The organism is Pantoea sp. X-Soil-OKNW-556, from assembly GCF_059730695.1.
In genome coordinates, this window is the sequence record NZ_AP035990.1 from 920,463 (window position 1) to 1,381,835 (window position 461,373).

Here is a 461,373-nt window from a genome sequence, read left to right on the forward strand (position 1 = left end):
TTAGGGATGCCTGCTATTGGCATTACTGATTTCACCAACCTGTGCGGGCTGGTGAAATTCTATGGCACCGCGCACGGTGCTGGGGTGAAGCCGATTATTGGCGCCGATTTTAACGTTGCCAGCGAGCTGATGGGCGATGAGCTGACACAGCTCACCGTGCTGGCGGCGAACAACACCGGTTATCAGAACCTGACATTACTGATTTCACGCGCTTACCAACGGGGTTACGGTATTGCCGGGCCGGTCATTGATCGTGACTGGCTGGCTGAGTATCAGGAAGGCTTGATTCTGCTTTCCGGTGGCCGTCGTGGCGATGTGGGGCGCAGCTTATTGCGCGGCAACAATGCGCTGGTGGCGCAGTGCCTGGCGTTTTATCAGCAGCACTTCCCCGATCGTTACTATCTTGAATTGACGCGCACGGGCCGCCCGGATGAGGAGAGCTACCTGCACGCGGCGGTTGAGCTGGCGATTGCCGAAGGCGTGCCGGTGGTGGCAACCAATGAAGTGTGCTTCCTCAACGAAGATGATTTTGACGCGCATGAAATTCGCGTGGCAATTCATGATGGTTACACGCTGGACGATCCTAAACGTCCGCGTAACTACAGCCCTCAGCAATATATGCGCAGCGAAGCGGAGATGTGCGAGTTGTTCTCGGACATCCCGGAAGCGCTGGAAAATAGCGTAGAAATTGCTAAGCGTTGTAATGTCACCGTGCGCCTGGGTGAGTACTTCCTGCCGCAGTTCCCGACCGGTGATATGACCACCGAAGATTTTCTCGTGGTGAAATCAAGGGAAGGTTTGGAAGAACGTCTGGAATTCCTGTTCCCCGATCCGGCAGTGCGTGCCGAGAAACGCCCGGAATATGATGAACGTCTGGAGATTGAACTTAACGTTATTAACCAGATGGGCTTCCCCGGCTACTTCCTGATCGTGATGGAGTTTATCCAGTGGTCGAAGGATAACGGCGTACCGGTAGGACCGGGACGTGGTTCCGGTGCCGGTTCGCTGGTCGCTTATGCGCTGAAGATTACCGATCTTGATCCGCTGGAGTTTGACCTGCTGTTCGAACGTTTCCTGAACCCGGAACGTGTGTCGATGCCTGACTTCGACGTCGACTTCTGTATGGAAAAACGTGACCAGGTGATCGACCACGTTGCTGAGATGTATGGCCGCGATGCGGTATCGCAGATCATTACCTTTGGTACGATGGCAGCAAAAGCGGTGATCCGCGACGTAGGCCGTGTGCTGGGACATCCTTACGGCTTTGTTGATCGTATATCCAAGCTGGTGCCGCCCGATCCGGGCATGACGCTGGAAAAAGCCTTTGCTGCCGAACCGCAGTTGCCGGAAATCTACGAGGCAGATGAAGAGGTTAAAGCGCTGATCGACATGGCGCGTAAGCTGGAAGGTGTCACGCGTAACGCCGGTAAACACGCCGGTGGCGTGGTGATCGCGCCGACCAAAATTACCGATTTTGCACCGTTATACTGCGATGAAAACGGCAACCACCCGGTCACGCAATTCGATAAAAATGACGTGGAATATGCTGGTCTGGTGAAGTTCGACTTCCTCGGCTTGCGCACGCTCACCATTATCGACTGGGCGCTGAAGATGATTAACCCGCGCCGTGAGAAGCAGGGCCTGGAACCGATTGATATCGCAGCCATTCCGCTCGACGATAAAAAGAGTTTCGACATGCTGCAACGCGCGGAAACCACCGCCGTGTTCCAGCTTGAATCGCGCGGCATGAAGGATCTGATCAAACGTCTGAAGCCTGACTGCTTCGAAGATATGATCGCATTGGTGGCGTTGTTCCGTCCGGGCCCGTTGCAGTCCGGCATGGTAGATAACTTTATCGACCGTAAGCATGGCCGCGAGGCGATCTCTTACCCGGATATCGAGTGGCAGCATGAGTCGCTGCAACCGGTGCTGGAACCAACCTACGGCATCATCCTTTACCAGGAACAGGTGATGCAGATCGCTCAGGTGCTGTCGGGTTATACTCTGGGCGGCGCGGATATGCTGCGTCGTGCGATGGGTAAAAAGAAACCGGAAGAGATGGCGAAGCAGCGCTCCGTGTTCCAGGATGGGGCGGAGAAGATGGGCGTCAACGGCGAGCTGGCGATGAAGATCTTCGACCTGGTGGAGAAATTCGCCGGTTATGGCTTCAACAAATCGCACTCCGCTGCCTATGCGCTGGTTTCTTATCAAACGTTATGGTTGAAAGCCCACTATCCGGCAGAATTTATGGCGGCGGTAATGACCGCGGATATGGATAACACCGAGAAAGTGGTGGGGCTGGTGGATGAGTGCTGGCGTATGGGCCTCAAGGTGTTGCCGCCAGATATCAACTCCGGGCTTTATCCGTTCCATGTGAACGATGAGGGTGAGATCGTTTACGGTATCGGTGCGATCAAAGGCGTGGGTGAAGGCCCGATTGAAGCGATCCTCGAGGCGCGTAACCGGGATGGTTACTTCAAAGAACTGTTTGATCTCTGCGCCCGTACCGACACCAAAAAGATCAACCGTCGCGTGATGGAAAAACTGATCATGTCCGGTGCGTTCGATCGTCTCGGCCCGCATCGTGCTGCGCTGATGAGCTCCCTCAGCGATGCGCTGAAAGCCGCCGATCAACATGCGAAAGCCGAGGCCATCGGGCAGGCGGATATGTTTGGCGTGCTGGCAGAAGAACCGGAGCAGGTAGAGAAATCGTACGCCAGCGTGACACCGTGGCCGGAACAGATTCAGCTGGATGGCGAACGTGAAACGCTGGGCCTGTATCTCACCGGCCATCCGATCAATCAGTATCTGAAAGAAATTGAACGTTACGTTGGCGGGATGCGTCTCAAAGACATGCATCCAACCGATCGTGGTAAAGTGACCGTCGCGGCGGGGCTGGTGATTGCTGCCCGTACGATGGTCACCAAGCGTGGCAACCGAATTGGTATCTGTACTCTGGATGACCGCTCTGGGCGTCTGGAGGTGATGTTATTTACCGATGCATTGGATAAATACCAGCAATTGCTGGAGAAGGACCGAATCCTGATCGTTAGCGGACAGGTCAGCTTTGATGACTTCAGTGGCGGCCTTAAAATGACCGCCCGCGAAGTGATGGACATTGACGAAGCGCGGGAAAAATACGCGCGTGGTCTTGCTATCTCGCTGACGGACAGGCAAATTGATGACCAGCTTTTAAACCGTCTCCGCCAGTCTCTGGAGCCTCATCGCTCCGGGACTATTCCGGTGCATCTCTATTATCAGAGAGCAGATGCGCGGGCGAAGCTGCGCTTTGGTGCAGCGTGGCGTATTTCGCCCAGCGATCGTTTACTCAACGATTTGCGGTCGTTAGTTGGGTCGGAGCAGGTGGAACTGGAGTTTGACTAAAACAGGAACATTATGAGTCTTAATTACCTGGATTTTGAACAGCCAATCGCAGAACTGGAAGCGAAAATCGACTCGCTGAAATCGATTGGCCGTCAGGATGAGAAACACGATATTAATCTGGACGAAGAAGTGCAGCGTCTGCGCGAAAAAAGCGTAGAGCTGACACGTAAAATCTTCTCCGATTTGGGTGCATGGCAGGTCGCGCAACTGGCGCGTCACCCGCTGCGTCCTTATACGCTGGACTATGTCCGCAATGCCTTTGATGATTTTGACGAGCTGGCTGGCGATCGTGCCTATGCCGATGATAAAGCGATTGTCGGTGGTATCGCCCGTCTCGATGGCCGTCCGGTGATGATCATTGGTCATCAGAAAGGCCGTGAAACCAAAGAGAAAATTCGTCGCAACTTCGGTATGCCAGCACCAGAGGGCTACCGTAAAGCGCTGCGCCTGATGGAGATGGCTGAACGCTTTAAGATGCCGTTGATCACCTTCATCGACACCCCGGGTGCATATCCGGGCGTTGGTGCAGAGGAACGTGGTCAGTCGGAAGCGATTGCCCGTAACCTGCGCGAGATGTCTGGCCTGAAAATCCCGGTAATTTGTACCGTGATCGGCGAAGGCGGCTCAGGTGGTGCACTGGCGATTGGTGTGGGCGATAAGGTCAACATGTTGCAGTACAGCACCTATTCGGTGATCTCACCGGAAGGCTGTGCCTCCATTCTGTGGAAAAGCGCTGACAAAGCACCGCTGGCGGCAGAAGCAATGGGCATCACCGCTGATCGTCTGAAAGAGTTGAAACTGATCGACTCCATCATCCCGGAACCGCTGGGTGGTGCGCACCGTCAGCCGGTGGATATGGCCGAAGCACTGAAAAAGCAGCTGCTGGCTGATCTGGCCGATCTCGATGTTCTCAGCACCGAAGAGCTGCTGAACCGTCGTTATCAGCGTCTGATGAGCTACGGCTACGCCTGATAAGCTGATGATCAAAAAAAAGCGGACTTCGGTCCGCTTTTTTTATGCCTGCGCAACAGCAGAGCATTCTGACGGTAATCCGCCCCCGCTTTTCGCTATCCTTATTCAGTGCCACAACACCACAGGAGGTGAGCATTGAATATTCTTGCGATCATGGGACCGCACGGGGTTTTCTACAAAGATGAACCCATTCGTGAACTGGATGCTGCACTGAAGCTGCAAGGTTTCCAGACCGTCTATCCCACCAATGCCAGCGACCTGCTGAAGCTGATTGAACATAACCCGCGCATCTGTGGCGTGGTTTTTGACTGGGACGATTACAGTCTGGCGCTGTGCAGTGAAATCAATCAGCTCAATGAATATCTGCCGCTGTACGCGTTTATCAACACCCATTCACAAATGGATGTCAGCATTAACGAGATGCGCATGGCGTTGCATTTCTTCGAATACGCGCTCAGCATGGCTGACGATATCGCGTTGCATATCCGCCAGTACACCGACGAATACATCGACAAAATCACACCGCCACTGACCAAAGCGCTGTTCACCTATGTCAATGAGGGCAAGTACACCTTCTGTACTCCAGGGCATATGGGGGGAACTGCGTTTCAGAAAAGCCCGGTGGGAAGTTTGTTCTACGACTTTTTTGGCGCGAATACGTTAAAAGCGGATATCTCCATTTCAGTGACGGAACTGGGTTCCCTGCTTGATCACACCGGCCCGCATCTGGAAGCTGAGGAGTACGTCGCGCGGACTTTTGGTGCTGAGCAAAGCTATATGGTGACCAATGGCACCTCGACCTCGAATAAGATCGTGGGCATGTATGCGGCTCCAGCGGGTAGCACGGTCTTGATTGACCGCAACTGCCATAAATCCCTGACCCATCTGTTGATGATGAGCGACATTATCCCGCTCTGGCTGAAGCCAACGCGCAACGCGCTTGGCATTCTTGGCGGTATTCCCAAGCGGGAGTTCACCCGCGACAGCATCCAGCAGAAAGTGGAAAGCACGCCGCGCGCCAGTTGGCCGGTGCATGCGGTGATCACTAACTCAACCTACGATGGCTTACTGTACAACACGCAATACATCAAACAGACGCTGGATGTGCCGTCGATCCACTTCGATTCCGCGTGGGTGCCCTATACCAATTTCCATCCGATCTATGACGGAAAAAGTGGCATGAGTGGCGATCGGGTGCCGGGTAAAGTGTTCTACGAAACGCAATCAACGCATAAACTGCTGGCGGCATTTTCCCAGGCGTCGCTTATTCACATCAAAGGTGATTACGATGAGCAGACCTTTAACGAAGCCTACATGATGCATACCACCACCTCGCCAAATTACGCCATTGTCTCGTCGATTGAGACGGCGGCGGCGATGTTGCGCGGCAATCCGGGTAAGCGCCTGATCAATCGTTCGGTAGAACGGGCGTTGCATTTCCGGCGTGAGATCCAGCGTTTGCGTGAAGAGTCAGAGGGGTGGTTCTTTGATATCTGGCAGCCGGAAAAAGTGGATGAAGCGGAATGCTGGCCGATCCAGCCGGGTGAGGAAGACTGGCACGGTTTTACCCAGGCCGACCGCGATCATATGTACCTTGATCCGATTAAGGTAACCATCCTGACGCCAGGAATGAGCGAGCTGGGGGGGATGGCGGAAGAGGGGATTCCGGCGGCGCTGGTGGCAAAATTCCTCGACCAGCGTGGCGTGGTGGTGGAAAAAACCGGTCCGTATAACCTGCTGTTCCTGTTCAGTATTGGTATCGATAAGACCAAAGCGATGAGCGTGCTGCGTGGCCTGACCGAATTTAAGCGCGCTTATGATCTAAATCTGCGGGTAAAAAACATGTTGCCGGATCTCTACGCCGAAGATCCTGATTTCTATCGCAACATGCGTATTCAGACGCTGGCCCAGGGCATCCATCAGTTGATCCTGCAACACGATCTGCCGCGCCTGATGCTCAAAGCTTTTGACGTGTTGCCAGAGATGATGATGACTCCGCATCAGGCATTTCAACAGCAGGTAAAAGGCCTGGTGGAAACGGTCGATATCCGCGAGCTGGTGGGACGCATCTCCGCCAATATGATTTTGCCCTATCCGCCAGGTGTCCCTTTGGTGATGCCGGGAGAAATGATCACTGAGCAGAGTCGCGCGGTGCTCGATTTTCTGTTGATGCTCTGCACTATCGGGCGGCACTACCCCGGTTTCGAAACGGACATTCACGGCGCGACGTTGACCGAGGATGGGCGTTATCTGGTACGGGTGCTTAAAGGCGAGAACGACCATTAAGTTCGGACAAAAGCCTCTTTTCAGCAGGCCGCCTGCCACGTAAGGTAAGCGGCTAAGCCGATAACCGGAGCCACTATGCTACAGATTAAACAGATCCACCACATTGCCATTATCGCCACCGATTATGCGCGCAGTAAGGCATTCTATTGTGATGTGCTGGGCTTTGAATTGCTGGGGGAGTTTTATCGTGCAGAGCGTGATTCGTGGAAAGGGGATCTCGGGCTGAATGGTGTCTACACTATCGAACTGTTCTCCTTCCCGTCACCGCCAGCACGCGTCAGTCAGCCGGAAGCCTGTGGCTTACGTCATCTGGCATTTTGTGTTGAGGATGTGGAACAATCGGTCGCGGCGCTGGCTGAGAAGGGGGTGGTTTGCGAACCGATTCGTATTGATGCGTTGACCGATAAAACCTGTACCTTCTTCTCTGACCCCGATGGTTTGCCGCTGGAGCTATATCAGGCGTAAAATAGCGCCCATCGCGAGCCGCAATCGGGCGGTTCGCCCTTACGGATTGCGCCATGTCTTTGTCCCATCTTGCTGCACTGCTGACACCCGATGCCCGCTGCGTGCTGGCGTTCAGCGGTGGGCTGGATTCCACCGTGTTGTTGCATCAACTGGTTTGCTGGCAACGACAACATCCACAGTTTCAACTGCGCGCATTGCATGTCCATCATGGTTTAAGCCCCAATGCTGATAGTTGGGCAGCACATTGCCAGCACCTTTGCCAGCAGTGGCAAGTCCCCTGTGAGGTGTTGCGAGTGCAGGTGGATGGGCATGAGCAGGGGATAGAAGCGGCAGCGCGCGATGCACGTTATCAGGCGTTGTTTCAACACCTGCAACCCGGTGAGTACTTACTTACCGCCCAGCATCTTGATGATCAGTGTGAAACCCTGCTGCTGGCCCTAAAGCGTGGCAGTGGCCCGGCGGGCCTGGCCGCGATGCCATCACAACGTATCGTGGGGGAAAACACCCATCTGCGGCCATTGTTGACCTTCAGTCGTCAGCAACTTGAAAGTTGGGCGACAGAGCATCAGTTGCGTTGGATCGAAGACGAGAGCAACGCGGATTGCCGCTACGACAGAAATTTTCTGCGCCAGCAGGTACTCCCGTTATTGCATGCTCGCTGGCCGCATTTCAGCGCTGCGGCTGCACGCAGCGCCGCGTTATGTGGTGAACAGGAACAACTGCTGGACGCGTTGCTGGCGGAACAATTGGCACAACTCACGGATGAGCTGGGGCGACTTAACTTCACGCCGTTGTTGAGCATGCAGGAAGCGCGTCGTCATGCGCTGCTGCGGCGCTGGATTGCGCAGCAGGGCGGAACCATGCCCTCACGCGATGCATTGCTGCGCATCACCCGTGAAGTGATGCAGAGTCGGGAAGATGCCCAACCCTGCCTGCATTTTGGTGCTTTTGAACTGCGCCGTTATCGCCAGCACCTGTACTGGCTAGTGCCTCAACCTTCCCTCAGTCAGCACTCACTTACCTGGCATGACCTCTCGCAACCCTTGCGTTTGCCCGAACCGCTCGGGGAGTTACAGGCAAGCCATGATAGCCCGCGGCTACGTTACCCGACCGATGATGAGCAGGTGAGCGTGCGTTTTAAGGCCCAGGGCTATTTCCACCTGATCGAGCGGGCGGGGGGACGTGAAGTGAAAAAGCTGTGGCAGGAGCTGGGTGTTCCGCCCTGGCAGCGTGAACGGATCCCACTGATTTACTACAACCAGACGTTAATTTGCGCGCCGGGATTTTTTATCACCCGTGAAGGTGCGGCCAGCAATGAGCAAGGCTGGACGGCGGTCTGGTTACAACAACAATAAAACGGAGAGCAATGATGAAACACTGGATCGCGGCGGCACTTTTCGCCGTGGCACTGCCGGCGCTGGCCGACGGTGATATTAAGGCCGGGGCGCAAAAAGCGGCCAGTTGTCTGGCTTGTCATGGTGCGGAAGGAAAAAGCGCCGTGCCTTTGTATCCTAATCTGGCCGGGCAGCACGCACCTTATCTGCTGCACTCGTTACAAGCCTACAAAAAAGGGGAGCGCAGTGGGGGGCAGGCTGAGGTAATGAAAGCGTTTGTAGCCGGGTTAAGCGATCAGGATATGGAAGATCTGTCGGCGTATTACAGCTCGCTACAGCCATAGCGAGGGGGGCGGGAGAGGGATTTCCCGCCCGTAGGAAGGTTACTCGTCTTCGCTGACGATAACGGTGCCCAGCTCAGGGTGGCTGAAGCTGGCGATGTGATCGAGCCGCAGCTCGCGTGTTTCGCCGGAGAGGTCGACCGCAAGATACTCGACGTTTTTGCGTGAAATCATGTCCACGGCTTTCGCCTTGAGCTGATCACCGTTTTTTAATTCGAGCGCAAGCGTCCAGTGTTTTTGGCAGGCGAGTTCCAGGTTGTCGTAGTCATCGCAGTTGATGGGTTTGTAGGCTTCATTCGTCAACATAGTCGCTCACCAATAAGTTTGCAGCGGCATAGGCTGCCTGTTCCCTGACAGAAGAGTTTAGCGCAGAATTAGCGGCAATATCATTGAGTGCATTCAGCGCGCATCCAATGGCATCTGGCACATAACCCAGGTCGCCGCTGCCAATTTCGGCATACTTCTGGCGAACTAACTCACTATACTTTTGCACATTCACCTCCTCAGCAGAGTTTCAATACTCTGGTTGATAGGAGACTATATCACAGGCAATTCACTGAAATCAGCCAGTGAACAGCGCGAAGCATTCAGAGAAAAGCAGAAAAGTGGCAAAATTCGCTGCTGTTAAGCGTCTGCACAGCGCACAAAAGGTTAAGTTAATGGACAGGTCATTACGCAGTACAGGAACCCTTCCTGCGGCAGGTATCACATGATTGTATTGTCACGTTCGGTTTCACTGCCGGAAAATGAGGTCGAGTTGAGTGCCATCCGTGCGCAGGGCGCTGGTGGGCAGCATGTCAATAAAACCTCGACCGCCATCCACCTGCGTTTTGATATCAATGCGTCATCATTGCCGCCATTTTATAAAGAGCGTCTGCTGGCCGCGCGTCACCATTTGATCACCGAGGATGGCGTGGTGATTATCAAAGCGCAGGAATATCGTAGCCAGGAGATGAATCGCGAAGCTGCGTTACAGCGGTTGATTAATTTAATTCGGGAACTGACAACGGTGGAAAAAGTGAGGCGCGCCACTCGTCCCACCCGGGCATCGAAAGAACGACGACTGGACGGCAAAGCGCGGCGAAGTAATACCAAGGCGCTGCGGGGAAAAGTGCGTTAAAAAAAGCGCCTCTGGTCAGAGGCGCTCTGGGAGATTACTTGTTCAGGGCTTTTGCCAGGAATTCGACGATTTCGCTGTGCTTAATCATCTCTTTCTCGCTGGCGGAACGCGCTTTGTACTCGATCTCTTCATTATCGAGGTTGCGATCGCCGATCACGATGGTATGCGGTACACCAATCAGTTCCATATCGGCAAACATCACGCCCGGACGCTCTTTACGGTCATCCAGAATCACGTCAATGCCTTTGGCACGCAGCGCGTTGTACAGATCATCCGCGACTTCTTTCACACGGAAAGATTTGTGCATGTTCATTGGCAGAATCGCCACTTCGAACGGTGCCAGGGCTGCCGGCCAGATGATGCCACGCTCGTCATGGTTCTGCTCAATTGCCGCCGCCACCACGCGGGTGATACCGATACCGTAGCAGCCCATGGTCATGATTTGGTTACGACCATCTTCGCCTTGCACCGCCGCTTTCAGCGCATCGGAATATTTGGTGCCGAGCTGGAAGATGTGACCCACTTCGATACCACGTTTGATCAGCAGCGTGCCTTTACCGTCCGGGCTGGGATCGCCTTCCACCACGTTGCGAATATCTTCGACACGCGGTTCCGGCAAGTCACGGCCCCAGTTAATTCCAGCGAAGTGTTTGCCATCGATGTTGGCACCGGCGCAGAAGTCGCTGGTTTTCGCCACGGTACGGTCAGCAATCACCGGCATGGTCAGACCCACCGGACCGAGGGAACCCGGACCTGCGCCCAGAACCGCACGGATTTCGGCTTCGGTCGCCATTTCCAGCGGTGCGGCAACGATATCCAGCTTCTCCGCTTTCACTTCGTTGAGCTGATGATCACCACGCAGCAGCAGGGCAACCAGCGCATGGCCGCTCTCTTCGGTGCCTTTAACAAACAGCGTTTTGACCGTTTTCTCAATCGGCAGCTGATGCTGTTCAACCAACTCGGCGATGGTTTTCGCGTTTGGTGTGTCGAACTGCACCATCTGTTGTGTCGGCTGTGGACGTTCGCCAGCCGGGGCCAGAGCCTCAGCTTTCTCGATGTTAGCGGCGTAATCGGATTCGCTGGAGAAGATCACATCATCTTCACCGCTCTGCGCCAGCACCTGGAATTCATGTGAAGCGCTACCACCGATGGAACCGGTATCGGCCTGCACCGCACGGAAGTCCAGCCCCATACGGCTGAAGCTCTGGCTGTAGGCGCGATACATCGCGTCATAGGTTTCCTGCAACGATTCCTGCGAGGTGTGGAACGAGTAGGCATCTTTCATGATGAACTCGCGTGAACGCATCACCCCAAAGCGTGGGCGCACTTCGTCACGGAACTTGGTCTGGATCTGATACAGGTTGAGCGGCAATTGCTTGTAAGAGCTCAACTCGTTACGGATCAGGTCAGTGACCACTTCTTCATGCGTCGGACCCAACACGAACGGGCGATCGTGACGGTCTTTAATACGCAGCAGTTCGGGACCATATTGCTCCCAACGGCCACTCTCTTCCCACAGATCGGCAGGCTGAACCACCGGCATGGAGATTTCAATCGCGCCTGCGTTGTTCATCTCTTCACGCACGATGTTTTCGACTTTTCTCAGCACGCGAACACCGGTCGGCAGCCAGGTATAAAGTCCTGAAGCCAGTTTACGGATCATCCCGGCGCGCAGCATCAGCTGGTGGCTGATAACTTCCGCATCGGAGGGCGTCTCCTTCAGAGTGGAGAGCAAATATTGAGTAGTACGCATTGATTACGATTCCAGTTATACGGAAGGTCACTGACAAAAAATTTTGCTGGCGGCTAGTGTACCAGCGAGATCCGCCACTCAAAAGCGTGTTTTAGCGCGGATCGAGAGCGATCACCTCGGTGCCTGCCTCATCAATGCGCCAACGCACATTAAAATCGAGCAGCCAGGCAGCATATTCACGATCTTCTGCCTCACCTTTGCGATAAGCAGGGCGCGGATCCTGAGCCAGTACATCGCTGATAAAGCGTGCCAGATGGGGGTGGTTTTTTTGTTGCTGTTGAATTTGCGTCAACGCCAGTGCAGAGAAACGCACCGGCATTGCTGCCTCGGGAGCCTGCTGGGCAAATCCGGCGCGTGCATCCGGTAAGGCTTCGGCAAACGGCAGATAAGGTTTGATATCGACCACCGGGGTGCCATCCACCAGATCTAAACTGCCCAACTGCAAAATGACCTGCTGCTTTTCGCAACGGATGCCTTTGAGTTCAACCAGCGACATACCAATCGGATTGGGTCGGAAGGTTGAACGCGTCGCAAAGACGCCCATGCGCGCATTGCCACCCAGGCGTGGTGGACGTACGGTGGGGCGCCAGCCGCCAGCCATAGTTTGATGAAAAACAAACAGCACCCACAGATGGCTGAACGCTTCAAGACCGCGAACCGCTTCAGCCTGGTTGTAAGGTGGCAGCAGATGCAGCTCACCGGTGCCATCCTGCACCAGACCCGGCTGGCGCGGCACGGCGAATTTCTCTTTCCACGGCGAATGAATTACGCCGATTTGCGCAAAGGCAAACTCACTCATTGATTGGCAACTTTCAGTGCAGAACCCTGACAGACGGCCTGACGATAGCAACCCGGAGTGCTGGAGACGATTTCGCACTTATGCAGCAGCACGGCGTTCGCCTTCATTCCCGCCGCTCGCAGTTGCAGGCGTTTACGGGCGGTATTGATATTTGGCGGTGAATCCTGGGTGCTGCTCTGGCAATCATCGCCAGACACTTCGCCGAGGTCACGGAAAGGTTTGCTGACCAAATCGGTCGCGTCCGTGTAAATCTTCACCGGGGCCGGACGGGGCGCAGGGCGGCGTTCCGGTTCGCTGGATTGCTGCTGCGGGTGCGATGAAGCACTGCTTATCGGGTGATATTCACGCACACACCCGGTCAGCATCAATGCCAACAAGCAGAGCGGTAAAAAACGCATGGCAACATCCTCATGTTTTAAAAAGTGGCGTTATTGAAACAAGGACAACCGTAAATAACAAGTCAGCTGCCACAACCGGCAAAAGAAAGGGCGGCCGAAGCCGCCCTGAATGGCATGAGAAGAGGGGATTACCAGCCCTTCACCGCACCACCGTTGAAGATTTTGTTCGCGGCTTCCGCGACTTCGTCAGACTGATAAGCCTGAACAAATTTCTTCACGTTTTCAGCGTCTTTGTTGTCTTCACGGCTAACGATCAGGTTCACGTACGGTGAATCTTTATCTTCAACGAAGATACCGTCTTTAGCCGGGGTCAGGCCAATCTGGCTGGCGTAAGTGGTGTTGATTACTGCCAGCGCAATCTGCTGATCGTCCAGTGAACGCGGCAACTGCGGCGCTTCCAGCTCAACAATCTTCAGGTTTTTCGGGTTCTCGGTGATATCCAGCGCGGTCGGCAGCAGGCCAACACCGTCTTTCAGTTTAATCAGACCCACTTTCTGCAACAGCAGCAGCGAACGACCAAGGTTAGTCGGGTCATTCGGGATGGCGATCTGAGCGCCGTTCTGCAACTCATCCAGAGATTTGATCTTTTTGGAGTAGCCCGCGATGGGGTAAACAAAGGTGTTACCAACCGGTACCAGCTTATAGCCACGATCTTTGATCTGCTGATCCAGATACGGTTTGTGCTGGAAGGCGTTAACATCGATATCGCCTTTGCTCAGGGCTTCGTTCGGCAGAACGTAGTCGTTGAAGGTGACCAATTCAACATCCAGGCCATACTTCTCTTTCGCGACTTTCTGTGCCGTTTCAGCAACCTGCTGCTCGGCGCCAACAATCACACCCACTTTAATGTGGTTTGGATCTTTGGCTTTCTGATCGCATCCGGCCAGCGCAATCACGCCAATCAGCGCGCCCACAGCGGCAATCTTTTTAAATGTAAAAGACATATCCTTTCCTTAATAGAGAATATTGATATTGCTTGCTTACTTATGGGACACAGCACGCACGATGCGGTCGCCACAGAATTGGATTAAATAAACCAACACCACCAACAGGACCAGAACGGTATTCATCACGGTGGCGTTATAGCCGATGTAACCATACTGATAGCCGATCTGGCCGAGTCCGCCAGCACCCACAGCACCACCCATCGCGGAGTAGCCAACCAGCGTAATCAAAGTAATTGTAGCGGCATTCACCAGCCCCGGCAGGGCTTCAGGCAGCAACACCTTGCGTACGATTTGCAGCGGTGTGGCCCCCATCGCGCGTGACGCTTCGATCAACCCGGTGGGCAGTTCGAGCAAGGCGTTCTCAACCATACGGGCGATAAACGGCGCGGCCCCCACGGTCAGCGGCACAATCGCGGCTTGTAAACCGATCGACGTTCCCACGATCGCGCGGGTAAAGGGAATCATCCAGACCAGCAGGATAATGAACGGGATGGAACGGAAGATATTCACCAGCGCCGAGAGTACGCGATACAACGCACCGTTCGCCAGAATCTGGCCGGGACGGGTGACGTACAGCAAAACGCCAACGGGCAGGCCAAGCACAAAGCCAAAGAAGCCGGAGACAAAGGTCATCATCAGCGTTTCCCAAATGCCACGTCCCAGTAGCCACATCATCGCTTCAGACATAACCCAGTACCTCAACTTTCACATGATTCTCTTTCAACCAGGCAATGGCGGCTTGCGTATCATTTTCGCTGCCGTCCATCTCGGCCAGCATAATGCCGAACTTCACGCCACCGGCGTAATCCATCTGCGCGCTAATAATATTGTTATTAACGTTGAAGCGACGTGCCGCTTCTGACAGCAGAGGCGCATCCACCGACTTGCCCGTGAATTCCAGGCGTAATAAAGGTACGGTGTCATTTCCTGGCAGGGCCGACATGCGTTGCTGGTAATCGTCAGGAATATCGAGATGCAGGGTTGACTGGATAAACTGCTGCGCCAACGGTGTTTTCGGATGAGAAAATACTTCGCTAACGCTGTCTTGCTCAATCAGTTCGCCATTACTGATTACGGCGACCTGATCGCAGATGCGCTTCACTACATCCATTTCATGGGTGATCAGCAGGATGGTCAGACCAAGACGGCGATTGATATCTTTAAGCAACTCGAGGATGGAACGGGTTGTTGCCGGATCCAGAGCGCTGGTGGCTTCGTCGCACAGCAGCACTTTAGGGTTGCTGGCCAGAGCACGGGCAATCGCCACACGCTGTTTTTGACCACCGGACAGATTCGCCGGCCAGGCATCGTGTTTATCCGCCAGGCCCACCAGGTCCAGCAACTCGCTGACGCGCTGTTTGATCTGCTCGCGAGAAAGATTGCCCAGCTCAAGCGGTAGAGCGACGTTGCCGAAGACAGTGCGTGAGTTCATCAAATTAAAATGCTGGAAAATCATGCCAATCTGACGGCGTGCCTGTGTCAACTGACCTTCGGAAAGTGCGGTCAGATCCTGACCATCGACCAATACCCGGCCAGATGTAGGACGCTCCAGCAGATTGACGCAGCGAATAAGTGTACTTTTACCGGCACCGGATGCACCGATGACGCCATAAATCTGTCCGGCAGGCACATGCAGGCTGACGTTAGATAACGCCTGAATGGTGCGTGAACCTTGCTGGAACACTTTGCTAATATTTTCGAGTTTAATCATTAGGTTAATTATTATCGTGTTGCGTTGTCCGTGGTGTTTCGGGTTTCATCTGGCTACGCCGTGTGAAATCTGGATGGATGGTAAGGCATCCAGACGGCTAAATCAATGAAAGTCATTCAATCTGCCATTCTCTCAGTATGCGCAATCATGCGATACTGACCGGCAATTTTTGCAGCAGGAGTTTCTACGTGGCGAACAAAGTCCCGGCTATTTTTCTTGATCGTGATGGCACATTGAATGTCGATCACGGCTATGTCCATGAGATCGATAATTTTCAGTTTATTGATGGCACCATTGAGGCGTTACAGGCGCTGAAAAAAATGGGCTTTGCCCTGGTACTGGTCACCAATCAGTCGGGCATTGCGCGCGGCATGTTTACGGAAGACCAATTTATGCAGCTGACGGAGTGGATGGACTGGTCCCTGGCGGATCGCGATGTTGATCTCGATGGTATCTATTTCTGCCCGCATCTGCCGGATGCACCGGTTGAAGAGTATCGCCAGCAATGTGATTGCCGTAAACCGCAGCCTGGCATGCTGCTGTCGGCGCAGAAGCATCTCCATATAGATATGGCGGCTTCTTATATGGTTGGCGACAAACTGGAAGATATGCAGGCGGCGCAGGCGGCTGGTGTAGGCACGAAAGTGTTGGTGCGTACCGGTAAACCGGTGACGGCGGAAGGCGAAGCGGCGGCGGATTGGGTGATTGATAGCCTGGCTGACCTGCCGGAACGTATTAAAAAGGGCTAAAAACGGGCCTTTTGCACAAAATTCAGCCGAACAGTAAAAAAGTTGAAATTTACGCTTGCGCTTCGTCAGAGTCTCCCTATAATGCGCCTCCACTGACACGGCAAAGCGGCAACGCAGACGGTCAGCGAGGGACGAAGTGATTCATCCCGCCAGAGAAAAATCTCGAAAAAGAGATTGACTCTGAAGGAGGAAAGCGTAATATACGCCACCTCGCGACAGACGGTTAACCCGCTGTTCGCACTGCTCTTTAACAATTTATCAGACAATCTGTGTGGGCACTCGCAGGATTGATATCAAAAGTCTACGGACTTAAAAAATATCAAGTCTCAAGAGTGAACACGTAATTCATTACGAAGTTTAATTCTTTGAGCATCAAACTTTAAATTGAAGAGTTTGATCATGGCTCAGATTGAACGCTGGCGGCAGGCCTAACACATGCAAGTCGAACGGTAGCACAGAGGAGCTTGCTCCTTGGGTGACGAGTGGCGGACGGGTGAGTAATGTCTGGGGATCTGCCCGATGGAGGGGGATAACTACTGGAAACGGTAGCTAATACCGCATAACGTCGCAAGACCAAAGTGGGGGACCTTCGGGCCTCACACCATCGGATGAACCCAGATGGGATTAGCTAGTAGGTGGGGTAACGGCTCACCTAGGCGACGATCCCTAGCTGGTCTGAGAGGATGACCAGCCACACTGGAACTGAGACACGGTCCAGACTCCTACGGGAGGCAGCAGTGGGGAATATTGCACAATGGGCGCAAGCCTGATGCAGCCATGCCGCGTGTATGAAGAAGGCCTTCGGGTTGTAAAGTACTTTCAGCGGGGAGGAAGGGGTGATGTTTAATATGCATCATCATTGACGTTACCCGCAGAAGAAGCACCGGCTAACTCCGTGCCAGCAGCCGCGGTAATACGGAGGGTGCAAGCGTTAATCGGAATTACTGGGCGTAAAGCGCACGCAGGCGGTCTGTCAAGTCGGATGTGAAATCCCCGGGCTTAACCTGGGAACTGCATTCGAAACTGGCAGGCTAGAGTCTTGTAGAGGGGGGTAGAATTCCAGGTGTAGCGGTGAAATGCGTAGAGATCTGGAGGAATACCGGTGGCGAAGGCGGCCCCCTGGACAAAGACTGACGCTCAGGTGCGAAAGCGTGGGGAGCAAACAGGATTAGATACCCTGGTAGTCCACGCTGTAAACGATGTCGACTTGGAGGTTGTGCCCTTGAGGCGTGGCTTCCGGAGCTAACGCGTTAAGTCGACCGCCTGGGGAGTACGGCCGCAAGGTTAAAACTCAAATGAATTGACGGGGGCCCGCACAAGCGGTGGAGCATGTGGTTTAATTCGATGCAACGCGAAGAACCTTACCTGGCCTTGACATCCACGGAATTTGGCAGAGATGCCTTAGTGCCTTCGGGAACCGTGAGACAGGTGCTGCATGGCTGTCGTCAGCTCGTGTTGTGAAATGTTGGGTTAAGTCCCGCAACGAGCGCAACCCTTATCCTTTGTTGCCAGCGATTCGGTCGGGAACTCAAAGGAGACTGCCGGTGATAAACCGGAGGAAGGTGGGGATGACGTCAAGTCATCATGGCCCTTACGGCCAGGGCTACACACGTGCTACAATGGCGCATACAAAGAGAAGCGACCTCGCGAGAGCAAGCGGACCTCATAAAGTGCGTCGTAGTCCGGATTGGAGTCTGCAACTCGACTCCATGAAGTCGGAATCGCTAGTAATCGTAGATCAGAATGCTACGGTGAATACGTTCCCGGGCCTTGTACACACCGCCCGTCACACCATGGGAGTGGGTTGCAAAAGAAGTAGGTAGCTTAACCTTCGGGAGGGCGCTTACCACTTTGTGATTCATGACTGGGGTGAAGTCGTAACAAGGTAACCGTAGGGGAACCTGCGGTTGGATCACCTCCTTACCTGAAGATACCTTCCTTCGAAGTGCTCACACAGATTGTCTGATGAAAACGTAATGAGCAAGACGGCTGCGAAGTCGTGACACTTCATGTGTCCCCTTCGTCTAGCGGTTAGGACTCCGCCCTTTCACGGCGGCAACAGGGGTTCGAATCCCCTAGGGGACGCCACTTGCTTGGTGACAGGTGAAAGGTGTCGCTGCTCAGTATCTCAAAACTGGCTTACGAGTCATGTTTGAGATATTTGCTCTTTAACAATCCGGAACAAGCTGAAAATTTGAAACGACACGTTGTTTCATTTCTCCGTAATAAGAAATGAAAACGATGTGTTCGAGTCTCTCAAATGCTTGCAGTCTGCATGCGTGAAAACGCCTGTGGGTTGTGAGGTTAAGCGACTAAGCGTACACGGTGGATGCCCTGGCAGTCAGAGGCGATGAAGGACGTGCTAATCTGCGAAAAGCGTCGGTAAGGTGATATGAACCGCAACAGCCGACGATGTCCGAATGGGGAAACCCAGTGCATTTATGCACTATCGTTAACTGAATACATAGGTTAACGAGGCGAACCGGGGGAACTGAAACATCTAAGTACCCCGAGGAAAAGAAATCAACCGAGATTCCCCCAGTAGCGGCGAGCGAACGGGGAACAGCCCAGGACCTGAATCAGTTTGTGTGTTAATGGAAGCGTCTGGAAAGTCGCGCGATACAGGGTGACAGCCCCGTACATGAAAATGCACAGATTGTGAGTCCGATGAGTAGGGCGGGACACGTGGTATCCTGTCTGAATATGGGGGGACCATCCTCCAAGGCTAAATACTCCTGACTGACCGATAGTGAACCAGTACCGTGAGGGAAAGGCGAAAAGAACCCCGGCGAGGGGAGTGAAACAGAACCTGAAACCGTGTACGTACAAGCAGTGGGAGCACCTTCGGGTGTGACTGCGTACCTTTTGTATAATGGGTCAGCGACTTATATTCTGTAGCAAGGTTAACCGTATAGGGGAGCCGCAGGGAAACCGAGTCTTAATTGGGCGTTAAGTTGCAGGGTATAGACCCGAAACCCGGTGATCTAGCCATGGGCAGGTTGAAGGTTGGGTAACACTAACTGGAGGACCGAACCGACTAATGTTGAAAAATTAGCGGATGACTTGTGGCTGGGGGTGAAAGGCCAATCAAACCGGGAGATAGCTGGTTCTCCCCGAAAGCTATTTAGGTAGCGCCTCGTGAACTCATCTCCGGGGGTAGAGCACTGTTTCGGCTAGGGGGCCATCCCGGCTTACCAACCCGATGCAAACTGCGAATACCGGAGAATGTTATCACGGGAGACACACGGCGGGTGCTAACGTCCGTCGTGAAGAGGGAAACAACCCAGACCGCCAGCTAAGGTCCCAAAGTCATGGTTAAGTGGGAAACGATGTGGGAAGGCCCAGACAGCCAGGATGTTGGCTTAGAAGCAGCCATCATTTAAAGAAAGCGTAATAGCTCACTGGTCGAGTCGGCCTGCGCGGAAGATGTAACGGGGCTAAACCATGCACCGAAGCTGCGGCAGCGACGCTTAGGCGTTGTTGGGTAGGGGAGCGTTCTGTAAGCCGCTGAAGGTGGACTGTGAGGTCTGCTGGAGGTATCAGAAGTGCGAATGCTGACATAAGTAACGATAAAGCGGGTGAAAAGCCCGCTCGCCGGAAGACCAAGGGTTCCTGTCCAACGTTAATCGGGGCAGGGTGAGTCGACCCCTAAGGCGAGGCTGAAAAGCGTAGTCGATGGGAAACAGGTTAATATTCCTGTACTTGGTGTTACTGCGAAGGGGGGACGGAGAAGGCTAGGTTATCCGGGCGACGGTTGTCCCGGTTTAAGCGTGTAGGCTTGCATTCCAGGCAAATCCGGAATGCTTTAAGGCTGAGGCGTGATGACGAGCCACTACGGTGGTGAAGTAACTGATGCCCTGCTTCCAGGAAAAGCCTCTAAGCTCCAGGTAACACGAAATCGTACCCCAAACCGACACAGGTGGTCAGGTAGAGAATACCAAGGCGCTTGAGAGAACTCGGGTGAAGGAACTAGGCAAAATGGTGCCGTAACTTCGGGAGAAGGCACGCTGGCATTAGGTGAAGGGACTTGCTCCCGGAGCTGAAGCCAGTCGAAGATACCAGCTGGCTGCAACTGTTTATTAAAAACACAGCACTGTGCAAACACGAAAGTGGACGTATACGGTGTGACGCCTGCCCGGTGCCGGAAGGTTAATTGATGGGGTTATCCGTAAGGAGAAGCTCTTGATCGAAGCCCCGGTAAACGGCGGCCGTAACTATAACGGTCCTAAGGTAGCGAAATTCCTTGTCGGGTAAGTTCCGACCTGCACGAATGGCGTAATGATGGCCAGGCTGTCTCCACCCGAGACTCAGTGAAATTGAAATCGCTGTGAAGATGCAGTGTACCCGCGGCAAGACGGAAAGACCCCGTGAACCTTTACTATAGCTTGACACTGAACATTGAGCCTTGATGTGTAGGATAGGTGGGAGGCTTTGAAGTGTGGACGCCAGTCTGCATGGAGCCAACCTTGAAATACCACCCTTTAATGTTTGATGTTCTAACGTAGGCCCGTAATCCGGGCTGCGGACAGTGTCTGGTGGGTAGTTTGACTGGGGCGGTCTCCTCCCAAAGTGTAACGGAGGAGCACGAAGGTTGGCTAATCCTGGTCGGACATCAGGAGGTTAGTGCAATGGCATAAGCCAGCTTGACTGCGAGAGTGACGGCTCGAGCAGGTGCGAAAGCAGGTCATAGTGATCCGGTGGTTCTGAATGGAAGGGCCATCGCTCAACGGATAAAAGGTACTCCGGGGATAACAGGCTGATACCGCCCAAGAGTTCATATCGACGGCGGTGTTTGGCACCTCGATGTCGGCTCATCACATCCTGGGGCTGAAGTAGGTCCCAAGGGTACGGCTGTTCGCCGTTTAAAGTGGTACGCGAGCTGGGTTTAGAACGTCGTGAGACAGTTCGGTCCCTATCTGCCGTGGGCGCTGGAGAATTGAGGGGGGTTGCTCCTAGTACGAGAGGACCGGAGTGAACGCACCACTGGTGTTCGGGTTGTCATGCCAATGGCATTGCCCGGTAGCTAAGTGCGGAAAAGATAAGTGCTGAAAGCATCTAAGCACGAAACTTGCCCCGAGATGAGTTCTCCCTGACTCCTTGAGAGTCCTGAAGGGACGTTGAAGACGACGACGTTGATAGGCCGGATGTGTAAGTGCAGCGATGCATTGAGCTAACCGGTACTAATGACCCGTGAGGCTTAACCTTACAACGCCAGAGGCGTTTTGAGTTGAGAGACGCGAGAATTTTCAGCATTGTTCGAACGGATTGATTCGTATGGCCTGCGAGGGCGGTATGGATAAACAGAATTTGCCTGGCGGCTGTAGCGCGGTGGTCCCACCTGACCCCATGCCGAACTCAGAAGTGAAACGCCGTAGCGCCGATGGTAGTGTGGGGTCTCCCCATGCGAGAGTAGGGAACTGCCAGGCATCAATTTAAGGTATTTACCTGAAAAGGTAACACCGGTTATCAGCGAGACCCCGCTGGTAATGCAGTATTCGGTGGTGCGGTAGTTCAGTCGGTTAGAATACCGGCCTGTCACGCCGGGGGTCGCGGGTTCGAGTCCCGTCCGCACCGCCACTCTCTTGATTAGCCCTGACTGAAAAGTCAGGGCTTTTTCATTTCTGTATTTCTTTAGCGTATTATTGACTGAAACGCAAAATTCCTCTGCTTATAAGCGGATTTTTCAGCAATAAAGAAGCTGTCAAAATGCTCCCATCGAAAACATTTCATTCAACGATGAGGAAATCATGACAATCCCTGCTTTTGGTTTAGGTACTTTCCGTCTGCAAGACGATGTTGTTATTCATTCGGTTAAAACCGCACTTGAGCTTGGCTATCGAACAATCGATACCGCACAAATCTATGAAAATGAGGCTGCTGTAGGTCAGGCGATTGCCGAAAGTGGCGTTGCACGAGACGCGTTATTCGTGACCACCAAGATCTGGGTGGAAAATCTCTCTGTTGATAAATTGATCCCCAGCCTTAAAGAGAGCCTGGTGAAACTGCGCACCGACTATGTAGATCTTACCCTGATCCACTGGCCGTCGCCGGGAGCCAGCGTTTCGGTAAAAGAGAGCATGCAGGCACTGCTGGCCGCCAAAGAAGCGGGCCTGACTCGTCAAATCGGTATCTCCAACTTCCCGATTGCATTGATGAAAGAAGCAATTGAAGCGGTCGGTGTGGAAAATATTGCTACCAACCAGATTGAGCTTCATCCCTATTTGCAGAACGAGCAGGTGGTGAAGTTTGCCCGGGAGCAGGGGATTCACATCACCTCTTACATGACACTGGCCTATGGTGAAGCGCTGAAAGATGGAGTCATTCAGGCTATTGCACAGAAGCACCGGGCAACCCCAGCGCAGGTAGTGCTGGCATGGGCAATGCAGTTGGGTTATGCCGTCATTCCGTCATCGACCAAACGCGACAACCTAGCCGGAAATCTGCAAGCTCAGGATTTACAGCTGGATTCTGATGATATGGATAAGATCCACGCCCTGGATCGTCGGCATCGTCTGGTTAGTCCGGATGGTTTGGCTCCGGCCTGGGATTAAGCAAAAAAATCAGTCCTGGCTTCGCCAGGGCTGGTTCTGCACCCAATCGCTGAGAAAATCAATAAATGCCCGTACTCGCTGACTGACACCAAGATCACTGTAATAAACTGCGTTAAACGGCATTTCTACCGGCAAACGCTGATCCGCCAGCAACTCTACAAAGGTCCCATCGGCAATTTCTTGATCAACCATATAGTCAGAAAGGCAGGCAATACCATTGTCGTTCAGGCAAAGTTGTTTGATTGTTTCCCCGCTGTTCGAAGACATTCCCGGATTAATATCATAAAGTTCGCCATTTTCCTGCGCCACAGGCCAGCGATTCAACCGTAAAGGCTCAACGAAACCGAGACATTCATGGTGCGCTAAATCGGCCACAGAGCGTGGAGTACCATACTTCGCCAGGTACGCAGGGGTGGCGACCAGTTTGCGATAGCTGATAAATAATAAACGAGCGCGCAGGGTGGAGTCGGTCAGGGTTCCGGCGCGAATGGCCACATCGACTTTACGCTCGATAAGATTGATAAAGCTCTCCGAGGAAATCAACGAGAGAGTGACATCGGGATAGCGTGCGCGAAACGGTTTAACCATCGGCAACAACAAATGCAGGATCACCGGCGTTGCGGCATCAATGCGCAGCACGCCACGCGGAGCTTGCTGTCTGTCTATCAACTCGCTCTCCGCTGTTGACATCTCCTGCATCAATTTTTGTATGCGACGAAAGTAGTGTTCACCTTCATGCGTGAGGGCGAGCTGGCGAGTGGTACGTGTCAATAACGCCACACCCAACTTAGTCTCCAGCTTTTTCACCGTCCGGCTGACCGCCGAGTTGGCCATATGTAATTGTTCAGCAGCACGGCTAAAGCTCCCGCTTTCCACTACCGCAATAAACACTTTCAGCTCGTCTGATGATGCCTTCATTATCCCCCCACAAGCAAAAGTCTATTGTTACTTTGCACCTTTTTGTTATTAAACCATAAGCGGATACTGGCGCCCATCAAAACTAATTGGGAGTCAATCATGCCACTTGCACTCTGGGCGCTGACCATCAGCGCCTTTGCTATCGGAACCACTGAATTTGTCATCGTCGGGTTGATCCCGACCATCGCGCAACAACTTGCGATTACCCTGCCTTCAGCCGGGATGCTGGTATCTATCTACGCCCTTGGGGTAGCCATCGGTGCTCCGGTGCTAACGGCGTTGACCGGGAAATTACCGCGTAAACATTTGCTGATGGGGTTAATGGCGCTTTTCACCCTTGGCAATCTGGTAGCCTGGCAGGCACCGAACTATGAAACATTGGTGATTGCGCGACTGCTCACTGGTCTGGCACATGGTGTGTTCTTTTCGGTAGGGTCAACCATCGCGACCAGTTTGGTGAGTAAAGAGAAAGCGGCCAGCGCTATTGCGATTATGTTTGGCGGTTTGACAGTTGCCCTGGTAACGGGCGTGCCACTGGGAACGCTGATCGGGCAGCATTTTGGCTGGCGTGAGAGCTTCCTGGCGGTATCGATGTTGGGGGTTATTGCCCTGGTCGCCAGTATGCTGCTGGTTCCACGCCATATCGCTCAGCCGCCCGTTACTTCGTTACGACAGCAGGCCCGTGTGTTAACCAATCCACGTTTGTTGTTGATCTATGCCATCACTGCCCTCGGGTACGGTGGGGTGTTCACTGCTTTTACTTTTCTGGCACCGATGATGCAGTCACTGGCGGGTTTCTCACCTTCGGCTGTGAGCGTTATCTTACTGGGCTATGGCATCGCGGTGGCAATTGGCAATATCTGGGGTGGTAAGCTGGCGGATCGTCATGGCGCTGTGCCGGCTTTGACCCTCATTTTCGCCGCACTGACGGTACTGTTGGGCGTCTTTCAGGTGACGTCGAGTATGCACTATCTGGCATTAGTGACCGTAGTGGTGATGGGTATTTTTGCTTTCGCCAACGTGCCGGGGTTGCAGGTTTATGTAGTGCAGAAGGCAGAACATTACGCCCCTGGTGCGGTAGATGTCGCCTCGGGTTTAAATATTGCCGCTTTTAATATTGGCATTGCGCTGGGCTCTTCTGTGGGCGGTCATATCGTGCAGCAATATGGGTTAGCACAAACTCCCTGGGTCGGTGCAGTCATCGTCTTTATCGCTTTGTTACTGGTGCGTCTGAGCGGTGCGCTGGACAGGCCGCGCGCGGTGATGGCCGTCGAATAATTCGCTTTCCAGCCCACGCTCAGGTGGGCTGATGCACTCAAATGCCGTTAAGGCCATTCCGACAATCAAGAACACCAATTGAAACCCCGCGCTAAAATCCCTATAACAGTCAGGTGAAGTATGTTTGTAACTAGCCAGGCGGGAAAGTGCGGAAAAAAACCTATGCAATGCGTTATGTAGCAGGACAGCCTGCTGAGCGGATCTTTCCGCCAGGGGCGATGCTACATGTTGGGCAAGCGTTACCGCCCGGCGCACCACTCACAGCCGACCCGACATTACGGGTATTGGTGTGGAACATCTTTAAACAGCAACGTGCAGACTGGATGTCAGTGCTGCAAGGCTTTGGCAAAGATGCTCATCTGGTGTTGCTACAGGAAGCGCAAACCACCCCTGAATTGGTGAAGTTCGCCACCAGTAACTATCTGGCTGCTGACCAGGTACCTGCTTTTGTGCTGCCACAGCATCCCTCTGGGGTGATGACGCTGGCGTCGGCTCATCCGGTGTACTGCTGCCCATTGCGTGAGCGTGAGCCGTTATTACGGCTGGCAAAATCCGCGCTGGTGACCGCTTATCCGTTGCCCAATGGAGAAATGTTGATGGTGGTGAACATCCATGCCGTCAATTTCAGCCTTGGTATCGATGTCTACAGCAAACAGCTGGGGCCGATTGGGGAGCAAATCCAGTACCATCGAGGGCCGGTGATTATGGCCGGGGATTTTAATGCCTGGAGTCGTCAGAGGATGAAGGCGTTGTTTCGCTTCGCTCAGGACATGGCTTTACATGAAGTGACGTTTACCGATGACCATCGACGCAAAGCTTTTGGTCGACCGCTGGATTTTGTCTTCTACCGTGATATGAAGGTCAGTGAAGCCTCGGTATTGGTGACGCGTGCTTCTGACCATAACCCGTTGCTGGTTGAATTTAACTCCACCAGAACCACTCCGCGCTAAACTGCCACGTACAGCAGATTTTGCTCACCCGCATAAAAAGAAAAAGGCTGACATTTGTCAGCCTTTTCGCGCCATTAGGTGTCTGGCGTTGCGCTATTATGAACAAACAGCGTGAGGTTATCACCCGGCTGAATGCTCTTCGCATCACTTAATACACTGTTCCAGCGCATAACGTCCTGAATATTGACTCCATGACGTCGCGCGATACTGGCAAGAGAATCACCCTTACGAACACGATAGGTGATGCTGTTGCCGTTATCGGCCAGCTGCGAACCTTTATCGCCGATGGTCAGTTTCTGACCGATGCGAACTGAGGCACCGCGCAGGTTATTCTGCTGCTTCAGTGTATTAATGCTCACGCCGAGCTTGCTGGCAATGCCAGACAAGGTGTCGCCTTTGCGAACCGTGTAGCTGCTTCCCACATCACTGGCTTTTGCCAGTTGAGAAGGCTGCACGGCGGCAATATCACCAGATGCCAGTGAATTGCGCAGCTGAGCAACGTTGGACTTAGGCACCATAATGTAGTGCGGTCCATTCGGCGCTGTGCTGCCGTGTTTATAGCCAGCATTGAAGCTTTTCAGCTTACTTAACGACATGCCAGCCATATCTGCGGCTTGCGTCAGCTCAATTTGTTGACCCACTTCAACACGAGCCAGTGCTCGGCTCTCGTTCGGGGTCGGCAATTTGATGCCGTAGCGCTTGTTGTTCTTGAGAATATCGCTCAAGGCCAACATTTTAGGAACATAAACCGCGGTTTCGCGGGGCAGCGACAAACTCCAGAAATCGGTCGGCTTACCGCGCGCCTTATTCTGTTTTATCGCTTTCAACACACGTCCTTCACCACTGTTATAAGCGGCAACGGTCAGTAACCAGTCACCGTCAAACATGGTGTTGAGACGCTGCATCATATCCAGCGCAACCTTGGTAGACGCCACCACATCCCGGCGACCGTCATACCATTGGTTCTGTTTCAAACCATAGTTTTTGCCCGTTGTTGCAACAATCTGCCAAATGCCTGCGGCATTCGCAGAAGATGTTGCATGTGGGTCAAAAGCGCTCTCCACTATGGGTAGCAGTACCAGTTCCATCGGCATCTTACGTTTCTGTATCTGCTCGACTATCCAGTACATGTACGGCTCTGCCCGTAATGTTACATCGTGGAGATAGCTCTTATTTTTTAAGTACTTTGTTTTTTGTTCGCGGATCCGGGAGTTATCCGGAATCCCCATCTTCAACTCGTCACTAATGTGATTCCAGAGATCAGTGTCTTCTGCGAGGCTTGTTCCATCATCTTGCCAGCGCGGCGACAACAAGCGATCTCCGTACTTTCCATTTTCACCTTGACCAGCTGAAGACAGGCTCTGAGCATGCTGTTGCGGGATAGTGGCGTCATTCCTTGATGCCTGACAACCTCCCACCAGCAAGACAGAGGCGATTAATATCGCTTTTGCCTTCATGTGTGTGTCAATAGTTCGCTTAAAAGACGAGCAATCATACTTGACGGTCTGACACAACACAACCACAAATATCAAAAACGATCTTTCTTCTCGCGTAGATCTGCAAAAGTTTGCCATAGTGGCGCAGTTGTAAAATTACCGCCTAAAGCCTTTTGTAAATCAGCATCTTGCGTGCGAAGAAATAAATTTATTTCACGCTCTAAAGCCAAATTTGTTGGCAAAGTAATGCGATTTTCTGCTCGTAAGTCCTTAATTTGCTGGAACCTTGCTAAAATTTTCGGGTCATGGGGCAGAATAGCCGCAGCAAACTTCATATTGGATAAAGTGTACTCATGTGCACAGCAAATCAGAGTGTCGCCAGGTAGCTGGTTAAGCTTTTGAAATGACTCAAACATTTGTTGTGCGGTGCCTTCAAATAATCGGCCGCAGCCACCGGAAAACATCGTGTCACCACAGAAAAGATAAGGCGAGCTGTAATATGAGATATGTCCTAAAGTGTGGCCGGGGGTAGCGATGACACGGAAATTTATCCCCAACAGGGTAAATTCATCCCCATCGCCAACAATGCGGGTTGCACCTTTATCCGCAGTTTCTTGTGGACCGAAAACCTCCAGTTCAGGAAACTGCTGCAACAGTTCAGCGACACCACCGACATGATCGTGATGATGGTGTGTCAGTAAAATTGCCACCGGCTGCCAGCGATGAACACGGATTTTATCCAGCACGGGCTGTGCTTCGCCGGGATCGACAATCAGGCAGTGATTGTGTTCATCGGTCAGTGTCCAGATGTAGTTATCCTGCAACGCGGGAATACTGGTAAGATTCATAAACACCTCTCAGGCCGTAGAAAAAGGAAGATGGTAAAGCATGAAGCCGGCTAAAACACGCCAAATCCTGACTGCGCCACGCTCCTGGCGCGACATGCCCTGGGGCGATTATTTTCGCGACGCCTTAACCCAGCAACTGCAACCTTACCTTGGGAAGCTGTATGGCTTTCATATGCTTAAAATTGGCAATCTGAGCGCAGAAATCAATACCAGTCACTGCCCCATTTCGCATCAGGTGAATGTTGGGGAGCAGGGTGACGAGTTGCAGGTGATTGCCCGCGCGACCCAACTGCCGTTCGAATCCAAATCGATTGATGCCTGCCTGTTAGCTCACACCTTGTCCTGGAGCCAGGATCCGCATCGCGTGCTGCGTGAGGTTGATCGGGTGCTGATTGACGATGGCTGGATGATTATCAGCGGCTTTAATCCGTTTAGCCTGCTGGGTATCAGCAAAGGCATTCCGGGTCTGCATAGCCGAGCCCCGTGGAGCGGTCGGATGTTTAGCCAGATGCGTCTGCTGGACTGGTTGCATCTGCTGAACTATGAAGTGGTTTATCGTACTCGCTTCCAGGTGGTGCCGTGGCACCGGCAGGGCGGTAAAGTGATCAGCGCGCATCTGCCGGCATTGGGCTGTCTGAATGTGGTGGTGGCGCGTAAACGAACCTTCCCGTTAACGCCCACCAAAGTGAAAAAAAGCCTGAGTAAAACGCAACTGCGGCAGACGGTTAACGCGACGCGCCAGTTCCGCAACATGAAGGATCAGGATTCCGGCTGATAACCGACATCATCCTGGGTCGGCTGGCTGGCGGCGCTGCGCGCCAGCTCATCGCAGCGTTCGTTTTCCGGGTGACCGGCATGGCCCTTCACCCATTCCCACGAGATTTGATGCGAGCTCAGCGCCAGATCGAGCCGTTGCCACAGATCGACATTCTTCACCGGTTTTTTCTCAGCGGTTTTCCAGCCGCGTTTCTTCCAGTTATGAATCCAGCTGGTAATACCCTGGCGTACATATTGGCTGTCGGTGCTGATCACCACTTCACACGGCTGCGTCAGCGCTTCCAGCGCGACAATCGCCGCCATCAGTTCCATACGATTATTGGTGGTGAGGCGGTAACCGGCACTGAAGGTTTTCTCATGCTGGCGATAACGCAGAATGGCACCATAGCCACCGGGGCCGGGATTGCCGAGACAGGATCCATCGGTGAATATTTCTACCTGTTTACGCATCTCTGGTAGACTTCCTTACTGACAAAACACCAAGTCTGACATAAACGAGTCCTATGAGCACTGCAAATAACCGCCAGATCGTCCTCGATACCGAAACCACCGGCATGAACATGATCGGTGTGCACTATGAAGGACATCGCATCATTGAAATCGGTGCGGTTGAGGTGATCAACCGCCGCCTGACCGGTAATAACTTTCACATTTACCTCAAGCCAGATCGTCTGGTGGACCCGGAAGCCTTTGGCGTTCATGGTATTGCCGATGAATTTCTGGCGGATAAGCCGAGCTTTAGCGACATTGCCGCGGAGTTTCTTGAGTATATCCGCGGTGCGGAGTTGGTGATCCATAACGCATCGTTCGATATCGGCTTTATGGATTACGAGTTTGCCATGTTGCAGCGCGACATCGGCAAAACCGAGACGTTCTGCCAAATTACTGACAGCCTGGCGATGGCGCGCAAGATGTTCCCCGGCAAGCGTAACAGCCTTGATGCGCTCTGTAGCCGTCTGGAAATTGATAACAGCAAACGAACGCTGCACGGCGCATTACTCGATGCCGAAATTCTCGCCGAGGTGTTCCTGACCATGACGGGTGGCCAGACATCGTTGGCTTTTTCCCACGAGAGCGAGCAGAGCAGCCAGGTGGATGGCGAAAATATTCAGCGCATTGTTCGCCCGGCGTCGGGTCTGCGCGTCGTCAGCGCCAGCGATGAAGAGTGCCTGGCACATGAAAGCCGTTTAGATCTGGTGATGAAGAAGGGCGGTAGCTGCCTGTGGCGTGCCTGAAATGGCTGATTTTGCGTGGAAAAGCAACGTTAAGCTGAAAAAAACAGCAAACGAAACAAACCCACAGAAAAAGCGTTGACGGCAGATCGCCGTGCCATTAATATGCGCCTCGTTCCCGACGGGGAACACAGCGCGGTGCGGTAGTTCAGTCGGTTAGAATACCGGCCTGTCACGCCGGGGGTCGCGGGTTCGAGTCCCGTCCGCACCGCCAATCTATTTAAAGAAGCCGATTCAGTAATGAATCGGCTTTTTGCTTTTTCGGATTCGACAATCAAACGGCGCGATTATCGCGCCGTTCGGTTTAATCCTTCTGCACCGCCACCTTGCCACGATACGTGGCCGCCGGTACTTCACGTTCAGCACGCGCCAGCCAGCGATAGCAGCCCATGCCGAGCGCTACTCCGATAAACCAGCTAAAGTTGGCAACCTCATGCAGTGACGGAATAAAGCTGATAATCAGGCAAATTCCCACCGAAGGCAGCAGCGCGGCAATGGCTTTCGGGTTAAAGCCACCCTGATACCAGTAGCGGCCTTTCGGCGTATCATCAAACAGATCATCGACATACACTTTGCTGCGTTTGATCAGATAGAAATCGGCGATCAGAATGCCAAACAGCGGTCCGATAAAGGAACCCAGAACATCCAGCGTGTAGTGAATCAATTCAGGTGACTGGAACAGGTTCCACGGGGTCAGCAAGACAGAACCGACGGCAGCGATCATGCCACCGGTACGGAAGCTGATTTTCTGCGGTGAGCAGTTGGAAAAGTCGAAGGCGGGTGACACGAAGTTTGCCACGATATTGATACCAATAGTCGCGGTGATCATCGTTAACAGACCAAGCGCCACCGCCAAATCGTTACCCACCATACTGACGGTTTCGATAGGGTCGGTAATCATGCGTCCGAACAGTGAATTGGAGCCAGAGACAATCACCACCGTCACAATCGAGAACAGCAGGAAGTTGAACGGCAGGCCCCAGCGGTTGCCACGGCGAATCTCACCCATATTTTTACCGTAGCGAGAAAAGTCACCAAAGTTAAGCAGCGGGCCGGAGAAGTAGGACACCACCAGCGCCGTTGCGGTGATCATCTGCCAGGTCTGCTCGCCCGCACTCAACTGCTTGCTGGCCAGGGTAAAAGAGATACCGTCAAAACCGGTCTTGTATACAATCCATCCTGCCAGCGCCACCATGACCACGTACACCGCGGGACCCGCCACATCGATGAAACGTTTGATAGCGTTCATTCCGTGCCAGAACACCAGCGCCTGCAAGAACCACATCAGGCCGAAGCAGCACCAGCCCAGTTGCGATAAGCCCAGCCAGCTGCTGTGCGTCATGCTGGACAGTGACGGGAAGAACTTCAGCAGCACCAGCATCAACGCGTTAGCTGCAAGGTAAGTCTGAATTCCGTACCAGGCAAAGGCGATCAGGCCACGGATTATTGCAGGAATATTGGCACCGAACACACCAAACGCCTGACGCGAAATCACCGCATAAGGCACGCCCGCCATCTGGCTTGGCTTCGCCACCAGGTTGGCGCACAGCTGCACAATACAAATCCCCACCAGCAGACACAGCAGCACCTGCCAGCTTGCCAGCCCGAGTGTGAAGAAACTGGCCGCCACCACATAGCCGCCCATGCTGTGCACGTCCGACATCCAGAAAGAGAAAATGTTGTACCACGACCAGTTCTGGTCCCGCGTGGGTGCCAGATCCTCATTGCAAAGCCGTGGGCTATAGTGGGCGTTGGCTTCAGAGGCCACCGCAGAGGTCACTTCAGAATGATTTGGCATGAAACCTGCTCCTCTCTTTAATAATGAATAATAATCACAGCGTGAAACGGTATTGCAGGATCCAGGCCAGAATTGATTTCTTGTATACAAAAATTGTTTTTCGCGTATACGATGTGCTGTGCACAGACATTTACCGGAGTGGGAAATGAAGAGTGAAACAGGCCAGCGAACGGCCGCAGATCTGAATGATAGAGACGAACCCATCTACCAGGCGCTGTTAAGCGCGATTGTTGAACACCAGTTGCCCCCCGGCAGCAAATTGCCCGAAGAGGCGCTGTCTGAAGTGTTTGGCGTCAGCCGTACCGGTATCCGCAAGGTGCTGCAACGCCTCGCTGCGGTGCAAATGATTACCTTATCGCCCAGGCGTGGTGCACAGGTGGCGACACCTGGGGTGGAGGAAGCACGGGATATCTTCGCCACACGCAGTTTGCTGGAATGCGCCAACCTGTCGGCGGTACTGGCCCATGTGCAACCACCGCATCTGGCGGCGCTGGCGGATTTGATCGCCGCAGAACAGCATGCGCATGAACAACACGATGGTGCAGCGGCGATTCGGTTGTCGGCCGCGTTTCATATTCAGCTCCAGGCGATTTCAGGTAACCAGGTGCTGACCGAAATGGTGACGCACCTGACGCAACGCTCCTCGCTGGTCATTGCGGCGTACGGTGCCCCCTGGCAGCGCGGCTGCCGTTGTGATCATCACGATCGGCTGGTGGATCTGCTGCGGCAGAAAGATCTGGCCGGTCTGACGGCTGCGCTCCATCATCACTTCGAACATATCGTTGCCAGCCTGCACTTTGAGCGCAGCGGTGAAACCCTCCCCGATTTTGCCCGGCTGTTCGCCGGTAAAGGAGTCACCTGATGAGCCTGATTCAGGTTATTAACCCCAACACCAGCCTGGCGATGACGGAAACCATCGGCCAGGCTGCGCGAGCTGTGGCGGCACCGGGCACTGAAATTATCGCGGTGTGCCCGAGCCAGGGAGTGCCATCTATTGAGGGCCACTTTGATGAGGCAATCGCCGCCCTTGGGGTGCTGGAGCAGGTGAAGCGGGGTAAAGCGCAGGGTGTCAGTGGTCATGTGATCGCCTGTTTTGGCGATCCCGGTTTACTGGCTGCGCGCGAGTTGGCGACCGGCCCGGTGGTGGGTATCGCCGAAGCCGCGATGCATACCGCGACGCTGCTGGCGACGCGTTTTTCCATCGTGACCACGCTGCCACGGACCCTGGTCATTGCGCGCCATCTGTTGCAGCAATATGGTTTTACCCATCATTGTGCCGCCCTGCATGCCATCGATTTACCGGTGCTGGCACTGGAAGATGGTAGCGGTGTGGCGCAGGAAAAGGTGCGTCAGCGTTGTCTCCAGGCGAAACGGGAAGATGGTAGCGGGGCGATTGTGTTGGGATGTGGCGGCATGGCGACGCTGGCCCAGGATCTGACCCGCGAACTCGGTTTACCGGTGATCGACGGTGTCGGTGCGGCGGTCAAAATGGTGGAGTCGCTGGTGGCGCTGGGCTTTGGCACCAGCAAACATGGCGATCTCGATTACCCGCTAGAAAAACCGCTCACGGGTGCCTTCCAGCACCTAAACTAAGCACTGGTTGAGGTTTACACAGGAACTTACAGAATGAGTGATGTATCTGAAAAGAAAGAGTACAGCTTCAACAAAAACTATCCGCGTGACCTGATTGGTTACGCTGGTCAGCCACCGCATGCCCAGTGGCCGGGGAAAGCTCGCGTGGCGGTGCAATTTGTCCTCAATTACGAAGAGGGTGCCGAAAATAACGTGTTGCACGGCGACGCCGGTTCTGAGCAGTTTCTGTCCGACATCATCGGCGCTGCCAGCTATGCCGATCGTCACATGTCGATGGACTCGCTCTACGAGTACGGCTCCCGCGCGGGTTTCTGGCGCATTCACCACGAATTTCAAAAGCGCGGTTTGCCACTGACCATTTTTGGCGTGGCGATGGCGCTGGCACGCCATCCGGAAATCGTTGCTGCGATCAAAGCCGCCGACTATGACGTGGTCAGCCACGGCTGGCGCTGGATCCACTATCAGGGGATGGATGCGAAGACTGAGCGCCAGCATATGCAGCAGGCGGTCGATGTGCTGAAAGATCTGTTTGGCAAAGCACCGACGGGTTGGTACACCGGGCGCGACAGCCCGAACACACGCCGCCTGGTGGTGGAGCAGGGCGGTTTTAGCTACGACAGCGATTACTACGGCGATGACTTGCCGTTTTGGACGCAGGTGACCTGCCAGGATGGCACGGTAAAACCGCATCTGATCATTCCTTATACGCTGGAATGTAACGATATGCGCTTTGCCTCACCGCAGGGTTTCAACACCGCCGAGCAGTTCTACACCTACCTGCGCGATACCTTTGATGTGTTGTACGAAGAAGGGGAAACTGCACCGAAGATGATGTCGATCGGCATGCATTGCCGTCTGTTGGGCCGTCCTGGCAAATTCCGTGCTTTGCAGCGTTTCCTTGACCATATCCAACAACACGACCAGGTATGGGTGTGTACGCGCCAGCAGATTGCCGACCACTGGATGGAGACTCATCCCGCAGAATAAAAGCCCCCGTAGCGGCGCGATTTATCGCGCAGGGAATTTCGCGATAAATCGCGCCGCTACGGTTGTGGATGCATTTAAACCATCAAACTCACCTGCGCGGCAACAATACGCCAGCCGCACGGCAGTCGGACCCAGGTCTGCTGCTGACGGCCAATCTTCTCCGTCCCGGCACGGGTGAACTCGGTGCTGCACACCGCATAATCATCACCAAAGGTGGTGATCACCGTATGGCGCAAGTCGCGATCCAATCCGGCAGAGGGACGAGCCGCACGAAACGCCCGGATCTCCTCAATGCCATACAGATTTTCACCGGCGCCGAGACGCACGGTGCGGTTGTCGTGCCAGAACAGTTCATCCAGCACTGCTACGTCATTGCTGACCAGTGCCTGCTCGTAGCGGTAAAACGCGGCGGTGACTTCGGCGACAATCGCCGGACGATCGATATTCTCTGGGGTCATGGTTATGCGTCCATCAGGGTAGTTTGCGGCAGCGTCAGCCCTTGTTGTTGCAGCGCCCAGGCGGCGCGCAATGCCAGGTGTTCTTTAAACGGTGCTGCGATCAACTGCAAACCAATCGGCAAGCCGCTGGCGGTAGGTAGCGGCACGGTACAGACCGGCAGGCCGAGGAAGGAGATCGGCTGGGTCAGCATCCCCATGCTGGCACGGGTTGGCAGATCCTGCCCATTAATACGAATGGTTTCCTGACCGATGGTGGTCGCGCTGCATGGCGTCGCCGGGGCGATCAGCACGTCAAAATGTTCAAACAGCGGCAGTACCTGCTGCTGGAAATGGCGACGGAAGCGCTGTGCCTGCACATACCAGGCGGAGGGCAGCATCGCACCCGCTAACAGGCGTTCACGCGAGTTCGGTTCGAAACGTTCCGGCATCTCACGCAGTTTCGGCAGATAGTGATTCCCCCCTTCGGCAGCGGTCAGGATAAAGGCGGCAGAGCGTGCAATCTCGGCATTCGCCATTGTCACTTCATCGCTGGCCGTCAGCGCTTTGGCAGCAATAGCCAGCGCGGCTCGCGCGTCATCATCACACCAGGTAGAGAAGAAACCGCCCAGCACACCACAACGCAGCCCTTCAAGTCCTTGAGTCAGGGTTGGGCTGGCTGCCGTCACCGGTTGGGCAGCCTGAAACGCATCGCTGGCATCCGCACCCTGTAAGGTGTCGTACACCAGGCTGAGATCTTCTACCGAGCGGGCAAACGGACCGATATGGTCAAGGCTGGCAACAAACGGATGGCTGCCGCTACGCGACAAGCGACCAAAAGTCGGTTTCAGACCATAAATGCCGCACAGCGAGGCCGGTACGCGAATCGAACCGTTGGTATCGCTCCCGAGGGAGAAATGCACCAATCCGGCAGCGACCGCAGCGGCGGAACCGCCCGAGGAGCCGCCCGCCACCCGGCTGAGATCGCGCGGGTTGTGCGTGGGTCCGTAATGGGTGTTTTCGGTGGTGAAGCCGTATGCGTAAGCATCCATATTCAACATGCCGGAGAGCAGCGCGCCTGACTGGCGCAGTTTACTCACTGCCCAGGCATCGTCGCGTGCCGCCGGACGTTCGCTGAACAGGCTGGCACCGGCCAGGGTACTGTGCCCGGCGACATCAAACAGGTTCTTCACCGCATAGGGAATTCCCGCCAGCGGGGGGAGCGTTTCACCGCGCTGGCGCTGCGTATCCAGTTGATCCGCTTCTTTCAACATGCGCTGACCGGTGACTTCGGTCCAGGCATTCAGCGCCGGGTTATGTTGTTCAATCGCGGTCAATGTCTGCTCAGCAATGGCGCGTGCGCTAATCTCACCGTTGCTCAGTGCCTGTTGCAGCGCGCTTATCGAGAGGGTGGAAAGTTTCATAGCTTATACACTCCCGCCACTTCCATGCGATCGTCGAGTGGAAAGGCCATCAAGGGTTCGGCCATCGCGGCAATACGGTTGAATTGGGTTAAAAGCTCGGCGCGGCGCGCCTCATCCAGCTCCAGCGCCAGAATCTGTTCCATCTGGGCGATATAGGCGGCCCAGTCCGGTTGTGTCGTCATCTTTTCTCCTTAGAAACCTGCGGCGCTGCCGTTGCTGCGAGGGTCAAATGCGCCTTCAAACATGCCGTTGTTATGACGGATGATGGCACCTGCGTGACCCACCACCTCACTAAAATCGGGCAACAGCTCCACTTCATGACCCAGCTCGCGTAATTGCTGCACCGTTTCCGGCGCGAAACGCGCTTCCAGCTTGAGGGAGTCAGAGGATTGTCCCCAGGTGCGGCCCAGCAGCCAGCGTGGTGCGCTCACCGCCTGTTGCAACGGCAGCCCCTGAATCACATGACGGGTAAAGATCGCCGCCTGGGTCTGTGGCTGACCATCGCCACCCATTGAACCGTAAACCATAGTGCGGCCATCTTTCAGCCGTGCCGCCGCCGGGTTAAGGGTATGGAAGGGCTGTTTGCCTGGTGCCAGCGCCAACAGGTGGCCCGGCTGTAAACTGAAAGCCGCACCGCGGTTTTGCCAGGTGATGCCGGTACCCGGCAGCACCACGCCACTACCGAATTCGTGGTAAATGCTCTGGATAAAGGAGACTGCCAGCCCGCTGCTGTCCATCACCCCCATCCACACGGTATCACCGGGGCCTTTGCCGGTGCCCCAGGGGGCGGCGGTCGCATCATCAATCTGCGCGGCGAGGCCAGCCAGATGATCAGCATCCAGCAGGCTCTGCACATCAATGTCGATATGACGCGGATCGGTAATATGTTGGTCACGCAGGCCAAAGGCTTTCTTGGTGGCTTCAACGATGCGGTGCACGGTCTGCGCGTCATCCGCTTCCGCCATGTTGAGGCGATCGGTGATGCCGAGAATCGCCAGCGATACCAGCCCCTGGGTCGGCGGGGTCATGTTCCAGATGTCGCCTTCGCTGTGGGCCAGATGCAACGGCGTGCAGCGGCGTGCCTGTTGGCGTTGCAAATCTTCCAGCGTGATCGGCATACCCAGCGCGGACATCTCACGCGCCAGATGGTGCGCCAGCTCACCGCGATAAAAACTGTCTAACCCCTGTTCGCACAACAAACTCAGCGTGTTCGCCAGCGCCGGTTGGGTAAAGCGGCTGCCTGCGGCAGGTATTTCGCCATCGGGTAAAAAGTTGGCGGCAAAACCGGGCTGATCCTGTAATTCATCACGTTTCGCTGCTGTCGCTGCCGCCTGTGAAGCGGTGACGGGAATACCGTCGGCCGCGTAGCGGATGGCATCGCGCAGCAGACGTGCCAGCGGCAGTGCCGGGCTGCCCAACTCAGCAGAGAAGGCCAGCGCCTCCTGCCAGCCGCTGACGGTACCGGCCACGGTCAGGGCCGCTTTGGGGCCACGGTGTGGAATTTTTGTTGCGCCGTGGTAGAAATCAAAGTGCGCCAGTGAACCGGCAGCACCGCTGGCGTCAATGGCGATCGGATCACCACCGGGAGGCACGATCAGCCAGAAGCCATCGCCACCTAAACCATTCATATGCGGGTAAACCACGGCGACAGTGGCGGCAGCCGCCACCATAGCTTCGATGGCGTTGCCACCTTCGCGCAGCACGGCTAAGGCACTTTCACTGGCGAGATGATGCGGGGTTACGGCCATACCTAACGGGGCCATATTGCTCTGTATCATAGTGAACTCATTTTTGGGTACATGGCAAAGTTATAGCAAGAGCTGTTCCAGTTTTGGTCGGACACCATTGTGGATCGATTTATGCTAGCTTGTGATGAAACGAAAGTTACAGGACGAATGATGAAACAGCTAGATGAACGCCTCCGCAGTCACTATCCGCAACTGTCGCCGCAGGAGCAGCGCATTGCCGATTTTGTCTTTGACCATTTTGATGACCTGATCAGCTACAACAGCGCCGAGCTGGCGCGGCTGAGCGGGGTATCAAAAGCCACGGTGAGCCGGCTGTTTAAGCGCCTCGGTTACGAAAAATATAAAGACATGCGCGATGAATTGCGCACGCTGCGCCAGAGTGGCATGCCGTTGACCGACAACCGTGATGCTGTGCAGGGCAACACGCTGCTGTCGCGCCATTATAAGCAGGAGATGGCGAACCTGACGCAGTGGGTCAACGGCATCGACCCGCAGCAATTTGGTGAGGTGATTCAGGCGCTGGCACAGGCAAAACGCTTGTTTATCATTGGTATGCGTAACGCCTATCCGGTAGCGCTGCACCTGCGCCAACAGCTGATGCAGGCCCGTCCTCAGGTCCATGTGCTGCCGCAACCGGGTCAGACGCTGGGTGAGGAGCTGGTGGATATCACCCCTGATGATGTGGTGGTGGTGATGGCATTTCGTCGCCGTCCACGCATTATCCGTCCGTTGATGCAGCAGTTGCAGCAGAGCAACATTCCGGTACTGGCGCTGTGCGAACCCCAGGCGCAGGGCATCCTCACCCTGGCGCGTTGGCAGTTGTGTGCGCCGCTCGACAGCGTCTCCGCCTTCGATAGCTACGCTTCTGCCATGAGTCTGATTAACCTGCTGGCCAATGCGTTGCTGCATGAAATGTTGTCAGAGGGGCGTCAGCGAATTCACCAGATTGCCGACCTTTATCAGCATCTGGATGAGCTGGAACACCGTTAAAGGGCACCTTTTTGGTGCTTTGCACCTTTTTTGATCAGAATCACAGACGGGCAATGCGCCCGTTTTTTTTCGTCTGATAATGCAGAAACCCTGATTTTACGTGGAAGTGTTCTTTTTGTTTCGGTTGGCACATTAGTTGCAGAACGATTCATCAAGAATCTTTTGTTTCACATAAACTCACCGGGGTGCATAATGAAAAAAGTTTTAATGGCGGTAGCGGGCGCTGCTCTGATGATGGCGCAGGTTGGTAGCGCAATGGCCGATCAGTTGCAGGACATCCAGAAACGCGGCGTGATCCGCATTGCCGTGCCGCAGGACTTCCCGCCGTTCGGTTCTGTCGGCACCGATTTACAGCCGCAGGGCTACGACATCGACATGGCGAAGTACCTCGCCAAAGAGATGAAACTGAAGTTGCAGCTGGTGCCCGTTTCCAGTGCCAACCGTGTGCCTTACCTGCAAACCGACAAAGTCGATCTGGTGATCTCCAGCATGGGGAAAAACGCCGAGCGTGAAAAAGTGATCGACTTCAGCCGTGCTTACGCACCGTTCTTCCTTGGCGTATTTGGTCCGAAAGGCGAAGAAATCAAAGATGCGGCGGCGCTGAGCGGCAAATCCATCGGCGTAACCCGTGGTGCGGTAGAAGATATGGTTCTGACCGGTATCGCTCCGAAAGATGCCGAGGTGAAACGTTACGAAGATAACAACACCACGCTGTCTGCTTATCTTTCAGGTCAGGTGCAGTTTATCGCCACCGGTAACCTGGTCGTCGCAGCGATTGCCCGTCAGAACCCGGCCAAAGCCCCGGTGGCGCAGTTTATGCTGAAAGACTCCCCGTGCTTTATCGGTCTGAAGAAAGACGAGCCAGCGCTGAAAGATAAAGTGAATGCGCTTATCGAGCAGGGCATTAAAGATGGCACCCTGAACAAACTGTCCGAAGAGTGGCTGAAAGCGCCACTGCCGGCCAACCTCGGCGCATAAGAAGGACGGCCAATGATTGGGCAACTTAACTTTGCTGCGCTGTGGCCACACTGGCCGGAGTTACTGGCAGGGCTGTGGGTCACCATCCAACTGACGGTGCTGGCAACGGTGGGTGGCGTCGCGCTGGGTATTCTCGGTGCCGCGCTACGCAGCGGTAAACCCAGCGTGGCGGGGCGCATCTGGGGCATTTACGTCGAGCTGATTCGTAACACGCCCTTTGTGGTGCAGCTGTTTTTTATCGTCTTTGGTTTACCCAATCTTGGTCTGAAACTGACGGCGGGCGAAGCTGCGCTGCTGGCGATGCTGATTAACCTCGGTGCCTACAGCACCGAGATAATTCGTGCCGGTATCCAGGTGACACCAAAGGGGCAATGGGAAGCGGGCCGTGTACTCGGCCTGACCCGCAGCCAGACGTTTTTGCGTGTGGTGCTGCCGCCGTCGTTGCAACGTATTTATCCGGCGCTGGTCAGTCAGTGCATCATCGTGATGCTGGGTTCTTCGGTGGTATCGCAAGTCTCCTATGAGGAACTGACCTTCGCCGCCAACCTGATTCAGTCACGCACCTTTTTGAGTTTTGAAGTCTATCTGGTGACGACGTTGATCTACCTGGCGTTGTCGATTGCCATGCGTCAGCTACTGCTGGCCGTAGGGCGTAAATGGTTTGGAGCGCAGCCATCATGACCACGTTTACCGATTGGGATATCGTGCGCAACCTGCTGCTGGCGGCGCGCTGGACGATTTTGCTGTCGCTGGTGGCCTTCTTTGGTGGCACGCTGGTGACCCTGCCGCTGCTGTTTCTGCGCCTGCTGCGTAAGCCGTGGCTGATGCGGGTGATTCGTGGTTATACCGAACTGTTCCAGGGGACGCCGCTGCTGATGCAGTTGTTTCTGGCTTTCTTCGGTGTCGCACTGTTTGGCATCGACGTTGCCCCCTGGACCGCTGCCTCACTGGCGTTGACGCTCTACACCAGCGCCTTTCTGGTGGATATCTGGTACGGCAGCATCCGTGCCTTGCCGAAAGGGCAGTGGGAAGCCTCGCGCTGCCTGGGCCTGACCTTCGGCCAGACGCTGTATCGCGTGGTTGCCCCGCAGGCAATCCGCATTGCCATCGCCCCAACGGTCGGTTTTGCCGTGCAGGTGATCAAGGGCACCGCGCTGGCTTCAATCATTGGTTTTGTCGAACTGACTAAAGCCGGCACCATTCTGAACAACGTGACTTATCAGCCGTTTAAGGTATTTGGCCTGGTGGCGTTGGGTTACTTCCTGATGTGTTATCCGCTGTCGCGTTACAGCCAGTACCTGGAGAAAAAATTCAATGCCGCTCATCACCATTAATCAGGTACAGAAGTACTACGGCGACAACCACGTCCTTAAAGGTGTCGATCTCGATATCGAAATGGGCGAAGTGATCTCCATCATCGGACGGAGCGGATCGGGCAAAAGTACCCTGCTGCGCTGCATGAACGGGCTGGAAGGCTATCAGGAAGGCAGCATCAAACTGGGCGGGATGACCATTACCGACCGTGAATCGCAGGCGCGTGAAATCAGCCGCTCGGTCGGAATGGTGTTCCAGAGTTTTAACCTGTTCCCGCATATGACGGCGCTGGAAAACGTGATGCTGGCTCCGCGCCGCGTGCTGAAAAAAAGCGAAGCCGAATGCCGGGAGCTGGCGAAGCAGATGCTGGAAAAAGTTGGCCTCGGTGAACGCCTGGATTATTACCCGGCCAATCTCTCGGGTGGTCAGCAGCAGCGTGTGGCGATCGCCCGTGCGCTGGCAATGCAACCCAAAGTATTACTTTGTGACGAGATCACCTCCGCACTCGATCCCGAGCTGGTGGGTGAAGTGTTGAAAGTGCTGGAGAAGCTGGCTGCCGAAGGTATGACGCTGATTCTCGTGACACACGAAATGAACTTCGCCCGCGATGTGGGCGATCGAGTGGTCTTTATGCATCAGGGGCGCGTCTGGGAGCAGGGCGACAGCAAAACGTTGTTCGCCAATCCGCAAACGGCGGAGTTGAAACAGTTTATCTCGACGGTCCGTCTCTAAGACATCAACAAGGAATTCATCATGGACATCACGCAATTTCCGCAAATCAATCCGCCGCAGCGTCTGCTGATGGGTCCGGGACCGATCAACGCCGATCCGCGCGTGCTGCGCGCCATGTCGACGCAACTGATTGGTCAATACGATCCGGCGATGACGAATTACATGAATGAGGTGATGGCGCTGTATCGTGGCGTATTCCGCACCGAAAACCGCTGGACGATGTTGATCGACGGTACCTCACGCGCCGGGATCGAAGCGGTCCTGCTGTCAGCGATCCGTCCGGGTGACAAAGTGTTGGTGCCGGTGTTTGGTCGTTTTGGTCATTTGCTGTGTGAAATCGCGCGTCGCTGCCGTGCGGAAGTGCACACCATTGAAGTGCCGTGGGGCGAGGTGTTCACACCGGATCAGATCGAAGATGCCATCAAACGTATCAAGCCGCGTCTGCTGCTGACGGTGCAGGGCGACACCTCCACTACCATGCTGCAACCGCTGGCCGAGCTGGGGGCGATTTGTCAGAAATATGGCGTGCTGTTCTACACCGATGCCACCGCCTCATTGGGGGGGAACGCGCTGGAGACTGACGCCTGGGGGCTGGATGCGGTGTCTGCCGGGATGCAGAAATGCCTTGGCGGTCCATCCGGTACCTCGCCGATCACCCTCAGCCCGCAGATGGAAGCGGTGATCCGCAAGCGTAAATGCGTGGAAGAGGGCATCCGCACCGCCGAGCATCAGGACGGCGACGACGAGATGATCTACTCCAACTACTTCGACCTCGGCATGATCATGGATTACTGGGGACCGGAGCGTCTTAATCACCATACCGAAGCCACTACCGCGTTGTTTGGCGCACGCGAGTGCGCGCGCCTGATTATGCAGGAAGGTCTGGATAACGGAATCGCCCGTCATAAGTTGCACGGCGATGCGCTGCTGAAAGGCATTCAGGGGATGGGACTGGAAACCTTCGGCGACCTGCAACATAAAATGAATAACGTGCTTGGCGTGGTGATCCCGCAGGGCGTTAACGGCGATCAGGTGCGTAAGCTGGTGCTGGAAGATTTCGGTATCGAGATTGGCACCTCCTTTGGCCCCCTGCACGGCAAAGTGTGGCGTATCGGCACTATGGGCTATAACGCGCGCAAAGATTGCGTGATGCAAACCCTGACGGCGCTGGAAGCGGTGCTGAATCATCTCGGCTTCCGTTCCACCCAAGGTGCGGCGCTCCAGGCGGCCTGGGATCACTACGGGAGCCACGCATGAGTGAAAGCCTGATGACCGCCAGCGAGGCGCAGTTAGCCGCCGCCCGTGTCATGGCGCGTTGCGATGCGCTGGCTGAGATCAGCGAAACCGACGATGGCCTGATGCGTGTCTACCTCTCGCCAGAGCAGATGCGTGCCAATCAGCGTGTCGGCGAGTGGATGCAGGCGGCAGGAATGACGGTGTGGCAGGATGCGGTGGGTAACATTTGTGGCCGCTACGAATCCGCCACCCCAGGCGCACCGGCGTTGCTGCTCGGTTCACATCTCGACACCGTACGTAATGCCGGGCGCTATGACGGTATGCTCGGTGTGCTGACGGCCATTGAAACCGTGCAGTGGCTGCACGATCACCAACAGCGTCTGCCGCTGGCGGTGGAAATCGTTGGCTTTGGCGATGAAGAGGGCACGCGTTTTGGTATCACGCTGCTCGGCAGCCGGGGCATTACCGGAAGCTGGCCGGAAAGCTGGATTACCCATCCTGATGGCAACGGTATCACCGTGGCTCAGGCGATGCAGGATGTCGGTTTAGATGCGGCAAAAATTCTTGACGCCGCGCGTGATGTGAACGATATCGCCGCCTATCTGGAGCTGCATATCGAGCAAGGCCCATGTCTGGAGCAGGACGATCTGGCGCTCGGCGTAGTGACCGCCATCAACGGCGCACGCCGCCTGAACTGCCGCTTTACCGGCGAGGCGGGGCACGCGGGTACGGTGCCGATGACGCACCGTAAAGATGCGTTGGCCGCTGCCGCCGAGTGGATGGTGTTTATTGAGCAGACCACCCGCGAGCTGGACCCGCAGTTGGTGGCGACGGTTGGGACGCTGCACTGCGCGCCCGGCGCGGTGAATGTGATCCCCGGCGAAGTACAACTGTCGCTGGATGTGCGTGGCCCACAGGATGAACCGCTGGAACGTTTGCTGTCGATGCTGCTGACTCAGGCCGAGGCCATCGCCTTACGCCGTGGGCTGACGTTTGACGCCGATGAGTTTTATCGCATCAACGCCACTGCCTGTGATGCGCGTCTGCAACAGGCGCTGAGTCATGCGGTCGAAACGGTGCAGGGGCGCAGCCTGTCTCTGCCCAGCGGGGCAGGGCATGATGCGATTGCCATCGCGGAACGCTGGCCGGTCGGCATGTTGTTTGTGCGCAACCATCGCGGTATCAGCCATCATCCGGCAGAGTCGGTGCAGGCTGCGGATGTGGCGTTCGGCGTGCAGGCTTATGTGCAGGCGGTGTGCGACCTGGCCCGTGGATAAAAAAGGAGTGGTGGCATGAAGCTGGAAAACTTTAATCAGTTGTCGCCCGCGGAGGCGCAGGCGGCGATTGCCCATTGTGTCGCCATTCCTGCCTGGCAACAGGCGCTGGTGGCAGCGCGTCCATTCAGCAACCCACAACAGTTGCTGGCTGAGGCGGAGCGTCTGGCGCAGCAGTGGCAGGGTGCGGAGCTGGAGCAGGCGCTGAGTGCACATCCTCGCATCGGGGAAAAAGCCGCTGGCGAAGGCAAAGAAGCCACGTTTTCGCGCAGTGAGCAATCGGCGATGCTGGATGCCAACGGCGCGTTACAATTTGCCATGCTGGCGGGTAATCAGCGTTATGAACAGCGCTTTGGCCGGGTGTTTTTGATTCGTGCCAAAGGGCGTAGCGGTGAAGAGATGCTGGCAGAACTGCAACGTCGGCTTAACAATGATGTCGTGACCGAACAGCAAGAAGCGCTGACGCAACTGCGGGAAATTACCTTATTAAGGTTAAAGGAGAGCATCGCATGAGTACCATCACCACGCATATTCTGGACACCGCGCTGGGTAAACCGGCGATTGGGGTGGCGGTCGCGCTGGAGCAGGACAGCCCGGAGGGATGGTTGCTGCTGGCACAGGGCCACACCGATGCTGACGGGCGAATTAAAGACCTGACACCGGAGCCGTTAGCACCGGGGCATTATCGTCTGGTTGCCGAGATTGGTGATTATTTTGCAGCAACAGGGCGTGATGCGTTATACGTCAGTGCCCAGATCGATTTTGTGTTGGGTGAAACCGGCAGCCATTATCATCTGCCGTTTCTGATTTCGCCCTGGTCGTGGTCGACTTATCGCGGTAGTTGAGTGCGGTCTGTTACCCTCACCCCGGCCCTCTCCCATGAGGGAGAGGGAGATGTGCAATATGCCAGATTGACTCGATCAGTTCCCTCTCCCATGAGGGAGAGGGAGATGTGCAATATGCCAGATTGACTCGATCAGTTCCCTCTCCCATGAGGGAGAGGGAGACGTGCCATATGCCAGATTGACTCGATCAGTTCCCTCTCCCGCTGGCGGGAGAGGGTTAGGGTGAGGGTATTACAACGTAAACTGATCCGCATCGCGCCACGCCGGGAAGCGATCGCGATACGCCTGCAACTCCTCCAGCGACAATTCCGCATCAATACGCGCACGGGCAAACGGCTCGGCCGCCGCCAGAATCTCACCCAGTGGTGAAATAATCCGGCTGTCGCCGCTGTACTGATGTTGATTGCCATCGCTGCCGACGCGGTTGCAACCCGCCACATAAGCCTGGTTCTCAATCGCCCTTGCCATCAGCAGTGACTGCCAGTGCAGTGCACGCGGTGCTGGCCAGTTGGCGACGAATAACGCCAGATCATAATCATTACGGTTGCGGGTAAACACCGGGAAGCGCAGGTCATAACAAATCTGCGGCAGAATACGCCAGCCGCGCCAGGTGAATACCTCACGGGTTTCACCGGCAACATAATGCTGATGTTCATTTGCCATGCGGAACAGGTGACGCTTGTCATATTGATGCAGCGTGCCATCCGGCTCAACCAGCAGGAAACGGTTAACCGCGCCTTTTTCGGTATGAATCGCGGCACTGCCGCCAATCAACGCATTGCTGGCTTTGGCGTGCTGATGCAACCATGCGACGACCTCTTCCTGCGGTAGCGAGCTTTCTGCCGCTTCCATCGCAAAGCCGGTGGTAAACATCTCCGGCAGCAGAATCAGATCGCGTCCTTCAATTCCCTTCAGTACGCCGTCGAAATGACGCAGATTGGCCGCGCCATCCATCCAGCTCAGGGTTTCCTGCAATACGGTAATTTTTAAAGCTGACATAAACGCTCCGCTGCGGCGTCGAGCGTCGCTTCCTGTTTAGCAAAGCACAGGCGGATCAGCTTATGCGGGAACGGATCGGCGCAAAATACCGACAGCGGAATGGCCGCTACGCCAACTTCTTTGGTCAGCCACTGGCAGAAGCTGACGTCATCCAGATCGGAAATCGCGCTGTAATCCGCCAGCAGGAAGTAGGTGCCTTCACATGGCAGCACTTCAAAGCGGCTTTTCGCCAGCGCCTGCACCAGACGATCGCGACGGGCGCGGTAAAATTCCGGCAGCTCACGATAATGTTCTGGCTCGGCACGTAGCATATCGGCAATCGCCAGTTGCGCCGGGGTATTCACCGAAAAGGTGAGATACTGATGCACTTTGCGGATCTCGGCGCTGATGGCGGCCGGTGCTACGCAGTAACCCACTTTCCAGCCGGTCATATGGAAGGTTTTACCAAAAGATGACACGGCAATTGCCCGCTGACGCAGTTCGGCATGGGCCAGCACGCTGGCGTGTCCCTCTTCGGCGAAGCAGATGTGCTCGTAAACTTCATCGCTCAGGACATAGATTTCCTGCTCGGCGATCGCCTGCCACAGCGCAGCGTAATCGCTTTTGCGCCATACGGTGGCGGAAGGATTGTGCGGCGTATTCAGGATCACCAGACGGGTTTTAGCACTCAGCAGGCTGCGGAATTCAGCCCAGTCGACGCGGAAACCCGGTGGCTGCAAGGCGATGCGTTTCAGCACGCCACCAGCCAGTTGTACCGCCGGGGCATAGCTGTCGTAGCTGGGATCGAAACAGATCACTTCATCGCCCGGGCGCACCAACGCGGTGATGGCGGCATATAAGGCTTCGGTGGCACCGGCGGTGACGGTAATATCGCTGTTGACGTCTGGCTGGTGGCCATACAACTCAGCGGTTTTGGCGGCGATGGCTTCGCGCAGCGGCAGCGCACCGGTCATCGGGGCGTACTGGTTTGCTCCCTGGCTGACGTGATACGCCAGGCGCTCCTGTAAGTAACGTGGACCATCAAAATCAGGGAAGCCCTGAGACAGGTTGATAGCGTTATATTGCTGCGCCAGCGCGCTCATTTGGGTAAAAATGGTGGTGCCGAGCGCCGGTAATTTGCTCTCGGGAATCAGGTTGTGCTGCGTCATTGATCTTTGCCTTCAGCGCGAATGTCGTTGCGGAGTTAACCCTCTGTTGCTGCCACTATAAACAGGATGTTAATATTTGGCAATCGAGACGCTTAGACGTCCAAACTAACCTGCGGGATATCAACATCGCTATGACCGATTTTCTTCCACTGGAACAGTTGGTGGCGGCCTGCCACTGGATTGGCGCAAAAGGCTGGGCACCGGCCACTGGCGGCAACATGTCGGTGCGTCAGGATGACGAATACTGCCTGCTGAGCGCATCAGGCAAGGATAAAGGGCGTCTGACGCGCGATGACTTTATTCAGGTAGAGATCGCCACTAACGCGGTACCCTCCGGGCGTAAGCCGTCGGCGGAAACCGGCCTGCATACCTTAATCTATCGCCTGTTTCCGCAAGCAGGCGCGGTGTTGCATACCCATACGGTGAACTCGACGGTACTGTCGCGCGTGGAAAAGGGCAGCGCGTTGCTGCTGAGTGGTTATGAGATGCAGAAAACCCTCGCCGGTCAGGAGACTCACCTTAACACTGTCGCGATTCCCCTGTTCGATAACGACCAGGATATTGATGCGCTGGCGGAACGTATCGCGGCTTTTTCCCGTGAGACGCCGCTGCGTTACGGCTTTTTGCTCCGCGGCCACGGTCTGACCTGCTGGGGCAAAGACGTCAATGAAGCCCGCCGTCATCTGGAAGGGCTGGAATTTTTGTTTGAATGTGAACTACAACGTCGGCTGCTGGAGGCCAGATGATTCGCGCAATTGTTACCGATATTGAAGGCACCACCAGCGATATTCGCTTTGTTCACAACGTGCTGTTCCCCTATGCCCGTCAGCATCTGACGGCGTTTGTTCGTGAACATCAGGACGACGCGCCAGTGGCGGCGGCGCTTGCGGCGGTACGTGAGGAGTCCGGCGCAGCGCAAGCTTCGCTGGACGAGGTGATTGCTACCCTGCTGAGCTACATCGATCAGGATCGCAAATCACCCGGCCTGAAAGCGTTGCAGGGCATGATCTGGCGAGATGGCTATGTCAGCGGCCAGTTTACCGGCCATCTCTACCCGGATGTGTTACCCGCATTTGAACGCTGGCAACAGCAGGGCAAGGCGCTGTACGTATATTCCTCCGGTTCGGTGGCGGCGCAGAAATTATTATTTGGCTACAGCGATGAAGGTGATTTAACGTCGTTGTTTAGCGGCTATTTTGACACTGGCGTCGGTGCCAAGCGCGAAACCCAGTCCTATCGCAATATTGCGCAGCAGATTGGTTATGCGCCGTCGGAACTGTTGTTCCTGTCCGATATTCATCAGGAACTGGATGCCGCTGCCGAAGCGGGCTGGCATACCCTGCAATTAATTCGCGGCGAGGCGGATAGCGAAAGCCGTCATCGTCAGGTAAATGATTTTTCCCAGATTAACCCGGAGTCGATTTAGGATGAGTGCACTGACCATTTTTACCGATACCGAAGCCAGCCAGCCGGTGTGGCACAGTACCGATGCAGAAGCGATTCGCGAGCGTCTCAACGCCAAAGGCGTGCGTTTTGAACGCTGGGAAGCAGATCGCGATCTGGGTGCCAACCCGGATTCTGACACGGTGATCAAAGCTTATCAGCATGCGATCGATCGTCTGGTGGCCGAAAAAGGTTATCAGAGCTGGGATGTGTTGAGCATGCGTGCCGACAACCCGCAGAAAGAAGCGCTGCGCAGCAAGTTTCTCAATGAACATACCCACAGCGAAGATGAAGTTCGCTTCTTTGTTGAAGGTTCAGGTCTGTTCTGCCTGCATCTGGATGGTCAGGTGTACCAGATCCTGTGTGAAAAACAGGATCTGATTTCAGTGCCGGCTGGCACGCCGCATTGGTTTGATATGGGTTCTGAGCCGCACTTTACCGCCATCCGTATTTTCGACAACCAGGAAGGCTGGATTGCGAACTTCACTGGCGACAGCATTGCGGATGCTTATCCGCGTCTGGCTTGATTTGGCGCGAGTTATGACCCTCACCCTAACCCTCTCCCGCCAGCGGGAGAGGGGACTGATCGAGTCAATCTGGCATATGGCACATCTCCCTCTCCCTCATGGGAGAGGGCCGGGGTGAGGGTAACAGACCGCATCTCCCCTCACCGCACCTCACCTAACCTGAAAAATCCCCTCTTTAACCTGCTCAGGCGTCACCACGCCGGTATCCAGCACCCAACCACTGATTAACGCCGCGGGCGTGACATCAAACGCCGGGTTGTAAACGGCAGCGTTCTCTGGTGCCCACTGCACGCTGCCAAAACTGCCTGCTACGCCGGTGACTTCGCTGGCGGCGCGTTGTTCAATCGGAATGGCGTCGCCATTCGGGCACAGGCGGTCCAGCGTGGTATGCGGTGCCGCTACATAGAACGGTACGCCGTGGTACTGCGCCAGCACCGCCAGGCTGTAGGTGCCTATTTTATTCGCCACATCGCCATTGGCCGCAATGCGATCCGCACCAACCCAAATGGCATCAACCACGCCGCGCGCCATCAGGCTGGCAGCCATTGAATCGGTGATCAGATGGTAAGGAATCCCCAACTCACCCAATTCCCATGCGGTCAGGCGGCCCCCCTGCAATAACGGACGGGTTTCATCCACCCAAACATTTTTCACCTTACCCTGCTGGTGCGCATGAGCAATCACCCCCAGCGCGGTGCCCACGCCTGCGGTCGCCAGGCCTCCGGTGTTGCAGTGGGTCAGCAACTGGCTGCCTGGCTTCACTAACGCGCTACCTGCCCGGGCAATGTTGTCGCACAGCTGTTTATCTTCCTCTACCAGGCGCAGTGCCTCGTGGGTCAGCGCGCTGACAAAATCCGGCTGTGCCAGCGCCACTTTCATACGATCGAGGTTGTTCATCAGATTCACCGCCGTCGGACGCGCCGCACGCAGTACCTCCAGCGCTTCAGCCAGTGCCGCCTGCGCCATGCCCTGTTCCGCCAGTAACGCCAGCAGCAGGCTGGCGGAAAGGCCGATTAACGGTGCGCCACGCACCCGCAATGCGTGGATATGATCAACCAGTTGTACGACATCGTGTGCAGGCAACCAATTTTTCTGCTGGGGCAGCGCCTGCTGGTCGAGGATCCAGAGCTGGTTATCGCGAATTTCCAGGCTGGTAGTGCGAAGTGTTTGCATGGTGTGAAATCCCTGTTGCGTTAATGGCGGCTATTGTGCCAACATGCGTGACGGATGTATAGACGTCTGAACGGCTTATTACTTACGATTCACGAGGAACAGGCAATGTCGCAATACCGTACGTTCACCGCTGCCGATGCTGTGGAATATGCAAAACAATTTGGCGGTGTGGACGATCCGTCAGCGCTGGTGAGCGCCGAGGAGATCGGTGATGGAAATCTTAACCTGGTATTTAAGATTTACGACAACCAGGGCGTCAGCCGTGTGGTGGTTAAGCAGGCGCTGCCTTATGTGCGCTGCGTCGGTGAATCCTGGCCGTTAACCCTGGATCGTGCCCGTCTGGAAGCGCAGACGTTGGTAGAACACTACAAACATTGCCCGCAGCATACCGTGCACGTAACCCATTACGATGCCGATCTGGCGGTGATGGTGATGGAAGATCTCTCCAGCCATCGCATCTGGCGTGGTGAGCTGGTGAAAGGCGCATATTATCCGCAGGCGGCCAGCCAATTGGGCGAATACCTGGCGCAGACCCTGTTCCATACCTCCGATTTCATTCTGCATCCGCATAAGAAAAAAGCCGAAGTTGCGCGCTTTATCAACCCGGAGATGTGTGAAATCACTGAAGATCTGTTCTTCAACGACCCCTATATCGACCATGAACGCAACAAATATCCGGCAGCGCTGCAATCGCTGGTGGAAAGCCTGCGCAGCGATGATGCGCTGAGAATTGCGGTGGCTGGTCTGAAGCACCGTTTCTTTGCCGATGCGGAAGCCTTGTTACACGGCGATATTCACAGCGGATCAATCTTTGTGGCGGATGGCAGCCTGAAAGCGATTGATGCGGAATTTGGCTACTTCGGTCCGATTGGTTTTGATGTTGGCACCGCGCTGGGGAACCTGCTGATTAACTACTGCTGCCTGCCGGGTCTGCTGGCCCCGCGTGAAGCGGCGGAAGCGCGCGAACGTCGCCTGAGCGATGTTCATCAGGTCTGGAGCATTTTCGAGAGCCGTTTCCTCGAGCTGGCTGCCGCCAAAACCTCCGACGTGGCGCTGGCATATCCGGGTTATGCCGCAGCCTTCCTGCGTAAAGTCTGGAGCGATACCATCGGTTACTGCGGCACCGAGCTGATTCGCCGTACCGTAGGGATGTCGCATGTGGCGGATTTCAAACTGATTGGCGATGATGCGATGCGTACCGAGTGCATCCGCAGCTGCATCACCCTGGGACGCACGTTGATTCTGGCGGCTAACCATATTGATGATGTTGATGGATTGATTGCCCGGATTCGTCAGGCGGGATAAATCGTTCAGCAAGCGCGATAAATCGCGCCGCTACGGCTTCGTGCGGCGCGTTTCGTCATCGTTTATGCCGCTTCACTGGCGCGGGTGGGCGCTTTGCTTTGCGGTTTGGGTACCGCCAGCGCTTCCGGTGCAAACTCATCAACGTTGATCGCACGCAAGCGACTGACTTCGGCACGGGTCAGGACCTGGGCTTCTGTCTCATCAATCCAACCCTCTTTCAGGCCACGCTGGGCCAGTTGATCCAGACGGGTGAAGGAGAGATTTTTCTTCAGCTGCTTGCACAGGCGATCGTGAATCACTTCAGCCGCCATCACATCCTGCAACGCTTGTTCCAGTTGTCCAGCCGGGTTATGTGCGCTCGGTGTCAGATATTGACCACGTCCCAGACGGGTGCGAGTGGCTGACGGCAGTTGCAACAACTTCGCCAGCTTGTGGTCGAGCTTATCAGACGGCGCCGGGCAGTGATGCCCACCAGCAAAGATCACCATACGTAGCGCGCCAGCCACCAGGCGATGCGGGAAGTTGCGCAGCAGGTCATCAATCGCCACTTCGGCTTGATGCAGCGCATCCTGTACGCCCCAGTGCACCAGCGGCAAATCGGCTTCATTGCGTCCTTCATCTTCATAGCGTTTCAGCGTGGCTGATGCCAGATAGAGTTGGCTCAGCACATCGCCAAGGCGCGCGGAGATGCGTTCACGGCGTTTCAGGCTGCCGCCCAGCACTGCCATCGAGACGTCCGACAGCAGGGCAAGGTTGGCGCTCAGACGGTTAATCTGCTGATAATAATGGCGTGTGGCGTCACGGGTTGGGGTGGCGCTGGTACGACCGCCGGTCAGACCAAGCCACAGGCTACGCACTTTATTGCTGCCGACATGGCCGATATGGCTGAACAATGCACGGTCAAACGCGACCAAATCATTTTTCGCCGCCGCATTCATCTCTTCCAGCACCCACGGATGGCAACGAATCGCACCCTGGCCGAAGATAATCATGCTACGCGTCAGGATATTGGCGCCTTCGACGGTGATCGCAATCGGGGCACCCTGGTATGCGCGGGCAAGGAAGTTGTTCTCGCCGAGCATAATGCCTTTGCCACCGGCGATATCCATCGCATCGATAATCGATTGTTGGCCGCGATGGGTGCAGTGATATTTGACAATCGCCGACAGCACCGCTGGCTTCTCGCCGAGCATAATGCCGCTGGTGATAAGGGTTGCCGCCGCATCCATCACATAGGCGTTACCGGCAATGCGTGCCAGCGGTTCTTCAATCCCTTCCATCTTGCCGATGGAGACTTTGAACTGGCGGCGGATGTGCGCGTAGGCACCAGTCGCCAGTGCGATGGTTTTCAGGCTGCCTGTGGAGTTGGAGGGCAGGGTGATACCACGACCAACGGACAGGCATTCCACCAGCATACGCCAGCCCTGACCGGCCATTGCCGGGCCGCCAATAATGTAATCAATCGGCACAAAGATATCTTTGCCGCGCGTCGGACCGTTCTGGAAGGGCACGTTCAGCGGGAAGTGGCGGTTACCAATTTCCACGCCTGGGGTGTGGGTCGGGATCAGCGCGCAGGTAATCCCCAACTCTTCCGTCTCGCCCAGCAGATGATCCGGGTCGGACAGTTTAAACGCCAGACCAAGCACGGTGGCGATCGGTGCCAGCGTGATATAGCGTTTGTTCCAGGTGAGGCGCATGCCAAGTACCTGCTTACCCTGCCACTCACCCATGCACACCACGCCGGTATCGGGAATGGCCCCGGCATCGGAGCCGGCTTCCGGGCTGGTCAGAGCAAAGCATGGGATCTCGTCGCCACGCGCCAGGCGCGGCAGATAGTGATCCTTCTGCTCATCGGTGCCGTAATGCTGTAGCAGTTCACCGGGGCCGAGGGAGTTCGGTACGCCAACGGTGATCGCCAGAATGCCTGAGACTCCAGCCAGTTTTTGCAGTACGCGCGCCTGGGCGTAAGCGGAGAACTCAAGTCCGCCGTATTCTTTCTTGATGATCATGGCGAAGAAACGATGTTCTTTCAGATAGGCCCACAGCTCTGGCGGCAGATCAGCCATTTCGTGGGTGATCTGGAAATCGTTCGCCATACGACAGGCTTCTTCCACCGGGCCATCCAGGAAGGTTTGTTCTTCTTCCGTCAATCGCGGCTGCGGATAGTTGTGCAGTTTCTGCCAATCCGGTTTGCCACGAAACAAATCACCTTCCCACCAGGTGGTACCCGCATCAATCGCTTCTTTTTCCGTACGCGACATCGGCGGCATCACTTTCTGGAAGCTATGTAACATCGGTTTGGAAAACATGCTGCGACGCATGGTCGGCAGGTTAAACGGCAGCAGGATGATCGCGAGAGGCAGCAGCAACCAGGGTGTCCACAGCCCGCTAAACGCCAGCGCAGCGGTCCACAACAGCAGAATGGCACTGCTCAGCCGCAGAGAAAGTTGATGATAGAAGAGGGCGCTAATCAATATCAGCGTCGCAACGATTGAGGCAACCAGCATAATGAACCGCTCCGTAAGTTGTAAGAGGTCTGACCTGTTATGTGTTAAGGTTTAGAGCAGCCGCGGAAATTTATCAATCTGTTTACAACGCAATTACAACCAAACTCACAAAATCATCCTGGCAGATTGATCTGACACATAACCCGACGCTTTTTCCCGCCAGACGTCAGGTCTGGATGCTTTGCGCCTTAACGCCATTCCGTTAAACTTGCGGAGTCAATCTTTCCTCTAAAGGACATCCCTATGTATCAGGACATTATCCGGTCAGAGCTTAATGAAGCCGCCGATACGCTGAATAACTTCCTCAGCAATGAAGCCAATATCCACGCGATTCAGCGCGCCGCAGTGATGCTGGCGGATAGCTTCAAAGCGGGCGGCAAAGTTCTCTCCTGCGGTAACGGCGGCTCGCATTGCGATGCCATGCACTTCGCTGAAGAACTGACCGGGCGTTACCGTGAAAACCGTCCTGGCTATCCGGCCATCGCTATCTCTGATGTCAGCCACCTGTCGTGCGTCAGCAATGATTTTGGTTACGATTACGTGTTTTCTCGCTATATCGAAGCGGTGGGCCGTGCGGGGGACGTGCTGCTGGGTATTTCCACCTCTGGCAACTCCGCCAACATCATCAAAGCGGTGGAAGCCGCACGCGCGCAGGGCATGAAAGTGATCACCCTGACCGGTAAAGACGGTGGCAAGATGGCAGGAACGGCGGATATCGAAATCCGTGTGCCGCATTTTGGCTACGCTGACCGCATCCAGGAGATTCACATTAAAGTGATCCATATTCTGATGCTGCTGATTGAAAAAGAGATGGTGAAGTAAGTCGTGGCTTCTCCTCCCACGTCAGTGGGAGGATTTTACTAAGGCGGTAGCTATGTGCGAATTGCTCGGGATGAGCGCCAATGTCCCCACGGATATCTGTTTCAGTTTTACCGGTCTGGTACAGCGTGGCGGCGGAACCGGGCCGCACAAAGATGGCTGGGGCATTACCTTTTACGAAGATAAAGGGTGCCGCACCTTTAAAGATCCGCTGCCGAGCTTTAACTCGCCGATTGCCCGTCTGGTACAGGAATACCCGATCAAGTCACATTCGGTGGTGGCCCATATCCGCCAGGCGAATCGTGGCGAAGTGTCGCTGGAAAACACCCATCCCTTTACTCGCGAGCTGTGGGGCCGTAACTGGACCTATGCGCACAACGGCCAGCTGAAAGGGTATCGTCAGCTTGATACCGGCCATTTCCGTCCGGTTGGCGAGACGGACAGTGAAAAAGCGTTTTGCTGGATCCTGCACAAACTCACCACGCGTTATCCGCGTACGCCGGGTAACTGGCCTGCGGTGTTCCGTTATATCGCCGAGCTGGCGGCGGAACTGCGGCAGAAAGGGGTGTTTAATATGCTGTTGTCGGACGGACGTTATCTGATGGCGTTCTGTTCCACCAATCTGTTTTGGATCACCCGCCGTGCGCCCTTTGGTAAAGCGAAGTTGCTTGATCAGGATGTGGAAATTGATTTTCAGCAGCAGACCACGCCGCAGGATGTGGTGACGGTGATTGCAACGCAGCCGCTAACGGGAAATGAAACCTGGCACCGGATAGTGCCAGGTGAATGGGTATTATTTTGCCTGGGAGAGCGCCAGGAATGATTTTGATGCAGCGTCTGGCGCGGTCATCACCGCCGGACTGCTGTTCACCGCATACTGGCCGGTGGCGGTCACGTTGACCGTCGGCGGCTGATGGTACTTCTCAAAGTACGCATAGCCCGGCTGCAACTGACGCCAGAAGCTGGCGTAAGTGGAGTAGCGATGACGCTGCATATTGCTGTCGGTCATACGGAACGGAAAGATGCTCAGGGCGATCTCTTGCTGGCCGTTACGCAGCGCCGCGTTCACATAGGTATAAATCTCGTCCATGTAGGCGTTGGTCATGGCATAGCAGCCAATTGACTTACAGTCGCCGTGAATCATCAGATATTTGCCGCTGTAACCATTATCACGGTCAAATTGATTCGGGAAGCCGGTATTGATGGCGCGATAATAGTGGCTATCCGGTTTTAACTGATTCAGCTTGACGCTATAAAATCCTTCCGGACTTTTAAAATCGCCCTCACGGCGTTTGGGTCCCAAGCCGCCAGAGAAATTACAAATGCGGTAGCTATCCAGCAGACGATATTCATTACCGATCTTGCCGTACAGTTCCAGCGTGCGTTCTTCCTTGAAGATCTGAATATAAACCGGCGTGCCAAGTAATTGTTTTTTTAGTTCTTTACTGACCGGAGCCTGTGGGTTAACTGGCTCTGGCGTCATTGCCCAGCTAAGGACCGGCATAACAATCATCGCAAGGAATAATGCGATTCTGCCCATTCTGTGTGTACCTTGAAGTGAAGAAAAACTCTGACGCATAACGTCTCTGTATTGCATTATCGGAAATATCCGCTACCGCAGCGCAACATTAACATTGTCTGGCGTTTAATCAAGCCGGTGGCTGAGAAAATAGCCATTTCTCAATGGGATTACGGCCATAAATTTGTAAACTTTAATGCTGGCAGCGACAAATATTGCTGATATCTTTCGATGCTGTATACTTATCCAGTATTCGGAGGGGGTATGCGTAAGATCATTCATGTCGATATGGACTGCTTCTTCGCGGCAGTTGAAATGCGCGACGATCCCTCTTTGCGTGATATCCCCATCGCCATTGGCGGCAGCCGGGTACAGCGTGGCGTCATCAGTACCGCCAACTATCCGGCACGCGAGTATGGCGTCCGTAGCGCGATGCCTACCGCGATGGCGTTAAAGCTCTGCCCACATCTGCGTCTGCTGCCCGGACGTTTCGAAGCCTACAAAGAAGCCTCGCGCCAGATCCGCACGATCTTTGCCCGGTATACTTCCCTGATTGAGCCGCTTTCGCTGGATGAAGCTTACCTTGATGTGACCGACAGTCCACATTGTCAGGGATCTGCCACTTTGATGGCGCAGGCGATCCGCGCCGACATCTGGCGGGAAACGCAGCTCACCGCATCAGCAGGTATCGCGCCAATTAAGTTTCTCGCCAAAATCGCGTCGGATTTGAACAAGCCCAACGGCCAGTTCGTCATTACGCCGCAGGCGATGCCGGATTTTTTGCTGACGCTGCCGCTGAGCAAAATTCCGGGTGTTGGCAAAGTGTCGGCGAAAAAACTGGAGGAGATGGGGCTTCTGACCTGTGGCGATGTGCAGCAAACCGACCTGGCGCGTCTGCTCAAACGCTTCGGCAAATTTGGCCGGGTGTTGTGGGAGCGCAGCCACGGCGTTGATGAGCGTGGCGTGGTGGTGGAGCGGGAACGCAAATCTCTCGGCGTTGAACGCACCCTGATGGAAGATATTCATCGCTGGGAGCAGTGCCTGGAGATTATTGATTATCTGTACGAGGAGCTGGAGCGTCGTTTGACGCGAATTCGCCCGGATAAACTGATCGCTCGTCAGGGGGTGAAGCTGAAGTTTAATGATTTCCAGCTGACGACCCAGGAGCATATCTGGCCGGTGCTGAATAAAGAGGACATGATCGCCGTGGCGCGCAAAACCTGGGATGAACGCCGTGCCGGACGGGGCGTCAGGCTGGTGGGATTGCATGTCACGCTGGTGAATCCACAGTTGGAAAGGCAGTTGTTGCTGGGGTTGTAGTGAGGTGCGGGCTGATACCCTCACCCCGGCCCTCTCCCATGAGGGAGAGGGAGATGTGCCACAGGCTCGATCGGCTCCCATGAGGGAGAGGGAGATGTGCCATAGGCTCGATCGGTTCCCATGAGGGAGAGGGAGATGTGCCACAGGCTCGATCGGCTCCCGTGAGGGAGAGGGAGATGTACCACAGGCTCGATCGGTTCCCATGAGGGAGAGGGAGATGTGCCACAGGCTCGATCGGCTCCCATGAGGGAGAGGGAGATGTGCCACAGGCTCGATCGGTCCCCATGAGGGAGAGGGAGATGTGCCACTGGCTCGATCAGTTCCCATGAGGGAGAGGGAGATGTGCCACAGGCTCGATCGGCTCCCATGAGGGAGAGGGAGGTGTGCCACAGGCTCGATCGGCTCCCATGAGGGAGAGGGAGGTGTGCCACAGGCTCGATCGGTCCCCTCTCCCGCTTGCGGGAGAGGGTTAGGGTGAGGGCAAAAATTATTTCTTGCCGTACTTCGCTTCCAGCGTGGCGAACCACGGAGCGACGAAATCGCTGTTTTCGCCCCAGCCCGGAATAATTTTGTTCAGCGACGCCACATTCACTGCACCTTGCTGGCTGTTCAGCTGCTGCTGCGAAATTGCCGACGCTTTAAACTCGTAGCTGGCAGGGGTGGCTTCACCGGCGATTTTATTCGCCACCAGGCGCATATTCACCGCACCGATGGTTTTTGGATCAACCGCTACCGTCTGCACCCACGGGCTGTTCTTCTCGTGCATCAGTTGCAGGTCCTGGTTGGAGACATCAATACTATAAAGCTTGATCTCGGTACGACCATTCTCCTGCAACGCCTTGTAAGCCCCCTGGCTGAAGGCATCCCACGAACCCCAGATGGCATCAATCTTCCCTTTCGGGTACTTGGCCAGAATCGCGCCAATTTTGTTGGCGGTGTCGCCCTGAACGTCAGAAGAAACGGCACCAATCGACTCCAGCTGATGAATGCCTGGATTCTCTTTCAGCAGTTTTTCATACACCACCTGGCGGCGATCCATCGCCGGGAAGCCACCGACCCACAGCTTGACGATATTCGCTTTGCCGTTGAAATCTTTGATCATCTGGCCGAGTGACTCTTGCGCCAGTGACGCATCATTTTGCGCCGTCACCGTCACACCGTTCACCGGGGTATCCACCGGAGTATCAAACACCGACAGTTTAATTCCGGCATCAGCGATACGCTTCACCAGCGCGGTGGAGTAGGGTTCTTTACCGTGAGACAGGATGATGCCGTCATACTTCTGGCTGATGGCCTGGCTGACGAAATCCTGGAAGCGAGCGTCATCACCGTTGCTCAGAAAGGTGCTGACTTTAAAGCCCAACTGGCGGCCCTGCTGAATCGCACCGGCGACAAACTGGGTGGTGTTATCGTCAGAACCGAGGTTACGAATAATTGCGATACGCACCGGTCCCTGATGATTAGCGATGGCGGCAGGTACCGGCACCACGGTGTCGGCAAAGGCGGCGCTGGCATTCAGCAGGCTTACGGCCAGCAGCGAAAGGGTGATTTTTTTCATGTTGTTCTCTTTCTCAAGGGAAGCGCCTTAGCGGCGCTGGATATAGGTAATCGCCAGGGCCAGAGCCAGCACCAGGCCTTTAATAATGTCCATCGCGTAGTAAGGCACGGAAAGCATCACCAGCCCGTTTTGCAGCACGCCGAGGATCACCGCACCCACCAGGGTGCCGAGCGCGTTAGGTTTGCCGGAACCGGCCAGCGAGAAGCCAATCCACGCCGCCGCCACCGCATCCATCAGATAGCCGCCACCGGCATTCACCTGTGACGAGCCAATACGCGATGCCAGCAAGATGCCGCCCAGACCCGCCAGCAGTGAGGCGATCACATAAGCCAGCACACGATAGCGGGTGGTGCGAATGCCGGAGAGACGCGCCGCTTCCGGGTTGCCGCCAAGGGCATACATACGGCGGCCATGTTTGGTCAGCGACAACGCCAGTTGGGCGACCACGGTCACCACCAGCATAATAATGACGATGGTTGGTACCTGGCCGAGCAGGTTAAAACCTGCCGGAATGGCCCCTTCCGCCATGTCGCCGTTTGGCATCACCATGTTCTCGGTAATCGAGCCGCCAAAGCTGTAGGTCATTGCCACGCCCTGAATCACGAACAGGGTGGCAAGGGTCGCCAGCATGTCGGGAATGCGCAGCACCACAATCAGGAAGCTGTTAAACAGGCCCACAAGGGTGCACAGCAGCAGGGTGATAATGATCGCCTCGGTAGTGCCAAAGCCGTACCAGACGAACAGCGAAATCACCAGCGCGTTTGCTAACGACGCGGTGGAGCCAACCGACAAGTCAAAGCCGCCGATGGTCAGCGAGATTGACACGCCAATCGCAATCACCGTCACAATGGCGATCGAGCGAAGAATGTTGATGATATTGGTGGGTTCAAGGAAGCTGTCTGACGCGAGGCCAAAGGCAGCGATCAGGATCACCACCGTCAGCAACATGCCCCATTTATAGAGAAAATCAAACAGTTGATGGCGCAGAGAAGGCTGCGGGTTCAGGATTATTTCTTTGCTGCTCACGCAGGGGTTCCTCCGGTGGAATAAAGCAAAAGCGTCTCTTCTGTGGCCTCACGTCCCTCCATTTCTGCCACAATGCGCCCATCCCAGAGCACACAAATACGGTCACACAGGCCCACCAGTTCGGAAAACTCGCCCGAAGCGTAGATGATGCCTTTGCCTTCCCGCGCTAAACCGTCGATCAGGCTGAACAGATCGGTTTTCGCCTTGATATCGACACCCTTAGTCGGTTCATCAAAAATCAGCACGTCAGCGTTATTGCGCAGCCATTTGCCGATCGCCACTTTCTGCTGGTTACCGCCGGACAGGCGGCGCAGCGTCTGCGCCGGACCAGTGGTACGCACGTTGAGGCGGTTAATCACCTCTTCCGCCCAGCGCCAGGCCTGGCGATGACCAAACAGGCTCCAGCGGGAGAAACTGTTATCGGCGCTGATGCTCAGGTTCATCGCCACCGACTCATCAATAAAGATGCCTTCTTTACGCCGTTCTTCCGGCACCAGCGCCATGCGATTTTCTACCGAATCGTACGGGGAACGCGGCTGCCACGGCTTGCCATGTAACTCGCCTTTGCTGACGCGGCTTTTGCTGGCACCAAATAATGCTTTGCACAGCTCGGTTTTCCCGGCACCGGCCAGACCGGCGATCCCCAGGATCTCCCCTTTATGCAGACGCAGCGAGATATCCTGCAACAACTGGTCGTCGTGCAGACCTTCCACCGACAGCAACAGCGGTTGCGACTGACGTTCACGACGTGGCGGGTAGACATCGGTCAGCTGGTGGCCGAGCATCTTCTCGACGATTTGTTCACCGCTGAGTGCGGCCATCGGTGCGGTTTCGATTAACCGTCCGTCACGCAGCACCGTCAGCTGGTCGCAAATCGCTTTCAGTTCATGGATACGGTGGGAAATAAACACCACGCCAATGCCGTTGCCCTGTAAACGGCGTACCACGTTAAACAGACGCTCGCTTTCATGCTGGTCAAGCGGCGCGGTGGGTTCATCCAGAATCAGGAAGCGGCAGTGGTGGGAGAGGGCGCGTGCCAGCAAAATCTGCTGCTTCTCCGCCAGCGAGCAGCGTTCCACCAGGCGTTTGACATCAATGTTCACTTCCAGCTGCTCCAGCAGCGCACGCGCCTGGCGACGGATCTCGCCCCAGCGATAACCGTGGCCGGGCTCTGCCAGCTGATCAAGCAGGATGTTTTCCGCCACGCTGAGCTGTGGCACCAGCGCCACATCCACTTCCTGCTGGACCAGATGAATGCCCAGTTTTTTAGCATCGCGCGGTGAGCGAATGGTGACGGGAGCACCGTCGAGCAGGATCTCGCCGTGATAATGGCTGTGGGCACCGGCCAGCACCGCCATCAGTGTTGATTTCCCCGCGCCATTCGCGCCGGTCAGCGCATGCACCGAGCCACCGTCGGTGGTGAAATCCACCTCGGTCAGCGCGGCAAAACCGCCAAAAGCGATGGAGATATTACGCATCTCCAGGCGGTTAATCGCACTCATGGACAGGGCCTTTAATAAAGAGAATTGGGCGCATTTTTTCCTGAACATCCAGGCTCGGCAACAAACGAAAGCGCATAAGCTAGCACAAAATCTTATTAGCCATCCAGACATCTGGGCGTAACGGCGGCTAAAACTGGCTGTAACCAAAGCCACTGGTGAAAGAGGGAGGTGATGTGAGGGATTTGTAGCGAATTATGCTGGGGTTGTTAACAGGCATAAAAAAACCAGGCCGGAGCCTGGTTAGTCACTTTACGAAATAGTTACACTTTTTCTGGCACAACGTTCAGCAATGAGGTCAGCAGCTGCCAGTACAAACCGACGCTGGCGATGTGAACCTGCTCATCCGGGGAGTGCGGGCCAGTGATGGTCGGTCCGATGGAGACCATATCCATATTCGGATACGGTTTCTTGAACAGACCACACTCCAGACCGGCGTGGATCACCTGAATGTTCGGCGTTTTGCTAAACAGCGCTTCGTAGGTTTTACGCGTCAGCGCCATGATCGGCGAATCGGCATCCGGCTGCCAGCCTGGGTAACCGCCTTTCGGTGCGGTTTTAGCACCCGCCAGCTCACCCAGCGAGGTCAGCACTTCTACCACGTAGTCTTTACCGGTATCGATCAGCGAACGGATCAGACAGATGATTTCTGCGTTGTCCTGGTCCATCGTCACCACGCCGACGTTAAGCGAGGTTTCCACCACGCCTTTCGCCACGTCTGAATTGCGGATCACACCGTTCGGGGTGGTGTTCAGCAGGTTCAGGAAGCGATCACGGCTGTCGGCAGTCAGCGCCTGGCCCTGATGCGCCAACGGCTCGCTCAGCAACGCGATGTTCTTCTCTTTAATACCCAGCTCGTTTTGCAGCGTCGCCTGGAAATGCGCCGCCGCTGATTTCAGCGCGTCCACTTTATGGCTGTCGATCGCCAGGGTCGCGAAGGCTTCACGCGGGATGGCGTTACGCAGCGTACCGCCGGTGAACTCAATCAGACGCACATCAAGGGCGCGCGCATGGGCGGCGAGGAAGCGCGCCAGCAGCTTGTTGGCATTGCCCAGACCGAGGTGGATATCTGCGCCGGAGTGGCCGCCTTTCAGGCCTTTCAGCGTCAGCTTCAGGGTTTCATAACCGGCAGGCACTGCCTCACGGCTCAACGGCAGGGTGGTGATAAAATCGATACCGCCCGCGCAACCCATGTAGATCTCACCTTCTTCTTCTGAGTCGGTGTTGATCAGGATATCGGCCTGCAACCAGTTTGGTTGTAAACCAAACGCGCCATCCATACCGGATTCTTCCGTCATGGTCAGCAGCACTTCAATCGGGCCGTGTGTCAGGCTGTTGTCAGCCAGCACTGCCAGCGCCGAGGCCATACCGATGCCGTTATCGGCACCCAGCGTGGTGCCGCGCGCTTTCACCCATTCGCCATCGATATACGGCTGAATGGGATCTTTGGTGAAGTCGTGCACCGTGTCATTGTTTTTCTGCGGCACCATGTCGAGATGCGCCTGCAAGGCGACCGGCGTGCGTTTTTCCATGCCTTTGGTGGCGGGTTTACGAATCAGGATGTTTCCGACCTGATCGCGTTCAACCCAAAATCCTTGCTCTTTGGCCCAGCCGACGATGTATTCGGCCAGCGCTTCTTCATGATAAGACGGGTGTGGAATGGAGCAGATTTTGGCGAAAATATCCCACAGCGGCTGGGGGGAAAGTTGAGACAATTCAGACACAACGCGTCTCCTGTGTCAGCGTGGCGGACAGGCCGCTCGCACGCGGGGTTCCAGTGAAAGATCGCCGTCAGCTCATCTGACGTGATGGGGCTGAGAATATCACTGTTTCTGGCCGGGTGCGTAATCAGGCGCGTTAAAAACCCGCAACCGATGTGCAGATGCTGGTTTTTAATGCGACAGATCCTTATAATCTCGCGCAACCCATTCCCCCTTGCACATTTTTAAGCCAACTTCAATTGGCCGGGACTCCTTTTATGAGCGAAAAATACGTCGTCACCTGGGACATGTTGCAGATTCATGCCCGTAAACTGGCCCAGCGCCTGCTTCCTGTGGAACAGTGGAAAGGCATCATCGCGGTAAGCCGTGGTGGTCTGGTGCCGGCATCATTGCTGGCGCGTGAACTGGGTATTCGCTACGTCGATACCGTGTGCATCTCCAGCTACGATCACGACCATCAGCGTGAGATGACCGTGCTGAAGCGCGCAGAAGGTGATGGTGAAGGCTTCGTGGTGATTGACGATCTGGTGGATACCGGTGGCACCGCGCAGGCAATCCGCGATATGTACCCGAAAGCACGTTTCGTCACCATCTTTGCGAAACCGGCAGGCCGTGCGCTGGTGGATGATTACATCGTCGATATCCCGCAGAACACCTGGATCGAACAGCCGTGGGACATGGGTGTGGTGTACATTCCCCCCATCGTCAAAAGCTGATTGATGTAACGCAAACAACGCCCGGTTTCGCCGGGCGTTGTGCTTTCTGTCTCTCGCACCGACAGTGCGGGTGCAGTAAACTGATCCTCGCCGTGACCGTCGCAGGAGAGAGTTTACGATGCCGAGCAAAAACCTCAGCGAAGAGCTATTCAAACCGCGTTTCAAACACCCTGAAACATCCGCCCTGGTGCGACGTGAGCACCATAGCCCAATCCAGGTACATAACACGCTGGAAGGGGATACCCAGCATTGCTGGTATCGCATGCTGAACAAACTGCTGTGGACCTGGCGTGGACTGACGCCGCAGGAGATCAGCGAAGTGTTGGCGCGTATCGCCATCAGCAATGTTGAACACACCAGCGATGAATTGCTGGATACGGTGATTGGCTACCGCAGCGGCAACTGGAATTTTGAGTGGTCGAAGCAGGCGGCGGTGTGGCAGCAGGAAGCGATGCAGGATGAAAACCCTGAACAGGCAGGTCAGGAGTGGTTGCACGCGGCCAATCTCTACAGCCTGGCAGCCTATCCCTATATTAAAGGTGACGAGCTGGCCGATCAGGCGCAGGTGCTCGCCAACCGGGCTTACGAAGAAGCCACCCAGCGCCTTTCGGGCGAGTTAAAAGCCCTGACCTTCTCCATCAGCGGCGGCAGCCCGGTGACCGGCTTTCTGCATATGCCTGCGCAGGCCAAAGCGCCTTATCCGACGGTGATGCTGTGCGGCGGGCTGGATTCGCTGCAAATCGACCATTATCGTCTGTTCCACGATTACCTCGCTCCACGCGGTATCGCGATGCTGACGCTGGATATGCCGTCGGTGGGGCTGAGCAGCAAATGGACGCTGAATCAGGACACCAGCCAGTTACATCAGCAGGTGCTGCGTGAACTGAACAACATCCCGTGGATTGATCACACGCGTGTGGGGTTATTTGGCTACCGTTTTGGTGCCAACGTCGCAACGCGACTGGCTTATCTCGAAGTGCCGCGTTTGCGTGCGGTCGCCACGCTGGGTGCGATGGTGCATGGCGTGTTTGTCGATGCGCAGCGTCAGGATCAGCTGCCGGATATGTATATGGATATGCTGGCGAGTCGCCTCGGTATGTCATCCACCCCGGACAGCAATCTGCGTACGGAACTGAATCGCTACTCGCTGAAAGTGCAGGGGTTGTTGGGACGCCGTACGCCGATCCCGATGCTGGCGGCTTACTGGAACAACGATCTGTTCTGTCCTGAAGAGGATGCGCGGATGATTGCCAGCTCCTCGGCACAGGGGAAAACGCTGATGATTCCAACCGCACCGGTCTTCAGTAGCTTCGACAAAGCGCTAAATCAGATTTGCGACTGGCTGGCAAAGCAGTTAAAAGACTAAGTAGCAATCGTTACACGGTCCGTTAATCGAAAAGGGAGAATTAGCATGTCGTTACCGAGTGGTCACCCCCGCAGCCGTCTGCTTAAGCGCTTCACCGAGCTTGGCCCCTATATTCGTGAAGGGAAATGCGAAGAAACACGCTTCTTCTTTGATTGCCTTGCCGTATGCATCAATGTGAAACCGGCACCGGAAAGCCGTGAATTCTGGGGTTGGTGGATGGAGCTGGAAGCCCAGGAAGATCACTTTACCTATCAGTACACCTTTGGTCTGTTCGACAAAGCGGGTAACTGGAGTGCTGCCGCCATCAAGGGCAAAGATAACAATACAAAAGTTGAGGAGACGCTGCGCAACTTCCACGAGCGTCTTAAAGCGACACTGCATGAGCTGAAACTGGATCTCAAACCTGCTGCGGGATTTGATGAACAACCGGTAAAGCTGAGCGCGTAACCAATAAAAAGGGCAGGTGATGAGCCTGCCCTCTGATTACAGACACAATGAGGGTAAAACGTTTTTAGAACTGGTAAGTCATGCCCACAGCTACAACGTCGTCGTTGTTGAGTGCCAGTTTGTTGTCATCCGACAGTTGGTTGATTTTGTAATCCACCATCATGGACATGTTTTTGTTGAAGTAGTAAGTCGCACCCACGTCGATATATTTCACCAGGTCGGCATCGCCGATACCGTTTTCGATATCTTTGCCTTTGGTCTGCACATAGCCCAGTGACGGACGCAGGCCGAAATCAAACTGATACTGTGCCACCAATTCGATGTTCTGCGCTTTGTTCGCCGCACCGGCTACTGAAGCTCCCTGATAAGTGCCGCTGATTGGCGTCATGTTGCGGGTTTCAGTGTAGATCGCGGCCAGGTAAACGCTGTTGGCGTCATACTTCAGGCCAGCACCCCAGGACTCCGCTTTCTGGCCTTTACCGTAGGTACGGGCTTCCTGCTGGTTGGTGCGGTCAGAAGAGGTGATGGCGCTGATGGCGCTGATACCGGTGTCACCAAAGGTGTAACCCAGCGATGCGCCGTAGCCGTCGCCGTTCTGGCGGGAGGTATCGGTAGCGCTACCACGGGCGTTGGCGCTGGTGGCGTCGTTTTTGCCCTGATATTGCAGCGCGAAGCGCAGACCATCCACCAGGCCAAAGAAGTTGTTGTTGCGGTAAGTGGCGACGCCAGTGGCGCGCTGGGTCATAAAGTTGTCAGAGCGTGCGGTGCCGTCACCACCGAATTCCGGGAACACGTCCGTCAGGCCTTCCACGTCATACAGCACGCCGTAGTTACGGCCGTAGTCGAATGAACCGTACTGGCTGAACTTTAGACCGGCAAAGCCCAGGCGGGTTTTGTTGCCGCTGTTGGCGTCTGAACCTTCCGAGTTGTTGACGTTGTACTGATATTCCCACTGGCCGTAACCGGTCATCAGGTCGTTGATCTGCGTTTGGCCTTTAAAGCCAATGCGCACGTATGATTTGTCACCGTCTGAGCTGGCATTGTCGCTCAGGTAGTGTTCAGCTTTCACCTTGCCGTAGAAGTCCAGTTTGTTACCGTCTTTGTTATACACTTCGGCGGCATGTGCGGTGGAGGCCAGAGCCAGCGCGGAGACGACTAATGCCAGTTTGCTTTTCATCATTTTGCTATCAATCCCAATGAGTAAAATTTGTTATGCCCGTGAAAGGACTTGTAATAAATCACGGGGACTTTTTACCGGGTGGCGATGAAAGTTTTATGACAGTTTTTCTGTTTTCTTGTTAATCGCGAACTTTTGGTCTACGGCATTGTCCGGGGAATTTTGTGCTTTTCCCCCGGTGGCTGTTGGCTTCCTTGCTCACTCCTGATAAAACGTCCCTTCGCAGAACTTTTTTCTTATATGGCAGGAAAAACATGAGTGGCAGTCAGACCCTTGTGGTCAAGTTGGGTACCAGCGTTCTCACCGGCGGTTCACGTCGACTGAATCGGGCGCATATGGTGGAGCTGGTTCGTCAGTGTGCACAGCAGCACGCGGCGGGCCATCGTATCGTTATCGTTACTTCGGGCGCTATGGCGGCCGGGCGCGAACACCTTGGTTACCCGGAACTGCCACCTACCATCGCCTCAAAGCAGCTGCTGGCTGCGGTGGGGCAGAGCCGTCTGATTCAATTGTGGGAGCAGTTGTTCTCCATTTATGGCATCCATATCGGCCAGATGCTGCTGACGCGTGCGGATATGGAAGATCGCGAGCGCTTCCTGTATGCGCGCGATACGCTGCGTGCGCTGCTCGACAACCATATCGTGCCGGTGATCAACGAGAACGATGCGGTTGCTACCGCCGAAATTAAAGTTGGCGATAACGACAACCTCTCCGCGCTGGCGGCAATGTTAGCCGGGGCCGACAAATTGTTGTTGCTGACCGATCAACAGGGGTTATTTACCGCTGATCCGCGTAGCAACCCGGAAGCTGAATTGATCAGCGATGTACACCAGATCGACGATGCGTTGCGTACCCTGGCGGGTGGCAGCGTCTCGGGCCTGGGCACTGGCGGTATGGCGACCAAGTTGCAGGCGGCGGATGTGGCCTGTCGCGCCGGTATCGACGTGATTATCGCTGCCGGAAGCCGTAGCAATGTGATTGGCGAAGTGATTGAAGGTAAGCCAGTTGGCACCCGTTTCCATGCTCAGCAAACGCCGCTGGAAAACCGTAAACGCTGGATCTTTGGCGCACCACCGGCCGGTGAACTCACCGTGGATGATGGTGCGCTGGCGGCGATTCTTGAACGCGGCAGCTCACTGCTGCCGAAGGGTATCCGTGAGGTGCAGGGCAACTTCTCGCGTGGGGAAGTGATCCGTATTCGTAGCCTTGAGGGGCGTGATATTGCCCACGGCGTAACGCGTTATAATAGCGATGCGATGCGGATGATCGCCGGGCATCACAGCCAGCAGATTGGCGAGATCCTCGGTTATGAATATGGCCCGGTGGCGGTGCACCGCGACGATATGATCGTCAGTTAAGGAGCGGATGATGTTAGAAGAAATGGGTAAAGCGGCGCGGGCAGCGTCGTACAAACTGGCGGAACTCTCCACCGCACAGAAAAATCAGGTGCTGCTGACCATCGCCGATCGGCTGGAAGCGGAAAGCGCAGATATCCTTGCGGCCAATGAGCTGGATCTGGCCGATGCGCGCCAGAACGGTATGAGCGAAGCGCTGCTGGATCGTCTGACACTCAACCCGCAGCGTCTGAAAGGTATTGCCGATGATGTGCGTCAGGTGTGCCGTCTGGCCGACCCGGTCGGGCAATTGATTGATGGCGGGTTGCTCGATAGCGGTCTGCGTATTGAACGTCGTCGCGTACCCCTCGGTGTGGTTGGGGTGATTTATGAAGCACGTCCCAATGTGACGGTGGATGTTGCATCGCTGTGTCTGAAAACCGGCAATGCGGCGATTCTGCGCGGCGGCAAAGAGACGTATCGTACCAACGCCGCGACAGTGCGGGTGATTCAGAATGCCCTGATGCAGCACGGTTTACCGGCGGGTGCGGTACAGGCGATTGAGAACCCGGATCGCGAACTGGTGAATCAACTGCTGAAGCTTGATCGCTATGTCGACATGCTGATCCCGCGTGGCGGCGCTGGCCTGCACAAGCTGTGCCGTGAAAACTCTACCATCCCGGTGATCACCGGCGGGATCGGCGTGTGTCATCTTTACCTTGATGAAACTATGGAGACAGAGGCGGCATTGACGGTAATCGTTAACGCCAAAAAACAGCGCCCGAGTGCCTGTAACTCGCTGGAAACGCTGCTGATTCATCGTGATCAGGTGGCGCGTTTTATCCCGGCTTTCCTGCAACGGATGGCGGATGAAAAAATTACCCTGCACGCCGATGAAAACATAATTGGTCTGGTGCAGAACGGCCCGGCCAGCGTGGTTGCGGTGCAGGCTGCCGAGTATGACGATGAGTGGCTGTCGAACGATCTTAACGTCAAGCTGGTGGATAATATTGATGAGGCTATCGATCATATCCGTGAACACGGCACCCAGCACTCCGATGGCATCCTGACGCGCAGCATTGGCAATGCTAACCGCTTCGTTAATCAGGTGGATTCCTCGGCGGTGTACGTCAATGCCAGCACCCGTTTTACTGACGGCGGCCAGTTTGGTCTTGGGGCTGAAGTGGCAGTCAGCACGCAAAAACTGCATGCGCGCGGGCCAATGGGTCTGGAAGCGTTAACTACCTACAAATGGATTGGCTGGGGCGACGATACGCCACGCGCTTGATGTGTTGTCAGATGAAAAACAGGCACCTTTTATGGTGCCTTTTTTGTCACTGATTTGTAGCGACGCGATTTATCGCGCAACTGTCCAGTCTCCAGATGCGAAAAAGGCCGCCTTGCGGCGACCTCTTCCGGCACGTCCCTGTACGACCATCCGTTATTTGTACAGTTCTGCGGTCATGTGAACACGGTTATTGGTGTTCGCTTCGGTGATTTTGTACTGTGCACCCTGCTGTGCTGCCTGCGCGGCGATTTTCGCTTCTGCACCGTCCAGCGTTGAAGAGGTAACAGAGATGCTTTGCGCGAAGCTGGCTGCTGACATCAGGGAAAGAGCGGCGACAGCGGCGATTGACAGTGCTTTGATAGTTTTCATGGTCTTAATCCTTAATTTGTTTGTTTGGAAGGCTGTGTTCCTTCGATGAAAGTAATAATAACTACAGTTATCGTTTCATAATTGATAATTAGTGCGACAACTGTGATCGTGCTAATTATTACCCTATTTAGTCAGTTCAGCTGACAGGTAAGCACCGTTGTCCACGCGTGCGCCGGTGATTTTGTATGACGCCCCTGCCTGTTTGGCCTGTGCAGCGATTTTGGCTTCTGCGCCATCCAGGGTAGAAGCGGAGGCAGTGATGCTCTGCGCAAAGCTACCGAAAGAAACCAGTGACAGGGCGGCAACTGCAACGAAATTTTTGATGGATTTCATGGTCATTTCCTCAGAAGTTTGTTTAATCGGTGAGGCGTTGTGCCTCGATGTGAGAGAGAATAGACCTGTCGCCGGGTGAGTAAAAGCTGAGGGATTTGCTGAAAGAATTCAAAAAAATTGAATATAATATGCGCGATGAATCTTTCCTGTTCAGCAGACACCTTTGGTTGAAGGAGTCGCAGCGGCGCGATTTATCGTGCGGTTTTCAGGCAACTCCGGGGTTTAAACCCGCGCGATAAATCGCGCCGCTACCTACAGGTGGGTGTTTGCGATATGAACGGTTTTATCAGGGAATGCTGATAAGTTCCGCCCGCGGTATGTTGCCACTTGACTCGTTTGGCGGTTTTTTCTAACTTATTGCCCCGTAGTTATCCGCCTCAATGCCGGTATAGCTCAGTTGGTAGAGCAGCGCATTCGTAATGCGAAGGTCGTAGGTTCGACTCCTATTATCGGCACCATGTAATTTCAATTACCTACTTTAGTTTCAGGCCAATAACGTTCTCCCTTTTACAATGCACACTCCAAATTGTATCCAGCTTTCGTGCAGGTGATGCCAGGTGATTTATGTCAGAGGCGATCTGAGTTATCTTACCCGTTTAAATATATATACTATCAGCGTAACAAAAATAATGAATCCAGAGATGAATTAATCGTATTTCTTCAGTGCGAGTATATTGTTTTTAGTTGTAAAAAAAACCTCTGTTTCTACTCCACCCAATATTTATTAGTGGGTCTTTCTTAATGCATCTAGCCTCGGTTGGTATTTCATAAAAACATAGCAAATCTGAGTCCTCATCCGTTCCACGGTCAACTCGAAATCCATCGCCAAATCCTTGTATAGATATACTGTAGTAACCATCATCACGTTTGTGTGGAATGTTATATTTTTCATTAATTATTTTTTTGTTGTTCTCCCACCATGTAATTTGCATTTTTTTTAAATGGGGGAAATTTCTGACCAGTATGACGTCACCATGACAGTCATAAACTTTCTTGCATTCATTTTTACCATATACTGCAACTATCTCAACAGGAGTTAAAAAACTCCAAAGAATGTAGGTAAGCCCTGAAAAAAATATCATTCCTATGAAAGTTCTTATTTTGTGTTTATTCATTTTTCCAGCCGCTTATGTCAACAGTCGCGTTCATTTCTGTAATAAACGGTTTGTAGTCATATTCATCCCAACGCTGAAGAGTGAACCACAACCTAAAAATGCGAAGCTGCTTATAAATTGGATTGATTATATCGATATCATCGAGGCCAAAGTGATCTTGAATGCGATAATTTACCTTCGCCTGAAATGCATTGTTATGTATTTTTAATGATTCGAGGGTGATATTTGCTGACCAAATATCATGCACAGTAATAACAAGGCCGTTAGTCTTGTCCATCATACGGTCGAATTTAGGTAATATTGTATTTTCTTTAATTCCTGAGAAAAGTTCATTGTTATATTTTAGTGGGTAAATTTGATGTCTAAAATTTATCCCATCTATTAATATTTCTTTAATTTTCAACAAAGTGCTTTTCTCTGAGTTGTCAGTCAATATCAGCTCTTTCAAGGCTTTATCCAGCAAGGAGCTTTTGAAAATCCCTCCTGTATTTCCTTGCATATGCGTAATCATCTCAGTGATCACATTTTTATATTCACCATGAAAGGAAAACAGCTTCGCCAGCTCGCGAAACTCGTCAAACATCAATGCAGCACATTGTTCTTTACTGACGGATGGCATTTCTTTTAACCCAAAATCAGGCAATGAATACGGGGATTTGAATATATGGGATCCGATGGGTGCTTTTAATTTCAGAGTATGGGGATTAACCTTCGTAGAAACTTCATGCACGTCAATATTAAAACGGTCTCTCAGTGTGACAATATCCAGGTCACCATGCCGCATATCGTCAGCCTGATAATCATCCATCTGCCTTATGGTTTGAAAAATCAGCGCGGGTAGGGGCAACGGTTCAGGTTTTATATCGTCCCTGATTGTTGGTGCGACTTGTGTAAGTTCAGACTGCATTTCAGGCTTCAGCTCAGTTGCTGAAGGAAAAGTTCTTTCCCCCATTCCCCGTATCCCCGCAACATCTTCCTGCGTATAAGTAGGATAAAGATTGGAAGGAATAATTTTCGCCTTACAGGGGCAGGAGCTGTGGCTGTCCAGCGAGCCGGCAATACGCTTATTATCGGGTCCGCTGGTATAGTGAGATATACCGCCAATGATTCGATACGTTTTGCCATTTTTCCCACAGGTAACAGGATCGCCTTCCCTTGCCTGAGGCTTACCGAAAGAAAAACCTTGCGCTGTTCCTGCGGTAATTTTACCGCCGCATTTAGTCTTGTCACCCTGACAAAGCACGATGCCTTTCGCCATTTCCCTGGTCCTGTGTTGCCCTTTTATCCGCCAGCGGGGGAGTCTACTTTTTAATCGGTAGTGAGTAAATCAGCAAAAATCATTTGATGCAGGGAAATTCAAAAAATGTGAAGCGGCTCTGATTAACATGAATGGTCAACTTTAGCCAATTCATTATCTGTTGATTCAGTTGGCAGCATTATGAAAATGCAGCCGCAACATTTCTTAATTCAGAAAGTTGTTCGGGTTTGTCATTCTGGATAATGTCTTCATTTATCTTAAGTATTACGGCTTTAATTACATCGGTATTTTTTTCAATATGTTGCTTCGCCATAAGCTCATTGAGTTCGTTGAGCTGCCAGGGAGTTATCTTTATCGAGATTCTTTTTGAAGCTTTGGCTTTGGCTAAATCACCATTCAATAGCTTTGCTAAATCCGGCTGCTCATAGCGTCCAGAGTTTAAGGCATGAATATAATAAAGTATCAGCGCACGGCTGAAGCTATCATCCACAGCGGGGTTTATTTTCTGAGAGGCTACATTTAAGATGTCCAGAAAATGTGCCGGAACCCTTACCTCTAAAGATGCCCTTATTTTTTCGTACTCCTCTTTGATCTTTGGTGTCGATTGCGCTGGAATGCTGACGACTTCATGGCAGTTATTACATACAGCCGCTAAAATATTTTTAACAGTGCCACTTTTATCATTGAAATCGACATCGCGTAATAAATAGGTCGCCTGACTTTTTCCACAGTTATGGCAGATAACCTGTCGTGTATCACCTTCTTTAACGATTCTCATCTTAACCTCTCCTGCTATCTATGAACGCTGATAAAGATAATGTCGGGTTCAATGAAATAAAACTTTACGTACCAATAACAGCCATCTTTATATGGACGGCATAGATGAACGTAAGTATGACTGTCCTGATGATGTGGGCTGTAAGTATATTGATCCCCAAATGTTCGCTGTATCAAAGAAATTACATATTCTTCGTCTATTTCCCCAACAGAAATAGATTCTTCGTATCAATATCGCACCTTGCTTCATGGTCATAGCATCTATTTTTCAGACAGCTTATGCCTTAGACTTTATCTCTTTGAAAGCCATTCTACATTTCTTGTATTTTGTACGACCATTTACGTACGGTCAAGCGTTGCCACACCCGAAAGGTGAGTCATTGAAAATGATGTTTTTAACTATATGATTTTATTGTTAATTAATGCTTTTCAGGCAAGAGCGAAAGTATACGACGTTGTTTTTACATCGGGTATCGTAAACGATTAAATTTGAGGTAAGTCACGCAGAACGATGCATCAAAAGCGACCACCGTGCCGCGCATTTCCCATCATGACTCCGCAACCCGTCGATACATCCTCCTCGGATGACCAATCTTGCCGTACTGCATCTCCACCGCCAGAAAACCCGCATCGACGCAGTGTTCCAGATAGCGTCGGGTAGTGGTTTTACTCAGTCCGGTTTCGCTCACCACCTCGTCCACGGAAAAACAACGTTGTGCGGCTTCGGCAAACATTCTTTGTACCAGCGCCAGCGTCTTTTCTTCTATACCTTTGCTGCCGTTATCCTGGCGGTAATTTTTCGCCTGAAGTTGATAGAGCGAATCAACGTTTTGCTGATCAACAATCTTCCATACTCGCTGCTGTTCGGCGAATTGCACAAAACGTTCCAGTGATTGGCTTAAACGCTTCCATGAGACAGGCTTGAGAATATAGTCGAAGGCACCATTGCGGATTGCCTGGCTACAGGTATCCATATCGCTGGCGGCAGTGATAAAAATTACCGAACAGTTGGCGTGCAAAACCAATGGATCGCTGATCAACGTGATGCCTTTACCGTCCGGCAAATAATTGTCGAGCAGCACCAGCTTTGGCTGCTTGCTCTTCATTAACACCCGAGCTTCAGCGAGTGACGAGGCAACCCCCACCAGCCGCAGGCGTGGATGTTCGCCGATCAGATCGGCATGCAACTGCGCGAGTGTGTTTTCATCTTCTACAATCAATACGTCTATCATTTCAGGTTGCATAATACTGTTCTTCCAGCGTCGGAACGGGACGCGCCTGGTCGCCCATTTCAGGAATAAATAACGAAAAAATCGTACCTCGCGGGGCATTGTTAGAGACTTCAATCGACCCGCCAACCTGCGTGACATAGCTGGCGATTAAATACAGGCCGATGCCATGATCGCCACTGCGCTTGGTGGTCATCCCGCGTTCAAAAATATGCTCACGAATGGTCGGATCGATACCGATACCTTGATCCGCCACCTCAATGATCAGCTCCCGCTCATTAAGCAGGATCAGTACTTCCACTGGATCGTGAGGCAGAGGAGAGCGCTGGGTGGCTTCGATTGCATTATCCAGCAGGTTACCGATGATTGAGATCAGCTCGGCCTCTCCCAGCATACGACAAGGTCGCGCCATCTCGCATAACGGATCAAAGGCTAACGCCACGCCTTTTTCACGCGCCCGCGCCGCTTTGCCTAACAGCAGGCCGCACAGCGTCGGTGAGCTAAAACGGGCGGAGATAAAGTCCAGCAGTTCCTGCGCATGCTCTGACTGGGCCTGGATATAGCGCACCGCTTCGTCGTAACGTCCCATATGCAACAGCCCGGAGAGGGTGGTCATGCGATTTAACTGTTCATGGCGCATGATGCGCAGATTATCGACATAGCGTTTAACCTGGCTGAGTTGCGCACTCAGGCTGTCAATTTCGTTGCGATCTCGAAAGGTGATGACCCACCCCTGCAATTCATCCTCCAGCTTAATTCGCACCCGGCTGGCGATCACCGTTAACTGATTGAAACGGCAAATTTCGTCGTGGGTATCGTTTTCCAGTATCACCTCGCGGGTGAAAAAGGGCACTGGAGCAATCACCTCGCTAATAGGATGACCACGTAGCAGGCGGGTTGGCTGGCTCAACCCTAAAAGTTTGCGTGCTGCCTGATTGATCACTTCAATGCGCAGCTCACTGTCGACCGCAATGACCCCTTCATAGATGGATTCCATCATGGCTTTCTGCTGGCGTACCAGCAGACCAATTTCCCGTGGTTCCAGCGAGAAAATCTGTTTTTTGATCCCGCGGGTGAAAAACCAGGAAAAGATAAACAGGGCGGCCAGCAGCAACACGGCGGCGATAAAGATATTGATCACTTTACTCAGCGTAATGGTGTCGAGATAGCTGGTGAGATAACCCACTGAGATAATGCCGATCACCTGATGGTTATCGTCAAATATCGGCGCTTTGCTGCGCAGAGATATTCCCAGCCCACCTTTGCGAATCGTGGTGGTGCTGATTCCGCGCAGCACTGCGTCATTGTCGCCGCCAATCAACTTTTTGCCGACAACCTCCCCGTGCGCCGAATGAAATAGATGAATTCCCTTATTATCCCCCACCACAATAAAGCTGGCATCGCTATGCAAAACCACCTGGTGCATAAATTGATTAATCGCCGGAATATCTTTGTCTGCGACCGCCTTGCGCAAATTCGGAATAATCGCGATCTCTTCTGCCTGTATTTTTGCTCTGGTGCTCATTTCCTGATAAAGCTGGCGACTGACATCCTGGTAGTAATAAATGCCGAGCAAAACAAACAAACCGGAGAAGAACAGCACCAGAGAAATAAAAAGTTTGATTTGGAAGGATAGCTTCATAACGGCACACACCACAGCCAGCAAAGCGCCAATGTACCATTTTTTATCATCATTGTGCGTAGTTTACTGGAAACTTGTGATCCCTTGCACAGCAAGATCTGGCGCAAAAAATGACATGTTAAATACTCATTTTTGGAAATGTTATTAACATGTACCTCTGGATATAAAAACCATTAAAACCACGGCAATAATTAAGGTGTGAATCACAGAAAATAAAAGAAACCATAAAAACCATAGGTGCCATTAAAACTCCGGTTTTATTATGCTTTCCCTCACATAACCTACGCCATTAGCCCTTTACCCTGAAGGCACAAAATAACCAAGGGGCTTAATTATGAGCACAACTGACGATTCGTTTTCTGTTACCTCTGAATCATTGGCGATTCAAAAGAAATCACTTAAGGACCGGTGGTGGCATATTATGGATACCTGGAAAATCGGGATTATTCCATTGCCATTATTTCTGCTGGCCGGGGCGTTGATTGCTATCGATTGTCTGGGCGGCAAGTTACCCAGCGATATTGTGGTGATGGTCGCGACACTGGCGTTTTTCGGTTTTGCCTGTGGTGAGTTTGGCAAACGTCTACCGATTGTGGGCAAACTGGGGGCTGCTGCGATTTGCGCCACCTTTATCCCGTCAGCGATGGTCTACTATGGCCTGCTGCCGGATGTGGTGGTGGAGTCCACCACCAAATTCTATAAATCCACCAACATCCTCTATCTCTACATCTGCTGCATTATTGTCGGCAGCATCATGAGCATGAATCGCACCACCCTGATTCAGGGATTCCTGCGTATTTTCTTCCCCATGTTGTGCGGTGAAATCGTCGGCATGCTGGTGGGAATGGGCGTTGGCCTGATGCTCGGTATGGAACCTTTCCAGATCTTCTTCTTTATTATTCTGCCGATCATGGCCGGTGGCGTTGGCGAAGGGGCGATCCCGCTGTCAATTGGCTACGCCACGCTGCTGCATATGGATCAGGGCGTTGCGCTTGGTCGCGTGTTGCCAATGGTGATGCTGGGTGGTCTGACGGCGATCATTATCTCCGGCTGCCTGAACCAACTTGGTAAGCGTTTTCCGCATTTGACCGGTGAAGGCCAACTGATGCCAAACCGCAGCAACGGCGACACCAAAGCGCCAGAAGCGGCACCGGGTAAAACCGATGTCACTACCATCGCCGCCGGGGCGCTGTTGGCGGTGCTGTTGTACATGATCGGTATGCTCGGCCACAAACTGATTGGCCTGCCAGCGCCGGTTGGCATGCTGTTTGTCGCGGTGCTGATCAAGCTGGCACACGGTGTTTCACCACGCCTGCTGGAAGGGTCGCAGGTGGTGTACAAATTCTTCCAGACCTCGGTGACCTATCCCATCCTGTTTGCCGTTGGCGTGGCGATTACGCCGTGGGAGGAACTGGTGCACGCATTCACCATCAATAACCTGCTGGTGATCGTCAGCACCGTTTCTGCACTGGTCGCGACGGGCTTCTTTGTCGGCAAAAAGATCGGTATGCATCCTATCGATGTCGCCATCGTCTCCTGCTGCCAGAGCGGTCAGGGGGGCACCGGGGATGTCGCCATCCTCACCGCGGGTAACCGTATGAGCCTGATGCCATTTGCTCAAATTGCCACCCGTATCGGCGGGGCGATCAACGTGTCGGTATCGCTGCTCATCCTCGGCAACTTCCTCGTCTGATTTATGCGTTACAGGAACGAATATGAAACTTGCAAGCTTTGTCCACCAGGGAAAGCGTAGCTACGGCATCGTCAGGGATAACGGTGTGATCGATCTGGGTCGCCGTCTTGGTGACCGCTACGCGGATTTAAAATCGCTGCTCGCTGCCAACGCCTTATCTGAAGCGCAACAGCTAAGCCAGGAGGTGCCGGATCTGCGCTTTAACGATCTTGAATTGTTACCGGTGATTGATAACCCAGGGAAGATTCTTTGCGTCGGCATGAACTACGCCGAAAAGCGTAAAGAGTTTGATCAACATAACCCGGCACCGACGTTATTTGTGCGTTTTGCCGACTCGCAAACCGGCCATAACGCGCCGGTACTGAAACCGCGCCACTCCAGCGAATTTGATTATGAAGGTGAGCTGGCGGTGATCATTGGTCAAAGCGGCGAGGATATCGCACGCGAGGACGCGCTGAATCATGTGGCGGGCTACAGCTGTTATATGGACGGCTCCGCGCGTGACTGGCAGCACACCTGGTTTACCGCCGGAAAAAACTGGCGGCAGACCGGCGCATTTGGCCCGTGGATGACCACCGCCGATGAAATCCCGGACCCGCATCGGCTGGCAATTCGCACCTGGTTGAATGGCCGCATGGTGCAGGATGACAACACCGCCAGCATGATCCATAAAGTCGCCGAACTCATTGAGTACATCAGCACCTTCACCAGCCTGCATGCCGGAGACGTCATCATTACCGGCTCGCCGGGCGGCGTGGGTAAGAAACGCAATCCACCGCTGTTTATGCAGGCAGGCGATCGCATTGAAGTGGAGATTGAAAACATCGGCCACCTCAGCAATGTGATTATCGATGCGCCAGCTCACGCGCTGACGGCGACGCACTGAGGCGCAGGCGAGATTATGCAACCACGACCCCCCATCGACTTCCGCATCGCGGAAGTCAGCGGTAATACCCGGCGGCGCGAGACTATCCGTGCGCTGCTGGCGGATAGCGGATTAGGCATGGACAGCGACATCACCACCTTTGTTGAAGCCTGGTCGAACGATCGGCTGGTGGGCTGCGCTGGCCTCGCCGCTAACGTTATCAAATGTGTCGCCATTGATGAGCAGTGGCGCGGTGAAAATCTCAGCGCACAGTTGCTGGCTGAAGTGGAACACCTGGCGCTGGCGCGTGGACATTTTCACTTGTTCCTGTGCACGCGCCCCTGCAACCGGGAACGGTTCCAGCGTAACGGGTTCTGGCCGGTGGTACAGAGTGGAGAGAACGCCATTCTGCTGGAAAACACCCCTTCAGGTATTCAGCGCTACTGTCGTTCATTGCAGGCCAGCCGTGTCGCCGGGCAACGTATTGGCGCGATTGTGATGAACGCCAACCCTTTTACGCTGGGGCATCGTTATCTGGTGGAGCAGGCGGCAGCACGTTGTGACTGGCTGCACCTGTTTGTGGTCAGTGAAGACGCTTCGTTCTTCCCCTATAGCGCACGCTGGAAAATGGTGCAGAGCGGCGTCGCCCATCTGCCCAATATCACCTTGCATGAAGGTTCTCAGTACATCATCTCGCGCGCCACCTTTCCGGCCTATTTCCTGAAAGAAACCGGCAAGGTCCAGCAGGCGTGGAGTGAGATCGACCTGCTGCTGTTCCGCAACCATATCGCCCCGGCGTTAGGTATTACCCATCGCTTTATCGGCAGCGAACCGTTTTGCGACATCACCCGCCAGTACAACCACAGCATGCATCAGCTGCTGGCGGGCGCGGTGGAGGTGGTGGAAATCCCGCGTATCAAAGCCGCAGGCCATGCCATCTCGGCTTCAGAAGTGCGGCGCTTATTAAAAACACACCAGTTTTCCCGCATTCGGGAAATCGTACCGGATACCACTTTTGCGCATCTGACATCCCATTACAGCGCAGAAGTTGCTTAAAAATCAGGAATATAAATATGAAAATTGTGAGGGAGGCGCTGGCGGGAACCCTGGAGTCCAGCGACCTGATGGTAAAAATCGCCCCCGCCGGAGACGGGTTGGAAGTGGTGATTCATAGCGAGGTGATCAAGCAGTTCGGCGATCAGATCCGCCAGGTGGTGCACAGCACGCTGCGTGATATGCAGGTCCATCAGGGCTTGATCATTATCGAAGACAAAGGCGCGCTGGATTGTGTGATCCGCGCTCGTTTGCAAAGCGCCATACTGCGTGCCGCACCAGACGCGGAGATCGATTGGGGAAAACTGCTATGAGGAAACTACGCCGAAGCATGCTGTTCTTGCCGGGGGCCAATGCGGCCATGCTCTCCACAGCCTTTATCTATCGGCCTGATTCGATCATGTTCGATCTGGAAGACGCGGTCGCACTCCGGGAAAAAGATACCGCGCGTTTGCTGGTGTTCCATGCATTGCAGCACCCGATGTATCAGGACATTGAAACCGTGGTACGCATTAACCCATTGAACACGCCGTTTGGTTTGCCGGATCTGGAGGCGGTGGTGCGTGCGGGTGTTGATGTGGTGCGCTTGCCGAAAACCGATACCCCGGAAGATATCTACGAACTGGAGCGTCACCTCGAACGGATCGAGTTAGCTTGTGGTCGTGAAGTCGGATCTACGCGAGTGATGGCGGCGATTGAATCCGCGATTGGTGTAATCAACGCCGTGGCGATCGCGCGCAGCTCCCAGCGGCTGATCGGCATTGCGTTGGCGGCTTTCGATTATGTGATGGATATGCAAACCGAACGTGGCGATGGCACCGAGTTGTTCTATGCCCGTTGTGCCGTGCTGCACGCCGCCCGCGCTGCCGGTATCGATGCTTTTGACGTGGTGTGGTCAGACGTGAACGATGAAGCCGGTTTTCTGCGTGAAGTCGAGCTGATCCGCAAAATGGGTTTTAACGGCAAATCGTTAATCAACCCGCGCCAGATTGATCTGCTGCATAACGCCTATGCACCCACTCAGCAGGAAGTGGATCACGCGCAACGCGTGATCGAAGCAGCAGAAGAGGGTGAGCGTAATGGCCTCGGCGTGGTGTCGCTAAACGGCAAAATGATCGATGCCCCGATTATCAATCACGCGCTGATGGTGCTGGAGCGTGCGGCGGCATCCGGCGTGCGGCGTTAAGGAAAAAATCATGAATCAAACAGAACTTCTTCACGTTAATTTCCCGCATCTGCGTGAGTTAAAACCTTTTGAAAGCGCCCATCACACCACGCCGTGGCTGGCAGATATCCATGCCAAACACACCCGTAAATTGTGTGCCTCGCTGGATGATGCCATCGCGCGTAGCGGCTTACAGGATGGTATGACCATCTCCTTCCACCACGCATTTCGCGAAGGCGATCAGGTTATCAACAATGTGGTGGCGGTGCTGGCACGGCTCGGATTTAAAAATCTGACGCTGGCTTCCAGTTCGCTGATGACCTGCAACGATGCGCTGATCGAGCATATTCGAAGCGGAGTGATCACGCGTATCTACACCTCCGGGATGCGCGGCAAACTGGCGGAAGCGATTTCACATGGTCTGATGAAAGAACCGGTGCAGATCCATTCCCACGGTGGTCGGGTCAAGCTATTACAGGATGGCGAACTGAACATTGATGTCGCTTTCCTTGGCGTGCCGTGCAGCGACGAGTTTGGCAACGCCAATGGTACGCAAGGCCGTTCCGCGTGTGGGTCGCTCGGTTATGCAATGGTTGATGCCCGTTTCGCCAAAAAGGTGGTGCTGCTGACCGAGGAGCTGGTGCCGTTTCCCAATATGCCCGCCAGCCTCGGCCAGGATCAGGTGGATTTGATCGTTCAGGTCGCCAGTGTGGGTGATCCGGCGAAAATCAGCGTTGGGGCGGCACGCGTCACCAGCAACCCGCGTGAGCTGATGATTGCCCGCTACGCCGCCGATGTGATTGAACACTCGGGCTATTTCCGCCCAGGCTTTTCGATGCAGACCGGTTCGGGCGCAGCGGCCACGGCGGCCACCCGTTTTATGGAAGAAAAAATGGCGCGCCACGGCGTCAAAGCGCGTTTTGCTCTTGGTGGTATCACCGGGGGCCTGGTCGATCTGCACGAAAAGGGGTTGATCGAAAAATTACTCGATACCCAATGCTTTGACAGTGAAGCGGCGGCCTCACTGCATCGCAACCCGAATCATGTGGAGATCTCCACCGACGTGTATGCCAATCCCGGCGGCAAAGCGGCCAGTTGCGATCAACTTGATGTGGTGATCCTGAGCGCACTGGAAATTGACGTTGAATTCAACGTGAACGTCATTACCGGCTCCGATGGCGTGATGCGCGGTGCCTCTGGTGGTCACTGCGACGTTGCCGCCGCCGCCAATCTGACGATTGTGGTCGCGCCGCTGCTGCGCAGTCGCATTCCCACCGTGGTTAAACGCGTCACCACCCGGCTGACGCCCGGCGAGAGTATTGATGTGCTGGTGACCGACCACGGTATCGCGGTGAATCCGGCGCGCCCGGAAATTCGCGAGCGCTTGCTGGCCGCCGGGTTGAAAGTGGTCGATATCGAGGCGCTCTATCAGCGTGCGGTTTCGCTGACCGGTGAACCCAAACCGATCGCCTTTACCGACCGCATTGTCGGGGTGATCCGCTATCGCGATGGCAGCGTGATTGACGTTGTTCGGCAGGTTAAAGAGGAAGAACTATGACCATGATGACGCCCGTGCAAGCGGGCGTCAGTCTGACAGCGCTGCTGGCGGCGAAAGAGGCTCGCGCGGCGCGTCAGGCTGACTGGCTCACTCGCTATCAACAACCGATCATTTCGCTGACGCTGGTGACACCGGGAGCGGTGAAAGACAGCATCCGTTATCGCAACACCATGGGGGTGGCTGTGCAGGCCTGCGACCAACTGCTGTGGCAGCATCGCTGGCCGGTGCTGGCCCACCAGGTGTTGTGGCTGGAAACCGGACCGGAAGCGCTGTGGTGCGTGGAACATCCGGCAGTGGAAATCAAAGCGCAGTGCGTCGAACTGGAACAAACCTTCCCGCTCGGCAGGTTGTGGGATTTTGACGTGTTTTGCCCGCAACTGGGGCAGATTGGACGACATTCACTGGATTTGCACACCCGTCGTTGTCTGGTCTGCGATCAACCGGCGCATGGTTGCGCGCGTTCGCGCCGCCATCCGCTTGAGGAGGTGGTAGCGCGTGTGGAGAACATGATTGATGGCTGGTTTGCTCGCGATTAACGCCACAGAACCCGACGTGCCCGGCCTTGCGGCACTGGCGTTGCGTCTGGAACTGGATTTAACGCCGAAACCGGGGCTGGTGGATCGGGCTAATAACGGTTCGCATCAGGATATGGATCATGCCTTGCTGTTAACCAGCATTACGGCCATCACCCCCTGGCTGACGGTTTTTGCCAACATCGGGTTTGAGCATGCGCACCATCCCGCCGCGGAACAGCTGCGTTTGTTACGTCCGGCGGGTATTGCTTGCGAGCAGGCGATGTTCACTGCCACCAGTGGGGTGAATACCCACAAAGGCGGCATTTTCTCCCTGGGATTGCTGTGCTTTGCTGCCGGGCGTTTGCAGGGGCAGGGGCGCAGGGTGAGTGCTGACGCCTTGTGCCGTCAGGTGAGTGAGATATGTCGAGGCCTGGTAGCGCGTGAACTGGTTAACCGCAAAACCTGTTGTACTGCCGGGGAGCAGCAGTTTCGTGACTATGGCCTGACGGGCGCGCGTGGTGAGGTGGAAAGTGGCTTCGCCACGGTACGCAATAGGGTGCTGCCATTCTGGCATCTGGAGCAGGGCGAGCGGCAGTTACAACATGCTTTGCTGCGCCTGATGGCATCAAACCCGGACAGCAATCTGGTGTCGCGTGGGGGCGAGGCAGGGCTGCGCTATGTCCAGCGATATGCCGCGATGCTGTTGGCAACCGGTTGGGATAACGCCGCGCTGCACCAGATGGATCAGGCGTTAATGGCGCGGCGTTTAAGTCCTGGCGGCAGTGCCGATTTGCTGGCCGTCGCCTGGGTGCTGGCTGCACTCGCATGATCATCTTTTTTGGTTTCTCTCTGTATCTGACGCGGCGGGTGTTACAGAGCAATACATAACGCGGCATCGCCCAAATAAAGCCGATACATCAGCGTGGTCTTCTGTGTCTGTTGTTATTTACTTACCCACAGGAGCCACCATCATGCTGAGTAAACTGATCCTTATTTCCCCGATATTGTTCTCATCCGCCACCTGCGCATGGGCCGCCGAGCTGGGCGGCCTTAGTGCGGGCGACGTCCTGGGGCCTGCCGCCGTCGCGCCGCTGGAAAAACCACAGCCACCAGCGAGGCTTATCGTTGATGCGCCGCTGGCCGGGCCGCTGCGTAAGGGCGCGGTATTTATTCAATATCGGGCGGAAAACCTGCGTATCGAACCGGTATTTGGGCCAGAGGCGTTAAAGGTCACGCCACGTATCGGTCATATCCACGTCGTTGTTGACGGCAATCCCTGGCATTGGGCTGACGCCAGTGGGGAACCGGTGATCCTGGTAGGGTTGCCCGCAGGCAAGCATAAAGTGACCGTTATTCTTGCCGATCCCACGCATAAACCGCTGGACAGCAAAACGGTGGAATTCATCGTTCCTGAGCATGTCGCTGCGTCGCATTAACCCCCCAGTTGAAGGACGCGCGTGTATAACCGCCAGGAGTGAGCGTGGAGTAAATGTTACGGTGGAAAAAACACCGCAGAAATATTTTGGTACATCACCTTACATTACCTTCACTTTATTCCTGGTATTTCGACGACCTGCGCTAATCAATGCATCAATTCTTAATTCATGCTGGCTAATCTATTTGGCACCATTACGGGATGATGGCTGATACGGAAATTCCGGTTTGATATAGCTGACATTGACCTTATAACCCTGCCCGGTAAGATTATCGAGTAGAGTTTTGAATCAGATCGCAATTTTTTGGCTTATGGCCTGTTGCAGTGCGCTCGCGATGACCGTGCTGAATTAACGCCCCATGCATTTTTCGCCGGGGCTGTGATGCTCCCGGTAATAAAAATGCAGGACATACAGCAAGATCATTAATGTAGATGCCCGCGATGGGAAGGCCCATTTTTAGATGCACCTTTTCACCCGGGCATGACAATTTAAGTGGCTGAAATTTAACTGGACCCAACAGAGTTCAGCATGGTGACTTTTGCCAAAAAAAAGAGTTAACCCCAATTATTTAACTGGTGACGGTAAGCCAGGGGCGGTAGCTTATTTTTTTTCTTGCCATCTATCAATATTTAAATTGTCCTGTTTATATGGCGTAATTCTTAATGGCCTCAATCATTCGCCCCTCTTTAATTTCTGGTGTTTTTACCTGAGGAAACTCCGAAATAAATTATAAGGCGAATATAAGTATCATGCGGAAGTAACATTACTGGCTAATCGGTTTAATGCTTCAGAGGTCACATGCTAAATCCTGTCAACGACGTGTTATTGAGCGTCATCGTGCCGGTATATAACGCCGCAGCCTATCTGGAGAGATGCATTGAAAGCCTGATCCAGCAGGATGAATCTCGCTTTGAAGTGATTTTTATTAACGATGGCTCGACAGATCACTCGCTGTCGTTGCTGCAAAATTACGCGCACTATCCACACTTTCACATCATCGATAAAGTGAATGGTGGCGTCTCGTCGGCACGTAATCATGGTATTCGTGCGTCGCGCGGCAAATTTCTTTGCTTTCTGGATGCCGACGATTTTCTCCCCTCCACGGCATTTTCGACCTGGCTGTGTCTGATGCAGCAAAATGTTTGTATGGCCGTTGGTCAGTCGCAACACTTTACGCCACAGGGACAAGCGTTGGATTTTCCGGTGGCATCGGATCATGCCAGACCGATGGCGGTGTCAGCCGCGATTAATGAATTGCTTTATTTCAATCCACGACACGGCATTTGCGACAAGGTATTTCGCGGTGATGTTATTCGCCAACATCATCTGCGTTTCAATGAGGAGATTTATAACTTCGAAGACCTGCTGTTTGTGATGAACTATCTCTGGCTGCAACAACATCGTCAGGTGGTGTTCTCCGATAAAGTGGTTTATCACTACGTTAAATCTGCCCACTCGGCAACCCGATCGTCATTAAAGGAAAAACATTTTTCGTTTGCCCGTTCGTTTAGCAGCATGAAAGCGTTTTTGTCAGCGCAGCATCATCGCTGTTATTACCATCTCTATCTGAAAGTCACTTCCTCCTATATCTACAAAGCACTTAATAGTGAGGGGTTCAGTCGCGACTTTATCGATGAATATATTGCGCTTTATCGGCAATCGTTTAAATCCTATCTCTCCTCGGGATTGATGATCAATGCCTGGAGTCTGTACTTCACGTTTTTCTTCCTCAGTCCTCGTCTGGTGTCGCGTCTGCGCAAGTGGGTGCGGAAATAATTCCCTTTGGGGTGACGTTGTGAAAGATAAATTAAAAAACTCATTATGGATGATTGCTGAGAAGCTGATCGCGGTATTGGGTCTGATTTTCGTTACCTCCTATGTGGCGAAATACGTCGGTCCAACCACTTTCGGCATTATCTCCCTCTCCATGCTGGTGTTTCAGTTTGTGCAAACCATCGCCCAGATGGGCAGCGATGTGATTCTGTTGAAACGCATTTCACAGAAGCGCTATTCCGGCATCAGATTGATGATCTCGACCTTTTTCCTGGTGCTGGTGTTGTACGCGCTATTGTCGCTGGTGGGATTTCTGGTGATGCAGGAAGAACTGAGCTCAGATGCACTGGTGTTTATTGGTGCCGCCGCATTTGCCTGTCTGTTTTCCGCTATCGACCTGGTGAATGTCTATAACGAAGCGATGCTGCATGCGCGGCGGAATGTTATTGCCAATCTTATTGGCCTGGTTATCAGCCTGACGGTGCGTTACTTTATTTCGTACTTCACTCTCGATCCCAAATATCTGGCGATTCCTATCGTATTGGCCACGCTGATTCCGTTTGTGTTGAAGACGGGCTGGTTTTTGCTGGCGGAGCAACAGAGGTCGATACCCGCCATTCGGCAGTTCAAAAAATATTCACGTTATATGGTGGCATCGGGATTCTCACTGATTTTATCTGTGATTGCCGTTGCGCTGTATACCCGAGTTAATCAGGTCAGCGTCTCTTATTTTCTTGGGGTGAAAGAGGCGGGTATATTCTCGGTTGCACTGACGTTATCCACGGCCTGGGTGTTTTTGCCCAGCGCCTTGCTGGCATCGTTTTATCCCTCATTCTTTGCCGAGCGCGATCCTGAACAGGCCATTGTGAAAGCCCAGAAGCTGCATTTGTTGGTGATTGGTGTTTCCGCTGGCGTGATTTTTTCTATTTGGTTGCTCTCGGGCTGGTTTATTCGTGCCTTTTACGGCGCGGCCTGGCTGGATGCTATCGCGCCAACGGTGCTCCTCAGTTTTGGCGCGATGTGCGCGGTGTTAAGTAGCGTAATGGACCGCTTCATTATTAAGTACAACGGTTATCGTTATTTGGTGAAAAAAACCTTTGCTGTTTTATTAATCTGTCTTGCGTCATCACTCCTTTTGGTGCCGCATTTCGGTCTGACTGGTGCCGCAATTAGCGTGGTATTGACCGAGTTTTTGTCTTTTACGCTGCTTAATTATTTCTTTTCTGCGCAACCGGTCATGCGTGTTCATCTCATTTTTATCAACCCCAGGAAACTATGGCTGTTATTTAACAATATCAAAACCTCAGACAGTAAAGAGAGTTTATCATGAATGAAAAGCCATTATTTAGTGTTATTATCCCAGCCTTTAACGCACAAAAAACCATTAAGCGAACAATTCTGAGTGTGCTTAATCAAACCTACAGAAATTATGAAGTTATCGTTGTTAATGATGGGAGTAGTGATTTAACCCCACGAATACTTGAAGAGTTTCTCTCCTGGCCGCAAGTCACCATTCTTCACCAGACGAATGCAGGCGTCAGTGCGGCGAGAAATAACGCCTTGCAATTATCCTGTGGAGAATATGTATTATTTCTGGATGCGGATGATTGGGTCGAGACTAACTTTCTTATGGTGTTTAAGCAGAACCTTGCAGCCTGGCCAGCCCAAACGATTGATCTGATGGTGGGAAACCTGAATGATGATCGTGTAGGCAAGGTTTCTCACGCGGGTTTTTTTGAGCTGGAAGATATTCCTTTCGTGCTCGGAGAGCTGGAGATGAGCGACAATATTGGTTATTTGCATAACAAATGTTATCGCCGAAAAATGGTTGAAGAGATGGGGTTACGCTTTATTGAAGGTATCTCAATGAGCGAAGATTTATTATTCAACCTTAAATGTTTTAGCTGCGTCAGTAACTTTTTGGTGATGCCGGGTAGCGCCTATCATTATGAAGATATTGAAGGCTCACTCTCCAAACGCAAGTCCAATTACAATGAGTTGAAGGTGAGAAAAACATCACTGACGGTGTTGTATGATGGAATCGTGGAAAAATATAAGGAAAGCGATCTCGATTACTTTCTTAAGGGTATTTCTAAACGCGTTCTGGCTCTGGATATGCAAATTGTCACAGCCATGTATCATTCATCTTTTTCACCGGGCGATATTGCTCAGGAGATTAATGAAATTAAGCGGGGAAGATATTCCAAAGGCATTTTTATTCTGTTGAATAAAAATGAGAAGATGAAATATATGATTATGAATTTGAATACTATCACAGCGTATTATTTTCTTTATGCCCTCTACAGAATGCGCGCATTCTGACCATCACTGTCCCTCACCGTAGCGGCGCGATAAATTGCGCCGCTACGAGTTCTCCCTTGCACTCTCTCTGCGTCTCAGGTCAAATAGCGCCCAGGCAAACGGTTGCGTGCGTGCATCGTGCATTTTTAGATGATAAATGCATCGTATTGCACGCAAGTGCTGACTTTATGCACTGATTTTTGCGTTTAAGTCATGCGCGCCGATAAAAAACGGTTAGCATGATCACGTCGCGCCAACCGCGTCATAATTCGCAGCCCTGGCGGCTGTGCTTTTGATTAAGAGTAATTCTGGAGAGACAGATGGAAACCTCGCAAACCGGCACATTAGGTGCCGTTGAGGCGCCCGCAAAGGGCTGGCGTAAAAGTGACACCGTGTGGATGCTGGGGCTGTATGGCACGGCAATTGGCGCAGGCGTGCTGTTTCTGCCCATCAATGCCGGTGCAGGTGGTTTGATTCCGTTAATTATCATGGCCGTTCTCGCCTTCCCGATGACGTTTTATGCCCATCGTGCCCTGACGCGCTTTGTTCTCTCCGGAAAAAACCCCGGCGAAGATATAACCGAGGTGGTGGAAGAGCATTTTGGCGCAGGTGCCGGTAAGATCATCACGCTGCTCTACTTTTTTGCTATCTATCCCATTCTGTTGATGTACAGCGTGGCGATTACCAACACCGTTGACAGCTTCATCGTGCATCAGCTGGGCCTGGTATCGCCACCGCGTGCGGTGCTGTCGCTGATTTTGATTGTCGGCATGATGACCGTGGTGCGGTTTGGCGAGCAGATGATCGTAAAAGCGATGAGCGTGCTGGTGTTCCCGTTTGTTGCGGTGCTGATGTTGCTGGCCTGCTATCTGGTGCCACACTGGCACGGTGCCGCGCTGGAGACATTGTCATCCGGCCAAAGCAGTGGCGACAGCAATATCTGGATGACGCTGTGGTTAGCCATCCCGGTGATGGTGTTTTCCTTCAACCATTCTCCGATCATTTCTTCATTCGCGGTGGCGAAGCGTGAAGAGTATGGCGCTGCGGCGGAGCAAAAGTGCTCACGTATCCTCGCCAGTGCGCATTTGATGATGGTGCTGACAGTAATGTTCTTTGTCTTTAGCTGCGTACTGAGCCTGTCACCCGCCGACCTTGATGCGGCCAAAGCGCAGAACATCACCATCCTGTCTTATCTGGCGAACCACTTTAATGTGCCGATGATCGCCTGGCTGGGACCGATTGTGGCGATGGTGGCGATCACCAAATCGTTCCTCGGTCACTATCTTGGTGCGCGTGAAGGTTTTAACGGCCTGGTGATTAAGTCACTGCGCAGCCGTGGCAAGAGCGTTGCGCCACAACGTCTGAACCAAATGACGTCGTTGTTTATGCTGCTGACCACCTGGCTGGTGGCGACAATGAATCCGAGTATTCTGGGGATGATTGAGACGCTTGGCGGGCCAGTGATTGCTATGCTGTTGTTCCTGATGCCGATGTATGCCATCCAGAAAGTACCGGCGATGCGCAAGTACAGCGGCAAAATCAGCAATGGATTTGTGGTGATTGTCGGGCTGCTGGCAATCTCTTCGATTTTCTATTCGCTGGCGAATTAAACCCAAATCCGTAACGGCGCGATTCATCGCGCCGCCACGGTTGAACGGGTGGTTACACCACGCTCAGTTCCATGCTTCGACCGGTCTTAAACACGCTCATCGACTGCGCCAGACGCTCGGCCTGTTCCTGCAAGGCCTGTGAGGCTGCCGAGGCTTCCTGCACCAGTGCGGCGTTCTGCTGCGTCACCGCTTCCATCTGGGTAATCGCCAGATTGATCTCGCTGATACCGCTACTCTGCTCGCTGCTGGCGATGGTGATTTCACTCATGATATCCGCCACGCTCTTCACGCTGTTCACCACTTCACCAATGGTTGAACCGGCATGAGAGACCAGGCGGCTCCCTTCATCCACTTTCGCGACAGAATCTTCAATCAACACTTTGATCTCTTTGGCTGCGGAAGCTGAACGTTGTGCGAGGTTACGCACTTCGCTGGCCACCACGGCAAAGCCGCGTCCCTGTTCACCGGCACGCGCCGCTTCCACCGCCGCATTAAGCGACAGGATGTTGGTCTGGAAGGCGATAGAGTCGATGACGCTGATAATGTCGACGATCTTCTTCGAGGAGAGCGCAATGGCTTCCATCTTCTCAATCACCTGTTCCATCACCACGCCACCTTCTTTCGCCACATCAGAGGTGTTGGCGACCAGTTTATTGGCTTCGCGCGCGTTTTCGGCATTGTGCTTCACGGTGGAGGTCATCTGCTCCATGGCAGAAGCGGTCTCCTCCAGTGAGCTGGCCTGCTGCTCGGTACGTGAAGAGAGGTCAAGGTTGCCGCTGGAAATCTGATTTGATGCCACGGCGATGGTGTCGGAACCGGCGCGCACATCCGAAACGATGGTCAGCAGGTTGTCGTTCATGCTTTGCAGCGCACGCATCAGCACGCCTGTTTCATCGGTGCTTTTGACTTCGATATGGGTGCTGAGATCGCCTGCTGCCACTTTCCCGGCAATCTCCACTGCTTCATTCAGCGGGCGCACAATCGAACGGGTCAGCAGGAAGCCGAGGATAATGGAGGCCACAATCGCCACGGCGGAGAACACCAGCGTTACCATGATGGCGGTGGAACCATCGGCAATGATGTTAATACCTTCATTCTGTAACTGCTCGGACTGAGAAGCGGCAAAAGCATTGGCGCTATCCAGAAAGGCGTTTTGAGTGTCGGTAATCTTTTTCAGCACAAAGGTGCTGGAGGCTTCCAGATCGCCCGATTTGACCAGCGCAACCAGTTGGTCTTTCTGTTGTTCAAACAGATGGCTGGCATCCAGCAGACCAGCAATCTTCTTTTTACCCACAACCGTGGTCTGGATGGCTTCGATCTTTTTCATCGCGCTGTTGGTACGGTCAGTCGCCTCGGCCAACTGCTGGAAGCGTTTGACGTTATTTTCCGGGCGAGTGGTATCAATCACGATGCCGCGCAGGTATTTGATCTGATCGTTCACACCATCACGCACATCATAGGCCAGTCGTACTTTTACATAACGATCTTCCACGATCGAGGTGATGCCGTTTTTAATATTGCTGATTTTGGTGATGGAGGTGATCCCCACCACGACCAGCAACGCCACGACCAGGCCAAAGGCGATGCCCAGCCGGACACCGACCTTCAGGTTCTTAAAGCTCAACATAGGTTTCTCCCCGTGATGCCAAAAAGTTTGGTTTGCAAGATAGAAAAGCAGATGGAACATCTGCATCAGGTTGATGTTTTTTAAGCGAAAATTGCTTACTTACTGCGGCGGGGGAAGCCTTGACCCGCACGCGCAAGCGCTATGGGTTATCGGATGTTAATGTTTTTACTTTAATTTTTTAGAGGTTTGTCACAAAAACTTCGCAGGGGATGTGTAGCGGCACGATTTATCGCGCAATTCCATGCACGATGCTGGAAAAACCCGCGCGATAAATCGCGCCGCTACGGCAAGGGTAAGCATTAACGTGCTGCTTCCAGTACCCGATAAATCACATTCGACAGTTCATTGATTTCAAATTTTGCCACGTAGCCATCGGCACCCACTTTACGCACATGGTCTTCGTTGGCACTACCGGAGAGTGAAGAGTGGATCACCACCGGGATATGACGCAGCACATCATCGCGTTTAATGTTACGCGTCAGGGTGAAGCCGTCCATTTCGGGCATTTCGAGGTCGGTCAGCACCAGCGCGATTTTGTCGTGGATCGACTCACCTGCCGCCTGCGCTTCCTGTTGCATCTGGGTGATTTTCTGCCATGCCTCAAGACCGGTGTTATGCATCAGTGCCGGAATGCCCATACTTTTCAGGCCTTGCTCCAGTAGCTGGCGCGCCACTTTGGAGTCTTCTGCCACAATCGCGACCTGACCCGGTTTCAGGTTGAAGTTTTTCACGGTTTCTTCACCCGGCTCGACACCACGAACAGACGGAATGATGTCATACAGGATCTGTTCCACGTCCAGTACCAGCGCCAGATTGTTGCTTTCTCCGTCGCTGTCGAGACAGGCGATACTGGTGATATTGCGGCTACCAATGCCCGCTTCCGCGGTATGCACCTGATTCCAGTCGAGGCGCACAATATTTTCTACCGATTCCACCGCAAATGCCTGGGTGCTGCGGGCATATTCGGTCACAAGCAGCAGGTTGAGGCCGGTTTCCGGGGTGCAACCGGTCACCGCCGGTAGATCAATCACCGGGATAAACTGGTCGCGGATGCTGGCCATGCCCAACAACGGCGATTGCATTCCGGCAGCACGGGTGATGTTCGGCATCGGCACGATTTCACGCAGTTTGAATACGTTAATCCCGTACAGCTCGGATTTGCCTTTCCGCTGATCGGAGCCGAGGCGGAACAACAACAGTTCGAATTTGTTTGATAACGCGAGGTTAGCGCGTTCATCGATCTCTTTCTGGAAATTATCCATCCTGGCCTCGCTCAGGGCTGCGTTAAGGGCATGGCAACATCGCCGTGATGGAGTTATCGGCAGGATGGTTAAAAAATAGAGAGCGGCGGGTGGAATTTTGACGTGAGGGCGAGCGCCCTCACGTTTTAGCGACTTATTTCAACAGGATGGCACGTACGCTTTTCCCTTTGATCTTGCCTTCTTTTAGCTTGATCAATGCGGCTTTGGCCTGGGAGGCGGCAATCGCCACATAGGCATGGGTTGGGGTCAGATCGATCTTACCGATCTGATCGGCACTGAATCCGGCCTCACCGGTCAGCGCACCGAGAATATCGCCAGGGCGAATTTTCGCTTTACGACCACCATCAATGCATAACGTCATCATGGTAGCTGGCAGCGCCTTCGCCGCACTGCCTTTCAGCGTGCTGGCGGCAACCCAGTTGAGTGATTGTTGCAGATAATCTTCCAGCGCATGGGCGCGCGCCATCTCATCGGCGGCGACCAGACTGACCGCCAGACCAGACTCACCGGCGCGGCCGGTACGACCAATGCGGTGCAGATGCACTTCCGGGTCCCACGCCAGATGGAAATTCACCACCAGCGCCAGCGATTTAATGTCCAGACCGCGTGCTGCCACGTCGGTGGCAATCAGCACCCGGATGCTGCCGTTGGCAAAACGGATCAGCACACGCTCGCGGTCACGCTGCTCAAGATCGCCATGCAGCGCAAGGGCGCTGATTTGGCGATCGTTCAGAGCGGCGGCAATATCATCACACTCACGTTTGGTGTTGCAGAACACCACGCAGGAGGTGGGCTGCTGCTGGCTGAGCAGGGCGCTCAACAGATTGATGCGTTCACTGGCGTTGACTTCAATAAAGCGTTGCTCAATCGCTGGCAACTCGGCTTCGGTTTCGGTCGCCACCGCCAGTGCATCACGCTGGTAGCGTTCGCTCAGGCTGGCAATGGTATCGGGCCAGGTGGCGGAAAACAGCAGCGTCTGGCGTGACGAGGGGGTAAAGCCGATGATGGCTTCCATATCATCACGGAACCCCATCTCCAGCATACGGTCGGCCTCATCCAGCACCAGAGTTTGCAACTGGCTGAGATCGAGGTTATCGCGTTTCAGATGATCAAGAATGCGTCCCGGCGTGCCGACCACAATATGCGGGGCGTGCACCAGCGAATCACGCTGAGCGCTCATCGGCTGGCCGCCACACAGCGTCAGGATCTTAATGTTACGCGTGAAACGCGCCAGCTGACGCAGCACATTGCTGACCTGATCGGCCAGTTCGCGTGTCGGGCAGAGCACCAGCGCCTGAGTATGAAACTGGCTGTTATCAATCCGCTGAAGCAGGCCGATACCAAAGGCGGCGGTTTTGCCGCTACCGGTTTTCGCCTGAGCACGCACATCGCGCCCCTGCAAAATGGCGGGCAGGGCGGCAGCCTGGATTGGCGTCATGGCGTCAAACCCCATCTCGCGCAGGTTGTCGAGTTGGCTGGTGGGCAGTTGCGTCAGGGTAGAAAAAGCAGTCACGGAACAGTCTCTGATATCGGGCGGAGTTGCGGCCGCCAGTCTGGCAGAAAGGGCCTGTCTCATCAATGATAAATCACGCGGCAATCAGGGAGATGATCACTGCGGGGAATCAATAAGCATCTGGCAATATTTGGTTTATTTTTCGACGGTTATTGTCGCAAAGTTCTAATGAATTTTCCGAAAACTCTCATGATCATAAAACCATCGCAACTGAAAAAAAGCTGAGTTAATCAGACGATAGCGGCATGCTGGCGGCACGATGGCGACCATTTGCTGCTGTTATGTTTATGTGTCCCGTCTGTTACAGGAAATTCCGATTAAAATCGTTCTCTGGATTGTTTTATATTTAGCGCGCCATTTGGCGATATAAAACAACTTCAGAGGTCACTTCATTGAGTCACTACGTCCAGGGACAAAACGAGGACATTCTGAAAATCGTCGGCCGCGCCGTGTTAACCCTACACATTCACGGAGAGACGCTGTCATCTGACAAAGTCAGCTCCATGATTGCCTGTTACGCGGAAGAAGAGCCTGTCAGCGACGAAGAAAACCAGCGGCTCTATGCGCTGGCTATTCAGATGTTATCGTAATAATCCAGTACGGCAGGGGACGCACCTTGTCCCAGCCTTTACGTTCATAAAGCCTCCTTCCCGGAGGCTTTTTTGCTTCAGGCGGCGTACACGGCGGTACCGCGTCGGAATGTGGCGTGAACCGGCGCAATGCGCGCCACCGCTTCGGCGGAGCAACTGGCTGCCACCAGCATCATGCTGGCCTCATCCTGGAGCTGTGGCCACTGACGTTCACCCTGATTGGATAACGGCAGAATACCGCCGGTGGCGATATGCAATGCCCGGCTCAGGCCAAACTCATCGGAGCCGCGGTACAGTTGCGCATACAAATTGGCTTTCTCCAGCATGCTACCGCTGCCAAACGGCGACCAGTGATCGATCACGCTATCGGTGCCGGTCATCACCGTAATTCCTGCCGCCTGCAATTGCGGCAGCGGCATAGTCAGCTTGCCGATAGGGATGGTGGAGGCCACACTCATCTGCTGCTCGGCCATCCCGTCAATCATTTGATCCAACGCTTTTCCTTCCAGCGTGCCCAGTGCAAAGCCGTGACTCAGGGTCACTTTCCCCTTGAGCTGCGGGTTTTTCGCGATGGTATCCACCATATATTGAATCGCCGCCACGCCTGCCGGGGAGGTTTCATGCAAATGGATATCCACGCCGCGCTGGTAATCAAGGGCGATCTGGAACATCGCATCCAGCGATGCCTGCATGGCGCCGTCCACGTTAGTGGGATCGAGGCCGCCGACATATTGCACGCCAAGCGCCATCGCTTCGCGCATCAGGCCATCCACCTTTGAATGCAGCAAGCCGTGCTGGGGAAAGGCGACAATTTCGCAGTCGAAATCCGGGTGATTCGCCAGCGCCAGCTTGAGGTGTTCCAGGCTTTTCAGGCCGCTGACGGGATCGATATTGCAGTGGCTGCGCGCTGCGGTGCTGCCCTTACTTTGCAGCAGGCCAATCAGTGCTTCGGCCCGTGCCTGCGAGGTGGGCAGCAGTTGTGGGATCAGTACCTGTTCACGGGCGATCATATCCATAATGGTTTTGCCCTGACGTGGCCGGGGTGCCTGCCAGGGGCCGCTGTAAAAGGTTTTGTCGAGATGGATATGCATATCGCGGGTGCGTGGCAGCAGCAATAAACCCTGTGCATCCCAGTTGGCTAAGTCGCTGTTACGCGCGCTTCCGGCCGGATCGATGGCGATAAATTTCCCGTCGTTAATGGTGATGTCATATAACGCGGTACGCGTGGCAATCACCTCGTTACCTTCACGTTCGAAACCTTCTTCGAGGCGTACATTCAACAATTGGTAATGGCGGGTGCGGGGCAGGGCTGGACGTTCGGAGTGGGTGACAACGGTCTGGCTGGCGTGGCCCATACCCGCCGCCAGCAGGCTACCGGCGGCGGTCCAGCGAACTGTCTGGCTAAGGAAATCACGACGGCTGGGGGAAGAGAGTTGCATCAGAGGCTCCAGTCAAAAGGGAAAAAACTAATCTGGCAAAAGCCTCGCCGCTGCGCTGCGATATTTACCACTGGCTGGCAGTGGAAAAATCACTGCCAACGCAACTGACAAAAATCCACCAGCGCGGCGGCCAGTGCCTGTTGCAGAGCGTCCTGTGGCTGACGGCAAAACAGCGCCAGCTCGAAATGGCTGATTACCGGCAATCCCTCGGCCTCGCCCAGCACACGATGTTGCGGCAGGCGGCAACTGGCGGGGAGTAATGTCAGCCCCAGACCCGCCGCCGCCGCGCTGGCTAACGCCACCAGGCTGGTGCTGCTGTAGCTGATGCGCCAGCTACGACCCAGACTATCCAGCGTCTGGCACATCTCCTCGCGATACAAGCCCAGTTGCGGAAAAACCACCAGCGGCAGCGGGTTTTGTGCAAAGCAGGGGTGATCGGCGCTATCGAGCCACAGCAGCGGTTCCGGTCTGGCTGCCAGCGGGCGTTCGCCGCCCGGCTGCTTAATCAGCATGATATCGAGCTCTTCTCGCTGCCATGCCGCGTGCAAATCAACATACATTCCGCTCATCACATCCAGCCGCAATTGCGGGTGCTGACGGCTAAAATCGGCCAGCAGACCCGCCGTGGGGGCGGCAAAATCTTCCGGCACACCGAGACGCAAAACACCATCCCGCCATTTGTCGCTCAGCACATCGTGTGCCTCACCGTTCAACGCAATGATGCGGCGCGCGTAGCCCAGCAGTTTTTCCCCCTCTTCGGTGACGGCCACCTGATGTGAGGTGCGTTGCAGCAGCGCTTTGCCCACCATCTCCTCCAGACGTCGCACCTGCTGGCTGACGGTAGATTGCGACAAATGCACCCGGTCGGCGGCGCGGGTAAAGCTGGCGGTTTCACACACCGCGACAAAGCTTAATAACTGTTGCGGGGTAAACATGGGCTGACGATTCATTTTTCCACTGTTCACTATGGTGTTATTTCATTTCCAAATAGTAACCGTCCCTGCCATCCTGACAACCTTTTCCCCGCAGGATTGTGTATGACCCGACATTCCAACGGACCGACGCTCGCCGCCCTGGTGCTGGCCGGGCTGAATATGCGTCCGTTACTCACCTCCGTCAGCCCGTTGCTGGGACAGTTACGTCAAAGTATCGGCCTCTCTCCGCTGGCAGCGTCGTTATTGCCCGCCGTCCCGATGATGATGATGGGCGCGGTTGCGCTGCTGGGCGCACCGCTGATGCAGCGCCTGCCATTGCGACGCCTGCTGCTGGCAGGATTAACGTTATTGCTGGTGGCGTTGGCGGTGCGTGGCGTGATCGCCGAGGGGCGCTGGCTGGTGTTGAGCGCATTATGCGGTGGGCTGGGCATTGGTATCGTGCAGATGGTGATGCCAGGGCTGATTCGTCAGCGCTTTTCCCGACGCAGCACGGCGGTGACCGGCTTATGGGCCGGGGCGTTGATGGGCGGCGGCGGCCTGGGGGCGGCATTATCGCCGTGGTTGAGTACGCATCTTGGCTGGTCGCTGGCGTTAAGTGATTGGGCGCTGCCGGTGTTGCTGGCGATCCTCATCTGGCTTTGGCTCCGGGTGCCGGGCACTCACGAGAGCAACCCGCTGCCGTTGCCGTCCTTGTGGCGCAAGCCCCGAGCCTGGACTTTGGCGCTGAGTTTTGGCCTGGTGAATGGTGGCTATGCCACCTGTGTCGCCTGGTTGCCGGATGCGTATCAACAACTGGGCTGGTCGGCACAGGCCGGTGGCGCGTTACTCGCGGTGATGATTGCGTTACAGGTGACGGGCGCGTTGCTGATGCCGTTGCTGGCGCGCGGCAGCGATCGTCGTCCACAACTGATATTTAGCCTGGCGTGCCAGCTGATCGGTATGGCTGGTTTTCTGCTCGACCCGTTGTTGGTTCCGTGGTTATGGGCGGCGATTGCCGGTTTTGGTCTTGGCGCGGCCTTTCCATTGGCAATGGTGCTGGCGCTGGAGCATCTGCCGCAGCCACAGGCTGGCGCGCGGTTGGTGGCTTTTATGCAGGGCTGGGGCTTTATCATCGCGGGCTGCATGCCGTTTATTGCCGGCCAACTGCATACCGTCACCGACAGTTTTACCTCCGTGTGGTTGATGCAGGGAGCGGTGGTCGTGGGGCTGATCGCGCTTAATTTTCGCTTCCATCCCCGCAGTTATCGTCAGGCCTTTGGTCAACCAGGTCTTTAATTGGTCCTACCAATGTAGCAAAAATGTTTCCGGGAGGTCACATAACACGAAAAATCACGCCAGTTCCGTTGCTTTAGATTAACAATGCGTTAACTATCTGGAGCCAGAAAGTCCGGGAAACTGATTTTTGGTCCGACCAATTCAGTGATAAACACGGGCAGTAACGCGTGGCGTAACCGTCACGTAACCGTCACGCAGGCTTCTGATGACCTCTGGAGATCACGCTATGCAGGTCTGGCAACAAAATTACGATCCTCTCAATAATATCTGGCTCTCCAGCCTGGTGGCGGTGATCCCGATTGTGTTCTTTTTCTTCGCACTGATTAAGCTCAAGCTGAAGGGCTATCAGGCGGGCACGGCAACGGTGGTGATAGCGCTACTGGTGGCGCTGCTGTTGTACGGCATGCCGGTGGGACAGGCGCTGGCCTCGGTGGCGTATGGGTTTCTTTATGGTTTGTGGCCAATTGCCTGGATCATTGTCGCTGCGGTCTTTGTCTACAAAATCTCGGTTAAAACCGGCCAGTTCGATATCATTCGTGCCTCGATCCTGTCGATCACCCCTGACCAGCGTTTGCAGATGCTGATTGTCGGCTTCTCTTTTGGCGCTTTCCTCGAAGGGGCGGCGGGTTTTGGCGCACCGGTGGCGATCACCGCAGCCTTGTTGGTGGGGTTGGGCTTCAATCCGTTATATGCTGCCGGGCTGTGCTTGATCGTCAATACCGCGCCGGTGGCATTTGGCGCGATGGGGATTCCAATTATCGTTGCCGGGCAGGTGACCGGGCTGGACAGTTTTCATATCGGACAGATGGCCGGACGTCAGTTGCCATTCCTGACCATCATCGTGCTGTTCTGGATCATGGCGATCATGGATGGCTGGCGTGGAGTGAAAGAAACCTGGCCTGCGGTGATGGTGGCGGGGGGATCGTTTGCCATTGCGCAGTTCCTCAGTTCTAACTTCCTTGGCCCGGAATTGCCGGACATCATTTCGTCACTGGCTTCCCTGATCTGCCTGACCTTGTTCCTGCGCCGCTGGAAGCCGGTCCGTATTTTCCGTTTTAACGACATGGGCGCTTCCATAGTGGATCAGGATCTGTCGCGCCAGCGCTATAGCGCCGCTCAGGTGATCCGTGCCTGGATGCCGTTCCTGTTCCTCACGGCAACCGTGACGCTGTGGAGCATTCCGCCGTTCAAAGCGTTGTTCGCCAAAGGCGGGGCGCTGTATGACTGGGTGTTTACCGTGCCGGTGCCGCTGCTGCACGAGCTGGTGGCACGTATGCCGCCGGTGGTGGCAAATGCCACGCCTTACCCGGCGCTGTTCAAGTTTGATGTGGTGTCAGCGACCGGCACCGCGATTCTGGTGGCGGCGGTGCTGTCGGTACTGTGGTTACGTATGAAGCCAAAAGCGGCGATTGAGACCTTCGGCGAAACCCTGAAAGAACTGGCGCTGCCGATTTACTCGATTGGTATGGTGCTGGCCTTTGCCTTCATCTCCAACTATTCCGGTCTTTCCGCCACTTTAGCCCTGGCGCTGGCCCATACCGGCGATGCATTCACCTTTTTCTCACCGTTCCTCGGTTGGCTGGGCGTGTTCCTCACCGGCTCGGATACCTCCTCCAATGCGTTGTTTGCGGCACTCCAGGCCACCACCGCGCAGCAGATTGGCGTTTCGGATGTGCTGCTGGTGGCGGCCAACACCACCGGTGGCGTAACGGGTAAGATGATTTCACCCCAGTCGATCGCCATTGCCTGTGCGGCCGTGGGCCTGGTGGGCAAAGAGTCGGATCTGTTCCGTTTTACCGTCAAACATAGCCTGATTTTTACCTGTATGGTCGGCGTGATCACCACGCTTCAGGCGTATGTCCTAACCTGGATGATTCCATGACTGAAAACACGCCGCGCTTAGCGGATACGTTGCGGGCGCGGCTGCGCGCCTGGATTGATGAGCATCAGTTGCAACCCGGTATGCGTTTACCGGCGGAGCGGCGGCTGGCGGCGGAATTCGGCGTCTCACGATCGTCGTTGCGCGAGGCGATTCAGCAACTTATCAGCAGCGGCGTGTTAATCAGCCGGCGGGGCGGCGGCACCTGGCTGCGTCAGCCGCAGGAGCCGTGGTCAGAGCAACGTATCGTCGAACCGATTCGTCAGTTACTGGCCGCCGACCCGGATTATCGCTATGACATCCTCGAAGCGCGCCACGCCATCGAAGCCAGCACCGCCTGGCACGCTGCGTTACGCGCCACCGAGGCAGATAAAGAGAAGCTGCAATACGCCTTTGACGCCACGCTGAAACTGAAAGAGAGCGACGACCCCGACCTGGCGGCTCAGGCGGATGTGCGCTTCCATCTCGCCATCGCCGAAGCCTCGCACAACGTGGTGTTGTTGCAGACCATGCGAGGTTTCTTCGATCTGCTGCAATCCTCGGTGATGCAAAGCCGTCAGCGCATGTACACCCAACCGGTGATTTTTGACCGCCTGACTGAACAGCATCAGGCGCTGCTGAACGCCATTCTGGCGGGCGATGCCGAAGCCGCACGCCTGGCGGCAATGGACCACCTCGGGTTTGTGCACACCACGCTAAAAACCCTGCATGAAGATGAAGCGCGACAGGCGCGCATTACCCGCCTGCCGGGCCATGACCTGGATAAACGCAAGGAAAAACCCTGATGATCATTTCTGCTGCAAGTGACTACCGCGCCGCGGCGCAACGTATTCTGCCGCCATTCCTGTTTCATTACATTGACGGGGGAGCTTATGCGGAGCATACGTTGCAGCGCAACGTGGCGGATCTTGCTGATGTGGCGTTGCGTCAGCGCGTGCTGAAAAACATGTCCGATCTCAGCCTTGAGACCAAATTGTTTAATGAAACCTTATCGATGCCGGTGGCGCTGGCACCGGTTGGTCTGTGCGGCATGTACGCGCGGCGCGGCGAGGTACAGGCGGCGCGTGCTGCGGCGCTGAAAGGTATCCCCTTTACCCTGTCGACGGTGTCGGTGTGCCCGATTGAAGAGGTGGCGCCGACGATTAACCGCCCGATGTGGTTCCAGTTGTATGTGCTGCGCGATCGCGGGTTTATGCGTAACGCCCTGGAGCGCGCCAAAGCGGCGGGGTGCTCAACGCTGGTGTTCACCGTGGATATGCCGACACCGGGCGCGCGCTACCGCGATGCGCATTCCGGTATGAGCGGCCCGCATGCTGCGCTGCGTCGTTACTGGCAGGCGGCGACCCATCCGCAATGGGCATGGGATGTGGGCCTGCATGGTCGCCCGCACGATCTCGGTAATATCTCCACTTATCTCGGTAAACCCACCGGGCTGGAAGATTATATTGGCTGGCTGGCGAACAACTTTGATCCGTCGATCTCATGGCAGGATCTGGAGTGGATCCGCGAATTCTGGGATGGTCCGATGGTGATCAAGGGCATCCTCGATCCGGAAGATGCCCGCGATGCGGTGCGCTTTGGGGCTGACGGGATCGTGGTATCGAATCACGGTGGGCGTCAGTTGGATGGTGTGCTGTCATCGGCGCGTGCGTTACCGGCTATTGCCGACGCGGTGAAGGGCGATATCACCATTCTGGCCGACAGCGGCATTCGTAACGGTCTGGATGTGGTGCGCATGATCGCCCTGGGTGCCGACAGCGTGCTGCTTGGACGTGCCTTCCTTTATGCCCTCGCCACCCACGGTCAACGTGGGGTGGAAAACCTGCTAAATCTTATCGAGAAAGAGATGAAGGTGGCGATGACGCTGACCGGAGCGAAAACTATCGCCGATATCACGCGAGATTCGCTGGTGCAGGCCAATGCGTTGTTGTCCGAGGCGGGGTTGGCCCCGGCGCGTCCGCGTGCGGTGAGTTGATCCGTCAGAGTGAAGGGGGTTGGCTATACTTACTCCCTGTCTGACTAACCGGAGGAATGACATGACCATTCACAAGAAAGGATCTGCCCATTGGGAAGGTGACATCAAAGGGAAAGGCACCGTAAGCACCGAGAGCGGCGTACTGAGCAATCAGCCTTATGGCTTCAATACGCGCTTCGAAGGCGCAAAGGGGACCAATCCGGAAGAGTTGATTGGTGCTGCGCACGCCGCCTGTTTTTCCATGGCGCTGTCGTTGATGCTGGGTCAGGCGGGACATCCGCCGGAAAGCATTGATACCACTGCGGATGTGTCGCTGGACAAAAAAGGCGAGGGATTTGCCATCACAAAAATCGCGCTGACCAGCAGCGTGACGTTGCCAGGCATTGATAACGCGAGATTTGATGAGATTATTCAGCAGGCGAAAGCCGGTTGCCCGGTTTCCCAGGTATTGAATGCCGAGATCACCCTCGACTACACGCTGAATAATTGATCGCCTCAATGGCAGACCAGAGCTAGAATCGATGATGCGCTTACGGGCGCATCGTTGCTTTCTGCTGATCGGGAGGAGACTTGGCAAAATATCTGGCTGCGAAAAAACACTGGAAAATGGTTTTGGTGTTGCTGTGTATTTGCGGTGCGCTGCTATTGATTCGCTGGGCGGCGATGATATGGGCTTAAAGGATTGGATCAGCCGACATAAGCTGGGTGTGCTGGTGATGGTGATTCTGGCCCTGGAGCTGGTGCATTACCTGCTGACCGCCAGTTGGCTACCCTGGCAACTGGGCTAAGATTCTCAGGCGTATTCGTTGTCAGGGCGCGCCGTACGGATGTTACTGCGGGCGATACGATAGGCTTTGCGCGGGTCCCCCACCACAAATTCAAAGGTCGGCGAGTAATAAAACGGCAGCCAGCCTCCATAGCCGCTCTCCCACTCCCAGCGCACCGGGCACGGCCAGAGAATGCCATCATACAAAATGTAATAAACCCAGCGTCCGTTAGGACGGCGGGGGCGAGTTGTTTTCATGGGAGTCACAACAGTAATAGTGTAAATCTGCTTATATTTTGAACGCTAAACCCGGCACTTGCAACGCCAGTGGCGTAATTTATCTGCACCTGATTGCCTTGCTGGTAGCAAATTAACGGTGTACCTCGCCGCAAATCAGGACCACGTTAGGGCGCACTTTATGAATGCGTGCCGCCATCTGCTCACAGGCCACTTTGGTCGGATAAATGTATTCCGACACTGGCAACGCGTCACAGGCATCATGTCCACACGCGCTCACTAACAATACAAAACCAATCAGCATGGTTTGGCTCCTGATACACATTTTCTCTGGCACGGAAAGTGTGGCTGTTTGTTCCCTTTTAACGATCCAGTATAGCCAAACGAAACGGGAGCGGGTTATCACCCTGAGCGGCTTTTTTTGCCCTAACGACCGGATTATACCTGGGCCGGTGCACAACATCAGCGCATTCTGAGCTAAACTGTGCGGCCCTGGAAAAATGAGAAGTGAGTAACACATGTCGATTGAAATTGCCCATCCGGCCAGCAGCCCGAAACAAGCCGCTCTGCAACTGGTGATTGAACTGGTGCGCGCCGGAAAACTTAGCCCGCTGCACGGCGACGCCTCGAATATGATTTCCATCTACGAACAGTTTAAAAACCACTTCGAAGCGGAAAAAGAGTAACGGCGCGATACCCGAAAAGTCCGCGCGATAAATCGCGCCGCTACGGAATGGGAGTCGCCCTGTAGCGGCGCGATTTATCGCGCGTCTACCCGGCGTAATACCAGACCGGCAGAATCGCGATCAGGTTATTTAGCGTGTGCAGGAACACCGGCAGTGCCAGGCTGTTGCTGCGCAGGCGTGCATAGCACAGCAGCAGTGAGAACAGTGTCAGTGCCACAATGGTTTCCCAATGCACGTATTGGGTATGCATGGCGGCGAACAGCAACGAGGTCAGCAACATGCAGGCAAAGCGGCTTTTCGGTGCCCACAGCAGGAACCCCTGCAACAGAAAACCGCGAAACAACACCTCTTCAAATACCGGAGCCAGCAACACCGCCGTCAGCAACAGGATCAGCATCGAGCTGCGCCCCTGCTGCGTTTGCGCCACCAGCCATCCTTCCGGTTGCATAAACTGCGTTTGTGCCGCCATCAAAATGAATAACGCGCCAATAAACAATAGGGTCTGACCGGGACGGAGATAGCCGAGCGGGATGTCATTACGACGCTGGCAATAGAAGCGGTACAGCGGATAGATCACCGCAAATTCGAACAGACAAAGTACCGGCACCAGCAAACCGTCATTACGCAGCACGCCGTAGTTAGGAAACAGCGTAATCAGCATGGTAACGAGGTAATAAACCACAAAGCTGCCAACGTAAAACAGCGTCAACGTGACTTTGTCGGATTGGGTGTCCATAGGCGACTCAGCGAGCAGAGGAAATCGCATAGTAGCAATGGCGATGATCGCTGTCGAGGGCGCGGTGGGGAGATTTCTGCTGCTCAAATATTCTGCCATTGGGCTAAATCTGGCGCGCGCCGCGCCGATAATCGAAAAAATCATTACAGGGTACAGTTGCGTGATGAATGCGACCTGCATCCTCTTTTTTGCAGTCTGTTTTTTTCGCGAGCATTGCGCATGAATTCTGAGTCTCACTGGTTTGCCAGGGCCAACAGGGAAGCACTTACGGTACGCGTGACACGGCGTAGCCTGCGTACGCTCACCGCATTGCTGTTTGGTGTGCTGGTGCTCTCAATGGTGATGGTGATGGCGATTGCCCATCATCAAAATAATGTTTCCATCGAACATGACGAGATGCTGCTACGTCAGGCGTGGCATGCCCGTCAGCAGGAGATGTTGATCGATGTGCGCGATTACGCCTTCTGGGGGGAGGGCTATAAAAACCTGCATCTTCAGCTCAACAAGGTCTGGGCGTTTGATGAAGAGAACCTTGGCGCGAACCTGTACAAGGAGTACCACTACGAAGGGGTGTTTGTGGTTGATGGCGCGGGTCAGACGCGTTACGCGATCATCAATGGTGAGATGGTAGACACTCCGCTGGAAAGCTGGCTGGGCGCACAAACCGCCACGCTGTTGACGGTAACGCGCAAATTAGGGCACGAAGCAATTGCCCGTAACGTGCAGATATTTGGCCAGCCCGCTTTGGTCGTCTCTGCTCCGATTACTCCAGGTAAAGTCCCCAATTTACCCACTCTCCCCGGCCCGCCATCGGTGCTGGTATTTGTGAATATTTTTACCCCGGCGAAACTTCAGGCGATGGGCAAAGCGATGGATGTCATCAATCCACATGCCCCCACCAGCAGTGATGATGCGCAGGATGAGCCCCGGTTGGTGGAGACGACTGTGGGGGGGGAACCGGTGGTGATTCGCTGGCAGGCCAAGTCCCCAGGCATGGGGTTGATTTGGTTACTGCTGCCGCTGTTGGTGTTGATGGCGCTGACCATTGCGCTGGTGACCCGTCGGGTGGTGCGTCATGCGTTATATAACGCGGTCCTGTCCGATCGCCGTTTTGAAATGCTCACCATCAGCCAGCGCGAACTGGCCGACAGTGAGGAGCGTTTTCGCGATCTGGCTGAAGCGGCATCCGACTGGATCTGGGAAACGGATGACCAGGGGCGTTTATGCTACCTTTCCGCGCGGTTTACCGAGGTCACCGGGCATGAGGTGAAACGCTGGCTTGGCCGTCATCTTGATCATCTGCTCAGTCATCCCAGCCATTCACTGGTGACCTGGTTGATGCGCCAGGGGGAAGATGTCCCTCGCGTGCCGTTGCGTTGTCAGTTTATGTCGGCAACCGGTGAACGGCGCATTGGGCAACTGATGGCAAAAACCATTCGTCGCAACGGCTTGCGGTCCGGCTTCCGTGGCACCGTGTCGGATATCACCTATGAAGTGGACGCACAGGCGCGTATTCAGTTTCTGTCACGTCACGACATGCTGACTGGTCTGGCAAATCGCATGCAGTTGCAGGAGTTTCTTACCTCACATCTCAACCAGGCGACGGATGATGACCCGTTGATTGTTATCAGTCTCGATCTTGATCAGTTCAAGCCCATCAACGACACCTGGGGACATACGGTAGGGGATGCGGTCCTGAACCAGATTTCCCAACGGTTGCAAAGTCTGATGGGCGCGCATGAACTGGCGGCGCGCCTGGGAGGCGACGAGTTTATTTTGGTGATGCGTGAGGCATCTCGCGCCGGGGTTGAGTATCGTTGCCGTGCGCTGCAACGTGCGATCCACCAGCCGGTGCTGAGTGGTTCACACCAGCTCAGCCTGACGGCCAGCATGGGGATCGTCTGTGCGCCGCAGGATGCCAGCCATCCAGAGGCGTTGCTACGCCTGGCGGATATTGCGCTGGGGCAGGCACGCGCTGCCGGGCGTAATCAATGGGTGTGGTACTCCAATGAGATGGCGAGTCATTTGCAATCGAAGCGTGAAATGGTACAGGCGATTGAAGTCGCGCTCGGCAGTGAGGCCTTCAGCCTGCATTATCAACCACGTTATCAGTTGCAAAATGGTCAGTTGGCCGGTGCTGAAGCCTTGATTCGCTGGCAGGTGGCTGAGGACAAATGGATCTCCCCTGACCGTTTTATTCCCCTCGCCGAAGAGAATGGTTTGATCAATGCCATCAGTGATTGGGTGCTGATGCGCGCCTGTACTGATGCACGCGACTGGGGGGATCAACGGTACGTTTCCGTTAATATCTCGCCGGTGGAGTTTCGTGGCAGCGATTTGGTGCAGCGCGTCGCTCGTGCGCTGGAGGCCAGCGGTTTACCGGCGACCCGGCTGGAGCTGGAAATCACCGAAAACATCACTTTTGAGCACCCGGATCGCGCCCTGGAAATCATGCAGGGACTGCGCGCTCTGGGGGTACGGTTAACGGTGGATGATTTTGGTACCGGCTATGCGGCGCTGGGTTATTTGAAAACGTTCCCGTTTAACGGCCTGAAGATTGATCGCTCGTGGATGAAGGAGTTTCCTGAGTCGCCGCAGGCGCAATCGGTGGTCGCGGGGATTGTCGGGTTGGCGCGCGCGTTTGCGCTGACCATCACAGCCGAAGGGATTGAAACCGAAGCGCAACTGAACGAATTGAAAGTGTTGTCTTGCGAAGAAGGGCAGGGCTACTTTCTTGGGCGACCGATGCCGCTGGCGGCGTTCAGAGCGCTACTGAATCAACAAGATGTTTAACGCACTTTAATGGCCAAACAGGTCATCAAAATTGCAAAACCAATAAAAATTGCGAGTTCCATAATCATCACCTCAGATAAATCTTAGGTAATTTTACTCAATGGTTGCTGAAATATTGGGCAGATTGTGTGATTAATCCGAAAAAGTGCGATCGCGATCGCCTCGGGATGCGGTTTTTCTGCGATACGTCTGATGGTAATTTTTATGTTTCACAGGCACGCTTGGCTACTCTCGGGCAACCGGTTGTCTGATTATCCAGGAGGAGAAAAACGTGAAACATTATGGAAAAGCGCTGCTGGTGATGGGGTTCCTGACCCTGACTGCCTGCCAGTCGGCGAGTAAACCTGACACCGCTGCGAGCACGGCCCAGGACGCGGAAAACGATATGTGTGGCGCATCGCAGTATCAGAATTACATCGGCCAGCCTTTATCGGCCTTGCAGAAGCAACGTTTTGACGTGCCAGTGCGCGCCATTCCGTGGAATTCTGCGGTGACGATGGACTTCAATCTGCGCCGCCTGAATTTTACCGCTGATCAAAGCGGCAAGATTGACAAGGTCTACTGCGGGTAACATCAAACCGACATCGCATTGTCATCGCGCTGTCACAGCGTCGGGCGAGGATAGCTGCGCATTACGGAGATTTCCTCGTCACTCTCGAATATGCAATGCTCGTCTTGTTTTCCCGCCTCTGGCGGGATTTTTTTATATCTGAATGCACGAAACCGTAGCGGCGCGATGGGGTTTTATTCATGCGGTCGCGCTTCCAGCAGTTGGGCCAGTAAGTTGCGATAACTTTGCAGGCGCTGCTCATCTCCCTCAAACTCCAGTTTCGCGATCACTCGCGCGATCACCGCCTTGCTGGTCGCGGGCTGACCCGCATCCATCAGTTCGCGCATAATGGCCGCCAGCAGATCGCCCTCATGCGGCGCATGCCAGGCTGGACTGTTAAAATAATCGGTAATCGCCCGACTGGCGCTGTTGGGATGCACTCTCATGGCTGACCTCCGCAGAGACAACGATGCCCGCTGCCTGGGACAGGCAACCGCGGGGAGATTTCGGGTTAAGTCTGCATACTGCCCAGAACGGGCAGCGCCCCACCAGCGGCGGCTGGTGGTTTTTTAAACATAGTTGCGGCGTCAAAAATTGTCAGTAACCGTCAGAAATATTTTTTCACGATTTGAGCTATGGACGATTTAGCAATTTTTTTTCGGGTTTGTTTTTGCACATTAACCCGCTGTAAATCGCCCTCAGCGTAATATTTGCTGTGCACAGAGGTAAGCTGACTAGCGGAAAACTGCGTTTTTATCCCTATGCCATGTTTTGCCGTCCGGCCCTGTCAATGGATTGTTAAACTGAACCCTCATTTCAATTTTGATGTGCTCTCTCATGTTACGCTCCGTAGAACCCTGGAAAATCAATCTGATCTCGGTCTGGTTCGGCTGTTTTTTTACCGGGTTGGCGATTAGCCAGATCATCCCGTTTCTGCCGTTGTATATCGAACATCTTGGGGTGCGCGGGGATAATGCGCTGAGCTTGTGGTCAGGGTTGACCTTCAGTATCACTTTCGTGATTTCTGCGGCGGTGGCACCGCTATGGGGCAGCCTCGCCGATCGTAAAGGGCGTAAGCTGATGCTGCTGCGCGCTTCGTTCGGCATGGGCGCGGTGATTCTGTTGCAGGCATTTGTCACCCATGCCTGGCAATTGCTGCTGTTGCGCGCCCTGATGGGGTTGACCTCGGGTTATATTCCCAATGCGATGGCGCTGGTGGCAGCGCAGGTGCCGCGTGAGCGCAGCGGTTGGGCGCTGAGCAGTGTCGCAACCGGTCAGATAGGCGGGGTGATCCTTGGGCCGATGATTGGCGGTCTGCTGGCTGACTGGCTCGGTCTGCGCATGGTGTTTATCGTCACCTCGGTATTATTGATGATCAGCTTTCTGGTCACACTTTTCCTGATTAAAGAAACCGGCTATACCCCGATTGGTAAAAAAGACAAGCTGAGTGGACGCGAGGTGTTTCGTAGCCTGGAAAATCCGCGTTTGATGGTGTGCCTGTTTATCACCACGATGGTCATCCAGATGTGCAACGGTTCGGTGAACCCGATTCTGACTCTGTTTGTGCGTGAACTGGCCCCTTCTGCTGAGAACATTGCGTTTCTCAGTGGTGTGATTGCCGCACTGCCGGGTATTTCGGCGCTCATCTCGGCACCGCGCCTTGGCAAGCTCGGCGACCGCATTGGTACTCAGCGCATTCTGATCGCCACCATGATTACCTCGCTGGTGCTGCTCACCGCCATGTCATTTGTCACCAGCGCCACGCAACTGGGCGTGCTGCGTTTTCTGCTGGGCTTTGCCGATGGCGCGATGATGCCTGCGGTGCAAACGCTGTTGGTTCGCCATTCGAGTGATAATATCACCGGGCGTATTTTTGGTTATAACCAGTCGTTTATGTATTTGGGCAATGTGGCTGGCCCGCTACTGGGGGCCGCAGTTTCCGCCGCAACGGGCTATCGCTGGGTGTTCTTTGCCACTGCGATGGTGGTGCTGATTAATGTCTTGTTGCTGCGTCGTTTCTATCGCCGCCCAAAAACCACGCTGGCGCACCCGGTGAACCAGCGTGACGAGGTGGAGAAGGCTACTGACGCAGCGTCAGGGAGAAGTGCCAGCGCTGCTGAGAAAGCAAAAACTCCGGGCTGACGCTTGGACTCCAGGAGTCATCACCGCCGACCCCCATATGGAAACCATCGAGATGCAGCCAGCAACCCGCTTCTGGCTGCAACAGGTGGCGATGTGAGGTGTCGCGCAACTGCTCCAGGCTGTGCTGACTGAGCGAGAAGGCAAAGTCACCGCTTACCTGCCAACTACCGGTATCGAGCTGGCGTGTCCCGCCGCGCAGACCATTCTCTCCGGGAAAAACGTATTCGGTGCGCATCGCACTCAACGGCTGCTGCCAGCGGGAGAACTGCGCTGCCAGTTGACGATCCGGATAGTTTTCATGCGGGCCGAGTCCCAGCCAACTGACCTGCTGCGGGGCGTGGGCCAGTTGTGTGCGTAAGCCGATACGTGCTGGTGGCGGCAAGCCTGCCGTCTGTTCGACGTCCACGTCGATAGTGAGTTCGCCATTGCCGCGAATCTGATAACGCTTGCGGCTGGTAAAAATCAGCTGACCGGCAAAAATCCACTGATGCCGCGTTTCGATCAATACACTGTGCTTTAGACTATCGATCTCCATCGCCACCAGCTGTGGCTCCAGTTGATCATAACCGGCGCGTTTCCAGCGTTCGACCCAGGCATTGGGATCCACATTAGCCGCTTCGCTTGTGCCGATATCGTTATCGATTGGCGCACGGATAAAACAATCTTCGAGCGGCGTCAGCAAGGTTTCCTCATCATTTACCAACCACTGCACCATCTCCCCACTGCGGCGGGAAAAATGCCAGCGCTGCTGCGGCAGGTACACGGCGATGAGATCATGATTGGACTCGATCTGCGGGGCCGGTTCAGGATTCGTCTGCGTCTCCAGCGGCAGGGCGGCAGGCAAGGACCATTGATGCCAGGCGACGCGTGCATCCGCCTCTGACCAGGAAGTGGCGCGTGGCTGGTGCACCGCCAGATTGAGCCAGCAATTCCCCTGCAATCCTTCTGCCGGTGGTAGATCAAAGGTCTGGCTGGCGCATGCTGCGATATCGAGCGGCAGTTCGCCACGGACAATGACTTGTCCCTCCTGCTCAATCGACCAGCGCAGCACTTCGTTATCGCTGTGGCGGAACAGATAATCGCTGCTGACGGTAAAACGGTACGGGTTCTGCGCATCAGGCGTGAACTGGAAAAACTGCTGTGCACGCTGGGCCTCGAACAATGCCGGATGCGGGGTGCGATCGGCAAACACCAGGCCATTCATACAGAACTGGCGATCATTCGGCGTATCGCCAAAGTCTCCGCCGTAGGCCTGCCACGGCTGGCCTTGCGCGTCATAGCGCGTCAGGCTTTGATCAACCCAATCCCAGACGAAGCCGCCCTGCAAACGCGGAAACTGGTGGAAGGCCTGCCAGTATTTGGCAAAGCCGCCAAAGCTGTTACCCATCGCGTGGGCATATTCACACAGGATCAGCGGCCGGATTTCGCCGGGCAGGCCAATCCACTTTTTCAGTGACCATTTGGGGACAGCCGGGAAGGGCTGGTCCTGATCGACGCGTGCATACATCGGGCAAACAATATCGGTAGCGGCGGTATTGGCTCCGCCGCCTTCATATTGCACCGGGCGTGTTGGATCGCTGCTTTTTACCCAGCGATACAGCGCATCATGGATGCTGCCGTGACCGGACTCATTGCCCAGCGACCAGATAATGATGCAGGGGTGATTACGGTCACGCTGCACCATGCGGGTGACGCGTTCGCTGTAAGCGGCAAACCAGCGCGGATCATCAGAGAGTCGATTCATCGGCTGCATGCCGTGGGTTTCGATATTGGCCTCATCGACCACGTACAAACCATATTCATCGCACAGGCGATACCACAGCGGGTGATTAGGGTAATGGGCGCAGCGCACCGCATTGAAGTTATGACGCTTCATCAGCTCGATATCACGACGCATGCTGGCTTCATCCACCACCTGACCCTTTTCCGGGTGATGTTCGTGACGGTTAACACCGCGAATCAGCAACGGCTGACCATTCAGGCATAACAGGCCATTTTCAATCGCCACGCGACGGAAACCGACATCGTATGCTTCCGCTTCCAGCAGATTGCCTTGATCATCCAGCAGCGAAACCACCGCACGGTATAAATGCGGCGTTTCGGCGCTCCATAACCTGGGGTGATTAACGGGCAAAACCAGCAAAGCGCGTTCCGGATAGTGGCCGCGTTCGTCAATGATGGCGCTGCCGGGCGTTTGTTGGTGTTCGCCGATCAGCGTTTCCCCCTGCCACAGGCTCAGACGCAGTCGACAGGGCTTGAGATGCTGGATCTTTACGCTGACACGCAAATCTGCACGGATATATTCCGGGCTGAGTTGCGTTTCGATCTGCACGTCAGCCAACTGTGTCTCGGGTTTATGCAGTAGAGTGACGTCACGAAAAATGCCGCTCATACGCCACATATCCTGATCTTCCAGGTAGCTGCCATCGCACCAGCGCAGCACCATCACGGCCAGCCGGTTACTGCCTGCTTGCAACGCGGCACTGAGATCGAATTCGGCCGGTAAGCGACTGTCCTGCGAATATCCTATCCAGTGGCCATTGCACCACACAAAGAAGGCGGAGTTTACGCCATCAAAGATAATGCGCGTCTGGCCCTGCTGTAGCCAGGTATCGTCAACATTAAATGTGAGCGAGTAACATCCGGTGGGGTTATTCGCCGGAACCAATGGCGGATTGACCGGAATAGGATATTGCACGTTGGTGTAAATGGGGGCGTCATAACCGTGTAATTGCCAGTTTGCGGGGACGGGAAGGGTGCCGGCATCCGGGAGATCCTGCAACAGCCAGCTTTGTGGCACCGCTTCTGGCTGGCTGAAATAACTGAATGTCCATTGACCGTTCAGACAGCGACGGGAAGGCGAAGGCCGATTGTCGCGGGCGGCTTGCTCGTCACGCCAGCTGGCAAAAGGGGGATGCGCATCCAGTCGGTTCAGGCTGGTGATCACCGGGTTTTCCCAGTCGCGCCGCGCCAGGATTTCATTCAGGGAAACAGAGACAGATGTCATATTAGGATCTCATTAATTGTAATGCGCTCACATTGCGTTAAATTGCGCCAACTGTAAAGCGCTGCGACCTGCTGTCGGGCAGGAATTTTTATCGCTTTTATTACGCCTTTGTCGGTTTTCTCCTGGCGTAGTGCCAGTAAATTGTTAAGCATGGTGAGCAGAGATGAATAGCGCCGGGTTGCGGAGAATTCTGTATTGTCGGGCGCGCTGGCGACTCATACACTCAGCGCGATTTCTCCATCCTGAGGTAATTATGGTCCGTATTGTTAAAATCGCAGCCGTTGTGGCATTGGTGACCGCGCTGAGCGGTTGTATTTTCCCGCCTCCGGGTGGCGGTGGTGGTTGGGGCGGCGGTTGGGGTGGCCACGGTGGCGGTCCGGGTCGCGGATTTATGGGGCCATAAGCCATTAACCTCCCGGGTTAATTGCTGCTATAGCGCGCGAAACGTTTCACAAAAGCATTATTTATCAGAGAAACGTTTCGCCGCTTAATAATAAAATCCTGCATCAAGTTTTCTTTCCCGCCTTTTTTAACTGAGTTAACAGGATCGCATAAAAATCCCTGTTGTTTTATTCTGCTCAATGCTAACGTCAGCATTTCCCTCAACTAATTGAGTTGGTCGCATGAAAAATCTGATTGCGGAACTCCTGCTTAAGCTGGCTGAAAAAGAAGAAGAGTCTAAAGAATTAGTGGTCCAGGTTGAGGCGCTGGAAATTGTGGTTACGGCCTTGTTACGCAAACTTGAGCCGGAACAATTAAAAGGGATTACTTTGGGTATTGAAAACGCGATGGCACCGGCAACCGAGCCAGAAACGTCTCCCGATGCCCTGTTGCTACGTAATTACGTTGAAAAACTGCTTAACCATCCCCGCATATGATTTTCTCAACGCCTGTGATCGCCACAGGCGTATTTCATTATATTTATTTCTGCTTTGCTTATCTCATGCCAGGCTTATCAGGCGATAACTCTATGGAGAAGATGCAATGAAATCGTTTTTTATGGCAATGATGGCTGCGGGCTTATTGTTAGCGGGTACTGCGGGTGCCGCAGAGAAAACGGCGCAGCAGGAAAAAATGACCATGTGTAATCAACATGCGTCATCGCAAAACCTGAAAGGTGATGCGCGTAAAAGCTTTATGAGCGACTGTCTGAAAAAAGACAGCAAAATGGGCAGCATGACGCCGCAGCAAATGAAGATGAAAACCTGTAACACCGAAGCGGGTGATAAAAAACTCAGCGGCGATGCACGTAAAACCTTTATGAGTTCGTGCCTGAAAAAAAGTTAATCTCCTGATAGCGGTCTGAGGGCCGCTATTTTTTATTTCCTGCTAAAAACCTCTGCTTAACAGACTGTTACCCGTCTCTCTTTAATATCAGCCCGCCAAATTATCAGGTTTTGCCAAACTTACTGTTTGTAGGGATTTAGGGCATCGCACCTGACTACAGTTAAGGGAGGCCAAACGTGAGCTATCAATCTGTCGTTGAGTTGAAAAAGCTTAAGCAACATAAACCGACCAAATTTACCGTCGGTGACAAAGATATTTTGCTGATCCGTGAAGGTGATCGTGTCCATGCTTTGCAAGCCAAATGCCCCCATGCTGGCGCACCACTCGAACAAGGGGCGGTATGCGGAGATGAATTGGTGTGCCCCTGGCATAAGGCGGTGTTTGGCATTGAAGATGGCAGGATGCGTGAGCCGCTGGCTCTGGCGGATTTGAAAAACTATCCGGTACGTATCGAACAGGGGCAGGTCTGGGTCAACACCAAAGCCATGTCCTCAGCAACGCTGCCTGCGACTGAACGAGAAAAACCGGTTTGCGTAGTGCTGGGATCGGGGGCGGCAGGCAGCGCAGCATTGTGGACGCTGCGACACGAAGGCTTCACCGGGCATCTGGTTCTGATTGAGCGCGAAGCTGAGGCACCCTACGATCGTACCGCGTTAAGTAAGTTTGTCCCGGCGGGAAAAATGGCTATCGAAGAGGTGCCGCGTTTACTGAAAGACGATGTGCTGGGGCATGTTGAGCGTATTCAGGCCAACGTGGTGGAGCTGGACAGTGCGGCGCAACAGTTGACGTTCTCCAATGGTCAGACCTTGCCCTTTGATCAGCTCCTGATTGCCAGCGGTGGTAGCGCGCAGCCACTGGACATTCCTGGACGGGATTTGCCTGGTGTTCACCTGTTGCACTCGCTCAGCCAGGCCGCGTCGCTGCTGGAGGATGTTGATGAAACCCATCAGATCGTGATTGTTGGCAATAGCTTCATTGGTATGGAGTTGGCGGGCGCGCTGCGAAACCGGGATGTTGATGTCACCGTATTGGCGCGTCACCCACTGCCGTTTGCTAAACAATTTGGTGATGAAATTGGCCAATATTTTCGCGAACTGCACACCGGAAATGGGGTGAAGATGGTGCAGGGGGAACCGCAGGCGCTGATCGGTACTGAACACGTTGAAGCCATCACGCTGAAAAATGGTAAGCAACTCACGGCAGGTCTGGTGCTGTTTGCAACCGGTATTCAGCCAGTTACCGGATTTATCCATGATCTGGCAATGCAGGCAGATGGCAGCCTGACCACGGATAGTCAGCTACAGGTGGCGAAAAATATCTGGGCAGCGGGTGATATTGCCTGTTATCCCACGCCAAATGGGCCACTGCGTATCGAGCACTATCGGGTGGCGCAGCAACAGGGTCGAATTGCTGCTCTGAACATGTTGGGGCAACGCCAGCTGTTTGACCGTGTGCCCTTTTTCTGGACCGCACACTACGGCACGCGCTACGAATATCTGGGACATGCCACAGAATGGGATGAATACCGTTTACTGGGATCATTACAGGACAAGCGTTTTATCGCCTTTTATGGGCAGCAGGGAAAGCTGGCGGCAGCTTGTTCAGCGGGCATGTATACCTTGACGGCAGCGCTGGTAGAACTGATGCAGCAGCCGATGACAATGGCGCAGGGAATAGCGCTGTTTGAAGAACATCAAGGTTAAATACGAATGTCGTAGCGGCGCGATAAATCGTGCCGCTACGACAGAAGGGGCTAAATTACTGCTTACTTAGCGCATCGGATTTCTTCATACATTGCTGCATCGCTTCGATCACCGCAGCACGGAAGCCTTTCTCCTCCAACACTTTCACCGCTTCAATGGTGGTGCCGCCGGGAGAACACACCATATCTTTCAGTTCACCGGGATGTTTGCCGGTCTCCAGCACCATCTGCGCCGACCCCTTAACTGCCTGCGCGGCAAATTGATAGGCCTGGGCGCGGGGCATGCCGCCCAGTACCGCAGCATCGGCCATCGCCTCAATAAACATAAACACGTAGGCCGGGGCTGAACCGCTGACGCCGACCACCGCGTGAATCAGATATTCGCTGACCACTGCGGCCTTACCGAAGCTTTCGAAAATCGCCACCACTTCATCCGTTTCATGCTGCTCAACCAGCACATTCGGTGTCACCGATGTCATCCCTTCATTTACCAGCGAGGGTGTGTTCGGCATCACGCGGATGATTTTACGATCGTGGCCCAGCACGGCAGCCAGCGAATCCAGCGTCACTCCGGCGGCAATCGACACCACCAGCGCCTCTTTTTTTAGCTGACTCGCCAGATCCTTCAGCACTTTGAGAATGACATTGGGTTTCACCGCGCCAAACAGGATATCGACTTCCGCTGCCAGGCTTTCGGCACTCTCTGCCGCCGTCACGCCATACTGCTGCGCCAGAGCCTGATTGGTTGCCGGTTTGCGATCATAAACCAGGATATTGGCCGGGGCGATCTGCCCGCTGTTTACCAGACCGCTGATAATCGCTTTTGCCATATTACCGGCACCGATAAACCCGATTTTCTTCTCCAGCATTGCGTGATCCTTAAGATGGTTCAATTTTCTGTATCGGCTAGCTTACGTGGCTGGACGGCGCGATCAAATTAAATTTGCCATTCTGGCGCAGAACGGCAAGATCACACCCATTCACTGTAAGAAAGGATCCATTATGTCGATTTGGGTTGATGCTGATGCCTGCCCCAATGTCATCAAAGAAGTGTTGTACCGCGCCGCAGAACGCACACAAACCCTGGTGACCTTTGTGGCTAACCAGCCGCTGCGCGTGCCACCTTCACCGTGGCTGAAAACCTTGCAGGTTGCGGCAGGTTTTGATGTGGCTGATAACGAGATTGTCAAACGCGTTGAGCCGGGTGAGTTGGTGATCACCGGTGATATTCCGCTGGCAGCGGAGGTGCTGGAGAAGGGGGCGGCGGCGCTGAATCCGCGTGGTGAACGTTATTCGCCGGATACCATTCGTCAGCGCTTAACCATGCGCGACTTTATGGAAACCATGCGCGCCAGCGGGATTCAAAGCGGCGGCCCGTCGGCTCTCAGCCCACGCGACCGCCAGCAGTTTGCTAATGAACTGGATAAATGGTTACGTCAACGGCGTTAGACAAAGCTGTCGTCGTCGTTAAAATCGTCACTGCCGCCGAAATCGCTGAAGTCATTGTTGTCGGCGAAGCTGTTATCCCAGCCGCTGGTATTATCGTTCAGGAACGCGTTGTTGCTGTCGTTGACACCATTAAAGGTATCAAGATTGTCATCAACTTGTGGCAGCGCTGGCTCGTTGATGATGTTCACAATCTCTTCCGGCTGCGAATGATGGAACAGGCTGGTCAACATATCCGCCATCACCACACCACCGGCCACACCCACTGCGGTCTGCAATGCACCGCCGAGAAAACCGGTGCCACGCGCCGCTGGAGCACTGGCATACTGCGGCTGCTGATATTGCGGCTGCTGGGGTGGTGCGCTGTTCCACACCGGTTGCTGTTGCTGCGGTTGTGCCGCCGGACGTGAACCGCCGCCAAACAGGCTGGAGAGGAAACCGCCGCTGCTCTGCTGCGGTGCCTGCTGCTGTTGCTGCGCCTGCGCCAGACGATTCTCCAGCTCACCGATTTGCGCATTGAGCTTTTTCATCGCGGCTTCCTGAATCAGGATCGCCTGCGCCATGTAATAAGGTGCACCGGGCTGTGACAGCAAGTGTTGTTTGATTAACTGCTCTGCGCCCGCATCACGCGGGCCACTTTGACTCTCAGCCTGTTTCAGACGGCTGAACAGGCTTTCAATTAACTGTTGTTCTTCGCTCTGCATGGTAAACCTCCGTTTGCGAGTTATCCCACTATATGCGGGCGGGATGACAGAAAGTAAATCAACGCGCTGGTAAGCAAATGTTGCCCGAACTTACACTTTTGCGGATGCACAAAACTCGCATGATTTTTCCTTTATTAATTATATAGATATGAGATTGTATGGGCAAGATACGCGTAAATCGTGCTTCGCCGGTGGCTGATGAAATGAAATCCAGGTATCATGCGACGCAATATTGACCTGATGACAATGCCCGTGCGGCAAAACACGGCGGAGGATGAGCCAGGATGTCATTACCCATCTATCTGATCGGCGCACGCGGTTGCGGTAAAACCACCATTGGCCAGGCGCTGTCGCAGGCGCTCGGTTACGCCTTTCGTGATACCGACCATCACCTGCAAATCACCACTCAGCGTACCGTGGCGGAAATCGTGGCGGCTGAAGGCTGGGATAGCTTTCGCGCGCGCGAAAGCGAGTCGCTTCAGGCGGTCACTGCGCCCGGTACAATCATTGCCACCGGTGGCGGTATGGTGCTGGCCGAGGTGAATCGTCGCTTTATGCGTGAGCATGGCCAGGTTATCTGGTTGAATGCGCCTTCAACGGTGCTGGCCGACCGACTGGTGCGTCAGCCAGAAGCGGCGCAACGCCCGACCTTAACCGGCCGTCCGATTGCCGAAGAGATGGGCGATATCCTGCGTCAGCGTGCGCATCTTTACCATCAGGCGGCGCACCATGAAGTGAATGCCATGCAGTCGCCGGATTTGGTGGTGGAAGCGATCCTGCAATCCCTTTCTCTGGCGCGTGCCAGCTAACGTCTGCAAATTCCCCGTAACGGCGCGTTAAATCGCGCGCTTTTAAACCCCGCGCGATTAATCGCGCCGCTCCGTAAATTATCGTGATCCTCGTTGTCTATACTTAAAAACGGACAGGGGATTACTGCTGTCCGTTTGGATAACTGAGTTACCCAGGAGGGCAATATGCCATCAAGACCACCTTACCCGCGCCAGGCCCGCATCGTCACCGTTGAAAAAGGCACGGCGGGCAATACCGTCACCTGGTACGAATTACGCGCCGATCATCCACGCCCGGACTCGCTAATTAGCGAACATAAAACTGAAGCGGAAGCGCAGGATGCCAAAAATCGCTATGAAGATGTGGAAAAAGAGTAATATCGGCTGGCAAGGATGCCAGTAATGACTTGCCGTTATTAACCATATTTTTCTCTTCCCGTGAATTCGCTGCAAAGCGGCCAGAAAGTTATCGTCTTTTCTGCGCTTAATTCTCTCTGCCTGATAAAATCACTCAGTTTTTACTTTATTCCTCATTTTATGCTGCCTTAATTTCCTGCCATTTTTGCTGGTACAAAATTTGCGCTTGACCACAAAAACCTGACGTTTTAATTTCGGGGTATTGACTCAGGAACTCAGTTCCAGATAGTGAAACTACTTTTATGACCACACTCGAAAATGCCGCCGCAGTGCTTAAGTTATTCCAGCGCTTTGGCGTGACGCAGGGGCATCCCGGCCTCACCTTCACCGAGGTGGTTGAGGCATTAGAACTGCCAAAAAGTACCGTTTCCCGTCTACTGGCGACGATGGAAAGTCAGGGGTTACTGGAACGCGATCCAGACAGCCGCTGCTTCCATATTGGTCGCGTACTGCTGTCGGTTGCGGGGCATTATCTCTCCACACCGTTGGTGGATAGTGCTTCGGGCGCGATGGCGCGCCTGGCCTCCAGCACCGGATGCATGGGGTATATCTCGGTGTTGGATGGGCACGATATCCTTGTGATGCGTATGTATCACGGACGCCTGTTTACCCAGTTGATTACCCCTCCGGGCACGCGGATGCCGGCGGCGGGGACGTCCACCGGTCGCGTGTTGCTGGCACAAAGCAGCGATGAAGAAGTTCGGGCGCGCTTTGCCGACGAGTGGCATGCCGCCTCACTTAACTCTCCGCTGGATGTTGATGCGCTTTGTACCGAGCTGGCCACTATTCGTCGCCAGGGGTGGGCGCTGGCACGCAATGAAACGTTACCGGGCATCAGTTCGATGGCGGTTGCTGTCACCAATAAACATCGCGGCGAAAGTGTCGCGCTCTGTCTCTCATTTCTTTCACAGGAAGCAGCCCCGGGTTATCCGGAAGCGCTGCTCAATGAATTACGCGCCACTGCGGCCATCATGGCCGAAAAATATGGTGCCTGATTTTACGGCGTAATATTTCGCGCCACACCAGGGAAATAACAGGCCTTCGGGCCTGCTTATTTCAACCGTCAGGGAATGATTATTTAACTCAATACCGCCGTCCCGCGTGTCGGGCGGTGCGTAATCACGTTTTCGCCAGGGTGAATTTACGGGGAATAACATGCGTCACACCAATCCAATAAAAAGTCTCGGAGTGGGTTTAATGCTGGTATTGCTGTCCGTTGCGGGCGCAATTATCGGCGTACAATTAATTACGACCATCGGGGTCACCCCCAATACCTCAATTATCGGCGCGCTCTTTGCCATGCTACTGGCGCGTATTCCGTTGAAATGGTATCAAAGCTACCGTTCGGTCGAAGTGCAGAACCTGGCGCAAACGGCCATCTCTTCCGCCACTTTTGGTGCTGCCAACAGTTTGCTGATGCCGATTGCTGTGCCCTGGGCGTTGGGTGAACCACAATTGGTGCTGCCGCTGTTTGTCGGCGTCAGCGCGGCGATGCTGCTGGATGCTTATCTGCTCTATCGCCTGTTTGATACCCGCGTATTCCCGGCCAGCAACGCCTGGCCGCCGGGCGTTGCGGCCGCCGAAGCGATCAAAGCCGGTGACAAAGGTGGCCGTCAGGCGTGGCTGCTGGTGGTGGGGATTGTCGGCGGGATTGTCGGCTCGATGCTGAAGATCCCGATGTCGGCATTTGGCACCGCGTTTATCGGCAATATCTGGGCGCTGACGATGCTCGGTGTTGGCTTCCTGTTGCGTGCTTATTCCCAGCCAGTGGCGGGCATTGATATCAACGCGCTGTATATCCCCCACGGCGTAATGGTGGGTGCCGGTCTGGTGGCGTTGATTCAGGTGGTGCAGGTGATCCGCAGTGGTCGCAATGAGGCGATCAATGTCAGCCGTAGCGACAGCGAAGTGAAGCGCTCGCTCGGTTTCGGCACCGTTGGTTACATCGTTATCTCGGCATTACTGGCGCTGGCGGGCGGTTTGTGGAGTCAGATGGGCCTGCCGATGCTGGTGTTATTTATCGTCTATGCCGCCTTTGCTGCCTTTGTGCATGAGTTGATTGTCGGTATTGCCGCGATGCACTCCGGCTGGTTCCCGGCGTTTGCTGTGGCGCTGATTACCTTAATCCTGGGTATTTTACTCGGCTTCCCGCCGTTGGCGCTGTGTCTGCTGTGTGGCTTTACCGCCGCTACCGGCCCGGCGTTTGCGGATATGGGCTACGACCTGAAAGCCGGTTTTATCCTGCGTGGTAACGGCGCGGATGTGCAGCAGGAGCTATGGGGGCGTCGCATCCAGCTGATTGCCGCGATGATCGCTTTTGTGATCGCCATTCCGGTGGTGTGGTACGCCCATAACCTGTTCTTCGCAGAGAACCTGCTGCCGCCAGTGGCGCGCGTATATGCCAAAACCATTCAGGCCGGTGCAGAACCGGGTATCGCAGGCAGCCTGCTGATGTGGGCCATTCCTGGTGCGATCATTCAGTTGATTGGTGGACCGAAGCGTCAGCTTGGCGTTCTGCTGGCGACCGGCTTGCTGATTAACAACGCGGCTGCCGGATGGGCGGTGCTGGTAGGGATTGCGCTACGCGTTCTGATCCTGCGCGTCTGGGGCGAGCGTGGCCGGTCACCGATGGAGGTGATGGCGGCAGGTTTTATCGCCGGAGATGCGCTCTACAGTTTCTTCCATTCACTTTTTGCCAGTAGCAGTAAGAAATAATCAGGGAATCCAACATGAGTTTACAGCAGACACTGCAAGTCTTTGAGTTACTCGATAGCGCTTTCGTCGATGGTCAGCAGGTGGTTGATTTGTTCGCCGCCTATCCGGGCGTCAGCGCCAGCACCAAACGCGTCAGCGGCCCGAAAGGACGTACCGACTTTGTGCGCATCGATATTCCGGGGGCACAGGGTAAAAGCAAGGGCGGCAGCGCCCCAACGCTCGGCATCATTGGCCGTCTGGGCGGTATCGGTGCGCGCCCGACGCGCATCGGCATGGTGTCGGACGCCGACGGTGCTGTGGCAGCGGTCAGCAGCGCGCTGAAGCTGGCGCAGATGCAGACCAAAGGCGATGTGTTGGCCGGGGATGTGATCATCACCACCCATATCTGCCCGGATGCGCCGACCCGTCCACATGAGCCGGTGGATTTTATGGATTCACCGATCGACGATGTCACCATGAACGATAACGAAGTGGTGGCGGGTGTGGATGCCATCCTCTCCATCGATACCACCAAAGGCAACCGTATCCTCAATTACAAAGGTTATGCGCTGTCGCCGACGGTGAAAGAGGGTTACATCCTGCGCGTGTCGGAAGATCTGTTGCGTATTATGGAGATGACCAGCGGTCGCCCGGCGGTAACTTTCCCGATTACCACCCAGGACATCACGCCGTACGGTAACGGGGTTTATCACCTCAACAGTATCCTGCAACCTTCAACCGCGACCGATGTGCCGGTGGTGGGTGTGGCAATTTGCGCGGAATCGGTGGTGCCAGGTTGTGGAACCGGAGCCAGCCACGAAGTGGACATCGCCAGCACGGTGAAGTTTGCCGTGGAAGTGGCGAAAGAGTTTGGCCGCGAAACCTGCCAGTTCTATGACGCGCAGGAGTACGCACTGCTGCTATCTTTGTATGGTAGCCTCAGCCATCTGCGTTCCCGGAAATCATAAGTATGAAAACATCCCTGATTACCCTGACCATCGGTCAGTCTCCGCGCAGCGACATTCTGCCGCTGTTGCAGGCCCATCTGCCAGTAGAGCAGGTGGAGCACGCCGGTTTGCTTGACGGCCTCACCCTTGCGGAAGTGGAGCAGCACTATACGCCAGTTGCCGGTGAGAAAGTGCTGGTGTCGCGTATGCTGGATGGGCAGCAGGTGCGTCTGTCGGCGCATCAGGTTGAGCAGGGATTGCAGCAGAAGATCTATGCACTCGAGGATCAGGGTTACAACACGATCCTGCTGCTGTGCACTGGCGAATTTGGCTCGCTGAAAACCCATAAAGCGTTGCTGCTGGAGCCGGATCGTATTATCCCGCCGTTGGTCGGCGCGATTGTGCATGGGCACAAAGTCGGGATTGTGGTGCCGGTTGAGGAGCAGATCGCGGAACAGGCCAATAAGTGGCGCAATCTGGGTACGCCGCCGTGTTTTGCGGTAGCCAGCCCCTATCTGGCGCAACAGGCGGATCTGGTGGAGGCGGGGCTGTCGCTTCAGGAGCAGGGGGCTGATGTGGTGGTGCTCGATTGCATCGGTTATCACCAGAAGCATCGTGATTTTCTGCAAAAGATGTTGGGCATTCCGGTGCTGTTGTCCAACGTGCTGGTTGCCAAGCTGGCTGCGGAATTGATCGTTTAATGCATGGGGATCACAAGTTGTGATCCCTTTTGTCATTTCGCGTGACAGATCAGCGAGTTCCCTTGTAATCTGCCTGTTATCTTAATGTGCTGTGAGGAAGTGATATGCTCAACGTGAGTGAGTATTTTGACGGAAAAGTGAAGTCCATTGGTTTCGATAGCGTCACCATTGGTCGCGCAAGCGTGGGCGTAATGGCGGAAGGCGAATACACCTTCGGCACTGGCCAGCCGGAAGAGATGACTGTGGTCAGCGGCGCGCTGAAAGTGCTGCTGCCGGGTGAAAGCGAGTGGAAGTGGTATGAAGCAGGCAGCGTGTTCAACGTGCCGGGCCACAGCGAATTCCATTTGCAGGTGGCTGAGCCAACGTCTTATCTGTGCCGCTATCTGTAAGTATCCTATCCAGGCCGCAGCGTTTCGCTGCGGCCTTTTTTATTATCGGTAGCACAGGGATGGTGCTAACACCGTTAAATCGAAAATTCAGAAAATATTTTATCTGTATTTAAAACGGTTATTTGTTTTATTTTTCTTCATTCCTTTCAAGAAATTAAAAATGTTCTTAGTTACTTGGTGTTGTAATAATGCCATGAAAAATATAGCTTTTTCTTTATTGGCAAGGTTGCGATCGACGGTCATGTAGATTAAAAAGTATATTCACATCGCATGATGTATTTATCTGGAGGCTGTATGTCTTTTGCTAATGTCTATCGATTGCCGCCCGGGATAACCCGGCACTTATTTAATCCTGTTACAGCACGAGCAACCACGGAAATAAAGAAAGCGGTTAAGTTTATTGGTCATAACTGTGCCTGCCTGTCTACCAATCAATGCAAAAAGCACAGCGTGAACGAGGGGCTGAAAGAGTTACAACCGACCAATAAACACTGGTTTATGAAGGATTCCCCTATGCTTCCGCGGCTGGTTGGCGTGCCGGGATCAGTGAAGTTAACCGGTAATGCGGTAACACCTTTCAGTGCAGGAACATTGAAGAATGAAAAAGAATCTGGCAAGGAGAAACTCAGCCTGAATAACTTGTGGGCCTGTTATCCCGAAAAAACAACACCATGCCCGGTGGAGTTGAAAAATAAGCCCGGTGCTACGTTGTCTGAGTCCGAACAGGCGGATTCCGGGGTTGAAAGTCTCTCGGAGTCGGAATCGCCGGATAACGTTTTTATTACTAACTGGGATAATCTTGGTAAGGAGAGTTTTTCGGTACAAAAAAATCCGGAGCAGACCAATAATTTACCGGAAGAAAGTGAACCGGGCGAGTATAACCCATTCCGTATTATCGTTGCGGAAAATGCCGGAAAGTTCTCGAATAAAAGGGCGTGGCAATTTAGTGAGAAGTTTGAGAATTATCATCCGCAGTTCAAAACGATAAAAGAAGAACCGTCTTCTCAGACACCTGTTGAAGAAACCGTTATCCGGCATGAGAAGGTGTTGGTCGTCGGCGAAAAATTAAAAATGAAGAATGTGCAGAATGTCTTTGCAATAAAAAGAGATGATCTATATCAGGAGGAAACGACACGACTTTAAATCTCATCTCTAATGCACATTCTGTAGCGGCGCGATTTATCGCGCGCCATTGACGTTAATGTTGCGAACAACAAGCGCGATAAATCGCGCCGCTACGAATAAGTTAGCGCTGCGCTTCTCCGCCCAGAGCTTCCACCAGATTACTGATCAATGCCGCCAGTTCACTGGTCATCAGAATAAAATCAGCATCGAAACGCTGAGCAAAATCATCACGATCGATATCGTCATTTTGCTCACGCAGGGTATCGCTGAATTTCAGGCGTTTCACTGACGCATCATCAGCGATAACAAACTGAATCCGCTCCTGCCAGTCGAGCGCCAGTTTGGTGACCACTTTACCGGCTTCGATATGGGTAGCGATTTCGTCCGACACCAGATCCTGCTTTTTACAGCGAATCACGCCGCCTTCTTCCAGCAGTGCTTTTAGCTCGGCTTCATCCATCAGCGCGAAACCAGCAGGCAGCTCGCCTGAACGCACCCACTCGGTCAGGGTCAGTTCAATCGGGCTTTCCAGGGTTAATGGCACCACCGGAAGCGAACCGAGGCTTTTGCGCAGCAGTGCCAGGGTATCTTCGGCTTTTTTTGCGCTGGCGCAGTCAACGATAATCAGATTGTTGACGGTGTCGATCCACATAAAGGTCTGGCTGAAACGGCTAAAGGCGCGTGGCAGCAAGCTGTGGAGCACTTCATCTTTCAACGAATCCTTTTCGGTCTTCTTCAGCTTGCGACTTTGTTCCGCTTCCAGCTTGTCGATTTTGGCTTCCAGCGCCTGCTTTACCACCGGCGAAGGCAGAATTTTTTGCTCGGTACGGGCACAGATCACAATCTGACCATTAACTACGTGCGTCAGCGCCTCGCTACGGTTACCCATAGGGGAAACCCAACCGGTTTTTGCCATATCCTGGCTACCGCAGGGTGAGAAGGTGAAGGCATCGAGCTGTTTTTCCAAATCGTCTGCGGACAGCGGAATGTCACGATTCAGACGATAAACCATCATATTTTTAAACCACAACATCGGGATTCCTTACCGGGGGAAATCTATCAGTCAGCGCGCATCATAGCGAAACATCGGCTGGGTTTCATTGCCTTTACCGCAACGGCTCTCTACTGTGTCTCTCAACCTAACGAATAATGAGGAATAAAACGTGCGTATTGGTATCGATTTAGGCGGCACCAAAATTGAAGTGATTGCACTCTCAGTTCAGGGGCAGGAATTGTTTCGTCACCGCGTGAATACCCCGCGTGACGACTATGGTGCGACGGTACAGGCGATTGTTGATCTGGTGCATCTGGCAGAAGAGAAGACCGGGCAGCAGGGGACGGTGGGATTGGGTATTCCGGGCACCATTTCGCCCTATACCCAGCGGGTAAAAAATGCCAACTCCACCTGGCTCAATGGTCAGCCGTTGGATAAGGATTTGGCGCAGGCGCTGAATCGTGACGTGCGTATTGCCAACGACGCGAATTGTCTGGCGGTATCTGAAGCGGTTGATGGTGCCGGTGCGGGAAAACCGCTGGTATTTGCGGTGATTATTGGCACCGGTTCTGGCGCCGGGGTGGCAATTAATGGTGAGTCACGCATTGGCGGTAACGGCAATGCCGGTGAATGGGGCCACAATCCACTGCCGTGGATGGACGAAGATGAGCTGCGTTATCGTGCGGAAGTACCGTGCTATTGCGGCTTGCAGGGCTGCATCGAGACGTTTGTGTCCGGTACCGGATTTGCCATTGATTATCAGCGCTTGAGCGGCAACGCGCTGAAAGGGGCGGAGATCATCAAGCTGATTGAGCAGCAGGATCCGGTGGCGGAGCTGGCGATGCGCCGTTATGAAATGCGTCTGGCAAAATCGCTGGCGCAGGTGGTGAATCTATTGGACCCCGATGTGATCGTGCTGGGCGGCGGGATGAGCAATAACGATCGTTTGTATCAGACCGTGCCGACGTTGATGAAGCAGTGGGTGTTTGGTCGTGAGTGCGAAACGCCAGTGTTGAAGGCGGTGCATGGTGATTCCAGTGGCGTGCGCGGTGCGGCGTGGCTGTGGCCTTTAAAAGACTAAATGTAGTGCTGTGACGTAGCGGCGCAATTTATTGCGCGGTTTTTTCGTGTCTCGCGCGATAAATCGCGCCGCTACGTTACGTTTCCTTATTCCCCGACCAGCATCGAATCCTGTGGTGCGTTGTCGCGCTGCGCCTTGGTCGCGAGGAAGTAGATATAACCCACCACCATAATCGCGACAAACAGGCCGCCAATGACCGGGTTAAACCACAGCATCGCCACTAAACACACCAGCGACAGCACCAGGGCGATGCCCGGCACAATTGGGTAACCTGGTGCGCGGAAGCTGCGTTCCAGATCAGGCGCAGTACGACGCAGTTTGAACAGGCTCAGCATGCTCATCAGATACATCACAATCGCGCCAAATACCGCCATGGTGATCATGGCTGCGGTCAGGCTCATGCCTTGCAGGTTAATCCAGCCGTCGCTGTAAATCGCGGCGATACCGATCACGCCACCGGCGATAATGGCGCGATGTGGCGTCTGGAAGCGGGACAGTTTCGCCAGACCCTGTGGCAGATAACCGGCACGCGCCAGGGCAAAGAACTGACGTGAATAGCCGAGGATGATGCCGTGGAAGCTGGCGACCAGACCGAACAGGCCAATCCACACCAACATATGCATCCAGTTGGAGTTTTCACCGACGATCATCTTCATCGCCTGCGGCAGCGGGTCGTTAATGTCGGACAGTTTGCGCCAGTCACCGGCACCGCCCGCCAGCAGCATCACGCCAATCGCCAGCACCACCAGCGTCAGAATACCGGTGATATAGGCTTTCGGAATGGTGCGCTTGGGATCTTTGGCTTCTTCTGCCGCCATCGCCGCGCCTTCAATGGCGAGGAAGAACCAGATGGCAAAAGGAATCGCGGCAAAAATACCCGACACCGCAGGCATACCAAAATGCTCGCTACCGGCCCAGCCGTTGGCGGCAAAGTTGGCAATGCTGAAGCCCGGAGACACCACGCCCATAAACACCAGCAGTTCCAGCACCGCCAGCACCGTCACTACCAGCTCAAACATTGCCGCCAGCTTCACGCCAAGGATATTCAGCGTCATAAACACCAGATAGGCACCGACCGCTGCGGTTTTTGGGTTGAGTTCTGGATACTGTACGTTGAGATAAGCACCAATCGCCATAGCAATGGCCGGAGGGGCAAACACAAACTCGATCAGCGTTGCCAGACCGGCGATCAGGCCACCGGTTTCGCCAAAGGCGCGGCGGCTGTATGCAAACGGACCACCGGCATGTGGAATCGCGGTGGTCAGTTCGGTGAAGCTAAAAATAAAACAGGTGTACATGGTGGCGATCAGCGCCGTGGTAATGAGAAATCCCAGCGTCCCTGCTACGCCCCAGCCGTAACTCCAGCCGAAATACTCCCCGGAAATGACCAGGCCAACCGCGATACCCCAAAGATGCAGGGTTCCCAGGGTGGGTTTGAGCTTGCTCGTCATAATCTTATCCCCGTCGTTATTGTTGAGTGCGGTTGATTCACCGCGCCGGTTTATCGTTTGCGCTACAGTGAAGGGGATAATGCCGCTGCCTCTCACGGGAAAACTTGACGCAGGCGCAGTGAGTTTTGTCCTCCACGGTCAACTCTGACGCAAGAAAAGTGCCAGATGCTCGCTGCGGTCAACTTTGGGTCATCTGCGGTCAAGCAGTCAGGACGACGTCATCCCATGCTGATAACACTGTTGTCATCCCTGGAGCCTGATGAATGAGTGCCAAACAATCCGACACCCTGACAAATGCTGAAATCACCGTGCTGGCGCAACAGGCGCTGGCCTGCTATCCTGCCGCACTTCAGGGCGAGCTGAAATTGCTGTGCCGTTCCGAAAACGCCACTTTCCTGTTGCTGGCGGGAGGGAAACGTTACGCCCTGCGCCTGCATCGTCCTGACTACCACAGCAAAGCCGATATTCTCAGCGAACTGCTGTGGCTGGATGCACTGCGCGAAACCGGCATCATGGTGCCGGAAGCGATCCCGGCCAACGATGGCGAAACCGTGTTATCCCTGCGCCTGCCCGATGGCGAAATACGCCATGCGGTGCTGTTCCACTGGATCGAGGGTGACATGCCGACCACCGATGTCGATCCCAAAGCCTTCCAGCAGCTCGGTCATATCACTGCCCGCCTGCATCAGCACAGCAAAAACTGGCAGAAACCGCAGGGTTTCCAGCGCATCATTTGGGATCATCACACCATGGTGAGCGAGCAGAGCCACTGGGGACGCTGGCAGGATGCCCCCAACCTCAATCCGGCTGATCATCAGGTGGTGGAACAAGCGATCGCCCGGGTTGGTCAGGAGTTGCAGGGGTTTGGCAAAGGCGCGGATCGTTACGGGTTGATCCATGCCGATCTGCGTTTAACGAATCTGCTGCTGCACAAAGGGGAAACCCGGGTGATCGACTTTGACGATTGCGGTCTGGGTTGGTATTTGCACGATCTGGCGGCAGCGATCAGTTTCGTGGAACACCATCCGCGTGCCGAAGAGTGGGTGGAGAACTGGATCCGGGGTTATGAGCGGGTGGGGCATATCAGCGATGCAGAGATGGCGCTGGTACCGACGCTGCTGATCCAGCGCCGTATCCAGCTTACCGCGTGGATGGGATCCCATGCCGAAACCGAGATGGCGTTGAGTCTTGGGCCACGCTGGGCGGATCATTCGGTACGCCTGTGTCGTCGCTATCTGGAAAACAGTCAGCTGCCGGTCGGGGCCTGATGCACCATCAGTGAGCGTGGCTGCGCCGTCACGGTGCTCGCCACGTTCACTATCCCGTCTGATCATCGTTTTTTCTGCGTTGCCCGCCTGGTACGAAAATTGCTGGATACGGTAATTCGATTCACTCCTGCGTATCCTGTGAGGTCAGCATGAATTCACTGATGAGACAGTCCGAGGCGTTCAGCGCCATATCGGCTCAGGCCAGCGCCAGCAACCGTGGTGTGCTGGCGGCAGCGGCCACCGGTCTGAGCGACTTTATTACCGGCAAAGGCGGCGATGTGGATCGCATCTTTGGCATCAGCGGCATCGATTCCGAGCTGCTCGCCAGTCCGACCCTGAGTCTTGGTCTGGTTAACTATTGCCGCGTGATGGAAGAGGCCGCGCGACATTCTGGTTTTGATAACTTCGGTTTGCACTACGGCAGGCAGTTCAAACCGCAGTCATTAGGCCTGATTGGCTACATCGGACTGTGCTCGCCGACGCTGGAGCAGGCGCTGCATAACGTGGTTAATGCTTTTCCGTGGCATCAGCACGATACCCTGACGCGGTTGGTGGATAAAGGCGACTGCTGGCGGCTTGACTATCAGGTGCGTCACGGGGCGATTTTGTCGCGGCGTCAGGATGCGGAGTTGACGCTCGGCATGTTTCTCAACCTGATTCGTCATGTGGCGGGGAAAAACTGGGCACCGCGTGAGGTGCATTTTGAACATCCGCGCCCGGAGCAGTGGCATGAGCACTGCAAAGTCTTTGATGCCCCGGTCTGGTTCGATCAACCTTTCAACTCTTTGGTGATCCCGAAACGCGATCTGCTGCGTGCAATGCCGGAGCAGGACCCGATGTTGCTGATGGTGATGCAGGATGCGATCCGTCGCCTTAACAGCAGCGCCAGCCAGCAGAGCGTGGTGGAGCAGGCACGCTCGCAGGTCAATCTGTCGCTGATCCAGGGCGAACCGGTACTGGAAGAGATTGCCGATAAAATGGGGCTGTCGAGCTGGTCGTTGCAGCGTCGTCTGCGCGAGGAGGGCATCAGCTTCAGCGCGCTGGTGGACAAGGTACGTTGCGAGATGGCAACCCATTACCTGCAACAGAAACAACTGCCGATTTCCGAAATGGCGCTGCTGCTGGGTTATTCCGAGGTGAGCGCCTTTTCCCGCGCCTTCCGTCGTTGGTTCGGCATCAGTCCGCGCCAGTGGCGGCAAGATGGACTGGCAAGCTGACCTGTTGCGGCGCAAAACCAAACCACGCTGGCTGCCCGCGATCGGGCGGCGGCGGTAATCCCTGCGATTGACCAATCAATTGCCAGGCCCGCAGACACAGTGGCTCATCGCCCTGTGTCTGGGTGACGGCATAGCGTCCACTTTTTTCCCACTCCAGTTGCACCAGACAACGCTGGCCCGCATAGTGGCTGGCATCGTGGAAGGCCCGTACCAGTTTTTGCTGCATCTCATCAGCCCATTTGCATGATACGCTACCCGGCGCAATTTCAGGCTGACACAAATTTGCTTGTGCATCTTTCTGATCGGATTGAAAATTTTGACAGGCGCTCAACGACACCATCATCGCTATCCCGCCTGCCAGACTCGCCATTTTGTTAATTAAATTCATTCATGTGCCATAGTTTTCGCGAAAGTTCGGATTGCACCCGTTTTCCAGTCTACAGACCGACTCTGCAAATGCTATGGCATTCATCCTGGTGTCGATAAAACCAGAATTTGCCGCACCGTGCGGTTACGGCAATTCCAGTTTGCTGTATCCCAGACCATTCATCTTACGTACCCTGATCTGCACCGGAATACGCTCCTTCATCGCTTCCACATGGCTGATAACGCCAATGGTTTTGCCGCTGGCGTTCAACGCATCGAGCGCGTCCAGCGCGGTGTCGAGCGTCTCGGCATCCAGCGTGCCAAAGCCTTCATCAAGGAACAGCGATTCGATGCGGGTTTTGTGGCTGACGAGGTCGGATAACGCCAGCGCCAGCGCCAGGCTGACCAGAAAACTCTCGCCACCGGACAGTGTGCGGGTGTCGCGGGTGGCATCGGCCTGCCAGGTATCCACCACATCCAGTTCCAGCTCATCCGTGGCACGACGTTGCAGCAGATAACGACCATGCAGGCGATCGAGCTGACGGTTCGCCAGCCATACCAGGTGATCAAGGGTTAACCCCTGGGCGAAACGGCGGAATTTGTCACCTTTGGCGGAGCCGATTAACTCGTTAAGTTGGCTCCATTGCACCAGTTCCGCTTCGTGGCTGCTGATTTGCGTCAACAGCGCCTGCTGCTGCTCACGTAGTTGCGTGTCGCTGGACAGCTGCTGCTGTGCCTCTCCCTGTTGACGTGCGTTGTCGCGCAGCGCCACGCGCAAGTTTTCCAGCCGGGGGCCGATCTCTGCCGCCAGTTCGTCGCTCAGTTCGGCCGGACGTTGTTGCTGGTGGGCAGTGACGCGCTGCGTCAGTTGTTGGCTCAGGGTGATGTGCTGTTGATGCTGTTGTTCCAGCGCCTGTAAACGCTGACGCAGTTGCTCAACATCGGTAGCATCAAGCAGCGCTGCGCGTAGTGCGGCTTCGTCGGCAAAATCACTGCGCTGCAAAGCGCTGAGGAAATCTCGGGTTGCTGCCTCCAGACGAGCGGTTTGTGCCTGTTGCTGCTGTTCGATTTGCGCGCGTTGGCCGTCCAGGCTGTGCGCGGCGCTTTGCGCCTGCTGCCAGGCCTGTAATTGCTGCGCTACTTCCTGTTCGCATTTGTGTAGCGCCGCCTGGTGCGCCTGACGTTCGGCCTGCACCTGGCGGTCGCCAAACAGTTGCTGCCGACGCTGTTGCTGTTCGCTGCATTGCTGTTGCAAGGTGCTGAACGTTTGTTGCAACGCCGCGAGACGCTGCTGTTCACGCGCAAGATTCTGTTGCAGGTTGTGGTGCTCGCTGTTGGCTTTCGCCAGCTGCGGTTGCAGGGTGGTGAGTAACCGCTCACTCTCCTGCCATTTCTGCCAGCGTAGCTGCAACGCGCTCAACCAGTCTTCACGCGCCTCGCGCGCGGGTAGGGTGAGCTGATGTTGGGTCAGTTGCTGTGCCAGTTGTTGGCTGAGTTGCTGCCACGCAGCCCGCTCGGCTTCGCTACGCTGGTTGAGATCGTTCAGCGTCTGCTGCACGCTGGTAATTTGCTGCTGTGCCAGTTGCTGCTGTTGCAGATGCTCCAGCCATTCCCGTAGCTGATTTTCCTGCTGATCCTGCTCGCGTTGCCAGCGGGTCACATCGTCCTGCTGCTCCAGCGTGAAGGTGAGCGCCAGCTCACCGGTCAAGCTTTGCCACTGCTCACTCAGCGTGCTGAGCTGCTGCCCGATTTCCCTGAGTTCCTGCTGCAACGCCTGCTGTTGCAGCAATGACAGGCGTTGCTGCTCACCTTTGGCGGTGCCGGATTCTTTGAGCTGAGCAACACGAGTTTGCAATGCCGCAAGACGCTGTTGATTCTCGCCAGGTTCCAGTTGGCGATATTGCTCAATGGCCGGATGCTGACAGGAACCACACAGCGGGCAAGGATGATTAGGCTGCAAGCGGGCACGTTCATCGGCCAGTTGAGCGATTGTGCGTTCCTGGTCACATATGGTCTGCACATCAAGCATCGCCTGATTCTCACGCTTCCACTCCTCGCGCAGCGCCTGTAAAACCTGTTCTTCCGCCTGATAGTGCCGGGTAAGCGTATCCAGTTTTGCCTGACGTTGTTGTTGCTGTGGCTGGAGTGAACGCCACTGCGCCGTCAACAGGGTCAGTTGCTGACGCGATGCACGTTGCACCTGATGTTGCGCTAACGTATCACGGACCTGATCGATAGCAGGAGGCGCGGCTGGCAGCGCCTGCTGACGGGCAGCGAAAGCTTGCTGGAGCTGGTCAAGCTGCTGTTGTTGCTGCTGTTGCTGATTGCTCAACTGGGTGACGGCCAGCTCACGTTCATCCAGCCGGGTAATGTCGGATTGCCAGCGCGCCAGATGCTCGCCCCAGGCCGCGACGCTGGCTTCGCGGGTGCGCCATTGTTGCTGCTCATCCCACAGTTGTTGTAAGCGTTCACTCTCCTGTTGTTGCTGGCTGAGTGCGATGCTGTTTTGCTGCACCAACTGCTGTTGCGCCGTTATCTGGCGCTGCTGTTCGCTGACCTGCTGTTGCAGGGTCGCGATGTGTTGATCAAGTGGGATGACCTGCTCGGTCAGCAGCGTTTCCAGTTGTTGTTGTGCGTGCTGTGCCTGCTCGCGCGCCTGTTGGGCCGTGTGGAAACGTGCTTCACCTTGCTGCTGGGCATGGATCGCCTGTTGATGCTGCGCTTGCACCTGCTGCATTTGCCGGGCGAGGGCGATATTTTCCTGTTCCAGCTGTGTGCGCTGTTGCAGTTTATCGCGTAATTTTTCCGCCGGTTCGGCGCGCGCCAGCCTCTGACGTTCAGGTTCGGCCTGGTGCCACGCGTTTTCTGCCGCCTGCAACGCCTGTTGCGCCTGCTGCTGTTCGCCAGCCAATTGTTGTGACTGACTCAGCCACTGTTGTTGCTGCTGCGCAGTGGTGAGCTGCTGGTTCAGCGTGACCTCGGCTGCATTGAGTTGTTCCAACTGACTTGCCAGCTCAGCCCGCCGCGTCTCATCCAGCAACGACATTCCTCCGGCGCGGGCGCGCAGCGTGTCGAGATCGGCACGCGCGCTTTTGTAGCGCTCGAAAATCTGGATTGAGATTTGACCGTAGATCTCGGTGCCGGTCAGCTCCTCCAGCAGCTCGGCGCGCTCGCCAGGTTTGGCATTCAAAAAGGCAGCAAATTGCCCCTGCGACAGCATCATTGAGCGGGTAAAGCGGGCGAAATCAAGACCGGATAGGGTTTCGATCAGTTTTAATTTGTCGCCCACTTTGTCGGCAACAATTTGGTTGTCGGCACAGCGCGCCAGCTCAACGCGCGGAGCCTGCAATTTGCCGTCGGCCTGACCACGGGCGCGGTTCTGGCTCCAGAAGGCACGCCAGGCTTCACCCTTGATCTCAAACTCCACCTCGGCGAGGCATTCGGCGGTATCCCGGGTGATCAGTTCGTTCTGGGTTTGCGACAGCACGCCGAGGCGTGGCGTCTGGTGATACAGCGCCAGACAGATGGCGTCGAGCAGGGTGGTTTTACCGGCGCCGGTGGCCCCGGTAATGGCAAACAAACCGTTACTGGCAAATGGCTCACGGCGAAAATCGATAAACCATTCTCCGCGCAGGGCGTTGAGGTTTTTAAAACGCAGCGTCAGGATTTTCATGCAGAGGGGTTCTCCAGCGCGGCTAGGGTGGTGCGAAACAGTTGCGTAAGGTGTGCTGCCTGGTCGGCATCCAGATCCTCTTCCAGCGCCAGACGACGCGCAAACACCTCTTCAACCTGCAATTCGCTCAGGGTTTCGTTATCCAGTCGCGCCAGGCTGCGGCTGCGCTGTTCGCGACTGCGGCGTACCAGTAGCACCTCCACCGGTAAGTTTTCCGTCAGTTGTTCCACGCGGCGTTGCAGGTCGCTCAGGTGCTCCTGAGTGGTGATTTCAATATCCAGCCACACCGCCAGTTCGCCCTCTTTTTCTTTGAACAGCGCCAGTTGCCGTTCGATATCCGCCAGCGATCCTTTCAGTATCTGCATTGGCTGGAACAGCGGGATGGTCAGCGGCGTCACGGCATCAAGGCCGGTGCTGAAATCCAGCAGAAACACGCTCTTGTCGCGGCCCAACTCATCAAAGCTGAGTGGAATGGGCGAACCGCTGTAGCGAATATGATCGCTGTCAGCAATGCGTTGTGCTCGGTGAATATGGCCGAGTGCGATGTAATCCGCCGCAGGGAATGCCTGCGCCGGAAAGGCATCGAGGGTGCCGATGTAGATATCACGCACCGAGTCGCTTTTGGTTACGCCGACGGTGGTGAGATGGCCGGTGGCGATAATCGGCAGTTTGCCCCCGAGTGCTGCGCGCTGCGCCTCTGCGGCGGCAAAGCAGTGCTGATAATGTTGTTCGATGGCTTCCAGCAGCGACAGCTGTTTTTCCCGCCCGGACTGTCCGGCCTGGCTGCGCAAAATATCGCGCGGGCGCAGATAAGGGATGGCGCACAGCAGCGCGCCTGGCGTACCGTCGCGCTGCTTCAGGGTCAGCATCTGCTGCTCGCCCTGCGGCGTAGCGCTGGTGATCACCTGCGTGTTGAGGCAGGCAAGCAGTTCGCGTGATTCATTGAGCGTTGCCACCGAATCGTGGTTCCCTGCCAGAACGATCAACTGGCAGCGGCTGGCCTGCAACGCCACCACGAAGCGGTTAAACATTTCACGCGCATAGCTTGGCGGTGAGCCGGTATCAAACAGGTCACCGGCGATAATCAGCGCATCCACCTGATGCTGGTCAATCTGCTGGCGCAGCCAGTCGAGAAATGCCTGATGTTCAGCAGCGCGACTTTTGCTGTAAAAGAACTGGCCCAGATGCCAGTCTGCCGTATGGATGATGCGCATGGATGCTCCCTGCCAGAAAAAGCGATGGGGAATTATAACGACTTCACCACGAAAGCAAAAAAAACGCCTCACGGCTGTCACATTTCTGTTTTTCCACTAAATTTCCAGGGTTGGGTTTTTCATAAAAGTGTCATAAAACTGACGCATAATGACGCCGCAAATCCCAGTGACAGCCGTCATATCAGCAGGAGTAATAATGGCTAAGCGCATTTTGGTTGTGGAAGACGAAGCTCCCATCCGTGAAATGTTATGTTTCGTGCTGGAACAGAACGATTACCAGCCGATTGAGGCGGAAGATTATGACAGCGCAGTAGGGAAGCTCATCGAACCCTGGCCGGATTTGATTTTGCTGGACTGGATGTTACCCGGCGGTAGCGGTATCCAGTTTATCAAGCACCTGAAACGTGAAGCCATGACGCGCGATATTCCGGTGATGATGCTGACGGCGCGTGGCGAAGAAGAAGATCGTGTACGCGGTCTGGAAGTGGGCGCTGACGATTACATCACCAAACCGTTCTCCCCGAAAGAGTTGATGGCGCGTATCAAAGCGGTGATGCGGCGTATTTCGCCGATGGCGGTGGAAGAGGTGATTGAGATGCAGGGACTGAGCCTCGACCCGTCATCACATCGCGTGATGTCCGAAGCCACGCCGCTGGAGATGGGACCGACTGAGTACAAATTGCTGCACTTCTTTATGACGCACCCGGAACGCGTTTACAGCCGCGAACAACTGCTGAACCATGTCTGGGGCACCAATGTGTATGTCGAAGATCGTACTGTCGATGTGCATATCCGTCGTTTACGTAAAGCGCTGGAGGTCTCCGGCCACGATCGCATGGTACAAACCGTACGCGGAACAGGGTATCGTTTCTCTGCTCGCTACTAAACGGAGTCTTTACCGTGCTGGAACGACTCTCCTGGAAGAGATTATTGACCGAACTGGTGCTGGTCTGTCTGCCGGCACTGATTTTAGGTCTGGTATTTGGCTATCTCCCCTGGCTGCTGCTGATCGCGGTCTTGGGTTTGCTGTTGTGGCATTTCTGGAACCTGATGCGACTCTCCCATTGGTTATGGGTTGATCGATCCATGACGCCGCCCGGTGGACGCGCCAGCTGGGAACCGCTGTTTTACGGGCTGTATCAAATGCAGTTGCGTAACCGTCGTCGTCGTCGCGAGCTGGGCAACCTGATCAAACGCTTTCGCAGCGGTGCGGAATCGCTGCCGGATGCGGTGGTGCTGACCACCGAAGAGGGTATCATTTTCTGGTGTAACGGCCTGGCGCAACAGCATCTCGGCCTGCGTTGGCCGGAAGACAATGGTCAGAACATCCTCAACTTGCTGCGCTATCCTGAATTCTCCCGCTATATCCGCCAGCGTGACTTTAATAAGCCGCTGACGTTGGTGCTGAATAATCAACGTCATATGGAGTTTCGCGTGATGCCCTATAGCGAAGGGCAGTGGCTGATGGTGGCGCGTGATGTGACGCAAATGCATCAACTGGAGGGCGCGCGACGTAACTTCTTCGCCAACGTCAGCCATGAGTTGCGTACCCCGCTGACGGTGTTGCAAGGCTATCTGGAGATGATGAACGATTCGGTGATGAACGAACGTTCACGCAGCAAAGCGTTGCAAACCATGACGGAGCAAACACGACGTATGGATAGCCTGGTGAAGCAACTGCTGACGCTGTCGCGCATTGAAGCTGCTCCCGCCCTCGATATGAAAGAGACGGTAGATGTGCCGACCATGCTGTTGCTGCTCCAGCGCGAAGCGGAAACTTTGAGCCAGGGGCGTCATGAGATCCATTTTCACACCGATCCGCATCTCAAAGTACTGGGTAATGATGAACAGTTGCGCAGCGCCATCTCCAACCTGGTGTATAACGCGGTCAACCATACGCCGGAAGGGACGCGCATTGATATCAGCTGGCTACGTAATAAACAAGGTGCCGAGTTTAAGGTGTGCGATAACGGGCCAGGGATCAGCCCGGAACATCTGCCACGTTTGACCGAACGTTTCTACCGGGTGGATAAAGCGCGTTCGCGCGCTACCGGTGGCAGCGGCCTTGGGCTGGCGATTGTTAAGCATGCCCTCGGTCACCACAACGCCCGGCTGGAAATCACCAGCGTGCCGCATCAGGAAACGTGTTTCAGCTTTATCCTGCCGTCACGGTTGATCGTCGCCAGCCAGATACGGGAGAATGTGGCGCAATAAGCGTTCTGATTTCCCCGTAGCGGCACGATTTATCGCGCGCCGTTCAATTGGAACACCAAAAAACTGCGCGATAAATCGCTCAAAAGACTGCGCGATAAATCGCGCCGCTACGTGGAATCCCTGCATGAAATCGTTGCTGCTGTTCATTTTGCTGTCGTTCTCTGTGCTGGCGCAGGGGCAACAAACCATGCTGGCGGGCAATCTGAGCAGTGTCGGTTCTGATACCCTCGGTTATCTGATGACGTTGTGGGGCGAGGATTTCAGCCGTCAGTCACCGGGGGTGAATGTGCAGGTACAGGCGGCGGGTTCATCAACGGCACCCACTGCGCTGGCGGCGGGTGCTGCCCAGCTTGGCGCGATGAGCCGCCCGATGCAGGTCGATGAGCGCCAACTGTTTATCGCGCGCTATGGCTATCCTCCGCTGGCGGTGCCGGTGGCAATGGATGCGCTGGTGGTGGTGGTCAATCAGGACAATCCGCTGAAGCAAATTGCGCCACAGCAGCTTGATGCGCTGTTTTCAGTAACGCGTCTGTGCGGTGCGCAGCAGGTGCCGCAGCGCTGGGGGGATGTCGGTCTGACCGATCCACATTGGGCCACGCGTAGCATCCAACGCTACGGACGTAACTCCGCGTCCGGCACCTGGGGCTTCTTCAAGCAGCAGGTGCTGTGCAAGGGCGACTTCCGTGCTGATGTGGCGGAGTTTCCCGGATCGGCGGCGGTGGTGCAGGCGGTGGCAGCGACGCCCAACAGCATTGGTTACGCCAGCTTTGGCTTTCATCTCAGTGGGGTGAAGACGCTGCCGGTGGTCACCAATAGCGGTGAAAGCGTGATGCCGGATGCCGATTCTATCCGTAGCGGCCGCTATCCGTGGTCGCGCCCGCTATATATCTACGTCAATAAAGCGCCCGGGAAACCGTTGCCGCCGTTGGTTTCGGCATTTCTGCATCAGGTGCTGTCACCCCAGGGGCAGCGTCGGGTTAGTGAGGCGGGATATCTGCCGTTGTCTGAGAGTCAGATGGCGCAGGCGCGTGCCTCCATTGAGGAAAATTGAAGAACGAACATCGCAACATGAATTTTATTCATGTCACCTGAATTTTCTTCGTTTGCCCAAATCCGTTCAACATGTCACTCTTCTTGGCCATATAGCCATCCAGATGGCCAAAGATAACCAGGTGAAATTATTACCTGACGCAACCATGCGTTTACGGCTTTAGCCAGGAGTGATCATGCAACGAGTAACCGCCCCGTTCCGCGCCGATACCGTCGGCAGTTTTCTGCGTCCCGCCGCTATCAAACAGGCACGCGAGCAGTTTGCTAAGGGTGAAATTGATGCCGCCGCGCTGCGTCAGGTCGAAGATGACGCTATCCGTCATGTGGTGGAGCAGCAGCGTGCCAACGGTCTTAAAGTGGTTACCGATGGTGAATTTCGCCGTGCCTGGTGGCACTTCGACTTCTTTGATGATCTGATTGGCGTCGAGCGTTACGAAGCGGAGCAGGGCATTCAATTTAATGGCGTGCAGACGAAAGCGCGTGGCGTGAAAGTGACCGGCAAAGTGGCGTTTAACCCGAACCACCCGATGCTGGAGCACTTCCGCTTCCTGCAAAGCATTGCCGGTGACGCAGTGCCGAAGATGACCATTCCCAGCCCGAGCGTGCTGCATTTCCGTGGTGGTCGCAAAGTGATCGACGCCAACGTTTACCCGGATCTGAAAGAGTACTTCGCCGATCTGGCTCAAACCTACAAAGATGCCATTCAGGCGTTTTACGCGGCTGGCTGCCGTTATCTGCAACTGGACGATACCGTCTGGGCCTATCTGTGTTCCACCGATCAGCAGCAGCAGATCCGCGAACGTGGTGAAGATCCGCAAGAACTGGCGCGTATCTACGCTCAGGTGCTGAATACTGCGCTGGAAGGTAAACCGGCAGATCTGACCGTCGGCCTGCATGTGTGTCGTGGTAATTTCCGTTCCACCTGGATCTCCGAAGGCGGCTACGAGCCGGTGGCTGAGGTGTTGTTTGGCGGGGTAAATATCGATGCCTTCTTCCTCGAATATGACAACGAGCGCTCTGGTGGTTTCGAGCCACTGCGCTTTATCAAGCCGGGCCATCAGCAGGTGGTACTGGGCCTGATTACCACCAAAACCGGTGAGCTGGAAGACCCGGCCCAGGTGAAGGCACGTTTGCAGGAAGCGGCACAATTCGTCAGCCTGGATCAGATTTGCCTCAGCCCGCAGTGCGGCTTTGCCTCAACAGAAGAGGGCAATAGCCTGAGCGAAGATCAGCAGTGGCAGAAAATCCGCCTGGTGGTCGACATCGCAAATCAGGTGTGGTGATGCTGTAAACTTGTGCAAACAGGCGCGTAAATCGCGCCTTTTGTGCATCTTAAACCTCGGTTATGCGCGGATATCTCCCGCGCTGTGGAAAGTTTAAGCAAATCATCTGATGTGATTTCGAGCTTATCTATATTGATTCACTGCTTTTTATCTGTTTAGTGCTATATCCTTCTGGTTTTCCGATCCCGTATTGCCTTTCTCCGCTATAAACGTTTTACTACGCGCCGTTGTCGATTCTTCCCTCTGTGAACAGAAGAAAAGCAGTCTAAATCACCTGCGCTTTAACTATGTGACGAGCATAACGCACTGGCGTTGATGGATAAGTCGTTGTTTTGGCGCGGTCAGGGGGCAACACAAACTCAACTTTCACCGCAACATCAGCTACAGGCCGTACAGAAGTTTATGACTTATCGTTTAACCCCGAAGGATATCCTCGCGCTGGGCTTTATGACGTTTGCCCTGTTTGTTGGCGCAGGAAACATCATTTTCCCACCGATGGTGGGTATTCAGTCTGGCGAACACGTTTGGATTGCTGCCATTGGTTTCCTGATCACTGCCGTGGGTCTACCGGTGATGACCGTTATCGCGCTGGCGCGCGTTGGCGGCGGTATCGATGCCCTCAGCTCGCCGATTGGTAAAGCCGCCGGTTTGCTGCTGGCTACCGTCTGTTATCTGGCTGTTGGCCCGCTGTTTGCTACACCGCGTACCGCGACCGTGTCATTTGAAGTGGGTATCGCCCCGCTGACCGGTGACGGCGCGCTGCCGCTGTTTATCTACAGCCTGATTTACTTTTCGCTGGTGATCGTGATCTCCCTCTATCCGGGCAAACTGCTGGATACCGTGGGTCACTTCCTCGCACCGCTGAAAATTGTTGCCCTGACGGTGCTGGGTGTTGCCGCGCTGCTGTGGCCTGCGGGTGGCCTTTCCCCGGCGACGGCAGATTATCAGCGTGCGGCGTTCTCCAGCGGCTTTGTTAACGGCTATCTGACTATGGATACCTTGGGTGCGCTGGTGTTCGGTATCGTTATCGTTAACGCGGCGCGTTCACGCGGCGTGGAAGATTCCGGCCTGTTGACCCGCTACACCATGCTGGCCGGTATTATTGCCGGTGTGGGGCTGACGCTGGTGTATCTGTGCCTGTTCAAGTTGGGTTCAGACAGTGGCGCGATTGTTGATCAGAACGCCAACGGCGCGGCGATTCTGCACGCTTACGTGCAGCAGACCTTCGGCGGCATGGGCAGCTTCTTCCTTGCTGCACTGATCTTCGTGGCCTGTATGGTGACGGCGGTCGGCCTGACCTGCGCCTGTGCAGAATTTTTTGCGCAATACCTGCCGTTGTCGTATAAAGCGCTGGTCTTTATCCTCGGCCTGTTCTCAATGGTGGTGTCAAACCTGGGTCTGAGCCATCTGATTCAGATTTCCATTCCGGTGCTGACGGCGATTTATCCGCCCTGCATCGTGCTGGTGGTGCTGAGCTTCACCCTGAACTGGTGGAACAAGAGCAGCCGTATTATCGCCCCGGCGATGCTGGTGAGTCTGTTGTTCGGCATTGTCGATGCCATCAAAACCACCAGCTTTAAAGACGCGCTGCCGTTGTTCAGTCAGCACCTGCCTCTGGCCGATCAGGGACTCTCCTGGTTGCCGCCGTCGCTGGTGATGCTGCTGATTGCAGCGGTGGTGGATCGCGTAAAAGGACGCGAACAAGTCGCCGTTCACCAGTAAGCGACATTGCTGTTAATTTCGACCACGGGCCTGCCCGTGGTTTTTTCATTTGCAAGGTACTGTAGTTATGCAAGAAACCAATAAGCTCAAACGCGGACTGAGCACGCGCCACATTCGTTTTATGGCACTGGGTTCGGCGATTGGCACCGGGTTGTTTTATGGCTCGGCAGATGCCATCAAAATGGCCGGTCCCAGTGTGCTGCTGGCGTACATCATTGGCGGGGCGGTCGCCTATATCATCATGCGTGCGTTGGGGGAGATGTCGGTCAACAACCCCCAGGCCAGCTCCTTCTCGCGTTATGCGCAGGATTATCTTGGCCCACTGGCGGGGTATATCACCGGCTGGACTTACTGCTTTGAAATTCTGATCGTCGCCATTGCCGATGTCACCGCGTTTGGTATCTACATGGGGGTATGGTTCCCCGAGGTACCGCACTGGATTTGGGTGCTGAGCGTGGTGCTGATTATTGGTGCCATCAACCTGATGAGCGTGAAGGTGTTTGGTGAGGTGGAGTTCTGGTTCTCCTTCTTTAAAGTCGCCACCATCATCATCATGATCATTGCCGGTTTCGGTATGATTTTCTGGGGCATCGGCAATGGCGGGCAGCCAACCGGTATCCATAACCTGTGGACCAACGGCGGGTTCTTTGCCCACGGCGTGGTCGGTATGCTGCTCTCCTTGCAGATGGTGATGTTTGCTTACGGCGGCATCGAGATTATCGGCATCACCGCCGGTGAAGCCAAAGACCCGAGCAAATCTATCCCGCGTGCGATTAATTCCGTGCCGTGGCGTATCCTGGTGTTCTATGTCGGTACGCTGTTTGTGATTATGTCGATCTATCCGTGGAACCAGGTGGGTACAGCGGGCAGCCCCTTTGTCCTGACTTTCCAGCATCTCGGTATTGCCGCAGCAGCCTCGATCCTCAACTTTGTGGTGCTGACGGCGTCCTTGTCGGCTATCAACAGCGACGTGTTCGGTGTGGGACGTATGCTGCACGGTATGGCGCAGCAGGGACATGCACCGAAGATGTTTATGAAGGTGTCCGAGCGTGGTATTCCGTGGGTTACGGTACTGGTGATGATGGTGGCGATGCTGGTCGCAGTTTACCTTAACTACCTGATGCCGGAAAAAGTGTTCCTGGTGATCGCCTCCCTCGCCACCTTTGCCACCGTGTGGGTGTGGATCATGATTTTGCTGTCGCAGATTGCCTTCCGCCGCAAAATTGGTAAGCAGGAAGCCGGGAAGCTGCAATTTGCTCTGCCGGGTGGCAGCACCACGGCATGGGTTGGGGTGATATTCCTGGCCTTCATTATCGCGTTGATCGGTTACTTCCCGGATACGCGTGTGTCGTTGTATGTCGGATTTGCATGGATTGTGCTGTTGCTGCTGGCCTGGCCATTGGTGAAACGTAACAAGTAAAAATCGCAAACATTTGTAGCGGCGCGATTTATCGCGCTGTTGTTTTTTTGTCCCCTGAAGGCATTGCGCGATAAATTGCGCCGCTACAATAACTTGCAAATAATTACCAGCTCTTGCCTAATGCTATCTCACCACCATAAGGGCTAAGGTGGTTGTTGTCGTAATACAGTGGCAGACCACCGTTGGCGAACATGCAACCGTGGTCATTACAAAGCTTGTCACGCAAAGACAGCACCCGTACCCCTGACGCCTGATAACTTTGCAAGAGTTCATCCACAGCGGCTTCCGGGTACTGGAACAGTTTGGTGCGCGCGGTGGGTAAGGGCGGCGTATCCCAGCGGCCCAGCCAGTCACTTAACTCGCGACGGATCGGGATATTGCGATTGTTGCTGTAACGCAACGGATCGATATCCAGCGATGGAGCGTCTTCGATGATGGTGATTTTTTTCCCCGCCTTGCGCAGTGCAGCAATCACGTTATCCATGCCGAATTTCAGCGCTTCCAGATTGTCCTTCTCAGGGTTTGCCAGTTCACGGAAGCCTGCTCCGGGCAGGATACTCATGCCGGATGCCCAGAAGGCGCTGATCACTACTTCATCAATCTTGTCACTCAGCACCATCTTCAGTACCTCGCGATTAAAATCGACGCATTGTTGTGCGTGTGTCGGCACCTGGCTCACCACACGCGTTACGCCTACCAGAAACGGGCAGGAGGCTTTGGTGAGCTGGAATAAGGGCTTGTGCTGACGCAGGGCATACGCGGCCACCGTGGCGCGCAGCGCCGCAGCGTGGCTGTCGCCGATTAACGCGATACCGGGTTGGTCAGTAACCGGGTGGCACTGCGCATCGGACGACGGGAAATTGGCACCATAATCCAGCAGGCAGGGATTGCGCTGCGCTGAAATCTTCCAGGATTCGCCGTTGACCACCAACTCGCTGACACGGTATTTCATCCCACCGGTTTGCCACACCACCAGCATGGCACCGGCAGCCACCAGCGATGAGGCGCAGTAAACTGGGATCACCAGGCGAGTGCCACGCTGGGGATGACGGAAAGGTTGTTCGACAAAGCGCCATGACAGCCAGGCAATCAGTAAGGCAAGTGCGCTGATCATCAGACCCTGCCACGCGGTCAGGGGATGATCGCTAAAGATCCGCGCCAGACTGAGCAGTGGCCAGTGCCACAGGTACCAGGAGTAGGAGACGGTGCCGATAAAACGCATCACGCGGTTTTCCAGCAGCAACTGGTTCAGGCGACCACGCGCGCCTATCATCAGGCAACCTGCCGCGACCGGCAATATCGCCAGCCAGCCGGGGAAGTCGTCATCGCGCGTCAGGACCGTGGCGCTGACAACGATCAACAGCCAGCCCAGCAGATTGCACAGGTTGGCGGCGCGTCCGTTGATGGGTTGTGGTTGCCACAGCGCCAGCAGCACGCCGGCCCCCAATTCCCAGGCGCGGGTGGGGAGCAGGTAGAAGGCATGGGTGCTGTCAGTGGGTGTCAGCCACAGGCAGGCGGCCAGTGAAGCGATGCTGATGACTAAAATCACCCCAGCCATCGAGCGCTTGAAACGTGCCGCCAGCAGCAGGATAAAGGGGAGCACCACGTAGAACTGTTCTTCGATACCGAGCGACCAGGTCATCAGCAGCGGGTTTAAATCAGAATCGCTGCTGAAGTAGTCACCGCTTTTCATCAGCAGCATATTAGGCACGGAGATAAACACCGCCACGCTGTATTTTGCCAGTTGGCTGAATTCAAGTGGTGACAGCAGGATATAGCCGAGCAGCAGCAATATGCTCATCATAAAAAACAATGCAGGCGCGATACGACGAATACGCCGTAAATAGAATTGATAAAAGGAGAAGCGCCCAGCGGAGATTTCCCGACTGATAATGCCACCGATTAAAAAACCGGAAATAACAAAGAAAATATCAACACCGATAAAGCCACCCGGCAGAAAGCTGACACCGGAATGGAACAACACCACTGACAGAATGGCGACAGCGCGCAGGCCGTCAATATCCGCGCGATAACGGAAGCTGTCCGATTTGGTCATAATACCGCCCGTTGATTTTTTAATTACCTGACGCAGATGGCGCAAAAAAAATAAATCGGCGACTCCTTGTCGCCGAAAAACAAGGGTAAAAAATAATGAATCAAGGGATGATTGACGTTGACAGGTTAACCCGAGGTTAAGGGAATACGAACGCCTGACGGGAAATATAGAAAATCCTCAGAAAAGGCTGACAAATAGCTAACGAAATCTTAATGGTTGTATTTTGTTCAGATAAGCCACAGGCACAGCGGCGCGATTTATCGCGCGCCCGTTAGGTGACCACCAATCCGTGAAAAACCGCGCGATAAATCGCGCCGCTACGGATAATTGACGGGAATAATGGCCTGCTTATCCAGCGCCTGGCGGAAGGAATCCAGGGTGGATTGATAAGGACATAAGGTGCCGACTTCCGTCACTCTACAGTTTTTCTCATGCCACTCCTGACGCAGTAACGGATGACGATCATCCACCGGCGTTAAATGTCGCAGGTCATCGAGGCTTTGTGCCTGGAAATAGATACGCACGAAACGTTGTCCGCTTTGTGTATCGCGCCAGCGTTCAAACACCAGGCTGCTGCCGGGCGGGACATTGCCGCGCGAATATCCCGGGAGCTGCCAACTGAAGTTCATCAGGGTGCGCACCCGCGCGATATTGGTATCGTGCGCCACCAGCAGTAACCAGCGGGTATCCGGTGAGCTATTGCCGTCGCAGTTGATGCCTTGTTCCAGCCCTTTTATCACCGCATCCAGCAAGATCGAGCCACGGCGTTGCGCCATGTAGGGGACATCGTTGCTGACGTCATAGCTGGCGGTCAGAATCGGCAACAAGGCGCTGATCTGAGCGGAAGAGGTGATATTGCCCCAGGCCAGTTGGTTTAACGGCAGGTTTTCGCTCCAGCCAAGGCGCAGCGTTTCGACCATGCTGGCCAGCACGCTCAGCCCTTGTACCCAGGTATGGCCTGATTTGGTTTCTTTTAATTGCCACGGACGGGTGAATGCCGTGCAGTCGCTACCGGGGGCGCATACTGCCTGCCTGAGTTGTTGGATGGCGGGCTGGAGTTGCTGTTGCAGCGCGGCTAAATCACCGGCTTTGGCGACCAGTGCGGTGCGTTCTTTGGTCGGGTCAAGCTGGGCAAATGGCTCCTTTTCGCTCTGGAACAGCGGATCGATATCGCCATCCACATGATGAATTGCCACGCCACAGCCAGGAAAGGCACCATCCACCAACGCTGCAGCGGTGGCGCGCGTGCGTTGCAACGGACTGGCGCGTACGTAAATATCCGCACCAGTCGGGCATCCAGGGGGGAGCAAGCCCAGTTGACGGTAATGCTCACCTTCCCAACGACCTTTGTTAACCACCGCGGCGTAGCCGTGACCGGTCAGCTCACCATCGTGGGTGGTCCATTGGGTCCAGGGGCGTTGTGTGGCGGCTTCGATCTCTTTACGGTTACCTGGGGTCGGTGGCCGCACGCCGTGTCGGCTGATTTCGACTACCTTTTCCAGTTGATAGTGTTCCGCCGCCTGGCTATTGCCGAACAACAACCACAGAAAACTTGCCAGCAGCAGGCGTACTGACAGAGAGCATCGAACGGACATCCGCGCATCCTTTTATTACAAGGGGAAAGAGGCAGGCAGCATCGCTTTTAATTGTGGATAAAGCGTCGCATTGGCGAGCAGTACCGGATTACCGTTCTTCAGCCCGTCATTGTGCAGATAATCATTGGTGACGCCACCCGCTTCACGCATCAGCACGATGCCGGGCAGGCCATCCCACGGATTCATATGCGCTTCGTAATAGCCAATCAAACGCCCGGCGGCTGCCCAGGCGCTCATCAATGCGCCCGAACCGGTGCGTATAAACATGCCACCCTGGTGCAGCAGTGCGGAGATAAAGCTGGTAAGCGGTTCAGCGGGCTGGCTGTTAGAACTGCTGATGCCCAGTACGCCCTGATTAAGCTGTTGGGCGCTGTGGGCCTGAATCCGTTTGTCGTTAACCCAGGCACCTTTGCCACGGCAGGCGTGGAACAGCTCGTGATGATTGGGATCGCACACCACGCCAATTACCGCCTCATCTTCACACACGATAGCCAGCGATACGCACCAGTTATGCAGACCGTTAATGAAGCTGCTGGTGCCGTCAATCGGATCAACCACCCAGACAAAACGGGCACCCTGGGTATCGCCGCCACTCTCCTCACCCAACACCGCATCATCCGGAAAACGCTCGGTGATCATGTACTTAATCAGTTGTTCGACATTACGATCAGCTTCGCTGACCACATCCTGTGGGTCCTTCTTGTGCTCGACCACCAGTTGCTGACGTTGCTGATACCAGGAGAAGGCGCGGCTGGCAGCGGCGGTGGCGACATCACGAGCAAAGTGGTAACGCGCGTCAAGTTCAGTAAGTGATGCTGATGACATCTTTCCCTCTTATGATTTATACCCTTCGTGTTTCAAGCCCCATTCAGGGGATAGGGAAGGGTGACAGGCGAAATGACTGTGTGATCCAGGTAACGAAAGATAAGAAAGGCTTCATTAAGCCGCAGATGTTTGCGGCTGGCAAGAGGGGAGAGGATTCAGAATATGTTACAGCTGCTGCGTACGTGCCAGTTCCATCAGTCGCGGATAAAGCTGGAAGAATTGTTGCTCCAGTGCGGCATAATTTTCGACGAAATCCTGATACGAATCGCGTAACGCGGCGAGACGGGGACGACGCATCGCCATGCCATTCAGCACGCGCGCCAGACGGGTGGGTTCAGCGTAATGTTCCAGCCAGCGCTCGCGCCACATTATCGCGTTCAACTCGACAAAGCCTTCCGGTGTACCCGATAACTGCGGCGTAATTTCCCGCTCTGCCGCCGCGGAAAAAGCGGCCAGTGACTGGGCAGGATGGAACTGATCCCAGTGCCGTGCAAGGAAATGGTCCCAGATGACATCGAGGGTGATTGGTGCCACGCGGCGGGTTTCGGCGCGGAACCATTGCCGTGCTTCGCGTACTTCCGGCAGGCTATCAGTCAGGCTATCGAGACGTCGATGCAGCAAAATGCCGTCGGCAATCGGAGTTGACCATTGCTGATGGGGGTTGCCGCGTACAAAGTCGGCCATTAAGTTGCCAAGCAGCGAGCTGTCAGCCAACTGGGCCAGATGGAGGTGAGCGAGAAAGTTCATGCCGCATTATAGGCAGAATCAACGAGGCGCAGCCAGTTGTTCAGAATTGGTCGCTTTTCCGCTAAACTATGCCGCCTGTTTTTAGTCCTGAAGAAGTTGAGCATGCGTGTAGCGGATTTTTCTTTTGAATTGCCGGAATCTTTGATCGCCCATTACCCCCAGGCGCAGCGAAGTGGTTGCCGTCTGTTGTCGCTGGATGGCCCAAGCGGTGCGCTGAGTCACGGCGTGTTTACCGATGTGCTGGAGAAGCTCAATCCGGGCGATCTGCTGGTATTCAATAATACCCGCGTTATCCCGGCGCGCGTTTATGGTCGTAAAGCCAGCGGCGGTAAAATCGAGATGCTGGTGGAGCGCATGCTGGACGACAAACGTGTGCTGGCGCATGTTCGGGCGTCAAAAGCACCGAAGCCGGGTGCAGAATTGCTGCTGGGCGATGACGAAAGTGTCAAAGCGACGATGGTGGCGCGTCACGATACGTTGTTTGAAATTGCGTTCGAAGATGACCGTGCGGTGCTGGATATTCTTAACAGCGTCGGCCATATGCCATTGCCGCCGTACATCGATCGCCCGGACGAAGAAGCTGACCGCGAGTTGTACCAGACGGTGTACAGCGCTCGCCCCGGCGCGGTTGCTGCGCCGACGGCCGGTTTGCACTTCGACGATCCGCTGTTGCAGGCGTTAAAGGCGAAAGGCGTCGAGATGGCCTTTGTCACGCTGCACGTAGGGGCCGGGACCTTCCAGCCGGTGCGTGTGGAGAGTATTGAAGATCACACCATGCACTCCGAATACGCCGAAGTGCCGCAAGAGGTGGTGGATGCGGTGCTGGCCTGTAAAGCTCGCGGCAATAAAGTGGTGGCGGTAGGGACGACCTCGGTACGCTCGCTGGAGAGCGCCGCGCAGGCAAGTAAAGACGCGCTGATTGCACCGTTCTTCGATGATACCCAGATTTTTATCTATCCCGGCTATCAGTATCAGGTGATCGATGCCTTGATCACCAATTTCCACCTGCCGGAATCGACCCTGATTATGCTGGTGTCGGCGTTTGCCGGTTATCAGCACACTATGGCGGCCTATCAGGCGGCGGTGGCTGAGCAGTACCGTTTCTTTAGCTACGGGGATGCCATGTTCATTACCCGTAATGTGAATGCACCTGACGAGAGCGTTGGGTCTTAAACGTCAGACTGTTTCTCTGATGAGGTCAATGTGAAATTTGAGTTAGACACAACTGACGGGCGCGCGCGCCGTGGCCGTCTGATTTTTGATCGTGGCGTGGTGGAAACCCCGGCATTTATGCCTGTGGGCACCTACGGCACCGTCAAAGGCATGACGCCGGAAGAAGTGCAGGATACCGGTGCACAAATCATCCTCGGCAACACCTTCCATCTGTGGCTGCGTCCGGGCCAGGAGATCATGAAGTTGCATGGCGATCTGCATGATTTCATGCAGTGGAAAGGACCAATCCTGACCGATTCGGGAGGTTTCCAGGTGTTTAGCCTCGGTGATATCCGTAAGATCACCGAATCGGGTGTGCATTTCCGTAACCCGATCAATGGCGATCCGATTTTCCTCGATCCGGAAAAATCGATGGAAATTCAGTTCGATCTTGGCTCCGACATCGTGATGATTTTCGACGAATGTACGCCTTATCCGGCTGACTGGGACTACGCGAAGCGTTCAATGGAAATGTCGTTGCGCTGGGCGAAACGTAGCCGTGACCGTTTTGATTCACTCGGTAACAAAAATGCGCTGTTTGGCATCATTCAGGGTAGTGTTTACGAAGATTTACGTGATGTCTCCGTGAAAGGTCTGGTAGAGATTGGCTTTGATGGGTACGCTGTGGGCGGCCTGGCGGTGGGTGAACCGAAAGAGGACATGCACCGCATCCTGGAGCACGTCTGTCCGCAAATTCCGCACGACAAACCGCGTTATTTGATGGGCGTTGGCAAGCCGGAAGATCTGGTGGAAGGCGTTCGTCGCGGTATCGATATGTTTGACTGCGTTATGCCGACGCGCAACGCGCGTAACGGTCACCTGTTTGTCACCGATGGTGTGGTGAAAATCCGTAATGCGAAGCATAAAGATGACACCTCGCCACTGGATGCAGAGTGTGATTGTTACACCTGTCGCAATTACAGCCGTGCCTACTTGCATCATCTCGACCGCTGTAACGAAATACTGGGCGCGCGTCTCAATACCATCCACAATCTGCGCTATTACCAGCGTCTGATGGCGGGTTTACGCCAGGCCATCGAAGAGGGTAAATTAGAGCACTTTGTTAGCGAGTTCTACCAACGGACGGGCAAAGCGGTTCCGCCGTTAAACGTCTGATAATTCATCAATGAGGGAAATTTAATGAGCTTTTTCATTTCTGACGCTGTGGCTGCAGCAGGCGCACCGTCGCAGGGAAGTCCTTATTCTCTGGTGATCATGCTGGTGGTCTTTGGTCTGATCTTTTACTTCATGATTCTGCGTCCGCAGCAGAAGCGTTCCAAAGAGCACAAGAAGTTGATGGATTCCATCTCCAAAGGAGATGAAGTGCTGACCAATGGTGGTCTGGTAGGTCGCGTGACTAAAGTTGCTGAAACCGGCTACATCGCTATCGCCCTGAACGACACCACTGAAGTAGTGATTAAACGTGATTTCGTGGCTGCCGTTCTGCCGAAAGGCACCATGAAGGCGCTGTAATTTTTTCTTCCCGAAGGAAACTGCCGTGTTAAACCGTTATCCTTTGTGGAAGTACATCATGCTGGTCGTCGTGATTCTCGTCGGCCTGCTCTATGCGCTTCCCAACCTTTATGGTGAGGATCCGGCCGTTCAAATCACTGGTGCGCGCGGTGGCGCCGCCAGTGAGCAAACGTTGGATCAGATCCAGTCTGTTTTACAAAAAGATAATATCCAGAGCAAATCCCTCGTTCTGGAAAATGGCGCGATTCTTGCGCGCTTTGCGAACACGGATGTGCAGTTGCGCGCCCGTGAAGCGATTACGAATGTCCTTGGCGAGAACTACGTTGTAGCACTTAACCTGGCACCGGCTACGCCGCGCTGGTTGAGCATGCTGGCCGCAGAACCGATGAAGCTCGGCCTTGACCTGCGTGGCGGTGTTCACTTCCTGATGGAAGTCGACATGGATACCGCGCTGAGCAAATTGCAGGAACAGAATGCAGATGGTCTGCGCAGCGACCTGCGCGACAAAGGCATTCCCTACGTTAACGTGAATAAAATCGCTAACTATGGCGTGGAAATCCGTTTCCGTGACGGCACCAGCCGTGATGCGGCCATCAGCTATCTGTCTCCACGTCATCAGGATCTGGTGATCTCCAGCCAGGGCAGCGATACCCTGCGCGCGGTGATGACTGATGCACGCCTGAGTGAAGCACGCGAATATGCGGTGCAGCAGAACATCAATATCCTGCGTAACCGTGTTAACCAGCTTGGCGTCGCTGAACCGCTGGTACAGCGTCAGGGTTCTGACCGCATCGTGGTTGAACTGCCAGGTATTCAGGATACTGCTCGCGCCAAAGAGATTCTGGGTGCTACGGCAACCCTCGAATTCCGTCTGGTGAACACCACGGTTGATCCAAGTGCGGCGGCCAGTGGTCGTGTGCCGGGTGATTCTGAAGTGAAAATGACGCGTGAAGGCCAGCCGGTGGTGCTGTACAAGCGCGTGATTCTGACCGGTGACCATATCACCGATTCCACGTCCAGCATGGATGAGTACAACCAGCCGCAGGTGAACATTTCACTGGATGGCGCGGGCGGTAACATCATGTCTAACTTCACCAAGGACAATATCGGTAAACCGATGGCGACCCTGTTTGTGGAGTACAAGGACAGCGGCAAGAAAGATGCCAATGGCCGTGCGATTCTGGTGAAACAGGAAGAAGTGATTAACGTGGCGAACATTCAGTCGCGCCTCGGCAACAGCTTCCGTATCACCGGTATCAGCAACCCGAACGAAGCCCGTCAACTGTCGCTGCTGCTGCGTGCCGGTGCGTTGATTGCACCAATTCAGATTGTGGAAGAGCGTACCATCGGCCCAACTATGGGTCAGCAGAACATCACGCAGGGTCTCGAAGCCTGTCTGTGGGGTCTGATCGCTTCCATTATCTTTATGGTGGTGTTCTATAAGAAATTTGGTCTGATCGCGACCAGCGCACTGCTGTGCAACCTGGTGTTGATCGTTGGCATCATGTCACTGCTGCCAGGTGCGACACTCACCATGCCGGGTATTGCCGGTATCGTGTTGACGCTGGCGGTGGCGGTGGATGCGAACGTACTGATTAACGAACGTATTAAAGAAGAGTTGCGCAACGGTCGTTCCGTGCAGCAGGCGATTCATGAAGGCTACAAAGGTGCCTTCTCCAGTATCGTCGACGCTAACGTTACGACGCTGATTAAAGTCATCATTCTTTATGCGGTCGGTACCGGTTCAATCAAAGGTTTTGCGATTACCACCGCTATCGGTATCGCGACCTCCATGTTTACCGCTATCGTCGGCACCCGTGCCATCGTTAACCTGGTGTACGGCGGCAAACGCATCAACAAGCTGTCTATCTAAGGAGTGCGTTGTGGCACAGGAATACAATATTGAGCAGCTGAACCACGGGCGTAAAGTCATTGACTTTATGCGCTGGGACACGCTTGCCTTTATCATCTCCGCCTTGCTGATTGTGGCGTCTGTCGCCATCGTTGGTGTGCGTGGCTTCAACTGGGGCCTCGACTTTACCGGCGGAACGGTGATTGAGATCAACCTGGAAAAACCGGCCGATCTGGATACCCTGCGCGTTGCGCTGGTGAAAGCGGGTTTTGATGAGCCGTTGGTACAGAACTTTGGCAGCAGCCGTGACGTGATGGTGCGTATGGCTCCGGTGCAAGGTCCGGCAGGCCAGGAATTGGGCAACAAAGTGGTGTCGGTGATTAACGAAACCGCACAGCAGAATGCCACCGTGAAGCGTATCGAGTTCGTGGGTCCGAGCGTGGGCAGCGATCTGGCGCAGGCGGGGGCGATGGCGCTGTTGTCGGCGCTGATCGCGATTCTGATCTACATCGGTTTCCGCTTTGAGTGGCGTCTGGCACTGGGTACCGTACTGGCGCTGGCCCATGACGTGATCATCACCTGCGGCATCCTGGCGTTGACCCACATCGAAATCGATCTGACCATCGTGGCATCCCTGATGTCGGTGATTGGTTACTCGCTTAACGATAAGATCGTGGTTTCCGACCGTATTCGTGAGAACTTCCGCAAGATCCGTCGCGGTTCTTCATACGATATCACTAACGTGTCGTTGACCCAGACGTTGAGCCGTACCCTGATCACCTCGCTGACAACGCTGGCGATGATCCTGATTCTGTTCATCTTTGGTGGTGCGCTGCTGAAAGGCTTCTCGCTGACCATGCTGATTGGTGTGACCATTGGTACCATCTCATCAATCTATGTCTCTTCGGCGCTGGCGCTGAAACTGGGCATGAAGCGTGAACATATGCTGGTGCAGAAAGTGGAGAAAGAGGGCGCTGATCAGCCTTCAATCATGCCGTAACTGCTGACCAGAAAGATCAAGGGCTGCCAGATGGCAGCCCTTTTTTTTGCCGTAAACCGCGCGATAAATCGCGCCGCTACAGAAACTGCGCATCACGGCGTGGTTGCGCCGGTCACATCATGCACACGAACATAGCCAAGTTGATCCGGTGAAAGGCCGCTCAGGCGCAGTGGTACCACCACGGAGCTGCGTGGCGTCAGACTGCCGGGCGCAGTGATGGTCTGGCTGAGACTGCCGGCATTTAACGGTTTACCGCTGGCCGGGTCCATTTCTCCCCAGACGACAGTCGCACTCAGCGCCGGAACCGGTTTGCCATCGGTCGAGCGGATCGTCAGATTGGCGTGACTGCCAGTCGCTTCACCTTCGACCTGGCTCAGCGACAGGCGTAATTTACCCAGTTGGGTTTGCAGTTCCACCGGCGTATTGGACTGAGGTAACAGCCAGGCACCCTGATTGGATTGGCTATTTAGCTGGCCCTGAATTTCCAGTGCAGCGGCCTGATTCGTTAACTGGCGCATTTGCTGATTCAGCTGCCCCACTTCCTGATGTAACTGAGTAACCTGTTTGGTGCCGGGTGTTGAGCTGCAACCGCTAAGTACCAGCAAAGAAAGCGCTGCTGGCGCCCATAACATCCTGATCGTCATGCAATGTCCTTTCCATTGTGGGGGAGGGCTAATGTTGCGCGATAAATCGCGCCGCGACAACCCGTGAACTGTATCGTCGCGGTGTGATTTATCACGCCGTTTTAACCATTGCCGCCCTTTTCATCTCAACACATTTTGTTGAAACCGAGATCGCGCTACACTGTGTGGCCCAAATTCTCGCGACAGGAAACGTCATGCATTGCCCATTCTGCTCCGCTGTGGACACCAAAGTGATAGATTCGCGCCTGGTCAGTGAAGGCTCTTCGGTGCGTCGCCGTCGCCAGTGTCTGGTGTGTCATGAGCGTTTTACCACCTTTGAAGTGGCTGAACTGGTGATGCCGCGCGTGGTGAAAAGCAACGATGTGCGTGAACCCTTTAACGAAGATAAACTCAGCAGCGGCATGATGAAGGCACTGGAGAAGCGTCCGGTGAGTGCCGATGCGGTGGAGAGCGCCGTCAACCATATCAAAACGCAACTTCGTGCCACCGGCGAGCGCGAAATCCCCAGCAAGCTGATTGGCAATCTGGTGATGGACGAGCTAAAGAAACTCGACAAAGTGGCCTACATTCGCTTCGCGTCGGTTTATCGCAGTTTTGAAGATATTCGTGATTTTGGCGAAGAGATCGCCCGCTTGCAGGATTAATCCATGATCGACGAACGCTATATGGCGCGCGCGCTGGAACTGGCGCGTCGCGGATGTTTTACCACCACGCCAAACCCGAATGTTGGCTGTGTGATTGTGCGGGACGGCGAAATCGTCGGCGAAGGCTGGCATCATCGCGCGGGCGAACCGCATGCGGAAGTGCATGCGCTGCGCATGGCGGGAGAGAAAGCCAGGGGCGCAACCGCCTATGTCACGCTTGAACCCTGTAGCCATCATGGTCGCACGCCACCCTGCTGCGATGCGTTGATCGCCGCCGGCGTCAGCCGGGTGGTCGCGGCGATGCAAGACCCCAATCCGCAGGTCGCCGGTCGTGGCCTGTATCGTCTGCAACAGGCGGGTATTGCGGTGAGCCACGGTTTGATGATGAATGAGGCTGAGGCGATCAATCGCGGTTTCCTGAAACGGATGCGTACCGGTTTCCCGTGGATCCAACTTAAATTGGGCGCGTCACTCGATGGCCGTACCGCTATGGCGAGTGGCGAAAGCCAGTGGATCACCTCGGCAGCCGCAAGGCGCGATGTGCAACGTTTTCGTGCCCAGAGTTCGGCTATTCTTACCACCAGTGCCACGGTGCTGGCGGATAACCCTGCACTGACGGTGCGCTGGAGTGAACTGAATGATGAGGTTCGTCAGCAACTGGACGAGCAGCAACTGCGTCAGCCAGTGCGGGTGGTGATTGACAGCCAGCAGCGCGTGACTCCGCAGCATCGTTTGGTCAACCAGGCGGGCGAAACCTGGCTGATGCGCAGTGAAGCCGATCAACAAGCCTGGCCGGAGACGGTGTCGCAGATTGTGGTGCCGCAGCGTGAGAGCCAACTGGACCTGGTGGCGATGATGATGTTGCTCGGTCAACGGCAAATTAACAGCGTGTGGGTCGAAGCGGGTGCATCGCTTGCCGGTGCGCTGTTGCAGGCGGGACTGGTGGATGAGCTGATTGTCTACATGGCACCGAAACTGCTGGGTAATGCCGCTCGTGGCTTGTGTGAATTAGCGGGTCTGGAACATCTGGCCGATGCGCCAGCCCTGAATTTTAGTGACGTGCGCCTGGTGGGTGAAGACTTGCGTCTGACGCTCACCCCGCGCTGAAAAGCCTGAGCGCGTCGTCAAAGAGTATGATAGAATCCGCCCCCTTCTGCGGGGCTACAATACAACACCCAAAGGATATGTATGAAAGTTATCGAAGCTCCTGTTGCCACGCCTGATGCTAACATCGCCATCGTAATTGCGCGTTTTAACAACTTCATTAATGACAGCCTGCTGGACGGTGCGGTTGATGCGCTGAAGCGTATTGGTCAGGTGAAAGACGAAAACATCACCATCGTCTGGGTACCAGGTGCCTATGAACTGCCGCTGGCGGCGCGTGCGCTGGCAAAATCCGGTAAACATGACGCCATCGTGGCGCTGGGTACCGTGATCCGTGGCGGCACGGCGCACTTCGAATATGTGGCCGGTGAAGCCAGCTCAGGTATTGCCAACGTGGCAATGACCAGCGATATCCCGGTGACTTTCGGCGTGCTGACCACTGAAAACATCGAGCAGGCGATTGAACGCGCCGGCACGAAAGCGGGTAACAAGGGTGCCGAAGCGGCCCTGACTGCCCTCGAAATGATTAACGTATTGAAAGCCATCAAAGCCTGATTTTTGTAAGGGGAATTTTGTGAAACCTGCTGCTCGTCGTCGCGCCCGTGAGTGCGCTGTCCAGGCGCTTTACTCCTGGCAGTTGTCCAACAACGACATTGCCGATGTGGAATACCAGTTTCTGGCGGAACAAGACGTCAAAGACGTCGATATCAGTTACTTCCGCGAACTGCTGGCCGGTGTGGCGACCAACAGCGCATACCTGGATGGTCTGATGAAACCTTACCTGTCGCGTCAGCTGGAAGAGCTGGGCCAGGTAGAAAAAGCCATCCTGCGTATTTCGCTGTATGAGCTGAGCAAACGTGATGATGTGCCCTATAAAGTGGCGATCAACGAAGGTATCGAGCTGGCTAAAGTATTTGGCGCAGAAGACAGCCACAAATTTGTCAACGGCGTGCTGGATAAAGCCGCTCCACAAATTCGCCCCAACAGAAAATAGTGCAAAAGGCCGGTCATCCGGCCTTTTTTCATTGAGACCTGACTATGCCCTGTGGTGAATTCGAACTGATCGCACGTTATTTTAACCGCGTCACCAGCTCCCGCCGCGATGTCGAGAAGGGAATTGGTGACGACTGCGCATTGCTTAACGTGCCAGAAAAACAGACGCTTGCTATCAGCACCGATACGCTGGTAGAAGGCGTGCATTTCCTGCGTGATATCCATCCAGCCGATCTCGGTTATAAAGCGGTTGCGGTCAACCTGAGCGATCTGGCTGCTATGGGCGCCGATCCGGCATGGCTAACGCTGGCGCTGACGCTGCCGGAAGTGAACGAGAGCTGGCTGGCGGCCTTCAGTGACAGCCTGTTTGAGCTGCTGGATTACTACGATATGCAGCTGATTGGCGGCGATACTACGCGCGGCCCACTGAGCATGACGTTGGGCATCCACGGTTTAGTTCCGGTAGGGCGTGCACTAAAACGATCCGGTGCGAAGCCGGGTGACTGGATTTTCGTCACCGGCACGCTGGGTGACAGTGCTGCCGGTCTGGCGTTGTTGCAGCATCGTTACCGTCTGTCGGACCCGGCGGTGCACGAAACGCTGATCAAACGTCATTTACGCCCGATGCCGCGCGTCTTGCAGGGGCAGGCGCTGCGTAGCCTGGCCACGTCAGCGATCGATGTGTCGGATGGATTGCTCTCCGACCTCGGCCATATTTTGCAGGCCAGCCGTGTCGGCGCGCGCTTGAATGTCGATGCACTGCCGCTGTCGGCAGCACTGCGCGACCATTTCGACGCAGACCAGGTGCAACGCTGGGCGCTGGCAGGAGGGGAAGACTACGAGCTGTGCTTCACGGTGCCGGAAGTGAACCGTGGTGCGCTGGACGTGGCGCTCGGTCATCTCGGCGTGCCTTATACCTGCATTGGTCAGATAGCACCGGAAGCCGATGGACTCACGTTGCTGGAAAATGGCAAGCCGCTGAGCTTCAATCACAAAGGATTTGATCACTTTGACGTTAAATAAAGATGTGGCAAAGAGCCGCCTGCGTATGTCCAATCCGTGGCATCTGCTGGCGACCGGCTTTGGTAGTGGGTTAAGTCCGATCGTACCGGGTACCGCGGGATCGCTGGCGGCGATCCCGTTCTGGTGGTTGATGACCTTTTTGCCATTGCAGATCTATTCGCTGGTGGTGCTGATCGGTATCAGCGTCGGCGTCTATCTGTGCCATCGCACTGCCAAAGACATGGGTGTCCACGATCACGGCAGCATTGTCTGGGACGAGTTTATCGGTATGTGGATCACCCTGATGGCGATTCCGCTGATGAGCTGGAAATGGGTCCTGGCGGGTTTTGTCATTTTCCGCATTTTTGATATGTGGAAACCCTGGCCGATTCGCTGGTTCGATCAGAACGTGCATGGCGGCATGGGGATTATGGTCGATGATATTATCGCCGGGGTGATCTCTGCGGTGATTTTGTACGTGTTAGGGCATGTGATGATCTGATGCCTATCCCGTCGCGGCGCGATTTATCGCGCCGCGACGGATGAAAATTTTACTCAAAACCCACAACTGGGTGCGGTTGATACACCGTCTCCAGCTCGGCAATATCCGTTGTACTCAACTCCACGTCCACCGCTTTGACCAGCTCAGCAAACTGCTCTGCGCGTGATGCCCCGATAATGGGTGCCGTCACCACCGGCTTATGCAGCAACCAGGCCAGCGCAATCTGTGCACGCGTGACGCCTTTATCCGCTGCCAGGGTGGCGATACGTTCCGCGATAGCTGCATCGTTCTCTTCGGTGTCGCGGTAAAGTTTAGCCATCACCTCATCTGACACGGAGCGGGCGGTGGCTTCACCCCACGGGCGCGTCAGCTTACCGCGAGCCAATGGACTCCAGGGCAGGACGGCGATGCCTTCGCGCAGACACAGCGGATGCATGGCGTTCTCTTCTTCCCGTTGAATCAGGTTGTACTGATCCTGCATGCTGACAAAGCGCGCCCATCCTTCGCGAGTCTGGAGCTGAAGCGCCTGCTCAAATTGCGCCGCATGCATTGAGGATGCGCCGATATAACGCGCTTTACCGGCCTGTACCACGTCGTGCAGCGCTTCCAGCGTCTCCTCAATCGGCGTGTCGTAATCCCAGCGGTGAATCTGGAGCAGGTCAACATGATCCATGCCCAGCCGTGTCAGGCTGTCATCAATTGATTGCAGGATATTGTTGCGCGACAGCCCCTGGGTCAGATTACTTAATGGGAAATAGACCTTGGTGGCGACCACGACTTCGTCGCGGCGAGCAAAATCTTTCAGGGCGCGCCCGACAATCTCTTCGCTGCTGCCGTCGGAATAGGAGTTGGCGGTATCAAAAAAGTTGATGCCTGCTTCCAGCGCTTGCTTGATTAACGGGCGGCTGCTCTCTTCCGGTAACGTCCAGGCGTGATTGCCGCGCAGCGGATCGCCATAGGTCATACAGCCCAGGCAGAGACGGGAAACCTGTAATTCAGTCTTACCTAAAGGAATTTTTTTCATTGGGAGGTCTGCTCTCGCATCAGGGAAATCCCTTAAGCATAGCAGCAGGCTCGCTCGCCGGGCGGCGAGCGAGCAGGGGATTACTGGGCCAGCCAGCAGGTGATTTGTTGCTGAATACCGGTGGCATCCAGTTGGTAGTCATGGCGCACTTCTTCCTGGGTACCCTGCGGGATGAACTCATCAGGCAGACCGAGGTTCAGCACCGGTATACGCAGGCGTTTTGCCATCACAAATTCGTTCACGCCGCTACCTGCTCCGCCCATGATAGCCCCTTCTTCCAGGGTGATCAGGGCGTCGTGGCTGCCCGCCAGTTCCGTGATCAACGCCTCATCCAGCGGTTTGACAAAACGCATATCCACCAGGGTGGCATTCAACGCTTCGGCGGCCGCAGTGGCTTCCGGCAGCAAGGTACCGAAGTTGAGAATCGCCAGCTTCTCGCCCTGACGTTTTATCACGCCCTTGCCCAACGGCAGGCTCGCCAGGGGTTCCAGCGCTGCCCCGGTGCCGGTACCGCGCGGGTAACGCACGGCACTTGGGCCATCCTGATAGTGGTAACCGGTGTACAACATCAGGCGGCATTCGTTCTCGTCGCTTGGCGTCATGATCACCATGCCAGGGATACAGCGCAGATAAGCCAGATCGAACGCACCCTGATGGGTTTGTCCGTCGGCACCGACAATGCCGCCACGATCGATAGCAAACAACACTGGCAGCTTCTGGATCGCCACATCGTGGATCACCTGATCGTATGCGCGTTGCAGGAAGGTAGAGTAGATCGCCACAATCGGTTTGTAGCCGCCAATCGCCATCCCTGCCGCGAAGGTTACCGCGTGCTGTTCAGCGATCGCCACGTCGAAATATTGCTGCGGATAGTCACGGGAAAAACTCACCATGCCGGATCCTTCGCGCATCGCCGGAGTGATGGCCATCAGGCGTGCGTCATCAGCCGCGATTTCGCTTAACCAGTTACCAAATACTTTGGAGTAGCTCGGCAGACCACCTGCGCTTTTCGGCAGCGAACCGCTGGCCGGATCGAATTTCGGTACGGCATGCCAGGTGATGGGATCTTCTTCCGCCGGCGCATAGCCTTTGCCTTTTTTGGTCATGATATGCAGGAACTGCGGGCCTTTCAGGCTACGCATGTTCTTCAGCGTACTGACCAACGCGAGGACATCGTGACCATCCACCGGGCCGATGTAGTTAAAACCGAGTTCTTCAAACAGCGTACCCGGTACCACCATGCCTTTCAGATGTTCTTCAGTGCGTTTGACCAGCTCTTTGATCGGCGGCAGGTTGTCCAGCACCCGTTTGCCGCCTTCGCGCAGGCGTGAATAGGTTTTACCGGAGAGGATCTGCGCCAGACGATTGTTCAGCGCACCCACGTTCTCGGAGATCGACATCTCGTTGTCGTTGAGGATCACCAGCATATCCGGTTTGATATCGCCCGCGTGGTTCATGGCTTCAAATGCCATGCCCGCCGTGATGGCACCATCACCAATGATGGCCGCAGTACGACGCCCTTTACCTTCACGCTCGGCGGCGACGGCCATACCGAGGGCGGCGCTGATGGAGGTTGACGAGTGACCGACGCTCAGTACGTCGTATTCGCTCTCTTCACGCCACGGGAAGGGATGCAGACCATTTTTCTGACGGATGGTGCCGATGCGATCGCGGCGACCGGTCAGAATTTTATGCGGGTAGGCCTGATGGCCAACATCCCACACCAGATGGTCAAACGGGGTGTTGTAAACATAATGCAGCGCCACTGTTAGCTCGACGACGCCCAGACCCGAAGCGAAGTGACCACTGGAGCGGCTGACGCTGTCCAGCAGATACTGACGCAGCTCGTCACAGAGTGCCGGAAGCTTCTCTTTTGGCAGTAAACGTAATTCCTGTACCGTGCTTGCCAGCGCCAGTGTCGGGTATTTTGCAATATCAAAACTCATCAGAGACTCATTATGAAAGTTATTTATCGCGTTCAATTATGAAGCTAGCCAACGCTTGTAATGCTGTGGTGTTAAAGGATTGCGCGGCCAGAATATCCAACGCGCCCAGTGCCTCCTGATAGAGATCCCAGGCTTTTTGACGGGCATTATCCAGCCCCATCAGCGCCGGATATGTGCTTTTGCCCAGTGCCTGATCGGCCCCCTGGGTTTTGCCCAATATCGCGGTGTCGCCGACCACATCCAGGATGTCATCCTGCACCTGAAACGCCAAACCAATGGCATTGGCATAGACATCCAGAACGGGCAGGGCGGCACGGCCTTGCTCACCCGCCGCCAACGCACCAAGTCGTACGGCAACACGGATCAATGCACCGGTTTTATGACGGTGAATCTGTTCCAGTTGCGCGAGGTCGATGCTTTTACCCTCGGCGGCGAGGTCCAGTGCCTGGCCGCCGCACATACCTGCGACACCACTGGCCTGCGCCAGTTCGGAGATCATGGTAATACGGGCTTCTGCACTTACGCCAGGCATCGGCTGGTCGGCCAAAATCGAAAACGCCAGCGTTTGCAGGGCATCGCCTGCGAGAATCGCCGTGTCTTCACCATATTTGATATGGCAGGTTGGCTGCCCACGACGCAATGCATCGTCGTCCATCGCAGGCAGATCGTCATGAATCAAAGAGTACGCGTGGATACATTCTACCGCCGCAGCGGGCGCATCCAGGCTGGCCGGATCGGCCTTTAACATTTCACCCGTAGCGTAAACCAGAAAAGGGCGCAGACGCTTACCGCCTAATAGTGCCCCATATTGCATGGCATTCACCAGAGGAGAACTCTGAAAAGGAAGTGGATCTAACAAGCGCGTCAGCGCGAGGTTTACCCTTTCGTGATAGGCGCTTAGCAGTTTGGCGAAATCCATCAATTATCTTCCGGCGTAAAAGGGGTGAGCGCGGCGTCTTTATCATCGCTCAGCAAAATCTGCACGCGCTGTTCCGCCTGTTGCAGGGTTTGCTGGCCGCTACGTGCCAACTGAACACCGCGTTCAAATTCTTTTAGCGCCTCTTCCAGCGGCAGCTCACCACTTTCCAGGCGGCTGACGATCTGTTCCAGTTGCTGTAGAGCGCTTTCAAAACTGGCGGGCGCTTCGGCTTTTTTCGGCATAATCAGTGTCGACTCACAGGTTGGGACATCATCTTGCAGTCGGTCATGGTATCTGACGAGGATTAATTAGCAAAATAATGAATGTGACTGCGGTTGCAGAAGAAGTCACCAGACAAAGGTGATATACTCTCGCGCCTCGGATGCGGACGCTCCTGCTTAGCCCGCAATTATATGATTTTACCAGCTAAGTGCCGATGCTTTTAGCACTTATTTGCCCAACGAAGCTGTGTCGCCATGAAGTTTATTATCAAGCTCTTCCCCGAAATCACCATCAAGAGTCAGTCGGTGCGACTGCGCTTTATCAAGATTCTGACCGGAAACATTCGTAACATTCTGCGCACTCTGGATGATGAGATCGCGGTTGTGCGTCACTGGGACCACATTGTGGTCCGGGCGAAGAAGGAAACGTTGCGCGCAGCGGTGATTGCCGAACTGACGCGTATTCCGGGTATCCATCACGTACTGGCGGTGGAAGATCATGAATACACCGATATGCATAACATCTTCGAACAGACGCTGGCGCTGTATCGTGAACGTCTCGAAGGTAAAAGCTTTTGCGTGCGCGTGAAGCGTCGCGGCAAGCATGAGTTCAGCTCGCAGGACGTGGAACGCTACGTAGGCGGCGGTCTGAACCAGCATATCGAAAGCGCTCGCGTGCAACTGAATAATCCGGATGAGACGGTCAACCTTGAGATTGAAAACGATCGCCTGCTGCTGATCACCGGACGTTATGAAGGACTGGGCGGCTTTCCGATTGGTACCCAGGAAGATGTGCTGTCACTGATTTCCGGCGGTTTTGACTCCGGTGTCTCCAGTTATATGTTGATGCGCCGTGGCTGCCGCGTGCATTACTGTTTCTTCAATCTTGGCGGTGCCGCGCATGAAATCGGCGTACGCCAGGTAGCGCATTATTTGTGGAATCGTTTTGGTCGTTCGCATCGTGTGCGTTTCGTCGCCATCAATTTTGAACCGGTGGTGGGTGAGATCCTCGAAAAAGTGGATGACGGCCAGATGGGTGTGGTGCTGAAGCGTATGATGGTGCGCGCGGCGTCGATGGTCGCCGAGCGTTACGGCGTACAGGCGTTGGTGACCGGTGAAGCGCTGGGCCAGGTTTCCAGCCAGACGCTGACCAATCTGCGTTTAATCGATAACGCCTCCGACACGCTGATTCTGCGTCCGCTGATTTCCCATGACAAAGAGCACATCATCAAGCTGGCGCGTGAGATTGGTACGGAAGATTTTGCCCGTACTATGCCGGAATATTGCGGCGTGATCTCGAAAAGCCCGACGGTGAAAGCGGTGAAGGCGAAGATCGAAGCGGAAGAGACGAATTTCGATTTTGCTATTCTGGATCGCGTGGTGCAGGAAGCCAGCAACGTTGATATCCGTGAAATCGCCGAGAAAACTGAAGAAGAAGTCGTGGAAGTTGAGACGGTTGCGTCGTTCACTGCCAATGATGTGGTACTGGATATTCGCTCGATTGATGAGCAGGATGACACGCCACTGGCGCTGGAAGGGGTTGAGGTAAAATCGCTGCCGTTCTACAAACTCAGCACCCAATTTGGCGATCTCGACCAGAGCAAAACCTGGCTGTTGTATTGCGACCGCGGCGTGATGAGCCGTTTGCAGGCGCTGTACCTGCATGAGCAGGGTTTTACCAATGTGAAGGTGTATCGCCCGTAACGGTCGATACACCTCCGTAGCGGCGCGATTTATCGCGCATGTTAAAAGGCAGGGCGCGCGATGAATCGCGCCGCTACGTTTTTCAGCATTCTTCGAATTCCTGGTAGTTATAGATTCCTGCCGCCAGCACCAGTTGCGATGCCACTTCGCGTGCTTTTTCTTTGTTCACCAGCAGATCAATCAGTTTCAGCGCAAAATCCATCGAAGTGCCCGGCCCCTGGCTGGTCAGCAGATTGACGCGGGGATCCCACACGACACGGCGTTCCATCCATTTCGCTTCCGGGATGGTTTCTTTCAGGCCGGGAAAACCGGTCATGTTCCCGACCGGGAACAGATCGTGCGGCACCAGGACCGTACCGGGTGCGGCGCAAATCGCCGCGACAATGCGACCAGAAAGATGAAACTGGCGCACGGTTTCCACCAGCAAAGGACTGTCGCGGAAGGTTTGTGCGCCTTTCAGACCGCCGGGCAACACAATGGCGGCATAATCGTTATCTGCCACTTCAACCAGCGGCGCATCAGCCAGCAGGCGCACGCCACGCGAGCAGACGATCTCCCGGCTGCCATCGCTTTCGACACTGGCGGTAGTGACCTGCAAACCGCCACGCACCAACAAATCGATGGTGGTGACCGCTTCGGTCTCTTCACTGCCATGTGCCAGGCAAACCAGAACCGATGCGTTCGTGCTCATATTGGGACTCCTTGCGTTTAATCAAATCATACAAACGGGTGTTCTCCGGCAATGCAATGCCCTGCGCGCGTGCGCGGCGCAGCAGGTAACCGGTGATGTAATCAATTTCGGTCTGGCGCTGCGCCCGAACATCCTGCAACATCGATGAGACGTTGGCTGCCGTGGTGTCGATGACGTCATAGATGATGTCACGCAGATTATCGACGGCAATGTGTTGGCCTTCGCGCTCCATCACCCAGGCAATCTCCTCGCACAGTTTGGCGATTTGCTCAGGCCAGGCACGCAGCGCACCGTTCTGGCAATCATGCTCGACGGTCATCGGGTTGATCACGCAGTTGACCGCCAGCTTACGCCAGCAGGCAGAGGCGATATTGTTATGCCAGGCAACATCGGGCAAGGCTTGATGCAGGATATCCGCGATATCACTCATCGCTTCACTCTCGCGACTGGCCGGGCCAATATGGGTGATGCCCTGCGCCACATGTTTAATCACCGTGACATCACGCATCGCCGCGTGCGTCGTAATCCCGCGCAGCAGAGGCTGCTGGACATCTTTCAGCTCTTCCAGGGTGCCCATCCCATTGTGTAACAACAGAATCGGCGCATGTGCCGGTAATACGCTTTGCAGATTCTTCACGGCGGGAGAAACCTGTGGGGCTTTTAGCGTCACCAACAACAATTGGCTCTCCGCCAGAAACAGCGGATCGTTGGCAATAAAAGTGTGGTTGCTGACGTTGCCTTCAGGATCGATCACATTGACCGAACAATAGGGCTGCGGTACGCGCAGCCAGCCCTGAACATCATGTCCCTGGCGTGCGAGGGCGGCGAGCCAAACCTGACCCAGGGCGCCGCAACCCAACACGGTAATTTTCATTGTGCCTCCCGCTGACGGGTTATCGTTTTCACTACACACTATCAGTATAGCTTTCGGTGTATCGTGTTTTATTAGCGCGACAAGACGCGTATTATGCATGTCACTTTAGCGTCAGGAGAAGACAAGATGCCATCTTTCGATATCGTTTCCGAAGTCGAACTACAGGAAGTCCGTAATGCGGTGGAAAATGCGAGCCGTGAACTGTCTACCCGTTTTGATTTCCGTAACGTCAGCGCCAGCATTGAGCTGAACGAAAAGAATGAGACCATCAAAATCACCACGGAGTCTGATTTTCAGGTCAAGCAGCTGGTGGATATTTTAAGAGAAAAGCTGCTGAAGCGCGGAATTGAAGGGGCAGCAATTGAAGTCCCGGAAGAGATCGAGCACAGCGGTAAAAGCTGGAGCGTCGAAGCCAAACTGAAAAAAGGCATCGAAAGCGACGTGGCGAAGAAACTGGTGAAGCTGATCAAAGACAGCAAGCTGAAAGTTCAGACGCAGATTCAGGGTGATGAACTGCGCGTCACCGGTAAATCGCGTGACGATTTGCAAGGCGCGATGGCGCTGGTGCGTGGCGGCAATCTCGGTCAGCCATTCCAGTTCAAAAACTTCCGCGATTAATCGCCTTTGTCGCGTGCGGCACGGCGATACAGCGTGCTGCGCGCGATACCCAATGCCTGCGCAGTTTTACTGATATTGCCATTAAAGCGTTGCAGCGTTTCGGCAATCAGCCGTTCATCATGACTTTGCAAATTCTCGACTACCACCGGAGCGGCGGCACGACGGTATTCGGCGGGCAAATGCACTTCGCTTACTTCTTCCCCTTCATCCGCCAGCGCCAGCAATACGCGCAACAGGCTGCGCAACTGACGCACATTGCCTGGCCACGGGAGCTGAGCCAACGAGGTCAGCAACGAGGGCGACAACTGAATATCGCGATCGCCACCTCCCAACTCCAGCCACAAACGCTGAATAAAGCCCGCTAAATCTGGCCACTCGCGCAGCGGCGGGATGGTCATGGAAAATTCCTGTAAGCGGTAAAGTAAATCCTCGCGGAACTCGCCTTCAGCCACGCGTTGCGCCAGATCGCGATGCGTGGCGCAAATTACCGCAAAGTTGACTGGCCAACTGCGGCTGGAACCCAGGGGTGACACTTCTTTTTCCTGCAACACGCGCAGCAGGCGGGTTTGCAACGCCAGCGGCATATCGCCAATTTCATCCAGGAACAACACGCCACCGTCGGCTTCACGGATTTTACCGATATAGCCGTTTTTACCCGCACCGGTAAAGGCACCAGGCTGATAGCCAAATAACTCGGATTCAATCAGTGATTCCGGGATGGCGGCGCAATTGATGGCGACAAATTTGCCTTCCCGCCAACGGCTTTGTTGATGCAACGCACGGCTGACAAACTCTTTTCCGCTGCCGGTTTCACCATGAATACACAATGAAACGCCAGCGTTCAGCAGACGTACCATTTTCTCGCCATCACGTCGTAACGAGAAGGGCAGCTCCGTATGGCTGGCGGCGGGTGTGGCGAAGTGAGTACGGTGGGGTGCGCGCAGGCGGAAATAAAAGGTTTGCGCGCAGTAATTTAACGGCACCGGGATGGTGTTGGCGGCCTGCTCCTGGTGGGGGAACAGTTGCTGGAACGTCAGGGAACCGAGTTGCTCCGCGCTGAGAGCCAGTTCGCGCATTGCGAGGCGATTCGCTGCCATCAGCACATTGTCGGAGAACACCAACAGCAACTCGTCGCTGGTATCGATACCCTGTGGTTGCGCATGCAGGCTCATCAGCCACTGCTGCGGGTGCAGGCTCTGCTTAACCCACAGATACTCAATTTGTTTGGCTGCGGCTTTCACCCAACTGAAGGTTTGTGGATGCGGGAAATGCGCCGGACCCGAGATATCCAGCACCCCGGCAATCTGACCGTTGGGCATCTGGAGCGGCATGGCTGCGCAGTACAACCCCTGATTACGCGTGAGAAAATGTTGCTGTCCGTCTATCTCGCAGCCATCGTCAATTGCCAGCGCGGTGCCAATGGCGTTGGTGCCACGGCCACACTCGCTCCATAAATTGCCGGGTGCCAATGCGTAGCGCTGCGCTTTCTCCATCGACTGCATATCGCCAAAGGTATGTAGCACCATGCCGCTGGCATCCGAGAGGATCACCACCGATTGCTTCTCCGCCATCTTTTGCGCCAGTTGGTTGATCACCGGCTGGGCAAACTGCTGCAATCCGCTGTTGCTGGCGAGCAAATCCGCCAGTTCACCCTGACGTACCCGGGGAAAGTCATCAGCGGTGCGATCAAGTCCATATAGCTGGCTACGAAACCAGGAATCGCTAAGAAGCGGAGTAGCGTTGATCGCGGCGGATGAATTTCCCTGCATTGGTAACCTCATGCCCTGGCAAAGTGTTGCGACATTGTAGCTATTTGGTTTTTGTGGTGTTGCGATATGCAACACAGATGGTGATTTTTACCGCACCATTCCATTAAGTTATTACGGTTATTTTTTATGTAACTCTATGTTGAGTATCACTATTTTTTAATCCATCGCAAGCTGAAAAAAACTGGCACGCGCGCTGCAATAGTCATGCTGGCAGCGGGCTGTTCAACCTGGCGACCCTCAGGTTGCCGCTGCCAGCTCCAGAACATCTGACCCTACATTAAGGAGTTTGCGATGCGTTATGCACATCCCGGCACGCCCGGCGCTTTGGTTTCTTTCAAAGCGACTTACGGCAACTACATTGCGGGCAAATTCACAGAGCCGCTCAGCGGCCAGTACTTTACTAACACCTCGCCAGTTGATGGCAGCGACATTGCGCAGTTCCCTCGATCGGACGCGCGTGATATCGACTTAGCACTGGATGCTGCTCATCAGGCCGCTGACGCCTGGGGAAAAACCAGTGTGCAACACCGTGCCAATCTGCTGTTACAGGTGGCGGATCGTATCGAAGCCAATCTGGAAATGTTGGCCGTAGCCGAGAGCTGGGACAACGGCAAGCCGATCCGTGAAACGCTGAATGCGGATCTGCCATTGGCGGTTGACCACTTCCGTTACTTCGCGGGCTGCCTGCGCGCGCAGGAAGGTAGTACGGCAGAGATCGATGAAAACACCGTCGCCTACCACTTCCACGAGCCGTTGGGCGTGGTGGGGCAGATTATCCCGTGGAACTTCCCGTTATTGATGGCGGCCTGGAAATTGGCTCCGGCGCTGGCTGCGGGTAACTGTGTGGTTCTGAAACCCGCCGAGCAGACGCCGCTGGGTATCACTCTGCTGCTGGAATTAATCGGCGATCTGTTCCCGGCGGGGGTGCTTAACGTGGTACAGGGTTTTGGCCGTGAAGCGGGTGAAGCGCTGGCGACCAGTAAACGTATTGCCAAAATCGCCTTTACCGGTTCGACCCCGGTGGGACGTCATATTATGGCGTGCGCGGCGGAGAATATTATTCCCTGTACCGTCGAACTGGGCGGTAAATCTCCCAACATCTATTTTGCTGATGTGATGGACGGTGAGCCAGAGTTTATTGAAAAAGCGGTGGAAGGTCTGGTGTTGGGCTTCTTCAATCAGGGCGAAGTTTGTACCTGCCCGTCACGCGCGCTGATCCATGAATCGATCTATGCCCCGTTTATGGAGCGGGTGATGGCTAAGATTGCCACTATTCGTCGTGGAGATCCGCTGGATACCGAAACTATGATCGGTGCCCAGGCTTCGCGTCAGCAGTTTGATAAAATCCTCTCTTATATCGACATTGCGCGGCAGGAGGGAGGTCAAATCCTGACCGGCGGTGAGCGCGCCAGCATTGCGCCAGCGTTCGATAATGGCTTCTATATTCAGCCGACGCTGATTAAAGGCGATAACCAGATGCGCTGTTTCCAGGAAGAGATTTTTGGGCCAGTTATCGGTGTCACCACCTTTAAAGATGAGGCCGAAGCGCTGGAGATTGCCAACCAGACACAATTTGGCCTTGGGGCCGGTGTCTGGACACGAAACACGAATCTGGCTTATCGCATGGGGCGTAGTATTAAAGCCGGTCGCGTCTGGACCAACTGCTACCACATCTACCCGGCACACGCTGCTTTTGGCGGCTATAAACAATCCGGAGTAGGGCGCGAAACGCATAAAATGGCGCTTAACGCCTACCAACAAACGAAAAACCTGCTGGTTAGCTACGACATCGCACCACTGGGGCTCTTTTAACCCCTTAACAGACCCTTTTGGAGAGTGAATTGATGAACATGAAGATCAAAACCACGATGAAAGCGGCAGTTGTGAAATCGTTCGGTGAGCCTTTGGTGATTGAAGAAGTACCGGTGCCTTCGGTCGGGCCGGGTCAGGTTTTGGTAAAAATTGCCGCCACCGGGGTTTGCCATACCGATTTGCACGCTGCTGAAGGTGACTGGCCGATCAAACCTAATCCCCCCTTTATTCCCGGCCATGAAGGTGTTGGTCAGGTTGTGGCGCTGGGCGAAGGTGTGATACATCTCAAACTTGGCGATCGCGTGGGTGTGCCCTGGCTCTACTCGGCCTGTGGTCATTGCGAATATTGTCTCGATAGCTGGGAAACGCTGTGTCTGTCGCAGCAGAATGCCGGTTATTCAGTCAATGGTAGCTTTGCAGAGTATTGCCTGGCGGATGCTAACTACGTCGGTATCCTGCCGGATAATATTGAGTATCATGAGATCGCGCCGATTTTGTGTGCCGGTGTCACGGTGTACAAAGGGCTGAAGATGACCGATACCAAGCCAGGTGACTGGGTGGTGATTTCCGGTATCGGTGGTTTGGGACATATGGCTGTTCAGTACGCGGTAGCGATGGGGCTTAACGTGGCTGCTGTTGATATTGATGACGAGAAGCTGGAGTTTGCTAAACGTCTGGGTGCCAGCGTGGTGGCTAACGCGAAAAATGTCGATCCGGCGAAATTCTTCCACGAAAGCTTCGGCGGCGCGCACGGTGTGCTGGTGACAGCGGTTTCACCGAAAGCCTTTGAGCAAGCGTTGGGAACCATGCGTCGTGGCGGTACGATGGTGCTGAATGGCCTGCCGCCGGGCAAATTTGACCTGTCGATTTTTGACATGGTGTTGGACGGTATTACGGTGCGCGGTTCAATTGTCGGCACCCGTAAGGATTTGCAGGAGGCGCTCGACTTCGCTGGTCGTCACAAAGTGAAAGCCAATGTAGCGGTGGAGCCGTTGGTCAACATCAACGATATCTTTGCCCGCATGCATGCCGGTAAAATTGAAGGCCGTATTGTTGTTGATATGTCGCTGTAAATAAAAGCCCGGCGCAATGGCCGGGCTTGGTTTTAACTGCTGGCGAGCAGCGCTTCCAGTTCAACGCGGCTCGTCACTTTACTGTCTATCTTGATGTAGGCGCTTTTCTCTTCCGGCACGATAAACACCGACGCAACACCGGGCTGGGATTTCAGACGTTTCTCCAGATTGGGAACTGCCAGCACCGCATCGCTCAGGACAATACGCAGGCTGCTGACATAAGGTGGTTCCTGCATCGACATGCTGATAAACAGCCAAATCGCCGCGACCACCGCACCCACCAGAAATACCGTTTGTGCATCAAAATGACCAAATACCCAACCGCCCATGCTGCCGCCAATGGCGACGCCGAGGAATTGGCTGGTGGAGTAGATGCCCATCGCCGTGCCTTTATAACCCGGCGGAGATTCTTTACTGATTAAGGACGGCAGAATCGCTTCCATCAGGTTGAAGGCCAGGAAGAACAGCTGCACGCCAATCACCAGCGTCCAGAAGTGGCTGCCTGCTCCCCACAGTACGATTTCCGCCACCACAATCAATCCGACACAACTGACAAACACCCGTTTCATGCGGCGTTTGACTTCGGCATAAATAATGAACGGGATGACGCTGACAAAGGAAACCAGCATGGTCACCAGATACACTTTCCAGTGCTCGGAGGCCGGGAATCCAGCTTGTTCAAACTGGCCGGGGAGCGCCACGAAGCTCGACATCAGCAGGATGTGCAGACACAGGATACCAATATTCAGTTTCACCAGGCGTGAATTGGTCAGTACCGCGCGGATGCTGCCTTTCACCATGCCGGACTCACGGTTCAGCACATGGTTTGGGGCATTGGGCACCACCAGCAGCGTAATCACAATGCCACAGCTTGCCAGAATCGCAATCATCCAGAACAATGCATGCAGGCCGAGTGCATGGGTGACAATTGGACCGAGAACCATCGCAATAGCGAAAGTGACCCCGAAGCTGATGCCGATAAAAGCCATTGCTTTGGTACGGTTCTGCTCACGGGTTAAATCGGACAATAAGGCCATCACTGCGGCGGCGATAGCGCCGGAGCCTTGTAAGGCACGACCAAGAATGACACCCCAGATAGAGGTGGTGGTAGCCGCAATTACGCTACCTAAAACAAACAGCAGCAGGCCACCGACAATCAGCGGTTTACGACCGATACGGTCCGAGAGTAAACCAAAGGGAATCTGGAAGATCGCCTGTGCCAGGCCATAGATACCTATCGCCAGGCCAATTAATGTTTCACTGGCACCCTGTAGCGCCATGCCATAGGTGGTGAGCACCGGCAGCACCATAAACATTCCCAGCATACGCAGGGAAAAAACCGTACCCAAACCCCATGTAGCACGCAGCTCTACCGGAGTCATTTTATTATCTTTCATTGCAACCTCTGTTAATTTGCTGCACTTATTCTAGGGAGCAGGGCAGGGCGGGTAAAACAATTGTTTTTAAGCGATGGTAACAAAAAGAAAGGGCGCGAAAATCGCGCCCTTTCATGGATTTGCGGAGCTAAATTACCAGACGTAAGTCAGCAGATCTTTTGACGCTGGGGTCATAAAATCCACCGACATCATTACGCTCAAAGCAGTGACAGCAACAATGGAGAAGACAAACAGTTTACGTGCCCAAACTTTATCGTTTGAGGTTTTGTAACCTGAAAGCGCCATCCCGAGCCACCAGACACTCACTGCCGCAGCAACGACCAGATATTTGTAGCCAGCGTAGCCGCCCAGCGACAGCATCAGCGTGGCAATCATAAACGCCAGGATATACAGCGTAATATGGTTTTTCGCCACGGAGATACCTTTCACCACCGGCAGAACCGGGATGTTCGCTGCCTGGTAATCTTTAAAGCGGAAGATGGCAATCGCATAGGAGTGCGGCATCTGCCACAGGCTAAAGATCGCCAGCAAAATCAGCGCGCCAGCATCAAACTCGTTAGTCACCGCGCAGTAACCAATCACTGGCGGCATTGCGCCAGAGAGGCTACCAATCAGCGTACCGTAGACCGAATTACGCTTCATATAGAGGCTGTAAATGCCGACGTAGACTACGAAGCCCAGCACCGCCAGCCACATGGCCAGCGGGTTAGCACCGAAATAAAGCAACGCAAAGCCAGCAATACCTAATGCGGTTGCATAAACCAGGCTCACTTTCGCCGAGATAAGGCCTTTAACCAGCACTCGATTCCGCGTTCTCTCCATCTTGATATCGATATCGCGGTCAATCACGTTGTTGAAAACACAACCTGATGCGACAACCAGCGATACACCCACCAGTGAGATGACGAACAAGGTGTAATCAATGCTGCCTTTTGAAGCCAGCAGGAATCCACCGATCACAGAAATTAAATTGCCGAAAATAATTCCTGGTTTTGTTACTTGCAGGTATTGCTTAATCATCATGGGCGACTCTTAGTGGACCATCATGTTGTAGTTGAGGTTCCACATAATCCACAGTGAGCCTACTACGACAATCAAAATAATGACGGCCGCAAAGACAATGGCCACCATGTTCCAGCCACCCTCAGATTTGCTATCAAGGTGAAGGAAGTAGACCAGGTGCACCAGCACCTGAACCACCGCACACACCAGAACGACAGCCAGAATGGTGCCTTTAGAGGCGCCGCCATCCATCACCATCCAGAACGGGATCGCCGTCAGGATGATCGACAGGATGAAGCCGATCATGTAGGACTTCACGCTACCGTGTGATGCACCATGTTCGGTTGCTGAATGACTCATTACATGGCCCCCATCAGGTAAACAATGGTAAATACGCAGATCCACACCACATCCAGGAAGTGCCAGAACAGGCTCAGGCACATGATACGGGTGCGGTTAGTGGCACTCAGACCACGCTTGGAGATCTGGAACATCAGCACTGCCATCCAGATCAGACCAGAGGTCACATGCAGACCGTGCGTCCCAACCAGCGTAAAGAATCCGGACAGGAAGCCGCTACGGTTTGGACCGAAGCCTTCCATGATCAGGTGATGGAATTCATAGATTTCCATCCCGATAAATCCGGCACCGAACAGGAAGGTCAACGCTAACCAGCTGATGACCGCGCCCTTGTTCTGGTTGTTCATCGCGATCACTGCCATACCATAGGTAATGGAGCTGAGCAGCAGCAGCGCGGTTTCTACCAGTACAAACGGCAGTTCGAAGATGTCTTTACCTGCCGGGCCACCGGCAGTGTTGTTGACCATAACTGCATAGGTCGCAAACAGCGTTGCGAAGATAATGCAGTCACTCATCAGGTAGATCCAGAAGCCAAAGATCTTATTGGCTCCTGCATCGTGATGCCCATGCTCCGCATGGGCGTCGTGGTGGTGTGTCGTCACAGTTTGAGTTGACATTATTTCAGACCTGCTTTGCTGATTTCGTCAAAGTGCTTCTTCTCGATCTGCTCGATTTCCGCAACCGGTACGTAGTAATCCACGTCTTCATCGAAGCTCTTCACAATCCAGGAGATGATCATGCCCAGGAAGGAAACAACCACCAGCCACCAGATGTGCCAGATAGCCGCGAAGCCGAAAATCGTACCGAAGGCAGCGATAACAATGGCAGCACCACTGTTTTTCGGCATATGAATTTCTTCATATTTAGCCGGCTGCTGATACGCTTCGCCTTTCTCTTTCATTTCCCAGAAAGCATCGCGCTCGTGAACGTGCGGGATTACAGCAAAGTTGTAGAACGGCGGCGGTGAAGAGGTTGCCCACTCCAGCGTACGACCACCCCACGGGTCACCGGTCAGATCACGGTTCTGGTCGCGGTCACGCACAGAAACGTAGAACATGATCAGCTGACACAGGATGCCACAGGCAATCAGCGCAGCACCGCAAGCCGCAACCACCAGCAGTGAGTGGAACTGCGGGTCGATGTCCTGGCTAACACGACGGGTCATACCCATGAAGCCCAGCGCATACAGCGGCATAAACGCTACGAAGAAGCCGATGATCCAGAACCAGAAGGCACGTTTGCCCCAGGTTTCGTTCAGGGTAAAGCCGAAGGCTTTCGGGAACCAGTAAGTCACACCAGCCATACAACCGAACACCACACCACCGATGATTACGTTGTGGAAGTGCGCGATCAGGAACAGGCTGTTATGCAGAACGAAGTCTGCACCCGGTACCGCCAGCAGAACACCCGTCATACCACCAATAGAGAAGGTTACCAGGAAGCCGATGGTCCACAGCATTGCTGAGTGGAACTCGATACGACCCTGATACATGGTGAACAGCCAGTTGAAGATTTTCACGCCGGTCGGAATCGCGATGATCATCGTCATGATACCGAAGAAGGCGTTAACGTTGGCACCGGCACCCATGGTGAAGAAGTGGTGCAGCCAAACGATGAACGACAGTACGGTAATGGCGATGGTCGCCCACACCAGAGAGGTGTAACCAAACAGACGCTTTTTCGAGAAGGTGGCAGTGACTTCAGCGAAGACACCAAACACCGGCAGGACAAGGATGTATACTTCCGGGTGACCCCAGACCCAAATCAGGTTGACGTACATCATCATGTTACCGCCCATTTCGTTAGTGAAGAAATGGAAGTCGAGGTAACGGTCGAGGGTCAACAGTGCCAGCGTTACGGTCAGTACCGGGAACGCAGCGATGATCAGGACGTTAGTACACAGAGCAGCCCAGGTGAATACCGGCATTTTGAACAGGTCCATGCCCGGTGCACGCATCTTCAGAATGGTCACGAAGAAGTTGATACCGGTTAACGTGGTCCCGATACCGGATAGCTGGAGACTCCAGATCCAGTAATCGACCCCGACGCCAGGACTGTACTCCGCACCCGAAAGCGGCGGATAGGCCAGCCAGCCAGTCTGCGCAAACTCGCCCACACCCAGAGACAGGTTAACCAGGATCACACCGATCGCAGTGAACCAGAAGCTCAGGTTGTTCAGGAACGGGAAGGCAACGTCGCGTGCACCAATTTGCAGCGGAACCGCAACGTTCATCAGACCTACCACGAAAGGCATCGCCACGAAGAAGATCATAATCACGCCGTGGGCGGTGAAGATCTGGTCGTAGTGGTGCGGTGGTAGTATGCCTGCTTCCCCGGCGGAAGCCATCACCTGTTGGGTACGCATCATGACTGCATCAGCAAAGCCACGCAGCAGCATGACGAATGCCATGATGATGTACATGATACCCAGTTTTTTGTGGTCGATTGACGTCAGCCATTCAGACCAGAGATATTGCCATTTACCAAAGTAGGTGATGGCGGCAATGATAGCCAGACCACCTATGATGATACCGGCAACCGTGACCATGATAATCGGCTCATGGTACGGCACTGCATCCAGTGTTAATTTTCCGAACATCGTATTATTCCTCGGCTCCCGCGGAAGCGGCGTGACTCATGTCCATGCCTTCGTGCTCTGGCATGTCCATCTTCCCGTGGCTCATCTTGAACTTATCAATAACTTGTTTGAACAGTTCAGGGTTGGCCGTAGAGAAATATTCCACCGGGTGATTTTCGCTTGGCGCAGCCAGTTTCTCGAAATCATCCATGGTGGTCAGCGTGTTTGGAGCCGCTTTAACTTTGGCTACCCACTGCTGGAATTCCGCGTCGTCTTTGGTGGCAATGGCTTTGAACTTCATGCCAGAGAAACCACGACCACTGAAGTTAGCAGACATACCGTCGAAAATTCCCGGCTCGTTGGCGATCAGGTGCAGTTTGGTCTGCATGCCCGCCATCGCGTAGATCTGACTACCCAGCGTAGGAATAAAGAAGGAGTTCATGACGGAGTTGGAGGTGATCTTGAAGCTGACCGGAGTATTTGCCGGGAAGGCAATCTGGTTAACGGTTGCAATACCCTGTTCCGGGTAAATAAACAGCCATTTCCAGTCCAGCGCGACAACGTCGATCTCAACCGGTTTGACGTCAGAGGCCAGCGGTTTGCTCGGCTCCAGCGCGTGGGTTGATTTCCAGGTCAGAACGCCGAGGAAGAGAATGATCAGGATCGGAATGGTCCAGACCACGGCTTCCACTTTGTTAGAGTGTGACCAGTTGGGGCTATACTTCGCATTGGTATTGGTTGCCCGATATTTCCAGGCAAAAAACACCGCCATAAAGACTGCCGGGATTACGACGATCAACATCAAGCCAAAAGCTGTCAGAATCAACGAACGTTGCTCCAGTGCAATCTGTCCTTTGGGATTTAACAACGCACTATCGCAGCCACTGAGTAATACAGCGCCTGCAATTAATGACAAAATCCCCAAACTTTTATTGTATTTCCTGAGTCTCATTTAACGACCTCAATGACAAAGGGCTCTATTGTCGTTTAAGTGTGCGCGCATTTTACGGGAAGGTTTATGCAGTGTAAACCAGCTTAAGGATGTGTCAGAAGGCTGTTGACACCTTTTGCTAAGGGTGTCACAGATGTTGCGCAGGGTGACAAATTATTAACGCAGACAAGCAGTTGGCATTATTATAACAAAATCAAATGATAGAAACCGCAGTAAAATCAGGGAAAGCATAAACCGTACTTTTAATACCCATTTATTTAACAATTTTGCATCATTTCTGCGATAATAAATCTACAAAATAATTGCTCACCGGTTTTTAATATTCACGGCAATTGTTAATTTAATGTTTCTTTTTTACGTTGTAAAAAAATGCTATCCGATAAAATTTAGTCGCTGATATTTTTTAGTCAATTAATTCGACGACAAGAATATAGCGGCTAAGCCTGATGGGTTTTTACCTGAGGGTGTTTTCGCAATGCGAGGCAATCAAGAGTCACCCCGAATGCCACCGCGATCAACGCCAGGCCCATTCCCACTTCAAACAGGTGAGCCAGTAGATTACCGGGTTGCCAGAATCCTGCGGCGCTCAGCGCCAACGCCAGCAGCCAGACCGCCAGCATGGCGCAGCCAAGGCTAAACAAACGCACCGTCCAGCGATACCCTTGTTGCCACTGGCTACGGGGGAGAAATTCGCCGCTTTGCTGGATTGCATTCAGCGTGTTACGGCACACCCACAGCAGCAGCAGACCAGGCAAACCTGCAACGACGGTAAAGGCATAGAATGTTGGCCATCCCCAGAGTTCCACTAACCAGCCTGCGGCTGGCCCGACATACACTCGACCCACAGCGGAAAGTGCGGAAAGCAGGGCAAACTGTGTCGCAGAGAAAGATTTGTTGCACAGTGTCATCAGCAGCGCGACAAAGGCGGCTGTCCCCATGCCGCCGCACAGGTTCTCAATAAATACCGCCCCTGCCATGCTCCATAAATGAGGTGGTGTTACCGCCAGTAGCCAGTACGCAAAATTCGATACCGCCTGCAACAGGCCAAAGATCATCAGCGCCCGGAACAGACTCAGGCGTTGCATCAGCACACCGCCATACAAAGCACCAATGATGGTTGCCAGCAGGCCAAGCGTTTTATTGACCAGGCCAACATCGCCCGGATTAAAGCCAACGCCACGAATCAGAAAGGTCGTGGTGAGTGAGGCGGCAAAAGCATCACCCAGCTTATAAAGGATGATGAGCGTAATCAGTAGCCAGGCATTATTGCGCTGGAAGAAATCTTTCAGCGGCAACGAGACGGCCTGGCGCAAATTACGTGGCTCATTAGCCGGAACTTCAGGTTCTTTAGCCAACAAGGTCGCAATCAGACCTGGCAACATCAGAATGGCCATCAACCAGTAAGTGGCCTGCCAACCGAGATAACGATCGGCCAGCCACAACGCAAGACCGCCGGAGATCAGCATCGCGAGGCGGTAACCTAAAACGGTAATGGCTGCACCGCTGCCGCGTTCTTCGGGCGGTAAGATGTCGGTTTTCCAGGCATCAAACACAATATCTTGCGAGGCAGAACAGAACGCAACCAGCACTGCTACTGCGGCCAGCAGCGTTAAATCCCGGGCGGGCTGCATAAAGCCCATTGCCACGATGCCGCCGATCAACAACAACTGCGTGACCAGCAACCAGCCGCGACGCCGACCGAGGAACGGCGGCGTATATCGGTCCATCATGGGTGACCACAGAAACTTAAAGACGTAGGCCTGGCCAACAAGGGAGAAGAAACCAATGGTTTTCAGGTCGATGTTCTCAACGGTCATCCACGCCTGCAACGTGCCAGCGGTTAACGCCAGCGGAAGTCCGGAGGCGAAGCCCAGTAACAGCAAAACGGCAGCATTACGTTGGGTAAAAATGCGCAGATAGTGAGAAGTCATAACGAACCTGAAGTGAAACCCGGCCAGCAATGACCGGGCGAAGAGCGACGGAATTAGCGGGCGTTCTGTTTAATGAAATTGTGGACGCTCGTATCTTGCGCCATATCAGAGATTACGTCACTTAACGTAGAGTTAACCGCGTTAGTAATTTTGTCATTCGTTGCAGTGAAGGCGCCTTCTACACTATAGGTCTGGCGGTAGTTTTTGACCTGCTTGTTACCATTTTTTGCGGTAGCAATAATAGAAATATCCGCTTTAGTGGTAATGCTGTAACGCACGTTACCCTGGGTAACATCGGCATACAGGCCATTGACTACGATTTGCAGATCAACCGCACCGTTCGGGCCAACCATATAGCCTCGTGCGGTCATCTGTTTCTCCAGCACTTCCTGTAACAGGAAACGCATATCACGCGACGGCGTCAGGGTGACCAACTGACCATCGCGGTTGACTTTAGCCAACGCCTGGTCGCTACGCTGATCGGCACCATTGATACTGACAGTCACGCCCATCAGGCTTGGGTCCTGCTGCGGCAGTTGAATTTTTGGTTGAATATTCAGCGTTGTATTATTGCTGGCACAGCCGGCCAAAATTAAGGCAGCCAGCAGAGGAAATAACAGTTTTTTCAACATACTCATTCTCATTAGCGGTATATGGGTTGGTTTGCAAAACTGCGGCCATCATAGCATTGCGTGAGTGTGAAAAAAGCCCTATGCCAGTGGAAATTGATTGTAAAGGGTTTTTTCAGATGGATGGAGATAAACCGGCGTTGACCTGGGTGACAGTATGGTTAAGATGCACACCCGGTATTATTTTTTCCTGCTTCCCTGCGGAAATGGCGAAAAACCTACTAATATTTAAACAGATGAGGCACAGCGCTCGCCGTAGAGGAGTGTTACCAATGATTCGCGAAGAAATAGAAGAAAAGCTGCGTAAGGCGTTCGAACCTGCACACCTCGAAGTGCATGATGAGAGCTACCGTCATAACGTGCCTGCTGGTTCTGAAAGTCACTTCAAAGTGGTGATCGTCAGTGACCGCTTTACCGGCCAGCGTTTCCTGGCTCGCCATCGCTCCATCTATAGCGAGCTGACGGCAGAGTTTGCCGGAGGAGTGCATGCGCTGGCACTGCATACCTACACACAAAAAGAGTGGGATGGTTTACAGGATACGGTACTGGCTTCCCCCAATTGCCGTGGTGCGGGTACGCTCGCCTGATTCTTCTCACTTCACCTGCCTAAAAAACGGCCTGCGGGCCGTTTTCACTTCCTTATTTACGCTTAAACGCGATCTGCGGCGCAAAAAAGCAGCAAAGTCGTTCAAAAGTGGTGACTTTGCAGCCTCGACTAGCCTGTATGATGCCGCTATAATGCGGCGTCTATTTTTCCGGAATGTCTTCGGGAGCTTCTGACAACAGGGAACAGGTTCTGTCAGCAGATGCCCTCCCGCTAGTTGGATACGGCGCATTTCATATGTGTGGTGTCTGAAGTTGACCGAGCACGCGATTTTTTGAGGTAGCAAGATGACAGTTTCAGTAGAAACCACTCAGGGTCTGGGCCGTCGCATTACGATTACTGTTGCAGCTGACAGCATCGAAAGCGCAGTGAAGAAAGAACTGGTGGATGTGGCGAAGAAAGTCCGTATCGATGGTTTCCGTAAAGGCAAAGTGCCGATGCAGATCGTAGCGCAGCGCTACGGTGCTTCTGTTCGCCAGGACGTGCTGGGCGATCTGATGCAGCGCAACTTTGTTGACGCCATCATTAAAGAGAAAATCAACCCGGCTGGCGCACCGAACTACGTGCCAGGCGAGTACAAGCTGGGTGAAGACTTCACCTACACAGTAGAATTTGAAGTCTACCCGGAAGTTGAGCTGAAAGGTCTCGACGCCATCGAAGTTGAGAAGCCGGTTGTTGAAGTGACCGACGCTGACGTCGATACCATGCTGGAAACCCTGCGTAAGCAGCAGGCGACCTGGAAAGAGAGCGATGCAGCGGCTGGTGCTGAAGATCGCGCGACCATCGACTTCACCGGTTCTGTTGACGGCGAAGAGTTTGAAGGCGGTAAAGCCTCTGACTTCGTACTGGCAATGGGCCAGGGCCGCATGATCCCAGGTTTTGAAGATGGCGTTGTGGGTCACAAAGCGGGTGAAACCTTCACCATCGACGTGAAATTCCCGGACGACTACCACGCGGAAAACCTGAAAGGTAAAGACGCGAAGTTCGAAATCGTACTGAAGAAAGTTGAAGTACGCGAACTGCCGGAACTGACCGAAGAATTCATCAAGCGTTTTGGCGTGGAAGATGGTTCAGTTGCGGGCCTGCGTACTGAAGTGCGTAAGAACATGGAACGCGAGCTGAAAGGTGCAATCCGTAACCGTCTGAAATCTCAGGCGATCGACGGCCTGGTTAATGCCAACGCTATCGACGTACCGGCTGCACTGATTGACAGCGAAATCGATGTTCTGCGTCGCCAGGCGGCTCAGCGTTTCGGTGGCAACGAGAAGCAAGCGCTGGAACTGCCGCGCGAGCTGTTCGAAGAGCAGGCGAAACGCCGCGTTGTTGTTGGTCTGCTGCTGGGCGAAGTAATTCGCACCAACGAACTGCAGGCTGATGAAAACCGCGTTAAAGCGCTGATCGAAGAGATGGCTTCTGCCTACGAAGATCCGCAGGAAGTGATCGAGTTCTACAGCAAGAACAACGAGCTGATGAACAACATGCGCAACGTCGCGCTGGAAGAGCAAGCGGTTGAAGCGGTGCTGGAAAAAGCGAAAGTGACCGAAAAAGCCACCAACTTCCAGGAACTGATGAACCAGACCGCTTCGGCCTGATTCGTTAGTTAACACGAAGTGCGAAGCCCGCGACAAAAAGTCGCGGGCTTTTTTATTTTCTCACGCTGAAAAGTCTGGATTTGTCTTCTATTTGATTAATTAACCGGCAAATTATCCGATAAGCTCTTTTTCCGTGTTAGCGAATAGGGAAAAGGTTGTTATGCTTGAAATAACTGGGCAGCATCCCCAGATACAGGGAGAATGCATGAAGACAGTGAAACTGGCTGATTAATCGTCCTGTTGGTGTCGGAGTGAGGAGGCAGCGCATAGTTTTCATCGCGCGTCTCACGTAAAATCGGTACAGAATGTTGCCAACGAAATTTATCCAGGAGACGGTAATGTCATACAGTGGCGATCGTGAATTTACTGCACCGCACATGGCGCTGGTGCCAATGGTGGTCGAACAAACCTCGCGTGGCGAGCGTTCTTACGACATCTATTCCCGCCTGCTCAAAGAGCGTGTGATCTTTCTGACCGGCCAGGTTGAAGATCATATGGCTAACCTGATCGTGGCGCAGATGCTGTTTCTGGAAGCGGAGAATCCTGAGAAGGACATCTACCTCTACATTAACTCGCCGGGTGGGGTGATTACCGCCGGTATGTCAATTTATGACACAATGAAATTCATTAAGCCGGATGTTAGCACCATTTGTATGGGCCAGGCCTGTTCAATGGGCGCGTTCCTGCTGACGGCAGGCACCAAAGGCAAACGCTTTTGCTTGCCTAACTCACGCGTGATGATCCACCAGCCGCTGGGTGGCTATCAAGGGCAGGCAACGGACATTGAGATTCATGCGCGTGAGATTCTGAAAGTGAAGCAGCGTATGAATGAATTGATGGCTGAACACACCGGTAAATCGCTGGAGCAGATTGAGCGTGACACCGAGCGTGACCGTTTCCTCTCTGCCAGTGAAGCGGTAGAGTATGGCCTGGTCGATTCTATTCTGACGCATCGCCAATAAGACACATCTGCCGGGTCCCTGGGCTATAGTTAACTGGACAACAGGCAGATGAGTTGCATGAATATCGGCCGTAACGTGCGGCCATTGCCGTACGCCCGTATGGCCCGAGAATGAAAAGAGGTTAGCTGATGACAGATAAGCGCAAAGACGGTTCAGGTAAGTTGCTGTACTGCTCTTTTTGCGGCAAAAGCCAGCATGAAGTGCGTAAGCTGATTGCCGGGCCGTCAGTGTATATCTGCGACGAATGTGTCGATTTATGTAACGACATCATTCGCGAAGAGATTAAAGAAGTCGCCCCGCATCGCGAGCGCAGTGCACTACCGACGCCGCATGAAATCCGCCATCATCTCGATGATTATGTTATCGGGCAGGAAAAGGCGAAAAAGGTGCTGGCTGTAGCGGTATATAACCACTACAAACGCTTGCGCAATGGTGACACCAGCAATGGCATCGAACTGGGTAAAAGTAACATTCTGCTGATCGGTCCAACCGGTAGCGGTAAAACCCTGCTGGCGGAAACGCTGGCACGCTTACTGGATGTGCCATTCACCATGGCCGACGCCACCACGCTGACCGAAGCGGGTTACGTGGGCGAGGATGTGGAAAACATCATTCAGAAGCTGCTGCAAAAATGCGATTACGATGTGCAGAAAGCTCAGCGCGGTATTGTCTACATTGATGAAATCGACAAGATTTCACGTAAGTCGGACAACCCGTCTATCACCCGTGACGTATCGGGCGAGGGCGTACAGCAGGCGTTACTGAAACTGATCGAAGGTACCGTGGCAGCCGTGCCGCCGCAGGGTGGTCGTAAGCATCCGCAGCAGGAGTTTTTGCAGGTTGATACCTCAAAAATCCTGTTTATCTGTGGTGGTGCTTTCGCCGGTCTCGACAAAGTGATTTCTCAGCGCACAGAAACCGGTTCAGGCATTGGTTTTGGCGCAACGGTGAAAGGCAAATCGCAGAAAGCGAGCGAAGGCGAACTGCTGTCTCAGGTAGAGCCAGAAGATTTGATCAAGTTCGGTCTGATTCCTGAGTTTATTGGCCGTCTGCCCGTCGTGGCAACGCTGAATGAACTGAGTGAAGAAGCCCTGATCCAGATTCTGCGTGAGCCGAAAAACGCCCTGACCAAACAGTACCAGGCATTGTTTAACCTGGAAGGCGTTGAGCTGGAGTTCCGTGACGAAGCGTTAACGGCGATTGCCAAAAAAGCAATGTCACGCAAAACCGGTGCGCGTGGTCTGCGTTCAATTGTTGAAGCTGCCTTACTCGAAACCATGTACGACCTGCCTTCAATGGAAGACGTCGAAAAAGTGGTGATTGATGAGTCAGTGATTGATGGCCAGTCCGAGCCAATGTTGATCTACGGAAAGCATGAAGCTCAAGCCTCTGGCGAATAAATAAACAATTAAACCACGTTGTTATCTTATAAAAGGGGAAAATCTTTCCCCTTTTGTTTTTCTCACGCCTGTGACATTGAATGTCGGATAAGCATCCCCATATACTCAATATCCTGTGGGTTTAACTGCATATTGATTGTGATCAGGCGGTTCCCATCACCTGGCGGACATTAAACTAAGAGAGAGCTCTATGAATCCTGAGCGTTCTGAACGCATTGAAATCCCTGTGTTGCCTCTGCGCGACGTAGTGGTTTATCCGCACATGGTAATTCCGTTGTTTGTGGGTCGGGAAAAATCGATTCGGTGCCTCGAAGCCGCTATGGATCATGATAAGAAGATCATGCTGGTTGCACAGAAAGAGGCTTCAACGGATGAACCTGGTATTAACGATCTCTTCTCTGTAGGGACCGTCGCTTCAGTATTGCAAATGCTGAAGCTGCCGGATGGTACGGTTAAAGTGCTGGTTGAAGGTTTGCAGCGCGCACATATCACCACGCTGGCAGATAATGGCGACCACTTCGTTGCCCAGGCTGAGTATCTGATCTCGCCCGAAATCGAGGAGCGCGAGCAGGAAGTGTTGGTCCGTACGGCCATCAATCAGTTTGAAGGCTACATCAAGCTTAATAAAAAAATTCCTCCTGAGGTTTTGACCTCACTTAACAGTATTGACGATGCAGCCCGTCTGGCTGACACCGTTGCGGCACATATGCCGTTGAAACTGGCCGACAAACAATCGGTGCTGGAGATGTCCGACGTCAATGAGCGTCTGGAATATCTGATGGCGATGATGGAGTCAGAAATCGATCTGCTACAGGTTGAGAAGCGTATTCGCAACCGCGTGAAAAAGCAGATGGAAAAAAGCCAGCGCGAGTATTACCTCAATGAGCAAATGAAGGCGATTCAGAAAGAGTTGGGCGAGATGGATGATGCGCCTGACGAATATGAAGCGCTGAAACGCAAAATTGAAGCGGCGAAAATGCCAACCGAAGCGCGTGAAAAAGCCGAAGCGGAATTGCAGAAGCTGAAAATGATGTCGCCGATGTCAGCAGAAGCGACCGTGGTACGTGGCTACATCGACTGGATGGTGCAGGTACCGTGGAACGCGCGCAGCAAGGTGAAAAAAGACCTGCGTAAAGCGCAGGAAACGCTGGATACCGACCATTACGGTCTGGAGCGTGTCAAAGACCGCATCCTTGAATATCTTGCAGTACAAAGCCGTGTCAGCAAAATCAAAGGGCCAATTCTGTGCCTGGTCGGACCGCCGGGGGTAGGTAAAACCTCGCTGGGTCAGTCGATTGCGAAAGCAACTGGCCGTAAATATGTCCGTATGGCGTTGGGTGGGGTGCGTGATGAAGCAGAGATTCGCGGACATCGCCGTACTTACATCGGTTCAATGCCGGGCAAATTGATCCAGAAAATGGCGAAAGTGGGGGTGAAAAACCCGCTGTTCCTGCTGGATGAAATCGACAAAATGTCGTCCGACATGCGTGGTGATCCGGCTTCGGCACTGCTTGAAGTGCTGGATCCAGAGCAGAACATTGCGTTTAACGATCACTATCTGGAAGTGGATTACGATCTGTCAGACGTGATGTTTGTGGCGACCTCAAACTCGATGAACATCCCGGCACCTCTGCTGGATCGTATGGAAGTGATTCGTCTGTCTGGTTATACCGAAGATGAAAAACTGAATATCGCCAAACAGCACCTGCTGCCGAAACAGATTGAACGTAACGCGCTGAAAGAGAAAGAAATCAGCGTTGATGACAGCGCCATTATGGGCATCATTCGCTACTACACCCGTGAAGCGGGCGTGCGTAGTCTGGAACGTGAACTCTCCAAACTGTGCCGTAAAGCCGTGAAAGCGCTGCTGATGGACAAAGCGAAAAAACACATCACCATCAACGGTGATAACCTCAAAGATTTCCTTGGGGTTCAGCGCTTTGATTATGGTCGCGCGGATAGCGAAAACCGTGTTGGTCAGGTAACCGGTCTGGCGTGGACGGAAGTGGGCGGTGATTTGCTGACCATCGAAACCGCCTGTGTTCCGGGCAAGGGTAAACTGACTTACACCGGTTCGCTGGGTGAAGTGATGCAGGAGTCAATCCAGGCAGCATTGACTGTCGTGCGTGCGCGTGCAGAGAAATTGGGTATCAACGGTGATTTCTATGAGAAACGTGATATCCATGTGCATGTGCCAGAAGGTGCCACACCGAAAGATGGTCCAAGTGCGGGTATCGCGATGTGTACCGCGCTGGTGTCCTGCCTGACGGGTAATCCGGTGCGTTCTGATGTGGCAATGACCGGTGAGATCACTTTGCGTGGTCAGGTGCTGCCAATCGGTGGTTTGAAAGAAAAACTGCTGGCAGCGCATCGTGGTGGCATCAAAACGGTGTTGATCCCGGACGAGAACAAACGCGATCTGGAAGAAATTCCGCAGAACGTGATCGCCGATTTGACCATTCATCCAGTGAAACGCATTGAAGAAGTGCTGAACCTGGCATTGGAAAATGCCCCTTACGGTATGCAGGTTGCGACGGCAAAATAGTGATTAACGGCAAAAACCGTTAAAAAGCGAGGCGGGCAGGCGAAATGGTGCTTGCCAGCCTTTTTTTGTGCCGCTAAGTTAGGGGGCTGCTGGATCAACGATTAAGACGAATACCGTTGTTTCGGCTCAACAGGCTTGATATAACTGGCTGCGCGTTCGTATCCGGCGGGAAGCGCGGATGCGATGTGAATAATAAAAGAGGGGATGAATAGAGTGAATAAGTCACAGTTGATCGACAAAATTGCTGCAGATGCGGATATTTCTAAGGCAGCAGCTGGACGTGTATTAGATGCATTCATGGGTTCCGTTTCTGACGCGCTGAAAGGCGGTGATGAAGTGGCATTGGTTGGTTTCGGTACATTCTCTGTTCGTGAGCGTGCTGCTCGCACAGGCCGTAACCCGCAAACCGGTAAAGAAATCACCATTCCGGCTGGTAAAGTGCCGGGCTTCCGTGCTGGCAAAGCACTGAAAGACGCTGTCAATTAATGACCGCTGTCACATCCGTTGAAGCATTTTCTTCAGCGGATTGAGGACGCAAAAGCCGTTCTCATGTAACATACGGGCACATCAATTTTGATGTGCCTTTTTTTATTCTGATGCGCAGCAAATGGCCCCTTTGGCTGTTGTCTCCGCAGGGTTGTCAGCTGCCAGCCTGAATTGCAGTTGCGCGATGATGACATCGTGTCAGAGCTTTACATTCACACTACAGCGGAGTGTTGTCATACCATGATGGACAATTTACGTGCGGCGGGTAATCACGTCGTGCTCAAAATCATTCTGGGATTGATTATCCTGTCCTTTGTTCTGACTGGGGTGGGTAACTACCTGATCGGCGGTAACAGTGATTATGCTGCCAAAGTTAACGGACATGAGATCAGTCGTGGAGAGCTGGAGCAGGCGTTCAACACTGAGCGTAATCGTCAGCAGCAGATGCTGGGCGACCAATTCTCGCAGCTGGCCAGTAATGAAGGCTACATGCAGCAGATGCGCCAGCAGGCCCTTTCTCAGCTGATTGACCAGGCTTTGCTCGATCAGTACATCAAAGATCTGCACATGGGCATCAGTGACGATCAGGTCAGGGATGCGATTTTCAATCAGCAGGCTTTCCAGACCAATGGTAAGTTCGACAACGCCAAATACAACGGTCTGATTACCAGCATGGGCTTCACTGCCGATCAATACGCTGAAGCGCTGCGTAAACAGCTGGCAAACCAACAACTGATCAACGCCGTAGCAAACACCGACTTTATGCTAAAAGGCGAAACCAGCAAGCTGGTTGATCTGGTGGCGCAGCAGCGCGAAATTCGTCAGGCCATCATTGATGTCAATGCATTGGCGGCGAAACAAACAACCACCGATGACGAAATCAGCCAGTACTATCAACAGCATCAAAGCAGCTTTATGGCACCGGAGCAGTTCCGCGTCAGCTATATCAAGATGGATGCAGCGAGCTTGCAGGAAAGCGCCAGCGAAGCGGATATTCAGAGCTGGTTTGATCAACACAAAGCCGACTACTCGCAGCCGCAACGTAACCGCTACAGTGTCATTCAGACCAAAACTGAAGCGGATGCCAATGCCGTGTTGGATGCGCTGAAAAAAGGCGAAGATTTCGCTACCCTGGCGAAAAGCAAATCCATCGACCCGATCTCTGCCCGTAAAGGCGGCGACATGGGCTGGCTGGAACCGAACACCACGCCGGATGAACTGAAAAATGCCAATCTGACCGAGAAAGGCCAGCTTTCAGGTGTGATCAAATCCTCGGTTGGTTTCCTGATTGCCCGTCTGGATGATATCCAGCCGGAGCAGGTTAAGCCGCTGTCAGAAGTGCACGATGCAGTTGCTGAAAAAGTGAAGCAGGAAAAAGCCGTTGATGCCTTCTATAAAATGCAACAGAAGGTCAGCGAAGCCGCCAGCAATGACAATGAATCACTGGCAGGCGCAGCAGAGGCTTCTGGCCTGAAAGTGGTTGAAACTGACTGGTTCAGCCAGGACAGCGTGCCGCAGGACCTGGATTTCGACGCGGTTAAACAAGCCATTTTCAACGGTGGCTTAGTCGGACAAAATGGTGCGCCGGGTAATAACTCCGACATCATCTCAGTGGATGGCGACCGCGCGTTTGTCCTGCGTATCAGCGAGCACAAACCTGAAGCAGTCAAACCGCTGGATCAGGTAAAAGCACAAATCGCCGATACCCTGAAGCATGATAAAGCAACCCAGCAGGCGAAAGAGCAGGCGAATAAGTTGCTGGCCGATCTCAATGCCGGTAAGCAGGATGTGCTGCAAGCCGCCGGTCTGACGCTGAGCGCCAGCAAAACCGTCGATCGCAATGCGCAGGACCCGGTAGCACAGTCTGCATTCAACCTGCCGCAGCCGGTTGACAACAAACCGTCATGGGGCGTGAGCGAAGACATGCAGGGTAATGTGGTGCTGGTGGCACTGGATAAAGTCAGCACTGGCAGCATGCCACAACCGCAGATTGACCAGATGGTGAAAGGTGTGACGCAGAATAACGCGCAAATCGCCTTCGAAGCCCTGCTGGAAAACCTGCGCAAAGAGGCCAAGATCAAGTACGGCGCAGCCGCACAAATGCAGTAAGCCTCGCAAAAAAATCAGAATGGTTGAAACAGACAAAGGCCGCTTATGCGGCCTTTTCCATTTCTGAGATTCGGCTTTTGAGCCTGATTCTGTGCTGTGACACTCTGCATCTGCTGTTAAACACAAGGAGAGACACAGCATGATCAAACAAACTTTTCAGGTCTTATTCTTCTCGCTGGCCCTTGGCGGTACGGTGTGTTCCACCAGTCTGGCAGCGGCAGAAAGCCCCAGTGAGACACAGGCAACGCAGGTATCACCGCCAGCGGAAGGACAGGTCAGCATCAATCAGGCAAGCGCAGAAGAACTTGCAGCTGCAATGAATGGTATTGGCCTGAAGAAAGCCCAGTCTATCGTTAGTTATCGCGAACAATACGGCCCATTTACCGCAATTGAGCAATTAAAGGAGGTGCCAGGTATCGGTAGCGCGTTGGTTGAGCGTAACAACGCCCGCCTGAAACTGTGAGAAAGCTCGCGACTCAGGAAGGATGAGGTCAACCTGCATTTACGCTGTGCTATGCTCAACAGGTCCAACCAGTTGTCATTCACAGCGTAATCAGGAGCAATAATGCAGACCACGATCAAAGTGCGCGGTTACCATCTTGACGTCTATCAGCACGTAAACAATGCGCGTTACCTGGAGTTTCTGGAGGAGGCGCGCTGGCAATGGCTGGAGGATGTCGATGCGTTCAACTGGCTGGTACAGCAGAAGCTCGCTTTTGTGGTGGTGAATATCAACATTAACTATCGCCGCCCGGCAGTGCTGGGCGACGTGCTGACGATTGAGAGTGAGATAGCGCAGTTGAATGGCAAGAGTGGCGTTATTTCGCAGCGGGTGTTGTTAGCCGGCGATGGTTCACCGGTTGCCGATGCGGCATTAACCTTTGTCTGCATTGACCTGCGTACGCAAAAAGCAGTGCCAATGGAAGGGGAGTTACGCGAACGGCTGGCGGCATTAATGGTATGACGAGAGGCTGGCGTCAGCGACGCCAGCGGGGTGAAGCGGGATCAGACCAGCCCGCTTTTTTGTTTCATCTGCGCCATGATGGCTGAGGCATTAGCCTGATAATCTGCCAGACCACGGGCGCGCAGATGGCAGGCAGCACATTCGCCACAACCGTCACCTTTGACGCCGTTATAGCAGGTCAGGGTTTCTGCACGCACCAGTGGCAACTGTTGCCAGTAATCCGCCAGTGCCCATGTTTCCGCTTTGTTGAGCCACATCAGCGGCGTTTCGAAACGAATATTGCGCGCCATGCCCAGGCTGACAGCGTTATTCAACGCTTTGACGAATTCATCACGACAGTCAGGGTAACCGGAAAAATCGGTTTCACACACCCCGGTGATGACGGCTTCGGCTTCCACCTGGTATGCATAAATCGAGGCCAGCGTTAAAAACAGAATGTTGCGTCCCGGCACGAAAGTACTTGGCAGGCCGCTGGCGTTGGGATCATAGGTCGGCACCGGGATGTTATCACGCGTCAGGCTGCTGACCGCCAATTCGTTCAGCAGCGTTACATCCAGCACCTTATGCGCGCGTGCGCCAAGTTTCTTTGCCAGTTCGGCCGCAACATCAATTTCTTCGCGATGACGCTGGCCATAATCAAAGGTGACGCAATGCACTTCATCATACTGCTGCAACGCCTGAATTAAACAGGTGGTGGAGTCTTGTCCGCCACTGAATACTACAACGGCTCTTTTCATCTTTTCTTCCGTATAAAACCCAGCCCTTATGGTAATGGCTCAGCTGTGTGATGAACAGTATCGACTGCGGCGGGAGGAGGGATCCACGCGCGGGTAAAGTCGAACCAGCCCAGGCTGTTAAGTTGAATGCCTTCCACGCCGGGAGGGGCAGAGATTTGATAGCGATAATTAAATAACGGCAGTAGATAACCGGCGCGCATCAGTTGCTCAAACAGCTGGTGGCTAAGAATAGCACGCTGCCCCGGGTCCTGTTGTTGCGCAATTTCGCGCAGATGCTGACGTAAATGGATCGCACTTTGCGTTCCCCGGAGTGGCTGCCATAGCGGATCGTTCTCCAGCCAGCTTACGAGGGTAAACAGCGGCGCGTCACCAATCAGGCGATCGCCCATCACCAGATCGGCTTCGGCCAGTTCACGTTCATCGCGCCAACTTTTGACGTCATGAAATATGCAAGTCAGCTGGCAGCCCTGCGCAGCTAATAGCGGCTTCAGGGCTTCCGCCATCACATGTAATTCCACTGGCAGATGATAATGCAAGGTGAGTGCAGCAGGCAGTGTGACCAGCGTTTCTTCCGAGGCAGGCACCGGCCAGCCTGGCAGCAACTCCTGGCTGGGAGTGATCAAGCCTTCATCCAGCGGCAACTGTTGGATCATGCCACTTCGCTGAATCAGGGCAATTAAGGTTTTAGCCTGCGCAGTACTCAGGCGTGCTGAGATACGGGGAGCCAGATAACAGAATCCGAGACTGATGCTGCGATCGACCGGGCGCAGTGTATCCAGCTCGTCAGGATCGCCAATGGCGATTTGTACCGGATGGCGGCAACTGGTGCCCAGGGTGCGATCAAACAGTTGGGGGGTGATCCAGTATTCAACCGCCTGAATCAATGGGCGTTGCAGATGCCAGCGCGCATGGCTTTCCAGTCGTACCAGTTCAGCGGCGAAATGCGTCAGTTTCCATGCACCGCTACCGATGTCATCACGTTCAGGATGTGGCAACAGGCAGTATTGGTGCGCCAGCCGTTGCGGCAGCCAGTAGTCACTGTGACGCAGGCGAATACGTAGCGCCAGTGGATGGGGCGCAGTGATACTTTCCACCGAGGCAAGCAGTCGCAACCCCGGAGTACTATGGCGGATCTTGTTAAACTGCGTGACCAGTTGCGCGGCATACAGCGGTTCATCGTTATGCCAGCTTAATTGCGGGCGCAACCAGAAAAACCAGTCACAGCCCGTGGCGTCATGTTGCCAGTGGTGAGCCAAATCACCCACGACATCGTCGCCGTTGAAGCGTGTCAGACCAGAGAAAATCTGGCGCGCCAGATGCTGTTCGGCACGTCCGGTTATTCTCAGCGGGCGCAAGGGTTCAAGGGCACGATAGTAGGGAATGCGTAATACCGGAGCCTGGTTAAGCCACTGACCGCCCATCAACGGACGCAACATGTTCAACAGATGATCGGGTTGCACATCCAGCACCTGCAATGCCTGCACCGCTTCGCCTGCGGCGAGTTGCTGCTGCAAAAGTTGCTGGCGTAGCTGTTCCGGTGACGTGAGAAAGGTCAGGATTCCCTGTTTACCGCGCCCCGCAGCACCCTGCCAACGCAGCCAGCCCGCGTCCTGCCACTGGCGCAGCAGGGTGCGAATATGGCGTTCGCTGCAAAAGCAGTGTTGTGCCATGGCAGAAACACTCAGTTGCTGGGGGGCACCCTGGCTAAGTTGCCAGAGCCGCTGGAATTGATTGACCCGATGAAGTTGCCGCATCACCTAAACCCGGAACAGTTTTCGAAAAGTATTCACTATTAGTTCCGCAATTACCAGGCGATAGTGGGAGTATCACACCGACAGGAGAACTCGCATGGCCCGCCTCGCGGCATTTGATATGGACGGTACGCTCCTGCTGCCGACTCATCGCCTGGGTACAGAAACTCTCGCCAGTTTGCACGCCCTGCATCAACGTGACGTCACGCTGGCGTTTGCTACCGGACGTCATCTGCTGGATATGCAGCCGGTGGTACGTGAGCAAATCACGCTACCCGCCTGGCTGATTACCGGCAATGGTACCCGCGTACACGATCTGGATGGCAAACAGTTATATGGCTGCGATCTGCCGCCTTCTATCGCCGAAGAGGTGATTCATCGCCACTGGCAAACACCTGCGACCATTCATATTTTCAATGATGAAGGCTGGTTTACCGACAAACCGCTGCCCTGGGTGCGGGAAGCGCATGTAATGAGCGGCTTCCACTATCAACTGCGTGATCTGCAACGTATGTCAGCGCATGAAGTCACCAAGATCTGTTTTATTGCCCCGCATGAGACGTTGTGTTTACTGAAAACCGAACTGGATGCGGCATTAGGTGAACGCGCGAATATCTGTTTTTCTGCCTGGGATTGCCTGGAAGTCTTACCGCTGGATTGTCACAAAGGGGCGGCTCTGGCGCGACTATGCCAGCATCTTTCCCTGTCGCTTGCCGATTGTATGGCGTTTGGCGATGCCATGAACGATCGCGAAATGCTGGACCGTGTCGGCAACGGTTTCATCATGGGCAATGCCATGCCTCAATTGAAAGCGGAGTTGCCGCATTTGCCGGTTATTGGACGTTGCGAGACACAGGCTGTGTCTCACTATTTAAATCACTGGATGACCACACCACACCTCGATTATTCCCCCGAATGCTGAGGCTTGCAGTGAACCGGACAGGATGTCCGGTTTTTTATTGCATCTCTCGCTGCCACGGCTGGATATCGCCAATGTGCTGCGCGACCCATTCCGCGTTGTAATAGGTATCCGGATAGCGTTCGCCGCTGTCGCACAGTATCGTTACCAGCGAACCTTGTTCACCCCGTTCACGCATACGTTTCGCTACCTGCAACATACCCCAGAAATTGGTGCCGGTAGAGGCTCCCGGACGACGGCCGAGAATCTGTTCCAGCTTCAGCATGGCAGCAACGGTTGCGGCATCCGGCACCTTGATCATCTCGTCAATCACATCGGGTAAAAACGACGGTTCAACGCGTGGACGACCAATGCCTTCAATCATGCTGCCACGGTCGCTACTCAGTCCGTGCTCGCGGCTGTGCCAGAAATCAAAAAACACCGAGTGCTCAGGGTCAACCACCAGCAGTCGGGTGTCATAGCCTTGATAACGGATATAACGCCCGAGGGTGGCGGAGGTTCCGCCCGTACCCGCACTCATAATCAGGGTATGAGGCACCGGGCAAGGTTCATGCGCCATCTGGCGAAAGATGCTCTCGGCGATGTTGTTATTGCCGCGCCAGTCAGTGGCACGCTCAGCATAGGTAAACTGATCCATAAAATGGCCGTTCAACTCACGCGCCAGTCGTTCCGATTCGCTATACAACTGGCAGGGATCGGTCACGAAATGACACTCCCCACCATAAAAGCGGATCAACTCGATTTTACGTTTAGCCGTGCTGGCGGGCATCACGGCAATAAATGGCAGCCCCAGCAGACGCGCAAAATAGGCTTCTGAAACCGCAGTGCTGCCGGAAGAGGCTTCAATAATTGGCGTTCCCTGGCGGATCCAACCATTGGCCAGACCGTACAAAAACAGCGAACGCGCCAGACGGTGTTTCAGGCTACCGCTCGGATGGGTGCTTTCATCTTTCAGGTAAAAACCAATGCCGGGAAAATCATCCAGGTTAAAGCGAATCAGATGGGTGTCGGCAGAGCGCTGAAAATCAGCGTTAATTTCGTTAATAGCGTGACGAATCCAGGGCGTTTGCATGCTAAGTTTCCGCAAAATTTAATCGCCACAGTGTAAGGCACTGGCAGGAAAAAGAGGTTGCTTTAATCGGTGTATAATGGCTCGATGAGAGAAAAATTTTCTCCCGGAGAGGTAAATGCTAGATAAAACTGACCGTAAACTGCTGGCGCTATTACAGCAGGATTGCACCTTGTCACTCCAGACGCTGGCAGATGCGGTCAATCTCACCACCACCCCGTGCTGGAAACGCCTGAAAAAACTGGAAGATGATGGCATTATTCGTGCGCGCGTGGCGCTGTTAGACGGCGATAAAATCGGTCTGGCGCTGACCGCGTTCATGTTTGTCAAAACCCAGCAGCATAGCAGCGACTGGTATCAGCAATTTGTCAGCGTGGTCCAGCAGATGCCGGAGGTAATGGCGTTCTATCGTATGGCCGGCGAATATGACTATCTGCTGCGTATTCAGGTGGCAGATATGAAAAGTTACGATGGTTTTTATAAGCGGCTGGTGAATGGCGTACCGGGTCTGATTGACGTGACCTCCAGTTTCGCGATGGAAGAAATTAAATACACAACCGCATTGCCGGTAGCACCCTGACGGGTAAAGAAAGAGACAGTCTTGTGCGATTATTCAGCCAGTTAAGTTGGTATTTTCTGCGCGAGTGGCGGCGATATCTGGGCGCGGTCACTCTGCTCATCATCATTGCGCTTCTGCAATTGCTGCCACCGCATTTGGTGGGCGTAATTGTTGATGGCGTTACCCAACATACCTTAAGCACCGGACGACTGATGATGTGGATCGGCGTGATGCTGGTCACTGCGGTGGTGGTTTATCTGCTGCGTTATGTCTGGCGCGTGCTGCTGTTCGGAGCCTCTTACCAACTGGCGGTGAAATTACGTGAAGATTTTTACCGTCAATTGAGCCGCCAGCATCCGGCATTTTACCTGCGTCATCGCACCGGTGATCTGATCGCTCGTGCCACCAACGATGTTGACCGCGTGGTCTTTGCCGCCGGGGAAGGGGTGCTGACGCTGGTGGATTCACTGGTGATGGGTTGTGTGGTGCTGGTGGTGATGAGCGTACAAATCAGCTGGCAGTTGACGTTACTGGCGTTGGTACCGATGCCGATTATGGCGCTGATTATCCATCGTTACGGCAATCAGTTGCATGATCGTTTCAAACTGGCACAGGCGGCGTTCTCCAGCCTGAATGATCAAACTCAGGAAAGCCTGACCAGCATTCGCATGATCAAAGCCTTTGGTCTGGAAGATCATCAATCGCAGCAGTTTGCGGCCATCGCGCGCGATACTGGCGAGAAAAACCTGCGAGTGGCAAGGGTAGATGCGCGTTTTGATCCCACCATCTATATCGCGATTGGTTTCTCCAATTTGCTGGCGATTGGTGGCGGGAGCTGGATGGTGTGGCATGGCAGCCTGACGTTAGGGCAGCTCACCAGCTTTGTAATGTACCTCGGCCTGATGATTTGGCCGATGCTGGCACTGGCGTGGATGTTCAATATCGTTGAGCGTGGCAGCGCGGCCTGGAGCCGTATCCGTGCGTTGCTGGCGGAAGCTCCGGCAGTGGAAGACGGCCAGCAAATGCTGCCGCCGGAAGCCGGGAATTTGCAGGTGGCGATCCGCGAGTTTCGCTATCCGGCGAGTGCCGGTGTGGCGCTCAGCCATGTCAATTTTCAGCTCAAACCCGGCCAAATGCTGGGCTTATGTGGCCCCACTGGCTGTGGCAAAAGCACGCTGTTAAGCTTGCTTCAGCGCCATTTCGACCTTGAACAAGGCGATATTCGCTATCACAACACCCCGCTGTCGCAGTTGCGCATTGATAGCTGGCGCAGCCGCCTGGCGGTGGTGAGCCAGACGCCGTTCCTGTTTTCCGATACCGTCGCCAATAACCTTGCGTTAGGTCGACCCAATGCCAGCCAGCAGGAGATTGAGCAGGTGGCGAAGATGGCCTGCGTTCATGAGGATATCCTGCGGCTGCCGCAGGGCTATGAAACCGAGGTGGGTGAACGTGGCGTGATGCTCTCAGGCGGTCAGAAGCAGCGCATCGCTATTGCGCGTGCGCTGTTGCTGAATGCCGAGATCCTGATTCTGGATGATGCATTATCTGCGGTGGATGGACGCACCGAGCACGATATTCTGCACAACCTGCGGCAATGGGGTCGGGGCCGTACGCTGATTATCAGTGCGCATCGTCTGTCGGCGCTGACCGAAGCCAGCGAGATTCTGGTATTGCAGCAGGGTCAGGTGATGCAGCGTGGCGACCACGACGATCTGGTGGCAGAAAGCGGTTGGTATCGTGATATGTACCGTTATCAGCAACTGGAAGCGGCGCTGGACGAGGATGAGATCAGCGAAGGAGCGAGTCGTGGCTAAATCTGTGCGTCTGTGGCCAACCTTGAAACGTTTACTGGCCTACGGCAAACCGTGGCGTAAATCGTTATGGCTGGCCGTGGGCATGTTATGGCTGGCGGCGGCGGCCGAAGTCACCGGGCCGGTGTTAGTCAGTTATTTTATTGATCATCTGGTGGCGCAACACCAGATGCCGTGGGGCATTGTCGCCGGGTTGGTGGTCGGATTTATTCTGCTGCAATTGCTGGCAGCGGGCCTGCACTATTTTCAGTCGTTGCTGTTCAACCGCGCGGCGATCGGCGTGGTGCAAAAATTACGTTCTGATGTGATGAATGCCGCGCTACGACAGCCGTTAAGCGCCTTCGATACCCAACCGGTCGGTCAAATCATCTCACGCGTGACCAACGATACCGAGGTGATCCGCGATCTGTATGTCACGGTGGTGGCAACGGTGTTGCGCAGTGCGGCGTTGATCGGCGCGATGCTGGTGGCGATGTTTGCGCTCGACTGGCGTATGGCGCTGGTGGCGATAGTAATTTTCCCGCTGGTATTGACGGTGATGTTGATCTATCAGCGTTACAGCACACCGATAGCGCGACGGGTGCGTAGCTATCTGGCCGACATCAATAACGGCTTCAATGAAGTGATTAACGGCATGAGTGTCATCCAGCAGTTCCGCCAGCAGGCGCGTTTTGGTGAGCGCATGGGGGAGGCCAGCCGTTCGCACTATCTGGCGCGAATGGAGACGCTACGACTGGATGGCTTCTTGCTGCGTCCATTACTGAGTTTATTCTCTGCACTGATTTTGTGCGGCCTGCTGATGTTGTTCAGCTTTGCTAACCCAGGCGTATTTGAGGTGGGCGTTCTGTATGCCTTTATCACTTACCTCGGGCGTCTGAATGAGCCGTTGATTGAACTCACTACCCAGCAATCGATGCTGCAACAGGCGGTGGTGTCGGGTGAGCGCATCTTTGAGTTGATGGATGCGACTCAGCAGGATTACGGCACGGATAACCGGCCACTGGCCTCCGGGCGTATTTCCCTGCGTGATGTCAGCTTTGCCTATCGCGCCGATCGTGACGTGTTAAGCCAGATCGATCTGGACGTGCCGCCCCGTGGCTTTATTGCGTTGGTTGGCCATACCGGCAGTGGCAAAAGTACGCTGGCAAACCTGCTGATGGGGTACTACCCGGTGACGCGCGGCAGTATCGAACTGGACGGTCGTCCATTGCCACAACTGACGCATCAGGCGTTACGTCAGGGGGTAGCGATGGTGCAACAGGACCCGGTGGTGCTGGCAGATACCTTGCTCGCCAATGTCCGTCTTGGGCGCGATATCCCGGAGCAGGCGGTGTGGCAGGCGCTGGAGACGGTGCAGCTTGCCGCGCTGGTGCGCGCTATGCCTGAGGGTATTCACACCCGGTTGGGCGAGCAGGGCAATAACCTGTCGGTCGGTCAGAAACAGTTGTTAGCGCTGGCGCGGGTGCTGGTATCGCTGCCGCAAATTTTGATCCTTGATGAAGCCACCGCCAATATCGATTCTGGCACTGAGCAGGCGATTCAGCACGCCCTGCGTGCCTTGCGTCAGCACAGCACGCTGGTGGTGATCGCGCATCGCCTCTCCACTATTACTGAGGCAGACCAGATTCTGGTCTTGCATCGCGGTCAGGTCGCTGAACGCGGTACGCATAGCCAGTTACTGGCGCAACAGGGGCGTTACTGGCAAATGTACCAGTTGCAACAGGCGGGCGATGAACTCGCGGCGGGCATTCCCTTAACGACTGAAGGGTGACTTGCACCTTTTTTGCGCACCTTTATCGGATTATTCTGTAGAAATGCACTTCTTTGAGGCTATAAGCACCAAAGAGGTGCAAACAATCCACTCCTTTCTTCCTTTCCTGCTGGTATTTGTGTTGTTCATCACAGAACGAAGCGCGCTGTAGCGCGGCTAATCTGCTGACTCTGCGGTTTTTTTATTTATGGCACACCCTTTGCTTATATCCCTGCGTGTCCGGTAAGACTCACTCATTAAATACCTGGAGGGGATCGTATGAAGCTGGTTACCGTGGTAATCAAACCATTTAAGCTGGAGGACGTGCGTGAAGCCTTATCCTCTATTGGCATTCAGGGACTGACAGTTACCGAAGTGAAGGGTTTCGGTCGCCAGAAAGGTCACGCAGAGCTTTATCGCGGTGCCGAGTACAGCGTGAACTTCCTGCCAAAAGTAAAAATTGATATCGCCATTGCTGATGATCAACTGGACGAAGTCGTGGATGTGATCAGCAAAGCCGCTTACACCGGCAAGATTGGCGACGGCAAAATTTTCGTTGCGGAACTGCAACGCGTTATCCGTATTCGTACTGGCGAGACCGACGAAGCAGCACTGTAACTAGGCCTTGATTGTGATGGGATGGAAAGAAATGAATAAAATGATGACGAAGTTAGGCCTGACCAGCCTGGCGCTGTTACCGTCTCTGGCCATGGCGGCAGCTCCTGCCGTTGCGGATAAAGCCGATAACGCGTTTATGATGATCTGCACCGCGTTGGTGTTGTTCATGTCGATTCCGGGCATCGCCCTGTTTTACGGCGGTCTGATCCGCGGTAAAAACGTATTGTCCATGCTGACTCAGGTAGCGGTAACCTTCTCTCTGGTTTGTGTGCTGTGGATGATTTACGGTTACTCGCTGGCTTTCAGCGAAGGCAATGCCTTCTTCGGTAGCTTCCAGTGGGCGATGTTGAAAAATATCGAGCTGAAAGCGCTGATGGGCACCTTCTATCAATATATCCACGTTGCGTTCCAGGCTTCCTTCGCCTGTATCACCGTGGGCCTGATTGTGGGTTCCATTGCGGAACGTATTCGTTTCTCTGCGGTGCTGATTTTCGTTGCGGTATGGCTGACTCTGGCTTATCTGCCGATTGCACACATGGTCTGGGCTGGCGGTCTGCTGGCATCTGATGGCGCGCTGGACTTTGCGGGCGGTACCGTTGTTCACATCAACGCTGCGGTTGCTGGTCTGGTCGGTGCTTATCTGGTGGGCAAACGTGCTGGCTTCGGTAAAGAAGCATTTAAACCGCACAACCTGCCAATGGTGTTCACGGGTACTGCAATCCTGTATGTGGGCTGGTTCGGCTTCAACGCTGGTTCTGCTTCTGCGGCCAACGAAATCGCTGCCCTGGCATTCCTGAACACCGTCATTGCGACGGCGGGTGCGGTACTGTCCTGGACCTTCGGTGAGTGGGCACTGCGTGGTAAGCCTTCTCTGCTGGGTGCCTCTTCAGGCTTCATCGCAGGTCTGGTTGCTATCACTCCGGCGTGTGGTTATGTCGGTGTTGGCGGCGCGCTGATTATCGGTCTGGTCGGTGGTTTGGCTGGTCTGTGGGGTGTCACGACCCTGAAGAAATGGCTGCGTGTTGATGACCCGTGTGATGTGTTCGGTGTGCACGGCGTGTGTGGCATCGTGGGTTGTATCCTGACTGGTGTGTTCGCTTCCTCTTCACTGGGTGGCGTAGGTTATGCTGAAGGCGTAACCATGGGCCATCAGGTATGGATCCAGCTGTTCAGCGTGGGTGTCACCATCGTCTGGTCTGGTGTGGTTGCCTTCATTGGCTTCAAACTGGCCGATATGATTGTTGGCCTGCGTGTTCCAGAAGATCAGGAACGTGAAGGTCTGGATGTTAACAGCCACGGCGAAAACGCTTACAACCAGTAAGAGCCGGGCTGAAAAAGAGAGCAGTGCGCTAAAATAATAAAAAGCAGAAGGGGCGAGTCATCGCCCCTTTTTTATTCGCTGCGTTGGCGCATCACCCCTTCCTGCACCGTGGTTGCCACCAGCGTGCCATCCTGAGTAAAAAACTCCCCGCGTACAAACCCGCGTGCACCTGATGCTGAGGTGCTGACAACGCTATACAGCAGCCATTCTGACAGGTCGAACGGGCGGTGGAACCACATTGAGTGGTCGATAGTCGCGACCTGCATGTCGGGCTCAAGGAAGCCTTTGCCGTGCGGCTGAAGCGCTACAGGCAGGAAGTTGAGGTCTGATGCATAGCCAAGCAGATATTGGTGAATCCGACGATCCTGCGGCAGTTGACCGTTAGCACGCACCCACACCTGACGTACCGGCTCATCAACACGGCCTTTCAGCGGGTTGTGAATCTGCACCGGACGAATATCGAGAGGACGTTCAGAGAGGAATTTTTCCCGTAATTTAATCGGCAGATGCGCTGCCAGCTTATGCGCCAGATCCTGTTCCGATGGCAAATTATCCGGGGCGGGGACCTGTGGCATGCTGTTCTGATGCTCAAATCCGCTTTCCGGTGCCTGGAACGAGGCCGTCATGTAGAAGATCGGTTGTCCATTTTGTACAGCGCTGACGCGGCGCGCGCTAAAGCTTTTGCCATCCCGTAGAGTTTCGACATCATAGATAATGGCTTTCTGGCTATCGCCCGGACGCAGGAAGTAACTATGGAATGAGTGAATGATACGTGCTTCCGGCACTGTCTGTTTCGCTGCATAAAGCGCCTGGCCAACCACCTGACCACCAAACACCTGACGCAGGCCGAGGTCTTCGCTTTGACCGCGAAATAATCCCTCTTCCAGTTTTTCCAGATTCAACAAATTAAGCAGGTTGTGCAGTGCCTGGCTCATAACGGATTCCTCAGTGATACCGGTCGGGCAAGTGTGAAAGATCCGACCAGTTGTCGTCAATCTTTTTGCCGTGGTTTCAGCAATCTAAGACCCGTCTTAAGCGCATTGCGGATTTTTGTGCCAGAATTAAGGGCATTCGGCGGTTGAATAGCTGCACATTATTTTTGCCGCCGACAATCATAGTGTTCATAAGGAGACGACATCAATGAAACTCTGGCAAATCATTAGCGGTATGACATTGGCTGTGGCGGTCGCAGGGTGCGCGGATCACAGCAAACCGGTGGCAACGCCAACGTTGGGTGCAACGGTTGCCGGTCAGCAAACGGCCATTGCGCAGCCGAATGTAAGTGGCTCCATTTATATTCGCCAGCGTATTGCGTTACCGCCGGATGCGGTGCTGACGGTGACTCTGTCAGATGCCTCACAGTCCGATGCACCATCCCGCGTGCTGGCGCAGCATGTGGTGCGTACCGAGGGCAAACAGGCACCGTTCCAGTTTGTGCTGCCCTATAACCCGGCAGACATCCAGCCGAACGCACGCATTCTGTTGAGTGCAGCAATAGCCATTGATGGCAGACTGGCGTTTATCACTGATACGGTAAAACCGGTGATTAATCAGGGCGGAACCAAGGTCGAATTGTTGCTGGTGCCTACCACCAATATGGCGATGCCAACGCAGCCTGGTGCGGCAACGACCGTGCCGTCTACCTCTCCAACGCAGGTGACACCATCGTCTTCAGTGCCTGCGGCGACCAGTATGTAAACGGATATCGTCCCGGCGCGATTTATCGCACCGGGACGAATGTGTACCGGGTATCAATCCTGATCCCAACGATATCGCGCCAGTTCAATTTCTCCCGCATCACTCACTTCGATCCCTTCAGCTTCCAGCGCATCGCGCTGACGAAACAAATCATCACCCTGTAGCGAAATACGTCCGTGACGATTCAGGACACGATGCCAGGGTAACTGGCTGCCGGGCGGGAGACGTTTCAGCACGCCACCCACCTGACGTGCCGCACGCGGGGATCCAGCCAGACGGGCGACATCACCATAGGTCATCACTTTACCGGGGGGAATGGCGGCAACAATCTGCCACACGCGCTGCGGAAAGCTATCGTGTTCACTCATTGGGTCGTCCTGAATAACCGCAAAGGGCAGACTTTAACATGAACCAGGGCACGCATAATCGCCTGTCTGTTCAAGAAAACAACGGTCATCCGGCGTTTGCTTGCAATTGCCGGGGGCTTACCTGATAATGCCAGCGCTCTCGTAATGAGGGCTAGTCAATGGGGGCCCTGTTGGTTCTCCCGCAATGCTAACTTGTGAACTCGGTCAGGTCCGGAAGGAAGCAGCCGCAGCAGGCGACGCGTGTGCCGGGATGTAGCTGGCAGGGCCTCCACCATTTCTGCCTCGAAAAAATTCCCTTAAATTCAATCAATAGCGTGCTGCTGGCACTCCTTTGCCAGTGAAAGGTCAATCCCTGAAAATCGGTTGCTGCAACAGGCTGGGCAAGAGAAGGGAAAAACTTAGCGGACGAACTTCCAGACAGACCCGGGCACTTTATCGTAGAGCTTATTCATCGTCAGCTCTGCAAGGCGGTGATCGGCAGCCGAGTAAAATACCGCTAACTCGTCATCGGACAATTCATACTTGTTTTTTTCAATCACCCGCTCAAGGGTATCGATTGAGCGACAGCGGCGCAGTCGCATCAAATAATCGGTTTTGGTTAAGGCTTGATTGCTCATAAATAAATCGTTCTCACTCTGATGCTAAAAGGAATGGCTGGGTTGCTGTAGAAAAGCGCACTCTTCGGCAAACAGGTTAAATAAGCGTCGTGCTGAACGTTGCCAACGTTGAAGATCCTGAGTATTGATTCCGTAACTGCTAAACAACATAAAGGTATCGTCAAGATATTCATCGATTTGCGTTATCAGTGCTTCATCTTCAACATGCTTAATTTTGTAATTCATCGTGAAAGACGCGATATGCTCAATCAAATCGTTGAGCTGTAAATTGCTTTCAGAAGTAGGATCATTAACCCAGCCATGATGACTGTCAGTTAATGTTGCCATACTTTCGTCAAACAGGTTCTCACACAGAAATTTAAGCTGGGCAATATCATGCCGTTTCGGTGAGTATTCGTCCATCTTTTTCCCCTCCATAGCTAGCACGGTTACCGCAGCGCGGCGAGATTTGGAAAAGTGGCCAGGAAGCGATCACGAATAAAATGAATTCAGCGACTCCTCAAATATAATCCAGATTCATTAGTTTTGCTCACCTCCATTACCAAATATTACAATTCATCGGCGGGTGAAGGGCGTGTATTGTCTATCACTTCGAACACCAGTGCGCCCGGCTGGATATGAAACAGAACATCTTCCTGACGTGTAAAGGTTTCATTTAAATCCTGACAGGGACTAAATAAATTCCACTGGAAATCGTAAAGCATTTTAAATCGATTATTAGCGATAATCTTGATGGAAATAATGCGAAAACTCTCGGGAACTAATCGCGCATTTTGTGAATACCATTGTAAATCACCCGCCAGCGCTGAGGCTATTTTGAGAATATTCCCTTGAATTAATGCCTGCAACTTTGTGCAGTTATCCTCACCGACCGCAATATCACAATGAATAATGGCCTGCATCGTTAACCCGGTATAAAGGCTGTTGTTTCTATCATTGGGGTTTCTGACAAACATTGCAAGCTCACCTTAAGCATAAATAGCTATTGTTGTGATGGATTGCATTACGGGAGGTCATGAGAAGGAGGCGAATTCAAAAGGTGAGGGAGGATGCAGGATAGCGCTGGTTAACTTTTGAAACACTTTCCCCCTGACTAACCGACAGAAGAGTCTGATAGTGTATTGTTATGTTATAACATCTTGGTTGTACCGTATGAATCATAGTGGATTACTGTTGTCGCTAGGCGGGCGCTTGCTGGTCGCGCTGCTGTTGGTTGCCCTGTTGGGATTGGCCATTGTGTGGGGCATGCAAAAATGATGCGTTTTCACCACTTGCAGGCTGGCTATCAAGGGCAAAGGGTTACACCAACGATCAACGGTGAGTTGGTAGCAGGTAGTATGACGGCGTTGATTGGCGCCAATGGCAGCGGAAAATCGACGCTGTTGAAAACCATCGCCGGTTTACTGACGCCGATTTCAGGGCGTTGTGAGCTGAAGGTTTCCCGTAAAGAACTGGGTTGGTTGCCACAGCGTACCGAGTTGGAAACGCGCTTCCCTGTCACGGCCTATGAGTTGGTCGCGATGGGGTGCTGGCCGCGTTGTGGTTGGTTTGGCGCGATTAACCGCGCGCTACGCAAAGAGATTGATGCGGCACTTGATGCGGTGCAGATGCGTGATTTCGCGGATGCACAGCCTGCCACCTTGTCAGGAGGTCAGTTACAGCGCGTGTTATTCGCCCGCCTGATGCTGCAACGCAGCAAGTTGTGGCTGCTGGATGAACCCTTTAATGGTATCGACAGCCAGACCGTGACCTTGTTGATGTCAATCCTGCAACAGCAGCAACAGGCAGGCACCACCTTGTTGGTGGTATTGCATGATCGTCCTTTGGTTGAACGTTATTTTCAGGATGTGTTGTCGCTGGATGCAGTTGAATCCGCCCGCGTCTCTCTGTTGCAGAAGGTGGCATCGTGACTTTACTGCAACCTTTCATCGAATTCGGTTTTATGCGCCGTGCTCTGGTGGCCTGTGCGGCGCTGGCGCTGAGTGCCACACCACTGGGTGTGTTTCTCTCATTACGACGCATGAGCCTGATTGGCGATGCACTTTCTCACGCGGTACTGCCCGGTGCGGCGATTGGCTATCTCATCTCTGGTTTGTCGCTGGTGGCAATGGGGATTGGTGGCTTGATTGCCGGTCTGGCCGTTGCGCTTCTCTCCGGTGCTGTCAGCCGATATACCCCGCTTAAAGAAGATGCCAGCTTTGCCGGTTTTTATCTGGGTTCGTTGGCACTGGGGGTCACTCTGGTGTCACTACGCGGTTCCAGCGTTGATCTGCTGCATGTGCTGTTTGGCTCGCTACTGGCGGTGGATAACGCAGCAATTGTGCTGGTCGGCGGTATTGCTGCCTTCACGTTACTGATGCTGGCGATCATTTATCGTCCGCTGGTGATAGACGCCTTCGATCCCGATTTTCTGCGCGCACAGGGCAAATGGAGTGCCCCTCTGGTGCACGGCATTTTTCTCACTCTGGTGGTCCTCAATCTGGTGGCCGGTTTTCAGGTGCTGGGCACCTTGATGTCGGTGGGATTGATGATGTTGCCCGCCGCCAGCGCCCGTTTCTGGAGTCGCCATCTCGCCTGCATGCTCGGCGTTGCCATGTTGCTGGCAGTGATCGCCGCGCTGATCGGGCTGATGTTGTCGTGGCATTACTCACTGCCTGCGGGGCCGGCGGTGGTACTGAGTGCCGCCGGACTTTTTTTGCTTTCTGTTTTGACAGGACCATGTGGCGGTTTACTGCGCCGCCGATAACGAAACCAATAAGGGGATGTGTATGAAGAAGTTACCGATTAGCCTGGCGTTGGGTGCCATGTTGATCAGCCCGCTGGCGCTGGCAAAAACGGTGGATGCGGTAGCGAGTTTTACCGTGCTGGCGGATATCGTGAAACAAGTTGGTGGCGATCACGTTAAAGTGAAATCGCTGGTGGGGCCAAATGGCGATCCTCACACTTTTGAACCAACTCCGCAGGATAGCCAGGCACTGGCGCAGGCGGATGTGGTGTTTGTCAGCGGTCTGGGGCTGGAAGGCTGGATGGATCGACTGGTGAGCGCATCAGGTTACAAAGGCACGCTGGTGGTGGCCTCAACCGGCATCAATACCCGTGAAATGGTGGATGATGGTAAAACCATTACCGATCCACACGCGTGGAACAGCATGGCGAATGGCGTGATTTATGCCACCAACGTCATGAACGCGTTAATCAAGGCCGATCCGGAAGATGCTGCCGCCATTCGTAAACAGGGCGAAAACTATATCCAGCAATTACAGAAACTCGACAGCTGGGCAAAAACATCCTTTGCCGCTGTACCGCAGAATAAACGTAAAGTGCTGACCAGTCATGATGCGTTTGGTTATTTTGGCCAGCGCTATGGCGTGGAATTCCTCGCCCCGGTCGGTTTCTCAACGGAAGCGGAAGCCAGTGCCAGCGATGTCGCCTCGATCATCAAACAGCTCAAGGCTGAGCACATCAATACTTACTTTATGGAGAATCAGACCGATCCGCGTCTGGTGAAGCAGATTGCCAGCGCAACCGGCGCCAAACCGGGTGGTGAACTCTATCCGGAAGCGCTGTCGGAAGCCAATGGTCCGGCCGCCAGCTATGAAGCAGCATTCAAGCACAACGTGAATGCCATGCTGAAAAGTATGCAGTAATAAAAAAGGCCGGGTATTAACCCGGCCAATTATCACGACACCATCCTAACGTTTTTTCTTCTTTCTTCCCTGTACCGCTTTAAAGCGCGGATTGGTTTTGCAGATCACATAGATACGACCTTTACGACGCACGACTTTGCAATCTTTGTGACGGGTCTTCGCTGAACGCAATGAACTCAATACCTGCATGTGGTGCTCCGTTATGCCTTACCGCGACCGAGGAAACGACCATAACGCTGGTTGAAGCGTGCCGCGCTGCCTTCTTTGGCAAAATCTTTCTGCTTGCCGGTGTAGTACACATGCGATTTTGAAGAGACATCGAGTGTGACATAGGGCAGCACTTCGCCTTCAAATTCGATAGTACGTTCAGTTTTGATGGTGGAGCCGACTTTGAAATATTCATTCGCCGTAGTGTCGTGGAACACCACCGGGCGGTAGTGGGGATGGATATCAGGTTTCATAATTCTGCGCCTTATGTAATGTTATAATATAACAATAGTATGAACCTGAGCGTCCCACAATGCAACTCGTCGCGTCACGATTTATCGCGCCACCCACGATGCCGCACCTGCCCCGTAGCGGCGCGATTTATCGCGCGGTTGTGCTGAGAGCAAAAAAAAGGCCGCATCAGCGGCCTTTTAAGGAAGGGAAAATCTTAGTGGCTATGGTTAACCGGATGGCCTTGTTCCAGTTCAGCTTTATTCTTGCTGAAACGGCGACGTACCACCACGAAGAACACCGGCACGAAGAAGATTGCCAGCGCGGTTGCGGTGACCATGCCGCCCATCACGCCTGTACCTACCGCGTTCTGTGCGCCAGAACCGGCACCGGTACTGATCGCCAGCGGCAGCACGCCGAGGATAAAGGCCAGCGAGGTCATCAGAATCGGGCGCAGACGCATACGGGATGCCTCAAGCGTTGATTCCACCAGGCCTTTGCCTTCTTTCTCCATCAAGTCCTTGGCGAACTCCACGATCAGGATGGCGTTCTTCGCCGACAGGCCGATGGTAGTCAGCAGACCCACCACGAAGTAGACGTCGTTGCTCAGACCACGCAGGGTAGTGAACAGCAACGCACCCACCACGCCGAGCGGAACCACCAACATTACCGAGAACGGAATCGACCAGCTTTCATACAGCGCAGCCAGACACAGGAACACCACAATCAACGAGATGGCGTACAGTGCCGGAGCCTGGTTACCGGACAGACGTTCCTGGTAGGACATGCCCGTCCAGTCATAGCCGATACCGGCTGGCAGTTTCGCCGCCAGTTCTTCCATCAGGTTCATGGCATCACCGGAGCTTTTACCCGGTGCAGCCTGGCCGAGAATTTCCATCGACGGCAGGCCGTTATAACGTTCCAGACGTGGTGAACCATACTGCCACTTCGCACTTGAGAAGGCAGAGAATGGCACCATCTCACCGGCGCTGTTACGCACATACCATTTGCTGACGTCATCCGGCAGCATACGTGAATCTGGCTGCCCCATAACGTACACCTTCTTCACGCGACCGCGGTCGATGAAATCGTTAACGTAGGAACCACCCCATGCCGCACCCAGCGTGGTGTTGATGTCAGACAGCGAGACACCCAGCGCCGACGCTTTTTCCTGATCGATAATCAGTTTGTACTGCGGAGTATCTTCCAGGCCGTTAGGACGCACGCCCACCAGCGTATCCGGGTGCTGAGCGATCATACCGAACAGCTGATTACGTGCTTCGGTCAGCTTCTCATGTCCCAGGTTACCCTGATCAATGAGCTGGAAGTCGAAACCGGTGGCGTTACCCAGTTCGATAATCGCCGGCAGGTTGAACGGAATGACCATCGCATCTTTGATGGAACCCAGCGCACGCATCGCACGAGCGGCAAGGGCAGGCACTTTCATGTCGGCACTGCCACGCTCGTCCCACGGCTTGAGGCTGACGAAGGCGATACCGGTGTTCTGTCCACGACCGGCAAAGCCGAAGCCGTTAACGGTAAACACCGAGTTCACGCTGTCTTTCTCTTTAGTCAGGAAGTAATCCGTCACCTGGTCGAGCACTTTCTGCGTACGTTCCTGAGTCGCACCGGCGGGCAATTGCGCCTGAGCCAGCAGCAGACCCTGATCCTCTTCCGGCAGGAACGAGGTAGGAAGACGCAGGAACAGATACGCCATGCCGACAACGATGATCAGATAAAGTACCAGGTAACGACCGGTGCTGCGTACGATATGACCAACGCTATCAACGTAGTGATGGGTGCTCTTATCGAACAGGCGGTTAAACCAGCCGAAGAAACCGGTGGTTTTGCCGTGGCTGCCTTTCTCTACGGGTTTCAGCATGGTTGCGCACAGCGCAGGCGTCAGAATCAACGCCACCAGCACCGACAGGGCCATCGCTGACACGATGGTGATGGAGAACTGACGATAAATAACCCCGGTAGAGCCACCAAAGAAGGCCATCGGAATAAATACCGCGGAGAGCACCAGCGCAATACCCACCAGCGCACCCTGAATCTGCTCCATCGATCGTTTCGTGGCTTCCTTGGGCGGCAGCCCCTCCTCGGCCATCACACGCTCAACGTTTTCTACCACCACGATGGCGTCATCCACCAACAGGCCGATGGCGAGCACCATCCCGAACATGGTGAGCGTGTTTATCGAGTAGCCGCAGGCGGCGATAATCGCAAAGGTTCCGAGCAATACGACCGGTACTGCAATGGTCGGGATCAGCGTGGCGCGGAAGTTCTGTAGGAACAGATACATCACCAGGAACACCAGCACGATCGCTTCCATCAGGGTTTTCACCACTTCGAAGATGGAGATTTTAACGAACGGCGTGGTGTCATACGGATAAACCACTTTCAGGCCGGTCGGGAAGAACGGTTGTAGCTTCGCCAGTTCGGCTTTTACCGCATCAGCGGTATCCAGGGCGTTAGCGCCGGTCGCCAGCTTGATACCGATACCGGAAGCGGGTTTACCGTTGTAACGGGCGATGATGTCGTAGTTTTCCCCGCCCAGCTCAATCTTCGCCACGTCACGCAGACGCACCTGCGAACCATCGGTGTTGACCTTCAGCAGAATGTTGCCGAACTCGTCGGTCGATGTCAGACGGGTCTGAGCAATGATCGAGGCGTTCAACTGCTGTCCGGGCACCGGAGGTGTACCACCTAACTGACCGGCGGCCACCTGGGTGTTCTGGGTTGTCAGTGCGCTGATCACATCAACCGGTGTCAGCTGGAAGTTGTTGAGTTTGTGCGGATCAAGCCAGATACGCATCGCATACTGCGCACCAAATACCTGGGTATCACCCACCCCAGGAGTACGGCTGATCGGATCTTTGATGTTCGACGCAACGTAGTCCGAGATATCGTTCTGCGTCATGTTCGGATCATCACTGACAAAACCGGCCACCATCAGGAAGCTGCTGGAGGATTTTTTAACCTGAATCCCCTGCGACTGAACTTCCTGGGGCAGCAACGGCATCGCCAGTTGCAGTTTGTTCTGCACCTGAACCTGGGCGATATCCGCATCCGTACCGGACTGGAAAGTCAGGGTCAGGGTCAGCGTACCGGACGAGTCACTGCTCGAGGACATATACATCAGTCCATCGATACCATTCATATTTTGTTCGATGACCTGGGTCACCGAGTCTTGCAGCGTTTTCGCATCAGCACCCGGGTAGGAGGCCTGGATCTCAACTGCCGGCGGCGCAACATTAGGATATTGCTCGATAGGCAGACTGATGATCGATAGCGCACCCGCCAACATAATGATGATGGCGATTACCCACGCAAAAATGGGGCGATCGATAAAAAACTTAGCCATGTATTAACGGCTCCTGTTTATGAAGACGATTTTTCAGACTGTGCCTGAGAGGCGGCAGCGGCTTTCGTGTCGTCTGATACTTCTTGTGGTGTTACCTGCGCACCGGGTTTGGCACGTTGCAGACCGACGGTGATCACGCGATCGCCTGCTTTCAATCCTTCGGTCACCAACCATTTATCACCAATCGCCTGGTTGGCTGTCAGGTTGCGCAATTCAACTTTGTTATCGGCTCCGACCACCATGGCTGTGGCCTGACCGGTTGGAGTACGGGTTACTGCCTGCTGAGGCACCAGCAACGCACTCGGATTGGTACCTTCATCCAGACGCGCACGGACAAACATGCCAGGCAACAGGCGGCCATCCGGGTTCGGGAAGATCGCTCGCAGGGTAATCGAGCCGGTGGTTTCGTCGACGGTCACGTCGGAGAACTCCAGCGTACCGGCCTGTGAGTAGGTGCTGCCGTTTTGCATCAACAGAACAACATTGGCTTTGCCGTCGGTCTGTTTCAGCTGACCGGCTTCCAGCTCGGCGCGCAAACGCAGGAAATCATCGCTGGATTGGGTCACGTCAACATACATCGGATCGAGCTGCTGCACGGTAGCCAGCGCGGTAGTCTGCGCACTCGAAACCAGCGCACCTTCCGTCACGGAAGATTTACCAATACGTCCGCTAATCGGGGAGGTCACCTTGGTGTATGCCAGATTAATGCGGGCACTTTCCACGTTCGCCTGTGCGGCCTGTACGGCTGCGGCATTCTGCGCGGCGGTAGCGACGGCGGTGTCATAATCCTGCTGGCTGATGTACTTGGTACCCAGCAGCGGCTTATAGCGTTTAACCGTCAAATCTGCGATGCGCGCATTGGCTTGCGCTTCCGCCAGGGCACCTTTTGCATTGTCATAAGCCGCCTGATAGGTAGCGGGATCGATCTGATACAGGGAAACCCCTGCTTTCACGTCACTGCCTTCAACAAAGTTACGCTTCAGAATGATACCTGAGACCTGAGGGCGAACTTCCGCAACACGGAAAGCCGAAGTACGGCCAGGGAGTTCAGTGGTGATTTTCAGTGGCTCGTTTTTTAACGTCACAACACCCACTTCAGGGGGCTGCTGCTGGGCGGCTTGCTGGGATTTATTATCATCACATCCTGTCAATACAAAGCTGCCTGAAAGCATCAGGACGGCCGCCAGAGGGGCTAATCCTCTGTTTTTATTCATAAATAAACCTCGAGTGTCCGATATCAAATGATCAATGGATCACAAACCGTTAAACCCATTGCTGCGTTAAAACACGGGTCGTGCTATGGTACATACATTCACAAATGTATGTAAACTTGCCAGTTTGTAAAAAAAGTCCGCTATGGCACGAAAAACCAAAGCACAAGCACTTGAAACGCGTAATCAAATTCTTGATGCCGCGTTAGCTCACTTCTCAGAACACGGTGTTGCCGCCACATCACTGGCGGATATCGCTGCGGCTGCCGGCGTCACGCGGGGAGCCATCTACTGGCATTTCAAGAATAAAGCCGATCTGTTACATGAAATCTGGTTGCAATGTGACGCTGGGCTTGACGATGTGGAACTTGAGTATCAAACAAAATACCCCGACGATCCACTCTCTGTTATGCGTTCGATGTTGATCTATATCCTTGACGCTACTGCAAAGGATCCCAAAAGACGCGCACTAATGGAGATCATTTTCCATAAATGCGAATTTGTGGGTGAAATGGCAACCTTGCAGAATATGCAGCAAAGCTTACTGCTGGAATGTTACGACAGAATAGAAGAGGTGCTGCGTGCATGCATTGATGCGGGTCAGTTGCCTGGCAGCCTCAACACCCGTCAGGCAGCGTTGATTATGCGCGCCTACGTTAATGGCATGATGGAAAGTTGGCTGTTTACCCCGGAAAGTTTTGATCTGGCGGCAGAAGCGCCGGGCCTGGTTGAAGCCCTGTTGGATATGTTGCGCTTCAGCCCAACATTATCCAACGGTGTTCATTCGTAACGGCGAGCTTCATAAATCGCGCCGTTACGGGGATTTTTCTGCGGCTTGTTTCTGTTCATAATCGCGTCGGACAATTGCCAACGCGGCCAGCACCGTGGTGGTGGGAACCTGGTTCTCCTCAAGCAGTTGAATCAAATCCACTGCCAGTTTGATTTCGTCTGGTGCCGTTTCCAGTGACATTGTCTCTCCTAAATACGTAATTTCATCACCACCAGCAGCATCACCACGGCGCCAGCCAGTGCCATGCCCAGGGTCGCCACGCTAAGGGTTACCATGTCGCCCGCGTTAAAATAACTGGCGATATAACCGCCGATCAGCGCACCTATCACCGCCAGTATCAGCGTAACGATAAAGCCACCAGGTCGTCCGGGAAATAGCACCCGTTTTAGCCAGCCGGCGGCAAGACCGGTCAAAATCCAGGCGATAAAAGCCATATGCAACTCCTCATCTCAGGAGAAATGAGTATAGAGGAAAGATCACGGCGCTTACCGTGCGGTAAATTGCAGCTCCAGCTTGTGGATGGCCTGGCGACAGCGTCCCAGACGCGCCTGAAGCTGCTCCAGCTCACGAATCAATTGCTGCTGGACGCTCAAGGTCTCGGCATGTTGCAGATGCTGCTCACGTTCGGCGATCATCGCCAGCAACCGCGTCTCATAACCTCGATACTCTTCACGTTTCTGTTGTTTGACATCAGTACGTGGCCGTTCACGCGCCACGCGCAGTTGCTGGCTCTGGCACTCACGTTGTAAAGCAGCAATCTGATCCACGACTTTATCGGCCAGCCACTGCCGACGCGTGGCGTCCTGATCAGCGGCGGTGAGCTGGGCGATATTGTGTTCCAGCTCTTGCAGATAGTCGGCGAGGCGTGTTCCTTTGCAGTGGAACAACTGCGCATCAAAACGCGGCTGCCGGCAGCTCCCATCTGGTTGCTGAGCGATTTGCTGGCGCAGCAGTACCAGCGTGGATTGAAGACGTTGTTGTGGGCGTGGCAAGGGCATCACTCTTTTCCCGACTGTGTTAACGTAGCGCGGTATCGATTTTATCAGGCATCCGTTATGCAACGCATTTTATTACTGAGCCTTGGCTGGCTGGCAATTGTGCTGGGCACGCTGGGGATTGTATTACCTTTATTACCTACCACGCCATTTGTGTTGCTGGCGGCCTGGTGTTTTGCCCGTTCCTCACCGCGTTTCCATCACTGGTTGTTATGGCGTTCACCTTTTGGTCGTTATCTGCGCCACTGGCAGCGCCATCGTGCGATGCCACCTGGGGCAAAAGGTCGTGCCATGCTGCTGATTATCCTTACCTTTGCTGTGTCCATCTGGTTGGTTCATCTGTGGTGGGTGCGCATTATGCTTGGCGTGATGTTGTGCATCTTGCTGCTGTTTATGTGGCGGATTCCGGTGGTGGCAGAAAGTACAGACGAACGTGAAACGTAGCGACAGGGTTGCATTTAGGCGACCATTTGCTTAGATTTGGGCCTCTTCGTGCGTGGCTTCCCTTTGTGAACTGACTTCGCTTAACCCGGTCCTCCGGGTAATGGCGCTATGGGAGCTGCGCGAAATAGAGATTTCACCAGGCGTAACACTATGACCGCAACTGCTCAGCAGCTTGAACTCATTAAAAACAGCATCAAAAGCATTCCTGACTACCCCAAACCGGGCATTCTGTTCCGTGACGTCACCAGTCTGATGGAAGACCCGCAAGCCTATGCGGCGTCGATTGCCATCCTCGTTGAGCGTTATCGTGACAAAGGCATCACCAAAGTGGTGGGGACGGAAGCGCGTGGTTTCCTGTTTGGCGCGCCGGTCGCGCTGGGTTTAGGCGTGGGTTTTGTGCCGGTGCGTAAGCCGGGCAAACTGCCGCGAGCCACCTTTAGCGAAAGCTATGAACTGGAGTACGGTACCGACACACTGGAATTGCATCAGGATGCTATCCAGCCGGGTGACGTGGTGCTGGTGGTAGATGATCTGCTGGCGACCGGTGGCACCATCGAAGCTACCGTGAAACTGATTCGTCGTGCAGGCGGTGAGGTGAAAGATGCTGCTTTCATTATTAACCTGTTTGATCTGAGTGGCGAAGCGCGTCTGAAAGCGATGGGCCTCGATTGCTTCAGCCTGGTTAATTTCCCCGGCCACTAAGGCCAGCGCGCTCCGTTATCCGACGGGGCGCATCTCCGCAAAGTTATAGGCATCTTGGGTGTTGGCTGTTAAACTACTGCCAAAATAAACAGGGTTTGCAAAGCAGCGTTTTTCCCCTTTTGACTGACAGTGGGCCTCGGCTCCTTAGTCGTGCCGCTGTGCCAACTCAACCAAATCCAGTGATCGAATCCACATGAGCTATCAGGTACTTGCGCGAAAATGGCGTCCCCAGGCTTTCGCTGACGTAGTCGGTCAGGAACATGTGCTGACTGCGCTGGCCAACGGGTTGTCACTGGGACGAATCCATCATGCCTATCTCTTTTCCGGCACCCGTGGTGTAGGTAAAACCTCGATTGCGCGTCTGCTGGCAAAGGGCCTCAACTGCGAAACCGGCATCACCTCGACGCCTTGTGGCGTGTGCGATAACTGCCGTGAAATCGAGCAGGGACGTTTTGTCGATCTGATTGAGATCGATGCGGCGTCGCGCACCAAAGTTGAAGACACCCGTGATTTACTCGATAACGTGCAATACGCGCCAGCGCGTGGCCGCTTCAAAGTCTATCTGATTGATGAAGTACACATGCTGTCACGTCACAGCTTTAACGCGTTGCTGAAAACGCTGGAAGAGCCGCCATCACACGTTAAATTTCTGCTGGCGACCACCGATCCGCAAAAGCTGCCGGTCACCATTTTATCCCGTTGCTTACAGTTCCATCTCAAAGCGTTGGATGTCGAACAGATTCGCCAGCAACTGGAGCATATTTTACAGCAGGAGCAGATCGCCGCCGAACCGCGCGCGTTGCAACTGCTGGCGCGCGCTGCCGAAGGCAGTATGCGTGATGCACTCAGCCTGACCGATCAGGCGATTGCGATGGGGCAGGGTAGCGTGACGCGTGATAGCGTGGCACAGATGCTCGGCACGCTGGACGATGAGCAGCCGTTAGCGTTGATTGAAGCGTTAAGCGAAGGCAACGGTGAACAGGTGATGGCGCTGCTGAACCAGGCGGCGTCACGCGGCGTCGAGTGGGAAGCCTTGCTGGTGGAAATGCTGCGCCTGCTGCACCGTATCGCCATGGTACAACTGTTGCCAGGCTCGCTCAGCGAGGATGAAGTCAACCAGGCGCAACGTCTGCGCGAACTGGCGCGGGTATTGCCGCCAGCCGACGTGCAACTTTATTACCAGACGTTGCTGATGGGGCGTAAAGATCTGCTGCTGGCACCGGATCGCCGTCTGGGTGTGGAAATGACGTTATTACGTGCGCTGGCGTTTCACCCGCAGGCGTTGATTGCCGAACCGGTTGCACGCCCGGTGCTGACGCCGCAGGCGGCTCCGGTTGCTGCACCGTTAGTGGCGGCGCAACCACAAATGGCACCGCCGCAGACTGAAGCGCCGCCGATTCCTGCCGATTATCCTGATATGGCCCCTGCGCCGGAAAATCTGTCGGATGCCACCAGCCAGTTGTTACAGGCCCGTACGCAGTTATTGCGTCAGGGAGCCAGCAAAGCAAAAAAGAGTGAGCCGGCAGCGCGTTCCGCGCGGCCGGCTAATGCGGCACTGGAACGCCTGGCGAATGTCACGGAACGGGTGCAGCAACGAGCAAGTGAACCGGCGGTAAAAGCGGCGGCAAAACCGGAAGCCTATCGCTGGAAAGCGCAAACGCCGACCGAGGTTATCGCTGAGCCGGTCGCGACGCCAAAAGCCTTGCGTTCAGCGCTGGAGCATGAGAAAACCCCTGAGCTGGCGCAACGTCTGGCGGAAGAAGCGCAGCAGCGCGATGCCTGGGCGGCGGAAATCGCCGCTCTGACGTTGCCAAAGCTGGTGCAGCAACTGGCGCTGAACGCCTGGAAAGAGCAGGGCGATAATCAGGTGTGTCTGCATCTGCGCAGCAGCCAGCGTCATCTGAATTCAGGTGGTGCGCGCCAGGCATTGGCCGAGGCACTCAGCCATGCGGCAGGTGAGACGGTTGAACTGACCATTATTGAAGACGATAATTCCGCGGTATTGACGCCACTGGAATGGCGTCAGGCCATTTATGAAGAGAAACTGTCGCAGGCGCGTCAGTCGATCATTAGCGATACCCACATTCAGACCTTGCGTCGTTTCTTTGACGCGGATTTGGATGAAGAGAGTATTCGACCCGTATGAACATGCTGCCGTGCGATGAGCGCGCGACGCAGCCCCAGCAGAGAGAGAAGACTATGTTTGGAAAAGGCGGATTGGGCAACCTGATGAAACAGGCCCAGCAGATGCAGGACAAAATGGCCAAAGTTCAGGAAGAGATCGCCGCGCTGGAAGTCACTGGCGAATCAGGTGCTGGCCTGGTCAAAGTGACCATCAACGGCGCGCATAACTGCCGTCGCGTGGAAGTGGATCCGAGCCTGCTGGAAGATGACAAAGATATGCTGGAAGATCTGATCGCTGCCGCGTTCAATGACGCCGCACGCCGTATCGATGAAACGCAGAAAGAGAAAATGGCTTCTGTGTCTGCCGGTATGCAGCTGCCGCCAGGCTTCAAGATGCCGTTCTGATGCAAACCAGTCCACTGCTTGAATCCTTGATGGAGTCGCTGCGTTGTCTGCCGGGGGTTGGCCCGAAGTCAGCGCAGCGTATGGCCTTTCATCTGTTGCAGCGCGATCGCAGCGGTGGCATGCGCCTGGCGCAGGCGTTAACGCGCGCGATGTCGGAAATCGGCCACTGTGCCGATTGCCGCACGTTCACCGAGCAGGAGATCTGCACCATCTGCGCCAATCCGCGTCGTCAACAAAACGGCCAGATTTGCGTGGTGGAAAGTCCGGCGGATATCCACGCCATTGAGCAGACCGGCCAGTTCGCAGGTCGCTACTTTGTGCTGATGGGCCACCTGTCGCCGCTGGATGGTATCGGCCCGCAGGATATCGGGCTGGATCGTCTGGAGCAGCGCCTGGAGCAGGAAACGTTGCAGGAAGTGATCCTCGCGACCAATCCTACGGTGGAAGGAGAAGCCACGGCCAACTATATCGCCGAGCTGTGCAGCCAGTACGGCGTGGATGCCAGCCGCATTGCACACGGCGTGCCGGTGGGCGGTGAGCTGGAGATGGTCGATGGCACCACGCTGTCGCACTCGCTGGCTGGACGTCACAAGATTAAATTTTAATCACTTGCCGGTATCAATCTTGATACCGGCTTGAAATTCTCCGCACCATCCCCATCTCTTCCTCAACGTTCGATCAACCCGATTCAGTTGAGGTAGCAATGACCATGAAAGGACAAGAGACGCGTGGCTTCCAGTCAGAGGTAAAACAACTTCTGCACCTGATGATCCATTCCCTCTATTCAAATAAAGAGATTTTCCTGCGTGAACTGATCTCCAACGCCTCCGATGCGGCTGACAAACTGCGCTTCCGCGCGCTGTCGTCACCGGATCTGTACGAAGGCGACGGCGACCTGCGCGTGCGGATCTCGGTCAACAAGGAAAATCGTACGCTGACGCTGAGTGATAACGGCATCGGCATGCGTCGTGATGAGGTGATTGAGAACCTCGGCACCATCGCAAAATCAGGCACCAAAGCGTTTCTGGAGTCGATGGGTTCTGACCAGGCAAAAGATAGCCAGCTGATTGGTCAGTTCGGTGTCGGTTTCTACTCGGCATTTATCGTGGCTGATAAAGTCACCGTGCGTACCCGCGCCGCCGGTGCCAGCGCCGAAGAAGGTGTGTTCTGGGAATCGGCCGGTGAGGGCGAATATACCCTGGCTGAGATCGAGAAAGCCGATCGCGGCACCGAGATCACCCTGCATATGCGTGAAGGCGAGGATGAATTCCTTGATGCCTGGCGTGTGCGCAGCATCATCGGCAAATATTCCGATCACATCGCGCTGCCGGTCGAGATCGAAAGCAAAGATGAAGAGAGCGACACCACCAGCTGGGAAAAAATCAACAAAGCCCAGGCGCTGTGGACGCGCAACAAAGCTGAGATCAGCGACGAAGAGTACCACGAATTCTATAAACACATCGCCCATGACTTCAGCGAGCCTGCGGCCTGGAGCCACAACCGCGTGGAAGGTAAGCAGGAGTACACCAGCCTGCTGTATATCCCGGCACGCGCCCCGTTTGACATGTGGAATCGCGACCATAAACATGGCCTGAAACTTTACGTCCAGCGCGTGTTTATCATGGACGACGCCGAACAGTTTATGCCGAACTACCTGCGTTTCGTGCGTGGTCTGATTGATTCCAACGACCTGCCGCTTAACGTTTCGCGTGAAATTCTGCAAGACAGCCGCGTGACCCAAAGCCTGCGCGGTGCGCTGACCAAGCGTAGCCTGCAAATGCTGGAAAAACTGGCGAAAGATGACGCGGAAAAATATCAGCAGTTCTGGAAAGAGTTCGGCCTGGTGCTGAAAGAAGGCCCGGCAGAAGATCATGTGAACCAGCAGCAGATTGCGAAGCTGTTGCGTTTTGCCACCACGCAAAGCGAAGGGGCCGAGCAGACGATTTCTCTGGACGACTATCTGAGCCGCATGGTGGAAGGTCAGGACAAGATTTACTACATCACCGCTGACAGCTATGCCGCCGCCAAGAGCAGCCCGCATCTGGAGCTGTTCCGCAAAAAAGGCATTGAGGTGTTGTTGCTGTCCGATCGTATCGACGAATGGATGATGAGCTACCTCACCGAGTTTGACGGTAAAACCTTCCAGTCGGTGAGCAAAGCGGATGAGTCGCTGAGCAAACTGGCCGACGAAGAAACCGAAGAACAGAAAGAAGCGGAAAAAGCGCTGGAGCCGTTCGTTGATCGCGTGAAAACCCTGTTGGGCGAGCGTGTCAAAGAGGTGCGTTTAACCCATCGTCTGACAGATACGCCGGCAATTGTCACCACCGATGCCAACGAGATGAGCACCCAGATGGCGAAATTGTTCGCGGCGGCGGGCCAGGAAGTGCCGGATGTGAAATACATCTTTGAACTGAACCCGGATCATACGCTGGTGAAACGTGTGGCGGATACCCAGGATGAAAGCCGCTTTGGCGAATGGGTGGAACTGCTGCTCGACCAGGCGCTGCTGGCTGAGCGCGGTACGCTGGACGATCCGAACCAGTTTATTCGTCGTATGAATCAGTTGTTAACTGCCTAAACAGCACAAGGGCGACCAGCAGGTCGCCCTTTTTTTGCCCACATCAACGCAAGTTTAGCGCTCCCTCGTTTGCCCAAACTTAAAGTTTGATCTTCATACCGCGTGATAACGCTTGTTTCTTCTCATGAAGTCTTTCTTTCGTTGGTAAATACACGCCGTGATAATATCGATAGATTTCACTGCTGATGGAAAAGACTAATTCATCCCAATATTCTGATTGATAGAACAGTTCAGACAGAGCAATGTTGTACTGATCCTTATTGGGATCGTCAGCAGGTGTTTTCTCATGCAGTGTTGTTCGGTATTGATGGAGATTATCGGGATGGATGCTTTCTTCAAGAATGTTATTGATGACAGTGTCGGTATGTAGTCCGATATCTCTGGGTTTTCCGGACATAACGGTAAGCGTGTGAAGTGATGTCTGTATGTCTGGTATAGTACTGGCAACAATCTCGTTGCTAAACCCATTGGCGAATTTTGTGATTTCATAGAGCGCATCATCGTACTTAAGCGACTGGAATAGGTATTCAGCAAGTTCTTCGTCGTTCTTGTTTGCGAGTGAAATAAAACCCGTCTTTTCGAACCGTTCGGTCATAATCTTTCGGCGAAACCAATCTTCATCAATATGAAATAAGAAAAAGAGGACGTTGTCATACTCAATGCCCGTGCCCAGTTTATCGGAAAAATAGTCATAATATTTATCTTTATAATCTTCAGGCAATTTTGTGACAGCATAAGCGGCATGATATTCTTGCAATGATTTGTGCAAAAAGACATAGCGATTAAAACCATCGGGTTGTATCAGGCAGGTGATGCTAATGATGTCATGCAAAAAGTTATCGCGCTCTTGCTCATCAAGAGCGGCGGTATCCAGCGCCCGGGCAGCGTAAGCGTGGAGGTTTTCCTCGTTGAACTCATAGACTTCATCTTCCATGGCAAATAAACACATCGCTGAAAAACACCATTGAATTTCGTCTGTTTGTAATTTACAGCGGCGTTGCCTGGACCAGGCCTTGATACGGTCATGCTTGTGATACAAGGTGGAAAACAACAGGCGATAAAAATCCACGGCAGTTCGCGGTAGTTCATCCCAGTCATGATAGCAGGCATGTAACAGGGTCAACAGGATAGGACTCACCAGCGTATTCGCTAACCCAGAATTCGTTCTCAGAAGCTGGGATAATTCGTTGAAATCATCGGGCGTGGCGAGTTTTTTAAGTATGCCGTATCTGTCCTTATCCGTAAGTGATTTGACAAAAACATTGGTGATGCCAGCTTCACTGCATATCTCAGTATCGGGGCGACTGGTGACAATGACAGGGCAGCGATATTTTTTATTAATTTCAAAAATAGAACGGATAAAAGCAGAACGCAGGTTATCTTTAATTTCATCAAAGCCGTCCAGTAAAATGATGATTTTTCCTGACGACAAGAGTTGCTCTAAAGCATCCTGATTAAGATCGAATCCTAATATGTTTAATTGCGCGTGAAGATATTCGAAGACGTTGCCGTCCTCAATACGGCGTAATTCCAGGAAGAAAGGCAATCGACGATGCTTTCTGATCTCTTCAAGAAACAGTTTACGCAGAATGGTACTTTTGCCTTGTCCGGCAATCCCAATGATATTGACGATGTTCTGGGAGATTATCTGTGCGCCATCACTGACAATCAGTTCGGTCTTTTCCGGCCTGTTTTCAATGGTGAGCGGATAATAAATATCTTCAAGCAAAACGTCATAATCGGGATTATGCAGAGTGCGCATACGTAGAGCAGCATAAGCATGCTTTTCCAGATAGGCCTGCTGAATGTGGGGTGATTGCATTTGGCTGAGAAGTTTTTTGCCTGCTTTTCGGGTTGGGATCCAGTCAACCTTCAGCAACTTTTCAACCATGACTTTTGTCGCTTCACCAATACCACTATTCAGTAGTTGGGCAATAAGTGCATCCATAACGTATCCTCATACCATTCACGTTTTACGTTTATGTAATAAGTATCTTATTGGCAATAGTGATCAGTGGTGCGCTTCATCCCTCAACCAATCACGAAACAAGGTAATCTCCGCATCATGCTGACGTGACGCCTTGGTCATCATCCAGGTGGCGCGATCCACCCGCACAAAACCAAGTGGCGCGATCAGTGTGCCGTCGTGTAACTCTTGCCGCACCAGCAAACGCGGTGCCATGATCACGCCCAGGCCATTTCTGGCTGCCTGAATGCCCAACGTCAAATTATCAAAATGTTTTCCCACCCAGAAATTCCCTCGCGTACCGCTGGTTTTGGCCCACTCCGCCCAGGCGTGAAGTCGGGTATCAGCATGCAGAAGGGGTAAGGCGGCGAGATCCTGCTCACTCTGGAAGCGTGCGGCAAATTGGGGGGCACAGAGCGGGCCGATGTAATCATCGCTAATCAGGGTGGCATCAATGTCTTCATCAGGTGTTTGTTCGTAACTGTGAATCAGAACATCGGTATGTTCACTGCGTAACTGGTCAATCTCTACCAGTTGCTGGAACTGGATCTCAATATCAGGATAGCGCAGATAAAAAGTGCCGATGCGCGGGATCAGCCATTGGGAAAGAAAACTCGGCGCGCAGGAGACGCTAAGATGGTGACGCATGCCGGTGCGGATACTTTCACAGGTCGTGGAAAGTTCGCTGAAGGCCTTCTGACAACTGACCAGTAATCGCTCACCATGTGAGGTTAATTTGACACGTCCATTTGTACGGACAAACAGAGGCTTACCCATCCAGCTTTCCAGCTGTCGGACCTGATGGCTGATGGCGCTATGGGTCACATGCAGACGTTCTGCGGCTACGCTAAAACTGCTGTGCAGTGCCGCCTGGTGGAAATAATGCAGTGCACGTAACGAAGGTAGCCCGGTCATACTCATCCCCTGTGTAAAAACCTAACAGGGATTGTCAGTTTATATCATTTTAAAGTCCAGCCGCATTCCCCTAACCTTTCCCCCTGATTCTGGCGGGTTGACTGGCAGGCGTCTCTGTGTTTCGCCGGTAATTTCTGCCACGGATCCGAGCCTCATCCGCCATCACACAGCACAATAAACAGAGAAAAATCACGCGATGGCTTCACAGAATGCTTCTGCCAGGGCGGCGGCGCGCGATCAGCTTCGCGGCCAGCTTTCCCGCCATTATCGGCTTGAACAGTATGATCTCTTCTTTGCACCTTCATTGCATATTGCGCGGGTGCTGCTTTCCCAACTGTTTTTACGCCAGGAGCAGGCGCGTAACCAAACCCGCTATGCGTCGCATTATCCTGTCAGTGAATTAAGTATCCTGGCAGCAGTGCCGGTGATGGCGGGGAATATTGCTCTGGTTGAACATATTGACCTGTTTCAGGGGCGGGTACGCGCGCTGGCTGAATGCCAGAGCCAGGGCGTCACCGATGCATCTGAGTCTTTCGCCACACTGTTGCACCGACGGCTGATAAGCGAGGCGCGACTGTTTGTCACACGGCTCGATCGTCACGCGGCGCTGGGAACGGATTTAGTATTGATCGCCTTACGTACCCATGATTTCAGCACCCTGGTGCGCAGTGAGTTGCGCCTGTTTGAACAGGGGCTGGCGCTGGGTGATGCGCCGGAGCAGGCGTTGGCACAGATGGCGGCTGCGCAATGGCGACCTTATAATATCGCCAGCGTTGATACCATCACGCTGGAAGCGCCATTTTCGCTGCAATCTTTGCAACAGCCGGGTCTGTCATTCGCGGTGCTGCCGATTATGCCGGGTAAGCTGCCAAACTCGCCGCAGCCTGATTTGCATCAGTGGCCCGAGCGTGGGCGCGTCCTTCTTCGTGCCGATGTGCGTGGCAGCGCCAACAAAAGTCAGAATATGACAATGAAACTGACGAAGCGCCTGCGCGAGCTGTTAAATAGCGGTCGCAATTCTGAAAATGCGGAAAAATCCCGCGTCGGGCTGGTATCGGTGGCAAAAGGCAGTAAAGTAGGACATTAGCCGTTACCGCGCCCCTTTCCTTGTGGTGGGCGGGGCATAGTGGTATGGTCTTCGCCTTCTCAGATTGATCAATGCGATTCGCAAGGGGAATTACGCAATGCGTATTATTCTGCTCGGGGCACCGGGCGCAGGTAAAGGCACTCAGGCTCAATTCATCATGGAGAAATACGGTATTCCGCAAATCTCCACAGGTGACATGCTGCGTGCGGCAGTGAAAGCGGGCACTGAGCTGGGCCAGCAGGCGAAAGCCATTATGGATGCCGGTAAACTGGTGACTGACGAGCTGGTAATTGCGCTGGTTAAAGAGCGTATTACTCAGGAAGACTGCAAAAACGGTTTTCTGCTTGACGGCTTCCCGCGCACCATTCCGCAGGCTGATGCCATGAAAGAAGCCGGTATCAGCGTCGATTTCGTGCTGGAGTTTGCCGTACCAGATGAACTGATTGTGGATCGTATTGTAGGTCGTCGCGTGCATGCGGCGTCTGGTCGCGTTTATCACGTTAAGTACAATCCGCCGAAAGTGGAAGGTAAAGACGACGTGACCGGCGAAGAGCTGACAACACGTAAAGATGACCAGGAAGAAACGGTGCGTAAGCGTCTGGTGGAATACCATCAGCTGACTGCGCCGCTGATTGCTTACTACAGCAAAGAAGCGGAAGCCGGTAACACCCAATACCACAAAATCGACGGCACCCGTCAGGTTGCTGAAGTGAGTGCACAGCTGGCCGCGATTCTCGGCTAAGCCAGTTAAGGGCCGGTTTATCGGCCCTTTTGCAGCAATTGCTTTTCCCTCCCGCTTTTTCCGCTACAATTTCCCACGATTTTGACCCATTCGTTTCGACAGCAAGGAAATACAATGAGGCAAGAAAAGCCCGGGGTTTTACTGGTTAATTTAGGCACGCCAGACGCACCCACTACACCAGCGGTTAAACGTTATCTGAAACAATTCCTCGGTGACCCGCGCGTGGTGGATACGCCGCGCTGGTTGTGGTGGCCGATTCTCAACTTTATTATCCTGCCGTTCCGTTCGCCGCGCGTATCGAAGCTTTATGCATCGGTCTGGATGGATGAAGGTTCGCCGCTGATGGTGTTCAGCAAGCGGCAGCGTGATGCGCTGGCACAGCAAATCGATATGCCAGTGGAGCTGGGCATGAGCTACGGCCAGCCGAGCCTTGAAGGTGCGGTTGAGCGTCTGCTGGCACAGGGCGTCACTAAATTGATCGTGTTGCCGCTCTACCCGCAATTCTCCTGCTCCACAGTTGCGGCCGTATGGGATGGCCTGGCTGCCAGCTTCAAACCGCGGCGTTCCCTGCCAGAAGTGGCTTTTATTCGTGATTACGCTGAACATCCGGCATATATCGCGGCGCTGAAAGCCTCCGTCGCGCGTTCTTTCGCCCAGCATGGCGAGCCGGATCTGTTGGTGCTGTCCTATCACGGCATCCCACAGCGCTTCGCCGACGAAGGCGATGACTATCCGCAACGCTGCAAAGATACCACCGATGCGCTGGCCGCCGCGCTCGGCATCGCGCCACACAAGATCATGATGACCTTCCAGTCGCGCTTTGGCCGTGAGCCCTGGCTGACGCCTTACACCGACGAAACCATGCAAGGTCTGCCCGCCAAAGGTATCAAGCATGTGCAGGTGATGAGTCCCGGCTTTGCCGCAGACTGCCTTGAAACGCTGGAGGAGATTAGCGAGCAGAACCGTGAATTCTTCCTGCATGCGGGTGGTGAGAAGTTTGAGTATATCCCTGCGTTGAACGCCGATGATGAGCACATTGCCATGATGGTGCAGCTGGTCAACGCGCGCCGTTAAGGGAGTGGCAGAGAATGTGTTATCATTCTCTGCCTGATTTTCCAGACGGCATCCCCCATGAAATTTCCCGGCAAACGCAAATCCAAACACTATTTCCCCGTTAGCGCGCGCGATCCGCTGTTGCAGGCTACGCAACAAGAGCAGGAGGAGGGCAGCTGGGTCGTCGGTATTGATCAGACGCTGGTAGATATTGAAGCCAAAGTTGATGATGGCTTCCTGCAACGTTACGGCCTGAGTGCGGGTCATTCGCTGGTGATTGATGATGCCACGGCGGAAGCGTTGTACCATGAGCTGATGCGTGACGAGTTAATTAGCCACCAGTTTGCCGGTGGCACCATTGGCAACACTTTGCATAACTACTCGGTGCTGGCCGATGACCGTTCGGTGTTGCTGGGCGTGATGTGCAACAGCATCCAGATCGGTAGCTACGCCTATCGTTACCTGTGCAACACCTCCAGCCGGATGGATCTCAACTATTTGCAAGGTGTCGATGGCGCGATTGGTCGTTGTTTCACCCTGATTGGTGAGCAGGGCGAGCGTACCTTTGCCATCAGCCCCGGTCTGATGAACCAGTTAAAGGCCGACAGCATTCCTGAAGAGGTGATCGCGGGCGCGTCAGCGCTGGTGTTGACCTCCTATCTGGTGCGTTGTCAGCCCGGAGAACCGATGCCGGAAGCGACGTTGCGCGCGATTGCGTTTGCCAAAAAACATAACGTACCGGTGGTGTTAACGCTGGGCACCAAATACGTCATTCAGGACAACCCACAGTTCTGGCGCGATTTTCTGCGCGAACATGTCTCCATCGTCGCGATGAATGAAGAGGAAGCCCTGGCCCTGACCGGAGAGGCCGATCCACTGCTGGCGGCCAATATGGCGTTGGATTGGGTCGATTTGGTGCTCTGCACCGCCGGGCCAACCGGGTTATATATGGCGGGCTTTACCGAAGAAGAATTTAAGCGCAAAACCAATCATCCGTTGCTGCCAGGCGCGATTGCTGAATTTAACCAATATGAGTTCAGCCGTGGCATGCGCCAGCGGGATTGCCAGCAGCCATTGCGCATCTTCTCGCATATCGCGCCTTATATGGGCGGTCCGGAGAAGATTATGAACACCAATGGCGCGGGGGATGCGGCTTTAGCAGCGCTACTGCACGATATCACCGCCAATAATTTCCACCGCCAGAAAGTGCCGAACTCCAGCAAACATGCGCGCGAGTATCTGACGTATTCATCACTGGCGCAGGTGTGTAAATATGCCAACCGCGTCAGCTACCAGGTGCTGAATCAGCATTCCCCGCGTCTGACGCGAGGTTTACCGGAGCGTGAGGATAGCCTCGAAGAGTCGTACTGGGACAGATAAAAATTACCCCGTAGCGGCGCGATTTATCGCGCAAATCGTGCGCGTTGTATGAAAAAATCGCGCCGCTACGGCGTTAAATCAAATCGGACATTCACGCACAATCGGCCTTTGCGCAATCTCTTCTTCCAGCATATGCAACATGCTGTTAGCGATCTCTCGTTCCCCCATCACCACGCGATTGGCACCACGTTCGAGGATGTATTCCACTTCGTCGTCATAATGGGCGCGGGCGATTATCTCGATGTTGTCGCGCTTCGCGCGCGCCGCCGTGACAACCTCACCGGCTTCATAACCATTGGGAATGGTCAGCAGTAGCCAGCGGGCGCAGTCGAGGCGCGCCAGCTCCATGATGTCGCTGCTGGCGGCATTGCCCAGCACCGCTTTGATGCCTTGCTCGCGCAGCGCTTCAACGCGTGGTCGCGAGTTTTCCACCACCACTAACGGCACATCCGCTTCCAGCAGCTTCTGTCCCAGCAGGCTACCGACGCGGCCATAGCCGACAATCACCGCATGGTCACAGATATCCACCGGAATTTGCTTCTCCTCCTCGATAGGATCGATCAGCGTCTGCTCTTCCATCGTCTCGGTTTTGTCGAGATAACGTTCCAACACAGTAAAGAGAATCGGGTTCAGCATAATCGACAGGATGGCTGCGGCCAGCACCAGATTACGCCCCTCCTGGCTCAGTAACCCCAGCGAAATGCCAAGACCGGCCAGAATGAAGGCAAACTCGCCAATCTGCGCCAGGCTAACGGAGATCGTCAGGGCTGTGCGGCGTGAGTGGCCCAGCAACGTGACCAGCAGCCAGGCAGCGACCGATTTGCCCACCACGATAATCACCAGCGCCCCCAGTACCGCCAACGGCTGGTTGACCAGAATCATCGGGTCGAACAACATGCCAACAGAAACGAAGAACAGCACGGCAAACGCATCACGTAGCGGCAGCGTGTCGTGTGCTGCTCGGTGGCTTAATTCAGATTCGTTCAGCACCATGCCTGCGAAGAAAGCGCCGAGGGCAAAGGAGACATCAAAGAATTCTACTGCACCAAACGCAATGCCCAGTGCCAGTGCCAGCACCGCCAGGGTGAACAGCTCGCGTGAACCGGTGGCAGCACTTTTCGCCAGAATCCAGGGGATCACGCGGCGGCCCACCACCATCATCAGCACCATAAAGGTGACCACTTTACCGATGGTCAGCAGCAGGTCCCACGCCAACAGGGTTGGGCTGGCGTTACCCTGTTCCAGCATGCCAGCGATGGCAGGCAGCAGCACCAGCGTCAGCACCATGACCAGGTCTTCGACAATCAGCCAGCCGATGGCAATTTGCCCGCGCTGGCTGTCAATCAGTTGACGCTCCTCCAGCGCGCGCAGTAACACCACGGTACTGGCGGTGGAGAGACACAAGCCAAACACCAGCCCGGTCATCATTGACCAGCCCAGCGCCCACGACAGCCCCATTCCCAGCAAGGTTGCCACGGCGATTTGCGCCACTGCACCGGGAATGGCGACCGACTTTACCGACATCAAATCTTTCAGCGAAAAGTGCAGCCCCACACCAAACATCAGCAGGATCACCCCTAGTTCAGCTAATTCAGGGGCCAGATTGGTATCGGCGACAAAACCAGGGGTAAAGGGACCGGCCAGCACACCGGCCAGCAAGTAACCGACCAGCGGCGAAATTCGCAGGCGATGTGCCAACATACCAAGGAGAAAGGCCAGGACCAGTGCCCCGACGATGGTGGTGATCAACGGTGTGGTGTGATGCATGCCTGTCTCCTTGTGTGCAAATGTATCCGCTTGTAACAACCTAGTTTACTGCACAATCGCTAACCGCGTTTAAACATTTGAGCGGGATAAACAGAAAAAAATGAAAAAATAAGAGAAAAATGCAACCGAAGTGTCATTTTCTTCAGTTATCTCACAATATCGGCAGGATTCATGCTGAATAAAGGGGGCAAGGAAAAATAATTACCCCCCCGAAACAGGCTCAGGCGTGACGGTTATCTGGCAGGAAAGCGGTCAAAAGGCCGATAAGTGGCAACCAGGCACAGATTTGATATACCCATTCGATGCTGGTGTGGTCTGCCACCACGCCCAGCACGGCGGCACCCAACCCACCCATACCGAAGGCAAAACCGAAAAATAGCCCGGAAACCATACCGATACGTCCCGGTAGCAACTCCTGCGCGTACACCAGAATGGCAGAAAACGCTGAGGCGAGAATCAGACCAATAATTACGCTCAGTACACTTGTCCACATTAATGACGCGTGCGGCAACAGCAGCGTAAAGGGGGCGACACCGAGAATCGAGCACCAGATCACATACTTACGACCAATTTTGTCGCCAATCGGCCCACCAATAATGGTCCCTGCCGCCACTGCGCCAAGAAATACAAACAGATGAAATTGCGACGCCTGCACCGAGAGGCCGAATTTCTGCATTAAATAGAAGGTGTAGTAGCTGCTCAGGCTGGTGAGATAGAAGTACTTGGAGAAAATCAGCAGCAGCAAAATGCTGATCGCCAGCACGACTTTTTTTCGCGGCAGTGGATTGGACAACACCGTGGCAGCTTTGGTTTTACTGGCGCGCTGCTGGTGGCTATACCAGCGGCTGACCTGCAACAACACGATGATCCCCAGCAACGCGGCCAGCACGAACCAGCCGAGATGGCCTTTGCCATAGGGTGCAACAATCATTGCGGCCAGCAGCGGGCCGAGTGCACTGCCGAAATTCCCGCCCACCTGGAACAGCGATTGCGCCAGGCCATGACGTCCACCGGATGCCATACGGGCGACACGGGAAGATTCGGGATGAAAAATTGATGAACCGCTACCCACCAGTGCCGCTGCCAGCAGTACCTGGAGATAGTCACTGGCGAAGGTCAGCAGCACCAGGCCACACAGGGTAAAACCCATGCCAACCGGTAACGACCAGGGTTTGGGATATTTGTCGGTGTAGTAGCCGACCACGGGTTGCAGCAGCGAGGCGGTCACCTGGAAGGTGAGGGTGATTAAACCGATTTGCACAAAGTTGAGGCTAAAATCTTTTTGCAACAGCGGGTAAATCGCCAGCAACAGCGACTGCAACATATCGTTCAGCAGATGCGCGAGGCTGATCGCCCCTAAAATGCCGAACGCCGTGCGCCCCGGTGCGCGTGCCGGGGATGAGAGAGTATGATCACTTGCCATAGAAATCCTGAGAGGGTCAATTTTCGTTATCAGATTGTTACTTCTCTCAAGACTCTATAAGCCTTTCATCTTGAGTTAAAGTGCGATCTGTGCGACACAGAAGGGCGATAAAGCACATAAAGTCCACTGGTTAGTGGAAAAACGCAGAATAAGGAGATCGGCTTGTTGTTAATTCCGCGCAAAAGCCATTGGCTGGCATTGATTATCCTGTTGCTGCCGGTACTGGCACAGGCATGGCAGCCCGACCGCAGCTACCGTCTTACTATCCTGCATACCAACGATCAGCATGGTCATTTCTGGCCCAACGCGCAGGGCGAGTATGGTCTGGCCGCGCAGAAAACCCTGATGGATACGCAACGTTATGATGCGCAATCAAAAGGAAGCGGTGTGCTGATCCTTTCCGGCGGTGACGTTAACACCGGTGTGCCGGAGTCGGATTTGCTTGATGCGGAACCCGATATTCGCGGCATGAACCTGGTGGGCTATGATGCGATGGCGCTGGGTAACCATGAATTTGATAAACCGTTCAGCGTGCTGCAAAAGCAGCAGAAATGGGCCAAATTTCCCTTTCTTTCCGCCAATATTTACGCAAAATCCAGCGGCCAACGGCTGTTCAAGCCTTGGGCGGTCTTTACCCGGATGGGGCTGAAAGTTGCCGTAATCGGCCTGACCACGCCCGACACCCTGCGTATCGCCAATCCGGCCAATATGGCAACTATCGAGATTCGAGATCCGGTCACTGAAACCGAAAAAGCGGTGGCTGAGTTACGTGCCAGCGTCAAGCCGGACGTGATTATTCTTCTCACCCACATGGGCCATTACGACGACGGTCAGCATGGCAGCAATGCGCCGGGCGATGTCGAGCTGGCGCGCAGCTTGCCGCCTGGCACCGTGAACCTGATCGTCGGCGGCCATTCACACGATGCGGTGTGCATGGAGAAAGAGAACGTCAGCGTGAAAAATTATCAGCCAGGCCAGCCCTGCCAGCCGGACCGCCAGAATGGTGTGTGGATCGTACAAGCGAAAGAGTGGGGTAAATTCGTCGGGCGCGGTGATTTTACCTTCCGCAACGGTGAGCTGGCGCTGGATAGCTACCAACTGATCCCGGTCAATCTGAAGCATAAGATCAAGAATGCGGATGGCAGCGAGTCCTGGCTGACCTGGCAGCAGGAGATCCCACCGAATCCGGCGATGATGAAACTGCTGACCCCCTTCCAGAAACGCGCAGAAGCCAAACTGGATGTGCCGGTCGGCAGCAGCGACGGTGTCTTTGTTGGCGAGCGGGACAAGGTGCGTTTTGAGCAAACTAACCTCGGCCAGTTAATTCTGCGTGCGCAGATGGCCGCCACCAAAGCAGATTTTGCGGTGATGAGTGGTGGTGGGATTCGTACTTCACTGCCGCAAGGGGCGATCAGCTGGCGCGATGTGTTGCAGGTGCAGCCCTTCAGCAATCAGGTGGTGTCCGTCACCCTGACCGGTAATCAATTGCTGACGTATCTGGCAACCGTTGCCAATATTAAAACCGATGCCGGTGGCTTTGCGCAGTTTGCCAATATCAGCCTGGTGGCGGATGGTAGCGATGTCAGTGAGGTGAAGATCAACGGTGAGCCATTACAGAAGGATAAAACCTATCGCATGGCGACCAACAGCTTCAACGCTACCGGCGGCGATGGTTATCCGCGCATTGATAACCTCGCAGGTTATACCAACACCGGGTTGCGCGATGCGGATGTGTTGCGCGGCTGGGTGAGCCAGCATTCACCGTTGAAAGTGAGTGACTACGCTCCGGGAGAGGGGATTGTGCACCTGACCGCGGAGCAGAAACAGCAACGGGATAGCGCGCCGGAGAAACCCAGGAAGCGCAGCTATCCGAAGACGGTGCTGGCATGGATACTGCCGCATGCGGTGGAAAACTAAAGCATCATTGCGCGATAAACGTGCCGCTACCTTACCGGGCTCGCATTTGTAGCGGCGCGAATTATCGCGCGGGTTTCTCACGCCTGGCACGCTTTGCGCGTGAGCCAGCGCTGACGCAGAATATCCCACAGCCAGTTATACGCGACGGTGTAGGGCAGGAAGAACAGGAAAAACGCCACTTCCACCATCAACGCCTGCAACAACGTGATACTGAGCATCCAGGCAGCAATCGGTAAACCAATCACAATAAAACCGCCCTCAAAACCCAGCGCGTGCAGTACGCGCAGGCCAGCGCCTCGCTGCACCCGATCCCGTGGGTACAGGCGATCAAATCCGGCGTTATAAATCATGTTCCACAGCATGGCGACGGTCGACAGCATGATCGCCAACAGCCCCATTTCAAACAGCGGCTTATCCATTACCCAGGCGGCTAACGGGGAAACAGTCAAAATCGCCAGAATTTCAAAGCCAGCAGCGTGGAAAAAACGTTCTTTCAAAGAACGGGTACGCATAAAAACCTCCTGATTCATTACAGGACGCATTTTCTCACTTGTCGAAATTAAGATAAAATGAACACCTATCGATAAAAGCGATGGATAACTATGAAATACTCCCCGGAATCCCTTGAGGCTTTTGTGCAGACCGTCGCCAGCGGGTCATTCTCTGCGGCGGCACGGGCGTTGGGCAAAAGTCAGTCCACCATCAGTAGCGCGGTGGCGAATCTCGAAGACGATTTAGGCTTTATGTTGTTTGATCGGCAGGGACGTCAGCCGGTATTAACCGAGCAGGGACAGCGAGCACTGGCGCAGGTGCAGCAGATCCTGGCGGCCAGCCAGCGGCTGGATGAGCTGGCGGTGCGGCTGTCGCAGGGGGTCGAGCCGCGCCTCAGTCTGGCGATCTCCGATTTCTGGCAGGCGGAATATCATGAAACGCTGCTGAAGCGTTTTGAAGCGCGCTATCCGGATATCGAATTTGAATGCATGATCGCCGAAGATGCCGACGTGCTGGACCTGCTACAGGCCGGACGCGTGCATCTTGGGGTGGTGCGCGCTCAGCCCTCATTACCGCCAGATATCGCGGTGGCACGCTTACAGGTGGAGGCGCAGATGGCGATTTATCTGCATCAGGACCAGGCGTTGGCCCAGCAGAAACAGGTTACCGAAGCGCAACTCGGGGCGTTGCGTCAGTTGCGGCTCAATACCTGGGTGGAGACGCGTGACCCGATGCCAGCGGGCCGGGTGTGGTCGGCACCGTCTTATCTGTTATTACTGGAGATGGCGGAGCAGGGATTTGGCTGGAGCGTGTTGCCGCGCTGGCTGGTGCAGCAGTTTGGTCATCAGGTGTTGAAGGAGTTGCCGGTGCCAGGCTGGCCGCAGCATATTGCGGTGGAAGCGGTCTGGTCGACGCGTAATCCACCGGGACCCGCCGGGCGCTGGATGATCGATCAACTTTGCGCCCAGCAGCCTGATTAATCGCGGCGCGCCACATCGGCCAGGGGGGCATCCAGCAAACGCGCCAGATCCTGTGCCGCCAGTTCGATATCCAGCCCGCGTTTACCGCCGGAGATAAAGATGGTGGCAAATTCCGCCGCTTGTTGATCAATCACCGTGGGCAGGCGTTTTTTCTGCCCCAGCGGGCTGATGCCGCCCACCAGATACCCGGTGACGCGCTGTGCCAGCAGCGGGTCAGCCATATCGGCTTTTTTCGCCCCCAGCGCTTTGGCGACTTTCTTCAAATCGAGCTGACTGGACACCGGCGTAACCGCTACTGCCAGGTGTTTCGCATCGCCATTCAGCGCCACCAGCAGCGTTTTGAATACCTGTCGAGCATCGAGATTCAGTTTTCGCACCGCTTCGTCGCCAAAGTTGGTTTCATGGCTGTCATGATCATACGGATGCAGAGTAAAGGTGACTTTTTGTTTTTCCAGCAGTTTTACAGCGGGCGTCATTTTTCGATCCTTGCTAAGGAAAATCTTATTTCAGAAACGGCGAATAGTACTGGCGAAATTCTGAACTTTGCGCGAGAATTGGCCCGCGCCAGCCAGCAATGGCTGTGTGATAACCAAAATCATAAACAAATTCCTCTTTGACGGGCCGATAGTAATATCGGCCTTCTTTTTTTAGCGCGCCTTTAACAGGCCCGGTAAATTATCATCCCCGTAAAGATGCAACGCCCCCACGGCCACCACATAACGTCCCGGCGGTAATGCCAGCAACAATTCGCGCCAGTGCTGATTGCGGTTGCGCATCAAGGTGTCATTCAATTCATTGCTGAAGGTGGTGGGTAGCGCGACCGGCTGCTGCTTCGGCGGTGCATCCAGCCACCAGCTGATCATGGTTTGCAGCAAACGCGCGTTGGTGTGCCAGTGTTCCAGCGTATCCAGCAACAAGGGCAGGCCATTCTCCGGCAGCGACTTCAGCAGTGCGATTTGTGTATCCGGTCCTTCCAGCTCAATCACCGGTTTATGGGTCGCTTTGGCAGCCTGCAACAGTTGATAATCGATGCCATATTGTGGTCGCAACCCGAGGCGCTGTGCCTGCTGCGCTTGCAACATCAGGGCAATCTGCCACATCGGCAAGTTGTCAAACATCATTACCGACAGCATCAGCTCATCGCAGAGCGCGGTTAGCCTGGTCAGTGTCTCGCTGTCGAGGCGTTCTGCCAGCGGCGGCAGATTTTCTCCTTCGGCAAAGGGGGAACCGCCTTGGGTGATGTCCGCTTCAACGATCAGCGCGTCGGCTTTCGCCAGTTGGCGCAACAAACGTGCCGGCAACGGCTGCATATCGCGTGTACCCATATGAATGCTGCCGACCAGGTGTAGCTGGCGATTGCCCAACTGAATATCCATCGCGGGCCAGGCGTAGCTGGCCGGAAAAAGTCGCGATGCCAGCTGTGTTACGCATTGCCACAGGCTGCGTCTCATTCCCTGTCCTTTTTAAGTCAAAAATCCATGCTAGCGATTTCATCGCGCGAAAAACAGGGCAGGGCTTGCTATTCGTGTACCGGTGGCTTAAACCGCAACAGACGATTAGCATTACTCACCACCGTGATGGAGGAGAGCGCCATCGCCGCTCCCGCCACAATCGGGCTAAGCAGCATGCCGGTAAACGGATAAAGCACACCTGCGGCAATTGGAATGCCAAAGCTGTTGTAAATAAATGCACCCAGCAGGTTCTGCCGCATATTACGCAGCGTGGCGCGGGAAATCGCCAGCGCATCCACCACGCAGTGCAGGTCATTACGCATCAGCGTCATGGCGGCGGTTTCAACCGCCACATCGCTACCGCCACCCATAGCAATACCAACATCTGCCTGGGCCAGCGCCGGAGCATCATTGATGCCATCACCGACCATCACCACTTTGCGCCCCTGTTGTTGCAACTGCTCGATGGCTTGTGCTTTGCCTTCTGGCAGCACCCCGGCGATCACGTCGTCGATACCGGCTTCAGCAGCGATTGCGCGTGCGGTTTTTTCATGGTCACCGGTCAGCATCATCAGCTGAAACCCCAACTGATGCAGGCGTTGCAGCGCCGCGCGGCTCTCCGGACGCAGGTTGTCACGTAGCGCGATCAACCCCAGCAGTTGCCTGTCATCGGCCAGCAGCACTGGCGTGGCACCCAGCGCCGCCAGACGTTCAATATCTTCACGGGCGGGTGTGCAATCCACTTGTTGGGCTTCCATCAACGCCAGGTTGCCGAGCAGCAATGTTCTGCCTGCCACTGTAGCGCTCACGCCCTTACCGCGTATTGTACGAAATTGCTCAACATCAACGGCAGGCAGATCCGGCACTGCCGCGATAATTGCGGTTGCCAGTGGATGGCTGGAACCCTGTTCCAGCTGGGCGGCAGCGTGCAGTACCTGCTGACGATCCCAGTCGCTATACAACAACACATCGCTCACCTGCGGCGTGCCCTGGGTCAGGGTGCCGGTTTTATCAAATACCAGGGTGTCAACTTCACTGGCGCGCTGGAGTGCATCCGCATCACGCACCAGCACGCCAAGTTCTGCGGCACGTCCGACGCCAGCAATCACCGACATTGGCGTTGCCAGACCAAGAGCGCAAGGACAGGCGATAATCAGCACCGTAGTGACAATCACCAACGTATAAGCCAACTGCGGTTGCGGTCCGGCCAGATACCACACCAGGCCACTTAACAGCGCAATCGCCACCACCACCGGCACAAACACGGCGGAGATGCGGTCGGCGAGACGTCCGATATCGGGCTTACTGCTTTGCGCCTGACGGACCAGATTGATGATGCGTGCCAGCGTGGTATGGCTGCCGGTGGCGCGCGCGACAAAGCGCAACGTGCCATCCTGGAGCAGCGTACCAGCAAAGACTTTATCTCCGGCCTGTTTAGTTTGCGGCACCGCTTCGCCGGTCAGCATCGCTTCGTCGCACCAGCCTTCGCCGCTTTCCACTTCGCCATCAACCGGGATACGGTCGCCGGTGACCAGTTTAATCACCATACCAGGCTGCACATCGCTGAGCGGTATCAGGGTTTCACCCTGGTCGGTAATGACGCGAGCCTGCGCTGGGGTTAAGTCCAGCAAACGTTCCAGCGCCTGTGAGGCTCGCTGCCTTGCGCGTTGTTCCAGCGCATGACCGAGGTTGATCAGACCAATAATCATCACGCTGGCTTCAAAATAGAGATGCCGGGCCTGATGCGGGAAAAATTGTGGCCAGAGCGCGACGCTCATTGAGTAGAGCCAGGCGGCACCGGTTCCGAGCGCCACCAACGTATCCATGGTGGCGGTACCGTGGCGCAGGCTACGCCAGGCGCTGCGGTAGAAATGGCCACCGGCAATCACCATCACCAACAGGGTGATCACGCCCAGTGAGCGCCATAAGGCGATATTGCTGTCGCTGAGCATCATATTGTCGCCCAGCATGCCCCAGATCATCATGGGTATGCCGAGCAACAATGCCAGCGCGGATTGCCAGCCAAAGCGGCGCATCGCCTGGCGGGCACTGACCTGCTGGCGTTCCCGGCGAGTTTGCTCATCTTCGATGATTTCTGCCGAATAGCCCGCCTGATCGACAGCGCCAATTAACGCCGCGGGTTGCGCATCACCCAATACCAACGCGCTGCGCTCACCCAGGTTAACGCGTGCCTGGCTGACGCCAGGTACCTTTTGCAATGCCTGCTCGACACGACTCACACAGCTGGCGCAGCTCATGCCGCCAATCAGCAGGTGGTGGACGGGCAGGGTGTCATCTGCCGGTTGCGATCGTTCCTCCGTTGTCAGCGCCTCCGGCTGCGGCTCTGATGCTGTCAACGGTTCAGACTTTGGGCTGTCTTTCAGTGCTGCGTGGTAACCCGCCTGTTCTACGGTCGCGATCAGATCGCTGGCGCTGGCAGCACCGGTGACACGCGCTTCCTGTTGGGTAACTTCAGCCTGTTCAACATCGCTGCGCTGTTCCAGCGCTTCTTTGACACGTTTGACGCAGTGGCCGCAGGAGAGGCCGTCCAGCGCCAGCAACTGTGTGTGTGACATATTTAACTCCTTATGCGTTCAGGTTTGACTGCATGCAGACTTTGCATTAGTTATAAAGCCTAAACCTTCCATTCAGGGGAAGGTCAAGGGGATCACATGAACATTAGCGATGTTGCCAAAAAAACCGGGCTGACCAGCAAAGCGATTCGTTTCTATGAAGAGAAGGGTGTCGTCACGCCACCGCTGCGCAGTGAAAATGGTTATCGTAGTTACAATCCACACCATATTGATGAACTCAATCTGTTGCGTCAGGCGCGTCAGGTGGGGTTCACTCTCGACGAATGTCGCGAGCTGGTGACGTTGTTTAACGATCCTGCCCGCCACAGCGCCGACGTAAAAGCGCGCACTTTGCAGAAAGCGGATGAGATCGCGGCGCATATTGAAGAATTACACGCCATGCGGGCGCGCTTACTGGCGTTGGCGGAAGCCTGTCCTGGCGATGATGGCGCGGAGTGCCCCATCATCAACCACCTGGCGGGCTGCTGCCATCAGACAGCCGGAAAGCGAGGCTGAATCATCAGCGTAATGCCAACTACGCCAGTGACGATGACCTGGGTACCGGCGGGCAGATCGCTCTCTGCCTGCACGCGCCAACTGCTGTCGCCAATGCGCACATGGCCGGTGCCGTCTTTCAGGGCGTTTTCCAGCGTAAAGTGTTGGCCGATAAGTTGCGTACCACGCTGATTCAGGCTATTGGGTTGTTGCGAGGCTTCGCGATAACGCATCCAGCGATACCAGAAATAGACACACAGCAGGGTTAACACCGCAAACAACAGGCCCTGGCTGGTCCACGAGAAGGGAAAAAACCACTCGATCAGGCCAACCAGCACCGCTGCCAGCCCGCTCCATAGCAGATAGCCGCTGGTGCCAAGCATTTCAGCCGCCAGCAGCAGGCCGCCCAGCGTCAGCCAGAACCAGTGCGGGTGGGCAATCAGCTCCATCAGGATCACGGTTTGCGCTCCCGGCCACTCTCTTTCAGCAGCTCGCTAACTCCGGCTATCGAGCCAAGCAGGCTGGTGGCATCCAGTGGCATCATCACCACTTTGCTGTTATTGGCCTGGCCAATTTTCTGCAACGCATCGGTATATTTTTGCGCCACGAAGTAGTTCACGGCCTGAATATCCCCGGCGGCGATGGCTTCAGATACCATGCGCGTTGCATTAGCCTCTGCCTGCGCCTCACGCTCTCGCGCTTCGGCATGCAGGAACGCGGCGGTTCGCTCCCCTTCAGCTTTCAGGATCTGCGACTGTTTTTCCCCCTCGGCGCGCAGAATCGCAGCCTGCCGCACCCCTTCCGCCGTCAGAATATCGGCGCGTTTGGTCCGTTCGGCTTTCATCTGCGCGTTCATGGCCGCAATCAACTCCTGCGGCGGACGCACATCTCGAATTTCGATACGGGTGATTTTTACACCCCAGGGATTGGTCGCTTCATCGACAATATGCAGCAGACGGGTATTGATGTTATCGCGCTGCGACAGCATTTCATCCAACTCCATGCCGCCTAATACGGTACGAATGTTGGTCATGGTGAGATTGAGAATTGCCAGCTCCAGGTTGCTGACTTCATACGCTGTGCGCGCTGCGTCGATCACCTGAAGGAAGCAGACGGCGTCGATGGTGACGTTGGCATTATCTTTTGAGATGACTTCCTGAGAGGGGATATCAAGGACGCGCTCCATCATGTTGACCTTGCGGCCAATGCGATCCATGAAGGGAACAACTAACGTCAGGCCAGGTTGCAGCGTGCGGGTATAGCGCCCAAAGCGCTCAACCGTCCACTGATAACCCTGTGGCACAATTTTTACTCCGGCCCAAACGGTCACCAACGCGAGTACGATGATGACTGGCATCACGGTCAACATAATAACCTCCAGGTTGTCACTGTTTCGGGCCGAGTCGCTTCGGCCCGATTACTACCCCGTACTGATTAGTACAGCAGCGAATAAAGCTGGCGACGATAACGTGCAGCCAGGGCATCACCAGTGCCGAGTGCGGCCAGAATTTCCTGCAACATTTTACGCACCTGGCCGTCACCGGCGTTGAGATCGCTTTTCAGGAAACCAAATAGCAATTCAAGGGCTTCTTCATTACGACCAACCTGATGCAGCTGTAACGACAGTTTAGCAGCCAGCTCGGCGTTCGCGGGCTCATTCGCCAGTTGCTCCTGCAACAGTTGAATTTCCGGCGTGTCGGCGGCTTTTTTCAGCAGCTCGATTTGCGCTACCAGGCTTTGATAACGGGTGTCCTGATCCTGCAACGGCACCGCATTTAACACCGCTTCCGCTTCATCGCTGCGATTCAGGGTGATCAGAACTTCCGCCAGCAGGAAGCCAATTTCGCTGGCCTGATTACTCAGCTGCCAGGCATCTTTCAACAGCGGCAGAGCCTCCAGCGGTTTGCCTTCTTCCATCAGGGCTATCGCCTGCTGGGCTTTCAGTTCTTCTTCACGCGGCAGCACTTTTTGCAGTAGGGCGCGAATCGCCTCCTCTGGCTGCGGCCCCTGGAAGCCATCGACCGGTTGACCATTCTGGAACAGGTACACCGTCGGGATGGAGCGCAGACCAAATTGAGAAGCCACCATCTGCTCTTTATCGCAATCCAGTTTTGCCAGAATAAACTGACCAGCGTACTCCTGGGCCAGGTGCTCCAGCACCGGCGTCAGTTGCTGGCAGTGCTGGCTGCGATCGGACCAGAAATAAAACAGCACCGGCAGCTGCATGGATTGTTCCAGCGTCTGATGCAGATTGGATTCGTTGATGTCGATAATCAAAGCGTGTGACATGAATACGTCTCTTTGCTGAAAGTGTGTTGAGAATATGGGGGCAAGCTGCCCGGCTTCAAGTTCTAATCAGGCTTGCAGCCTATTTGCTGCGCAAAATGCGATCCAGCATCCAGCCTGGCAGTACTCTTTTTAACAGGCTCATGGTCCAACTCACCAGCGTCACCGGATAACGCAGGCGCGGATGCGCGCTTTCCAGAGCGTGACGCAGCTTTGGCAGGATCGCCTCAGGCGGCAGGGAAAAATGCGCGGCGATGCCGGGATTACGCACCGGTTTGTCGCTTTCCCCCTGATGGACGTTTTCCGTAAAACGGGTATGGATCGGCCCTGGCTCAATCAGGCTGACGCGCACGCCTGTGGTGCGTAATTCCATGCGCAGCGCATCGCTCCAGGCTTCGAGCGCATATTTACTGGCAGCGTAAGCGCCGCGTCCGGGGGTGGAGATCACCCCCAGCACCGAGCTGGTATTAATGATACGTCCACTGCCGCTGGCTTGCAGGGCGGGCAACAGGCGCATGGTCAGTTGATGCGTCCCAAAGAAGTTAGTGGAGAATTGTTGCTCCAGTTGCTGGCGTGACAGGCTGGCGAGCGGTCCATAAATGCCAAAACCGGCGTTGTTGAACAGCCCGTGAAGACGATTTTCTGTCAGCGCAATGACCTGATCCGCTGCGGCATCGACACTGGCCGGATCGTCCAGATCGAGCGTAATGCCGATAAAACCAAGCGCATGCATGCGCGCAACGTCTTCCGCCCGACGGCAGGCGGCAATCACGCGATAACCGCGCATCAGCAGGTCATTGGCGGCCACCAGGCCGATACCGCTGGAGCAGCCGGTGATAAGAATGGTTTTTTGCATAACTTTACCTGTTAAAAATCACGCGCCTGCGTTAATCATGCTTTACTAGCGGAGCCAGTTCCTTCGCCATCACCCCTGCGATAAAGGGCTGTGCATCCGGATTCGGGTGAATACCATCCTGCTGCATCCACTCCGGTTTCAGGTACACCTGCTCCATAAAGAAGGGCACCAGAGGAATGTTGTACTGCTGTGCCAGCTGCGGATAAATCGCGCTAAACGCCTGCGTATAACGACGCCCATAATTTGCCGGTATGCGAATTTGCATCAGCAGCGGCTGCGCTTTTGCCGCCTTTACATCGTCGATAATTTTGCTCAGATCCTGGGCGATATTTTGCGGTGGGAAGCCACGCAAGCCATCGTTACCGCCCAATTCGATTAACACCCAGCGCGGTTGATGCTGTTTTAATAGCGCCGGTAAACGCGCCAGCCCCTGACCGGCGGTATCGCCACTGATGCTGGCGTTGATAATTCTGGGCTGCTGCTGCCACTCTTTGTCGAGCAAACTCGGCCATGCGACGTTCGCGGACATGCGATAACCGGCACTCAGGCTGTCGCCCAGCACCAGCAGAGTATCGGCCGCAGCAAGACGTGACACCAGCAGAAGTAATAACAACAGGAAGGAATAATGCCAGCGGAAAACATTGTTGAAGTTCATCATCTTACTAAGTCCGTCGGTCAGGGAGAGCATCAGCTGACCATCCTTACCGGAGTTGAGCTGGTTGTCAAACCCGCCCAGACCATTGCGCTGATTGGCGAGTCCGGTTCGGGTAAATCTACTCTGCTGGGCATCCTTGCCGGGCTGGACGATGGCAGCAGCGGTGAAGTGCATCTGCTCGGCGAGCCGTTACATAGCATGGACGAGGAGCAGCGTGCGGCGTTGCGCGCGCGGGAAGTCGGTTTTGTCTTTCAATCTTTTATGCTGGTGCCGACGTTGAATGCGCTGGAAAACGTCCAGCTCCCCGCGCTATTGCGTGGCGTCAGCGACCGCGAAAGCCGCGATCAGGCGGTCGAGTTGCTGACGCAGCTCGGTTTGAAAGCGCGGTTGCATCATCTTCCCGCCCAGCTTTCCGGTGGCGAGCAGCAGCGGGTGGCGCTCGCCCGCGCCTTTAATGGTCGTCCTGGCTTGTTGTTTGCTGATGAACCGACTGGCAACCTCGATCGTCAGACCGGCGATCGCATCGCCGATCTGCTGTTCTCCCTCAACCGTGATTTTGCCACCACCCTGATCCTGGTTACCCATGATGAGCAGCTGGCGGCGCGTTGCGATCGTCGTCTGCGGTTGCGTGATGGCAAATTGTGGGAGGAGTCATGATCTGGCGTTGGTTCTGGCGTGAGTGGCGTTCGCCCTCCTTGTTGATCGTTTGGCTGGCGTTGACGCTGGCGGTGGCCTGCGTGCTGGCACTGGGGTCGATCAGCGATCGGATGGAAAAAGGGTTAAGCCAGCAAAGTCGTGATTTTATGGCCGGGGATCGTACTTTGCGCAGTAGCGCGCCGGTGCCGGAAGCCTGGCTGGCTCAGGCGCGGCACGAGGGACTTTCAGTCAGCCCTCAACTGAGTTTTATGACCATGACCTTTGCGCAGGAAACGCCACAGCTGGCGGATGTGAAGGCAGTGGATGACGCGTATCCGATGTTTGGCACTCTGCAAACCGATCCGCCCGGCTTGCGTCCTCGTGCAGGGACGGTGCTGGCAGCCCCCCGATTGTTGGCGTTGTTGAACCTGAAAACCGGCGATCAGATTGACGTGGGCGATACCACGCTGCGTATCGCAGGCGAAGTTATTCAGGAACCTGACGCGGGTTTTAACCCTTTTCAGACCGCACCGCGTCTGCTGATGAACCTGGCGGATGTGGAGAAAACCGGCGCGATCCAGCCCGGCAGCCGGCTGAGCTGGCGCTACAAGTTCTCAGGTGATCCTGCTCCGCTGGCGCGCTACGATAACTGGATCCAGCCGCAGCTCAAGGCGGATCAACGCTGGATTAGCGTGGAAAACTCAGAAGATGCACTGGGGCGATCGATGCAGCGCGCGCAGCAATTTTTGTTGCTCTCCGCCTTGCTGACTTTGCTGCTGGCGATTGCGGCGGTGGCGGTGGCGATGAGCCACTATTGCCGCAGCCGCTATGATCTGGTGGCGGTGCTGAAGACCCTCGGTGCGACGCGTAAGGTGCTGCAACGTTTGATCATCGGTCAGTGGCTGGCGGTATTGCTGATGGCGGCGGTGGCGGGTAGCGTGCTGGGACAGGGCATTGAAATCATCCTGCTGGCGATGTTGAAACCGGTGCTGCCTGCGGCACTTCCGGCGGCCAGTTTCTGGCCGTGGTTGTGGTCGTTGGGGGCGATGTTCGTGATCTCGCTGCTGGTGGGGATGCGTCCTTACCGGTTATTGCTGGCAACCCAGCCATTACGTGTGCTGCGTCGGGATGCGGTGGCGAATGTCTGGCCGTTGCGCGTCTATCTGCCAGTGATGGCGTTGGTGGTGATTGGCCTGCTGGCGTTGTTGATGGGCGGCAGCAAGATGTTGTGGGCGTTGCTGGCGGGTGTGGTGTTGCTGGCGTTGTTGCTGGCGTTACTGGGCTGGGGCACTTTGCTGCTGTTGCGACGTCTGGTGGTGCGTAACCTGGCGCTGCGACTGGCCATCAACCGGCTGTTGCGACAGCCGGCAATGACCCTCAGCCAACTGGCGGCGTTTTCACTCTCCTTTATGTTGCTGGCGTTACTGCTGGTGATGCGCGGCGATCTGCTTGATCGCTGGCAGCAACAGTTGCCACCGGATAGTCCCAACTATTTTCTGCTGAATATGACGCATGAACAGGTGCCACAGGTACGTGATTTCCTGCAATCGCATCAGATCAAAGCGGAGACTTTCTACCCGATTATCCGCGCCCGACTGACGCAGCTCAACGGTAAGGATGCCGATCCGAATATGGATAACGCCTTGAATCGTGAGCTGAATCTGACATGGCAGGCGGAGCGTCCGGACCACAATCCGCTGGTAGCGGGGAGTTGGCCGCCGCGTGTCGGGGAAGTGTCGGTGGAGACTGAGCTGGCGGATCGTCTGGGGGTGAAGCTGGGTGACACCTTAACTTTCAGCGGCGATACCCAGCAGTTCAGCGCCAAAATTACCAGCCTGCGTAAAGTGGATTGGGAGAGTTTGCGGCCCAACTTCTTCTTTATCTTTCCGCCGGGGGCGCTGGATGACCAGCCGCAAACCTGGCTCACCAGTTTCCGTATGGCGAATAACCCTGCCTTGCTGGCGCAGCTCAACCGGGCATTCCCCACCCTGAGTTTGCTGGATATCGGCAGCATGATGCGCCAAATCGGCCAGGTGCTGGCGCAGGTGAGTCAGGCGCTGGAGATTATGGTGGTGTTGGTGACGATCTGTGGCGTGCTGCTGCTGCTGGCGCAGATTCAGGTCGGGATGCGTCAACGACGTCAGGAGCTGGTGGTTTATCGCACGCTGGGTGCCAGCAAACGACTGCTGCGCGGCACCCTGTGGTGTGAGTTTGCCTTGCTCGGCGTGGTATCCGGGGTTGCGGCAGCACTGGGCGCGGAGGCGGCATTGTGGGGGTTGCAGCGCAAAATCTTCGATTTTCCCTGGGAACCGGACTGGAGCCTGTGGCTGGCGCTGCCGATCACCGGGGCGATTTTGCTGTCGTTGTGCGGCGGCTGGCTGGGGGTGCGTTTGCTGAAAGGGAAGGCGTTGTTCAGGCGGTTTGAGGCGGCGTGATCGCCTGGTCGACATGCCTCCTGGTGTAGCGGCGCGATTTATCGCGCGCCTTTGACCTTGACGCAACAGTCAAAATTCGCGCAATAAATTGCGCCGCCACGGAAGGGTAAGGTCGCCATTGCTGGCGACCTTTTAATTACAGCTTCTCTACGGCCCAGGCGATACCGCTGGCATACTCCGCCGGCAGCAATGGCACCAGCGCATTTAATGCCGCGGCCAGACGACCCTGGTCGCTGTCGGTCAGATTGAGGTGGCCGACTTTACGTCCCGGACGCACTTCTTTCTCGTACCAATGCAGATGTACCAACGGCTGATGCAGCCACGCCAGATTCACATCCGTACCAATCAGGTTGACCATTACCGAAGGTGCATACACCACCGGCTGCGGCAGCGGTAAACCCAGCACTGCGCGCAGATGCAGCTCGAACTGGCTGATGGAAGCACCATTCTGCGTCCAGTGTCCGCTGTTGTGGACACGCGGTGCCAGTTCGTTGATCAGCAAGCCCTGCGGCGTAACGAAGCACTCCATCGCCATCACACCGACGTAATTCAGCTCATGCATGATCGCGCTGAGCATCGCTTCGGCCTGTTGCTGCTGCGCCGCATCGGCTTGTGGGAACGCGACGCTGGTGCGCAGGATCCCTTCCTGATGCAGGTTATGGGTCAGCGGATAGAAAACGGTGCTGCCATCCTGACCACGCGCGCCAACCAGCGACACTTCACCGCTGAAGTTGATGCCCTGTTCAACGATGCATTCACCGTAGCATTCATCCGGCAGGGTGTCGGTTTCATTGGCGCGCAGACGCCACTGACCGCGTCCGTCGTAGCCGCCGGTGCGGCGTTTGACGATAGCCAGTTCGCCAAGCGAGCTGAACACCTGCGGCCATTCGCTTTTATCCGCCAGCAGTTGCCACGGTGCGGTGGCGAGGTTCAGTTGATCGAGCAACTGTTTTTGCGTCAGGCGATCGGCCAGACGCGGGAAAATATCGCGGTTCACAAAGGCCGGATGGCTTGCCAGTTCACGCGTCAGCGCGGTTTCAGGCCAGCGTTCAATTTCCGCCGTGATCACGCTTTGTGCGATCGGCAGCGCAGAAGGTTCTGCATCCAGCCCGACCGGATAAACGGCAATGCCCAGCGGTTCACCCGCCTGGCGCAGCATACGGCCTAACTGACCATTTCCCAGTACGCAAACCGGCTTCATGCATCCCCCCGCGGATCCGGGTTGTTCAGCACTTCGTCAGTCTGGGTCTGACGCCAGTTGGCGAGGCGAGTTGCCAGCGCGCTGTCGTGAATTGCCAGAATCTGCGCGGCCAGCAGAGCAGCATTGGCGGCACCGGCTTTACCGATTGCCAGTGTACCTACCGGAATACCACGCGGCATCTGCACAATCGAGTAGAGGCTGTCGACACCGCTTAAGGCGGCGCTTTGTACCGGGACACCCAGCACCGGCACCAGGGTTTTGGCGGCCAGCATGCCCGGCAGATGGGCTGCACCGCCAGCACCGGCGATAATCACCTGGAAACCATTTTGCGCGGCGTTTTCGGCGAAGCTGAACAGTTTGTCCGGCGTACGGTGAGCAGAAACCACTTCCACATGGAAGGGGACATCCAGGCTGTTAAGAATTTCCTCGGCGAACTGCATGGTAGCCCAGTCACTTTTGGAACCCATGACGATGGCGATACGAGCCGGGGCGGCGTTGGATGACATGCGGTCAACTCCTGTGAATATACAAACGAACCTGGCCGGGCGGGCAGGTGAAGAAGGGCACAGAGAATAGCATGAGATGGCAGTAAGGAAAACGGTTGCGTGGCCGGAAAACGGGCAAGATTGCCCGTTAATCAGAACGGAAATTCGCTAAGCCTGACGCCATCGGCGTCGACCTGAATCATCGAACCCTGTTGATGCCAGGCACCCAACACTACGCGCTGGGCATTTTCACCCTGTAAAACAAAATCATGGATCGCCGGGCGATGGGTGTGGCCGTGGATCAGTAGCCGCACCTGTTGGCGGGCCATGGCATCCATCACCGCCTGCTGGTTCACATCCATGATGCTCAGGGATTTGTGTTGATTGGCTTGTTTGCTGTTGGCGCGCATTTTGGCAGCGATACGCATCCGCAAGCTGAGCGGTAAGGCCAGAAACAGCTTTTGCAGCCAGCGCTGGTGCACTTTAGCGCGAAAGCGTTGATAGCCTTCATCGTCGGTGCACAGGGTGTCGCCATGCATAATCAGCAGACGTTTACCGTACAGGGTTAACACCTGTTCCTCTGGCAACAATGTCATGCCGCTGGCACGCGCAAAACGCTGACCGAGCAGAAAATCGCGATTACCGTGGATAAAGAATGTCGGCACCGGCAGGGCCTTGAGCGCATCGGCGATTTGCTGATGCAAAGGGTTGGGATCGTCATCGCCAATCCAGGCTTCGAACAGATCGCCAAGGATGTAAAGCGCATCGCATTGATGCGCTTCCCGCTGCAAAAAATGCAGAAAACCGGCAGTGATTGCCGGTTCTTCTTCACACAGATGAAGATCTGCGATAAACAGCGTGCGCGACATTACTCGCTAACGGTCACTTTCTGGATGACTACGTCATCTTTCGGCACGTCCTGGTGCATGCCGCTGCGGCCGGTGGCTACCGCTTTGATTTTGTCGACCACGTCCATGCCTTCAACCACTTCTGCGAACACGCAGTAACCCCAGCCTTGCAGGCTTTCGTCGCGGAAGTTCAGGAAGTCGTTGTCTGCCACGTTAATGAAGAACTGAGCCGTCGCCGAGTGCGGAGCCTGAGTACGCGCCATCGCCAGGGTGCCACGGGTGTTTTTCAGGCCGTTGTTGGCTTCGTTGCGGATATCTTCTTTAGTCGCTTTCTGCTTCATGCCCGGCTCAAAGCCGCCGCCCTGAATCATAAAGCCGTTGATCACACGGTGGAAAATGGTGTTGTCGTAGAAACCTTCACGACAGTAATCCAGGAAGTTCTTTACGGTTGCCGGCGCTTTGTCATCGAAGGTTTTAATCACGATATCGCCGTGGTTCGTCTGGAAGGTGACCATCATTCTCGTCCTGTAAAGGTTGTCGTCGGTGTCGATTGCCGCGCCTGCCTCAGAGCAGCGGGCATTTTTGTAGACGCATCTTATATCACAAATTGTGATGACGCGTCAGCAAGGCAGCGACAGTTGCTATGCTGGCGTCGCGCTGAAGTAAAAAATACGGCACAATACGCAGCTAGCCTGGAAAGGCCTTTCCCGCACACGTTAAATACGGAACCGTTCAATGCTAAAGATTTATAACACCCTGACGCGACAGAAAGAGGAATTCAAACCCATTCATGCTGGCGAAATCGGCATGTACGTGTGCGGCATCACGGTGTACGACCTCTGTCATATTGGCCACGGACGTACTTTTGTGGCGTTTGACGTGGTAGCGCGTTACCTGCGCTATGTCGGTTATAAGCTGAAGTATGTGCGTAACATCACCGATATCGACGACAAAATCATCAAACGTGCCAACGAGAATGGCGAAAGCATCGAAACCCTGACCAATCGTATGATTGGTGAAATGCATAAAGATTTTGCTGCGCTGGGCATCCTGCCGCCCGATCTGGAGCCGCGTGCGACGCGTCATATCGACGAGATCATCGAGCTGGTTGGCCGCCTGATCGAACGTGGGCATGCCTACGTAGCCGACAATGGCGATGTGATGTTTGATGTACTGAGCGATAAAGATTACGGCGTGCTGTCGCGTCAGGATCTGGAACAACTCCAGGCCGGTGCGCGCGTTGAAGTAGCCGAAGTGAAGCGCAACCCGATGGATTTCGTGCTGTGGAAGATGTCCAAAGCCGACGAACCCGCGTGGAACTCACCGTGGGGCAACGGGCGTCCGGGTTGGCATATCGAATGTTCGGCGATGAACTGCAAACAACTCGGCACCCATTTTGATATCCACGGTGGCGGTTCGGACCTGATGTTCCCGCATCACGAAAACGAGGTGGCGCAATCCACCTGTGCGCACGATGGCCCGTATGTTAACTACTGGATGCACTCCGGCATGGTGATGGTTGATCGCGAGAAGATGTCAAAATCCCTCGGCAACTTCTTTACCGTGCGCGATGTGCTGCAACATTACGATGCCGAAACCGTGCGTTACTTCCTGATGTCCGGCCACTATCGCAGCCAGCTCAACTATGGCGAAGATAACCTTAACCAGGCACGCGCGGCGCTGGAGCGTCTCTACACCGCATTGCGTCATACCGATGTCAGCGCAGTGGCTGCCGGTGGCGAAGAGTTCGACGCGCGTTTTCGTAGCGCGATGGAAGATGACTTCAACACGCCGGAAGCCTATTCGGTGCTGTTCGATATGGCGCGCGAAGTGAACCGCCTGAAAGCGGAAGACAAAACCGCGGCGAATGCGCTGGCGGCAAAACTGCGTCAGCTGGCGGATGTGCTGGGTATTCTGCAACAGGACCCGGAGCAGTTCCTGCAAAGCGGTGCGCAAGCCAACGACGATGAAGTGGCTGAAATCGAAGCGTTGATTAAGATGCGTAACGATGCGCGTAAAGCGAAAGACTGGGCGCAAGCTGATGTGGCGCGCGATAAATTGAATGCGCTGGGCATCGTGCTGGAAGATGGCCCGCAGGGCACAACCTGGCGTCGTAAGTAACGAAAAAAGGGCGAACTTTGATGTTCGCCCTTTTTATTTCAGCTTAGTAGCGGCGCGATTTATCGCGCTTTTTAGAAGCAACAGGCGCGATAAATCGCGCCGCTACGTTTTTTAAGCCACCACGGTAATGCGTTGGCCGGCAAATTCTACCGTCTGACCGGCAAGGATTTTGCAGCGCTTACGGGTTTCGATCGCGCCATCAACGCGCACTTCGCCTTCGTCGATCACCGCTTTGGCCTGTGCGCCGCTCTCCACCCAGCCTTCGAGTTTCAGCAAATCGCAAAGATCAACATGTGGGTGTTTACCCAGAGAAAACGTCGCCATTATGCGTTCTCCTCATCGTGGTACTCTTCGCACGCTTGCAGGGTATTCTGAATCAGGGTGGCGACCGTCATCGGGCCAACGCCGCCCGGCACAGGGGTGATGTAGGAAGCGCGTTCTGAGGCTGCTTCGAAATCCACATCGCCAACCACTTTGCCGCTTTCCAGACGGTTGATACCGACATCAATCACAATCGCGCCCGGCTTGATCCAGTCGCCCGGAATAAAGTTCGGTTTACCTACTGCCACGATCAACAGATCGGCATGTTCGATATGGTGACGCAGATCTTTGGTGAAACGGTGGGTCACGGTGGTGGTGCAACCGGCCAGCAGCAGCTCCATGCTCATCGGACGGCCAACGATGTTGGATGCGCCAACCACCACAGCATTCAGGCCGTAGGTATCGATGTTGTAGCGCTCCAGCAGGGTGACAATACCGCGCGGGGTGCAGGGACGCAGCTTCGGCGCGCGTTGGCACAGACGGCCCACGTTGTAAGGATGGAAACCGTCGACGTCTTTGTCCGGCACGATGCGTTCCAGTACCTTGACGTTATCGATGCCTGCCGGGAGCGGTAGCTGCACCAGAATGCCATCGATTTCGTGATCGTTGTTCAGCGCATCGATCAAATCCAGCAGCTCGGCTTCGCTGGTGGTTGCTGGCAGATCGTAAGAACGGGAAACGAATCCCACTTCTTCACAGGCGCGGCGTTTGCTGGCGACATAGATCTGCGAAGCGGGGTTTTCCCCCACCAGAACGACTGCCAGGCCAGGCGCACGTTTTCCAGCCGCCAGACGCTGCTGTACTTTTTCCGCAACCTCAAGGCGCACCTGCTGCGCAATCGTTTTACCGTCAATAATTTTTGCTGCCATCAGAGAGGAAATCCACTGTGTAATGTTGAATCGGGGAAAGGCGCCTATTCTGTCAGAAGCGCGTCGCGCTGTCAGGCACAGATTGATCCTGAGGCGCGCTTTTGTCACTTCAGATTGCCCGCGTTAACCCGTATGATGCCCGGCAATGAATTTAGTGGAATGTTTATGATCTGGCTAATCCTTGCGACTTTAGTGGTGGTTTTTGTGGTGGGCTTCCGCCTGCTGACGGCCGGTTCTCGCCATGCGGCTCAGTCCCTGAGCAAACGACTGCAACTGCCACCGGTCCATGTGGAATCGATGCTATCGTTGATGGGGAAAGAGGCGGCAAAGGAGTTCACTGACTACATCACCGGCGACAATGAAAACCATTTGCAGAACGCGGCGGCAGTGCTGCTGATTTGGCAGGTGTGCATTGTTGATGGTGGGGAAGAGAACATGCGGCGCTGGCATCAGATTCTCAGCCGCGCGCATTTTTCACCGGTGATCACCCAACAACAGCTGTTGCTGGCGATGGGTTTTCTGCGCGAACTGGAGCCGGACCGTGAAGAGATGAACCTGATGCGTGAGCGGTTTAACGGGGCGTTTTTACCGGGCGTGGAGCTGGAGGGCAAGGCGGATGAGGAGAGTAATCTGGTGTCGCTGAGCGATTATCGTAAGCGTCATTGACAGGGATTGGTTAGAACATCAGCACTCTGCACTTGGCAGGTGCAAAAACGTTGACGCGACTGCGTGCCAACGTATAATTCGACGCAACCGCATATGCGCCCTTAGCTCAGCTGGATAGAGCACCGGCCTTCTAAGCCGTAGGTCACAGGTTCGAATCCTGTAGGGCGTGCCATCTCCTCTTCTTCTCATATCCTTTTTTTGTCTGCGAATTCCCTCTAAACCCTTATCAATACTGCATTTCCGATCTTTTAACTTCTATTCAGTTCCGCTAAAAACTTTACTTATCCGGGGGCATCATTGGGGGCACTGGCCTGTTCAATGGAGTGAAATGCCCCCAAATGAAGCTCAACGTCCGTCAAATCGAGACTGCCAAGCCGAAAGACAAAGCCTACAAACTGGCTGACGGCGGCGGTCTGTACCTCGAAATCTTCCCGACCGGTGGTAAAAGCTGGCGGCTTAAATACCGCTTTGCAGGAAAAGAAAAGCGCGTGGTGTTTGGCTTGTATCCTGCGGTGACGCTGGCTCTGGCGCGCGGAAAGCGCGAAGACGCGAAAAGGATACTCGCAGCCGGTGGTGATCCCGGCGCGGCCAAGCAGGAAGCCAAGCAGGCCAAAATCCTCGCAATGAACAACAACTTTGAAGCGATGGCGCGGGAGTGGCATGAGTACAAGCGCGCGAGCTGGTCAAAGGGCTATGCGAACGACATCCTTGAGTATCTGCGCAAAGATATTTTCCCCCATGTTGGCAAAATGCCAGTCACTGAAATCAAACCGATGCTGATGCTTGCGGTGCTGCGGAAAATGGAGCAGCGCGGCGTGCTGGATAAACTGAAGAAAACCCGTCAGGCGTGTAATCAGATTTATGCCTACGCCATTGTTACTGGCAGGGCGGAGTACAACCCCGTTTCGGAACTGGCTAGTGCACTGAAATCCCCGAAGCAAAAGCATTTCCCCCATCTGCTGAATAACGAGATAGGCGCGTTTCTGCGCGCGTTGTGTGGCTATAGCGGCAGTAAGATGACTCAGTACGCGACGCGGTTACTGATGCTGACAGGGACGCGAACTATTGAGCTACGCGCGGCGGAGTGGCGTGAGTTCGATTTAAGTAAAGGACTCTGGGAAATCCCCGAAGGACGCATGAAGATGCGGCGTAAGCATTCGGTGCCGCTGCCGCGTCAGGCTGTTGAGTTGCTGGAAGAGATCCAGCAGCTCACAGGGCGCGGGAAGTATGTGTTTCCGGGCAGGAGCAATGCCGGAAAGCCGATGAGTGAAGCCACGATTAATCAGGTGATTAAACGGGTTGGGTACGATGGGAAGGCTACAGGGCATGGGTTCAGGCATACCATGAGCACGGTTTTGCATGAGCAGGGCTATAACTCGGCATGGATTGAAGTGCAGCTCGCGCATGTGGACAAAAATTCAATTCGCGGGACGTATAACCATGCGCAGTACCTGGATGGGCGGCGGGAGATGTTGCAGTGGTATGCGGATTATTTGGATGGGTTGAGGGATGGGGTTTAACTACAATGTACAAGTTTAGGTCGGTTATGTGTCAAGCGAGGCCTTGCATACAAAATTGTTAGCTCACTTTAATATCTCAAGACTAATAGAGCTCTGTGCGTCGTTGTCTACACTTGGTTTTTTATCAACTATTATATTTAGAATCATAGAAAGCAAAAAGCCAGCTCGAAAGCTGGCTATGCACTTTATAAGTTAGGCTCAACATCAGGTGTGTAGCACGAAAAAGTGCCTCAACTAGAAATTTTGAACAGTGTTCGCACTGAGCAAAATAACAAGCGAATACCACTCCGAAGAGTGATTGCCAATAAAAGCATGGCAGGAGCAATATTGCCCTTCCCATAAAGCTCTTGAACTTTATCATCTTAATAACCAGTTCTCAACTCTTTTCTTTCTAAAAGATTGAGGTTATTAAGCTCATTCCATTTTACAAACCAAAATTTCGTTAATAAGTAAGTGAGGTCATCATCTATCTCTTGATTTGTCCTTGTTATTCTAAATTTTGCTAAAAATTTATTGTAAAGTAATTTTCTGACCTCATATGTGATATATTTACAGCTCATAACATCCAAGAAAAGATGAGCGAGTTCTGAATTCTTCTCTAAGTCAAAACTAACGTTGAACTTCTCTTTAATAACAGTTTCAATTTCCCCTCTATTTTCAGTGAAGGCAGAGTGATCCTTATAGTAATACAGTAAGCTAATTATAAAAAAGTAATTAAAGTTTTTTATATTAGCCAATGCCTGGTCCAACTGAAACTTATCCATTAGAAAGTTTGGTCCAAAGTTGCTTGTTGCGAGAATAACATTCATTTTCTCAATGGATGTAAATCCATCTCTGAGTTCAACATCCGAATTTGAGAATCGCATGTTTTGTATTTGATGCATTATTATATCTTTGAATAAATCGAGATGAGTTGGAGAGTTTTCTTTGTAAAATGTCTCAACAGATAATATAGCTTTCGCTATCCTGTTAGAAGATGAAACGTTGGGTTTGATACAGTGAAAGAAGAACATCATTTTAATAATCATTACAATCGCACTATGAAAGTGGCTTACATGGTCAGAATCACAATTGCGATCATATAGTTCAATGATTCTTGTGATTCTTTTTGATAATGCAGCCAAGAGATATGGTGCTACATCTTTATATCCATCACCAGTTACACAACAACGTGACTTTATCAAATCAAGTGTGCTTTTTATTAATCTCTCTGGCCTGTAGATGTAATGTAGTTTGCTCGTCGATTGGCTATTTTTATCTATCTTGATAAATATATTTTCATCAAAGTGAGTTAAGATTTTTTTTGCTTCTATAACCATTTCCGATTTATTAGTTAGAAATGGCCTCTCCAGTTTGTTTAATTTTTTATCACCTAAGTGAAGGTTGTAATTGCCAAGTTCATCACTGATTATTTCATAAACTCTTCCAGCTACATTCTCATTAATTGCAAAAATGAAGTAGTCATCTACATATCTTAATATTTCATAGTGTGTCTTTAAGTTATAGCCATGAATCTCATGTAGTTTTTTTACGATATCATTATCAATGCTTTGAAATATCAACTCTGCGAACACTCGACTAAATTCTGAACCGACAGGAATGCCGTTAGTTTCGTTGTTATTGCTCCTTTGCATAATCTTATCTAAATCATCACCAAACTGCCTTCCCTTCTTCAAGTTGGACTTTATAAAATCTTTACTTTTAATTGCCCATGAAATAGTATGGGTATAAATGCTGTCGAAACAGTTTGCAATATCCAACGACCACATAACATTGAATTTTTTTTCTAAAGATATATATTGTTCATTTTCAAATAGCTTGTAAATTCTATCGTATCCTTTATAAGAAAAAAATGAAGATGCATGTTTAGTCCATATTTCACTCTCTAATGTGTCAATATTGGTTTTTTTATATGCAACCTTCCCTGCAAGTTTTTTTTTCGTGTAAAAGGAATTGGCAATTTTCACTGGTGCTCTTATTGATAATTGACTTTTAGAACATAGTGCTGTGATTGCACTCGCAAAACCATAGTAAAACTCAATGTAGTTATATTGAGAGCGAGGGTGAATTAATGACAATGTTCTAAGTTTACTTTCATCTTTAAAAATTTTAAACTTCAATGGATATGACTGCTCAGTCTGTTTTTTTGCTCTTTCAGCATCATTAGGCAGGCTTAAGTCTTCTTTAGGGTTTATTATTTTTTTGAAAAATTCTACAATAGGATTATATATCCCATTGTTTTGACTGCTTAAATGAGAGTTAATGTAAAGCCCATCATTAGAAAAAATTATTGGTGCATCAGAAGGAGATGTATCTGTGAGTAGGGCTCTTCTGTAGTCTTTTTTATCAAGTTTTATGCTCTGTATATTCATTTCCAAATCCTTGTTATTTCCCTTAATCTATTTAGACTGTATTTTTTATGTATTTTATATGAAAAGCCTCTTGAGAAACTTATTTTAAGCAAGTCTTTTACTTGCCATTTACTCAATGAGTTGTCAAGCATTCTGGATAGTCTACAATTGGATCCAAGTATCAATGACCTAACATAGGAATCAATGATCTTAAGTGAGTGATTGTTATCATTTACTAATGGGTAATTATAAAATATCCCCGTCGGCATGTTTCTTTTTTTATCTTTATTTATTAGGTGTCTATTTGTAGATAAAAAAACAACCCTATCAAGTAATAATTTAAAGTCTCTATTTAGTTCATAGTTATAAAAGGCTTTACATAGCTTTGTTTGTATTTTTTTTATTTTTTTATCACTTATGCCAATAACTACTTTTCGATAAATTGAGTCGGCTTTCCCTTGAGATGAAACATTTCCCGGACCTGGTGGGATATGAGTGTCGATGACTTGAATTTTGTATCCTAGATAATCAAAATTTGCTGCTATTTTTCCTTTGACATCATTTTGTGATGTTCCTCTTTTATTTATCTTAACCACTTGGGTTTTTAAATTGTTAAGCATGAGATTTTGTGGTAACTGTTTTTTTATTAGTGACAGGATCTCTTGATCATCTACTTGATGATCTATCATTATCAATATATCATCAACAAATCTCTTATAAAGAAATACTCCATCAATTTGTTCTAAAAAATCATCAAATTCTTGTAGGTATAAGTCAGCAAGTAGCGAGCTAAATTCAATGCCCCTAGGGACGCCCTTGCCACCTAGGCGTCTATGTTCTTCAAGTACTATTTCAATTAACTTTTTAGTGTGATATGAGAGGGCGTTTATCTTTCCAGTTTGTATCAATAAGGAATCTATGTTAATTGATTCATAAAATGATTTTAAATCAATAAGGATTATTTTGCTTTTCACCCCCTCCTGAATGTAAGACACTAGGTTTCTTACTATTTCATTTCGCTGTGTTTTTTTTGACTCTATTTTGTTTCTAATGTTGCTCTGTAGTTTTCTTAGGATTAATTTATAAGAAAGTTCATCAATGTAATATACATCCTTACCCTTTGATGTTGTGTTTCTTATCGTTGGGGGAGTTAATCCATGTGCTAACTGATAAGACTCTTCAATCACATTTTGGAAAACTTGTTCGTTATCAAGATTTGTGTGTTTATAGAAATCACTATGCTTTATATTTTGTGATAGAGAGAACCTATCAAAACTTTGTTCTTTCATGAGGCACCTCATTTAAAGTAGTGGATGTTTTTCTGAGGTTAATAACTAGTTGTCTAGGTTATTGCTATTCTTGATTAGATGCAATTCTATTTAAAAGCAATGTTTCATCGTACTCAGGAAACCGTCCATCAACAGTAAACTTATGTTAATCGCCAGCTCTATTAGTGATGTCCCTTATGTAGTTTCGGCATCAAGAAAAATACCTGTTTTAGTCATAATAGATAGACAGATTTTGATGTGCTTTGGCACGAAAGATGCTAGGTAAGTGTTCGTTAGCATTCACTTTCCCCCATTTTTAAGCCGTTTCGCCCTTCCCCCACTAGGTTTTCTCATCACCTTATAAGCTTCTGTTTATAAGGACTTTTATTGCCACCCCCATATAGCGTCTATATACACATGGGAAGTGGGGAAAATCAGCTAAAATGACACTTACTGATCCAGCTTCCCCCACTTTTACCCCACTTAATGACTTACTTTGTGTGTAATGTTACTGGTGTGATGACTTCACCGTCACAAACAACTGCACCTTCTTTCTCCAGTTTTTCCAGCCAGCGGGTCATTTTCCTGGAAGCGTCAAAACCCATCGCATTCATATCATCCCGAATCAACGTGCGTGTGCAAATTTCCCCTTTGGCTGCCCGCGCCCGGATAGCTTTCCACAACGCCATATGATTTTCGGTCAGGCGTGAAATACCAATCAGCTCTGTATCCTCATCGCTCTCCCTGACGGACCTCTCTTCATCGTCCAAAACCAATGAACTGATCTGGTCGCCATCATTATCGATATAGAGATCTACAGGGAGCAGGTCGTATGCCTGGCGCTGCGGCTCTTCGGCATCTTTCATTTTGGTGCAACTGAGGATCAACGCACCGCCTTCACCCTCGCGACGCACGTTAAACTCTACATCCAGCGCCGCACGGAATGCACTGGAGCCGCGCGCACCTTTCTCCTGATCTTTCCCGGAATGGTGAATAATCAGTACGGTGGCCTGTGTCGCAGCTTTGATTACGTCACAACCCTGAATAAACGCGCCCATATCCTTTGCTGCATTTTCATCAGAGCCGCCAAAACAGCGGGCGAGGGTATCCAGGATAATCAGCCGCACCGGCATGCCGGTTGCCGCTTTGACGTCATTAGCCGCTTTGATCACTTGCTGCACGCTGTCAGTGCTGGCCGGGAAGATGGGACAATCGACCCGATAAAGTAAATCGATCGGATTCCCGTTATTCATCATGACTTCCCATGCCCGGATACGGCGGGGAACACCAATCCCACCTTCGCCCACGACATAGATCACCGCCCCCTGCGTTACCGGCTTACCTGCCCAGGGTTTCCCGGTCGCAATATGGCAACCCCAGGATACCGCCAGGAACGATTTATATGATCCGCTGGCACCGTAAGCACTGGTGACGGATAAATAAGGCAGATAGCCTTTAATCAAATAGTCTTGGCTGGTATCGAAACCATCGGAACCTTTGCGCAAGGGCAGTGCGGTGCTGAACTCCATGTTAGTTTGCTCCTTCCGGATGAGTGGATTTTCAGTGCATTCAGGCTTATACATCTGCTCGTTGAAGGCGGTTTTGAGGGCATCAATACCGTACTGTTGGCGATAATCATCCCAGTCGCAGGCAATTTCTCCGGGTGGAAAAGATACCCAGCCATTAACCGCCTGGGCTGCTTTTACCGCCTGAGTCATACCAGTATTCGCGGAACCATCAGAATGCAGGTCATGATCGCCCGCCAGGATAATGCAGCTCTCGGGATATTTGGTCCTCATTACCCGCGCGACGCTGTTCAAATTGTTGGCCGACATGGCTGCAATCACCATACCGTTAGCGATCTGGCTGAGAGTTAATGCGGTGGCGTAGCCTTCAGCAATGATGATGGTTGTGACTTCATGGGACTGATTAACAGAGATAAATGCCTCAGCCATTTGCGAGCCAGGCAGCAACCGTTTCTCTCCGCCAGCGTTTATCAGATGCGCACCAACTAATTCCCCTGTGATCTTATGAACGGGCAGGATCACAGCATCGTGGCCAAACGTAGCGCCCCCTACCGTCAGGGGGCTATTAGCGGTAAACAATGGAACCGTGTTCAATAAGCCTTTGCCAGTCAAATAAGGGCTTTTCCCCTCGCGGGCGGCGGAGAGTAATTGCTGTGCTCGCTCCCCAATCGGGCGGAGTGGCGTTTTTTCCCTGGCGGGCGCAGTTGATGGCGCTAAGGTCAAACCGGAAACCAGCCTTGCAGCGGATAACAAATCACAGGCATTGACCCTGGCAACCAGATCGAGGCCATCGCCGTGATGGCACTGATTACAAATCCAGGTGCCGCGACCTTGTTTGTCATCGAAGCGGAAACGATCTTTACCGCCGCAAATAGGGCAGGGACCATGCTTATTGTTTTCAGGCACTGGAATGCCTAACCCGCTGAGAATCTGCGGCCAGTGATGACGGGAAGAGGAAGCAGTGGCTGATACAAAATTATTCATCGTCTGCCTCCGTTTTCCCCAATGCCTCATTGAGCAGATTCAGACGTTCCCAAAGAATGTACATGAGCAATTCTTTGGCGAGAGCATGATCCAACTCGACGATGGCAAATGCCAGAGCACGGCAGTGATCGAGAATTTCTTCAGCAGAAAGTGGCGTTGAGTCATACATACAGCACCCCCAGGTATGGGCGGTTGTACTGCGGGTACAGATAAGGAAAGAAAGAAGCCATTTGGCCGCCTCTGTCGTGAGTGAGGAAAAGCTATCACGAGAGGCATCGGGGTTGATGAAACTGGTCAGCACAGAACCCGGCGCCTTTTGCGAAGCCCCCGCCTGAGCAACCATTGAATGGTATGCGCAAGCATTGCCCGAATATTCAGGCACCAAGAAGATTCGCAGAACGCTAATTCCGGCTGCGGGTTTTGCCACAGCACGCTGATTATACTGAAAAGCGCCATCCAGGGAAAAAGATGAATTCAGCATCATTGCTCTCCATCACGCTGGTTGTTTTTGTTGAAACTCCATTCATCGACGGTTTCAGCAACGAAACTACTCATGGCTGACCTCGGCTTTCATTGTTTCATTCAGCAGATTCAACCGTTCCCACAGGACGTACATGAGCAATTCTTTGGCGGGTGCATGATCCAGCTCGACGATAGCGAACGCCAAAGCGCGGCAATGATCGAGAACCTCTTCAGCGGAGAGTGGGGTGGAGTCATACATATTGCACCACCGGAATCGGAGGGGTGCACTGAGGATAGAAATCAGGAAGGATGCTAACCATTTGGTTGCCTCTGTCGTGAGTGAAGTAAAGCCATCACGAGAGGCATCGGGATTGGCGTAATCGGCCACTACAAAACCCGGTGCCTCTTGCGAGGCCCCTGCCTGAGCGACCGAAAGATCTGCACAAGCACAGCCCAGTAAAAAGTGATTACCGAGCACTGTAGGGTTTTGCGGAACGCCAATTCCGGTTGCGGATTTTGCCGCAGCGCGCTGATTATAATGAAAAGCGCCAGCCAGGGAAAAAGATGAATTCAGCATTATTGCACTCCATCACGCTGTTTGATTTTGTTTGAGATCCATTCATCAATTTCGCTTTCAACCCAGGCAACAGAACGGATACCCAGTTTCACTGACTGAGGAAATTCATTCCTGTCCATCAGCTTGTAAATCCATGCGCGTTTGAAACCGGTTTTAGCCATGACGTCTCTGAGGCGGATAAGTGTTGGTCTGTTCATGATCTTTCTCCCTGAAGGCCGTATACACGTTCGACATAGCGGCCCCGGCCATCGCCGTGCCCTAAATCCATTGAGGTAAGCGCATTGGCTTCTTTGCGACTGAAGCCCTGATCCAGATAAAAACGAATGGCATCCTGTGCCCACGCATAACGCAGGCTGTGAGGTGAATACGGCCCGGTCAGGCCAATGCGGGTGGTTGCAGTACGCCAGAAATTCATGGCTGATTTCAGGTCGCTTTTATCAATAAGTTTGCCGTTACGTTGTCCGGCAATGCTCAGAGCGTGGTTTACCGCGTTACTGACCTCCTGATGATTCAAGATCCGTGTTTCACGCGGCCTGCCTCCTTTGGTGCCAAAAACGATGCTCAACCGTTCAGCTCCCTGACTCAGTTGCTTCTGCCAGGTTTTGAGGGAGGCGCAGCATTGGACGGCTTCCTGCGACCGTAATCCCAACACACGAGAAAGCTGTAAAGCAGCCGCCAGCCCTGCATCAAGCTGGCGGGCTTCGTGCATGGATTGCTGATATTTTTCTGATGAAATCGCGCATTTCGTCCCTGCGCGACTGCAACCACCAAGACCTAATGCCCGGTTTGTCAGCCTGTCAGAGGTCATCAGTTTTTCCCGTCCGGCCTGATGCAACACCGAACGCAATGCGGCCATTTCGTTTTGCAGGGTACGTGGAGCAATTCCCTGTGAACGTCGTGCTGCGATATAGCTTTCGATATGCCTCGTTTTCAGGTGTTTAATGCTGCGTACCTGAATATTGAGCGCGAGCAAATGGCGGCTAAACCGGTCGGCAATCCGAATCCGATCATGCACCGTTTTATGGCTCCCTCCGGCCTGCTTCGCCAGTTGCTTCATTTCTTTACCTGTCTGACTCATCCGTTTTTCCTTTTTAAAATTCAATACCGATTTGCTTCCCTGGCGCATGGCAAATGACGGAAACAGCGATGCTGTATCCGTTCTGAACGTTGCCTGTGCGCCAGGGCGGTGCAGTTGAGGTATTGCGGGGTATCAGTGGTGCACTCGGTGCAACTGCCTGCGTTTGCAGGTAATCCCCAGGCTTATGCCTGCCTCGGCAACAATTCAGATCTCCTGTAAAAATTGGATATTTAGCGCTTAAAGCGCGGTGTCAGATTCAGTGCCCCGGATGTAAAGGGCAGAAGTAAACAACTGGCGGCGGGGTACGCTGTGGCGTCACTTTCATGCGCTTACGCGCAAAAAGTGACGCCACGTATTAACACGCAGCAGGGCAGGCGCATGCAGATGCCTGACGGCATAGCAAGGCGCAGCCAGCAGCGTTTAATACGCGCCAGAATTTAGGTAAATAGCAGTCCTAAGCACGAAAAAGTGCCTATTGAAGTGATGGTGGCTTGCCGGAGCTTTTTGGCTTAAAGCCAAAACATTACTGACAGCAAGTCAGTCACTGAGGTAGTGAATCACCAAAAACAGCATTTCAAGCCATGCTGTCAGTGGGAAGGAAACGCTCGTTGTTAGCCGTCTCGGAGTGTGTATATAAATGGACCTTCATCGTCACGAAATAAACGGCTTTATTGACGATACCTGTTCTCAAAGGTTAAACAGGTGTACCACACCGTAAACGGCGTTCTCCCTTTCAGGCTACGGAAGTGTTTTTGTCACTACCCGAAGGCGATCCTCACAAGTGACAGGATCATTGGTGGCTGAGTTAACAGCTGGGGCTACCCGAAGGCGTCAGTCTCAAACCCCACTTCTTTCCCTATGACATTGGCTCGTGACCACCCGAAGGCGTTTCTCACAGGTCACTCGTATCATCCTGATACTGGAAACATTGGTGGCTGTCGATGACAGCAGGTTTTCGTGGTCAAATCTACGACAACTACTTTTTAGGTTCAAGTAATTTGATAGGTAGGAAGTGAATAATGGGATATCCGAGTTAATCACAGAGTAATCAAAAAATTACTCTGCCTAATAACTGTTATTCGATTGGTTGGCTAATTATCGATTTTTTGGCAGCCAGAACCTGATTGCTTAGATTTCTCCAGGTAGGGGTAAAGCCAAGTTTTACAGGGTCAGTTAGAGGCACGCTGTCTGGATTGCCCCAAATGGTATCAGCAACGGCAAGTATTGCTTGTATATCAGCCTGATAAACAAGCTTTTGACCAGCAACATCAGTCCTGAATTCGCACCGATCTCCAATCACATTCAAAGGAGTAATTTCCAGGCTGTTTTCTTTAGGAATACCAAACAACCAAAGCAGCATTCCATCTTCAGTTTGGTGAGTGTCGCTGATCACTGCACCATAGTGCTCAATAATGGCTTGGTACGTTGCAACAGAGATACCACCACCGCGATATTCTGGATCAACGTAAGCCGATTCAATTTGGGGAATACGTGCGCCTAAATCAGCGGGTGGTGTTAGTTCAAATGACAGCACGTAGCTGGCGACATGCTCCCCGAAAAGGTCATCTTTGACGTAGAGAGATGCCATTTGATTCTGATAATCTTCAAGCAGTCCTCGGTAAGTTTTACCATCACTGCTTGTAATCCTTAGCCATACAAAATGGCCGGAGTCCATATCCACAGAATCCGGCCAGTATAGAATTTTATCGTGTTGATCTATCAGATTTGGTGACATTGACGAGCGAATCCATTCCTGGAAAGAAATTCCAATGCACGTTGAGAAAAGTTCACTTCCAGATTTTTCAGATCCTGCCAAAGTGAGGCTTGGTTAACTGGATGTGGTTTACCGTTTTTCTCGATGGTTAATTCAACAACAGGGTTAACTTTTTCGTAGACCGGGGTATTTTCCCAGTCAGAACGCAACACCATGAATAATGGGCGTTCTTTGCGGTTTTTCATGCTTCTCACTTCAAAATCTCCCACAACACCAGGCACGGAAAAACTTCCGATACGTTCGGTCCTGTTTGAGATTGTGTGTGGCGAATGTGAGATCATATTCAGCCTCCAATAGCGTGAGATCATGTGAATAGTCTAATCGCTAACCAATTGTACGTCCATTGGCAGACAGATTTTGTGAAAGCGACTGACCTCTAATGAGAGGTACAAAACTACACTTTTTTGCTTAAAAATCAAGCTATCTTGATGCAGTTGTTGCTTTAGCGTTACTGGGTAATGTTACTACCCTGATACTAAGCCTTGTCTGACTCGTTGAGTTATTGTGATAGCTCTTTTTCAGATAATTGATAGAATGCGTTTTGATTAACTTCTTTATTTTAAAGTGTTTTTATGGTTTTTTTTCGAGATGTTCATGTTTTCTGTTTTGAGATGATGGAATGCATTAACTCATTACTTGATACACATTCTCAATCCAGGAAAGACGCGTTTTAATCACGCAAATTAAAAAAATGCACAGGTTCTGTTCTTTGCAGAAGAACGCGAAGAACTACACGCCACATACTCCAGGTACGTGAAAAGGCTCACCAAAGAGCGTGGCCTGACGTACACCAATGACGGAGCTGCATATGCGATACGAACACAACACTACCCCCGATAAGGGTAAGATTGATTTCAGAGCTATCCATGATAGCAAAGTCGAGATGATGAAACGCTTTATGACCGCGAAAGCTGAAGCAGAGCGCAAAGGTCAAGTGGTCTATAAACCTGTTTGATCTCTTGTGATGCGTCGAAACCGAAAAGCCCCATTATACTCAAACATCCACAAGCGCATGTTCTCATTATGGATCTAAGGCGACAAGTGCGGTTATGTAAGCAAAAACCTAATCAAGTTGGGCTTTCTGAAATAACCCGATTAAATCGTCGTCAATAAAAGAGAAAAACTCATGCAACATATTTTTCATGTTTACGTATGGCAACTAAAATTGGATTTATAAAAGTTAAGTGGCTTGAGTAAGAATCAAACCACCTTGATTATTTATACGGGAAAGAATCCTTTTCGCCCTAAAACACCCGTGTTTCCGACAAATTCTGTATGTTTAAGTATTTCCTTTTGTGAGCTACTAGGTTCTTCATTCTCTAAAATAATAACTTGCCCTTTTGTATTATTATTTCCTAACCAAGTATAAAAATGATCCTTAACACTTTCATCTAAAAGTTCTTCGTCATCACCGTCAATAGCATATTTGGGATCTTTATAAGTTACTACTGGAGAATCAATGATAAGAAAACCAGAGTGAGGGAAACCTTTGGCAATGGCTCGCTCCATCAAACAAATCATAAAAGCAGTTAAAAAGATGCCTCGTTTCCCTTTGCCAAAGGAAACCCTCTTACGATGATTTATTTCTATGTCACAAACAGCATCATCGTATGAGACGACATCTACGCCAGGAACACTCCATTCAGAAAGTAACTCTTTGATAGAAATACATAAAGATGTACTACTCGATGATATGTCTCTAATTATTTTATGTCTTGTTTTTTTTGTTTTCTTAGACATTTCTTCGAGGCGAATATTTAAATTATCGATCTTATCAAGTGTTTTTATAAATGATGATATTTCACTTTTTCTATTTGATAAAATGTCTATACCATGCTTGTCGATAGGATCTGACGGTTCCATGATGGATTTTTTTAATAGTAAAACACCATCAATCTCTAATTGCTTTGCAGTTTTTTGTTCATTTAATAAGTATATTTCTTCATTTATATCATCAATGGCTTTTCTTAATCCATTTTGTAAGCCCTTTATTTTCATCATCTCAGATTCAGATGCTTGAGAAAGCATTTCATAATCGACATGATGATCGCTATGCTTTTCTTGTTCATTAATTGATGTTAAGCACAATGGGCATGAGCGAGTTTTAAATCCAGGCACAATGGATGCTGCCTTTTTGATAACTTCCAATCTCGAAATATCATTGGAGTATTTGTCATTTAGCAGATTGAATCGTGATAGTGACTCTTTAAAAGATGATATTTCATTTTCAATTTTATTTTTATCATTTTCAAGATTTAGTTGTTGAAATTGGATTTCAATTAGTTCAGAGCTTACGCCCTTGATTACATTATTAATTCTTTTTATTTCAGCATCAACTTTTATTAATGATTCTGCCAGTTCGCTTTTTACTAACCCATCAGGTATTTCTTTGCTAAGAGAGTCTATCTGCTCCTCGATAGCTGCAACATGGCCTATGGCTTTATTTATCTCCTCAGTGGATGCTGGCAAAACTATTTCTGAATCATCGTTCCCAGATAAAACAAGTGACACACTAGATAAGTTCCGAGTCTTACGATTAGTATCTTCTCCAATGAAAACAACGTTATCTAAGGTCCTTATTTCATCAAAAATTGTAAGGAAACGAATATCACCAGCCGTTACATTTCCTCTTACACCTCTTTTTGTGATTATTGATTTACCTTCAGCATTGCTCCATCGGGATATCAGAGTGCTAAGGTCTTCATCTAAACAAGAAATATTATCTTCTGGTTGAACATCTAAATACCCTTCAAATATATTGCATTCATTGCTATGGCTATCCTTAAATATTGTAAATCTCCCTGTGTTACTTACTTCAATTTGTAGCGAAAGGATGTTGTAGCCTTCAGAAAACCCTATATCTTTCGGTTTATCCCTTCCGCCTAAGCAATAGCGAAAACACTCTACTATGAATGATTTTCCTGTATCTGTAGGGCCATAAATGAGATGAGATTCTCCTTCAAAAAGAATAGAAGCACATTCTTTTTTATATCCGTTGGCTGAGAGTTTGTGGATTTTTATTGTCATTATTAATTCCTTTTAAATTCAGGGGTTGAAAACTCAGCTCCCCATGTCAGGCTTTTTTTATTAAATAAAGATGACAGCTCATCAACGTTTAAATCACCAAAGTTCTTGGCAACCCATTCGCAAGATGAAATTAATTTTGATGAGTACGCTTCTCCAATTAACCCTATGAGTGAAGGGCTATTATCACCCGCAGAATAATAGATTCCTGTAGTGTCATAGTTTACCTCAACTAAAGAGCTCATAGACATGATGTATAGACCTTCTTCGATTATACCTCTTTTACATATATATTCACCGCCACGCATAGGTACAGGGGTGTGTAAACTAGTTGGTCCTCCTAGATCTTCTGAATATATAGCTGCATAATCTAAATAAACGAGCTTTTGCAAGTCGGCTTTCCTTGGGTATAGCGAAAGAAGCAAGTAAACCATTCTAATGCCTAATTCAAAAGGGGAATTAAAAACCTCACTCATCTTCATCATCCTCAACCCAAGTTAAACTTCCATTGTTTGCCAAATGGTGACAGGTTCCTTGTAAGTCACCAGCTTGAAGTCTGGCGTGCAAGGGATTTGAAGTAATTTGAAGAGCGTTCGCAAGCGATTGAACAGCCGTGATTTTCTCTACACCATGCTGATAGGGAAGAGATGCTACTGAACCTATTCCCGTATTAACCTGCTCAAGAAGATTATCAAATGCGCCAGGAAGTTTGTCTCGACTAAATCTGTTTAGACCCTCCGCAGAATAAAATAAGTTTCTTTGAAACCGAAAGTGCTTTAAATAAATTTTTGGGATATTGTATGCGGAGTCTATATTTTCTCTAATGGCGCTTGAATATGCTTTGCATAGTTTTTCGATATAGACTTGTTCGTTCATGTCAGGCTCGATAGGGACTTCGGGGTTTTTTCCTCGATGGCCCAGAACACCAAAAACTTCCCAATGTTTATCCGATCTAGAATGTATATCTATTAATTCACTTGATGTTTTTATTTTAAAAATATTAAATGGAAAGCTCATTATAAATGACTCAAGATCAACTGTAAGTTTTTCTTTGAAGGTTTTGAAATCTCCATCCTTGGTTTTCCACTCATTAAGAATCCATGTTCGTAAAGTATTTGAATTCAGCGATTCTGGATTGGTAACATAGTCATAAAGTTTTGGGCCGATTTTCACTGCGCAAATGAAATAGTTTCGTGGTTGGCTGTATTCTTTTTTAAAAACATAAAAAAGGAATTTTGCCAAATCAGGGGCGAAATCACTGGGTGAGAGAGTGTCTTCGTAATGTTTAGCTTGATAAAGATCCCAAGTGCAAAATTCAGCTTTATCCAAAGTATTGCCGCATACATCTCGACCTTTGTCTCCTGCACCACCAATTCTATGTACTTGCGAGTAGAGTCCCTCTATTCTTAATTGATTGATGCATTGAAGAATGAAATTTTCCCAATCATCATCATTCATTAACAAAAGTCTTTGTTCTGGAGTAGGAAGGGCAGGCCCTTTATGATATTCAGTGATCATGAATGTCCCTCTTCATTCATTAAATCATTATTTTAAAGGTTATCTATTTTTATGTGCCTATTTGTAGACAACTCACTAGTCTGACGTTTACTAACGTTAAATTAATATACTTTCATACTTGAAGCTATAGTAATTTATAATAAAACCAATAAAAATCAATATTATCAATTAGTTATGATGTTAAATGCCATGATAGTATTGCGTCATGTGGCTCTGAAGGAGTTCTAAAAAAATTTAACCAACCGTTTGCCATCATGAACAACGTTTTTAAGGGTGAAAATGCCAGATTTACAGGGTTAAGTAGATTTATCCTCTCTATCTTTGATGGAGGTTTCGTATGGTACCTTAAATCCGCCTCCTAGCTATAAAAAACAACATATACATTTACAACGTCCGCTTTTAGCACAGAGTCAGCTTATAGCTTTGAGCACCAAAAGGTATCAGCTCAAATTTGAGCTATAACAAACCCCGCTGTCCCAATAGAACTCTTTATAATTGTTCCAGGTAGTAAGAGTTTGTAGGCTATCGTTCATCAAATCGCACCGACTTTTAAGAGACCGATGGTTCGTACTGTCGCGTGTGTTTTTTGAACGATAACGGATGCCACTAAAAAAACCGGGGGCACTTCCGGGGGCATGAACAAAATTGAACTCAGAATTTACCCCCATAAAACATCCAATTACACCTTACTTTTCAATCCTGTAGGGGCTAAAAAATGGCCCGCAGATGTGAGCCATGAATATCAGTAGCAAGACCCACCAGCATGATGCGAGCCTGTTCCACCATGCGGATGCGTACCTTTAGGACATGCCATAGCTGAGGTTGAGAAAGCGAACACCGCGGTTAGCATGATTAGTGCTGCGATCTTATTCATTTTTATTCCTGTCTTTTGTTAAGAGGTGTGTAATCCTTTCGCACTCAGGCTAATTCTGACAGACTTTTTCGCTGCTACTGTCACACCAGATATTAGTCTATCCGGGCTTCTTCCCCTGGAAGAAGCTGTTTTTCCGCTGTTTTTTTTATGTTCGACAGGAATACCGCGCCATCGGTAAAGCGGTCATATAGTTTGCTTGCAAGTGGTGAGTCTATAGCTTTAAGTGAGGGATAGAGCTGACTTCGCCAGATGTTATAAATAAAATCGTAATGAATACCTAATGCGTTGATTTTGTATAAATTCTTCTCGCGTTCCGAAGGCGGCTTCCTGTTATCTGTAAATTTAAGCACATCTTTCTTCTCTGACTCACGACCTAAATTCTTTGACTGTAACACTGATGCCAGGTAGTTGATCACCAGATAGAAATCTTTTTTCGATGTAATATTAAGTGTTTGCATAACATCTTTAACATTCATCTTAGTCTCATCCATTTCATCCGCTCCATTATTGGTTTCCTTTAAACCAACAAGTTGGGCAAGAGAATTCCTCGTTTGTTCATAATTTGACCTGCCTGTTTATGTGACAGAACCCTGGATTTTGAATGTTTAACCAATGCCCTTTAGGCATCATATCCAGCAGCTTCATTAAGCCTTTCAGCGATAATACGGCCATTATTAAAGCCCTGCCGGATGGCTTCCGAAACGATGCGGAGTACTGCTCCTGAATCTATTTTTTATAGCATGGATAATCAGTAATATGCACACCAGAATATACCGCTGTTTTTCTCATTATCCCCGTTAGAGGTTGCATGATGTGATTTATGTGTTATGGTAAATGGATGTTGAATTATTTGAGGGTGGATTCAGGGCTTCGCAAATAACTGAAGGCGAAAGCATCTGGAAGGAAATAACAATGATGATTTCAGGTTGCCTTGGTTTGCTTTTAAAATTTCCCACTGTCTTTATTTATTTCATGTGCCGTTATCAGCTACGCGCTATCCCATCAGGTTGTTTGTCATCATTCAATTCTCTTTCTGTATGGAAAGATTCTCCCGCCATATCATAGTCAGAAAAAAGGCCATTATTATGACCAGAAAAAAATTAATATTATTACCCGTCGCTGCTTTATTCTCTTCATCTGTGGTTTTTGCCGCAGATTTACCAGGGAAAGGAGTAGACGTATACCCGGTACAGAGTACATTGCCTGAAGAATCTTTCCAGACTGAGTTAATCAACCGGGCATTGGAAAAGTTGGGTTATGATGTCAAACCCACTGAGGAAGTGGACTATAACGTTGCGTATACCGCTATCGCTGCCGGAGATGCAACTTACATGGCGGTAAACTGGGAGCCGTTGCAGAAGGACATGTACAATGCTGCCGGTGGTGATAATAAATTTTATCGCGAAGGTAGCTATATAACAGGTGCAGCACAGGGATACCTGATTGATAAAAAAACGGCAGATAAGTATCACATTACAGATATTTCACAGCTTAAAGATCCGAAAATAGCTAAATTGTTTGATGCGAATGGCGATGGAAAAGCGGATCTGGCGGGTTGTAACCCTGGCTGGGTTTGTGGACAGGTGATTGATGCACAAATTAAAGCTTATGGTTTAAGTAGTACAGTGCAGCAGAATCAAGGAAATTATTCCGCCATCATCGCAGATACCATGACGCGCTATAAGTCTGGGAAACCAGTTCTGTATTTCACCTGGACGCCATATTGGGTCAGTGATGAATTAAAACCAGGAAAAGATGTTGTCTGGTTGACCGTGCCTTTTTCTGTTACGCCAGGTTCTCAGAAAAATGAAGATACTGCATTGCCTAATGGGAAAAATTACGGTTTCAAACCTAATAATGAGCATGTTGTTGCTAACAAAGAATGGGCGGCTAAAAACCCGGCAGCAGCGAAATTGTTTGCCATCGTGAAATTACCCCTTGCTGATGTCAATGCACAAAATCAACGTATGCATGAAGGTGAATCCTCTTCAGCCGATATTCAACGACACGTAGATGGTTGGATCAAGGCACACCAGGCTACTTTCGATGGTTGGATCAAACAGGCGAAAGCAGCGGTGCGATAACCAGACTATCCCGACCTGTTCTCAGGTCGGGATTAACGTTGTCGCTGAGAAACACGCTCCCCCGCTGTCGGCTCCAGCCGCACCATATCCCACACCCCAATCAGCGTAATCAGGGCAATCACCCCAAACCCCACTTTAAACCCTATCCCTGGCACCGCCGCGTAACCAAACTCATCCCCCAACACCGTCCCCAGCCGGATACACAGTGCTCCCAGCGTTACCCCCAGCCCGCTCGCCAACTGTAAGGAGGTACTAAACAGCGTATTCGCCGAACTCATCTCCTGTGCGGGCACCTCGGCAAAAGCCAGTGAGCTGATCCCGGTAAACTGCATCGAACGACTTAATCCGCCCATAAATAGCAGTACCAGCGTAATCACATGCGGTGAAGCCGGCGTCAAAAACGCACACAGCAGCAGCGTCAGCACACAAACCATACCGTTTCCAATCAGCAGCTTACGGAAGCCAAAATAGCGAATCAGTGGCGTGGTGGCGGGTTTCATCGCCAGGTTACCGGCAAACACCGCCAGCACCAACGAACCGGCTTGAAAGGCATTCATGCCGAAACCGATCTGGAACATCAGCGGCAGCATAAAAGGAGCAGAGCTGATAGTGGCGCGTAGCAGGAAGCCACCACGCATGGTGATGCGGAAAGAGGGCACGGAAAGCGATGACAGACTAATCAGCGGCGCTTTGCTGCGGCGCAAATGGCGGATGCTCCACACCAGCGTTGCCAGTCCAAGTGCAATCGTCACGGCTGCGGCAGTCAGGCTGGCGCTTTGCTGGCTCAACATTTCCAGGCCAGCCACCAGGCACAGCATGGTGACACCGGTAGCGATAAAACCGGTGACATCGAATGGGCGATGCTGGTGAGCCGAGTCATTTGGCATCATGCGCAGCGCCAGGATGATGGCGATAATCCCCAGCGGCACGTTGAGGAAAAAGATCCAGTGCCAACTGGCGTAGGTAGTGATAAACCCGCCGAGCGGCGGCCCAATGATCGGGGCGACCAGCGCGGGCCACGTCAGGGTGGCGATGGCTTTGATCAGCTGATCTTTAGGCGTGGTGCGCAGTACCACCAGACGGCCAACCGGCACCATCATGGCACCGCCAATGCCCTGCAAGATACGCATCAACACAAATTCAGTGACGTTGTGCGTCAGGCCGCAAAACAGTGATGACAGGGTGAAAATGGTTAACGCGAGGCTGAAGACATTACGCGCACCAAAGCGTTCCGCCACCCAACCGTTGGCCGGGATCAGCACCGCCAGCGTCAGCAGATAGGCGCTGATGCCGATGTTCAGATCGATAGCGGAGACGCCAAACGCTTTGGCCATGTCCGGCAACGCGGTGGCGATCACCGTGCCATCAAGAAACTCCATGAAAAATGCGCTGGCAACCAGTAGCGCCAGGCCGGAGATGCGGCCCGAGCGGGAGACGTCTTCCCCGGTTGAATCAGATAAAGCCATGCGGTGCCCTTAGCATAACAACGCCCAATCATTTGGGAGAGGTGTGATAGGTTTGTAAAGTTGTTATACCAAAAAAACAAAACGCGGATGAATACCCATGTCAAACTTGTTGGCTAAATATTGATATTCGACAACAATTTCCTTCACGCAATTTCCCCTACAACCTGTTCAGCAAGCAGCCCTTGAGATGTTAATATCGAGGCATTAACACCCCCGGATGAGGTCAGAATGAGTCAGGTCGCCACCGCGAAGCAGCGTGAAGTGCAGCGTATCGTTGATGCGCTCTCGCTCGCTATCGCGCAGCATCGTCTAAAGCCAGGCAGGCGGTTAGTCGAGGCGCAAATTGTCGAGGCGCTAAAAGCCAATCGCAACCATGTGCAGGCGGCGCTACAACGTCTGGCGTTGCAGCATATCGTGACTATCGAACCCAATATCGGTGCGATGGTGGCGCATCCTGAAGCGCAGGAAGCGCGGGAGATCTTTATTGCCCGGCGGGCGATTGAGAGCGCGATTGTGGCGTCGATAACCCCCACGCAGATGGCGCAGTTTGCCGATGATATCGATGCGCAGCAAAAGGCCGAACATGCCGCCACCGGGCAGCAGGATCGTCGTGATATCGTGCGTGAGTTGAGTGCCTTTCACCTGTTGTTGGCAAAAGTCAGCGGCAACAAAGTATTGAGTGAAATTCTGTCAAACCTGATGGTGCGCAGTTCGCTGATTGTCGCGCTGTATCAGCGTAATGATGTGCCGTCATGCCAGTGCGCCGAGCACGGTGCGATCCTTACGGCGTTAAAAGCGGGCAACACCGAAGAAGCGCAGCAAATCATGCTGGCGCATCTGAATGAACTGGAAGCGGAACTGGATTTAACCGAAGTGGTATCCGAGGAGCTGTCGCTGAGCCAGGCACTGCTGTAAACGGGGTACGAGCGGTCAGTCGCCCTCATCCCGACCTTCCCCCGTAAGCGGGAGAAGGAGGGGGGCCACATACCCGTTAAGGTCTATTGAGCACAGCCTGCGGGCGGTTGAAGGTTTGTCTGCCACGTTTAAAACCGGCGATTGGCGGGGCAATCTGCGCCACAATCTGCCCGGCGTGTGTCACATCAAATATCACCATATCGGCCAGGCAGCCCGGCGTCAGGCCATAGTCGGTTAAGTGCAACAGCTTTGCCGACTGGCTGGAGATCCAGCTCAGGCATCGCAGCAAATCTCCCTGGGTTCCCAATTGACGCACGTTGGCGAACAGGTTGGCCTGGCGTACCAGTGAGGCATCGCCAAACGGGGTAAAGGGATTGGCGATATTGTTGGTGGAGAGGGAACACACCACGCCACAGCGATCCAGCTCATCCAGCGGTGCGACGCCGCGCGGTTGCAGGGCAAAGCGATCGCGCGCGGTGAGAAACAGGTCGGTGGCGGGCAGGGCGGTGACCTGCACCCCCGCATCAGCGAGCCTCCGGCCTAATGCACGCAGTGGTTCGATATCCAGAATCGATAACTTGGTAACGTGCCCGACGGTAACCCGACCGCCCCAGCCTGCACGTTCTGTCTCCTCAATCACGCTATCGATCAGCCGGTTTTCTGGCGACAGATCGAAATCGAGATGAAAATCGAGATCGACATCATAGCGTTGGGCTAAGACAAACAGCCGCTGGATCTGACCAATTGGATCGCTGTCGGTATACGGGCAGCCGCCCAGCAGATCCGCGCCCGATGCCAGTGCTTCGCACAGCAGCGTCTCGGTGCCTGGATTATTCAGCATCCCTTCCTGCGGAAATACGCAAAGTTGCAGATCCAGCGCCCAGGCGTAATCTGCCTGCAAACGGCGAATGGCGCGAAAACCGGTCAGACCAATCACCGGATCGATCTCGATATGGGTACGCATGCGCGTGGTGCCCTGAATAATGGCTTGTTCCAGCACGCGGGCACCACGTTGATAAACGTCCTCCTCATTGAAATCGGCTTTGGCGCGCGCGGTTTCACGTATCGCCTCCGCCAGCGTACCCTCTTGCTGGCGGCAGCGATCGATGATGCAGGCTTTATCGAGGTGGATATGGGTTTCCAGCAGACCGGGCAGCACCAGCGCACCCGCCAAATCCAGCGTCTCCGCCGGTTCATTATGTGCAGCGACAAAATGTTCGTTGGCGATGTACAGCGTTTGCAACGCCTCTGCGCCCGGCAATCGGGCATTGATGATGTTCAGCCGTTTCATGCGTTCCCTGCTCCCAGCCAGGCTTCTGCCAGATCCGCCTGTGCCAGCAGATCCTGTGCGCGTCCGGCTTTCACCACTTCACCCGATTCCAGCACCAGCGCACGGTCGGCAATGGTCAGGGCGAGATTTGCCATCTGATCGACCAGCAGTAGCGTGACGCCTTCATTACGTAACCCGGCCAGCGCGTCATACAGTTCGCCAATCATCGCAGGTGACAGGCCGAGGCTGGGTTCATCCAGCAGCAAAATCGAGGGGCGCGACATCAGGCCACGGCCAATCGCGACCATCTGTTGTTCGCCGCCGGAGAGCAGCCCAGCCTGGCTGTGCAGGCGATCGCGCAGGCGCGGGAAGCGGCGCAGGATCGCCTCCACTTCCGCCTGCGGATCGAGCCGTTCGCTACAGGCATACTGGCCGATCAGCAGGTTATCCAGCACCGTCATTTGCGGGAACAACTGGCGTCCTTCCGGCACCAGCGACAGACCGCGAGCGGCGATTTGGGCGGCGTTGAGTTCTTTGATCGAATGATCGTGCAGATAAATGGCTCCGCTGTGTGCCGGATGCAGCCCGGCCAGCGTTTGCAGAATGGTGGACTTCCCGGCTCCGTTGGCGCCAAGAATCGCCACGGTTTCGCCCGGATTGACGGTGAAGCTGACATTACGCACCACCGGCGCAGCGCCATAGTCGAGCGTCAGTTTATCCACCACCAGCCCCGGTTCGCCGCTGTTGCGCAACGGCATCACGCGAGGTTTGCCGCGATACTCGGTGCCGCCGAGATAGGCAGCGATCACCGCCGGATTGCGCTGCACCTCTGCCGGACTGCCTTGTGCCAGGGGTTTACCGGCATCCAGCACTTGCAGACGATCGCTGACCGCCATCACCAGCGCCATATCGTGTTCAACCACGATCACCGCCAGACCAAATTTTGCCAGTCGGCGCAACAGCGGGATCAGGGCATCCGTTTCTTCCCGACTCAGTCCGGCTGCGGGTTCATCCAGCAGCAGCAGGGCAGGATCGAGCGCCAGCGCACGGGCAATCTCCACCAGCCGACGATCAACATGCGGCAGATCTTCTGCCGGGGTATGCACCGAACCGCGATAACCAACCAACGCCAGCAGTGCCAGCGCGACCTCCCGTTGCTGCTGCGCCGGGTGACGCCACGGCAGTCCCTGGCGGCCACGCTGCTGGGCCACCAGCAGGTTTTCCAGCACGCTCATTCCGCCGAACAGTTGGGTGGTTTGGTAGGTGCGGGCGATCCCGGCGCGTGCGACGCGCCAGGCAGGCTGACCACGCAGTTCCTGTTGCAGGCGAATGCTGCCGCTGTCGGCACGATAAAAGCCGCTGATCATATTCAGCACCGTGGTTTTTCCGGCGCCGTTTGGCCCCATCAGGCCGAGGATCTCACCGGCACGCACTTTGAAGCTGACATCGTTGGCCGCCTGGACGCCACCAAAACGGATGCCGATCCCCTCGACATTCAACACATCATTGCCGCCACGCTGGAAGTGACGTTGCAGCAGGGCTTCGTCGGGTGTTGCAGGGGCGAATTGCGCAGCGGGTTTCGCCAGCCAGCGCGCCAGCGTACCGAGCAGGCCACGCGGTGCCAGCCACAGCACGCTGAGCAGCAACACGGCAAAAATCAGCAGGCGATATTCCGCGAACGAGGACAGTATCTCCGGCAGCACCACAATCAATAACGCGCCCAGCAGTGGGCCGAATAGCGTACCGCTACCGCCAACCACCACTGCCAACACAAACAGGATCGACTGTGCGAAGGGGAAAGAATCCGGGTTGATAAACATCATCAACGGCGCAACGAAAGTACCGGCGGCGCTGGCGAGCATGGCAGAAAGCGCGAACGCCAGCGTTTTACTGACCACCGGGTTAAAGCCCAGCGAACGGGCAGCAATCTCACTGGCCTTGACGGCACGCATCGCCAGTCCCCATTGGCTGCCTTGCAGGCGGGCAAACAGCGCCAGAGCTGCCAGCATCAGCACGGCGCAGCATAAGGCCAGTCCGATATTGGGATCGAGCGGGCCAAAGTCGGGCATCGGGATGCCCATCAATCCATTCGAGCCGCCGGTCACCTCACGCCATTCAATCAACACATGGCGCACCACCAGCGCAAAAGCGATGGTAATCATCGCCAGAAACGGACCGCTGACGCGCAGCGCCGGGATGGCCAGTAAACCGCCAATCACGCCACACACCACCATCGCCACCAACAGGGCGACGCCGAGCGGCACGCCATTCATGGTCAACGCCGCCGAAATGTAGGCTCCGAGCGCGTAGAAGGCGATGTGGCCGAAGGAGATTTGTCCGCTTAGCCCCAGCAGAATATTCAGCCCGACCACCGTGGTGACGGCGAGGGCAAACAGGGAGAACACCAGCAGCGCATAGCTGCCGAGCACGAAGGGCAGCAGCAGGCTGATCAGCGCCAGCGCAGCGAGGGGGAGGGTTTTAATCATACTTTGACCCTTAATTTTTGCCCGAACAACCCGTTCGGGCGCAGCGCCAGTGCCAGAATCACCAGCGAGAAGGTGAAGATTTGCGTGAAGGCGGAGCCAAACCACAGCGTAACCAGCGCTTCACTGAGGCCAAACAGCAACCCGGCGATCCAGATGCCGCTGCTGCTGGCAAGACCGCCGAGGATCGCCACCGCGAAGGCTTTCAGGCCGAATAAGGTACCCATATCGCTTTGGATGCTGAACAACGGCGCGATCAGCAGGCCAGCCAGCGCGGCAAACACGGTGGAGAGGGCGAACGCCACTGCCACCACGGTATTCACCCGAATGCCCATTAACTGCGCAGCGCGCGGGTTCTGTACTGTGGCTTCCAGCACTTTGCCGATGCGGCTGTAACGGCGGATCACGGTCAGAGCCACCACGATCACCACGCCGGTCAGCGGGATCAGCAGGTTGATTAGCGACCATGAGCTGCCAAAGAACGTAAAGGTAACGTCGGTCACCGGGAACTGGCGTGGCTCTTTGCCGAAAGTAAACATCGCCAGGTTATCGACGAGGATCCCGCCCGCCACCGTCGCCATCAGCCAGGCTTCCGAATTGCGTGCCACAAACGGTCGCACCAGCAGGCGCTCAATCACCACGCCATACAAGGCGCAGCACAGCAACGTGGCGGGCAGAGCCAGCCACAACGGCCAGCCGAAAGTCACGTACAGGCTGTAACCGAGGGTTGCGCCCACCATCATGGCGCTGCCCTGAGCAAAGTTCAGGGTGCGGGACACAATCCAGGTGATATGAAAGCCGAGCGCCAGCAGGGCATACATGCTGCCGAGGCTAAGTCCGGTGGACAGGGCGGTACTCCACATTATCCTTCTCCTTACTGGGTAACTGGCAGGATCTGCTCGCCTTCAAACCGGGCAAACACGTAGTCTTTCGGTCCCAGGGCATCGTGTTGCTGCACGGTGAACGGTTGCTGATAATGTTTAATCAGGCCGTCATATTCCTTGATGGCGTAGAAACCATTGCGAATGGCGGTGCCATCGAGGCTGGTGGCGTTGTTCAGCGCCAGGGCGGTCAGGTGCATGGCATCGTAAGCATTGGCGATGCCCACCGCCGGTGTGACATCTGCCAACCCTTTGATTTGTGGATACTGTTTTTTCAGTTCATCCATCACCTGGTTGCCTTTGGCCGAGTTATGGTCGGTAAAGACAAAAGTCTGGATAAAGGTCACCTGATCGGCACCCGGGCCAGCCAGCTCGCTGAAGCGACCGCCAGCGGGTCCCCAGTGTGAAACGACCGGTACCTGCCAGTTCATCTTGTGCAGCGATTTCACTACCTGCGCCGAAGGTCCGACGTTGCCGACCATCAGTAGAGTATCGGCACCGTCATTTTTCAGGCGGGTCAGTTGCGGCACCAGGTCCACATCACTGTCTTCGATACGTTCAACCCCGGCTACCGGGATGTTGTTTTTCTGCAATGCCGCGCGGAAACCCTTCTCGTTCGATTCCCCCCACGGATTGTTTACCAGGATCATGCCGGCTTTTTTCATGCCTTTCTTTTCGCTGGCGTATTCCACCAGTGCTTCATCCACCAGTTCATCCACTGCGGAGACGCGGAACACGTAGTTCTCCTTCGCACCGTTATGGGTGATGCCGGTGCCTGCGGCCCACAAGCCGACAAAAGGGGTCTTCAATTGATTCGCCAGCGGTACGATCGCCAGCGAGACGGGGGTGTCCAGGCCGCCGAACAGCACGGCAACTTTTTCACGCTGGATCAATTCGCGCGCAGCCAGCATCCCTTTGCCGGGGTTGCTTTCATCATCACGGCGCACCAGCTCCAGCGGATGGCCTTTCACACCACCTGCCGCATTGATCTCGTTGATGGCGATGGTCAGCCCACGGGTCAACGCCTCGCCCGATTTAGCCGATTGACCTGACAATGCCGTGACCAGACCGACTTTGATCGGATCGGCTGCCAACACGCTCGCTGACATCATGGTCATCAGGGTGGCGGCAGCGCATAAACGCCAGTTTTTCAGTAACGATTTTCCGGACATCACTCACCTCATGTGGATTGCTAGCAATAATATTTTTATTTCTAGCAATTACGATGCCAGTTTGTTATTGCTTAAAAACAGGCGGTTTATCCCGCAAGTTAGCGGCAAAGTTGCGCCATTGTGGTGCTGATGCGCCAGCGTTGTGCAAATTCACATCAGGAGGTTTTATGTCTGAAATTGAGCAAGCGGTTGAGGTGGTTAAGGGGTTTTTAGCAGCATCTATGGCTCCCGATGCGGTGCTGGCAGCGACCTTTATGCATCCGCAGGTAAGCATCACCTTTACCGGGAAACGTGAGTTTCCCACCACCAAAGGCATCACGGACTTCAACGGTGCACGCTATAAATGGGTGAAGAAGTCCGTCGGACAATTTGACTGGATGGATCGCGGCGATCACGTTGTGGTGTACTCCAACGGCACCTTGTATGGCGAGTGGCCGGATGGTCGACCCTTTGCCGGTAATCGTTATCTGGATCGTTATGAAGTGCGAGAGGGATTGATCGTGAAAATGGACGTGTGGAACGACAGCGCCGAATGGATTCTGGCACCGGAGATTGGGCGCGTGGAGTAGTCATGATCCGTAGCGGTGCGATTTATCGCGCGTTTTTTTCGTAACCAAAACCCGCGCGATAAATCGTGCCGCTACGGCATGTGCTTTTAATTAATGATAAAGCTCCGCTTTACCCACTGAAGAAAACAGCTTCATTTTATGTTCCACTACCGCGCGTGCCGAAGCCATTGGTTGAATAAACAGGCTGCTTGGCTCATGGCTTGGTGATTTCATGGATTCTTCCAGCGCCACGAAGAAGGCTTTTTTCATATCGCTGGAGATATTGATTTTGCCGACGCCATATTGAATCGACTCCGCCACTTCGCTGTCTTTGTTACCGGAACCGCCATGCAGTACCAGCGGAATCGACAGGCGTTGCTGGATCGCTTTCAGGCGATCAATATCCAGTTTGGGTTGCATACCTGGCGGATAGAGGCCATGTGACGTGCCTATCGCCACCGCCAGGGTATCGACGCCAGTTTCTCGGACAAAACGTTCAGCCTGCGCGGGATCGGTGTAGAGGATTTCATTGTGTCCACCTTCTGCGCTGCCCTGCGCCACACCAATGGTGCCGAGTTCGGCTTCGACAGACACATTCACCGTGTGCGCCACCTCGGTCACTTTGCGGGTGATGGCGATGTTCTCCTCCAGCGGGAACGCAGAGGCATCGATCATCACCGAGGTGTAGCCGGTGCGAATGGCGCGCATCACCTGTTCCAGCGACTGGCCGTGATCCTGATGGATAACCACTGGCACCGATGCATTGCTCGCCAGTTCGCGCAAATAGACAATAAATGCATCGCCGACGAATTCATGCTCATCCGGGTGTACCTCTAAAATCACCGGAGATTGCAGTTTTTCCGCGACCTCAATCACCAGGCGCGCAAATTCGGCGGAAGCAATATTGAAGGCGCCGACGCCAAACTTATTCTGCTGCGCAACCTGGAGTAAATCTTTCATATTCATCAACATTACTTAACCCTCTTGTGGAAGTTCCTGACAATCTTTTTTGACAAAACGGAGAATCAGCGCGGTCAAAATGGCACCGGCGGCGATGGCGCAGGCATAGGCAACGACATGGGTGATGACATTCGGGATAAACATCACGAAGATGCCGCCGTGCGGGGCGCGGGAACCGCAACCCAGCGCCATAGAGAGCGCGCCTGCCAGACCTGAACCGGCCACAATCGCGGGGATCACGCGCAGCGGATCGGCCACGGCGTAGGGGATGGCCCCTTCAGTGATAAATGACAGGCCCAACACCCAGGTGACTTTCCCGGTTTCTCTCTCCTGATGGGTGAATTTCTGTCTGAACAGCAGGGTGGCCAGCGCAATACCCAGCGGCGGCACCATCCCGGCGGCCATACAGGCAGCAATCGGTTCATAGATTCCGGAGGACATTAAGCCAATGGCAAACATGCAGACGGTTTTATTTAACGGGCCGCCCATATCAAACGCCACCATCATGCCAATCAGCAGCCCCATAATCGCGGCGTTGGTATTGCCGAGATTTTCCAGAAAGGTGGTCAGAGCATGAAGCAGCACTTTGATCGGTTCACCGACGACAAAAATCATCAATGCGCCGGTAATCAACACGCTGAGCAATGGCACGATCAGAATGGGTTTCAGGCCCGCCAACGCTTTGGGCAGGTTGACATATTTCACGATGGCGAAAGTAACGTAACCAGCGAGGAAACCGGCCAACAGCGCGCCGAGAAAGCCCGACCCGGTGTGAATGGCCAACATCCCGCCGACGGCACCCGACACAATCCCCATATTGCCGCTGATCGATTTACTGATCCCGAGAGAAAGTATCGGTAGCATCAGGGCAAAAGCCGCGCCGCCGCCAATATCAGAAAACATCTTCGCCAGTGGACTGAAATGCGGATCGCCTGGTGTCGCCGCGGTAATACCGAATGAAAAACTCAGGGCAATTAAAATACCGCCGGCGACCACAAACGGGATCATCAGGTTTACGCCAGTAATCAGATGGACATAGATTTGTGATAACCATGATCGGCTTTGATCCGTTGATTCAGATTCGCTATGGCTACGGCTATTTTTGAGTTCCAGTAACTCTGATTTTATTTTTCCTGACAGAATATCATTTAATAATCCCTGTGCATCTTTTGCTGCACGGGTAACAGGCACTCGAATAATTTTCTTGCCACTAAAGCGCGAAAGGTCAATCACTTTATCCGCAGCAATTAATACCGTGTCAGCCTTTTTAATATCGTCCGAGGTCAGGATATATTCACTTTCAACCGCACCTTGTGTTTCGACAAGGATATCGACACCCATCTTTTTGGCATTCTTTTTTAAATTTGCTTCGGCAAGATAGGTGTGAGCAACGCCTGTAGGGCAGGCGGTAATGGCTATGATGTTCATTATGCTCTCCTGATGAAAATTATTATTCTTCGCTATGATTGACGATCAAATCATAAAGCTCCTCCTTAGTTTGCGAATTGATAAGTTTATCCACAGTGTCATCGTCACCGAGGGCGATCGATATTTTAGCCAGTACCCGGATATGACCTGCACCGCTGTCAGCATCTTTGACGGCAAAAAGAATAACCAATTTGACGTCGGAACTGTCCATCGTTTCCCAGTCGACAGGGGAGCTGAGTTTGGCAACCGCAATACGGGTTTCTTTCACCCAGGATGATTTCCCATGCGGGATCGCGATCTGGTTTTCAAATCCAGTGGAACCCAATTCCTCGCGCGCCAGTACATCATGGATAAAACCGGCCTTATTGGTGATTACCTGCTCGGAGTAAAGGCAATCTGTCATTTTCTCAATAACTTCGAGTTTGTCTTTAGCAACCAAATCGGTCAGCACACAGGAACGGCTTAACAAATCTGCGACCACAATTTTATCGAGCATCACATTTCTCCTTACGGGTTATATCGGTTCCCAGGCATTCAACAACGCGAGCAATATCATTTCTGGAAAAGAGCGCCGAAACATAGGCGACAGGCAATTCAATATCGTCTAAGCGAATGGTGGAAATAATCAGATCGCAGTGCTGGCTTTGCAGTGTCTGTTTGAGACGGGCGCCAGGGACAATGTCGATAATCTCCCATTCGGGAAAGGCACGATTAATACGGCTGGATAACAGTTGTGAAGTGCCGATACCACTGGAGCAGACCAGAATGACCCGTTTTTTTGCTTTGGTTTTTTCCAGCGCGTTCTGAATATAGATAGTCAGCCAGGCAATTTCGTCGTCAGAAGGCAGAGCAAGATGCTGCTCCTGATGGATCGCGAATGCGGTTTGTTTCACCGCCGTAAATACCTGATTAAATTCGTTACGGATCTCTTCCAGCAACGGATTATGGATAACAATCCCGTAAACCAGACGGTTCAACATCGGTTTTATATGGGAAGCCAGCGCTTTTTTTAATCCACTATCACGGGAAAAATCGATATCCAGTGAGGCGGAGAGTCGGTTAACCAGCAAACCGGCATATTCCATCGCGGTGCAATCATGAGGGTTATTCTCAGTTTCTGTCACGGTGACAGGGTGCATGCCAGATGAAATAATATATTGGTAAATATAATTGACTTCGATAGCCGGAAAACGGGTTTGGTATTCATTTTCCAGCCAGAGGATAGCATTTTCGGCAATGCGCCATTCCCGGTTATCGTAACGAATAAAAACCGTTTGTTCCGCCATATTTCTGCCGGGATGTAAGTTGCGGCGCAGCGTGACCAGCAGATGAGAAAATAAGTTCGTGTAATAAGGCTCACTGATTGAACCTTGCAACTCTTCCTCAATGAGGGCAATCAGGTTCATACAGTTGGCAACATTTTCCTGACCAAACTCAGTAATAAGTTGCACCCTGGAAAAACGGTCGATGCGGCTGTCGGTCATCTGATAATTGCTCAGCACGCTATGGGTAATAATCTCTTTCAGTGCCATTCTGATGTTATAATCGGTTCCGGAAATAAAAGTTCCTGAATGGTCTTTTCTGATCGCAAGGGAAAATTTTTCGATCCAGATTTCAATCTTTTTCAAATCTTCAACGATAGATGAGCGACTGATAAAATATTTTTCCGCCAGTGCACTGATGGATAAAGGATCGGGCGAATCTGAGAGTAAATCGGTGGTCATACTGATCAGCCGCTTACTTTTCAGAATGCCGAGCATGGCATCATCGTTAGTATCATGTGGTACGGAAAGGGTACTACTGACATCTAATTTCAATCCCAGTCCCGGTTTGCTGATAACTTTATTGTTTCCCAGGTAATACAAGTTAATCACTTCCACATCACGACGGATGGTACTGATAGAAATATTGAGCTGTTGCGCCACCTGAGTCATCGGCAACCAGCTATTCTCCAGTGCCAGTAAGTTAACTAACTCTATTTGTCTTTTGTTGAGCACTGTCATTGTTATCCTCTGCGCAGAATTTATGTCGGTGCTGGCTCTGTGGTTGTTATAGCCAGAAATCAGGAGGGGAGAAATACCAAAACATGAACGGAATATGTTCAAAATGATGAACACAGTTAAATCAGAATAATAATGTCAGGGCATTGCCGGGTAGACGCTAATGGATGATGGCGAATTTATTGCCAGTGAGATCACAGAAATATTTCGACAAGGAATTAGAATTGGGAGTTACTTCACAGAATATAATTCCGTAACGGCACGATTTATCGCGCGGGTTTTTGACAACCAAAAAATGCGCGATAAATCGCGCCGCTACGGAAAGGAGGACTAGCTGCTGGCGTTTTGCCCCTCCAGGCTGATAAACAGATTTTCCGGCACGCTGAAAATCACCTCCAGCGCATCGCCGCGGTGAAGCGGGGAAGAGACGAGTGGGTATGGATGCTCGTTGAGTTTCAGGCTGCTCTGAGCGTCATGTTCTCGCCACGATCCGACACCTTTCAGTGCCAGGCCATCTTTACCCGGTGTCGCGAAGATGCGCAGGGTTTCAACATTATTATCCTTGAATACAGAACTCTTAATTACGTTAGGTACTATCATCTCCGTGATTTTTTTATTATTACAACCAATAAGAATCAAACAGCACAGCAACGCACCCAACACCGGCCAGTTGTTCATTTTCCTTGCCCTTATCAATTAACTACCGGGTCAAATATGCATCACGAATTCAGCTTAAATACTGATTGCCCGCAATCTTTATGGCGGGAGTTAACTTTTTCAACTTTCGTTAAGGTTTCGTTTAATGTCTTCTGCGCGATGGATCCAGGCTGGATGGAATATTAAAGATCAACAATCCTGTGACAGGAAAGGCGATTTCCTCATCAAAATAAAACAATAAAATAAATATAAATTATTGTTTTTTAATATTTTATTTTGTTTTGGCGTTAGAGGTTAAAAAGGGTTATAAAATCTGAAAATCTCTAAATATTGTCGGATTAGAATTTTCTTATCGTGATAATAATTTACCTTTGTGACTAGCTTTGGGTGAATTACCTGCGGATTTAAAACTGAGAAAAACATGATATTGGTCATCGCGATGGCTGGAGATTTTATTAAAGTGTGATTTTTATTTTGGTCATAATTTATTGATTCAGTCCCACGGGGTAATTATGAATGTCATTCCTTTTACCATGAGGCGAACGGATTCCGCCGAGCGTCCCTGGTATCAACAAGAAAGCGCAGCCGCGTTCTCTGCATTTAACAGTTGTCCACAAGGATTAAGCGGTGAAGAGGCGCAGCAGCGACTGCATACTCAGGGTCCAAATATTCTGCCGCAGAAGCGCGAGAAATCGGTGTTGATGCGTTTTATCGCCCATTTCAAAGATGTGCTGATTTATATTCTGCTGGCGGCGGCGCTAGTTACGGCCATGATGGGCCACTGGGTCGATACCTTTGTCATTCTCGGCGTTGCTGTCATCAACGCACTGATTGGATTTATCCAGGAAAGTAACGCCGAGAAGTCATTGAAAAGCATTCAAAATATGCTGTCGAGCGATGCCATTGTGCTGCGTGAAGGATTACAGGCTACCGTTGCCACGCAGAATATCGTGCCGGGTGACGTGGTCATGCTACGGCCTGGCGACAAAATCCCGGCCGATTTGCGCCTGTTTGAAGTCCATAATTTGCGGGTTGAAGAGGCGATTTTGACCGGTGAATCCACCGTGGTGTCAAAAAGCACCGCGGCGCTGGAAGGTGAGAAATCCCTGGGTGACCGGCTCAATCTGGCGTATTCGGGCACTACGGTAAGTTCTGGAACGGCGATGGGTGTTGTGATCGCCACCGGTGGCGATACCGAGTTAGGCCATATCAATGCGATGATCTCCTCAATTGAGGAAGCCAAAACACCGCTGCTGGTGCAAATCGATAAATTGGGTAAAGCGATTTTTGCCATCATCCTGTTGATGATGGTGGCGCTGTTTGTGTTTGGTTTTTTGCTGCGCGACATTCCTCTGGGGGAACTGCTGCTGTCGGTAATCAGCCTCGCGGTGGCAGCGGTGCCGGAAGGGTTGCCGGCCATTATCTCCATCATTTTGTCGCTGGGTGTGCAATCAATGGCGCGCAATCAGGCGATTATTCGCAAGTTGCCGACGGTGGAAACACTGGGTGCGATGTCCGTTATTTGTTCAGACAAAACCGGCACTCTGACCATGAATGAGATGACGGTGAAAGCGGTGGTACTGGCGGACAGCCAGTGGCGTATCAGCGGCAACAGCTATGAACCACAAGGTGAGTTTCATCCTGTTATCAGCGCCAGTGGTCATGCTGCGGGAGAAGATAGCGTGTTGCAGGCCTTTCTCGGGGCTGTTGATCGCTGCAATGAAAGCCAACTGCGCCAGGACGAACAGGGCCACTGGGGCATCATTGGTGGCCCCACCGAGGGTGCGCTGAAGGTGCTGGCCGCGAAAGCGGGCGTGAAGTCTGATGCGATTGAAGTGGTTAGCAAGCTGCCGTTTGATTCTCTCTACAAATATCAGGCGGTGAGTGCGGTGATGGATGGGAAACCTTGCATCCTGCTGACCGGTGCGCCGGATGTGTTGCTGGCGCTGTGCCAGCAGCAGCAGGGGGAGCAGGGCGTTACGGCGATCGATCGGGATTACTGGGAGAACGCCATCTCGACGTACGCCAGCGAGGGGTTACGTACCGTGGCGGCGGCCTGGCGCTGGTTGCCGACCGTGAAGCATCGACTCGACCATGAGGATTTGCGCGAGGGTATGACGTTGCTGGGGTTGGCATGCATGATGGACCCGCCACGCCCGGAAGCGATTACCGCCATCCGCGACTGCCAGCAGGCGGGTATCCGCGTGAAGATGATCACCGGCGATCATCAGGAAACGGCGATGGCGATCGGGCAGATGCTGGGTATTGGCAACAGCACCGCTGCGGTGACGGGTTATCAACTGGAACATATGGATGATGCCGCATTGGCGCAGGCAGCACAGGAATACGACATCTTCGCTCGTACCAGCCCGGAGCATAAGTTACGGCTGGTGAAAGCGCTGGCAGCGAGCGGGGAAATTGTCGGTATGACCGGCGATGGCGTCAATGATGCCCCGGCGCTGAAGCAGGCCAATGTCGGTATTGCTATGGGGATCAAAGGGACAGAAGTGACCAAAGAGTCAGCTGATATGATCCTCGCCGATGACAACTTCGCCACCATCGCGGCAGCGGTGAAGGAGGGACGTCGGGTGTATGACAATCTGAAGAAAACCATCCTGTTTGTGATGCCAACCTGCTTTGCTCAGGGGTTGCTGATCATCATCGCTATCTTAATGGGTAACCTGTTGCCACTGACGCCGGTACAGATTCTGTGGATGAATATGGCGACCTCTGCCACGCTCTCGTTTGGTCTGGCGTTTGAGCCTGCGGAACAGAACATCATGCGGCGGCCACCACGCAATGTGCGCAGCAATGTGATGGATGGATTTGCCATCTGGCGTGTGCTGTTTGTGGGGCTGCTGATCTCAGTCAGTGCTTTTATGCTGGAAGCCTGGTTGCAACCGCGTGGTTACAGCCCGGAGTTTATTCGCACCGTATTGTTGCAGATGCTGGTGACCGCGCAGTGGGTGTATATGCTTAATTGCCGCAACAGCGAGGGCTTCTCACTGGATGCTGGTTTGCTGAAGAACCGGGGAATCTGGCTGGTGACGCTGGTGTTGATCCTGCTCCAGGCGCTGATCATCTATGTTCCGCTGATGAATACCCTGTTTGGCACCCAGCCGTTACCGCTGAAATACTGGTTTATCGCGTTGGCGGTCAGTGCCGGGATCTTTGTGCTGGTGGAAATTGAAAAACGCCTGACGCGCGGCTGGCGCACATCAGGCGACAAGGTGATGGCGAGTTAACGTTTAAGTCGGGTGCCAGACGGCACCCGCTATCAGTCGCGCTGCTTCCCTTCCTCAATAAACTCTTCATCAATCTCTTCCACGTTGTCACGGTTATCACGTCCGGAAAGCAGGTTCCAGCAGGCGATAAACAGCGCGGCAATTAACGGACCGATGACAAAGCCGTTGATACCGTAAACTTCCATGCCACCCAGCGTGGCAATCAGAATCAGATAGTCCGGCATTTTGGTGTCTTTACCCACCAGCAGCGGGCGCAGAATATTGTCCACCAGACCGACCACCACCACAAAGAAGCCAACAAGGAACAAGCCTTTCCACAGCGCGCCGGTAGCGAAGAAGAAAATGGCGGCGGGCACCCAAATGATCGCCGAACCAATCGCCGGAATGAGCGAGAGAAACGCCATTAACGCGCCCCACAGCAGGCTGCCATCGATATCGGTGATCCAGAATGCCAATCCACCCAATACCCCTTGTACCACGGCGACCACCACGGTGCCTTTCACCGTCGCGCGAGACACCGCCGCAAACTTCAACAGCAGATGGTGTTTGACATAGGTGGAGAGTGGCAGCGCCTCTAAAATCAGGCTTACCAGCCAGGCACCATCTTTCAGCAGGAAGAACAGCAGATACAACATCACACCAAAACCTACAGTAAAGGTGAAGGTACCTTTACCGATGATGAACACGCTGCCCGCCATATACTGGCCGCCCTTCAGGGCAAAGCCGGAGAGTTTTTCCTGGATTTGCGTGGCGTTGTTCAGATGATGTTCAGACAGATAATTACGTGCCCACGCTGGCAAATGTTGGAACAGGTCGGCAAAGACCGTCGGAAACTGCGATGAGTTGTTTTGCAGTTTGGTGTAGACGGTATTGAGCTCCACCACCAGCGATGAGGTGACGATAGCCAGCGGTGTGAAGACGATCAGGCAGATGATCAGCAATGTCACCAGCGAGGCCAGGCCGTTACGATCCCCCATTTTTTGCCGTAACACGGATTTCAGTGGATGGAAAATCACCGCCAGAATCGCTGCCCATAAAATGGCGGAGAAGTAAGGGGTGAGCACGTCAAAAAACGCCACCGTGACAATCGCCAGGATGACGATGAAAAAGCCGATATTCAAACCTTTAACTTGCATCAATACGTCTCTTTAAAAAGGGGAACGCATGAACTATAGAAGGTCTGGTGATGAGCGTCACATATTCGGCAGGACAGCTGCGTGATTTATCGCGTGATGTGGAATCTGTTGATGTCCTGATTTGTCCCTGTAGTGTCTGCCTGCGATCTGGTCATAAACGATTGCAGCGGCGATGATGGATTTTTTCGTACAGGAGAACACCATGCTGGAACTTCGTCCTAACTGTGAATGCTGCGATAAAGATTTGCCGCCGGAGTCAAGAGAAGCGCATATCTGCTCGTTTGAGTGCACCTTCTGCATTGATTGCGTCACCGGGGTGCTCGATGGACATTGCCCGAACTGTGGTGGAGAGCTGGTACGCCGCCCGATACGACCCGCAGCTAAGTTACTGCGTTATCCGGCATCGACGACACGCCATCTGGCAACAAGGTAAATACCAATGATGAGGTATTCAACAGGTAATTATCCGTTCCGGTATACAGAAGTAAAAACAAAAGAAGTCTCCGCTCGCATTTCCCGGGCAGAATAATCTGATCGCATGAGTTATTTCTAATAACGCTAATATTGAATTATGTATTAATCACGGTTTGGTATTAATTGGTTTTTTGTGGGATCTTACGGCTTTCGCCAGATGAAAATTATCCATGAAAGCTGTGTTTCGTTAAGAAATGCTGATAGTCAAGAGAGTGGTTTTTCTTTACATGTTTGATTTTGATTGTTTTTTTATGCGGAATGACCTGAGGTGTCTGATAATGTCTTGATAGCAAGAAATATCTTGTTGGCTACTCTGGTCAGAGCACAGACCTTATTTAAAAGTATTTTATTCTGTGCAGAGGATTATTTACCTCAGCATCTAACTCCTTACGTATTTTTCTGAAAAAAAGTCATTTTTAAAAGAATTTTTCATTTTGAAATGGTATTGTTTACCGGCAATGCTAGTGATGTGGCGTTGTGTGCTTCAGTTTTACCCTCGCTTTTGTAGGGTTACCCCTCTTTATGCAATAAATGGAAATTGATTCCTCCCGATCTTCGCGATCGGGTTTTTTTCATTGATTACTCTCCCCGTAGAATGCTGCATTTTCGGTCCATTTAATGTCACGCCTGACACAAACGTTAAGAAAGCGATAATTCGAGGTAATATATTGTAAGTCGGTAGTTTTTTAGGAGTTTTGGAAATGCGCTTTAGCCTCCATATCATTAATAGTATCGCTTAACGGCGCTATCACTGCCGTTATCCCTGGAGGTAACACCATGAAAAAAACAACATTGACTTTAGTCGCTTCGCTTATTGCATGCAGCACATTGATTTCCAGCGTTTCCTGGGCTGACGGCCCCGGTGACCAGCGCTGGCAGCAACACGGTGGTAATCAACATCAGGACCACGGTAATGGTCCGGATCGTGGTGGTAATCGTGGCCCTGACCACGGCAACAACCGTGGCCCTGATCGCGGCGCAGATCGTGGTCCTGGCCGTGGCAATGATCATTATGCTGGACGTCCGATGCCGCAAGGCCATCACGGTGGTGATCGCTTCGCCTGGAACGGCCATGATTTCCGTCGTGGTTACCCGGCGCCGCCGGAATTCCGTGGCCCGCATTATCGTGTCGATGACTGGCGTGGACACGGCCTGTATGCACCGCCACGCGGTGAATATTGGTCGTATATCGACGGTAACTACGTCCTTGTAGCCGCAGCCACCGGTATCATCACCGCGATTCTGCTGAATAACGCCTTCAACTAATCCTGCCGACGGATGGCCATTGCCATCCGTCTTTTCGCTGTTTTCTCCTCCCCGCCAGGTTATCCTCTATAGCGATCTGTTTTCCTTTCAATGCGCTAAGGAGTCATGATGGCCGTGGTAAAAATGGTGGCGGTAGATATGGACGGCACCTTTCTCGACGACAAAAAACAGTACAATCGCGCACGTTTTCACGCCTGTTACACCCAACTGAAACAACGTGGCATCAAATTCGTGGTCGCCAGCGGCAACCAATATTATCAGCTCAAATCCTTCTTCCCTGAGATCGCCAGCGAGATTGCCTTTGTGGCGGAGAATGGCGCGTGGATTATTGACCGGGATGAGGAGTTGTTCTGTGGGGCGTTTTCGCGTGATGACGTTCATGCGGTGATGGATACGCTACAGCGTGGTCACTATCCCGATCTGAAGTATTTGATTGCCGGTCGTAACAGCGCTTACTACTTCACCGATGCCGATGAGTCATGGTTGACGAAAATGCGGCACTATTGTCATCGCCTGAAGGCTATCGATAGCCTGAGTGATACCGGTGACGATAAGTTGTTTAAATTTGCGCTCAATCTCTCCGACGACTATGTGTCGATTTTGATGGCCGATATTGAACGCTTGCATCATGGTGCCGCAGCGGCGACGTCCAGCGGGCATGGGTCGGTTGATTTGATTGTGCCGGGTCTGCATAAGGCCAATGGATTACGCCTGTTGCAGGCGCGTTGGGGCATTGCTGATGAGGAAGTGATGGCGTTTGGCGATGGTGGCAACGACCTCGAAATGTTGGTGCAATCTGGTTTCAGCTTTGCCATGCAGAATGCGCCACAGCGTGTGAAGCAGGCGGCACGTTATCAGGCACCGTCCAATAATGACGAGGGCGTGTTGCAGGTCATTGAGCAGATGCTGGCAGGGCAGGGGCCATTCCACGCCTGAACGCATATCCGGGACGAAACGGCGCGATAGATCGCGCCGTAACGGATCATGCGATCTGCCAGGCTGCCGCGATCATGTCAGTCAACGTCTCTTTGGTGTAGCTGACCCAGCCGTTTTTACTGTTGGCTCGCGCCACAATCCACTCAACTTCCGTCGCTGTCAACGTTGGGCCGCCCTGCCAGAACGGCATGATGGCGTGCTGTTGCAGCCAGGCTTTTAACGCCAGTGCCGGTGGTGCCGGATCATCCGGCAGCAGTTGTTGCGCCAGTTGCGCCATCAGTCGCTGCTGCTCGGGATGTTCGCTTTCGGCCAGCACATCGAGGAACGGAAACAGCAGACGTCCACAGACTTCGCCATGATGGAAAGGCTTAATCGCCCCCAGCTCCCCGGCGATACCGTGAATCACCCCCAATCCGGTGCTACTCAGACAGACACCGCCCAGCCATGACGCCATCATCATCGCTTCGCGGGCATTATCACCTGCCTGATCGGTGCGATTCAGTGCGGGCCAGGCTTGAAAGAACAAGCGCAAGCCGCTCAACGCCATCTGCTGGCTGAACAGATTGCCCTTGCGCGATAAATAGGCTTCAAACAGATGGGTAAAAGCGTCAATGGCGCAGGTGGCCAGGACAGGGTCTGGCGTCCCTTTGAGTAAATCGGGATCGAGAATTGCCACCTGCGGCACAAACACCGGGTGGCGCAGTGAGGCTTTCACCTGGATATGTTGTTGGTCAGTCACTACCGCGTTTTGTGTCGCTTCGCTACCGGTGCCAGCCGTGGTCGGAACCGCAATCAGCGGCAATGTGGCAGGCTGTACCGGCGTATCACCTACTTTCTCCAGATAGCGCGCGGTGGGTAGCGGATGTTGCATCATGGCGCTAAAGGCTTTGGCTGCGTCCAGCACGCTGCCGCCACCGATCGCCACCACTCGATCAACATGGCCGCGCCAGCGATTGACCCAGCCATCAATTTCATCTGGCGAAGCCTCATGGCTGACGATCTCATAGCCGAGGATGTTCTCGTTGAGCGCTGCCCCGAGGCGCGCCCAGGTAGGGCCGTTCAGAAACGAGCGACCACAGAACAACAATGTCGGCTGCGAATTGGCGGCCAGCAACGGCACCAGCCGATCAATACTGCCTCGGGCAAACAGGGTTTGTTGATTACTGTACAGCTCGATCAGATTCTCACTCACCTGCACATCCTTTTTCATGGGCGGAAAGACCTTAGTGTAACCAAATCACTTCCTGCTGCCGGGGCAAACATTCTGATAACCAGTGGGTAAAAAGTTGATCACCTTCTCAAATCCGAAATTCACCTGGCGCGGCAGGTGATTTCTTCATCGTGTTACCCTTAACATGATACCGGTAACAAGATGCGACGCTATGTAACAACATATCAAACGCTGCTTTATCCATCGTCCTCAGGACTTATCACAACAAACCGCTGCCGGTGAAAGATCTGGCAAAAAGTGGAGAAAAATTATGCCATTACTCTACGTGGCTATCGGGGTGGCGTTATTGCTGCTGCTGATGATTCGTTTCAAACTGAATGGGTTTATTGCGCTGATTCTGGTGGCGCTGGCCGTCGGTATGATGCAGGGCATGCCGGTCAACAAAGTGATTGGATCGATCAAAACGGGTGTCGGCGGCACGCTGGGTAGTCTGGCGCTGATCATGGGTTTTGGTGCCATGCTGGGCAAACTGCTGGCTGACTGTGGCGGGGCGCAGCGCATTGCGACCACGCTGATCGCTAAATTTGGTCAAAAACATATTCAGTGGGCGCTGGTACTGACCGGTTTTACCGTCGGTTTCGCACTGTTCTATGAAGTGGGCTTTGTGCTGATGCTGCCGCTGGTGTTCAGCATCGCGGCCTCAGCGCGCGTTCCATTGTTGTTTGTCGGTGTGCCGATGGCGGCTGCGCTGTCTGTCACCCACGGTTTCCTGCCGCCGCATCCGGGGCCAACCGCCATTGCCACCCTGTTCAATGCTGACATGGGTAAAACGTTGTTGTTTGGTACCCTGCTGGGCATTCCTACCGTCATTCTGGCGGGACCGGTGTATGCACGTTTCCTCAAAGGCATTGATAAACCCATTCCGGAAGGACTGTGGAACCCGAAAACCTTCAGCGAAGCAGAAATGCCGGGTTTTGGTGTCAGCGTTGCGACGGCTCTGGTACCGGTGATCCTGATGGCTCTGCGTGCGGTGGCGGAGATGGTACTGCCGAAAGGCCATGTGGTGCTGCCTTACGCCGAGTTCTTTGGTGATCCGATCATGGCAACGCTGATTGCGGTGTTGATTGCGATCTTCACTTTTGGTTTGAACCGTGGACGTAGCATGGATGAGGTGATGGGCACGCTGAGTGACTCGATCAAAATCATCGCGATGATGCTGCTGATTATTGGCGGTGGCGGGGCATTTAAGCAGGTGCTGGTGGACAGCGGCGTGGATAAATACATCGCCAGCATGATGCATGAAACCAATGTCTCTCCGATTTTTATGGCGTGGTCCATTGCGGCTGTCCTGCGTATTGCGCTGGGTTCTGCCACCGTGGCGGCGATTACGGCAGGCGGTATTGTGGCTCCGCTGATTGTCACCTCCGGTGCAAGCCCGGAATTGATGGTGATTGCCGTTGGCTCGGGCAGCGTGATTTTCTCCCACGTCAACGATCCGGGATTCTGGTTGTTCAAAGAGTATTTCAACCTGACTATCGGTGAAACCATCCGATCCTGGTCAGTGCTGGAGACCATCATTTCGGTCTGCGGTCTGGTGGGTTGTTTGCTGCTGTCGATGGTGATTTGATGTGGAAACGCTGAGGCGTTAAGCCTCAGCGTGGGGCGGCCTACTGCGCCAGGGCGCGGAACGCCGCCAGCTCATCTTCAGGCATACCTGCCTGCAATGCCGCCTGGCAAATTTTTTCCCAACTGTTGCTGTCGAGCGGAATGCCGTCGCGCTCACGTTCCAGACGATTACTCTCTTCCCATTCGCCCGGCACCTGAATCGGGGCATCGCCACTTTGTGGTGAGCGTTTCACCCAATTGAGGAAAGCCTCCGCTTCCTGCTGCATCGCCGGGGCATCGAAGGCTTCCGGGTTGACGATGATGGTGGTCATGCAGTTGAAGATGGCGTCATGACAGGTCACCAGCGTCTCTTCATGGGTGGTGCGGCCACCAGAGAGCGCACCGCCGAGGATTTCACACATGGTCGCCAGCGCATAGCCTTTATGCAGGCCAAATGGCAGCAGTGAACCATACGGCTCCTGATGCATCACGCCCGGTTCGGTGGTGGCTTTGCCCTGATGATCGATGAGATAGCCTGCGGCTACCTGCTGCTCTTTGTTCCAGGCGACACGGGTTTTACCGAAGGCAATGCCACTGGTGGCGAAATCCAACAGCAATGGTTTGCCATTGCTTCGTGGGAACACGGCGCAGAACGGATTGGTACCGAAACGGCGGTCGCTGCCGTTGAATGGCGCCACCATCGGGTCGCCCGCGACGTTGACGAAGTGAAAAGAGACAAACCCGGCAGCCGCACACTGTTCCGCCCAGTGACCAATACGTCCGATATGGTGTGAATCATGCAGGCCCACAGCAGCGATACCAAATTTACTGGCGCGTTCAATCCCCAATTGCATCGCTTCCCATGCGGCAACCTGACCAAAGCCGTTATGGCCGCTCAAGGTAATGACTGCGCCAACATCCTTTTCGATAGTGGTGTGCTGGTTAAGTTGTAAAAAGCCCTGCGAGAGCGAAACCATATAACTGGGAATCATGCCTACGCCATGCGAATCGTGGCCGGCCAGATTTGCAGCGACCAGATGATCGGCCACCAGTCGTGCTTCGTCGGCGCTGCTGCCAGCATGCAACCAGATAGCCTGCACAAACTGATGAAGAGGGGAAGACGGAATACGATGAAGGGCACTCACGCGGTTGATCTCCTTGAAAAATGGAGACTCCATCCTGCGACGATTGCGTAATAACGGCAAGTGAGGATTATGCAAAGCAAAGGGCCACAAACCGTGGCCCAAAAACTCAGTGCGGTTGTTCAAATCCCGCTTTTACCATTTGATCTCGCAGCGCGCGAGTAATCTCACGGTTACCACCGGTGACAGGATAAATGACATTGTTGACGACATCGTCAAGATAATGCTCTTTAAACTCCTGCATGGTGAGCTGCGTGCCACCTTCATCGTTTATGGCAATGCTGCCACTGATATGATTGCCATAGTCCTTTGCCTTAAGGCTATAACGTCCCATGCTGGTATTTATCGTGCTCATAGAATCTCCTTGTTACTTAGGCAGTGATAACAATTGAGGCCTGCTACAGGCGCTGTAAGTTTAGACAGTGCTGAGGCGGAGAACGAAGCGGCAAACTTAAGAAAAATCTTCAGCTGCGATCCCGGTCGCAGAAATAATCTTCAGGTAAACGAAACGACAGCAAGATGGCGTGACAGGCATCGCACCTGGCAGCAGGGGTAGAATTTTCATCTATACTGGAGTGAGCAGGCGCTATTTATGACGTAACAAGGAGCTGAAAATGAAAATAATCCTGTGGATCATCGCTATCATCTTCATTGTTGGACTCTTGACGATTACTGGCGTGTTTAAATTGATTTTCTGACGCTATCTGGCACCTGCGGGTGCCGCTTCAGACTCAATCTGCATTGGTGAATGCCGCAGGAAAAGTACGAGGTATCGGCAGAACCACATCCCGCAGATTTAGCGGTTTGCGGCAGGCAGCACAGCAGGCTCCGTGATGCTGCTCTCGGGTTAGCTTGGTACCGTTCAATGTATAAAAGAATCGTGCGCATCCACAACGGCTACAACGGATAGTCATCAGCATTCCTCCTCATCTCCTTCCTGGAACCCTGAGATTTATCTCATTCCCCGCATCAGTTCAAACAATAAATTTCGTTAATTTATTTACGTTATCAACAATCAAATTCAGCTTGCTGAAAATTAAGCAATTTTAAGCAATTGCCAACAGGGCAGGAGTGCACATTTTATCAATGGCGATAATGCCGGTTTCGTTTATCTCTTGTTCCAGTTATCTCATCGCATTATCGGTAACATGCCCCTTCATGCGTCTGACCATGCAGACGATCCCTGGATCAATCCAGATAATGCCTGGAGAGTATCAGGTCCATTTTTATTATGCTTTTCAGGTAATAGCATTAATTTTGGGCAGATTTCAGATAAGTGCCTGATGTCTTGCCATCATAAGAATTGTGTTACAGGAATGATTGTTGTGAATCGGTACGTTTCTACAGCCTTTGCCGGCTGTTTTTTGATCGTTGCGGGCGTTTCTTCTGCTCAGGCTGACACCACCACGCAGGCTATCAAGTCTGGCTGGAATACTTTCACTGACAATGTGGCCCAGACATGGTCGCAGCCACAAAACTATGACTTCTACTTGCCTGCCATTACCTGGCATAACCGCTGGACCTATGATCAGGAACATATCGACAGGTACAATGAGCGGCCCTGGGGCGCTGGCGGTGGTATCTCTCGTTGGGATGACAAAGGGAACTGGCATGGCCTCTACCTGATGGCGTTTAAGGACTCATTTAACAAATGGGAACCGATCGGCGGATACGGTTGGGAAGCTACATGGCGTCCTCTGAGGGATGATAATTTTCACTTTGGCGCAGGCTTCACGGCCGGTGTAACGGCCAGGGATAACTGGAACTATATCCCGATTCCGGTTTTGTTGCCGATGGCTTCAGTGGGATATGGGCCTGTTACCTTTCAAATGACTTATATTCCAGGTACTTACAACAATGGAAATGTCTATTTTGCCTGGTTGAGATTTCAGTTCTGACCTGGGAAGACGGATGAAAAGTGTAAAGGCTGACGAAAAAGGCGATATTTATCACTTTTTCATCAATTCGCACTGGACAAATGTCACCGCAATTGCTGTACTAGGCGCCGACACAGTTTAGTGTCCATTTTTCATGTAAAGGTAATATAGATGTCCAAGATCAAAGGTAACGTTAAGTGGTTTAATGAATCTAAAGGATTCGGTTTCATTACTCCTGAAGATGGCAGCAAAGATGTATTCGTACACTTCTCTGCTATCCAGAGCAACGGCTTCAAAACTCTGGCTGAAGGTCAGCGCGTTGAGTTTGAAATCACCGACGGCGCTAAAGGCCCATCTGCTGCTAACGTTATCAGCCTGTAAGTTAACACGCAGAATTCTAAAAACCCGCCTTCTGGCGGGTTTTTTTATGCCTGCCACCAAATAATGGCCCAGGCAATGATGGCGAAACTGCTGATGGTGATTGCCAGCATTTCATCCATTGTACGGGGTATCATACTCTTCATGATTTCTGCCTCCTGTAAGCTCCAGGTCAGGATGGCAAAGCAATATTAACGCATCCTTAAGCCCTGATGACAGGCGCATGATAGGGCACGATCTGCGGGGTAACTCACAGATAATTCTCGTAACATCCCCATAACAATCCTTACTTGCAGCTTTTTTGCTGACAACGCTATATAACAGCTGGAAATGGATTAATGAGGAGGCTGGATGAACATACGTCAGGCACAGGCGAAAGACAGTTTTGCTCTGAGTGCCCTGCTCACTGAACTGGGTTACGCAGGTACGGAAGAGTTTATTGATTCACGTTTAGCACAGCTTTCCAGCCATCCGGATGAAGTCTTGCTGGTGGCGGAGCATGGTACGCAGGTCCTCGGATTTCTCTCGCTTCATTTCATTCCGCAACTGGCGCTGGCCGGCGATTTCGCCCGTATCAGCTACTTTTGTATCGCGGAAGGTGAGCGCAGTAAGGGGAGTGGTCAGCAATTGCTTAACTATGCCGAACAACTGGCGCGTGAGCGCGGCTGCGACCGGATGGAGGTGCACTGCCACGCATCACGCCTGAAAGCTAACCAGTTTTACGCGCGTGAAGGTTATGTCGAATCCCCACGCTATCACATCAAAGATCTGGGTTAAGGTTAATTTCCCGTCCGGATGCAATCACCAGCGCGTCAGCAATACTGTCAAGTTGTTGCAAAGGGAACATGGCAGTGCTGACGCGGATAAATTGTTCGGCATTGATACTGTAACGTTCACCTGGCACGGCGGCGATTCCTCGGGCCGCCAGCGTAATCATGGCATATTGTTCTGACGCTACCGGAATATACAGGCTCAGGCCATCGCGATCGGTCAGCGCCAGCCCGCGTGCCAGCAGGGCGTTCAACAACTGCTGACGACGTTCACGATAGATTGTTTTCGCCTGCGCCACTTGCTGCTGGGTGGTGGTGTCTGTCAGCATCCACGCCACCGCATCCTGCAAAATTCGGCTGGTCCAACTGACGCCGAAGTTACGCCAGGCCTGAATACGCTTCACCAGTTCTGCGGGGGCGGAGAGTACGGCCAGTCGCAAATCCGGGCCATAGGCTTTGGAAAACGAATGCACATGCACCACGCGTTCAGGAAAGTGGAAACCCAGGCTCCACACCGGCCAGCGTGACAGATCACCAATTCCGTCATCCTCAACGATTAGCGTTTTGCTATTGGCTAACACGCGCGCGAGTTCAGCGCTGCGTTGCTGCGTCACGGTATGCCCGGTGGTCGAATGGGTGCGGGGTTGGTAGATAAACATCGCCGGGGATTTATGCAGGTGTGCGGCTAAGGCAGAAGGGATGGGTCCCTGTTCATCGCACGGCAGCGGCAGAATTTCTGCGCCAATGTTGTCCAGCATATCCAGCAAACGGGTTGCGGTGGGATCTTCGAGCACCACCCTGTCGCCAGGCGACAGCAGCGTCTGCACGATGACATTCATGGCATCAAAACCGCCATCCGTCGCCAGCCATGACTCCGCCGGGTAGGGCCAGCGCGGCTTAATCGCTGCCAGCAACTGCGGTGAAATGGCTTCACGATGGTAACTATTCAACTGGGGTGATTGAATGCCTGCCAGCATCGCTGCATGCAGATTCGGCAGCAGCGCCGGATCGGGGGAGGCCATCGCCAAATCTGCCTGAATGTTATCGCCGTAGTTGCCGATTTTCTCAAAACGAATCGGTCGCGGCATCACCGTATTACCGCACACCCAGACGCCGCTACGCCCTTTACCCGCCAGCACTTTTTGTTTTTTTAACTGTGACCAGGCTGCTGAGACTGTCGCCGGGCTCACTCCCAGCAGTTCCGCCAGCTCGCGCACCGCGGGCATTTGCATACCTACGGCAATCTGACCATCGCGAATTAAGGTGGAAGCGGTGAGCGTGATGCCCTTTACCGACGCATCGGTAATTTGCGCGCTGAACCAGTCGATATCTACCGTTTGCGTCATAAGAAAAACCTTTGTTCAGTAACAAAGTATTTATTGTTCAGATTAGTATTCCCGATTTAGTATCAAATTCAAGCACTATTTGCTGAATAACTAAACGCAGCGTGGCTGCACACGGGGAAACGACGAATATGGTAACCATCAGACTGGCGGTTCGTGACTGGGATTACTTCACACCGCTGGCACTCGGCGACATCAAGCCGGAAGGATTTCAGCTGGAAATTGACCGCGTCGGCACGCTGGTTGATAACCTTGGCACCAGCGAAAAATATGACGCGGGTGAAGTCTCGTTCAGCCGTTATGCCCAGGCGCGTGCCAAAGGTGATACCTCGCTGCTTGGTCTGCCCCATTTTCTGATGCGTGGCTTCCGCCAGCGCTGCATCATCACCACGGCGGATAGCCCGATCACGACGCCGGCCCAGCTGAAAGGGAAGAAGATTGGTGTCACCGGCTGGCAGGACTCCGGCAATACCTGGACACGCACCGTACTGCGCGAAGCCGGGGTCGGCATTGATGACGCATACTGGTTTGCGGGCCGTCTGACGGCGGATCATCCGATTGTTGATCGTCTGGCAGGTTTTGGGCGTCCGGGACGCATTGAAGTGGCTCCGGGTGAACGTCCTCTGATTGAACTGCTGAAAGCCGGTGAGCTGGATGCCGTCTTCACCCCCTTTATGCCGGAAGGTTTCTTCCTGCCGGGATCGGGCCTGCGCCAGTTGCAGCCGGATTTCGCCAGCGCCGAGCGTGATTACTTCAACCGTGTGGGCTATGTCCCGGGCATCCATATTCTGGCAATGAAACCGGCGCTGGCAGCGGAACATCCGTGGCTGCCGCAGGCATTGAGTGAGATTATCGATCGTTCGTACCAGCTGTGGATGAAGAAACGCGAGAAATATGCCGACACCACGCCGTGGTTACTGGATGATTTGCGACGTACCGCGCAGGAATTACCGGCCGACTGGAATCAAAACGGATTTACCGCTAACAAAAAGATGATTGCGGATTTCGCCAGTGAGCTGTTCGAACAGGGCTTAACCAAAACATTGCTGACGCCGGAAGCGATTTTCCCGGCGGCGGCTCAGGGGGAGTGATGATGAAAGTTGCGATGGGACAATTTGCGGTCAGCCGCGAATGGCAGGAAAACACCGATATTTGCATTGGTTTGATGAACAAAGCGTTGGCGGGTGGCGCGGATTTGCTGGTGCTGCCGGAAGGTGTGCTGGCGCGTGATATCGCCGACCCGGATCTGGTACTGAAAGCGGCGCAACCGCTGGATGGTCCGTTTGTCACACAACTGCTGGCCGCCAGTAAAGGCAATAATCTGACGACCATGATGAGCGTGCATGTCCCGACTGAAGGACAGAAAGCGCTGAACGTGCTGATTGCTATCCGCAATGGCGAAATCATTGCCGAATACCAAAAACTCCACCTTTACGATGCTTTTGCCATGCAGGAGTCACAACGCGTCAATCCTGGTCATGTCATACCACCGTTGGTTGAGGTTGCCGGTATGAAAGTGGGCCTGATGACCTGTTATGACGTGCGCTTCCCGGAGCTGGCACGCCGCCTGGTGCTGGATGGTGCTGATGTACTGGTGCTGCCCGCAGCCTGGGTGAAAGGGCCACTGAAGGAGATGCATTGGGAGCTGCTGACCACCGCCCGCGCGCTGGAGAATACCTGCTACATGGTAGCGGTAGGCGAATGTGGCCCGCGCAATATCGGTAACAGCCTGGTGATTGACCCACTCGGCGTGGCGATTGCGAAAGCGCCTGAATCAGCGGCATTGGTGTTCGCCGACCTCGATCCACAACGTATCGCTTACGCACGCAGCGTTTTGCCGGTTCTTGAGAACCGCCGTTTTGCCCGACCTGAATTGAATACACACTGACAGCACTGGGAAACTCGAGCATGAAAAAAATCACAACCGCAATCGCGCTGGCTTTAGGGCTGACGGCATCGTTCGCCCAGGCTGCTGACGCTATTCCAAGCCAAAAAGTGGATCAGGCGCTGCATGACCGTCTGCCTGCTGAGATTAAAAGCGCGGGCAAAATGATCGCCGTGAATAACGGATCTTTTCCTCCGTATGAGATCGTCAATGGCCCGCACTCAATGGACGGTGCATCTGCCGATCTTGCCAACGCGCTGGGTCAATTGCTCGGGGTGAAAATCGAACATGCGACCGTCAGCGGCCTGTCTGGCGTGCTGACCGGGATTAACTCTGGTCGTTACCAACTGGCGATTGGTCCGATTGGCGATTACCCGGACCGCCAGGAAAAAGTCGACTTTATCGATTTTGTGCAGGAGTTTGTGGTGTTCGGCGTGCAGAAAGGTAACCCGGCGAAGATCAATGGTCTGGAGGATACCTGCGGCAAGCGTATCGCGGTGATGGCGGCGGGGTCTGCTGAACAGGTGATCCGCAAGCAATCCGATGCCTGTGTGGCGGCGGGTAAACCGGCGGTTGTGGTGCAATCCTTTACCGATCAGCCTTCTTCGATTCTTGCCGTGCGTTCAAAACGTTCTGATGCCTTCTTCTCATCACAGGCACCGCTGACGTACTTCGTTGAGCAGGCGAATGGTCAGTTGGAGTTGTCCGGCAAAGGCCAGAAAAACGGCTTTGGCGATATCTTCCAGGGCACCGTTGTGCCGAAAGGTTCTGAGTTAGGTAACGTGGTGCTGGATGCTTATAAGGAGCTGTTCAGCAACGGGACTTATGCAGCCATCATGAAGAAGTGGAAGCTGGACGGAAACATGTTGCAGGCACCGGGGCGTAACCTGGCGAAAGGGGCGGCAAAATGAGTTTGAACACCAACGATTCGCGAGCCAGGGATAAGGCCGACGTGCAGCAGCGCGACGTGGCTTTTGCCCGCAGCGCGCCCACATATGGACGCTGGGTCTCATGGATTGTGGTGCTGGTGATCGCCTCCAACTTTCTCTGGCTGGTGGCGACCAACCCAAACTTTGAGTGGTCCGTGGTGTTGAAATGGTTCACGGAAGCCTCGGTATTGAAGGGGTTGCAGGTCACGCTTGGACTGACGGTGGTGTCGATGATCCTCGGCACGTTGTTGGGTCTGCTGTTGGCGGTGTGGCGTCTGTCGGAGAACAAACTGTTAAGCGGCATCTCATCGCTCTACATCTGGTTTTTCCGCGGTACGCCGTTGCTGGTGCAATTGATCTTTTGGTACAACCTGTCAACGTTGTTCCCGACGCTGTCGATTACCGTTCCCTGGACCGGTATTACCTTTGCCAGTTGGAACACCAATGATCTGATCACCCCGTTAACCGCAGCGATTGCCGGGCTGGCATTGAACGAAGCGGCCTATATGGCGGAGATCATTCGTGCTGGTTTGCTGTCGGTGGATAACGGCCAGGTGGAAACCACCCAGGCCTTTGGTATGAGCCGGACGCGGGCACTGCGTCGCATCATTATTCCGCAGGCGATGCGTTCCATCATTCCACCGACCGGCAACCAGCTAATCAGCATGATCAAAGCCACCTCGCTGGTGAGCGTGATTGCGATGGGCGATCTGCTTTATTCGGTGCAGGCGGTGTACAACCGTACCTTTGAAATCATTCCGATGCTGATGGTGGCGGTGATTTGGTATCTGATCATCACCTCGATTCTGAATGTCGGTCAGTCGGCGATCGAACGTTACTATGCTCGCGGAACCAAACGCACGGTGGTCGCGCCCAAACGCCGCACACAGGGCGAGGATATCGGTCGTGGTGCCCTGGTGCAGAAGGAGGATGTATGAGTCACGTTCAGCCGCTGGTGCGCGCCCGCAATGTGCAGAAAAGTTATGGTGACAATGAGGTGCTGAAGGGCATCGACCTCGATGTGTTTCCGGGGGAAGTGGTGGTGATCCTCGGGCCGTCGGGTTCGGGTAAATCGACCTTTCTGCGCTGCATTAATCATCTGGAAGATATGAACGCCGGTTCAATCATGGTCGGTGAGGAACAAATTGGCTATGAGCTGAAGAAAGGTATTTTGCATCGCCTGTCGCCACGCAAGATTGCCCACCAGCGCCAGAAGATTGGCATGGTGTTTCAGCAGTTCAATCTTTACCCGCATATGACGGTGTTGCAGAACATCATTGAAGCGCCGATTGGCGTGCACAAGTTTCCGCGTCAGCAAGCGTTACAGCATGCCCGCGAGTTGCTGGCTACCGTGGGGTTAAGTGATAAAGCCGATGCCTGGCCGCGCCATCTGTCGGGTGGTCAGCAACAGCGTGTGGCGATTGCCCGTGCGTTGGCAATCAAACCCGCGCTGATGCTGTTTGATGAACCCACTTCGGCACTTGATCCTGAGCTGGTGGGTGAAGTACTGGCAACCATGCGCACGCTGGCGGATCAGGGGCTGACGATGATTGTCGTCACCCATGAAATTGGCTTTGCTCGTGAAGCCGCTGACCGGGTAGTATTTATGGACGGTGGCGTTGTGGTGGAGCAGGGCAGCCCGGAGCAAGTGATAGGTAATCCGCAGCACCCGCGTACCCAGGCGTTTTTGAGCCGTTTTATCTGATCAAGGATTGGGGACACCCTGTAGCGGTGCGATTTATCGCGCAATATCCGGTGCACGATTTATTGCGCGATAAATCGCGCCGCTACAAATGTGTGCCGTCCTGATCTTAATCTGTTACAGATTGCAGTTGAGCCGCTAAGCTTTCTGCGCGTAAATAACAGTCACCGTTTTTCGCTAAGGTTGAAAGGTTAATTATGGAAGGTATCAGTATTGCCAAACTGCTGATCATCGGTGCTCTCATCGTACTGCTCTTTGGCACCAACAAGTTACGTTCACTGGGTGGCGATCTGGGTTCCGCAATCAAAGGCTTCAAAAAAGCCATGAAAGATGATGAATCCACCGCAACCAAAAGCACTGCTGAAGAAGCACCAGCAGAACGTGTCACCCATAAAGAGTAATCTTTACGGTTAACGTCAATAAGTGTAAAAATTTATTACGTTATAAAAAAACCAGACTGTCGCCAGTCTGGTTTTTTGTTTTGTGTCGCGCCGCGACGAATTTACTTCACTTCCAATCCTTTAGCCTGCATGTCTGCATGGTAAGAGGAGCGCACAAACGGGCCACAGGCCGCGTGGGTGAAGCCCATTGCCATCGCTTCTTCTTTCATCTCATCAAACTCTGCCGGGCTGACATAACGCTGTACTGGCAGGTGGTGACGACTTGGTTGCAGATACTGACCCAGCGTCAGCATGGTGACGCCATGACGACGCAGATCGCGCATCACTTCAATGATTTCTGCATTGGTTTCGCCCAGACCGACCATCAGACCGGATTTGGTCGGCACGTTCGGATGCGCTTCTTTAAACCGTTCCAGCAGCTTGAGTGACCACTCGTAGTTCGCACCCGGACGCACCTGACGGTAGACGCGTGGCACGTTTTCCAGATTGTGGTTGAACACATCCGGTGGGGTGGCGGTAAGGATTTCCAGCGCACGATCCATGCGACCACGGAAATCGGGTACCAGAGTTTCAATCTTAATTGACGGGCTTTTTTCGCGAATGGCACTGATGCAGTCGGCGAAGTGCTGGGCACCGCCATCGCGCAGGTCATCGCGGTCCACTGAGGTGATAACCACATAACGCAGCGCCATATCGGCGATGGTTTGTGCCAGTTTTACCGGCTCGTTGGCATCAGGGGCATTCGGGCGACCATGTGCCACGTCGCAGAACGGGCAGCGACGGGTACAGATAGCCCCAAGGATCATAAAGGTAGCGGTACCGTGGTTAAAACATTCTGCCAGGTTAGGGCAGGACGCCTCTTCACAGACCGAATGCAGGCCATTCTTGCGCATCGCAGCCTTGATGCCCTGAATACGGCTGGAATCCGCAGGAAGTTTGATCTTCATCCACTCCGGCTTACGCAGAATCTCCTCGCGTTCGGTGACCACGGTTTTCACCGGAATCAGCGCCATTTTGTCGGCATCGCGATACTTGACGCCACGTTCCATCTGAATTGGTTTACTCATAAATCTGCAGGTTCCGGTCGGGATTGCGATTTGAAAGCTTCCTCACTCAAACTGAGAACCAGGCTTTCAACTTTATTTGAAAAAATTGCAAAAATTATATCATCTCGCAGCGCGGGAATCAGCCGCTGTGTATGCCGTTAGGTTACAAAATTGTAAATCCGCACTGACGGACAAGGTCAACCCGGCACATCGGCATTTAACCACTCACTTTGTGCAAAACCCGTCAAACGGGCAAAGTGTTGCACCAGGCGCGGTTGCACATCAGCGGTGGTCACGCCGGGCTGAAACTGTCCCAATTGCGCCATGCGCATCCCGGCATAACCACAAGGGTTGATACGCAGGAAGGGGGCCAAATCCATCGCCACATTCAGGGCCAGACCGTGGAAAGAGCACCCCTTACGGATGCGCAAACCGAGCGAACAAATCTTCTCTTCTCCAACGTACACGCCGGGCGCATCGGGGCGGGCGTGCGCGGTGACGCCGTAATCGCCGAGAGTGGCCACCACCGTCTCCTCCAGCGCCGTCACCAACTGGCGAACGCCCAGTTTGCGACGTTTAACATCAATCAGCACATACATCACCTGCTGACCTGGCCCGTGATACGTCACCTGACCACCACGGTCGCTCTGAACCACAGGAATATCGCCGGGCATCAGCAAATGTTCGGCTTTGCCTGCCTGACCCTGAGTAAACACCGGGTTGTGCTCCACCAGCCAGACTTCATCCGGGGTGTCACTGTCGCGTTGATCGGTAAAGCGGTGCATGGCGTCAGAAATGGGTTGCCAGTCGCGCTGACCCAGTTGACGAACAAGAAGCGTATTGGCTGACAAAACGAAGTCCGGTAGAGAAGTGAGAGGAAAAGTATAACGCTGGCAAAGAACCCTTTGCCAGCGTCAGCATTACAACACCATACGTACGATATCGATATTGCCCAGTTCTTCGTACAGGGTTTCAACCTGTTCAATGTGGGTGGCGATGATGGTGATGGAAACGGAGTGATAATTGCCTTTGCTGCTTGGCTTCACATCCGGCTTGTAGTCGCCAGGCGCATGACGCTGCACCACTTCAACCACTTGATCAACCAGCTCCGGTTGCGCCAGACCCATCACTTTATAGGTAAAGGGGGTAGGGAATTCGAGCAGTTCATTCAGTTTGGTTTTCATATTGACTCCGGTGCATAAAAACAGGCTCCCGCCGGGGCGGGAGCAATAATATTAACTTATATAGGGGCAAAGTGGCGTTTTTTCAATCGCGCCTTAGCCGAACCAGTGGTGGAACATCAGTTTGATGTAATCGATGATGCGACTGATGAAACCGCCTTCCTGGACTTCGTTCAGCACCACCAGCGGGCGCTGTTCAATGGTTTTACCATCCAGCTGGAAGTTGATGCTGCCCACCACCTGGTTTTTCTGCAACGGTGCGTGCAGCTCGGTGTTGTTCAGCACGTAGCTGGCTTTCAGATCTTTCATACGGCCACGCGGAATGGTCAGATAAGCATCTTTTTCCACGCCAAGCTGGACGCGATCGCTGTTGCCGAACCATACCGGCTCGGAGGCAAACTCTTTACCGGCCTTCAACGGTGCGACGGTTTCAAAGAAACGGAAGCCCCAGGTCAGCAGCTTTTTGCTTTCGGTTTCACGGCCTTTGTAGGTATGACCTCCCATCACCGCAGAGATCAGACGCATCTGGCCTTCGGTGGCAGATGCCACCAGGTTATAACCCGCCGCATCGGTATGGCCGGTTTTGATGCCGTCAACGTTCAGGCTGGTATCCCACAGCAAGCCGTTACGGTTCAACTGACGGATGTTGTTAAAGGTGAACTCTTTTTCGTGGTAAACCGCGTATTCATCGGGTACGTCACGAATCAGCGCCTGACCAATCAGCGCCATATCGCGGGCTGAGCTGTACTGGCCGTCTGCATCCAGGCCGTGCACGGTCTGGAAGTGGGTGTTTTTCAGACCCAACGCCTGAACGTAGTTGTTCATCAGGTTAACAAACGCATCCTGGCTACCAGCGACATAATCCGCCATCGCCACGCAAGCATCGTTACCGGATTGCAACACAATACCGCGCGTCAGCTGCGAAACCGGTACGCGATCGCCCGGTTTCAGGAACATCAGTGAAGAACCTTTAAACACCGGGTTGCCGGTGGCCCAGGCATCTTTACCCACGGTGACGATGTCATCCTGATGGATTTTGCCTGCTTTTACCGCCTGACCAATGACATAGCTGGTCATCATTTTGGTCAGACTGGCCGGGTCGCGGCGTGCATCGGCGTTCTTCTCGGCCAGCACTTTGCCCGAGTTATAGTCGATCAGCACATAGGCTTCAGCATCAATGTCCGGCACGCCCGGAATCATGGTTTTGAGGTTTACATCATCCGCGAAGGCGGCATGGCTGAGAGAGAGGGCGACCAGTGATCCCACTGTCAGGCGTTTCAGAAAACGAGAAGGTTTCAGCGTATTCATGTTCAGGACTACAACATCCGTGGGTTTAGAGTGAAAAAAGTGCCTTACTATAGCAAACACCTGATCTGGCGGCATCTTGCTTTGCAAAACTGTTGTAACCAGGCATAACTATGCCTGGTGGGTATTATCACATTCCGTTACGGGAAGTGGTGATAAAAGAACTCATTTGTGCTTCGTTGCTCAGACGCTGTTGCAGCGCTGCCGCTTCGGTACGGGTTTTAAAGCCACCCAGTTGCACGCGATAAACGTTACCGTTGGCTTCAACGAAACCCTGTACGCCAAAACGGTGACCCAGGCTGGCGGCTAATTGGTGCGCGCGGGCGGAATCATTGAGGGCGCCGACCTGCACCACATAACTGCCTGCGCTTGCCGGTGCGGATGAGGCCGCTACCGGTGCCGCGGCAGCAGGGGCTGGGGTCGGTGTTGCGACCGTCGGTTGCGGTTCGCTGCCTTCCAGCACGCCACTGGCTAGTGGCTGAGGTGCGCCAAGGAAACCGTTACTGTGAACGGGCGCACCCATGTTGTCACTGCTTTGCAGGGTGTTGTTATCGACCGCACGGACATCCTGCGCGGGCGGTGCGCTGACTGCGCTGGTGCTTCCGCCCATCATCACCGTACCGCCACCCAATTCTGGGCGAGCGGGCAAGGCGTAGCTCTGCTTCGCTACCGTCGTGCCGATGGTGCCAGGACCGGACAGCGTGCCATCCGGTGCGACATTGATATAGTCAACGCGAACGCGGGTATTGTTCGAGATGTTCAGACGGTCAGCGGCGGTGCGTGACAAGTCGATAATGCGCCCTGGGGTATATGGCCCGCGATCATTGACGCGCACGACGATTTGGCGACCATTCGCCAGGTTAGTAACACGTACGTAGCTTGGCAGTGGCAGGGTTGGATGCGCGGCGGTCATGGCATCAGGATCAAAAGTTTCACCGATCGCAGTCCGATTGCCTTTGGCTTCATCACCGTAGGAGGTGGCTAAACCAACTTCGCTGAAGTTAGCGGGGTTTTTAACGATACGATAGCTTTTGCCATTGACGCTGTAATCCTGACTGGTCGACGGATTAATCGGTTCATAGCGTGGTTCCACCCCAGGAATTTCAACCACCGGGCCATTGTAGGCCGGTTGTGGTGGGGCGGTATTCTGCGGTTCCTCCTGGGAGGAACAGGCAGCCAATACCAATGATGCCAGAGCAATCCCAAGCCAGTCCTTACGCATGTGCAGCCTCTTAAACGCTTTTAGATAACATTTTTCGATGAGTATGGATCGACATCACAATGCCAAATCCGGCCATTAATACAATCAATGCCGATCCGCCGTAGCTGACCAGGGGCAGCGGTACGCCAACCACCGGTAAGATACCACTAACCATACCAATGTTAACGAAAACATAAACGAATAAAATCAACATCAAACCACCAGCCATCACGCGACCAAAAGTGGTTTGTGCCCGCGCAGCGATAACTAATCCGCGCATAATCAGCAGCAAATAAAGCACCAGCAGGACCAATACGCCAACCAGCCCCAATTCTTCAGCCAGGACGGCAAAAATAAAGTCGGTATGGCGTTCCGGTAAAAACTCCAGCTGTGACTGGGTGCCATGCAACCAGCCTTTACCGCGCAGTCCACCGGAGCCGATGGCAATTTTGGACTGGATAATATGGTAACCGGCCCCCAGGGGATCGCTTTCCGGATTGAGCAACATCATCACGCGTGCGCGCTGATAATCATGCATCAGGAAGAACCACAGCACCGGGATGAAGGCTGCCACCAGTACAACGGCGACGCCAATCAATTTCCAGCTCATGCCCGACAGGAACAACACGAACAAACCAGAAGCCGCGACCAGAATTGAGGTGCCGAGGTCCGGTTGCGCCGCGACCAGCAGCGTCGGGGCGAAAATCAGGATCAGAGCGATACCGGTATTCTTCAGGGTTGGGGGACACACATCGCGGTTGATAAAGCGTGCCACCATCAACGGCACCGCGATTTTGGCGATCTCCGAGGGCTGAAAGCGTACCACACCCAGATCCAACCAGCGTTGTGCCCCTTTACTGATCTGTCCAAAGGCATCCACCGCAATCAGCAAGATGACGCAAACAATATAGAGATAGGGTGCCCAACTCTCGTAAACGCGGGGGGGGACCTGGGCCAGCACAATCATGATCACCAGCCCCATGACAATCTGGCCGATTTTACGCTCCATCATGCCCGGGTCCTGACCACTGGCACTCCAGATAACGATGGCGCTGTAAGTCAGCAAGCCGAGGATCACCAGCATAAAAAGCGGGTCAATATGGATGCGCATCCAGATTGATCTTTTCTGCGGGCTATCATTCATGGACATTGTTAATCACCTTCATAACCAGGTGGCGTCGGCGCTGCTTCTGGCAGCACCGTATTGTTATCGCCTAACATAATGTGGTCGAGAATCTGGCGCATCACCGAACCGACAGCCGGGCCTGCGCCGCCATTCTCCAGAATCATGGTGACGGCTACGCGCGGTTTATCGTAAGGGGCAAAGGCGGCCATCAGTTTGTGATCGCGCAGATGCTCAGCAATTTTGTGTGCGTTATAGGTTTCGTTCGCTTTCAGACCGAAAACCTGCGCCGTACCGGATTTAGCCGCAATCTTATACGGCGCGTCGGCAAAACTTTTATGCGCAGTGCCGTTTGGGCGATTGGCTACGCCAAACATCCCATCTTTAGCAATCTCCCAGTAGCCGGAGTGAATATCACCAATCGGCTCATCCGGGGCCTGGCGATACGGCACCATAGTGTGGCCTTCACGGGTGGCACGCAGCAGATGCGGCACTTTGATCACACCATCGTTAATCAGAATCATCAGTGCTTTGTTCATCTGCACCGGCGTTGCGGTCCAGTAACCCTGACCAATGCCGACCGGGATAGTATCGCCCTGATACCAGGGTTTCTTAAAGCGCTTCAGCTTCCAATCTCGTGTCGGCATGTTACCGGGACTTTCCTGCGGCAGGTCAATACCGGTGCGATGGCCGTAGCCAAATTTGGTCATCCACTCTGACAGGCGATCGATGCCCATATCATAGGCGACCTGATAGAAGAAGGTATCGGCGGACTCTTCCAGCGCTTTGGTGACGTTAAGACGCCCGTGTCCCCATTTTTTCCAGTCACGATAGCGCTTTTCCGAACCCGGCAACTGCCACCAGCCGGGGTCAAACAGGCTGGTATTGCGATTGATCACCCCGGCGCTGAGCGCCGAAACCGCGACATAGGGTTTCACCGTTGAGGCTGGCGGATAAGCGGCCTGTAACGCGCGGTTGTACAGCGGGCGGTTTTCGTCATTAAGCAATGACTTGTAATCTGCGCTGGAGATGCCTTCAACAAACAGGTTCGGGTCATAGCTTGGCGTTGAAACCAGCGCCAGCAGTTCACCAGTACGTGGATCGCTGACCACAACTGCCGCTCGGCTCCCGGCCAGCAGCGTTTCGATGTACTGCTGCAATTTCAGGTCAATGGTGAGGTAGATATCTCGCCCGGCCTGCGGCGATTGTTCATGCAACTGGCGAATCACACGCCCACGGTTATTGACTTCAACTTCTTCATAGCCGGTGGTGCCGTGCAATACGTCTTCGTAATAGTTCTCGATACCTAACTTGCCTATATCGTGGGTAGCGGCATAGTTCGGCCATTTGCCTTCCTGATCGAGGCGGGCAACATCGCGGTCGTTAATTTTTGAAACATAACCGACGACATGGGTGAGCGTCTGACCATAGGGATAGTAACGGCGCTGATAGCCTTTTACTTCTACGCCAGGAAAACGATATTGGTTAACGGCAAAGCGGGCCACCTGCACATCACTGAGCGCAGTTTTTACCGGGATCGAGGTAAAACGACGTGACCGTTTCCGCTCTTTCTCAAAAGCATCGAGATCGTCATCGGTGAGGTCGAGTATCGGTCGCAGATCCTGCAACGTTTGCTTCAGGTTATCGACTTTTTCCGGCACCAGTTCAGCCTGATAAATGGTGCGGTTCAGTGCCAGGGGAACACCGTTACGATCGAAAATAATGCCGCGACTCGGTGCGACCGGTACCAACTTGATCCGGTTGTCATTGGAACGGGTACTGTAATCGGCAAAACGCAAAATTTGCAGGTGGTACAAATTGACCACCAAAATGCCTGAAAGCAGGAAGATGCCGAAAAAGGCGACTAAAGCACGTCGGACAAACAGTTTTTGTTCGGCTGTGTAATCGCGAAAGGCGTTGGTTTGTAATTTCATCCGCTGTGTTTAATATCCGGTGTGGCCTGGTGTTTATTCACGATGATAAGGATGATTGGCGGTAATGCTCCAGGCTCGGTACAAGCTTTCAGCCACCAGCACACGCACCAACGGATGCGGCAGCGTCAGTGCCGACAACGACCAGCTCTGCTCTGCCGCGGCCTTACAGGCCGGTGCCAAACCTTCTGGCCCGCCAATCAACAGGCTGACATCGCGCCCATCCTGTTTCCAGCGTTCCAGCTGTTGTGCCAGCTGTGGGGTTTCCCACGGCTGTCCGGGTATATCCAGGGTCACAATACGGTTGCCTTTCCCTACGGCAGCCAACATCGCTTCACCTTCTTTTTCCAGAATGCGTTTGATGTCGGCATTTTTGCCGCGTTTGCCTGCTGTCACTTCTGTCAGTTCCAGCGGCATATCTTTCGGGAAACGGCGCAGATACTCGGTAAATCCGGTCTGAACCCAGTCGGGCATTTTGGTCCCGACGGCCACAAGCTGCAGTTTCACCGCTTAGCTCCAGAGCTTTTCCAGCTCATACAGCTGGCGGCTCTCTTCCTGCATAACATGCACAATCACGTCGCCGAGATCGACAACCACCCAATCGGCGGCGGCTTTCCCTTCCACGCCTAATGGCGCCAGCCCGGCAGCGCGTGACTCCTGCATCACATGGTCAGCGATGGAGGTCACATGGCGGGTTGACGTGCCTGTGCAGATAATCATGCAATCGGTGATGCTGGATTTGCCCTGAACGTCGAGTGCGACGATGTCCTGGCCTTTGAGATCATCAATCTTATCAATAACGAATTCTTGGAGTGCTTTACCTTGCAAAAGGTTCCCCTCAAAACAGGTGATTACGGGCAGGCTGAATGCCCTGGAAACGCAGCCAAAATATGAAGCGGCGCAGTATAGCATGTCGCGATCGGTCGGCGAAATATAGATATATTCCGCCCATCTTTCAGGTTGTCGGAAGATACGTGGCGAATATTCTCCCGGCCCAGACAGGGCGGGAATGCCCGGCATCAACCTGAATTATTCAAGGTATAAGCCAGCACGATCGATATAGTTGATGACCGATGCAGGCAATAAATCCGTACAGGAAACGCCCAGATGACGGCGTTGCCGAATTTCTGTGGCTGAAATGTCGAAAAGCGGCGTATCGGCCAGCCAGATATGGCCAGCCGGAAGACGATGCAGTTGTTGCACATCGCGGGCGAGATGCTGATCCAGCCACTGTTGCATCTCAGGGGTGTCCATCTGCGTCGGATAGCCAGGACGCTTGCACACCAGCAAATGACACAGCGACAACAAGTCCTGCCAGCGGTGCCATTTGGATAACGTTAGCAGAGAATCCTGACCGATGATAAATCCGAGAGGCTGCTGCGCTCCGCGTTCCGCACGTAATGCTTCCAGCGTTGCCACTGTCCATGACGGTGTGTCGCGTTCCAGTTCGCGCGTATCAATGTCAAACAAGGGTCGGTCAGCGATTGCACAGCGTAACATTTCAACACGTTGCCGGGCGCTGGCTTGTGGTTGTGGGCGATGGGGGGGAACATTGTTCGGCAGCAGGGTGACTTTTTTCAGGCCGATCTGCTGCGCCAGCGCTTCAACCGGATGCAGATGCCCAAAGTGGATCGGATCAAAGGTGCCGCCAAACAGGGCATAAAGTTCAGACATCAGCAAAACTCATCGGGAAATCGCGGTGACACAGCAGCAGGGATAAGGTTTCCAGCTGCGGCCACAGATTTTGACCGTAATCCTGTTTCATCGACAGCTCAATCTCCGCCAGCAGATGAATAGCACGTTGCAGACGGCGCGCATCCAGCCGTTGTAACGCCTCCATAAACAACGCCCGCCGATTCTGCCAGATACGCTGTTGATCCATCAGGGTACGCAACGCTTGTTGCGCCTGATGGCGTTGCAAATGCAGCAACGTCAGCAGATCACGTTGCAGGCTGCGCAGCAGGATCACCACTTCGCTGTCTTCTTTCTCCAGCTGATGCAGGATGTGCAGGGCGCGTTTACTTTTGCCAGCCAGCAGCGCATCTACCCAGTGAAACGGGGTAAAGTGTGCGGCATCGTTCACTGCTTCTTCCACGCGAGGCAGCGTCAGCTTGCCATCCGGCCATAATAACGACAGCCGTTCCAGTGCCTGCGCCAGTGCCAGCAGATTGCCTTCATAACAGTAGCAAAGCAGTTGGATGGCGGCGTCGTCCACCTGAAGCTTCATCGCTTTAGCGCGATTCATCACCCAACGCGGCAACTGGGCCTGCTCGGGCGTCTGGCAGGGCACCAGCACTGCCTGAGCGCTCAGGGCTTTAAGCCAGGCGCTGTTTTCCTGCGCTTTAGTCAGTTTTGCCATACGCAGCACCAGCAAAATATCGCTGTGCAACAGGCTGGCAAGTTTGACCAACTGTTCGGCCATCGCCGCATTCGGGCCATTATCCGGGAACAGCAGAGTTAAAGTCTGGCGTTGGGTAAACAGGCTGAGTGACTGACAGCTGGCGAACAAATCGTCCCAACTGGTGTGCGCATCCAGCGCCACGCTGAAATGCTCTTCAAATCCCTGAGTCGTCGACGCCGCTCGAATGGCGTCGGCGCTCTCCTGAATCAGCAGCGGTTCATTGCCGGTGAGAAAATAACAGGCGCGCAGCCCCTCACGGAGCTGCGCGCTGAGTTGTTCAGGATAGATCCTGATCATTGCAGACTGGTAGCTGACGAGGAGGGCACTTCCGGTGATTCTCCAGGGACAATGACCTCAGGTTCTGGCAGCGTGTCTTTTTGGCTTTCCTGTGCGGCATGCACCACCAGCAGCTTACGTACCAGTTGCTCGGCTGCACGTTGACGCATCTCCTGCACGATCTTGTCCTGCTCGGCATCCTTCGCCAGTGCGGCATTCGGGTTGTCGAAGAACGAACGATACACCGTGGTGCTGATCGGGTAGATCCCTTTGCCTGGCAGCAATACCTGCGCGGTGACGGTCATCACCAGCGAGTATTCCGCGGTGGTCCCGCTAATGAACACCGATGCGGTATCACGGCCCTGGCGTTCTGCACCCAGACGCAGCGTCGGAATAGTGGCGCGTGCATCTTTGGTGTCATCAACAATGCGCACATTATTCAGACGCAACTGCTGACGAACGGTTCGAGCCAGTGGACCATAGGGATCGCCGGTAGAGACGATCAACGTTTTCATTTCCGCAGGTATTTGTGTCGTACCACGCGGATGAAAACCACAGCCAGCGGTGATCATCACCGCCAGCAGGACAAACAGCCTGATAATCAGTTGTCGCACAGTTCCTCCTGAACTTAACCCACGACCAGGTTAAGCAGTTTGCCGGGGACATAAATCACTTTACGAATGGTGACGCCTTCCAGATATTTCGCCACCAGATGCTCCTGCGCGGCACGCGCCTGCACCTGCTCCTGGGTGGCATCGGGCGCAACGGTGATTTTGCCGCGCACTTTGCCGTTAACCTGAACCACCACCAGCAGTGAGTCTTCAACCATAGCTGCTTCGTCAGCGACCGGCCAGCTGGCGTCGTCGATAGTCCCTTCACCGCCCAGCGCTTCCCACAGGGCATAGCTGGTGTGCGGTGTGAACGGGTACAGCAGACGCGTGACAGCCACCAGCGCTTCCTGCAACAGGGCGCGATCCTGATCGCTCTCCTGCGGTGCGCGGATCAGCTTGTTCATCAGCTCCATGATCGCTGCAATCGCGGTGTTGAAGGTCTGACGACGGCCAATATCATCCGCCACTTTGGCGATGGTTTTGTGCAGATCGCGACGCAGCGCTTTCTGATCGTCGTTCAGGCTGTTCACATCCAGCGCAACGGTGGCACCTTTTGCGACGTGATCCCAGGCCAGTTTCCAGACACGTTTCAGGAAGCGGTTTGCGCCTTCCACGCCTGATTCCTGCCACTCCAGTGTCATTTCTGCCGGGGAAGCAAACATCATAAACAGACGTACGGTATCTGCACCGTAACGTTCTACCATCAACTGCGGGTCGATACCGTTGTTTTTCGACTTCGACATTTTGCTCATGCCAGCGTAAATCACTTCGCGGCCCTGATTGTCGATAGCTTTTACGATGCGACCTTTCTCATCGCGCTCGACGTTGACGTCAACCGGAGAAACCCAGTTACGCTCGCCGTTGGCACCCACGTAGTAGAAGGCATCTGCCAGCACCATGCCCTGACACAGCAGGCGTTTGGCTGGCTCGTCAGAGTTCACCAGGCCCGCATCACGCAGCAGCTTGTGATAGAAGCGGAAGTACATCAGGTGCATGATGGCGTGTTCGATACCGCCAACATACTGATCGACCGGCAGCCAGTAGTTCGCAGCAGCCGGGTCCAGCATACCTTCGTTGTAGTTGGCACAGGTGTAACGCGCGTAGTACCAGGATGACTCCATGAAGGTGTCAAAAGTATCGGTTTCACGCAGCGCAGGTTGGCCGTTTACGGTGGTTTTCGCCCACTCAGGATCCGCTTTGATTGGGCTGGTGATGCCGTCCATCACTACGTCTTCTGGCAGGATCACCGGCAATTGATCTTCCGGGGTTGGCATCACGGTGCCATCTTCCAGCGTGACCATCGGGATCGGCGCACCCCAGTAACGCTGACGGGAAACACCCCAGTCGCGCAGACGGTAGTTAACTTTGCGCACGCCAACGCCTTTGGCGGTCAGCGCATCAGCGATGGCGTTGAAGCCTGCCTGATGGTCGAGCCCGTCATATTCGCCGGAGTTAAACAGCGTGCCTTTTTCGGTCATCGCGGCTGCACTCAGGTCGGGTGCCGTACCATCGAGGTTCAGAATGACCGGTTTGATTGACAGGTCATATTTGGTGGCAAATTCCCAGTCGCGCTGGTCATGACCCGGAACTGCCATCACCGCACCGGTGCCGTACTCCATCAGGACGAAGTTGGCGACCCACACCGGGATCTCTTCGCCGGTCAGCGGATGGATGGCATGCAGGCCGGTGGCCATACCTTTTTTCTCCATCGTCGCCATATCGGCTTCTGCCACTTTGGTGTTGCGGCATTCGTCAATGAAGTCCACCAGCGCCGGGTTGCTGGTTGCAGCCTGCTGCGCCAAAGGATGTCCTGCGGCAACGGCTACGTAAGTCGCCCCCATAAAAGTGTCAGGGCGGGTGGTGTAGACCGTCACTTTTTCGTCGCTGTTGGCAACGTTGAAAGTGATCTCCACGCCTTCAGAGCGGCCAATCCAGTTGCGCTGCATGGTTTTGACCTGTTCCGGCCAATCTTCCAGCTTGTCGAGGTCGTTCAGCAGTTCTTCAGCGTAGTCAGTGATTTTGACAAACCATTGTGGAATCTCTTTACGCTCCACTTTGGTGTCACAGCGCCAGCAGCAGCCGTCAATGACCTGCTCGTTCGCCAGAACGGTCTGGTCATTTGGGCACCAGTTGACCGCCGAGGTCTTCTTATAAACCAGGCCTTTTTCGTACAGCTTGGTGAAGAACCATTGTTCCCAGCGATAATATTCCGGCTGGCAGGTTGCCAGTTCACGGCTCCAGTCATAACCAAAACCCAGCAGTTTGAGCTGCTTTTTCATGTACTGGATGTTGTCGTACGTCCAGGGGGCAGGGGCGGTGTTATTTTTGACTGCCGCACCTTCGGCGGGCAGACCAAATGCATCCCAGCCAATGGGTTGCAGCACGTTTTTGCCCAGCATACGCTGATAACGGGCAATCACATCACCGATGGTGTAGTTACGCACATGGCCCATGTGCAGGCGGCCGGAAGGATAGGGCAGCATAGAGAGGCAGTAGTATTTCTCTTTGCCTTCCTGCTCGGTCACTTTAAAGGTTTCATTTTCGTCCCAGTGCTGCTGGACGCGGGATTCTATCTCTTCCGGGCGGTATTGCTCTTGCATGGCTGCCTGTGGTCCTTAATGAATATCGCTCTAAGCGTACTTTTAGATCCGCATAGCATACCCATAAGGCTGCCCCTCAACAACACTTCGCGCCTTTGCCCGCGCGATTTCTACTGAATGCGCCGCCACATTCACCCTTTTGTGATTTCCTCAACGCGTGGACTTGCCAGTGACTAAACTTAATCAGGGCATTCGCAGCAGAAAGGAGAACAAAATGAATAACGTGGCGCAGGTCTATCGTGCGACGGTAGCGGCATTAACCCAACGGCTGGAGCGTGGCGAGCGTGATATTGAGGCGCTGGTTGCCAGTGCACGTCTGCGTCTGCTGGCGCAGCAGGATTTGACGTCGGCAGAGGTCGATGAAGTGATGCGTGCAGTACGGCGGGATCTCCAGGAGTTCGCACTCAGCTATGAGGAGTCATCCGATGCAGTGGGTGACTCGGTCTTTATGCGTGTTATCCGTGAGAGCATCTGGAAGGAATTGGCTGATATCACCGATAAGAGCCAACTGGAGTGGCGCGAAGTGTTTCAGGATCTGCGTCATCATGGCGTCTATCAAAGCGGCGAAGTGGTGGGGCTGGGGAATCTGGTATGCGAGAAGTGTCATTTCACCCGCGCCATTTATACCCCGGAGACCTTAACCCGTTGCCCGGAATGCGGCCACGATCAGTTCCAGCGCCAGCCATTTGAACCCTGATCCTATTTCGTCGCGGCGCGATTTATCGCGCCACGACGGGTTATGCGTTAGTGCAGGATCTTCGCCAGGAAGTCTTTGGCGCGATCTGATTGCGGATTGTTAAAGAAATCATCCTTGTTGGTGTCTTCAACAATTTTGCCTTCGTCCATAAAGATCACGCGATTGGCGACTTTGCGGGCAAAGCCCATTTCGTGGGTAACCACCATCATGGTCATCCCTTCCTGCGCCAGTTCCACCATCACGTCAAGCACTTCATTGATCATTTCCGGGTCGAGCGCTGAAGTTGGCTCATCGAACAACATGGCCACCGGATCCATGCACAGCGCACGGGCGATCGCGACACGCTGCTGCTGGCCGCCGGAGAGCTGGCCGGGAAACTTGTCAGCATGCGCGGATAAGCCGACACGCGCCAACAGCTTCAGCCCTTTTTCGCGCGCCGCCTTCTTATCGCGCTTCAGCACTTTGACCTGCGCCAGCGTCAGGTTGTCGACGATGCTCAGGTGCGGGAACAGTTCGAAATGCTGGAACACCATACCGACTTTGCTACGTAGCTGTGCGAGGTTGGTTTTCTTGTCGTTGACTTCGATGCCGGTGACCTGAATGCTGCCCTGCTGGATAGGTTCCAGACCGTTCACCGTTTTGATCAACGTTGATTTGCCAGAGCCGGACGGACCGCATACCACCACCACTTCACCGGTTTTCACTTCGGTGGAGCAGTCGGTCAGCACCTGAAAGTGCCCATACCACTTAGATACATTTTTCAGGCTAATCATTTAAACCGTCCTTTTTCTTTTCAGATAACTAACCAACAGCGAAGCGCTCAGGCTGATCACAAAGTAGACCAGTCCGGCAAACAAAATCATTTCTACCTGGGTACCGTCACGCTCACCAATGGTGGACGCGGTGCGGAAGAAGTCTGCCAGGCTGAGTACGTACACCAGCGAGGTATCCTGAAACAGCACAATCCCCTGGGTCAGTAACAGTGGCACCATCGCACGAAACGCCTGCGGCAGGATCACCAGTTGCATCGATTGCCAGTGGGTCATGCCCAGCGCCAGTGCGGCACTGGATTGCCCACGGGCGATACTGATGATGCCGGCTCGGATAATCTCCGAGTAGTAAGCGGCTTCAAACAGCGAAAAGGCTACCATCGCGGAGATCAGGCGAATATCGGTCTTCGGCGACAAGCCCAGTACCTGTTGCAGGAAACTCGGCACCACCAGATAAAACCACAGCAGCACCATCACCAGCGGTACGGAGCGGAACAGGTTGACGTACAACTTGGCAAACCAGCGGACCGGCGTGAAGGGCGACAGGCGCATCACCGCGAGGATGGTGCCCCAAATGATACCGAACACCACCGCAGTCAGCGTGATTTTGAGGGTAATCACCATACCGTTTAGCAGGTAGGGCAGGCTGGGAGGAATTGAACTCCAGTCAAAATCGTACATTATTTCCCTCCCATATTGCCGGGCAGTCGCACTTTGCGCTCCACCAGACTCATCAGCAGCATAATCACCAGGTTAATACCAATGTAAGCCAGGGTGATGGCGGTGAAAGATTCGTAGGCGTGTGCTGAGTAATCCAGCAACTTACCCGCCTGCGCGGCCATATCTACCAAACCGATGGTTGAGGCGATGGCGGAGTTCTTCACCAGGTTAAGCATTTCCGAGGTCATCGGCGGCACAATCACGCGATACGCATTTGGCAGCAGCACGTAGCGATAAGTTTGCGGCAGCGTCAGGCCCATCGCCAGCCCCGCATTTTTCTGGCCGCGCGGCAACGACTGAATTGCGGCACGCACCTGCTCACTGACGCGCGCACCGGTGAATAGCCCAAGGCAAATCACCGATGAAGAGAAGAATTGAATGTTCGGGTCCAGTTCCGATTTAAACCACATGCCAAGGTTCTCCCCCACCAGTTCCGGCGCGACCAGATACCAGAAGAAGAACTGCACAATCAGTGGAATATTGCGGAACAACTCCACGTAACAAGTACCAATCGTTGATAACAGGCGATTAGGCACGGTTCGCAGAATGCCAAAGAAGGAACCTACAAAGAAAGCGATAATCCAGGCGCAGCAGGAGACGGCAATGGTCACCTGAAATCCGGACCACAGCCAGCCGAGGTAGGTCGTGTTGCCGAACGGGGCCGGTTGTAAAAAGATGCCCCAGTTCCAGTCGATACCCATAACGAGCTCCGGTAAAAAAAGGGTAACTTATACCTGTAGGGTACAAGTTACCCGGAAGATTGATGAACGGTGTCTTGCTTACTCTTCTCAGGGGAACGACCTGTGAGAGTCTGTCTGTCCGCACCGTGTTTTCAGCAATCGAGAGGGCAGCAGGGCCGCCCTTATTGTGATTGTTAGTTCATTGCCTTGTCGTTTGGTGCTTTGAACAGCGCTTTCATATCATCCGAGAGATCAAAATTGATGTTCATGCCTTTTGGCGGGATCGGATTTTTGAACCACTTATCAAACCATTTGGCCGCTTCGCCAGAGGTCTGCGCCTGGGCAATGGTGTCATCCATCAGCTTTTTAAACTCAGGATCGTTTTTGCGCAGCATACAGCCGTAAGCTTCATGCGATTGCGGCGTGCCGAGGATTTCCCAGTTATCCGGTTTCTTCGCTTTGGCGCGTTCACCGGCCAGCAGGGCGTCATCCATCATAAAGGCCACGGCACGACCGGTTTCCAGCGTACGGAAGGAGTCACCGTGATCTTTGGCGCTGATAATACGCATGCCCATTTTTTGTGAATCATTCAGCTTGTTCAGCAGAATTTCTGAGGTGGTGCCGGAGGTGACAACCACGGTTTTACCTTTCAGATCAGCGAAATCTTTAATCGGGCCGCCTTTTTTCACCAGCAGACGTGTACCTACCACGAAGATGGTGTCAGAGAAGGCTGCCTGTTGCTGACGTTCCAGGTTGTTGGTGGTGGAACCACATTCGAAATCAAAGGTGCCGTTTTGCAGCAACGGAATACGGTTCTGCGAGGTGATTGGCAGCATTTTGACCTGCAAATCCGGTTTGTTCAGCTTTTTCTTAATGGCTTCAACAATCGCGTTGGAGTAATCCTGCGAATAGCCGACGACTTTTTGCTCATTGTCGTAGTAAGAGAAGGGAACAGACGATTCGCGATGCCCGACGACAATCACGCCATTTTTGCTGATTTTATCCAGCGTGCTGACTTGCTGGTCGGCTGGTGCTGCGGCTGCCGGTTTAGCATCTTCCGCATGAGCCACGGAGGCGAGGCCAGCCAGAGCCAGGCAAAGGCCCAGTTTCCGTAATTTCATCTCCAACTCCTTCGTATTGCTGGTGCACAGCAGATAAACTGCGCAGATTGTGATGTTGTGTGTATTTTTCGCTGCTTTTCTGATTATCCCGTAGCGCAACCGCGCGCAGGAAAGTGCTTAACATAGCGAATTGTTAACGCAATGAAACAGAAAAGTTTCTTTTTTGCGAGCCGCTCCGCACCAATAAAAAGCAAAATTTGACCTGTGCGCCACAATGGTGCGCATCATTGCCTTATTACGGTGCTTCATGGCGAGCATTACGCTGACAAAAGCTGATGTTTGCGAAAAACACTGAAATAAATAGCAATGATCGTGCCAAAGCGATTAATGAGTGTAAAAAGCCAGCAGAGAATGTGGTAAAGCCACGGGAAGGGAGCGGAAAAATGCGATAAAAAAAGGCGAAGGATGAGCTTCGCCTTGGTAAAACGTGGGAGGTTAGTGACGACGTCGTAACAGCGCCAGCACTACGCCCAGTAATGTCAGTACCCACACCGGCCAAATACCGGCTTTGGCATAGGGGGTTTCACCGGTGGTCGGAGTCACTTTGGCGGTCAGCACATCACGCGTGAACTGCGGCAGCATCTTCTCAACCTCTCCGTTGGCGTTAACCACCGCCGTGACACCATTATTGGTATCACGTAGTAACGGACGACCCAGTTCCAGCGCCCGCATTCTCGCCATCTGGAAATGCTGCCATGGGCCGATGGAGTGACCAAACCAGGCATCATTCGAGACGGTAAGCAGGAAGTTAGTGTCCTGATGGAAATTGGCGCGAACCTGTTCACCCAATACGATTTCATAGCAGATGGCGGTGGTCAGGTTATAACCCGCCACTTTCAGCGCAGGCTGGATATAAGCGCCACGGCTGAATGACGACATCGGCAAATCGAAAAACGGAGCCAGCGGTCGTAGCAATTCTTCCAGCGGGACAAACTCACCAAACGGCACCAGATGGTTTTTCTGGTAACGGTTTTGGCTTTGATAGCTGTAAGGTTGTTCGCCACCCAACACAATCACCGAGTTGTAATCGTGGTAACGGTTGTCGCCTTCCAGACGTGAATCGACAATGCCAGTGATGAGTGAGCTACCGCGTGCGCGCAGTTCGTCATCCAGCGCGCGCAGGAACGGTTGCTGATTACTTTCCAGATCGGTAATCGCCGATTCCGGCCAGATAATAATCGGCGCTTTGCCCATCCACGGCTGGCTGTAAGAGGTGTAGACCCGCAGGGTATTCAGCAGTTGCTGGGGATCCCACTTCATCGATTGCGGGATGTTGCCCTGTACCATCGCGACATTGACACTGCGTTCCGGCAGCGGTTGATACCACTGCAACATGCGTAGCGGCCACGGCAGCAACAGCAGCAGTGCGGCAGCGATCAGGCTTTTGACGTTGCGTTGATGCAGCGCATACGCCAGCAGACCGGCAATGACCATCAACAGGAAGGTAATGGTTTCCACTCCGGCCAGCGGAGCCAGGCCTTTCAGCGGGCCATCAATCTGGCTGTAGCCAAACTGGAGCCACGGAAATCCGGTGAGGATCCAGCCGCGCAGGAACTCGGTGATTTGCCATAATGCCGGGGCCGCCACTGCCAGACGCCATAATGTGACGCGAGGCCACAGGCGATTAAGCAGGATGGCAAACAGCATCGGGTAGAGCGACAGGTAGGCAGCCAGCAACACCACCAGGAAAACGTTAACCGGTCCCGGCATACCGCCAAAAGTCGCAATGCTGACGTATACCCAGTTGATACCACTGCCAAACAGGCCAAAAGCCCAGGCGAAGCCAATCGCGGCCGCCTGCGCGGTACGACGGTCCAGCAATAACAGTTGCAGGCCACACAGCGAAATCAGCGCCGCGGGCCAGAAATCATACGGGGAAAAGGAAAGGGTGCCGATGGCACCCGTAATTAACGCCAGCAGCAGGCGAACCCGCTGCCGCGAGTAGAGAGAGGCTAAAGCCATAAAGTTATTCGTCATCCAGTTGAGGGAGCGGCGAGTCTTCCGGAATTTTTACATGCACCTGGATGATACGGCGGCTGTCAGCCATGGCGACCTTGAATTGGTAACCATCAATTTCAATGCTTTCACCGCGCGCGGGAAGGTGGCCGAATCCCTGCATCACCAGACCGCCAATGGTATCCACTTCGTCATCACTGAAGCCGGTACCAAACACCTCGTTGAAGTCTTCAATCGGCGTCAACGCACGCACCGTGTAGGTGTGGCGGTTTAACTGACGGATATCACGATCTTCTTCATCGTCATACTCGTCTTCAATCTCTCCGACGATCAGTTCAAGGATGTCTTCAATGGTCACCAGACCGGACACGCCGCCAAATTCATCAATCACAATCGCCATATGATAGCGCTGTGAACGGAACTCTTTCAGCATGCGGTCCACACGCTTGCTTTCCGGCACCACGACTGCCGGACGCAGTACCTTCTCCATGCTGAAAGGTTCTGAGGCGCTGCTCATAAAGGGCAGCAAATCCTTCGCCATCAGAATGCCTTCAACGTGGTCTTTATCTTCGCTGATCACCGGAAAGCGGGAATGGGCCGATTCGATGATCACCGCCAGGCACTCTTCGAGGCTCTGGTTACGCTTCAGGGTGATCATCTGGGAACGTGGGATCATGATGTCGCGCACGCGTTGTTCGGCAATATCCAGCACCCCTTCCAGCATGTCGCGGGTGTCCTGGTCGATCAGTTCTTTTTGCTCAGAATCGCGGATTAGCCCCAGCAGTTCGTCACGGTTTTTCGGTTCGCCGTGGAACAATTGGTTGATTAGCAGGGAAAAAAATCCCTTTTTACTACTGGGTGCATCGCTGTTTTGAGAATGGTCGTCGCTCATGGCGTTTTTATTTAGTTCTCTCTGGTGAGGGAAGGAAACTGCCGGCGTCCACGCCAGCAGCATAATGACCGGAGCCAGTGGCTCAGGCGTCTTCTTTCTCCGAAATGTACGGGTCCGGATAACCAAGGGCAAGCATTATCTCGGTCTCCAGCGCTTCCATTTCTTCGGCTTCATCGTCTTCGATATGGTCGTAACCCAGCAGGTGCAGTGTACCGTGCACCACCATGTGCGCCCAGTGGGCTTCCAGGGTTTTCCCTTGTTCAACGGCTTCTTGCTCCACGACCTGGCGGCAAATAATCAGGTCACCCAGCAGCGGCAACTCAATGCCGGGTGGGGCTTCAAAGGGAAAAGAGAGCACGTTGGTCGGCTTATCTTTCCCACGATAAGTCAGATTTAGCTCATGACTTTCCGCCTCATCAACCAGACGTATCGTCACTTCGCTCTCGGGCTGGAACGGGGTGACGGCAGCTTCCAGCCAACGCTGGAAAGCCGCTTCGTCAGGTAAGCCCTGGCTGTCAGCACAAGCCAGTTGTAGATCAAGAATTACCGCGCTCATGAAGGCTCCTGCGGGCTGGGTTGGGTGGCCGCGAGCGCTTCACGTTTACGCTCTTCGGCCTGTTTATCACGGCGCTTCTGGTCTGCTTCTTCCCAGGCTTCATAGGCGATAACGATGCGCGCCACCACCGGGTGACGTACCACATCTTCGCTGTGGAAGAAGTTAAAGCTGAGTTCATCGACTTCGGACAACACTTCGATAGCATGGCGCAGGCCGGATTTCGTATGGCGCGGCAGGTCAATCTGCGTTACGTCACCGGTAATCACTGCTTTGGAGTTAAAACCAATACGCGTCAGGAACATCTTCATCTGCTCGATGGTGGTGTTCTGGCTCTCATCAAGGATGATAAAGGCATCATTCAGCGTACGGCCACGCATATACGCCAGCGGTGCCACTTCGATGACGTTGCGTTCCATCAGTTTTTCAACCCGCTCAAAACCGAGCATCTCGAACAACGCATCGTAAAGTGGGCGCAGATAAGGATCGACTTTCTGGCTGAGATCGCCTGGCAGGAAACCAAGTTTCTCGCCGGCTTCGACCGCCGGACGCGTCAGCAGAATACGGCGAATTTCCTGGCGTTCCAGCGCATCGACTGCGGCAGCGACCGCCAGATAGGTTTTACCCGTACCGGCAGGACCGATACCAAAGGTAATGTCATGGTCGAGAATATTGGCGATGTATTGCGCCTGGTTGGGCGTGCGCGGTTTAATCACACCGCGTTTGGTCTTGATATTGACCGCTTTACCGTACTCCGGCACGCTCTCCGCACTTTGTTCCAGTACGCGACTCTCTTTAATCGCTAAATGGATTTGCTCGGGTTCGATATCCTGGAACTGACCACGTACGGGTGCCGTATCCACATACAGGGTGCGCAGAATATCTGCTGCGGCGTTGACGCACAGCGTGCGGCCCACCAGTTTAAATTGGTTGTCACGGCGGTTGATTTCGATCCCCAGACGCCGTTCCAGCTGTTTCACATTGTCATCAAACGGACCGCACAGGCTGAGCAGTCGGCGGTTATCTACCGGTTCAAGGGCGATTTCACGAGTTTCGATATTCAAATGAATCCTTTGGGTCACTCAGGGCCAGTTGAAAAAGTGTATCCGAGGCGTGGCAGCAAGGCCCGACGCATCATTACGGAATTATTTATGGGGCAACGCCTGGGCGCAAGCTTCAGGGGAGATATTTGGGCAGCACTGCCAGAATGCAAGTGCTGCCTGAGGCAACAGGCGACAGCGTTTTGTGCGCTGTCGCTCAAAGGTCGGGGTTTCAAGGCTGGAACAGACCTACGCCGATTTCGTTCTCTTTACGCGTACGCGCAATCACCGACGCCGGGCTTTCTACCACACGCAGGCCCATCTCGTCTTCTGTACGTACCACTTTGCCACGTAATGAGTTGGTATAAACATCGACGATTTCCACGTCAACGAACTTACCAATCATGCCGACCGAGCCTTCGAAATTCACCACGCGGTTGTTTGCAGTACGACCTGACAGCTCCATCACGTTTTTACGTGAGGTACCTTCCACCAGGATGCGCTGCACGGTACCCAACATACGGCGGCTGATGCCCATCGCCTGCTGGTTGATGCGGTCTTGCAGGATGTACAGGCGTTGCTTCTTCTCCTCTTCCGGCACATCGTCCGGCAGGTCGGCCGCTGGCGTACCCGGGCGTGCGGAGTAGATAAAGCTAAAGCTCATGTCGAAATTGATATCGCCAATCAGCTTCATGGTCTGTTCGAAATCCTGCTGGGTTTCACCGGGGAAGCCGATGATAAAGTCGGAGCTGATTTCAATATCCGGACGCGCCACGCGCAGTTTACGGATGATCGCTTTGTACTCCAGCGCCGTGTGCGCGCGTTTCATCAGCGTCAGAATGCGGTCAGCGCCGCTCTGCACCGGCAGATGCAGGAAGCTGACCAGCTCCGGCGTATCACGGTAAACCTCAATGATATCGTCCGTGAACTCAATCGGATGGCTGGTGGTGAAACGGATGCGGTCGATACCGTCGATCGCCGCCACCAGACGCAGCAGTTCAGCGAAGGTGCAGAAGTCACCGTCAAAGGTCGCGCCGCGATACGCGTTGACGTTCTGGCCCAGCAGGTTAACTTCGCGCACACCCTGGGCCGCCAACTGGGCGATTTCCAGCAGAATGTCGTCACTTGGACGGCTCACTTCTTCGCCACGGGTGTAAGGCACCACGCAGAAAGTACAGTATTTGTTGCAGCCTTCCATGATGGAAACAAACGCTGTAGGGCCTTCTGCACGCGGTTCGGGCAGACGGTCAAATTTCTCAATTTCCGGGAAGCTGATATCGACGATTGGACTTTTGCTGCCGCGCACGGTGTTGATCATCTCCGGCAGGCGATGCAACGTTTGTGGACCAAACACGATATCGACGCAGGGCGCGCGCTGGCGAATATGGTCGCCTTCCTGAGAAGCCACGCAGCCACCCACGCCAATGATGAGGTCGGGATTACGCTCTTTCAGCGTTTTCCAGCGTCCTAACTGATGGAAAACCTTCTCCTGTGCCTTCTCACGAATGGAACAGGTGTTGAGCAGCAGAACGTCTGCCTCTTCGGCTTCCTCAGTCAGGGTGTAGCCGTGGGTGCTGTTCAGCAGGTCAGCCATCTTCGATGAATCATACTCATTCATCTGACAGCCCCAGGTTTTGATATGCAGTTTTTTGGTCATTGGACTAGCCATTAATTCAGTGCAGGTAAGTGCTGGGCGCGTATTGTAATGCTTTGCTGCTGTTGTGACCAGTATAAGGGTAAGGGCTTTTCTGATCGTGACGTGAATTTCCGGTACACTTCGCACAATGAGCGCTGCGTTAGATATGAGGGATAACGGTAATGCAGGATTCACATTTTGATGTGGTGGTGATTGGCGGCGGGATGGTTGGTGCGGCCCTGGCCTGCGGCCTGGCGCAGCAGCAATTCCGTGTGGCGGTGGTTGAGCGGGCTGAACCGGCCCCTTTTGATGCGGCGCGCGCGCCGGATGTTCGTATTTCCGCCATTGGTGCGTCATCGGTGGCGTTGCTGCAACAGCTTAACGTCTGGCCGCGTGTGCAGGCGATGCGTTGTGCACCTTACCGCAAGCTGGAAACCTGGGAATGGCAAACGGCCCATGTCACCTTTGATGCGGCATCACTCGGTCTGTCTGAACTGGGTTATATGGTTGAGAACAGCGTGCTGCAACGCGCGTTGTGGGAAAAGATGCAGGAAGATGGGGTGACCTTATGCGCTCCGGCCAGCCTGGATAATGTGCTGCCGCACAGCGGCGGTTGGCATGTGCAACTGGACAATGGCACCACGCTGGATGCCAGACTGGTGGTGGGGGCCGATGGTGCCAATTCTCGCGTGCGCCAATTGGCCGGGATTGGTGTGCATGGCTGGAACTACGCGCAATCTTGCATGTTGATTAGCGTCGAGTGTGAACATGACGCCGGGGATGCCACCTGGCAACAGTTTACGCCGGAAGGGCCGCGCGCGTTCTTGCCGCTGTTCGGCAGGCATGCTTCGCTGGTGTGGTATGACGCGCCAGCACGTATTCGTCAGTTGCAAAGTTTGCCGTTGCCACAGTTGGAAAAAGAGATCCACGCGCATTTTCCGGCGCGGGTGGGGCGTTTTCAGGTGCAGGCGGCGGCATCCTTTCCGCTGGTGCGACGCCATGCAACGCGCTATGTCACCGCCGGGCTGGCGTTGGTTGGCGATGCGGCGCACACCATCAATCCGTTGGCCGGGCAGGGGGTGAATCTTGGCTATCGTGATGTGGATGCGTTGCTGGACACGCTGGTGCAGGCGCGTAGTCAGGCGGAGTCGTGGTCATCGGCGGCGGTGTTGCAGCGTTATCAGCGCCAGCGCCGCAGAGATAATTTGTTGATGCAGGGCGGAATGGATCTGTTTTACTTCGCTTTCAGCAATAAACTGCCGCCGCTGCGTTTCGCCCGTAATCTGGGACTGATCGCTGCTGAACACGCCGGTGCGTTAAAACGTCAGGTGCTGCGTTACGCGTTGGGGCTTTAATCTGGCATTTATGCACATTCCGTAGCGGCGCGATTTATCGCGCAGGTTTTAAAATCAAAAGAGCGTGATAAATCGCGCCGCTACGGGGGATGTGTTTTTACATAAACCCAGAAAACAATAAAGCCCGCAAAAGCGGGCTTTATTGTGCAATTTGGCTGGGGTGCAGGGATTCGAACCCCGGAATGCCGGAATCAGAATCCGGTGCCTTACCGCTTGGCGACACCCCAATAGGTGTTTGGTCAAATTGTCTTTGTATGGCTGGGGTGCAGGGATTCGAACCCCGGAATGGTGGAATCAGAATCCACTGCCTTACCGCTTGGCGACACCCCAATTTTATATGGTGGCTACGACGGGAATCGAACCTGTGACCCCAGCATTATGAGTGCTGTGCTCTAACCAGCTGAGCTACGTAGCCAAATTGTACTGCTTTACATCATTTCCGACGATGGCTGGGATACCTGGATTCGAACCAGGGAATGCCGGTATCAAAAACCGGTGCCTTACCGCTTGGCGATATCCCAATAGTCGACTCATATCCACGAGAGTTCATCGGATTGGCTGGGGTACCTGGATTCGAACCAGGGAATGCCGGTATCAAAAACCGGTGCCTTACCGCTTGGCGATACCCCATCCGGCTGCCGAAGACTGGAAATGGTGCGGGAGGCGAGACTTGAACTCGCACACCTTGCGGCGCCAGAACCTAAATCTGGTGCGTCTACCAATTTCGCCACTCCCGCAAAAAAAGATGGTGGCTACGACGGGAATCGAACCTGTGACCCCAGCATTATGAGTGCTGTGCTCTAACCAGCTGAGCTACGTAGCCATCTTTTTTTCGCGCTACCTTCATCGGCGTTGCGGGGCGCATTATGCGTATTGAGCTTTGTAGCGTCAACAAATTTTTTACCGTTTTTCGCCTTAATGCGCCTGTTTGTCTGGCTTATAACCAGGCTGATGATTTATTCGGCAATTTTCGATCAATACAAACGCAACGGATAAAAAAAGGGGCCATTTCTGGCCCCTTTTACTTGATATTAAAAATCTTATTTATAGGCTGACTGATGCACGCCTACCGCACGACCTGATGGATCGTCCATCGATTTGAACGCTTCATCCCATTCAATCGCTTTTGCGGAAGAACAGGCCACCGACGGACCACCCGGCACACATTCAGCGGCACTCGGGATCGGGAACAGTTCTTCAAAGATCTCACGGTACAGATACGCTTCTTTGGAGTTCGGCGTGTTGTACGGGAAGCGGAAGTGGGCGGTCGCCAGTTGTTGATCGCTAACCTGCTTCGCGGCCACTTCTTTCAGGGTGTCGATCCAGCTGTAACCTACACCGTCAGAGAACTGCTCTTTCTGACGCCATGCCACGCTTTCCGGCAGATATGAGGAGAAGCATTCACGCAGGATGTGTTTTTCCATCTTGCCGTTGCTGCCACACATTTTATCTTCCGGATTGATGCGCATCGCGACATCCAGGAATTTCTTGTCGAGGAACGGCACACGCGCTTCCACACCCCAGGCTGACATCGCTTTGTTAGCACGGGCACAGTCATACATATGCAGTGCCAGCAGCTTACGCACGTTCTCCTCGTGGAACTCTTTGGCGTTCGGCGCTTTGTGGAAGTAGAGGTAGCCACCAAACACTTCATCAGCACCTTCGCCAGACAGCACCATTTTGATACCCATCGCTTTGATTTTACGCGACATCAGGTACATCGGCGTTGAGGCACGGATAGTGGTCACATCGTAGGTTTCGATGTGGTAAATCACATCACGAATTGCATCCAGACCTTCCTGCACGGTGAAGTGGATTTCATGGTGCACGGTGCCGAGATGTTCCGCGACCGATTTCGCCGCTTTCAGGTCCGGTGAACCTTCCAGACCTACCGCGAAGGAGTGCAGTTGCGGCCACCAGGCATCGCTCTTGTCATGATCTTCTACGCGTTTTGCCGCAAAACGTTTGGTCACTGCGGAGATAATGGACGAGTCCAGACCACCAGACAGCAGCACGCCGTAGGGGACGTCTGACATCAGATGGCTTTTGACTGACTCTTCCAGCGCGGCTTTCAGACCGGCGGCATCAGTAACGTTGTGCTCAACGGCTTTGTAATCCATCCAGTCACGCTGCCAGTAACGACGGATTTCGCCATCGGTGCTGGAGAGGTAGCTTCCCGGCGGGAATTCTTTGATGGAGCGGCACACCGGCACCAGCGCTTTCATTTCGGAAGCGACATAGAAGTTGCCGTGTTCATCGTTACCCATATACAGCGGGATGATACCGATATGGTCACGACCAATCAGATATTGTTGTTTCACGCTGTCCCACAGAATAAAGGCAAACATGCCTTGCAGGTCATCGAGGAAATCGACGCCTTTTTCCTGATACAGCGCGAGGATCACTTCACAGTCAGAACCGGTCTGGAACTGATAGCGATCGCTCAGTTCAGCACGCAGCGCCTGATGGTTGTAGATTTCACCGTTTACCGCCAGTACGTGAGTGTGATCGGCGTTGTACAGCGGCTGTGCGCCGTTGTTGACGTCAACAATTGACAGGCGCTCATGCGCCAGAATGGCTTTGTCATCGGCATAGACGCCTGACCAGTCCGGGCCGCGATGGCGCATCAGACGGGAACATTCCAGCGCTTTCTTGCGCAATTCAACAGGATCGGTTTTCAGATCCAGCACACCAAAAATCGAACACATAACTGACTCCTGATCTCACCCTGTGGGGATGTTATTTCTACGTTTGTCCGGCAGCATCGGCTGCGTGATGTATAAGAAAATGCGCTATTTGGTGGTGGTAATGCAAGCAAATTCACGATTGGTTGATAAAAAGAATGTTGTCTTCGCAAATAAATTGAATTTTTTTCAATAAAATAACCATTTCATTAGATGGCATCTAATGAAATCTCAATTCGGGCTATTTTGTGAACAAGGCAGGGCGCGAAAAAAAGAAACCCGGCGAACTTTTTTGGTGCGCCGGGCCATAAGTTTTGTTGATGGAGAGAATCAGAACAGATCGATATCGGCAACCGAAGGATAAATCCAGTCCGGGCGGAACGGCATGGCATCAATATCGCTGAGTGTGGAAACACCCGACAGCACCAGCACCGTTTCCAGACCGGCCTGGAAACCGGCGAGAATATCGGTGCGCAGGTTATCGCCCACGATCACCGTTTCTTCGGAGTGCGCCTGCATCTTATTCAGCGCAGCACGCATGATATAGGGGCTGGGTTTACCGACATAAAACGGTTTGCGCCCGGAGATCTTCTCAATGCCGGCACACAACGCACCGCAGGCCGGGACAAAATTACGTGCATGGGTATCCGGGTTGGTAGCGATAAAGCGCGCGCCGTTGGCAACAAAGAACGCCGCCTTATGCATCATCTCCCAGTTAAAGGAGCGCGTTTCGCCGACGATGACGAAATCCGGATTGATATCGGTGATGGTGAATCCCGCCTTGTACAGCTCATGAATCAGCGCGCCTTCGCCAATCACATAGGCTTTTTTCCCTTCCTGACGGCGCAGAAAATCGGCCGTCGCCATTGCCGAGGTGTAGAACACCGAATCCGGCACTTCAATGCCAGAAGAGGCAAAACGGTTTGCCAAATCTTTCGCTGTTTGTGAGGGATAGTTGGTCAGCACCACCAGCGGCATCTTTTTTTCAAGGATGCGTTGCAGGAACTCCTGGGCACCAGGAACGGCGGTGTTGTCGTGCATCAACACACCGTCGATGTCACAGATTACGCTTTTAATTGTCATAGATTGCATCCGGTATGGCCTGCCTGGGGCAGGCATCGATTACTCTTCCAGCAGATGTTGCAGCAGAATGCCATTCAGCATCGCGCGTTTTGCCAACGCAAAAGCGCCGATGGCGGAGCGATGATCCAGTTCTGAGCGTACCACAGGCAGATTTTTACGAAACGCATTCAGTGCCTGGGTATTAATGCAGCCTTCAATCGCCGGAAACAGCACTTTATCGGCCTCGGTAATTTCACCGGCCAGCACCACTTTCTGCGGATTAAACAGGTTAATGGCAATCGCGATGGCTTTTCCGAGATAGCGACCGACATATTCGATCACTTCGCATGCCAGCGCATCGCCCTGATTGGCTGCGCGACAGATTTGCGGCATCTGGCAATCGCCGAGAGTCAGCGAGCTGGGATAGCCCTGATTCAACAGATGGCGCACCCGGTTTTCAATCGCCCCATTGGCGGCGATAGTTTCCAGACAGCCGAAGTTGCCACAATGGCAGCGCTCGCCCAGCGGATCGACCTGAATATGGCCAATTTCGCCCACGTTGCCATTGCTGCCAAGAAAAATGTGACCATTGGCGATAATGCCAGCCCCGGTACCGCGATGCAGGCGCACCAGAATGGAGTCTGCACAGTCACGGCTTGCACCGAAGTAGTGCTCAGCAAGGGCCAGGCTGCGGATATCGTGGCCAACGAAACTGGTGACATTGAAGCGTTTTTGCAGGCTGGAAACCAGCGGCCAGTGGCTGACGGCAATATGCGGCATATAGCGAATCACCCCGTTAATCGGGTCCACCAGGCCAGGCAGAATCACGGCAATGGCAATCAGTTCATGAATTTTTCGCTGATGGGCGGCCATAAACGCGGTGATGGCGTTGAATAACGCATTTTCCAGCGTTTCCTGGGTACGTTCCGGCAGCGGGTAATCTTCCTGTGCCAGGGATTTGCCACTGAGATCAAACAGCGTCAGCGTGGCATCATTGCGTCCGAGGCGCACCCCAATGGTGTGAAAATGGCGGGTTTCCGTGATGATGGAGATGGCGCGGCGACCACCGGTGGAGGCTTGTTGTTCCACCTCTTTGATCAGGCCACGCTCAATCAACTGGCGGGTAATTTTGGTGACGCTGGCGGGCGCAAGCTGGCTTACTTCAGCTATCTGAATGCGCGAAATAGGCCCTTGTTGATCAATCAACCGATAAACGGCTGCGCTATTGAGTTGCTTGACAAGATCGACATTTCCTATTTGAGTCTGGCCGCCAGTGGTCATTCAGTGCTTACTCGCTGAGGACGTTCTCTCCGTTGACGAACGTCTTAATGATTTGAAAATCGCGGGTAAAGACAGTCAGGTTGGCGACTTTTCCAGCTTCGACCGTACCCAACTGTTTTTCCACTCCCATCGCCTTTGCCGGATAGAGCGTAGCCATGCGCAGCGCCTCATCCAGCGCAATGCCGCAATGTTCTACACAGTTCTGAACCGTTTCAATCATGGTGATAGCAGAACCACTTAAGGTTCCGTTCTCATCCACGCAAAGGCCATCGCGATAGTATATTGTTTTACCTGCAAAAATAAATTTATCAATCGAGGCGCCTGCCGGGGCTGTGGCATCAGTGACCAGCACCAACTTGTCGCCCTTGATACGCTTTGCATTGCGCACATTAGCGTAGTGGACATGTAAACCATCTGCAATGATGCCGCAGTATACATCAGGCGAATCAAACAGCGCGCCAATCAAACCGGGTTCACGTCCGGCAAAGGTCGGCATCGCATTGTAGAGGTGGGTGGCAAAACTTACGCCTGCGGCGAAACCGCTTTTGGCTTCTTCATAAGTGGCGTTCGAGTGGCCCGCTGAAACAATAATACCCGCATCGCTTAATTTGCGGATCACCGCACTACCGGCATTCTCCGGGGCGAGTGTCACTTTGGTGATGACATCGGCGTTAGCGCAAAGAAAATCCACCAGTTGTGCATCCGGCAGACGAATCAATTCCGGATTGTGCGTGCCTTTTTTGACTTTATTCAGCCACGGACCTTCGAGGTGTAAACCCAACGCCTGGTTTTGATGTTTAGCCAGATATGCGCGCATGGTTTCGATTGCACGTTTCATTAACGCATCGGTGCTGGTGATAAGCGTTGGCAGGTAGCTGGTGCAGCCTGATTTCTCATTGGCGCGCTGCATAATTTCCAGCGTTTCCACGGTCAGTGCATCGATATCATCGTTAAACTGCACGCCGCCGCAGCCATTAAGTTGTAAATCGATAAAACCGGGAGCGATAAACGCACCCGCAACATCCTGTTGCGGCAGGGTGGCGTCGAGCGTATCGCGTGGGCAGACGCGCTCAATCAGGCCATCGGCAATCACTACCGCATGATTGTCCAGAATTTCATGACCGGTAAAAATCCGGCCGTTTACTAATGCGTACATCGTTTCTTTCTCCCGGCTAAGCCCACCGCCATGCTGGCAGCAGGATTTTTACAACGTGGTCTTACACACCTTTCATATTTTCCGCTTCCATTTCGCGGAAATATTTCACGGTTTTCACTTTCAGTTCCATGGTGGCGGGTTCATCACACACCACCACGCCTTTGGCGTGCAGCTGCAAGCAGCTGATGGTCCACATATGGTTAACATTACCTTCTACCGCCGCCTGCAACGCCTGAGCTTTGACATGACCGGTAACCAGAATCATCACCTCTTCGGCATCCAGCAACGTACCTACACCCACGGTCAGGGCATATTTTGGCACCTGATCCACATCACCGTTAAAGAAACGGGAATTGGCGAGGCGAGTCTCGTGTGTCAACGTTTTGATACGGGTACGGGATGCAAGCGAGGAGGCTGGTTCGTTAAAGGCGATGTGACCATCATTGCCCACGCCACCCATAAACAGATGGATTTTGCCCAGAGCGCGGATCTTCTCTTCGTACTGACGACATTCTGCGTCAATATCTTCCGCATTGCCATTCAGAAGATTGATGTTTTCTGGTTGGATATCAACGTGATCGAAAAAATTACGATACATAAAGCTGTGGTAACTTTCCGGATGCTCTTTTGGCAGGCCAACGTATTCATCCATGTTAAACGTGACCACATGTTTGAAACTAACCTGGCCCGCTTTATGCATCTCAATCAGGTGCTTGTACGCTTCCAGTGGTGTGCCACCGGTGGGCAGACCTAGCACGAAGGGACGATCTGGGCCAGGATTAAACGCATTAATGCGGTTAACAATATGGCGCGCGGCCCATTTACCCACCTGGGTAGGTGTGGCTAAAGGGATCAGTCTCATGTCTTCACCTCAGTTAAAGATTGAAAAGTGGGGTCGCCGTTTTCTCTACAGACCGTTCTTAAGCGTAATCCGTTTAAGCTCAACCATACGGGGAAAAGTGCGTCCTGATATTTTTCATCATAAAATAAGTTTGGGGTGATGGCTAGCAGTTAGGGGGTGTAAACGTCATTTTTGGTGATAAAAGTCACAGTTGTTGTGGTTTTAATTTGCGAGGCGAATTAATTTATCTCTACACTTCGCCTCGTGGTGAAAAGTGTCATCTAAGCTACCGGGTGCCGGGATAATAAAATCAACCCGCGCTACGGCAATACGCCAGTCTCAAAGGGGGAGAATAAGGTGAGTATTTTAGGATATCTGCAAAAGGTCGGCCGAGCGCTTATGGTGCCGGTGGCGACCCTGCCGGCAGCGGCAATTTTAATGGGGGTGGGGTACTGGATCGATCCTGACAGCTGGGGGGCGGGTAACGCTCTGGCTGCGTTGCTGATCAAATCCGGTGCCGCGATCATCGAGCATATGTCGGTGCTGTTTGCCATCGGTGTTGCCTATGGCATGTCAAAAGATAAAGACGGTGCTGCGGCGCTGACTGGCTTCGTTGGTTTCCTCGTGGTCACTACCCTGTGTTCACCGGCCGCCGTGTCGATGATTCAGAAAATCCCGTTGGATCAAGTGCCTGCCGCTTTCGGCAAAATCGAGAACCAGTTTGTCGGTATCCTGGTGGGGATTATCTCGGCGGAAGTCTATAACCGCTTCAGCCACGTTGAGCTACCAAAAGCGCTGTCATTCTTCAGTGGCCGCCGTCTGGTTCCCATCCTGGTCTCCTTCCTGATGATCCTCGTCGCGTTCATTCTGATGTATATCTGGCCGGTGGTGTTTAATGGTCTGGTCAGCTTTGGCGAGAGCATTCAGAAACTGGGTTCTGTTGGCGCAGGTATCTATGCCTTCTTCAACCGTCTGCTGATTCCGGTGGGTCTGCATCACGCATTGAACTCCGTGTTCTGGTTTGACGTGGCTGGCATCAACGATATTCCGAAATTCCTCGGTGGTGCACAGTCCATCGCTAATGGCAGCGGCATTCCGGGGATCACCGGTCGCTATCAGGCGGGCTTCTTCCCGATCATGATGTTCGGTCTGCCGGGTGCAGCGCTGGCAATTTACCACTGCGCGCGTCCGGAAAACCGTGCCAAAGTGGGCGGTATCATGTTGGCTGCTGCCTTTGCTGCCTTCTTTACCGGTATCACCGAACCACTGGAATTCTCCTTTATGTTCGTGGCACCGGTGCTGTATGTCATCCATGCGCTGCTGACCGGGCTTTCGGTATTTATCGCGGCGAGCATGCACTGGATTGCGGGCTTTGGTTTCAGCGCCGGCCTGGTGGATATGGCGCTGTCAACGCGCAACCCGCTGGCGGTCCATTGGTGGATGCTGATCCCACAAGGTCTGGTGTTCTTCGCTATCTACTATGTGGTGTTCCGGTTCACTATCCAGAAATTCAACCTGATGACACCGGGCCGTGAACTGGCTGCTGATGATGAAACTGACGGCTATGACGTCAATGTTGACCACAGCGGCAGTGGCGAAAGCCAGACCGAATCGCTGGCGCGTCGCTACATTGGTGCCGTGGGTGGTTCAGAAAACCTGACCAACATCGATGCCTGTATCACCCGTCTGCGTCTGAACGTGAAAGATGCCGCTCAGGTGAACGACAGCGTGGCGAAACGTTTGGGTGCATCCGGTATTATCCGTCTCAACAAACAAAGCGTGCAGATTATCGTCGGTACCCAGGCGGAAAGCATTGCCACCGCGATGAAAACCGTGCTGACCAAAGGCCCAGTCGCCGCTGCCGCTACCGCGCCTGCTGCTGCACAACCCGCGGCACCACAGCCGCAGGCCGTGCTGAACAGCGACAAAGGCGTGATCGCCACGCTGGTGGCTCCGGTGAGCGGTGAAGTGGTTGCCCTGGACGCGGTGCCGGATGAAGCCTTCGCCAGCAAGGCGGTGGGTGATGGTCTGGCAATTAAGCCTACCGGTAAAACCGTGGTGGCACCGATTGCCGGTACCATCGTGAAAATCTTCAATACCAACCATGCTTTCTGTCTGGAGAGCGAGAACGGTGTTGAGATCGTGGTGCATATGGGTCTGGATACCGTCGCGCTGGAAGGCAAAGGCTTCTCGCGTCTGGTGGAAGAGGGCGCAACGGTGGTGGCGGGCCAGCCAGTGCTGGAAATGGATCTGGATTTCCTCAATGCCAATGCCCGTTCGATGATCAGCCCGGTGGTGGTCAGCAACAGCGATGATTTCGCTGGCCTCAATCTGCTGGCTAGTGGGTCAGTGGTCGCCGGTGAAACCCGTTTGTACGAGGTTAAAGGCTAAACCCTTGTGATAAACCCCAAAGGCAGGAAGCGATTCCTGCCTTTTTTGTTTTAAAACGACCAACAAACGGTTGTTTCCCTTCTGCGCTTTGTGGATCATACTCCGTTACTTTCCAGGACAAATCACCCGTATTGTATTTGAGGATTTTGAGATGAGTGAGGCTGAAGCCCGCCCAACGAACTTTATTCGTCAGATTATCGACGAAGATTTGGCGAGCGGTAAGCACAACAGCGTGCATACCCGTTTCCCGCCTGAGCCCAATGGTTACCTGCATATTGGCCATGCGAAATCGATCTGTCTGAATTTTGGTATCGCACAAGATTACCAGGGACAGTGCAATCTGCGCTTCGACGACACCAACCCGGTGAAAGAAGATATGGAGTTCGTCGAGTCCATCAAGCGCGACGTGCAATGGCTGGGCTTTGAATGGAGCGGAGACGTTTGTTACTCCTCGAACTATTTCGACCAGCTGTACAACTATGCGGTCGAACTGATCAACAAAGGCCTGGCCTATGTGGATGAGCTTTCGCCGGAAGAGATTCGCGAATACCGTGGCACCCTGACTGCCCCGGGTAAAAACAGCCCGTTCCGCGATCGCACACCGGAAGAGAACCTGGCGCTGTTTGAAAAAATGCGCGCCGGTGGCTTCGAAGAGGGCAAGGCTTGCCTGCGTGCCAAAATCGATATGGCATCAAACTTTATCGTGATGCGCGATCCGGTGCTGTATCGCATTAAATTTGCTGAGCATCACCAGACTGGTAACAAATGGTGCATCTACCCGATGTACGATTTTACCCACTGCATCTCCGACGCACTGGAAGGCATTACCCATTCACTGTGTACGCTGGAGTTCCAGGATAACCGTCGCCTGTACGATTGGGTGCTGGACAACATCAGCATTCCGGTTCACCCGCGTCAGTATGAATTCTCACGTCTGAATCTGGAATACGCGGTGATGTCGAAGCGTAAACTGACTCAGCTGGTGAGTGAAAAGGTGGTAGAAGGCTGGGATGACCCGCGTATGCTGACCGTGTCCGGTTTGCGCCGTCGTGGTTACAGCGCAGCCTCGATTCGTGAATTCTGCCTGCGAATTGGTGTGACGAAACAGGACAACATCGTTGAGATGGCCTCGCTGGAGTCATGTATCCGTGACGATCTCAACGAGAATGCGCCGCGTGCTATGGCGGTGCTGGATCCGCTGAAAGTGGTGATTGAGAACCTGCCTGCGGGTCATGAAGAGATCATCACCATGCCGAACCATCCGAACAAACCGGAAATGGGCACGCGTGAGGTTCCGTTCAGTCGTGAGGTGTGGATCGATCGCGCTGATTTCCGTGAGGAAGCCAACAAGCAGTACAAACGTCTGGTGCTGGGTAAAGAGGTCCGTCTGCGTAATGCTTATGTGATCCGTGCCGAGCGCGTAGCGAAAGATGATGAAGGCAATATCACCTGCATCTATTGTACCTGTGACGTCGATACCCTGAGCAAAGATCCGGCTGATGGCCGTAAAGTGAAAGGTGTGATCCACTGGGTTTCGGCGATCCATGCGCTGCCTGCGGAATTCCGTCTGTACGACCGTCTGTTCAGTGTACCGAACCCAGGTGCGGCAGAGGATTTCCTCACCACCATCAACCCGAACTCGCTGGAAATCAAACAAGGTTTTGTTGAGCCGGGTCTGCGTGATGCAGTAGCGCTTGCGCCGTATCAATTTGAACGTGAAGGTTATTTTTGCGCAGATAGCGTTTATTCGCAGCCTTCTAAGCTGGTATTCAACCGTACTGTCGGTTTGCGTGATACCTGGGCGAAAATCGGCGATTAATCCTTTTTGTCGTTTTCCCCATATCCTGATAAAAGGGCGAGAAATCGCCCTTTTTTATTGGCTGTAATTTGAGTTTAGCCATCTTTTATTCTGTGGCTTGCGAAACGTGCTTGTTACCGGGATTTGCAACTAATCTGACTTTAACATAATTAATCAATTTACGAGTGTTAAAAACTTTTTTTCAGGTAGGCTATGCGCTCTCAGACGTTGCTCCGCGGGTTATAAAGGAAAAAAAATGACAAGTCTCGCTCAGGAAGCCAAACACAGCGTAGTGGTATTACATCAACTTATCGAACGTATTTTTAATCAGTCGGATAGCACCGACGACAGCATTGAATTGTTCCTTTCGCACTTTCACCCGGATTTCAAAATGGTGACACCGCAGGGCAAGCAACTGGATTTCAATGCGACGGAAGTGCTGTTCCGTCAACTGCGTGGTCAACGTGAAGGGATGCGTATCGCCACCAGCGAACATGCCATCATCTCGCAACAAAGCAAGGAAGTGACGATTCAGTATCGCGAATTGCAAATGATGAACGGCACTAACCAGAGCCGCATCTCACTGGCGGTGCTGGATTGCAGTACCTCAATTCCGCGCTGGCGTTATTTACAGGAAACGCTGGTGCAGTGAAGCAGCCATAAAAAAACCGGTGCCAGGCACCGGTTTTTTTATACTGCATAGCACATTTTATTGCTTGTCGTGGAGCGTCTCGTCTTCGCGGCAGTCTCCCAACGCACAGTGGCCGTACAAGTACAGACTGTGGTTAGTCAACTTGATACCGTGACGTGTGGCGATTTCGCGCTGACGGGTTTCAATGGATTCATCGCTGAATTCGATCACTTTGCCACAATCCAGGCAGATCAGGTGGTCATGGTGATGCTGTTGCGTCAGTTCAAAGACGGATTTACCACCCTCGAAGTTATGGCGGGTCACGATTCCCGCGTCATCAAACTGGTTAAGAACGCGATAAACCGTTGCCAGACCAATCTCTTCGCCCATGTCGATCAGGCGTTTGTACAAATCTTCCGCGCTGACGTGATGGCATTCGGGTTCCTGAAGCACTTCCAGAATTTTCAGTCTGGGGAGCGTGACTTTCAGGCCAGCCTTCTTCAATGCGGAGTTGTTGTCAGTCATGCGGATATTGTCCTGTTACTTAGCTAGTCACTTGCGGCGCAGGGCCTTGAATGTCGATCACGCGCATTCTCATTTGCGTCTCATTATAGAACTCAAGCAGTGAAATGAAAACCAAGGCAATGTCCTGAAAATCACCAGTGGCTGTAAGGAGAAATGTCACTAACGCCGGCGGGGATCGTGCAGGTCTTTGTTTCCATTTCACTCAGCCTCATTCTGATGCCAGAGGAATAAGCGGATGACCGTTACGGGTATTCTACAGATTTGCGGGAAAAAGTTAAAAAACAGTAGCTATTATTTTTATAGGAAATTCCTTTAACTCAATGTGAGCCAGCGCCCACATTGAGGAGGGCAGGGGATCAGGCTTCAATGATCTCTTTCAGTTGCAGCTCATCGAAAATCTGTTTCACCCATTTATCAACACGTTCGTTGGTCAGTTCAGGCTGACGATCTTCATCGATCGCCAGACCGAGGAAGTGTTTGTCATCTGCCAGACCTTTCGAGGCTTCGAAATGGTAGCCTTCGGTCGGCCAGTGTCCCACAATCACCGCGCCGTTTGGCTCGATGATATCGCGGATGGTGCCCATAGCATCACAGAAGTATTCAGCGTAATCTTCCTGGTCACCGCAGCCAAACAGCGCGACTAATTTGCCATTGAAATCAATTTCTTCCAGAGTCGGGAAGAAATCATCCCAGTCACATTGCGCTTCGCCGTAGTACCAGGTCGGAATGCCCAGCAGCAGGATATCGAATGCTTCGAGATCTTCTTTGGTGCTCTTGGCAATGTCATGCACTTCGGCCACATCTTTACCCAGTTGTTTCTGGATCATTTTTGCAATGTTTTCAGTATTGCCGGTATCGCTGCCGAAGAAAATGCCTACGATTGCCATGAGTTAAGTAACCTCTTAAATCCTGATATATGGGTTGAATGCACAGTTAAGCGAATGATAGCAGACCGGGCAAAGTGGCGGAACTTGTAAAGCCGAGACTTTGTGTTCCTGCGTGCGGTCTGCGTGTGTTACGACAGTTTGAGTTGCGCCAGCAGCATTTGTTCAATCAATTCGCTACGGCTGATGTTCTGCTGCTCTGCCAGAGTATTAAGCGCGTCAACCGCTTCACTGCTCATTTTTAGCTCCACGCGACGTAAACCACGCACTTTGTCGCGTTTTAGCTGGTTGCGCTTGTTAATGCGCAACTGTTCGTCACGCGTTAGCGGACTGGTTTTGGGGCGACCGGGACGTCGCTCATCAGCGAAGAGATCGAGCGTGGTGCGGTCAGTTTGTTCTTTTGCCATTTTTTGTAAAACTGAGTGGGCGCGAACGGCGGAAAGGCGCTGCGCAATTTATACATTATCGGCCCAGCCACGGTGAAAAAATCATCCGCGGCAAATTTTTAGCGCGACATCATACTCCAGCACTCCTTGCGACGCCAACCTTAAACGTTTTGCGGCAAGCTTTTGCTTTTACAGTACAAAAAAGCGGCGAACTGCGCGCAAAACCGCCTCAGGTTTTTCAGCATGGACCCAGTGACCGGCACCACTGATGACATGCGCATGCGCCTGTGGAAACTGGCGCAGCAACGCATCACGATGTTGATTGTCCAGATAAGGCGATTCGCTCCCGCGAATAAACAGCGCCGGATGTGGCCATGCAGGAACCTCATTCCAGCCGGAAATGGTGGCGTAATTATCCCACAGCACCGGCACATTAAAGCGCCATTCGCCATCCTGGAACGATTTCAGAATGAACTGAATGACCCCTTCTTCTTCCAACAGGGTGTGCATCACCTCGGCGGCTTCACCGCGACGTGTCACACCCGCGGCGCTTACGGCACGGATAGCAGCAAAAATCTCATCATGGCGGCGTGTCTGATAATCCACCGGCGCGATATCAATCATCACCAGCTTTTCAATGCGTTCCGGCGCAATGGCACTTAACGTCATGGCAATTTTGCCACCCATCGAATGGCCGATTACGCCAACACGATCGAGGCCGTGGGCGTCAAGAGTGTCAACGATATCTTGCGCCATCGCCGCATAGTTCATCTCGTCGCTGCGCGCGGACAGACCGTGATTGCGTACATCCACCTGCAAGGTGGGACGGGCATCGCGCAGGCCACGCGCCAGCACGCCAAGGTTATCCAGGCTGCCAAACAGGCCATGAATTAACAGAATTGGAGGAGCATCAGGGGCAGATTGTTCAGTTTCCAGACGGGCATTCAAAATCATGGCAAAGTTCTTACGGTTGTGAGCTTCGCTTAGGTTATCATGAATCCACCTGCTCAGGAGCCAACCTGGTGGGCATTAGGGCATATTCCGACTTTTGCCCTGAAACGATGCCAGCGCTATCGGCCGCCTGGGATTTAACTTTATAATCCTCATGTTAGAGCCCGCTCACATTTTGCACGGCAGGATTTTGCTAAGGCCTTTGCAGAAATGCGTGGTTCTGTCATTTGCCAGAATCGTACGGAAAAAGATGAAAACGATTGAAGTTGACGAAGAACTCTACCGTTATATTGCCAGCCACACCCAGCACATTGGTGAAAGCGCCTCCGAAATTTTGCGCCGCATGCTGAAGTTCACTGCCGGTCAGAGTGCCCCTGCAACCTCTGCTGTTGTCGCCGTTGCGGCCAAAGAAGCCCAGCCGGTCGCAACGCAAGCCCGTCCGCAGGATCGCGTTCGTGCGGTACGTGAACTGTTACTTTCCGATGAGTATGCAGAGCAGAAAAAGGCGGTTAATCGCTTTATGCTGGTGTTGTCAACGCTCTATCGTCTTGATCCCGCAGCCTTTGCGGATGCCACGGCGTCACTGCAAGGACGCACCCGCGTCTATTTTGCCGGTGATGAGCATACGCTGCTGCAAAATGGCACCCATACTAAGCCGAAGCATGTGCCCGGCACACCGTACTGGGTGATCACCAATACCAATACCGGTCGCAAATGCAGCATGGTGGAACACATCATGTTAGCCATGCAGTTCCCGCAGGAACTGACAGAGAAAGTTTGCGGCACCATTTAAACCGAAGCGTCAGGGAGAAGCGCCAATGGCCAATCACCCCCGTGCCGGGCAGCCCGCCCAGCAGAGCGATTTGATTAACGTTGCACAATTAACCTCTCAGTACTACGTCCTGAAGCCGGATGTGGATAACCCTGAACATGCGGTGAAATTTGGTACTTCCGGTCACCGTGGTAGCGCAGGTCGTCACAGCTTCAACGAAATGCATATTCTGGCGATTGCGCAGGCCATCGCGGAAGATCGTAAGAAGAACGGCATCACCGGTCCGTGCTATGTCGGTAAAGACACCCATGCGCTGTCGGAACCGGCGATTTTGTCGGTGCTGGAAGTGCTGGCGGCTAATGGCGTCGATGTGATTGTGCAGCAGGACAACGGCTACACGCCGACGCCTGCTATCTCCAACGCGATCCTTGAGCACAACAAACGCGGTGGCGCACTGGCTGATGGCATCGTTATCACCCCGTCGCACAACCCGCCGGAAGACGGTGGTATCAAATACAACCCGCCGAATGGTGGCCCGGCCGATACGAACGTCACCAAAGTGGTGGAAGATCGTGCTAACCAGCTGATGAAAGCGGGTCTGAAGGATGTAAAACGCCTGCCACTGGATCAGGCGTGGGCCAGCGGTCATATCGTTGAGCAGGATCTGATCCAACCCTATGTTGAGGGTCTGGCACAGGTGATCGACTTCCCGGCGATTCAGAAAGCGGGCCTGAAAATTGGTGTTGATCCGCTTGGTGGCTCTGGTATGGCCTACTGGCAGCGTATCGCAGAGCATTACAAGCTGGATATCACCATTGTTAACGATGCTATCGATCAGACCTTCCGCTTCATGCATCTGGATAAAGATGGCGTGGTGCGTATGGACTGCTCGTCAGAGTGCGCGATGGCTGGCCTGTTGGCGTACCGTGACAAATTCGACCTGGCTTTCGGTAACGATCCCGATTACGACCGCCACGGCATTGTGACGCCGGCTGGCCTGATGAACCCGAACCACTATCTGGCGGTGGCGATCAACTACCTGTTCCAGCATCGTCCACAGTGGGGCAAAGATGTCGCCGTGGGTAAAACCCTGGTGTCCAGCGCGATGATTGACCGCGTGGTGAACGACATTGGCCGCAAGCTGGTGGAAGTGCCAGTGGGCTTCAAATGGTTCGTTGATGGCTTGTTCGACGGCAGCTTCGGCTTTGGTGGCGAAGAGAGTGCCGGGGCGTCGTTCCTGCGTTTCGACGGCACGGCCTGGTCCACCGATAAAGACGGTATCATTCTGTGCCTGCTGGCGGCGGAAATCACCGCTGTCACCGGTAAAAACCCGCAGCAACATTATGATGAGCTGGCGGCGCGTTTTGGCGCACCAAGCTACAACCGTTTGCAGGCAGCTGCGACTTCCGCGCAGAAAGCGGCATTGTCGAAGCTTTCACCGGAAATGGTGAGCGCTGACACGCTGGCCGGTGATCCGATCACCGCACGTCTGACGGCGGCACCGGGTAACGGCGCATCAATTGGTGGTCTGAAGGTGATGACGGAGAACGGCTGGTTCGCCGCGCGTCCGTCCGGCACCGAAGATGCTTATAAAATCTACTGTGAAAGCTTCCTCGGCGCTGAGCATCGCCAGCTGATCGAGAAAGAAGCGGTAGAAATCGTGAGCGAAGTGTTGAAAAACGCTTAAGCACAGCGAAATGAAAAAAGGCGCGTTCTGCGCCTTTTTTTATGGCATAAACCGATAACCAATGCCGGTTTCTGTCAGCAGATGGTTGGGTTGGGTGGGGTTGGTTTCGAGCTTCTGACGCAGATGCCCCATATAAATGCGCAGATAATGGCTATGCTCCACCGCATTTGGCCCCCAGACCTGGTTCAGCAACTGACGTTGTGTCAGCACTTTTCCGGCATTATTCAGCAGCAAACTGAGCAGACGAAATTCGGTCGGCGTCAGATGCACCTCTTCGCCAGCGCGCAGCACACGACGCGCCGCCAGATCGACCGTCACGTCACCAAAACGCAATACCGGTTCGAACTGGCTGCCCTGATGACGTCGCAACGCCACACGCACCCGTGCCAGCAGTTCACCAATGCCAAAAGGCTTGGTGAGATAGTCATCGGCACCGGCATCCAGCGCATCGATTTTATCCTGTTCGTCCGTGCGGGCGGATAACACAATCACCGGCATGCTGCTCCACTGGCGCACTTCACGGATAAAGTCATTGCCATCGCCGTCGGGCAAACCGAGGTCAAGGATCACCAAATCGGGTTTGCGCGTGGCGGCTTCAATCAGGCCGCGCTGCAACTGCTCGGCTTCCACAATCTTTAGCCCTTCGCCTTCAAGCGCCAGGCGCACGAAACGGCGGATCTCCTTTTCATCTTCAACGATCAAGATGGTGGTCACGCGAACTCCTGCGGCTGAAATGGATAACGGTTCACTGTAGCAATAAATCGCGCCGCCGTCCGTGTTGAAGTTTGTTACCCATTGGGAACCTTACATTTACATTCATGTAACTTAATTTCAGTGCGGCGATGAAATGGACAAAAAAAGATCAAAAAAGTGGTCGGATGAGTAGTAAAATTACACAACGAGGCGTAATATTTGTGTCAGATCACATTTTCTCAGACTCACCAGGAGGCAACCATGTATCAGGCATATCCGTTCTACAAAGTTGTGCTGCGCCGCGCGCTGGTGGTGTTGCTGGGGGTGCTGGCGCTCCCTGTAATGCTGTTCCGTGCCGATCGCGCACGCTTTTACAGCTATCTGCACCGTATGTGGTGCAAAACCAGCGCGAAGCCAGTTTGGCTGGCGCAATCTGAAGCGGCTGGCGGCATTTTCTGGTAACGCTGTTCCGCTGTCGTTCCGCCCGGTGTCTTCCCTGAAGCACCGGGTTTTTTTATGCCAATTTTTCACTGCGCATCCCCGCTGACGCTGTGTTTGGCATACATTTCAGCTACACTTAAAACCTCTACAAGATTTCGGAGGTTGTACAAGTATGCGCGAAAAAATTCCTGTCGGTATCAGTGCCTGCCTGCTCGGGGATAGCGTTCGCTTTGATGGCGGCCATAAGCGTTTTGCCTTTGCGACAGACGAACTCAGCCCCTTTGTCCATTTCGAGCCGGTATGCCCGGAAATGGCGATTGGTTTGCCGACGCCGCGTCCGGCGCTGCGTCTGGTAAAAGAGGACGATGCGCGCGTACATCTGTGCTTCAGTAAGGCGGGCGGCGATGAGGTCACGGATCTGATGGCGCAGTGGTCTGCACAACGGGTGAAAGGGTTGCATCATCTGTGTGGCTACATCCTGTGCGCCAAATCACCCAGTTGTGGTCTGGAGCGGGTGCGGGTGTATGAACCGCAAACCAACAACAATCGTAAAGCGGGGACCGGCATTTTCACCGAATTCCTCCAGCGTGAACTGCCGTGGTTGCCACTGGAAGAGGATGGTCGTCTCAACGATGCGGATATCCGGGAAAATTTCATTGGCCGTGTTTACGCCCTGCATGAGTTCAATCAGATGTGGCGCAATGGCCTGACGCGTCATCAACTGGTGGCGTTCCATAGTCGCTACAAACTGCTGCTGCTGTCTCACTCTCAGGATGAATACCGTGAGTTGGGACGTTTTGTGGCGAAGATGGAGTCGTGGGATTCGCTGGATGATTATGCTTTTGAATATCGCAACCGGTTGATGCGTTTGCTGGCGCACAAATCGACCCGACGCAACCACACCAATGTGTTGATGCATGTGCAGGGTTATTTCCGCCGTCAGCTGACCTCGCCGCAACGCCAGGAGCTGGCCCTGCTGATTGACCGTTATCGCTGTGGGCTACAGCCGTTACTGGCCCCGATCACCATGCTGAAACACTACATGGCGGAGTTCCCGCATCCGTGGCTAACCCAGCAGCGTTATTTCGACCCTTATCCGGAAGCGCTGCGTCTGCGCTATGGCCAATAATCTCAGGAGCTTTATGACCACTCATCTTGTCTGGCTGCGCAATGATTTACGCATCAATGACAACAGCGCGCTGTATGCTGCCTGTCGCGATCCGGGTGCGCGCGTGCTGGCGCTGTTTATCGCCACGCCCGGCCAGTGGCAGCAACATCATATGGCACCGAAACAGGCGGCGTTTATTTATCAAAGCCTGTGTTTGTTGCAGGGGGCGCTGGCGGAACGGGGCATCCCATTGCATTACCAACAATGCGACGATTTTGCTGCCTCGCTGGAGTATCTGGCAGACTTTTGCCAGCAGCAGCAGGTCGATCAGTTATTTTACAACTATCAATACGAAATCAATGAACGTCAGCGCGATGCCGCTGCGGAAAAACGTCTCGATGATCAGGGCGTGATTTGCCAGGGCTTTGATGACAGCCTGTTGTTGCCACCGGGGAGCGTGCAGACCGGCAATCACACTATGTTTAAGGTGTTTACCCCGTTCAGTAAAGCCTTTGTCCGTCGTTTGCATCAGGGGCTGCCCGAATGTCATATGGCCCCTCGCGCCCGTGCCGGTGGCCCCATCGCGGTCGAACACGAAATTCCGCCGTTTGACTATCCGCTGGAAGATTTCGACGCCACGCTGTTTCCCGCCGGCGAAGAGGCGGCGCTGCAACAGTTGCGCCATTTCGCGCAGCAACCGGTGGTGGCGTATGCCGCTGAACGCGACAAACCCGCAGTGGATGGCACCAGCAGACTATCGGTGTATCTGGCGACGGGCGTGTTGTCGCCACGCCAGTGCCTGCATCGTATCCTCAAACACCACCCGGACGCGCTGGATGGCGGTCACGCATTTGTCTGGCTTAACGAGTTGATCTGGCGTGAGTTTTATCGCCATTTGATGGTGGCATTTCCCGCACTATGCAAACATCAGCCGTTTGTCGCCTGGACGCGTAACGTGCGCTGGCAGAAAAATCAAAACCATCTGGTGGCCTGGCAGCAGGGGAAAACCGGTTATCCGATTGTGGATGCGGCGATGCGCCAGCTAAATACCCTGGGTTGGATGCATAACCGGCTACGGATGATTGTCGCCAGTTTTCTGGTGAAGGATTTGCTGATCGACTGGCATGACGGGGAACGCTACTTTATGCAGCAGCTGATCGACGGTGATCTGGCGGCCAATAACGGAGGCTGGCAGTGGGCGGCTTCTACCGGCACTGATGCGGCTCCCTATTTTCGCATTTTTAATCCGACGACTCAGGGCGAGCGTTTCGATCCACAGGGTGAGTTTATCCGCCAGTGGTTACCGGAACTGGCGGCAGTACCGGACGCGCATATCCATCAGCCGCACGCCTGGGCGCAGAAAAATAACAAGACACTCGATTATCCTGAGCCAATCGTGGAACATAAGGACGCACGTAAAAAGACACTGGACGCCTTCGAGCGCGCGCGCAGCGCGGCCTGAGAGGTCAGGGAGCCATTATGAATCACGTTGAATTAGAACACATTGTTAACCAGCAGCTGAACAGCAGCACCTTTAGCGACTATGCCCCCAATGGATTGCAGGTCGAAGGTCGTCCGGAGGTGAAAACCATTATTACCGGTGTCACCGCCTGTCAGGCATTGCTCGACGAAGCGGTAAAACGCAATGCCGATGCGGTGATGGTGCATCACGGTTATTTCTGGAAAAGCGAAGCGCCGGTGATTAAAGGGATGAAACGCCAGCGCCTGCGCACGCTACTGGCCAATGATATCAACCTGTATGGCTGGCATCTGCCACTTGACGCCCATCCTCATCTCGGCAACAACGCGCAGTTGGCGCGGTTGTTCAATATTGAGGTGAAGGGCGAGGTGATGCCGCTGGTACCGTGGGGCGAGCTGGCGGAGCCGCTAAGCGGTGAGGCGCTGGCGCAACGCATCGCCCAGGCGCTGGGGCGTACACCGCTGCATTGCGGTGATAACGCGCCGGAAAAAATCAAACGTATCGCCTGGTGTAGCGGCGGCGGTCAGGGCTTTATTGACAGCGCGGCGGCATTCGGCGTCGATGCGTTTATCACTGGCGAAGTGTCGGAACAAACCATTCACAGCGCTCGCGAGCAGGGACTGCACTTCTTTGCCGCCGGACACCATGCTACCGAACGTGGCGGCATCAAGGCACTGGGGGAATGGCTGGCACAAAGCTATGGCCTCGACGTGACCTTTATCGATATCGACAATCCTGCCTGATTTTTCAGCTATTGCGCCCTAAGCTACGGCTGGGGGCGCAAATCGGTTGACACACCTCTGACACTTTCGCATAACTGGTTGCCTTTAAAGCATAAGCGACACGCGTACAGCGGGGAGCAACATCAGTTGGCTGCCCGGAAGAAAGTGAATCAGGAGGTGGGTTTTGCAACGAGCACGTTGTTATCTGCTGGGGGAACGCGCGGTAGTGCTGGAACTGGAACCACCGGTTTCCTTAGCCAGCCAGCAACGCATTTGGGGATTGTGCCAGCGGCTACAGGGTAATGAAAAGGTGTCGGAAGTGATTCCCGGCATGAACAATCTGACGCTGTTGCTGCGCGATCCACAGCGCAATGCATTGGATGCTATCGAGAATCTGCAACGCTGGTGGGAAGAGAGTGAAGCGCAGCGACCGGAATCGCGTCTGGTGGAGATCCCGGTGGTTTATGGCGGTGAGGCCGGGCCGGATTTATCGGTGGTCGCCGAGCATGCCGGTATGACACCACGCCAGGTGGTGGAGCTACACAGCAGCACCGACTATGTGGTTTATTTTATTGGCTTTCAGCCTGGATTCCCCTATCTGGGCGGCCTCGATAGCCGCTTACATACGCCGCGTCGCGCCGAGCCACGCGTGATCGTCCCTGCCGGTTCAGTCGGCATCGGCGGCAGCCAAACCGGCGTTTACCCGCTGGCAACCCCAGGTGGCTGGCAATTGCTGGGACAAACCGCCATCAGCCTGTTTGATCCCCAACAGCAACCGCCAACGCTGTTGCGTCCCGGCGACAGCGTGCGCTTCGTGCCGCAAAAGGAGGGCGTATGCTAAAGATTCTTCGTGCCGGATTGATGACCTCATTGCAGGATCAGGGCCGTAACGGCTGGCGGCAGTTTGGCATCAGCGTCAGTGGCGCACTCGATCAACCGGCCATGCGCACCGCCAACATGTTGGTGGGTAACGATGAAGGCAGCGCGGTACTGGAGATTGTGCTGGGGCAGTTTAAAGCGCAGTTCCAGCGTGACGGTTGGTTCGCTCTGACGGGAGCAGGCTGCAATGCTAACCTGGACGGCAAAGCTGTCTGGACCGGCTGGCGTCTGCCGGTGAAGAAAGGGCAGGTCCTCAGTTTGTCGATGCCAGTGCACGGCATGCGCAGTTACCTGGCGATTAACGGCGGTTTTGCCGTGCCAGAGATGCTGGACTCCGCCAGTACCGATCTGAAAGCCGGATTTGGTGGTTTTGCCGGACGTAAGTTGCAGGATGGTGATCTGTTGCCGCTCGGCAAGGCGACTCGTGACTTCAGCAAGAAAGCCGGGGTGCGGCAGTTGCTGTGGGGCAATCGTATCCGTGCGCTGCCCGGTCCGGAATACAACGAATTCACCCGTGAAGCGCAGGAAGCGTTCTGGCGCAGCGCGTGGAAACTGAGTCCGCAAAGTAACCGCATGGGCTATCGCTTGCAGGGGCGCACGCTGCATCGCAAAGCCACGCGCGATTTGTTGTCACACGGTCTGGTACCGGGCGTGGTGCAGGTGCCGCCAAACGGACAGCCGATTGTGTTGATGGCCGATGCACAGACTACCGGGGGATATCCGCGAATTGCCTGCATTATCGAAGCCGATCTCTATCATTTAGCCCAGATTCGCCTGGGGGAACCGATTCATTTCACCCATTGCACGCTGGAAGAAGCGATGCAGGCGAAGCAGCAGCAACAGCGTGTATTTGATCAGATGAACTGGGGGCTATCACATGAAAATTGATCTCAACGCCGATCTTGGCGAAGGGAGCGGCAGCGATCAGGAATTGTTGCAACTGGTCAGCTCCGCCAACATTGCTTGCGGTTTCCATGCGGGGGATGCGGCAACCATGCTGCAATCGGTGCGCTGGGCGCAGGCGGCAGGGGTGGCGATTGGTGCGCATCCCAGCTTTCCCGACCGGGAAAATTTTGGCCGCACTGCCATGCAGTTGCCGCCAGATATCGTCTATGCGCAGTTGATTTACCAGATTGGCGCACTGAAAAGTCTGGCGGAAAGCGAGGGCGCGCGACTGGTGCACGTCAAACCGCACGGCATGTTATACAACCAGGCGGCAGCCGATCCACAACTGGCGGATACCATTGCTCGTGCCGTCAAGGTGGTTGATGCCGGTTTAATCCTGGTGGGGCTGGCGGGCAGTGAGTCGATTCGGGCAGCGGCCCATCATGGGCTGAAAACGCGCGAAGAAGTGTTTGCCGATCGCGGCTATCTTTCCAGTGGCGCGCTGGTGCCACGCGGTCAGCCGGGTGCGTTGATTGAAGATACTGCGCAGTCAATTGCCCACACGCTGACGATGGTGCAACAGCGTAAAGTACAAAGCATCTCTGGCGACTGGGTGGCGGTGAATGCGCAAACCGTGTGTCTGCATGGCGATGGGGCTCATGCGCTGCAATTTGCTCACGCGTTGCGCGCGGCGTTTGCGGCCCAGCACGTTACTGTGACCAGCGTATAAGTTTCGAACAATTACCCGGCTACACATTCCGTCGCGGCGCGATTTATCGCGCTGTTTTCAGGCATTTCATGGCCTGCCAAAACCCGCACGATAAATCGTGCCGCGACGACCAGGCGCAAGCAAGCCGGGCTTTTTATTTCTGATAAGGGGAGAAAACATGGAAAGCGTGGTGAATCTCTGGCCGTTGCTGGGTATTGGTACTATCGTGCTCGGTTTTGTGCTGCGGTTTAATCCGGTGCTGGTGGTGATTGTGGCGGGTTTTGTTACCGGGTTATCGGCCCATATGTCGCTGGCCGATATTCTGGAAAAACTGGGCTCCGGGTTCCTGAACACCCGTAACCTACCGTTGATTCTGCTGTTGCCGCTGGCGGTGATCGGTCTGCTGGAACGACATGGCCTGAAAGAAAGGGCGCAAACCTGGATCGCGCAGATCAAAACCGCTACGGCGGGACGTCTGCTGATTGTCTATTTATTTGTGCGAGAAATTACCGCAGCGCTGGGGCTGACCAGCCTCGGCGGTCATCCGCAAATGGTGCGCCCGCTGCTGGCGCCGATGGCGGAAGGGGCGACAGAAAACCGCTATGGTGAAGTGTCGCCGGAAGTACGTCATCGTCTGCGCGCCATGTCGGCCGCCACGGATAACGTCGGACTGTTTTTTGGTGAGGATATTTTCGTTGCCTTCGGTGCCATCATCTTTATGCACAACTTTATGCAGGAGTCGGCTGGCATTCAGACCGAACCGCTGCATATCGCGGTATGGGGCATTCCCACCGCGATTTGCGCCTTCCTGATCCACTCCGCCCGTTTGATCCGTCTTGACCGCCAGTTGGCGCGTGAGCTGGGCGCACTGAATCAACAGGCGTTACAAGCCAAAGGAGCAGAATGATGTTCCAGCAACAATATCTGATGTGGCTGGCAGGCATCATTCTGCTGATTGTCGCCGTATTTTCCTGGCGGGATCGTGCCAATCCTCGGCGTCTGACTACCGGGTTGTTTTGGGCGCTATACGGGATGATCTTCCTGATTAGTGATGGGGTTTATCAATGGATGACGCCACGAACCCTGCATATCGCCGTAGGTGTTGCCGTGGTGGTGATGGCGTTGATTGCCGGTTTTGGCGGCGTGCGCCTGGGCCGGTATCACCAACGCAGCGATGAAGAGAAGCAGGCCAGCGCCAAACGTCTGGGTAACCAGCTGTTTATCCCGGCGCTGGCGATCCCGGTGGTGACGGTGGTTGGCGTGCTGGCGTTTAACAATCTGCCTGGTCTGCAACAGGCGGTGTTTGGCGCAGGGAACCATTCCACCCTGATTACGCTGTTCTCAATGATGATGGGTTGTCTGATTGGCTGGCTGGTGGCACTGAAAATGACCCGCGAAAAGCCGATGCAGTCGATGCAGGAAACGCGACGTTTGCTGGATGCCGTTGGCTGGGCGTTTATCCTGCCGCAAATCCTTGCCACGCTGGGCCTGCTGTTCACCAGCGCCGGGGTGGGTAACGCGATTTCACACCTGACCGAGCAGTATCTGGCTGTCGATAACCGTTTTATCGCGGTAGCCGTGTATGCCATTGGTATGGCGCTGTTGACCATGGTGATGGGTAATGCCTTCGCTGCGTTCCCGATTGTCACCGCCGGTATCGGTATCCCGATTCTGGTGCTGCAACACCACGGTAACCCGGCAGTGATGGCGGCGATTGGCATGTTCTCGGGCTATTGCGGCACCTTGATGACCCCGATGGCGGCGAACTTCAATATTGTCCCGGCTCGCCTGCTGGAGCTGCCTGATCGCAATGCGGTAATCAGAGCACAGGTCCCGACCGGTTTAATGCTGTTGGTGGTCAATATTTTCCTGCTGTGGTTCATGATGTTTTTGTGAGGAAAGAATGAAAACGGTATTAATGACCGCGTTTGAGCCTTTTGAAGGCGAAAGCATCAATCCCTCGTGGGAAGCGGTACGATCTTTTGATGGAAAGGTGATTGACGGCGCACGCGTGGTGGCACGTCAGTTACCGGTGGCGTACAGCCGTTGCGGTGCCGTGCTGACGCAGGCGCTGGAAACGTTGCAACCCGATCGCATTCTCTGTATCGGTCAGGCGGGGGGGCGCAGCGACATCAGCGTGGAGCGGGTGGCGATCAACATTGATGATGCACGTATCCCTGATAATGAGGGGCAGCAGCCGATTGATCAGCCGGTGGTGGTGGACGGGCCGGCGGCTTATTTTTCGACGCTGCCGATCAAGGCGATAGTTGCAGCAACGCGCGAGGCGGGGATACCGGCCTCGGTATCGCAAACTGCCGGGACCTTTACCTGTAATCATGTGATGTATCGCTTGCTGCACTGGCTGGCGACGCATCAGAGCAGCGCGCGCGGTGGTTTTATTCATATCCCATATCTGCCGGAGCAAGCGGTGAAGCATCCCGGTGCGCCGAGCATGGCAGCGGCCAGTGTCATTCAGGCGCTGGAGATGGCGATCCGCGTGACGCTGAAGGTGGATAAAGATTTGCATGTCGCGGGGGGCGCGACCCATTAACAGGAGTCGTCATGCCTGAAGGACCGGAGATCCGCCGCGCGGCGGATCAGCTGGCGGCGGCGATGACGGGCAAACCGCTCACTGATGTGTGGTTTGCCTTTCCGCAGCTGAAAACTTACGAACCGGCGCTACTGGGTGCAACCGTTACGGCAATTGAAACCCGGGGCAAGGCGCTACTGACTCATTTCTCCAATGGTCTGACCCTCTACAGCCATAACCAGCTGTATGGCGTCTGGCGTGTGGTGCCGACCGGTACCCAGCCGCAGACCGCCCGGCAGTTGCGGGTGCGACTGGCTAATGCTGACCAAACCATTCTGCTATATAGCGCTTCCGATATTGAGCTGCTCAACGCGGAGACGCTGGCCGCTCATCCTTTTTTACAACGCGTAGGGCCGGATGTGCTGGATGCCAGCCTGACGGTGGACGCGGTGCAGGAGCGCTTGTTGTCGTCACGCTTTCGGCGGCGGCAATTCAGTGGCTTACTGCTCGATCAGGCGTTTCTCGCTGGCCTGGGGAACTACCTGCGCGTGGAGATTTTATGGCATGCGCAGTTGCTGGCGCAGCATCGTGCTCAGGATCTGAATGCGTTGCAGCTCAGGGCGCTGAGTGAAGCGCTACTGGCGGTGCCGCGCCACTCTTATCAGATGCGTGGCAGCATGAAGAAATACCATGAAGAGGCGGCTTTCCGTTTTGAGGTGTTTCATCGGCAGGGGAAAAAGTGTCGACGATGTGGCACGGTGATCGAGAAGGGCGTGCTGTCATCCCGACCATTTTATTGGTGTCCGGGGTGTCAGAGCTAATGACAGCAGGCCTGATGCGCGATAAATCGCGCCGCTACGCCAGGTGTTCCAATTGTAGCGGCACGATTTATCGCGCGGTTTTGATGTAGCGGGCGGGATAACCCGCCCTTAACCTTATTTCTTCAGCGCCGACGTGAAAGGACGCTCGGTATAACCGGTATACAGCTGACGTGGACGGGCAATCTTCATGCCTTCGTCGTGCATCTCTTTCCAGTGTGCAATCCAGCCCACGGTACGCGCCATCGCGAAGATCACGGTAAACATGGAGGACGGGATACCCATCGCTTTCAGAATAATGCCAGAGTAGAAATCGACGTTTGGATAGAGTTTACGCTCAATGAAGTACGGGTCGTTCAGCGCGATATGTTCCAGCTCCATCGCCACTTCCAGCAGGTCATCTTTCATACCCAGCTCATTCAGCACTTCGTGGCAGGTTTCACGCATGACGGTAGCGCGCGGGTCGTAGTTTTTATACACACGGTGGCCGAAGCCCATCAGACGGAACGAATCGTTCTTGTCTTTGGCACGACGGACGAATTCCGGGATGTGATCCACGGTGCTGATCTCTTCCAGCATACGCAGCGTAGCTTCGTTCGCACCGCCGTGTGCCGGTCCCCACAGAGACGCGATACCCGCCGCGATACAGGCAAACGGGTTAGCGCCGGAAGAACCAGCAGTACGTACGGTGGAGGTGGAGGCGTTTTGTTCGTGGTCAGCGTGCAGAATCAGAATACGGTCCATGGCGCGTTCCAGTACCGGGTTTACCTTGTACTCTTCGCACGGGGTGGCAAACATCATATGCAGGAAGTTACCCGCATAGGAGAGGTCGTTGCGCGGATAAACGAATGGCTGACCAATGGAGTATTTGTAGCACATCGCCGCCATGGTTGGCATTTTGGACAACAGACGGAACGCGGCGATTTCACGGTGACGTTCAATATTGACGTCCAGCGAGTCGTGATAAAACGCGGCCAGCGCACCCGTTACACCACACATGACCGCCATCGGATGCGAGTCACGGCGGAAGCCGTGGAACAAACGGGTGATTTGCTCGTGGATCATGGTGTGGCGGGTAACGGTAACGCGGAATTCTTCAAACTGCTCCTGGGTTGGCGCTTCGCCGTTCAGCAGGATATAACAGACTTCCAGGTAGTTTGAGTGCGTTGCCAGTTGATCAATCGGAAAACCGCGATGTAACAAAATACCTTCATCACCATCAATAAAGGTGATTTTAGATTCGCATGACGCTGTAGAGGTGAAACCGGGGTCGAAGGTAAACAGGCCTTTATTGCCGAGAGCGCGGACATCAACGACATCCTGTCCCAGCGTGCCATGCATCACGTCCAGTTCAACTGCCGTATTGTCTTGTAGGGTTAGCGTCACTTTTTTATCTGTCATTTTTCGTCTCCATAGCGCCTTGGTAGGTAAGGATCTTAGACACCAATACAGCTTTCATGTTTCATAAAAACCACAATCTTCACAGTATCACTCTGCGGTCACGTTTGTCGTGCAAGGTAGAGTACAGAGTGAACGTTACGTTTGGGGCAGTGGCGTCCGGGCATGACATGCTGCAAATCGCGGATGTTAAAGATCCTGTCACGACATAACTTCTTGGTAACCAATAACCTGATGCTTTGTAATGCTCTGAGTGGCAATGTTACATAACTTCAGCTTAGGGGAAAGTGTATCCCCATAACTTTTGTGCATCATAGGGCTTTAATGCGTTTGTTTGTAACCGAATTGTTGAACTTTTGTCAAATCAGATAATTAAAAATGTATGAAATGTGAAATACGTGAGGGGGATCACTGTTCAGCTTAAATGTGACCAAAGAGATTGTAGGGGAATTGTAATCAGAATGTGATCCTCCTATACTGCCGCCAGGTCTCCGGAACACCCTGACACCAGGAGCCACCCAGCGTTTTCCCCGCGTCACTGAACACTGGATGTTGCTTCTTTGGTGACGGTTGCACTCTGAACACGTCCTGTGTCTCTGGTGCAACCCAGGACCGGAGGAAGCAAAATAAAAAAGAGCTGTGTGGGCAAAACCGTGAAAAAACAAAGACCTGTTAACTTGGATCTCTCGACGATCCGGTTTCCCGTTACTGCAATATCGTCCATTCTCCACCGCGTCTCCGGCGTGATCACCTTTGTCGCTCTCGGAATTCTGCTCTGGTTACTGGGTCTCTCTCTCTCTTCTCCTGAAGGTTTCCTGCAAGCCGCATCCATCATGGATAGCTTCTTCGTCAAATTCATCATGTGGGGCATTCTGACTGCGCTGGCTTACCATGTCGTGAGCGGTATTCGTCATATGTTGGCTGATTTTGGCTTTATGGAAGAAACCTTGCAGGTGGGCACCCGTTCCGCTCAGGCGGCTTTTGGTATCACTGTCGTGCTTTCAATTTTGGCTGGAGTCCTCGTATGGTAAGCAATGCTTCTGCATTAGGACGCAACGGTGTTCATGACTGGCTGTTGCTGCGTGCTGCTGCAATCTTAATTACGCTCTACATTCTCTACATTCTCGGTTTTGTGGTGATGACAGGCACGCTGACGTATGACGTCTGGCGCGGCTTCTTCGCTTCCTCCTTTACCAAAGTGTTCACGTTGCTGACGCTGTTCTCGATTCTGGTCCACGGTTGGATTGGGATGTGGCAGGTGCTGACTGACTACGTGAAACCGGTGGCGACCCGTCTGGTGTTGCAGCTGGTGGTTGTGGTGGCGCTGTTGTCCTATGCAATTTATGGAACCGTTGTAGTGTGGGGTGTGTAAATGAGTTTGCCAGTCAGAGAATTTGATGCCGTGGTGATCGGCGCGGGTGGCGCAGGTATGCGCGCCGCTCTGCAAATCTCCCAATCGGGCCTGAGTTGCGCCCTGTTATCCAAAGTGTTCCCAACCCGTTCCCATACCGTGTCGGCGCAAGGCGGTATCACCGTGGCGCTGGGTAACTCCCATGAAGATAACTGGGAATGGCATATGTATGACACCGTCAAAGGTTCCGACTATATCGGTGACCAGGACGCGATTGAATATATGTGTAAAACCGGCCCGGAAGCGATTCTGGAGCTGGAGCATATGGGTCTGCCATTCTCCCGTCTTGATGACGGCCGCGTCTATCAGCGTCCGTTTGGTGGTCAGTCAAAAAACTTCGGTGGTGAGCAGGCAGCGCGTACCGCTGCGGCCGCTGACCGTACTGGCCACGCCCTGCTGCATACCCTGTATCAGCAGAACCTGAAAAACAAAACCACCATCTTCTCCGAATGGTATGCGCTGGACCTGGTGAAAAATGAAGACGGTGCGATTGTCGGTTGTACCGCTATCTGCATCGAAACCGGTGAAACCGTCTACTTCAAAGCCAAAGCTACCATCCTGGCAACCGGCGGTGCGGGACGTATTTATCAGTCCACCACCAACGCCCACATCAACACCGGCGACGGCGTTGGCATGGCGCTGCGCGCTGGCGTGCCGATGCAGGATATGGAGATGTGGCAGTTCCACCCAACCGGCATTGCCGGAGCCGGTGTCCTGGTAACCGAAGGTTGTCGTGGTGAAGGCGGTTATCTGCTGAACAAACACGGCGAACGCTTTATGGAACGCTATGCGCCAAACGCCAAAGACCTGGCGGGGCGTGACGTGGTCGCTCGTTCCATGATGGTGGAGATCCGTGAAGGTCGTGGTTGTGACGGCCCGTGGGGTCCGCATATCAAACTGAAGCTCGACCATCTGGGTGCAGAAGTGCTGGAGTCACGTCTGCCGGGCATTCTCGAGCTGTCGCGTACCTTTGCTCACGTCGATCCGATTAAAGAACCGATTCCGGTCATTCCAACCTGTCACTACATGATGGGTGGCGTGCCGACCAAAGTCACCGGTCAGGCGCTGCGCGTCAATGAGCAGGGTGAAGATGAAGTGATTCCAGGCCTGTTCGCGGTGGGTGAAATCGCCTGCGTATCGGTACACGGTGCTAACCGTCTTGGCGGTAACTCACTGCTTGACCTGGTGGTGTTTGGCCGTGCAGCGGGTCTGCATCTGGCGGAATGTATCGAAGAGCAGGGTGAACTGCGCGATGCCAGCCAGGAAGAGATCGACGCGGCAATGGCACGTTTCAACCGTTGGGAAAACAACACCACTGGCGAAGACCCGGTTGAGATTCGCAAAGCACTGCAACGCTGTATGCAGAACAACTTCTCGGTGTTCCGTGAAGGTGAAGCGATGGCGCAGGGGCTGGAAGAGTTAAAAGTGATCCGTGAGCGTCTGAAATCCGCGCGTCTGGATGACCGTTCACCGGACTTCAATACTCAGCGTATCGAGTGTCTTGAACTGGATAACCTGCTGGAAACCGCGTATGCCACGGCAGTGGCGGCGAACTTCCGTACCGAAAGCCGTGGTGCGCATAGCCGCTTCGACTACCCGGATCGCGATGATGAAAACTGGCTGTGCCACAGCCTCTATGTTCCGCAAACGGAAAGCATGACGCGCCGTGAGGTGAACATGCAACCGAAACTGCGTGCGGCCTTCCCGCCGAAAGCGCGTACTTACTAATTGCGGAGATCATCATGAGACTCGAATTTTCAATCTATCGTTACAACCCAGAAGTGGATGACGCGCCGCGTATGCAGGAGTACAGCCTGGAAGCGGAAGACGGTCGCGATATGATGCTGCTGGATGCGCTGATCAAGCTGAAAGAGAAAGATCCGACGCTGGCGTTCCGTCGCTCCTGTCGTGAAGGCGTGTGCGGGTCCGATGGCCTGAACATGAACGGCAAAAACGGTCTGGCGTGCATCACCCCGGTCTCTGCGCTGGGTAATGGTTCGAAGAAAATTGTTATCCGTCCATTGCCTGGTTTGCCGGTGATCCGCGATCTGGTTGTGGATATGGGGCAATTCTACGCACAATATGAGAAGATTAAGCCTTACCTGTTGAATAACGGGGAAAATCCACCGGCACGCGAGCATTTACAAAGCCCGGCTGAGCGTGAGCATCTGGATGGCCTGTACGAGTGTATCCTCTGCGCCTGCTGCTCAACCTCATGCCCGTCGTTCTGGTGGAACCCGGATAAATTCATCGGTCCGGCCGGTCTGCTGGCGGCTTACCGTTTCCTGATTGACAGCCGCGATACGGAAACTGATGCGCGTCTGGATAATCTGAACGATGCTTTCAGTGTATTCCGCTGTCACAGCATCATGAACTGTGTGAGCGTGTGCCCGAAAGGACTAAACCCGACGCGCGCCATCGGCCATATTAAGTCGATGCTGCTGCAACGCGGGGCGTAATCACCACCACTGTCCGGGAACCTCAGGTTCCCGGCAGTTTACGGAAGCCTCTATAAGCGCGGTCAACACCACGCTTATAAAGGTTCCCTTACGAGTCGGGCGCCGATAGCGCAAGGGCTCGTATCGCTGAACTCACTACGGCAAGCCGCGAAAGCGGCAACAATGAAACCTCAAAAAAAGCATACTAATGCTTAAGGGATCACAATGCAGAACAGCGCGATGAAGCCCTGGCTGGACTCCTCCTGGCTGGCCGGCGCGAACCAATCTTACATAGAGCAACTCTATGAGGATTTCCTGACCGATCCTGACTCTGTTGATGCAGTGTGGCGCGACATGTTCCAACAGCTGCCTGGCACTGGCGTGAAACCTGAGCAGTTTCACTCCACCACGCGTGATTACTTCCGCCGCCTGGCGAAAGATGCTGCGCGTTACACTTCCACAGTCACTGATCCGGCCACCAACTCCAAACAGGTTAAGGTGTTGCAGCTGATCAACGCCTTCCGCTTTCGCGGACACCAGCACGCTAACCTTGATCCACTCGGCTTGTGGAAGCAGGACGCAGTACCGGATCTCGACCCGGTTTATCACGACCTGACCGACGCCGATTTTCAGGAAAGCTTTAACGTAGGCTCATTTGCTATCGGCAAAGAGACCATGAAGCTGGCCGATCTCTATGAGGCGCTGAAGCAAACCTACTGCGGCTCCATTGGTGCCGAGTATATGCATATCACCAACACCGATGAAAAACGCTGGATTCAACAGCGTATCGAATCGGTGGTGGGGCACGCGACGTTCAGCACGGATGAGAAAAAAGGTTTCCTGAAAGAACTGACAGCGGCAGAAGGCCTGGAAAAATATCTGGGCGCTAAATTCCCGGGCGCAAAACGCTTCTCGCTGGAAGGCGGCGACGCGCTGATTCCAATGCTGCGTGAGATGATCCGTCATGCCGGTAAGAGTGGCACGCGTGAAGTGGTGCTGGGTATGGCACACCGTGGTCGTCTTAACGTCTTGATCAACGTGCTGGGTAAAAAGCCCCAGGATCTGTTCGACGAGTTCTCCGGTAAGCATAAAGAACATCTCGGCACCGGTGACGTGAAGTACCACATGGGCTTCTCGTCAGACGTGGAAACCGAAGGCGGCCTGGTGCATCTGGCGCTGGCGTTTAACCCGTCGCACCTCGAAATCGTTAGCCCGGTGGTGATGGGTTCGGTGCGTGCGCGTCTGGATCGTCTGGCAGAACCAAGCAGCAATAAAGTGCTGCCAATCACCATTCATGGTGATGCAGCGGTAACCGGCCAGGGCGTGGTGCAGGAAACCCTGAACATGTCGCAGGCGCGTGGTTACGAAGTGGGCGGTACCGTTCGCATCGTGATCAACAACCAGGTGGGCTTCACCACCTCTAACCCGCTGGACGCGCGTTCTACGCCGTACTGTACCGATATCGGTAAAATGGTGCAGGCACCGATTTTCCACGTTAACGCGGATGATCCGGAAGCCGTTGCCTTTGTTACCCGACTGGCGCTCGATTATCGCAACACCTTCAAACGTGATGTGTTTATCGATCTGGTGTGCTACCGCCGTCATGGACATAACGAAGCCGACGAGCCAAGTGCAACCCAGCCGCTGATGTACCAGAAAATCAAAAAGCATCCGACACCGCGTAAAATCTATGCCGATCGTCTGGAAGCGGATGGTATTGCCAAACTGGAAGATGCCACCGAGATGGTCAACCTGTACCGCGACGCACTGGATGCCGGTGAATGCGTGGTGCCGGAATGGCGTCCGATGAGTCTGCATTCTTTCACCTGGTCACCGTATCTCAACCACGACTGGGATGAGAGCTACCCGGCAACTGTGGAGATGAAACGTTTGCAGGAACTGGCGCGTCGTATCAGCCAGGTGCCGGAGGCGGTTGAAGTCCAGGGGCGTGTCGCCAAGATTTACAACGATCGTAAAGAGATGGCCGAAGGCAACAAAGCCTTTGACTGGGGCGGCGCGGAGAACCTCGCTTACGCTACGCTGGTGGATGAAGGCATCCCGGTCCGTCTGTCTGGTGAAGACTCCGGTCGTGGCACCTTCTTCCATCGTCATGCGGTAGTGCACAACCAGGCGAACGGTTCAACCTACACGCCGTTGCACCATATCCATCATGGTCAGGGCCAGTTCAAAGTTTGGGACTCCGTCCTGTCCGAAGAAGCGGTGCTGGCGTTTGAATACGGTTATGCCACCGCAGAGCCGCGCGTGCTGACCATCTGGGAAGCGCAGTTCGGTGACTTTGCCAACGGTGCTCAGGTGGTAATCGACCAGTTCATCAGTTCCGGCGAGCAGAAGTGGGGCCGTATGTGTGGCCTGGTGATGCTGCTGCCGCATGGCTACGAAGGACAAGGCCCGGAGCACTCCTCCGCCCGTCTGGAACGCTATCTGCAACTCTGTGCTGAGCAGAACATGCAGGTGTGTGTACCGTCTACGCCAGCGCAGGTTTACCATATGCTGCGTCGTCAGGCGTTACGCGGCATGCGTCGTCCGTTGATCGTGATGTCACCGAAGTCGTTGCTGCGTCATCCGCTGGCGATTTCCACACTCGACGAACTGGCGAACGGCAGCTTCCAGCCGGCTATCGGCGAAATCGACGCCCTTGATGCGAAACAGGTAAAACGCGTAGTGATGTGTTCTGGTAAGGTCTATTACGACCTGCTGGAGCAACGTCGTAAGAACGAGAAAAACGACGTCGCGATTATTCGTATCGAGCAGTTATACCCGTTCCCGCATAAAGCGGTACAGGAAGCATTAAAAGCTTATGCCCATGTGCAGGATTTTGTCTGGTGTCAGGAAGAACCACTGAATCAGGGTGCATGGTATTGCAGTCAGCATCATTTCCGCGAAGTGATTCCGTTTGGTGCGTCACTGCGTTATGCAGGCCGTCCGGCTTCGGCTTCACCGGCCGTGGGCTACATGTCTGTACATCAAAAACAGCAGCAAGACCTGGTTAACGACGCGCTGAACCTTGGTTAATAAAAAGGAAAGATAATGAGTAGTGTAGATATTCTCGTTCCCGATTTGCCTGAATCCGTAGCGGATGCAACGGTAGCCACCTGGCATAAAAAACCCGGCGACGCGGTCAGTCGCGATGAAGTGATTGTCGAAATCGAAACCGACAAAGTGGTACTGGAAGTACCGGCTGCTGCCGATGGTGTTCTGGATGCGGTGCTGGAAGATGAAGGCGCAACCGTGACCTCTCGTCAGATCCTGGGCCGTCTGAAGGAAGGCAACAGCAGCGGGAAAGAGACTACCGCCAAAGTGGAGAGCAAGGAGTCAACGCCAGCACAGCGTCAGACTGCTTCTCTTGAAGAAGAGAGCAATGACGCGCTCAGCCCGGCGATTCGCCGTCTGATCGCGGAGCACGACCTTGACGCCAGCCAGATCAAAGGCAGCGGCGTGGGCGGTCGTATCACCCGTGAAGATGTAGAAAAACATCTGGCGAAGAAACCGGAAGCTAAAGCCGCAGCGGCGGCGCAGCCTGCTGCCGCTGCTGCGCCGACGGCGATTGCGAACCGCAGCGAGAAGCGTGTACCGATGACGCGTCTGCGTAAGCGCGTGGCTGAGCGTCTGCTGGAAGCGAAGAACAGCACCGCGATGCTGACGACCTTCAACGAAGTGAACATGAAGCCGATCATGGATCTGCGTAAGCAGTACGGCGATGCCTTCGAGAAGCGTCACGGCGTGCGTCTGGGCTTTATGTCTTTCTACATCAAAGCCGTGGTTGAAGCGCTGAAACGCTTCCCGGAAGTGAACGCGTCTATCGATGGCGAAGACGTGGTGTATCACAACTATTTCGACGTCAGCATCGCGGTATCAACCCCGCGTGGTCTGGTGACGCCAGTGCTGAAAGATGTTGATGCGCTGAGCATGGCTGACATCGAGAAGAAAATTAAAGAGCTGGCGGTAAAAGGCCGTGACGGCAAGCTGACCGTTGAAGAACTGACCGGCGGTAACTTCACCATCACCAACGGTGGGGTGTTCGGTTCGCTGATGTCCACGCCGATCATCAACCCACCGCAGAGTGCGATCCTGGGTATGCACGCTATCAAAGATCGTCCGATGGCAGTGAATGGTCAGGTTGTGGTGCTGCCAATGATGTATCTGGCGCTCTCCTATGATCACCGTCTGATCGATGGCCGCGAGTCTGTCGGCTATCTGGTGGCCGTGAAAGAGATGCTGGAAGATCCGGCGCGTCTGCTGCTGGACGTCTAATTTTCACCGGGCGCGTTCTTAAGGGCGCGCCCAACACTCATTAGTCTTTTCAGACCTGAATGGATAGAACATCATGAACTTACACGAATACCAGGCGAAACAGCTGTTTGCACGGTATGGTATGCCGGCACCGACTGGCTACGCCTGTACTACGCCACGCGAAGCAGAAGAAGCCGCCTCTAAAATTGGCGCAGGCCCGTGGGTAGTGAAATGTCAGGTTCATGCCGGTGGCCGCGGTAAAGCGGGCGGTGTGAAAGTGGTTAAGAGCAAAGAAGAGATCCGCGCCTTTGCAGAACACTGGCTGGGCAAACGTCTGGTGACCTATCAAACTGACGCCGAAGGCCAGCCGGTAAACCAGATTCTGGTTGAAGCCGCGACTGACATCGATCAGGAGCTGTACCTGGGTGCGGTCGTTGACCGTGCCAGCCGTCGCGTGGTCTTTATGGCCTCGACCGAAGGTGGTGTTGAGATCGAGAAAGTGGCGGAAGAGACCCCGCACCTGATCCACAAAATGGCACTCGATCCGTTGGCCGGTCCTCAGCCGTATCAGGGCCGCGAGCTGGCGTTCAAACTGGGCCTGACCGGTAAGCAAGTCAGCCAGTTCACCAAAATCTTTATGGGTCTGGCGACCATGTTCCTCGAGCGCGATCTGGCGCTGGTAGAGATCAACCCGCTGGTCGTTACCAAGCAGGGTGACCTGGTGTGCCTCGATGGCAAACTGGGTGCCGATGGCAACGCCCTGTTCCGTCAGCCGGAACTGCGTGAAATGCGTGACCCGAGCCAGGAAGATCCGCGTGAAGCTCATGCAACGCAGTGGGAACTGAACTACGTCGCACTGGAAGGCAACATTGGCTGTATGGTCAACGGTGCCGGTCTGGCGATGGGTACCATGGACATCGTGAAACACCACGGTGGTCAGCCTGCAAACTTCCTTGATGTCGGCGGCGGCGCAACCAAAGAGCGCGTAACCGAAGCCTTCAAAATCATCCTGTCTGACGATGCGGTTAAAGCCGTATTCGTTAACATCTTCGGCGGCATCGTGCGTTGCGACCTGATCGCAGACGGCATCATCGGTGCAGTGGCAGAAGTGGGTGTCAACGTACCGGTGGTGGTACGTCTGGAAGGTAACAACGCCGAGCTGGGCGCTAAGAAACTGGCGGACAGCGGTCTGAACATCATTGCAGCAACCAGCCTGACAGACGCGGCACAGCGTGTTGTTGCTGCTGCGGAGGGTAAATAATGTCCATTTTGATCGACAAAAACACCAAAGTCATTTGCCAGGGTTTCACCGGTGGCCAGGGGACTTTCCACTCTGAGCAGGCGCTGGCCTATGGTACTCAGCTGGTTGGCGGTGTGACGCCGGGCAAAGGCGGCACCACCCATCTCGGTCTGCCGGTGTTTAACACCGTGCGCGAAGCGGTAGAAGCAACAGGCGCAACCGCCACCGTGATCTACGTTCCGGCTCCGTTCTGTAAAGACGGTATCCTGGAAGCGATCGATGCCGGTATCAAACTGATCATCACCATCACCGAAGGTATCCCGACGCTGGATATGCTGACCGTGAAAGTGAAGCTGGATGAAGCTGGTGTGCGCATGATCGGCCCGAACTGTCCGGGTGTGATCACCCCAGGCGAATGTAAAATCGGTATCATGCCGGGCCACATTCACCTGCCGGGCCGCGTAGGTATCGTGTCACGTTCTGGCACCCTGACCTATGAAGCGGTTAAACAGACCACCGATATCGGTTATGGTCAGTCTACTTGTGTCGGCATCGGTGGTGACCCGATCCCGGGTTCTAACTTCATCGACATCCTGAAAATGTTCCAGGAAGACCCGCAGACCGAAGCGATCGTGATGATTGGTGAGATCGGCGGTAGTGCTGAAGAAGAAGCTGCTGCCTATATCAAAGAACACGTCACCAAGCCGGTTGTTGGTTACATCGCCGGTGTGACTGCGCCGAAAGGTAAACGTATGGGCCACGCCGGTGCAATCATTGCCGGTGGTAAAGGTACGGCGGATGAGAAATTCGCTGCACTGGAAGCGGCTGGCGTGAAAACCGTGCGCAGCCTGGCTGACATCGGTGATGCGGTGAAAGCGGTACTGCCTGCTAAATAAGTTTACGTTTTTGATCTAAGCCACCTGCGGGTGGCTTTTTTTATGTCCGTAGCCACTGAAAAAGTGGGGAAAAATCCTACGCAGTGAAAATTGCCGTCTATGCTTACTTTGTCAGAAAGGTAAAGAAGGGCAAATTCGAAGGCGTTCTGTTTGAAAGTTAGGAAAGTCTTACCCGCCGCTTCGTTAAATTTTTATGGCAAAGGTAATTATTTTCTTAATTACGTCATCGTCTCATGACAACTAATTAACAACCTGCCTAACAATACATATCTGGAAATTTTGTACGTTATCTCAGATCAATAAATGCTGAGATATAACAAACTTTACCGCTGGCAAAGCGCAGCGCAAACGGTATAAATTGCGCTACATCAATTCAATCATTTCCATGTTTTTTCAGGAGTTTGTGCCAGGCGTTGTTATATCAATTCTGTCGCCACCGCACTCTCGACTGTGGAAAACCGATTGTTGCGATGAGTTTTCAGGGCTTTTTCATCACAGTTACTCGCTCACTTCGGGCAGCAGATTACTCTGTTCTGTCGGTAACAAAACAAAACTGGAATCAATAATCAGTCGTTCCTGACTCTTATTCTGCACGTCAATGTCTGTCTTTTTACCGTTGTCGCCCGCAGAAGGAGTTCATGCGAGGAGCAAGGAGTCATCATGTTAGATATTGTCGAGCTGTCGCGTTTACAGTTTGCTCTGACGGCGATGTACCATTTCCTGTTCGTGCCATTAACGCTGGGTATGGCGTTTCTGTTGGCGATCATGGAAACCGTATACGTCCTGACGGGGAAACAAATTTATAAAGATATGACCAAATTCTGGGGCAAGTTGTTTGGTATCAACTTTGCCCTGGGTGTGGCGACCGGTCTGACCATGGAGTTTCAGTTCGGTACCAACTGGTCTTATTACTCACATTACGTCGGCGATATCTTTGGTGCGCCGCTGGCCATCGAAGGCCTGATGGCGTTCTTCCTTGAATCTACCTTTGTCGGCCTGTTCTTCTTCGGCTGGGATCGCCTCGGTAAGGTACAACACCTGACGGTGACCTGGCTGGTGGCGCTGGGTTCGAACATGTCAGCGCTGTGGATCCTCGTGGCGAACGGCTGGATGCAAAACCCGATTGCCTCTGAGTTCAACTTCGAAACCATGCGTATGGAGATGGTGAGCTTCTCCGAACTGGTGCTCAACCCGGTGGCACAGGTGAAATTCGTGCACACGGTGGCAGCCGGTTACACCGCAGGGGCGATGTTTATCCTCGGTATCAGCTCATGGTATCTGTTGAAAGGGCGTGACATTGCTTTCGCTAAGCGCTCCTTCGCGATTGCCGCCAGCTTCGGTATGGCTGCGGTGCTCTCCGTTATCGTACTGGGTGATGAATCCGGCTATGAAATGGGTGATGTGCAGAAAACCAAACTGGCTGCCATCGAAGCGGAATGGGAAACGCAACCTGCGCCTGCCTCCTTTACCTTGTTCGGTATTCCAGATCAGGACGCGCAGCAAAACAGATACGCTATCCAGATTCCTTATCTGCTCGGTTTGATAGCCACTCGTTCGGTGGATACGCCGGTTACCGGCCTGAAAGAGTTGCTGGCGCAGCATGAAGTGCGTATCCGTAACGGTATGAAGGCCTATGCGTTACTCAACGAATTGCGTGCAGGTAGCAAGGATCCGGCAGTGCGCACCGCTTTTGAGCAAAGCAAACAGGATCTCGGTTATGGCTTGCTGCTGAAGCGTTATACCCCGGACGTGGCTAACGCTACCGAAGCGCAGATTCAGAAAGCGACGGCGGACTCGATCCCTCGCGTCGCACCGCTCTATTTTGCCTTCCGTATCATGGTGCTATGCGGCGTGCTGCTGCTGGCAATCATTGCGTTGTCGTTCCTGAGTGTGATCCGCAATCGCATCGGCAAGTGGCCGTGGCTGCTTAAAGCGGCACTGTATGGCATCCCACTGCCGTGGATCGCCATCGAATCAGGTTGGTTTGTCGCGGAATATGGTCGTCAACCTTGGGCGGTCGGTGAGGTGTTGCCGACGGCAGTGGCGAACTCTTCGCTGACCACTGGTGACGTGCTGTTCTCCATGATTCTGATATGCGGTCTGTACACCCTGTTCCTGGTGGCGGAGATGTATTTGATGTTCAAATTTGCCCGCCTTGGTCCAAGCAGCCTGAAAACGGGCCGCTACCACCATGAGCAGATTGGCTCATCGACTCAACCGGCGCGTGGATAAGGAGAGCTACCATGTTTGATTATGAAGTGTTGCGATTTATCTGGTGGCTGCTGATCGGCATTCTGCTGGTTGGGTTTGCCGTCACTGAAGGTTTCGACATGGGGGTAGGGATGCTGGTCCGTATTATGGGCCGCACCGATACCGAACGTCGCGTAATGATCAACACCATTGCCCCGCACTGGGATGGGAACCAGGTGTGGCTGATCACCGCAGGTGGCGCGCTTTTCGCTGCCTGGCCGATGGTGTACGCCGCCGCATTTTCTGGCTTCTATGTCGCGATGATCCTGGTGCTGTCGTCACTGTTCTTCCGTCCGGTCGGTTTTGATTACCGCTCCAAGATTGAAGATGTGCGCTGGCGTGGCACCTGGGACTGGGGCATCTTTATCGGTAGCTTTGTACCGCCGTTGGTGATTGGCGTGGCATTCGGTAACCTGTTGCAGGGCGTACCCTTCCACGCTGACGAATACCTGCGTCTGTTCTATACCGGCAACTTCTTCCAGCTGTTAAATCCGTTTGGCCTGCTGGCTGGCGTGATCAGTGTGGCGATGTTCCTGGCGCAGGGCGCAACTTATCTGCAAATGCGTACCACTGGAGAACTGCATGTCCGTTCACGTTCTGTTGCGCAGATCTCCGCCTTAGTGATGATGGTGTGCTTCATTCTCGCTGGTGTGTGGGTGAAATACGGTATTGATGGTTATGTGGTGAAAAGCGTTATCGATCACCATGCGGCGTCTAACCCACTGGGTAAAGATGTGGTACGTGAAGCCGGAGCCTGGCTGGTGAACTTTGAGCAGACGCCGATCCTGTGGATCTTCCCGTTACTGGGTGTGCTGATGCCGCTGCTGACCATCCTGTGTTCGCGTGCTGAGAAGGGTGCCTGGGCATTTATCTTCTCTTCACTGACTCTGGCGGGTGTGATCATGACGGTAGGCATTGCGATGTTCCCGTTCATCATGCCATCCAGCACCGTGCCGGGCACCAGCCTGACCATGTGGGATGCAACCTCCAGTGCGCTGACGCTGAAAATTATGACCTTTGCGGCCATCGTGTTTGTGCCGATCATTCTGCTGTACACCACCTGGTGTTACTACAAAATGTATGGCCGCATCACCAAAGAACACATTGAGAGCAATACGCACTCCCTGTACTGATTAAGGAGAAAGAGCATGTGGTATTTTGCCTGGATACTTGGCACCCTGCTGGCTTGTTCGTTCGGTGTGATCGCGGCACTGGCGCTGGAGCGTGCGGAAGAAGCCGCAGCAAAGGGTGATAAAGCCTGATGCGCGGATTGTTTCAGACACTGTATCGTCTGATGGATAAGGGCCCGTTGCGGGCCCTTTCACTATTGCTGGCCCTATGGCTGGCGGGGTGTGTGTTCTGGGATCCGTCGCGCTTCGCGGCGAAGACCAGCGCTCTCTCTGTCTGGCATGGACTGGTGCTGATTTGGGCGGTATGTACTGGCGTGATTCATGGTACCGGGTTCCGTCCTCAGCGCTTGCGTTGGCAAGCGTTGTTCACACCGTTACCGGCAATGGTCGTGTTGGCGGCGGGAATCATCTGGTTTTACCGTTAAGTCAACGATCAGGACGAATGTTGTCCTTTTTCTGTAGAAATTTCAGGCGCTGGTGTGAGGTTATGTCAGCGCCTGGTCAAGAAACCTGCCAAAAATCCTTCCGATTGTTACCGTGTGATAATTATTTTCTCGCGGCGTCAGCGGGCCATTCCCAAGCTGATCTCACTTGCGTATAGTAGCAACGTTTAAAATGATACCGGGATGTAGAGTGAGTACAACGCTGTTTCGCTGGCCGGTTCGGGTCTATTACGAAGACACCGACGCCGGTGGTGTGGTTTACCATGCCAGCTATATCGCTTTTTATGAACGAGCACGTACTGAGATGTTGCGCCAGCACCATTTCAATCAACAGACGTTGCTGGAACAGCAAATCTGTTTTGTGGTACGGCGTATGACGGTGGACTATCTTGCGGCAGCACGTCTTGACGATCTTCTGGAAATCCAGAGTGAAGTGACCTCAATGACGCGAGCCACCATGACGTTCTCGCAGCGTATCGTGAATAATGAAGGCAAAGTGCTCAATGAAGCAGAAGTCCTGATTGCCTGCATCAACCCACATCTAATGAAGCCGATTGCGCTTCCCAAGTCTATTGTCGCGGAGTTCAAGCAGTGACTGACATGAATATTCTTGATTTGTTCCTGAAGGCAAGCCTTCTGGTCAAACTTATCATGTTGATTTTGATCGGCTTTTCCATTGCCTCCTGGGCAATCATTATTCAGCGTACCCGCATTCTCAATGCTGCCGGGCGCGAAGCCGAAGCGTTTGAAGATAAATTCTGGTCAGGTATCGAGCTGTCTCGCCTGTATCAGGAGAGCCAGGGACGTCGTGACGAACTGAACGGCTCAGAGCAGATTTTCTATTCCGGTTTTAAAGAGTTCGCGCGCCTGCATCGCGCCAATAGCCACGCGCCAGAAGCGGTGGTGGAAGGTGCCAGCCGTGCCATGCGTATCTCGATGAACCGTGAACTGGAAGCGCTGGAAAACCACATTCCTTTCCTTGGCACCGTCGGTTCCATCAGTCCTTATATCGGTCTGTTTGGTACGGTGTGGGGGATTATGCACGCCTTTATCGCCCTCGGTGCGGTGAAGCAGGCTACCTTGCAAATGGTTGCGCCGGGTATCGCTGAAGCGCTGATCGCCACCGCAATCGGTCTGTTTGCCGCGATTCCGGCGGTCATGGCGTACAACCGTCTGAACCAGCGTGTGAATAAGCTGGAGCAGGGCTACGACAACTTTATGGAAGAGTTCACGGCTATCCTGCATCGTCAGGCTTTCTCCACCGACAATACGAAGTAAGTCGAGGTAAACGATGGCCAGAACCCGTGGTCGCGGACGCCGCGACCTTAAGTCGGAAATCAACATCGTTCCACTCCTGGACGTGCTGCTGGTGCTGCTGCTGATTTTTATGGCAACCGCGCCGATCATTACCCAAAGTGTGGAAGTGGATCTGCCGGATGCGACTGATTCAAAAACAGTTTCCAGCGATGATAATCCGCCGGTGATTGTCGAAGTTTCCGGGGTAGGGCAGTACAGCCTGGTGGTGGATCACGATCGTATGAACCAACTGCCTCCTGAGCAAGTGGTGAGCGAAGCGCAGCGCCGACTGGAAGCCAATCCGAAGACTGTTTTTCTGATCGGTGGTGCGAAAGATGTGCCTTACGACGAAATCATCAAGGCGCTTAACCTGCTGCATCAGGCTGGCGTGAAATCTGTCGGTTTGATGACGCAGCCGATTTAAAGCGAACCGTTTTTGGGAACCGAGAGTGTCGAAGGCAACCGAGCAAAACGAGAAGTTAAAACGCGCGATAATCATTTCGGTGATTCTGCACATCGTGTTGATCGCCTTGCTGATTTGGAGCTCGTTTAACGAAAAAATCGAATCCAGCGGCGGTGGCGGCGGTAGCGATATCGACGCGGTAATGGTCGACCCGGGTGCCGTGGTCGATCAATACAATCGTCAGCAGAATCAACAAAGCGATAGCAAGCGTGCCGAGCAGCAGCGCGAGAAACAGGCGCAGCAGCAGGCTGAAGAGTTGCAACAGAAGCAGGCCGCCGAACAACAGCGTCTGAAAGAGCTGGAGAAAGAGCGTTTGCAGGCGCAACAGGAAGCCAAAGAGCAGGCGAAACAGCAGGCCGAGCAGCAGAAAGCGGCTGAAGCGGCGGCAAAACAGGCGCAGGAAGAACAGAAAGCGGCTGAAGCGGCAGCGGCGAAAGCCAAAGCCGACGCTAAAGCGCAGGCCGATGCACAGGCAAAAGCGGCGGCAGAAGCTCAGGCGAAAGCCGCTGCTGAAGCGAAGCAGGCAGCAGCTGAAGCGAAGAAACAGGCTGAGCAAGAGGCGAAGGCGGCAGCAGCCGAAGCGGCGAAAGAGAAAGCGGCGCAGGAAGCGAAAGCAGCGGCTCAGGCGAAAGCCAAAGCGGATGCCGAAGCGAAAGCGCAGGCCGCGGCCGATGCCAAGGCAAAAGCCGCGCAGGAAGCCAAAGAGAAAGCGGCTGAAGACGCGAAAGCTAAGGCTGCGGCTGAGGCGAAAGAAAAAGCCGAAGCAGCAGCGAAAGCGAAGGCGGATGCCGCGGCGAAAGCCAAAGCAGCAGCTGACGCGAAGAAGAAAGCAGCTGCCGAAGCGGCGAAGAATGAAAACGCTGTGGATGATCTGCTGGGTGGTCTTTCATCCGGTAAGAATGCACCGAAAAGTGGGAACGCTTCCGGTGGCGGGGCTGCGGCTGGACAAGGTAATCAGAAGAAAGCCGGTGCTTCAGGAGCCGAAATTAACTCCTATATGGGTCAGGTTGTGGCAGCAATTCAGAGCCGTTTCTATGATGCTGATTCCTACAAAGGTAAAGAGTGTAACCTGCGCATCAAGCTGGCTCCGGATGGCTTGCTGATTGATGTGAGGGCGGAGGGTGGCGATCCTGCGTTGTGTCAGGCGGCAGTCTCGGCGGCGAAACAAGCACGCATACCGAAGCCACCTTCACAGGCGGTGTATGAGGTGTTCAAAAACGCACCAATGGATTTCAAACCTCAGTAATGCAGTAACATACGGCAGGTTGAACTAAGGTTAGCTTGCCGTATTCTATGAGTACCCGTGTTTTTTCAGGAACAGTGCGAATTATCATGAACTCAGGTTCAGATAAGGGAGAAAAGATGAAGCAGGCACTTCGTGTAACCTTAGGTTTTTTTGTACTGCTGTGGGCGGCCATGCTGCACGCGGAAGTACGCATTGAAATTACGCAGGGCGTGAATACCGCACGTCCTATTGGTGTGGTTCCTTTCCAGTGGGCCGGTCCGGGCGCTGCACCAGAAGATATTGGTGGCATTGTCGCAGCAGACTTGCGTAACAGCGGTAAATTCAATCCGCTGGATCGCTCACGTCTGCCGCAGCAGCCGACCAGCGCACAGCAGGTTCAGCCTGCCGCCTGGAGCGCACTGGGTATCGACGCTGTCGTGGTAGGTCAGGTCACCCCGAATGCCGATGGCAGCTACCAGATCGCTTACCAACTGGTGGATACCGGTGGTGCACCGGGCACGGTACTGGCGCAGAACTCTTACAAAGTGACGAAGCAGTGGCTGCGTTATGCCGCACACACTGCCAGTGACGAAGTGTTTGAGAAGCTGACCGGTATCAAAGGTGCCTTCCGTACCCGTATCGCGTACGTGGTACAGACCAACGGTGGTCAGTTCCCGTATGAACTTCGCGTTTCTGATTACGATGGTTACAACCAGTTTGTGGTGCATCGTTCGCCGGAACCGTTGATGTCACCGGCCTGGTCGCCGGACGGCAGCAAATTGGCTTATGTGACCTTTGAAAGCGGTAAATCTGCGCTGGTAGTGCAGACGCTGGCAAATGGTGCGATTCGCCAGGTGGCTTCTTTCCCGCGCCACAACGGTGCGCCAGCCTTCTCGCCGGATGGTTCTAAACTGGCATTTGCCCTGTCTAAAACCGGTAGCTTGAATCTGTATGTGATGGACCTGGGTTCAGGTCAGATTCGTCAGATTACCGATGGGCGTTACAACAGCACCGAACCCACTTGGTTCCCGGATAGCCAGACCCTGGCTTACACCTCGGATCAGGCCGGTGCGCCACAGATTTACAAAATTGGCATTAACGGCGGTGCGCCACAACGTATTACCTGGGAAGGTTCACAGAACCAGGATGCGGATGTGTCTGCCGACGGTAAAACAATGGTGATGATCAGCAGCGCCGGTGGTGCTCAGCATGTCGCCAAACAGGATCTGGAAACGGGAGCCGTTCAAACGTTAACGGACACGTTCCTGGATGAGACGCCAAGTCTGGCTCCTAACGGCACGATGGTAATCTATAGCTCTACTCAGGGGATGGGTTCCGTGTTGCAGTTGGTTTCAACCGATGGGCGTTTCAAAGCGCGTCTTCCGGCAACTGATGGACAGGTAAAATCACCTGCCTGGTCGCCGTATCTGTGATGCATCAATCCCCTGCTGAGGTGGGGGATCATATGTATGGCAAACAAAATAATAGGATAAAGAAATGCAACTGAACAAAGTGCTGAAGGGTTTGATGCTGGCTCTGCCGGTTATCGCAGTGGCTGCATGTAGCTCTCACAAAAACAACAACAACGACCAGACTGGTATGGGTGCTGATGGCGCTTACGGTTCTGGCCAGAACGGTAACATGTCTTCTGACGAGCAGGCACGTCTGCAAATGCAGCAGCTGCAGCAGAACAACATCGTTTACTTCGGTCTGGACAAGTATGACGTGCAGTCTGAGTACGCTCAGATGCTGGATCAGCACGCTGCTTTCCTGCGTAGCAACCCGTCTTACAAAGTGACCATCGAAGGTCATGCGGATGAGCGCGGTACGCCGGAATACAACATCGCCTTGGGCGAGCGTCGTGCTAACGCAGTGAAAATGTACCTGCAGGGTAAAGGCGTGTCAGCTGATCAGATGTCTATCGTTTCTTACGGTAAAGAGAAGCCGGCAGTTCTGGGTCACGACGAAGCGGCTTACGCTAAAAACCGTCGTGCCGTTCTGGTTTACTAAGATAATCACATGATGAGTAACTTCAGACTTCATCTCTTGAGTCTGTCGTTACTGGTTGGTGTAGCGGCCCCCTGGGCCGCTAATGCCCAGGCGTCAATCAGTAGCGTTGGCTCAGGCTCGGTCGAAGACCGTGTCACCACTCTTGAACGAATCTCCAATGCCCAGGCTCAGCTTTTGCAGCAGTTGCAGCAGCAGATGAGTGACAACCAAAGCGATATCGATTCGCTGCGCGGGCAAATTCAGCAGAACACCTATCAGCTTAATCAGGTGATTGAACGCCAGAAGCAGATCTACCAGCAGATTGACAGTTTGAGCAGCGGTAATAATGGTGCTCAGGCCAGCGGTGGTGGTGATGCAGCGGCAGCCGCCGGTGGTGCTGATGCTGGTGCTGCCACCGCAGGCAGCAGTGACAGCGCAGCAACCGCAGCGCCGACACAAAGCGGTGATGCCAACAGCGACTACAATGCCGCTGTAGCGCTGATTCTGGAGAAGAAGCAGTACGATCAGGCCATTACTGCGTTGCAGGCATGGGTGAAGCGTTATCCTGATTCGACTTACCAGCCCAATGCCAATTACTGGCTGGGGCAGTTGTTTTACAACAAGGGCAAAAAGGACGATGCGGCCTATTATTTTGCCACTGTGGTAAAAAACTACCCAAAATCGCCGAAAGCCGCAGAAGCGTTGTTTAAGGTTGGGGTGATCATGCAGGAGAAGAACGACACGGCGAAAGCTAAAGCGGTCTACCAGCAAGTGATCAAACAATTCCCAAACAGCGAATCGGCAAAGCTGGCGCAGAAACGTCTCGCCGGATTGTAATTTGTGCAGCACAGACCGGATTTCGTGTGATTTCTGGTCTGGCCGCATGAAAGGTAAGCAATTGAGTAATTTGGTGGAAAATAAGGGTTGCGCTACCCCGCTAAATCAGTAATATATGCCGCCGTTGCCGGGACATATCTTAACAAGTATCGGCAGCGCTGAAGATGGGTCGTTAGCTCAGTTGGTAGAGCAGTTGACTTTTAATCAATTGGTCGCAGGTTCGAATCCTGCACGACCCACCATCTCAACCTCTAATCGGTTCAGTGTTTTCTTCAGTTTGCTTCACAACCACGATGGGTCGTTAGCTCAGTTGGTAGAGCAGTTGACTTTTAATCAATTGGTCGCAGGTTCGAATCCTGCACGACCCACCATCTGGTCACTCTGGTTGTAAGCCCTCATCGAGCGGGTCGTTAGCTCAGTTGGTAGAGCAGTTGACTTTTAATCAATTGGTCGCAGGTTCGAATCCTGCACGACCCACCAATATGTAGAAAGGCGCCCTAAAGGCGCCTTTTTGCTTTCCCGGGATTCGGATGCGTAGCGGTGCGATTTATCGCGCTCTTTTATGACCGTTACGAATCATGCTTTTCTGCGCGATCAATCGCACCGCTACGCCAGATATGCAGCACCGCATAACTGCGCCACGGACGCCACACCTGCGACAGTTGTTCCGCTTCCTTAGCACTTACGCCGCCCAGATTGTTACGAATCGCGATATCCTCTTTGGGAAACGCATCCGGCCAGCGCAGCGCCCGCATCGCGATATAGCTGGCGGTCCATGGACCGACCCCTTTCAACGCCAGCAATTGCTGCTGCACCACATCCGGATTTACCGCGCCATTAAAACGTAAGACACCCGAGGCGCAGGATTGAGCCAGTGCGATGATCGCCTGGGAACGTGCGCTGACAATCCCAAGGCTGGCGATATCATCCTGGGTTGCAGCCGCCAGCGTTTCTGCGCTGGGAGAGAGGCGCGACAGCTCAGGCCACGGCGTTATCATGGGCTCGCCAAAACGCTGTGCCACACGGCTACTCAACGTCGTCGCCGCCTTGACCGTCACCTGCTGACCGAGAATCGCCCGCACTCCCAGCTCAAAACCATCAAACGCGCCTGGCACTCGCAGGCCGGGATACTTTGCCAGACTCGGTGCCAGTAACGGGTCCTGGGCTAACTGGTCGGCAATTCGCTGCGGTTGGGCATCCAAATCGAACAAATCGCGCAGGCGGCGTAGCAGGGCGGGCAACACCGGCGTCAGGCTGGTGGTGAATTGCACCTTCAGCGCCTGTTTCTCAGGATAGTGGCTGACGCGTACCCAGCCCTGACAACCGCCCAGCGCCACGGTACGGTGATAAACGCCTTCTGACACCCATTCCACCTCCTTCATCACGCGCTGTTGCAGAAAATCGAGTATCGCCTCCCAGTCATAAGGCGGGCGATAACTCAGGCGGAGTTCCGCGCTCTCCTGCAACGGTGTGCCGGGGGCAGGGGAAGCCTGTTTGCGCAGGCGGGATGGCGTCATACGATAGCGGGCCTGGAACACATCATTGAATCGGCGCAGGCTGTTAAAACCGCTGGCATAGGCGATTTCCGTGATTGGCAGCGAGGTTTCAGTCAATAGCTGCTTCGCCAGCAACATGCGCCGGGTTTGCCGTAATTCGATCGGTGATACGCCCAGTTCCTGTTGCACTACGCGGCGCAGCTGGCGCTCACTCAGACCAAACTCGCTGGCAATCTCCGCCAGCGTTTCCTGCTCTTCCAGCAGGCCTTCTTCAATGCGGCGGATCAGCCGATCGGCGATACGATGGTGACTATCAACCGGGGCAAAACCGGGAGCCAGTTCCGGGCGGCACCGCAGACAGGGGCGAAAATGGGCCTTCTCTGCCGCTTCAGCGCTGGAAAAGAACAGGCAATTTTTCTGCATTGGGGCTTTAACCGGGCAGATCGGTCGACAATAGATGCCGGTTGATGTCACACCAACAAAAAACAAGCCGTCAAAACGGCTGTCGCGCGATGTCAGCGCCTGGTAAGCAATATCGGGATCAAACATCATCTTCTCCAGCAAATAAACCGCATCCTCGCGCAGCCTGGCGACGAAAACTCGCTGCTTTCGGACAGCTAACCAGTTTATCTGCATGACCGAAAACAGCCAGTTTATGGCAGCAAAAGTGCGATAATGCACCACAGATATCAAGCCGGAGGCGCACTATGTATCATGCAAAAATTATCGCTACCCCTGTGGGCGATCTCACCTTAATTGCCAGCAATAAAGGACTATCGGCGATTTTGTGGGAGAACGAAGGATCACAACGCGTGCCGCTCAAGCCGATCAGCCGTGATGACCAGCATCCGATCTTATGTGAAACCGAACGCCAGCTAGGCGAATACTTTGCCGGGCAGCGTCAGCAGTTTGACCTGCCCTATGACACCGTCGGCACTGAGTTTCAGAAAAAAGTCTGGCAGGCGTTGATCACCATTCCTTTTGGTGAAACCCGCAGCTATCGCCAGATCGCCGAGCAAATTGGTAATCCTAAAGCGGTGCGGGCCGTCGGTGCGGCCAACGGTAAGAATCCACTGTCGATTGTGGCACCCTGCCATCGTGTTATTGGCAGCAATGGCAAACTGACCGGATTTGCCGGTGGCTTGCCGGTCAAAGCCTTCCTGCTGGAACTGGAAGGGATGCCAAAACGCTAACCGCGTCACAGCCACTCTGCTTTGGGTAAAAAAAACACGACACGCTCGGTGAGATCCGCTATCTTGTTTAGCATATAAAACACGATGGCGGATTTTGTGCCATCTTAATCGCCATGTAAGGCGATTTTGTTAAATTAAGAAAACCGAGAGCCGTGTCATGAGCCTGATGTTCGATCCTGAAAGCGCGATCTACCCCTTCCCGCCGAAACCGGCGCGTCTCAGCCAGGATGAAAAATCGTTTTATATCGGAGAAATTAAACGGTTACTAAAAGAACGCGATGCGGTGATGGTGGCGCATTATTACACCGATCCAGAAATTCAGGCTCTTGCGGAAGCCACCGGTGGCTGCGTAGCGGATTCGCTGGAAATGGCGCGTTTTGGTAGCACTCATCCGGCCTCCACTCTACTGGTGGCAGGGGTGCGTTTTATGGGCGAAACCGCGAAAATTCTCAGCCCGGAAAAAACCGTGCTGATGCCTACCTTGCAGGCGGAATGCTCGCTCGATCTGGGCTGTCCGATTGATGAGTTCAACCGCTTTTGCGATGCGCACCCGGATCGTACCGTGGTGGTGTATGCCAACACCTCGGCAGCGGTTAAAGCCCGCGCTGATTGGGTTGTGACCTCCAGCATCGCGGTTGAACTGATTGAACATCTCGACAGCCTCGGTGAGAAAATCATCTGGGCACCGGATCGTCATCTGGGGCGCTACGTTACGCAGAAAACCGGCGCGGATGTGCTGTGCTGGCAGGGGGCCTGCATCGTACACGATGAATTCAAAACCCAGGCGCTGCAACGTATGAAGGCGCTCTATCCTGATGCCGCAGTGCTGGTCCACCCGGAATCCCCTCAGGCGATTGTCGATCTGGCCGATGCAGTCGGTTCTACCAGCCAGCTGATTCAGGCGGCGAAAAGCCTGCCGCATCCGCAGATGATTGTCGCCACTGACCGCGGCATCTTCTACAAAATGCAGCAGGCGGTACCGGAAAAGGAGCTGCTGGAAGCACCGACTGCCGGAGAAGGGGCCACCTGTCGCAGCTGTGCGCATTGCCCGTGGATGGCAATGAACGGGTTGAAAGCGATTGCCGAAGGGTTAGCGCAGGGCGGCAGTGAGCACGAAATCCATGTCGATGATGGATTACGCGAAGCGGCGTTGCTGCCACTCAACCGCATGCTATCCTTTGCAGCGGAACTCAAACTCAAGGTGAAAGGGAACGCCTGACGCGCTGCACCTTTCAGACAGGTGCCCGTTATGGATTTCTTTAGCACACAAAACATTCTGGTTCATATTCCTCTCGGCGTCGGCGGCTACGATCTTTCCTGGATCGAAGCGGTTGGCACCGTGGCTGGCCTGCTGTGTATCTGGCTGGCCAGTCTGGAAAAAATCATCAATTATTTCTTCGGCCTGATCAACGTTACCCTGTTTGCGGTGATCTTCTTCCAGATCCAGCTCTACGCCAGTTTGCTGCTGCAACTGTTTTTCTTTGTCGCCAATGTCTATGGCTGGTATGCCTGGAGTCGGCAAAATGAAGCGCAGGAAGCGGAGCTGAAAATTCGCTGGCTGCCGCTGCCAAAAGCGCTGGGTTGGGGGGCCGTATGCGTCATTGCCATCGCGCTGATGACCTTCTGGATTGATCCGGTGTTTGCCTTCCTGACCCGCAGCGCGGTAGGCATCATGCAGGGGCTGGGGTTGCAGGTGGTGATGCCGCAATTACAACCGGATGCCTTCCCGTTCTGGGATTCCAGCATGATGGTGTTGTCGATTGTGGCGATGATTCTGATGACGCGTAAATACGTGGAAAATTGGCTGCTGTGGGTGGTGATCAATGTCATCAGCGTGATGATTTTTGCCCGTCAGGGCGTCTATGCCATGTCGCTGGAGTACGCCATCCTGACGCTGATCGCGCTGAACGGTTCCCGTTTGTGGATCAAAAGCGCACGCGAACATGGCTCGCATGCGCTCTCCTCTTAATGATGTTGGTGCACATGACCGGCATGATGATGCGGGTCATGCTGCGTACTCCCTGAGTCGAAGCACAATTCACAATCCGGCCCGCTACAGGGCTGGTACTCCATCTGCACCGTGGCGTGAGCGATCTGATAATGCTGGTGCAGGTAGCGATGAATGCGCACCAGCAGCGCGTCGTGGTCATAAGGCGGGATCACCTGTACATGCAGCGTCAGCACCGGTTTCTCGCCCACTTGCCATAAATGCACATGATGGACATTGCGCACTTCAGCGATATTCAGAGTCAGTTCGCGTTTGAGCTTATCAACATTGATATGACCGGGCGCGCCCTCCAGCAGTTCGTGCAAGCTCTCACGCAGCAACGACCAGGCGCTGCGTACCACCAGCAGCGACACCAGCAGCGACAGAATCGGATCGATCGGCGTCCAGCCGGTGAACATAATGATCACCGCCGCGACAATAGCACCGACCGAACCCAGCAAATCCCCCAGCACATGCAGGGCGGCTGCGCGCACGTTAAGGTTCTTCTCTTCGCTGCCATGATGTAGCAGCCAGAAGGAGAGCAAATTCGCCAGCAAACCGGCCACGCCAATGGTTAGCATCAGGCCACCGGCGACCGGCTGCGGTTGATAAAAGCGCCGTAACGCCTCCCAGACAATCATCACGGTAATCACCAGCAAGGCAATCGCGTTGACAAAGGCTGCCAGCGTGGTGAGACGCAACAAGCCAAAGGTATGACGCGCATTCGGTTTGCGTCGGGAAAATTGCACAGCCAGCAGCGCCATCAACAGGGCGGCGGTATCGGTAAGCATATGACCGGCATCCGCCAGCAGGGCCAGCGAACCGGAGATCCAACCGCCAATCGCTTCGACCAACATAAACAGGGCGGTAATGCCAAAGGCCGCCGCGAGGCGGGTATGGTTGCCGTCAGGCGTGTTGTGAGAATGGGTGTGTGCCATAACTTTCCAGTTTTTTCAGTAACCTGTTCGTTAATGATATCAGTAAATTGAGTTGCTCTGGTTCCAGCCGTTGCTGTTTGGCGGCTTCTGCCAGTTGCTGACAATGGGACGCAACCTCGTCCATCCCCAGCAACAGCCAGCTGCCTTTCATCCGATGTGCGGCGCGCGCCAGTGCTGGCCAATTCTGCGCGGTGCTGGCGGTCAGCAGGGTGTCGCGGTCCTGTAGCATCGTGCGTTGCAACGTCTGACAAATGCGCGGAATCATGCTGGCGTTGTGCTGCGCAAGGATATGCAGGCTGTCGGATAGCTGTATCAGCGGGTCCTGGCTGGCGCGCGCCAGCAAGGGGGCAACATCATTCAGCGTGATCGGTTTTACCAGCAGCGCTTCGCTGGGTTGAAGCGGCAGCTTGACCAGCTGCGCATCTGCGGAACAGATCACCCGCAACGCATTATCGCCACGTTGTCGCTGGCGGCGACGCAGGATCCGCAACAGCGTGAGGCCGTTGGGACGCGGCATCATCTGGTCAATAAACAGCAGGTCAAAGGGCTGACGGGCATCCGCGCGCAGCAATGCGCGCCCCTCATCAAACACCTCGGCATGAATGGCAAAAAGCGCCAGTTGCTGCTGCATCACCAGCAAATTGGTGGGATGGTCGTCGACAATCGCCACGCGTAGCTGCGGATAGTGCGGCCAGGCGGCAGAATCGCTTTCCGTCTGACTGTCGACAAGGGTGAGCGGCAGCGTGACCTCAACGCGGGTGCCCGTCCCCGGTGCTGACGTTAACGTCAGGCTACCGCCCATGCGCTGCACAATCTCCCGGCAGATAAACAAGCCAAGACCGCTGCCCTGCACGGCGAGGGCTTTACCGGACGGTGCCTGATACCAGGGTTCAAATAACTGCGCCTGCTCCTCTTGCGGGATGCCGCTGCCGCTATCCGTCACCACCAACACGATGGCGTCATTGACCGCCAGCGTCAGGCGGATATCACCCTGACGGGTAAACTTCAGCGCGTTCGCCACCAGATTATTCACCACCTGTTGCAGGCGGTCGCCGTCCAGCAGTACCGTGCCGGGCAGACGAGTTAACGCCTCCACCACCAGCTGTGGGCCGGCATCCCGCATTAACGGATGATAGAACTGCTGCTGCTGTTGCAGCCAGTGCGACAAATTCAACGGGCGCGGTGCCAGGCGAAAACTGTGGCTCTCGATGCGCGCGTGATCCTGCAAATCATTCAGCAATGCCATCAGCGAGCGTGCGCTGCTGTGCATCAGTTCCAGCCGGGCGCTGGGATGTTGCTGTTGTTCCAGCTCCAGCAGGCCCAGAATCGCCTGCATTGGTGTACGAAGCTCATGGCTGGCGGTGGCAAGAAACTGACTTTTCGCGGCATTGGCCCGCTCGGCCTGCTCGCGTTGCAGACGTTCGCGCCGTTGTTGCAGGTAGCGACGTATCAGCAGCACCAGCAGCACCAGAATCGCGATACCCGCGGCAATCAGCACCAGTAGCGGCACATTACGCATCGCCATGCTGGTGCCGGGCTGTGGCGGCACCGACCAGTTATCGCGCATCTGGTTGAGGGTTTCCGGTGGGATTTGCTGTAGCGCCCGATCCAGCAAGGCACGCAACACCGGTTGTTGATCGCTGATTTGCGGGGCCAGTGGCCAGGCAATATCACTAGCGGCAAACGCCAGATGGATGCGCTCACCATAATGGCTGGCGATGCGCCAACGTGCCGATAGCACATTATCCACCAGCGCATCGATTTGGTTGTTACTCAGCGCCTGCCACAACTGGGCACGGTCGTCAAAAACCTGGACGTTAATTCCACCGGGCAGCATGCGTTGTGCCAGGTCGTCGCGCAAGATACCTACGCGTTGTCCCTGAAGCGCCTGCCAGTTCATGGGCTGGTGCGTCGACAGGGTGTAAATGCCCCAGATGGCACGCCATACCGGTAGCGTGGTGGTGCCGTCCAGCGCAGGCAGAACGCTGAGCATCACCTGTTGCTGCTGGAGCAAGGTGGCCGCCTGTTGTGGATTCGCCACCCAGTGCGGGGTGAAATGCAGGCCGGTGCTCTGGCTGAGTGCGTTGAGTAAATCAATAGCAAAACCCCGTGGGTTGCCATTGGCATCACGATAGCTCCAGGGGGCGTTATCAGCCTCAGCGGCATAGGGAATTTGCTGATGTTGCGTCAGCCACTGCTGCTCCGTCGCAGAAAGCATCAGCGTCTGCGTATCCTGATAACGCAGCAGCGGGGGACTCCAGCGCTGCTGAACCCGGTTGCTGAATTCGGCAGGCAGCAGACGCAGTTGCTGATTAAGCCACTGGATCAGGGCCGGATCGCGAGCCATCGCTCGCAGGGTGAGATCTCCGGCACCCGGGTCAGCGGTGATTTGGTAGATCTGCCCCTGCTGCAACTGACTGAGCAGAAATCCGGCGCTGGTTTGGTCAGCCACCAGGTAGTCGCTTTGCTGATTGAGCAGCGCATACAGCGCCTGAAGATCCCCCGGTAACGCATACCAGCGATGCGCACGCACAAAATTTTCCGGCAGCTGCGCCAGCGTGGATTGGGCCACGGTGAGTTGCGCATTGTGGCTATTGAACATCACGGCGCGTTGATTTTCGCGGTTGCGGTAGATACGCACCGGGCTGGTGTACCAGCTATCGCTGAGGAGAATGTCAGGTGATAAGGAGGCGTGGTTGGTACTTAGCACCAAATCAACCTCACCGCGCGCCAGCGCGGCCAGTTGCTGGTCACGATCGGCATAGGTTTGCAACACGAAGTGGCTGCCCGTGAGCTGGCTGAGCGCGCTCAGATAGTCAGCGTCGACACCCCAAATCTGATCGCCGATGCGCATCACCCAGGGCGCGCTATTTTGCGCGGGGAGCGCCACGCGCAGGGGAGAGGACGACCACGGCGTGCTGTGTGGCGCAGGCATCATTGACGGCAGCATCACGCTGCTGGCAGGTTGTAAATCGGCCTGTACCACGGTGCTGAAAAGCCAGACCAGCAACAAAAGCAGACGTCTCACTGATGTGCTTTCCACAGTTCAGCCAGTTCAACCACCGAATGCACCCCGGTTTTCTCGAGGATGTTCTTCTTATGCGTGCTGACGGTTTTGTTGCTGATATGCAGTTGTTCAGCAATCTGCAAATTCGACAGGCCGCGAGCCAGCAGGGCAACAATCTGCTGCTCTTTTTCGGTCAGTGGTAAATCGATGCGTTCTGGCAAGGCTGGAAACGCCTGTTGCCCGCCCAGCACCGCGAGAATTGCACTCAGCAACTGCGCCATGCTCTGGCTTTTCACCACATAACCAGCAGCACCTAGCGAGGCGGCGCGCAGCAGGGTATGACGACTCTGCTCCGCTGAATAGATCAGTACCGGACAGTCGGGATGATGTATGCGCAGACGACGCAACAGTTCCAGCCCGTCGCTGTCCGGTAAGCCAATATCAAGGATAACCAGGTCGATAGCTTGTTGTTGCAGCAATTGGCGCGCCTGGGCTTCGTCACCGGCGGCGTACAGCTGTAACGGAATCGGGGAGTTGACGCAGGCAGCACTCAGCGCGACTTCAACTAACGGGTGATCATCAATAAGCAGCAGCGCAGCCATAATCCTGTCCTGTCGTTTTCGTTGTTTTAGCATAACGGAAAAGCAGGGGAATATTCATTATCTCCCCGGCGTATGAGTGTTAACATCGTGCCGTTACCCTTTTTATGATGACGAAACGCGATGAATCTACGGGAAAATATTGTCAGTCAGTTCAGTTCACTCTCGCCAGAGTTACAGCGTGCCGCCGAATTTTCCCTGCAACATGCCAACAAACTGGTGGTGTTGTCGATGCGCGCTTTTGCCGCTGAAGGCGGCGTCAAACCTGCCACATTGCTGCGGCTGGCGCAGCGCCTTGGTTATCAAGGCTGGGGTGAACTGAAAAGCGCCATGATTGATGATCTGGGCTTGCGCAATGATACATATGTATCCAAAGCGGAAAAACTGATTGCGAAAGGCACCCAGCCAGCGCTGTATGAAGAGGTTTTTCTGGCGCATCAGGCCAATCTGGCCTTTACCCAGACAGAAAACCAACAGGCAATGCAGCAGGCAGTCACCTTGCTGGATGAGGCGGAAAACGTCTATATCTGCGGTTTTCGTGCCAGCTTCCCCATCGCCTGGTCGCTGTTTTATGTCTACCGGCTGTTTAACCGTAAGGTGTCATTGATTGATGGTCTGGCGAGTAACATCGAAGTCTTTACCCGCGAGTTAAGTGGCAAAGATTGTGTGCTGCTGACCAGCTTCGCGCCTTATTCACGCGAATCGCTGGATGTCCTGCACGCGGCAACTGAGGCCGGTGCGCGTATCATCGCCATTACCGATTCCCCGGTTTCCCCACTGGCACAGGCGGCAGATTGTACCCTGTTGTTCTCTATCGACAGTCCTTCCTTCTTCCCTTCGGTGGTGTCGGGTATGGGGTTAGCGGAATGCCTGCTGGCGATGCTGGTGGCGCGTCATGGACGCGAAGCGGTCAGCAAGATTGAGAGCGCGGAACGTTATCTGATTGATTCGGGAGCCTACGTTATCCCTGGCAAATCCTGACGGCTGATCCATTTGTTCCTGTCATAAGAAAATGAAATGCATTTGTATCATATTTGCATTGACGTGATTCAAATGGATCATGCAAGATGCAATCAATATCGAGCACAAGCGTTTTCAGGAACAGGAACAAAGCATGAGTCAGATCATTCACCGCAGCCTTCGTACCACGCCAGCCGTGGCGGTGAGCGCGCAGGGGGCTTACATCACCGATATTCATGGTAAGCGTTTTCTCGATGCCTGCGGGGGCGCGGCAGTTTCCTGCCTGGGGCATGGTCATCCCGAGGTGCTGGCCGCCATGCACCGCCAGATTGATCAACTGGCTTATGCGCACACCAGCTTTTTCACCAGTGAAACTGTTGAACAGTTGGCTGCGCAATTAACCCGCACTGCCCCTGGCGATCTGAACTATGCCTACTTCGTTTCTGGCGGCTCCGAAGCGGTTGAGACGGCGCTAAAACTGGCACGTCAGTATTTTGTTGAGATTGGTCAGCCTGAGCGCACCACCTTTATTGCCCGCAAGCAGAGTTATCACGGTAATACCCTTGGAGCGTTAGCGGTAGGGGGCAATGAGTGGCGTCGCCGTCAGTTTGCCCCTTTGTTGATGGATGTGGTTCGCGTGTCGGCATGCAATGAGTATCGCGATCGTCGTGACGATGAAAGCCAGCAGCAATATACCCAGCGTCTGTTGAATGAACTGGAAGAAGCGATTCTGACCACCGGGCCGGAGAAAATCATTGGTTTCTGCGCGGAAACGGTGGTCGGTGCGACTACCGGTGCCACGCCGCCAACCCCCGGCTATTTTCAGGGTGTGCGCCGTTTATGCGACAAGTACGGCATCCTGTATATCGCCGACGAAGTGATGTGCGGCATGGGACGTACCGGCACCCTGCATGCTTTTGAGCAGGACGGCGTGATACCGGATATTGTCACCATCGCCAAAGGCTTAGGTGGCGGTTATCAGCCGATTGGTGCGGTGCTGGCGAGCGAAAAAATTGTCGCGGCATTACAGGCGGGCAGTGGCTTGTTCCAGCATGGTCATACTTACATCTGTCACGCCACGGCGGCCGCAGCGGCATTGGCGGTACAGCAAGTTATTGAGCGCGACAACCTGCTGGCACAGGTACAGCAGCAGGGGGCATATCTGCAACAGGCGTTGCGTGAGGTGTTAGGTGAGTTGTCGCATGTCGGAGACACGCGCGGGCGCGGTTTGTTCGCGGGCGTGGAACTGGTGCAGGATAAAGCCAGCAAGACCCCGTTCGATCCGGCACTGAAGCTGCATGCGGCAATCAAAGCGCAATGTATGGCGCGTGGTTTAATGGTGTATCCGATGGGCGGCACCCTCGACGGTCAATATGGCGATCATATCCTGATCGCACCACCGTTCATCGTCACTCGCCCACAACTGGATTTTGTGGTGGATACGCTGCATCAGGTAATTAGCGAAGAAACGCGCAAGCTGGCGGGGCGTTAATTATGAATCGTTTACCGCCGCTGGCTGAACAGCAATGGAGCGAAGAACAGCGTCAGTTGGCTGAAGAGATCATCAACGGACCGCGCGGTGCCTTGTTGCCACCGTTTGAACCGCTGTTACGCAGTCCGGAGTTGATGGCGCATGCACAACGTATGGGTGAATATCTGCGTTATCGCAGTGCGCTGGGTCAGCGCCTGTCGGAGCTGGCGATTCTGCTTACGGCGCGCCATTGGTCACAGCCGGTTGAGTGGGCGATTCACGCCCCTATCGCACGGGAGAAGGGGATCTCCGCCCACGCGGTGCAGGCGATTAACGAGCAACGCTTGCCTGAAGATTTACAGGATGATGAGTGGGTGCTGTATCACTTCTGCCAGCAGCTGCATCAACAGAAAAAAGTGAATGATGACACCTGGCAACAGGCCATCGCCCTGTGGGGTGAGAAAGGTGTGGTCGACCTGATCGGTATCAACGGTTATTACAGTTTTCTTTCCATGATAATGAATGGCGCACAGACGCCAGTACCCGACACCAGGGATTTTATTATCCCCGCATAAGTGGTTCACTCGAAAATAAGGGCAGGCATCGCGCCCTTATTCCCCGTGCTGAATAACATTGATGAATAATGGTAGCCAATATTTATTGTGCTGCGCGAATGCTACTGCCTGCTGTTTCACTGACGCTGAGGGTTATTATGTCTGCATTTTTTTCAAAATTAAAAGTCACGCTGGCACTCGTTGCCTGTTCGGCCAGTTTTGTTGCTACGGCCCAGGATAAATTGGTGGTGGGTGTGGATACCGCTTTTGTTCCGTTTGAATTTAAACAAGGCGATAAATATGTCGGTTTTGATATCGATTTATGGGATGCCATTGCACAGAAAATGCATGTCAGCTATGAATTACGTCCAATGGACTTCGGTGGTTTAATTCCGGGCTTGCAATCACGCAATCTGGATGTGGCAATGGCCGGGATTACCATCACCGATGCTCGCAAACAGGTGGTGGATTTCAGCGATGGTTATTATGACGCCGATTTATTAATGGCGGTTAAAAGCAGTGATAACGCCATCACCAAATTCAGCGATTTGGCGGGTAAAAAAGTGGGCCTGAAACAGGGCACTGCGGCGGCCAGCTTTATGAAAGCCAAATATAAAGCGGATTACGTTGAGTTCCCGAATATCGACAACGCCTACCTTGATTTGCAGGCCGGTAATCTGGATGCCGTGGTGCACGATTCACCGAACGTACTCTATTACGTGAAAACTGCCGGTGATGGCAAAGTGAAATCTACCGGAGAAACCGACAGCATTCTGCCGCAGCAGTACGGTTTCGCAATGCAGAAAAACAGCAGCTGGACGCCAAAAGTTAATGCGGCGCTGAAAGCATTACGCGCCGACGGCACCTACAACAAAATCTACGTAAAGTGGTTTGATAAACAACCTAAATAATCCTGTCAGGCCGGTGAAAACCGGCCTGAATTTAGCTGAATTGGTCGTGCTATGAATTTCGAAACCAAATATATATGGGAATCCCTGCCGCTGTTATTACAGGGATTACAATTGACGTTGATTATTTCCCTGACGGGATTGCTTGGTGGGTTTGTGATTGGCCTGCTGGCGGGAACCTGCCGTGCCCTGGGTGGCCGTATCACGAAAACGATATCATTAATTTTCGTTGAGCTGATCCGTGGTACACCTATTATGGTGCAGGTGATGTTTATTTACTTCGCATTGCCGATGGTGTTACCAATTCGTATCGATCCGGTGAGCGCCGCGATTGTCACCATTATTATTAACTCTGGTGCCTATATTGCAGAAATTACCCGTGGCGCCATTTTATCCATTAATAAAGGTTTTAAAGAGGCCAGCCTGGCGATGGGTCTCTCCCAGCGCCGTACACTATGGTACGTGATCATGCCGCTGGCGTTACGTCGTATGATTCCGGCGCTGGGGAATCAATGGATTATCAGCATTAAAGACACCTCATTATTTATTGTCATTGGCGTGGCTGAACTAACGCGTCAGGGCCAGGAAATTATTGCGGGCAACTTCCGCGCACTGGAAGTCTGGACCGCGGTCGCGCTGATTTATCTGCTGGTGACGTTGTGCCTGAGTTTCCTGCTGAAGCAACTGGAGAAAAGGATCCATATTTTATGAGCATGGTTGAATTTAATGCGGTCTCCAAGCATTTTGGTGCGACTCAGGTGCTGCACGATATCAATTTAAAAATTGAAGCCGGGGAAGTGGTGGTGATCATCGGTCCATCGGGATCGGGCAAATCAACGCTGCTGCGTTGTATTAACAAGTTGGAAGAGATTTCTTCCGGCACCCTGCTGGTGGCAGGCATGCACATCACCGATCCCCACGCCAATGAGTGTGATATCCGCCGCGAAGCAGGGATGGTGTTCCAGCAGTTTCACCTGTTTCCGCATCTGACCGCGCTGGAGAACGTGATGTTTGGCCCAATTCGCGTGCGTAAGCAGAGTAAAGCGGCGGCACGCGAACAGGCGCTGGCGCTACTGGATCGCGTCGGGCTGCGTGAACGTGCCAATCATTATCCCTCCGAGTTGTCCGGCGGCCAGCAGCAGCGTGTCGCGATTGCCCGTGCGCTGGCGGTGAAGCCGAAAATGATGCTGTTTGACGAACCGACGTCGGCCCTCGACCCGGAGCTGCGCCATGAGGTGTTAAAGGTGATGCGCTCGCTGGCGGATGAAGGCATGACAATGGTGATCGTCACCCATGAGATCGGTTTTGCGCGTGATGTGGCATCGCGACTAATCTTTATTGATGGTGGCACCATTGCGGAAGATGGCCCGCCTGATATTCTGCTCAACGCCAGCAGCAATCCGCGTCTGAAAGAGTTTTTGCAGCACGTTTCCTGAATATAAGTGAATGATAACACCATGAAAAAAATCGCAATCAGTGGATCCGCATTTGCCGTCGGTAAGCAATTAGGTGAGTTTGGCCGTGATGCCTGGCATCAGAAGCTGACGCAAACCCGGCTGTGGCAAACGGTGATCGCCATGCAGGGATCGGCACAACTCCAGGCAATGCGCGCTGCGGTGATCGCGCAGTATCCGCTGATTTGGCAGGAGCTGGAAGGTATGGCGCAGGGGCTGGGCGTCCCGGTTGACGAGGTCCTCGCCTGGAACTGCCGTGGCGATCTGGTGCGTTCCACTTCGGACGGTTGTACTACCGTGGCGGGTAGTCGCGTGACCGGTGAGATTATCATCGCCCATAACGAGGATGGTTTCCCGCAGCTGCGCGAGGATTGCGCGCTGGTCAGCATCACGCCGAATGACGGGCTGGGGTTCACCAGCTTTGCTTATCCCGGCTCAATTCCCGGTCATACCTTTGCAGTTAACGAGAAGGGCATCGTCAACACGGTGAATAATATCCGTGCGCTGCACCGCCCGGCGGGTTTACCGCGTCAGGTGCTGGCCCGCGCGGCGTTAAACGCCGCCACGCTGGACGAGGCGGTTCTGCAATTAACCACGCATACGCGTGCCGGGGCATTTCACCATACGCTGGGACAGATGGGCGACGGTCGTGTATTCAGTGTGGAGGCCACCGGTTCGGGCTGTTCCGTGGTGCAGGTAACAAATGTGATGGGCCATGCCAATCACCTTGTTCACCCGGTGATGGACGATGTTCAGCAGGTTATCACCGCCAGTTCAGCTTCACGCCAGGCAAGATTAAAAGGCTGGCAGGCCAGTCAGTCAGAACTGGACGAGGATGCGGCAAAAGCGATTTTGTCGGACCAGCATGATGCTGAGCTACCGATCTACCGTTTATCACCGCAGGACCCGGATGACGAAAACACCCTCGCTACCGCGATATTCACCCTGAGTTCGCAGCGGGTTGACTGGCAGGTCTTCACCCTGGATCGCCAGCTTGCCGCGTTGAAGGGCTGGGTCAGTTAATGGACAGGTCGTCACCCTAAAGATGACGACCTGATTGAACAGGCTTACTGGCTGGTACCGTCGGTTTTGGTATTAACCTCACCGCTGCCTTTTTGCGTCTGGACTTTTTTGTTCATGTCCGGACATTTCCCTTCTTTACACTGGCTATTTTTATGAATTTCGCTGGCAGACATATTACTGCTGTCAGTACTACCCGACGTTGCCGCGCTATTCACATCAGTGTTGTTGATTTTGCTATTATCAACTTTATTCGGTGGCAGATTCTGTTTCGCGCCGCCAGCCGCCGCACCGGCATCCGCAGCCTGATTAGTTGTCCCGTTACTATCCGAAGCCGCCATCGCTGCTCCGCTACCAAGTGTCATTGCTGCCGTGAGAAAGATAATTGCAAACTTATTCATCATTATGCTCCTTTAATTAATGACAGTTGCCGTCTTGAACCCGATGGTGCAGTTTGACGAAAACAAAGCACCCCGACGGAATATAATTCCATCGAAGATGTGATGTGTGAATTTAACTAATGAAGTTTATTCAATACATGGTGCTTACTATTAAAAGTCTAGTGCAAAACCGCATAAATGCAAATTTCACTTATACCCTTTCCCCGCGCGGGTAATTTACAGCGCTAGTCTGACGGGCTACAGTGGACGGGTTGCGTCCGGCGCGCGCCGGGCCAGAAATTGAATGGACTAAGTATGAATTACCAGAACGACGATTTAAGAATTAAAGAAATCAAAGAATTATTACCTCCTGTTGCGTTGTTTGAAAAATTTCCCGCGACTGATAGCGCGGCACAGACCGTCGCGAAAGCCCGCCAGGCTATTCACCGTATTCTGCATGGCGAAGATGACCGCCTGCTGGTGATCATCGGGCCGTGCTCGATTCATGACACCGCAGCCGCCAAAGAGTATGCCGGGCGTTTACTGAAGTTGCGCGATGAGCTGAGCGGCGAGCTGGAAGTGGTAATGCGTGTCTACTTTGAGAAACCCCGTACCACCGTGGGCTGGAAAGGGCTGATCAACGATCCTTACATGGATGGCAGCTTCCAGATCAACGACGGCCTGCGTCTGGCGCGCAAATTGCTGGTGGATATCAACGATACCGGTCTGCCTGCGGCAGGCGAGTTCCTTGATATGATCACCCCGCAATACGTGGCGGATCTGATGAGCTGGGGCGCGATTGGTGCGCGTACCACCGAATCACAGGTGCACCGTGAGCTGTCTTCCGGTCTTTCCTGTCCGGTAGGTTTCAAAAATGGCACCGATGGCACCATCAAAGTGGCGATTGACGCCATTGGTGCTGCCAGCGCGCCGCACTGCTTCCTGTCGGTCACCAAGTATGGTCATTCAGCGATTGTCGAAACCAGCGGCAACGAAGATTGTCATATCATTCTGCGTGGTGGCAAAGAGCCGAATTACAGCGCCCATCATGTGGCAGCGGTGAAAACCGGGCTGGAGAAAGCGGGCCTGACACCACAGGTGATGATCGACTTCAGCCACGCCAACAGCAGCAAACAGTTCCAGCGCCAGATGGTGGTGGCGGAAGATGTTGCGCAGCAGATTGCCGGTGGTGAGCGAGGTATTACCGGTGTGATGCTGGAGAGTAACCTGGTGGAAGGTAACCAGAGCCTCGACAGCGGTGAGCCGCTGGTATACGGCAAAAGCGTGACCGATGCCTGTATTGGCTGGGAAGATACTGACAAAGTATTGCGTCAGTTGGCTCAGGCGGTGAAACAGCGTCGCGGTTAATTTCCGTAGCGGCGCGATTTATCGCGCGGGTTTGATAACAGCGCGATAAAGAGAAAGGCCAGACTTGCGTCTGGCCTTCTTTTTTATTTCGCTTTACCCTGGTTTGCCACCGCGGCTGCTTTCGCAGCGATCTCGTCGGCATCGCCCAGATAGTAACGTTTCAGCGGTTTGAAGTTCTCGTCGAACTCATACACCAGCGGCACGCCGGTTGGGATGTTCAGTTCGAGGATTTCGTCTTCGCTCAGGTTGTCGAGGTATTTCACCAGCGCACGCAGCGAGTTACCGTGTGCCGCAATGATCACTTTCTCACCGCTTTTGATGCGCGGCAGAATGCTGTCGTTCCAGTAAGGGATCACACGTTCGATGGTCAGCGCCAGGCTTTCGGTGGTCGGCAGCTGGGCATCAGTCAGTGATGCATAACGCGGGTCGTGGCCCGGGAAACGCTCATCGCTGCGATCCAGTTCTGGCGGAGTAACCGCGAAGCCGCGACGCCACTGTTTCACCTGATCGTCGCCATATTTGGCAGCGGTTTCTGCTTTGTCCAGACCCTGCAACGCACCGTAGTGACGTTCGTTCAGACGCCAGCATTTTTCAACCGGCAGCCAGGCCTGGTCCAGCTCGTCCAGTACATTCCACAGGGTGTGGATGGCACGTTTCAGCACGGAGGTGTAGGCAAAATCGAATACGAAACCTTCTTTCTTCAGCAGCTGACCGGCTGCTTTGGCTTCGGTGCGACCCTTGTCGGACAGATCCACATCGTACCATCCGGTGAAGCGGTTTTCCTGATTCCACTGGCTTTCGCCGTGGCGCACCAGAACCAGCTTAGTTACGGCCATAGCTTAACTCCTTAATGCTTGATGTATTATAGAAACCGGCGGCGGCCACCTGATGAAGCGGCTCACTGATAGCGCCATACCATAGCGGAAAACATCGCACTGCGTAAGCCTGTCAGCGACGCAGTGCGCGTTTTTCATCCGGCGGGTCAGTGCGGGGTGAGGCGATAGCGCGTCACCGACTGCCAGCTGTCGCCGGGTTGCAACCAACAATCCGGTTGCGGCCACTCAGTATGGTTGGGCGAATCCGGTAAAAATTCACTCTCTAAGGCGATGCCCTGGAAAGCAGTATAGCTTCCCTGCTCGCGGGCGCGCGTTCCCTCCAGATAGTTGCCGGAGTAGAACTGAAGCGCCGGGGCAGCGGTAAATACGCTCAACTCCAGCTTACCGTCGGCCGACCACAGTCGGGCGGCGGGCTGGCTGCTGTCACCAGCGGTATTCAGCAGAAACGCATGGTCATAACCTTTTACCGCTTTCTGATCGTCATCGGCGAGGAAGTCATCGGCGACGGTTTTCGGCTGACGAAAATCGAAGCTGGTTCCCTCTACCGCTTTCAGCGGCGCATTGGGGATGCCTTCATTGTCGACCGGCAGATAACGGTCTGCCAGCAGTTGTAAGCGATGCTGGCGCGCATCGCCATGATGCGCGTCAAGGTTGAAGTAAGCATGGTTGGTAAGGTTGACCGGGCAGGGCTTATCGGTGCTCGCTACATAGCTAATCGACAGGCAATTGTCGTCATCAAGTTGATAACGCAGGTCAGCAATCAGATTGCCGGGGAATCCCTGATCGCCATCCGGCGAGTCGAGGCGATAATGCACCTCGGTTTCGCTCTGGCTGATGATCTGCCAGCGACGTTTATCAAATCCTTGCGGCCCGCCATGTAGCTGATGCGCACCCTGATTGGCCACCAGTGCCAGATTCAGCGGCTTCAGCGTGGCGTTGGCGATACGGTTGGCATAACGGCCAACCGTGGCACCGAGATACGCATCTTGGTGCAGATAGTCGGATGGCGTGGCGCAGCCGAGCAGCGCTTCACGCACGCTACCATCCCGCATTGGCACGCGCGCCGACAGCCAGGTCGCGCCCCAGTCCATAAACGTCACCACCATACCGTTGTGATTACGTAACACGGTAATGCGCCACGGTTGTCCATCCGGTGCATGTGATTGCACATCATTTACCATTGGCCAGCTCCTTCAGAGGCTTTACACACGTAGAAGGTTTCTTTGATACCGGTTTGGGCTTCATACTGCCCGGCCACTGCCGCTTTCACCTGATCCACCAAATCGGTTGGCATCAGGGCCACGATGCAGCCGCCAAAGCCGCCACCGGTCATTCGCACACCGCCGCGCGGTCCGATCTCAGCTTTGACGATCTCCACCAACTGGTCAATCGGCGGTACGGTGATTTCGAAATCATCACGCATTGAGGCATGTGATTCGGCCATCAGAACACCCATTCGCGTCAGATCGCCCGCTGCCAGCGCGTCGGCGGCTTCCAGCGTGCGCGCATTCTCGGTAATCACATGACGGACACGTTTTGCCACCAGCGGATCGAGCTTGTCTTCAGCCGCTTCGAATTCCGCCAGGGTGACATCGCGCAGCGCGGGTTTATTGAAGAAACGTGCACCGGTTTCACATTGCTCGCGACGGGTGTTGTATTCACTGCCCACCAGCGTCCGGCGGAAGTTGGAGTTGATGATCACCACTGCCACATCTGCCGGCATCGAAACGGCGCGGGTGCTGAGGCTACGGCAATCCAGCAGCATGGCGTGATCCTGCTTACCCAGCGCCGAGATCAACTGATCCATGATGCCGCAGTTACAACCGACAAACTGGTTTTCCGCTTCCTGACCGTTCACGGCAATGGCTGCGCCGTCGAGCGGCAGTTGATACAACTGTTGGAACACGGTGCCCACCGCCACTTCAAGCGACGCCGAAGAACTCAGGCCCGCGCCCTGCGGCACGTTACCGCTGATCACCATATCCACGCCGCCAAAGCTGGCATCGCGTTTTTGCAGATGTTTCACCACGCCGCGCACATAATTGGCCCACATCGGTTCTTTTACCGGCTCAATCGGCGCATCCAGTGAGAAACTGTCTTGCTGGTTATCGTAATCCACCGCCACCACGCGCACCTGGCGGTCATCGCGTTTGGCACAGGCAATCACGGTTTGATAATCAATGGCGCAGGGCAGCACGAAACCATCATTATAGTCGGTGTGTTCACCAATCAGGTTAACGCGACCAGGTGCCTGAATGCTGTGGCTCGGCTGATAACCAAATGTCTCGACGAACGTCTGTTGTGTAATGGATTTTAATGACATTTATTGCGCCTCGCGGAAATGGACATCGCTGACAGAACGCAGGCGTTCAGCCGCCTGTTCTGCCGTTAAATCACGTTGGGTTTCGGCCAGCATCTCGTAGCCAACCATAAATTTGCGCACCGTTGCTGAGCGCAGCAGCGGCGGATAGAAATGCGCGTGCAGTTGCCAGTGATCGTTGGCTTCACCGTTAAAAGGCGCGCCGTGCCAGCCCATTGAGTAGGGGAAGGAGCACTGGAACAGGTTGTCGTAGCGGCTGGTGAGCAGCTTGATCGCCAGCGCCAGATCTTTGCGTTGCGCGTCGGTCAGATCGGTGATGCGTTTCACCTGCGCTTTTGGCAGCAGCAGCGTTTCAAACGGCCACGCGGCCCACCAGGGCACCACCGCCAGCCAGTGGTCGGTTTCTACTACGGTACGGCTACCATCGTTCAGTTCACGCGCGGCGTAGTCCAGCAGCATCGGTGTGCCTTTTTCGGCGTAATAGCGACGCTGGAGATGGTCTTCCCGCTGTGCCTCATTCGGCAAAAAGCTGTTTGCCCATACCTGACCGTGCGGATGGGGGTTAGAGCAGCCCATCGCTGCACCTTTGTTTTCAAACACCTGCACCCACGGGTAGTGCTGACCGAGATCGGCGGTTTGTTCCTGCCAGGTACGTACGATCTCTTCCAGCGCGCTGAGCGGCAGTTCCGGCAGGGTTTTGCTGTGATCCGGCGAGAAGCAGATCACCCGGCTGGTGCCGCGCGCGCTTTCGCAACGCATCAGAATATCGTCGCTTTGCGGCGCATTAGGCGTGTCGGTCATCAGCGCGGCAAAGTCATTAGTGAAGACGTAAGTGCTTTTATAATCGGGATTTTTATCACCGGTGATGCGGGTATTACCGGCGCAGAGGAAGCAGTCGGGATCGTGTGCCGGCAATGTTTCCAGCGCCGGCGTTTCCTGTGCGCCCTGCCACGGACGCTTGGCGCGATGTGGCGAAACCAATACCCACTGATCGCTCAGCGGGTTATAACGGCGATGCGGATGATCGACCGGGTTAAATTTTTCCATGTTGGATCCTGGTAAACGACAAACAGATAAAAATGACTGCGTTCAAAGTAGCATAAAGGTCAGACTGAAAGCGTGATCCAGTCTGGATAAATGGTATCGTTTACACAAGGTGACGATTCTCATTTTGTGGGGTTATCAGGCGTGTTTGCCGAATATGTGGGCAATGAAATGGTAACGGTTACATTGATGGTGTGATGCGCGATAAATCACGCCGCTAGCGTAGCGGCGCGATTTATCGCGCGGGTTTTAACGCAGCTTTTCTTGCTGATACCCATAGTCACCGCCATCCTGCGCGACAAAGCTCAGGCGATGGGTGATGCACTGTGGCGCATCTTCGGCGTGGTGGGAAACAAACAACAACTGGGTACGACCTTCGCCAATCAGCACATCGACAAAGCGTCGCACCAGTTGACGGTTGATGGGATCCAGACCCTGCAACGGTTCATCCAGAATCAGCAGCGCCGGATGTTTCACCAACGCACGCGCAATCAGCACCAGCCGCTGCTGGCCCCAGGAGAGGCTATGGAAGGGCGCATCGGCCAGCGCGTTATCCATCCCCAGTAACGCCAGCCACTGACGCGCCAGCGATTTTTGCCGATCCGACACCGCCTGATACAGTCCGATGGAATCAAAGAAGCCGGAGAGGATCACAGTACGCACGTTGACGCTGACACGGTAATCAAGGTGCAGGCTGCTGCTGACGTAACCAATATGTTGTTTGATGTCCCAAATGGTTTCTCCGCTGCCGCGACGAATGCCGAACAGGGTTAAATCGTTGCTGTAGCCTTGCGGATGGTCACCGGTCACCAGGCTGAGCAGGGTGGATTTGCCTGCGCCATTGGGGCCGATAATCTGCCAGTGCTCACCGGGATTTACCTGCCAGCTCAGGCCGTTGATAATCGGCTTGTCGTTATATGACACCACGCCGTTACGCAGAATCACCCGTGGCGCATCCTCCGCCAGCGGGGGAATTTGATCGGGAGCATCGGCTTCCGGCAGCGCCATACCGGACAGTTTTTCACTGTGCGCCAGTTGGGCAACCAGCGCTTCAGCCAGAATCGCCTGACGTTGGCCGACGTGGGTGAGGGTGCACTCCGCCAGTACGCCTACCTGATCGACAAAGTCGGGAATATCGTCAAAGCGGTTCAGCACCAGAACCACGGTGTAGCCATGCTGATGCAGATCGCTCAGGGTTTGCGCCAGGCTGGCACGGGACGCCACATCCAGACCATCAAAAGGTTCATCGAGGATCAGCAGGTCCGGTTGCGCCATCAGCGCCTGGCACAGCAGGGTTTTACGCGTTTCGCCGGTCGAGAGATATTTAAAACGACGATCCAGCAGGTAGCTGATGCCAAACTGTAGCGCCAGCGCCTGACAGCGCGCGTCGTCTTTGACTTCATCCTGAATGATCTGCGCAGCCGTGCGACCGGTGTCATCCTCGCCTTCGCTGAGCATGTCGGTGTTGTTGCGTTCCCACTCTTCGGTCACCAGCTTTTGCAGCTGTTCGAGTGATAAGCGGGTCGGACGTTGAAAGCTATGCGTGACGCTGCCTTTACCCGGCGGCAATTCACCGGACAACGCGCGGGCCAGTGAGGATTTGCCGCTACCGTTGGCACCGACAAACGCCCAGCTCTCTCCGCTGTTAAGCGTTAAATCATTGAGGGACAGTACTCGGGTGTCGCTAAGACGAAACGTGCCTTGCGAAATTTGCAATGAAGCCATGATTTGTTCCATTTTATGCATCGTGTCACTCAGTTGTAGCGACCGCTGTCGGTGAAGTCAAATCATGGCCGGGATTTCAGAGCAGTGTGGCGATGATGGCGTGTTCCGCATTAAAACTGGCGGTGACGTTGTCGCCAGGTTGCAGATTCTGCTGCGTCACTGCGCTATTCGGCAGCGTGGCACACAGGGTTTCTCCACCAGGTAGCGCCATCAACACCTCGCTCACCTGTTCACCGGGTTCAATGGTGGTTATCTGCACCGGCAGCTGATTATCCCCGTGGCTGGCTGTGCGGCTGACTTGAATCCACGGTGCTTTGATCAGCACCAGCACCTCTTTGCCGCTTTCCAGTTGCAAACGTTCGGCACTGCGCTGGGTCAGCGCCACCTGCAAGCGGGTTACGCCATCGCTTAACAACACCTCAAGATGCTGCACTACCTGCTGATTATCACGCGCCAGTACCGTGCCGTACAGTTGGTTGCGTGCGCTGGTTTGCAGCGAGAAACGCGCAATCGCCGCCAGCAGGCTATCGAGCGGCAGGGTGTCGTTTTGCAGCACATCAAAGGCTTTCTGCTGGATCTGCTCCATCAACTGGAACAGCTGGATCAGGCGCTCACCGTAACGTGTCAGTTGCGCACCGCCACCTCCTTTGCCGCCGGTGGCGCGTTCCACCAGGGTTTGATCTGCCATCCCGTTCATGTCGTTGATGGCATCCCAGGCGCTTTTGTAACTGATACCCGCCAGTTTTGCTCCCTGGCTGATGGAGCCGGTCTCCTTAATCCGCTTCAGAAGTTCGATGCGGCGCGGATCGGCAAACAACTTCTGCTGTAGGCGAATATGGAGAGAGAGTTCAGCTTGCATGTCAGCTCCTTAAGTTAGTGGCACCAATTGTATGCGCTAAAGTAAAAGCACGAAAAGGGCATGGCAGTTTATTCTCAAGCCGTTACAATCACTTTTTTATCATTTTCGTGAGGTTTCCATGCTGGAACTGCTAAAAAGCCTGGCCGTGGCCATCATTATGGTGCCAATTGTTATGGCTATCATGCTGGGTTTAATTTACGGCTTGGGTGAAGTCTTCAACGTCATCTCGAAATTTGGCCGCCGCGACGATCGCCCCGCCAACAACTCACATTGATTTTTCAACGCCCGCATCTTGCGGGCGTTTTGCTCTTAACTTCCGCCAAATCCTGCCGATATAAACTTCATGACAGCATCGAAGCCAGCGTTGTAGTATTCAGTATATAACGTAACAAGGAGCTAAAAATGCTATCAAAACATTACCGCTGGGGTGCCGCTGCCGTTCTGACTTTTTCACTGGCCGGACAGGCACTGGCTGCTGAGAAAATTACCGTGTTTGCAGCGGCCTCACTGACCAACGCGTTGCAGGATATCGCCACGCAGTATCAGAAAAAAACCGGTGTCGAAGTGGTGTCGTCCTTTGCGTCGTCGTCGGTACTGGCGCGCCAGATTGAGCAGGGTGCACCGGCAGATCTGTTTATCTCTGCTGACCAGCAGTGGATGGACGATGCGGTGGCGAAAAAAAGCGTCATCGATAACACGCGTTTAACCCTGTTGGGTAACGATTTGGTGTTGGTGGCACCGCGCAGCGACAGCGCTAAAGCCGTGACCATCAATGCGCAAACCGACTGGAAAAGCCTGCTGAAGGGCCAGCGTCTGGCGGTGGGCGACCCGGATCATGTTCCTGCCGGGATCTACGCAAAAGAAGCGTTACAGAAACTGGGCGCGTGGGATACGTTAGTGCCGGTACTGGCCCCGGCCAACAACGTGCGTGCTGCGCTGGCGCTGGTGGAACGTAATGAAGCGCCTTACGGCATTGTTTACGGTTCCGATGCGGTAGCCAGCCAAAAAGTGCAGGTAGTGGGGCGTTTCCCGGAAGATAGCCATAAGCCGGTCGAATATCCGATGGCGATCGTCAAAGAACATCAGCGTGCGCCGGTAGAAGCCTTCTTCAAGTATTTGCAGGGGCCGGAAGCCGCCGCAGTGTTTAAACAGTATGGATTTACGCCGAAGAAATGATATTGAGTGATCCCGAATGGCAGGCGGTGTTTCTCAGCCTGAAAGTCTCCACTGTGGCGGTGTTGTGTAGCCTGCCGTTGGGCATCCTGATGGCCTGGATTCTGGCGCGTTGCCAGTTTCCGGGCAAAACCCTGCTCGATAGTGTTATCCATCTACCGCTGGTGCTACCGCCGGTGGTGGTCGGTTATTTGCTGCTGATTGCCCTCGGGCGGCGTGGCTTTATCGGTGCCTGGTTATATGACTGGTTTGGTTTCAGCTTTGCTTTTAGCTGGCGTGGCGCGGTGGTGGCGGCGGCGGTGATCGCTTTCCCGTTAATGGTGCGAGCCATTCGCCTGGCGCTGGAAGCGGTAGATACCAAACTGGAACAGGCGGCACGCACCCTCGGCGCAGGACGCTGGCGCGTGTTCTTTACCATTACCTTACCCCTGACCTTTCCCGGCATCATTGTCGGTACGGTGCTGGCTTTTGCCCGTTCGCTGGGTGAGTTTGGTGCCACCATCACCTTCGTGTCGAATATACCTGGTGAAACCCGCACCATTCCGTCAGCGATGTTTACCCTGATTGAAACACCGGGGGCGGAAAATGCCGCCGCGCGCTTGTGTGCGGTGGCGATTGTGCTGGCGTTGCTGTCGCTGGTGGCGTCGGAACTGCTGGCCCGCTGGGGCCGTAAGCGGCTGGGGGTTTAATGCTGACACTGAACTTTTCCCAGCAGTTGGGCACCCACCAGTTAGATGTGGACGTGGAGATCCCCGGCAAAGGGATCACCGCAATTTTTGGCGTTTCTGGCGCGGGCAAAACCTCGTTGATCAACGCGATTGGCGGGTTAACTCAGCCGCAGCAGGGGCAGATTAAACTGGATGAACGGCTGTTGTTTGATGCCGCCACCGGACTGAATTTACCGCCAGAGAAACGCCGTATCGGTTATGTGTTTCAGGATGCTCGCCTGTTCCCGCATTACAGCGTGCGCGGCAATCTGCAATACGGTATGGCGGCTACCATGAAACCACAATTCGACAGCCTGGTGGCGTTATTGGGCCTCGACGCCTTGCTGCGTCGCGCGCCATCTTCTTTATCTGGCGGCGAGAAACAGCGGGTGGCGATTGGCCGCGCGCTGCTCACGGCACCGGATATTCTGTTGATGGATGAGCCGTTGGCCTCGCTGGATTTACCACGTAAACGTGAACTGATGCCTTACCTGCAAAAGCTGGCGAAACAGGTGGATATTCCGCTGTTGTACGTGTCGCACAGCCTCGACGAGATCCTGCAACTGGCGGATAACGTGCTGGTGCTGGATAGCGGTAAAGTCAAAGCCTTTGGCTCGCTGGAGAAGGTGTGGAGCAGTGCGGCGATGCGCCCGTGGCTACCGGCCAGCGATCGCACCAGCGTACTTCGCGTCCAGGTGCTGGAGCAGCATCCTGATTACCCGATGACAGCGCTGTCACTCGGCGATCAACATATCTGGGTCAGCCGGGTCAATCAGCCGCTGAAAACCGCGTTACGCATTCGTATCGCGTCAGCCGATGTGTCGCTGGCATTGCAACCGCCGCAAAACACCTCAATTCGTAACATCCTGCCCGCACAGGTGGTTGAATTGCTGGAGATTGACGATCAGGTAGAGGTTAAGCTGCGCATTGGCATCAGCGAGCTGTGGGCGCGTATTTCGCCTTGGGCGCGGGATGAGCTGGGCATTCGGCCGGATCAGTGGCTGTATGCCCAGATTAAAAGCGTGTCGATTACGCCCTGATGTCGGGAAATCCGTAGCGGCGCGATTTATCGCGCGGATTTTACAGAATTTCCTGGTAAATCACTTCGGCAATGCCCGGCTCCAGATTGGTGCCAATCACTTTGCCGGCGCGTGCTTTGATCGCGTCGTCGGCATTGCCCATCGCCACGCCCAGACCGACTTCTTCCAGCATACTGAGGTCGTTGTAGTTATCACCAAACGCCAGCACGTCTTTCATGCTTAATCCCTGGCTCTCCACCCACTGCGCAAGGCGTTTGCCTTTGCTGTTGCCGCGCTGGGCGATATCCACCTGATCGTGCCATGACCATTCACACGCCAGCCCCAGTTCGGCTTCGGTGCGCTCGGCAAATTGTTGCAGCGCGTGGGTATCGGCATGGGACAGGGCGAACTTCCAGATCGACTGTGCATCGTGCGCAGCCTGAACCAGGCTCGGCACATGGAGGAAGGTCGGACGTTGTGCCGCAGGCAGTGATTCCGCCCAGGTAAGGGTACGTGTCACATGGCCGGTCGGCTCCTGGTAAAGCATCGCGTCATCGACATACAGCAGGCCGTGAATCTGCTGTTCATCCAGCATCTCGATCACCCGCACCGCCTGAGATTTTTCCAGCGGATCGGAGGCCAGCACCTTTTTCGCCTGATAATCATACAAATAAGTACCGTTACAGCAGATAGCGGGTGTATCCAGTTGCAGTGCCTGATAAAAAGGATGGATGGCACAATGGTGGCGACCGGTAACAATCAGCACTTTGACGCCTGCCTGCTGCGCGCGGGCCAGGGCTTCAAGGGATTCAGGCAGAATGGTTTTACGCGGGGTCAACAGGGTGCCGTCAAGATCAAGGGCGATTACGCGGTAGCTCATTACTCTTTCCGTCTGGGTTACAAAGCAACCAGTCTACACCGGGTAACGCCTTTGAGACAAAAAGCAGGGCACAAATGATTCCTGCGCGGCAAAATGAAACGCGCTAGAGTGATACCCTTTCAGCAAGCCGAACAAGGAGAACGCATGAAACAAGTCGTGTATACCGCCAGCCCCGAGAGCCAGCAGATTCACGCCTGGCAGTTACAGGAAGATGGCGCGCTGACGTTATTACAGGTGACGGATGTGGCTGGTCAGGTGCAGCCGATGGTGGTCAGCCCGAAGAAAGATTTCCTCTATGTTGGCGTGCGTCCGAATTTTCGCGTGCTGGCATACCGTATTGCCGCGGATGGCACCCTGAGCGAAGCCGGAGAGGCACCGCTGCCGGGCAGCCCGACGCACATTTCTACCGATCGCCAGGGTAACTTCCTGTTCTGCGGTTCTTACAATGATGCCTGTGTCAGCATCAGCCCAATTGGTAGCGATGGTCTGCCGCAGGCTCCGAGCCAGGTGATCGGCGGGCTGGAAGGTTGTCACTCCGCCAATATTGATGTGAAAAACCAGACGCTGTTTGTGCCGGCGCTAAAGCAGGATCGTATTTGTTTGTTCCAGTTAGGCAACGATGGCAGCCTGACACCCGCCGCGCAAGCCCAGGTCACCACGGTTGAAGGCGCTGGCCCGCGTCATATGGCGTTTCACCCGAATGGCAACTATAGCTATTGCGTCAACGAACTGGACAGCAGCGTAGATGTCTGGGCGTTAAGCAATGCACACGGCGAAGTGGAGCGTGTGCAGAGCCTGAATATGATGCCTGCGGATTTCAGCGGCACCCGCTGGGCAGCGGATATCCATCTGACGCCGGATGGCCGTTTCCTGTATGCCTGCGATCGCACCAGCAGCACCATTACCGTATTCAGCGTCAGCGAAGATGGCGGCTTGTTGAACATCGAGGGCTTCCAGCCGACAGAGACGCAACCGCGTGGTTTTAATATCGACAACAGCGGGAAATATCTGGTGGCAGCCGGGCAGAAATCGCACCATATTGAGGTCTACAAAATCAGCGACGATCGCGGTCTGCTGACGCCGCTGGCGCGTTATGCCGTCGGACAAGGCCCAATGTGGGTGGTGATTCACCCACTGGGTTAAGTCATTACGCGATAAATCGCTAAAACCTTGCGCGATTAATCGCGCCGTTACGGGGGGAATGGTAGCGGTGCGATGTATCGCGCTGTTTTTCACCCCTGAAAATGGTGCGAAAAATCCAGCGCATCGCGTACGGCGTCGGTCAACTTCGTCAGCTCCGCCGCCGTGATCACATAGGGTGGCATCAGGTAGATCAACCGCCCAAACGGACGGATCCACACCCCGCGCTCGACAAAGAACTGTTGCAGGGCTGCCATATCCACTGCCCGACGAGTCTCAATCACACCAATCGCCCCCAGAACGCGTGCATCCGCTACGGCCGGATGGTCAGCTAACGGCAGCAATGCCGCGCGTAGCTGCTGCTCAATCTGTGCCACCTGCGCCGACCAGTGACCTTCGTTCACCATCTTCAGGCTTTCCACCGCGACCGCGCACGCCAGCGGATTACCCATAAAGGTTGGGCCATGCATAAAGCAGCCGGCGGCGCTGTTGCTGATGGTATCGGCCACTGCGCGAGTGGTAAGGGTGGCGGAGAGCGTCATAGTGCCGCCCGTCAGGGCTTTGCCCAGACATAAAATATCCGGCACGATCCCGGCATGTTCGCAGGCGAACAACTTGCCGCTGCGGCCAAAGCCGGTGGCAATCTCGTCGGCAATTAGCAACAAACCGTAGCGATCGCACAGCTCACGCACCCGTTGCAGATAACGCGGATGATAAAAACGCATCCCCCCTGCGCCCTGCACAATGGGCTCCAGGATCACTGCGGCAATCTGCCGGTGATGTTGCTCCGCCAGACGGGCAAAATCGGCGAAATCAGCGTCATCCCACGCATCATCAAACCCTCGCTCCGGTGCGGCCGCGAACAGGTGTTCCGGCAGATAACCGCGCCACAAGCTGTGCATCGAGTTTTGCGGATCGCACACCGACATCGCGGCGAACGTGTCGCCGTGATAACCGCGTTTCAGGGTGAGAAATTTTTGCCGGGTTTCACCCCGTCCCAACCAGTATTGCAGCGCCATTTTCATCGCCACTTCGACGGCGATCGACCCCGAATCGGCGAGGAACACACATTCCAGGGGGGCTGGCGTCATCGCCACCAACTGACGGCACAGCGCCACCGCAGCCGGGTGGGTGATGCCACCAAACATCACATGCGACATCTGCGCCAGTTGGTCCTGCAAAGCCTGATTAAGACGTGGATGGTTATAACCGTGGATCGCCGCCCACCATGACGACATGCCATCCACTAATTCACGTCCATCCGCCAGTTGCAACTGGCAGCCATGCGCCGCGACGACCGGGTAGCAGGGCAGGGGATCACGCATTGAGGTGTAGGGATGCCAGATATGCTGGCGGTCGAAATTGAGATCGTCCTGAGTGAACATGGGTATTGTAAACCAAAAATAAAAAATATAGTTTACAAGTATAACCACGTTAATCGTCAGGATGAACCCTTTTCTGGAGTGAAGCAATGGCACATCGCTGGACACTGGCACAAGCCCAGGCACTATTCGATAAACCTTTCCTTGAGCTGATGTTTGAGGCGCAGCAGGTACATCGCCAACATTTCGACCCGCGTCAGGTGCAGGTCAGTACCCTGCTGTCGATCAAAACCGGCGCCTGCCCGGAAGATTGTAAATATTGCCCGCAGAGCGCGCGCTACAAAACCGGGCTGGAATCGGAACGTCTGATGGAGGTGGAAGCGGTGCTGGAATCGGCGCGCAAAGCCAAAGCTGCCGGTTCGAGCCGTTTCTGTATGGGGGCGGCGTGGAAAAACCCGCACGATCGTGACATGCCTTACCTGGAGCAGATGGTGCAGGGCGTGAAAGCGATGGGGATGGAAACCTGTATGACCCTCGGCACCCTCAACGACACCCAGGCGCAGCGCCTGGCGCATGCCGGTCTGGATTTTTACAACCATAACCTCGATACCTCGCCGGAATTCTACGGCAACATCATCACCACGCGCAGCTACCAGGAACGCCTCGATACCCTCGACAAAGTGCGTGGTGCGGGCATTAAGGTGTGTTCGGGCGGTATCGTCGGCCTGGGCGAAACGGTAAAAGATCGTGCCGGTCTGCTGGTGCAACTGGCGAACCTGCCGACACCGCCGGAAAGCGTGCCGATCAACATGCTGGTGAAAGTTAAAGGCACGCCGCTGGCGGATAACGACGATGTCGAGCCGTTCGATTTTATCCGAACCATTGCGGTGGCCCGTATCATGATGCCGTCTTCTCATGTCCGCCTTTCTGCCGGTCGTGAGCAGATGAGCGAACAGACCCAGGCGATGTGTTTTATGGCCGGGGCAAACTCGATTTTCTACGGCTGCAAGCTGCTGACCACGCCGAACCCGGAAGAAGACAAGGATTTGATTCTGTTCCGTAAACTGGGACTCAACCCGGAGCATACCGCCACCACCGCCGGTGATAACGAACAGCAATATCAGTTGAGTGAACAGCTGTTGCATGCCGATACCGCGCAGTTTTACAACGCGGCGGTGTAATGAGCTGGTCGCAACGCATCGAACAGGCGCTGGCGGCGCGGCGTGCCGCCGACGGCTGGCGTCAGCGTATCCGCGTGGAACACAACAACGTGCGCGAGCTGACCGTCGCCGGGCAACGCTATCGCCACTTTTCCAGCAACGATTATCTTGGCCTGAGTCAGCATCCGGCAGTGATTGCCGCCTGGCAACAGGGGGCCGCTGAGGCCGGGGCTGGCGCGGGTGCATCGGGACATGTGACCGGTTTCAGCCGTTATCATGCGCAACTGGAAGAACAACTGGCCGACTGGCTGGGTTATCGCCGTGCGCTGCTGTTTATCTCGGGTTTCGCCGCCAATCAGGCGGTGATCCATCTGCTGGCGGAAAAGTCGGATCGGATTGTGGCCGACAAGCTGGCGCACGCCTCGTTACTGGATGCTGCCAGCCACAGCCCGGCCACGCTGCGCCGTTTTGCCCACAATCAGCCCGCCAGCCTGGCAAAGCTGTTGGCAACGCCGGTGGAGGGTAACACCCTGGTGGTCACCGAAGGCGTCTTCAGCATGGATGGCGACAGCGCACCGCTGGCGCAGCTGGCTGCTGAAACGCAACGCGCCAACGGCTGGCTGCTGGTCGATGATGCACATGGTATTGGCGTGACCGGTGAGCAAGGTCGTGGTAGCTGCTGGCAGCAGCAGGTGAAGCCAGAATTACTGATCGTCACCTTCGGCAAAGGCTTTGGCGTCAGCGGTGCCGCTTTGTTGTGCGATGACGCGACCGCCGATTATGTGGAACAGTTTGCCCGCCATTTGATCTACTCGACCGCCATGCCGCCCGCGCAGTGCTTCGCGCTGCTGGCGGCGTTACAGCAAATTCAGCAGGGCGATGAATTGCGTGCGCAGTTGCACGCCAATATCGCGCGTTTTCGCGCTGGAGCGGCAGACCTCCCCTGGCAGTTGATGCCATCGGCCAGCGCCATCCAGCCGTTGGTGGTCGGTGAGAACAGTGCTGCGCTGGCGTTATCACAGCGGTTGAAGGCGGCGGGCTGCTGGGTCAGCGCCATTCGTCCCCCGACGGTGCCACCGGGCACAGCACGCCTTCGCATCACCCTGACCGCCGCACATGGTTTTGACGATATCGATCGTCTGCTGGAGGCGCTGTATGACGCTGCACATCAATAAACAGGCGATTGCTCAGGCGTTTGGTCGGGCGGCACAACATTATGAGCAGCATGCCGAGTTGCAACGCCAGAGTGGTGATGCCCTGCTGGCGCTGGCACCGGCCGGATTTGGCCCGCACCTGCTGGATGCCGGATGTGGCACCGGTTGGTACAGCCGCTACTGGCGCGATCGTGGACGTACCCTGACTGCGCTTGACCTGTCACCAACCATGCTGAATAGCGCGGCCCGGCAACACTCGGCACATCATTATGTGCAGGGCGATATTGATGCTCTGCCGCTGCCGGATGCCTGCGTTGATGGCGTGTGGAGCAACCTCGCGGTGCAATGGAGTAGCGATCTGCGCACTGCTTTGCAGCAATTTCTGCGCGTGACTCGCCCCGGCGGCAGCGTGCTGTTTTCCACTTTGCTGGCCGGTTCGCTCAATGAGGTTCATCAGGCGTGGGCGCAGTTGGATGGACGTCAGCACGCCAACCGTTTTCTCAGCGCGGCGCAAATCGCCGCCGCGACCGATGGCATGGCGCTGCACAGCACGCTGCAAACCATCACCTTACATTTTCCCAGCGCGCTCAACGCGATGCGTTCGCTGAAAGGCATTGGCGCAACCCATCTGCACGATGGACGCCAGGGCGGATTACTGACGCGGAGTCAGTTGGCCCGGCTGGAGCAGTGCTGGCCACAGGACGAGGCGGGTTATCGCCTGAGGTATAATCTGATGTATGGAGTCTTAACGGCATGAAACGCTGGTTTATTACAGGTACCGACACCGAAGTCGGCAAGACGGTAGCCAGTGGCGCGTTGCTACAGGCGGCGGGAGCTGCCGGATGGGTCACCGCAGGTTACAAGCCGGTGGCCTCGGGTTGTGAGCAAACTGCCGAAGGCATCCGCAACAGCGATGCGCTGGCGCTGCAACGCTACAGCTCGCTGGCGTTGCGTTATGAGCAGGTCAATCCGCTGGCTTTTCTTGAACCCACGTCACCGCATATCGTCAGTGCCGAAGAGGGCAGGCCAATCGATTTTGCCGGACTGTCTGCCGGGCTACGGGAGCTGGAGCAACAGGCAGAATGGGTATTGGTAGAAGGCGCGGGCGGATGGTTTACTCCGTTGTCGGCAACGCAAACCTATGCTGATTGGGTGGTGGCTGAGCAGTTGCCGGTGATCCTGGTGGTGGGTATCAAACTGGGTTGTATCAACCATGCGATGCTAACTGCCGCCGCCGTGCATGCGAGTGGCCTGCGCCTTGCAGGCTGGATCGCCAATACTATTCAACCGCCGGGTAAGCGGCATCAGGAATATCTGGCAACATTGCGTCAGCGTCTTGATGCGCCGTGTCTGGGCGAAATCCCGTATCTTACGGATGACGCGCAGCAGGATGACTGTGGCCGTTATCTGACATTGCCCTGAAGCGTAGCGGCGCGATTTATCGCGCAATTCCGCGCGTGGCTGGAAAAAACTGCGCGATAAATCGCGCCGCTACGGGCAGCTCATGTCAGGTTACCGTCAGCCATTTATTGATGGTGACATCGTCCAACTGGGCCACTTTTCCCTGCGCCACGTTGCGACCACGATGCAGCAGCAGAAAATAGTCAGCCACGCGGCGGATAAAGGAGACGTGTTGCTCCAGCAGCAGAATGGTCAGGCCGTAATCGCGGTTCAGGCGGCGAATCAGATTTCCCATCTCCTCTTCCAGCCACGGCGACATGCCTTCGGTAGGTTCATCAAGGATCAGCAATTTCGGTTGTAACACCAGCGCGCGCGCTAATGCCAACTGCTGCTGCTGATCCATCGGCAGTTCTCCGCTGCGCTGGTGGCGTAATGAATAGAGCGCCGGGAACAAATCGAACACCATTTCCGGAATGGCGCGACTGCGGTCGTCATGCGCCGCCATCAGCGCAATCAGCAGGTTATCTTCCACACTCATTTGCGAGAAAATATGGCGACCTTGCGGTACGTAGCCGATACCCATGCGCGCACGTTGCTCCGCCGGTTGCAGCAATAAATCTTCAGGGGGGGAGCCATCTTCCTGCCAGGTCATCGACCCGCTATTGATCGGCAACCGTCCCATAATGCAGTTGACCAGGGTGGTTTTACCCATCCCTGGGCTACCCAGCACGCCCGTGCAGGTGCCAGGGGGCAGATCGAGGTCCACATCCCACAGGATATGGTTTTGACCGTAAAACTGATTCACCGAACGTAAACTTAGCATCTGACATTCTCCTTCCAGATAATTAGCCTGAATGCTCCCGCTCTGTGTCGTCTGGCAAACAGTCAAACACGATTCATCATTGCCACTCTCACCATCAGTGAGTTGATGCGTATGCTTATGGAGAAACCTGCAATTCCCAGGCCAGTTTGCTGATGCCATGAAAAAAAGCAGCAGCAGCGAGGCAAAATCAGGAATTAAAGTTGAGCGATGCTTAACAATTGCTGGGGGTGATAAAACGGCTGCACTTTAGCGGTGCTGAATGCTTAACGTTTCTGGTGCATCTGTGCAGTAATAAGGCAGATCGCTCAGGAATAAGTGGCCTTATTTACTGGGAATTTCGGGCTTTCAGTGACGTCAGCACGGAAAAAGAATAGTTAATGCCACGCGGGCTGTGGGAAAAATAAACATAAAAAAATTTTTTTTCGCACGCCAGGAATAGGCTTAGAAAATTATGCACAGGCGATGGCGGCGGGGCTGCCGTCAGTTATCCACTATTCCTGTGGATAACCTTGTGCATTAGAGACTGAAAACAGAGCGCAAGCGAGGAAATACGCGGCCTGGATACATTATGCTGAGAAACTGGGCTTTTTACTGATTTATAAATAAATCAGTATGTTATTTAAAATCAAGCCTGAGATTTTTCTTGTTGGTCATACAACTGCAATTTTATGACGCTCTATTGACAAATGTTAAAAGCATCACCCATCTGGGGATAACCTTGCGCAACAAGGTTTTGCCAGATGCCGCATAAATTGCACTGAAGCGAGTCGTTGCTGCTCCCTGTTATCGTGCAGGATATCTGTAAATATATCCAGTATTTTTTTCTGGCAAATTCGCCATAGCGGAGTAGAATTAGCAGCCTGCCCGCCGATATCTCCTGCAGGAACGAAAAACCATGAGTAAAGCCTTCAAACTCAACTCCGAATTTAAACCCTCAGGGGATCAGCCTGAGGCGATTCGTCGTCTGGAAGAGGGGCTGGAAGACGGTCTGGCACACCAGACGCTGTTGGGGGTAACCGGTTCGGGTAAAACCTTTACCATCGCCAATGTGATCGCCGATCTCAACCGGCCAACTATGGTGCTGGCGCCTAACAAGACCCTTGCGGCACAGCTCTACGGAGAGATGAAGGAGTTCTTTCCGGACAACGCGGTGGAGTTCTTCGTCTCCTACTACGACTACTATCAGCCTGAAGCCTATGTGCCCAGCTCCGATACCTTTATCGAAAAGGATGCCTCGGTGAATGAGCACATCGAGCAGATGCGTCTGTCTGCCACCAAGGCGTTGCTGGAGCGACGTGACGTTATCGTGGTGGCGTCGGTGTCGGCCATCTACGGTCTGGGTGACCCTGATCTCTACCTGAAAATGATGCTGCACCTGACGCGTGGCATGATCATCGATCAGCGCAGCATTCTGCGTCGTCTGGCTGAGCTGCAATATACCCGTAATGATCAGGTTTTCCAGCGCGGCACCTTCCGCGTGCGCGGTGAAGTGATCGATATCTTCCCGGCGGAGTCCGATGAGATTGCGCTGCGTGTGGAGCTGTTTGATGAAGAAGTGGAGCGGTTGTCATTGTTTGACCCGCTGACCGGTCAGGTGGTTTCGGTGGTGCCGCGTTTTACCGTCTATCCGAAAACCCACTATGTCACGCCGCGCGAACGCATCCTGCAATCAATGGAAGAGATCAAAAAGGAACTGGTGGTGCGCCGTCAGGTCCTGCTGGAGAATAATAAGCTGCTGGAAGAGCAGCGCATTACCCAGCGTACCCAGTTTGACCTCGAAATGATGAACGAACTCGGCTACTGCTCGGGTATCGAGAACTATTCACGCTACCTGTCCGGACGTGGGCCAGGCGAGCCGCCTCCGACGCTGTTCGACTACTTACCGGCAGATGGTCTGCTGGTGGTGGATGAGTCCCATGTGACCATCCCGCAGATTGGCGGGATGTATCGCGGTGACCGCGCACGTAAAGAGACGCTGGTGGAGTATGGGTTCCGCCTGCCGTCGGCGCTGGACAACCGCCCGCTCCGCTTCGAAGAGTTTGAAGCGCTGGCACCGCAGACCATTTATGTTTCGGCAACGCCGGGTAATTACGAGCTGGAGAAATCCGGTGGTGAGGTGATTGATCAGGTGGTGCGTCCGACAGGGCTGCTCGATCCGATCCTCGAAGTACGTCCGGTGACCACCCAGGTGGATGACCTGCTGTCGGAGATCCGCAAACGCGTCGAGGTCAACGAACGTGTGCTGGTGACCACCCTGACTAAACGCATGGCGGAAGATCTCACCGAATATCTGGAGGAGCACGGCGAGAAGGTGCGTTATCTGCACTCAGACATCGATACGGTGGAGCGTATGGAGATCATCCGCGACCTGCGTCTGGGGGAATTTGATGTGCTGGTGGGGATCAACCTGTTGCGTGAAGGGCTGGATATGCCGGAAGTGTCGCTGGTGGCGATTCTCGATGCCGATAAAGAGGGCTTCCTGCGTTCGGAGCGTTCTCTGATTCAGACCATTGGCCGCGCCGCACGTAACATTAACGGTAAAGCGATTCTTTACGCAGATAAGATCACCAACTCAATGGCACGCGCCATCGAGGAGACCGAGCGACGTCGTGAGAAGCAGGAGCGGTATAACGAAGCCAACGGCATCGTGCCGCAGGGACTGAACAAAAAAATCACCGATATTCTGGAGCTGGGCAAAAACGTGGTCAAAACCCGTGGCAAGGGCAAAACCGCCACGCGCAGCGCCGCTGAAGCCGAAGCCAGCTATCTGGCGCTCACCCCGCAGGCGATGCAGAAGAAGATTCACGAGCTGGAAGGACAGATGCAACAACACGCGCAGAATCTGGAGTTTGAAGAAGCGGCACGGGTGCGTGATCAGTTGCACGAACTGCGCGAGCTGTTTATCGCTGCGTCCTAATGCGCGATAAATCGCGCCGCTACGACTCTCAGCGCGGGTGAGTCGTGGCGGCGTGTTTATCACGCCTTGTTTCAAAATGCCTGGATGGCATGCTCCAGCGCCAGGCGTAACAACTGGCGGTCATGGCGATATTTGATATCCGCCGCTTCCAGCGGTTCACGGACAATTAAGCGTCCTTCCACACCGCGAATATCCGCTGCCGGGCTGACCACCACCGCATCAATCACCCGTTTGCCTATCGCTTTTTCCATAATTACCAGCTTATCCGCGACGGTCAGGCGAGCGGCTGCCGGACTGAGTTCGCGCCCAAGATTACCGATAAACACCATAGTGGCGGGGGTACGACGCAGCGCACGCGCCATCTCTTCCATCAGCAGAATTGGCATCAGACTGGTATAAAAACTGCCGGGACCGATCAGAATCAAATCGGCTTCAGCAATCGCGTCCAGTGCTTCCCGGGTGGGCACCACATTCGGATGTAGCATCAATTCCTGCGGTGCTTGTTGCATCTCATCGACGGCCGTTTCGCCGTAAACCATATTGCCTTCGCTATCCTGCGCCACCAAATCCACGGGCTGCTCTGACATCGGAATCAAGAACGCATCCACTTTCAGCAGATTACGAATGATATTGATCGCTTCCAGTGGCCGCACGCTGAGATGGTCGAGCGCTTTCAGGATCAGGTTGCCAAGATTGTGGCCGGCCAGTTCGCCGTTGCCGGTGAAACGATATTCGAACATGGCGGAACCGACGCTCGGTTCTGTGATCAACTGGTTGATACAGTTGCGCATATCGCCCCAGGCGATGCCGCCTTCTGAACGGCGGATGCGTCCGGTAGACCCACCGTTGTCGGTGGTAGTCACAATACCGGTCAGGCGTGAGCCGAGCGGAGCCAGCGAGGACATCACGCGACCAAGGCCGTGTCCACCGCCCAGCGCCACCACGCGATCCAAATCTGCCAGGGTACGATTCATGTTGCTCCTTATCGCTGACGCTCACCCGTTGAGCATCAGTTAAACTGATATGTATCAAAATCTGTCGGTTATTTTAACGTATCCTGTCGCGAAAATGCGGTGAAAAAACGTTATGTATCAATATATATAGCGAAAATCCGCGATGGAAGCGAATAACAAATCGCGCTAACATTCGGGCAACCGTGTTGTTCGAATGGACAACATACACTCAAAGCCTGATTGCCTAAGTCCTCCGGATAGGGTGTTCAGGCCGCAGCCCCGAGCTGCCAGGGTGCAGAAAGAAATGCCTGCATCTCCCGTATTTGGAAAGGTGTTCAGGTGTCACAATTTACTGATGCATATGCGCGCAGCTTTTATTATCTGCGCCTGTCGGTCACGGACGTGTGTAACTTCCGTTGTACCTATTGCCTGCCCGATGGCTACAAACCGCAGGGTACGCGCAATAAAAGTTTTCTCTCGCTGGATGAGATCCGCCGCGTGACGCGTGCCTTTGCGGCCGCGGGCACTGAAAAAGTGCGTCTGACCGGTGGTGAGCCCTCTTTACGTCGTGATTTCACCGAAATTATCGCTGCGGTGCGGGAAAATGCTGCCATCCGCCAAATCGCGGTGACCACCAACGGCTATCGGCTGGCGCGTGATGTGCGTGACTGGCGTGCTGCCGGGCTGACCTCAATCAATGTCAGCGTCGATAGCCTTGATGCCCGCCAGTTTCATGCCATCACCGGTCAGGACAAATTTCATCAGGTCATGGCCGGGATTGATGCCGCGTTTGAGGCGGGTTTCAGCAAGGTCAAAGTCAACAGCGTGCTGATGCGTGATATCAACAGCCACAGTCTCGATACCTTTTTACAGTGGATCCGCACACGTCCGATTCAGTTACGTTTTATCGAGCTGATGGAAACCGGCGAGGGCAGCGATCTGTTCCGTCGCCAGCACATTTCCGGCGAGGTGATCCGCGATCAACTGCTGATGCAAGGCTGGCAACGTCAGCCGCGCGGGCGCAGCGACGGTCCGGCGCAGGTGTTTCGCCATCCGGACTATCTCGGCGAAGTCGGTCTGATCATGCCATATGAAAAAGATTTCTGTGCCAGCTGCAATCGCCTGCGTGTTTCGGCGATCGGCAACCTGCATCTGTGCCTGTTTGGCGAGGGGGGCATTCCGCTGCGCGATCTGCTGGCTTCCGATCAACAGCAGGATGAGTTACAGGCGCGTATCGCCTTAAGCCTCGGGCAGAAAAAGCAGACGCATTTTCTGCATCAGGGCAACACCGGTATTACCCAAAATCTTTCCTTCATTGGTGGCTGACAAAGGAGTTATGGCCATGAGCAAACTTTCCGGCGACTTTGTTGCCCTTAATGTGGCGGTGATGACGGTGTCTGACAACCGTGATGCCGCCAATGACACCTCTGGTGATTACCTGCGTGAAGCACTGAGCGAAGCCGGGCATCAGGTGGTGGATCACGCGATTGTCGCGGATAACCGTTATCGCATCCGCGCCACGGTATCGCGCTGGATAGCCAGTGAAGATGTCCAGGTGGTGATCATCAATGGTGGTACCGGTTTTAACAGCAAAAACAGCACGCCTGAAGCGCTGCTGCCGCTGTTTGACCGGGAGATTGAGGGATTTGGCGAGCTGTTCCGCATGATCTCGTACGAAGAGATCGGCAGTGCCACGTTGCAGTCGCGTGCAGTCGCGGGTATGGCGAATGAGACGCTGATTTTTGCCGTACCCGGATCCGGTAATGCCTGCCGCAGCGCGTGGGAACGCATCATTGCCGATCAACTGGATGCACGCACTCGCCCGTGTAATTTTGTCTCACATTTGAAGAAGTTGTAAGTATGTCCTCGTTAACCCATATCAATGCCGCCGGTGAAGCCCATATGGTTGATGTCTCCGGCAAAACCGAAACGGTACGCGAAGCCCAGGCAGAAGCGCTGGTGCTGATGCAACCGGCAACGCTGCAAATGATCATCGATGGCAGCCATCACAAAGGTGATGTCTTTGCCACTGCCCGCATCGCGGGGATTCAGGCGGCAAAACGCACCTGGGAACTGATCCCACTGTGTCATCCGCTGATGCTGAGCAAAGTTGAGGTGACGCTGGTTGCTGAACCCGAGCATAGCCGGGTACGCGTCACTTCACGCTGCCGCCTGACCGGCAAAACCGGCGTCGAGATGGAAGCCCTCACGGCGGCTTCAGTGGCGGCGCTGACGATCTATGACATGTGCAAAGCGGTGCAAAAAGACATCGTTATCGACCAGGTACGTTTGCTGAGCAAAAGCGGCGGCAAATCCGGTGATTTTCAGGCGGTGTCCCATGATTAAGGTGCTGTTTTTTGCTCAGGTGCGTGAACTGACCGGCACCAGCGCGCTGGAGTTATCGCCGGAATATGCCGATGTGGCGGCCCTGCGCAGTGCGCTGGCGACGAAAAATGATCGTTGGGCGTTGGCGCTGGAATCCGGGAAATTGCTGGCGGCGGTCAATCAAACCCTGGTACCGATGAGTCATCCGTTGCGCGCCGGTGATGAAGTGGCCTTTTTCCCGCCAGTGACCGGGGGGTGATGATGGAAACCCGTATTCGCGTCGGCAGCGCAGCCTTTAGCGTGGCCGAGGAGTATGCCTGGCTGTCTGCCCATGACAGCGATGGCGCTGTGGTGACCTTCACCGGGAAGGTGCGTAATCATAATCTTGGTGACAGCGTGGCGGCCTTGACGCTGGAACATTACCCCGGCATGACGGAAAAAGCGCTGACGGAAATTGTCGACGAAGCACGTCAACGCTGGGCGCTGCAACAGGTTTCGGTGATCCACCGTATTGGAGAACTGTTTCCTGGTGAGGAAATTGTATTTGTCGGCGTCAGCAGCGCGCATCGCAGCAGCGCGTTTGCCGCAGCGGAATTTATTATGGATTACCTGAAAACCCGTGCGCCGTTCTGGAAACGTGAGGCGACGGCACAGGGCGATCGCTGGGTGGATGCGCGCGATAGCGACCATCAGGCGGCAGAACGCTGGAAATAACGTAAAGGAACCCGATGGAAGCGACTGTAATACTCAAGCGTGCAGCGCTGTTGGCGGTACTGGTGCTGGCGGGATGTACCAGCAGCAAAAAGCAACCCGAGGCACCGGTTCGCCAACCTGGGGATGTGAAAGCACAAATCCGTCAGTTATTGCCCAGCCACGTTACGCAGAAAGCGGACTGGGCTGATGATATTTATACCGCCTTCCGCACTCAGCAAATCGATCCCAGCGTCAGCAACCTGTGCGCGGTGATCGCGGTGGCCGATCAGGAATCGAACTTCAGCGCCGATGCGGTGGTGCCGGGCCTGCCAAAAATCGCCTGGGCTGAGATCAACCGGCGTGCGGGCAAGCTTTATATCCCGGCCTTCGCGGTACGCACGGCATTGCAGATCAACTCTCCCACCGGTGAAAGCTACGCGGCGCGCCTCGACAAAGTGCGCAGCGAGAAAGAGCTGAGCGCCATTTTTGATGACTTCATCGATATGGTGCCGCTGGGACAAAAACTGTTTGGCAACCTTAACCCGATTCATACCGGCGGTCCGATGCAGGTCAGCATCGCTTTCGCCGAAGCGCACGCCAAAGGCTATCCGTGGCCGGTGGAGGGTTCGATTCGTCGTGAAGTCTTTACCCGACACGGTGGTATGTATTTTGGCATCATGCATTTGCTGGGATACCCGGCGGATTACTCACAGCCGCTGTATCGCTTCGCTGACTTTAACGCCGGTTGGTATGCCAGTCGCAATGCCGCTTTTCAGGCGGCTGTGGCGCGTGCCAGCGGGATCAAACTGGCGCTCGATGGCGATCTGATTCAATACGGCAGCGATGCCGCTGGGGCGACAGAACTCGCGGTGCGCAGCCTGAGTAAGCAGCTGGACATGAGCCAACGCGAAATCCGTCGCGATCTGGAGAAGGGCGAAAAGCCTGAGTTCAGCACTAGCGTATTATGGAAACAGGTGTTCACGCTGGCGGATAAAATGGCGGGTAAACGTCTGCCGCGCGAAATGTTGCCGGGTATTAAGCTGGAAAGCCCGAAAATCACCCGTAACCTGACCACCGCTTGGTTTGCTCAGCGCGTGGATGGCCGTTATCAACAGTGTTTGACGCGCCGTTGACGCGGCAAGTTATAGGCTCCAAACTTACAGAGTTTGTTTAACAACTAAACCCGCGCGATAAATCGCGCCGCAACATGAATCCATTGAGAGGTGCATCATGGACCGATATCCACGTAACGATTCAATCGTGCAGCAGGCCTCCGCCGGGCTGCAAACCTATATGGCGCAGGTGTATGGCTGGATGACCTGTGGTTTGCTGCTGACCGCGTTCGTCTCCTGGTTCGCGGCGCGCACGCCTGCGGTGATGGAGTTGGTGTTTGCTAACCGCATCACCTTCTTCGGTCTGATCATCGCCCAGCTGGCGGTGGTGTTTGTGCTGTCCGGAATGGTGCATCGTCTGAGTGGGGCGCTGGCGACGGCGTTATTTATGCTCTATTCGGCGCTGACCGGCCTGACGCTCGCCAGTATTTTTCTGGTCTACACCTATTCGTCAATCGCCAGCACCTTCTTTGTCACCGCCGGGATGTTTGGTGCTATGAGTTTTTATGGCTATACCACCAAACGCGATCTCAGCCGTTTCGGTAGCCTGCTGTTTATGGCGTTGATTGGAATTTTGCTGGCGTCGCTGGTGAACTTCTGGCTGAAAAGCCCGGCGTTGATGTGGGCGATTACCTATATCGGCGTCGTGGTGTTTGTTGGCCTGACGGCATATGACACCCAGAAACTGAAAGCCATTGGCGAGACGGTGGATGTGAATGACAAAGAGAATCTGCGTCGTCTCTCCATTATGGGTGCGCTGACGCTGTATCTCGACTTTATCAACCTGTTCCTGATGCTGCTGCGTATTTTCGGTAACCGCCGTTAACCCCCCACCGTAGCGGCACGATTTATCGTGCGCTTTTACGCCTGCGCGATAAATCGTGCCGCTACGATGATGTACCGTTTTCTGACGGTGTCGGTTTTGCCATCTTCCGTTCATTCTTCTGCCGTAAATGCCGGGCGCGGCTCTCCAGCCACAGGTACAACACCAGCGCCAGCAGCAGCGGCAAAATAAAATACAGCACACGATAGGCCAGCAGCGCGGCAATAATGGTGCCGTGTGACGTACCCTGACCACTCAGTAGCGCCAGAAATACTGCTTCCAACACGCCGATCCCGGCGGGGATATGAATAATCACCCCGGCGATACTGCTGATCAGCAACACCCCCAGCACCTGCGGATAACCCACCTGTTGTGCCAGCAACAACCAGATAATCGCCCCCATCACCATCCAGTTGGCGCAGGACACCGCGAATTGAAACAGCGCCATGCGCAGCGAGGGGAGTTGCAGGTGCTGGCCTTTTATTGTCCAGTGACGTCGTTTGGCAAAGGCGCAGGCCCACAGATAGATCGCGACCAACACCAACAACGCGCCGCCGATCAGTCGCAGGGTGTTTTCGCCGATAAACCAACCCGCGGGAAGGGGAACCATGCCCGCCACAAATACCACACCCGCCAGCAAAATGTAGCCCAGCCAGTTGGTGGCGATGCTCAGCGAGAAAATGCGGGTGATGGTGCCGCCGGGTAAACCCAGTCGCGAATAAAGGCGATAGCGCATAGCTACGCCACCGACCCAGGTACTGAGCGTCAGATTGAATGCATAACAGATAAACGACACCAGCATCACCTGACGTTTAGCCAGTTTATGGCCGCAGTAAGCGCGGCCAATCAAATCATACAGGCCATAGGTCAGGTAGCTGATAACAACCAGCGCCACCGCGCTGAACACCAGCGTGCGGTTGTAGTTGACGATCACCTGATAAACGTCATCCCAGTTTACCTGGCGGGCATACACCACCAGCAGCACCAGCACGGCAATAAAAAATAACCCGGTAAGGATTTTCTTCACGCGCTGCCAGCGCGAATGTTTTTTACTCATCAGGGTCTGGCTCCTTTGTTTTCGGCCTCAACGCGATCCTGGGTTTCCATCTCCGGTTGTACTGGGGGAACAACCTGCGCCAGCCGGGGCGTATGGGCGGGTAACCATCCGGCAATCGCCGGGAAGTGACGTAAGAAGTGGAAGACCAGCACGCTTTTGGTCAGGTGCCACCAGGTACGCGGTGGCAGCTTATCGCCCTCAACCCGTTCGCAATCCTCGCGTAGCAACTGCTCAAGGTTTTCCCGCAGCGTTTGGTTAAAGGCGCGGTCATGCACCATCAGGTTGGCTTCCAGATTGAGTGACAAGCTGAGCGGGTCGAGATTACTGGAACCGACGGTTGACCACTGCTGATCCTGCACCGCGATCTTGCCATGCAATGGACGACGGCAATATTCGTACACCTCGACACCGCCATCGACCAGATAGTTGTACAGCATCTCAGCGCCCACTTTGACAATCGGCATATCCGGCTCGCCCTGGACGATCAACCGTATCCGCACGCCACGACGCGCGGCATGGCGCATCGCACGCAGCAAACGATAACCGGGGAAGAAATAGGCGTTGGCGATGATCACATCCTGTTTGGCTTTGCGCAGCATGTCGAGGTAGTGCTGTTCGATATCATCACGATGGCCGTCGTTGTCGCGAAAGACGAACAACACCTGCGCATCACCCGGCAGGGCATTCAGCACCGGACGATGCGAACGATGGCCCCACCAGCGGCGGGTCACCTGTTCGCTGCCGATGGCTTGTTGCACGTAGCGCGCAATATCCAACACCACCGGACCTTTGACTTCAACGGCGTAATCCTGTTTGGCCTCCGGGCCAAAGTCGGTGTTATGTTCGGCAGAGAAATTGATGCCGCCCACGAAGGCGATGACCTCATCAATGACCACGATCTTGCGGTGCAGGCGCCGGAACAGGTTGGTGCGCATCCCCAGCACCAGCGGGCGCGGATCAAAATAGATAAAACGCACGCCCGCAGCGGTCAGGCTATTGACGTAGCTGTCTGACAGGTCCGGTGAGCCGTAGCCGTCCACCATCACTTCAACCCTGACGCCGCGCTGCGCCGCCGCCAACAATTCGCGATGCAACGCATTACCGACCTGATCCTCAAACAGGATAAAGGTTTCCAGTAGCAAGGTGCGTTCGGCGCGCTGGATGGCACCAAAGACGCGTGGAAAGAAGGCCTCGCCATTTTCCAGCAGGTGGAGTTGGTTACCGTCACGCCAGCTAAAATTCATAACACCACCTCGACTGCCAGTGGCGCATGGTCTGACAAATGCGACCAGGGTTTTACCGGCAGCGCCCACGGCTGGCTGATGGTGGCATTGCGGATATAGATGCGGTCCAGGCGCAGCAACGGAAAACGTGCCGGGAAAGTGCGCGCCGGGCGACCATTCTTTATGCTGAACACTTCATCCAGTCCGGCATGGCGTTTAAGGTATTTGTTGGCCCGAACCTGCCAGTCATTAAAATCACCTGCTACCACCAGCGGCGCATCGGGTGGTAGCGAGGCGATCATCTCGCACATCATGCGCAACTGAGCGCGACGATGCGGCTCGCGTAGACCGAGATGCACGCAAATCACATGCAGCGGCTGCCTTTGCCCCGGCAGGCTGATTTTGCAGTGCAACATGCCGCGCTTTTCACCTCCGGCAACAGAAATATCGCGATTTTCATACTCAACGATCGGAAAACGTGACAATATCGCGTTCCCGTGATGTCCTTCAGGGTACACCGCGTTGCGGCCATAGGCATAATCGTGCCACATGGTGTCGGCGATAAACTCGTAATGTGAAGTTTCCGGCCAGTTTTCAATGTGTAAGGCGTGGATGGCGTGGGTGCCCATCACCTCTTGCAGGAAGACAATATCGGCCGAAGTCGCCCGTGCAGCATCGCGCAATTCCGGCAGGATAAAGCGACGGTTGAAGCTGGTGAACCCTTTGTGGGTATTGATGGTCAGGACTTTTATCGAAAATCCTTGTGTATTTTGTGTCATACTGCGACGCGCTCCTTTTCATCATCAACCGGATAAAGTGTAGTCTTTGTCACAAATGGAAGGCGAAGGGAGCAGAAAATTAGGGTGTTATCCGAAATTTGCCTTACATTGAGGAAATCTGTCTGGCCGCGGCCAGATACACTTGGGCGATCTGTTGGGTCTGCCAGGAGAAGAGAATGAAATGGTCTAATCGTGTTCAGATTGTTACCGGACAAACCTGCGTTCATATTGCGATGCACCTGCTGGTGATTGCCGCGCTGGTCTGGGGCTGGAAACATAAGGCGCTGGTTGAAGTGAGCAGTACCCTGGTGGCGGCCTACGTTGTGGTGTTTATCACCATGCTGGTCACACAGCGTAGTGCCCGTTTGCGTATGCTAGGCGACTCTCTGGAAGAAGTGACCACCACTTACTACTTTGGAGCGGCAATGCTGACGCTGTTCCTGGTGTCACGCATCATCCATAACAACCTGCTGCTGGGCTGCCTTGGTGTGGTCATGCTGGTGGGACCGGCGCTGGTTTCCCTGCTGGCGAAAGAACCTGCGCAGCGCGTGCAGAAGAAACGCAGTTAACTGATGGTAGCGGCGCGATTTATCGCGCTGTTTTTTTTTACAGTCGATTATCGCGCAATGCTGGCTGAAAGCTGCTACACTGCCGCCCTTACGCATGGTAGTTTGTGCCCTTTTCACACGTAGGCTTTAGGCTTGCGTCATATCCCCCCTGAAAACTACATCGCAAACTGCGGTCAGGGCGGTTCGGAGTAATACACCTGCATGTCTTTTGACTCTCTCGGCTTGAATGCCGATATTTTGCGTGCGGTAGCGGAACAGGGCTATCGTGAACCGACGCCAATCCAGCGTCAGGCTATTCCCGTGGTGTTGGCTGGTCGTGACCTGCTGGCGAGCGCCCAGACCGGCACCGGCAAAACCGCCGGTTTTACGCTGCCCTTGTTACAGCGTCTGTCAGCAAAAGATGCACCCGCGCGCGGACGTCGCCCGGTGCGTGCGCTGATCCTCACGCCAACCCGTGAACTGGCCGCTCAGGTCGGTGAAAACGTACGTGATTACAGCCAATACCTTAACCTGCGTTCGCTGGTGGTATTTGGCGGCGTCAGCATTAACCCGCAAATGATGAAACTGCGTGGCGGCGTAGATGTGCTGGTGGCAACACCGGGCCGTCTGCTCGACCTGGCGCATCAGAATGCCGTCGATCTGTCCCATGTGGAAATCCTGGTGCTGGATGAAGCAGACCGCATGCTGGATATGGGCTTTATCCACGATATCCGCCGCGTGCTGGCGAAACTGCCTGCCAAACGTCAGAACCTGCTGTTCTCTGCCACCTTCTCCGACGAGATCAAGTCGCTGGCGGAAAAGCTGTTGAATAACCCGGAGCAGGTGGAAGTGGCTCGCCGCAACACCGCGTCTGAGCAGGTTTCGCAGCAGGTGCATTTCGTTGATAAAAAACGTAAACGTGAGCTGCTGTCGCTGATGATTGGTCGCGACAACTGGCAGCAGGTGCTGGTGTTTACCCGTACTAAACACGGCGCCAACCATCTGGCTGAACAGCTGAATAAAGATGGCATCACCGCTGCGGCAATCCACGGCAATAAAAGCCAGGGGGCGCGTACCCGTGCGCTGGCTGATTTCAAAACCGGTGGCATCCGTGTGCTGGTGGCGACCGACATCGCTGCGCGTGGCCTTGATATCGAAGAGCTGCCGCATGTGGTGAACTATGAACTGCCGAACGTGGCGGAAGATTATGTACACCGTATCGGCCGTACCGGTCGTGCCGCCGCGACCGGTGCTGCACTGTCACTGGTGTGCGTTGACGAGCACAAGCTGTTACGTGATATCGAACGTCTGCTGAAGCGTGAAATTCCGCGCATTGCGTTGCCTGGTTTTGATCCGGATCCGAGCATCAAAGCGGAGCCGATCCAGAATGGCCGCCAGCAGCAACAGCAGCGCGGTGGTCGTGGCCGTGGTCCGGCAGCGGGCGGTAATCCGCGTCCTCAGGGTGAGGGCCGTGCGCCACGTCCACAGGGCGAAAACCGTGCACCGCGCCGTCAGGGTCAGGATGGCAAACCGGCGCGCTCACGCCGTCCGGCGGCCAGCAAAAGCGGTAATCACTAAGGCGATGCGGGTTTTACTGGCGCCGATGGAGGGCGTGCTCGATTCGCTGGTGCGCGAGCTGCTCTCCGAAGTGAATGATTACGATCTGTGCATCACCGAGTTTTTGCGCGTGGTCGATCAACTGCTGCCGGTAAAATCTTTCCATCGTCTCTGCCCGGAACTGCAACATCAAAGCCGCACGCCGTCCGGTACGCGTGTGCGGCTGCAATTGTTGGGGCAATATCCTGAGTGGCTGGCAGAAAACGCCGCGCGTGCGGTGGAGCTTGGCTCCTGGGGTGTTGACCTCAACTGCGGTTGCCCGTCGAAGCTGGTTAACGGCAGCGGCGGCGGGGCGACGTTGCTGAAAGATCCTGAACTGATTTATCGCGGCGCGAAAGCGATGCGGGAAGCGGTACCGGATCACCTGCCCGTCACGGTCAAAGTGCGTCTCGGCTGGGATTCCAGCGAACGGCGTTTTGAGATTGCCGATGCGGTGCAGCAGGCGGGGGCCAGCGAGCTGGTGGTGCACGGTCGCACCAAAGAAGAAGGCTACCGCGCCGAAAGCATTAACTGGCAGGCGATTGGTGAAATCCGTCAGCGACTGCGGATTCCGGTGATTGCCAATGGCGAAATCTGGAACTGGCAGGATGCGCAGGATTGCCTGCGTATCACCGGTTGCGATGCGGTGATGCTGGGACGCGGCGCGCTCAATGTGCCCAATCTGAGTCGCGTAGTGAAGTACAACGAAGCTCCGATGGCGTGGACCGATGTGGTCGCGTTGTTACAGAAGTACACCCGGCTGGAAAAGCAGGGTGATACCGGTTTGTATCATGTGGCGCGAATCAAGCAGTGGCTGGGTTATCTGCGCAAGGCATATCACCAGGCGGATGGGCTGTTCAGTGAAATCCGCACCTTAAAAGTCTCGGCTGACATCGCGGCGGCAATTGAACGCCACGCCCAACGTTGCATTAACCAGACATAAAAAAATCCGCGACCCGTTAGCAGGCTAAGGGTATAGTAGTGCTTCAACTTCACCCAGTTACGCAACGCCACCGCACATGTCTGACGCCGCTGTACTGAGTAATGCTCAGTTAAATAAACGCATTGTTTCCGTCCTGATTTTCACCTTTTTTTGCTATCTCTCCGTAGGTCTGCCGTTGGCGGTGCTGCCGGGATTCGTGCATAACCAGCTCGGTTTTAGCTCGTTTGTGGCGGGTCTGATTATCAGCGTTCAATATTTCGCTACCTTAATGAGCCGTCCACACTCCGGTCGTCTGGCAGATCGCTTTGGTCCCAAACGCGTGGTGATGCTCGGCCTGATCTGCTGTGGTATGAGCGGCGTGTTGTCGATTGTCGCTGCCCTTTGCCGTGATATACCGCTTCTCAGCCTGCTGTTGCTGGCGTTGGGGCGCGTCTTTCTTGGTGTCGGTGAGAGTTTCAGCAGCACCGGTTCTACCCTGTGGGGCATGAATATTGTCGGACCGCTGCAAACCGCGCGCGTCATCTCATGGAACGGTGTGGCAACCTATTTCGCGATGGCGATTGGCGCACCGCTCGGCGTGTTGCTGAATCAGTGGTTCGGCATCAGTGGCTTTGCCGGGCTGGTGGCGTTGATGGGTCTTGTGGGATTTGTGCTGGCGTATCAAAAGCCGCCGGTCAGCGTTACGGCGGGGGTGCGTATCCCGTTTCATCGCGTGGTCAGCCGCGTCTGGTTGTTTGGTCTGGCGCTTGGCTTTGGCACCATCGGTTTCGGGGTGATCTCCACCTTTATCACACTTTATTTTGCCAGCCGTGACTGGACCGGCGCGGCCTTCGCATTGACGGTATTCAGCCTCGGTTTTGTCATTGTGCGCCTCGGCTTTGGTCGCTACATCACGCGTTTCGGCGGCCTGAAAGTTTCGCTGGTCTCCTTCGTGCTGGAGTGCGCCGGGCTGGTGCTGATCTGGCAGGCCGACAGTGCCTGGCTGGTGGATGTTGGGGCGTTCCTGACCGGTGCAGGTTTCTCGTTGATTTTCCCGGCGCTCGGCGTGGAAGCGGTGAAGCAGGTGCAGCAGCAGGATCAGGGATCGGCGCTTGGCACCTATTCAGCCTTTCTGGATTTGGGGCTGGGCTTGACTGGCCCGGTAGCGGGATTGCTGATCAGTCACTGGGGGATGCAGTCGGTGTATCTGGCGGCCGCGTTGATGGTGTTGGGCGCGTTCCTGATTACGCTGCGCCTGCAACAACAGCGCGGCCGTCGTTCGGCCGTGCAGACCGCGGGTTAATACTTTTCTGCTCTCCGGCACGGGTGCGCAGACATGGCGAATCACCGTTAAAGATGGATAAACAGGGCGTAAAGCAGCCCGGCAAGAAGTACGGATACCGGCAGCGTCAACACCCACGCGACGGCCAGATTACGTAAGGTCGCGAGCTGCAAACCGGAACGGTTGGCGGCCATCGATCCGGCGACCCCGGAAGAGAGGACATGGGTGGTGGACACCGGCAGACCAAAGCCGTCGGCGGCGCCGATGGTTGCCATCGCCACCAACTCGGCGCTGGCCCCCTGGGCATAATTCAGATGGGTTTTACCGATGCGTTCACCCACCGTCACCACAATACGCCGCCAGCCGACCAGGGTGCCGAGGCCCAGCGCGATGGCGACCACCACTTTTACCCACATCGGGATAAAACGGGTGGCGTTGTCCAGCTCGCGTTTCAGCGCCACCAGGTTGCGTTCCGTCTCTTCCGGCAGCGCCACTTTAGCGCTTTGCAGATGCTTAATCGATTCCGAAGCGAGATACATATCATTACGGGTATTGGTGACTGACTGCGCCGGAATATTCTCCATAGAACCGTAGCGGCGAATCTGATCGCCGATAGCGCCGAGCATCATCCCCAGCGCGGGCAGTACCTGGGGGCGAGGCTGGCCGGTGCGCACAAACTCGGTTAACACCTCGCGTGGTGCCGCGATCTCTGAGGTAGACGAACGTAACGTCAGCAACTGCTGTTCCGTGATCTGCGTTAACGCGGCGACGCGTGGAATCTGGTCTGGCGGCAGTGAGCGGTTGAGGGCATAGGCAATCGGCATGGTGCCGACGAGAATCAGCATAATCAGCCCCATCCCTTTCTGACCGTCATTGGAACCATGCGCAAAGGAGACCCCGGTACAGGTCAGGATCAGCAGACCCCGGATCCACACCGGCGGTGGCTGGTCGTTTTTCGGCGCTTCATACAACTGACGGTTGCGGATCAAGGCTTTCATCGCCAACAGCAACAAGGCGGCACAGATAAAACCGACCATCGGCGACAGCAGCAGCGAATAGCCGACTTTCAGCGCCTGATCCCAGTCCACGCCACTGGTGCCGCTGCGACCATGCAGCAGGGCGTTCGCCACCCCGACACCGATAATCGAACCGATCAACGTATGGGACGATGATGACGGCAGGCCAAAATACCAGGTACCCAGGTTCCAGATAATTGCCGAGAACAGCAGGGCATACACCATGGCAAAGCCATTGCCGCTGCCTGCCTGGAGAATCAACTCCACCGGCAGCAGCGAGATAATGCCAAACGCCACCACGCCGCTCGAGAGCAGTACGCCGAGAAAGTTACAAATGCCGGACCACACCACCGCCACGCCGGGCGTCAGTGAGTGGGTATAGATCACTGTGGCGACAGCGTTGGCGGTATCGTGGAAGCCATTAACGAATTCAAAACCGAGGGCAATCAGCAAGGCCAACCCCAGCAGAAGAAAGGGGGTATAGCTGGTGACGGGCGCGCCGGTATCGGCGACATCGTTAAACAGGTTGAGAGCAGTGAAGGCCAGCCCGGCCAGCACCAGCAGCAGAAAGAGTGCACGGGAAAAGCGGCCGCCGCGCGGGTGTAAATCAGGACGTCCGCCGATCGATGACGACGCTGACGCAGGTAAACTATTTTCGCTCATGGCACACCCCGGTGGTGGATAATGATGCCGGATAGCATCCGATACCCGCAGTGTGATACCGGTTTTGTATGACAGAATGATGATATTGCCGATGGCCTGTCATCTCTCTGTCATCTTGCTGACGCAGGCTGAGTGTCTGACCGCTGCCGGATCTCCTGATTGCTATGCTCCAGCCTGTTCTGCCGCTTACCACGCTGCCCGACTTCAATAACGAAGTGGCCGGGTTGATTCATGGTTATCTGTTCTCGCCCGATTCTCCTCCTCAGCGGCTCAGCGCGCGCGAAGCGTCCCAACTGGCCCGCCAGAGCTTGCCGGAAGCGCATTTCCTCTGGCTGCATATCAACCTGAATCATGCCCGCGCCGAACGTTGGGTGCAGGTCCATTTTGATGTCGACAGTGACTTCTTCGATGAGATTCACTCCGCTTCACCGCGCACCCGCCTGGCACAACAAAACGACGCGCTGTTGGCGGTGCTGAACGATGTCACCTTCAGTCGCGAGGAGCACAGTGCGCAGAATGCGACGCTGTGGATGTGGTGCCGCCCGCAAATCATTGTCAGTGCGCGCTACCGGCCGGTCGGGATGATTGAGCGTATGCATCAGCAACTGGGGCGCTTGTCGTTTGCGCAACCCGATGCGCTGCTGCTGTGGCTGCTGGGCGAGCAGGAAGCGCAACTGGAACAGGTGGTACGGCGTTCCAGCGCGGCGGTGGACGCGATTGAAGAGCGCCTGCTGAGCCAGGCGATCAAAGCCAATCGCAGCGAACTGGGGCGTCTGCGGCGTATGTTATTGCGCATCCAGCGTCTGCTGGCACCCGAACCGGCGGCATTATTTCGTCTGTTGAACCGTCCACCCGGCTGGCTGAAGCGGGAACCGCTGAGTGAGCTACGAATTTTTACCGAAGAGTTCAGCGTGGCGCTAAATGATCTCGCCAGCCTGATGGAGCGGATTCGGTTATTGCAGGAAGAGATCGCCGCCCGCCTGATGGAGCAGAGCAACCGCACGCTGTTTTTACTCACGGTGATCACCGTGCTGGCATTGCCGATCAACATCGTGGCGGGATTTTTTGGTATGAACGTGGGCGGCATTCCGTTGGCGAGCAACCCGCATGGCTTTTTATTGCTGGTATTGCTGGTGCTGGCGTTTACCCTGGTGGCGGGCTGGCTGGCGCTGCGGCGGCCACGGAGTTAATTGGTTGTGCGATAAATCGCGCCGTTACGTTTCGTGCCCCCGTTGTAGCGGCGCGATTTATCGCGCAATGTTTTATGTCAGGCAACAAAAAGCCAGCCCGAGGGCTGGCTTTTTCTCATGATCCACGCAGGGATTACGAGTTGTTATTCGCCGTGGTGCTGTTGGCTGCTGCCGGAGCCGGGATGTTGGCACCCTGTGGGGTCATCGGCTCTTCTTTTGGCATTGCGTTCGGGGTTTCCTGTACCGGGATTGGCGCAGGCATAGCTTCACCCGCCGGGCCATTGATTTTGGTTGGCATACCCGTACGCGCCTGGATAGCGTTGTTGACCGCATCCTGGTTGGTGCTGGCATCCGCAATCACTTTGGTCACCGCCGCCGTCAGCGTAATCGGTACGATTTCGCGTGAGTTGAATTGCTCTTCGGTGGTGGACAGCGGGTTGTGAACTTCCACGTAGCGTGAACCGTCCGGCTCAACAGTGGCTTTCACCGGCTGATCGATAAACTGGACGCGCGTACCAACCGGCACGTTTTTGAACAACCATTTGATGTCGTCAGCACGCAGACGCACGCAACCATGACTTACGCGCAGACCGATACCGAAGTTGGCGTTGGTGCCGTGAATGGCATACAGACGACCAATGTACAGTGCGTACAGGCCCATCGGGTTATCCGGGCCAGCCGGGAATACTTCCGGGATGGATTCGCCGCGTGCCGCGTATTCAGCGTGCATCGCTTTGGTCGGGGTCCAGGTCGGGCCATCTTTCTTACGCTGAACGCTGGTGGTCCAGTTGATCGGGGTATCTTTACCCAGCTCGCCGATACCAATCGGCAGCACCACTACGGTTTTGGTGCCTTTCGGGTAGTAGTAAAGACGCATTTCAGCGCTGTTGATCACAATGCCTTCACGCGGAGCGTCAGGCAGAATCAGCTGCTGTGGGATCACCAGGTTGGTGCCTGCTTTCGGCAGATAGACGTCAACGCCCGGATTGGCTTCCAGCATGTTGCTGAGGCCCATCTGGAACTGAGCGGCAAAGGCTTCCAGCGGAAGTTTGCTGTCTTCAGGTACGGTAACCTGAATATTTTCGCCAATCAGACGACTGTTAGCGGGCGGTAGCGGATAAACCACCGCAAAGGCCGACTGGCTGAACGCCGCCAGTACGAGGGCGAGTGAAGCGAACGCGCGAATGCTCTTTTTCATGTTTTTACAAGTCGTTATAGCCGTATTTCAGGCTTGTCAGTGTGTCGAATCCATCTTGGTCTTAGTGACCCGCTGCGCATTATATGTGCATTGAAGCGGTGATGGGAATCACGATTTTAACAGGTTGAACATACTTTACGTAAATAGCTGTAATAAGCCGTTTATTCAGATTGCCACGGGCCTGATTTCAGGGTTGCCACAGGGTGACTTCACCACTCAGCTTGCGGTTCAGAAAGAACGCCGCACTGATTAACGCCAGATGGGTCAGCGCCTGGGGCATATTACCCAACGCATGACCATGCGGGGTAAATTCTTCGGCATACAGCCCCAGCGGATTGGCGTAACTCAACAATTTTTCAAATTCGAAGTGCGCCTCATGCACCCGACCGGCGCGTGCCAGGCACTCAACATACCAGAACGAACAGGCAGCAAATGATCCTTCACCGCCTTTCAGCGCATCGGCAGGGGTTTCGTTGATGTTGTAGCGACGTACCAGGCCGTCACTCACCAGATGGGTTTTGATCGCGTCCAGCGTCGCCAGCCAGTCTGGATCGGTGGCACCGACAAAACGCACCAGCGGCATCAACAGCATCGAGGCATCGAGAAAGCGGCCATTGCGTGTCGCGGTAAAGTGCCCCAGCTCCGGGTTCCAGAAGTTTTGCCAGATATCATCGCGGATGGCGCTACGCACTCGATCCCAGCGTTCATAGGGCATCGGTAATGAACGTTTCAGGCCGAGGCGCAGGGCGCGATCCAGCGCCACCCAGCACATCAGGCGCGAATGGAGAAAGTGTTGCGGCTCGCCACGCATCTCCCAAATTCCGGCATCGGGCTGCTGCCAGTTATCGCATACGTAATCGATCATGTTGGCAACGTGCTTCCAGCCGCGTTGGGAGATCGCCTCGCCATATTTGTTGGCAAGATAGATGGCGTCCATCAGCTCACCGTAAATATCAAGTTGCGTCTGCCGCCAGGCGTCATTGCCAATGCGCACCGGGCGGGAATTGGCGTAGCCGGAAAGGTTAAGCAGTTCGGTTTCATGCAGCTCGGTGCTGCTATCCAGACGATACATCACCTGCAAATGCGGCGTGTCATCGTGGCTGTGCTCAACACAGCGTCCCACCCAATGGGTAAAACTTTTCGCTTCTTCCACATAACCGAGGCGCATCAGCGCATACATGCTGAACGAGGCGTCACGAATCCACGAGGCGCGATAGTCCCAGTTGCGCTCCCCGCCCAGCTCCTCCGGCAGGCCAAAAGTGGCGGCGGCGGCAATCGAGCCGTGTTGATGGGAGGTCAGCAGTTTCAGTGCCAGCGCCGATCGCGTCACCATCTCCTGCCAGCGCCCCCGGTAAGAACTGTGTCGGCTCCAGCGCCGCCAGTAGTGCAGGGTGTCGCGAAAACAGCGTTCAGTCGCCAGTGTGTCCAGATGGGGATCGTCGTCGCTGCCAAACACAAATTCGGCATGCTCGCCCGCCTGCAAAGTGAAATTGGCGGTGGCGCTATGATTTTCCCGCGTCATCACCACGCTGGCGCTGAGACGTAACGAGGGCTGGCCCTCGGCATGAAAGGCGATGCCGCCAGGCCGCGCTTCGGTGTACGTTTCAGCGCGCGCATAATCATGGCGAGGGGCGCAGAGCAGGTTAAAACGCGCAGAACCGCGCACCATCTTCACCCGGCGTACCAGGCGTGGCAGCTTGCCGCTTTCATCGCAAATCGGCATGTAATCGGTGATTTCCGCGACCCCTTCTTCGCCCAGCCAGCGGGTTTGCAGAATATTGGTATCAGGCAGGTAAAGTTGCTGCTGGCGCGCATTCTTCCATTGCGGGGCCAGTGAGAACAGCCCGGCTTCGTCGCTGTCGAGCAGGGCGCTAAACACCGAGGGGCTGTCGAGCTCGGGCCAGCACAGATAATCGATGGTACCGTCACTGGCGATCAGCGCGCAGGTGCGTAAATCGCCAATCACCCCATGATCCTCAATCTTGCGTTTGATTGCGCTCATCCTGCCTCCGTTACGCCAGTCCGTTGTTAACTATAGCCGAAACGGTATGTGCGGCCGCGGCGGGGCACAGAACGATAACTTCTATACTGTGGAGACACCCTACACACAGGAGAAGGTTATGGCGCTGGTCAAACAGAAAGTGGCGGTGGTCACCGCGTCCGACTCGGGTATCGGGCGCAGTTGTGCGCTGATGCTGGCAGAGGCGGGATATACCCTCGGCATCACCTGGCGTTCAGACGAAGAGGGGGCGCACGAAACGGCGCGCCTGGTGGAGAGCCGGGGCCAGCAGGCGCAGGTGCGGCAACTGGATCTCTCCGACCCGCAGGCTGGAGGTCAACAGTTGGCGCAGTTGATTGCGTCATTGGGGAGAATTGATGTACTGGTCAACAATGCCGGCGTGATGACCAAAGCGGATTTTCTCGAACTCAGCTTTGAGGATTGGCGCAAGGTGTTTAATGTCGATGTGGACGGTGCTTTCGTTTGCGGCCAGATCGCCGCACGCCACATGGTGGATCAAGGCAACGGCGGGCGAATTATCAATATCACCTCGGTGCATGAACATACGCCGCTGCCCGATGCGGCGGCCTATACCGCGGCAAAACATGCGTTAGGCGGGTTAACCAAATCGATGGCGCTCAGCCTGTTACCGCATCAAATCCTGGTCAATGCCGTGGCGCCGGGAGCGATTGCCACGCCGATGAATAATCTGCGTAACGAGGATGCGCGCAGCACGCGGATGCCGGAAATCCCCATCGGGCGACCGGGCGATACGCGTGAGGTCGCCAGCCTGGTGGCCTGGTTGTGCTCAGAATGGGCGACCTACACCACCGGGCAATCCTTTATTGTCGATGGTGGGTTTATGCTGGCAAATCCACAGTTTAAGGGATATCACCACGGCTAATTGGCGCGGCGGCGGTTCCAGCGACGGATAATAAAACGTAGCAGGATGGCAAATCCCACCGCCGCCACCAGCCACAGCAAATGTTTTAAATGTTGATCAAGCTGGTGCAGCCAGGGGGCGACGATCTCACCGGCAAAATACCCCAGGGTGACAAAGATCAGCGCCCAGAGCGCGGCACCAATCACATTCAGCAGGAAAAAACGCAGGGGTTTCAGGCGACTGGTGCCGATGATAATTGGCCCGACGATGCGAAAGCCGTACATGAAACGAACGCCAATCACAAACAGGCTGGGATGGCGTTGGATCAGGTGGTTTGCCTTGCGGATGGTATCCTGATGCTTGCGAAAACGGCGCAGAATGCGGGTGCCGAAACGCCGTCCCAGCCAGAACAGCAACTGGTCGCCAATAATCCCGCCCGCCATCGCTGCCAGCACCACGCCGCCGAAGTGCAGCAATCCCTCGTGCGCCGCCACACCCCCCAACAGGGTGAAGGTTTCCCCTTCGGCGATACAGCCAATCAGCAGTGCCAGGTAGCCGTACTGGCTAATTAATCCGTTGATATCAAGATGCAAAATCCTCCTCCCTGTTGTAAGCAAACCTGGTAACAGTTTACACCTGACGGCGATTTTTTGTGCCGCTTGCCGCAAAAACCGCCGCGCCGATTATACTTGAAGTGAAGCTGCCCGCGCTGCGAGGCGTTGCGTTTCGGGGCAGCCCGTCGCATCAGAGGAGTGATTTTATGAATCATGTCTGGGGACTTCTCGCGCATCCTAACCAAGAAATGCGCGATATCAAGCAGGAAAACGAGAGCGTTTCGCACCATTACACCCACCATGTTCTGCTGATGGCGGCGATCCCGGTGATCTGCGCCTTTATCGGCACCACACAGTTGGGCTGGAATCTGGGCGAAGGGCAATTTGTCCAACTCAACATGCTGACCGGTATCGGGCTAGGCATTCTGTTTTATCTCATCATCTTAGGTGGCGTGGCCGTGATGGGCCGCGTTATTCACTGGATGGCGCGTAACTATCCGCAGCGTCCCAGCATTCAACGTTGTACCGTGTTTGCCGGTTATGTGGCGACGCCGCTGTTTATTAGCGGATTGGTCGCGCTCTATCCTCTGGTGTGGCTGTGCCTGCTGGTGGGTACGCTGGCACTGGTCTACACCGGTTATCTGCTGTTTGTCGGTATTCCGGTGTTCCTCAATATCGATAAAGAAGAGAGTCTGCGCTTTTCCGGCTCGACGCTGGCGATTGGTGTGCTGGTGTTTGAGGTGCTGCTGGCGCTGACGGTAATTCTGTGGGGCTATGGACCGAAGTTGTTCTAGTTGCAACCGGTTCTGATGGACTTATTCGCGCCACACATTGTGGCGCGAATTATTTCCGTGCATCTGCCTGCCTTGGGTTTTTAACGCCCGGAAACAATCTCTCCAGGATATTTCGTAGAGAACCACGTATCATGCTGTCGCCAGCCCGCATCCCGTCTGGCTTGATGCGCGCGGCCTGTGCGATAGCACAGCACAAAACTCCTTACCGGATTTTTTTGACACGATGTCTGTAAAAATGCGTATTTCTTTACTGTCGCTGGCACTGATGATCGGCGCACCGGCAGTGACTACACCTGTTCAGGCGGCACCTGCTGCTGCACTGTCCAATCTGGCTCCTGTCGCGCAGCCACAAATTGCGTCCGGCAGTGCGATGATTGTCGACCTGGATAATGGCAAAGTGCTGTTCTCCAGCCATCCCGATCGAGTGCGCCCGATCGCCTCGCTCACCAAGCTGATGACGGCGATGGTGGTGCTGGATGCGAAGCTGCCGCTGGATGAAATGCTGTCGGTGGATATCAGCCATACCCCGGAAATGCGCGGCGTGTTCTCCCGCGTGAAGCTCAACAGTGAAATCAGTCGCCGGAATATGTTGCTGCTGGCGCTGATGTCTTCGGAAAACCGCGCGGCTGCCAGCCTGGCCCATCACTATCCGGGCGGTTATGACGCCTTTATTCGCGCCATGAACGCCAAGGCGCGGGCGCTGGGCATGACCCACACCCATTATGTGGAGCCGACCGGGCTGTCGATTCATAACGTCTCCAACGCGGAAGACCTGATCAAGCTGGTGAAAGCCACCCGTCAGTATCCGTTGATTGGTGAGTTAAGCACCACCAAAGAAGACACGGCGGTGTTTAAACATCCGAACTACGCCTTACCGTTCCGTAACACCAACCATCTGGTATACAAAAACGACTGGCGTATCCAGCTGACCAAGACCGGTTACACCGATGAGGCTGGTCACTGCCTGGTGATGCGCACGGTGATTAACAACCGTCCGGTGGCGCTGGTGGTGCTGGATGCGTTCGGTAAATACACCCACTTTGCGGATGCTAACCGTCTGCGTGACTGGCTGGAAACTGGCAAAGCGGCGCCGGTCCCGGCGGCGGCACTGGCGTACAAAAAGCAGAAAGCCTCGCAAACAGCGAGCACCGGCGCTCAGGGACAGAACGTCGAATAATATTGATGTTGCAGATGCGGCCAGCGGGGCGGCATCTGCAAAAAGCCTTATCGTTAGCACCAATGTTTTACACCCTCATTCCTATAGTTTCGCCGTTGCCAAAGGCCTACACTAGCCGCCACTTAGGGTCACTAAGACGCGTCTGTGGACGGTTAATGCGCTGGAATCTCACTCTTATGTTTACGTTTCGAACTCTTTTTGCTCCTTTTTTGCTGATGTTGGCGCTGCTGGCCCCGGCATTCAGCCAGGCGGCAGACAATAATGCCCCGGCTCCGCAGGGCGAAGATGCGGCACCCAAAGTCAATGCATCGGTGGAACTGCCGAAAATGCAGAAGATTCTCGACAAGATTAAAAGTCAGGTGTCGGGAGAAAATAATGAAAGCAAGCTGAGCCAGCTGAATGAAATGGCGCTGGAACTGTCGGGCAATGCCGATACCCTCGGCCAGGCATTAGTGCCGCAGCGTCAGCAGCTGGATGCACAGTTGGCAGTGCTCGGACCGGCACCTAAACCTGACAGCGGCATGACCGAAACGCTGGAAGTGGCGCGCAAGCGTAGCTCGCTGGAGAACCAGAAAACCAAGCTGGACGATCAAATCAAGCAAGCCGAAGGGATTAAAAACGGCGCGCTGACGCTGTCGTCGCAAATCGTCAACCTGCGTCGCGATCAGTTGAAAAGCCAGTTGGCGCTGAATGCCGGCAGTATCCTTGGCCCACGCTTCTGGGCACCGCTGGCCAGCACCCAGGATCTCGATGGCGAGAAGATCAGTGACTTCCTGAGTGAATTGCAGGACACCGCCGCGCTGTCATGGGAACCGGGCTGGCGCTTTGGCACCATTGGCTGGTTGATCGCCGCGATGCTGGTGATGACGCTGGGCCGCCGCTACGGTGAGGAGTTTCTCGCCTGGGTCAGCATTCACAAAATGCCGGAAGGACGACTGCGCCGCAGCTTCCTCGCTTCGGCGATTGCCCTCACCACCCTCGCAGCCGTGGTCCTGACCTTCAATTTCTTTGCGCTGGCCTTTGCCCGCCGCGATGAGGTGTCGTCCGATGTGCAGGACTTTATCCTGCGCCTGGTGCAACTTAGCGTTTACTGCGGCCTGATTGCGGGCCTGGGACGCGCGTTCCTCTCCACCCGTCGCCCGAGCTGGCGTCTGCCGGCCATTTCCAATGAAGTGGCGCTGGCGTTGAAGCCTTTTCCGCCGATCACCGCCGCGCTGGTGTTTATCTTCCAGACGGTGGAGTCCTTTAACTACAGCGTCGGCACCAGCCTGAATACCACCATTATGGCGAACGGCCTGACGGCACTTCTGATTGGTAGCACCGGGTTGGCGATCAGCATGCGTACCAACCGGGTGCGTCGCCGAATGGCGCAGAAGGGCAATCCACCGGAAGCGCGTTCAACGTTGGTCGGTCTGATCCAAATGGGCCTGACGCTGACGGCGCTTGCCATCCTGATTTCGTTGGTGATCGGTTACATCTCGCTGGCGCGCTTCCTCAGTTATGAAGTGATTTGGTGTGGCATTCTGTTCGGTTCGTTCTATTTCCTCAGCCAGCTGGTGACGGACGGTTGTGAAAGCCTGTTCTCAATACAAACCCGCAGCGGGAGACGCATCCAGAGTTCACTGAATATTGATGAGCGCCACCTGCAACAGGCTGCCACGTTGTTAGGTGCGCTGGGCAAAACCTTGTTGATCGGTATCGTTGCCCTGGCGCTGCTGAACGGCACTTTTGCCTCGACCACACCGATTGGCCTGATCCAGAAGGTGATTGAATTCTGGGGCGGCAAAGGGCTGGAGTCGCTGAATATTGTTCCGGCGCATATGGTCAACGCCATTATCTGCCTGGTGGTGGGGATTTATGTGCTGCGCTCGGTGCGCCGCTGGCTGGATAAAGAGTTCCTGCCGAAAACCACCATGGACGCGGGGATGCGCGTGTCGCTGGTGACGCTGTTCAGCAACATTGGTTACGTGCTGATTATCCTGCTGACGCTGTCGATCATGGGCTTGCAGTGGAACAAACTGGCGTGGATCGTCAGCGCCCTGTCGGTTGGTATCGGTTTTGGTTTACAGGAGATCGTAAAGAACTTTATCTCCGGTCTGATCCTGCTCACCGAGCGCCCGGTTAAAGTTGGCGATCTGGTGAGCATCAGCGGCATCGAAGGGGATATCCGCCGTATCAACGTGCGCGCCACGGAGATCCAGCTCAGCGATAAATCCACCGTAATTGTGCCGAACTCGCAGCTAATCTCGCAGAACGTGCGAAACGCGACCATGGGCAATGCGCAAGGGGTGGTGACGATTTTGCTGACCTTCCCACTTAATATCGATCCGGTACGCGTGCGCGAGATCCTGCTGGAAGTGTATGAGGAGAACGAACGTATCCTCGAAATGCCTGCGCCGTCCGTCTCATTCAAGGATCTGACACCGGCTGGCATTGTTCTCAGCGTGACCGGCAACGTTGCCAGCCAGCGCCAGATTTCAAGCGCCAAAAGCGATTTGCTGTTTGATATCCTGACGCGGTTGCGTAAAGAAGGCATCGTGTTGTCGACGCCGCAGACCATGATTATCGAACGTCGCGCCCAGCAGGGGCTGACGGACGACAGCCAGCAATTACCATAAAGATCGCACTAACGTAGCGGCGCGATTAATCGCGCAATGTTTTTGGCGCGGGAATTAAAAAACCACGCGATAAATCGCGCCGCTACGTATCATTAAACCTTCACCGCCCATCCTTTCTGCTTACTGGTTTTGCCAATTCCCGGATTAAAACTGTTGGTGGGATCTAACCGACGATAAAACGCCTGAAGTTGCGGCTTCGCGGCGTACAAATGGCCAACATTGTGCTCTGCCGGGTACTCCGCGCCACGTTGGCTAAGAATCGCCAGCATCTTCTCTTTCAGCGCATGGACATCCACCCCTTTCTTCACGATGTAGTCCTGATGGAATACATGGCAGAAAAAGTGACCGTAGTAGAGCCGATGGCTCAGATCCTGGTCGAATTCCGGCGGTAGCCGTTCAAACCAGTCGTTGTCGTTGCGGCGCAGCGCGATATCCAGCGCCAGAATATCCTCGACTTCATCAGCATGAATGGCGTGATAACGCACGGCGGCCCCGGCAGCCGCAAATCGGTGCAAAAACGCGTGAGCACCCTCTTTGGCGTCACAGGCAAAAAACTCACCGCCACCTTCGCGGAAAAAGGCGTGCAGATACTCCTGCGCTTCCGCCACACCGTCACCGGACATTTTCAGCATCAGATGATGTTCATATTTGTCGCGGTACTGCTTCAGGCGTTTCGGCAGATGGGCCGGGAACCATCCGCTCAGCCGCTGCAACAGGCGATCGGTTAAATGTGGTTTGACCCATTTGCGCTTCGCCAGCCAGGCATCGAACCTACCCTTAAGAGTGAAAAACAACGGCATTTTGTCGGTGCCCAGCCGGTCGATCATCAGGAAGGTATCTTTGCCATACACCTCAGCGATATCAAAAATAGCACGATGCATATACTCACCCGCCACCGGTAAGTGGGTAAAGTTCGCCAGAATATGTCGGCGGATCTCAGCCAATTCCGCCGGATCGTTGCTGCCGATATAAAACACCTGCTGCTGCGGTTCACTGACAAAGGTATCCAGGCGCACGGCAAACACCGCCAGCTTACCGGCACAACCGGAGGCTTCGAACAGGCGGCGGGCATCGGCATTGAAACGCGCCGGGGTCGCGGCGTGGATATCGCGTACACGCTCGGCGTATTCATGATCTGAGGCATGACGATCATCCCAGATCACATCGCTTTGTTGCCAGCGATCATCATCCAGTCGTCCCAGTATCTCTTCCGGCGAATGGCCCAGTTCGATACCAAGGTGGTTGACCAGCCGCAGCTTGCCATCCGCATCAATTTGCGCGTAGAGCGCCATCTCGCTATAGGCCGGGCCGCGCTTAATCAGCGACCCGCCGGAGTTGTTGCAAATACCGCCCATCACCGATGCGCCAATACAGGACGAACCGATCACCGAATGGGGTTCACGTCCCAACGGTTTGAGGGCTTTTTCTAACTGGTAAAGCGTGCTGCCCGGGAACGCCAGAATCTGTTTACCGCCATCAATCAGTTGCAGTTTATCCAGCCGTAGCGTGCTGATGATCACCACCGGGCGATCATAATCATTCCCCTGTGGGGTGGAGCCTTCCGTCAGCCCGGTGTTGGCAGCCTGCATCAGAATGATGGCATCGGCCGTGACCAGCGCCTGCAACACGCGCCACAATTCGAGCAGCGAGCCGGGAAACACCACCGCCAGCGCTTCGCCTTCACCGGAGCGAAAGCCTTTACGATAACGGGCGGTGTGTTCGGCATCCGTCAGCAGTTGCGCAGGACCGACGAGGCGGCGCAGTTCACCCAACAGGGCAGAGTCAGAGGAGGCGTTTTTCATTGGCTTATCCTTGTCATAAACGGTAGCGAAACAACTGTAGCACGCGTTGCACGAAGCGGCTGCGATGTGACATCGTCGGCTACCTGCTATCCTCAACTTATGGCACACTTTGCCGGTTATTTTTATATTGTGCAGTCACTTAAGAGAACCCGACCTGATGAAATGGATTTGCTCTGTAAGCCTCGCTGTATCCCTTGCCATGCAACCCGCGCTGGCGGATGAGATGTTTGGCAACCATCCGATGACCGAACAAGCGCGTGATGCCTTTGTAAACCAACTGCTTAGCAAGATGACGCTGGATGAGAAAATTGGTCAGCTGCGTCTGATCAGCGTCGGGCCGGATAACCCAAAGGAAGCCATCCGTGACATGATTCAACACGGACAGGTTGGGGCAATTTTTAATACCGTGACGCGCCCGGACATTCGCGCCATGCAGGATCAGGTGATGCAACTTAGCCGCCTGAAAATTCCTTTGTTCTTTGCTTATGACGTGGTGCACGGCCAGCGCACCGTGTTTCCGATCCCACTCGGCATGGCGGCCAGTTGGGATCTGGACGCGGTCGCCGAAGTGGGGCGCGTTTCCGCTTATGAAGCGGCAGACGACGGTTTGAACATGACCTGGGCGCCGATGGTGGACGTCAGCCGCGAACCGCGCTGGGGACGTGTGTCGGAAGGCTTTGGTGAAGATACCTTCCTCACCTCACAAATGGGCAGCACCCTGGTGAAAGCGATGCAGGGCAAAAGTCCGGCGGATCGTTACTCCATCATGACCAGCGTGAAGCATTTTGCGTTGTACGGTGCGGTGGAAGGGGGACGTGATTACAACACCGTCGATATGAGCCCACAGCGAATGTTCCAGGATTATATGCCGCCGTACAAAGCCTCGCTGGATGCTGGCAGCGGTGGCGTGATGGTGGCGCTCAACTCGATAAACGGCACACCGGCCACCGCCGATAGCTGGCTGTTGAAAGATCTGTTGCGTGATGAGTGGAAATTCAAAGGCATCACCATCAGCGATCATGGTGCGATTAAAGAGCTGATGAAACACGGGGTCGCCAGCGATCCCCGCGATGCGGTGCGTATTGCGCTGAAATCCGGCATCGATATGAGTATGAGCGACGAGTACTACAGCAAATACCTGCCGGGGCTGGTGAAAAGCGGTGCGGTGAGCATGGCGGAAATTGATGATGCTGCGCGCCATGTGTTGAACGTCAAATATGATATGGGGCTGTTTAACGATCCTTACAGTCATCTGGGGCCAAAAGGCAGCGATCCGCAGGACACCAACGCGGAGAGCCGTCTGCATCGTGCCGAAGCGCGTGATGTGGCGCGTAAGAGCATCGTGCTGCTGAAAAACTGGCGCGAAACCTTACCGCTGAAAAAGAACGCCACCGTGGCGCTGGTTGGCCCTCTGGCCGATAGCCAACGCGACATTATGGGCAGTTGGTCAGCCGCCGGGGTGGCGAAGCAGTCCATCACCCTGTATCAGGGGATGCGCGCGGCGATGGCCGGTAAGGGCACGCTGCTGTACACCAAAGGCGCGAATATCACCGATAACCAAGGCATCCAGAAATTCCTCAATTTGTATGAACAGGCAGTCACTGTTGATGCACGTTCACCGCAGCAGATGATTGATGAAGCCGTTGCCAATGCGAAGAAAGCCGATGTCATCGTGGCGGCGGTGGGCGAAGCGCAGGGAATGGCGCATGAGGCCTCCAGTCGCAGCGAACTGACCATCCCGGAAAGCCAACAGAAGTTGCTGACGGCGCTGAAAGCCACCGGCAAACCGTTGGTGATTGTGCTGATGAATGGTCGCCCACTGAATGTGGTGCATGAAGATCAGATCGCAGATGCGATGCTGGAAACCTGGTTCAGCGGTACCGAAGGTGGTAACGCTATCGCTGATGTGCTGTTTGGCGACTACAACCCGTCAGGCAAGCTGCCGGTATCCTTCCCACGTTCGGTAGGGCAGATCCCGATTTACTACAACCATTTGCCAACCGGTCGTCCGTACAACTTCGAGAAGCCGAACAAGTACACGTCGCACTACTACGATGCCATCAACGGACCGCTTTATCCGTTTGGTTATGGTCAGAGCTACACCACCTTTAGCGTTTCGCCGGTGAAGATGTCAGCGAAATTTATGCCCCGTAATGGCACGGTGGCAGCCAGCGTCAAGGTCACCAACACCGGCAAGCGCGATGGCGCAACGGTGGTGCAGATGTACCTGAACGATCCGGTTGCCAGCATCAGCCGTCCGGTGCAGGAGCTGCGCGGCTTTAAGCGCATCATGCTGAAAGCGGGCGAGTCCCAGACGGTGAACTTTGAGATTGACGTCGATGCGCTCAAATTCTGGAATCAGAAAATGCAGCATGTGGCCGAGCCGGGTAAGATCAATGTGATGATTGGGCTGGATTCGGTGCGCACTCAGGACGCATCATTTGATTATCTCTAAACCCAACGCAGCGGCGCGATTTATCGTGCAAACGTAGCAATGGCAGCAGATGCCAAATGGCATGATATAACGTGCCGCTACAATTCACAGAAATGTTAGCAACCCGGTCAGCCTTGAGGTTGACCGGGCAATTACCCGAAAATCATGAACATCCGCAAACGCATCGAACAACAAGTCTTCCGCCTGAATGGCCTGTCACTCAATGAATTCGACATCTCGCAACCCCCTGGCGATCCTGGGCTGTTTGGCCCCGACAGCGTCATCTGGCGTGTACATGGCGATTTCGCCGCCATGATGTGTGGCGGTATCAGCGCCTTGTTGTTGCAGATGCTGCATCCGGCGGCGCTGGCGGGCGTATGGGATCACTCCAACTTCCGCGATGACATGCTGGGACGGCTACGGCGTACCAGCCAATTTATCGCGGTCACCACCTTCGGCAATCAGCAGGATGCACACACCTTGATCGAGCGGGTTAAACGCATCCATCTGCGTGTCACCGGCGTCGACAATGCGGGGCAACCCTATGCGGCCAGCGATCCGCATCTGCTGACCTGGGTGCATGTGGCGGAAACCAGCCGTTTTCTCGCGGCGCATCTGCGCTATAAAAATCCTCACCTGAGCCTGATGGAAAGGGATCGCTACTATCAGGAAGCGGCGCTGATCGCGGAATCGCTAGGGGCAGAGCAGGTGCCGAAAAGCGTTGCGGCGGTGGAAAACTATTTGCAGGCAATACGTCCACAGCTGGTTTGCGATGCACGTACCCGGGAGGTCACGCAGCTGTTGATGAACGCCCCGGCTCCCAGCTGGCAGGCGAAACCGGTGATGCATATCATGATGAAAGCAGGGATTGGCTTGTTGCCAGACTGGGCGCAACAACTGGCAGCCTTGCCCATCAATCCGTTGCAGCAACGGTTGGTGGATGGGCAAATACATCTGATTGCTGGTTTGTTGCGCTGGTCAATTCAGCGTGGTGCTTATGCCCGGGCGATGAAACGCATGGGCCGATAAGGGTTACAGGTGTAACTCGTCCCTGGCCTTGGTGTAGGTGCGCGGTGTTTTGGCTTCCCGACGCAGCGTCAGCTGCCGTAACTGGTAATGGTGGATCAGCATGCCAAGCCCAAGCCCCATCAGCGCCAAAGGTAACAGGCAGTAATAAATATCAACCGGTAACAGAATCAGCAGGGCGATGCCCGCCACCAGCAACGTCAGTGCCGACATCACCCAGCTGTAGCGAATAAACAGCCACACCAGCAGGGTGAAAATCACCACATCTCGCAGGTTAAAATCCACATTTTGCAGCACCATTGCGTCAACTCCTTCGATGCGAATGGCGCGACAATAGCATGCGCAACGGCAAAAGAATCGCGAATTTATTTGAAGCTTGCCGACGCATACGGCATGAAACTTCAGTAATCCTCATCTTTCTCCTGCGCACTTTGAGAGTTTTACCCTTGTGCCACATGGCACGAGTGTCGATCCTGCTCTATTCTCGGGGAAAATGGATCCCTCCAGGCATTGTCGAGGCGTTATGACACACCAACCTCTGATTGCTGAGGTGCCGAATCAGCAAAATACACTTACGGCCATCGTCGAGCAGGACGCGCGCACGGCCTATTTTTATATCTGGCCAAACGACCTGTTCCGCAGCCAGTATGCGGTACGCGGTTGCTGGTTACGCAACCTGCTGCCCGCACCGGCGCGTGAAGACAGCGATGCACTGGAGCAGGGTATCGCGCCGCTGCTCAGTGCCGAATTTTGCCGCACGCTGGAAGCGGAACCGCCGCTCGATCCGGCCGGGTTACAGATACTCTGGGAGCCGAGCGATGATGGTGCGGCGTTGTGGTACTACGGTCAGTTGCTGGCGGTGATCCCTGGCTGGAGCCTGTACCAGGACAAACAGGTGAGCTTCTCGGCCGGGTGTATCAAAAAGAATCGCCTGACGGCACCGCTCGGATCGGCCTCAACCAATGACTATTACGCGCGTGCCGAACAGCAACGCCATTTCTGGCGTGACTGGCATGACGGACATTTATGGGAAGTGGTGCAGCGTGAGTTGATGCAGTGCTACCAGGCGCAGTTCGGTGAATCGGTGAAGTATTACGCCATCGACCAGGGCAACTGGCCGCCGATGGCAATTTCGCAGCACTGGCATCAGGGCGTGTGGTACTTCCTCACCCTCGGCATGGGGATCCGACCGATGCCGCAGGTCGATTATCTGTTTGATGAGCTGGCCCCGCAGTATCGCCGCATCGAACTGGCGATGGCAGTGGATGGCGAAGTGATGAACGAAGCCAATGCAGTGCAGATGGCCAGCGCACTGGCGGAGTTTGCCCATCTGCCGTGGGCGCGCCTTACCTGGCTGGGTGAGGGGCATACGCTGGCGTCAGAAGTGGCACCGGTGGGGTTTGAAAGTTTCCTGCTGGCGAATGGCCTGGCCCCGGAAGCGGCGCAGTTCCGGCTGCCAAAGCGTGGGGGCGACCGGGTGAATTTGCTGTGGTCAACGCCAATCACCGAGGCGGAACGCCAGTTTGCGCAGGCCGATGAACGCGGTGGACAGCAGTTGTTGCAGCGTCTGCTGGCTGATGGCAACAACCATATTTTTCGTCCAAGGCAAGAAGTGGTGGAGCCTCCGGTTGCCTGAATCGTAGCGGCGCGATTTATCGCGCAGGTTTTGCTATACGCGCCAAACACATCGCGCCGCTACATCATCACCTTCATCAATTATTTTATTGCTTTGTGATCGTGCGCACCTCAAGTTCCTTCTTAACACGCCGTTAACCCGGATCAGGCATCTCGCCACTCCAGGGTAAGGGCACTCTCATGTTAAAAACCACACAATCCCGTTTCACCGCGACCCTCATCGCATTTTTCGCCGTGCTGATGCTGGTCACCGTGCTGGTGATCAATCAGTTTATTGCACCCCAACTCAGCAACAATGAGAGCCGCCTGGTGCGTTACGAAGTCGATGGCCTGGCCGGACGTATCGTCGAACAGATGAACCGCGTTCAGGCGCAGCAGCGTGCTATTACCGAAGCTGCCGGGGTAATGGATAGCGCCAGCATCGATACCTTGCTGCCTGCGCTGGTTAACCAATATCAGGACAGCAACGTATTCGGCGGCGGTATCTGGCCCCTGCCGAACCGTCGCGATCCGGCTAAAGAGAAAGACAGTTCATTCTTTGCGCGCAACGCCAGCAACCAGTTACAGGTGAATACTTACTGGAACTCTGACGCTGCCGACAAATACTGGGAGCAACCCTGGTACAAAGACGGTATGGCGGCCGCGAAAGGCCAGTGCGCCTGGGCGAAGGCCTATCAGGATGCGGCCAGCCCGCAACCGCGTACCAACTGCGCGATGGCGATTTACCGTAATGGTACCGCCTGGGGCGTGGCGACCATCGACGTGACCCTGGGATTCTTCAACCAACTGGCGAAACAGATGGGAGAGGCGATTCATGGTCGCGTCTTGATCGTCGAAGCCGATGGCAAAGTGGTCGGTAACGCCGCGCTGGTTGATGCTGCGGCGAAACTGGAAAACCTGTCCGATACCCAACTGCCGCTGGCTCCAACGCTGAAAACGTTGCTGGCGCAGGCGGGCAGTCAGCCGACACAGGCGAGCTATGATACGGAAGATGGCGAGCATACGCTGTTCCTGCAAGCCATTCCCGGCAGTCCGTGGTATCTCGCCAGCGACGTGCCCTCCAGCCTGTTGGATGCGCAAACCCATAGCATGCTGACCCGATTGGGCCTGGTGCAGATCCCGCTGGCGGTGATCCTACTGCTGGTCTTGCTCGGCTTTGTGCGTGCCATGATGAAGCGCTTAAGCCAGCTCAACCGTAACATTGAAGCGTTATCAACCGGCGGTGCGGATTTGACCCAGCGTCTGCCTGCCAGCAACAGCCCGGAATTTAACGCCGTGGCGCAGAGCTTCAACCAGTTTATTGCTTACCTTCAGGGGCTGATGCGTCAGGTGGGTGACAGCGCGCTGGCGATTACCGCTGCCTCGCGGGAGATCGCCAGCGGCAACGCTGATCTGTCGGCGCGTACCGAATCACAGGCCAGCTCGATTGTTGAAACGGCGGCTTCTATGGAGCAACTGACCGGTACGGTGCGTCAGAACGCGGATAACGCCACTCATGCCAATCAACTGGCTGATGGCGCTTCGCAGGTGGCGGCGCGTGGCACCGAGGTGGTGCGTCAGGTGGTCAGCACTATGGGCGAAATCCATCATTCATCGCGCAAAGTGGTGGATATCATCAGCGTCATCGACAGCATTGCTTTCCAGACCAATATCCTGGCCTTGAACGCGGCGGTAGAAGCCGCGCGCGCGGGCGAGCAGGGGCGCGGTTTTGCGGTGGTGGCGTCGGAAGTGCGTAACCTCGCCCAGCGCTCGGCCAACTCGGCGCGAGAGATCAAGAAGCTGATTGAGGAGTCGGTCACCAATATTGATGCTGGCAGCCAGTTGGTGGAGCAAGCCGGACAAACTATGGATGAATTGATGCACGGCGTCAGCAGCGTCACCACGCTGATGGGGGAGATTATGTCTGCCAGCCGTGAGCAAAGCCTCGGCATCGATCAGGTGAACGTGGCTATCACCCAGCTTGACGGCAGCACCCAACAGAATGCCGCGCTGGTGGAACAGGTTTCTGCTGCCGCGCGCGCGATGGAGGAGCAGAGCGTTCAGCTGGAGTTAGTGGTGCAAAGCTTTAAACTTTAAGCGCTTTTCCACGGTGGTGCCGGGTGCGCCACCGTTTCTCCTTTCTTATTAACTATTCCCCGTTTTTTATGCTGCTTCAAAATCCAGCTGCTAAAATTAATTTTCCGTTACGCAAACGCACGGAATGTACGCAATTTTTCCGGCCCCCGGCGCGGTGATTGTGTACAATGGTTGAGATTTTTCTGAAGGAGTTGTCATGTCCGCCATAGAAGTTATCCTCGTCGACCACCTCGATCGTCCCACTGGCAAGATGGAAAAGCTGGAAGTTCATGAAAAGGGATTACTGCACCGTGCGGTAACGGTTTACGTGTTTAACTCGCGGCATGAACTGCTGCTGCAACGTCGTGCCAGTGGTAAATACCACTGCGGCGGTTTGTGGAGTAACACCTGTTGTGGTCATCCTTATCCGCAGGAATCCACCCAGGCTGCCGCTGAACGTCGCCTGCGTGAAGAGATGGGGCTGTCGCTGACGCTGACGCCGGTATTCGAGCTGAGCTACAACCTGCCGCTCAGCAATGGCCTGACGGAACATGAATACGGTCATGTGTTTTTTGCCATCAGCGATGAACAACCGGAACTGAACCCGGAAGAGGCCGATGCCTGGTGCTATCGGTCGGTGGCGCAGATTCAGCAGGAGATTGCGCAGCACCCGGAACAGTTCACGCCGTGGTTTCTGTTCACCTTTGCCCGCATTCCTGCCACGTTGGATGCGTTTCAGCTCACCGTGTAAAAAAACGCCTCATTGCTGAGGCGTTGTCATATCAGAATTGATAAACCAGACCCAGCGCCATCACATCGTCAGTCGCCAGTCCGAGTGGGTTATTATCTTTAAGCATATTAATACGGTACTCAGCGAATAAAGACATATTGACGTTGAAATAATAATAATCACCAATGGCTGTGTACTTAATAATATCGGCGTCACCGATGTTTTCAATATCTTTCCCTTTCGAAGAGATGTAAGCAATTGAAGGGCGGAATCCACTCAGGAATTGATATTGTGCAACGGCTTCAAAATTTTGTGCTTTATTCGCAAATCCCCCGCTGATCGGGGTGGCATTCAGCGTTTCATCATACGCGGCCGCGAGGTAAATCTGATTCGCATCATATTTTACCGAAGCGGCCCAATGTTGGGCTTTATCACCATGACCACGGCTTAAGTTATTTTGCGCATCTGTACGGTCAAGGCTGGCAAAAGCACCCACAAAGCTTAGGCCAAAATCGAAAGCATAAGAGGCGGAAAGTGCAAATCCATCACCATTAGCGCGGATAATTTGATCGGTACTGCCAGTTCGGTCATTTTTACCTTCGTATTGTGCGGCCACGTTCAGACCGTCCACCAGACCAAAGAAACCTGTGTTACGCCAGGTGAGCAAGCCGGTCGAGCGGCCCACGAGGAAGACATCATTGTAATCAGAGTCGCTACCGAAGAAAGGCAGCATATCGGTGTTGCTCATCACGTCATAAACCAAACCGAAATTGCGGCCATAATCGATAGAACCCAATTCACCATATTTCAAACCGGCGTAGCCAAGGCGAGTAGCATTACCATTTTGAGCATCGCTACCGCCTTCAGAATTATGCAGGCTGAATTGATATGACCAGCTGCCATAACCCGTCAATTTATCCGAAATTTTTGTCTCCCCGGTAAAACCGCCCTGAAGATTTGACGACGCATCACCATCATTATTACTGTCATCAGAAAACATATGGGAAACTTTTATTTTGCCATTCAGGTCCAGTTTGTTGCCGTCTTTATTATATATTTCCGCAGCCTGAACCGGGCATAAGGCAGCCAGTAGCGGCAGCATAGCTGCCGCTAAAAGTGAGCGTTTCATCATTACGTTTTTACCCTGTCTGAATTAATTATTTATTACCCCTCGTTGGGGGGATATATGGTGAAAAAAGATAAAAATCAGGAATGGTGTTTTAGTTTGCGTTTATTTAATCGTCTGGCGTTCCTCCCATTGCTCTTTAGTGAGCGTTTTAATATCGAATTGATCGCGTGTGCGGCAATAGGTATTTCCCCCCATACGCCCCACCGCATCCATCAGTTGTTGGTCTATGTGCAGATTTTCCGGGTTGACCGCATCACTGCGCACATATACCCCGACCACCTCACCCAGAATGATTTCTCTCGCCGGGCCAACCTGTAAGGTGGTATGACGGCGGCACTCCAGTGCCGCAGGGGCAGCGAGAATGCGCGGGCTGTGCACGTATTGGCCCGGCACGGTTTCCAGACCGGCCTCCTCCAGTTCATTGACCTCGGGACCAAATTTAATGGCACAGATCTCCATCTGATCCACCAGGGCATCATCGACGATATGCACCGTAAACTCGCCCGTTTCACGGATATTGCGTGCGGTGTCTTTGAAACGCATATCGGCATAGTTCTCCACACCGATAGCGACAATCGCCGGGTCGTGAGTCAGTACATTGAAAAAGCTGAACGGGCCGGCATTGGGAACACCGTCGCGGCTGACCGTGGTCACCAGGGCAACCGGGCGCGGAATTACCGTGCCAATCAAAATCTTGTAACGCTCACGTTCGGTTAATGACGCAAAGTCAAAAAAAGTATGTGATGTTGGCTGGCTCATCTCAGGCTCCGCTGTCAATACGATGTGTTTCAAGGGGGGTGTGATGGCTAAGATTTTCAAAACCGTCTTTGGTGACAACATAACAATCGCCAATGTTGCAGCCTGCCGCCAGCGGTTCCAGCCATTGGCTATGGAGCACAAATACCATCCCTTCTTCCAGGCGATCGTAGTTATGAGAGGAGATGTTGAAGCTGTTTTGCGCGCCAGCCATACCGATGGAGTGACCCAGATTGGGATTGTGTGGTCCATAGGTGGCAGGGTAGACATGCATCAGCTTGCGCCCCTGGGCTTCCCAGTCGATATCGCGAACATACTGTTGGGGGATCAGACGTGCGCCACCGTCAGGCATGGGTGACCAGTTGTAGGGCATGGTGCGAGCTTCGGCTGACGTCAGCATGCCCTGTTCGATCATCGGTTCGAAGGCAGCGTTGTTGATATCCCGCATCAGTGCGCCGGGCTTAATTAAACGCTCCGCACGTTTCACACCGTCGGTACAGGCTGTCAGCACCTTCTCCTGGTGCGGAGTGATATCACCCACGGCAATCATGCGCGCGGTCTGCGCGGTGTAACCCCGCCAGGTGACATTGGAAATGTACAAATTGATCAGATCACCGGCACGCACCACATGACCATAAGGCTTACCGCAGTGGGTACCAAATTCGTTGATACCAATCTGGTAGCCATCCCCGGTCTCACCACCAAACGCCATCTGTGCTGCCGTAAACGCCGCGAAGATCTCATGGTCAGTGACACCCGGTTTTGTCACATGATATGCCGCCTGCGTGCCAATACTGATCAACTGTGCTGCGGCCCGGAACATCTCAATTTCACGGGGTGAACGGACTTTCTGCATGCGGTCCAGAATTGGGTTGTCGGCAATAAATTTATTGCGCGGCATCAGCGACGCCAGGGCCGCCCAGAAAGTGAGGGAGGTACGATCGCCGATACTGCCAATTTGCGCGTTCACTAACCCTAACCGTGTGAGGATCTCCGCACATTTCTCGGCCGTTTTGATTACCGAGTCACCGGGACGATCTGCATATTCACGACCAATCGGACCAATCTGCCAGATTTCATCCACCAGCAACGGCTCACCACCCGGTGGCAACAATACCGACTGGGTAAAAAAGGAGAGTAGCGTCAGCGGTTTATCACTATCAGTCGGGATAATGAGCACACCTTCTCGCATCCAGTCACAGATATAACGCAGATACGCATTTGAGGCGTGGAACCAGCCCACGCTCCCGGCGTGGACGATCAGCGCATCGTGTCCGGCTTCAACAGCCTGGCGGCGAATTTTGCGCAGACGTTCGGCAAACTCCTCCTCCGGCAATGGTAACGGGGCTGAAAACGTAAAATCTGGCTGGAAATCGGCAAGCAGAGAGCCAATGCGATAGCCAGCGGGCTGAGTCGCATGAGTGTTCATAGGTGAATCCTTGTACTTGATTAAGTCATTAATTTTGTGGGCGTGGAGCCAGCACACGGCGTGCAACCAGCAAACCGAGCAAGGTGACGGCGATGAGAATCCCTGAGATAGCGGCCACACGGACATCGAGTGACTCTTCAATCAGAGCAAACATTCGCAGCGGCAACACCGTGGTTGAAGCATCTGCAAGAAACAGCGAAACCGTGACGTTATCCAGTGACTGAATAAACACCAGAAACGCACCAGCCAGAATGCCGGGCATCAACAGTGGCAACGTGACACGACGAAGCGTCATAAACCAACTGGCCCCCATAGTGGTTGATGCTTCCGCCAGAGAGGGGTTAAGTCCCTGGGCCACAACAGACGCGGCGCGATACATCAACGGGCCAAACACCACGATATGCCCGGTAACGGTCAACCACAGCGATGGCTGGAAACCAATAAAGTTGGCGACGATCAATGCTGCCAGCCCATAGACCAGGCTGGGTAACACCAGCGGAGCAAGCAGTAATGGCTCGATGCTGTTCACGGTTTTACGTTTCATCCGCGTCATACCAATGCTGGCGGGCACGGCAAACAGCAGCGATCCCAATACCGCCAATCCGGCGATTTTCAGTGAGTTCCATGCCGCTATGTGTTCAGTACCCGAGCGCACCGGGTCGAGCAGCGCTTCATACCAGCGCAATGAAAATCCTTCCGGTGGATATTTCAGTGTTTGCCCGGCGGTGAAGGACATCATCAGAGCAATCACAATCGGTGCGACCAGGTAAATCAGGCACAGCGTGCCAAAGCCATACACAAAGACTTTGTACAGCAGTGCCGGAACGGGATTTTCGCGTCGATTAAGCATGACCGTTCAATCTCCTGTGACGTGAAATCATGGTGAGTGCCACCAGCAGACAGCCAGTCGAAAGCAGCAATACCACGGCAATGGCGGAAGCGAGAGGCCAGTCGAACAGCGTACCGACTTCGCGATAAATCAGCTGTGGCACGTACACATTACGTGCACCACCAATCACGGCCTGGGTGACGAACGAGCTGCTGGTACTGGCGAATACCAGGATCCAGCCTGCCAACAGGCCTGGTAACATCAGTGGCAGCATCAGGGTGATCAAAATGCGCCAGGGGCCAGCTCCTGAGACTTGTGCCGCTTCGGTGAGTGAGTATTGGGTGCGGGTCAGAATGGCGATCAGCGGCAAAATGATCAGCGGCAGATCAATCTGACACATTGCCATGACCAGACCGAGCTCCGTAAACATCAGGCTGGTCGGCATTCCGGTAATGCCAAGCGCCATTAATGCTTCGCTGATTGGTCCCTGACGTCCCAAAATGACAATCCAGGCGAACGTTCTCACTACGTTACTGGTCAGCATCGGGATTAGCGTCAGGAAAATGATCACCTGACGTAAGGTTCGCCCGCTATGCCAGTAAAGCAACGCGATAGGTACGCCCAGCAGGGTGGTGCCGATAACTGTTTCCAGTCCCAATCTCGCGGTGTTAATCAACACACGAAAGTTGAATTCATCACCGAAAAAACGGGCGTAGTGATCCAGGGTGACACCACCTTTAGTGATGAAACTAAATCCGACCAAAACCGCGAGCGGCGTTGCGAAGAACACCACGGAGAGCAATAGCATGGGGACAACGTAAGGAAAGCCGCTCTGTTTCATCACATCACCTTATCCGGCAACAATGGTGTCAAATTCGCGAATCCAGGCATCACGATTTTTGTTGATGCTGTTCCAGTCGGGGTAGACCAGAGTCTTAAGCTGATCGCGCGTGACATAGGCGGAGATTGCCGGTGTCAGCGCAACATCGCTGTTGGTCGGGAACATTTCAGCCGGTGGCAATTTGAATTGATCCTGTGCAGCCTGGGAGATGGCCGCATCCATATAGGCGTAGACGGCATCGGCATTTTTGGTGCCCTTCGTCAGATGAATATTGACCGGTGCCGCTGGAGATCCCGTTTCCGGATGGACGAACTCGCAGTTCATCCCCAGACTCTTCAGGCGTGCCACGTTGCTGGTACTGCACATGAATACCGCGATCTCCCCCTGCTGGAACAAGGTCATTTGATGATTGGTGCTATCAACAATGCTCTTTAACTGCTCAGGATGATCCTTGAACAACTTAAACACGGCCGCCATGTCATCTGGCCCGGAGCCATAGATTTTGGCGATTTCGGTGTAAGCCATGACCGCGGTGTTGGAGGCAAAACCAGTCCAGGAGACCAGGCCTTTGTAGGCGGGGTTTTCGAACAGATCTTTATAACCCTTCGGACGTGGCACAAGGTCCGGGTTATAGGCGATGCCGTTGACTTCTACCGTAACCGTTGGGCCATATTCACCCTGAAAACTCGGATCGAGGAGATGCCAGTTTTTCAATCTGGAGGGATCGATTTTCTGGATAATGTCATTCTGAATGGCAATGGTCATTTGCCCTGGCGACATTAACAGCGCGTCATAAGGGGGATTACCGGGGCTGGCCATCACTTTTGCCAACTGGTCTTGTGCCAACGCAGGGGCAATGGTCAGGCCATACCCCTCTTTTTTCATGATCGGGGTCAGTATGTTGCGATAGGCATCTTCCCAGTTCCCCGGAAAGGTGGCAGCAATTGCGGTTTCTTTCTCTGCCGCCAGCGCACGTAGTGACACCGGTAGCAAGGAGGTTGCGGCTGCTCCTGCCAACAATTGACCGAACCGACGACGACTAATCTCAAAGTTTTTCATGATGTTCACCTCTATTTAATCACTCAGGGTTTGCGGTTCAGCCGGAAAGGCATGACAGCGTGTCGTATCGATCTCAGCAAAAAGCTGCGATCCGGGAAGGGGGATGCGGGTTCCGGGGACTCTGACCTCAGAAGCCCGCAGCGTAGTACCACAATCAAGCATCAGGTCGTGCACCAGCACGGGCCCCAGTGGGACGGAAACCGTCAGCCTTGCTGGCTGACACTGTTCTCCAGGCTGCGCTGACAAACGTACTTCTTCAGGACGGAATGTGATGGTGACTTTCGAGCCGGTGGTAAAATTCAGACGGCGAGGCAGACGCAGCGTTTTGTCACCAGACAGGCCGATCAACGTGGTGTCGTTATCAAAGCGCAGTACGGTGCCAGCTAACTGGTTGGTTTGGCCAATAAAGGTGTTTACGAACAGTGATTTGGGCTGATCATAAACTGCCATCGGTGTGTCGATCTGCTCAACATGGCCTTTGTTCATCAACACCAAACGATTGGCGAGGCTCTGCGCCTCCTCCTGATCGTGCGTCACGATTAGCGTGGTGATCCCCAGCGTTTTTTGCAGG

At 54.2% G+C, this 461,373-nt stretch carries 431 protein-coding genes, 15 tRNA genes, 3 rRNA genes, 1 other RNA gene, 1 pseudogene, 1 riboswitch and 1 other annotated feature (2 of these 453 running past the window's edge); of the genes and pseudogenes, 246 read left to right on the plus strand and 205 right to left on the minus strand.

All coding sequences use genetic code 11. The features are described from left to right. The 6 genes from dnaE to AC6I8T_RS04075 form a co-directional block, all read left to right on the plus strand. Nucleotides 1-3,384: the 3' portion of a DNA polymerase III subunit alpha gene (gene dnaE / locus AC6I8T_RS04050; RefSeq protein WP_497833522.1), read on the plus strand. Its footprint begins 99 nt before the window's first position; 3,384 of the gene's 3,483 nt are visible here — the last part of the coding sequence; its start codon lies off the left edge, out of view; its stop codon occupies nt 3,382-3,384. A gap of 12 nt (nt 3,385-3,396) precedes the next feature. Beyond that, on the plus strand, nt 3,397-4,356 hold the full coding sequence (gene accA / locus AC6I8T_RS04055) for an acetyl-CoA carboxylase carboxyl transferase subunit alpha (RefSeq protein ID WP_021184656.1): 960 nt from the start codon (nt 3,397-3,399) through the stop codon (nt 4,354-4,356). A gap of 135 nt (nt 4,357-4,491) precedes the next feature. Beyond that, a complete protein-coding gene (locus tag AC6I8T_RS04060; RefSeq protein ID WP_497833523.1) occupies nt 4,492-6,642 on the plus strand; it encodes a lysine decarboxylase LdcC in 2,151 nt (716 codons plus the stop codon). A gap of 75 nt (nt 6,643-6,717) precedes the next feature. Continuing rightward, complete coding sequence (locus AC6I8T_RS04065) at nt 6,718-7,107, plus strand: VOC family protein (RefSeq protein WP_208724849.1); 390 nt, start codon at nt 6,718-6,720, stop codon at nt 7,105-7,107. Between the two features lie 53 nt (nt 7,108-7,160). Then, entirely contained in the window at nt 7,161-8,462 is a 1,302-nt protein-coding gene (gene tilS, locus AC6I8T_RS04070) for a tRNA lysidine(34) synthetase TilS (protein WP_208724851.1), read from the plus strand. 14 nt (nt 8,463-8,476) lie between these two features. Further along, nucleotides 8,477-8,785 carry a c-type cytochrome gene (locus tag AC6I8T_RS04075; protein ID WP_036626609.1) on the plus strand — a complete coding sequence of 103 codons (309 nt, stop codon included), beginning with the start codon at nt 8,477-8,479 and terminating at the stop codon, nt 8,783-8,785. 39 nt (nt 8,786-8,824) lie between these two features. On the opposite strand, the gene rof is transcribed toward AC6I8T_RS04075, so the two are convergent. Continuing rightward, the gene (gene rof / locus AC6I8T_RS04080; protein ID WP_013507963.1) at nt 8,825-9,088 is read right to left on the minus strand and encodes a Rho-binding antiterminator; all 264 of its coding nucleotides are present in this window, start codon (nt 9,086-9,088) and stop codon (nt 8,825-8,827) included. Then, on the minus strand, nt 9,075-9,275 hold the full coding sequence (locus AC6I8T_RS04085; RefSeq protein ID WP_497833524.1) for a YaeP family protein: 201 nt from the start codon (nt 9,273-9,275) through the stop codon (nt 9,075-9,077). The genes rof and AC6I8T_RS04085 overlap by 14 nt, the downstream gene beginning before the upstream one ends. 216 nt (nt 9,276-9,491) lie before the next feature. Here AC6I8T_RS04085 and arfB point away from each other — a divergent pair, with 216 nt between their 5' ends. Continuing rightward, on the plus strand, nt 9,492-9,902 hold the full coding sequence (arfB, locus tag AC6I8T_RS04090; RefSeq protein ID WP_208724854.1) for an alternative ribosome rescue aminoacyl-tRNA hydrolase ArfB: 411 nt from the start codon (nt 9,492-9,494) through the stop codon (nt 9,900-9,902). Nucleotides 9,903-9,936: 34 nt separating this feature from the next. Here the strand turns inward: arfB and proS are convergent, their stop codons facing one another. The 6 genes from proS to metN form a co-directional block, all read right to left on the minus strand. Continuing rightward, nucleotides 9,937-11,655, minus strand: a complete 1,719-nt coding sequence (proS, locus tag AC6I8T_RS04095; RefSeq protein WP_021184649.1) for a proline--tRNA ligase — start codon at nt 11,653-11,655, stop codon at nt 9,937-9,939. A gap of 91 nt (nt 11,656-11,746) precedes the next feature. Next, nucleotides 11,747-12,454: a tRNA (N6-threonylcarbamoyladenosine(37)-N6)-methyltransferase TrmO gene (gene tsaA / locus AC6I8T_RS04100; protein ID WP_208724857.1), complete on the minus strand. Its 708-nt coding sequence runs from the start codon at nt 12,452-12,454 to the stop codon at nt 11,747-11,749. Then, a complete protein-coding gene (gene rcsF / locus AC6I8T_RS04105) occupies nt 12,451-12,852 on the minus strand; it encodes an envelope stress sensor lipoprotein RcsF (protein WP_021184647.1) in 402 nt (133 codons plus the stop codon). Before rcsF ends, tsaA begins: the two co-directional genes overlap by 4 nt. A 128-nt stretch (nt 12,853-12,980) precedes the next feature. After that, nucleotides 12,981-13,796: a MetQ/NlpA family lipoprotein gene (locus AC6I8T_RS04110; RefSeq protein ID WP_013507969.1), complete on the minus strand. Its 816-nt coding sequence runs from the start codon at nt 13,794-13,796 to the stop codon at nt 12,981-12,983. Nucleotides 13,797-13,832: 36 nt separating this feature from the next. Further along, nucleotides 13,833-14,486 carry a methionine ABC transporter permease MetI gene (locus AC6I8T_RS04115; RefSeq protein WP_013507970.1) on the minus strand — a complete coding sequence of 218 codons (654 nt, stop codon included), beginning with the start codon at nt 14,484-14,486 and terminating at the stop codon, nt 13,833-13,835. Then, on the minus strand, nt 14,479-15,510 hold the full coding sequence (gene metN, locus AC6I8T_RS04120) for a methionine ABC transporter ATP-binding protein MetN (protein ID WP_208724859.1): 1,032 nt from the start codon (nt 15,508-15,510) through the stop codon (nt 14,479-14,481). The genes AC6I8T_RS04115 and metN overlap by 8 nt, the downstream gene beginning before the upstream one ends. Before the next feature lie 188 nt (nt 15,511-15,698). Here metN and gmhB point away from each other — a divergent pair, with 188 nt between their 5' ends. The 7 genes from gmhB (at nt 15,699) to dkgB (ending at nt 22,810) form a co-directional block, all read left to right on the plus strand. Then, nucleotides 15,699-16,259, plus strand: coding sequence for a D-glycero-beta-D-manno-heptose 1,7-bisphosphate 7-phosphatase (gene gmhB, locus AC6I8T_RS04125; protein ID WP_208724861.1), 561 nt, complete (start codon nt 15,699-15,701; stop codon nt 16,257-16,259). A 381-nt stretch (nt 16,260-16,640) separates the two neighbouring features. After that, nucleotides 16,641-18,182: ribosomal RNA gene (locus AC6I8T_RS04130) — 16S ribosomal RNA — on the plus strand. A 90-nt stretch (nt 18,183-18,272) separates the two neighbouring features. Then, nucleotides 18,273-18,347 (plus strand) — tRNA-Glu (locus AC6I8T_RS04135). A 214-nt stretch (nt 18,348-18,561) separates the two neighbouring features. After that, a 23S ribosomal RNA gene (locus tag AC6I8T_RS04140) occupies nt 18,562-21,464 on the plus strand. Between the two features lie 105 nt (nt 21,465-21,569). Next, nucleotides 21,570-21,685: ribosomal RNA gene (gene rrf, locus AC6I8T_RS04145) — 5S ribosomal RNA — on the plus strand. The 16S, 23S and 5S rRNA genes sit together here with 2 tRNA genes alongside, the layout of an rRNA operon. A gap of 74 nt (nt 21,686-21,759) precedes the next feature. Beyond that, nucleotides 21,760-21,836 (plus strand) — tRNA-Asp (locus tag AC6I8T_RS04150). A gap of 170 nt (nt 21,837-22,006) precedes the next feature. After that, complete coding sequence (dkgB, locus tag AC6I8T_RS04155; protein ID WP_497833525.1) at nt 22,007-22,810, plus strand: 2,5-didehydrogluconate reductase DkgB; 804 nt, start codon at nt 22,007-22,009, stop codon at nt 22,808-22,810. Nucleotides 22,811-22,819: 9 nt separating this feature from the next. Here dkgB and yafC read toward each other — a convergent pair whose 3' ends face one another. Then, nucleotides 22,820-23,728 (minus strand): DNA-binding transcriptional regulator YafC, encoded by a 909-nt coding sequence (yafC, locus tag AC6I8T_RS04160; RefSeq protein ID WP_021186126.1) that lies wholly within the window; start codon nt 23,726-23,728, stop codon nt 22,820-22,822. Between the two features lie 99 nt (nt 23,729-23,827). On the opposite strand from yafC, the gene AC6I8T_RS04165 reads away from it, so the two are divergent. Both AC6I8T_RS04165 and AC6I8T_RS04170 read left to right on the plus strand, forming a co-directional pair. Next, nucleotides 23,828-25,006, plus strand: a complete 1,179-nt coding sequence (locus AC6I8T_RS04165) for an MFS transporter (RefSeq protein ID WP_497830115.1) — start codon at nt 23,828-23,830, stop codon at nt 25,004-25,006. A gap of 146 nt (nt 25,007-25,152) precedes the next feature. Continuing rightward, nucleotides 25,153-25,956, plus strand: coding sequence for an endonuclease/exonuclease/phosphatase family protein (locus tag AC6I8T_RS04170; protein WP_208724867.1), 804 nt, complete (start codon nt 25,153-25,155; stop codon nt 25,954-25,956). A gap of 74 nt (nt 25,957-26,030) precedes the next feature. Here AC6I8T_RS04170 and mltD read toward each other — a convergent pair whose 3' ends face one another. Both mltD and gloB read right to left on the minus strand, forming a co-directional pair. Beyond that, nucleotides 26,031-27,413, minus strand: a complete 1,383-nt coding sequence (gene mltD / locus AC6I8T_RS04175) for a murein transglycosylase D (RefSeq protein WP_208724869.1) — start codon at nt 27,411-27,413, stop codon at nt 26,031-26,033. 71 nt (nt 27,414-27,484) lie between these two features. Continuing rightward, entirely contained in the window at nt 27,485-28,240 is a 756-nt protein-coding gene (gene gloB / locus AC6I8T_RS04180; protein ID WP_208724870.1) for a hydroxyacylglutathione hydrolase, read from the minus strand. A gap of 40 nt (nt 28,241-28,280) precedes the next feature. Here gloB and AC6I8T_RS04185 point away from each other — a divergent pair, with 40 nt between their 5' ends. Continuing rightward, complete coding sequence (locus tag AC6I8T_RS04185; RefSeq protein ID WP_021186131.1) at nt 28,281-29,015, plus strand: class I SAM-dependent methyltransferase; 735 nt, start codon at nt 28,281-28,283, stop codon at nt 29,013-29,015. On the opposite strand, the gene rnhA is transcribed toward AC6I8T_RS04185, so the two are convergent. Beyond that, nucleotides 29,000-29,467, minus strand: a complete 468-nt coding sequence (gene rnhA / locus AC6I8T_RS04190) for a ribonuclease HI (protein ID WP_208724872.1) — start codon at nt 29,465-29,467, stop codon at nt 29,000-29,002. The genes AC6I8T_RS04185 and rnhA overlap by 16 nt on opposite strands. A 53-nt stretch (nt 29,468-29,520) precedes the next feature. On the opposite strand from rnhA, the gene dnaQ reads away from it, so the two are divergent. After that, on the plus strand, nt 29,521-30,252 hold the full coding sequence (gene dnaQ / locus AC6I8T_RS04195; protein ID WP_021186133.1) for a DNA polymerase III subunit epsilon: 732 nt from the start codon (nt 29,521-29,523) through the stop codon (nt 30,250-30,252). A gap of 134 nt (nt 30,253-30,386) precedes the next feature. Beyond that, nucleotides 30,387-30,463, plus strand: a tRNA-Asp gene (locus tag AC6I8T_RS04200). 90 nt (nt 30,464-30,553) lie between these two features. On the opposite strand, the gene AC6I8T_RS04205 is transcribed toward AC6I8T_RS04200, so the two are convergent. Continuing rightward, nucleotides 30,554-32,047, minus strand: a complete 1,494-nt coding sequence (locus AC6I8T_RS04205; RefSeq protein WP_021186134.1) for an NCS1 family nucleobase:cation symporter-1 — start codon at nt 32,045-32,047, stop codon at nt 30,554-30,556. Nucleotides 32,048-32,192: 145 nt separating this feature from the next. Between AC6I8T_RS04205 and AC6I8T_RS04210 the strand changes: the two genes are divergently transcribed. The 3 genes from AC6I8T_RS04210 to puuE are packed head-to-tail and all read left to right on the plus strand — an operon-like array spanning nt 32,193 to nt 34,627. Next, complete coding sequence (locus AC6I8T_RS04210; RefSeq protein WP_208724876.1) at nt 32,193-32,909, plus strand: GntR family transcriptional regulator; 717 nt, start codon at nt 32,193-32,195, stop codon at nt 32,907-32,909. Further along, nucleotides 32,909-33,640: an aspartate/glutamate racemase family protein gene (hpxA, locus tag AC6I8T_RS04215; protein ID WP_208724878.1), complete on the plus strand. Its 732-nt coding sequence runs from the start codon at nt 32,909-32,911 to the stop codon at nt 33,638-33,640. Before AC6I8T_RS04210 ends, hpxA begins: the two co-directional genes overlap by 1 nt. Nucleotides 33,641-33,673: 33 nt before the next feature. Beyond that, nucleotides 33,674-34,627 carry an allantoinase PuuE gene (puuE, locus tag AC6I8T_RS04220; protein ID WP_208724880.1) on the plus strand — a complete coding sequence of 318 codons (954 nt, stop codon included), beginning with the start codon at nt 33,674-33,676 and terminating at the stop codon, nt 34,625-34,627. Nucleotides 34,628-34,701: 74 nt separating this feature from the next. Here puuE and hpxZ read toward each other — a convergent pair whose 3' ends face one another. From hpxZ to AC6I8T_RS04240, 4 genes are read right to left on the minus strand one after another with little or no spacing between them, the layout of a single operon-like run. Then, nucleotides 34,702-35,085: an oxalurate catabolism protein HpxZ gene (gene hpxZ, locus AC6I8T_RS04225; protein ID WP_021186138.1), complete on the minus strand. Its 384-nt coding sequence runs from the start codon at nt 35,083-35,085 to the stop codon at nt 34,702-34,704. 2 nt (nt 35,086-35,087) lie between these two features. Next, nucleotides 35,088-36,485, minus strand: a complete 1,398-nt coding sequence (locus AC6I8T_RS04230) for an AtzE family amidohydrolase (RefSeq protein WP_208724881.1) — start codon at nt 36,483-36,485, stop codon at nt 35,088-35,090. Beyond that, nucleotides 36,482-36,667 (minus strand): oxalurate catabolism protein HpxX, encoded by a 186-nt coding sequence (gene hpxX, locus AC6I8T_RS04235; protein WP_021186140.1) that lies wholly within the window; start codon nt 36,665-36,667, stop codon nt 36,482-36,484. Before hpxX ends, AC6I8T_RS04230 begins: the two co-directional genes overlap by 4 nt. Before the next feature lie 9 nt (nt 36,668-36,676). Further along, a complete protein-coding gene (locus tag AC6I8T_RS04240) occupies nt 36,677-38,263 on the minus strand; it encodes a gamma-glutamyltransferase family protein (protein WP_208724883.1) in 1,587 nt (528 codons plus the stop codon). A gap of 120 nt (nt 38,264-38,383) precedes the next feature. Here AC6I8T_RS04240 and hpxU point away from each other — a divergent pair, with 120 nt between their 5' ends. The 9 genes from hpxU to uraH all read left to right on the plus strand — a co-directional run bounded on the left by hpxU (nt 38,384) and on the right by uraH (nt 45,602). Beyond that, the gene (gene hpxU / locus AC6I8T_RS04245) at nt 38,384-39,223 is read left to right on the plus strand and encodes a MurR/RpiR family transcriptional regulator HpxU (RefSeq protein WP_021186142.1); all 840 of its coding nucleotides are present in this window, start codon (nt 38,384-38,386) and stop codon (nt 39,221-39,223) included. Nucleotides 39,224-39,415: 192 nt separating this feature from the next. Then, nucleotides 39,416-40,201: a transporter substrate-binding domain-containing protein gene (locus AC6I8T_RS04250; protein ID WP_021186143.1), complete on the plus strand. Its 786-nt coding sequence runs from the start codon at nt 39,416-39,418 to the stop codon at nt 40,199-40,201. Between the two features lie 12 nt (nt 40,202-40,213). After that, the gene (locus AC6I8T_RS04255) at nt 40,214-40,882 is read left to right on the plus strand and encodes an amino acid ABC transporter permease (protein ID WP_497833526.1); all 669 of its coding nucleotides are present in this window, start codon (nt 40,214-40,216) and stop codon (nt 40,880-40,882) included. Further along, nucleotides 40,879-41,535, plus strand: coding sequence for an amino acid ABC transporter permease (locus tag AC6I8T_RS04260; protein ID WP_021186145.1), 657 nt, complete (start codon nt 40,879-40,881; stop codon nt 41,533-41,535). Before AC6I8T_RS04255 ends, AC6I8T_RS04260 begins: the two co-directional genes overlap by 4 nt. Then, complete coding sequence (locus tag AC6I8T_RS04265) at nt 41,516-42,247, plus strand: amino acid ABC transporter ATP-binding protein (protein WP_497833527.1); 732 nt, start codon at nt 41,516-41,518, stop codon at nt 42,245-42,247. The genes AC6I8T_RS04260 and AC6I8T_RS04265 overlap by 20 nt, the downstream gene beginning before the upstream one ends. Before the next feature lie 21 nt (nt 42,248-42,268). Continuing rightward, a complete protein-coding gene (locus AC6I8T_RS04270; RefSeq protein ID WP_021186146.1) occupies nt 42,269-43,504 on the plus strand; it encodes a pyridoxal-phosphate-dependent aminotransferase family protein in 1,236 nt (411 codons plus the stop codon). Next, a complete protein-coding gene (gene hpxK, locus AC6I8T_RS04275) occupies nt 43,501-44,760 on the plus strand; it encodes an allantoate amidohydrolase (protein WP_208724888.1) in 1,260 nt (419 codons plus the stop codon). Before AC6I8T_RS04270 ends, hpxK begins: the two co-directional genes overlap by 4 nt. A gap of 15 nt (nt 44,761-44,775) precedes the next feature. Continuing rightward, the gene (gene uraD, locus AC6I8T_RS04280; RefSeq protein ID WP_021186148.1) at nt 44,776-45,270 is read left to right on the plus strand and encodes a 2-oxo-4-hydroxy-4-carboxy-5-ureidoimidazoline decarboxylase; all 495 of its coding nucleotides are present in this window, start codon (nt 44,776-44,778) and stop codon (nt 45,268-45,270) included. Then, the gene (gene uraH / locus AC6I8T_RS04285; protein WP_208724892.1) at nt 45,267-45,602 is read left to right on the plus strand and encodes a hydroxyisourate hydrolase; all 336 of its coding nucleotides are present in this window, start codon (nt 45,267-45,269) and stop codon (nt 45,600-45,602) included. The genes uraD and uraH overlap by 4 nt, the downstream gene beginning before the upstream one ends. A 231-nt stretch (nt 45,603-45,833) precedes the next feature. Here the strand turns inward: uraH and AC6I8T_RS04290 are convergent, their stop codons facing one another. Both AC6I8T_RS04290 and AC6I8T_RS04295 read right to left on the minus strand, forming a co-directional pair. After that, nucleotides 45,834-46,601: an amidohydrolase gene (locus AC6I8T_RS04290; RefSeq protein ID WP_497833528.1), complete on the minus strand. Its 768-nt coding sequence runs from the start codon at nt 46,599-46,601 to the stop codon at nt 45,834-45,836. Beyond that, nucleotides 46,589-47,749, minus strand: a complete 1,161-nt coding sequence (locus AC6I8T_RS04295) for a pyridoxal phosphate-dependent aminotransferase (RefSeq protein ID WP_208724895.1) — start codon at nt 47,747-47,749, stop codon at nt 46,589-46,591. Before AC6I8T_RS04295 ends, AC6I8T_RS04290 begins: the two co-directional genes overlap by 13 nt. Nucleotides 47,750-47,880: 131 nt before the next feature. Between AC6I8T_RS04295 and AC6I8T_RS04300 the strand changes: the two genes are divergently transcribed. Genes AC6I8T_RS04300 through AC6I8T_RS04310 form a run of 3 tightly spaced genes read left to right on the plus strand, consistent with a single transcriptional unit; the run spans nt 47,881 to nt 49,719 of the window. Beyond that, the gene (locus AC6I8T_RS04300; RefSeq protein WP_208724896.1) at nt 47,881-48,495 is read left to right on the plus strand and encodes a methylthioribulose 1-phosphate dehydratase; all 615 of its coding nucleotides are present in this window, start codon (nt 47,881-47,883) and stop codon (nt 48,493-48,495) included. After that, nucleotides 48,492-49,175, plus strand: coding sequence for an acireductone synthase (gene mtnC, locus AC6I8T_RS04305; RefSeq protein ID WP_021186155.1), 684 nt, complete (start codon nt 48,492-48,494; stop codon nt 49,173-49,175). Before AC6I8T_RS04300 ends, mtnC begins: the two co-directional genes overlap by 4 nt. Nucleotide 49,176: 1 nt before the next feature. Then, a complete protein-coding gene (locus tag AC6I8T_RS04310) occupies nt 49,177-49,719 on the plus strand; it encodes a 1,2-dihydroxy-3-keto-5-methylthiopentene dioxygenase (protein WP_497830124.1) in 543 nt (180 codons plus the stop codon). Between the two features lie 150 nt (nt 49,720-49,869). Here AC6I8T_RS04310 and mtnA read toward each other — a convergent pair whose 3' ends face one another. After that, nucleotides 49,870-50,892: an S-methyl-5-thioribose-1-phosphate isomerase gene (gene mtnA, locus AC6I8T_RS04315; RefSeq protein WP_497833529.1), complete on the minus strand. Its 1,023-nt coding sequence runs from the start codon at nt 50,890-50,892 to the stop codon at nt 49,870-49,872. A gap of 105 nt (nt 50,893-50,997) precedes the next feature. Between mtnA and mtnK the strand changes: the two genes are divergently transcribed. Continuing rightward, nucleotides 50,998-52,197, plus strand: coding sequence for an S-methyl-5-thioribose kinase (mtnK, locus tag AC6I8T_RS04320; protein ID WP_021186158.1), 1,200 nt, complete (start codon nt 50,998-51,000; stop codon nt 52,195-52,197). A gap of 62 nt (nt 52,198-52,259) precedes the next feature. On the opposite strand, the gene fadE is transcribed toward mtnK, so the two are convergent. Further along, nucleotides 52,260-54,704, minus strand: coding sequence for an acyl-CoA dehydrogenase FadE (gene fadE, locus AC6I8T_RS04325; protein WP_021186159.1), 2,445 nt, complete (start codon nt 54,702-54,704; stop codon nt 52,260-52,262). Nucleotides 54,705-54,947: 243 nt separating this feature from the next. Between fadE and lpcA the strand changes: the two genes are divergently transcribed. Further along, nucleotides 54,948-55,526, plus strand: a complete 579-nt coding sequence (gene lpcA, locus AC6I8T_RS04330; protein WP_013508007.1) for a D-sedoheptulose 7-phosphate isomerase — start codon at nt 54,948-54,950, stop codon at nt 55,524-55,526. 52 nt (nt 55,527-55,578) lie between these two features. Then, entirely contained in the window at nt 55,579-56,346 is a 768-nt protein-coding gene (locus AC6I8T_RS04335; RefSeq protein WP_021186160.1) for a class II glutamine amidotransferase, read from the plus strand. Here the strand turns inward: AC6I8T_RS04335 and dpaA are convergent. Next, nucleotides 56,317-57,063 carry a peptidoglycan meso-diaminopimelic acid protein amidase gene (dpaA, locus tag AC6I8T_RS04340; RefSeq protein ID WP_021186161.1) on the minus strand — a complete coding sequence of 249 codons (747 nt, stop codon included), beginning with the start codon at nt 57,061-57,063 and terminating at the stop codon, nt 56,317-56,319. The two genes, AC6I8T_RS04335 and dpaA, sit on opposite strands and share 30 nt — an antisense overlap. 243 nt (nt 57,064-57,306) lie before the next feature. Between dpaA and dinB the strand changes: the two genes are divergently transcribed. Continuing rightward, the gene (gene dinB / locus AC6I8T_RS04345; protein ID WP_208724900.1) at nt 57,307-58,362 is read left to right on the plus strand and encodes a DNA polymerase IV; all 1,056 of its coding nucleotides are present in this window, start codon (nt 57,307-57,309) and stop codon (nt 58,360-58,362) included. Nucleotides 58,363-58,849: 487 nt separating this feature from the next. On the opposite strand, the gene AC6I8T_RS04350 is transcribed toward dinB, so the two are convergent. The 4 genes from AC6I8T_RS04350 to pepD all read right to left on the minus strand — a co-directional run bounded on the left by AC6I8T_RS04350 (nt 58,850) and on the right by pepD (nt 64,169). Further along, a complete protein-coding gene (locus AC6I8T_RS04350; protein WP_021186164.1) occupies nt 58,850-59,920 on the minus strand; it encodes a sugar ABC transporter substrate-binding protein in 1,071 nt (356 codons plus the stop codon). A 27-nt stretch (nt 59,921-59,947) separates the two neighbouring features. Beyond that, nucleotides 59,948-60,946, minus strand: a complete 999-nt coding sequence (locus AC6I8T_RS04355; RefSeq protein WP_021186165.1) for an ABC transporter permease — start codon at nt 60,944-60,946, stop codon at nt 59,948-59,950. Next, nucleotides 60,943-62,448: a sugar ABC transporter ATP-binding protein gene (locus AC6I8T_RS04360; protein ID WP_497833530.1), complete on the minus strand. Its 1,506-nt coding sequence runs from the start codon at nt 62,446-62,448 to the stop codon at nt 60,943-60,945. Before AC6I8T_RS04360 ends, AC6I8T_RS04355 begins: the two co-directional genes overlap by 4 nt. A 260-nt stretch (nt 62,449-62,708) precedes the next feature. Beyond that, nucleotides 62,709-64,169 (minus strand): beta-Ala-His dipeptidase, encoded by a 1,461-nt coding sequence (gene pepD, locus AC6I8T_RS04365; RefSeq protein WP_021186167.1) that lies wholly within the window; start codon nt 64,167-64,169, stop codon nt 62,709-62,711. A gap of 254 nt (nt 64,170-64,423) precedes the next feature. Here pepD and gpt point away from each other — a divergent pair, with 254 nt between their 5' ends. The 3 genes from gpt (at nt 64,424) to crl (ending at nt 66,695) form a co-directional block, all read left to right on the plus strand. Further along, nucleotides 64,424-64,882 carry a xanthine phosphoribosyltransferase gene (gpt, locus tag AC6I8T_RS04370; protein ID WP_021186168.1) on the plus strand — a complete coding sequence of 153 codons (459 nt, stop codon included), beginning with the start codon at nt 64,424-64,426 and terminating at the stop codon, nt 64,880-64,882. 118 nt (nt 64,883-65,000) lie between these two features. Beyond that, the gene (gene frsA, locus AC6I8T_RS04375; RefSeq protein ID WP_021186169.1) at nt 65,001-66,248 is read left to right on the plus strand and encodes an esterase FrsA; all 1,248 of its coding nucleotides are present in this window, start codon (nt 65,001-65,003) and stop codon (nt 66,246-66,248) included. 45 nt (nt 66,249-66,293) lie between these two features. Continuing rightward, complete coding sequence (crl, locus tag AC6I8T_RS04380) at nt 66,294-66,695, plus strand: sigma factor-binding protein Crl (protein ID WP_208724902.1); 402 nt, start codon at nt 66,294-66,296, stop codon at nt 66,693-66,695. Between the two features lie 64 nt (nt 66,696-66,759). On the opposite strand, the gene ompC is transcribed toward crl, so the two are convergent. After that, nucleotides 66,760-67,875: a porin OmpC gene (ompC, locus tag AC6I8T_RS04385; RefSeq protein ID WP_208724903.1), complete on the minus strand. Its 1,116-nt coding sequence runs from the start codon at nt 67,873-67,875 to the stop codon at nt 66,760-66,762. A gap of 251 nt (nt 67,876-68,126) precedes the next feature. Between ompC and proB the strand changes: the two genes are divergently transcribed. Next, a complete protein-coding gene (proB, locus tag AC6I8T_RS04390; protein WP_021186172.1) occupies nt 68,127-69,230 on the plus strand; it encodes a glutamate 5-kinase in 1,104 nt (367 codons plus the stop codon). 10 nt (nt 69,231-69,240) lie between these two features. Next, nucleotides 69,241-70,494, plus strand: a complete 1,254-nt coding sequence (proA, locus tag AC6I8T_RS04395) for a glutamate-5-semialdehyde dehydrogenase (RefSeq protein WP_208725490.1) — start codon at nt 69,241-69,243, stop codon at nt 70,492-70,494. 153 nt (nt 70,495-70,647) lie between these two features. On the opposite strand, the gene AC6I8T_RS04400 is transcribed toward proA, so the two are convergent. Then, nucleotides 70,648-70,863 carry a YdgH/BhsA/McbA-like domain containing protein gene (locus tag AC6I8T_RS04400; RefSeq protein WP_013508022.1) on the minus strand — a complete coding sequence of 72 codons (216 nt, stop codon included), beginning with the start codon at nt 70,861-70,863 and terminating at the stop codon, nt 70,648-70,650. A 123-nt stretch (nt 70,864-70,986) separates the two neighbouring features. Beyond that, nucleotides 70,987-71,196 (minus strand): DUF1471 domain-containing protein, encoded by a 210-nt coding sequence (locus AC6I8T_RS04405; protein WP_497833531.1) that lies wholly within the window; start codon nt 71,194-71,196, stop codon nt 70,987-70,989. Between the two features lie 382 nt (nt 71,197-71,578). On the opposite strand from AC6I8T_RS04405, the gene AC6I8T_RS04410 reads away from it, so the two are divergent. Further along, a tRNA-Thr gene (locus tag AC6I8T_RS04410) sits at nt 71,579-71,654 on the plus strand. Between the two features lie 222 nt (nt 71,655-71,876). On the opposite strand, the gene AC6I8T_RS04415 is transcribed toward AC6I8T_RS04410, so the two are convergent. From AC6I8T_RS04415 to AC6I8T_RS04435, 5 genes are all read right to left on the minus strand, one after another. Next, complete coding sequence (locus AC6I8T_RS04415) at nt 71,877-72,311, minus strand: DUF943 family protein (RefSeq protein WP_497833532.1); 435 nt, start codon at nt 72,309-72,311, stop codon at nt 71,877-71,879. Beyond that, nucleotides 72,304-73,569, minus strand: a complete 1,266-nt coding sequence (locus tag AC6I8T_RS04420; RefSeq protein ID WP_497833533.1) for a PAAR domain-containing protein — start codon at nt 73,567-73,569, stop codon at nt 72,304-72,306. The genes AC6I8T_RS04415 and AC6I8T_RS04420 overlap by 8 nt, the downstream gene beginning before the upstream one ends. A gap of 178 nt (nt 73,570-73,747) precedes the next feature. Beyond that, complete coding sequence (locus AC6I8T_RS04425; RefSeq protein ID WP_208724908.1) at nt 73,748-74,347, minus strand: hypothetical protein; 600 nt, start codon at nt 74,345-74,347, stop codon at nt 73,748-73,750. 547 nt (nt 74,348-74,894) lie between these two features. Further along, on the minus strand, nt 74,895-75,590 hold the full coding sequence (locus AC6I8T_RS04430; RefSeq protein WP_208724909.1) for a response regulator: 696 nt from the start codon (nt 75,588-75,590) through the stop codon (nt 74,895-74,897). Beyond that, the gene (locus AC6I8T_RS04435) at nt 75,580-77,217 is read right to left on the minus strand and encodes an ATP-binding protein (protein ID WP_497833534.1); all 1,638 of its coding nucleotides are present in this window, start codon (nt 77,215-77,217) and stop codon (nt 75,580-75,582) included. Before AC6I8T_RS04435 ends, AC6I8T_RS04430 begins: the two co-directional genes overlap by 11 nt. A 334-nt stretch (nt 77,218-77,551) precedes the next feature. Between AC6I8T_RS04435 and AC6I8T_RS04440 the strand changes: the two genes are divergently transcribed. The 13 genes from AC6I8T_RS04440 (at nt 77,552) to AC6I8T_RS04500 (ending at nt 91,186) form a co-directional block, all read left to right on the plus strand. Continuing rightward, nucleotides 77,552-78,910 carry a 2-hydroxycarboxylate transporter family protein gene (locus tag AC6I8T_RS04440; RefSeq protein WP_036628181.1) on the plus strand — a complete coding sequence of 453 codons (1,359 nt, stop codon included), beginning with the start codon at nt 77,552-77,554 and terminating at the stop codon, nt 78,908-78,910. Nucleotides 78,911-78,932: 22 nt separating this feature from the next. Then, nucleotides 78,933-79,796 carry a fumarylacetoacetate hydrolase family protein gene (locus tag AC6I8T_RS04445; protein WP_208724911.1) on the plus strand — a complete coding sequence of 288 codons (864 nt, stop codon included), beginning with the start codon at nt 78,933-78,935 and terminating at the stop codon, nt 79,794-79,796. Between the two features lie 15 nt (nt 79,797-79,811). Further along, the gene (gene citC, locus AC6I8T_RS04450) at nt 79,812-80,831 is read left to right on the plus strand and encodes a [citrate (pro-3S)-lyase] ligase (RefSeq protein ID WP_021186452.1); all 1,020 of its coding nucleotides are present in this window, start codon (nt 79,812-79,814) and stop codon (nt 80,829-80,831) included. 17 nt (nt 80,832-80,848) lie between these two features. Beyond that, the gene (gene citD, locus AC6I8T_RS04455; protein WP_021186453.1) at nt 80,849-81,142 is read left to right on the plus strand and encodes a citrate lyase acyl carrier protein; all 294 of its coding nucleotides are present in this window, start codon (nt 80,849-80,851) and stop codon (nt 81,140-81,142) included. Next, complete coding sequence (citE, locus tag AC6I8T_RS04460) at nt 81,139-82,014, plus strand: citrate (pro-3S)-lyase subunit beta (RefSeq protein ID WP_036628187.1); 876 nt, start codon at nt 81,139-81,141, stop codon at nt 82,012-82,014. The genes citD and citE overlap by 4 nt, the downstream gene beginning before the upstream one ends. Nucleotides 82,015-82,024: 10 nt before the next feature. Then, nucleotides 82,025-83,551, plus strand: coding sequence for a citrate lyase subunit alpha (gene citF / locus AC6I8T_RS04465; protein WP_208724912.1), 1,527 nt, complete (start codon nt 82,025-82,027; stop codon nt 83,549-83,551). Further along, the gene (citX, locus tag AC6I8T_RS04470) at nt 83,548-84,087 is read left to right on the plus strand and encodes a citrate lyase holo-[acyl-carrier protein] synthase (protein ID WP_208724913.1); all 540 of its coding nucleotides are present in this window, start codon (nt 83,548-83,550) and stop codon (nt 84,085-84,087) included. Before citF ends, citX begins: the two co-directional genes overlap by 4 nt. Next, nucleotides 84,065-84,895: a triphosphoribosyl-dephospho-CoA synthase CitG gene (gene citG, locus AC6I8T_RS04475; RefSeq protein ID WP_497833535.1), complete on the plus strand. Its 831-nt coding sequence runs from the start codon at nt 84,065-84,067 to the stop codon at nt 84,893-84,895. The genes citX and citG overlap by 23 nt, the downstream gene beginning before the upstream one ends. A 142-nt stretch (nt 84,896-85,037) precedes the next feature. Next, nucleotides 85,038-85,502, plus strand: a complete 465-nt coding sequence (locus AC6I8T_RS04480) for a DUF6130 family protein (protein WP_497833536.1) — start codon at nt 85,038-85,040, stop codon at nt 85,500-85,502. Between the two features lie 798 nt (nt 85,503-86,300). Next, entirely contained in the window at nt 86,301-87,278 is a 978-nt protein-coding gene (locus tag AC6I8T_RS04485; RefSeq protein ID WP_497833537.1) for a glycosyltransferase family 2 protein, read from the plus strand. A gap of 19 nt (nt 87,279-87,297) precedes the next feature. Then, entirely contained in the window at nt 87,298-88,605 is a 1,308-nt protein-coding gene (locus AC6I8T_RS04490) for an oligosaccharide flippase family protein (RefSeq protein WP_208724917.1), read from the plus strand. Continuing rightward, the gene (locus tag AC6I8T_RS04495) at nt 88,602-89,597 is read left to right on the plus strand and encodes a glycosyltransferase family 2 protein (RefSeq protein ID WP_208724918.1); all 996 of its coding nucleotides are present in this window, start codon (nt 88,602-88,604) and stop codon (nt 89,595-89,597) included. Before AC6I8T_RS04490 ends, AC6I8T_RS04495 begins: the two co-directional genes overlap by 4 nt. Nucleotides 89,598-89,896: 299 nt before the next feature. Next, the gene (locus AC6I8T_RS04500) at nt 89,897-91,186 is read left to right on the plus strand and encodes an HAAAP family serine/threonine permease (RefSeq protein ID WP_208724920.1); all 1,290 of its coding nucleotides are present in this window, start codon (nt 89,897-89,899) and stop codon (nt 91,184-91,186) included. 52 nt (nt 91,187-91,238) lie between these two features. On the opposite strand, the gene AC6I8T_RS04505 is transcribed toward AC6I8T_RS04500, so the two are convergent. The 3 genes from AC6I8T_RS04505 to dbpA form a co-directional block, all read right to left on the minus strand. Further along, the gene (locus AC6I8T_RS04505; RefSeq protein WP_208724921.1) at nt 91,239-92,813 is read right to left on the minus strand and encodes a methyl-accepting chemotaxis protein; all 1,575 of its coding nucleotides are present in this window, start codon (nt 92,811-92,813) and stop codon (nt 91,239-91,241) included. Nucleotides 92,814-93,112: 299 nt separating this feature from the next. Further along, the gene (locus AC6I8T_RS04510; RefSeq protein WP_021185919.1) at nt 93,113-94,075 is read right to left on the minus strand and encodes a chemotaxis protein; all 963 of its coding nucleotides are present in this window, start codon (nt 94,073-94,075) and stop codon (nt 93,113-93,115) included. A gap of 133 nt (nt 94,076-94,208) precedes the next feature. After that, nucleotides 94,209-95,588 carry an ATP-dependent RNA helicase DbpA gene (gene dbpA, locus AC6I8T_RS04515; protein WP_208724922.1) on the minus strand — a complete coding sequence of 460 codons (1,380 nt, stop codon included), beginning with the start codon at nt 95,586-95,588 and terminating at the stop codon, nt 94,209-94,211. Nucleotides 95,589-95,980: 392 nt separating this feature from the next. Here dbpA and AC6I8T_RS04520 point away from each other — a divergent pair, with 392 nt between their 5' ends. Next, the gene (locus tag AC6I8T_RS04520; protein ID WP_021185917.1) at nt 95,981-96,178 is read left to right on the plus strand and encodes a hypothetical protein; all 198 of its coding nucleotides are present in this window, start codon (nt 95,981-95,983) and stop codon (nt 96,176-96,178) included. 77 nt (nt 96,179-96,255) lie between these two features. Here the strand turns inward: AC6I8T_RS04520 and AC6I8T_RS04525 are convergent, their stop codons facing one another. Both AC6I8T_RS04525 and AC6I8T_RS04530 read right to left on the minus strand, forming a co-directional pair. Next, nucleotides 96,256-97,617, minus strand: a complete 1,362-nt coding sequence (locus tag AC6I8T_RS04525) for an amidohydrolase family protein (protein ID WP_021185916.1) — start codon at nt 97,615-97,617, stop codon at nt 96,256-96,258. An 89-nt stretch (nt 97,618-97,706) separates the two neighbouring features. Further along, a complete protein-coding gene (locus tag AC6I8T_RS04530; protein WP_208724923.1) occupies nt 97,707-98,567 on the minus strand; it encodes a LysR substrate-binding domain-containing protein in 861 nt (286 codons plus the stop codon). Nucleotides 98,568-98,654: 87 nt separating this feature from the next. Here AC6I8T_RS04530 and AC6I8T_RS04535 point away from each other — a divergent pair, with 87 nt between their 5' ends. The 6 genes from AC6I8T_RS04535 to yniD all read left to right on the plus strand — a co-directional run bounded on the left by AC6I8T_RS04535 (nt 98,655) and on the right by yniD (nt 104,359). Beyond that, entirely contained in the window at nt 98,655-99,827 is a 1,173-nt protein-coding gene (locus tag AC6I8T_RS04535; protein ID WP_208724924.1) for a cyanate transporter, read from the plus strand. A 226-nt stretch (nt 99,828-100,053) separates the two neighbouring features. Next, nucleotides 100,054-101,709 (plus strand): L-lactate permease, encoded by a 1,656-nt coding sequence (gene lldP / locus AC6I8T_RS04540; protein ID WP_021185914.1) that lies wholly within the window; start codon nt 100,054-100,056, stop codon nt 101,707-101,709. Next, a complete protein-coding gene (lldR, locus tag AC6I8T_RS04545) occupies nt 101,706-102,491 on the plus strand; it encodes a transcriptional regulator LldR (protein WP_208724925.1) in 786 nt (261 codons plus the stop codon). Before lldP ends, lldR begins: the two co-directional genes overlap by 4 nt. Further along, on the plus strand, nt 102,491-103,681 hold the full coding sequence (gene lldD, locus AC6I8T_RS04550) for an FMN-dependent L-lactate dehydrogenase LldD (protein ID WP_021185913.1): 1,191 nt from the start codon (nt 102,491-102,493) through the stop codon (nt 103,679-103,681). Before lldR ends, lldD begins: the two co-directional genes overlap by 1 nt. Nucleotides 103,682-103,742: 61 nt before the next feature. Then, complete coding sequence (locus AC6I8T_RS04555; RefSeq protein WP_021185912.1) at nt 103,743-104,171, plus strand: OsmC family protein; 429 nt, start codon at nt 103,743-103,745, stop codon at nt 104,169-104,171. Nucleotides 104,172-104,251: 80 nt separating this feature from the next. Next, entirely contained in the window at nt 104,252-104,359 is a 108-nt protein-coding gene (gene yniD, locus AC6I8T_RS04560; RefSeq protein ID WP_223300457.1) for a small membrane protein YniD, read from the plus strand. 115 nt (nt 104,360-104,474) lie between these two features. On the opposite strand, the gene AC6I8T_RS04565 is transcribed toward yniD, so the two are convergent. Together AC6I8T_RS04565 and AC6I8T_RS04570 are read right to left on the minus strand one after the other, a co-directional pair. After that, nucleotides 104,475-104,705, minus strand: a complete 231-nt coding sequence (locus AC6I8T_RS04565) for a hypothetical protein (RefSeq protein ID WP_036627577.1) — start codon at nt 104,703-104,705, stop codon at nt 104,475-104,477. A 112-nt stretch (nt 104,706-104,817) separates the two neighbouring features. Then, complete coding sequence (locus AC6I8T_RS04570; RefSeq protein WP_021185909.1) at nt 104,818-104,988, minus strand: hypothetical protein; 171 nt, start codon at nt 104,986-104,988, stop codon at nt 104,818-104,820. 214 nt (nt 104,989-105,202) lie between these two features. Here AC6I8T_RS04570 and AC6I8T_RS04575 point away from each other — a divergent pair, with 214 nt between their 5' ends. After that, the gene (locus tag AC6I8T_RS04575; protein ID WP_013508057.1) at nt 105,203-105,370 is read left to right on the plus strand and encodes a hypothetical protein; all 168 of its coding nucleotides are present in this window, start codon (nt 105,203-105,205) and stop codon (nt 105,368-105,370) included. 85 nt (nt 105,371-105,455) lie between these two features. On the opposite strand, the gene AC6I8T_RS04580 is transcribed toward AC6I8T_RS04575, so the two are convergent. Further along, nucleotides 105,456-106,106 carry a CPBP family intramembrane glutamic endopeptidase gene (locus AC6I8T_RS04580; RefSeq protein ID WP_021185908.1) on the minus strand — a complete coding sequence of 217 codons (651 nt, stop codon included), beginning with the start codon at nt 106,104-106,106 and terminating at the stop codon, nt 105,456-105,458. Nucleotides 106,107-106,325: 219 nt separating this feature from the next. Between AC6I8T_RS04580 and AC6I8T_RS04585 the strand changes: the two genes are divergently transcribed. Together AC6I8T_RS04585 and AC6I8T_RS04590 are read left to right on the plus strand one after the other, a co-directional pair. Then, nucleotides 106,326-108,899 (plus strand): bifunctional diguanylate cyclase/phosphodiesterase, encoded by a 2,574-nt coding sequence (locus AC6I8T_RS04585; protein WP_208724927.1) that lies wholly within the window; start codon nt 106,326-106,328, stop codon nt 108,897-108,899. A gap of 271 nt (nt 108,900-109,170) precedes the next feature. After that, nucleotides 109,171-109,470 carry an I78 family peptidase inhibitor gene (locus AC6I8T_RS04590; protein WP_021185905.1) on the plus strand — a complete coding sequence of 100 codons (300 nt, stop codon included), beginning with the start codon at nt 109,171-109,173 and terminating at the stop codon, nt 109,468-109,470. 173 nt (nt 109,471-109,643) lie between these two features. Here the strand turns inward: AC6I8T_RS04590 and AC6I8T_RS04595 are convergent, their stop codons facing one another. Further along, entirely contained in the window at nt 109,644-109,895 is a 252-nt protein-coding gene (locus AC6I8T_RS04595; RefSeq protein WP_021185904.1) for a biofilm development regulator YmgB/AriR family protein, read from the minus strand. Nucleotides 109,896-110,286: 391 nt separating this feature from the next. Here AC6I8T_RS04595 and AC6I8T_RS04600 point away from each other — a divergent pair, with 391 nt between their 5' ends. Further along, nucleotides 110,287-111,591: a multidrug efflux MFS transporter gene (locus AC6I8T_RS04600; protein ID WP_208724928.1), complete on the plus strand. Its 1,305-nt coding sequence runs from the start codon at nt 110,287-110,289 to the stop codon at nt 111,589-111,591. On the opposite strand, the gene AC6I8T_RS04605 is transcribed toward AC6I8T_RS04600, so the two are convergent. After that, nucleotides 111,530-114,598, minus strand: coding sequence for a beta-galactosidase (locus AC6I8T_RS04605; RefSeq protein WP_208724929.1), 3,069 nt, complete (start codon nt 114,596-114,598; stop codon nt 111,530-111,532). The genes AC6I8T_RS04600 and AC6I8T_RS04605 overlap by 62 nt on opposite strands. A gap of 253 nt (nt 114,599-114,851) precedes the next feature. Here AC6I8T_RS04605 and AC6I8T_RS04610 point away from each other — a divergent pair, with 253 nt between their 5' ends. From AC6I8T_RS04610 to AC6I8T_RS04625, 4 genes are all read left to right on the plus strand, one after another. Further along, nucleotides 114,852-115,001, plus strand: coding sequence for a hypothetical protein (locus tag AC6I8T_RS04610; RefSeq protein WP_497833538.1), 150 nt, complete (start codon nt 114,852-114,854; stop codon nt 114,999-115,001). Between the two features lie 220 nt (nt 115,002-115,221). Then, nucleotides 115,222-115,476 (plus strand): anti-adapter protein IraP, encoded by a 255-nt coding sequence (gene iraP, locus AC6I8T_RS04615; protein ID WP_208724930.1) that lies wholly within the window; start codon nt 115,222-115,224, stop codon nt 115,474-115,476. A gap of 106 nt (nt 115,477-115,582) precedes the next feature. Continuing rightward, nucleotides 115,583-115,885, plus strand: coding sequence for a PsiF family protein (locus AC6I8T_RS04620; RefSeq protein WP_208724931.1), 303 nt, complete (start codon nt 115,583-115,585; stop codon nt 115,883-115,885). A gap of 176 nt (nt 115,886-116,061) precedes the next feature. Then, complete coding sequence (locus AC6I8T_RS04625; protein ID WP_208724932.1) at nt 116,062-117,588, plus strand: FAD-dependent oxidoreductase; 1,527 nt, start codon at nt 116,062-116,064, stop codon at nt 117,586-117,588. 55 nt (nt 117,589-117,643) lie between these two features. Here the strand turns inward: AC6I8T_RS04625 and proC are convergent, their stop codons facing one another. Next, nucleotides 117,644-118,456 carry a pyrroline-5-carboxylate reductase gene (gene proC, locus AC6I8T_RS04630; protein WP_208724933.1) on the minus strand — a complete coding sequence of 271 codons (813 nt, stop codon included), beginning with the start codon at nt 118,454-118,456 and terminating at the stop codon, nt 117,644-117,646. A 133-nt stretch (nt 118,457-118,589) separates the two neighbouring features. On the opposite strand from proC, the gene AC6I8T_RS04635 reads away from it, so the two are divergent. Then, entirely contained in the window at nt 118,590-119,036 is a 447-nt protein-coding gene (locus AC6I8T_RS04635) for a YaiI/YqxD family protein (RefSeq protein WP_021185897.1), read from the plus strand. Here the strand turns inward: AC6I8T_RS04635 and AC6I8T_RS04640 are convergent. Continuing rightward, nucleotides 119,033-119,737, minus strand: a complete 705-nt coding sequence (locus AC6I8T_RS04640; RefSeq protein WP_021185896.1) for a DUF2076 domain-containing protein — start codon at nt 119,735-119,737, stop codon at nt 119,033-119,035. The genes AC6I8T_RS04635 and AC6I8T_RS04640 overlap by 4 nt on opposite strands. A 284-nt stretch (nt 119,738-120,021) precedes the next feature. Between AC6I8T_RS04640 and aroL the strand changes: the two genes are divergently transcribed. From aroL to AC6I8T_RS04680, 8 genes are all read left to right on the plus strand, one after another. Beyond that, a complete protein-coding gene (gene aroL / locus AC6I8T_RS04645) occupies nt 120,022-120,546 on the plus strand; it encodes a shikimate kinase AroL (RefSeq protein ID WP_021185895.1) in 525 nt (174 codons plus the stop codon). Between the two features lie 165 nt (nt 120,547-120,711). Then, nucleotides 120,712-120,903 carry a YaiA family protein gene (locus AC6I8T_RS04650; protein WP_021185894.1) on the plus strand — a complete coding sequence of 64 codons (192 nt, stop codon included), beginning with the start codon at nt 120,712-120,714 and terminating at the stop codon, nt 120,901-120,903. Between the two features lie 281 nt (nt 120,904-121,184). Next, complete coding sequence (locus AC6I8T_RS04655; RefSeq protein WP_021185893.1) at nt 121,185-121,937, plus strand: IclR family transcriptional regulator; 753 nt, start codon at nt 121,185-121,187, stop codon at nt 121,935-121,937. Between the two features lie 160 nt (nt 121,938-122,097). Continuing rightward, the gene (locus AC6I8T_RS04660; protein ID WP_208724934.1) at nt 122,098-123,657 is read left to right on the plus strand and encodes an OPT/YSL family transporter; all 1,560 of its coding nucleotides are present in this window, start codon (nt 122,098-122,100) and stop codon (nt 123,655-123,657) included. A gap of 14 nt (nt 123,658-123,671) precedes the next feature. Further along, entirely contained in the window at nt 123,672-124,604 is a 933-nt protein-coding gene (locus tag AC6I8T_RS04665) for a DUF1177 domain-containing protein (protein WP_208724935.1), read from the plus strand. A gap of 2 nt (nt 124,605-124,606) precedes the next feature. Beyond that, nucleotides 124,607-125,284 (plus strand): AroM family protein, encoded by a 678-nt coding sequence (locus tag AC6I8T_RS04670; protein WP_208724936.1) that lies wholly within the window; start codon nt 124,607-124,609, stop codon nt 125,282-125,284. Between the two features lie 104 nt (nt 125,285-125,388). Next, complete coding sequence (ppnP, locus tag AC6I8T_RS04675; protein ID WP_021185889.1) at nt 125,389-125,673, plus strand: pyrimidine/purine nucleoside phosphorylase; 285 nt, start codon at nt 125,389-125,391, stop codon at nt 125,671-125,673. A gap of 294 nt (nt 125,674-125,967) precedes the next feature. Continuing rightward, nucleotides 125,968-126,816, plus strand: a complete 849-nt coding sequence (locus AC6I8T_RS04680) for a hypothetical protein (protein WP_208724937.1) — start codon at nt 125,968-125,970, stop codon at nt 126,814-126,816. 103 nt (nt 126,817-126,919) lie between these two features. Here the strand turns inward: AC6I8T_RS04680 and rdgC are convergent, their stop codons facing one another. Then, nucleotides 126,920-127,831, minus strand: coding sequence for a recombination-associated protein RdgC (gene rdgC / locus AC6I8T_RS04685; protein WP_208724938.1), 912 nt, complete (start codon nt 127,829-127,831; stop codon nt 126,920-126,922). 130 nt (nt 127,832-127,961) lie between these two features. Here rdgC and mak point away from each other — a divergent pair, with 130 nt between their 5' ends. Next, complete coding sequence (mak, locus tag AC6I8T_RS04690) at nt 127,962-128,873, plus strand: fructokinase (protein WP_497833539.1); 912 nt, start codon at nt 127,962-127,964, stop codon at nt 128,871-128,873. An 86-nt stretch (nt 128,874-128,959) separates the two neighbouring features. Here the strand turns inward: mak and eat are convergent, their stop codons facing one another. Next, nucleotides 128,960-130,324 (minus strand): ethanolamine permease, encoded by a 1,365-nt coding sequence (gene eat, locus AC6I8T_RS04695; protein ID WP_021185885.1) that lies wholly within the window; start codon nt 130,322-130,324, stop codon nt 128,960-128,962. 263 nt (nt 130,325-130,587) lie between these two features. On the opposite strand from eat, the gene AC6I8T_RS04700 reads away from it, so the two are divergent. Further along, nucleotides 130,588-131,592, plus strand: a complete 1,005-nt coding sequence (locus tag AC6I8T_RS04700; RefSeq protein WP_208724940.1) for a phosphotransferase enzyme family protein — start codon at nt 130,588-130,590, stop codon at nt 131,590-131,592. 161 nt (nt 131,593-131,753) lie between these two features. Beyond that, nucleotides 131,754-132,809 (plus strand): AraC-like transcriptional regulator QhpR, encoded by a 1,056-nt coding sequence (gene qhpR / locus AC6I8T_RS04705; protein WP_021185883.1) that lies wholly within the window; start codon nt 131,754-131,756, stop codon nt 132,807-132,809. Here the strand turns inward: qhpR and AC6I8T_RS04710 are convergent. From AC6I8T_RS04710 to sbcD, 3 genes are all read right to left on the minus strand, one after another. Further along, a complete protein-coding gene (locus AC6I8T_RS04710; RefSeq protein ID WP_021185882.1) occupies nt 132,769-133,197 on the minus strand; it encodes a cell envelope integrity TolA C-terminal domain-containing protein in 429 nt (142 codons plus the stop codon). The two genes, qhpR and AC6I8T_RS04710, sit on opposite strands and share 41 nt — an antisense overlap. A 123-nt stretch (nt 133,198-133,320) precedes the next feature. Further along, nucleotides 133,321-136,848: an AAA family ATPase gene (locus AC6I8T_RS04715; protein ID WP_497833540.1), complete on the minus strand. Its 3,528-nt coding sequence runs from the start codon at nt 136,846-136,848 to the stop codon at nt 133,321-133,323. Continuing rightward, nucleotides 136,845-138,062, minus strand: a complete 1,218-nt coding sequence (sbcD, locus tag AC6I8T_RS04720) for an exonuclease subunit SbcD (RefSeq protein WP_497833541.1) — start codon at nt 138,060-138,062, stop codon at nt 136,845-136,847. Before sbcD ends, AC6I8T_RS04715 begins: the two co-directional genes overlap by 4 nt. Nucleotides 138,063-138,258: 196 nt before the next feature. On the opposite strand from sbcD, the gene phoB reads away from it, so the two are divergent. The 6 genes from phoB to proY all read left to right on the plus strand — a co-directional run bounded on the left by phoB (nt 138,259) and on the right by proY (nt 145,751). Beyond that, on the plus strand, nt 138,259-138,948 hold the full coding sequence (phoB, locus tag AC6I8T_RS04725; RefSeq protein ID WP_021185878.1) for a phosphate response regulator transcription factor PhoB: 690 nt from the start codon (nt 138,259-138,261) through the stop codon (nt 138,946-138,948). Between the two features lie 14 nt (nt 138,949-138,962). Continuing rightward, nucleotides 138,963-140,276, plus strand: a complete 1,314-nt coding sequence (phoR, locus tag AC6I8T_RS04730; RefSeq protein ID WP_208724943.1) for a phosphate regulon sensor histidine kinase PhoR — start codon at nt 138,963-138,965, stop codon at nt 140,274-140,276. A gap of 124 nt (nt 140,277-140,400) precedes the next feature. After that, complete coding sequence (locus tag AC6I8T_RS04735; protein ID WP_208724944.1) at nt 140,401-141,327, plus strand: PstS family phosphate ABC transporter substrate-binding protein; 927 nt, start codon at nt 140,401-140,403, stop codon at nt 141,325-141,327. Nucleotides 141,328-141,502: 175 nt separating this feature from the next. Next, on the plus strand, nt 141,503-142,609 hold the full coding sequence (locus AC6I8T_RS04740) for a cobalamin-independent methionine synthase II family protein (protein WP_208724945.1): 1,107 nt from the start codon (nt 141,503-141,505) through the stop codon (nt 142,607-142,609). A gap of 402 nt (nt 142,610-143,011) precedes the next feature. Further along, the gene (brnQ, locus tag AC6I8T_RS04745) at nt 143,012-144,331 is read left to right on the plus strand and encodes a branched-chain amino acid transport system II carrier protein (protein ID WP_036627602.1); all 1,320 of its coding nucleotides are present in this window, start codon (nt 143,012-143,014) and stop codon (nt 144,329-144,331) included. Between the two features lie 67 nt (nt 144,332-144,398). Continuing rightward, nucleotides 144,399-145,751: a proline-specific permease ProY gene (proY, locus tag AC6I8T_RS04750; protein ID WP_497833542.1), complete on the plus strand. Its 1,353-nt coding sequence runs from the start codon at nt 144,399-144,401 to the stop codon at nt 145,749-145,751. A gap of 103 nt (nt 145,752-145,854) precedes the next feature. Here the strand turns inward: proY and AC6I8T_RS04755 are convergent, their stop codons facing one another. The 4 genes from AC6I8T_RS04755 to AC6I8T_RS04770 form a co-directional block, all read right to left on the minus strand. Then, nucleotides 145,855-147,807: an acyltransferase family protein gene (locus AC6I8T_RS04755; protein ID WP_208724947.1), complete on the minus strand. Its 1,953-nt coding sequence runs from the start codon at nt 147,805-147,807 to the stop codon at nt 145,855-145,857. A 317-nt stretch (nt 147,808-148,124) separates the two neighbouring features. Continuing rightward, a complete protein-coding gene (locus tag AC6I8T_RS04760; RefSeq protein WP_497833543.1) occupies nt 148,125-149,402 on the minus strand; it encodes a histidine-type phosphatase in 1,278 nt (425 codons plus the stop codon). Between the two features lie 15 nt (nt 149,403-149,417). Beyond that, complete coding sequence (locus tag AC6I8T_RS04765; RefSeq protein WP_021185870.1) at nt 149,418-150,227, minus strand: inositol monophosphatase family protein; 810 nt, start codon at nt 150,225-150,227, stop codon at nt 149,418-149,420. Between the two features lie 165 nt (nt 150,228-150,392). Next, entirely contained in the window at nt 150,393-150,974 is a 582-nt protein-coding gene (locus AC6I8T_RS04770) for an ACP phosphodiesterase (RefSeq protein WP_208724949.1), read from the minus strand. Nucleotides 150,975-151,076: 102 nt separating this feature from the next. Here AC6I8T_RS04770 and queA point away from each other — a divergent pair, with 102 nt between their 5' ends. From queA to secF, 5 genes are read left to right on the plus strand one after another with little or no spacing between them, the layout of a single operon-like run. Further along, nucleotides 151,077-152,147 carry a tRNA preQ1(34) S-adenosylmethionine ribosyltransferase-isomerase QueA gene (gene queA, locus AC6I8T_RS04775; protein ID WP_041525736.1) on the plus strand — a complete coding sequence of 357 codons (1,071 nt, stop codon included), beginning with the start codon at nt 151,077-151,079 and terminating at the stop codon, nt 152,145-152,147. A 30-nt stretch (nt 152,148-152,177) separates the two neighbouring features. After that, nucleotides 152,178-153,302 (plus strand): tRNA guanosine(34) transglycosylase Tgt, encoded by a 1,125-nt coding sequence (gene tgt / locus AC6I8T_RS04780; protein WP_013508102.1) that lies wholly within the window; start codon nt 152,178-152,180, stop codon nt 153,300-153,302. A gap of 24 nt (nt 153,303-153,326) precedes the next feature. Further along, on the plus strand, nt 153,327-153,659 hold the full coding sequence (yajC, locus tag AC6I8T_RS04785; RefSeq protein WP_013508103.1) for a preprotein translocase subunit YajC: 333 nt from the start codon (nt 153,327-153,329) through the stop codon (nt 153,657-153,659). A gap of 25 nt (nt 153,660-153,684) precedes the next feature. Continuing rightward, nucleotides 153,685-155,532, plus strand: coding sequence for a protein translocase subunit SecD (gene secD, locus AC6I8T_RS04790; RefSeq protein WP_021185867.1), 1,848 nt, complete (start codon nt 153,685-153,687; stop codon nt 155,530-155,532). Nucleotides 155,533-155,542: 10 nt separating this feature from the next. Further along, entirely contained in the window at nt 155,543-156,511 is a 969-nt protein-coding gene (gene secF, locus AC6I8T_RS04795) for a protein translocase subunit SecF (RefSeq protein ID WP_021185866.1), read from the plus strand. Between the two features lie 92 nt (nt 156,512-156,603). On the opposite strand, the gene AC6I8T_RS04800 is transcribed toward secF, so the two are convergent. Continuing rightward, on the minus strand, nt 156,604-157,155 hold the full coding sequence (locus AC6I8T_RS04800) for a SadB/YajI family lipoprotein (protein ID WP_036627548.1): 552 nt from the start codon (nt 157,153-157,155) through the stop codon (nt 156,604-156,606). 194 nt (nt 157,156-157,349) lie between these two features. On the opposite strand from AC6I8T_RS04800, the gene nrdR reads away from it, so the two are divergent. From nrdR to pgpA, 6 genes are all read left to right on the plus strand, one after another. Continuing rightward, nucleotides 157,350-157,799, plus strand: a complete 450-nt coding sequence (gene nrdR, locus AC6I8T_RS04805; protein ID WP_021185864.1) for a transcriptional regulator NrdR — start codon at nt 157,350-157,352, stop codon at nt 157,797-157,799. Nucleotides 157,800-157,802: 3 nt separating this feature from the next. Continuing rightward, entirely contained in the window at nt 157,803-158,906 is a 1,104-nt protein-coding gene (gene ribD, locus AC6I8T_RS04810; RefSeq protein ID WP_208724950.1) for a bifunctional diaminohydroxyphosphoribosylaminopyrimidine deaminase/5-amino-6-(5-phosphoribosylamino)uracil reductase RibD, read from the plus strand. 81 nt (nt 158,907-158,987) lie between these two features. Further along, nucleotides 158,988-159,458 (plus strand): 6,7-dimethyl-8-ribityllumazine synthase, encoded by a 471-nt coding sequence (gene ribH, locus AC6I8T_RS04815; RefSeq protein ID WP_013508109.1) that lies wholly within the window; start codon nt 158,988-158,990, stop codon nt 159,456-159,458. A 19-nt stretch (nt 159,459-159,477) separates the two neighbouring features. Continuing rightward, nucleotides 159,478-159,897, plus strand: coding sequence for a transcription antitermination factor NusB (gene nusB / locus AC6I8T_RS04820; protein WP_021185862.1), 420 nt, complete (start codon nt 159,478-159,480; stop codon nt 159,895-159,897). 44 nt (nt 159,898-159,941) lie between these two features. Continuing rightward, nucleotides 159,942-160,919, plus strand: a complete 978-nt coding sequence (thiL, locus tag AC6I8T_RS04825; protein ID WP_021185861.1) for a thiamine-phosphate kinase — start codon at nt 159,942-159,944, stop codon at nt 160,917-160,919. Further along, complete coding sequence (pgpA, locus tag AC6I8T_RS04830; protein ID WP_208724951.1) at nt 160,906-161,400, plus strand: phosphatidylglycerophosphatase A; 495 nt, start codon at nt 160,906-160,908, stop codon at nt 161,398-161,400. The genes thiL and pgpA overlap by 14 nt, the downstream gene beginning before the upstream one ends. A 49-nt stretch (nt 161,401-161,449) precedes the next feature. Here the strand turns inward: pgpA and AC6I8T_RS04835 are convergent, their stop codons facing one another. The 4 genes from AC6I8T_RS04835 to xseB form a co-directional block, all read right to left on the minus strand. Beyond that, the gene (locus AC6I8T_RS04835) at nt 161,450-162,424 is read right to left on the minus strand and encodes an aldo/keto reductase (RefSeq protein ID WP_208724952.1); all 975 of its coding nucleotides are present in this window, start codon (nt 162,422-162,424) and stop codon (nt 161,450-161,452) included. 80 nt (nt 162,425-162,504) lie between these two features. Next, nucleotides 162,505-164,370 (minus strand): 1-deoxy-D-xylulose-5-phosphate synthase, encoded by a 1,866-nt coding sequence (gene dxs / locus AC6I8T_RS04840; RefSeq protein ID WP_208724953.1) that lies wholly within the window; start codon nt 164,368-164,370, stop codon nt 162,505-162,507. A 19-nt stretch (nt 164,371-164,389) separates the two neighbouring features. Beyond that, nucleotides 164,390-165,289, minus strand: coding sequence for a (2E,6E)-farnesyl diphosphate synthase (gene ispA / locus AC6I8T_RS04845; protein ID WP_021185857.1), 900 nt, complete (start codon nt 165,287-165,289; stop codon nt 164,390-164,392). After that, the gene (gene xseB / locus AC6I8T_RS04850) at nt 165,289-165,531 is read right to left on the minus strand and encodes an exodeoxyribonuclease VII small subunit (protein ID WP_013508116.1); all 243 of its coding nucleotides are present in this window, start codon (nt 165,529-165,531) and stop codon (nt 165,289-165,291) included. The genes ispA and xseB overlap by 1 nt, the downstream gene beginning before the upstream one ends. Before the next feature lie 234 nt (nt 165,532-165,765). Here xseB and thiI point away from each other — a divergent pair, with 234 nt between their 5' ends. Further along, a complete protein-coding gene (gene thiI, locus AC6I8T_RS04855; protein WP_208724954.1) occupies nt 165,766-167,214 on the plus strand; it encodes a tRNA uracil 4-sulfurtransferase ThiI in 1,449 nt (482 codons plus the stop codon). 82 nt (nt 167,215-167,296) lie between these two features. Here thiI and yajL read toward each other — a convergent pair whose 3' ends face one another. Further along, nucleotides 167,297-167,905: a protein deglycase YajL gene (gene yajL, locus AC6I8T_RS04860; protein WP_497833544.1), complete on the minus strand. Its 609-nt coding sequence runs from the start codon at nt 167,903-167,905 to the stop codon at nt 167,297-167,299. Further along, nucleotides 167,859-168,779, minus strand: coding sequence for a 2-dehydropantoate 2-reductase (gene panE, locus AC6I8T_RS04865; RefSeq protein ID WP_497833545.1), 921 nt, complete (start codon nt 168,777-168,779; stop codon nt 167,859-167,861). Before panE ends, yajL begins: the two co-directional genes overlap by 47 nt. 126 nt (nt 168,780-168,905) lie before the next feature. Here panE and AC6I8T_RS04870 point away from each other — a divergent pair, with 126 nt between their 5' ends. Then, nucleotides 168,906-169,397, plus strand: coding sequence for a YajQ family cyclic di-GMP-binding protein (locus AC6I8T_RS04870; RefSeq protein WP_021185853.1), 492 nt, complete (start codon nt 168,906-168,908; stop codon nt 169,395-169,397). Here AC6I8T_RS04870 and AC6I8T_RS04875 read toward each other — a convergent pair. Then, nucleotides 169,394-171,166 carry a sigma-54-dependent Fis family transcriptional regulator gene (locus tag AC6I8T_RS04875; RefSeq protein WP_021185852.1) on the minus strand — a complete coding sequence of 591 codons (1,773 nt, stop codon included), beginning with the start codon at nt 171,164-171,166 and terminating at the stop codon, nt 169,394-169,396. The two genes, AC6I8T_RS04870 and AC6I8T_RS04875, sit on opposite strands and share 4 nt — an antisense overlap. Before the next feature lie 291 nt (nt 171,167-171,457). Here AC6I8T_RS04875 and exaC point away from each other — a divergent pair, with 291 nt between their 5' ends. Continuing rightward, on the plus strand, nt 171,458-172,978 hold the full coding sequence (exaC, locus tag AC6I8T_RS04880) for an acetaldehyde dehydrogenase ExaC (protein WP_021185850.1): 1,521 nt from the start codon (nt 171,458-171,460) through the stop codon (nt 172,976-172,978). A 32-nt stretch (nt 172,979-173,010) separates the two neighbouring features. Continuing rightward, the gene (gene adhP / locus AC6I8T_RS04885) at nt 173,011-174,051 is read left to right on the plus strand and encodes an alcohol dehydrogenase AdhP (protein ID WP_497833546.1); all 1,041 of its coding nucleotides are present in this window, start codon (nt 173,011-173,013) and stop codon (nt 174,049-174,051) included. A 32-nt stretch (nt 174,052-174,083) separates the two neighbouring features. On the opposite strand, the gene AC6I8T_RS04890 is transcribed toward adhP, so the two are convergent. From AC6I8T_RS04890 to AC6I8T_RS04925, 8 genes are all read right to left on the minus strand, one after another. Continuing rightward, nucleotides 174,084-175,448, minus strand: coding sequence for an MFS transporter (locus AC6I8T_RS04890; RefSeq protein ID WP_497833547.1), 1,365 nt, complete (start codon nt 175,446-175,448; stop codon nt 174,084-174,086). Between the two features lie 132 nt (nt 175,449-175,580). Beyond that, on the minus strand, nt 175,581-176,468 hold the full coding sequence (cyoE, locus tag AC6I8T_RS04895) for a heme o synthase (RefSeq protein ID WP_036627589.1): 888 nt from the start codon (nt 176,466-176,468) through the stop codon (nt 175,581-175,583). 12 nt (nt 176,469-176,480) lie between these two features. After that, nucleotides 176,481-176,810, minus strand: a complete 330-nt coding sequence (locus AC6I8T_RS04900) for a cytochrome o ubiquinol oxidase subunit IV (RefSeq protein ID WP_036627544.1) — start codon at nt 176,808-176,810, stop codon at nt 176,481-176,483. Further along, the gene (locus tag AC6I8T_RS04905; protein ID WP_013508127.1) at nt 176,810-177,427 is read right to left on the minus strand and encodes a cytochrome o ubiquinol oxidase subunit III; all 618 of its coding nucleotides are present in this window, start codon (nt 177,425-177,427) and stop codon (nt 176,810-176,812) included. Before AC6I8T_RS04905 ends, AC6I8T_RS04900 begins: the two co-directional genes overlap by 1 nt. Continuing rightward, entirely contained in the window at nt 177,427-179,409 is a 1,983-nt protein-coding gene (cyoB, locus tag AC6I8T_RS04910) for a cytochrome o ubiquinol oxidase subunit I (protein ID WP_021185845.1), read from the minus strand. The genes AC6I8T_RS04905 and cyoB overlap by 1 nt, the downstream gene beginning before the upstream one ends. A gap of 4 nt (nt 179,410-179,413) precedes the next feature. After that, on the minus strand, nt 179,414-180,340 hold the full coding sequence (gene cyoA / locus AC6I8T_RS04915) for a cytochrome o ubiquinol oxidase subunit II (protein WP_208724957.1): 927 nt from the start codon (nt 180,338-180,340) through the stop codon (nt 179,414-179,416). 437 nt (nt 180,341-180,777) lie between these two features. Then, nucleotides 180,778-182,271, minus strand: coding sequence for a muropeptide MFS transporter AmpG (gene ampG, locus AC6I8T_RS04920; protein WP_208724958.1), 1,494 nt, complete (start codon nt 182,269-182,271; stop codon nt 180,778-180,780). A 53-nt stretch (nt 182,272-182,324) separates the two neighbouring features. After that, nucleotides 182,325-182,903, minus strand: a complete 579-nt coding sequence (locus AC6I8T_RS04925) for a lipoprotein (protein ID WP_021185842.1) — start codon at nt 182,901-182,903, stop codon at nt 182,325-182,327. Nucleotides 182,904-183,172: 269 nt separating this feature from the next. Between AC6I8T_RS04925 and bolA the strand changes: the two genes are divergently transcribed. The 9 genes from bolA (at nt 183,173) to AC6I8T_RS04970 (ending at nt 193,562) form a co-directional block, all read left to right on the plus strand. Further along, nucleotides 183,173-183,487, plus strand: a complete 315-nt coding sequence (gene bolA / locus AC6I8T_RS04930) for a transcriptional regulator BolA (protein ID WP_013508132.1) — start codon at nt 183,173-183,175, stop codon at nt 183,485-183,487. Between the two features lie 304 nt (nt 183,488-183,791). Continuing rightward, the gene (gene tig, locus AC6I8T_RS04935; protein WP_021185841.1) at nt 183,792-185,096 is read left to right on the plus strand and encodes a trigger factor; all 1,305 of its coding nucleotides are present in this window, start codon (nt 183,792-183,794) and stop codon (nt 185,094-185,096) included. A gap of 338 nt (nt 185,097-185,434) precedes the next feature. Continuing rightward, nucleotides 185,435-186,058 carry an ATP-dependent Clp endopeptidase proteolytic subunit ClpP gene (gene clpP, locus AC6I8T_RS04940; RefSeq protein ID WP_013508134.1) on the plus strand — a complete coding sequence of 208 codons (624 nt, stop codon included), beginning with the start codon at nt 185,435-185,437 and terminating at the stop codon, nt 186,056-186,058. Between the two features lie 128 nt (nt 186,059-186,186). Next, nucleotides 186,187-187,458 (plus strand): ATP-dependent protease ATP-binding subunit ClpX, encoded by a 1,272-nt coding sequence (gene clpX, locus AC6I8T_RS04945; RefSeq protein ID WP_021185840.1) that lies wholly within the window; start codon nt 186,187-186,189, stop codon nt 187,456-187,458. 190 nt (nt 187,459-187,648) lie between these two features. Then, a complete protein-coding gene (lon, locus tag AC6I8T_RS04950; RefSeq protein WP_013508136.1) occupies nt 187,649-190,003 on the plus strand; it encodes an endopeptidase La in 2,355 nt (784 codons plus the stop codon). 213 nt (nt 190,004-190,216) lie between these two features. Beyond that, nucleotides 190,217-190,489 (plus strand): nucleoid-associated protein HU-beta, encoded by a 273-nt coding sequence (hupB, locus tag AC6I8T_RS04955; RefSeq protein WP_014606441.1) that lies wholly within the window; start codon nt 190,217-190,219, stop codon nt 190,487-190,489. Between the two features lie 240 nt (nt 190,490-190,729). Then, nucleotides 190,730-192,598 carry a peptidylprolyl isomerase gene (gene ppiD / locus AC6I8T_RS04960; RefSeq protein WP_208724959.1) on the plus strand — a complete coding sequence of 623 codons (1,869 nt, stop codon included), beginning with the start codon at nt 190,730-190,732 and terminating at the stop codon, nt 192,596-192,598. Nucleotides 192,599-192,737: 139 nt separating this feature from the next. After that, a complete protein-coding gene (locus tag AC6I8T_RS04965; RefSeq protein WP_208724960.1) occupies nt 192,738-193,061 on the plus strand; it encodes a ComEA family DNA-binding protein in 324 nt (107 codons plus the stop codon). Between the two features lie 102 nt (nt 193,062-193,163). Further along, nucleotides 193,164-193,562 carry an acyl-CoA thioesterase gene (locus AC6I8T_RS04970; RefSeq protein WP_021185837.1) on the plus strand — a complete coding sequence of 133 codons (399 nt, stop codon included), beginning with the start codon at nt 193,164-193,166 and terminating at the stop codon, nt 193,560-193,562. A gap of 41 nt (nt 193,563-193,603) precedes the next feature. Here AC6I8T_RS04970 and queC read toward each other — a convergent pair whose 3' ends face one another. Then, the gene (queC, locus tag AC6I8T_RS04975; protein ID WP_497833548.1) at nt 193,604-194,299 is read right to left on the minus strand and encodes a 7-cyano-7-deazaguanine synthase QueC; all 696 of its coding nucleotides are present in this window, start codon (nt 194,297-194,299) and stop codon (nt 193,604-193,606) included. Between the two features lie 26 nt (nt 194,300-194,325). Continuing rightward, a complete protein-coding gene (locus AC6I8T_RS04980; protein WP_208724962.1) occupies nt 194,326-196,053 on the minus strand; it encodes an SgrR family transcriptional regulator in 1,728 nt (575 codons plus the stop codon). A 94-nt stretch (nt 196,054-196,147) separates the two neighbouring features. On the opposite strand from AC6I8T_RS04980, the gene cof reads away from it, so the two are divergent. Then, nucleotides 196,148-196,972 (plus strand): HMP-PP phosphatase, encoded by an 825-nt coding sequence (gene cof / locus AC6I8T_RS04985; protein ID WP_021185834.1) that lies wholly within the window; start codon nt 196,148-196,150, stop codon nt 196,970-196,972. Nucleotides 196,973-197,006: 34 nt separating this feature from the next. Here the strand turns inward: cof and AC6I8T_RS04990 are convergent, their stop codons facing one another. After that, nucleotides 197,007-198,041, minus strand: coding sequence for a PLP-dependent cysteine synthase family protein (locus tag AC6I8T_RS04990; protein WP_208724963.1), 1,035 nt, complete (start codon nt 198,039-198,041; stop codon nt 197,007-197,009). Between the two features lie 115 nt (nt 198,042-198,156). On the opposite strand from AC6I8T_RS04990, the gene AC6I8T_RS04995 reads away from it, so the two are divergent. From AC6I8T_RS04995 to amtB, 5 genes are all read left to right on the plus strand, one after another. Continuing rightward, complete coding sequence (locus AC6I8T_RS04995) at nt 198,157-198,618, plus strand: Lrp/AsnC family transcriptional regulator (protein ID WP_021185832.1); 462 nt, start codon at nt 198,157-198,159, stop codon at nt 198,616-198,618. A gap of 23 nt (nt 198,619-198,641) precedes the next feature. Next, complete coding sequence (locus AC6I8T_RS05000) at nt 198,642-200,411, plus strand: SmdA family multidrug ABC transporter permease/ATP-binding protein (protein WP_021185831.1); 1,770 nt, start codon at nt 198,642-198,644, stop codon at nt 200,409-200,411. Beyond that, nucleotides 200,404-202,179: a SmdB family multidrug efflux ABC transporter permease/ATP-binding protein gene (locus tag AC6I8T_RS05005; RefSeq protein ID WP_208724964.1), complete on the plus strand. Its 1,776-nt coding sequence runs from the start codon at nt 200,404-200,406 to the stop codon at nt 202,177-202,179. Before AC6I8T_RS05000 ends, AC6I8T_RS05005 begins: the two co-directional genes overlap by 8 nt. Before the next feature lie 258 nt (nt 202,180-202,437). Then, nucleotides 202,438-202,776, plus strand: coding sequence for a P-II family nitrogen regulator (gene glnK / locus AC6I8T_RS05010; protein ID WP_007886947.1), 339 nt, complete (start codon nt 202,438-202,440; stop codon nt 202,774-202,776). A gap of 31 nt (nt 202,777-202,807) precedes the next feature. After that, nucleotides 202,808-204,097, plus strand: coding sequence for an ammonium transporter AmtB (amtB, locus tag AC6I8T_RS05015; protein ID WP_013508147.1), 1,290 nt, complete (start codon nt 202,808-202,810; stop codon nt 204,095-204,097). A 71-nt stretch (nt 204,098-204,168) separates the two neighbouring features. On the opposite strand, the gene tesB is transcribed toward amtB, so the two are convergent. Beyond that, nucleotides 204,169-205,032, minus strand: coding sequence for an acyl-CoA thioesterase II (gene tesB / locus AC6I8T_RS05020; protein WP_021185829.1), 864 nt, complete (start codon nt 205,030-205,032; stop codon nt 204,169-204,171). A gap of 205 nt (nt 205,033-205,237) precedes the next feature. Here tesB and AC6I8T_RS05025 point away from each other — a divergent pair, with 205 nt between their 5' ends. Continuing rightward, nucleotides 205,238-205,795, plus strand: a complete 558-nt coding sequence (locus AC6I8T_RS05025; protein WP_497833549.1) for a YbaY family lipoprotein — start codon at nt 205,238-205,240, stop codon at nt 205,793-205,795. 53 nt (nt 205,796-205,848) lie between these two features. Here AC6I8T_RS05025 and AC6I8T_RS05030 read toward each other — a convergent pair whose 3' ends face one another. Continuing rightward, entirely contained in the window at nt 205,849-206,163 is a 315-nt protein-coding gene (locus tag AC6I8T_RS05030) for an MGMT family protein (protein ID WP_013508150.1), read from the minus strand. Between the two features lie 168 nt (nt 206,164-206,331). Between AC6I8T_RS05030 and ffs the strand changes: the two genes are divergently transcribed. Then, nucleotides 206,332-206,428, plus strand: an RNA gene (gene ffs, locus AC6I8T_RS05035) — signal recognition particle sRNA small type. 133 nt (nt 206,429-206,561) lie between these two features. Here ffs and hha read toward each other — a convergent pair. The 3 genes from hha to AC6I8T_RS05050 all read right to left on the minus strand — a co-directional run bounded on the left by hha (nt 206,562) and on the right by AC6I8T_RS05050 (nt 207,682). Beyond that, nucleotides 206,562-206,780 (minus strand): hemolysin expression-modulating protein Hha, encoded by a 219-nt coding sequence (gene hha, locus AC6I8T_RS05040; protein WP_013508151.1) that lies wholly within the window; start codon nt 206,778-206,780, stop codon nt 206,562-206,564. Between the two features lie 24 nt (nt 206,781-206,804). Continuing rightward, nucleotides 206,805-207,182 (minus strand): Hha toxicity modulator TomB, encoded by a 378-nt coding sequence (gene tomB / locus AC6I8T_RS05045; RefSeq protein WP_021185827.1) that lies wholly within the window; start codon nt 207,180-207,182, stop codon nt 206,805-206,807. A gap of 146 nt (nt 207,183-207,328) precedes the next feature. After that, complete coding sequence (locus tag AC6I8T_RS05050) at nt 207,329-207,682, minus strand: hypothetical protein (protein ID WP_208725495.1); 354 nt, start codon at nt 207,680-207,682, stop codon at nt 207,329-207,331. A gap of 351 nt (nt 207,683-208,033) precedes the next feature. Between AC6I8T_RS05050 and AC6I8T_RS05055 the strand changes: the two genes are divergently transcribed. From AC6I8T_RS05055 to AC6I8T_RS05065, 3 genes are read left to right on the plus strand one after another with little or no spacing between them, the layout of a single operon-like run. Then, nucleotides 208,034-208,690, plus strand: a complete 657-nt coding sequence (locus AC6I8T_RS05055) for a metal ABC transporter ATP-binding protein (protein ID WP_021185824.1) — start codon at nt 208,034-208,036, stop codon at nt 208,688-208,690. Continuing rightward, a complete protein-coding gene (locus tag AC6I8T_RS05060; protein ID WP_497833550.1) occupies nt 208,687-209,526 on the plus strand; it encodes a metal ABC transporter permease in 840 nt (279 codons plus the stop codon). The genes AC6I8T_RS05055 and AC6I8T_RS05060 overlap by 4 nt, the downstream gene beginning before the upstream one ends. 22 nt (nt 209,527-209,548) lie before the next feature. After that, nucleotides 209,549-210,427 carry a metal ABC transporter substrate-binding protein gene (locus tag AC6I8T_RS05065; RefSeq protein WP_021185822.1) on the plus strand — a complete coding sequence of 293 codons (879 nt, stop codon included), beginning with the start codon at nt 209,549-209,551 and terminating at the stop codon, nt 210,425-210,427. 45 nt (nt 210,428-210,472) lie between these two features. On the opposite strand, the gene ykgO is transcribed toward AC6I8T_RS05065, so the two are convergent. The 4 genes from ykgO to AC6I8T_RS05085 form a co-directional block, all read right to left on the minus strand. Beyond that, the gene (ykgO, locus tag AC6I8T_RS05070) at nt 210,473-210,616 is read right to left on the minus strand and encodes a type B 50S ribosomal protein L36 (RefSeq protein WP_013508157.1); all 144 of its coding nucleotides are present in this window, start codon (nt 210,614-210,616) and stop codon (nt 210,473-210,475) included. Between the two features lie 11 nt (nt 210,617-210,627). Then, nucleotides 210,628-210,888 carry a type B 50S ribosomal protein L31 gene (locus tag AC6I8T_RS05075; RefSeq protein WP_208724966.1) on the minus strand — a complete coding sequence of 87 codons (261 nt, stop codon included), beginning with the start codon at nt 210,886-210,888 and terminating at the stop codon, nt 210,628-210,630. A gap of 194 nt (nt 210,889-211,082) precedes the next feature. Further along, the gene (locus tag AC6I8T_RS05080; protein ID WP_208724967.1) at nt 211,083-214,232 is read right to left on the minus strand and encodes an efflux RND transporter permease subunit; all 3,150 of its coding nucleotides are present in this window, start codon (nt 214,230-214,232) and stop codon (nt 211,083-211,085) included. A gap of 17 nt (nt 214,233-214,249) precedes the next feature. Beyond that, the gene (locus AC6I8T_RS05085; protein ID WP_021182282.1) at nt 214,250-215,446 is read right to left on the minus strand and encodes an efflux RND transporter periplasmic adaptor subunit; all 1,197 of its coding nucleotides are present in this window, start codon (nt 215,444-215,446) and stop codon (nt 214,250-214,252) included. Nucleotides 215,447-215,588: 142 nt separating this feature from the next. On the opposite strand from AC6I8T_RS05085, the gene acrR reads away from it, so the two are divergent. Continuing rightward, nucleotides 215,589-216,233 carry a multidrug efflux transporter transcriptional repressor AcrR gene (acrR, locus tag AC6I8T_RS05090; RefSeq protein ID WP_497833551.1) on the plus strand — a complete coding sequence of 215 codons (645 nt, stop codon included), beginning with the start codon at nt 215,589-215,591 and terminating at the stop codon, nt 216,231-216,233. 24 nt (nt 216,234-216,257) lie between these two features. Here acrR and rsmS read toward each other — a convergent pair whose 3' ends face one another. The 3 genes from rsmS to priC are packed head-to-tail and all read right to left on the minus strand — an operon-like array spanning nt 216,258 to nt 217,231. Then, nucleotides 216,258-216,413: a pleiotropic regulatory protein RsmS gene (rsmS, locus tag AC6I8T_RS05095; RefSeq protein WP_021182284.1), complete on the minus strand. Its 156-nt coding sequence runs from the start codon at nt 216,411-216,413 to the stop codon at nt 216,258-216,260. 8 nt (nt 216,414-216,421) lie between these two features. Continuing rightward, nucleotides 216,422-216,667 (minus strand): GlsB/YeaQ/YmgE family stress response membrane protein, encoded by a 246-nt coding sequence (locus AC6I8T_RS05100; RefSeq protein ID WP_021182285.1) that lies wholly within the window; start codon nt 216,665-216,667, stop codon nt 216,422-216,424. Between the two features lie 51 nt (nt 216,668-216,718). Continuing rightward, entirely contained in the window at nt 216,719-217,231 is a 513-nt protein-coding gene (priC, locus tag AC6I8T_RS05105; protein ID WP_208724969.1) for a primosomal replication protein PriC, read from the minus strand. A gap of 57 nt (nt 217,232-217,288) precedes the next feature. Here priC and AC6I8T_RS05110 point away from each other — a divergent pair, with 57 nt between their 5' ends. The 6 genes from AC6I8T_RS05110 to htpG all read left to right on the plus strand — a co-directional run bounded on the left by AC6I8T_RS05110 (nt 217,289) and on the right by htpG (nt 223,481). Beyond that, nucleotides 217,289-217,672, plus strand: coding sequence for a DUF454 family protein (locus AC6I8T_RS05110; RefSeq protein ID WP_021182287.1), 384 nt, complete (start codon nt 217,289-217,291; stop codon nt 217,670-217,672). Nucleotides 217,673-217,822: 150 nt separating this feature from the next. After that, nucleotides 217,823-218,374 (plus strand): adenine phosphoribosyltransferase, encoded by a 552-nt coding sequence (gene apt, locus AC6I8T_RS05115; RefSeq protein WP_013508166.1) that lies wholly within the window; start codon nt 217,823-217,825, stop codon nt 218,372-218,374. Between the two features lie 193 nt (nt 218,375-218,567). Further along, nucleotides 218,568-220,520 (plus strand): DNA polymerase III subunit gamma/tau, encoded by a 1,953-nt coding sequence (dnaX, locus tag AC6I8T_RS05120; protein ID WP_497833552.1) that lies wholly within the window; start codon nt 218,568-218,570, stop codon nt 220,518-220,520. Further along, nucleotides 219,862-219,923: a sequence feature (DnaX frameshifting element), on the plus strand. (Overlaps the previous gene by 62 nt.) 53 nt (nt 220,521-220,573) lie before the next feature. Beyond that, nucleotides 220,574-220,903, plus strand: coding sequence for a YbaB/EbfC family nucleoid-associated protein (locus AC6I8T_RS05125; protein WP_021182290.1), 330 nt, complete (start codon nt 220,574-220,576; stop codon nt 220,901-220,903). Beyond that, the gene (recR, locus tag AC6I8T_RS05130) at nt 220,903-221,508 is read left to right on the plus strand and encodes a recombination mediator RecR (RefSeq protein WP_208724971.1); all 606 of its coding nucleotides are present in this window, start codon (nt 220,903-220,905) and stop codon (nt 221,506-221,508) included. Before AC6I8T_RS05125 ends, recR begins: the two co-directional genes overlap by 1 nt. A gap of 98 nt (nt 221,509-221,606) precedes the next feature. Further along, nucleotides 221,607-223,481: a molecular chaperone HtpG gene (gene htpG / locus AC6I8T_RS05135; RefSeq protein ID WP_497833553.1), complete on the plus strand. Its 1,875-nt coding sequence runs from the start codon at nt 221,607-221,609 to the stop codon at nt 223,479-223,481. Between the two features lie 79 nt (nt 223,482-223,560). Here htpG and AC6I8T_RS05140 read toward each other — a convergent pair whose 3' ends face one another. Further along, on the minus strand, nt 223,561-225,429 hold the full coding sequence (locus AC6I8T_RS05140; RefSeq protein ID WP_497833554.1) for an NACHT domain-containing protein: 1,869 nt from the start codon (nt 225,427-225,429) through the stop codon (nt 223,561-223,563). Nucleotides 225,430-225,492: 63 nt separating this feature from the next. Beyond that, nucleotides 225,493-226,362 (minus strand): LysR substrate-binding domain-containing protein, encoded by an 870-nt coding sequence (locus AC6I8T_RS05145; protein ID WP_021182294.1) that lies wholly within the window; start codon nt 226,360-226,362, stop codon nt 225,493-225,495. A gap of 196 nt (nt 226,363-226,558) precedes the next feature. On the opposite strand from AC6I8T_RS05145, the gene AC6I8T_RS05150 reads away from it, so the two are divergent. The 4 genes from AC6I8T_RS05150 (at nt 226,559) to AC6I8T_RS05165 (ending at nt 230,624) form a co-directional block, all read left to right on the plus strand. Continuing rightward, complete coding sequence (locus AC6I8T_RS05150; RefSeq protein WP_497833555.1) at nt 226,559-227,449, plus strand: DUF6024 family protein; 891 nt, start codon at nt 226,559-226,561, stop codon at nt 227,447-227,449. A gap of 97 nt (nt 227,450-227,546) precedes the next feature. Further along, a complete protein-coding gene (gene adk, locus AC6I8T_RS05155; protein ID WP_021182296.1) occupies nt 227,547-228,191 on the plus strand; it encodes an adenylate kinase in 645 nt (214 codons plus the stop codon). 114 nt (nt 228,192-228,305) lie between these two features. After that, complete coding sequence (gene hemH / locus AC6I8T_RS05160; protein ID WP_497833556.1) at nt 228,306-229,265, plus strand: ferrochelatase; 960 nt, start codon at nt 228,306-228,308, stop codon at nt 229,263-229,265. A 57-nt stretch (nt 229,266-229,322) separates the two neighbouring features. Next, the gene (locus AC6I8T_RS05165; RefSeq protein ID WP_208724974.1) at nt 229,323-230,624 is read left to right on the plus strand and encodes an inosine/guanosine kinase; all 1,302 of its coding nucleotides are present in this window, start codon (nt 229,323-229,325) and stop codon (nt 230,622-230,624) included. Nucleotides 230,625-230,702: 78 nt separating this feature from the next. On the opposite strand, the gene ybaL is transcribed toward AC6I8T_RS05165, so the two are convergent. Both ybaL and AC6I8T_RS05175 read right to left on the minus strand, forming a co-directional pair. Continuing rightward, entirely contained in the window at nt 230,703-232,391 is a 1,689-nt protein-coding gene (ybaL, locus tag AC6I8T_RS05170) for a YbaL family putative K(+) efflux transporter (RefSeq protein ID WP_021182299.1), read from the minus strand. Nucleotides 232,392-232,611: 220 nt separating this feature from the next. Then, complete coding sequence (locus AC6I8T_RS05175) at nt 232,612-233,814, minus strand: MFS transporter (RefSeq protein WP_208724975.1); 1,203 nt, start codon at nt 233,812-233,814, stop codon at nt 232,612-232,614. A gap of 162 nt (nt 233,815-233,976) precedes the next feature. Here AC6I8T_RS05175 and ushA point away from each other — a divergent pair, with 162 nt between their 5' ends. Beyond that, nucleotides 233,977-235,731 (plus strand): bifunctional UDP-sugar hydrolase/5'-nucleotidase UshA, encoded by a 1,755-nt coding sequence (ushA, locus tag AC6I8T_RS05180; protein WP_497833557.1) that lies wholly within the window; start codon nt 233,977-233,979, stop codon nt 235,729-235,731. Between the two features lie 77 nt (nt 235,732-235,808). Here ushA and AC6I8T_RS05185 read toward each other — a convergent pair whose 3' ends face one another. Then, a complete protein-coding gene (locus tag AC6I8T_RS05185) occupies nt 235,809-236,243 on the minus strand; it encodes a multidrug/biocide efflux PACE transporter (RefSeq protein ID WP_208724977.1) in 435 nt (144 codons plus the stop codon). A 90-nt stretch (nt 236,244-236,333) separates the two neighbouring features. Here AC6I8T_RS05185 and AC6I8T_RS05190 point away from each other — a divergent pair, with 90 nt between their 5' ends. Continuing rightward, complete coding sequence (locus AC6I8T_RS05190) at nt 236,334-237,203, plus strand: LysR family transcriptional regulator (protein WP_497833558.1); 870 nt, start codon at nt 236,334-236,336, stop codon at nt 237,201-237,203. On the opposite strand, the gene ybaK is transcribed toward AC6I8T_RS05190, so the two are convergent. From ybaK to copA, 3 genes are all read right to left on the minus strand, one after another. Continuing rightward, nucleotides 237,200-237,679, minus strand: a complete 480-nt coding sequence (gene ybaK, locus AC6I8T_RS05195) for a Cys-tRNA(Pro)/Cys-tRNA(Cys) deacylase YbaK (protein ID WP_013508182.1) — start codon at nt 237,677-237,679, stop codon at nt 237,200-237,202. The genes AC6I8T_RS05190 and ybaK overlap by 4 nt on opposite strands. A gap of 171 nt (nt 237,680-237,850) precedes the next feature. Beyond that, on the minus strand, nt 237,851-238,654 hold the full coding sequence (locus AC6I8T_RS05200; protein WP_208724978.1) for a TraB/GumN family protein: 804 nt from the start codon (nt 238,652-238,654) through the stop codon (nt 237,851-237,853). Nucleotides 238,655-238,722: 68 nt separating this feature from the next. Next, the gene (gene copA / locus AC6I8T_RS05205; protein ID WP_497833559.1) at nt 238,723-241,230 is read right to left on the minus strand and encodes a copper-exporting P-type ATPase CopA; all 2,508 of its coding nucleotides are present in this window, start codon (nt 241,228-241,230) and stop codon (nt 238,723-238,725) included. A gap of 96 nt (nt 241,231-241,326) precedes the next feature. On the opposite strand from copA, the gene cueR reads away from it, so the two are divergent. Then, on the plus strand, nt 241,327-241,743 hold the full coding sequence (cueR, locus tag AC6I8T_RS05210; protein ID WP_021182307.1) for a Cu(I)-responsive transcriptional regulator: 417 nt from the start codon (nt 241,327-241,329) through the stop codon (nt 241,741-241,743). Here cueR and AC6I8T_RS05215 read toward each other — a convergent pair. The 5 genes from AC6I8T_RS05215 to tesA all read right to left on the minus strand — a co-directional run bounded on the left by AC6I8T_RS05215 (nt 241,719) and on the right by tesA (nt 245,522). Next, nucleotides 241,719-242,177 (minus strand): NfeD family protein, encoded by a 459-nt coding sequence (locus AC6I8T_RS05215; RefSeq protein ID WP_208725496.1) that lies wholly within the window; start codon nt 242,175-242,177, stop codon nt 241,719-241,721. The two genes, cueR and AC6I8T_RS05215, sit on opposite strands and share 25 nt — an antisense overlap. Further along, the gene (locus AC6I8T_RS05220) at nt 242,177-243,091 is read right to left on the minus strand and encodes an SPFH domain-containing protein (RefSeq protein WP_208724980.1); all 915 of its coding nucleotides are present in this window, start codon (nt 243,089-243,091) and stop codon (nt 242,177-242,179) included. The genes AC6I8T_RS05215 and AC6I8T_RS05220 overlap by 1 nt, the downstream gene beginning before the upstream one ends. A gap of 65 nt (nt 243,092-243,156) precedes the next feature. Next, entirely contained in the window at nt 243,157-244,011 is an 855-nt protein-coding gene (locus tag AC6I8T_RS05225; RefSeq protein ID WP_021182309.1) for a thioredoxin family protein, read from the minus strand. A 79-nt stretch (nt 244,012-244,090) separates the two neighbouring features. Further along, entirely contained in the window at nt 244,091-244,864 is a 774-nt protein-coding gene (locus tag AC6I8T_RS05230; protein ID WP_021182310.1) for an SDR family oxidoreductase, read from the minus strand. A gap of 31 nt (nt 244,865-244,895) precedes the next feature. After that, nucleotides 244,896-245,522 (minus strand): multifunctional acyl-CoA thioesterase I/protease I/lysophospholipase L1, encoded by a 627-nt coding sequence (gene tesA / locus AC6I8T_RS05235; protein ID WP_200864645.1) that lies wholly within the window; start codon nt 245,520-245,522, stop codon nt 244,896-244,898. Here tesA and ybbA point away from each other — a divergent pair. Both ybbA and ybbP read left to right on the plus strand, forming a co-directional pair. Continuing rightward, nucleotides 245,490-246,176 carry a putative ABC transporter ATP-binding protein YbbA gene (gene ybbA, locus AC6I8T_RS05240; RefSeq protein WP_036624740.1) on the plus strand — a complete coding sequence of 229 codons (687 nt, stop codon included), beginning with the start codon at nt 245,490-245,492 and terminating at the stop codon, nt 246,174-246,176. The genes tesA and ybbA overlap by 33 nt on opposite strands. Beyond that, the gene (gene ybbP / locus AC6I8T_RS05245) at nt 246,173-248,590 is read left to right on the plus strand and encodes a putative ABC transporter permease subunit YbbP (RefSeq protein ID WP_497833560.1); all 2,418 of its coding nucleotides are present in this window, start codon (nt 246,173-246,175) and stop codon (nt 248,588-248,590) included. Before ybbA ends, ybbP begins: the two co-directional genes overlap by 4 nt. 136 nt (nt 248,591-248,726) lie before the next feature. On the opposite strand, the gene purK is transcribed toward ybbP, so the two are convergent. The 4 genes from purK to ppiB form a co-directional block, all read right to left on the minus strand. After that, the gene (purK, locus tag AC6I8T_RS05250) at nt 248,727-249,791 is read right to left on the minus strand and encodes a 5-(carboxyamino)imidazole ribonucleotide synthase (RefSeq protein ID WP_021182317.1); all 1,065 of its coding nucleotides are present in this window, start codon (nt 249,789-249,791) and stop codon (nt 248,727-248,729) included. After that, nucleotides 249,788-250,297, minus strand: coding sequence for a 5-(carboxyamino)imidazole ribonucleotide mutase (gene purE, locus AC6I8T_RS05255; protein ID WP_013508194.1), 510 nt, complete (start codon nt 250,295-250,297; stop codon nt 249,788-249,790). The genes purK and purE overlap by 4 nt, the downstream gene beginning before the upstream one ends. 131 nt (nt 250,298-250,428) lie before the next feature. Continuing rightward, the gene (gene lpxH / locus AC6I8T_RS05260) at nt 250,429-251,145 is read right to left on the minus strand and encodes a UDP-2,3-diacylglucosamine diphosphatase (RefSeq protein ID WP_208724982.1); all 717 of its coding nucleotides are present in this window, start codon (nt 251,143-251,145) and stop codon (nt 250,429-250,431) included. Beyond that, complete coding sequence (gene ppiB, locus AC6I8T_RS05265) at nt 251,145-251,639, minus strand: peptidylprolyl isomerase B (RefSeq protein ID WP_021182319.1); 495 nt, start codon at nt 251,637-251,639, stop codon at nt 251,145-251,147. The genes lpxH and ppiB overlap by 1 nt, the downstream gene beginning before the upstream one ends. Nucleotides 251,640-251,859: 220 nt before the next feature. Between ppiB and cysS the strand changes: the two genes are divergently transcribed. Next, nucleotides 251,860-253,245, plus strand: coding sequence for a cysteine--tRNA ligase (gene cysS, locus AC6I8T_RS05270; RefSeq protein ID WP_208724983.1), 1,386 nt, complete (start codon nt 251,860-251,862; stop codon nt 253,243-253,245). A gap of 111 nt (nt 253,246-253,356) precedes the next feature. On the opposite strand, the gene ybcJ is transcribed toward cysS, so the two are convergent. Both ybcJ and folD read right to left on the minus strand, forming a co-directional pair. Continuing rightward, nucleotides 253,357-253,569 carry a ribosome-associated protein YbcJ gene (gene ybcJ, locus AC6I8T_RS05275; RefSeq protein WP_013508198.1) on the minus strand — a complete coding sequence of 71 codons (213 nt, stop codon included), beginning with the start codon at nt 253,567-253,569 and terminating at the stop codon, nt 253,357-253,359. Further along, on the minus strand, nt 253,569-254,435 hold the full coding sequence (gene folD / locus AC6I8T_RS05280; protein ID WP_021182321.1) for a bifunctional methylenetetrahydrofolate dehydrogenase/methenyltetrahydrofolate cyclohydrolase FolD: 867 nt from the start codon (nt 254,433-254,435) through the stop codon (nt 253,569-253,571). The genes ybcJ and folD overlap by 1 nt, the downstream gene beginning before the upstream one ends. A gap of 165 nt (nt 254,436-254,600) precedes the next feature. Between folD and AC6I8T_RS05285 the strand changes: the two genes are divergently transcribed. From AC6I8T_RS05285 to AC6I8T_RS05295, 3 genes are all read left to right on the plus strand, one after another. After that, nucleotides 254,601-255,101 (plus strand): DUF1198 family protein, encoded by a 501-nt coding sequence (locus AC6I8T_RS05285; protein WP_036624745.1) that lies wholly within the window; start codon nt 254,601-254,603, stop codon nt 255,099-255,101. A gap of 95 nt (nt 255,102-255,196) precedes the next feature. Next, nucleotides 255,197-255,273: transfer RNA gene (locus tag AC6I8T_RS05290), tRNA-Arg, on the plus strand. Nucleotides 255,274-255,439: 166 nt separating this feature from the next. Next, the gene (locus AC6I8T_RS05295) at nt 255,440-256,621 is read left to right on the plus strand and encodes a tyrosine-type recombinase/integrase (protein ID WP_497833561.1); all 1,182 of its coding nucleotides are present in this window, start codon (nt 255,440-255,442) and stop codon (nt 256,619-256,621) included. 362 nt (nt 256,622-256,983) lie between these two features. On the opposite strand, the gene drt3b is transcribed toward AC6I8T_RS05295, so the two are convergent. The 10 genes and pseudogenes from drt3b to AC6I8T_RS05345 form a co-directional block, all read right to left on the minus strand. After that, nucleotides 256,984-258,993 (minus strand): antiviral reverse transcriptase Drt3b, encoded by a 2,010-nt coding sequence (drt3b, locus tag AC6I8T_RS05300; protein ID WP_497833562.1) that lies wholly within the window; start codon nt 258,991-258,993, stop codon nt 256,984-256,986. Then, on the minus strand, nt 258,990-260,261 hold the full coding sequence (drt3a, locus tag AC6I8T_RS05305; protein WP_497833563.1) for an antiviral reverse transcriptase Drt3a: 1,272 nt from the start codon (nt 260,259-260,261) through the stop codon (nt 258,990-258,992). The genes drt3b and drt3a overlap by 4 nt, the downstream gene beginning before the upstream one ends. 470 nt (nt 260,262-260,731) lie before the next feature. After that, a complete protein-coding gene (locus AC6I8T_RS05310; RefSeq protein WP_497834278.1) occupies nt 260,732-261,823 on the minus strand; it encodes a helicase RepA family protein in 1,092 nt (363 codons plus the stop codon). A 42-nt stretch (nt 261,824-261,865) separates the two neighbouring features. Continuing rightward, nucleotides 261,866-262,780 (minus strand): annotated as a pseudogene (locus tag AC6I8T_RS05315) (primase-helicase zinc-binding domain-containing protein); the annotation flags it as partial. Continuing rightward, a complete protein-coding gene (locus tag AC6I8T_RS05320; protein WP_497833564.1) occupies nt 262,743-263,234 on the minus strand; it encodes an ash family protein in 492 nt (163 codons plus the stop codon). The pseudogene AC6I8T_RS05315 and the gene AC6I8T_RS05320, both read right to left, overlap by 38 nt. 63 nt (nt 263,235-263,297) lie before the next feature. Continuing rightward, nucleotides 263,298-263,789 (minus strand): ash family protein, encoded by a 492-nt coding sequence (locus AC6I8T_RS05325; protein ID WP_497833565.1) that lies wholly within the window; start codon nt 263,787-263,789, stop codon nt 263,298-263,300. Then, nucleotides 263,789-263,986 (minus strand): AlpA family transcriptional regulator, encoded by a 198-nt coding sequence (locus tag AC6I8T_RS05330; RefSeq protein WP_416412991.1) that lies wholly within the window; start codon nt 263,984-263,986, stop codon nt 263,789-263,791. The genes AC6I8T_RS05325 and AC6I8T_RS05330 overlap by 1 nt, the downstream gene beginning before the upstream one ends. Further along, the gene (locus AC6I8T_RS05335; RefSeq protein ID WP_497833566.1) at nt 263,983-264,867 is read right to left on the minus strand and encodes an integrase domain-containing protein; all 885 of its coding nucleotides are present in this window, start codon (nt 264,865-264,867) and stop codon (nt 263,983-263,985) included. The genes AC6I8T_RS05330 and AC6I8T_RS05335 overlap by 4 nt, the downstream gene beginning before the upstream one ends. A gap of 1,075 nt (nt 264,868-265,942) precedes the next feature. Continuing rightward, on the minus strand, nt 265,943-266,602 hold the full coding sequence (locus AC6I8T_RS05340; protein ID WP_497833567.1) for a hypothetical protein: 660 nt from the start codon (nt 266,600-266,602) through the stop codon (nt 265,943-265,945). Then, nucleotides 266,587-266,826: a hypothetical protein gene (locus tag AC6I8T_RS05345; protein WP_497833568.1), complete on the minus strand. Its 240-nt coding sequence runs from the start codon at nt 266,824-266,826 to the stop codon at nt 266,587-266,589. The genes AC6I8T_RS05340 and AC6I8T_RS05345 overlap by 16 nt, the downstream gene beginning before the upstream one ends. Before the next feature lie 623 nt (nt 266,827-267,449). Here AC6I8T_RS05345 and AC6I8T_RS05350 point away from each other — a divergent pair. Continuing rightward, a complete protein-coding gene (locus AC6I8T_RS05350; RefSeq protein WP_497833569.1) occupies nt 267,450-267,596 on the plus strand; it encodes a hypothetical protein in 147 nt (48 codons plus the stop codon). Nucleotides 267,597-267,859: 263 nt separating this feature from the next. Here AC6I8T_RS05350 and AC6I8T_RS05355 read toward each other — a convergent pair whose 3' ends face one another. From AC6I8T_RS05355 to AC6I8T_RS05370, 4 genes are all read right to left on the minus strand, one after another. After that, on the minus strand, nt 267,860-269,668 hold the full coding sequence (locus AC6I8T_RS05355; RefSeq protein WP_497833570.1) for a hypothetical protein: 1,809 nt from the start codon (nt 269,666-269,668) through the stop codon (nt 267,860-267,862). Nucleotides 269,669-269,670: 2 nt separating this feature from the next. Beyond that, the gene (locus tag AC6I8T_RS05360; protein ID WP_497833571.1) at nt 269,671-270,141 is read right to left on the minus strand and encodes an ABC-three component system middle component 2; all 471 of its coding nucleotides are present in this window, start codon (nt 270,139-270,141) and stop codon (nt 269,671-269,673) included. Next, nucleotides 270,134-271,183, minus strand: a complete 1,050-nt coding sequence (locus tag AC6I8T_RS05365) for an ABC-three component system protein (protein ID WP_497833572.1) — start codon at nt 271,181-271,183, stop codon at nt 270,134-270,136. Before AC6I8T_RS05365 ends, AC6I8T_RS05360 begins: the two co-directional genes overlap by 8 nt. Nucleotides 271,184-272,149: 966 nt before the next feature. After that, nucleotides 272,150-272,548 carry a hypothetical protein gene (locus tag AC6I8T_RS05370; protein WP_497833573.1) on the minus strand — a complete coding sequence of 133 codons (399 nt, stop codon included), beginning with the start codon at nt 272,546-272,548 and terminating at the stop codon, nt 272,150-272,152. 594 nt (nt 272,549-273,142) lie between these two features. Here AC6I8T_RS05370 and proX point away from each other — a divergent pair. Beyond that, a complete protein-coding gene (proX, locus tag AC6I8T_RS05375) occupies nt 273,143-274,141 on the plus strand; it encodes a glycine betaine/L-proline ABC transporter substrate-binding protein ProX (protein WP_497833574.1) in 999 nt (332 codons plus the stop codon). 32 nt (nt 274,142-274,173) lie between these two features. Here the strand turns inward: proX and AC6I8T_RS05380 are convergent, their stop codons facing one another. Beyond that, nucleotides 274,174-275,607, minus strand: a complete 1,434-nt coding sequence (locus tag AC6I8T_RS05380) for an MFS transporter (protein ID WP_497833575.1) — start codon at nt 275,605-275,607, stop codon at nt 274,174-274,176. 228 nt (nt 275,608-275,835) lie between these two features. Here AC6I8T_RS05380 and AC6I8T_RS05385 point away from each other — a divergent pair, with 228 nt between their 5' ends. After that, nucleotides 275,836-276,522 (plus strand): GntR family transcriptional regulator, encoded by a 687-nt coding sequence (locus AC6I8T_RS05385; protein WP_021182333.1) that lies wholly within the window; start codon nt 275,836-275,838, stop codon nt 276,520-276,522. A gap of 76 nt (nt 276,523-276,598) precedes the next feature. On the opposite strand, the gene AC6I8T_RS05390 is transcribed toward AC6I8T_RS05385, so the two are convergent. The 4 genes from AC6I8T_RS05390 to AC6I8T_RS05405 are packed head-to-tail and all read right to left on the minus strand — an operon-like array spanning nt 276,599 to nt 282,328. Next, nucleotides 276,599-277,813: an amidohydrolase family protein gene (locus tag AC6I8T_RS05390; protein WP_497833576.1), complete on the minus strand. Its 1,215-nt coding sequence runs from the start codon at nt 277,811-277,813 to the stop codon at nt 276,599-276,601. After that, a complete protein-coding gene (locus tag AC6I8T_RS05395) occupies nt 277,810-280,278 on the minus strand; it encodes a branched-chain amino acid ABC transporter ATP-binding protein/permease (protein WP_497833577.1) in 2,469 nt (822 codons plus the stop codon). Before AC6I8T_RS05395 ends, AC6I8T_RS05390 begins: the two co-directional genes overlap by 4 nt. Beyond that, the gene (locus AC6I8T_RS05400) at nt 280,275-281,138 is read right to left on the minus strand and encodes a branched-chain amino acid ABC transporter permease (protein ID WP_208724997.1); all 864 of its coding nucleotides are present in this window, start codon (nt 281,136-281,138) and stop codon (nt 280,275-280,277) included. The genes AC6I8T_RS05395 and AC6I8T_RS05400 overlap by 4 nt, the downstream gene beginning before the upstream one ends. Before the next feature lie 11 nt (nt 281,139-281,149). Next, nucleotides 281,150-282,328, minus strand: a complete 1,179-nt coding sequence (locus AC6I8T_RS05405) for an ABC transporter substrate-binding protein (RefSeq protein ID WP_208724998.1) — start codon at nt 282,326-282,328, stop codon at nt 281,150-281,152. A 167-nt stretch (nt 282,329-282,495) separates the two neighbouring features. Here AC6I8T_RS05405 and AC6I8T_RS05410 point away from each other — a divergent pair, with 167 nt between their 5' ends. Beyond that, complete coding sequence (locus tag AC6I8T_RS05410; protein ID WP_021182338.1) at nt 282,496-282,897, plus strand: nuclear transport factor 2 family protein; 402 nt, start codon at nt 282,496-282,498, stop codon at nt 282,895-282,897. A gap of 90 nt (nt 282,898-282,987) precedes the next feature. Here AC6I8T_RS05410 and AC6I8T_RS05415 read toward each other — a convergent pair whose 3' ends face one another. The 5 genes from AC6I8T_RS05415 to AC6I8T_RS05435 all read right to left on the minus strand — a co-directional run bounded on the left by AC6I8T_RS05415 (nt 282,988) and on the right by AC6I8T_RS05435 (nt 287,942). Continuing rightward, on the minus strand, nt 282,988-283,848 hold the full coding sequence (locus AC6I8T_RS05415) for a ketose-bisphosphate aldolase (RefSeq protein WP_021182339.1): 861 nt from the start codon (nt 283,846-283,848) through the stop codon (nt 282,988-282,990). 3 nt (nt 283,849-283,851) lie between these two features. Then, nucleotides 283,852-285,264, minus strand: a complete 1,413-nt coding sequence (locus AC6I8T_RS05420) for a PTS fructose transporter subunit IIC (protein ID WP_497833578.1) — start codon at nt 285,262-285,264, stop codon at nt 283,852-283,854. A gap of 22 nt (nt 285,265-285,286) precedes the next feature. Beyond that, nucleotides 285,287-285,760: a PTS sugar transporter subunit IIA gene (locus AC6I8T_RS05425; RefSeq protein ID WP_021182341.1), complete on the minus strand. Its 474-nt coding sequence runs from the start codon at nt 285,758-285,760 to the stop codon at nt 285,287-285,289. Further along, entirely contained in the window at nt 285,750-287,198 is a 1,449-nt protein-coding gene (locus AC6I8T_RS05430; protein WP_497833579.1) for a BglG family transcription antiterminator, read from the minus strand. Before AC6I8T_RS05430 ends, AC6I8T_RS05425 begins: the two co-directional genes overlap by 11 nt. A gap of 396 nt (nt 287,199-287,594) precedes the next feature. Then, the gene (locus AC6I8T_RS05435) at nt 287,595-287,942 is read right to left on the minus strand and encodes a hypothetical protein (RefSeq protein WP_208725001.1); all 348 of its coding nucleotides are present in this window, start codon (nt 287,940-287,942) and stop codon (nt 287,595-287,597) included. Between the two features lie 491 nt (nt 287,943-288,433). On the opposite strand from AC6I8T_RS05435, the gene AC6I8T_RS05440 reads away from it, so the two are divergent. Then, on the plus strand, nt 288,434-291,166 hold the full coding sequence (locus tag AC6I8T_RS05440) for a cation-transporting P-type ATPase (RefSeq protein ID WP_497833580.1): 2,733 nt from the start codon (nt 288,434-288,436) through the stop codon (nt 291,164-291,166). 32 nt (nt 291,167-291,198) lie between these two features. Here AC6I8T_RS05440 and AC6I8T_RS05445 read toward each other — a convergent pair whose 3' ends face one another. Next, nucleotides 291,199-292,302: an AI-2E family transporter gene (locus tag AC6I8T_RS05445; protein ID WP_021182346.1), complete on the minus strand. Its 1,104-nt coding sequence runs from the start codon at nt 292,300-292,302 to the stop codon at nt 291,199-291,201. A gap of 202 nt (nt 292,303-292,504) precedes the next feature. Between AC6I8T_RS05445 and AC6I8T_RS05450 the strand changes: the two genes are divergently transcribed. The 3 genes from AC6I8T_RS05450 (at nt 292,505) to AC6I8T_RS05460 (ending at nt 294,978) form a co-directional block, all read left to right on the plus strand. Beyond that, complete coding sequence (locus AC6I8T_RS05450; protein WP_071783553.1) at nt 292,505-292,735, plus strand: DUF1272 domain-containing protein; 231 nt, start codon at nt 292,505-292,507, stop codon at nt 292,733-292,735. 818 nt (nt 292,736-293,553) lie between these two features. Next, the gene (locus AC6I8T_RS05455; RefSeq protein WP_021182348.1) at nt 293,554-294,042 is read left to right on the plus strand and encodes an RcnB family protein; all 489 of its coding nucleotides are present in this window, start codon (nt 293,554-293,556) and stop codon (nt 294,040-294,042) included. Between the two features lie 108 nt (nt 294,043-294,150). Next, nucleotides 294,151-294,978, plus strand: coding sequence for a Cof-type HAD-IIB family hydrolase (locus AC6I8T_RS05460; RefSeq protein ID WP_208725497.1), 828 nt, complete (start codon nt 294,151-294,153; stop codon nt 294,976-294,978). Between the two features lie 46 nt (nt 294,979-295,024). Here AC6I8T_RS05460 and AC6I8T_RS05465 read toward each other — a convergent pair whose 3' ends face one another. Continuing rightward, nucleotides 295,025-296,188, minus strand: a complete 1,164-nt coding sequence (locus AC6I8T_RS05465; protein ID WP_497833581.1) for an iron-containing alcohol dehydrogenase — start codon at nt 296,186-296,188, stop codon at nt 295,025-295,027. Between the two features lie 271 nt (nt 296,189-296,459). Between AC6I8T_RS05465 and gntT the strand changes: the two genes are divergently transcribed. Beyond that, nucleotides 296,460-297,776 carry a gluconate transporter gene (gene gntT / locus AC6I8T_RS05470; protein ID WP_021182351.1) on the plus strand — a complete coding sequence of 439 codons (1,317 nt, stop codon included), beginning with the start codon at nt 296,460-296,462 and terminating at the stop codon, nt 297,774-297,776. Nucleotides 297,777-297,816: 40 nt separating this feature from the next. Here the strand turns inward: gntT and AC6I8T_RS05475 are convergent, their stop codons facing one another. Further along, complete coding sequence (locus tag AC6I8T_RS05475) at nt 297,817-298,899, minus strand: malate/lactate/ureidoglycolate dehydrogenase (RefSeq protein WP_208725006.1); 1,083 nt, start codon at nt 298,897-298,899, stop codon at nt 297,817-297,819. Between the two features lie 106 nt (nt 298,900-299,005). Then, on the minus strand, nt 299,006-299,251 hold the full coding sequence (locus AC6I8T_RS05480; protein WP_021182353.1) for a hypothetical protein: 246 nt from the start codon (nt 299,249-299,251) through the stop codon (nt 299,006-299,008). 259 nt (nt 299,252-299,510) lie between these two features. Here AC6I8T_RS05480 and AC6I8T_RS05485 point away from each other — a divergent pair, with 259 nt between their 5' ends. From AC6I8T_RS05485 to AC6I8T_RS05500, 4 genes are all read left to right on the plus strand, one after another. After that, nucleotides 299,511-299,594 carry a small membrane protein YohP gene (locus AC6I8T_RS05485; protein WP_017346848.1) on the plus strand — a complete coding sequence of 28 codons (84 nt, stop codon included), beginning with the start codon at nt 299,511-299,513 and terminating at the stop codon, nt 299,592-299,594. Between the two features lie 627 nt (nt 299,595-300,221). Continuing rightward, nucleotides 300,222-300,794, plus strand: coding sequence for a lipid IV(A) palmitoyltransferase PagP (pagP, locus tag AC6I8T_RS05490; protein ID WP_369758259.1), 573 nt, complete (start codon nt 300,222-300,224; stop codon nt 300,792-300,794). A 150-nt stretch (nt 300,795-300,944) separates the two neighbouring features. Beyond that, nucleotides 300,945-301,154, plus strand: coding sequence for a transcription antiterminator/RNA stability regulator CspE (cspE, locus tag AC6I8T_RS05495; protein WP_006118399.1), 210 nt, complete (start codon nt 300,945-300,947; stop codon nt 301,152-301,154). Nucleotides 301,155-301,502: 348 nt separating this feature from the next. Then, on the plus strand, nt 301,503-301,928 hold the full coding sequence (locus tag AC6I8T_RS05500; RefSeq protein ID WP_021182355.1) for a GNAT family N-acetyltransferase: 426 nt from the start codon (nt 301,503-301,505) through the stop codon (nt 301,926-301,928). Here AC6I8T_RS05500 and AC6I8T_RS05505 read toward each other — a convergent pair. Continuing rightward, nucleotides 301,912-303,267 (minus strand): aminotransferase-like domain-containing protein, encoded by a 1,356-nt coding sequence (locus AC6I8T_RS05505; RefSeq protein ID WP_021182356.1) that lies wholly within the window; start codon nt 303,265-303,267, stop codon nt 301,912-301,914. The genes AC6I8T_RS05500 and AC6I8T_RS05505 overlap by 17 nt on opposite strands. A 128-nt stretch (nt 303,268-303,395) precedes the next feature. Between AC6I8T_RS05505 and AC6I8T_RS05510 the strand changes: the two genes are divergently transcribed. From AC6I8T_RS05510 to tatE, 6 genes are all read left to right on the plus strand, one after another. Continuing rightward, nucleotides 303,396-304,355 (plus strand): ABC transporter substrate-binding protein, encoded by a 960-nt coding sequence (locus tag AC6I8T_RS05510; RefSeq protein ID WP_021182357.1) that lies wholly within the window; start codon nt 303,396-303,398, stop codon nt 304,353-304,355. Nucleotides 304,356-304,357: 2 nt separating this feature from the next. Beyond that, on the plus strand, nt 304,358-305,152 hold the full coding sequence (locus AC6I8T_RS05515) for a deaminated glutathione amidase (protein WP_208725498.1): 795 nt from the start codon (nt 304,358-304,360) through the stop codon (nt 305,150-305,152). A gap of 20 nt (nt 305,153-305,172) precedes the next feature. Continuing rightward, nucleotides 305,173-306,060, plus strand: a complete 888-nt coding sequence (locus AC6I8T_RS05520; protein ID WP_021182358.1) for an ABC transporter substrate-binding protein — start codon at nt 305,173-305,175, stop codon at nt 306,058-306,060. Continuing rightward, a complete protein-coding gene (locus AC6I8T_RS05525) occupies nt 306,057-307,016 on the plus strand; it encodes an amino acid ABC transporter permease (RefSeq protein ID WP_036624417.1) in 960 nt (319 codons plus the stop codon). Before AC6I8T_RS05520 ends, AC6I8T_RS05525 begins: the two co-directional genes overlap by 4 nt. Beyond that, a complete protein-coding gene (locus tag AC6I8T_RS05530) occupies nt 307,013-307,783 on the plus strand; it encodes an amino acid ABC transporter ATP-binding protein (protein ID WP_021182360.1) in 771 nt (256 codons plus the stop codon). Before AC6I8T_RS05525 ends, AC6I8T_RS05530 begins: the two co-directional genes overlap by 4 nt. A 194-nt stretch (nt 307,784-307,977) precedes the next feature. Then, the gene (tatE, locus tag AC6I8T_RS05535; RefSeq protein WP_021182361.1) at nt 307,978-308,181 is read left to right on the plus strand and encodes a twin-arginine translocase subunit TatE; all 204 of its coding nucleotides are present in this window, start codon (nt 307,978-307,980) and stop codon (nt 308,179-308,181) included. Nucleotides 308,182-308,282: 101 nt separating this feature from the next. Here the strand turns inward: tatE and lipA are convergent, their stop codons facing one another. The 13 genes from lipA to leuS form a co-directional block, all read right to left on the minus strand. Then, nucleotides 308,283-309,248: a lipoyl synthase gene (gene lipA, locus AC6I8T_RS05540; RefSeq protein ID WP_021182362.1), complete on the minus strand. Its 966-nt coding sequence runs from the start codon at nt 309,246-309,248 to the stop codon at nt 308,283-308,285. 176 nt (nt 309,249-309,424) lie between these two features. After that, a complete protein-coding gene (gene lipB / locus AC6I8T_RS05545) occupies nt 309,425-310,078 on the minus strand; it encodes a lipoyl(octanoyl) transferase LipB (RefSeq protein WP_021182363.1) in 654 nt (217 codons plus the stop codon). A 69-nt stretch (nt 310,079-310,147) separates the two neighbouring features. After that, nucleotides 310,148-310,411, minus strand: coding sequence for a DUF493 family protein YbeD (gene ybeD, locus AC6I8T_RS05550; protein WP_013508247.1), 264 nt, complete (start codon nt 310,409-310,411; stop codon nt 310,148-310,150). Between the two features lie 93 nt (nt 310,412-310,504). Further along, nucleotides 310,505-311,716 carry a D-alanyl-D-alanine carboxypeptidase DacA gene (gene dacA / locus AC6I8T_RS05555; RefSeq protein WP_021182364.1) on the minus strand — a complete coding sequence of 404 codons (1,212 nt, stop codon included), beginning with the start codon at nt 311,714-311,716 and terminating at the stop codon, nt 310,505-310,507. 127 nt (nt 311,717-311,843) lie between these two features. Continuing rightward, nucleotides 311,844-312,935 (minus strand): endolytic peptidoglycan transglycosylase RlpA, encoded by a 1,092-nt coding sequence (rlpA, locus tag AC6I8T_RS05560; protein WP_497833582.1) that lies wholly within the window; start codon nt 312,933-312,935, stop codon nt 311,844-311,846. A gap of 10 nt (nt 312,936-312,945) precedes the next feature. Further along, complete coding sequence (gene mrdB, locus AC6I8T_RS05565; RefSeq protein ID WP_036624753.1) at nt 312,946-314,058, minus strand: peptidoglycan glycosyltransferase MrdB; 1,113 nt, start codon at nt 314,056-314,058, stop codon at nt 312,946-312,948. 8 nt (nt 314,059-314,066) lie between these two features. Then, entirely contained in the window at nt 314,067-315,971 is a 1,905-nt protein-coding gene (gene mrdA, locus AC6I8T_RS05570) for a peptidoglycan DD-transpeptidase MrdA (RefSeq protein ID WP_021182367.1), read from the minus strand. Between the two features lie 33 nt (nt 315,972-316,004). Next, complete coding sequence (gene rlmH, locus AC6I8T_RS05575; protein ID WP_013508252.1) at nt 316,005-316,475, minus strand: 23S rRNA (pseudouridine(1915)-N(3))-methyltransferase RlmH; 471 nt, start codon at nt 316,473-316,475, stop codon at nt 316,005-316,007. Between the two features lie 3 nt (nt 316,476-316,478). Beyond that, entirely contained in the window at nt 316,479-316,796 is a 318-nt protein-coding gene (rsfS, locus tag AC6I8T_RS05580) for a ribosome silencing factor (protein ID WP_036624423.1), read from the minus strand. Between the two features lie 201 nt (nt 316,797-316,997). Beyond that, on the minus strand, nt 316,998-317,642 hold the full coding sequence (gene nadD, locus AC6I8T_RS05585) for a nicotinate-nucleotide adenylyltransferase (protein ID WP_208725007.1): 645 nt from the start codon (nt 317,640-317,642) through the stop codon (nt 316,998-317,000). Continuing rightward, complete coding sequence (gene holA / locus AC6I8T_RS05590) at nt 317,635-318,666, minus strand: DNA polymerase III subunit delta (protein WP_497833583.1); 1,032 nt, start codon at nt 318,664-318,666, stop codon at nt 317,635-317,637. The genes nadD and holA overlap by 8 nt, the downstream gene beginning before the upstream one ends. Next, nucleotides 318,663-319,259, minus strand: coding sequence for an LPS assembly lipoprotein LptE (gene lptE / locus AC6I8T_RS05595; protein ID WP_021182372.1), 597 nt, complete (start codon nt 319,257-319,259; stop codon nt 318,663-318,665). The genes holA and lptE overlap by 4 nt, the downstream gene beginning before the upstream one ends. A 14-nt stretch (nt 319,260-319,273) precedes the next feature. Beyond that, the gene (leuS, locus tag AC6I8T_RS05600) at nt 319,274-321,856 is read right to left on the minus strand and encodes a leucine--tRNA ligase (RefSeq protein WP_497833584.1); all 2,583 of its coding nucleotides are present in this window, start codon (nt 321,854-321,856) and stop codon (nt 319,274-319,276) included. A gap of 214 nt (nt 321,857-322,070) precedes the next feature. On the opposite strand from leuS, the gene AC6I8T_RS05605 reads away from it, so the two are divergent. Further along, nucleotides 322,071-322,553, plus strand: a complete 483-nt coding sequence (locus AC6I8T_RS05605) for a zinc ribbon-containing protein (RefSeq protein WP_208725010.1) — start codon at nt 322,071-322,073, stop codon at nt 322,551-322,553. Between the two features lie 47 nt (nt 322,554-322,600). On the opposite strand, the gene AC6I8T_RS05610 is transcribed toward AC6I8T_RS05605, so the two are convergent. From AC6I8T_RS05610 to miaB, 9 genes are all read right to left on the minus strand, one after another. Next, nucleotides 322,601-323,326, minus strand: coding sequence for an amino acid ABC transporter ATP-binding protein (locus tag AC6I8T_RS05610; RefSeq protein ID WP_013508259.1), 726 nt, complete (start codon nt 323,324-323,326; stop codon nt 322,601-322,603). Further along, nucleotides 323,327-324,004, minus strand: a complete 678-nt coding sequence (gltK, locus tag AC6I8T_RS05615) for a glutamate/aspartate ABC transporter permease GltK (RefSeq protein WP_021182375.1) — start codon at nt 324,002-324,004, stop codon at nt 323,327-323,329. After that, nucleotides 324,004-324,744, minus strand: coding sequence for an amino acid ABC transporter permease (locus AC6I8T_RS05620; RefSeq protein WP_021182376.1), 741 nt, complete (start codon nt 324,742-324,744; stop codon nt 324,004-324,006). The genes gltK and AC6I8T_RS05620 overlap by 1 nt, the downstream gene beginning before the upstream one ends. Before the next feature lie 173 nt (nt 324,745-324,917). Next, on the minus strand, nt 324,918-325,844 hold the full coding sequence (locus AC6I8T_RS05625; RefSeq protein ID WP_021182377.1) for a glutamate/aspartate ABC transporter substrate-binding protein: 927 nt from the start codon (nt 325,842-325,844) through the stop codon (nt 324,918-324,920). A gap of 435 nt (nt 325,845-326,279) precedes the next feature. Then, nucleotides 326,280-327,806, minus strand: a complete 1,527-nt coding sequence (gene lnt, locus AC6I8T_RS05630; RefSeq protein ID WP_208725011.1) for an apolipoprotein N-acyltransferase — start codon at nt 327,804-327,806, stop codon at nt 326,280-326,282. Between the two features lie 4 nt (nt 327,807-327,810). Then, the gene (corC, locus tag AC6I8T_RS05635) at nt 327,811-328,692 is read right to left on the minus strand and encodes a CNNM family magnesium/cobalt transport protein CorC (protein ID WP_036624428.1); all 882 of its coding nucleotides are present in this window, start codon (nt 328,690-328,692) and stop codon (nt 327,811-327,813) included. Between the two features lie 82 nt (nt 328,693-328,774). Next, a complete protein-coding gene (gene ybeY, locus AC6I8T_RS05640; RefSeq protein ID WP_021182380.1) occupies nt 328,775-329,248 on the minus strand; it encodes an rRNA maturation RNase YbeY in 474 nt (157 codons plus the stop codon). Continuing rightward, entirely contained in the window at nt 329,245-330,309 is a 1,065-nt protein-coding gene (locus AC6I8T_RS05645) for a PhoH family protein (protein WP_021182381.1), read from the minus strand. The genes ybeY and AC6I8T_RS05645 overlap by 4 nt, the downstream gene beginning before the upstream one ends. A gap of 208 nt (nt 330,310-330,517) precedes the next feature. Continuing rightward, nucleotides 330,518-331,942, minus strand: a complete 1,425-nt coding sequence (gene miaB / locus AC6I8T_RS05650) for a tRNA (N6-isopentenyl adenosine(37)-C2)-methylthiotransferase MiaB (RefSeq protein ID WP_021182382.1) — start codon at nt 331,940-331,942, stop codon at nt 330,518-330,520. Nucleotides 331,943-332,103: 161 nt separating this feature from the next. Between miaB and ubiF the strand changes: the two genes are divergently transcribed. Continuing rightward, on the plus strand, nt 332,104-333,276 hold the full coding sequence (ubiF, locus tag AC6I8T_RS05655) for a 3-demethoxyubiquinol 3-hydroxylase (RefSeq protein ID WP_208725012.1): 1,173 nt from the start codon (nt 332,104-332,106) through the stop codon (nt 333,274-333,276). Nucleotides 333,277-333,428: 152 nt separating this feature from the next. Here ubiF and AC6I8T_RS05660 read toward each other — a convergent pair. From AC6I8T_RS05660 to nagB, 12 genes are all read right to left on the minus strand, one after another. Further along, nucleotides 333,429-333,503: transfer RNA gene (locus tag AC6I8T_RS05660), tRNA-Gln, on the minus strand. Between the two features lie 28 nt (nt 333,504-333,531). Continuing rightward, nucleotides 333,532-333,606, minus strand: a tRNA-Gln gene (locus tag AC6I8T_RS05665). 8 nt (nt 333,607-333,614) lie between these two features. Then, a tRNA-Met gene (locus AC6I8T_RS05670) sits at nt 333,615-333,691 on the minus strand. Nucleotides 333,692-333,722: 31 nt separating this feature from the next. Further along, nucleotides 333,723-333,797, minus strand: a tRNA-Gln gene (locus tag AC6I8T_RS05675). Between the two features lie 34 nt (nt 333,798-333,831). Further along, a tRNA-Gln gene (locus AC6I8T_RS05680) sits at nt 333,832-333,906 on the minus strand. A gap of 22 nt (nt 333,907-333,928) precedes the next feature. After that, nucleotides 333,929-334,013: transfer RNA gene (locus AC6I8T_RS05685), tRNA-Leu, on the minus strand. A gap of 9 nt (nt 334,014-334,022) precedes the next feature. Then, a tRNA-Met gene (locus AC6I8T_RS05690) sits at nt 334,023-334,099 on the minus strand. Between the two features lie 217 nt (nt 334,100-334,316). Further along, a complete protein-coding gene (asnB, locus tag AC6I8T_RS05695) occupies nt 334,317-335,984 on the minus strand; it encodes an asparagine synthase B (RefSeq protein ID WP_021182384.1) in 1,668 nt (555 codons plus the stop codon). Nucleotides 335,985-336,290: 306 nt separating this feature from the next. After that, on the minus strand, nt 336,291-337,043 hold the full coding sequence (locus AC6I8T_RS05700; RefSeq protein ID WP_013508270.1) for an HAD-IIA family hydrolase: 753 nt from the start codon (nt 337,041-337,043) through the stop codon (nt 336,291-336,293). A 39-nt stretch (nt 337,044-337,082) separates the two neighbouring features. Beyond that, nucleotides 337,083-338,303: a DNA-binding transcriptional regulator NagC gene (nagC, locus tag AC6I8T_RS05705; protein ID WP_208725013.1), complete on the minus strand. Its 1,221-nt coding sequence runs from the start codon at nt 338,301-338,303 to the stop codon at nt 337,083-337,085. Nucleotides 338,304-338,310: 7 nt separating this feature from the next. Next, nucleotides 338,311-339,459, minus strand: a complete 1,149-nt coding sequence (nagA, locus tag AC6I8T_RS05710; protein ID WP_208725014.1) for an N-acetylglucosamine-6-phosphate deacetylase — start codon at nt 339,457-339,459, stop codon at nt 338,311-338,313. 61 nt (nt 339,460-339,520) lie between these two features. After that, nucleotides 339,521-340,321, minus strand: a complete 801-nt coding sequence (gene nagB, locus AC6I8T_RS05715; protein WP_021182387.1) for a glucosamine-6-phosphate deaminase — start codon at nt 340,319-340,321, stop codon at nt 339,521-339,523. Between the two features lie 342 nt (nt 340,322-340,663). Between nagB and nagE the strand changes: the two genes are divergently transcribed. The 3 genes from nagE (at nt 340,664) to AC6I8T_RS05730 (ending at nt 345,141) form a co-directional block, all read left to right on the plus strand. Further along, nucleotides 340,664-342,691 carry an N-acetylglucosamine-specific PTS transporter subunit IIBC gene (gene nagE / locus AC6I8T_RS05720; protein ID WP_497834279.1) on the plus strand — a complete coding sequence of 676 codons (2,028 nt, stop codon included), beginning with the start codon at nt 340,664-340,666 and terminating at the stop codon, nt 342,689-342,691. Nucleotides 342,692-342,842: 151 nt separating this feature from the next. Next, complete coding sequence (gene glnS / locus AC6I8T_RS05725; protein WP_021182390.1) at nt 342,843-344,510, plus strand: glutamine--tRNA ligase; 1,668 nt, start codon at nt 342,843-342,845, stop codon at nt 344,508-344,510. Nucleotides 344,511-344,745: 235 nt separating this feature from the next. Then, a complete protein-coding gene (locus AC6I8T_RS05730) occupies nt 344,746-345,141 on the plus strand; it encodes a hypothetical protein (RefSeq protein WP_021182391.1) in 396 nt (131 codons plus the stop codon). Nucleotides 345,142-345,198: 57 nt separating this feature from the next. Here AC6I8T_RS05730 and fur read toward each other — a convergent pair whose 3' ends face one another. The 4 genes from fur to ybfF all read right to left on the minus strand — a co-directional run bounded on the left by fur (nt 345,199) and on the right by ybfF (nt 347,869). Next, nucleotides 345,199-345,645, minus strand: a complete 447-nt coding sequence (fur, locus tag AC6I8T_RS05735) for a ferric iron uptake transcriptional regulator (RefSeq protein WP_013508277.1) — start codon at nt 345,643-345,645, stop codon at nt 345,199-345,201. A gap of 356 nt (nt 345,646-346,001) precedes the next feature. Beyond that, nucleotides 346,002-346,532 (minus strand): flavodoxin FldA, encoded by a 531-nt coding sequence (gene fldA / locus AC6I8T_RS05740; protein ID WP_013508278.1) that lies wholly within the window; start codon nt 346,530-346,532, stop codon nt 346,002-346,004. Between the two features lie 128 nt (nt 346,533-346,660). Beyond that, the gene (gene ybfE / locus AC6I8T_RS05745; protein WP_013508279.1) at nt 346,661-346,936 is read right to left on the minus strand and encodes a LexA regulated protein; all 276 of its coding nucleotides are present in this window, start codon (nt 346,934-346,936) and stop codon (nt 346,661-346,663) included. Between the two features lie 168 nt (nt 346,937-347,104). Further along, on the minus strand, nt 347,105-347,869 hold the full coding sequence (ybfF, locus tag AC6I8T_RS05750; protein WP_497833585.1) for an esterase: 765 nt from the start codon (nt 347,867-347,869) through the stop codon (nt 347,105-347,107). Nucleotides 347,870-348,116: 247 nt separating this feature from the next. On the opposite strand from ybfF, the gene seqA reads away from it, so the two are divergent. Together seqA and pgm are read left to right on the plus strand one after the other, a co-directional pair. After that, entirely contained in the window at nt 348,117-348,659 is a 543-nt protein-coding gene (seqA, locus tag AC6I8T_RS05755) for a replication initiation negative regulator SeqA (protein ID WP_021182393.1), read from the plus strand. A gap of 25 nt (nt 348,660-348,684) precedes the next feature. Next, the gene (pgm, locus tag AC6I8T_RS05760; RefSeq protein WP_208725016.1) at nt 348,685-350,325 is read left to right on the plus strand and encodes a phosphoglucomutase (alpha-D-glucose-1,6-bisphosphate-dependent); all 1,641 of its coding nucleotides are present in this window, start codon (nt 348,685-348,687) and stop codon (nt 350,323-350,325) included. Nucleotides 350,326-350,364: 39 nt separating this feature from the next. Here pgm and kdpE read toward each other — a convergent pair whose 3' ends face one another. Next, a complete protein-coding gene (gene kdpE, locus AC6I8T_RS05765; protein ID WP_208725017.1) occupies nt 350,365-351,039 on the minus strand; it encodes a two-component system response regulator KdpE in 675 nt (224 codons plus the stop codon). 240 nt (nt 351,040-351,279) lie between these two features. Here kdpE and AC6I8T_RS05770 point away from each other — a divergent pair, with 240 nt between their 5' ends. The 11 genes from AC6I8T_RS05770 (at nt 351,280) to nei (ending at nt 360,593) form a co-directional block, all read left to right on the plus strand. Further along, nucleotides 351,280-351,480 (plus strand): DUF2517 family protein, encoded by a 201-nt coding sequence (locus AC6I8T_RS05770; protein WP_021182396.1) that lies wholly within the window; start codon nt 351,280-351,282, stop codon nt 351,478-351,480. 151 nt (nt 351,481-351,631) lie between these two features. Continuing rightward, nucleotides 351,632-352,588, plus strand: coding sequence for a YbgA family protein (locus tag AC6I8T_RS05775; RefSeq protein WP_208725018.1), 957 nt, complete (start codon nt 351,632-351,634; stop codon nt 352,586-352,588). Nucleotides 352,589-352,601: 13 nt separating this feature from the next. Continuing rightward, nucleotides 352,602-354,029 (plus strand): deoxyribodipyrimidine photo-lyase, encoded by a 1,428-nt coding sequence (gene phrB / locus AC6I8T_RS05780; protein WP_497833586.1) that lies wholly within the window; start codon nt 352,602-352,604, stop codon nt 354,027-354,029. A 17-nt stretch (nt 354,030-354,046) separates the two neighbouring features. Then, nucleotides 354,047-354,790, plus strand: coding sequence for a type 2 GTP cyclohydrolase I (locus tag AC6I8T_RS05785; protein WP_021182399.1), 744 nt, complete (start codon nt 354,047-354,049; stop codon nt 354,788-354,790). A gap of 163 nt (nt 354,791-354,953) precedes the next feature. After that, complete coding sequence (gene pxpB, locus AC6I8T_RS05790; protein WP_021182400.1) at nt 354,954-355,610, plus strand: 5-oxoprolinase subunit PxpB; 657 nt, start codon at nt 354,954-354,956, stop codon at nt 355,608-355,610. Further along, the gene (pxpC, locus tag AC6I8T_RS05795) at nt 355,604-356,536 is read left to right on the plus strand and encodes a 5-oxoprolinase subunit PxpC (RefSeq protein ID WP_021182401.1); all 933 of its coding nucleotides are present in this window, start codon (nt 355,604-355,606) and stop codon (nt 356,534-356,536) included. The genes pxpB and pxpC overlap by 7 nt, the downstream gene beginning before the upstream one ends. After that, nucleotides 356,526-357,263: a 5-oxoprolinase subunit PxpA gene (gene pxpA / locus AC6I8T_RS05800; protein WP_208725020.1), complete on the plus strand. Its 738-nt coding sequence runs from the start codon at nt 356,526-356,528 to the stop codon at nt 357,261-357,263. Before pxpC ends, pxpA begins: the two co-directional genes overlap by 11 nt. A gap of 157 nt (nt 357,264-357,420) precedes the next feature. Continuing rightward, entirely contained in the window at nt 357,421-358,149 is a 729-nt protein-coding gene (locus tag AC6I8T_RS05805) for a DUF969 domain-containing protein (RefSeq protein WP_208725021.1), read from the plus strand. After that, nucleotides 358,146-359,138: a DUF979 domain-containing protein gene (locus tag AC6I8T_RS05810; protein ID WP_302474903.1), complete on the plus strand. Its 993-nt coding sequence runs from the start codon at nt 358,146-358,148 to the stop codon at nt 359,136-359,138. Before AC6I8T_RS05805 ends, AC6I8T_RS05810 begins: the two co-directional genes overlap by 4 nt. Nucleotides 359,139-359,145: 7 nt before the next feature. Then, nucleotides 359,146-359,793 (plus strand): pyroglutamyl-peptidase I, encoded by a 648-nt coding sequence (gene pcp / locus AC6I8T_RS05815; protein WP_208725022.1) that lies wholly within the window; start codon nt 359,146-359,148, stop codon nt 359,791-359,793. A gap of 11 nt (nt 359,794-359,804) precedes the next feature. Further along, the gene (gene nei / locus AC6I8T_RS05820; protein ID WP_208725023.1) at nt 359,805-360,593 is read left to right on the plus strand and encodes an endonuclease VIII; all 789 of its coding nucleotides are present in this window, start codon (nt 359,805-359,807) and stop codon (nt 360,591-360,593) included. Between the two features lie 114 nt (nt 360,594-360,707). Here the strand turns inward: nei and AC6I8T_RS05825 are convergent, their stop codons facing one another. Further along, nucleotides 360,708-361,991, minus strand: a complete 1,284-nt coding sequence (locus AC6I8T_RS05825; RefSeq protein ID WP_021182408.1) for a citrate synthase — start codon at nt 361,989-361,991, stop codon at nt 360,708-360,710. Nucleotides 361,992-362,629: 638 nt separating this feature from the next. Here AC6I8T_RS05825 and sdhC point away from each other — a divergent pair. The 22 genes from sdhC to AC6I8T_RS05935 all read left to right on the plus strand — a co-directional run bounded on the left by sdhC (nt 362,630) and on the right by AC6I8T_RS05935 (nt 382,337). Continuing rightward, nucleotides 362,630-363,019, plus strand: a complete 390-nt coding sequence (sdhC, locus tag AC6I8T_RS05830) for a succinate dehydrogenase cytochrome b556 subunit (RefSeq protein WP_497833587.1) — start codon at nt 362,630-362,632, stop codon at nt 363,017-363,019. Further along, nucleotides 363,013-363,360 carry a succinate dehydrogenase membrane anchor subunit gene (gene sdhD, locus AC6I8T_RS05835; protein ID WP_021182410.1) on the plus strand — a complete coding sequence of 116 codons (348 nt, stop codon included), beginning with the start codon at nt 363,013-363,015 and terminating at the stop codon, nt 363,358-363,360. Before sdhC ends, sdhD begins: the two co-directional genes overlap by 7 nt. Continuing rightward, entirely contained in the window at nt 363,361-365,127 is a 1,767-nt protein-coding gene (sdhA, locus tag AC6I8T_RS05840) for a succinate dehydrogenase flavoprotein subunit (protein ID WP_021182411.1), read from the plus strand. 14 nt (nt 365,128-365,141) lie between these two features. Beyond that, entirely contained in the window at nt 365,142-365,858 is a 717-nt protein-coding gene (locus AC6I8T_RS05845; RefSeq protein ID WP_021182412.1) for a succinate dehydrogenase iron-sulfur subunit, read from the plus strand. A 204-nt stretch (nt 365,859-366,062) separates the two neighbouring features. Beyond that, complete coding sequence (gene sucA / locus AC6I8T_RS05850) at nt 366,063-368,870, plus strand: 2-oxoglutarate dehydrogenase E1 component (protein ID WP_021182413.1); 2,808 nt, start codon at nt 366,063-366,065, stop codon at nt 368,868-368,870. 15 nt (nt 368,871-368,885) lie between these two features. Next, complete coding sequence (gene odhB, locus AC6I8T_RS05855; protein WP_497833588.1) at nt 368,886-370,109, plus strand: 2-oxoglutarate dehydrogenase complex dihydrolipoyllysine-residue succinyltransferase; 1,224 nt, start codon at nt 368,886-368,888, stop codon at nt 370,107-370,109. A gap of 73 nt (nt 370,110-370,182) precedes the next feature. Next, nucleotides 370,183-371,349 (plus strand): ADP-forming succinate--CoA ligase subunit beta, encoded by a 1,167-nt coding sequence (gene sucC / locus AC6I8T_RS05860; RefSeq protein ID WP_013508302.1) that lies wholly within the window; start codon nt 370,183-370,185, stop codon nt 371,347-371,349. Further along, complete coding sequence (sucD, locus tag AC6I8T_RS05865) at nt 371,349-372,224, plus strand: succinate--CoA ligase subunit alpha (protein ID WP_021182416.1); 876 nt, start codon at nt 371,349-371,351, stop codon at nt 372,222-372,224. The genes sucC and sucD overlap by 1 nt, the downstream gene beginning before the upstream one ends. Before the next feature lie 660 nt (nt 372,225-372,884). After that, nucleotides 372,885-374,456, plus strand: coding sequence for a cytochrome ubiquinol oxidase subunit I (gene cydA, locus AC6I8T_RS05870; RefSeq protein ID WP_021182417.1), 1,572 nt, complete (start codon nt 372,885-372,887; stop codon nt 374,454-374,456). Nucleotides 374,457-374,467: 11 nt separating this feature from the next. Next, nucleotides 374,468-375,607, plus strand: a complete 1,140-nt coding sequence (gene cydB, locus AC6I8T_RS05875; protein ID WP_021182418.1) for a cytochrome d ubiquinol oxidase subunit II — start codon at nt 374,468-374,470, stop codon at nt 375,605-375,607. Between the two features lie 15 nt (nt 375,608-375,622). Continuing rightward, a complete protein-coding gene (cydX, locus tag AC6I8T_RS05880) occupies nt 375,623-375,736 on the plus strand; it encodes a cytochrome bd-I oxidase subunit CydX (RefSeq protein ID WP_013508306.1) in 114 nt (37 codons plus the stop codon). Continuing rightward, complete coding sequence (gene ybgE / locus AC6I8T_RS05885; RefSeq protein WP_208725026.1) at nt 375,736-376,029, plus strand: cyd operon protein YbgE; 294 nt, start codon at nt 375,736-375,738, stop codon at nt 376,027-376,029. The genes cydX and ybgE overlap by 1 nt, the downstream gene beginning before the upstream one ends. Before the next feature lie 190 nt (nt 376,030-376,219). Next, on the plus strand, nt 376,220-376,642 hold the full coding sequence (gene ybgC / locus AC6I8T_RS05890) for a tol-pal system-associated acyl-CoA thioesterase (protein ID WP_369700778.1): 423 nt from the start codon (nt 376,220-376,222) through the stop codon (nt 376,640-376,642). Further along, entirely contained in the window at nt 376,639-377,325 is a 687-nt protein-coding gene (gene tolQ / locus AC6I8T_RS05895) for a Tol-Pal system protein TolQ (protein ID WP_013508309.1), read from the plus strand. Before ybgC ends, tolQ begins: the two co-directional genes overlap by 4 nt. A 13-nt stretch (nt 377,326-377,338) precedes the next feature. After that, the gene (gene tolR, locus AC6I8T_RS05900; protein ID WP_013508310.1) at nt 377,339-377,767 is read left to right on the plus strand and encodes a colicin uptake protein TolR; all 429 of its coding nucleotides are present in this window, start codon (nt 377,339-377,341) and stop codon (nt 377,765-377,767) included. 25 nt (nt 377,768-377,792) lie between these two features. After that, complete coding sequence (gene tolA, locus AC6I8T_RS05905; protein WP_021182421.1) at nt 377,793-379,052, plus strand: cell envelope integrity protein TolA; 1,260 nt, start codon at nt 377,793-377,795, stop codon at nt 379,050-379,052. Nucleotides 379,053-379,168: 116 nt separating this feature from the next. Beyond that, the gene (gene tolB, locus AC6I8T_RS05910; RefSeq protein WP_208725027.1) at nt 379,169-380,464 is read left to right on the plus strand and encodes a Tol-Pal system beta propeller repeat protein TolB; all 1,296 of its coding nucleotides are present in this window, start codon (nt 379,169-379,171) and stop codon (nt 380,462-380,464) included. Nucleotides 380,465-380,528: 64 nt separating this feature from the next. Beyond that, nucleotides 380,529-381,041 carry a peptidoglycan-associated lipoprotein Pal gene (pal, locus tag AC6I8T_RS05915; protein WP_013508313.1) on the plus strand — a complete coding sequence of 171 codons (513 nt, stop codon included), beginning with the start codon at nt 380,529-380,531 and terminating at the stop codon, nt 381,039-381,041. A 9-nt stretch (nt 381,042-381,050) separates the two neighbouring features. After that, complete coding sequence (gene cpoB, locus AC6I8T_RS05920) at nt 381,051-381,857, plus strand: cell division protein CpoB (RefSeq protein ID WP_208725028.1); 807 nt, start codon at nt 381,051-381,053, stop codon at nt 381,855-381,857. A gap of 166 nt (nt 381,858-382,023) precedes the next feature. Next, nucleotides 382,024-382,099: transfer RNA gene (locus AC6I8T_RS05925), tRNA-Lys, on the plus strand. 53 nt (nt 382,100-382,152) lie between these two features. Beyond that, a tRNA-Lys gene (locus AC6I8T_RS05930) sits at nt 382,153-382,228 on the plus strand. 33 nt (nt 382,229-382,261) lie between these two features. Then, nucleotides 382,262-382,337 (plus strand) — tRNA-Lys (locus AC6I8T_RS05935). Between the two features lie 89 nt (nt 382,338-382,426). Here AC6I8T_RS05935 and AC6I8T_RS05940 read toward each other — a convergent pair. After that, complete coding sequence (locus AC6I8T_RS05940; RefSeq protein WP_208725501.1) at nt 382,427-383,902, minus strand: DNA-3-methyladenine glycosylase 2 family protein; 1,476 nt, start codon at nt 383,900-383,902, stop codon at nt 382,427-382,429. Nucleotides 383,903-384,060: 158 nt separating this feature from the next. On the opposite strand from AC6I8T_RS05940, the gene AC6I8T_RS05945 reads away from it, so the two are divergent. From AC6I8T_RS05945 to pnuC, 3 genes are all read left to right on the plus strand, one after another. After that, nucleotides 384,061-384,546 (plus strand): methylated-DNA--[protein]-cysteine S-methyltransferase, encoded by a 486-nt coding sequence (locus tag AC6I8T_RS05945; RefSeq protein ID WP_021182426.1) that lies wholly within the window; start codon nt 384,061-384,063, stop codon nt 384,544-384,546. A gap of 157 nt (nt 384,547-384,703) precedes the next feature. Beyond that, nucleotides 384,704-385,765, plus strand: a complete 1,062-nt coding sequence (nadA, locus tag AC6I8T_RS05950; RefSeq protein WP_208725029.1) for a quinolinate synthase NadA — start codon at nt 384,704-384,706, stop codon at nt 385,763-385,765. 30 nt (nt 385,766-385,795) lie between these two features. Next, nucleotides 385,796-386,515, plus strand: a complete 720-nt coding sequence (gene pnuC, locus AC6I8T_RS05955) for a nicotinamide riboside transporter PnuC (RefSeq protein WP_021182428.1) — start codon at nt 385,796-385,798, stop codon at nt 386,513-386,515. On the opposite strand, the gene zitB is transcribed toward pnuC, so the two are convergent. From zitB to AC6I8T_RS05970, 3 genes are read right to left on the minus strand one after another with little or no spacing between them, the layout of a single operon-like run. Next, complete coding sequence (gene zitB / locus AC6I8T_RS05960; RefSeq protein ID WP_021182429.1) at nt 386,512-387,471, minus strand: CDF family zinc transporter ZitB; 960 nt, start codon at nt 387,469-387,471, stop codon at nt 386,512-386,514. The two genes, pnuC and zitB, sit on opposite strands and share 4 nt — an antisense overlap. Then, nucleotides 387,440-390,514, minus strand: a complete 3,075-nt coding sequence (locus tag AC6I8T_RS05965) for an ATP-binding protein (RefSeq protein WP_497833589.1) — start codon at nt 390,512-390,514, stop codon at nt 387,440-387,442. Before AC6I8T_RS05965 ends, zitB begins: the two co-directional genes overlap by 32 nt. Beyond that, nucleotides 390,496-391,080, minus strand: coding sequence for a response regulator transcription factor (locus AC6I8T_RS05970; protein ID WP_021182431.1), 585 nt, complete (start codon nt 391,078-391,080; stop codon nt 390,496-390,498). The genes AC6I8T_RS05965 and AC6I8T_RS05970 overlap by 19 nt, the downstream gene beginning before the upstream one ends. Before the next feature lie 120 nt (nt 391,081-391,200). Here AC6I8T_RS05970 and AC6I8T_RS05975 point away from each other — a divergent pair, with 120 nt between their 5' ends. From AC6I8T_RS05975 to AC6I8T_RS06005, 7 genes are all read left to right on the plus strand, one after another. Then, nucleotides 391,201-392,058, plus strand: a complete 858-nt coding sequence (locus AC6I8T_RS05975; protein WP_497833590.1) for a MurR/RpiR family transcriptional regulator — start codon at nt 391,201-391,203, stop codon at nt 392,056-392,058. A 133-nt stretch (nt 392,059-392,191) separates the two neighbouring features. Then, entirely contained in the window at nt 392,192-393,529 is a 1,338-nt protein-coding gene (locus AC6I8T_RS05980; RefSeq protein ID WP_497833591.1) for an aspartate aminotransferase family protein, read from the plus strand. A 2-nt stretch (nt 393,530-393,531) separates the two neighbouring features. Continuing rightward, nucleotides 393,532-394,083, plus strand: coding sequence for a carboxymuconolactone decarboxylase family protein (locus AC6I8T_RS05985; protein WP_208725033.1), 552 nt, complete (start codon nt 393,532-393,534; stop codon nt 394,081-394,083). 137 nt (nt 394,084-394,220) lie between these two features. Beyond that, nucleotides 394,221-394,973: a glutamine ABC transporter substrate-binding protein GlnH gene (gene glnH / locus AC6I8T_RS05990; protein WP_208725034.1), complete on the plus strand. Its 753-nt coding sequence runs from the start codon at nt 394,221-394,223 to the stop codon at nt 394,971-394,973. 51 nt (nt 394,974-395,024) lie between these two features. Next, a complete protein-coding gene (glnP, locus tag AC6I8T_RS05995; protein WP_208725035.1) occupies nt 395,025-395,681 on the plus strand; it encodes a glutamine ABC transporter permease GlnP in 657 nt (218 codons plus the stop codon). A 2-nt stretch (nt 395,682-395,683) separates the two neighbouring features. After that, the gene (gene glnQ, locus AC6I8T_RS06000) at nt 395,684-396,406 is read left to right on the plus strand and encodes a glutamine ABC transporter ATP-binding protein GlnQ (RefSeq protein ID WP_036624772.1); all 723 of its coding nucleotides are present in this window, start codon (nt 395,684-395,686) and stop codon (nt 396,404-396,406) included. Nucleotides 396,407-396,427: 21 nt separating this feature from the next. After that, nucleotides 396,428-397,447, plus strand: coding sequence for a C45 family autoproteolytic acyltransferase/hydrolase (locus AC6I8T_RS06005; RefSeq protein WP_497833592.1), 1,020 nt, complete (start codon nt 396,428-396,430; stop codon nt 397,445-397,447). 44 nt (nt 397,448-397,491) lie between these two features. Here the strand turns inward: AC6I8T_RS06005 and AC6I8T_RS06010 are convergent, their stop codons facing one another. Beyond that, nucleotides 397,492-397,848 carry a YbgS-like family protein gene (locus AC6I8T_RS06010; RefSeq protein ID WP_208725037.1) on the minus strand — a complete coding sequence of 119 codons (357 nt, stop codon included), beginning with the start codon at nt 397,846-397,848 and terminating at the stop codon, nt 397,492-397,494. Between the two features lie 291 nt (nt 397,849-398,139). Between AC6I8T_RS06010 and aroG the strand changes: the two genes are divergently transcribed. After that, nucleotides 398,140-399,192 (plus strand): 3-deoxy-7-phosphoheptulonate synthase AroG, encoded by a 1,053-nt coding sequence (gene aroG, locus AC6I8T_RS06015; protein ID WP_497833593.1) that lies wholly within the window; start codon nt 398,140-398,142, stop codon nt 399,190-399,192. Between the two features lie 83 nt (nt 399,193-399,275). On the opposite strand, the gene gpmA is transcribed toward aroG, so the two are convergent. The 6 genes from gpmA to modE form a co-directional block, all read right to left on the minus strand. Then, entirely contained in the window at nt 399,276-400,028 is a 753-nt protein-coding gene (gene gpmA, locus AC6I8T_RS06020) for a 2,3-diphosphoglycerate-dependent phosphoglycerate mutase (RefSeq protein WP_013508332.1), read from the minus strand. A 146-nt stretch (nt 400,029-400,174) separates the two neighbouring features. Then, entirely contained in the window at nt 400,175-401,209 is a 1,035-nt protein-coding gene (gene galM / locus AC6I8T_RS06025; RefSeq protein WP_208725039.1) for a galactose-1-epimerase, read from the minus strand. Continuing rightward, the gene (gene galK, locus AC6I8T_RS06030) at nt 401,203-402,351 is read right to left on the minus strand and encodes a galactokinase (protein WP_497833594.1); all 1,149 of its coding nucleotides are present in this window, start codon (nt 402,349-402,351) and stop codon (nt 401,203-401,205) included. Before galK ends, galM begins: the two co-directional genes overlap by 7 nt. After that, the gene (gene galT / locus AC6I8T_RS06035) at nt 402,352-403,395 is read right to left on the minus strand and encodes a galactose-1-phosphate uridylyltransferase (RefSeq protein ID WP_497833595.1); all 1,044 of its coding nucleotides are present in this window, start codon (nt 403,393-403,395) and stop codon (nt 402,352-402,354) included. It abuts the gene before it with no gap. A 246-nt stretch (nt 403,396-403,641) separates the two neighbouring features. Then, nucleotides 403,642-405,117: a molybdate ABC transporter ATP-binding protein ModF gene (gene modF / locus AC6I8T_RS06040; protein WP_208725041.1), complete on the minus strand. Its 1,476-nt coding sequence runs from the start codon at nt 405,115-405,117 to the stop codon at nt 403,642-403,644. Between the two features lie 76 nt (nt 405,118-405,193). Then, nucleotides 405,194-405,976: a molybdenum-dependent transcriptional regulator gene (gene modE, locus AC6I8T_RS06045; protein ID WP_021182443.1), complete on the minus strand. Its 783-nt coding sequence runs from the start codon at nt 405,974-405,976 to the stop codon at nt 405,194-405,196. A gap of 118 nt (nt 405,977-406,094) precedes the next feature. Here modE and AC6I8T_RS06050 point away from each other — a divergent pair, with 118 nt between their 5' ends. The 4 genes from AC6I8T_RS06050 (at nt 406,095) to modC (ending at nt 408,896) form a co-directional block, all read left to right on the plus strand. Then, nucleotides 406,095-406,250, plus strand: a complete 156-nt coding sequence (locus AC6I8T_RS06050) for an AcrZ family multidrug efflux pump-associated protein (RefSeq protein ID WP_021182444.1) — start codon at nt 406,095-406,097, stop codon at nt 406,248-406,250. Between the two features lie 128 nt (nt 406,251-406,378). Then, a complete protein-coding gene (gene modA / locus AC6I8T_RS06055; RefSeq protein WP_415173812.1) occupies nt 406,379-407,152 on the plus strand; it encodes a molybdate ABC transporter substrate-binding protein in 774 nt (257 codons plus the stop codon). Continuing rightward, nucleotides 407,149-407,838, plus strand: a complete 690-nt coding sequence (modB, locus tag AC6I8T_RS06060; protein ID WP_021182446.1) for a molybdate ABC transporter permease subunit — start codon at nt 407,149-407,151, stop codon at nt 407,836-407,838. Before modA ends, modB begins: the two co-directional genes overlap by 4 nt. Continuing rightward, nucleotides 407,838-408,896, plus strand: coding sequence for a molybdenum ABC transporter ATP-binding protein ModC (modC, locus tag AC6I8T_RS06065; RefSeq protein ID WP_021182447.1), 1,059 nt, complete (start codon nt 407,838-407,840; stop codon nt 408,894-408,896). The genes modB and modC overlap by 1 nt, the downstream gene beginning before the upstream one ends. Nucleotides 408,897-408,936: 40 nt before the next feature. Here modC and AC6I8T_RS06070 read toward each other — a convergent pair whose 3' ends face one another. After that, nucleotides 408,937-409,755: a pyridoxal phosphatase gene (locus AC6I8T_RS06070; protein ID WP_208725043.1), complete on the minus strand. Its 819-nt coding sequence runs from the start codon at nt 409,753-409,755 to the stop codon at nt 408,937-408,939. Nucleotides 409,756-409,899: 144 nt separating this feature from the next. On the opposite strand from AC6I8T_RS06070, the gene pgl reads away from it, so the two are divergent. Next, nucleotides 409,900-410,898 carry a 6-phosphogluconolactonase gene (gene pgl, locus AC6I8T_RS06075; RefSeq protein ID WP_497832008.1) on the plus strand — a complete coding sequence of 333 codons (999 nt, stop codon included), beginning with the start codon at nt 409,900-409,902 and terminating at the stop codon, nt 410,896-410,898. A gap of 89 nt (nt 410,899-410,987) precedes the next feature. Here the strand turns inward: pgl and bioA are convergent, their stop codons facing one another. Beyond that, on the minus strand, nt 410,988-412,280 hold the full coding sequence (gene bioA, locus AC6I8T_RS06080) for an adenosylmethionine--8-amino-7-oxononanoate transaminase (RefSeq protein ID WP_497833596.1): 1,293 nt from the start codon (nt 412,278-412,280) through the stop codon (nt 410,988-410,990). An 86-nt stretch (nt 412,281-412,366) separates the two neighbouring features. Between bioA and bioB the strand changes: the two genes are divergently transcribed. Genes bioB through bioD form a run of 4 tightly spaced genes read left to right on the plus strand, consistent with a single transcriptional unit; the run spans nt 412,367 to nt 415,953 of the window. Next, entirely contained in the window at nt 412,367-413,398 is a 1,032-nt protein-coding gene (gene bioB / locus AC6I8T_RS06085) for a biotin synthase BioB (protein ID WP_021182451.1), read from the plus strand. Continuing rightward, nucleotides 413,398-414,552, plus strand: coding sequence for an 8-amino-7-oxononanoate synthase (gene bioF / locus AC6I8T_RS06090; protein ID WP_208725046.1), 1,155 nt, complete (start codon nt 413,398-413,400; stop codon nt 414,550-414,552). Before bioB ends, bioF begins: the two co-directional genes overlap by 1 nt. After that, nucleotides 414,533-415,288, plus strand: a complete 756-nt coding sequence (bioC, locus tag AC6I8T_RS06095; protein WP_497833597.1) for a malonyl-ACP O-methyltransferase BioC — start codon at nt 414,533-414,535, stop codon at nt 415,286-415,288. The genes bioF and bioC overlap by 20 nt, the downstream gene beginning before the upstream one ends. Next, nucleotides 415,285-415,953, plus strand: a complete 669-nt coding sequence (gene bioD / locus AC6I8T_RS06100; protein WP_021182454.1) for a dethiobiotin synthase — start codon at nt 415,285-415,287, stop codon at nt 415,951-415,953. The genes bioC and bioD overlap by 4 nt, the downstream gene beginning before the upstream one ends. Nucleotides 415,954-416,038: 85 nt before the next feature. On the opposite strand, the gene AC6I8T_RS06105 is transcribed toward bioD, so the two are convergent. Further along, the gene (locus tag AC6I8T_RS06105) at nt 416,039-416,755 is read right to left on the minus strand and encodes an ABC transporter ATP-binding protein (RefSeq protein ID WP_013508350.1); all 717 of its coding nucleotides are present in this window, start codon (nt 416,753-416,755) and stop codon (nt 416,039-416,041) included. An 895-nt stretch (nt 416,756-417,650) separates the two neighbouring features. Here AC6I8T_RS06105 and uvrB point away from each other — a divergent pair. After that, entirely contained in the window at nt 417,651-419,672 is a 2,022-nt protein-coding gene (gene uvrB, locus AC6I8T_RS06110) for an excinuclease ABC subunit UvrB (protein WP_021182455.1), read from the plus strand. Nucleotides 419,673-419,743: 71 nt separating this feature from the next. On the opposite strand, the gene AC6I8T_RS06115 is transcribed toward uvrB, so the two are convergent. Beyond that, nucleotides 419,744-420,646, minus strand: coding sequence for a gluconeogenesis factor YvcK family protein (locus AC6I8T_RS06115; protein ID WP_021182456.1), 903 nt, complete (start codon nt 420,644-420,646; stop codon nt 419,744-419,746). A gap of 193 nt (nt 420,647-420,839) precedes the next feature. Then, a riboswitch (molybdenum cofactor riboswitch) is annotated at nt 420,840-420,975 on the plus strand. Between AC6I8T_RS06115 and moaA the strand changes: the two genes are divergently transcribed. From moaA to AC6I8T_RS06150, 7 genes are all read left to right on the plus strand, one after another. Beyond that, entirely contained in the window at nt 420,965-421,951 is a 987-nt protein-coding gene (moaA, locus tag AC6I8T_RS06120) for a GTP 3',8-cyclase MoaA (protein ID WP_415173763.1), read from the plus strand. Its footprint overlaps the riboswitch before it by 11 nt. Nucleotides 421,952-421,967: 16 nt before the next feature. After that, nucleotides 421,968-422,483, plus strand: a complete 516-nt coding sequence (gene moaB, locus AC6I8T_RS06125; RefSeq protein ID WP_021182458.1) for a molybdenum cofactor biosynthesis protein B — start codon at nt 421,968-421,970, stop codon at nt 422,481-422,483. 2 nt (nt 422,484-422,485) lie between these two features. Then, entirely contained in the window at nt 422,486-422,971 is a 486-nt protein-coding gene (moaC, locus tag AC6I8T_RS06130) for a cyclic pyranopterin monophosphate synthase MoaC (protein WP_021182459.1), read from the plus strand. Then, nucleotides 422,964-423,209: a molybdopterin synthase sulfur carrier subunit gene (gene moaD, locus AC6I8T_RS06135; protein ID WP_021182460.1), complete on the plus strand. Its 246-nt coding sequence runs from the start codon at nt 422,964-422,966 to the stop codon at nt 423,207-423,209. Before moaC ends, moaD begins: the two co-directional genes overlap by 8 nt. A 2-nt stretch (nt 423,210-423,211) precedes the next feature. Continuing rightward, on the plus strand, nt 423,212-423,664 hold the full coding sequence (moaE, locus tag AC6I8T_RS06140) for a molybdopterin synthase catalytic subunit MoaE (protein ID WP_021182461.1): 453 nt from the start codon (nt 423,212-423,214) through the stop codon (nt 423,662-423,664). 14 nt (nt 423,665-423,678) lie between these two features. Beyond that, a complete protein-coding gene (locus AC6I8T_RS06145; RefSeq protein ID WP_208725049.1) occupies nt 423,679-424,776 on the plus strand; it encodes a DUF1615 domain-containing protein in 1,098 nt (365 codons plus the stop codon). Nucleotides 424,777-424,873: 97 nt separating this feature from the next. Next, complete coding sequence (locus AC6I8T_RS06150; protein WP_013508359.1) at nt 424,874-425,581, plus strand: Bax inhibitor-1/YccA family protein; 708 nt, start codon at nt 424,874-424,876, stop codon at nt 425,579-425,581. Nucleotides 425,582-425,642: 61 nt separating this feature from the next. Here the strand turns inward: AC6I8T_RS06150 and AC6I8T_RS06155 are convergent, their stop codons facing one another. From AC6I8T_RS06155 to AC6I8T_RS06165, 3 genes are read right to left on the minus strand one after another with little or no spacing between them, the layout of a single operon-like run. Further along, entirely contained in the window at nt 425,643-426,635 is a 993-nt protein-coding gene (locus AC6I8T_RS06155; protein WP_208725050.1) for a lysylphosphatidylglycerol synthase domain-containing protein, read from the minus strand. Continuing rightward, the gene (clsB, locus tag AC6I8T_RS06160; protein WP_208725051.1) at nt 426,635-427,879 is read right to left on the minus strand and encodes a cardiolipin synthase ClsB; all 1,245 of its coding nucleotides are present in this window, start codon (nt 427,877-427,879) and stop codon (nt 426,635-426,637) included. The genes AC6I8T_RS06155 and clsB overlap by 1 nt, the downstream gene beginning before the upstream one ends. Further along, nucleotides 427,876-428,637 (minus strand): endonuclease/exonuclease/phosphatase family protein, encoded by a 762-nt coding sequence (locus AC6I8T_RS06165; RefSeq protein ID WP_208725052.1) that lies wholly within the window; start codon nt 428,635-428,637, stop codon nt 427,876-427,878. Before AC6I8T_RS06165 ends, clsB begins: the two co-directional genes overlap by 4 nt. Before the next feature lie 176 nt (nt 428,638-428,813). On the opposite strand from AC6I8T_RS06165, the gene AC6I8T_RS06170 reads away from it, so the two are divergent. From AC6I8T_RS06170 to AC6I8T_RS06185, 4 genes are all read left to right on the plus strand, one after another. Beyond that, nucleotides 428,814-429,206 (plus strand): YbhQ family protein, encoded by a 393-nt coding sequence (locus AC6I8T_RS06170; RefSeq protein WP_013508363.1) that lies wholly within the window; start codon nt 428,814-428,816, stop codon nt 429,204-429,206. A gap of 201 nt (nt 429,207-429,407) precedes the next feature. Next, a complete protein-coding gene (gene rhlE, locus AC6I8T_RS06175) occupies nt 429,408-430,763 on the plus strand; it encodes an ATP-dependent RNA helicase RhlE (protein WP_021182466.1) in 1,356 nt (451 codons plus the stop codon). Nucleotides 430,764-430,767: 4 nt separating this feature from the next. Then, nucleotides 430,768-431,724: a tRNA dihydrouridine(16) synthase DusC gene (gene dusC / locus AC6I8T_RS06180; protein WP_036624493.1), complete on the plus strand. Its 957-nt coding sequence runs from the start codon at nt 430,768-430,770 to the stop codon at nt 431,722-431,724. 76 nt (nt 431,725-431,800) lie between these two features. Next, nucleotides 431,801-433,006: an MFS transporter gene (locus AC6I8T_RS06185; RefSeq protein ID WP_208725053.1), complete on the plus strand. Its 1,206-nt coding sequence runs from the start codon at nt 431,801-431,803 to the stop codon at nt 433,004-433,006. 47 nt (nt 433,007-433,053) lie between these two features. Here AC6I8T_RS06185 and AC6I8T_RS06190 read toward each other — a convergent pair whose 3' ends face one another. Continuing rightward, the gene (locus tag AC6I8T_RS06190; protein ID WP_208725054.1) at nt 433,054-434,664 is read right to left on the minus strand and encodes an inorganic phosphate transporter; all 1,611 of its coding nucleotides are present in this window, start codon (nt 434,662-434,664) and stop codon (nt 433,054-433,056) included. Between the two features lie 164 nt (nt 434,665-434,828). Here AC6I8T_RS06190 and AC6I8T_RS06195 point away from each other — a divergent pair, with 164 nt between their 5' ends. Then, nucleotides 434,829-435,854, plus strand: a complete 1,026-nt coding sequence (locus AC6I8T_RS06195; RefSeq protein ID WP_208725055.1) for a CorA family divalent cation transporter — start codon at nt 434,829-434,831, stop codon at nt 435,852-435,854. 133 nt (nt 435,855-435,987) lie between these two features. Here AC6I8T_RS06195 and AC6I8T_RS06200 read toward each other — a convergent pair whose 3' ends face one another. Both AC6I8T_RS06200 and AC6I8T_RS06205 read right to left on the minus strand, forming a co-directional pair. After that, on the minus strand, nt 435,988-437,052 hold the full coding sequence (locus AC6I8T_RS06200; RefSeq protein ID WP_021182472.1) for a L,D-transpeptidase family protein: 1,065 nt from the start codon (nt 437,050-437,052) through the stop codon (nt 435,988-435,990). 187 nt (nt 437,053-437,239) lie between these two features. Next, the gene (locus tag AC6I8T_RS06205) at nt 437,240-439,054 is read right to left on the minus strand and encodes a glycoside hydrolase family 15 protein (RefSeq protein ID WP_208725056.1); all 1,815 of its coding nucleotides are present in this window, start codon (nt 439,052-439,054) and stop codon (nt 437,240-437,242) included. Between the two features lie 118 nt (nt 439,055-439,172). Between AC6I8T_RS06205 and AC6I8T_RS06210 the strand changes: the two genes are divergently transcribed. Next, the gene (locus AC6I8T_RS06210; protein ID WP_208725057.1) at nt 439,173-439,955 is read left to right on the plus strand and encodes an SDR family oxidoreductase; all 783 of its coding nucleotides are present in this window, start codon (nt 439,173-439,175) and stop codon (nt 439,953-439,955) included. Here AC6I8T_RS06210 and AC6I8T_RS06215 read toward each other — a convergent pair. Beyond that, complete coding sequence (locus tag AC6I8T_RS06215; RefSeq protein WP_021182475.1) at nt 439,952-440,527, minus strand: DedA family protein; 576 nt, start codon at nt 440,525-440,527, stop codon at nt 439,952-439,954. The two genes, AC6I8T_RS06210 and AC6I8T_RS06215, sit on opposite strands and share 4 nt — an antisense overlap. 167 nt (nt 440,528-440,694) lie before the next feature. On the opposite strand from AC6I8T_RS06215, the gene AC6I8T_RS06220 reads away from it, so the two are divergent. The 3 genes from AC6I8T_RS06220 (at nt 440,695) to AC6I8T_RS06230 (ending at nt 445,077) form a co-directional block, all read left to right on the plus strand. Continuing rightward, nucleotides 440,695-441,282, plus strand: coding sequence for a Yip1 family protein (locus AC6I8T_RS06220; RefSeq protein ID WP_036624497.1), 588 nt, complete (start codon nt 440,695-440,697; stop codon nt 441,280-441,282). Between the two features lie 223 nt (nt 441,283-441,505). Continuing rightward, entirely contained in the window at nt 441,506-442,459 is a 954-nt protein-coding gene (gene pbpG, locus AC6I8T_RS06225) for a D-alanyl-D-alanine endopeptidase (RefSeq protein WP_021182477.1), read from the plus strand. Between the two features lie 176 nt (nt 442,460-442,635). Next, nucleotides 442,636-445,077, plus strand: a complete 2,442-nt coding sequence (locus AC6I8T_RS06230) for a DUF3772 domain-containing protein (RefSeq protein WP_208725058.1) — start codon at nt 442,636-442,638, stop codon at nt 445,075-445,077. 92 nt (nt 445,078-445,169) lie between these two features. On the opposite strand, the gene dld is transcribed toward AC6I8T_RS06230, so the two are convergent. Beyond that, nucleotides 445,170-446,879, minus strand: coding sequence for a D-lactate dehydrogenase (gene dld, locus AC6I8T_RS06235; protein WP_497833598.1), 1,710 nt, complete (start codon nt 446,877-446,879; stop codon nt 445,170-445,172). Between the two features lie 157 nt (nt 446,880-447,036). Between dld and bglX the strand changes: the two genes are divergently transcribed. After that, complete coding sequence (gene bglX, locus AC6I8T_RS06240; RefSeq protein WP_208725060.1) at nt 447,037-449,334, plus strand: beta-glucosidase BglX; 2,298 nt, start codon at nt 447,037-447,039, stop codon at nt 449,332-449,334. A gap of 141 nt (nt 449,335-449,475) precedes the next feature. Continuing rightward, on the plus strand, nt 449,476-450,342 hold the full coding sequence (locus tag AC6I8T_RS06245; RefSeq protein WP_208725502.1) for an oxygenase MpaB family protein: 867 nt from the start codon (nt 449,476-449,478) through the stop codon (nt 450,340-450,342). Between the two features lie 3 nt (nt 450,343-450,345). Here the strand turns inward: AC6I8T_RS06245 and AC6I8T_RS06250 are convergent, their stop codons facing one another. Beyond that, the gene (locus AC6I8T_RS06250; protein ID WP_497833599.1) at nt 450,346-450,639 is read right to left on the minus strand and encodes a hypothetical protein; all 294 of its coding nucleotides are present in this window, start codon (nt 450,637-450,639) and stop codon (nt 450,346-450,348) included. 223 nt (nt 450,640-450,862) lie between these two features. On the opposite strand from AC6I8T_RS06250, the gene AC6I8T_RS06255 reads away from it, so the two are divergent. The 3 genes from AC6I8T_RS06255 (at nt 450,863) to idi (ending at nt 454,780) form a co-directional block, all read left to right on the plus strand. After that, nucleotides 450,863-451,975: a suppressor of fused domain protein gene (locus AC6I8T_RS06255; protein WP_208725062.1), complete on the plus strand. Its 1,113-nt coding sequence runs from the start codon at nt 450,863-450,865 to the stop codon at nt 451,973-451,975. Nucleotides 451,976-452,154: 179 nt separating this feature from the next. After that, nucleotides 452,155-454,050: a methyl-accepting chemotaxis protein gene (locus AC6I8T_RS06260; RefSeq protein WP_497833600.1), complete on the plus strand. Its 1,896-nt coding sequence runs from the start codon at nt 452,155-452,157 to the stop codon at nt 454,048-454,050. Nucleotides 454,051-454,246: 196 nt separating this feature from the next. Then, nucleotides 454,247-454,780 (plus strand): isopentenyl-diphosphate Delta-isomerase, encoded by a 534-nt coding sequence (gene idi, locus AC6I8T_RS06265; RefSeq protein ID WP_021182485.1) that lies wholly within the window; start codon nt 454,247-454,249, stop codon nt 454,778-454,780. 31 nt (nt 454,781-454,811) lie between these two features. Here the strand turns inward: idi and AC6I8T_RS06270 are convergent, their stop codons facing one another. The 7 genes from AC6I8T_RS06270 to AC6I8T_RS06300 form a co-directional block, all read right to left on the minus strand. Continuing rightward, nucleotides 454,812-455,891 (minus strand): porin, encoded by a 1,080-nt coding sequence (locus tag AC6I8T_RS06270; protein ID WP_497833601.1) that lies wholly within the window; start codon nt 455,889-455,891, stop codon nt 454,812-454,814. 99 nt (nt 455,892-455,990) lie between these two features. Further along, complete coding sequence (locus AC6I8T_RS06275) at nt 455,991-456,647, minus strand: flavin reductase family protein (protein WP_208725064.1); 657 nt, start codon at nt 456,645-456,647, stop codon at nt 455,991-455,993. A gap of 1 nt (nt 456,648) precedes the next feature. Further along, a complete protein-coding gene (locus tag AC6I8T_RS06280) occupies nt 456,649-458,073 on the minus strand; it encodes a M24 family metallopeptidase (protein WP_208725065.1) in 1,425 nt (474 codons plus the stop codon). A 28-nt stretch (nt 458,074-458,101) separates the two neighbouring features. Then, nucleotides 458,102-458,923 carry an ABC transporter permease gene (locus AC6I8T_RS06285; protein WP_021182489.1) on the minus strand — a complete coding sequence of 274 codons (822 nt, stop codon included), beginning with the start codon at nt 458,921-458,923 and terminating at the stop codon, nt 458,102-458,104. Next, on the minus strand, nt 458,916-459,743 hold the full coding sequence (locus AC6I8T_RS06290) for an ABC transporter permease (protein ID WP_021182490.1): 828 nt from the start codon (nt 459,741-459,743) through the stop codon (nt 458,916-458,918). The genes AC6I8T_RS06285 and AC6I8T_RS06290 overlap by 8 nt, the downstream gene beginning before the upstream one ends. A gap of 9 nt (nt 459,744-459,752) precedes the next feature. After that, nucleotides 459,753-460,802, minus strand: a complete 1,050-nt coding sequence (locus AC6I8T_RS06295) for an ABC transporter substrate-binding protein (RefSeq protein ID WP_021182491.1) — start codon at nt 460,800-460,802, stop codon at nt 459,753-459,755. A 15-nt stretch (nt 460,803-460,817) separates the two neighbouring features. Beyond that, nucleotides 460,818-461,373, minus strand: partial view of an ABC transporter ATP-binding protein gene (locus AC6I8T_RS06300; RefSeq protein WP_021182492.1) — the 3' end only. 560 nt of this gene lie beyond the right edge of the window; only the last 556 of its 1,116 coding nucleotides appear in the window; the start codon falls outside the window, past its right edge; the stop codon is at nt 460,818-460,820.

Coding starts and splice junctions, on each gene's coding strand:
- thiL (WP_021185861.1), top strand. CDS start 159,942: ATGCCCTGTGGTGAATTCGAACTGATCGCACGTTATTTTAACCGCGTC.
- ybeD (WP_013508247.1), bottom strand. CDS start 310,411: ATGAAAACCAAACTGAATGAACTGCTCGAATTCCCTACCCCCTTTACC.
- AC6I8T_RS04260 (WP_021186145.1), top strand. CDS start 40,879: ATGACCACGTTTACCGATTGGGATATCGTGCGCAACCTGCTGCTGGCG.
- AC6I8T_RS05370 (WP_497833573.1), bottom strand. CDS start 272,548: ATGGATGAGACTAAGATGAATGTTAAAGATGTTATGCAAACACTTAAT.
- lpxH (WP_208724982.1), bottom strand. CDS start 251,145: ATGTCGCGCACGCTGTTTATCGCAGATCTTCATCTGTGTGAAGAAGAA.
- accA (WP_021184656.1), top strand. CDS start 3,397: ATGAGTCTTAATTACCTGGATTTTGAACAGCCAATCGCAGAACTGGAA.
- glnQ (WP_036624772.1), top strand. CDS start 395,684: ATGGTTGAATTTAATGCGGTCTCCAAGCATTTTGGTGCGACTCAGGTG.
- AC6I8T_RS06155 (WP_208725050.1), bottom strand. CDS start 426,635: ATGAGTAAAAAACATTCGCGCTGGCAGCGCGTGAAGAAAATCCTTACC.
- AC6I8T_RS05510 (WP_021182357.1), top strand. CDS start 303,396: ATGGTAACCATCAGACTGGCGGTTCGTGACTGGGATTACTTCACACCG.
- AC6I8T_RS05975 (WP_497833590.1), top strand. CDS start 391,201: ATGAATCTACGGGAAAATATTGTCAGTCAGTTCAGTTCACTCTCGCCA.
- AC6I8T_RS04360 (WP_497833530.1), bottom strand. CDS start 62,448: ATGAGTGCGATTAACCGCCTGGAGATGCGTAATATCTCCATCGCTTTT.
- AC6I8T_RS06260 (WP_497833600.1), top strand. CDS start 452,155: ATGTTAAAAACCACACAATCCCGTTTCACCGCGACCCTCATCGCATTT.
- AC6I8T_RS04700 (WP_208724940.1), top strand. CDS start 130,588: ATGAGTGCCAAACAATCCGACACCCTGACAAATGCTGAAATCACCGTG.
- holA (WP_497833583.1), bottom strand. CDS start 318,666: ATGATCAGGATCTATCCTGAACAACTCAGCGCGCAGCTCCGTGAGGGG.
- dkgB (WP_497833525.1), top strand. CDS start 22,007: ATGACAATCCCTGCTTTTGGTTTAGGTACTTTCCGTCTGCAAGACGAT.
- eat (WP_021185885.1), bottom strand. CDS start 130,324: ATGACGAGCAAGCTCAAACCCACCCTGGGAACCCTGCATCTTTGGGGT.
- gloB (WP_208724870.1), bottom strand. CDS start 28,240: ATGAATCTTACCAGTATTCCCGCGTTGCAGGATAACTACATCTGGACA.
- AC6I8T_RS05080 (WP_208724967.1), bottom strand. CDS start 214,232: ATGGCTAAGTTTTTTATCGATCGCCCCATTTTTGCGTGGGTAATCGCC.
- AC6I8T_RS04620 (WP_208724931.1), top strand. CDS start 115,583: ATGAAATCGTTTTTTATGGCAATGATGGCTGCGGGCTTATTGTTAGCG.
- AC6I8T_RS04495 (WP_208724918.1), top strand. CDS start 88,602: ATGAATGAAAAGCCATTATTTAGTGTTATTATCCCAGCCTTTAACGCA.
- AC6I8T_RS04290 (WP_497833528.1), bottom strand. CDS start 46,601: ATGTCAGCTTTAAAAATTACCGTATTGCAGGAAACCCTGAGCTGGATG.
- lon (WP_013508136.1), top strand. CDS start 187,649: ATGAATCCTGAGCGTTCTGAACGCATTGAAATCCCTGTGTTGCCTCTG.
- rof (WP_013507963.1), bottom strand. CDS start 9,088: ATGTTGACGAATGAAGCCTACAAACCCATCAACTGCGATGACTACGAC.
- exaC (WP_021185850.1), top strand. CDS start 171,458: ATGCGTTATGCACATCCCGGCACGCCCGGCGCTTTGGTTTCTTTCAAA.
- modF (WP_208725041.1), bottom strand. CDS start 405,117: ATGGCTTCATTGCAAATTTCGCAAGGCACGTTTCGTCTTAGCGACACC.
- cpoB (WP_208725028.1), top strand. CDS start 381,051: ATGATGAGTAACTTCAGACTTCATCTCTTGAGTCTGTCGTTACTGGTT.
- AC6I8T_RS06270 (WP_497833601.1), bottom strand. CDS start 455,891: ATGATGAAACGCTCACTTTTAGCGGCAGCTATGCTGCCGCTACTGGCT.
- AC6I8T_RS04255 (WP_497833526.1), top strand. CDS start 40,214: ATGATTGGGCAACTTAACTTTGCTGCGCTGTGGCCACACTGGCCGGAG.
- priC (WP_208724969.1), bottom strand. CDS start 217,231: ATGCCCTTGCCACGCCCACAACAACGTCTTCAATCCACGCTGGTACTG.
- AC6I8T_RS04350 (WP_021186164.1), bottom strand. CDS start 59,920: ATGAAAAAAATCACCCTTTCGCTGCTGGCCGTAAGCCTGCTGAATGCC.
- AC6I8T_RS05390 (WP_497833576.1), bottom strand. CDS start 277,813: ATGAAACGGCTGAACATCATCAATGCCCGATTGCCGGGCGCAGAGGCG.
- copA (WP_497833559.1), bottom strand. CDS start 241,230: ATGTCACACACACAGTTGCTGGCGCTGGACGGCCTCTCCTGCGGCCAC.
- AC6I8T_RS05940 (WP_208725501.1), bottom strand. CDS start 383,902: ATGTTTGATCCCGATATTGCTTACCAGGCGCTGACATCGCGCGACAGC.
- AC6I8T_RS04205 (WP_021186134.1), bottom strand. CDS start 32,047: ATGCCAAATCATTCTGAAGTGACCTCTGCGGTGGCCTCTGAAGCCAAC.
- AC6I8T_RS05190 (WP_497833558.1), top strand. CDS start 236,334: ATGAAATACTCCCCGGAATCCCTTGAGGCTTTTGTGCAGACCGTCGCC.
- nadA (WP_208725029.1), top strand. CDS start 384,704: ATGAGCCTGATGTTCGATCCTGAAAGCGCGATCTACCCCTTCCCGCCG.
- puuE (WP_208724880.1), top strand. CDS start 33,674: ATGAGTGATGTATCTGAAAAGAAAGAGTACAGCTTCAACAAAAACTAT.
- proA (WP_208725490.1), top strand. CDS start 69,241: ATGTTAGAAGAAATGGGTAAAGCGGCGCGGGCAGCGTCGTACAAACTG.
- AC6I8T_RS04185 (WP_021186131.1), top strand. CDS start 28,281: ATGAAGCCGGCTAAAACACGCCAAATCCTGACTGCGCCACGCTCCTGG.
- AC6I8T_RS05455 (WP_021182348.1), top strand. CDS start 293,554: ATGAAAAAAACAACATTGACTTTAGTCGCTTCGCTTATTGCATGCAGC.
- AC6I8T_RS06295 (WP_021182491.1), bottom strand. CDS start 460,802: ATGAAAAACTTTGAGATTAGTCGTCGTCGGTTCGGTCAATTGTTGGCA.
- AC6I8T_RS05410 (WP_021182338.1), top strand. CDS start 282,496: ATGTCTGAAATTGAGCAAGCGGTTGAGGTGGTTAAGGGGTTTTTAGCA.
- AC6I8T_RS06275 (WP_208725064.1), bottom strand. CDS start 456,647: ATGAGCCAGCCAACATCACATACTTTTTTTGACTTTGCGTCATTAACC.
- AC6I8T_RS06205 (WP_208725056.1), bottom strand. CDS start 439,054: ATGAGCGCAATCAAACGCAAGATTGAGGATCATGGGGTGATTGGCGAT.
- cueR (WP_021182307.1), top strand. CDS start 241,327: ATGAACATTAGCGATGTTGCCAAAAAAACCGGGCTGACCAGCAAAGCG.
- bioF (WP_208725046.1), top strand. CDS start 413,398: ATGAGCTGGTCGCAACGCATCGAACAGGCGCTGGCGGCGCGGCGTGCC.
- mtnC (WP_021186155.1), top strand. CDS start 48,492: ATGATTCGCGCAATTGTTACCGATATTGAAGGCACCACCAGCGATATT.
- queC (WP_497833548.1), bottom strand. CDS start 194,299: ATGAAAAGAGCCGTTGTAGTATTCAGTGGCGGACAAGACTCCACCACC.
- AC6I8T_RS05025 (WP_497833549.1), top strand. CDS start 205,238: ATGAAACTCTGGCAAATCATTAGCGGTATGACATTGGCTGTGGCGGTC.
- uraH (WP_208724892.1), top strand. CDS start 45,267: ATGAGTACCATCACCACGCATATTCTGGACACCGCGCTGGGTAAACCG.
- proY (WP_497833542.1), top strand. CDS start 144,399: ATGCAAGAAACCAATAAGCTCAAACGCGGACTGAGCACGCGCCACATT.
- AC6I8T_RS05340 (WP_497833567.1), bottom strand. CDS start 266,602: ATGTCACCAAATCTGATAGATCAACACGATAAAATTCTATACTGGCCG.
- AC6I8T_RS05125 (WP_021182290.1), top strand. CDS start 220,574: ATGTTTGGAAAAGGCGGATTGGGCAACCTGATGAAACAGGCCCAGCAG.
- AC6I8T_RS04240 (WP_208724883.1), bottom strand. CDS start 38,263: ATGATACAGAGCAATATGGCCCCGTTAGGTATGGCCGTAACCCCGCAT.
- nei (WP_208725023.1), top strand. CDS start 359,805: ATGCCTGAAGGACCGGAGATCCGCCGCGCGGCGGATCAGCTGGCGGCG.
- AC6I8T_RS04800 (WP_036627548.1), bottom strand. CDS start 157,155: ATGACGATCAGGATGTTATGGGCGCCAGCAGCGCTTTCTTTGCTGGTA.
- AC6I8T_RS04740 (WP_208724945.1), top strand. CDS start 141,503: ATGCAACGAGTAACCGCCCCGTTCCGCGCCGATACCGTCGGCAGTTTT.
- AC6I8T_RS05150 (WP_497833555.1), top strand. CDS start 226,559: ATGGCTTCACAGAATGCTTCTGCCAGGGCGGCGGCGCGCGATCAGCTT.
- AC6I8T_RS05810 (WP_302474903.1), top strand. CDS start 358,146: ATGATGTTCCAGCAACAATATCTGATGTGGCTGGCAGGCATCATTCTG.
- tesA (WP_200864645.1), bottom strand. CDS start 245,522: ATGATGAACTTCAACAATGTTTTCCGCTGGCATTATTCCTTCCTGTTG.
- corC (WP_036624428.1), bottom strand. CDS start 328,692: ATGAGCGACGACCATTCTCAAAACAGCGATGCACCCAGTAGTAAAAAG.
- bglX (WP_208725060.1), top strand. CDS start 447,037: ATGAAATGGATTTGCTCTGTAAGCCTCGCTGTATCCCTTGCCATGCAA.
- ybcJ (WP_013508198.1), bottom strand. CDS start 253,569: ATGGCGACGTTTTCTCTGGGTAAACACCCACATGTTGATCTTTGCGAT.
- AC6I8T_RS05785 (WP_021182399.1), top strand. CDS start 354,047: ATGAATCACGTTGAATTAGAACACATTGTTAACCAGCAGCTGAACAGC.
- gpt (WP_021186168.1), top strand. CDS start 64,424: ATGAGCGAAAAATACGTCGTCACCTGGGACATGTTGCAGATTCATGCC.
- AC6I8T_RS05485 (WP_017346848.1), top strand. CDS start 299,511: ATGAAAATAATCCTGTGGATCATCGCTATCATCTTCATTGTTGGACTC.
- ispA (WP_021185857.1), bottom strand. CDS start 165,289: ATGGATTTCGCCAAACTGCTAAGCGCCTATCACGAAAGGGTAAACCTC.
- ybeY (WP_021182380.1), bottom strand. CDS start 329,248: ATGAGCGCGGTAATTCTTGATCTACAACTGGCTTGTGCTGACAGCCAG.
- AC6I8T_RS05775 (WP_208725018.1), top strand. CDS start 351,632: ATGCGCGAAAAAATTCCTGTCGGTATCAGTGCCTGCCTGCTCGGGGAT.
- AC6I8T_RS05350 (WP_497833569.1), top strand. CDS start 267,450: ATGCGATACGAACACAACACTACCCCCGATAAGGGTAAGATTGATTTC.
- AC6I8T_RS04535 (WP_208724924.1), top strand. CDS start 98,655: ATGACCCGACATTCCAACGGACCGACGCTCGCCGCCCTGGTGCTGGCC.
- AC6I8T_RS04965 (WP_208724960.1), top strand. CDS start 192,738: ATGATCAAACAAACTTTTCAGGTCTTATTCTTCTCGCTGGCCCTTGGC.
- AC6I8T_RS05425 (WP_021182341.1), bottom strand. CDS start 285,760: ATGCTCGATAAAATTGTGGTCGCAGATTTGTTAAGCCGTTCCTGTGTG.
- AC6I8T_RS05075 (WP_208724966.1), bottom strand. CDS start 210,888: ATGAAACCTGATATCCATCCCCACTACCGCCCGGTGGTGTTCCACGAC.
- ompC (WP_208724903.1), bottom strand. CDS start 67,875: ATGATGAAAAGCAAACTGGCATTAGTCGTCTCCGCGCTGGCTCTGGCC.
- AC6I8T_RS05445 (WP_021182346.1), bottom strand. CDS start 292,302: ATGCAAGTTAAAGGTTTGAATATCGGCTTTTTCATCGTCATCCTGGCG.
- modB (WP_021182446.1), top strand. CDS start 407,149: ATGATATTGAGTGATCCCGAATGGCAGGCGGTGTTTCTCAGCCTGAAA.
- nagA (WP_208725014.1), bottom strand. CDS start 339,459: ATGTACGCATTAGTAAACGGCCGGATTTTTACCGGTCATGAAATTCTG.
- dusC (WP_036624493.1), top strand. CDS start 430,768: ATGCGGGTTTTACTGGCGCCGATGGAGGGCGTGCTCGATTCGCTGGTG.
- AC6I8T_RS05320 (WP_497833564.1), bottom strand. CDS start 263,234: ATGATGCTGAATTCATCTTTTTCCCTGGATGGCGCTTTTCAGTATAAT.
- AC6I8T_RS06070 (WP_208725043.1), bottom strand. CDS start 409,755: ATGAGCTACCGCGTAATCGCCCTTGATCTTGACGGCACCCTGTTGACC.
- AC6I8T_RS06200 (WP_021182472.1), bottom strand. CDS start 437,052: ATGAAAAAGAGCATTCGCGCGTTCGCTTCACTCGCCCTCGTACTGGCG.
- rlpA (WP_497833582.1), bottom strand. CDS start 312,935: ATGCGTAAGGACTGGCTTGGGATTGCTCTGGCATCATTGGTATTGGCT.
- pxpC (WP_021182401.1), top strand. CDS start 355,604: ATGCTAAAGATTCTTCGTGCCGGATTGATGACCTCATTGCAGGATCAG.
- AC6I8T_RS04555 (WP_021185912.1), top strand. CDS start 103,743: ATGACCATTCACAAGAAAGGATCTGCCCATTGGGAAGGTGACATCAAA.
- AC6I8T_RS04210 (WP_208724876.1), top strand. CDS start 32,193: ATGAAGAGTGAAACAGGCCAGCGAACGGCCGCAGATCTGAATGATAGA.
- cydX (WP_013508306.1), top strand. CDS start 375,623: ATGTGGTATTTTGCCTGGATACTTGGCACCCTGCTGGCTTGTTCGTTC.
- dacA (WP_021182364.1), bottom strand. CDS start 311,716: ATGAATACGCTGAAACCTTCTCGTTTTCTGAAACGCCTGACAGTGGGA.
- iraP (WP_208724930.1), top strand. CDS start 115,222: ATGAAAAATCTGATTGCGGAACTCCTGCTTAAGCTGGCTGAAAAAGAA.
- fldA (WP_013508278.1), bottom strand. CDS start 346,532: ATGGCAATCGTAGGCATTTTCTTCGGCAGCGATACCGGCAATACTGAA.
- AC6I8T_RS04400 (WP_013508022.1), bottom strand. CDS start 70,863: ATGAAAACTATCAAAGCACTGTCAATCGCCGCTGTCGCCGCTCTTTCC.
- AC6I8T_RS04595 (WP_021185904.1), bottom strand. CDS start 109,895: ATGAGAGTGCATCCCAACAGCGCCAGTCGGGCGATTACCGATTATTTT.
- AC6I8T_RS05505 (WP_021182356.1), bottom strand. CDS start 303,267: ATGACGCAAACGGTAGATATCGACTGGTTCAGCGCGCAAATTACCGAT.
- tatE (WP_021182361.1), top strand. CDS start 307,978: ATGGAAGGTATCAGTATTGCCAAACTGCTGATCATCGGTGCTCTCATC.
- hpxK (WP_208724888.1), top strand. CDS start 43,501: ATGAGTGAAAGCCTGATGACCGCCAGCGAGGCGCAGTTAGCCGCCGCC.
- AC6I8T_RS04665 (WP_208724935.1), top strand. CDS start 123,672: ATGAGTTTACAGCAGACACTGCAAGTCTTTGAGTTACTCGATAGCGCT.
- moaE (WP_021182461.1), top strand. CDS start 423,212: ATGGAAACCCGTATTCGCGTCGGCAGCGCAGCCTTTAGCGTGGCCGAG.
- hha (WP_013508151.1), bottom strand. CDS start 206,780: ATGAGCAATCAAGCCTTAACCAAAACCGATTATTTGATGCGACTGCGC.
- AC6I8T_RS04765 (WP_021185870.1), bottom strand. CDS start 150,227: ATGTCATCAGCATCACTTACTGAACTTGACGCGCGTTACCACTTTGCT.
- hpxX (WP_021186140.1), bottom strand. CDS start 36,667: ATGACGACACAACCGGACTGGGCCGCCTATATCGCCCAGATGGAACAG.
- ppiD (WP_208724959.1), top strand. CDS start 190,730: ATGATGGACAATTTACGTGCGGCGGGTAATCACGTCGTGCTCAAAATC.
- yajL (WP_497833544.1), bottom strand. CDS start 167,905: ATGAGCACGAACGCATCGGTTCTGGTTTGCCTGGCACATGGCAGTGAA.
- amtB (WP_013508147.1), top strand. CDS start 202,808: ATGAATAAAATGATGACGAAGTTAGGCCTGACCAGCCTGGCGCTGTTA.
- AC6I8T_RS04925 (WP_021185842.1), bottom strand. CDS start 182,903: ATGTTGAAAAAACTGTTATTTCCTCTGCTGGCTGCCTTAATTTTGGCC.
- AC6I8T_RS06290 (WP_021182490.1), bottom strand. CDS start 459,743: ATGAAACAGAGCGGCTTTCCTTACGTTGTCCCCATGCTATTGCTCTCC.
- miaB (WP_021182382.1), bottom strand. CDS start 331,942: ATGACCAAAAAACTGCATATCAAAACCTGGGGCTGTCAGATGAATGAG.
- AC6I8T_RS06170 (WP_013508363.1), top strand. CDS start 428,814: ATGAAATGGTCTAATCGTGTTCAGATTGTTACCGGACAAACCTGCGTT.
- AC6I8T_RS04980 (WP_208724962.1), bottom strand. CDS start 196,053: ATGCGGCAACTTCATCGGGTCAATCAATTCCAGCGGCTCTGGCAACTT.
- ppnP (WP_021185889.1), top strand. CDS start 125,389: ATGCTCAACGTGAGTGAGTATTTTGACGGAAAAGTGAAGTCCATTGGT.
- AC6I8T_RS06230 (WP_208725058.1), top strand. CDS start 442,636: ATGTTTACGTTTCGAACTCTTTTTGCTCCTTTTTTGCTGATGTTGGCG.
- AC6I8T_RS05440 (WP_497833580.1), top strand. CDS start 288,434: ATGAATGTCATTCCTTTTACCATGAGGCGAACGGATTCCGCCGAGCGT.
- moaC (WP_021182459.1), top strand. CDS start 422,486: ATGTCCTCGTTAACCCATATCAATGCCGCCGGTGAAGCCCATATGGTT.
- mtnK (WP_021186158.1), top strand. CDS start 50,998: ATGTCGCAATACCGTACGTTCACCGCTGCCGATGCTGTGGAATATGCA.
- bioC (WP_497833597.1), top strand. CDS start 414,533: ATGACGCTGCACATCAATAAACAGGCGATTGCTCAGGCGTTTGGTCGG.
- AC6I8T_RS04425 (WP_208724908.1), bottom strand. CDS start 74,347: ATGAGAATCGTTAAAGAAGGTGATACACGACAGGTTATCTGCCATAAC.
- citD (WP_021186453.1), top strand. CDS start 80,849: ATGAAAATTGTGAGGGAGGCGCTGGCGGGAACCCTGGAGTCCAGCGAC.
- ybfF (WP_497833585.1), bottom strand. CDS start 347,869: ATGATTTTGAATGCCCGTCTGGAAACTGAACAATCTGCCCCTGATGCT.
- AC6I8T_RS05395 (WP_497833577.1), bottom strand. CDS start 280,278: ATGATTAAAACCCTCCCCCTCGCTGCGCTGGCGCTGATCAGCCTGCTG.
- modA (WP_415173812.1), top strand. CDS start 406,379: ATGCTATCAAAACATTACCGCTGGGGTGCCGCTGCCGTTCTGACTTTT.
- AC6I8T_RS04270 (WP_021186146.1), top strand. CDS start 42,269: ATGGACATCACGCAATTTCCGCAAATCAATCCGCCGCAGCGTCTGCTG.
- pxpA (WP_208725020.1), top strand. CDS start 356,526: ATGAAAATTGATCTCAACGCCGATCTTGGCGAAGGGAGCGGCAGCGAT.
- citG (WP_497833535.1), top strand. CDS start 84,065: ATGGCTGGTTTGCTCGCGATTAACGCCACAGAACCCGACGTGCCCGGC.
- rdgC (WP_208724938.1), bottom strand. CDS start 127,831: ATGTTGTGGTTTAAAAATATGATGGTTTATCGTCTGAATCGTGACATT.
- acrR (WP_497833551.1), top strand. CDS start 215,589: ATGGCACGAAAAACCAAAGCACAAGCACTTGAAACGCGTAATCAAATT.
- AC6I8T_RS05770 (WP_021182396.1), top strand. CDS start 351,280: ATGTATCAGGCATATCCGTTCTACAAAGTTGTGCTGCGCCGCGCGCTG.
- AC6I8T_RS05500 (WP_021182355.1), top strand. CDS start 301,503: ATGAACATACGTCAGGCACAGGCGAAAGACAGTTTTGCTCTGAGTGCC.
- AC6I8T_RS05100 (WP_021182285.1), bottom strand. CDS start 216,667: ATGGCTTTTATCGCCTGGATTTTGACCGGTCTTGCCGCCGGCTGGCTA.
- AC6I8T_RS05980 (WP_497833591.1), top strand. CDS start 392,192: ATGAGTCAGATCATTCACCGCAGCCTTCGTACCACGCCAGCCGTGGCG.
- AC6I8T_RS05185 (WP_208724977.1), bottom strand. CDS start 236,243: ATGCGTACCCGTTCTTTGAAAGAACGTTTTTTCCACGCTGCTGGCTTT.
- phoB (WP_021185878.1), top strand. CDS start 138,259: ATGGCTAAGCGCATTTTGGTTGTGGAAGACGAAGCTCCCATCCGTGAA.
- AC6I8T_RS05460 (WP_208725497.1), top strand. CDS start 294,151: ATGGCCGTGGTAAAAATGGTGGCGGTAGATATGGACGGCACCTTTCTC.
- hpxZ (WP_021186138.1), bottom strand. CDS start 35,085: ATGACCCCAGAGAATATCGATCGTCCGGCGATTGTCGCCGAAGTCACC.
- clpP (WP_013508134.1), top strand. CDS start 185,435: ATGTCATACAGTGGCGATCGTGAATTTACTGCACCGCACATGGCGCTG.
- sucD (WP_021182416.1), top strand. CDS start 371,349: ATGTCCATTTTGATCGACAAAAACACCAAAGTCATTTGCCAGGGTTTC.
- adk (WP_021182296.1), top strand. CDS start 227,547: ATGCGTATTATTCTGCTCGGGGCACCGGGCGCAGGTAAAGGCACTCAG.
- moaB (WP_021182458.1), top strand. CDS start 421,968: ATGAGCAAACTTTCCGGCGACTTTGTTGCCCTTAATGTGGCGGTGATG.
- cyoE (WP_036627589.1), bottom strand. CDS start 176,468: ATGATTAAGCAATACCTGCAAGTAACAAAACCAGGAATTATTTTCGGC.
- AC6I8T_RS05355 (WP_497833570.1), bottom strand. CDS start 269,668: ATGACAATAAAAATCCACAAACTCTCAGCCAACGGATATAAAAAAGAA.
- AC6I8T_RS04420 (WP_497833533.1), bottom strand. CDS start 73,569: ATGGCGAAAGGCATCGTGCTTTGTCAGGGTGACAAGACTAAATGCGGC.
- AC6I8T_RS04510 (WP_021185919.1), bottom strand. CDS start 94,075: ATGGATAATTTCCAGAAAGAGATCGATGAACGCGCTAACCTCGCGTTA.
- AC6I8T_RS04900 (WP_036627544.1), bottom strand. CDS start 176,810: ATGAGTCATTCAGCAACCGAACATGGTGCATCACACGGTAGCGTGAAG.
- modE (WP_021182443.1), bottom strand. CDS start 405,976: ATGCAAGCTGAACTCTCTCTCCATATTCGCCTACAGCAGAAGTTGTTT.
- ybfE (WP_013508279.1), bottom strand. CDS start 346,936: ATGGCAAAAGAACAAACTGACCGCACCACGCTCGATCTCTTCGCTGAT.
- AC6I8T_RS05700 (WP_013508270.1), bottom strand. CDS start 337,043: ATGACAATTAAAAGCGTAATCTGTGACATCGACGGTGTGTTGATGCAC.
- AC6I8T_RS05405 (WP_208724998.1), bottom strand. CDS start 282,328: ATGTCCGGAAAATCGTTACTGAAAAACTGGCGTTTATGCGCTGCCGCC.
- rhlE (WP_021182466.1), top strand. CDS start 429,408: ATGTCTTTTGACTCTCTCGGCTTGAATGCCGATATTTTGCGTGCGGTA.
- lldP (WP_021185914.1), top strand. CDS start 100,054: ATGCAGGTCTGGCAACAAAATTACGATCCTCTCAATAATATCTGGCTC.
- AC6I8T_RS04300 (WP_208724896.1), top strand. CDS start 47,881: ATGACCGATTTTCTTCCACTGGAACAGTTGGTGGCGGCCTGCCACTGG.
- AC6I8T_RS04640 (WP_021185896.1), bottom strand. CDS start 119,737: ATGCAGAGCGAAGAACAACAGTTAATTGAAAGCCTGTTCAGCCGTCTG.
- AC6I8T_RS04435 (WP_497833534.1), bottom strand. CDS start 77,217: ATGAAGCTATCCTTCCAAATCAAACTTTTTATTTCTCTGGTGCTGTTC.
- moaD (WP_021182460.1), top strand. CDS start 422,964: ATGATTAAGGTGCTGTTTTTTGCTCAGGTGCGTGAACTGACCGGCACC.
- ybbA (WP_036624740.1), top strand. CDS start 245,490: ATGCCAGCGGAAAACATTGTTGAAGTTCATCATCTTACTAAGTCCGTC.
- hemH (WP_497833556.1), top strand. CDS start 228,306: ATGAGGCAAGAAAAGCCCGGGGTTTTACTGGTTAATTTAGGCACGCCA.
- cydA (WP_021182417.1), top strand. CDS start 372,885: ATGTTAGATATTGTCGAGCTGTCGCGTTTACAGTTTGCTCTGACGGCG.
- frsA (WP_021186169.1), top strand. CDS start 65,001: ATGCCGAGCAAAAACCTCAGCGAAGAGCTATTCAAACCGCGTTTCAAA.
- odhB (WP_497833588.1), top strand. CDS start 368,886: ATGAGTAGTGTAGATATTCTCGTTCCCGATTTGCCTGAATCCGTAGCG.
- AC6I8T_RS04110 (WP_013507969.1), bottom strand. CDS start 13,796: ATGTCTTTTACATTTAAAAAGATTGCCGCTGTGGGCGCGCTGATTGGC.
- hpxA (WP_208724878.1), top strand. CDS start 32,909: ATGAGCCTGATTCAGGTTATTAACCCCAACACCAGCCTGGCGATGACG.
- metN (WP_208724859.1), bottom strand. CDS start 15,510: ATGATTAAACTCGAAAATATTAGCAAAGTGTTCCAGCAAGGTTCACGC.
- modC (WP_021182447.1), top strand. CDS start 407,838: ATGCTGACACTGAACTTTTCCCAGCAGTTGGGCACCCACCAGTTAGAT.
- AC6I8T_RS04875 (WP_021185852.1), bottom strand. CDS start 171,166: ATGCAGGGAAATTCATCCGCCGCGATCAACGCTACTCCGCTTCTTAGC.
- AC6I8T_RS06105 (WP_013508350.1), bottom strand. CDS start 416,755: ATGCTAAGTTTACGTTCGGTGAATCAGTTTTACGGTCAAAACCATATC.
- lpcA (WP_013508007.1), top strand. CDS start 54,948: ATGTATCAGGACATTATCCGGTCAGAGCTTAATGAAGCCGCCGATACG.
- AC6I8T_RS04295 (WP_208724895.1), bottom strand. CDS start 47,749: ATGACGCAGCACAACCTGATTCCCGAGAGCAAATTACCGGCGCTCGGC.
- mltD (WP_208724869.1), bottom strand. CDS start 27,413: ATGAAGGCAAAAGCGATATTAATCGCCTCTGTCTTGCTGGTGGGAGGT.
- AC6I8T_RS05970 (WP_021182431.1), bottom strand. CDS start 391,080: ATGGCTGCGCTGCTGCTTATTGATGATCACCCGTTAGTTGAAGTCGCG.
- AC6I8T_RS05365 (WP_497833572.1), bottom strand. CDS start 271,183: ATGATCACTGAATATCATAAAGGGCCTGCCCTTCCTACTCCAGAACAA.
- AC6I8T_RS05225 (WP_021182309.1), bottom strand. CDS start 244,011: ATGTCACACGCTTTGATTATCGACATCAACGAATCCAATCTGCATCAG.
- galK (WP_497833594.1), bottom strand. CDS start 402,351: ATGTCATTAAAATCCATTACACAACAGACGTTCGTCGAGACATTTGGT.
- tomB (WP_021185827.1), bottom strand. CDS start 207,182: ATGGACGAATACTCACCGAAACGGCATGATATTGCCCAGCTTAAATTT.
- proC (WP_208724933.1), bottom strand. CDS start 118,456: ATGCTGGAGAAGAAAATCGGGTTTATCGGTGCCGGTAATATGGCAAAA.
- gltK (WP_021182375.1), bottom strand. CDS start 324,004: ATGTACGATTTTGACTGGAGTTCAATTCCTCCCAGCCTGCCCTACCTG.
- mtnA (WP_497833529.1), bottom strand. CDS start 50,892: ATGCAAACACTTCGCACTACCAGCCTGGAAATTCGCGATAACCAGCTC.
- AC6I8T_RS04890 (WP_497833547.1), bottom strand. CDS start 175,448: ATGAAAGATAATAAAATGACTCCGGTAGAGCTGCGTGCTACATGGGGT.
- sucC (WP_013508302.1), top strand. CDS start 370,183: ATGAACTTACACGAATACCAGGCGAAACAGCTGTTTGCACGGTATGGT.
- pbpG (WP_021182477.1), top strand. CDS start 441,506: ATGTCTGTAAAAATGCGTATTTCTTTACTGTCGCTGGCACTGATGATC.
- pcp (WP_208725022.1), top strand. CDS start 359,146: ATGAAAACGGTATTAATGACCGCGTTTGAGCCTTTTGAAGGCGAAAGC.
- AC6I8T_RS04310 (WP_497830124.1), top strand. CDS start 49,177: ATGAGTGCACTGACCATTTTTACCGATACCGAAGCCAGCCAGCCGGTG.
- AC6I8T_RS04990 (WP_208724963.1), bottom strand. CDS start 198,041: ATGCAAACGCCCTGGATTCGTCACGCTATTAACGAAATTAACGCTGAT.
- AC6I8T_RS05085 (WP_021182282.1), bottom strand. CDS start 215,446: ATGAATAAAAACAGAGGATTAGCCCCTCTGGCGGCCGTCCTGATGCTT.
- AC6I8T_RS04995 (WP_021185832.1), top strand. CDS start 198,157: ATGCTAGATAAAACTGACCGTAAACTGCTGGCGCTATTACAGCAGGAT.
- proX (WP_497833574.1), top strand. CDS start 273,143: ATGACCAGAAAAAAATTAATATTATTACCCGTCGCTGCTTTATTCTCT.
- AC6I8T_RS05945 (WP_021182426.1), top strand. CDS start 384,061: ATGTATCATGCAAAAATTATCGCTACCCCTGTGGGCGATCTCACCTTA.
- thiI (WP_208724954.1), top strand. CDS start 165,766: ATGAAGTTTATTATCAAGCTCTTCCCCGAAATCACCATCAAGAGTCAG.
- bioD (WP_021182454.1), top strand. CDS start 415,285: ATGAAACGCTGGTTTATTACAGGTACCGACACCGAAGTCGGCAAGACG.
- aroG (WP_497833593.1), top strand. CDS start 398,140: ATGAATTACCAGAACGACGATTTAAGAATTAAAGAAATCAAAGAATTA.
- AC6I8T_RS05220 (WP_208724980.1), bottom strand. CDS start 243,091: ATGTTGACCGTGATGCCAGTCATCATCGTACTCGCGTTGGTGACCGTT.
- AC6I8T_RS04575 (WP_013508057.1), top strand. CDS start 105,203: ATGTCGATTGAAATTGCCCATCCGGCCAGCAGCCCGAAACAAGCCGCT.
- AC6I8T_RS04065 (WP_208724849.1), top strand. CDS start 6,718: ATGCTACAGATTAAACAGATCCACCACATTGCCATTATCGCCACCGAT.
- AC6I8T_RS06150 (WP_013508359.1), top strand. CDS start 424,874: ATGGACCGATATCCACGTAACGATTCAATCGTGCAGCAGGCCTCCGCC.
- crl (WP_208724902.1), top strand. CDS start 66,294: ATGTCGTTACCGAGTGGTCACCCCCGCAGCCGTCTGCTTAAGCGCTTC.
- aroL (WP_021185895.1), top strand. CDS start 120,022: ATGTCATTACCCATCTATCTGATCGGCGCACGCGGTTGCGGTAAAACC.
- citF (WP_208724912.1), top strand. CDS start 82,025: ATGAATCAAACAGAACTTCTTCACGTTAATTTCCCGCATCTGCGTGAG.
- rnhA (WP_208724872.1), bottom strand. CDS start 29,467: ATGCGTAAACAGGTAGAAATATTCACCGATGGATCCTGTCTCGGCAAT.
- nagC (WP_208725013.1), bottom strand. CDS start 338,303: ATGACCACTGGCGGCCAGACTCAAATAGGAAATGTCGATCTTGTCAAG.
- AC6I8T_RS05400 (WP_208724997.1), bottom strand. CDS start 281,138: ATGTGGAGTACCGCCCTGTCCACCGGACTTAGCCTCGGCAGCATGTAT.
- AC6I8T_RS05140 (WP_497833554.1), bottom strand. CDS start 225,429: ATGGATGCACTTATTGCCCAACTACTGAATAGTGGTATTGGTGAAGCG.
- lldD (WP_021185913.1), top strand. CDS start 102,491: ATGATCATTTCTGCTGCAAGTGACTACCGCGCCGCGGCGCAACGTATT.
- nadD (WP_208725007.1), bottom strand. CDS start 317,642: ATGTCTGAACTTTATGCCCTGTTTGGCGGCACCTTTGATCCGATCCAC.
- AC6I8T_RS04585 (WP_208724927.1), top strand. CDS start 106,326: ATGAATTCTGAGTCTCACTGGTTTGCCAGGGCCAACAGGGAAGCACTT.
- pgl (WP_497832008.1), top strand. CDS start 409,900: ATGAAACAAGTCGTGTATACCGCCAGCCCCGAGAGCCAGCAGATTCAC.
- clpX (WP_021185840.1), top strand. CDS start 186,187: ATGACAGATAAGCGCAAAGACGGTTCAGGTAAGTTGCTGTACTGCTCT.
- tig (WP_021185841.1), top strand. CDS start 183,792: ATGACAGTTTCAGTAGAAACCACTCAGGGTCTGGGCCGTCGCATTACG.
- AC6I8T_RS05325 (WP_497833565.1), bottom strand. CDS start 263,789: ATGCTGAATTCATCTTTTTCCCTGGCTGGCGCTTTTCATTATAATCAG.
- AC6I8T_RS05525 (WP_036624417.1), top strand. CDS start 306,057: ATGAGTTTGAACACCAACGATTCGCGAGCCAGGGATAAGGCCGACGTG.
- AC6I8T_RS05515 (WP_208725498.1), top strand. CDS start 304,358: ATGAAAGTTGCGATGGGACAATTTGCGGTCAGCCGCGAATGGCAGGAA.
- AC6I8T_RS04440 (WP_036628181.1), top strand. CDS start 77,552: ATGAGCACAACTGACGATTCGTTTTCTGTTACCTCTGAATCATTGGCG.
- dinB (WP_208724900.1), top strand. CDS start 57,307: ATGCGTAAGATCATTCATGTCGATATGGACTGCTTCTTCGCGGCAGTT.
- pgm (WP_208725016.1), top strand. CDS start 348,685: ATGGCCAATCACCCCCGTGCCGGGCAGCCCGCCCAGCAGAGCGATTTG.
- AC6I8T_RS05625 (WP_021182377.1), bottom strand. CDS start 325,844: ATGAAATTACGGAAACTGGGCCTTTGCCTGGCTCTGGCTGGCCTCGCC.
- AC6I8T_RS05050 (WP_208725495.1), bottom strand. CDS start 207,682: ATGCAGGCCATTATTCATTGTGATATTGCGGTCGGTGAGGATAACTGC.
- fadE (WP_021186159.1), bottom strand. CDS start 54,704: ATGCTGGTTGCCTCAATCGTTGCGACGCTGATATTGATTAGCGCCCTC.
- galT (WP_497833595.1), bottom strand. CDS start 403,395: ATGGAAAAATTTAACCCGGTCGATCATCCGCATCGCCGTTATAACCCG.
- ykgO (WP_013508157.1), bottom strand. CDS start 210,616: ATGCAGGTATTGAGTTCATTGCGTTCAGCGAAGACCCGTCACAAAGAT.
- cyoB (WP_021185845.1), bottom strand. CDS start 179,409: ATGTTCGGAAAATTAACACTGGATGCAGTGCCGTACCATGAGCCGATT.
- AC6I8T_RS05145 (WP_021182294.1), bottom strand. CDS start 226,362: ATGACCGGGCTACCTTCGTTACGTGCACTGCATTATTTCCACCAGGCG.
- AC6I8T_RS05605 (WP_208725010.1), top strand. CDS start 322,071: ATGAATAACGTGGCGCAGGTCTATCGTGCGACGGTAGCGGCATTAACC.
- AC6I8T_RS04115 (WP_013507970.1), bottom strand. CDS start 14,486: ATGTCTGAAGCGATGATGTGGCTACTGGGACGTGGCATTTGGGAAACG.
- drt3a (WP_497833563.1), bottom strand. CDS start 260,261: ATGAAAGAACAAAGTTTTGATAGGTTCTCTCTATCACAAAATATAAAG.
- AC6I8T_RS05110 (WP_021182287.1), top strand. CDS start 217,289: ATGCAACGCATTTTATTACTGAGCCTTGGCTGGCTGGCAATTGTGCTG.
- AC6I8T_RS05610 (WP_013508259.1), bottom strand. CDS start 323,326: ATGATTAGCCTGAAAAATGTATCTAAGTGGTATGGGCACTTTCAGGTG.
- AC6I8T_RS04600 (WP_208724928.1), top strand. CDS start 110,287: ATGTTACGCTCCGTAGAACCCTGGAAAATCAATCTGATCTCGGTCTGG.
- AC6I8T_RS04570 (WP_021185909.1), bottom strand. CDS start 104,988: ATGCTGATTGGTTTTGTATTGTTAGTGAGCGCGTGTGGACATGATGCC.
- idi (WP_021182485.1), top strand. CDS start 454,247: ATGTCCGCCATAGAAGTTATCCTCGTCGACCACCTCGATCGTCCCACT.
- glnS (WP_021182390.1), top strand. CDS start 342,843: ATGAGTGAGGCTGAAGCCCGCCCAACGAACTTTATTCGTCAGATTATC.
- qhpR (WP_021185883.1), top strand. CDS start 131,754: ATGAGACAGTCCGAGGCGTTCAGCGCCATATCGGCTCAGGCCAGCGCC.
- AC6I8T_RS05465 (WP_497833581.1), bottom strand. CDS start 296,188: ATGAAAAAGGATGTGCAGGTGAGTGAGAATCTGATCGAGCTGTACAGT.
- xseB (WP_013508116.1), bottom strand. CDS start 165,531: ATGCCGAAAAAAGCCGAAGCGCCCGCCAGTTTTGAAAGCGCTCTACAG.
- AC6I8T_RS04480 (WP_497833536.1), top strand. CDS start 85,038: ATGCTGAGTAAACTGATCCTTATTTCCCCGATATTGTTCTCATCCGCC.
- rsmS (WP_021182284.1), bottom strand. CDS start 216,413: ATGTCACTGGAAACGGCACCAGACGAAATCAAACTGGCAGTGGATTTG.
- AC6I8T_RS04715 (WP_497833540.1), bottom strand. CDS start 136,848: ATGAAAATCCTGACGCTGCGTTTTAAAAACCTCAACGCCCTGCGCGGA.
- AC6I8T_RS04655 (WP_021185893.1), top strand. CDS start 121,185: ATGACCACACTCGAAAATGCCGCCGCAGTGCTTAAGTTATTCCAGCGC.
- AC6I8T_RS05360 (WP_497833571.1), bottom strand. CDS start 270,141: ATGAGTGAGGTTTTTAATTCCCCTTTTGAATTAGGCATTAGAATGGTT.
- AC6I8T_RS06005 (WP_497833592.1), top strand. CDS start 396,428: ATGAAAAAAATCGCAATCAGTGGATCCGCATTTGCCGTCGGTAAGCAA.
- tilS (WP_208724851.1), top strand. CDS start 7,161: ATGTCTTTGTCCCATCTTGCTGCACTGCTGACACCCGATGCCCGCTGC.
- folD (WP_021182321.1), bottom strand. CDS start 254,435: ATGGCAGCAAAAATTATTGACGGTAAAACGATTGCGCAGCAGGTGCGC.
- AC6I8T_RS04660 (WP_208724934.1), top strand. CDS start 122,098: ATGCGTCACACCAATCCAATAAAAAGTCTCGGAGTGGGTTTAATGCTG.
- gpmA (WP_013508332.1), bottom strand. CDS start 400,028: ATGGCCGTAACTAAGCTGGTTCTGGTGCGCCACGGCGAAAGCCAGTGG.
- AC6I8T_RS05165 (WP_208724974.1), top strand. CDS start 229,323: ATGAAATTTCCCGGCAAACGCAAATCCAAACACTATTTCCCCGTTAGC.
- ybgE (WP_208725026.1), top strand. CDS start 375,736: ATGCGCGGATTGTTTCAGACACTGTATCGTCTGATGGATAAGGGCCCG.
- AC6I8T_RS04485 (WP_497833537.1), top strand. CDS start 86,301: ATGCTAAATCCTGTCAACGACGTGTTATTGAGCGTCATCGTGCCGGTA.
- AC6I8T_RS04835 (WP_208724952.1), bottom strand. CDS start 162,424: ATGAAAAAAATTCCTTTAGGTAAGACTGAATTACAGGTTTCCCGTCTC.
- AC6I8T_RS04525 (WP_021185916.1), bottom strand. CDS start 97,617: ATGCAACTCTCTTCCCCCAGCCGTCGTGATTTCCTTAGCCAGACAGTT.
- tolB (WP_208725027.1), top strand. CDS start 379,169: ATGAAGCAGGCACTTCGTGTAACCTTAGGTTTTTTTGTACTGCTGTGG.
- AC6I8T_RS04760 (WP_497833543.1), bottom strand. CDS start 149,402: ATGTCCGTTCGATGCTCTCTGTCAGTACGCCTGCTGCTGGCAAGTTTT.
- cydB (WP_021182418.1), top strand. CDS start 374,468: ATGTTTGATTATGAAGTGTTGCGATTTATCTGGTGGCTGCTGATCGGC.
- purE (WP_013508194.1), bottom strand. CDS start 250,297: ATGTCATCCAACGCCGCCCCGGCTCGTATCGCCATCGTCATGGGTTCC.
- AC6I8T_RS05310 (WP_497834278.1), bottom strand. CDS start 261,823: ATGTATAAGCCTGAATGCACTGAAAATCCACTCATCCGGAAGGAGCAA.
- AC6I8T_RS05175 (WP_208724975.1), bottom strand. CDS start 233,814: ATGGCAAGTGATCATACTCTCTCATCCCCGGCACGCGCACCGGGGCGC.
- AC6I8T_RS05435 (WP_208725001.1), bottom strand. CDS start 287,942: ATGAACAACTGGCCGGTGTTGGGTGCGTTGCTGTGCTGTTTGATTCTT.
- AC6I8T_RS04165 (WP_497830115.1), top strand. CDS start 23,828: ATGCCACTTGCACTCTGGGCGCTGACCATCAGCGCCTTTGCTATCGGA.
- AC6I8T_RS06145 (WP_208725049.1), top strand. CDS start 423,679: ATGGAAGCGACTGTAATACTCAAGCGTGCAGCGCTGTTGGCGGTACTG.
- zitB (WP_021182429.1), bottom strand. CDS start 387,471: ATGGCACACACCCATTCTCACAACACGCCTGACGGCAACCATACCCGC.
- nrdR (WP_021185864.1), top strand. CDS start 157,350: ATGCATTGCCCATTCTGCTCCGCTGTGGACACCAAAGTGATAGATTCG.
- tsaA (WP_208724857.1), bottom strand. CDS start 12,454: ATGAGTGAGTTTGCCTTTGCGCAAATCGGCGTAATTCATTCGCCGTGG.
- lipA (WP_021182362.1), bottom strand. CDS start 309,248: ATGAGTAAACCAATTCAGATGGAACGTGGCGTCAAGTATCGCGATGCC.
- AC6I8T_RS04770 (WP_208724949.1), bottom strand. CDS start 150,974: ATGAACTTTCTCGCTCACCTCCATCTGGCCCAGTTGGCTGACAGCTCG.
- recR (WP_208724971.1), top strand. CDS start 220,903: ATGCAAACCAGTCCACTGCTTGAATCCTTGATGGAGTCGCTGCGTTGT.
- AC6I8T_RS04680 (WP_208724937.1), top strand. CDS start 125,968: ATGTCTTTTGCTAATGTCTATCGATTGCCGCCCGGGATAACCCGGCAC.
- sucA (WP_021182413.1), top strand. CDS start 366,063: ATGCAGAACAGCGCGATGAAGCCCTGGCTGGACTCCTCCTGGCTGGCC.
- AC6I8T_RS04230 (WP_208724881.1), bottom strand. CDS start 36,485: ATGAAACTTTCCACCCTCTCGATAAGCGCGCTGCAACAGGCACTGAGC.
- AC6I8T_RS05985 (WP_208725033.1), top strand. CDS start 393,532: ATGAATCGTTTACCGCCGCTGGCTGAACAGCAATGGAGCGAAGAACAG.
- AC6I8T_RS04635 (WP_021185897.1), top strand. CDS start 118,590: ATGTCGATTTGGGTTGATGCTGATGCCTGCCCCAATGTCATCAAAGAA.
- cspE (WP_006118399.1), top strand. CDS start 300,945: ATGTCCAAGATCAAAGGTAACGTTAAGTGGTTTAATGAATCTAAAGGA.
- ybaK (WP_013508182.1), bottom strand. CDS start 237,679: ATGACGCCCGCTGTAAAACTGCTGGAAAAACAAAAAGTCACCTTTACT.
- pal (WP_013508313.1), top strand. CDS start 380,529: ATGCAACTGAACAAAGTGCTGAAGGGTTTGATGCTGGCTCTGCCGGTT.
- ribH (WP_013508109.1), top strand. CDS start 158,988: ATGAAAGTTATCGAAGCTCCTGTTGCCACGCCTGATGCTAACATCGCC.
- gntT (WP_021182351.1), top strand. CDS start 296,460: ATGCCATTACTCTACGTGGCTATCGGGGTGGCGTTATTGCTGCTGCTG.
- seqA (WP_021182393.1), top strand. CDS start 348,117: ATGAAAACGATTGAAGTTGACGAAGAACTCTACCGTTATATTGCCAGC.
- ppiB (WP_021182319.1), bottom strand. CDS start 251,639: ATGGTCACCTTCCAGACGAACCACGGCGATATCGTGATTAAAACCTTC.
- sbcD (WP_497833541.1), bottom strand. CDS start 138,062: ATGCGCATCATCCATACGGCAGACTGGCATCTGGGCCAGTTCTTTTAC.
- AC6I8T_RS04415 (WP_497833532.1), bottom strand. CDS start 72,311: ATGAATAAACACAAAATAAGAACTTTCATAGGAATGATATTTTTTTCA.
- ybaL (WP_021182299.1), bottom strand. CDS start 232,391: ATGCATCACACCACACCGTTGATCACCACCATCGTCGGGGCACTGGTC.
- citX (WP_208724913.1), top strand. CDS start 83,548: ATGACCATGATGACGCCCGTGCAAGCGGGCGTCAGTCTGACAGCGCTG.
- AC6I8T_RS04605 (WP_208724929.1), bottom strand. CDS start 114,598: ATGACATCTGTCTCTGTTTCCCTGAATGAAATCCTGGCGCGGCGCGAC.
- AC6I8T_RS05825 (WP_021182408.1), bottom strand. CDS start 361,991: ATGACAGATAAAAAAGTGACGCTAACCCTACAAGACAATACGGCAGTT.
- cysS (WP_208724983.1), top strand. CDS start 251,860: ATGCTAAAGATTTATAACACCCTGACGCGACAGAAAGAGGAATTCAAA.
- dpaA (WP_021186161.1), bottom strand. CDS start 57,063: ATGGGCAGAATCGCATTATTCCTTGCGATGATTGTTATGCCGGTCCTT.
- ybbP (WP_497833560.1), top strand. CDS start 246,173: ATGATCTGGCGTTGGTTCTGGCGTGAGTGGCGTTCGCCCTCCTTGTTG.
- tolR (WP_013508310.1), top strand. CDS start 377,339: ATGGCCAGAACCCGTGGTCGCGGACGCCGCGACCTTAAGTCGGAAATC.
- AC6I8T_RS05345 (WP_497833568.1), bottom strand. CDS start 266,826: ATGAAAAACCGCAAAGAACGCCCATTATTCATGGTGTTGCGTTCTGAC.
- AC6I8T_RS04505 (WP_208724921.1), bottom strand. CDS start 92,813: ATGTTGAGCTTTAAGAACCTGAAGGTCGGTGTCCGGCTGGGCATCGCC.
- ybgC (WP_369700778.1), top strand. CDS start 376,220: ATGATACCGGGATGTAGAGTGAGTACAACGCTGTTTCGCTGGCCGGTT.
- AC6I8T_RS05335 (WP_497833566.1), bottom strand. CDS start 264,867: ATGAGTCAGACAGGTAAAGAAATGAAGCAACTGGCGAAGCAGGCCGGA.
- cof (WP_021185834.1), top strand. CDS start 196,148: ATGGCCCGCCTCGCGGCATTTGATATGGACGGTACGCTCCTGCTGCCG.
- AC6I8T_RS05295 (WP_497833561.1), top strand. CDS start 255,440: ATGAAGCTCAACGTCCGTCAAATCGAGACTGCCAAGCCGAAAGACAAA.
- AC6I8T_RS06280 (WP_208725065.1), bottom strand. CDS start 458,073: ATGAACACTCATGCGACTCAGCCCGCTGGCTATCGCATTGGCTCTCTG.
- AC6I8T_RS05285 (WP_036624745.1), top strand. CDS start 254,601: ATGATCTGGCTAATCCTTGCGACTTTAGTGGTGGTTTTTGTGGTGGGC.
- AC6I8T_RS06050 (WP_021182444.1), top strand. CDS start 406,095: ATGCTGGAACTGCTAAAAAGCCTGGCCGTGGCCATCATTATGGTGCCA.
- AC6I8T_RS05200 (WP_208724978.1), bottom strand. CDS start 238,654: ATGAGACGCAGCCTGTGGCAATGCGTAACACAGCTGGCATCGCGACTT.
- AC6I8T_RS04565 (WP_036627577.1), bottom strand. CDS start 104,705: ATGAAAACAACTCGCCCCCGCCGTCCTAACGGACGCTGGGTTTATTAC.
- drt3b (WP_497833562.1), bottom strand. CDS start 258,993: ATGAATATACAGAGCATAAAACTTGATAAAAAAGACTACAGAAGAGCC.
- AC6I8T_RS05530 (WP_021182360.1), top strand. CDS start 307,013: ATGAGTCACGTTCAGCCGCTGGTGCGCGCCCGCAATGTGCAGAAAAGT.
- htpG (WP_497833553.1), top strand. CDS start 221,607: ATGACCATGAAAGGACAAGAGACGCGTGGCTTCCAGTCAGAGGTAAAA.
- AC6I8T_RS04870 (WP_021185853.1), top strand. CDS start 168,906: ATGCCATCTTTCGATATCGTTTCCGAAGTCGAACTACAGGAAGTCCGT.
- AC6I8T_RS06115 (WP_021182456.1), bottom strand. CDS start 420,646: ATGAATCGTACCCTGGCAGATTTGGATCGCGTGGTGGCGCTGGGCGGT.
- queA (WP_041525736.1), top strand. CDS start 151,077: ATGCGTGTAGCGGATTTTTCTTTTGAATTGCCGGAATCTTTGATCGCC.
- AC6I8T_RS04335 (WP_021186160.1), top strand. CDS start 55,579: ATGTGCGAATTGCTCGGGATGAGCGCCAATGTCCCCACGGATATCTGT.
- dld (WP_497833598.1), bottom strand. CDS start 446,879: ATGAAAAACGCCTCCTCTGACTCTGCCCTGTTGGGTGAACTGCGCCGC.
- proB (WP_021186172.1), top strand. CDS start 68,127: ATGAGTGGCAGTCAGACCCTTGTGGTCAAGTTGGGTACCAGCGTTCTC.
- sdhD (WP_021182410.1), top strand. CDS start 363,013: ATGGTAAGCAATGCTTCTGCATTAGGACGCAACGGTGTTCATGACTGG.
- mrdA (WP_021182367.1), bottom strand. CDS start 315,971: ATGAAATTACAAACCAACGCCTTTCGCGATTACACAGCCGAACAAAAA.
- glnP (WP_208725035.1), top strand. CDS start 395,025: ATGAATTTCGAAACCAAATATATATGGGAATCCCTGCCGCTGTTATTA.
- AC6I8T_RS04710 (WP_021185882.1), bottom strand. CDS start 133,197: ATGAATTTAATTAACAAAATGGCGAGTCTGGCAGGCGGGATAGCGATG.
- AC6I8T_RS06190 (WP_208725054.1), bottom strand. CDS start 434,664: ATGAGCGAAAATAGTTTACCTGCGTCAGCGTCGTCATCGATCGGCGGA.
- AC6I8T_RS05385 (WP_021182333.1), top strand. CDS start 275,836: ATGAGTCAGGTCGCCACCGCGAAGCAGCGTGAAGTGCAGCGTATCGTT.
- tesB (WP_021185829.1), bottom strand. CDS start 205,032: ATGAGCCAGGCACTGCACAACCTGCTTAATTTGTTGAATCTGGAAAAA.
- AC6I8T_RS05430 (WP_497833579.1), bottom strand. CDS start 287,198: ATGACTCAGGTGGCGCAACAGCTCAATATTTCTATCAGTACCATCCGT.
- fur (WP_013508277.1), bottom strand. CDS start 345,645: ATGACTGACAACAACTCCGCATTGAAGAAGGCTGGCCTGAAAGTCACG.
- mrdB (WP_036624753.1), bottom strand. CDS start 314,058: ATGAATGATAGCCCGCAGAAAAGATCAATCTGGATGCGCATCCATATT.
- uvrB (WP_021182455.1), top strand. CDS start 417,651: ATGAGTAAAGCCTTCAAACTCAACTCCGAATTTAAACCCTCAGGGGAT.
- AC6I8T_RS06195 (WP_208725055.1), top strand. CDS start 434,829: ATGCTCCAGCCTGTTCTGCCGCTTACCACGCTGCCCGACTTCAATAAC.
- AC6I8T_RS05620 (WP_021182376.1), bottom strand. CDS start 324,744: ATGGGTATCGACTGGAACTGGGGCATCTTTTTACAACCGGCCCCGTTC.
- lnt (WP_208725011.1), bottom strand. CDS start 327,806: ATGGCTTTAGCCTCTCTCTACTCGCGGCAGCGGGTTCGCCTGCTGCTG.
- ubiF (WP_208725012.1), top strand. CDS start 332,104: ATGCAGGATTCACATTTTGATGTGGTGGTGATTGGCGGCGGGATGGTT.
- purK (WP_021182317.1), bottom strand. CDS start 249,791: ATGAAGCCGGTTTGCGTACTGGGAAATGGTCAGTTAGGCCGTATGCTG.
- AC6I8T_RS06210 (WP_208725057.1), top strand. CDS start 439,173: ATGGCGCTGGTCAAACAGAAAGTGGCGGTGGTCACCGCGTCCGACTCG.
- glnK (WP_007886947.1), top strand. CDS start 202,438: ATGAAGCTGGTTACCGTGGTAATCAAACCATTTAAGCTGGAGGACGTG.
- AC6I8T_RS05230 (WP_021182310.1), bottom strand. CDS start 244,864: ATGCAAAAAACCATTCTTATCACCGGCTGCTCCAGCGGTATCGGCCTG.
- dxs (WP_208724953.1), bottom strand. CDS start 164,370: ATGAGTTTTGATATTGCAAAATACCCGACACTGGCGCTGGCAAGCACG.
- ribD (WP_208724950.1), top strand. CDS start 157,803: ATGATCGACGAACGCTATATGGCGCGCGCGCTGGAACTGGCGCGTCGC.
- AC6I8T_RS04430 (WP_208724909.1), bottom strand. CDS start 75,590: ATGCAACCTGAAATGATAGACGTATTGATTGTAGAAGATGAAAACACA.
- leuS (WP_497833584.1), bottom strand. CDS start 321,856: ATGCAAGAGCAATACCGCCCGGAAGAGATAGAATCCCGCGTCCAGCAG.
- asnB (WP_021182384.1), bottom strand. CDS start 335,984: ATGTGTTCGATTTTTGGTGTGCTGGATCTGAAAACCGATCCTGTTGAA.
- glnH (WP_208725034.1), top strand. CDS start 394,221: ATGTCTGCATTTTTTTCAAAATTAAAAGTCACGCTGGCACTCGTTGCC.
- AC6I8T_RS04610 (WP_497833538.1), top strand. CDS start 114,852: ATGGTCCGTATTGTTAAAATCGCAGCCGTTGTGGCATTGGTGACCGCG.
- AC6I8T_RS04500 (WP_208724920.1), top strand. CDS start 89,897: ATGGAAACCTCGCAAACCGGCACATTAGGTGCCGTTGAGGCGCCCGCA.
- dnaQ (WP_021186133.1), top strand. CDS start 29,521: ATGAGCACTGCAAATAACCGCCAGATCGTCCTCGATACCGAAACCACC.
- proS (WP_021184649.1), bottom strand. CDS start 11,655: ATGCGTACTACTCAATATTTGCTCTCCACTCTGAAGGAGACGCCCTCC.
- AC6I8T_RS05380 (WP_497833575.1), bottom strand. CDS start 275,607: ATGGCTTTATCTGATTCAACCGGGGAAGACGTCTCCCGCTCGGGCCGC.
- AC6I8T_RS05845 (WP_021182412.1), top strand. CDS start 365,142: ATGAGACTCGAATTTTCAATCTATCGTTACAACCCAGAAGTGGATGAC.
- nagB (WP_021182387.1), bottom strand. CDS start 340,321: ATGAGACTGATCCCTTTAGCCACACCTACCCAGGTGGGTAAATGGGCC.
- AC6I8T_RS06010 (WP_208725037.1), bottom strand. CDS start 397,848: ATGATGAATAAGTTTGCAATTATCTTTCTCACGGCAGCAATGACACTT.
- AC6I8T_RS04735 (WP_208724944.1), top strand. CDS start 140,401: ATGAAATCGTTGCTGCTGTTCATTTTGCTGTCGTTCTCTGTGCTGGCG.
- AC6I8T_RS05055 (WP_021185824.1), top strand. CDS start 208,034: ATGATGCGTTTTCACCACTTGCAGGCTGGCTATCAAGGGCAAAGGGTT.
- apt (WP_013508166.1), top strand. CDS start 217,823: ATGACCGCAACTGCTCAGCAGCTTGAACTCATTAAAAACAGCATCAAA.
- AC6I8T_RS06220 (WP_036624497.1), top strand. CDS start 440,695: ATGAATCATGTCTGGGGACTTCTCGCGCATCCTAACCAAGAAATGCGC.
- citE (WP_036628187.1), top strand. CDS start 81,139: ATGAGGAAACTACGCCGAAGCATGCTGTTCTTGCCGGGGGCCAATGCG.
- lldR (WP_208724925.1), top strand. CDS start 101,706: ATGACTGAAAACACGCCGCGCTTAGCGGATACGTTGCGGGCGCGGCTG.
- AC6I8T_RS05730 (WP_021182391.1), top strand. CDS start 344,746: ATGACAAGTCTCGCTCAGGAAGCCAAACACAGCGTAGTGGTATTACAT.
- clsB (WP_208725051.1), bottom strand. CDS start 427,879: ATGAATTTTAGCTGGCGTGACGGTAACCAACTCCACCTGCTGGAAAAT.
- galM (WP_208725039.1), bottom strand. CDS start 401,209: ATGGTAAATGATGTGCAATCACATGCACCGGATGGACAACCGTGGCGC.
- arfB (WP_208724854.1), top strand. CDS start 9,492: ATGATTGTATTGTCACGTTCGGTTTCACTGCCGGAAAATGAGGTCGAG.
- dnaX (WP_497833552.1), top strand. CDS start 218,568: ATGAGCTATCAGGTACTTGCGCGAAAATGGCGTCCCCAGGCTTTCGCT.
- AC6I8T_RS06250 (WP_497833599.1), bottom strand. CDS start 450,639: ATGGTGCTGCAAAATGTGGATTTTAACCTGCGAGATGTGGTGATTTTC.
- bioA (WP_497833596.1), bottom strand. CDS start 412,280: ATGTTCACTCAGGACGATCTCAATTTCGACCGCCAGCATATCTGGCAT.
- AC6I8T_RS04970 (WP_021185837.1), top strand. CDS start 193,164: ATGCAGACCACGATCAAAGTGCGCGGTTACCATCTTGACGTCTATCAG.
- AC6I8T_RS04075 (WP_036626609.1), top strand. CDS start 8,477: ATGAAACACTGGATCGCGGCGGCACTTTTCGCCGTGGCACTGCCGGCG.
- adhP (WP_497833546.1), top strand. CDS start 173,011: ATGAACATGAAGATCAAAACCACGATGAAAGCGGCAGTTGTGAAATCG.
- rcsF (WP_021184647.1), bottom strand. CDS start 12,852: ATGCGTTTTTTACCGCTCTGCTTGTTGGCATTGATGCTGACCGGGTGT.
- AC6I8T_RS05480 (WP_021182353.1), bottom strand. CDS start 299,251: ATGAGCACGATAAATACCAGCATGGGACGTTATAGCCTTAAGGCAAAG.
- cyoA (WP_208724957.1), bottom strand. CDS start 180,340: ATGAGACTCAGGAAATACAATAAAAGTTTGGGGATTTTGTCATTAATT.
- yajC (WP_013508103.1), top strand. CDS start 153,327: ATGAGCTTTTTCATTTCTGACGCTGTGGCTGCAGCAGGCGCACCGTCG.
- AC6I8T_RS06185 (WP_208725053.1), top strand. CDS start 431,801: ATGTCTGACGCCGCTGTACTGAGTAATGCTCAGTTAAATAAACGCATT.
- AC6I8T_RS04530 (WP_208724923.1), bottom strand. CDS start 98,567: ATGAATCGTCAGCCCATGTTTACCCCGCAACAGTTATTAAGCTTTGTC.
- AC6I8T_RS06285 (WP_021182489.1), bottom strand. CDS start 458,923: ATGCTTAATCGACGCGAAAATCCCGTTCCGGCACTGCTGTACAAAGTC.
- AC6I8T_RS04755 (WP_208724947.1), bottom strand. CDS start 147,807: ATGACCAAATCGGACAGCTTCCGTTATCGCGCGGATATTGACGGCCTG.
- citC (WP_021186452.1), top strand. CDS start 79,812: ATGCAACCACGACCCCCCATCGACTTCCGCATCGCGGAAGTCAGCGGT.
- panE (WP_497833545.1), bottom strand. CDS start 168,779: ATGAAAATTACCGTGTTGGGTTGCGGCGCCCTGGGTCAGGTTTGGCTC.
- brnQ (WP_036627602.1), top strand. CDS start 143,012: ATGACTTATCGTTTAACCCCGAAGGATATCCTCGCGCTGGGCTTTATG.
- AC6I8T_RS05065 (WP_021185822.1), top strand. CDS start 209,549: ATGAAGAAGTTACCGATTAGCCTGGCGTTGGGTGCCATGTTGATCAGC.
- AC6I8T_RS05030 (WP_013508150.1), bottom strand. CDS start 206,163: ATGAGTGAACACGATAGCTTTCCGCAGCGCGTGTGGCAGATTGTTGCC.
- AC6I8T_RS04445 (WP_208724911.1), top strand. CDS start 78,933: ATGAAACTTGCAAGCTTTGTCCACCAGGGAAAGCGTAGCTACGGCATC.
- AC6I8T_RS05450 (WP_071783553.1), top strand. CDS start 292,505: ATGCTGGAACTTCGTCCTAACTGTGAATGCTGCGATAAAGATTTGCCG.
- AC6I8T_RS04670 (WP_208724936.1), top strand. CDS start 124,607: ATGAAAACATCCCTGATTACCCTGACCATCGGTCAGTCTCCGCGCAGC.
- uraD (WP_021186148.1), top strand. CDS start 44,776: ATGAAGCTGGAAAACTTTAATCAGTTGTCGCCCGCGGAGGCGCAGGCG.
- sdhA (WP_021182411.1), top strand. CDS start 363,361: ATGAGTTTGCCAGTCAGAGAATTTGATGCCGTGGTGATCGGCGCGGGT.
- AC6I8T_RS04250 (WP_021186143.1), top strand. CDS start 39,416: ATGAAAAAAGTTTTAATGGCGGTAGCGGGCGCTGCTCTGATGATGGCG.
- AC6I8T_RS04405 (WP_497833531.1), bottom strand. CDS start 71,196: ATGAAATCCATCAAAAATTTCGTTGCAGTTGCCGCCCTGTCACTGGTT.
- phrB (WP_497833586.1), top strand. CDS start 352,602: ATGACCACTCATCTTGTCTGGCTGCGCAATGATTTACGCATCAATGAC.
- AC6I8T_RS05805 (WP_208725021.1), top strand. CDS start 357,421: ATGGAAAGCGTGGTGAATCTCTGGCCGTTGCTGGGTATTGGTACTATC.
- AC6I8T_RS04905 (WP_013508127.1), bottom strand. CDS start 177,427: ATGTCAACTCAAACTGTGACGACACACCACCACGACGCCCATGCGGAG.
- bolA (WP_013508132.1), top strand. CDS start 183,173: ATGATTCGCGAAGAAATAGAAGAAAAGCTGCGTAAGGCGTTCGAACCT.
- bioB (WP_021182451.1), top strand. CDS start 412,367: ATGGCACATCGCTGGACACTGGCACAAGCCCAGGCACTATTCGATAAA.
- yafC (WP_021186126.1), bottom strand. CDS start 23,728: ATGAAGGCATCATCAGACGAGCTGAAAGTGTTTATTGCGGTAGTGGAA.
- AC6I8T_RS04265 (WP_497833527.1), top strand. CDS start 41,516: ATGCCGCTCATCACCATTAATCAGGTACAGAAGTACTACGGCGACAAC.
- pnuC (WP_021182428.1), top strand. CDS start 385,796: ATGGATTTCTTTAGCACACAAAACATTCTGGTTCATATTCCTCTCGGC.
- AC6I8T_RS05520 (WP_021182358.1), top strand. CDS start 305,173: ATGAAAAAAATCACAACCGCAATCGCGCTGGCTTTAGGGCTGACGGCA.
- AC6I8T_RS05330 (WP_416412991.1), bottom strand. CDS start 263,986: ATGAACAGACCAACACTTATCCGCCTCAGAGACGTCATGGCTAAAACC.
- ampG (WP_208724958.1), bottom strand. CDS start 182,271: ATGACTTCTCACTATCTGCGCATTTTTACCCAACGTAATGCTGCCGTT.
- AC6I8T_RS06165 (WP_208725052.1), bottom strand. CDS start 428,637: ATGACACAAAATACACAAGGATTTTCGATAAAAGTCCTGACCATCAAT.
- AC6I8T_RS05420 (WP_497833578.1), bottom strand. CDS start 285,264: ATGAACATCATAGCCATTACCGCCTGCCCTACAGGCGTTGCTCACACC.
- AC6I8T_RS06255 (WP_208725062.1), top strand. CDS start 450,863: ATGACACACCAACCTCTGATTGCTGAGGTGCCGAATCAGCAAAATACA.
- hpxU (WP_021186142.1), top strand. CDS start 38,384: ATGAAACAGCTAGATGAACGCCTCCGCAGTCACTATCCGCAACTGTCG.
- AC6I8T_RS05415 (WP_021182339.1), bottom strand. CDS start 283,848: ATGTTGATGAATATGAAAGATTTACTCCAGGTTGCGCAGCAGAATAAG.
- AC6I8T_RS04580 (WP_021185908.1), bottom strand. CDS start 106,106: ATGGACACCCAATCCGACAAAGTCACGTTGACGCTGTTTTACGTTGGC.
- AC6I8T_RS04650 (WP_021185894.1), top strand. CDS start 120,712: ATGCCATCAAGACCACCTTACCCGCGCCAGGCCCGCATCGTCACCGTT.